We start from the raw sequence: 461,373 nt of genomic DNA, 5'->3' as shown, positions 1-461,373 counted from the left end.
ATCATTGCCCTTGCACATGCTGCGGGTGTACGAGTGTTGATTGATGGAGCACAGTCTGTTTCGCACATGCCAACCAATGTCACAGCATTAGATGTTGACTTCTTTGTGTTCTCTGGACATAAAGTCTTTGGCCCTACAGGAATTGGTGCAGTTTATGCCAAATCTGAATTACTCGACACCATGCCTGTTTGGGAAGGTGGCGGTAATATGATTCAAGATGTGACTTTTGAAAATGTGATTTACCAACCTGCGCCGAATAAATTTGAAGCAGGAACAGGAAATATCGCAGATGCAGTTGGTCTTGGTGCAGCGCTTGAATATGTAGAAAGTATTGGTATCCATAATATTGCACGTTATGAACATGACTTGCTTGAATATGGTCAACATGCCCTACAAAGCGTTTCGGGTTTGCGTTTAATTGGAACAGCACTCAACAAAGCCAGCGTGATGTCATTTACTTTAGCAGGTTATGAAACTGAAGAAGTGGGTAAAATTCTAAACCAATATGGAATTGCAGTTCGTACAGGACACCACTGTGCTCAACCGATCTTGCGCCGTTTTGGTGTAGAACGCACGGTACGCCCTTCTTTGGCGTTTTATAACACCACTGAAGAAATTGATTTATTGGTTTCGGTATTGCATCAACTGAGACGAGCAAAACCCTACAAATCTTAATTATTTTATCTATAGATAACCCTCACATGCTTAATTGATTAGGCATGTGATTTATTTTTTATCATATACGCTTGTTTCTAACCGCTATTTTTTGCAGCTTTTCTCACCACAAAAAACGCTTAGGCTATTTAATATTAACAATCAAACGCTTGAGTTCATAGTTTCAAAAGTTACACTTGTTAAAAATCTATGAAATTTTAAAAGCTTATGTTTTCAATCAAAAAAACCTTTATTCTCTGCGGATTACTAACAAGCACGCAACTTTTTGCTCTACCGCAAGACTCACGCCGTGCAGGTGGAATTGCAGTGATCCCGCTTTCACAAAATATTTCCGAAGTAAAATATAAAGACCAACCGATTTTAATCACGCAACCCAATGCCCAACGTTATGCAATTTTTGGGATTCCTCTTTCTACCCCTGTAGGCTCACTAGAACTACAAACCAATGCTCAACCCATTCAAATTGAAATTCAGCCTTATAAATATGCTGAACAACGACTTTCTGTAAAAAATCAGGATTATGTAAACCCACAACAAGAACAACTTGATCGATACGTAGTAGAAGCCAAAGAACAAAATGACATTTATACCTCTTTCAGTCCTGCACAATTTTCTGATTTTCCAAATTTTATACGTCCAACTGCTGGAAAGTTTAGTAACTCTTTTGGACGTAAACGTTTCTTTAATGGTGAAGAACGCGCACCACACTCAGGTTTAGACATTCCTGCCCCTGTCGGACAGAAAGTAGTTGCTCCAGCAGCTGGTGTTGTCGTAGGGGTAGGTGATTATTTCTTCAATGGTAAAACTGTTTTAGTTGATCATGGGCAAGGCTTAATCAGTATGTTTTGCCACTTAAGTAAAGTTAATGTTGCAAAAGGACAGAAATTAACGCAAGGAGAAGTTTTAGGCTTAGTCGGCAAAACAGGCCGTGTAACAGGTCCACATCTACATTGGGGAATGAGTTTAAATAATGCTCGAGTTGATCCACAATTATTTTTATATCAATAAAATTTAAGTGATTTGCTTATATTTAAGTGAAAATTGAAAAATAGAAACATTTTGTAATAATTTTTATTGATCTTTTTTCAATTTAAATAAATTTAGTGATTTTCATCAATTTTTTAAAATTAAATGTTGACTGATATACTCGGCATTCGACTTAAATACGATCAAAATCACATAAAAAAAGCCAAAAAACATTTTTTTGGCTTCATTTTTGCTTTCTATTCTGCTGCTAGGATTTCAAAATCATGGCTGATCTCAACACCACCGTCTGATAACATTTTACTTGCAGAACAGTACTTTTCAGCAGAAAGTTCAACAGCTTTAGCTACTTGTTTTTCTTTTACATCTCGTCCCGTCACGACAAAATGTAAATGAATTTTAGTAAAGACGGCAGGGATTGTATCTGCTCGCTCAGCTTTAAGCTGACATACAACACCTGTCACATCTTGGCGAGATTTCTTTAATATTGTCACAATATCAAAAGAAGCACACCCACCAAGTCCCATTAATATCAGCTCCATGGGACGTGGTCCACGGTTTTCTCCACCATATTCAGCAGAACCATCCATGACAACTTGGTGCCCACTTTCCGATTTTGCTTCGAAAGCAACATTCTCTAACCAATGTACGCTAGTTTGCATTGCAACTACCTAAAAAAAGCTATAAATTTATAGTGTACGGTACACTAGCATAAAATGAGTTGATAAGGAATTTCATCTCTTTCGCTTCTACGTGACGAGTTCAATTTAGATTTATGATCTAGTTATTATCCAATTTGGAATTTTTAGCATGTCTTCTAATTTAGCACAACTAAGTACAGACGCTTTATCACCAGGACAACTGCCTGAATCTGTCAAAGCATTACTCAAGCGTGCTCACATCAATCGCTTCCCGAAACGTACCACTATTGTTGATGCGGGTTCAGAGTCAAAATCACTGTATTTAATTTTAAAGGGATCAGTATCAATCATTTTACGTGAAGATGATGATCGTGAAATTGTGGTTGCATATCTCAATCCAGGCGATTTCTTCGGGGAAATGGGGTTGTTTGAACAAAACCCACAACGTACAGCAGAAGTAAGAACACGTGATGTTTGTGAAATTGCTGAAATTTCTTATGAGAATTTTCATGACATCAGCAAACAATATCCTGACTTAAGCTATGCTGTTTTCGCACAATTGGTCAGACGTTTAAAAAATACGACGCGCAAAGTAACAGACTTGGCATTTATTGATGTGTCGGGTCGTATTGCACGTTGTTTGATTGATCTTTCATCACAACCTGAAGCCATGATTTTACCAAATGGCCGTCAAATCCGCATTACTCGTCAGGAAATTGGACGTATTGTGGGTTGTTCTCGTGAAATGGTGGGGCGTGTTCTGAAAACACTTGAAGAACAAGGCATGATCGAAACAGATGGTAAAGCAATTTTAATTTTTGATGTCTCTTTAGAAGAATCTTCGTATTCTGACGACGATGAACAAGATGACGAATAATTCGTTCTAAATCTCTAAAAAGCAAATCTTCGGATTTGCTTTTTTGTTTTAGTCATCCTTTAGAAATCATTATACACAATTCAGAAATCAAAATAATTTACACAGGCTATGATGTTTAAGCTCAATATATTGAATAACATCACTTCAACCAAAACATTTAAGGACAATCTCAATGAAATTTAATCCACTGGGTCAATCCGGTATTCTCGTTCCAGAAATTTGCTTAGGGACCATGACCTTTGGTGAGCAAAATAATCAAGTACAAGCTTTTGAACAACTCAACTATGCTTTAGATCAAGGGTTATATTTTTGGGATACTGCGGAAATGTATCCCGTACCGCCTAAACCTGAAACACAAGGTGCAACCGAACAAATCATTGGCAATTGGATTGCACAAAATGGGCAACGAGACAAATTATTCCTTGCATCCAAAATAGCAGGACCACAACAAGGTGGCAGCCATATTCGAGATGGGCAGACCAAGTTTATTGAAAGTGAGATTTCATCAGCTATAGATGGCTCTTTAAGGCGCTTACAGACCGATTATATAGATTTGTATCAGTTACATTGGCCACAGCGCCCAACTAACTTTTTTGGCAAACTCGGCTATAGTAACCACGAAGCACAGCAAAACCAAGAGATTACCCCTCTTGAACACACCTTAGAAGCATTATCGAAAGAAGTTGAAAAAGGTCGTATTCGCCATATTGGTTTATCCAATGAAACCCCGTGGGGAACGTTGAAATTTTTACACTTAGCTGAAAAATTAGGCTTAGAAAAAGTCGTCAGTGTACAAAATCCATATAACTTACTCAATCGTAGTTATGAAGTTGGCATGGCCGAAATTGCACATTATGAAGGTGTTGGATTATTAGCATATTCACCGTTAGCTTTTGGTTATTTGACAGGAAAATTCCGTCATGGGGCACGCCCTGCTGATGCCCGTATCACGCTATTTAGTCGTTTTAGCCGCTATAGCAATCCTGAAAGTGAATGGGCAATCGAACAATATGCTTTATTAGCAGAAAAGCACAATTTGAGCTTAACCCAACTTGCTTTAGCGTATATTCAACAGCAATTTTTTGTGACCAGTACCATTATTGGGGCGACCAATTTAACGCAGCTCAAAGAAAATATTGCTGCTTTTGATGTGACATTGTCAGATGAAGTTTTACAAGGTATTGAAGATATTCATCGTCAACAACCAAATCCCGCACCTTAATCGATTAGATTGATATTGCGCTTCTTTTGCATTCATTAGAAGCAAATAAAAAAGACTTCCCCGGAAGTCTTTTTGCTAATTTCAAGGAAGATTTTATCTTAGCGCCCTAAAATGCCACGTGCGACAATTTCTTTCATAATTTCATTGGTTCCGCCATAAATACGCTGAATACGCGCATCGACAAAGAAACGTGAAATTGGATATTCAGTCATATAGCCATAACCACCAAAGAGTTGCAGTAAATTATCAGCAACTTTCATTTGCATGTCTGAACTAAAACTTTTCAATGCAGCCGCAGTTTCTACATCCAGTTTCTTTTCTTTATATAGCGCTAAGTTTTGGTTATAAAATGCTGCTGTTGCCAATTCATCAATCTTCGCTTGTGCTAACACAAAACGTGTATTTTGGAAGCTACCAATTTTTTGACCAAATGCTTGGCGTTCTTGCACATATTGCGTAGTCACATCAATTGCACCACGAATCGCACCCAAAGCCGTTGCAGCAATCGCTGTACGCTCACGTGGTAACTCTTGCATCAAATAGGCAAAACCTTGCCCTGCATTCCCTAACAGTTGATTGGCTGGCACTTTGACATTGTCAAAGAACAGTTCAGAGGTATCTTGTGAATGTAAACCAATCTTGTCTAGGTTCATCCCCTTTTTAAAGCCTTCTAAATGCGTATCGACCAATAACAACGAAACACCTTTAGCACGTGCTTGAGGATCCGTTTTTGCAGCTAAGACCACTAAGTCTGCATGCTGACCATTAGAAATGAACGTTTTTGAACCATTTAGCACATAATGATCGCCATTTAAGATCGCAGATGAGCGCATACCTTGTAAGTCTGAACCTGCACCTGGTTCAGTCATCCCAATCGCACCAACGACATCACCTGCCACCATTTTAGGTAACCAATATTGTTTTTGTTCTTCATTTGCAATGTTTAAAATATACGGTGCTGCGATTTCTGAGTGACATGAAATCGCTGTAGAAAGCGCACCATAGCCTGCGCGTGCTGACTCTTCAACCAACATTAAAGAATATTCAGTTGGGACACCATAACCGCCATATTCTTCTGGTACATCCACACAGAGAAAGCCGTTGTCACCCAATAATTTCCACATCGAACGTGGCATTAAACCGTCTTTTTCCCATTGTTCATAATGAGGTGCAACGTGTTCATTCATAAAGCGTTTGAAATTATCTTTAAAGAGTTCTAAGTCTGCATCGTATGCCAACATCTGTGATTTTCCTTTTGGGCTTATTCTTGGGTAATTGTCTTGTTTATCTTATCTGAGTTTTAATTTTAATGTCATGACTTTTCATGACGAGAGCATCAGGTTAATTCGGTCAATAGTCAAAGTATAACTGTATAAAATTAAGACATTTTGAGTCTAAGTTATTTATCAGTAAAACTAACCAATCGCTTTAAATTTTATATTCTGAAAAAGATGCATTCACTGCAAAAAATGATATAAAAAAACCGCAATACAATGACACTCATCATATTGCGGTTAGATACATTTCACCGAGACGGGTTTCACCCCAATATCAAGATTTAAGCATGCTTTTGAGTTGTATCTTCAAGCATTTGCTTATCTAATTCTTCAGGATGATTCAATGCATAATTCAACTTGTCTTGGTCCAAGTGACCTACCCATTTTGCAACGACAATCGTTGCCAAAGAGTTCCCCATAAGATTGGTCAAAGCACGTGCTTCTGACATAAAACGGTCAATTCCGAGGATCAATGCCAAACCTGCAACAGGAATATGTCCTACCGCAGATAAAGTCGCTGCCATCACAATAAAGCCAGAACCTGTTACCCCTGCTGCACCTTTCGATGAAATCAATAACACCACAAGTAAAGTAATCTGATGGGATAAATCAAGCTGTGTATTGGTCGCTTGCGCAATAAAAATAGCAGCCATGGTCAAGTAAATCGAAGTACCATCTAAGTTAAATGAATACCCTGTTGGAATCACCAAACCAACAACCGATTTTTCACATCCTGCGATTTCCAATTTTTTCAACATTCGTGGTAAAACCGACTCTGAAGATGATGTACCCAGTACAATCAATAATTCTTCACGAATCATACGAATCATTTTTAAGATGCTAAAACCACAAACACGGCTGATTGTACCTAGCACAATAAAGATAAATAACAAACAAGTGAGATAGAAACAAATGATCAACTGAGCAAGTTGTGCAAGACTACCAATCCCATATTTACCAATGGTGAATGCCATTGCACCAAAAGCACCAATTGGTGCAAGTTTCATGATCATATTCACAATGTTAAAAAACACATGTGCAATTTGATCAACCAACTTCAATACAGGTTTGCCTGCATCGCCCAATTTATGTAAAGCAAATCCAAATAAGATTGCAAAAAGTAAAACTTGTAAAATTTCACCTTCGGCAAATGCCCCAACCACTGTATTTGGAATAATATTCATCAAGAAATCAACAGTTGACTGGGATGCACCCGACTCAACGTATTTAGAAATACCTGATGTATCCAATGATGCAGGATCAATATTCATGCCTACACCCGGTTTTGCAATATTGATGACCAACAAACCAATCAATAAGGCAATAGTGGAGACAATTTCAAAATATAATAAAGCAATACCACCTGTCTTACCGACAGATTTCATACTTTCCATACCTGCGATACCACTGACCACCGTACAGAAAATAACAGGTGCAATAATCATCTTAATCAGACGAATAAACGCATCTCCCAGTGGTTTTAATTGCTCACCAATACCTGGAATATGTTTTTCAACACCATTGACCAATTGTGTGGTACTTGGGAAATAATGCCCCACAAGCACACCTGCAATAATGGCAACAATCACTTGGAAATAAAGTGACTTATACAAAGGTTTTTTAGCCATAATGATAACTTCTTTCGATATTTCTAATAACAGAAATATTTTATTTGTAGTGATCCTGAAAAGAAACACAGCCAAGTCGTTCTCATTCAACTCGATAAAGACTAATTTTTAAAAATAGAAATCTCCCTAGAAAATAGCATTTTCTAGAAAATTCATATCCTTAAAAAATTTTAATGCGCCTTAATTAAGACTTAAAAGCAATAAAAAAATACTTTTAAATTTTAAGAGAACAAGAGATTTAAAAATAAAACTTTTTAATTTTAATAAAAAATCACGATCTAGACGCAAAAAAAAATGTAAAAATCGAATACTTATTAATCATATCTGCATTAGACCTTAGTATTAGACACATGTCTTTGCTGCCTTTCTATACTTTTTATGTCATAGTATTTTGTAGATATTTCTAACTTTTTATCAGTCATTTATGAATACAAAACGTAATTTATATCAAGATTTTGAACATCCATTTGCGCAATATATCCGTATTATAGGAAAGGGTAAAAATGGTGCACGTTCCTTGACCTACGAAGAAGCCTATCAAGCTTTTTCGATGATTCTAAAAAATGAAGTTTTGGATGTGCAACTTGGCGCTTTTTTGATGCTGCTACGAGTCAAAGAAGAATCTGTTGATGAACTCGCAGGATTTGTGCAAGCCACTAAAGACCAATTAACCTTCAGCCCCCTAGACGTCGATTTGGATTGGTCATCTTATGCTGGTAAACGTAAACATTTTCCCTGGTTTTTACTCGCAGCACTCACCTTAGCAAAACATGGCTATAAAGTCGTGATGCATGGTGCTTCGGGACATACGATTAACCGAATCTATACCGAACAAGTTCTTGAATACTTAGGTTATCCAATTTGCCAAAATGAAAATGACGTTGCACAACAGTTAGCAACGCATCATTTTGCCTTTCTGCCTTTACATGTCATCTCACCCATTTTAAGTGATCTCATTGGTTTAAGAAATGTGATGGGGCTACGTTCACCTATTCATACATTGGCACGTTTGATTAATCCTTTTCATGCCAAAGCAACCATGCAAGCCATTTTTCACCCTGCATATCGTAGCTCACATCAACAGTCTGCTTTCAAATTGGGTTATCAAAATAGTGCTGTGATCAAAGGTGAAGGTGGCGAATTTGAACGTAATCCTGATGCCAAAACCCTAATTTGTGGAATTAAACAGGGTGAACTGTATGAGCATGAATTACCAAAGCTCACCGACAACCGTAGCCCCGCCGAAGAAGAATTAGATTTAGAGATTTTTAAAGCGGTATGGTTAGGTCAACAAAAACATGAATATGGCGAAGTTGCCGTTGTTGAAACTATGGGGATTGCACTCTATACCATGGGTGTAGTGAATGACTACAATGAGGCAATGTTAAAAGCTCAAGTGCTATGGAATAGTCGTTTTTAACTGTTTTAGTTGCTCGGTCAACCTTATCGCAGACAGGGCACAAATACAAAAAAGGACGAATATCAATCGTCCTTTTTTCATGTTCATTTATACGAAACGAATGGGTTTAAACTCAGGTTCAGGTACATGAGAATCACATTCATCCCCCTCTTCTTTATGCCCTTTATCAATATAACCCGAACGTTCTTTTTCATCTAAATTTTGATGTTCCCATGCAATGACCGCTTGCATACAAATTTCACGTTGCTCTTTCGTCAAAACAATACCATTTGGCCATTTACCAATTTCAACGGCAGTTTTCAAACGTGCTACGACATCTGCGTCAAGCATAGAAAGCATTTGTTCAATATTCATGATTAATCCTGCTGTTGCAATGAATCAAAATCTTGGTTCCAACCGAGTTTAGTACGACATGCCATATAGAAATCATAACCCGGTGGATGGATAAGCGTTAATTTAAAGGGATGTTTACGAATATGCAAACAATCGCCTACATTTAATGAAATACTGCTTTGCCCATCTGCACTGACCATCGGTAATACACGATTTTCGCGAATTTCAATTTTAATTTCGCTTTGTCCACCGACCACGATTGGACGAGAAGATAAAGTATGTGGATGCATAGGAACTAAGGCAATGGCATCCATACTCGGATGTAAAATCGGACCACCACCAGAGAGTGCATAAGCCGTTGAACCTGTTGGCGTTGAAACAATTAAACCATCACTGTGCTGACGATAGACATATTGACCATCTATTTTGAGGTCAAAATCAATCATGTGTACAGATTTACCCGAATGTAACACCACATCATTGAGTGCGATTGCTTCATAAATGCTTTGATTCTGACTGCGAATTTCCATTTCCAATAAGAAACGGCGGTCGATCTGAAACTCACCTTTTAACACTTGATCTAATTTAAAGATTACTTCAGTCGGTTTAATATCGGTTAAAAAGCCCAAACGCCCCCGATTCACCCCCAATACAGGTGTACTGTATTTCACCAAAGCACGTGCAGCATGTAGCAGTGAACCATCTCCCCCCACCACGATGACCAAATCCACAACTTCACCCAACAGATGTCGACTAACTGTTTGTGTATTGGTATAAGGCACCAATTCTGCTGTTTCAGAATCAAAAACTGGATGTAAACCTAAGCCAAGCAAGTGATCATGGATCAAACACAAAGTGTCGACCACAGAAGATTTATCTGGGCGACCAATCAGACCAATATTTCTAAATGCTTTTGACGAGATATGTGTTGGGTTCATCAATTTCCTTTATATCAACCTGATAGAACTGCATCCAAATCATGCAACGCAGCTTAGTTTCAAAGCATTTCTTCGGATTGCACTATTATTCTAAACGATGCAATGAATTATACATATTAAATATCGAGGCTTAAACTTTTATTGCAATGTCCTATTTATTTTGTATTTTTAAGCAAGTGGTTCAAAGTATTTGAAAAAACAACCTCCCAAAAAACCAAAAAACCAAAAAACCAAAAAACATAATTAAAATTCAAAAACCTATAAAATGAAATATTGGTGTTCATATATTTTTCACTCATCGTTAAAAATCAGCTTAAATGTGTTGTTTTACAATTTATTGTATGGTTTCAATGTGAAATTGCTTAATTTCACAGTTTAATTATTGCAAATTCCTAAAAAGCTTCGCATGATTGACAAAATTTCTCAGGTTTTTTGCATATTTTTATGAAGTCAGAACGTGGAATAGGCATCATTGCACTAATTTTCTGTGTGCTCATTATTGCTGGATTTTTAGCTTTTAGTATTTATTTGGTTCGATTAGACACAATTATTCGAGATAAATTTGAGGGGAATCGTTGGGATATTCCTGCGAAAGTTTTTGCACGCCCATTAGAACTTTATGCAAATGCTCCTGTGACAACCAATGATTTTGAACAAGAATTAAAACTACTTGGCTATAGCAAAAAAGACAGTTATGAAAAATCTGGCAGTTATGTTGTTCAAAATAAGAGCTATTATGTGCATACCCGCGGTTTTGACTACGGCGATAGCGTAGACCCTGAGCAAATTTTACAAGTTTCATTTAATGAAGATACCGTTGCTGATATTAAAGCTACAAAACCCTCCAGTACAGGTATTGCTCGTTTAGAGCCAATGTTGGTGGGTGGAATTTTCCCACAACATAATGAAGATCGCGTCCTCATTAAACTCAATAAAGTGCCAAAAACTTTAATTGAAGCCTTAGTGGCAACTGAAGACCGTAATTTTTATCACCATCATGGAATTTCATTCCGTGGTACAGCACGTGCCATCGTCAGTAATATCACAGGTGGCAAACGTCAAGGTGGTTCAACACTGACACAACAGCTCGTTAAAAACTTTTACCTTTCACCTGAAAAAACTTTAAAACGTAAAGTAAATGAAGCATTTATGTCTTTATTGCTTGAGTTTCATTATAGCAAGGATGAAATTTTAGAAGCGTATTTAAATGAAGTAAATTTAGGGCAAAATGGCAACTACTCTATCAATGGTTATGGTTTAGCCTCACAATTTTATTTTGGTTTACCTTTACGTGAACTCAATATTGCACAACAAGCTTATTTAGTCGGCTTAGTTCAAGGACCAACCTTATACAATCCTTGGAAAAACCCTGAAGGTGCAAAAAAGCGTCGTGATATTGTTCTCAACAATATGTTGGTGATGGGTTATTTAACCCAAGAAGAATATGAGCGTGAAACTGCTCGCCCGCTCAATGTCGTCAAAAAACCAACAACAGGTCCTTCAAAATTTCCTGACTTTTTAGACATCGTACGTCGTCAGTTGAAAAAAGAATACCAAGAATCTGATCTAACTAATCAAGGCTTGCGTATTTTCACTACGCTTGATCCAATTGCACAGACTAAAGTCCAAAATAGCTTCCGTGACACTGTAAGCCGTTTAGCAAATGCCAATCCATCCCGTTTAAAAAATTTACAAGGTGCTGTGCTCGTGACACAACCTGAAAATGGTGAACTGATTGCAGCAGTAGGCTCAACCCAAGATTTCACAGGTTTTAACCGTGCGATTGATGCAAAACGTCAAGTGGGATCTTTACTGAAACCGATCATTTATTTAAGTGCTTTAGAGTCAGGGCGTTATACATGGGCAAGTCAAATTGAAGACAGCCCAATCAGTATTCCTGTCGATGGCAATAAATCTTGGACACCAAAAAATTATAGTGGTGGTGGACATGGTTATGTACCGATGGTGCAAGCTCTTGCACATTCTTATAATTTATCTGCGGTACGTTTAGGGCAAGAATTTGGTCTATCTACATTTAAAAATCAACTGACCAAATTTGGTGTAGAGTCTAATATTCCAAATTATCCGTCTATTTTCCTAGGTGCAGTCGATATGTCGCCGATGGAAGTCATGAGCATTTATGGTAACTTTGCAACAGGCGGTTTTAAATATCCAACCAAAGCCATTCGCTCAGTCGTAGATGCTGATGGTCGTTTGCTGCAACGCTATAGTTTAAATGTACAACAAACGATCGACCCATCCTCTGCTTATATTTTGAATTATGGCTTACAACAAGTGATGTCATCAGGCACAGGGCAATCTGCTTATGGCAGTCTATCATCTGGGCTAAAACTAGCGGGTAAATCAGGTACAACCAATGATACCCGCGACTCATGGTTTGCTGGGTATTCAGGTAACCATTTAGCCGTAGTATGGCTCGGACTTGACGATAACAAAGTGACAGGCTTAACAGGCTCATCAGGTGCTTTACCTGTATGGACCAATGTCATGAAACAATTGCGCCAAAAACCAGTCAATCTGCGTCAAACTGACAATGTTCAATGGCAATGGATTGACAGTGAAAGTGGTCAACTTTCCGCACAAGGTTGTGCCAATAGTTTTTATATTCCGCTCTTGCGTAACTCAGTACCTCGACAAGCTACAGCATGTGGTATGCCACATTATCAAGTAGAGCCGACTTACATTCCTGATACGCAAAATAACCCACCTGCCGAGAACTCTAACGATAGTATAGAAAATTACATTCGTGAAAGTGAAAGCAACATGGATCAAGATTTAAATAGTCAAGGTCATGTAATTTCAAGTGGTCGTTATGAAAATTAAGAGTGTTATTATGCAAATCGTTCCACCAAAGATGCGCCAAAAAAATCAGCAGAAGATCATACTAATCAAATACCTTGGTGCATTGACGATTGTACTTGCGATCGCAGGTTGTCAATCTAATCCGATTCAAACAGGTTCAGGCAAGAAACCTGAACCTGTGCCACAAAACTCCAAAGCGAAAGTCGAAACACCTGACGGGGTTAAAATCATCCCTTATGATCGCCCTGAGATCAAACGTGAATCCATGCAAGTGATTGTACCCGAACAAAAAGCTCAACCACAAAAGTTTGATGATGGACACAACATTCCTGCTTTTAATCAATTGATTAAAAAAACTGAGACAGCATTTCGCCAAAGCAAATGGAATGAGGCAGAAAATTTTGCGCTGCAAGCACAGCGTTTAGCACCACAATCTGCTGAAACCTATTTATGGTTAGCATTAATCGCCAATCATAAAAATCAGGCAAAAAATGCCGAATCTCTGGCGAGACGTGGTTTGAGTTTTGCACAAAGTGATGAGATGCGTAAGCAATTATGGAATGCGATTTTAAAATCTGCACAACAGCAAAAAAATGCTAAAACCATTGCAGAAGCACAAGCAAAGATCAAAGCGCTTTAAGCCTTGATCTTTTCATTTGTCATCTTGTCATCAAAAGCTGTAAACATTGTATTTAACATTAAAATGCCCGAATTCCTGCAACACCATAAGCACTATACTGCTGTGCAATGGCTAAATCTTCAGGCTTTAAACCACCTAAAGCAAACACAGGAACAGCGCAGTCTTTTGCCCATAGTGCAAATTTCTCCCAACCTAAAGCATTGTTTTCTGGGTGCGTTGCGGTATGCAAAACAGGACTGAGCAATATGGCCTCAAAACCTAAATGCTGTGCTTTTTGCAAAGACAATAAATCATGACAAGCAGCGATACAACGCACACCAATATTGAGATCATGTCGCTGTGCTTGCATCACTTGAGATTGTTTGAAATGTACTGTGAATATTTGAGTTTTAATCTGCTCAGGTAGCTTGTGCCAAAGATCGACATTCACCACTAAACGCGCTAATTTTGTTGGATCTAAGTGCATGAGAAATTGTAGGTCTTCAACATGCAATTCATCCACTCGCCAATACATTAAATACTCAGGATTTAGTGTTTCAATCTCTTGAATATGCGCTGAGATCTTAATGAAATGTTGCCAAAATAAACGTTCAACAATGGCTTGATTGGCTTTGGGAAAATTTAATTTTGTCAGTTGATCACGTGTGTACCATGTCCAAGGCGATTGAATATTTTCCAAATTTTCAGCATTTACTTGGCCATGAAATACATGTAAATTCACAATAATATCGTCATATTCGTGGCAAATCACATCAAAGATATGCCAGTCTTGAACTCCTATTCCGACTTCTTCAAACACCTCTCTACGACAGGCTTGCTCGGGTGTTTCGCCATGTTCAACTTTACCCCCAGGAAACTCATATTTGTTACCTTGATGTTGCGCTGCTGCTCTCCATCCAACGAGTACTTTAGTTTGATGAAATAATAAGGCGATCGCCACATTTACCACAGGTTTTGTCATCACTTTTTCATCACTTATTTTACAGAATGTAAGTAAATCGCTTTTTTTTGCAAATAACAACAATTATCGTTGACAGCCTTATTCGATAATGATTATCATTTAAAACATTAAATGACGTCCCACACGGAGTAGAACAATGAACGCACCTTTTAGCTTATTCACACGTAATAATGAATCGACCAATGCCTTACCGATGCTACATTCCAACAATTTATTCGCGCTTGGACGTGAAATCCGTATTATGCATGCAGGTGAAGAATACCGCTTACGTTTAACACGTAATAACCGTCTTATTTTAACCAAATAAGTATAAAAATAATTTAATAAAATAAAAATTGTGGGAACAAGCAGTATGAATCAGCGCATACTGCTTTTTTAAACAAGGCTGTATTGTAAACGTTCTAGGCATTTTCAGCGACCCAACCACTGTACTGTTTACTACCAAATCCATTGAAAAGACAAACATAATAATTACTACACAAACTAGAACCTAAAATCTTCCTTCCCACATAAATATGTGAGCAACAATCTGCTTTGCAAAGATTTTAAGCTAACTTTTAACGTAGCTTTTCATCAATATGCTTACAATTCACCACACTCTTTGAACTAATATATTGCTTACCTAACCAAACCAAATGTGGATCTCGTGCATGTGGATTAACATATTGATATTCCACCAAAACAGATGTTAAAACATCCCACAGTTTGCGATGCTGCTGATATTCACTATTGGACATATTCACAGGTTTGGCACGATTTACATATTCTGTAAATTTATTGGTCAGCATACAGTTGTCTAGACCTTGGCTTAGATGCTGCACCAGCAAAGAGGTCATAATATGGTCAGAATGATCTTGTTGATTAATATATAAATTATCTTCTGCAATATTAAAAGTAATCTCTTTTTTGCCTGCTTCAAGTTGCACAATATCGGACAGTGTTTGAATTAAATCTTGTTGAGTATACGTATTTTGTTGATCAATGCTTGAAATTGTTTTTATTTTTCCACGATACAATTTTTCCAAGCTTTGAAATTGGGTTGTGGGGAAACCATTTCCCGTCATATTCCCATCAGGTAATAAAAAATTATAAAATACAATATTTTCACCCAATTGCTTTCGCTGAAAAGTGTGTTGATTAATTTTAATTTCAGTGCTGATAATCCTATTTTTATCATGATTCCAATGATTCACTGATTTCTCATGCGCCAATAAACGTGCTTCCCAATACGTTTTTTTCATCGCAGAATAGTGAGGTAAATGTATTGCTTCACCACCATCACCTGCGGTCGTCAAAATAAATACATTTTTATTTTGATGTTGCACATAAAACTGTGCATTTTTCGCCATAAATAATTGAATATCATCGGGATGTGCTGCCACAAAGAATTGCACGGTTTTATTTTGTGTTGGTGTCACTTGCGGTTCTATCGTGGGGGTATTGTCCTGTTCTGAAGAACCTCCTCCACACGCACTCAACAATGTTGACAAAAATAAAATCGAAGTTAAAAAAGTAATTTTAAAATTATTATTCATAATAGAAAAAATGTTGTAAATTATGCGCACATTATACAAAAGATTTCAGCTTAATTTCATTTTATCCAAATATTAATGCAAAAGTTTTAAACCCATCTTTACAATAAAATTTGGTTTCTATTTTATGGAACCTGTTGAAAATATTCACTCAAATGAGTTAAATTTAACCCAATCTATTTTCAAGAATTTTTATTTATAAAAATAGTTTTTTAATTTTAGTTAGAATTGTGCACTTTAAAATTTAATTTTGGGCATTCATTGTCGGATTTTTAATATGTTAAATGTAAATAAAATCTTCGCCCTTACTTTCACTTTGGGTATAGCCCAACATACTCTGGCGGGGTACTCCGATGAAATCAGTTATTTTGAATTTCTTGAAAAACGAGATGTTCCTAAAGAAGTTACGACACTTATTCCAGTCAATGAAAAACTGTTGGATTTTAATTTTGGTCATTTAAATGATGACGTATTATGGGATCTTGCACTCATTACAGTGCCAAGCGATGAGTTTAATCTTGCTCAACAAGAAAATCGCTTACCCAAAAAAAGAACACTAAATCTATATTTAGGTGATGGTCAGTCATTTAAGCTAAAACTCCAACATCAATATGCCTTTAAAAATCTTGATGAAAAAGCAATTCTAAGTATTTGGCAAACTGGAATTCTAGATACTGAAAATCACTATATACATCCTAAAGTTCGTAAAATTTATGATCTTTTAGATCCAGATGCGCCATTTCAACAAGCCACTGGAGGTTTTACCCTAAGTCAAAGTTTTGAAAATTATTCATATTCCATCAAATTTATTTGGGATAAAAAGCTTCAAGACTGGATTTATGCAGGTACATTAGGAACGACTCATTCGAATCCGCAACTTGATGCGACCTCGGAAGATGAAAGTTCAGTGACTGCAGCTACTGAAGTAGCATCTTATGAAACAAGTTCAAACTATGTATTGCTGCTAAAGGAAAATCCAGAAACCAAAGCCTTAAAAGATTTTTACTTTGATCATCCTGAATATGAAGATAGTTATTCCTTTGATCCTGACAACTATGGTCCACCTGAATAAAGCTTGAGCATAAATGAAAATTTTAAATATTCGAACATCTTGTATTTCAACACTATTATTGCTTTGCTCAGCAACGATCTACGCTGAACATTTGGTGTATATTCCCCAAGATATGCGACAAAGTATTGATGCAAATGACACTGCGATCCATCTCAAATATGGTCCATTCAGTCAAAAAGAAAAATATGATGCGCTGGTCATCACCATCAATGCCAAAGATAGAAAGAAATTTAAAAGTGATTATCAAAACTTATATACCCTTCCTAGAAGTATTTATATCTTCAGTTGGCGTGACCAAAAATGGCAATTGTTAGGTAAAAATGATGTGATTTTAAAACCAGTATCAGAACGCGAAAACTATTCTCCTAATATCGATCAAGTTGAATTTATACGGGATGATGACCCTCAAATTCCACCTTATCTATATATTATTCGCGAAGGTGAAAATAGGAAATGGGCAGATTCACAAGCCTCTTTTAACTTAAAATTCGATCCTGAAAATCAAAAAGTTTATGTTACTGAAGAATCTTATTCTTATAAAAATCCTGAAAATGAATTCTTCCCATGTTCAATCACCCAAAAATATCCATTAGGTCAACAAGCTTTTAATACTTTTACCGATCATGAGGATGCACTTATTTCCGCACAACTCAAAACCAATACATGCGAGAATGTGATCATTGAGTAACACTTCAAGAGCATTCTGGAATGCTCTTTTTCATGTGTGATATAAGTCAAAAACTGATATTTAGTTTAGAGGCACAACCCTTAAAACTTCTTCCAAAGTGGTGATCCCTTCTAATACTTTACGTGCCCCTGCGATACGTAATGGATCAATCCCCTCCTGCTTAGCCTGAGCCCGTAACTCATCAAGTGTCGCATTGGCGGAAATTTTTTGCTTGGCTTCTAGACTAATCGGCATAAATTCATAAACTCCAACACGCCCTTGATAACCTGTATGACGACACTCCTCACAACCCACAGCTTTAAAAACAAAATCAGGCATGTGTAATGAATAACCAAATGTTAAATGTTTCCATTCTTGGTCATTAATAAAGGTTTCTTGTTTACAATGTGGACAAAGTTGACGTACTAAGCGCTGCGCCAAAACACCTAAAATCGTTGCTGCGGTTAAAAATGGTTGTACTCCCAAATCATGCAAACGAGTCAAACTTGAAGGTGCATCATTGGTATGCAAGGTTGACAACACCAAATGTCCCGTCAATGCTGCTTGAATTGCCATATTCGCAGTGTCTGAGTCGCGGATTTCCCCGACCATAATAATATCAGGGTCTTGGCGCATCAATGCACGAATACCATCTGCAAAACCCAGCTCAATCCCGTGATTTACCTGCATTTGGTTAAAACTCGGCTCTAACATTTCAATCGGGTCTTCAATAGTACAAACATTGACTTGCTCAGTGGCTAACTGCTTTAAAGAGGAATATAACGTGGTGGTTTTGCCTGAACCCGTTGGCCCTGTCACCAAAATAATCCCATGACTATGCTGAGTCATCGCTTGCCAAGCTTGTAGTAAATTTCCATCAAAACCAAGCTGCTTAAAGCTCCGCACCAACACTTCAGGATCGAAAATACGCATGACCAGCTTTTCTCCAAAAGCTGTCGGGAGTGTGGCTAGACGTAGCTCAGTTTCTTGCCCTTTTGGTGTACGAGTTTTTAAACGTCCATCTTGCGGTTTACGCTTTTCTGCAACATTCATTCGCCCTAAAATTTTAATTCGGGAAATCACGGCGGTTAATGTATTGGCAGGCATATTATAAATAGTATGCAATACACCATCGATACGAAAACGAATTTTCCCATTGTCTTTGCGTGGTTCTAAATGAATATCGCTGGCCCGTTGTTCAAACGCAAATTGTAAAACCCAATCCACCAATTTCACAATGTGTTGATCATTTGCATCAGGATTTTGTGTATCGCCTAACTGCAATAATGCTTCTACGCCTTTATTTTCTTTTTGGTGTGCACCTGATTTTTGTGATGAAATGACAGCTCGACTGACTTGGTAATATTCCACCAAATAACGTTGCAATTGTTCAGGATTTAACAATACTCTTTGAATTTTTTTGGGTTTTAAACTGCTTTCAAGGTTTTGCATCCAATCAAGAATAAAAGGCTGATCTGTGCCAATCAACACTTGATCAGGCTGAATTTCAACAGCCAAAATACGATTACGTAAAGCAAATTCTTGCGACATCACCGCAGTTAAATTCGCCACATCTGCTTTTAATGGGTCAATGATATAAAGCGGCAAATTGGTTTTATCTGCTAGCCATTGACACAACGTACTTAAGGTTAGACGTTTTTGAGGTTCGTTTTGATCTGTTAAATTAAAATTGGCAATCCATTGTAATGGATGCCATTTCAGTTGATCACGTTGCCGATGTGTGGTTTGCACCAACAGTTTTTCACGCTCTGTAATCCGTTGATCTTTTAATAATTGTTCTAAACACCAAGTGGTATCAATTTCAAAGTTAAATTGCATTATTATTTCCCCAATCGTGTTATCACTATAACAAATAATGCTTTGTCATGAGCCTTATCATGCGATATTTTTCGAGCAGATGTTTAATTTTTATAAAATCTGACGCAACATCTGCCTTAGAAATATTTTAAATGCCTTTAACTTTGACTGATCGGCTTAAACCTATACCATGTCACTCCATAGCAGCGCGATTTTCTGCATTAACTGCGCTCGATACGGTGCTGTTGGATTACAAGGATTACGCTTTACTTCATTTTCATAAAATGCTTGCCACGCTTGCACCATAGCTAAAGTCAAGCCTTTTTCCTTAAAACCTGCAATATCTGATTTTTGTACACGGTTCAAACGCTGTTTTACACCCTCTTCACTTGTCCCAACCGATTACACCTTGCTCAAATATCGGCAAATTCATATAGTTTGGCGCTTGCGGAATTGCATGATGTTGAATATTTCATACACCTGACATTACCTTTGTACAGTATTTTTCACTTGCGCTTGTTCCGTTGAACAAGCACTCAACATATATGCATTGAGTAAAATAATTGGAAATAGTTTCATTTTCAAAATCTCGTGATTAAAAATTTAAACGAATATCAATCAAGAATTAGCGCCGCATTTCTAAGAAAAACCAACTCATTCTTCTCACTCAAAATTTATTGAGATCTGTGATATCAGGCTACTGTGACTACCATTTATAAGTAAATTTACATACAATCAAATGAGAAGCAGTAAGGGAAGCCAACAAAAAATGTCATTTAAAATTCATGTGATTGATGTCAAAAACCAACTCCAAAATTATATTTGGTTACTTGAACACACCATAAGCCATGATGTGGTGGCAATCGACCCAACTGAAGCACATTTGGTTCAATCCTACTGTTTAGAAAATCAATTAAATTTAAGTCAAATTTGGCTCACCCACTGGCATAAAGACCATGTTGGTGGTGTTCCTGCCCTGATTGCTGAACAAAATCTCGCAGTGTATGGACCACGAGATGAGTTAAGCCATTTGCCTTTTATTAACCACCCTTTACAACATGAGGATCAATTTGAGTTTCATGGTTTAAATATTGAAATTATTGCCGTTCCAGGACATACCCTAGGACATATTGTGTATTTTATAGATGAATTAGACAGTGTTTTCTGTGGAGATACATTATTTGCAATGGGATGTGGACGCATGTTTGAAGGCACACCTGAGCAATTTTATCATTCCTTAAACCGCTTAGCCGCATTGCCACCACGAACACAAGTCTACTGCACACATGAATACACTTTGTCGAATGCAGAATTTGCCTTACATGTAGAACCTGATAATTTTGCACTACAACAACGTGCGGAAAAAGTTCGCCAATTACGCGCACAAGGTAAAATTACCCTGCCAAGTACTATTGAACTTGAACTAGAAACCAACCCTTTTCTACGTGTCGATAGCGTTGAAGAGTTTGCTAGAATTCGTGCGCTCAAAGATAACTTTTAAACGATCAATATCATGTAATTCAAATCAACATCTGTGCATTTACAAGGCGTTCATTACTAACTGTGTTGCTTTTACGCAGCGCAGTATGAAAATGACCGTAACGAGAACGACTTTGAAACAAACAGCAATCTGCTGCATACAGCTCATGACAGCGATAAAATAAACTTAAAATAATTTTGGTGGGAAAATATTGAACAATACTGCTGAATTTATAAGCATCTTGATATATTTTCTTACAGATTCATAAAAAATTTCATCTTAAAAGAGATATATCAAATTATTTTTAAATTGGCTTAAGCACCTTGATGATATTTTAATAAAATTGATATTTTTTATAAACTTACTATCAAAAAAGCAACTCAATCAATAAAAAAATGATCCCAATATTCGAAAAATTAAGTTCCCCAATTGATCAAAAATTGCTATAAAAAAATTATTTCATCATTTCTCCCCTTTAAAAATTTGAAAGTCATCCCTATTAATTTTACAGACAGGAATTAAGGAGAGCCTTCCATGAAAAAGGTAGTGAAAGCAAAGAATCTAATCGCATTTCGTATTTGGTTAGAAAAGCTTGGATATTCAGTGAAAAATTTAGCAGATGGCAAAGGCTTTACCTTCAGCTTTAAAAAAGAATATGGCTTAGTGACCTGTGACCTTGCTGGCAATAACTTAGCATTCCAACTGGGTGAAGAATTTGAAGATCATTTAAAAGCTTAAAATTTTAAATATTTTCTTGCTTCAATCAATATTAAAGGCATCTGTTTTGGATGCCTAAAAATTTTTATATTTTTAAAAAGGCATAAAAAAAGCAAGACCTACAAATCTTGCTTTTAAAATATGGTGGGGACGGAGAGACTCGAACTCTCACACCTTGCGGCGCTGGAACCTAAATCCAGTGCGTCTACCAATTTCGCCACGTCCCCGATTTTTTATCACTTTCGCGATTAAAATTAAATAAGTTGGCAGAGGATCAAGGACTCGAACCTTGACGAACGGTTTTGGAGACCGTCATGCTACCATTACACCAATCCTCTAGTGCATATTACTAAGTTTTCGGACCACCTAATAATTGCTTGGTGGGGACGGAGAGACTCGAACTCTCACACCTTGCGGCGCTGGAACCTAAATCCAGTGCGTCTACCAATTTCGCCACGTCCCCGATGGCTGTGTATATTATAGAGATCATTTGGGTCTGACAAGCCCTTTTTTATAAAAAAACACTTGTTTGTTTAAATATAAAACAAAACCACCTTTCTTCGTCTTTTCTTTAGCCAATTTTGCTTAATAGTTGTTTTATTTGATAAATATTTGTACAACGTTGTGAAATTTGTTTACGTAACATCAGACTCAAAACTTCTTCAAAGGCTTGAAATTGAGGTGTAAGCTGTATTTTTAAGTTTTGACAATGCAAAAAAGCCCAATCTTGATAACTTTTTGCTTGCAACTTTTCTTGTTTCAACCATTCTAACCAAATAATCCCTAAAGCATACAGATCGGATTGGAACGATTTCGGATTTGCATGGAATAACTCAGGTGCCATATAACGTGGTGTTGCAGTATTTGGCATATCTTTGACATCATCAAGATGAGCACTTTGTTCAAAATCAATTAAGCACAAACGTCCTGATTGTTGTCTAAAATGTTCAATTTTTAAATCACCATGAATAAAACCCAGTTCATGCAGATGTTCCAAGACCTCTAAACTTTGCCTTAAAATTTGAATTACTTGCGAAAATTGCAGTGATAATGCGTTTTCTGCAAAAAGTGCTGCTGCGTCTTGTAACTGTAAAGAATCACGCAATAAAAGTGGTGAAGAAACACTAGAGTCTATCGTACTGGTAATGGAAAAATCACATAAAAATGAATAATCAGGAGATTCCAAAGCATTTAAACGACTATACATCTTGAGTTCATGTAAAAAACTACGCTCATAGTCTGCATTCACATGGGCAAGCTGCTGCTTAATCCAGTACTTACCCGTTGTATTTTCTACACAATAAATTCTCCGCCCAAAACTTTGGCTTCGGGCAGAATTTATAGCGGTAGCCAATGGTTTGATGTTCATGCCTGCTCTTTCTGTCTAGCATTCACTTTATTTTTCAAACTAAAGTTTAAAACCTCTAAACAATGTTGAATGGTTTTACCTATACGTGCATGGGTTTCTATACTTGAAATTTTTGGCCAAGTTGCACGTTCACCCTCTCGCTGAAGTAATGCAAATAATTCAGGGCGTGGATTTTGTAACATGTACTGATAATGTTTCAGGCTATAATTTCCAATGATATTGACATCACCATAGTAGCGCTGATCAATAATACCGTAGCCATGTTCTAACAATCTGCGAACAGTTGGAATGCGCCCTACACGATCTCGGGTAAAGTCCATCACATCCATGGCAATAGTTTTACCGTGTTTGCGGACTATACGCTCAGGCCAACTCAGTAAATCTTTACGAAAGCGTTCAGTGTCTGTTTGCATAAATGGCACAATGTGCGGATTGACCTGACTGGCAATGGTATAATTAATATTATATAAGCGCGACATTTTTTCTTGTGGAAAATCACTGCGTACACTGCCATCCACCCAACGGGTACTGGCTAAATAGGGTGTATGGACCGAGTCATAACGCTTGCCTGTTAAACGTACAGGCGGGAATAAAATTGGAACTGCGCATGATGCCAAAACCGCACTCCACACCAATAAGTCAGGTGCAGTATATTTATTCATAATACGTGCATCTTCATGTGAAACATTATACGGCGCAACACTGATATTAATATCCAAGCCAGACTGTTGATAAGCCTCCTCAAAAGTCAAATCACCTAGATTTTCAACCAAAAATTTCTTTAAATAGCGAACATCAGCAAAACCACCATTACCTTTGATCAGCTCACGCAAGCTTCTAAAATGAAATGCCTCACTATAAAAGTGTTCACCTGACAAAATATCAAATATTTCACTTGGTTTTGAAATTCCCAACATCGCCGTCATGATCGCCCCTGCACTAGAACCTGACAGCACTTTGGGCAATAGATCTTGTTCAATCAGTGCTTTACATACACCCGTATGAAAAAGCCCCAGTGTTGCACCGCCCGAAAACATGATGGCAGGCTGCCCATAGACTTTTTCACAATTTTTAAAAAACTCAATTTTTTCCTGTACGCTCAAATCTTCACAAGCCACAGAAGCAATAAATGCCAAACTTTGACTGACTTCTTCGACATAATCTTCAATGAGTTTCTTCGTACCCACATAGGTTTCGGTAAATAATAAAGGATGAGCAATATTGGCAAGATCGTGACTTAAACCTTCACTTAATATGTAAATTAAGTCCGCAGTGCGCTTTTGATGGCGATAACGACGTAGAATATTTAATCTGTGGGCAATAATTTCAGAGTCAAAATAAGGTGAGCTATTGTCATATTTCCATTCTTGCGTACCACTTTCTTCATCCAATTTTAATGCTGTCGCCTTCCACTCTTCATAACTTTCAGCTTGTGCAAGTTGTCTTTTTAATTTTTTGATGCGATAGGCTTGATGTGGATTGAGATCATGTTTAAATTCTATGTTCATTTGTCGCATGGTCCTATAATTTAACTCTAAAAATAGAGTGTGTGTTCCATTCACTATGCTGAATATTTTTTGCAGAAGCAATTACTCAAAACGACTATTTTTTGACTAAGATGTTCATTTCCACAGTATTTCGTTTGTCTTCGGTGTATGCTCATAGCATATCTTAACAAACTGTAAAATATTAGCGAACTGTTATGGCCACTCTTGATTTACCTGATCATTTAATCCAATCCTTATCTATCGTGCTTGAACAACTAAAAAACGTACTGCCTGAACCCAAGCAAGATCCTGATTTTTCTGCGCCTGCCTTTCGTTGGCAAGACAAGCAGCTCAAACCCATTTATCAACCTAAAGCGATTTTATTAGCAGACCTTAAAGGCATCGAACGTCAACGTGATAAAATTTTGCAAAATACTGAACAATTTTTAAATGGTTTACCTGCCAATGATATTTTGCTAACAGGTTCACGGGGTACAGGTAAATCTTCGATTGTGCGTGCATTATTGCCCCGATACCAAGCTCAAGGATTACGTTTGATTGAAATTGAACGTGATGACCTATCTGACCTTCCTGAAATCCAAAAAATGATCCAAGCACGTCCTGAAAAATTTATCGTGTATTGTGATGACTTGGCATTTAATGCTGAAGATGAAAACTATCGTAGTTTAAAGAGTGTTTTAGATGGCTCATTACAGTCAGGTTCAAACAATTTCATCATTTATGCCACCAGTAACCGCCGTCATTTACTGCCTGAATTTATGCATGAAAATACCCCTGTTATGCGTGCAGATGTGCCTCAACATAACGAATTGCATCCCCAAGAAGCCATTGAAGAAAAAATTTCACTGTCAGATCGCTTTGGGCTTTGGTTGTCTTTTTATCCGATGGATCAAAATCTTTACCTAGAAATCGTTGCGCATTATTTAGCCAAAGAAAATATGCCTTTTGATGATGAAACACGTGCCGAAGCCCTACGTTGGTGTCAAGCACGTGGGCAACGTTCTGGCCGTGCAGCCTATCAATTTTCAAAACATTGGATTGGCGCTCAACAATTAAAAGCCTTATGATATAAATATAACTAGAATGTAAATCAATAGACAATATGCTGGATCATATTGTCTATTTTTATGAAATCACCACACTATTTAAATAAAAATAATAAGTGCTAAAACTTCCTATAAGTGTAAGCCAAATCGGTAATTTACTTTTTAATAATGCAATGAGTGTGATCACAAAGAGTAGATCTACCCATTGCACAATGTATTTCTCAGTCATTTGTACAATCAAACACAATAACAACCCGACGACAGCAGCATGAATCCCCTGAATTGCTTTATAAATTGTTTGTTGTTGCATGAACCAAGACCAATACGGCAAAGTAGCAAAAATCAATAAAAATGATGGGATATAAATCATGAGTGTCGCTAGACTTGCATTCACAACAACAGATGATGTAAATGGCAACAAAGCCCCCAAATAACTGGCAAAACTAAATAATGGACCTGGCATTAGCTGTACAATCGCATAACCCAAATCAAAACTTTCATTGGCGACTAAATCCGTTGCAACAAAATCTTGATGTAGCATCGGTAAAATAATATGCCCACCTCCAAAAACCAAAGAAGCAGAGCGATAAAAACCCTCAAAAGCTTGCAGAAACAATGATGGACTCAAATGATTTAAAATTGGAAATAATAAAAATGGCACAATGAATACAATCAACCACATATAAGCTTTGGTAGCTTTAAACGAAATGCTATTGTTTTCAACATCATGCTGTGGATCTTTTGCTTTTGCTAAAAATAATCCAACAATTGCAGCGATTAAAATTACAATGATTTGATTTGCTGATACAGGCACAACATAAATAAAAATCATAGCAAATAGCATCAGCAAATATTGCCAAAAATACTGACAAAGACTACGTAACATTTGCCAAAATGCGAATATCACCACAGCCAACACAATCAATTGAATGACATGAAAAAAATGTTGATTTAGACTGTTAAAAAAATACTGTCCCAATACTGCAGCACAAGTCATCAAAATCGCCGAAGGCAAAGTAAATCCCAACCAAGCACAAAACGCACCGCTATAGCCATTTTTGAAATAACCAATGGCAATCCCTACTTGACTACTGGTAGGCCCAGGAATAATTTGTGCCAAAGCAAGTACTTTAAAATATTCTTGTTCATCTAACCACGATGATCTCTTAATCAAAAAATTATGAAATAAAACAATATGTGCCGCTGGTCCACCAAAGGCAATACAACCCAGCTTTAGAAAAGTGATAAAAATATAAAAATTTGAAAACTTCTTTTGAGTTAAAGCAATCATAAAAACATTCAAATAATAAACAATTAAAAAAAATTTAAGTATCGTATTGAGCGCAAAATACCTGATCTTTAGTTGCACATTCTCCAATGCTAATCTTCTTCAGTGACAAAGCTATGACATGCTCTTGATCAGCAAAAGTCATTTTTAATCTATAACACAGCAAGACTTTCACTTTAATGTCATGCTTACACCTCATCTAACTATAGCTTTTTGATGCCTGATTTTTATATAAACAAACACAATTACATTTCATAATTTCAACAATTTAACCGCTCAATCTATTTTAAAATGATACTACTTCTATTTTAATAAAGCGTTATAAAAATGAGCATTGATAATTTTAAACAAACCATCCAACCCTTCTTTTTGGGTAGCGCATGAAAACAGCTATTCAGTATGCCTCACCGAGTTAAATTTTAAATCAGAAATTATTGCAAGTCGTGCTGATGAAGGCTTTGAAGGAAATGGCTATGATTGGGCAGCATTGGCAAGCACTTATGTCGACAAACAACTGCCTGAATTGGTGGACACGATCAAGTTTGACCCTGAAGCGGATATGTTTTGTGCTTATTCAAAAGATGCCGAAGCTCTAAGGAAATTTATTGTGTTATTTAGACATGCTTTGGACAAAACCGAGTTTATGATTGAAATATTTTCTTATGCAGAGTTAGATTAGCCACTACTTTAAAATACATTATTTTTCTGGTGTGCTTCATAAAGAAAGGGGCTTTTCGCCCCTTTCTTCATTTAACATTTTTTTAATTTTAAAAAAATTATTCAGGTTTCGTTAACTCTGTCATTGGCCAACGTGGTGTCGTCGTTACAGACAAACCATCCTGCTGCCCTGCTTTAAGACGCTGATAACCCGCAAAAGCAATCATGGCGCCATTGTCGGTACATAAAGCAGGTTCAGCATAGTAAACCGTCGCTTTAATTTTCGCTAAATCGGCTTCTAAACGCTCACGCAAACGCTTATTTGCACTGACACCCCCTGCAATCACCAAACGTTTCATTCCTGTTTGCTTCAGTGCTTTGACTGATTTTTTAACCAATGTATCTACAAGCGCTTCTTGGAATGATGCGGCAATATCAGCATCCCGATTTTCACCGTCTAGTTTTTTCAGTTGCACTGAAACCGCAGTTTTTAATCCACTAAAAGAAAATTCTAAACCTTGATGCAACATTGGACGCGGAAATTCAAAGGCATTTTTATCGCCCTGTTCTGCTAAACGTGAAATATTTGGCCCACCTGGATACGGCAATTTCAACATTTTCGCGACTTTATCAAAGGCTTCACCCGCGGCATCGTCGATCGATTCGCCTAAAATTTCATATTCACCAATCCCATGAGCAGCCATTAATTGCGTATGCCCACCTGAGACCAATAAAGCGACAAACGGAAATTCTGGTGGTGTAGCCGATAAAAGTGGTGCAAGCATATGACCTTCCATATGGTGCACACCAATCGCAGGCTTATTTAATGCAAATGCCAAAGTTCGACCAAACAATGCGCCTGTCATCAGTGCCCCCATCAAACCAGGTCCACGTGTATAGGCAACCGCATCAATCTCAGATTTTTTTATCTGACTGTCTGCAAGCAATTGATTAATCAAAGGAATAAGTTTACGCACATGGTCACGTGAGGCAAGCTCAGGGACGACCCCACCATATTCAGCATGTAATTTGATCTGACTATATAACACCTGTCCTCTTAAGCCGACTTCACTGTCGTACAGCGCCAAACCTGTTTCATCACATGAAGTTTCTAAGCCCAGAACGATCATTAAACTACCTTTTACCCGTATCAAAATATTGCCAAAGCTATTATAGACTTGTGATATGAGATGTAAATGAGTAAAATACTGTCCTTCACTTGTGATCAAGGGTAATTCCACCCTGATCTTATCCATAACTTAATGAGGATTCTTCATGCCACAAGTTAAATTGAAAGAAGGCGAACCAGTAGACGTAGCGATCCGTCGTTTCAAACGTTCATGCGAAAAAGCAGGTGTTCTTGCTGACGTTCGTAAACGTGAATTCTACGAAAAACCTACTCAAGAACGTAAACGTAAAAAAGCTGCTGCTGTTAAACGCTACCAAAAGAAATTGGCGCGTGAATCAGTACGTACGACTCGCCTTTACTAAGATTTATTTGTGAATGATTGACTGACTGGACAACTTAAATGACTACTTTAAAAAACCAAATCACTGACGTTTTAAAAGCCGCTATGCGTGCTAAAGAAATGGATAAGTTAACGGTAATACGTGGTCTACAGGCAGCAATCAAGCAAATCGAAGTCGATGAGCGCATTGAGCTTGATGATACTCAGGTTCTTGCGGTCATTGAAAAGCAAATCAAACAACGCAAAGAGTCGGTTAAAGCCTTTTTAGGTGCTAATCGCGAAGATTTAGCTAGTAAAGAACAAGCCGAAATCGAGGTTTTATCTCAATTTCTACCTGAAGCTATGTCAGAGGACGAGCTTGATTCTCTCATTGCGCAAACGATTGAAGCGCAAGGTGCTACTAGCATGAAAGATATGGGTAAGGTGATGAATTCTCTACGTCCGATCATAGCCGGACGTGCCGATCCTGCACAAGTTTCGAGCAAAATTAAAGCAAAACTTGCTTAATTTCCCAGTCTAAAATCTATCTATTGTTTGGTTTGGTCTATTCATACAGCAATAAAATTATTTTGCAATGAAATAATCACTGTTGAATAGCCCAAATGAATTCTCTATATTCTTCTCATCTTATCTAAACAAACACTTCCGATTTTCAAGCTAACTTTTTACGGCACATCTATTTTAAATACATATACTTTTAATATGCACAGCTTCAATATTTAAAATCTAACATTTAAAAGCAGTAAATATTTAATTTCGACATGCATTTCATTTAACTATGATTCAAATCACACTGAATATTATATTTTTTAAGGATTTGCATCTCAGGTGAACTATTGACCTTATTAATTACATCTTGTTTCGTGATTGACATATAAGATGGCGGTAAACTACTGCGATTTTCATCTGTCACTTTATACATATCATCCACGTAAGTTTTTACGATGGCACAATATTGTGTTTTTTGTTGTGCATCAAACTGTGTGATTTGAGGGTTGAGACTGCGTAAAAAGTTTTTCATTTGCATATTGTATTGCGTTGAAATTTTTTCAACTTGTCTTGCATAACGTTCCACCGAGTCCGCCACTGCATGTTGTGCACACCCCACGAAAAGTAAAACTGCCATTATTTTTTTCATAAATTTACTTAAAAATTAAAAGAGTTGATTTTAGAATAAGATTAACTTTTTCCATAGAAAATAGATATTTATATTTGTTACAAAGTGAACATTCAAACATTTTTTGTGCAATTAAATCTTTAATTTACGTTCATCTTGCATCACTTTTAAGCGTGTATCAATGCGTGCGGTCATTGCATTATTCCCTTTTGCCAAACGTTGTGCATGCAATAAAGATTTAATCGCATTTTCCTCGTCACCCCCCCAATACTGTACTTCTGCACGGTAATACAATACATTCACTGTACGTAACGGATTATTTTTATCTAAATTTGCAGCTTGTTGTAATAATTGCCAACCTTGTATATCGGTTTTATTTTTGCTGACAAAACGATTCACCAATTTTTCAGCATCTTGCCCTTTATTCTGTCGAATATACACCTCAGCAAGCTTATAATTTAAAGCACGGTTTTCAGGCATGATACGTTGTTTGTTAATAATCGCTTGATAAGCATCTTCAATTTTATTTTGCCCTAAATAAACATCAGTTTGAATAATATGCAACAAAGTATGATCAGGATTTATTTTCTTTGCTGTATTTAAATAGCCCTGTGCTTTGGCATAATCACCTTGCTGTGCATTAAACTCACTTGCAGCTAAAAGTCCAGCAAAACTATTTTGTTGAATTAAACCCTCTAATTGTTGTTGTGACGTCTGTCCCGAAACTGCCGCTGTATACCACTTAATCAGCTCAAACTCTTGTTGATTATTATTTATTTGCACTCGTGGAAATTGGTTGGCACGTAAACGAGCCTCACTCATTCGCTCACTCGTTAAGGGATGAGTCAACCAAAAATCAGGTAAAAAACTTAAACGACTAGTGGTACGGTGCATAGTTTCAAAAAAATCAGCCATGCTTTGTGGATTATAGCCCGCACCATACATCAATTGCATACCAATACGATCAGCTTCACGCTCTTGATTACGACTATAAATGAGCTGTTGATCCATCAATGCGGCTTGAGAGCCCAGCATAACTGCACTCCCCACATCGCCATCTGCCTTAGATGCTAAAGCAGCCCCCACAATAATGCCAGCAAGTGCCAATAAGCCCTGTCCCTTAAATGCTTCTTGCGAACGGCTATAATGACGCTGTGTCACATGGGCAATTTCATGTGCCATCACCCCTACCACTTCATCCATATTCTTTGAAGAAGTGACCATTCCCGTATTTAAAGCAAATAATCCACCAGGTACAGCAAAGGCATTAATTTGCGGATCCTTCACAATCACTAAACCAATCGGAGAGCCCATTTGGGTTTGACTTAAAATACGGGAAAAGACCAGCATAAATTGGTCTTCTAACCAAGGATTTTGCACAATGGGCAGTTGGTGCTGTACCTCTCGATACACTTTTTCACCAATTATTTTTTCTTTTTGTTGATCAATTAAGCCGATACCACTACCAATCTCAGGAATTTCCACTTGTGGTGTATGCATTGGGTAAAAGTCTTGTATTGCATGCACAATACAGCTCAAACTTAAACCCAATGTCAGCAAAATCTTTTTCAATGCCATACTCTAACAGATATTTCCTACCACTATAGCATTGGAATTAGCACAAATTCGAGGCAAAATGTAGCAGTTTTTTAACGACATTTTAGCTAGAAAAATTTTCATTGACCAAATAACGGGGTACACGATCTTCAAGTGCATCAACAAGATTTTGATAAGCCAACTTCACCATTTTTTGTCGTGTTTCAGCCGTTGCTGACCCAATATGAGGCAACGTCACCACATTTTCTAAGTCAAATAATGGTGACTGTTGTAATGGTTCTTTTTGATAGACATCCAAACCTGCTGCAAAAATTTTATGTTGTTGCAAGGCATCAATTAAAGCCTGTTCATCTACCACCGAGCCGCGAGAGATATTCACAAAGACCGCATGTTTTTGCATCAAATCAAATGCTTCCGCATTAATCAATGCTTTAGATTCTGCATTTAAGTCTACAGCAACCACGACAAAATCAGACTGTTGTAATAAATCTTTTAGACTACGGTATTGTGCATTGAGTGGTTGTGCCAATTCTAATTTTTCACGCCGATTATGATACAAAATATTCATATTAAAACCATGAAAACCCCGCCGTGCAATGGCTTCACCAATATGACCTAAACCAACAATTCCAAGTGTTTTACCAAAAATTTCTTGCCCAAACTGCGCCCCACTAACTGTACGCTTCCACTCACCTTGCTTCGTCCACTGATCCAAACTTGGGACTTTTCGTGCAGCACTCATCAGCAACGTAAATGCTAAATCTGCTGTAGTTTCAGTCAGTACATGTGGTGTATTACTCAGCCAAATTTTCTTTTGATTTAAATAAGCCACATCATAATTATCATAGCCGACACTCACCGATGAAATAATTTTTAATTTTTGTGCAGGTGCTAAATTAGTTTCATTTAACAAACGCCCTGCACCAATCATTGCATCGGCATCCACAACATGTTGACGAATTTGCTCATTCACATCACCCATCTTAGGATTAATCACAACCACGTGATACTGTGCTTGCAATGTTGCTAAAACATCAGCATCAATTTGGCTAAATACGATCACTTTTTTCTGCATCACCTATCCCTGTTGTGCTTTCTTTTCTTAAATGTTTAATCTACTGCGATTGTTGCATAAATTGCCATAAACGACGTTTTAATTTTGGTTGTTGCAACATCTCTTGCAAACTTGCCAACTGAATAATATCCGCATTATGTAAATGTGGAATCTCACCTAAACTCAGGACAACTTTATCTTGTCTGAGCGCATCCAAAAAGCCTTGAATATACATCGAAACACCACGACCATCTTGAAATTGCAAGATTGGAAATGGCCACTTCAACTCAAAATACTCACCGAGTAATACATTCTGAATATTCAACCAAAGTTTTTGTTGCGCTGCATTCATCTGAGTTGCATCGATGATCATCACACAACTTTTCAAGCAAAAAGCCTGCAACTCAAATGCTGCGATTGTTTGCGCTTCAACTATTTCATTAACAATATTTTTTTGTGCTGTTTCAACAACTGTAACCGTTTGATCTGTTGTTAAAGATGCATCTTGAATCGAATCTACTCGAGCAGATTGCGCTTGAGTAGCGAATTGCTGAAGATCTAAGACAGGATTTAACGGTGCTTTTGGTGTTTCAGATGTGGCACGATCAACATTAAATTGGAGATTTGAAGTGATCTCTTGCGCCGCAACATCACGGTATAATTGGTTTTGTACGTGACGTACAGACACATCTTTCTTGGGAATCCAAAGATCAATCCCCATTGCAGCCAAAATACTTCGCTGGTGTTCCTGTACGTTCACATTCATCACATTATTCAACTTTCTATTCGATGCATATTCTACCGAGCTTTGCATATTTTTGCTGTGTTTTATATTTGCCTGCACATTTAAACAGCAATACTTTTAAGCCTTCATATTGTCACTACAGATCAAATTTTAAAATCAGAAAATTTAGATAATCATCACACTATTTTTCTTTTGCATCTGATCCACAATTTCTTCAGTTTCAAAACCTAAACGCCAATACAAGAGTTCTAAAACATCCAATTCATCTTGGGTAATAATGCGATCATTCCACAAACACACTTCTGCAACACCCAAAATACTCAACCGATCTCGCAATAACAATCCCGCAATATCATTTAGAATTTCACTGAGATCAATGGGTTCATCTGAAATTTCACGGAATAATTCAAGTTCTTCTTTACTCAAAACACGCTGTAAAATGTGATAGCGCGCTTCCAGTTGATTTTCACTATTAATCTGCTGTACATGGAGTAAAGCATCAATCAAACGTACAATCTGCGGTTTAACAATCTCTAAAGAGGAAGGTGTATGAATGGGTAAGAGATGCAGTTCTGCTTTAACTCGCTCAATCAGCAAAGCATCCAGTAAACCAATCTCCCCATCTTCTTGAATAATTTTAGCCAGTTTAGTCACAAATTGACGTGCGCTCGTTGCAGGCATATTGCCCAAATTGGCACATGCATCATGAAAAATTTGAATATGCACCCGTCCATCCAAATGTAACAGGGCATCTACAATTGCACGACTCACCTCCGCATTAGATGGAATAAATTCTCGATATTGTCGAATCATCAAAATGGCCACCATCACTTCACGTGAACCTGTGGGGGTTTGCATCGCCCGTTGCAACAAATCAGGGCGTTGCATTTGTCGTCGAACTTCAGAATTTAATGGTTTAATCGCATCGTTCAATGCAAAACTAATCGGAGATAAACGAATTAAAGGCAAAGGCTGTGGCGAAATCCACGGTGTATAAATTTCTGTATTTAATTCTTCTAAAGGACGCATCAACACAAATAAAGGCTGACTACGTAATTTTTTCAAATTTTCAATTTGTAAATCTTGTAATAATGTGGGATTCAACTCATAAATGCGATCTTCAATACTAGGGTGAATATTCAACCAACTTTGTGGACTGAGTGAGTTTGCAAAACACATGTGCGCAATTGATTCTGAATATTCACTATGAATCTGTGACCCTGCATGATGCACATAGATTCGCAACAATGTTTGTATATTGGCATTATTTAACATCAAGCGTTTGGTTTTATAATCGTTATAAAACGTTCGCCCACCCAAAGTAAAATATTTAATCAAACGAGAAATCAAAATCCCCATACTACCAATGAGCCAAATCACCCCCCCAATTGCAACAAAACTTGTTTCAAACTTGTGGCGGCGACCTTTCTCATAGACAGCAAAACCTTGTTTGGCAATTTTACTGCCAATCTGACTAAAAGACGTTAAGCCACTATACAAAATTTTCAGACGAGTATTTTCTTTAGCTTCACCTGATAAAATTTGGTTGAACTCATGCCCCAATAAACCATAAAGCTCTAATTCATCAAGGTTTTGTAACGCTCCCCAAGTTAAAATAATTACAGTATCTCGTGGATGAAATCCCGCTGTTAAAGCATTTACACCAATTTCATCAGGCAAAACATATACAGTTGGACTATCAATATCAAAATTTTGTGCTAATTTTTCCGTAATTTTTAAGGCAATATTTTCTTCTGGCGTACTTTCTATTAAATTTAAGCGTCGTGCTTTAAGCTGTTTCGCTAATGAATGCCCACCTGCACGAAAAATATAAAACTCATAAACGATTGAGCCTAAAATCACGATCAGCAACAAACTCACGCAAAATGGACTAAGAACGTGCCAAAAAATTGATTCCGAAGGATGTACATAATGAACCAACAACCCTAAAACAGTATTTAAAATAAAAATAGTAATGAGCACTGCAACAGAACAAATACTTGCAGACCAAAGTATATTCTTGTTTTTTATTAAATAATGACTGACATCTTTCAATGTAAGCATCCTCATTACATTGTTAGGATATTGAAATAAAAAATCATATCATCAGATTTTTTGATGAAAAATATCATAGCGCAAAAAAGCGGGAATGCCCCGCTTTTTTAACAGTTTAATTCTACTTTAAGAATTAAGAACTTTCTTTAATACCACTGAGATCGACTGATGCTGCATCAATATTGACATCAATATAACCATCTTTTTGCTTTTTCGCTAAGTCGTTACGACTCATCGCCAAATCATCTAAATATGCGGTATCAATATCACCTGTGACATAAACTCCATCAAATACAGAACAATCAAAGTCTTGTACTTCAGGCACTTTGCTGGTTTTTACCGCAGTTTTTAAATCGTCCAAATCTTGGAAAATTAAGCGATCTGCACCAATAATCTCTTGAATTTCTTCAACACTACGATTCGATGCGATCAACTCCGACTTCACAGGCATATCAATACCGTACACATTTGGATATTTCACCATCGGCGCAGCAGAAGCAAAATACACTTTCTTCGCACCAGCATCACGTGCCATTTGAATGATTTCATTACACGTTGTACCACGAACGATTGAGTCATCGACCAAGAGTACATTTTTACCTTTAAACTCAAGCTCTACAGGGTTGAGTTTTTGACGTACAGACTTTTTACGTTGTTGCTGTCCTGGCATGATAAAGGTACGACCGATATAACGGTTTTTCATAAACCCTTCACGGAATTTCACACCTAAAGCATTTGCCAACTCTAATGCAGAAGTACGGCTTGTATCTGGAATCGGAATAACAACATCAATATCGTGTTGCTCACCCCAGTCACGTAAAATTTTCTGCGCTAAAGTCTCACCCATTTTCAAACGTGCTTTATACACTGAAATACCATCAATGATGGCGTCTGGACGTGCAAAATAAACATATTCAAAAATACATGGGCGATAACGTGAATTGTCTGCACACTGTTGGGTAAATAGTTGACCCTGTGCGTCAATAAACACCGCCTCACCTGGGGCAATATCACGCTCTACTTTAAAACCAAGTGCAGTAATTGCCACTGATTCAGACGCAATGATATATTCTTTTTCACCCGTCTCAAGCTCACGTGAACCATAAATCAATGGACGAATCCCATTCGGATCACGAAAACCCACGATCCCATGCCCAGTAATCATGGCAACCACACCATAAGCACCCTTACAGCGCTCATGCACACGTTTTACCGTGTGGAAAATATCTTCAGGTTTTGGCTCTAAAGTACCGCATTTTTGCAACTCATGCGCAAACACGTTAAGTAAAACTTCTGAATCAGAATCTGTATTCATATGACGCAAGTCAGTTTTGAATAAATCATCATGAATATCAGCTGCATTGGTCAAATTACCATTATGTGCAAGCGTAATTCCATACGGCGAGTTCACATAAAATGGCTGTGCTTCAGCACTACTTGATGAACCTGCCGTTGGATAACGTACATGCCCAATTCCATAGTTACCTAATAATGCACGCATATGACGAGTATGGAATACATCGCGCACCATACCATTGTCTTTTCTGAGAAATAATCGACCGTTATGACAAGTTACAATCCCAGCTGCATCCTGTCCTCGATGTTGTAACATCGTTAACGCATCAAATAACATTTGGTTAACAGGTGACTTACCGGCTATACCAACGACTCCACACATAGCTACCTCGCAGACCAGCTAGGATTAATAAAATGGGTTCTTAGTTGAGTGTATTGAGCGATCTTCTGACGAGGAAGACTGACTCGAAGACTCCGTTTTTGAAGCATCCTTAGGATAATCTTCAGAATGAATATGATTCAACGCTTCATTTGCCGCATCTTTAGACAGAGCTGTTGCTAAAGGCGCATAAGGCAAAAGTGTTTGAATAACTTTAGACTGTTTCCATACAGGTGAACTTTCCACCCAAGGTCCTAAACCTTGCATTGTTATGAGGACGATGAACAAACCTTTCAAGGTACCTAATGTGCCACCCGCTAAACGATTGAGTGGTCCAAGCTTAAACGTCTTTAAAATTTTATTCAGTAATGCAGTTACGATCCATGTCAATACCACAATAATTAAGACAATAAATGCAAATGCAGCAATTTTTTGTACTACAGGATCTTGACTGAGTACGCTCATGGTGGGCGCGAAAATAGCTGAATATTTTGCTGCAACAATGAGTGCAAAAACCCAACCCACTAAGTTCGCAAAGGCATTAACAAATCCTTTTCGCAAACCGTTTAGCCCTCCAATGAGCAAGAGTATAAGTACAATAATATCTACGGTGTTCATTTTAGGTCATAGCATCAACGCAATCTTTAATTAAAACCGGACCTGTATAAATCATACCACTGTAAATTTGTACTAGACTTGCACCTGCTTGTTGTTTAGCAACCGCTTGTTCACCTGATAAAATCCCACCCACACCAATAAGCGGAATCTGATCTTTTAAGATCTTTGCAAATGCTGCCAAACATGCTGTACTTTTTTCAAAAACTGGTGCACCTGACAAACCACCTGCTTCATCACCAAAAGGTAAACCTTCAACTCCTTCACGTGACAAAGTGGTATTGGTAACAATTAAACCGTCTATTTTAAATTCTAATAACTGTGAAGCAATAAACTGAATATCACTTTGTTCTAAATCTGGTGCAACTTTTAAGACCAAAGGGACATAATGCTGATGTTCTTGAGCAAGTTCAAGTTGACGCTTTTTCAACGTTTCAAGTAATTCAGTCAGTGCATGACCACTTTGTAATGAGCGTAAATTTTTGGTATTTGGTGATGAGATATTGACCGTAATATATGATGCATACGCATATACTTTTTCAAGGCAAATCAGGTAATCTGAGACAGCGTCTTCAACTGGTGTTGTGGCATTTTTACCGATATTGATGCCTAAAACGCCCTTAAATTTTGCAGCTTTTACATTTTCGACTAATTGATCGACACCATCATTATTAAACCCCATACGGTTTATAATGGCTTTGGCTTCTGGAATACGAAATAAGCGCGGTTGCGGATTACCTGCTTGTGGTTTTGGTGTGATTGTACCGATTTCGATAAAACCAAAACCTAACGCTGCTAAAGCATCAATATATGCACCATTTTTATCCAAGCCTGCTGCAAGACCGACTGGATTTGGAAACTCAATGCCCATACAAGTGACAGGTTTAGGCGCAATTTTCTGACGCATTGCACCGACTTTATGCGCTGATTTTAACAACGATAATGTCAGTTCATGTGCACGCTCCGGTGCTAAAGAAAACAACAATGGGCGAGCAAGTGAATACATCATAGCTACAAAAGTCTACTGCTTTTTAAGTTGCCGTATTATAGGCACAGTATAGAAAAAAGGCTATGCTTCTCACTGCTTTATTTTCACTGCTTAATGCACTGTCGCTGTTAATTTAATCTGTCCATCCGCTTTCGCTAATTCCATTTTTTCAATACTGACACCCATTTGCGCAATTTGTGTCAAAAAATTTGCCAAGATGGCATAATTTTCATGTTGCCCAACAATTTGAAACTGCTCTCCGACTTGCTGACTCGCAATCGAAAGACCTTGTTGTTGAGCCACACGCTGGATTTTATCAGGTACAGTCAGTGACAAATCATCTGCGGGTTTCATCGTAACCACATTACTTTGCATCCAAACCACGAGGTCTTTAAGCTCATTTAAACGCTTTTGTTGATTTTCTGCTGCCCGATGCGTATACCACAATGCTGAACCAATGATTGCGACGGTCACAAAAATCGTGGTGAAAATCACCATTACACGCTCACGCACTGTCATTTTATCAAGCTGATCTGAGATTTGATCTGCTAAAGCATCAAACTTATTTTGGATATTTTCAAGTGCTTTCATTATTGTATTTTCACCAAGCCAACCACTGAATCACCTTGCGTTTGTATCGCACCAAGTTCTGCTTTAAAACCTTGTTGATTCAACTGCTGCACCAAAGTCTGTAATGTATCCGAACTATTCGCAACCAAATCCATATTTAAAATCGCAGTATCATAATTGACTTTATTCGCCACAATTTGGTGCTGCATCAAAATCGCTCCAACACGGCTCAGTAACTGTAAAGCCTGAGTATTCGCACTTTGACTTAAACGCAAATTACTTTCAAACTGACTTTTAATATTTTGCTCAGTCACCCGACTATTTGCACCAAACCAAGATTTATACTGATCTATAGCAATCACTGCTGTCTGATCTGCGACCTTTTTCAGCTTTACCCAGCGCAACGCATCAAAACTCAATTGCACAGCAATCAAAGCCACACATAGCAGTGCACATGCCTTCCAATAACCTGACACAGCACCATTTGACTCTTTGGCTTTTGGCAAAACATTAAAGGGATGATTTTTCGCTTTTTTCGGTACAAAAAATTGATAATTAAACGGCTCTAAGCAATCCGAAGTGGTCATTGCAGACACACTTTCTAACTGTTCTGCTGTGAGTTGCGCATACTTATAATGACGCTCTTTTGCTGCATATTCTAAATACACACCTAAATCATCTATAGAATTACCCGCCCATTCATTTTCACGCACCAATAAACGACCATTTAAATGAGCAAGCACAGTTTGATGCTCAGTTGGTACAGGTAAAATCAAGAAGTCCGGTAATAATGAAACAATTTTTACAGGCAATAATGACAATGAATGCTGCATCGTAGTGACAGCGTGCTGATTGATCCCCAAGATAGTCACTTGATTCGGTGCTTGAAAATGTGAAAACACCTTCATCTGATCAATTGGAACAATGACATATTCTTCTAGTAAATATTTTAAGCCATCTTGACCTAATTTTTTATACTGCTCTTTGCTTAATTCTTGTTGAAGAATTTGCACTTCACGACTTGGAAAATAAACAACTGCTTCTTGTGCTTGATGTTCTTTCAACACTTGAATCACTTGCTCAAGCGTTGCAGCCGTTTTCCATTCTTCACCACGAGACCATTGCCAAACTCCATCGGCTTCTGGCATCCATAAATACAACATTGCTTGTGTTCTGCCGTGTAATTTGTTTTTAAAAGACTTTTATACTGTTGGAATAAAGGCTTTTTGTTGTGTAGATAATCCTTGTGCAATGACGCTTTGCTCATAGATTCGAGCTTCTGCCAATGCATATGGATGAAAATTTTCATGGGTTAATTGCTCTGCAATATGAGCAACCACATTCATGTGACACACAACCACAATATTTTCAAAAGGTAATTGCGCCAACCAATCAATGGCTTGTTTGGCATCATCATCTGGTTTGATCTTATCACAGATCAACACATTTACATCGTGAAAGTGTTTTTGAAGATGTGCTAAGGTTTCCTGCGCACGCAACAATGGACTCACCACAAAAATATCAGGTTTCACTATATCTTTTAAGAAGTTTGCTGTTTGTTGAGCTTGTGCATGACCACGCTCAGTGAGTGGACGTTTATAATCATTTCCATTCAAAGGTGGTGCTGCTTCACCATGACGCACTAAAGTCAGTTGCATAAAATTTCCTTATGGCTTTGCAATGAATTATACCCATTCTTTATGACAACACTATCTCCGTTTCGCATTTTTTAAACCGCATGATGCGGCAATACAAATTCAACATCACTGCGATGTCCATTTTTCATTAAAGAAACCGCAATATTTAACGGTGGTGCACCTTCAAAAATCACTTCATGCAGTGCTGTGGTAATTGGCATATATACATCCAATTCTTTTGCACGAGTATTCACTTGCATAATCGTATTAATCCCTTCGGCAGTTTGCCCGAGCTCTTTGGTTGCTTGTTGCAAGGTTTTCCCCGAACCTAACGCAAAACCCACTTGATAATTACGACTGAGTGGACTGTTACAAGTGGCGAATAAATCCCCCACACCAGACAAACCTAAAAATGTTAATGGATTTGCACCCAGTTTGACTGCAAAACGACTCATTTCCGCCAAAGCACGAGTCAAAATCATACTTTTGGTATTTTCACCCACCTTATAAGCTGCTGCCATACCCATTGCCACAGCATAAATATTTTTCAGCGCACCACCGAGCTCAACCCCATGCACATCATCACTGGCAAAAACACGGAACAAAGCACTATGTAAGGCTTGCTGCACGGCATAGCGCACTAACTCAGAATCGCTCGCGATCACAGTTCCAGCTGGCTGCCCTGCCATAATTTCTTTGGCTAAATTTGGCCCTGACAGCACACCATAAGGTACTTCTGGTAATTCTTCACGAATAATATCACTCATAAAGCAAAAGCTTTTTGCTTCAATCCCTTTGGTCAAAGACACCACAGCTTGTGAACTAATAAAAGGCTTAATTTGCTTTAAAACATCACGAAAAGAATGACTTGGAATCGCCACTAAAATAATATCACGATCACGAACTGCTTTTTCTAAATTGGATTCTGCTTTCAAGCCCATTTCTAAAGGATAATCAGGCAAATAACGTTTATTCACATGCGTTGCATTCATTTCTGCTGCAACATTTTCATCACGAATCCAAATGATTGTATCACAGCCATTACGGGTGGCTGTATTTGCCATCGCAGTTCCAAAACTACCGCCACCTAGAACAGTGACACGCAATGCAGTTTTTTGATTCAACACTACGGGTTCAACCAAATCCGTAAATTTAAGCTCTGACATTATTGTTATCCTGATTTATCACTATTGAGATTAACACTGATTTCTATCTTTATATTTTAGCTTTGATCTACCTGCCAAGTACTCACATAATCATGTGTACTTTGTTCAGCACGTGGTCCGATGACTTTCGCAGCAGTTCCCACATAAATAATTCCTGAAATCAGATCATGCACATTTAAACCTAATTTCGTTTTTAATAATGCAGACTCTACCACAGCACCACTACGCCACATGCTTGCAAAACCTTGCGCTTGTAAAGAAAGTAGTAAATTCTGCACCGCTGCGCCAGTACTTAAAATTTGTTCAAATTCAGGAACTTTTTGATGCTCTACAATTTTAGTCACTACCAAGATTAATAAAGGTGCACGAAATGGATGATGCTTCACGCGCTCTACTTGCGCAGCATCGACCTCACCCAAGTCTTGGATCGCTTGTGCTAGCAATTCACCAAAAGCTTGACGTTGCTCTCCTGCCACCACGATAAAACGTGTTGGTTTGAGGCGATGATGGTCAGGCGCAGTCAAAGCAGCTTGAAATGCCATCTCCAATTGCGCTGCATTTGGTGCAGGCTCAATCAAATGCCCAACGGACTGACGTTGATGAATATTTTGATGCACAATTTGAAGATTTGAATCCATCATTAACCATGTTCTACAAAAACCTTTTCCAACAAGATTAGCATAAACTTTCAGAAAATCATGCTATTTACTGAATTTACCTTGCACAATTCTTCGTATTTCACAGGATTACCATACAAAGCATCATTTTTAATACATATTTGGACATTTTTATTTGCATTCCTATGCTGCAATACCATCATCTTTCTATTTAAGATTTTTAGGGCGGACTTATGAAAAAAACTCTTGTAATCGCATCTATGTTATCCAGTGCTGTTTTGTTTACAGCGTGTAGCTCAAACCCAACACAAACTCAAGCGATTCAAAAACCCAATAATCAATATGAAGTAACAGGTTTGGGTAAAAGCCAAATTATTTCTAAAAATAATGCCATTACCGCAGCAAATAATGCCTGTGGTAAAAAAGCAGCACCTGTTGTTGTAGACGAAAAAGTTGAATTTAATGGCGCATTAAAAGGTGTATTTGACGAACAAACCGGCAAAATGATTACCGCAGCAGCAGGTGTTTTAGGTTCAGTCATTGGTAAAGGAGGTATTGAAAAAGACACAGATTACCAAACTACGCTCACCTTTAGCTGCCAATCAAAACTTTAAAATTCTAATTTAAAACAAAAAACCGCTCAAATTTGAGCGGTTTTCAGCAAGAATCATTCATACGATTTTACGTATTTAATCAGCAATGAATTAACAATAACCCTCTAAACGAGTTAAAGGTAATTTTTGACCAATCGCTTTTTCAATCTCAGGTAAATAAAAAGCATCATCTTCAGACAAGAAACTAATACTAACGCCTTGTGTACCCGCACGACCTGTACGACCAATACGATGCACATAATCATCAGACTGTTCAGGCAACGTAAAGTTAATCACATGTGACACACCATCAACATGAATCCCACGACCTGCCACATCGGTTGCGATCATGATATTGTGTTGCCCATTTTTAAATTGGTCTAACATTTTCAAGCGTTTGTCCTGCGCAATCTCACCTGATAACATCACGACCTTATAATGATCCCGTTTTAAGTGGTCATATAATTTACGTACTTGATCACGACGATTTGCAAAGATCATTACTTTTTCAATCGGTTCATCACTTAATATTTCACGTAATAATTTATATTTATCACGATTTTCAACCACATAAACACGTTGCTCTACATCTGCATTGGTTTTCTTTTCAGGTTCAATTTCAACTGTGACAGGCTCATACAACCATTGTTGTGCTAGATTCAACACATCATAACTAAAGGTTGCAGAAAATAATAAAGTTTGACGTTGTTCTTTTCGTGGTGAATATCGCACAATGCGTTTTACCGATGGAATAAAACCCATATCCAACAACCGGTCAGCCTCATCAATGACCAAAAATTCAATTTGATCCAACCAAACTTCTTTTTGTTCTGTAAAATCAATCAAACGTCCAGGTGTTGCAACAAGAATATCAACGAATGCTTCATCTAGTTGCTTACGTTGTTTGTCAAAATCTACACCACCGACCAAAGTTAGCACGTTTAAATTTGAAAACTTAACCAATTCACGCGCATCATTTTCGATTTGAATCGCCAACTCACGTGTTGGTGCAAGAATTAAAGCTCGTGGCTCACCACGAAAACGCTTTTCTTTAATTGGATTATTGAGTAAATCATTAATAATACTGACTAAAAATGCAGCTGTTTTTCCTGTTCCTGTCTGCGCACGCCCAATCGCATCATGTCCTGCCAAAGTATATTTCAATACTTTTTGCTGAATGGGGGTCATTTCTTTAAACCCTAAACTATCAATCGCTTGCTTCAGTTGTGGATGTAAATTTAGGGTTTCAAAACCTGATGACATATATACGTGCTCTAACTATTAACGACTGAAATAATGTGGTTATTATAAACAAAGATGACCATAAACAAAAACGCCCCAATTCATTAAAATTGGAGCGCCACTTAAGTTTCTACAAACTTAAGAATTAGTCTAAAGGCTGAACTTCTTCAGCTTGAAAACCTTTTTGACCTTGAACAACGCTAAATTCAACACGTTGACCGTCACGTAGTGAACGGTGACCGTCGCCTTGAATTGCACGGAAGTGTACGAATACGTCATCGCCACCAGCGCGTTGAATAAAGCCAAAACCTTTAGTATCATTGAACCATTTAACAACGCCTTGTTCACGAGCTGTCATAAGTTAATCCTCAGTTATTTAGAAAAAAGGACCACCCGGTGTTGCAAACAGCAGAGCAAACAAAGTTTAAAATTTCTTGTAATTTCAAAGCTTGTAATCATTCTGTAAGACTATTAACAAAATCCCGGTTACATCCACTTGTAATAAAGGAGAGCAAACAGTTTTCACCGTCCCTCTCTTAAAGTACGCAACGAGCTTAACATGGGTGAATCACAATTAATAGAATTTTTTTAGATAATTATAAGATAAATATTTTCACATTTTTATCACTTAATCCCACAAGTCTCTATAAACGCTGATTTATGGAAGTAAATAAATTAATACTTTGGGCAAATCCGTTTTCTTTGTTACACTCAAATATTGTTGATAGATAAATGTTATTGCTCAAAAAATGTCTGAAAATTTTGACTCTTCTGTGATCAGTGTCGATGCCATGGGTAAGCCTTGTCCTATGCCACTGTTGTTGCTTAAAAAGCAATTAAAAAGTTTACAAAATAATCAAAATATTTTGTTAAAAGCCTCTGATCCACACAGTGAAATTGATGTTTTGCGGTATTGTGAGCTGCATCAATTACAATGCCAATTCAAACAAATTTCAGAAAATGAGTTTCATTTTTTAATCAGAGTTTAAGTCTTTTCATTTTTAATTCATAAATATTCAATATTTTGCGTTAATACTTGTATAATTGAATAAAAGTTTACATTTCTATACCCAATTTTCCTTAATTATGAATGCAAATACAATTAAGATGAAAGCCATGGTATTACCACTATTATCCTATAAGGAGAACTCATGAGTGACAGCAGCAATCAATTGATGCCCCTGTCCTTATCTGCGCCAGGTGTAAATCTGGGTGCTTATATCAGCACTGTCAACCAAATTCCAATTTTGACAGCCGAACAAGAAAAAGAGTTGGCTGAGCGTTATTTTTATGATCAAGATTTAGATGCAGCCAAAATGTTAGTGATGTCACACTTACGTTTTGTCGTCCATATTGCCCGTAGCTATGCAGGCTATGGCTTGCCACAAGGTGACCTGATTCAAGAAGGTAACTTAGGTTTAATGAAAGCTGTTAAACGCTTCGACCCGAATATGGGAGTGCGTTTAGTTTCTTTTGCAGTGCATTGGATTAAAGCTGAAATTCACGAATATGTTATTCGTAATTGGCGTATTGTCAAAATAGCAACAACCAAGGCACAACGTAAACTCTTTTTCAATTTACGTAGCTTAAAAAAATCGAGTAAAAAACTCACGCTAGAAGAGGCAAAATCCATTGCCAATGACTTGAATGTTACGCCAGAACAAGTCCTAGAAATGGAAGGTCGTTTAACGGCATACGATGCTGCTTTTGAAGCACAAGGTGATGACGACGATGAAGGTTCAACCCATGTTGCTCCAGCGCTTTATCTTGAAGATAACCGTTATGATCCTGCCCGTTTGATCGAAGAAGAAGATTATGAAGAACAAAGCACATCTGCATTGCACGATGCGATGGAACAGCTAGATGATCGTTCACGTAATATCTTACAACGCCGTTGGTTAGATGACGATAAATCAACCTTGCATGAACTTGCTGCTGAATATAATGTTTCTGCGGAACGTATTCGTCAGTTAGAAAAAAATGCCATGGAAAAAATCAAAGTGGCAATGTCATCAAATTAAAGTAACCATCAATAAAAAGGGCGAATTGCCCTTTTTATTTTGCCTATGATTTCAACTAAAAATAGTCTTTGTACTGTATTTTAAGCGCAATTCTCTTGCTAAATTATGTTAAGGTAACGTGCAAATTCTTTGAGATGACCTTGGTTTATGTGGATCGCAATTTCAGCACTCAATCTTGCTATTGCTGTCATGCTAGGTGCATTTGGAGCGCATGGTTTAAAAAAAATCGCCTCGCCTGAACAATTGGCTTGGTGGCAAACGGCAACTGATTATTTTTTCTATCATGCGCTTGGCTTATTGGCTTTAGGTATAATCAGCAAAGTGCTTCCTGCCCTACCCATTAAAATGAGCTTTATTCTCATTCAAGTTGGGATTTTTTTCTTTTGTGGTTCACTGTATGTTATGGCTTTGGGCTTACCCCGTATTTTAGGTGCAATTACTCCCATTGGTGGCGCACTCATGATCGTAGGTTGGTTGCTACTGGCATGGCATGCGCTCAAACACGGAAATTAAGCACATCTCGTTGAAATAAAATAGATATGGACGGATCATGCAAATATTTTTAAATGGCGAAGCGCAACAGACAAATTGTGAAAATTTACAGCAACTCATTCAAGCGCTCGCACTTGAAGGTAAACGTTTTGCCGTAGAAAAAAATGAAATGATCATTGCTAAAAGCAAACTTGAGCAAACCCCCATCGCTGATCAAGATCGAATTGAAATTATTCACGCTGTCGGTGGCGGCTAATTCGGAGCATCCCCATGCAAGACTCTCCCCTTATTATTGGTTCTCGTACATTTAATTCTCGCCTTTTGGTCGGCACAGGCAAATATAAAGATTTAAATGAAACAGATTTAGCCATTCAAGCCAGTGGTGCAGAAATCGTGACGGTAGCGATTCGCCGCGTCAATATTGGTCAAGATCCTAACCAACCCAATTTACTGTCTGTGATTCCACCTGAAAAATATACCATTTTACCCAATACTGCAGGTTGTTTTGATGCTAACAGCGCTGTGCGTACCTGTATGCTTGCACGCGAACTGCTTGATGGTCACAATTTGGTTAAACTTGAAGTTCTAGGTGATGAAAAAACACTTTATCCCAATGTAACTGCAACACTTGAAGCTGCCCGCACTTTGGTTGAAGATGGTTTTGAAGTCATGGTCTATACTTCTGATGATCCTATTGTAGCGCAAGAACTTGAAAGCATGGGCTGTGTGGCCATTATGCCTTTAGGTAGCTTAATTGGTTCAGGTTTAGGGATCTTAAACCCACATACCATTTCCATCATTAAAGAAAATGCTAAAGTCCCTGTTTTAGTTGATGCAGGTGTTGGCACAGCCAGTGATGCTGCAATTGCCATGGAACTGGGTTGTGATGGTGTACTGATGAATACCGCAATTGCCGCAGCACAAAACCCTGTTTTAATGGCATCTGCGATGAAAAAAGCGGTCGAAGCAGGTCGTGAAGCCTATCTTGCAGGTCGTATGCCACGTAAACGTATGGCAAATGCTAGCTCGCCTGAAACAGGTTACTTTTTTAAATAAAAGACTAAATAAAAAGACTAAATAAGATGCTTGAAAGCATTATAAATTTTAGCAAAACGATTAAGGTTACTTCGGTAGCCTTTTTTAATTTATTCAAATCATTCTATCTATTTAAAATTTTCACTAACTGTTAAAATATCATATACATATCATTATATTATTAATTTAAAATTCACAATCGGGGGATCAAGTGAGTTCAATTAAATATGCAATTTTTGGCATTTCATTACTCATTCCAGCACTTTCTTATGCAAATGATTGGATACGCATAACCTCAAGTGATGAAAGCCATTTATATCTGAATGTACCAAGCATCAAAGAAAAGAAACAATATAATCAAACCCTTGTACAAGGATGGCTTAAGTCAGTTATTTTTAATGATCTCACCCAAGATGGTCTTGCAGTCGGCGATTATTATATGACGCTTTATCAAGCAGATTGTAATGAACAAAAATTTGGTACTATCACACAAACTAAATATAAAAAAGACAAAGTTTTTGGTCAAAGCTATCAACCTTATTCAGTCAATATGCAATATGCAATTCCTGAAACAATTGGAGAAAGCATTCTCGAATCTCTGTGTCTCGCCAATGAGATTAAACAAGGTCGCATGAACCCAAATGATGAATAGTCAGTCTTCATCATCTAATCATAAATAAAAAAAAACAGCCTGTTTAGGCTGTTTTTTTTATTTTTTGTATGGATCAATCAAGGAATTAAACCTTCATCACGCATCGCAATTTGTACTGATTGACGTTCAGCAACCAAGTTACGTAGTGCAACGATATTTTTAAATGGTGTTAAGTCATGATGAATCACATTCGACCAATTGGTTAGGACAAATAAATAAGCATCCGCAGGTCCAAAACGATCATTCACCAAATAATCGTACTCAGAATCCCCCAAATAATCATCAATATATTTCAACATTTTATCTAGGGTTGCATAACCACGCTGTTTTTCCTCTTCAGACACAGCCGGATTAAAAAACACTGCATATTCATCATGTAATTCTGAGTTTAGATACCCCAACCACTCCAAAACTTTCGCACGCCCCAAACCTGAGGGTGGAATCAAATCTTGCCCTGCATCATGTTGTGCAATAAAAGGAAGAATGGCGACATTTTCAGTTAAGATCAAGCCGGGATTAATTTCTAATGCTGGAACATAGCCTTTAGGATTAATTTCGTAATAATCTGCACCTTTTTCAGTCGTGTGTGTTTTTAAATCAACACGTACTAGATCAAAATCAACATTAATTTCATTGAGTAAAATATGAGCAGCTAAAGAACACGCACCTGGAGAATAATACAACTTCATATCTAATCCTTGTTATATGATTGTTTCAGTTTTAAAAGGCTTATACCGCAATTTCAAGGGATAAAACATGAAAATTGCAAATAAGCGTAAATTTTATAAATTCGGCTACACTTTGAATATTCAGCAAAATGAAGTTTTTTTCAAGTCAAAGTTTGCCGTATTAGACTAATCGATGTTTTAACATACGTTTCATTAAAATTAATGAAATACTTTGAAGTTCTAGAAAGGTCGATCATAAAAAAGCAGAATCATTTAAATTCTGCTTTTTTATATCTTGAGGAGACATGAAACGCTAATTCAATCAGGATTTAATTTTGCCACTGCGCCAAAGTGACACGGTCATTTCCACCATAGTCTTTCACGGTACGGATTTCTTTAAATCCATATTTTTGGAAAATGCCTTGTACCGCCTCAGCTTGATCATAGCCATGTTCTAAAGCAATCCAACCTTGATGGGTTAACCAATTTTTGCCCTGTTTAATGATGAGCTCGATATCTGCTAAGCCTTGATTTGCTGCAACCAAAGCACGCTCAGGTTCTGATGCTAAATCACGCATATGCACATCATCTGCATCAATATAAGGCGGATTAGATACAATCACATCAAAATATTGACGATTAAGCGCTTCAAACCAATTGCCTAAATAAAATTTCACATGAGTTAAATCATGCTTTTTCGCATTAGACAATGCAACCTCTAAAGTTGGCTCATAGATATCTGTCGCAATCACAGACCATTCAGGTCGTTCACTCGCTAAAGATAAAGCAATTGCGCCCGTTCCTGTGCCTAAATCAACAATACGTGCATCTTCAGGGACATCAAGATGTAATACCGTTTCCACCAAAACTTCTGTGTCGGGACGTGGCACTAAAGTATCTTTTGTTACGGTTAAATCTAAAGTCCAAAATGGCTGTGAACCTGTAACGTATGCTAAAGGCTCACCATCCGCAATACGTTTTAAACCCTCAACATATTGCTGTTCCTGCTCTGCTGTCAGTTCTTGCTCTTTTTTCATCACCAAATCAAAAGAATCAATTTTGGTAATGTGCTCAAGCAACCAAGCATTTTCTTGGCGTTCATAACTTTCAGGCTCACCACGTAAAGTAAGCGCTTGTGCGATATTCATTAGCCACCGTTCTGCTGAGCAAGAAGCGCCAACTGATCTGCTTGATATTCACGATGTAAACTATCAAGTAACTCTGTCAAATCACCCTCCATTACTGCATCTAGCTTATATAAAGTTAAGTTAATACGATGATCTGTCATACGGCCTTGTGGATAGTTATAAGTACGAATACGTTCAGAACGGTCACCTGAACCGACCAAGTCACGGCGCATTTCTGAGGTTGCAGCATCTGCAGCCGCACGTTTTGCATTTTCTAAACGTGAAACTAATAGAGCCATCGCTTTAGCCTTGTTCTTATGCTGTGAACGCTCATCCTGACATTCCACCACTGTACCTGTTGGAATATGGGTAATACGCACTGCAGAATCGGTTTTGTTAATGTGCTGACCACCCGCACCTGACGCACGATAGGTATCGATACGTAATTCGGATGGGTTAATTTCTACAGTCGTATCCACATCAATTTCAGGTAAAATCGCAACCGTACATGCAGACGTATGTACTCGCCCTTGAGATTCTGTCGCAGGAACACGTTGCACACGATGTGCACCACTTTCAAATTTTAAGCGACCATACACGCCTTCACCATTAATCAGGCAAATAACCTCTTTATAACCGCCATGTTCGCCTTCATTTTCAGACAAGATTTCAATACGCCAACCTTGTGTTTCAGCATATTTACTATACATACGAAATAAATCACCCGAGAAAATGGCTGCTTCATCACCACCTGTTCCCGCACGAATTTCTAAATAGGCTGAGTTGGCATCATTGGGATCTTTAGGAATCATTAAAATATTCAGATCCGCTTCTAAAGACTCAATCAATGCTTTATTTTCTTTAATTTCTTCAATTGCCATGTCTTTAAAGTCAGGATCTGAAGTCATTTCCTCAGCCGTAACAATGTCTTCTTCAGCTTGTTTATATTTTTTCCAAACATTGGTAATTTCAGTCAAATCATTATGTTCACGTGACAAGTTACGAAAACGTTTGTTGTCTGAAATCACTTCCACATCGGCAAGTAAAGCCTCTAATTCTTCGTGTCGATCACACAATTGGTCTAATCGTAAACGTAACGACTCTTTCATTTAACTAAAATCTCAAGCTTAAGCTTACCCCAATTCATTGACGATAATATGCAGTATCAGAATAAATACGGTAAGACATTTTAAAAATTGTGCCTAGTTTAACGATTCTCGCTTTTAAATGACACAGCAAACTCAACTTCTGTTTATTTTTCATAAGATAAATATTTTTATGGCCCTCCATCAGGAATACACTCTCTAAATGGAGGGTTGTAACTGAAAAAACCAAGACTCAATGCAAAGTCGATATTTATTTCATGTCTAAATCTACAGCATTTTTAAATTTGGCTTAAAATCGGACAATTTAATTCATCCTTTCTACATCATTTCGCAAAATATGCCATTTTAAAGCACAATTTTAATAGAAAGCATACATTCAGATACTAAACACCTTCATAAAGGGAAATCTTCTCCACATTTTCCATGTCGCCTTTTGTTACATTTACCTCATCGAATAGAGATATAGAGCTGTCCACCTCAGGACATGGAGCAAGACATGAAATTAAATGCATTATTATTAAGTTCTGCTTTAGCAGTAACCTCAGTTTTTACAGTAAGTGCCCATGCTGACAACTCAACTCGTATTGCTGCAACTTCTGCATTAGGTAGCGTGGCAGGAACTGCTATTGGTAAACAAATGGGCGGTAATACGGGTGCAATGATTGGTTCTGCACTCGGTGGTGCAGGCGGTGCTGCCGTAGCAACCAATAAGCGTGACCGTACTGCTGCTGCAATCGGTGGTGGTTTAGGCGGTGTAGGTGGCTATACTGTTGGTAAAAATGTGGGTGGCTCAACAGGCGGTTATATTGGTTCGGCTTTAGGTGCTGCGGGCGGTTCTGTTCTAGGTAAAAAAGTATCAGAAGACCGCCATTATGATGATCGTAAATACAACCGTAAATATCGTAGACATCATCGCTAAGCCTGTAGAATTAAGTTATAAGCACCTAAGTTTAGGTGCTTTTTTTATTGTCTTAAAATATTACACAGATCATCTCGGTTTATTGCAAAAATTTTATTATATCTAAATATTTAGAAATTATTTCCCTAGCCATATTCTGCAAAGTTGAACAGTTTAATCTTAAAATATTTTGATGCTTAAGTTCCCCCATTGCTAAAAATTAACGATGAATGAATAAAAGTTACAAATTGTTTACGCTTTGCATCCATTTCATTACAACGACATTCATAATCACACCGCAGTTGTTCGGTAAATTAAGCTCAAGTTAAAAATTTAGATAAGCTTCGAGAAGGAGTTTGAACATGAAATTACATGCAATGATTGGTGCAACTGTACTTGCAGCAACCTTAATGACCACCGCACATGCAGACAATGGCACACGGGTTGCCCTTTCTTCTGGCCTAGGTAGTGTCGTTGGTGCTGCAATCGGTAACCAAATGGGTGGTAGCACAGGTGCAATGATTGGTTCTGCACTCGGTGGTGCAGGCGGTGCGGCAGCATCAAGTAACCGCCGTGACCGTACAGGCGCTGCCATTGGTGGTGCATTAGGTGGTGCAGGTGGTTATAGTGTTGGTCGTAATGTGGCAGGTTCAACAGGTGGCTATGTTGGTGCAGGTTTAGGCGCAGCAGGTGGTTCAACTTTAGGACGTAAAGTCAGTGAAGATCGCCGTTATGATGACCGATACGATAATGATCGTTATGATCGCCGTTACAACGATCGAGGCTATCGTGGTAGCAACTACCGTTATAATGACCGAAACTACCGCCATGACAATGGTCGTCATTTAGGTCATTACAAACATAAACATCGCGACTAATCAAATCATCCATCATACATTTTATTTTTAAAAACACGTTTTAAGTTTTCACCTAGAAAATTGGATCACAAGCCGATTTTCTAGGTTTTTTATTTATAGGCATCTCACTTTAGATTTTGTAAATATTTTTTAATATCGAATATTTTCGATATGCAAACTGTTTTTTATATCGTATTATTTCGATATATCCTGTTTTGAGTATGCCAATGCGATCTTTAAAAAATACCCAATTTTCCATCTTAGAATTAGCCCCTGTTCGTGAAAATCAGGACGTGGCTTTTTCACTTCATCATGCACTTGAACTGGCACAGCATGCAGAAAAATTGGGATATGATCGTTTATGGCTCGCAGAACATCATAATATGGATGGGATCGCTAGCTCTGCAACAGCAGTATTATTAGGTTATCTCCTTGCAAATACCCACAGCTTAAAAGTGGGTTCAGGAGGCATTATGCTCCCTAACCATGCCCCCTTAGTCGTCGCTGAACAGTTTGGAACATTAGCAACACTCTATCCCAACCGCATTGAGCTGGGTTTAGGTCGTGCGCCAGGTTCAGACCAAGTTACTATGCGTGCTTTACGCCGTGGTCGCCAAGAAACTGAAGAACAATTCCCCAATGATGTGGTGGAAATTTTAAGTTATTTTGCTGATGCTCAACCTCATCAACGCATCACAGCAACTCCTGGACAAGGGACGCATGTGCCTGTTTGGTTATTAGGCTCAAGTTTATTTAGCGCACAACTTGCTGCACGACTAGGACTGCCCTACTCTTTTGCTTCACATTTTGCACCACGTATGTTAGGACAAGCGATTGCAATATATCGAGATAATTTCCAAGCATCAGCTTATCTAGATCAACCTTATGTGTCGATGGGTGTACCAACGGTGGTCGCTGAAACAGATGCTGAAGCAGAATATTTGGCAACCAGTGTTTACCAACGTATTCAAAATCTTGTGACAGGTGCACCGAGCATTAAACTCAAACCACCTGTAGAAAGTATGGAAGGTCGTTGGTCTGTTGCAGAAAAAATGGCTGTCCAAAACTTTTTAGCAATGGCACAAATTGGCTCACCCACTACAGTCAAACAAGGCTTAGAAAATTTACTAGAACAGTATGAGGTCGATGAGTTTATTTTTACTTGTGACATCTATGACACACAAAAACGTTTAGACAACTTCAGTTTATTGATGGACATAAAAACATCTTTATAGATGATACTGATCTTTTAGGTTTAGACTCAAAATAGCCATCATTGTATGGTTATTTTTATATCCATGTTTTAAAAGCTGAAAAATAAAATCGTAAACAAAAAATTGAGCCGTTTATTTTTAAATTTCATGCCCTTTTATTTGAAACAATTTGCCATCCCTTTTCCTTTCAGCATAATGAATGATATAAAACAGTAAAAGCGATAAGGAAAATAACAATGGATCAATTCATCAATAAACCAACCCCAGCTTTTATTGCTGCAAGTTGGGTTGCCTTACTTGCAGGTGCGGTTGCCTATATGGTGGGATTATTTAATGCAGATATGTTATTGAATGAAAAAGGTTATTATTTAATTCTGATTTTATATGGTTTGTTTTCAGCAGTTTCATTACAAAAAATTATCCGTGATCGACTTGAAGGTATGCACGTCACACCTATTTATTTTGGATTATGTTGGGCATCAGTGATCATTTGCATTGTACTTTTAGCCATGGGTTTATGGAATGCGAATCTACTCTTAAGTGAAAAAGGTTTTTATATTATGGCTTTTTTACTGAGCTTATTTGGTGCTGTGGCGGTACAAAAAAATATTCGAGATTTAGAATATATTCGCAATAAAAATGCACCCGAACTCACCACGAAAATTTTAGAGGAAAATCATAAGACCATTGAATCTACAAAAGATATTTATAGTGATGAAAAGTTTTAACGCTGAATAAGAGGTGCTTTTCGCACCTCTTATTGAATCCATATTTATGCTTTTTTCAACTCATAATCAGACAATACACCTTCATCATCATAATGCAGTACGATACTTTTAGATTTTTGAATTTTTGATAATTCATCTGTACTGATTAAAAAATCCTCTGCCAAAGTAGACTGAGTCACATTTAACACTTTAGGATCTTTAGTTTTGCGATAGCGTAACCAATTATAACTTGCCCACAGCAACAAAGAGGCACAGCACAGCATAACAATCAATGCCAACCAAGCAAAATTGTACAATTGCACATAAATTTGTTCAGCAAAAATATAATTTTTAATCAATTTAACCTGATAAACCCATAAAATGGCTGTGACCAAAGGCAATAATAGCAGCGTCCAGAGCATCCACCCCATCATTTGCAAGGTGTAATGCATTGCTTTATTTTTCACATAATGAGGTTGGTCAATATATTCAGGAATATCGAGCTTAGACTCATCTGTAATTATATTTGATTGGAAATCCCTCATACATCATCTCCTCTAAAACCACGATCTGGACTGACCCATCTCGCTCTCTTTTTTTGCGCAAATAATGCCTTTGGTACAGCAGCAATTGTGGTTGCTGCCCCTAAAAGCCAGAAAAATAAGGGATACCAGATCACCCAAAAATAATTTCTAAAAAACCGACGATCATCGTAGCGTTTATCAATATATAAACTGATGAAGAATTGGATCAGACAGGTAATGGCTAGAATCACGCCATACCATTGTGGAAGTAATGATTTTATATACCATGCTTCAGGCAAACTGAAGAATAAACCTACAAAAAACACAATAATAATAAGCAAAATAACATAAGCCCAAACCATACTCATCAATGCTTCCAAAGCCACAGGCCACATCTTTAATGCACTGATTTTAAAAAGCTTCGGGAAATAACTGCGCAGTACTTCAACACCACCTTGCGCCCAACGTACACGCTGTTTCCATAAGCCCGTAAACGTTTCAGGCATATAGATATAGCACAGCGCATTTGGCACATAATGAATATCCCATTGTGCTAATTGGATTTTCCAAGAAATATCTATATCTTCCGTGATCTTATCATCTGACCAAAAACCCACCTGTTCTAATGCTGTTTTACGAAAGCCGGCAATCACCCCTGACACTGTGAAAATACGTCCATAGGTTCGTTGCGCACGTTTAATCAAACCAATAATGGATGAAAACTCACCTACTTGTAGTTTTCCTAAAATGCTAGAACGATTTAGAATACGTGGATTACCTGTAACAGCGCCTACACGATTGAATTTGGTCAAATGGTGCATCATCCAAATTGCAGCATGTGGATGCAACAATGCATCACCATCAATACAAATTAAATACTCAAACTGACTGACCATCATGCCTGAACGTAAAGCAAACGCTTTACCTTGATTTTCAGCGAGATGTACCACACGCAAACTCGGATATTGCTGTGCTAACTCATCTAAAATTTCTGCGGTACGATCAGAACTACCATCATTCACCGCAATCACTTCAAATTTTGGATATTGTGTTTGTAAAGCATAGCGAATGGTTTCTCGAACTTGGGCTTCCTCATTAAAACATGGAATAATAATGCTACAGCCTTGTTGGGAAATCTCAGGTAATTGGTTTTGTTTGTATTCTCGTTTAAAGAAAAACCATAAGCCACCAATCATCCACGTCCAAGCCATCACGAGAGGATATAAAAAAGCAAAAAGAAATAAATACTCAATGATGGTCATGGCGACTTCCCTTTCGTTGTATAAATAAAGGGATTGCGATAGGTCAATGGACTTTGGTTCAAACTTAATGGTGTATATAAATAGGTTTGAATTTTGGCTGCGTTATTTAAGTCATAACGATTTACTGCCAACTTTTGAATACCTATCCGTTGTAATACTAAAAAGTTGGCTTGAATATTCTGCCAATTTTGTTCTGTTTGTACTGAATCCAACACCAAAGTCACCATTATTTTGGCTTTTTGCTCTGCATTCAACGACTGAACTTGCTGTATAAATTGTTTAAAAGTTTGTGGTTGACGAATACTGTCTAATTCAAAATTAAATAGCTCAACCTGATCATGATATTGATTAAGAAATGCCAACAATTTGTCCGACTTCAGTTCAGACAGTTGCACTTGCAAGCCCAATTTAAATGGATTACTGATATTAGAATAACGAGCAGCATTTTGATTTAAATGTTTTAAAGTCTGTAACAGATGCTTTTGTTGCTCAGCACAAGACGATGTCTCCACACGCTGAAAAACGCATTGCACTGCTGTATCTGTATTTAAAATAATGCCATCTAAACCTGTATTATTTTTCAACAATTCTGTGGCTAGTTGCACTGAAAACTGCGCTTTCTGCTGTTCCAAAGCATAGGGTAATTGTGCATAAACACTATTAAAAATTCTTGTTTTTGCTTGCCAAACTGTTCGATTTAGCACATCTGCTTTGACAGGCAAATCGTGATTTGGGAAATAGGCAGAATCATATACGCCATCTCGGTCCTGGTCTTCCACGACATTTAATAACAACGCATTACTTTTTAAAGCATTGGTTAAATCTAAAATTTGTCCCAATTGCTGATCGGCTTGCGCATAGTTTTGTGAAAACTGACCTAAATCTAAACTCAGCGCACGAATTGGCTCATACAGCGTAAAAGCTTTGTAGTGAATAGAATCCGTCATTTGTTCATACAAATCTTCTGAATTTGGATTATTCACTGCCAATCCTCGTTGGAAAGTGCCATCTTGCACATGATTAACTGCATCTGTCCCTAGACTAAAAGACAATGGCAACCCCGCTTGCTGCGCTAATTTTTCAGTTTCAACATTCACTGCACCATAAGGCCAAATGATGGCCATAGGAGCAACCCCAACTTCTTTAGTCAAAATTTCTCTGGATTTTCTTAAATCTTGCAGAAGACGTTGCTCATATTCTTGCTGTGTTTCATAACGTTTTGATGCGGCTAAATATTGTCGTGTAATTGCCGCAGGTTGTTGATTATTTTGCGGATTAGCTAAAATACCTTGATGTAAATCATGTGAATGACTGGCAAACTCAACCCATCCTGATTTTTGCATTTCTCGCACTTGATCCCATGTCATTGCATTGCCTTGACCATAGGCTTCATAAATGGCTTTAGTATTGCCATTCATCCAACTGGTCACCAATGCAAAGACCACGGGAATTTTATATTCCTTCACCAAAGGAAATACCCGACTATAATGACTTAAAGCACCATCATCAAAGCTAATGAGCACTGCATTTTTAGGTAAAGCTGTACCTCCCTGGCGTGCCTGCATAATCTGTTTCAAACTCACAGGATGCCAATCCGAACGTTTTAGCCACTCAAAAAATTGCACCAAATTTTGTGTGCTTATTGCATAAGGATCTCGATCTCCAACTTTCAGGACATCATCTCGCACATCATGAAAAGTTAAACTGACAAAATGCTGCTGATCAAAAAAGACCTTTTGTTCAGCTTTAACCATTAACTGCGCTAAGGGTTGATCTGCAAAAGCAGATCCACATATCACTAAACAGGCACTCATCAATACTGATTTTGAAAGCTGTTTCGAAAATTGCTTGAAACTTTTCATTAGAAACGCCCCTCAAAACCTAAATTGCCATAGACTTGTTTTTCATATTCACCATCGTAAGCGTGAATGCCATAACCTATGCCATAACGTAAAGCCCATGTCCTCGACAATTTCCATATATGTTGATATTGCAAATCAGCGATTGGTTTACTGTCAAAGTTTTGTTGTTGAAAAACACCTACACCGAAGCCAAAGCGTTGAGTCAATGAGCGTTCATATTCACGCCAAGTTAACCAATCATGAGTTAGATTCACGCCCACACTAGCACTTTGTTTTGGGCTAAAATAAGACACATTATTCAGTCGATTTTTCCCATAATATGCATTTAGACCTGCAGTTGTGGTGTGATGTGGACGAAGAAAAATACGCTGAGAATAATCCACAGAAAACTCTTGCCTTAAATTACCATCATCAATATCGGTCATGTTGTAGCCAAAGCCCGCTTGGCGAGATTCGTTTTGTTTCCAACGAATACCCCCACCAAAAGAATATCCTTCTTTATCTAGTTCAACGGCTTGTAATGGAATATCCGCTTGGCTATTGGCATTTAAATAATATTGCCAATGATCATTCAATTGATGCGTCCATTCAGCTTCTATCCCTTGCCGCTCTGCATGACTATTTTGCGATGCGGTCACAGTGAGCGATTTGCGTTGATCTTGCCATTGCACCCCGACACCATAACGTTGCTGCTCTAAATCGCCTTGACGATATTTTCCCCAAATATCACGATGCTCAATAAAAGCACGATAATTATCAGCAAACCACGGCGTATAAATGGTGGTATTCAACTCGCGATCACGTGACCCTTTTAAACCTTCTGAAATATTACTTTGGTCTGCATGACTACGAGAAAAACGACTGCTGTGTTGAATCGTGGCATGATCACGATCTTCTAACTCTTTGCGACTTTTCAGCACACCTGTATCATTTGGATAATCTTGGCTCAATTGCACATTAAGCTGTCGCCAATCTTGGATATTGCCCAAAGCCTGTGCATTTTGCATCTGATTAATTCGAGTTTGCTTGGTCACAGGTAATAAACCATTTAAACGAGCCAAGGTCTGGGCAGCTTGCTCAGGTTTATCACGCCAACGCTGAATTTGGGAAAGCTGATTTAACCCATCATCCGTATTTGAAGTCTTTTCCACCAATCCTTCAAAGTAGGGCTCAGCGGTATCCAAACGATTACTATATGCCCAGTTTAAGCCGCGCAAACCAATATATTGCGTACGATCAGTATGTACGGATTTATCCACACCTTTGGCTTGACTATACTGAAATGTTGGCAATAAATGATCAATCTCATGAATCAATTGATTGGCTTGATCATATTTTTCTTGTTCAATCAATGAATAATAAAAAGCACTATAAACCGACATATCTGAATAATTTTTTTCAGTAATCAAGGTACGATATAACTGCTCTGCTGATGCAGCCTGACGTTGTGCCAAATACGCATCTGCAATGGCTTGACGCACATAAGGAGGCATAGTTGTTACAGGAGGCAAATTCACATGACTTAAAATATGTAATACTTGTTGCGAACGCCCCCGATAACTCAACGCATATAAATAGTCATAATAAAAACGATTAAAAAAAGGCTGCACCCATGTATTCTGCTGTGCAATCTGATCTGCTTCAGCCAAAATCCGATCTAACTTTTCATAACTGACTGCATCACTTTCACCACGACTAGACAAATATTGATGACGCTTCACCGCAGCATTCATTTCTTGTGCCAAATGTCCAACCTGAATTTGCTGACTTAAATGACTTTCCCATAGTGTGTCCGGATATTGCTTCATCAAGGCATCAGCACGCTGATAACTGCCCAATGCCATTAAACTGTTGACATATTCTTTTTGAATATTTTGATCTAATGGCTTTTTTTCATACGCATATTGAATTGCATGCAGTGCCTCAGCAGGATGTTAATCATTCGATAACTATAAGCAACCTGCATCAGTTGATCTGCAGTTAACGCTTTTAAATCTATTGTTTTTAAAATTTCATAAGCTTGTGGTGCTTGTTTATTTTCACTATATAAAATTGCTTTTAAAATATTCACTTGCTTCTGATTTTGCTTTTGATCAGACTCAAATTGCTGCAATAAAGAAAGTGCTTGGCTAAATTGTTTTTGATCTCGTAATAATTTTACCACGGTCAACTGAGCATACTCAGGAAACTGTTTTGGCTGAATCCGCTGTGTTAAATTCAATAAGGTCACAACATCCAATTGATGAATCGGGGCAACCACCATTAAATAATCAGCAATCATCTTTTGATTATCAGGATATTGTTTTAATAATTCTGTCAGTGCTACTAATCCTTGTTGTGTTTGACCATTTTTTATTTGTAGTACCGCCTGCTCTCTTAACATATCAGGTGTGTTTGCTGCATAAGTTATACTGACACCTAAATAAAAAAACATACCCAAAGGAAAAAAATAACGTGGCTTATGCATAATAGATCTAATTAAAATGTGAACTGTTTATCGTTTTAATTCTATAAAGATATAAATCATATGCTGTTAACTTATGTTCACACTATTTTTTTGTCGATTTAAAAAAATTAATTACATATCAAGATGCTATGATTATTTAGCTTTTAAGGGAAAATTTATTTTATATTTTCACGTAATTCTTATCTATATATTTGTATAAAAAATTTTAAATAATACTTAATAAATACTTCACAATAAAACTAAAAAATTAGCCCTTCAAAAGAAGTATCACCATAACCAAGACAAACACATTTTATGATAACAGAATTACAATATGTATTTCATAATAAAAAACAAACTTTTATAAATTATTTTGTGCAAATCAAGCATAAAAAATTTTTACCGATCGGTATATTTTTGGTAAATATTTACAATATATTTACCGTATTGATATGTTACAAAAATTAATAACCAAGTGAGAACCTCAGATTAATTATTCGCTTTTTCGGCAGAAATTAAAAATTTACTTAGGCTATTTAACCCAATGGTAATGCTGTAGTCAGTTTGATTTTCTGCAAAGGAATTTCAGTTTTCACATTTTGAATCCCTGAGATTTTATTTAAACGTTGAATTTGAAATTTACGATATGCATCTAAATCTGTAACAACAATACGCAAAAAGAAATCACAATCACCTGCCATCAATTGGCATTCCACAATTTCGGGAATATCCATCACAGAATCAATAAAATGATTGACAGTTTTTTCATCCTGCCCTTTGAGCCAAATACGTGCAAACACAGTTAAACCTAGATTGACTTTTTGTGGGTCGATTAATGCTGCATAGTGATGAATCACGCCAGCATCCTCAAGTTGTTTGACACGGCGTAAACAGGGTGATGCAGATAACCCAACCCGTTCAGCGAGTTCATTGTTTGCTAATTTTCCATCCTGTTGCAAAGTCTGCAAAATCTTTCGATCAATCGCATCCAACTTCATCAAGCTTCACTTTTTAAAATATTATTGCTTATACTTTATTTTCTAAAGCAATATATTTCAATCTTTAAAAATATTTTAGAAAATTTAGCGAAAAATTTCATATTTACTAGCATAAAATAATGCATTGAAAATTATTTCTGCTTTGTCTTGCTTGAGTCATTACCATGTTCACGTTCAAAAACACATCGAAAACATTGAGTTATTCACCTCATTTCCGGGAGTTTTTACGTGGTCTAAAAGTCTCAATCCCGCTCTTACTTGGCATTATTCCTTTTGCTTTAGTGCTCGGTGCACAAGCTACACAAAAAGGTTTTTCAGTCCTTGAAGTACCTTTACTTACAGGTTTAAATTTTGCAGGTGGGTCTGAATTTGCCATTTTGGAAGTTTGGACCAATCCACCGAATATTATTATGTTGATGTTTATTACTTTTTTAATTAATAGTCGACATTTATTAATGGGGGCAAGCTTCGTTCCTTATTTACGCCATTTACCCAATAAAACTGCCTTTTCAGCCCTATTTTTCATGTGTGATGAAAGTTGGGCTTTGGGCTTGGCAGATGCACAAAAAAAGCAAAAGAGTCTGGGGGTTCAACAGGCATTTAGTCTAATGTTTTACGCAGGTCTTTGTTTTGCTTTATATGTGATGTGGATCGGATTTAGCACTTTAGGGGCATGGATCGGTCCCATGTTTGGTGACATTAGTCGTTTTGGTTTCGATATGGCATTTCCTGCGGTATTTTTAGTTTTACTACGTGGCATGTGGAAAGGCATACGTGCGGCGCGTCCGTGGTTGGTTAGTTTAATTGCAGCAGCATTGGCCTATCATTTTTTACCTTCAAGTTGGTATATTCCCGTCGGTGCAATCAGCGGCATTATTTCCGCTTTCTTTTTGATTGGAGATGATGAATGATTCACTCAGCAACATTAATTGCAATCTTATTTATTGCAGCCACCACCTATTTAACACGTATTTTAGGCTACGTGCTGTTAAAAAATAAAACCTTGACCCATAAGCAACGTAAAATTATGGAAGTTGTTCCCGGCTGTGTCCTCATCTCCGTCATTGCACCTTATTTTGTACGTCATCATCCCGCCGATCTGATGGCCATCATGATTACATTGTTGGCTGCATCACGCTTTTCGTTATTGCCTACAGTTATTATCAGTATGTTTTCAGCGGCGTTATTGCGACTGATATGGGTTTAGTTCTGACCTACACGCTCTTTAAATAAATATATTTAAGGCGCTTTATGGTTTAATCACTTTAGCAATTAAATCCACCAAATCACGATTTTGCCCTTCCAAATTTTTTACTTTACTGGTGGTCTGCTCTAATAACTCACTTTGACCATGCACATTATTGGCTAAATCATGCATAATTTTCAAAGTTTTAGCCAAATGCTCCTCATGATGAATCAAGCGTTTTTCTTGTGCAGCCAATACTTTTTCCGTCTCAAGTGCTTGCTTTTTTAAACTAATTACTTGCCATAACAATACAAGGATTGCCAAATATGCCAACCCCACACTGATTAAAAGAATCCCCATACATTCCCCCTAAATTTTGTAGTTATTTTAAAAAGCATGAAGTCTTTATTTAAAATAAAAAGACTCACATAAATCTAATAAGCGATTTGCATAACCCCATTCGTTGTCATACCAAGCAAATACTTTGGCTTGATGCCCAACCACCATGGTTTGTGTTAAGTCCACCACCAAAGAATATGGTGAATGATTAAAATCACTCGACACCAATGGCTCATCGGTCACTGCCATAATTTCTGCATAATCATATTTTGCAGCAGCGGTAAGCTTTTGATTAATTAATTCAGCGCTTAAGTCTGAAGGTGTGGTAAAGGTCAAATCAATTGCTGCCACATTAATGGTCGGTACACGAATCGAATAACCATCAATACGATTCTCCATTTTCGGCATCACTTGTTTTAATGCCCCCAAAGCCGAAGATGTTGTTGGAATAATATTTTGTCCCGAAGCTCTTGCACGACGTAAATCACGATGTGCTCGATCCAATACAGATTGATCCGCAGTAACCGCATGAATTTCAGTCATCAGTGCGGTGTCAATGCCAAATTCATCATCTAAAATTTTCACCAAAGGCACAAGTGCCTGCGTGGTACATGAGACACTTGAAATGATTTGATCAGTTTTTTTCACATCATGATGGTTTACACCATAGACAATGGCGGCATCCACCGTATCAAATGGTGCAGCGCCAATGATCACACGTTTCACACCTGCGCGAATGTGCTGAGTTGCTGCTTCACGCGAGCGGAATAAACCAGTACATTCCAACACAACATCTATGTTTAAATTATGCCACGGTAAATTTTCAGGCTTGGCTTGTTGTAAAATTTGTACTCTAAGCTTGGTTTGACGTGCGTCTATACATAGAAAAACATTGTCATTTTCTTGCTCAACATTCACCGCACCATCAAAGCGCCCATGCGTGGAATCATATTTAAAAAGATGGACTAAGGTTTCAACATCGGCAACATCATTGATCGCAACAATTTCAAAATGAAAAGGTTTTGGATTTTCAAACCACGCTCTTAACACATTTCGTCCGATTCGCCCAAATCCATTAATTGCCACACGTTGCATCGTTTTTCCTTCGGATTGAAAACCTTTGTATCCGCCTTATGTTAATGGATTTTCGCTACGCTTAGATATAGCGAAATACAAACAATCCCATTTAAAATCAATTTAAACCTTAAATAATACGTGTACTTTAAGCCAAAGATAAGGATGTCGTAAAATGAAAATAACCACTCCTCTTGACATGACCATAGCATTCAGTTGCTGCTCAGCACTTTATGCACAAACACATTATCAACGATGTAGCACTACTGAAATAAATCAGTTCATCAGCATCTCACGTATCCAAAAAACTTATCTTAATCAAAAAGAAGTTGACCGTTTTAATCCAGATTTTCAAGATTGTTTAATTATAAATTAAAAGCATGCTTTGCTTGTGCTCTAAGTCAAGCACTAGATCAAGCTGCAGATAACGCTGGAAATTATCACTGATCAGTCAACAAGCTCAGCACCTTATCAATGCGATGATGCTCAGCGTTCTGAACTCAAAAGAAAATTCATTTTACTGCGCTCCAAAACACACGGTTTAGCTGATCTCCGAATCAATGAAAATATAGAAAATATTCATGTGGATATGCAAAACTGTCATGTCAAAAACATTCAACAAAACAATCGAAAATTTTAAAATTTGATGGCAAAAAATATTATTTTAAAGCTAAAAATTTGTTGCAAATCGATATTTAACACTGAACCAATGAGTTGACTATCACGCCTTACCTTGGACATGTATGTGATAAATTTTGCTCAATCGTTGATTTTAACTATAAATCATACTTATTCCCCTGAAAATCATTGGTGGATCAAGCTTTTTCCGTTATAATTTGGCGTTTTAAAAAATTAAGCCCGTGTATAGTGAAGCATAAAAGTTAGACTTTACTACACACTTTTAGCCAATACGAAATTGAGGAGTGACTTGGTTGTGAGTACTCGTTTTATGACAACTGCTGAAATACGTGAAGCATTTTTGCGTTACTTTGAATCGCAAGGACATACACGTGTCGCGTCGAGTTCACTTGTACCCGCCAACGACCCTACTTTGCTTTTCACCAATGCAGGGATGAACCAATTCAAAGACTGTTTCTTAGGTCTTGAAAAACGTGACTATGTACGCGCAACAACATCACAAAAATGTGTACGTGCAGGCGGTAAACATAACGATTTAGACAACGTCGGTTATACAGCACGTCACCATACTTTCTTTGAAATGCTAGGTAACTTCTCTTTTGGTGATTATTTTAAGCGTGATGCCATCCGTTTTGCTTGGGATTTCCTCACAGGCGAAGAATGGTTAGCACTGCCTAAAGATAAATTGTATGCCACTGTTTATCATACAGATGACGAAGCATTTGACATTTGGAACAAAGAAATTGGTCTAGATGCAAGCCGTATCATCCGTATTGGTGACAACAAAGGTGAAAAATACGCTTCAGATAATTTCTGGGCAATGGGTGACACAGGTCCATGTGGTCCATGTTCAGAAATCTTCTTTGACCATGGTGACCACATTTGGGGTGGTTTACCTGGTACACCTGAAGAAGATGGCGACCGTTATATCGAAATTTGGAACAACGTATTCATGCAGTTTAACCGTACTGCTGATGGCGTTTTACATGACCTTCCAGCTCCATCTGTCGATACAGGGATGGGCTTAGAGCGTATTTCTGCGGTTTTACAACATGTAAATTCAAACTACGAAATCGATTTATTCCAAAACTTACTTAAAGATGCTGCTGAAATTATCGGCGTCGATATGACAGAAGCTGTTGCAACAGCGCAAGCAAATAATACCCCTGTAGAGTATCCTGCTTCGCTTAAAGTTGTTGCTGACCATGCACGTTCATGCTGTTTCTTAATTGCTGATGGCGTGAATCCTTCTAACGAAGGTCGTGGCTATGTACTCCGTCGTATTATCCGCCGTGCAGTACGTCACGGTAATAAAATGGGCGCGACAGGCACATTCTTCTACAAAATGTTGCAACCATTGATCAATGTCATGGGTGAAGCCTACCCTGAATTGGTTGAACGTCGTCAAGTCATCGAAACTGCGCTCATCCGCGAAGAAGAATTATTTGCTAAAACACTTGAGCAAGGTTTGAAATTGCTTGAAGGTGAACTTGCAAACCTTAAAGGTAAAGTCATCCCGGGTGCAACAGTATTTAAACTTTATGATACTTACGGCTTCCCAACGGATTTAACTGCAGACATCGCACGTGAACGTGAATTAGAAATTGACGAAGCTGGTTTTGAAGTTGAAATGGCTGCACAACGTCAACGCGCACGTGATGCAGGCAAATTCGCCGTTGACTATAACAGCATTGTGAAAGTTGAAGGTGAAACTCAATTTGACGGTTATGATGCAACTCAAGGTCAAGGTCAAATCGTTGCGATCTATAAAGACGGCGTACAAGTTGATGAAGTGGTTGAAGGCGACGAAGCTTTAATCGTACTCAACCAAACACCTTTCTATGCAGAAAGCGGTGGTCAAATCGGTGATACAGGTATTTTCAAAAACGATACCGGTATTTTCGAAGTTCAAGATACTAAAAAATCGGGTGGCGCATTTGTACACCAAGGTATCGTGACCATGGGTAGCTTAAAAGCAACTCAAGCAGTTGAAGCAATTGTAAAAGCCGATATTCGTGATGCCACTGCACGTAATCACTCTGCAACTCACCTTTTACATGCTGCTTTACGCCAAGTTTTGGGCGAACATGTTCAACAAAAAGGTTCATTGGTTGCGTCTGACATTTTACGTTTTGACTTTGCTAACGACCAACCTGTTTCATTTGCACAAATTCAACAGATTGAACGTATTGTCAATGCTGAAGTGATTGCTAATACTGCTGTTTCTACTGAACTGCTTGACATCGAAGCTGCTAAAGAAAAAGGCGCAATGATGTTGTTCGGTGAAAAATATGGCGACGAAGTTCGTGTACTTTCTATGGGTACAAGCAAAGATGAGAAAAACTTCTCAATCGAACTTTGTGGTGGGATCCATGTAAAACGTACAGGTGATATTGGTCTTTTCAAAATCACGTCTGAAGGCGGTGTTGCTGCGGGTGTACGTCGTATTGAAGCGGTAACAGGTACCAAAGCACTTGAAGTTGTACAAAAATTGGATGCTGATATTATTCATATCAATGATTTACTCAAAGCGCAAAAAGACCAAACGGTTGAGAAAATTGAGCATTTAGCTGCTAATGCTTCAAGTTTGCAAAAACAAATTGAGCAATTGAATCAAAAATTAGCAAACTTCCAAGCAGATGAATTGCTTAATCAAGTGCAAGAAATCGCAGGTCGTAAAACTTTAATTACCACTGTACAAAATACTGATGCAAAAGCATTACGTAATTTACATGATGGTGTGAAATCTAAACTCGATCATGCCATTATTGTCATTGCTGGTATTGATGCTGATAAAGTGAGCCTAATCGCTTCTGTCGCAAAAGAATTCACTTCAACTGTAAAAGCAGGCGACATCATTAAACACCTAGGTCAAGAGCTTGGTGGTAAAGGTGGTGGTAAACCTGATCTGGCACAAGGTGGTGCGCCATACAGTGATCAATTAGCAACTGTAATGACAAATTTAAGTACTTGGATTGCAGAAAAATAATCGGTTGAATATTTCATAATTCAATAAGGCTTTGTATATGCTTTTACATTCAAAGCCTTATATAAACTGAAAATACTTTTTTCAATATGAAATTTACCTTTTAACTATGTCGATAAAACGATTGTAATCTTTGCAGCTTATAATCAAATCAACATAGCAACCTGTAAAACTAGAATTTCTTTTGAATTCACAGCCATTAACAGGATGAAAATAGCGAAGTTGAAAAAGTGATATCAATCTCTGTTCACTTTTCAACATTCGATATCTGTATAGACTTCAGCATTTATCTTAACTGAAGTGTACGTACGACGTGGTATTTTGGAGTTTGTGTATTTTTTCAGACTCCAAATATGTGTAAGTGTTAAGTCTTTTGACTTATTTACTTGGTAAGGATAGTTATGGCACTAATCGTTCAAAAATATGGCGGTACTTCAATGGGTACTCCAGAGCGCATTTTAAATGTTGCTCGTCGTGTAAAGCGTTGGCATGATCATGGCCACAAGGTGGTTGTGGTTGTATCAGCAATGAGTGGTGAAACCAACCGCTTATTGGCTTTAGCGAAAGCCATTACCGAAACCCCTGATCCACGTGAATTAGACCAAATGGTGTCTACAGGTGAACAGGTAACGATTGCAATGTTGTCTATGGCTCTTAACTCCATTGGAGTTGAAGCAAAATCACTTACGGGTCGCCAAGTTGGTATTAAAACTGACAGTGCATTCACCAAAGCACGTATCGACTCAATTGATACGGATGTCATGACGGGGCATCTCGATGCAGGACGTGTAATTGTTGTTGCAGGTTTCCAAGGCTTTGATGCTGAAGGCAATACCACAACATTAGGTCGTGGTGGTTCAGACACTTCAGGTGTTGCACTTGCTGCTGCATTAAAAGCAGATGAATGCCAAATTTATACAGATGTAGATGGTGTTTATACCACTGACCCACGTGTCGCACCAAAAGCCAAAAAAGTTGATCGCATTTCATTTGAAGAAATGCTTGAAATGGCATCACTTGGTTCTAAAGTTTTGCAAATTCGTTCTGTTGAATTTGCAGGAAAATACCAAGTGCCTTTACGCGTATTATCAAGTTTTGATAATGACGATGATGGCGCATTCGACGAAGATTTTAAAAAGAACGTTGGAACACTAATCACCACTGAAGCGGAAGACAACATGGAAAATCCTATTATTTCAGGTATCGCATTTAACCGTGACGAAGCAAAATTAACCATTTTAGGTGTGCCTGATGAACCAGGTATCGCCTCTAAAATTTTGTCACCGATTGGTGCTGCAAATGTTGAAGTGGATATGATTATCCAAAACGTTGAAGAAGATGGTACAACGGACTTTACATTTACAGTAAACCGTGGCGAACTTAAAAAAGCCAAAACAATTTTAGAAGATACTGCAAAAGCAATTAACGCACGTGAAGTCGCAACGCGTGATGACATCGTAAAAGTGTCAATCGTTGGTGTAGGTATGCGCTCACATGCAGGTGTTGCGAGTAAAATGTTTACTGCGCTTGCAGATGAAGGCATTAATATCTTAATGATTTCAACTTCTGAAATTAAAATTTCAGTGATTATTGAAGAAAATTATTTAGAACTTGCTGTTCGTACATTACATACAGCATTTGGCTTAGATCGTGAACATGGCGAATCTAGCACGCGCGCTTAAAATTTAATCAAAATTAACCTATTATTGGCAATTTTGACCTAGAAAATGATAGAGCCACTATAGTTTTTTATAGTGGCTCTGTTATATTAAGTGCTGAGGTTGTAAAAAATTTCGCCAGAGTGATTTAAAGTGAAAACTTGATCACATTATTCTGTTAAAATGCTCTCTGTTTTCGAGGTTGCTTTCTAAACTAAAGAAATTCATTGCAGGTTTAGCGTTTTGCAAGGAGATAAACATGCTGATTCTGACCCGTCGTGTCGGAGAAACATTAATGATTGGTGATCAAGTCAGTGTTACTGTGCTTGGTGTCAAAGGTAATCAAGTTCGTATTGGGGTAAATGCACCGAAAGAAGTTTCTGTCCATCGTGAAGAAATTTATCAACGCATTCAACATGAACGTGCGATGCACGAACATTTGCAACACATTGATCAAGATTATCAACCTTCATTTGAAGAAGATAATTATGCCCAAAATAATGATAACTTTAACCGTTAAGTTATTGTTAGTTGGGAAAGTATAAAGCGGCTCAAGAGGCCGCTTTAAATTTATCTATGCACAGCAAAATACAACTTATTTAGAAGACTATTCAAATAATTTTAATGCTTTTTTGACAGGAGCATAGCTTCGGCGATGCTGGTCAATGACACCGTGCGCTTCAATGGCTGCAAAATGTGCTTTGGTTGGATAACCTTTATGTTTGGCAAATCCGTATTGTGGATAAATAGCATCAAGTTCAACCATTTCACGATCACGCGTCACTTTAGCTAAAATACTTGCTGCACTGATTTCTGGGTGCAGTGCATCCCCACCGACTACAGCATCGCAACTCATCTGCAATCCTTGGGGGACTTTATTGCCATCCACACGAACATGCTCAGGTACAAGTGCTAATGCCTCTACTGCACGACGCATTGCCAATAAAGATGCTTGTAAAATATTGAGTTCGTCAATCTCGGTATGTGATGCTTCTGCAATTGCCCAAGCTAACGCTTTTTCTTGGATTTCTTTAAATAACTTTTCACGTTTTTTTTCAGTGAGTTTTTTAGAATCATTCAAACCTTCTATTGGATTGTTTGGATCTAAAATCACAGCCGCAGCCACAACAGCCCCGACTAAAGGCCCTCTGCCCGCTTCATCAACACCCGCAATTAACATCTGCTTTTCACCCATAAAAAAAGAGGCTGAACCTGTCAGCCTCTGCGCATTATAACACAAATTATTTTACAGCTTCTGCCACACATGCATTGATGGTTTTGGTCACTGCATTTGATACAATCGTTGCACGGGCATTTGGATCAATTGCAGCCGTTGCTAAATCTACCGCCGTTACGCTTTGTGGTGCTTTGTCGCTTACACAACCACAAATTTCACCTTGAACATTGTTTTTTTGCTCAATAGTCATTAATTTGGTTGCAGTTTGCCATGCAGGTAAATTATTCAGTTCTGTTGTACATTTTGCATTAATTGCAATTTTTAATGCTGCTGTGCCAAGTTGTTGCGTCGTTGACGCAGCTGTAGAAGTACCAGTTGTACCTGAAGTCGATGCGCAAGCTGTCAATATAAGCGCGATTGGCGCAAGCACTGCAATTAATTTTTTCACAATATTTTCCTTGTTATGAAAATTCAGTGTGCGTATTGTGCCGAAAGTGCTATAGAGTTTAAACCTGTAATTTTCTATAAAAATGTAATTTGCTAAAATTTGTACTATTTTCAAGCATTTTATATTCACTTTAGCTGAGCGTTGCAAATACAAAACAATTCGTTGAATTTTTAATAGTGATCTTGTATTGAAAAATAAATATGATGCTTCTAAATAGATCTATGGAACATGGTTCAATGCCACAACAATCAAAATATTACACAAGAACAGCCCAATGCCTACATTGGATTATGGCAATTATTTTCATTAGTGCTTGGTTCATTGGTTTTTATAGTGGTAATTTTTTAAGCTATGAAACTGATGGTAGCTTTAAAGGGGATGTGATTACTTTACATAAAAATATTGCGTCAACGATTCTTTTCTTAGTGGTTATTCGTATCTTTTGGCGTTATACGCACCCTGCACCTGCACTACCCAATACCATGTCACCTGCAATGAAAACATTCGCACATTTAGGGCATTTGGCTCTTTATTTTATGTTGTTGGCTCTTCCTATTACAGGTTGTTTATTTAGTTGGAGCGCAGGACATCCTGTGCCTGTTTTATATTTATTTGAAATCCCAAGATTAGTTCAGGACAACCCCGACTTAATGGACATTGTAAAACCATTGCATATTTATCTTTCATGGGCAGCGGGTTTACTCTTAGTTGGGCATATTGCCGCAGCGTTAAAACATCATTTTATTGATAAAGATAATGTATTACGCAGTATGACACGTCAAAGTGACTAAGCTAGATAAAGCACAATTTGTTTAAAACATCAAAGCACATCATTAGATGTGCTTTTTAGTGCAAAAAATAATGAAATTATACAGTTACATCTACAATTATTATTTAAAAATCTCAGCAGCACATCCTTTCAAACTATTCACCACTGCTTTTTCAATCAATTTATTTTTTGCAGATTCATTCACTGAAGCAACCCATAACTCCTTAGTGCCCACATTATTTAAAGCATTTTCGCTGACACAGCCACAAATTTTATGCTGCGCATTGCTTTGTTGTGTCGTGCTCCAAAATAATGATGATGTCTGCCAAACTTTTGAGTTTTTGAGTTCAGTTGCACATTGTTGCTCAATTAATGGCTTTAACATTTTTTGTGTCACTGATTTAGAATCCGAATCGGCACATCCCACCGTAATTGGTACAATCATTAATAATGTTAAAGCGGTAAAAATTTTCACATTCAATTCCTCATAAAAAAGCAGTGTAAATACACTGCTTTCTTGTTAATGCTTAGGATAAACCGAGTTTTATACCAATGCATCGATTTGATTGTTCCATTTTTGCTTTTCTGCATCAGAAATAAATGATGCTGCAAAAGAATTTTGTGCAAGCTGTTTCAGCTCTGTATGACTTAAATCTAGCGCATCTGCAATCGCAAAGAAATTATCATTCATATACCCACCAAAATAAGATGGATCATCTGAATTGACCGTCACATGCACGCCCTGCTGTAATAAACGCTGAATATTATGCTGTGCCATATCATTCACAACACATAACTTTAAATTACTCAGTGGGCAAACAGTCAAAGGCATTTTTTCTGCAATGAGGCGTTGCATAAGCTGAGGATCTTCTTCAGAACGTACACCGTGATCGATGCGATTCACTTTGAGTAAATCCAAAGCTTGCCACACATAATCCGCAGGACCTTCTTCACCTGCATGGGCTACAATCAAAAAGCCTGCTTCACGTGCTTTAGCAAAGACACGCTCAAACTTAGACGGTGGATGCCCCACTTCACTTGAATCCAACCCGACACCGATAATTTGCTCTTTATAAGGCATAGCTTGTTCTAAAGTTGCAAATGCCGCCTCTTCACTTAAATGTCGTAAAAAACACATAATTAAATGTGAACTAATATTTAATTTTTCACGTGCATCATCACAAGCACGTTGCAAACCATTGATCACGGTTGCAAATGCTATACCACGATCAGTATGAGTCTGTGGATCAAAGAAGATTTCTGTATGTACAACATTGTCTTGTGCACATTTTTCAAAATATGCCCAAGCCAAATCATAAAAATCTTGTTCATGAATCAGAACAGCCGCACCCGCATAATAAATATCTAGAAAAGACTGTAAATTATGAAAATTATAGGCTTGTTTCACTTCCTCAACGGATTTATAAGGAATGTCGATGTGATTACGCTGAGCAATCGCAAACATGAGTTCTGGCTCAAACGTTCCTTCAATATGCACATGTAATTCTGCCTTTGGCAAAGCACGTATGAGTTCATTTCTATTCATGTTTTATCCTCAAATTTCACAATAAGATTTACATTTATTTCAAAATAAAAAAGGGTGCAAACTGAGTTTACACCCTTTTCTGAATACCGAAAATTAGCCGCCAAATGCAACGAACTTAATCACCCAAAGTACAGCAATAATCCATACCATATATGGAACAGTTGCAGCTTTACCTGTGAATAATTTCACCAATGCATAACTAATAAAGCCCATCGCAATACCATCTGCAATCGAATAGGTAAATGGCATAAATACAATAGTTAAAAATGCAGGAACAGCTTCAGTAATGTCATCCCATTCAATATTGGTGATTCCTTGAATCATCAACACACCAACGAATAACAATGCTGGTGCAGTGGCAAAACCAGGAACTGACTGTGCCAAAGGTGCTAAGAATAAACAGGCAATAAATAGCAAGCCTACGACAACTGCCGTTAAACCTGTACGTCCACCTGCTGCCACACCTGCGGAAGATTCGATATAAGGTGTAGTTGATGAAGTACCAAGTGCAGCACCCGCAACAATAGCTGTCGAATCGGCAAATAAGGCTTTTTTCAAACGAGGTAATTTACCATCTTTGAGTAAACCAGCACGATGTGAAACACCAACCAACGTCCCTGTAGAGTCAAATAGATCCACCAAGAAAAATACAAAAATGACGCCAATCAAACTCGCAGTAAACAGACCTTCAAAATCCATTTGCATAAACGTTGGCGCAATCGATGGAATCGAACCAACTATACCTTTAAACTCGTTATAACCCAATACCGTAGATAATGCTGTAATCACTAAAATACTGATGATGATCGCACCGCGTACTTTAAAATGGTGCATAATCACGACAAGGAAAAAGCCAAATAATGCCAACAATACAGTCGGTTGCTTTAAATCGCCCAAACCTACAAGCGTCGCTTGATTATCAACAATAATGCCTGCATTTTTGAGCGCAACCAATGCAAGGAACAAACCAATCCCACCACCGATGGCAAACTTCAACGACATCGGAATCGCATTGACAATCGCTTCACGAATTTTGAACATGCTGATCGCAATAAAAATGAGACCTGACATAAACACTGCTGCTAAAGCTGTTTGCCAAGGCACGCCCATACCGATACAGACTGAATAAGTAAAGTACGCATTTAGCCCCATGCCGGGTGCAAGTGCGATAGGATAATTTGCCACGATTCCCATCACTAAACAACCAATTGCAGCAGCTAAGCAGGTTGCGACAAATACAGCCCCATGGTCCATCCCCGTTTCAGAGAGAATTAAGGGATTCACAATGATGATGTAACACATGGTCAAAAATGTAGTTACACCAGCAAGAATTTCAGTTCTAAACGTAGTTTTGTTCTCACTGAGTTTGAATAAGCGTTCAAGCAAACCCGCAGAAGGATTTGGAGTCGTCATTGGTGAGCCCCTATAAAAATTGAGCTATGTGTTGATAAGGTTTTGTGCATAAATCGAAATGTTCTCAAAAAACTAAGAAATACATTCAATTTACATACCAAAAAGATAGAAATAATAAAGATTTTTTGAACTAAAAAAGCTGCAAAAAATGCAGCCTTTTATCCATTTTCAAGCTCACTTCAGTGCTCGCCTGTTCTTTATCTAAAATACGGTTGGCAAATTATACCATATTGTTTATTTATTTTTTAAAAATCGCCAACCATACACCATAATTTGAAGATTACTTTGTTAACGCATATTATTATGGGGATTATTTTCTACCGTTAAAATAGTTTTATTGGCTTCTTGAATTAATTTAAGCATATTTTGCTCTTTACGCTTATTTGTATCGATATATGTCCAATATCCGACTGCAAAAATGGTCGTAATGAAAAATAATGCGGCAATCTTGAACATAAGCTTCTTAGTTATAGTGAATTTCATCTATTTTAACACCAAAATTGTGACAATGTTTGCATTTTTTAAAATTTTCTAAAGAATCTTGTTAGATCTACAAATCAATCTCAAAGCAATAAACTTTAAGCTACTGATCTGATTTCATCCAACATCTTCCTCTAGTTATAAAAGCGGTCTATGAAAAATATATTTACACGCGAATTATTCAAGATATAAAGTATAAAAACAAATCAGACAATAACAAAAAAAATCATTCAAACAATAATTTAGTTATACCAAAATAAAAAATTGTGCTAAAAACGGGACATTACATTTTAATTTTTCTTAATAAAATGGTGAATCTAGCAATTGCGAATAGCGATTTACCGAGATATACAAAAAATCAAACTTCAGAATGAAGATACACTTGCGGATATTGATGAATTGCATGATTAAAAATAGGATTTTCCCAAATATTGCGCATGGGTATTTTTACATCTAAAGCTAACGGTAATTTTTTGGGGTTAAATTGCATTTCACTTAAGTCTTTGCCCCATGCAATCAAATCAATATCTAAAGAAATTTGGTGTGAAGGTCTGACTCGCCCTGAGTCCTGTTCCATTTTTTTTAAAATCTTCTGTATTTCATCTAAAGATAAGGTACTTTTTAATAAACAAGCTGCATTCCAATATTCTGCACCAACACCATCACGACAAGGAATAACGTAAATATTGGAAAAGATCACCTCGCCCAAAGTTGAAATTTGAGCAAAAGTATTTTGAAAATAGTGCTTAGGTTGATGATTACTGGCGAGTGCTAGGGCGAAAATCATTTCGGTGGCGTTCAAGACGAATTCCTACAGAATTTGCTTGCGGGATAATGGCAGGCTTACGAACCACAATGATAATAGATTCGATTGCAGAAAAGGTAGTAAAAAGTGCATTCAACACTAATTTTGCGGCATGTTCGATTAATTTTGGGGCAGCCTCTTGAATAACATGCGCTGAAATTTCACAAATCTCTGCATAATTCAGCGTATCCACTAACTCATCTGACTCTGCTGCTTGTTGTAAAGATGTATGTATCGTCAAATCTAGCATCAAAGGTTGAATAATCTGTCGCTCCCAATTAAAACAGCCGACAACTGTATCAACTTTCAAACCTTCAATAATAATTGCATCCATGACACTCAAATTCTCTATTTCAATTTTAAAAAATATCTCCTTTAAAAAAGGAGATATTTAAGGGAATTTTCTAATAAAAAACTCCCTTATCACTTCCATTTTAAAAGAAGGAACACTCAATCACTGCTTCAATAAAGTTGCAGGATCTAGATGTTGTACCATTTGCAAACGTTGATCTGCATAAATATCAGTATATGGCGCAAGAACACGCATAAAACGATCAAAATACAACATTTGCTTAAATAATAAAGCAAAATCACGTGGGAAACGAATGCCATGGCGCTCACCGACTGCCACCATATCCAACATAATGTCATTGAGGTCAGACGGATTTGAGGTCATGATTTGCTGCGGATCTGCCAATAATACACCACTAAATAAACGCTCCAAATCATCGGCAAGCACTTTAGTGTCAATTTGTTGATCTGTCATGCCCATTTTCAGCATATTTTCAGCCATTAAAATATAGTCAGTACGTTGTAAAGCATCCATAAATGCCATACATGCTGTCCATACTTGTGGGTTTAACTGACCTACAATGCCAAAATCAATAAAACCTATACGACCATCTTCAAGTAACATCAGGTTACCTGCATGCAAATCGGCATGGAAACTTTCACACATCATTAAACTACCAAACCATGTATTCATTGCGGTAATTAATACTTGTGATGGGTCTTTTGCCACTTTTTTAACAACTTCAAAGTCAGTCAGTGGCACACCATATAAACGCTGCATGGTTAAGACACGGCGTGTTGAATATTGGTGATAAACTTTTGGTGCAGTTGCGGCCTGATTTTGTGAAACATTTAAATAATTCACAAAATCATCTAAGTTTTTGGCCTCTTCAATAAAATCAACCTCACGTACCATACGTGTTTTGATTTCATCCACAATGTCCGCCAATGAAGCAAATTTTACTTTAGGCACCGCTTTTTCAAGCAGTTTCGTTGCCCAATGCAGTACATTTAAATCGGTATAAAGAATGGTTTCTACACCTGGTTTTTGTACTTTAATGACAACATCTTCGCCACTGACCAGTTTTGCTGCGTGTACTTGAGCAATAGAGGCTGAAGCTAAAGGCTTTTCTTCAATAGAAGCAAAAATCTCAGTCAAATCACGACCCGCAAACTCTTCAGCTAACACAGTTTTCACATAGCTAAAAGGTAAATAAGGCGTTTGATCTAGACAGCCTTGAAACTCTTCCACATATTCACGTGGAAATAATGAAGGTGTACTCGCAACAAATTGTCCGAGTTTAATATAGGTTGAGCCTAAAGACTCGAAAGTCTCTCGCATCAATTTTGCATGACTTGGTTTTTCAGTGGCATATTTAATGCCCGCTTTTGCTGCAATCACTGCCGTTTCACCGACACGGGCAACGGAGCGCAGTCCATCTAAGAAAATTTTGTTTTTCATCATGTCTAAGTACAAGCAAAGAATAAGAATAATGGGATTGAGTTTAACAAATTAAATGACATTTGCAGTATGGCTTGCCTGACAGTTTGCACAATCTTGATCTTTTTCAAAGCTTAAAATTCGTTGTTTCATTGTTAAGCCATCCCAAAGTAAGAGTTTTTGTTTCAATGCCATCCGATTTAAACCCAAATATAAAAGTGCATGATGTGCTTGCAAACTTGCCATTACATTCGGTGTCGTTGCCAGAACACCTGTATCAGCACAACGTAAGCTTTCATTGGCATGTTGTTCTTTGGGAAATAGACATTCATAACATGCCGAATGCTCTGCCACCATAAACAATTGCCCTTGGAAACCAATCGCAGACGCACTAATCAAAGTAATATTATGCTGAGTACATATTTGATTCACCAAATAGCGAGTTTCAAAGTTATCACAACCATCTAATACTAAATCTTGAGTATGAATGAGTTGCTCAGCATTTTTTGATGTGAGTTTTTCTGTAATACTTTCAACCTGTATAAAAGGGTTAATTTGTTGCAGTCGTTTCGCCAAAATTTCGGCTTTATAAAAACCAATATCTTGCTGACTATACGCAATTTGTCGTTGTAAATTACTCATTTCTATTGTATCTGCATCAATCAGGGTAATTTTCCCTACACCTGCACGTGCAAGTAATTCAGCAGTGGTACAACCAATTCCGCCACATCCCACAATAAGCACATTGGCAAGTTTTAATTTTTCCTGCGCTTCAATATCCCAACCATCAAGCAGTATTTGACGTGAATAAAGATGCATTTCTGCATCACTGAGTTCCAAATCTAGCGCAAGTTCTGTTACCACTGGAATATCCTTTTCAGATGAATCTTGATCAGTTGAGGTATTATTATAGTTGATCTACTGTGATTAGGAGATTTAACTTTCAGCACTCATTAAATTAAATTTAAATTATTGAAATTTGACAATATTTTTAAATAATGTAGAATAATTTCTTAAGCAGCCTAATTTATTCAAATCAGCTTCATTCGCTCAATGAATTTAGGTCATTTTTATCTTTTTATAAAAGGAGTAAATGGCAAATGTTTAAAGCGTTTAAACAATTATTTTGTAAACATCACTTCGTTCAATATGAGATGCAACATTTACATATTGCTGAATGTGTCAAATGTGGTGTGCAATTTCCGCATTAAATGGTCAACCTGTAAAAACCGTTTTACGACTTGAATCAAAGGGTAGATTCAGAAATCAAAGCACCCATTTCGGGTGCTTAGAGAAATTCTGAAACACTTAAACGGCTTGTTGCATCATCTGTAACTTTGCAATTTCTTGTTGTTTCAATAAATTACGCTGAATTTTTCCACTCGATGTTTTTGGTAAACGCTCTACAAACTCGATCTCACGTGGATATGAATGCTTAGATAAACGAGAACGCACATAATCTTGTAATTGAATGGCTAACGCAGCCGATGCCGCAACTTGAGGTTTTAAAACCACAAAGGCTTTGACAATTTCAGTACGCTCTACATCAGGTTTACCAATGACTGCTGACTCTAATACTTCTACACATTCTAAAAGTGTACTTTCAACATCAAAAGGACCTACACGATAGCCTGATGTTGTAATCACATCATCAGCACGACCCACAAAATCAATCCCACCTAATTCATTGAGTTTGACCGTATCGCCTGTTAAATAATAATGCCCAACAAATGATTTACGGTTATTACCGCCATAACCTTTAAACCATGTTAGAGGAGATTGTGAAAAGTCGATTGCCAATGTTCCAATGCCACCACGTTCGACTTCTTCATGATTTTGATTGAGTACAGCAAAACGATGCCCAGGATTTGCAAAACCTGCTGAACCGATCTTGATTGGATGCTGCAAAGCATGATGATTACCAATCACCATTCCCAATTCAGTTTGCCCATACTGATCAAAAATATTGACCTTTAAATCTTGATTAAACCAATGAATCACTTCAGGTGTTAAGGGTTCACCTGCACTACTGACCACACGCAAATGCGTTTGAATTGAAGCATCAAATTTTTCTTTAAAGCCAAAGAACATACGAAAAGCGGTTGGTGAACCTGTTAAATTACTGACTTTGTATTTTTTGATTATTTCTAAGGCATTATCTACACTAAATGCACGTTCATCCATAATGATGCTATGCCCTAATGCCAATGGACCTGTAATACCATAATACAAACCATATGCCCAACCAGGGTCAGCTAAATTCCAAAACGAATCTTCTTCAGTTAATCCAACTGCATGCAACATATATTCTTTAAATGCCAAAACTGCCTTTAAAGGAACAGGAACAGATTTTGCCAAACCTGTCGTTCCTGAGGTAAACATCATTAAAAAATCATCATCAAAACCAAGTTGCACAGCTTCAAATGCTGCATCTTGTTGCCCCACTTCTTGCCAAAAATCTGGGTCAATTCTTTTCTCATGTTGATCTGTATAAACCGTTAAAATTTGTGCAACTTCAATATGATTTAATTTACTTCGTTGCTCTGAATTGGTCACAACCAATTGAGTATTGGCAGTATCAAGGCGATGCTCTATCGCTTTCGACTCAAAAGCAGTAAATAAAGGCTGATAAATTGCCCCCATTCGCCATGTTGCCAAAATAGTGATTAATAACTCAGGCGTACGCGGCAATAAACCTGCAATACAATCCCCAGTTTGAATCCCCACATGCTGAAAGTAATTGGCTAATTTTCCTGAAGCTTCCGCAAGTTGCTCAAACGTCCATTGTTCAGATCTACCATCTTTCGCTTGCCAAATCAGCGCAACTTTATCTGAGCCAACATAACGTTCACAGCATTCTATGTACGCATTCAGTGCTTGTGGTGTACCCACTAAACTTTTTGAAATCAATGCTTCATAATCAAAATCTTGATGCGCTTGCTCTAATGTCTTCATGACAATATCCTTTTAATCCTTGTACAAACATCATAATTTTTATGACATTTTTCGCATATTTTTATTTTGAAAGCTCATTCATTGAGCATTTCTAAAGATAGGAATAGATAATCATGAATATAAATATTGAACAATTTCCAAACACCGCAAAGATCATGCAGTTTTTGGATATTTAACAATAAACTCGATTTTATTATTTTTTACAAAAATGTGAGTTAATCAATTCTTCATCCATAAGCGATTACTCACATCAACCATAGGCTAAAACGGTGTGTTTTAAATTTTAAAAATTTGGTCGATAATCAAAATTTTTCAACAAAATTGGATCTGAAAATGGACGTATTGCCTTTTTTGATAAGGTCAGTGTATTAATTAAATTGTTGGGAAAAACTTGAATTGTATTGTTAAATGCTTCAACATTTCGATTAAAAATCGTAATGGCTGCGCCCACATTTTCATTCTGCTCTTGAATCTCGCCCATCATTTTTAGATAAATCTGATCTGCTTTGAGTTCAGGATAATTTTCTACCACGACATTTAAATTTTTTATCAAATCTTGACTGAGCTTTTCAATATGTTGCAATTGGGAAACATCTGTATGATTCAAATTGAGATGTAAAATTTGTTGACGTAATTCAGTGACTTTTTCTAAAGTCGATTTTTCGAACTCAGTATATTTTGTCAAAACTTGTTCTAGATTGCCTAAAATTTTGGCTTTTTGTACTTCAAAATTTGCCACTTCAGCCCAAGCTCGTTTGGTCGCATTAAAATAACGAACAATATTATTACGGATAGCAATTCCCCAAATAAACATAAGGACAAAAATTGCAATAAAAATAAACCAGCCCATATTGTTTTCCTTATTGATTATGAAATTAAGTTTAGCATGTGTTGCTGAAAGCGTTCATATTCAGGCATACGCAAAGTACGTAAATGTCCTCTTAATTGCGAAACATCTCGAATTTTTTCGATATTTTGACGATGTTGCAACAAATTTTGATCCCCCATATAGCACAGCATATCTTCTTCAAAATGAAATACAACTTCACCTGAATAATCTTGAAAAAAATCACTCAATTTTAAAGTCATCATTGGGCTAATATGACGTGCAAGTTGATTCTGATCATGTCCAAAGATGTTTAGATTTTCATTCACTAAAATATCACTGGTTGACCATTTTTGTGTATAGGGTTCAAAAAATGCGTGACGCTGATTACTTGCAGCAAAGCCCAAACGGGGTGTAGCAAATACAAAAGCGCCCCACTGATCTTTACGTATCCCTTGCGTTTTATTCTGATCTTTATTGAACTGACTCATTGGCAATTCATTGATGTAATAATAATGAAACAATAAGACTGGATATTTTTTATGTTCAAATTCCCATGTTGTAGCAATGTATTGAATAATTTCATTTATCGCATTTCCTTTTGAAAATAAAGGAAAAGATTGCTTTAATTTACTCATAACCAAAAGCGAGTTGCTACTTTGCGGCAAAAAAGATGGTACACGATTGAACTGTAAATCATATTTTAACATCAACATGCGTTTTTCTAAAAACTGTATTACTTCTTCAATCGGTGAACGAGGTTCATAAATTAAATAAGCAAAAAATAAACACAACATAGCGACCAAGAAAGTCAAAGCAAAGGGAATATAAACATCAATCATCCAACCAAAAATCAGAATAAAAACACCTAAAACTATGAATAAATGGGCAATAAAATTGTGGAAATATAAATCTTTACACTCTCCCCACGGGTGTAAAGCATCTAAAATCTCTTGGGGATCGCGTGCTTTTTCACCAATATTCCATAAACGAGCAACATTACGCATCACCTGCTGATTTTTTTGCGTGGTTAAATGTAGCCAGGTTTCAACGGTCTTTATTGGCATAAATACTTTAAATTTAAATGATTAAAACAAGTGTTTAACAATATCACGATGCATGATCGCTTTAAAATAAAAAATAAAATCATCAATAAATGATCAATACCTTTTTAAAATACATAAGCATAAAAAACCGAGCGAATAAATTCACTCGGTTTTTCTAAACGGTTCAACCTATTGCGAAGGATGATTCTATAAAACAATCTCGGTTAAATATCAACCACAAAGCGATAACTTTTATTTAGCGAGAAATACCGACTTCAGGCATGATTGCGGCTTTCTTGCGGTATTTCGCCATATACATAAAGCCTAAAAATACCAACCACACAGGAATCATCACCACTGCTATGCGCATATCTGGTGTAAAGCTCATCACAATCAAAATAAAGAATACAAAAGCAATCGTGAGATAATTTGACCACGGTGCGAACAAACTGTTAAATGCAGTCTGCTCACTTGTACTTAACATCACTTTTCTAAATTTTAAATGTGTAATCGAAATCATTAACCAGTTAATCACTAATGCAGAGACCACCAACATCATTAAAAGCTCAAACGCTTTGCTTGGCATGATGTAATTGATCAAAACACAAAGTGCTGTCACAGCCGATGACAATAGAACAGCATTCACAGGAATGCCACGTTTATTTACTTTCTTAAGAAATTTAGGTGCATTCCCCTGTTCCGCCAAACCATGTAACATTCGTGTATTACAATAAATACAACTGTTATAAACTGAGATCGCGGCAATCAACACCACAAAATTTAAAACATTGGCCACGCCACCACTATTTAAAGATTGGAAAATTAATACAAATGGGCTGCCACCTTGTGCAACCTGATTCCATGGATATAGACAAAGTAAAATCCCAATTGCACCCACATAAAAAATCAGGACACGATATACAATTTGATTAACTGCTTTCGGAATGGTTTTCTGAGGATTTTTGGTTTCTGCCGCCGTGATTCCAATCAACTCAAGCCCACCAAAAGCAAACATAATCATTGCCATTGCCATGATAAAACCATGTGCACCATTGGGGAAAAAACCACCAAATTGCCAAAGATTACTCACGCTTGCCTGTGGACCTGCCTGTCCACTTAATAATAAATAAGCACCAAAACCAATCATGCTTAAAATCGCTATGATTTTAATCATTGAAAATAAAAATTCAGATTCACCAAAAAACTTCACATCAATGAGGTTAATCCCATTGATCAAAATAAAAAAGAACAGTGCTGTTAACCATGTTGGAATTTCGGGCCACCAAAAATGTATAAATGTACCAATCGCAGAAAGCTCTGCCATACTGACCAAAACATACAGCACCCAATAATTCCAACCTGACATAAAGCCAGCCATTTTACCTAAATATTTATTGGCAAAATAACTAAAAGAACCACTGACAGGCTCATGTACGACCATTTCACCGAGTTGTCGCATGATCAAAAATGCAATCACACCCGCCAAAGCATAACCTAATAATACTGAAGGTCCTGCAAGCTTAATGGTTTGAGAAAGTCCAAGAAATAAACCTGTTCCGATTGCACCACCAAGTGCAATCAATTGAATATGACGATTGGAAAGCTCTTTTTTTAGCGTATTTTTTTCCTGAATTTCCATATTAACTCCTGTGTTGTCATATCCGTGACAACTTTTTTAGAAGAAATGATCTTTAACAGCTCATACCTTAAAGATCACAGTTTGATTAGCATCACATTTTAGAAATAACTTGAATTGGAAAATAAAAAAGAAGAGGAAATGTAGCACTGCTACTACATTTCCTCTTTGCGTCAAAACGAAATCACATCCTGACATTTCACATATGGTTCAGACATTTTTAGTTTTTGGTAAGCATGATCACCATAATCATAACGAGCTACAACATCGGCAAATTTTTGTAGGCTAAGTGGCGCATCCATCGCGGGGAGTTTTAATTCAATAAATGATAAATGCTGATGATCATTAATTTTTTCTAAGGCTTGCTCAAGCTCTAAGACTGTTTCCACGGTACATGTTTCATAGGTATTTTTCCCATTAAATACATGAACCATTTCGGTATATTTCCAGTTTTGAATGTCGTTATAAGCTGCCTTTTCTCCTAAGATCAAACGCTCAATGGTATAACCGCCATTATTAATGACAAAAATAATCGGCTTAAGATCATGTCGAATAATCGTTGAAAGTTCTTGCATGGTCAGTTGTATAGAACCATCACCAATAAATAAAACATGACGACGTTTTGGTGCTGCTTTCATTGCCCCTAATAATGCGGGTAAGGTATAACCAATCGAACCCCAGATTGGCTGAGCAATGTATTTTGCTGTTTTCGGCAATCTAATGCCTGATAGAGCAGAATTTGAAGTACCGACTTCACCAATGATTACATCATTTTCTTTTAAAAATGCACCAATATATTTCCACAAAATATCATGTGAAAGCTTTCGTGAAGCTTGAATGCTTTGTGGCACAAAAGGCGTTGCCTCTAATACAGGTTTGAGAACTTTTCGAGTCGGTAAAGCATGACAGAGTGCAGTCAATAATTCAGATAATTCAATTGCAGGAAAATTTTGACCAAAAATATTTAAATCATACTGCTTAATATCTACAAACGTTTTGGGGTTAATTTGATGGCTAAAATAACCAGAACCCACATCTGTAAATCGTGCACCAATTGCAATTAAACAATCTGAATTTTCAACCAATTGGCGGACGATTGGCTGACTTGCTGCGCCTACATATACACCTGCGAACAATTGCGAGGATTCATCAACAATATTTTTCGCCGTGCTTAAACACACATAAGGAATTGCATATTGGTTTGCTAATTTTTCCACAAGCTGCGTCACTTGGAAGATTTGCGCTTCATTATCAATCAAAAGCACTGGACTTTTTGCATGCACAATTGCATTCGCCAGTGTTTCAATTGCATTTTCAAGTAATTCAGGATCACTTTTTGGCATAACAAAATTTAAAGGCTGCTCTTCCACCTGTATTTTGACATGCGTAATGTCTGATGGAAGTTGAATGTGCACAGGTCGTTTTTCGATAAAACATTGTTGCAATACACGGTCTATTTCTTTGGCTGCATTTGCAGGTGTTAGACGGGTCTGCGCCACTGTAAACTCTCGCATACAGTTCATGATATTGTCATAATTACCATCAACCAAGGTATGGTGTAAAAGTGCACCATTTTTTACTGCATGCAAAGGTGGAATCCCGGAGATATGAACCACCGCAACATTTTCAGTATAAGCACCTGCAATCCCATTGATCGCACTTAAGTCTCCTACACCATATGTGGTTGCAAGCGCAGAAAAACCGTTGATTCGTGCATAACCATCAGCAGCATAAGCGGCATTGAGCTCGTTGCAATTACCAACAAAATCAAGCTGTTTCTCTTCTTCAATCTGCTCTAAATAAGATAAATTAAAATCACCAGGTACACCAAAAACATGTTTAATTCCAAGCTCTTGTAAACGTTTATTCAGGTACTTACCAATTTCTATTAACATATTCACTTTCCTTTACATTATTATTCCCTTTATAAAAATAATATTGCATTTTATTTTTATATTTCATGCATAATAGAAACAGATTTTTTGCAATATGCATGATCTGTGTATCATAAAAGGATTTTATGCAATGGATAAGTTTGATTGGCAAATCATACAAGCATTACAACGCAATGGACGTTTAACCAATCAAGAAATTGGCGACACGATTGGATTATCAGCTTCACAATGTTCTAGACGTCGACAGATCTTAGAACAAAAAGGCATTATTTTAGGTTATAGCGCCCGAATTCTTCCACAAGCACTCGGAATAAACGTTATGGCAATGGTTCATGTTAATTTAAGTACGCATGGTGCTGTATCAAAACAGGCTTTTCAAGATTTAATTGAATGTGAAGATCAAATTCAGGAGGCTTTTTCTTTAAGTGGAGATGCAGACTATATGCTCAAGGTTGTTGCTGAAAATTTGGAACAACTTTCACATTTTGTCACAGAGCGTTTGTTGTCTTGTGACTTTATTGGACACATAAAGTCTTACATTGTTTTAAAAAATTTTAAAGAAAAGAATCAGATCATGATGAAATCTAAATTTACTTAATGAGAAATACACGAGTTAATCAAACTTTTATTTTCAAATCAAAAAACCCAGTGCTAAAACTGGGTTTTTCTTTGATAAATACAATGATTAATCAATTGCAGGCGTATAACTACCATCCGCAATAGCATCTTTAATACGATCAGCTTCTGCAAGCACTAAAGCAAGTAAATTCTGTACGTTTTCTAAAGTTGCCACTGGACTTAAAGTGGTCATTTTCAATGATTGAACATTGCCCACTTTGGTCACACCAATATTGGCTTCACCACGTGCAAACAATTCATCTGCCACGTTTTGATTCAGAGAGTCCAATAATTCCACAGGATAACCTTCAGGAATCACACGGAACAACACAGACGCAAATTGTGGATCGACCAACATTTCTAGACCGTCTGTTGCATTGATATAATCCGCAACTTCACGTGTAAGTTTCACACCGTGATCGATCATTGAACCATAAAGCTCTTCACCCAAGTTCTCAATCGTCATCCACAATTTCAATGCATCAAAACGACGAGTTGTTTGTAATGATTTAGACACTAAGTTTGGAACACCATGCTCTTCATCATAAGCAGAGTTTAAATACTCAGCTTCGTAGTGCATGAAACGATAGTTCGCTTCATCTTTTAACAAGAATGCACCACATGAAATGCTTTGGAAATAATGCTTATGGAAATCCAATGTGATCGAATCTGACAATTCAATACCATCTAACATTGAACGGTAGTCATTTGAAAGAATCAACGCACCACCCCATGCCGCATCGATATGCATCCACGCGCCATATTTGGTAGTAATTTCACGAATTTGTTTCAGTGGATCAATGGCACCCGCATCGGTTGTGCCCGCAGTTGCCACCACACATGCCACGATTTTGCCTTCAGCTTGCAAATGCGCCATGGTTTTTTCCAGTGCATCCACATCCATCTGAGCATTTTCATTGACAGGAACTGTCACGACTGATTGGAAACCCATGCCCATCATTGCCATGTTCTTTTGCACAGAGAAATGCGCATTTTCAGAACAAATGACTTTGACATTACGCATTGCTTCATTTGGCACGCCATCGCGCTGAACCGACCACGGATTACCGTTTTCGTCTTTCCAGTTTTTTGCGATACACCAGTCACGAGCAAGTAGTACGCCCATCAAGTTAGATTGTGTACCACCAGAAGTGAACACGCCTGCTTGACCTGCACCATAACCCACTTTTTGACGTAACCAATCGATCAATTGAACTTCCATCAAAGAACCCGCAGGGCTTTGATCCCATGAGTCCATCGACTGGTTCGTTGCATTAATCAACACTTCAGCGATTTGACTGGTCACCATGGTTGGGCAATGCAAATGTGCTAAAGAATGTGGGTGATGTACTTTTAAGCTTTTGTTTAAGAATAACTCAACCATACGCTCAAGCGATTGGTGAAGACCTAAACCTTCTTTAGATGGGTTAAAAGAAATCGCTTGGCGAAGTTCTTTAATGCTACCACCTGTATACATTTTGTCGTTTTGCAACCATGCTGCGACCGCTTTGGTCGCCTCACCCATTGCTGACTCATAGTCAGCAATAGATTGAGCATCATTGCAGAGTAACGCTTTACGATGTTCTGCAAAATCTACCATAAATTACGCGCCTCGAACTGCAACAAGGGCTTCTGCAACAGCTTTCTTAAAGCGTGCAATAGCTTCTTCACATTCTTCTTGAGTGATGATCAATGGGCAAAGCAGACGAATCACTGTGCCGCTACGACCACCTTTTTCAAGCAATAATTTATTGTTGAAACAAGCAGTTTGGATTGCAGCAGCCAATTGCGAATCTGCAGGAAGAGAACCCATGTGATCCGCTTGCTTACGTTCATCTACGATTTCAATACCGATCATTAAACCACGACCACGAACATTACCAATACATGGGAATTCTTGCGCTAATTTTTTCAATTCAGCTTGTAAGAAATCACCACGTTCTTGTGCGTTTTGAGCAAGATTTTGTTCTTTAATGGTTTTAATGGTTGCAAGACCAGTACCCATAGCAAGTTGGTTACCACGGAAAGTACCCGTGTGACCTGCAGGTTGCCAAGCATCAAACTTACGTTTAATTCCTAATACAGCCAATGGTAGGCTACCACCCACTGCTTTCGACATCACAACGACATCAGGTTCGATACCCGCATGCTCAAAGGCAAACATTTTACCTGAACGCGCAAAGCCCGCTTGAACTTCGTCTAAAATCAATACGATGTTGTGACGCTCTGTCACTTCACGGATTTTTTGCAACCATTTTACAGGTGCAGTCACCACACCACCTTCACCTTGAATTGCTTCAAGAATTACAGCAGCTGGTTTAGTTACACCACTTTCGACATCTTCAATGAAGTTTTCGAAGTAATACGTTAAGGCATCTACACCTGCTTCACCGCCAATGCCTAATGGGCAACGGTATTCATGCGGATATGGCATAAATTGTACGCCTGGCATTAAGCCATTGACCGCATTTTTAGCAGATAAGTTACCTGTCATCGCCAATGCACCGTGGGTCATCCCGTGGTAACCACCAGAAAAACTGATGACTGTGCTACGACCTGTATAGGTTTTCGCTAATTTAATTGCTGCTTCTGTACCATCTGCACCAGATGGACCACAGAACTGTAAGCAATATTCTTCTTGACCACCTGGAAGCTGTTCAAGAAGTGCTTCAGTAAAAGCATCTTTTAAAGGCGTTGTTAAATCTAAAGTATGCAGAGGAAGACCACTTGCTAAAGTGTCCTGAATACTTTTAATCACCGCAGGATGATTATGGCCTAAAGCCAATGTTCCTGCCCCAGCTAAACAATCGAGGTACTTTGTACCTTCAACATCGGTAACCCAACAACCATGTGCTTCCGCTATCGCTAACGGTAATTTACGTGGATAACTACGAACATTCGATTCCATCTGACTTTGGCGAGTCAAGTAGTATTCGTTTGTGGAAGTGGCAGCAGGATTTACAGAAGTAACGCTCATATCGAATTACCATCTCTGATATGGGTTGAAAGAAATAAGTCGGGTGACTTGCGGTCCTTTGACTCGGTGCTTTATAGAATCTAGTTAGAGCGATTTTGAATATTCATAACTAGGAGCGCGATAATACAGTTTTTTTCAAGAAAATAAATATCTTTTATGTACTTATCGCCTATTCGTTTATCGAAAAAAACGCTCATTAACATCTATACTATAATTATCATCATACTCTGTGACAAAGCAAAGAAAAGTCGATGATTTGCTCGTTTTTAATTTCTACAATATTTTAATCTATTTATTTTTTACAAAACATAAATAACACACTAATTTATATCATATTTTAATTTATTATTTGTTGCAAACTTGGTATAAATTATTACAAATGCACCACAAATTATGCAAAAGCTCTCCCTGACTTGTGCTTAATATCAAATAAAGAATTTCAATGAATACTTCTAAGGAAAAACTATGCGTTATTTAGCTTTAACCACTTTACTTTTAGGAACAACACTGAGTACCCTAACTATGGCAGCAGAAAATGACGCATTGAACTATAATGTTGTCAATGTACAAGCAGATGCAACGCGTCAAGTCTCTAATGATGAGATGCATGCTGTCTTATTTATTGAAAAAACCAACAAACAACCTGCTGAATTGTCTGCTCAAATCACACAGCTCATGAACCAAGCCATGAGCATTGCCAAAAAATATCCACAAGTTAAAGTTGAAACAGGCTCTCAAACCACTTACCCAGTCTATGACAATGACAACCAAAAATTAAAAGAATGGCGTGGTCGTGCCGAAGTTCAAATTGAAAGCAAAGACTTTAAAGCCGCGAGCCAGTTGATCAGTGAGTTACAACAAAGCTTCCAAACTCAATCAATTAATTTTACAGTATCTGATGAGCAACGAAAAAAAGTTGAAAATGAACTCATGGTTGAAGCCTCCAAAAACTTTCAGCAACGTGCACAAATTTTGACACAGGCATGGAATAAATCGGCATATAACTTGGTGAGCTTAAATATCAACACCAATAATTCTTATCCTCAGCCGCTCTATGCAGCGCGCGCTAGCATGGCAAAATTTGAAGCAGCCGATGCAGGTGGGCAAAACATGGCTTCTGGTGAATCTAAAATCACTGTCAACGCCAATGGATCTATCCAATTTAAATAAGTCTTCTTATTTTTGAAACACACATACCTTATAAAACAGTAGATCAAGCCATGGTTCTACTGTTTTTTATTCAATAATCGCAAAATACTTCTCAAATTTTGAGTTACATTGTTGGCTTTAGGTGAGCACTATATTTCATTTTAATGACAAGATGCTTACAGTAGCCTACCGTCGCTTTACTTGAACTTTCCTCTAATGTCGATTGAAAATTTAAATTTTGCTATATTTAATCTTTTAAATGCGCCCGAACATGCATCATCCTTTATGGTGCACTATGCGATTTTCATTGCTAATGATTTATTGTATTTAATGATTGTTGTATTTGCCATCCTGTGGTTTCGTGGCGATGAACAAGTCAAAAAACAAATTTTAAAAGCATTCATTTTTACTTGTGTGACGCTGTCAATGAGTCAGTTAATTTCACATTTTTTTTATTCTCCACGACCTTTTGTCATGGAAGTCGGTCAAACCCTCATTCAACATCAACCGACAGGTTCATTTCCAAGTAATCACATGACGATTTTTAGTAGTATCGCCTTTGCTTACTATTTTTCATCACAACGTGAATTGGGTAAATTGCTGATTTTGGTCGCGTGGTTAGTGGCATGGTCTCGTATTTATGTGGGTGTGCATTTTCCACTCGATATGATTGGTGCTTTTTTGTTGGCATTATTGGTCAATTTTTCTGGACTCATGTTATGGCACAAATATAAAGACTTGATTTTAAATCTGGTCTTATCAATTTATTATCGTATTTTTAGACCTTTCATTGATAAAGGGTATATAAAATAAGCATCGCCTTACACATTAGATCAACCAAGTCTCAAATCATGAGACTTGAGTAATTTTATGACTTTCATTGTAAATACTTCTAGCATAAACTCGCAACATCTCCTTTAAATATCAGCGCTGACCATGGAATATCAAACCCTTTTAATGGGTCTCGGCTTTTTCGCATTCTGTGGTGGGCTGATTGATGCAGCAGTAGGTGGTGGTGGTTTAGTCCAATTACCTGCCCTCATGCATGCTTTGCCAAAACACAGTTTAGCCACTGTTTTCGGTACCAATAAAATGATTGCAATGGCAGGTACATTGTCTTCTGCACTTGCTTACTTTAAGAAAGTAACTATCAATTGGAAGTTAATCTTACCGACCATGGTTGCTGCATTTATATTTTCTTTCTTTGGAGCAATATCAGTTTCGCTCATTCCCAAAGAACTCATGCGTTATATCGTGTTCTTTTTGCTGATTGCAATTGCCATTTATACATTTGCCAAAAAAGATCTTGGGCAAGTTCATACCGTTTTACAAGCAGGGAAAAGGGAAATTGCGCTCGGCATTTTGTTTGGTGCATGTATTGGTTTTTATGATGGTATTTTTGGTCCCGGAACAGGCAGTTTTTTATTATTCTTATTTGTCAAAGTCTTTGCTTTTGACTTTTTAAATGCCTCTGCTTCGGCAAAACTCGTCAATGTTGCCACCAATGCAGCCGCAATGTTTTTCTTTATTCCAACAGGTCATGTGATTTGGCTCGCAGCCGTTGTCCTTGCTGTATGTAATATTTTGGGAGCTATTACAGGTACGGCGTTGGCAATGAAATATGGCAGTGGTTTCATTCGTATTTTCTTTTTGATTTTATTGGTCTTTTTAATTGGGCGAATGGGTTATGATCTATTCTCTTTGTCTTTATTTTAATGCTTTTTTCAATCTTCAATGCTCATACTGAGCACAGTCAATTTATCGTCTTAATCATCATGACAACACTCAAACTTATTCCCAATAAAAAAACCGCTCTAAAGCGGTTTTATTTCAAAATGAATGCTGATTATTTTTTAAATGGAAAAGCATATTTGACAATACGTCCAAGTACCTGACCATACTGTTTGAATAAGCTTGCATTGTTATAGTTCAAACCATATTTTTCACATACAGCCTGTACTTTCGGTGCCATTTTACGATAACGACGTGCAGGAATTTCAGGAAATAAATGATGCTCAATTTGATGGCTTAAATGACCCGTCAGAATATGGAATGCTTCTGAACCCGTTAAGTTCGAAGAACCACGAATTTGACGCATATACCAATGTCCACGGCTTTCATTTTGTAATACTGTTTTAGGAAAAACTTCTACATCTTTAGTGAAATGACCACAAAAGATAATACTAAATGTCCAAACGTTACGAATGCCATTTGCAACTAAATTGCCCGTGAACACAGGCAACGCCGCAGGTCCTGCAATTAAAGGAAAAAATACATAATCTTTAAAAAATTGCTTACCTATTTTTTTCTGCGTCGGTTTCCATTCTTCTTTAAATTGTGCCCAAGTTTTACGCTTATAAAAAACTTTACCAATTTCAAGATTTTGGATTGCAACACCCCATTGGAATAACAAACAAAATGGAATGCTGTATAAAGGCTGTAATAAATAGCCTGGTTTCCAACGCTGTTCAGGGAAAAGACGCAATAAACCATAACCAATATCGTCATCCATGCCTTTAATATTGGTATAGGTATGGTGCTTGTAGTTATGGGTTTGACGCCAATTATCAGAAGTACCGACAATATCCCACTCGTAATCAGTACCCTTAAAACGTGGATCATTCATCCAATCATATTGCCCATGCATGACATTATGACCCAGCTCCATGTTTTCCATGATTTTGGCAAAACCAAGTAAACCTGTGCCTAGCAACCATGCTGGTGGGAACCAACCTGCAAAAAGACAAGCGCGCCCTAAAATACTGCTATAGCGAATCGCTGCATAAACCTTTTTAATGTATTTCGCATCTTTTTCGCCAATATCATCAAGAACTTCTTGCTTAATTGCATCAAGTTCACGGGCAAGTTCATCTAACTCAAACTGAGTTAACTCACGGTTTTTAGGATTGGTAAAATATTGAATTTTAACTGGCATATTCATGATAAAACTCGCTTAAATGTCGATAACTAAATCAGTTTGTGCAGTATTTACACAAATTCTAAGTAAATTGTTAGGTTCAGAGTTTTCTTGACCATTGACCATATTTTTGGTTGCACCTTGGGCTTTATTACATGCACACTTATTGCAAATTCCCATACGGCAGCCATGCTGTGGTTTAATGTTTTGTTGTTCTAAACTCACCAAAATAGACTGACCTTTTGGAATCGCCAGCACCTTATTCGACTGAGTTAAAGTCACATTTACAAAGCCTGTTTCATCAGAAATGATCGGCGTAAGGCTAAAGGCTTCACTTTTAAAATCATGTGCAGACTGAAATAAACTTTCCCCAGTGCGGACAAAACCTGATGGACCACAAGCATAAACTGTACTTTGTGTAAGGTCTTTCACCAAATGTAAATATTCAACATTTAAACGTGCATCTTTAGGCGTATCTTGTGTATAAAAAACATCAAATTTAAAGTTTGGATATTGTACTGCCCATTGTTCAAACTGCTGTTTAAATGCAACATCGGCATGTTTTTTTACCCAATACAGCAGATGTACGGTTTGCTCTTTATTTTTTTTGTTTTGAAGCAAATCTTTCACCAAGCTATACATTGGTGTAATGCCGCTTCCCGCAGCCAATAATACAAGTGGCTGGGTTGTGTTTGGCAGTTGCATTTCACCATAAGGCTGACCAAACTCAAGAATATCTCCGACTTTTGCTTGTTCATTCAACCACTGACTAACGATACCTTTTTCAACTTTTTTTACTGTTAATACAACATGTTGTTTATCAAGTTGAGTCAAACTGTAAGTACGCTCATAGCGACGACCATTGATTTCAATCGTGATGGGATGATGTTGCCCTGCTTGCCCATGTTTAAAATTACGATTTACTTGAATGGTCAAACTCACCATATCAACAGCGGTTTGTTCTTTTTGGACAATTTTTCCAAGTGCTTGTTGAATTGACCATAAAGGATTAATTTTTTGTAGCCAGAAGTTGCTTGCATGAATGCCCAATACAACTTCAAATATTGAATTTATAGGAGATTTTTGCTTTTCAATAGCATGCATCAGAGGCGTACCACTCAATAGAATTTAAATTATTATACATATGTATATATATTTGTATATACACTTGTATTGTATCTAGACATTTCATTTATGTAATCGCAACGGCTATAATAGTTAAATAACTTAATTTACTTGATATTTATGAAGCAAAGCTCTGCACTCTCTGAAAATTCTATTTCCGTTCAAGACACAGATTCTGCTCTTGAAAAAGTATCTGTGCGTTCAGTAGGCAGAAAAGCAACCATTACTAAAGAAGAGCTTTTTCAAGCTGCATTAAATTTAATTAGCCCACAAAAAAGTATTTCTTCTTTAAGTTTAAGAGAAGTTGCACGTGAAGCAGGCATTGCACCCAATAGTTTTTATCGACACTTTAAAGATATTGATGAACTTGCAATTGAGTTAATTGACCGTGCAGGCGGTGTCTTACGTCAAATTTTGCATCAAGCACGTTTACAAGCAACCAAAAATGGCAGCATTATTCGAAGTTCTGTTGAAGTATTTATTGAACAACTAGATGCTGACGAAGGAAATTTAAGTCTATTATTACGTGAAGGTTATACAGGTTCAATCCAATATAAACATGCGGTAGATCAACAATTGGCTTTTTTTCAACAAGAGTTACAAGAAGATTTAATTCGCTTAGAAAAACTAAATCGGCATAAACTCATTCATCCTGAGCTTGTCGCTAAAGCCATTACACAATTGGTCTTTAACATGGGAGCAAAAGTATTGGATCTGCCAAATCATGAACGTAAAGAAGTGGCTGAACAAACCATGATTATGATTCGTATGCTGCTAGAAGGTGCGCGTCATATGAATGAAGCAACTATTCCTTAAATCTTAAAATTACCTATGCATAAAAGCTTATTATTTACTAAATAATAAGCTTTTATTTTGTACAACATGAATGACTTTAGTACGAGAGTTTACTTCAAGTTTTTGATCAATATTTTTGATATGAACATCCACTATGTATTTCATAATCACAAGTTGATGAGTCATTCAAATTCAATTGAATAGCAAATTAAAAGCCATCGCCCACATCATCAAAGCAATCATCATATCCAAAATTTTCCATGCTTGAGGCCTTTGAAAAATCGGTTGCAAAAATCTTGCACCAAATCCTAAGACAAAGAAAAATATAAATGAAGCCGTCATTGCACCGAAAGCAAAATACATTTTGGTTGCTGCATACTGTGTAGAAATTGAACCCAACAAAATCACTGTATCTAAATAAACATGCGGATTTAACCATGTTAATGCAGCACAAATGGCTAAAATCTTCCACACATTTTCTGCTTGAGTATCACTTGCAGATAAGCTTTGATTTTGCGTTACAGCAGCATAAAAATGTTGTGCACCATAAATAAATAAAAAAGCAGCACCAAAATATTTTGTGATGCTCAAAATTTGCGGATAACTTTGAATGACTTGGGCAAAACCTGTTACCCCTAGCGCAATTAAAATTGCATCAGAAGTAGCACAAAGTAAACATACCCAAAATACATATTGTCTTTTTAAACCTTGTTTGAGAACAAAGGCATTTTGTGCCCCAATGGCCACGATCAGACTCATACCAATCGCAAATCCATGAATAAATGATTGCATTTTAACTATACGATAACATCACTGAATGTCGTCATTATCTCGTTTTCCATTCAAAAATAAATTATTCTTAGAAAATCTCATCCAAACTAAATTTTTCTTAGTTAAATAAAGCCAAAATGAGCTATAAATATGTTACAAAGCAAACAAAGTGAAGCATTTTTAGCCATTGCTGAAACAGGAAGTTTTGAACTCGCTGCAATCCAACTCAATATCACAGCTTCAGCAGTCACATTACGGCTACAAACATTAGAAAAACAATTAGGACAAGTATTAATTTTACGAGAGCGTCCTTGCCGTGTCACACCAATGGGACAAACGCTATTACAACATCTACAACATATTCGCTTAATGGAAAGTGACCTATTACAAAATTTTCAAGGTAAACATCAAGCATCTGCTTTTTATAAATTAAAAATCGCAACCAATGCAGACTCTTTAGCCACATGGTTATTGGCTGCACTACAACAATCTGTACAACAACAGAACATTTTATTAGATTTAAAAATTGATGATCAAACTCAAACCCATCATTTACTCGAAGCAGGTTTAGTCAATGCCTGTATTTCTACCGAAAAAACAGCTATGCATGGTTGTCACACACATGCTTTAGGAAAAATGACCTATCGTATGGTGGCAAGTAAAGCTTTTTATCAGCAGTATTTTAAAAATGATATTTCACGTGAAGTTTTAAAAAATACACCCACCTGCTGTAATTTTTAATGAAAAAGACCAACTACATCAGCAAATTTTAACGCAACATTTTGGCTTAACTCAAACTATGTTTCCTTATCATAGTGTCCCATCTTCAACGGCTTTTGCAGAAGCAATTTTATTGAGCTTTGGTTATGGTCTACTGCCTGACTTTCAAATTGAGAATCGCATTCAGAATGGTCAACTCATTGAAATAATGCCTTTTGCCCAAATACAGATCCCTTTATATTGGCATCATTGGAAGCGACAATCGCCTCAACTCGAAGCTTTGACACAGCATCTGATTCAACAGAGTAAATATCTATTTGAATCAGAATAATGTATATATTTAAAATTTTCGATTAAAGCTCAATATTCGATGTATCTTGAGCTGCAAATTTAGCTTTGAGTTGCTGATAATGATCAGTGTGTTGAAATTTTTGTAAAAAATCCACTGTTCCAAGCGGAAATTCAGCCTGTTTAATTTCACCCTGAAAGTATGCTTCCCTGAGTGGGGTGGCTGAAATTGACCCTTTCAAACTATCTAACTCAACCATTTTCCATTCAGGAAAAAGCTGTAAATAATAAGAAGATTCATCCTTAAAGTGACCAATTAAACCCACTCGATCATCAGGTTTAACCACTTCATTGACCAAAGATTTAACCAATTTCACCCATTTCACATCATTATAAACATCAATAACATGTACAAAATGGATACGTTTTTGATTTTCAGCTGAAAAGTTAGAGAGAATCATATTTTCACGTTCTTCAGCACTAAAAGGATTTTTAATATTACGCTCATTTTGTGCCGAACCTAATGCCAAAATTATATTTTGACTTTGCGCTAATGCAATGTTTATAGTTTGCATATGTGCCAAATGAAAAGGCTGAAAACGACCTATATAAACCAGATAATCAAAACAATATTGCATCATAGTCCTCATTTTTATGAACTGACCAGTTTGCGTCTACACATAAAATATGCGACATAATGGCGTTATAAAAATCCAATGAATTTTAAAGCAAGGATAGTACGATGACCCTCAGTTGTATTCAACAGCCACATCCACATTTAAATGCAAATTTAGACAACGGCACACTCACTTTAGCGATTAATCGTCCTGAAGCAAAAAATGCACTTTATGGCGAGTTATATTTATGGATTGCGCAAGCATTGGATGAAGCCGATCATGATGATGCTGTACGCAATATCATTCTCCGCGGTCAAGACAATGACTTTACTGCTGGTAATGATATGCAAGACTTCTTGGCTTTTGCACAAAAGCCTCTAGATCGTAAAGCAGGTATGAATCCGCCATTTGTGTTATTAAAGTCGGCTGCTCGTTTTTCTAAACCATTGATTGTCGCTGTACGCGGCGTAGCCATTGGAATTGGTGTCACTATTTTATTACATGCAGATTTGGTTTATAGCGACAATACAGCATTATTCCAAATGCCGTTTGTTAGTCTAGGTCTATCTCCTGAAGGTGCCGCAACACAGCTTTTGGTACAACAAGCAGGTTATCATAAAGCGGCTGAGCTTATTTTTACTGCACAAAAATTTAATGCAGAAAAAGCTTTCGCCACAGGCTTAGTCAACGAAATTGTAGAAGATGCTTATGCACATGCTGAAGCACAAGCACGCCATTTATCTTCACTTCCATTGGCTTCATTAAAACAAAGTAAAGCCTTAATGAAACACAATTTACAACAAATCATTGAGTGTGTAGATCATGAAGCTGAAATATTTATGACCCGTGTCAAATCACCTGAAATGGCAGAAGCTGTTTCAGCATTTATGCAAAAACGTAAACCCGATTTTTCTCAATTTAACTAATTGAGTATATGATGAGCCAAAGCCACTGAAGTCATAATATTCAGTGGCTTTTTCATTTTAAATGCTAATTTATTTTTCATCTTAGGCAAATCTTATGTCACAAGAAAATTCAACTAAACAACGTTATTATGAACCTGCTCCACAAGATATTGATGTGGATAACTTTAAGCTTGTTCTGCAAAGTCGCCGCTCTGTACGTAAATTTACAGAAAAGCAAATTCCAAACGACATTTTAGAGCAATGCTTAGATTTAGCTTTGCTTGCACCGAACTCTTCTAATTTACAGCCTTGGACATTTTATGTTGTTCAAAATCAAGCGAAGAAAACACAATTGGTCAAAGCTTGCTTAGGTCAATTGGCTGCAAAAACAGCTGCTGAACTGATTGTGTGTGTCGCACGTACCGATCGTGTCAATGAAATGTCAAAACGTAATATCAGTGAATTTCCATTTCCTGAAGTACCACCAGCGGTGCAAAAATATTACAAATATATTCCGTATAACTATAAAACGGGTTATTTCAACACTTTGGGTAATTTTAAAAAGGTGGCATTTAAAATTGCCCGTAGTATGAATAAGCAATTGCCTGTAACTGCTTTTAATCCTGCTGATGCCCAGCTTTGGGCCGCAAAAACCACTGCATTGGCTTGCGAAAATTTTGTCTTGGCTTTGCGCGCGTATGGTTTTGATAGTTGCATGATGGAAGGCTTTGATGAACCTATGCTACGTCAAATTTTAAATTTGAATGATCAACAATATCCCGTTATGGTGATTGCCGCGGGTGAACGTGCCAAAGATGGCGTATTTTTCCCACAGTATCGTTTTGATCGTGATTTATTTATTGAAAAGGTTTAAAAATAAAGTCCTCTCTCCCGTTGAGGGATGAGAAATATTGTTTCGTAAAGAGAGGGGGCTTTTCAACTGACTTATGTCAATTAATCTCAACCATCTGAATAAACTCAAAAGCAGGCTCTTCATAAGGATGGCTTGCTTTTAAAGCTTTTGCCACTTTTTTCGCTTTATCTTCAGGAACAATCGTTTCCACACGCCATTCAGGGATTTGCTCTAAAAGATCCAACTCACCAATAAATGGATGTGCGCCTTGCACAGGTTTAAATTGCCCTTTGCCTAACACTTGCCATGCACAATGTTCATAATTTCCAATGCCACCTGCGCCTGCTGCAAATATTGCTGTTTTTGTCGTCTCTAAATGTGACTCGGGAACATAATAAATTAATTTTAACATCTCAGTTTATTTCCAATAAAATAGCATAGGGTTTCAATTTTTTTGCAAATATAATACTCAAGTTATTTTAAATTCTAAAACACCCTAAACTCAACTTGAAGCCATATCCAAATAAATTTGTAAAATATAAAATAAACAACAAAAATTAATCCTAAAATATAGATTATTATTGAAGAAATATTGTTTTTATAATCTTTCAAACAACTGAATAAAGATGCAATACAAATGCTAGAAGCAATAATAAAAATTAAAATGAAAGAAAATACATACATGTTTTTTGTATAACGGATTTTATTATATCTTTTAAAATTTGGATCTGCATTTTTAAAATAGATACGTGCTTCTTGTCCCTCACTAATCACCGTTGCTTTGCTGATCCAATATAAGTTTTTACGTTTCAACATCACACTATAATCAGGGCTATAATAAAACTCAGGATAGCTTATAGAATATTCAGCATTAGAGATTAACTTTAGTTCAGGGCGGTTAATTTTAAAAAAACTAAATTGTTGACTCACTAGAGTTTGTCCAGTTTTTTTATTTTTAACAATGAGTTCTGGAGCTTTAGGTTTTATCGTTTTACCTTTTTTAGAGTGGAAACTAAAAATAAGATCTTCAACTTCTAATTCTTTTTCTAATGTCCAATTTAATTTATAACTGATTTCATATTCAGTCAATGCAGCTAAATATGCTGTACGATATTCACTAAACATCACACTAAACCAAATAATCGCGCATAAAATAACAAAAATGACTTTTAATTCTCCTTTCACATCTGGTTTTTCTATCTGTTCATTATTCATATTTTTAGCTAAGTTATTTCTTTTGTTTATTCTGTTTCAGTGACTTGTTGTATTTGATCGGGTGTCACAAAAAGTCCTAATACTTTTGCACCGCCCTCATGCCCTTTAAATATCACCGTAAAACGAATAGGTTTGTCAGGATAATCATAATAATAAGTCACTGAAAATATTTTACCTACTTTTAAATCAACTGTTTTTGCACGATACACCACCTCTTTTGGCTCAATCACATGGTCAGGCATTATTTCAAAAATTTCTGGCAGCACTTGTGGATTATTATTTAATAATTTATGAACATCGAGTTCGACTAACTGATAAACCTTAATCTCGTTTTTTTCAACCAATGCCGTAAAGAGTTGTTGCGCCTTAGCATCTTGTACTGCACTACTTTCTGGAATTTCACCGATTGCCTTTTCAAGCACCGCATTGCCAACTTTTTCACACGCCATTAATGGCAAACTTAAACACAAAATAAGTAAAATATTCTTCATTCAAATCCCAGTTTATTTTCATAAAAGCATTTAACTTTCATTAAGAAACCAAGTTATCACAGATATAACTACAAATAAAACTCATCTATAAATTAAAATGATAAATATTTAAAGTGATATGCAATAAAAAAGAGCGCCGCAGCGCCCTTTCTCAATAACTACAAATTACTCATCAATGTCATTATCAATAGAATCAGTGTCACCTTCTTCCATGATTGTTTCATCAATCACCAGCTTTTCTTGATCCACTAATGCTTCACCATCAATGGTTTCAACTGACTCTAAAATTTCTTCATCTTCTTCAACCGCTTCAACCGCAACAACGCCAACCAAGATTTCTTCATTACCTAAACGGATGAGACGAACACCTTGTGCATTACGACCTGTTTGTGCAATTTCAGAAGCACGAGTACGCACTAAAGTACCACCATCAGAAATCAACATCACCTCTTTGGTGACGTCAATTGCTACAGCACCGACCAATTCACCATTACGCTCAGAAGTCTTAATGGCAATAACACCTTTCCCACCACGTTTCTTGGTTGGGAAGTCATCGACAGAAGTACGTTTACCATAACCATTGGCAGAAGCACATAATACTTCACCCGTTTCAGGAACAACAACGAGTGAAACAATACGGCTCACGAAACTTGAATCTGAAGAATCTTCATCTTCAGAATCTACATCTGTTTCTACGTCTTCATCCGCTTGTGCAGCTGCTAATGTCACACGCATACCACGAACACCTTTCGCAGTACGTCCCATCACACGCGCATCTGTTTCAGAGAAACGAATTGCCTTACCTTCGTTTGAGAACAACATAATTTGCTGTTCACCATCCGTAATTGCAACACCAATCAAGGTATCTTCGTCTTTCAGCTCAATAGCACGTAAACCATTTGAACGAACATTACTAAATTGTTCTAATTCAACACGTTTTACTGTACCTGAAGCGGTTGCCATAAACACATAGAAGTTTTTACGAACACTTTCAACACGTTCAGCAAATTCTGCAATTAAATCATCTTGTACATCTGTTGTTGAAAGCTCTAAACCTATTTCTTTCAACTGCTTACGTAAAGCATCAGACAAGTCATCAGGGTTTTCACCCAATTCAGCAAAAGCAGCTTTCAATGCTTCATAATGCGAATCAATAACTGAATTTTCACGAAGCTTCGCAACATTGGCACGCGTAAAACTTCTAAACTCAGCTAAACGCTCAGTAAATTTCTTCGGTGCATCAATCACAGGAAGAATTGCTGTAATGGTTTCCTCAGCGTCCAATGGCAATAAGTTCACCATCGGACGACCTTTCGCACCACGCGAAGCTTGCGGTACTTCAAATACTTTCAGACGGTAAACCTTACCGACATTGGTAAAACAAAGCACGGTTGCATGGTTCGATGTCACGATTAAATGTTGAATATAATCGTCTTCTTTCATCGAAGTTGCTGATTTACCACGTCCACCACGACGCTGTGCAGCGTAGTCTGACAATGGTTGAGTTTTCGCATAACCTGTTTTAGAAACAGTCAATACAACTTGCTCTTCTGGAATTAAATCTTCACGAGAGAAGTCAATACGTGACTCAACGATTGCTGTTTTACGAGCATCGCCATATTGTTGCAAGATCAAAGCAAGTTCTTCTTTAATCACGCCCATCAATAAATTAAAGTCATTTAAAATTGCTGTAAGTTCAGCAATTTGCGCTAGAATCTCAGAATATTCCGCTTGTAACTTATCTTGTTCAAGACCCGTTAAACGATGCAAACGTAATTCTAAAATCGCACCAACTTGTGCAGGTGATAAACGATAAATTGCGCCATCTAAACCAAATGGACGATTTGGATCCTCACCCTCAATCTCTTCAGGGCGTACAGAAATTGCACCCGCTTTTTCAAGCAAGGCAAGTACATTACCCCCTGCCCATTCACCCGCTTGCAAACGTTCACGTGCTTCTTGTGGATTTGCCGAAGTCTTGATGGTTTCAATAATTTCATCAATATTGGCTAAAGCAACAGTCAAACCTTCTAAGATATGACCTCGTTCACGTGCTTTACGCAATTCAAACATCGTACGACGTGTTACCACTTCTTGACGATGACGAATAAATGCCGCAATGATATCTTTCAAATTCATTAACTTAGGTTGTCCATTATCAAGACAAACCATGTTGATACTGAATGAATTTTCAAGCTGTGTATTTAAGAATAGGTTGTTTACAATCACTTCAGCGTTTTCTCCACGCTTTAAATCGATTGCAATACGCATCCCTTCTTTGTCAGATTCATCACGAAGTTCTGAAATCCCTTCAAGTTTTTTCTCTTTCACCAATTCAGCAATACGCTCAATGGTTTTTGCTTTATTGACCTGATACGGAATTTCAGTAAAGACGATTGTGGTACGACCCGTTTTTTGGTCTTCTTCAAAATGATATTTACCACGAATATGTAAACGTCCTTTACCTGTACGGTAAGCATCTACAATGCCTGATTTCCCATAAATAATACCACCTGTAGGGAAATCTGGACCAGAAATATGTTGCATCAATCCTTCAATTGAAATTTGAGGATTTTCTGCATATGCCAAGCACGCATTAATGACTTCCGTCATATTGTGTGGCGCCATATTGGTGGCCATGCCCACTGCAATACCTGTAACACCATTGATCAACAAGTTAGGAATACGCGTCGGCATCACCTGAGGAATACGCTCAGAACCGTCGTAGTTATCTTCCCATTCGACTGTATCTTTTTCTAAATCAGCCAACATTTCATGGGTCAATTTACGCATACGTACTTCGGTATAACGCATTGCCGCAGCACTGTCACCATCAACCGAACCGAAGTTACCTTGACCATCTACCAATTGATAACGCAAACTAAAATCTTGCGCCATCCGAACAATTGTTTCATAAACAGCAAAGTCACCATGCGGGTGATACTTACCGATGACATCACCGACAACACGGGCAGATTTTTTATACGCTTTGTTATAGTCGTTGCCTAACTCGTGCATAGCGAATAGCACACGACGATGAACAGGTTTTAGACCATCGCGAACATCTGGTAATGCACGTGAGACAATAACGCTCATCGCATAGTCTAGATATGAGTGCTTGAGTTCATCCTCAATGGCAATCGGTCTAGTTTCCGATACGCTCATGCATACTCCTTATTTCAAGCAACAAAGTTACTCGATTTATATCGTCAATCTTGCAAAAATTTGACCTAAAAATATAAGTCAAAATCTAAAATTCAGCCGAAAATTATAGCATAAAAACTTCACTTTTTGTGGCTTTAAATAGCGCTAAATCTTGTTAAATTTATGCATTTAAATGACAATTTTTCGTCCATTTCAATCATAAAATTAATTCAGCAAAAGCCTCATAAAAAAGTCTGACAAAATGATTGGAAAATTCATATTTTAAAAATTTATAAGTCAAAAAACTTCTCTATGGACTCAGGTAATAAAATTTATTTTAAATCTTAGAGCTAAAATAAGGCAATTGAGCCAAAAATTAAATGCGATGAAAAATTAACCTTCTAAATTATTTGATTCAGACAAGTTAGAAGGGTGAACACTGTTAAATCAATAACCTATTATTTATTAATCTCTGCTTGAGGGTCATTCACTTTAACCCACACTTGGGTACGCCCTAACATAGATACCCCAATAAAACCCCTTAAACGTAAGCGACGACCATCTGCAACCAATTGCCCTTTTCCTTCAAAAATCTTACCACTCTTTGCCTCTAAAACCTTACCATGGATAAAGTTATTTGGCTTTTTAGGATCTTCAATAAAACCCGATAAAATCTGCATACCGATTAAAGGTTTATTTCTATAAGGTTCAGGACATTTTGTACAATGTGTCAACGGCACGCCACCTGGAGCAGCAAAACGATGGACAATAAATCCGCCATACGTCCCATTTTCTAACTTTTTGATTTCAATAATAGACAACGCCTCTCCTGTGCGATCATCTACGCTTTTCCAATACCCCACCAATGGACTAGCAGCATAGACTTGTGCGAACAACCCCATTCCCAATAAAGCAATTAACGCAATTTTTTTTAAAATATTCTGTTTCATCTTATGTCCTATAAGAATTATTACTCTTCCTCTCTGGAAGCAAGGTTTATATTACTTATCGCCTTATAAAATACAATTGTTTTTTAAAACAAATCACTGATTACTTTTAGATATTTCATTATTTAAAACACATTTCATATAATTTTTATTAGAATTATTCTCTTAAATACATGCTCCACCATTGAGCAGCAATAGTATTTTTTCTTTAAAAATATTCTGTGTTTTAGCATCAAATATCAAAGGTTCTGATTTAAGCCATTATTTTTCTATAAACATAAAAAACATATTTTGCTTCAATCACGCATTTATACTTTAGGGAATAGCGTTACTATTCATTCCATCAAGAATTGCCAATACAAAAATGATCACTGCCCACACAATATAAATAAATACCTTCTTATTTTTTAATGGATGCTCCACAAATCTACCTTGTGCCCGTAAAATTTTTTCTTGTGTTATATCAAATAGTTTTCTTATTTCATTTTTAGCTTTATGCTCGTTCTTTAACGATTGATTCGAATTTGAATGTTGATATGGCTTTATATCCGCATCTTGATTCAAAATATGCTGCTTTTGTCGTTTGCCTCGGTTTAAAGATCGGATATGACTCCCTGTGAAATCATCAAAAGCTTGCTGATGCTTTAAGCGTACACCACAGATTCCACATCGGACTGCTTCATTGATATTTTCAGCATTGCACTTATGACATTTCATTCTATTTATCCTCTTTTTATCCCCCTACAGGAACTGTAAGTCCAATTTTTTAAAATATTTTGCCCATCAAAAATCAATCGATATACAAAAGTTACAATGAGAGCGTTCAGTCTAAACAGTACATAGACAAGAATTAAAATAATTAATCCCAATAAATCCACACCACAATCCAAGGACTCCAATGTAGATAATATTTTTTAGATCGATCTTTTCTAAAAGCATCTTGCAGTAAAAGACAAGCCGTACAAGCCAATATTATACCGAATATGGAAAAAACAATCATACCGAAGCGATCGTCCGCCATATTTATTGTCATAGCATAGACCATTACGAGCATCATCATGCCCACGAACAATGCTGATTGAAAAACAATGATTCTTTTAAAAATATGATCTTGTGTAAATTTTAAATTTATGTTCATTGAACTTATCTATTTTTAATTTAAATAAAAAACGCCCTTAATATCTTAAGAGCGTCTTTTTTGAAACTTAAAGTTCAGAATTAAAGTTTAGAAACTAACTCTGGAACTACAGTATTCAAATCACCGACTAACCAGTAGTCAGCTACAGCATTGATTGGCGCTTCTTCATCTTTATTGATCGCTACGATCACTTTAGAATCTTTCATACCCGCCAAGTGCTGAATCGCACCAGAAATACCGACAGCGATGTATAGGTCAGGCGCAACGATTTTACCTGTTTGACCAACTTGCATGTCATTAGGAACGAAGCCAGCATCAACCGCAGCACGTGAAGCACCTTGAGCAGCACCAAGCTTATCAGCAAGTGGATCAAGTACTTTGTGGTAGTTCTCACCAGAACCAACACCACGACCACCTGAAACAACGATACGCGCAGCTGTTAATTCTGGACGTTCAGATTTCACGATTTCTTCAGAAATGAACTTAGAAATACCAGCATCACCTGTTGAAGCAATTGCTTCAACAGCAGCTGAACCGCCGTCGCTTGCAACAGCATCAAAAGCAGTACCACGTACAGTTGCAACAACGATAGATTCGTCAGATTGAACAGTCGCAATCGCGTTACCAGCATAGATTGGACGTTTGAAAGTTTTAGGACCTTCAACAGCGATGATGTCAGTGATCATGCTTACATCTAATAGTGCAGCAGCACGTGGAAGAATGTTCTTACCCGTCGTTGTAGAAGCAGCTAGGATGTGAGAATAACCCGCACCGATAGAAGCTACGAGTTTAGCCACGTTTTCAGCCAATTGATTTGCATAAGCAGCATCATCAGCAAGTAATACTTTGCTTACGCCAGCAACTTTAGCAGCAGCATCAGCAACTGCTTGAGCACCAGAACCTGCAACCAATACAGTGATATCACCACCGATTTTTTGAGCCGCAGCAACAACGTTTAATGTTGCACCGTTAAGTGCTTTATTGTCGTGCTCAGCGATAACTAAAATACTCATGATTTTATCCTTCTGTATTAGATCACTTTCGCTTCATTTTTTAATTTTTCAACAAGCTCATCTACAGATTTCACTTGTACGCCAGCTTTACGCTCTGCAGGTGGTTCAACTTTAACTGTTTTAAGTTTAGACGTTGAAGTAACACCATAATCAGCAGGAGATTTCGTATCAAGCGGCTTTTTACGTGCTTTCATAATGTTTGGCAGCGCAGCATAACGTGGCTCATTCAAACGTAAGTCAGTCGTAATAATTGCTGGAAGTGCAAGTTCAACAGTTTGTAAACCGCCATCCACTTCACGTGTTACTTGTACTTTGTCGCCTTCAACTTTAACTTCAGAAGCAAATGTACCTTGACCTGAACCAAGTAAAGCACCGAGCATCTGACCAACTTGGTTAGAGTCGTCATCAATTGCTTGTTTACCTAAAAGGATGAGTTGTGGTTGTTCTTGTTCAACAACACCTTTTAAGATTTTAGCAACTTCTAAAGCACCCAGTTGGCTATCATCAGCTTCAACCAAGATACCACGGTCCGCACCTAATGCCATCGCAGAACGGATTTGTTCTTGTGATTCTTTAGGGCCAATAGAAACCACAACGATTTCAGAAACAGTTCCTTTTTCTTTTAAGCGAACCGCTTCTTCCACTGCGATTTCATCGAATGGGTTAATTGACATTTTAACGTTAGTAAGGTCTACCCCACTATTGTCCGGTTTAACTCGAACTTTAACGTTGGCATCAACCACACGTTTTACAGCAACAAGAGCCTTCATGTAATCCTCGGCTGTTTTAGCAAATGTAAATGTTAAGAAGAGTTATCATAACCCTTCATTTAAAATTATTTAGGTGTCCTATCTTGCAATGTGTTTGGCATTTCGGTCAAGTCACAATTCACTAAAGTGATGTAAAAAAGCGTAAAAATAGTTGAACGCACAGTTCAAAAATATTTTTTTCAAACAATTCACTTTGTTTTAGCTATTATTCAATAAAATTTTAAATATTGATTTTTAAGGTTTAATAAATTTTCAATCACGCTATTTTAAACTTTCTTAAGATATAAAACCAATAAATGATCTTAAAAAAAATTTCACTCAAAATTACTGATTCAGCTTATCAAAAATTGTCATTTAAGATATAAAACTGAAAATTTAGGTATTTTTTTAAATATTTTTTACGTTTGCTCACAACTTTCTTTTTAATTTTCCGCATTCTTTTAGATAAACAACGAAATATCTTCAATAAATTACCTTCATCTGATGCAAAAAAGTTGTTTTTTTGATCGACCTACAGGATTAAGCTCATGCTACTGCACAGTTACTGTAAAATATTTTTACACCTACAATCATTTAGGTCATTTTAAAATGTTGACTTACCAGCTTGAAACCAAACGTTTATATTTACGCCAATGGCAACGCTCAGATGTTCCAGCTTTTGTACAATTAAATGCTGACCCCAAAGTCATGCAATATTTTCCAAAATGCCTAACAGCAGATGAAAGTGAACAATTGGCTATATGCTTTCATAATTTAATTCAGGACAATCAATGGGGGTTTTGGACAGTTGAGTTAAAACAAACTCAACAGTTTATTGGTTTTGTTGTTTTACATGCACAACCCGAACGCTTTAGCTTTTCCCCATGTGTTGAAGTCGGTTGGCGTTTAGCACACCACTATTGGCATCAAGGTTATGCAACCGAAGCCGCCGAAGCATGCCTCGCTTTTGCATTTGAAATATTAAATCTAGATACTCTAGTGGCTTTTACAGCACATCTTAATCTTGCTTCTGCCAAAGTTATGCAACGTTTAGGTATGACTTATTTATATGACTTTGATCATCCTGCCTTGGCAAAAAACCATCGACTTTCCCAACATGTCTTGTATCAGATCACACGACATGAATTTATACTACGCTCGAACAAGAGTGAAATTGTATATTCAAAAACAGATGCTAATAAGAAGAACTACTTTGAGCCGCTAAAAAATCTCGGTGAATATGACTGAGTGAAATTAAATCTTGATGCTCTAAATCAAATATCTGCCAAACTGCTAAAAAATCTTCCTTTGCATCCACATGCTGTGACACACTTTTTGCTGCTTGCCATTGTTGATCAGAAATCCATAAATATACTTCTTGAGTTTCAGTATTTAATGCTTGCACTTTACCTTCCGCATTAATTCCTAGGACTTTTCCTTGTTGTGGTAAAGTCGCCTCAATTTTCGGAAGACTAAATTCCACAAAATGTTTAACTTGACGTAATCCATAGCCACGAAAAATTTCTTTTTGCGCTTCAGTCAATTGTTGATATTTTTGCTCAAGCTCAGGAATCATTTTATTACCCAGTACATGTTCAACATCTTTTTTTAAAAATGGAAAAAATCGTGCACATCGCACGTTGCCTAAAACATATACAATAGAGCGCCACAAAATACAATTATCCTTTTGGCTTTTTTATTGATAAAAGATGCAAAGCATATTCTCTAGTCATATAAGTTTTGATTTTTTATTGCTATTTCAGTTTACACTCAAAGAATGCCAAATAATCTGCATTCATGTAAATTGTAAGAGACCGTGTATTTTAGAGTTTCACCCTCTTCTAATTAACTAAAATTTGTCATTTGCACATTTATTGCGGTATATAAAGCTACTTTTTAACTGCTCTTGGATGTGCTTGATCATAAACTTGTGCTAATCGATCAAAATCAATATGGGTATAAATTTGGGTCGTAGTAAGATTACTATGTCCAAGCATTTCCTGCACTGCACGTAAATCACCACTATTTGACAACAGATGACTCGCAAAACAATGACGTAATAAATGCGGATGTAAATCTACATTTACTCCTGCACGATGTGCTTGATATTTTACTCTATTCTCAATTTGTCTCGGGGTGATTGCATTTCCTTTTTGGCTAATAAACAGTGCAGATTCAGCCACAAATTCTCCCTGCCAAATTCGATAAACTTTCAACCAATCAATCAAACTTTGTTTGGCTTTACTTCCAAAAGGAATAATACGTGTTTTGTTACCTTTCCCTGTCACTCTAAGGAGTTGTCGATTAAAATCAAGATCTCGAATTTTCAAACCTTGTATTTCTGCTAGACGTAAACCACTAGAATACAACAACTCTAAAATGGCTTTATCACGCACCCATAATTGATTTTCTAAGGGTTTTTCAGGGGCTGCTTGATCCATAATTTGATTGACCGTTTCAATATCAATCATACCGGGCAATGGTCGAGGTTGTCTTTTTAGCTGCAAATCATCCGCAGGATTCATTTCCAGATAATGCCCTTGCTTTGCCCATTTCATAAACTGACGAATCGAGCTCAGATGACGCTGTAGGCTGCTTGAAGTTAATTGATCTTTTTCGACTTTATAAGCGAGGTATTCTCGTAAATCCGCTGCTTCAATTTGATTAAGCTCAATGTGTCGCATATAACAAAAGTCAATAAAACCTGAAACATCACGAAAATAAGCATCTAATGTATGTTCAGATTGATTTTGCACTTGCCGATCTTTAATCCACATGGAAAGCAGTTGCATTGCACCATATTGCATAAATCATCCTGTGAAATTAAACCTGCATAAACTGAACGAAAACACTCATTTTCTGGCATTCATATATTCATCAATATAATAACTTCAATAAAAACATATGCAAAAAATAAATTATGCACTATCTGTTTTTGCAATCACCTCAAACTTACCTTGTGGTGTTTTCACTAAAATCATCCCATCTGCACTGATGTAAAAACTTTTTGGATAATCAAAATTCAAAGCAAGTTCAGGGTTTCTTAACGCAACAAATTCAGCCTGTTTATACCCTTCAATAGTACGTCCAACTTCAAAATAAGTCACTTCAGAAAAATTCAGCTTAAAGCCTTTTTCATGGTCTTTACAATCAATCCATGGGAAAAATCCAATATGTTTTTTACGTTGTGCCATTTCAATCCATCAATCTCTTATATATACCTATCATACAAAAAAACCCGCACAAGGCGGGTCTTTTTTACAAGCATAATTCTTATGAATTACAAGCTGTAGTACATATCAAATTCAACTGGATGCGTTGTTGTATTTAAACGACGAACTTCTTCAGTTTTAAGCTCGATATATGCATCAAGCATATCTTTAGTGAACACGCCACCTTTCAACAAGTAATCATGATCCGCAGCAAGAGCTTCAAGCGCCATATCTAAGCTATGTGCAACTGTTGGGATTTTTGCTTCTTCTTCAGGAGGAAGGTCATACAAGTTCTTATCAGCAGCTTCACCTGGATGGATCTTATTTTGAATACCATCAAGACCAGCCATTAACAATGCAGCAAAACCTAAGTACGGGTTCATCATTGGGTCAGGGAAACGTGCTTCAATACGTTTACCTTTAGGGCTAGAAACGTAAGGAATACGGATAGAAGCTGAACGGTTACGCGCTGAGTAAGCAAGCATAATTGGTGCTTCAAAATGTGGCACTAAACGCTTATACGAGTTTGTAGAAGGGTTTGTGATCGCATTCAATGAACGTGCATGCTTGATTACACCGCCAATGAAATACAATGCCATTTCTGACAAACCAGCATATTCATCACCAGCAAACAAGTTCTTACCATCTTTAGAGATTGACATATGAACATGCATACCAGAACCGTTATCACCTACCATTGGTTTAGGCATAAAGGTTGCTGTTTTTGCAAATTGATGTGCAACATTCCAAACTGCATATTTGAACTGTTGTACTTCATCTGCTTTGCGAACTAAAGTGTTGAAACTTACACCAATTTCTAATTGGCAAGATGCAACTTCATGGTGATGTACTTCTACACGACCAGGTCCCATAATATCTTCGATACGAGCACACATTTCAGCACGCATATCTTGTGAAGAATCAACAGGTGGAACTGGGAAATAACCACCTTTCACACGTGGACGGTGACCAGAGTTACCCGCTTCATAGTCTTTACCTGTTGACCAAGCTGCTTCTTCAGCAATTAATGTATGACGTGCGCCAGACATGTCAATGTCCCATTTCACTTCGTCGAATACAAAAAACTCTGGTTCTGGACCAAAAAATGCAGTATCACCGATACCTGTTGATTTTAAATATTCTTCAGCACGGCGAGCAATCGAACGTGGATCACGTTCATAGCCTTGACCTGTAGAAGGTTCAATAACATCACATGTTACAACAACAGTTGCTTCAGCAAAGAATGGGTCTAAGAAACATGATTCTGGATCTGGACGCAAGATCATGTCAGATGCTTCAATACCCTTCCAACCTGCAATTGAAGAACCATCAAACATTTTACCGTCTTCAAAAGTATCTTCATCAATACTATCCGAAGGATAAGTTACGTGTTGCTCTTTACCCTTAGTATCAGTAAAGCGAAAATCGACCCATTTTGCGCCACTTTCTTGGATGAGTTGTAGGACCTTGTTCGCCATGCTCATTTTGCTCCGATGATTTTTTGTTGCACATGTGATTGTGCGTGTTAGTAGTTAGTATTAATAAAGCAATTACCATACCAACTTCAAGAATATTTGCTAAAAGGTTGAATTCCTTATCAGAAAATACGCTTTAATTTGTTTATACCCGTACTATTATACAAGCCGTATTTATAAATGCACCATCTTCATACACACTTCTTTGTTTTAAATATTTAATGCCGCCTTTAATTGCACTATTATTGTGCAATTATTTATATGTGTATTATCTTGGTGCTCATTTTATCCAATTATCATACTTTTGATCGTACTTTATGCAAAGAATAACTTAAATATTTACTCTAAATCCTAGACAAAAAAGAGCATCACGCTAGAACAATGAACTTTTACGTCCATTAGATAATGTTTCGATACATAAGACAAAAAAATTACGATGCTTACAAAAATTGATCATGCAAAAATTTGGCTTTTTTCCTGATTTAAATCTTATACAACAAGCATCGTTAGCATTCAAAAGTGCACAGTTAAATATATAACGTATCTGTTAAATTAAATGATAAATACCTTATGACATTTCTTCTTAAAATATTGTTTAAAATTGCATGATTATTTTTTCATGTAGATCGTGTAATTTCACACATTCAAGAATCATATTTTTTGTTATTTTTATACATAACCATTTAAATAAAAATCGGGTTTTAATGCAACATTTTCGTTATAAATCACAACTCAAACCACAAACCCGACAATATTATTTTAACTGTTTACACACTTAGGATATTTCAATTTCAGCACGTGCAATCAATGCTTCAACCACAAGCAACACATCATCTTTTTTACGTGCATCAACTGCAAAAATTGGCAAATCGTAATTTTCCATCTCACTAAAATCACGGTAAATTTTTAATAGACTTTGCGGATTTTCATCCACATGGGTAATACCGACAATAATATTTCCCACATGTGCTTTAAAAGATTCAAGATAGAATTTCAAATCATCTAAGGCATTTTTTCGTGAATGATCGATCAATACTATTGCACCAATTGCACCTTTACAGATCACTGACCAAATAAAATCAAAACGGTCTTGCCCTGGCGTACCATACAAACCAACCACAACCCCATCTTCAAGTTTGATTTCGCCATAATCAATACCTACCGTTGTTAAAGCCTTGGTATGTGCGTCTTGATCTGTATTTAATGCTTCAGTTGAAAGTACTGAAACCTCAGAAAGTGATTTAATGGCTTCAGTCTTACCTGCCCCCATAGTACCACCAAATACAATTTTGTATTTCTGTAAGATCAATTTTTTCTCCCTTGTCCAATTCATGGACGATTAACAACTTTAATTTTTAAATTAAAATTTTTATAAAACTTTAATATATCTTATAGACCGAGTTTTCGTCTGAGTTTACCAAAGAAACCTTTTAATACGCCTTCAGATTTCTCAGTTTTAAGGACTAACTTTGCATCTGTCTCAGGAATTTCTTTTACAGCATCGATCAAAACGGCAACAGCCACAAATTGTTGAATAATAGAAAGTTTAATTTCTAATTTTTTTTTCAACTTGGCTGATACTCGCACCTTTTTCAAAACATGCTGCTATTTTAAATACATTTTGTCGATCATAAGCAGATTGCGGTTGTGGCCAAAACTTTAATTTATAAAAAGTATTTACATTTTGCTCTTTTAATAATTGCGGTGAATTCCACAATAAATTCCACAACCAATTTTTTAGATCTTGACCTTGCGTTGAATCTACACTTTGCACTTTTTGCATCGTTGCATAAGTATAGTTGAGTGAATTGTCTGTGCTATTGGTTTTACGTTCTGGGTCTACCCATACTTGCTCTTTACGGATATTAATGAGTGCAATATTGCCTTGATGATCAAAAACCTGAATATTACTATTTCTTTGATCGATCAACTCTTTGATTAATTTATTTATATCAGTAGTTTGGGAAGTTTTAACTACACGAATATCCTGATTAGATGTTTTTAAAGGGGTACCTAAATAGCGCGCTTTAAACCATTCTCGAATATCATCCGATGCTGAGAATGGTAAATATAGAGCATCATTTTCAATCAATCCTGCTTTATCTTGTTTGTTGACCAATCGTAAATAAGCAACTCGCTGACTCCCGACCAAATTTTGAATAGTGGGTGAGCCAAAAAACATATCATTGACCAAAAGTATGTCTAATTGTGGATCTGCAATATTAACCCAATTGATCTGGATGGATTCGTCATATAGCGCCTGAATTTTTTGTTTTAGGCTTTCTAATACATTTAGACTTAATCCAAAGATTGCTATTTTTACTTCTTCTCTCACAAATTCTTCCCCTAAAAACATGTGACGATATTATCATTTTTAAATAAAAATGCAAAAAAATAACCATTGAAAAATCATCAATGTTTTCTTTTTTACAATGTATATCAATATATTAATAAATTGTTTAATTAAAGTTTTATCAATTTGATCGATAGCATCATATACAAAATTGATTTTTACATAAATTCAAGTGATTTGTCATCTAAATTCAGATCAAAGTTTAAACTATTTTAGACCTTAAAATATAATCTACATCTTTAACCATTTTGAATGAAATCATATTTATACATCTATTACTTGCTCCTTATTCAGCATATCATTTTTGATAACTCAAAATACGATTGAAAAATATCCTTTAAATCATATTTTAAATTTACTAAAATATTACCTTAGCTTTCGAATGCAACCACTGACCTAAGCTATAATTATATTTTTTTTAACAGCATAGCAACTAAATAATACGATTTAATGAATAGAATTTTTAATACCCAATTCAAGCGTTAATTAGTGCTTAAGTTTTTGATAGAAATCTTATATAAAACAAAAATTCAAAGAATTTAAAAAAGAATCTGCTATGATAGCGTGCACTTCGTAGGCTTTCTTATTTTGTGCCTAAACCAAGTGTTTTTAAATGAGGAACTCAACAGTGACTCAAAAAATCCAAACAAAATAAATGTATAAATAACTAGAGGTTATGCTTAATATGCTTCTCATGATCGAAAAGAAGTATAATGCAAATCTAGCAAAATCTAAAAAAATCCTATTTACACCAACACTGCATAAAATAAAGCTTTAACAAAGCTAAGCAAATTAAGACAAACTGTGCAAAATCATTAAAATTGAGTACCATATTGAGTACCACCTAATTTTCCTAAGATCGGTACTCAACATCAATGCTAAGTGATTCAAAAATAAGAGCTCTTAAACCCTCTGAAAAAATCTCTCGATTTATTGATTCGGCTGGGTTGTATATTGAAGTACGCCCCAACGGGAAAAAGTTTTGGCGGTATCGTTTTCAATGGTTAAAAAAAACACTAATGATGGGGTTGGGCGAATATCCAATTGTTTCTTTAGCTGATGCCAGAAAAAAACGTGACGAAGCTAAATCGCTACTCGATCAGAATCTAAATCCACTTGAAGAAAAAAGAAAAGAAAAACTCACATTAGAACTCAACCTGAGCTCAAGCAATTTATTTAAAAATGTCGCTCAAGAATACAAGCAAGAGAAACTTTCAAACAAATCTGAACGCCATCTGAATAGGTTCCAGACTTCTTTAGATAAAGATATTCTGAAAGTCATTGGTGACAAAGATGTTAAAGATGTTACTTCTGCTGATGTACTTCAAATTATGAAGAACACCATCAAACGTGTGAAAAGACAGAAAAACTATGGTACTGGTGAAGTTACAGCTATTGATAATAGAAAGTTTATTGGTGCTGTAATGAGATATGCAATTGCTACGCTTCGTGCTGATTACGATCCAACCTATGCTGTTAAAGATGCAATCGAACGTCCTGATGTTGAGCATGCACGACCACTTGATAAAAATGAAGCAAGAATGCTTAGAAATAAATTAGAAAGTTATGGTGGTTCAACTACTGTTAAAAACGCTGGCTTGGCAATGCTTTATTCGATGCTACGAACAATTGAAATTAGACGTATGCAATGGTCCTTTGTTGACTTTGATGACAGAATAATCACATTCCCTGTTTCTTCAAAAAAGACAGGGCAAACTCGGACAACTAAAAAAAATCGCATTCATATTGTTCCTATGTCCACCCAGTTGCATGCGTTGCTTCAAGAACAATTTCAATTTACAGCTAATCGTGAATATGTTTTTCCATCTGTATATAAAGGAGGAATGCTATCTGCAACCACCCTTAACAGAATGCTTGACTATATTGGCTTGAGTGATGTAACTGCACATGATTTCAGAGCCACTGCTTCAACATTGCTTTATGAAAAAGGGTATGAGGAGGATTGGATTGAAAAGCAGTTAGCGCATGCGGATGACAACAAGACACGTGCGTCATATAACCATGCCAGGTGGCTTGATGATCGCCGAAAGATGCTTCAGGATTGGGCGGATATTGTGGATAGCTGGGGTGAGTAAAAATGGAACCATGGCTTTACTAATAAAAACCCTCATTCGAGGGTTTTTTCTGGCCAACTTTCATTTAGTCGCCTGACATCAATTGCGTGTCCATCTGCAATTTCTGCCATTTTTGTATATTCTGTTGTGCAACTTTCGAGTAATTCTGAGTTGGCAATGGTGTAGTTAAGGATGGTTTGCTTGGGAGCACTGGACAAACGTTTGTTGGCTTCACTGAGTTGCTTTGACAACCCACTAGCAGCCAAGTCAGCACTACGAGCGGCAGCATTCGCATCTTGTATTTTTTTAATCGCATTTTGTTCTACCTCTATAATTTTAGCTGACCATGTTTGCATAATGGCGGCTTTTTCCTCTTGAGCCTGATCAATTGCATCTTGATAAGGCTTAATAGCATCAGCTACTGCTTTAGTTTTAACTTTTTCAGCATTTGCCAATTTCCCAGCAAGAGAATTGGCATAAAAAACATATCCAAAGATAAATATCATCAAGCCTAAAATAATGTATTTGTAAAATTTACCTAACACAGCATCAATCATTTAAACCACCCTTTAATCATAGAAAGTTTATTTTTACGATCATCAAAGCCATTTAAACCGCCATTAATACGACGAGTAATCGTGGTTACATCATCATAATCTGCAAATACATTTAAGTTATTTTCAGACCAGTATTTGCAAGCTACAAGCATTCCAACACTTGGCAGCGCAACAATTGTAGGGTTATTTTCAAAATCAATTCCAAGTTCTTGACCATACTTACGATAATTAGCTCGACCAGTTAACTGGATTGGTCCTCGACCTTTATAACGCACACCGTCGCCTTTGTTTACGTTACCTAAGTCTTTTCGACCTTCATAAGCTGCACCTGAAGCAATTTCTTCCATATAGCGAAAATTTCCGCTTTCATGAGCAAGTTGAGCAAGGAAATGACAAAAGCGTAACTGCGTCTTGATTGAATATGTCTCTAAGTGCACATTTGCTGCTAATGCTAATTCAGTAGCTCGTGCAGGATTAGCACCAAGTTTTTGAAATACAGCTGTTAAAGTATTACGCCCAAGAATTCCATCAGCTTTCACGCCAACGGCTTTTTGAAGTTGTGTAATATCAAGAGTATTCATCAATTTTTCCCACCTTTACCATTACTAAGTATTGAAATAAAGGCAGCTTTGACCTCACTAATAACCTCGGATAAAGGCTTACCATGCATCAGTGCAATGGACTGATAAAGAATGCCAATCCCTAATAATCCAAAAACTGCAAACATAAGCATCACAAAGCCTTGAGCCATGTGAGAATATTTTGATAATTCGTAATATTCAATAAATGCTGAACCGCCATAAAGGCTGACTGAAACGCTGAATAAAAACTTGCCTATAACACCCAAAGAAACTTGAATTTTTCCGTTTTTATCAATATCACCACTTAATACCAGGGCAAGAATAGCCCCCACTACGGCAGGCACAACTTTGATGATCCATGGAATTGTGTTTTCTTGCATAACTTGCCCCGAAATAAAACTCTACTTTATTTCGTAGAGTTTTATTTAAAGGCGGTTATTTAGCGAACCTTACAGGGGGTTGATACTGCTGTAAAATTAAACTATCGTGATTTCATATAATTATTAATTTTTTGGTGGGGATATGTGGTTTGATTTATCAAAAAAAGTAAATTGGCTAGTAGCTTTAATGGGGTGTTGTTTTCTTAGTATTTTCTTTGTAACTTTGATAGCTAATTATTTTAATATAAAAATTTACCACGACAGCCCTTGGGGAATAATTAAAACATTTACAGTTCTGTTTTTTCTTCCTGGATATGTTGGATATAAATCAATGTTTCTTTTCGGTTATGTTAAAGAGCAATCAACACTTAATATCTATGCTGAAAACTTTTGGGGATTTTCTCCGATTACCATTTTTTTGCCTGCATTTGCAGGCGGGGTGTTTGCTAATAATTTATACAAAGAAATAAAGAACAAATCGAATGAACAAATCTACTATGAACAGCCACAATATAATTCTGCACCACAACCACCAGTAGTAAATGAGCCACCAATACAAACAAAAGTAGCTATTCAACAAAATAAGCCAATATATAAAAAACTAATATGTGAAGCTAAAAAAGTTAATCATTCTACAAGTGGATTGGATTTTTATGGAATTCTGAAATACGCCATCATTAACACTTCACCCAATCTAGAAACAAGATTGAAATGGGGTGTTATATCCAATCAACCCTATACAATATCAGAATCCTATACAGGAAGTATAAGAGCACGTTTATTTGCTTTTTCTGAATCATTTACAGGAAGTACAAATTCAAATGGTTACCAAATTGGTGAATATTATCCAAGTTTTTCAGGAACAGTAAAATCAACTAATCAACTTGACATAAATACTTACGCTTCAGGAATTATTTCTTATGACCAGAAGCCAAGTATTCCATCAGGTTCTTACTGTATAGTTGCATTGTTGGAAGAATATGATGAGTATACTTGTTCTCATCATGATAAATATTGTGTTGCAGCTTGGTTGCAGTTCCAAAATTCCGAAAAGTTTTAACTAATAGCTGACACTAGTCAGCTCTTTTTACTCATTAAATTTTTTCCGAGAAAAATTCATAACAAGTTCCGCATCATCATAACGTCGCATCAATTCTGATATTAATTCTTCTGTGGGAACATGATGCAATGCTGCTTCTAAATGCAAAGATGGTAAGGTGCGAAAAGAATATTGTAATCGTGATACAGCTTCAGCAGTAATGGTTCGATTACTCTCAAAAGCTGCTTTTTCAATTTGCTCTTTAAGTTCCACAGGAACTCGCAGATTCATTTGCGGATCATTACGAGCCATCTCTATTCCACTTTATAAAAATTACATAATATTGCATCACAGTGCTTTACATCAATAAATCACTGTGCTTTAATGTGATCACAGTGCTTTATTAAGGAAAACCAATGGCTAGAAATGATCAACAAGTAAATGTGCGAATGCCACATGAAACCGTGGAAGAGTTAAAGATTCAAGCTGTAAAGAATCGACGCTCTATGACAGCTCAGTTAAATCAAATTGTTGAGGATTGGTTGAGAGAACAGAAACAACAAGAGAGTGCGAAAGCATGAAATTAACAGACAACAAAAAAGCCCCTGACTTTGGACGGTACGGAGCTTTAGAGTTGTTAACAAAGGAATATTAACGATGAACAATATAACCCAATTCACCCAAGACAAGCAAGTTCAGGTCAGTGAACAGCAATTAAGAAGCTTACTTCAATTTATTGGAGCAGCAAGTAATGTATTGGATCAACTCAAAGTATTAACAAGTGTTGTTGCTGAAAAGTCAGATGATTTTTCTACAGCACAAACATTGGCTCGCATAGCATCGGGTATGGCAAATAATTTTTGTGATCTATGTTCAGAAGAATTAAATGACTTCAAAGAACGCTCACCTGACTTAGTAAAGTTTTTTGCAGAGGAGTTGGCAGCATGAATGCAATTGTTCCTGTACAAATTCAAATGATGACAAGTTTGGAAATTGCTGAGCTTGTTGAAAAACGCCATGACAATGTTAAGCGTACAATCAAAAATTTAGTAGATCAACGAGTTATAACGCTTCCTCAATTTGAGGAAACGTCTTTTCTAAATTCAATTGGTCGAAAACAAAACACTATTGTTTATAAGTTCACAGGTGAACAAGGTAAGCGTGACAGTATTATTGTAGTTGCTCAATTATGCCCTGAATTTACAGCTCGCTTGGTAGATCGTTGGCAAGAACTTGAGGCTCAGGTTGCTCAACCAGTATTTGATATTTCAAATCCTTATCACCTACTACAAGCAATTGAAACTCAGGCAAAACAAAATATTGAACTAACCCAAAAAGTTGAAAAACTTGAACCTAAAGCTCAAGCACTCGATACCATTGCTGAAACAGTACATACCTACTGTATCCGTGAATGTGCCAAAACAATTGGAATAAAAGAAAAGGATCTCATTAATCTTTTACTTCAAAAAAAATGGTGTTATCGAGATGCTGAAAAGAAATTACAACCACATGCACAGTATGTGTTGAATGGTGTTTTTACCAATAAAGCATCACCAGTAATCAAAAATCAAAATGATGGTCAAGAGCGTGTATTTTTACACATGCGAGTGACAGCATTTGGCTTGACTAGGATTACAGGTTTAGTAAATAAGGAAAAACTCAAATAAAATCCAATAAAGAAGCCACCATAAGGTGGCTTTTCTATCACTAATTATTCACCAAAAGCAAAGTAACCAGCTTCACGTGCATCTTGACGATTCCGTGACAAATATATGCCATCTTCAGCACGATCTATACGACGTTGGCGATTACGATAACTTTGATTAAGGTTCATTCTAGTTATACGACGTGATGGATTTTTGTCATTGAAACCTTGAATTTCTTCCCAAATTTCATCCATCTCTTGTTGGTCATCCATCATTTTCGCTCGTGACCATAAAGCCATTAAACGACTACGACGCTCATTAAGCTTTCGGTTAAGCTGATAAATTGCTGTTTTGCCTTCACTGGCTGTACGAACATCAGATGGTGAGAACCCCATACCTTGGACAAGTAAATCCATTGAACTAACTTCATCCATGATAGATACACCAGTTTTGTCTTGTACACCTTCATCAGCATAACGATAGGTTTTAGCAAAGTTTTTAAGAAACACTGGCAGCATACTTTCCACTCCACGTAGATTATGCCCTTCTGAAATTTCCTGTGCACCTTTTGCGATATTTGCCCCAATCCCGCCAATAGGACCTAATACTGCTGCTGATGCTGAATCCCACCACTTTTTCCCTTCTAACCCTTCTTGTACATCTGGTAACAGTAAATTATTAATACCAACGCGACCAGAAATATCCACCCCAATACCACGTGGCGCACCTTTCATTAGCATATTTGAAATGGTTGGGTTAAATGCTTCAGCAAGATAGTTCCGTAATGCAACTTCAGCATCCCAAGGGTCATCGTCATCCCCACCCATCCATGATGCAACTGACAACAACATTCCAACCATAGGCAACCCAAGCGCACCAGCAAAAGTTGCGTGCATTGCTAAAATTGCGCTAATAGCCCTTCGTGCTTCTCTACGTTCCTCTTTGGTTTCACCTTTAATGGACTGATAGGTCTGACGAGCCAATGTGTAAACCATGTTCTGACCAAACTGTTTAAACAGTAAAAGAACTTTAGCAACATTACCCTGCATAATACGTGGGCGATTACCAGAGCCATAATCATACTGTGAGTCATATGTCATCTTGTCTGCTTGCTCATAGGCATCATCATGATTCGCCCCTGCTTGACGAGCTAGGCGATAAGAAGCGATAAAAGTGACTTCACGGTTAAATCGTTCAGCACTATGGAACATGACACTCGCTGCACGCATAATCGGACGTGTTTTCCACATCACACCACTATCTTCTCCTTGGGCAATTCCTGCTAAATCATGTGCTTGAGTAACATCAATCGCTCCTGAATCTACTGCTTTTTGATATGCTGCTTGCTCATCCTTATTTAAAAATTTGGAAATATCAGAACTAACCGCCTTATAAAGGTCGGTTTTTGTGCCTTGCCATTTCACTTTATGAAACTCTACACCCTTCCTAAAATCATTGGATGCTTTCAACAATTCTTTACCTGCTTTGTCGAAATCCCATTTGGCACCCATCAATGGATAAGCCACCAATGCTGTCTGCGATAAGTTGACCATCGCTGCTGCTGGTGACAACCCTAAATAATAAATAAAGCCCAAGCTGGTTAATGCACTTGATAAAGGATGCCCTTTAGGGTTCATCAAGTTTTCATGGCGTTTATTCATTTCATCAATCACACTTTGTGCTGTAGATTGATTGTATTGATGATTTTGTTTAATTTGATCATCTGCATATTTTTGCATCGCATCTAACTGATCAGCCAATTGATCACCATAACGCAACTTTGCCAAATAATTTGCACCACTAAACATATGTTGTGCAAATGCCCGACGTGCATCATTGCTAAAGCCTGCTGTACCCTTTCGATGGATACCATGTTTTGCCCAAGATAAATCAGGCATAGATGATAAATAAAGCTGATTCAACGTATCTTCAAAAGATGCTTGTTCTGTACTAGACAGCCCCAAATTAGCCACTTCATCAAATAGACTTGACATAAAACCACGCCCTACAGCATCACGAGCAGAACGAAATTCTTTATCTTGAATGACAGGTTCAACTTTCCATTGTGGAAATTTTTTTAACATCTCAGAACGTATTTTTTGTGCCTCTCCCATAGTTTCAGCACGACTGACACTTTCAACATCACCATTTTGATTACGCACTACCACAACATATTTCCCAAAACGTGCTAAAGGGAAATAAACGCCTTTGACATAGCCATAAAACTGATCATCCATTTGCTTGATCAGATCCGCTTTCTTCTGGCTAGATAAAGATGCTCTTAGAATACGATCTTTAATTGCAGACTGAACTTTTGCATAGTGCTTTTTATAAGCATCACGTGCTTTTAAATACATTGCCTGAGCTTCAGGTGATAATGAATTGTAATCATCACGTAATTGCTTATATCTGGAAACACTGTCCCCTTTCACATAAGGCTTTGTAGGGTCAATTTTTGCTAAAGTCGAATCATGCATTAACTCTGCAAGTTGATCTTCATCGTTTAAATTTGCCCATTCACGCACGATACTATCAGCTTCAGCCCCAGCATCGTTCTTATCAGCATCCATTTGAGCAGCCAATTCATTATATTTGTTTAACTGCGGTAAAATTTTGCTGTAAATTTCAGTAAGTTGTCGACGACCTAAGGCTGATAAGCCAACACCCAACCAATCAGTAAATTTATAACCTGTTTTATCCTTAACCGATGAAATGGAAATATTACCAAGGTTTTTACTAAGATTATCAATAATGTCTTTTGCTGAACGGCTAAATCTAATATCTGAACTTTCACTATTAAATGTGCCTTTATTCCCCTCAGCCATTTTTACTTGATTAGGCTCTAAGGCAACAATATATTCGTGATTTTCAAACTGATGAACAATTCCCTGATATTTCCCAGAAGTTGTCGCTTCTACAAATTCATCACGTGAAACATTACCTGTAGTTTTGAACACATTCCGAATGTTTACAAATAATGGAAGTACAAAGCCATTTTCCCCACGGATATTGGCGTATACATCTGCTGTATCAAAACTATCAGTTAAGTAAATGCCATCCCCTAATAAGCCATGACCCTGCTTAAATTCATTAAACTCGGTGGCGGTACCATGATAAACAACCTTAGGCTCCCCATTTTCATCTAATACCTGTGAAGCATTTGCTGCATCATTTTCCCAATCACCAAACCATTTCTTAAATTCTGGTGTCCGGACTTGTAACCATTGTTGTTCTGAAAGATGTGTCTTTGCACCGTTTGGTGCTGTCATCCATTGATTTGTACCATGATATTTTTGACGAATTAAATCCAATGATGATTGATGTTTAATTTGCCCAATCATACGCTCTGATAATGCAAGCATATCATCAGGATTCAAATTAAGATTGATACCAAAATTATCAAATACCCATGCTTTTACATACGAAACAATATTGTTAATCAACTTTTGCAGTGCATTCCGTTGAATCACATTACGTTGTTGCATAGTAGATGAAAGGGTTAATAAATATGGTAAATATTCAAGCTGCTGACGTTCAGAGCCTTGTTCACGTTCTGCAAGCATCTTTGCAGTTAAAGCAACAGGATTACCCTGCTCAACCAATTTATTAAATTGATTCATCAATTCATTATATTGTTTCTGGTTCATCATATTTTGAAAACCAGCATGACCACCCAACTCATGTAAGAATGTTGGCACTGTGCTTTCAGCAGTCAGATTCGATGCAACGAGTACGGCTTTACCGTTGTAATAGAAGCCCTCAACACCTTCAACCTGATAATCCTGAATAATCTCAAGCTTACCTTGTCGTTCAAGCTCATCAATGGTCTCTTTACCAAAACGATCAATCAACACATCTCGTACTTGTTGAGTTGTAGAACCTGAATTACTTTTAGTGCGACGGCTATAAAGTGGAGTATCAGAATTGTTCTTAGATGAAAATTCTTGATTTTTATATTTACCAAAATAGCTTCGATCAACTACAGCCTTACGAGCTTCTGACAAAAACATCATCAAATCGGCATCATTGTAACGTGAAAGGAATTTATCAAAGCCACGATCACGAAACCATTGGCGGATATAACCAAGCACTTCCTTTAGCTTTTGACGTACAAAAGGACGTGACTTGGCATTTTGTGCAACAAAAGCAAATAGCTCAGAAACCAAAGCTTGCTGAACATCTGATTCGGTATAAATTTCATCTTTAACACCTTGAGTGTATGGTTCAATATATGCACTTTCAAATTGCTGCATATCCACGCCATTATCTTTTGCTATTTTACGAATACCCTCAAGCTTACCCAGAGCATTAAATAGTTGTTGAAATTTGGTCTTATACTCATTTCCAAATAGCTTTTGAACACCAAAATGCCCAACAATTTCATGGGTTAATAATTCCTCATAAGCATCAAATGTAGTAAGCTGTTTATTGCTATCCCCATAAACCTGATCAGCAACCACATAGAGCGTGCCATCATGCCAAACACCGCTTACATCATAATTTTGGGTTTTGCCATTTTCATCTTTGTAGGTTGCATCATTTTGTATGACTTTCGGAAGATCGCTAAAACTAGAAATAACCTGAACACTAAACCCATTGGAATTCACATTCCCGACTTTGTTGACCCCGATCCTATTATTAAGACTGACATTGATACGCCCACTAAAAGACGCATCTTGTGTAGCGGTCATTTTGAGATGTTGAAGAACAGAAAGAACTCTACGCGTAGCACTGACAACGGATAAAGGGTTGAAGGTTGTATCAAGCGGTGAAACACCTTTACGCTCGTTGTCAGGTTTTAATTTGTCACGGCTATAGTCATCTATTTTTTTATTTCTTTGCTTTAATTCCCCATTCTTACGTGCCTTAATATAGGTTTCCAAATCCACACGATTTTTTAAAAAACGATCCAAAGCACCTGCAGCAACAGCTTTACGTGTACTACGCTTTCCATTGACAACTTCATTCTCACTTTGCTTTTGTGCTTTTTTGATTTCTTTATTTAAATGTTTCAGTGATTCCTGTAACTGTTCATCTGTAGCCAAACCATAAACACTGTTGTGCATATCAGCTAAATCTTTTTGGCGGATTTTTTCGGCACGTATATTTTCAATACTGTCTTTAAAATTTTTAGGTTGAGTAATTGGGTCAGATTCTATTGGCTTCGTATTCTTAGGAAGTTTTTCACTACTATTTTTAGTGAGAATATTGACAGCTTTTTGCTTGGCATCTATTAAAGATTCAGCACGAGCTAGAAAATCCCATTGCTCATATCCAGAGCGATCCTTAAAAACATAGAAAGTTTTTTTCCCTAAAGACGACTCATCTGTAATCATCATGCCATTATCTGCTATCCAAGTCTTTTTACGAGTTGGATGCTTTGTCCATTGAGTGGATTCTGACATATTATTTTGTGCGCTTTCCTCAATACTAATCGTACTAGGCTTTTTACCTACCCATTCTCCTGTAGTTGGGTGTTTCATGCCTACAATTTCTACTGAACCATCGGCTTTCTGCACAGCGTTATAATTAGGATTATTTAATGCATTGGTCTTTTTATTTTTATCACGCAAATCAATTGTGAAATCATCACCCAAAATTTCAATATCAGACATTACACTTTCGGCTGTATCACCATATTGTTTTTGAATTTTCTCAGAACCAAATGGTGCTGTAGTAATTTCAGGTTGCCCACCTTTCTGCCAATTCGTTGCAAAAGCTGCTTTATTTTCGTTAATAAACTGTTGAATATCTTGTTGAGGATCTGATGGCGTTACTTGATCAATTGGATCGTTATTACCTACCCACTCACCAATATGCGGATCTTTAATGGCTGTTACTGTACCCGTAAATGTTTTCGGATTGTAATCAATCTTAAAGTTCGGGTTATTGTAAATCTTTTCATATTCACGATCAGACAATTCATAACTACCTGATGTTTCAATTTCGTCAGCCATCATCGTCACACGTGCATTGGTTAAACCATGTGTTTCACGAACACGATCATTTTCAGCGGTGAAAATTTCAGGATTTGCTTCACGCATACGTTGACGTACTGCATTAACTCGGGCAGTAGATTCTTCCATTTTTTTAAATTCGCCACTCAGGTTCTCAGCGGTTGCCTTTCGTGGTTGATCTAAATTTACTTCACTTTGCGTCTGGTCTGCTAAACCGTTTTGCAACTCTGTAATCTGTTTACGGATCTGTGCCTTTTTCGGTACACTTTTTTCATTTTTAAGCTGTTGTTCTAGTGCTGAAATTTTTTGAATTTTGTCAATATTATTTTCAGTGTTAGAAATAGTATTTTGACTGTTTAAATTACTATTTTTTGAAGTTTGAATAGTATTTTCTGTACCAGTCTTACCATCCCACCCTTCGCTCTCTTGTTCTGCCCGAGTAAGCTTTTCATGATCTTGGTTTTGATCAATCGGCTGAATCTCAAAACGCTTACCATCCTGAACTACCTGATAATTATTGCCTAATTTTTTCTTATCAATAAATGCTTGCGCTTTTTCCTGATTACCAAACCATTTGTTTTTACCGTCTTGGTCTAAGATTGGTTGAGCAGTTTGCGCTGTTGTTGTTTTCGCTCTATCTGTTTCAATTCCTCCACCCATTGCATCCGCTGCATTGGCGTCATACTGTTGAGAAATTGATTCGCCTGCATTGTCAGCTTGTGTATTTCCTTGCTGTACTGTTGCATCTTCAAGGCGTGCATCAAAGGGCTGTCCATCGTTCTGACTTCCTAATAATGATTGATAGTTTGACGGCACAGCATCACTGATCGGCGTATTGCCTTGTTCCTGTCCTTGCTGCTGTTCGGTATATCCCAATTGAGCTATCGGGGATGCCCCACTATTCACTGCCAAAGCTGCTGCTGATGACATTGGTCCATCATTTGGATTAATACCTAAGCGTTCTGACGGTGGCTGTGTTGGATGATCGTCAAAATAGTTTCCACCACTTGGAGATAATGGGCTGTCTGGGTTATTTGAAGGACCAAAATTACCAGATGTATCGAAACCAGCATCACCTTTGTAATTGTTGTTTAATAAATTATCAGCTTCCATTGATGGTTGATCATAAACAAAAGCTGTGCGACCTTGATTATTATCACCTTCTGACACATTTTCACGTGGGATATATTCACCAGTCAATGCACTATCTGGACTTGAACCCAATTGTGGTGGTGCTGATGGTAAATTAGGTGAACCTGATTGCTGTTGGTTATCTTGTGGCCCTGTGTCAGATCGACTATTCCACCAATCACCAGTTTTACCCGCACCACTGACTGTACCGCCCATTGCCATACCAGCCAAAGTACCCATGACTGCTGCATTTTCAACACCATCATGCCAAGGCTTATCTAATGCCAAGTTTTGTAAAATTTGCTCTGAAACGGATTGAGGTAATTCTTCTAAGAAGCCTTCTGAAATTGCACCTTTGATCACAGCAGTTGGAATTGCCCTCATCGGTGTCTTAGCAATTTCTTCACCCACTTGTTGCGTGGTTAAACGCCCTGTTTGCATGGCTGTATCAACATCTGATAAGCCCATTTTCTGAGCAAGACGACCACCAACATAGCCAAACAAGCCACCAATGGCACCAGTAGCCACACTTGCTAGAGACTGATCTGCGGTTAATCGTCCATCTACAGTTTCTTGGCGAATTTGTTCAGCTTGGCTACCTGCCATCACCGCAGCTTCGCCAACAGAACCAGCCACAACAGGATTGGCTATACCAGAAACACGACCTAATACGGCACCAGCTAACATTGAAGGGAGAGATTCAGCAACGGTATTTGTGATAAGTGATGGGTTGCTGATGGCATTTTTTGTTATATCAACCGCATTGTCGAATTTTTTACCAACCTTTGTTGCGAAGTCGTCACCTTCCTCAATTTCTCGATTGCCAATATTTTCAGAATCTTTTAATTGTTGTTGGTATTGCTCAGACTGCCAACCTGTCATTACATTTTTGGCAGCTTTTGGGTCGTAACCAAGTTTTTCGGAAAGTATTTTACCTGTGGCGCCATCGGACATCATGTCACTTAGACCGACTGCTAACTCACCTACAGCTACCGTACCCTTGCCAAGAAAGGAAACTGCATGATCTTTTGCTTGACCAAGAAAACCTTTATCTTCACCATCAAGTGCACCAGTAAATGGTTTTAATGCTGGCTGTTGATTTGTATCAATATTTTCGTCAAGTTTACCTGTAAATGGTTTTAGGGTAGATTCTGACATGATGCACTCCTATTGGTATGTGCATAGCATGTATAAAGGGTTAAAAAAGGTCTAACCTTAGAGGGGGATAGACTTTTCACCAAAGAATATCTTGCATCGGTAATATGCGTCGGCATAAAAATAGCCACCCTAAAGTGGCCATCCCAATCAATTGCCTATAAATCGATTACCTTGAGCATCCTCATAAACAGGCTTGCCATTGCTTGTACCTACTTGACGTGTCATGCCATTTGGTAGATTAGTCGATGATGCAGCTGGTGTATTAACGAACTGCTGAGTCTGAGTATCAAATAAACGTTGCGGTTGAGTGAGTGTTCCTCCAGCTTTGTCATCCCATTGTTGACCACCACCCACAGTCATATAACGGTCTTTACCAGTATCTGCTTTATTACCTGCATAACGATTAATTTTTTCTTGAATGGATTTACGATCTTCATCCGATTTCGCAGAATCATATTGCTCGTACAATTTCTCTAATCGTGCTGAATTACGAATACCAAAACCTTTTTCAGTGGCATTAAGATTAAATTCTCGATTCGCTAAATCATTGGTCGCTTGGAATTTTTGTGCATCAAAACCTAAATTTGCATTAAATCGGTTATTAGTACCTTGCTCACCTAGTTCCGTACGATAGTTCTGTCCAGCTTGCCCCATGGCTTCACGCTGTAAAGCAGCAACGTTGTTCGCATCAGTTTTATAAACATCATTTGCTCGGTTAGAATATCCCATTTGGAGATCATTAATTTGATTTCGTTGACTTGCTGTTAATCCTTTTGAACCTGGGATTGGTGCGCTTACTCTTGCAATTTCAGCTTGCAATTGCGCTTCTTGTTCAGATGTACGAACATCAGGTAATCGTGGGCGACCACCATAACCTCGCATACCCAAGCCTAAATTCATTTCACGTTGAGCGATTGCATTTTGAATCTGTTGTTCAGTCGGTCCCATTTCTTGAGTATTTTTCATGAAGTTTGCCACACCTTTAGGATCATTTGCAGGTCTTACTTTGAATCCTAGTCCTTCACCTTCTCGAACTCCATCTGCGCGCGCTTGGGCTGCTGCACTAGGATTAGCATAGCTAAAACTGTTTCCTTTTTGTTGAATAGCATAAGGATCAGAGCTCTGTACAGATCTTGATGGAGTCTGAATTTCAGGTTGTGTTTGTGTGGTAGGTGGTGTTTTATTATTACCAAATGAATTGTCTACAACAGTATTTGGCTTATTTTGTTTATTATTAAATTCAGGTTGAGCCGCTTTTGCTTCACTTGCAATACGTTGTTTGTCTGCATAAAACCGACCAGCTTGTCCCAGTGTCATTGCATTTCCTAAATCTGATGCAGCACCCAATGCGCGGACACCTAAATCCTTAGCAAAGAGCATTCCGTTGGAATCTTCAGGATTATAATCACCCAACCCAAAACGCTCACGATACTGCTCCGTTGGTGTATCTGCAACTGCAAAACCTGTGCTTGCTAATGCACCCACTGTACCTAATTTACCCAGTCCAGTATTTGCAGCACGATTAATACCTTGACGCAATGAATTAAACCTTGCGCCAAAGCCCCCACCTTGTGTTGGTGCTGGATTACTTGGACTTGCTGATGGTGCTGGAGTAGTTGGGCTTGCTGATGGTGCGCTAGTTGGTGATGGTGTATTTACTGTTGTGCTTGGTAAAGATCTATTCACATCACGAGTGATACCAGATACATCACGCATTTGGGGCCCACCAATTCTATTTTGTTGTGCACGACGAATATCATCTGCACTTGGGTAGGCACTTGGTACCAATCCACCATTTGCAAAAAATAATTCAGGTTTATTTTGACCGGGTTTAAAACCCAATTGAGGTTGATCAACAGGTACATGCGTTTGATTTTTCATGGCATCAAGTGTTTGCACACCAACCGAATGAACTTGGTCAGGAGAGAGTTGGAACTCACCGTTACTGAGATTAACTGGCGTGGGGCTCCCCATATTTTTTAAATTATTGGTACCAATCTGCTGAGTAGAATCAGCAGGCATAATATAACTACCTGCTGGAACATTTTTTTTAATATCATCAGAAGTGCCAGTACCTGCACCTTGAATTAGTCCATTTTCATCTTGCTTTGAACGTTTTTTTAAGCCGTACATGACAAACTCCCATATATATGCCATGTATGTTGTGATTTAAAGGATTTTTAGTCTAACCTTAGAGGGGGATTTAAAGAAATATAAAATACAAACAGTAATTGAAAACCTAAATCTTGGTAATTAAAATTTCAATTACTGCCGTAGAGGTAGCTTAGAAAGTACATGACACATATTCAAATATGAATATCATTTCACTGCCATACAGGCAGCTTAATTTTTGGTTAGTAGCTATAGTTATGGTTTTTATTCTCACCCTTAGATTCGGTTGCACTGTAGCCAATTGAACTTGAACCACTACCGCTGATTTGTGCAGATACGTGCATGGCTGACATCGCACCTGCGGCCATCTGAGCATTAAACTGTGCAATGCCTTTCATGCTTTCCGCTGCAAGTTCTGCCTTCTTAATTGCGTGACTGAGATCAACTTCATATTTTTTGATCTGCATTTCAGCATATGCCAAGTTAGTCCGAATATTCATATCAGCATAACGCGCCTGTGTTTCTGCATTGGCGATGCCTGTACGCATTTTCATATCAGCAAATTTGGATTGAGTATCTGCATAGGCCAGATTTGTACGCAAATTTAAGTCAGCATATTTGGCCTGGGTATCAGCATTGGCCAAGGCAACACGTGTACGAGATTCAATATAGCGGTTATAAATATCACTATTGGCAATCGTTGTCCTTAACGCCAGATCTGCATAACGCGAATGTGCTTCTGATACGGCGATTGCAGTACGTGAGCGCATATCAGCAAAGCGTGACAAGGTATCCGAATTAGCAATACCGACACGGATTTTCATTTCAGCATACTTAGATAAGGCATCCGCTAAGGCGATTCGTGTGCGTGAATTAGATTCCACAATATTGCTTTGCGTATTCATCTTTTCAATTGAAAGCTGAATCTGAGACTTCATAGCTTCCAGATTAGCCGTGTATGCTTCTGTTTCAAACTGCAATTTCTTCGACTGCGCATCCATTGATGCACGATACGATTCTGTATTGGCCTGAAACTCTGCAATTCTTACACGTGCCGCTTCCAGCTTCATATCACCTTCTTTCATCTTAATATTTGCTTTAGATGAAATACCTTCGATAGTGGTGGCATAAGTACGTGCCATTGATTCATAGGCTTGAACCTTGGTACCTTCAGCCTTGATCTGTGAATCAAACATTTCAACCTTGATCCGTTCTGCACCGACCTGCTCACTGTATGCCTGTACTTCGGTTTTATAGGCATCAAAGTGACTTTTCACTAGGTCAGCACGTGCAGTTGCACCTTGGATCAGTGCTTTATACACATCCACATTCGACATTACCGCATCAATCTTGGCTTTAAAAATATCGACAGTCTGTTGGTTGATCTGGCCAATCGCCACTTGTGCATCCACCTGGGAGCGAAATGCCGTGATCTTGGCAATGGTGCCTTCAATTTTGGTTTTGTATACGTCAATCATGGATTTAAACGCATCGGTACGTGCATTAAAAATCGAGATTTGTGCATTGAATAGACTAAGTTTACTCTCGACTTGGAACTTGGCTGCATCCATAACATTGCCAACATAGGCAAGCCATAGGTCCTGTTTTAATCGTTCCAGGGCAATGCCTTGCTCGGTCAAGAATCTGATATGTTCAAGCTGCTTTTCAAAAGATTGAATCATAATGTCACGGTTCAGATCCGCAGCTTTTAAACGTGCATCATCCCGGATGGCATCGATCTGCTTTTGGGTAGATCCTTGCGGTAGGCTATAGCCCCGACTGGCCCACTGATCAATCACCTCTTGTACTGCACGTTCGGTTTCACGACTATTGCGTTCACGTGCACGATTGAAAAGTGAAGTTTCAATCTCTACAGGTAAGCCGGTACCGGTAGCAGCGCCATTCATCCAGGCGCGAATTTCAGCGACTAAAGGCTGAATTGCGCTGTCCTTGTTGTAACTTTGATAGTCCGTTGCGGCAATCGCCTGGGCCTGGTGCATAATGCTATCAATATCACTTGGTAGCTCTACACTAAACTCCGGTGGCAATTCATCAAATACCGGCAAGGCTTCTGGCTCATATACCGGTAATGTAATCGCTTGAAGCTCTCCAATTTCAGGCAATACAATTTCAGGTGCGTCAGGGATTTCTACACTGCCAATATCAATATCTGGTCGCACTGGCAAATCAAAATTACCCAGGCTTGGCAATGTTGGAAAGTTTAAGATTGGGTTTTCAGGTGCATCGGGTAAATTCAGATCAGATAAATCCAGGCCGCCTAAAAGCTCTGAAACATCAATATTGACTGTGTTTCGTGCAACGTCAAGTCCACTTAAACTGAGTTGTGGCAGTGTGCCGATTTCAATATTGGTATCGATTTCAGGTAAAGCAAAATTGGTAAGCTCTGATGGAATCTCAATCTCATTCTGCATGATCGGTGCATCAGGCAAATTGATCTCAAGACTAGGAATTTCAGGAGATGTAAGTGCAGCCGGCTTTTCAATATCCAAATCTAATAAATGTGGTGTAGGTACAGTCACATTTAATTCAGGCGTATCTGGCATATCTATCGTTGGAAATTGCGCATTCTCAGGGCGTGGCAATTCTGGTGCACTACCCACCGGTTCGACCGTAACACTAGATAGCGTCGTCATGGCATTACTCATTTCTCCGAGTAACTGATTGCTACGCCCTTCAAAGTATTTCATCTTGTCCTGAACTTCGGAAATCGCCTGATCAACGACATTGAGTGTAGGGATAATCATATTTAAATTCTCCGTTTTGTTTTGGCTATGTTTACAACCATGTCGTTAATATAGGCAGTCGTGCCTTGAATATTGACTGAAAACTCAAAATGCCGACCACGTAAGCCACGGCCAAAGATCACCCGGCCATTGGTTAAATAATCGCTCGGCTCATTTTTGAGTACATAGTTAAATGTTTGTTGGTAGCCGGTTTGAGTGGTTCCTACATCGACCGACAATTGACCATCTAAGCTATACTCCAAAATCATGCTTTCTGGATGGACTAAGCCACCATCTCCTAGATCTAATCTTGCTGTCTTGATCTGTGCAGCGACTACGCCGGAACCTTGTTTAAGTTCTTCAATACCGGTAGCGGTTACGCCATAAAGCTGGCCATCAATCACAATCAATTCTTCATAAGGGAAATCATAGTAGCGGCTCATGTTCCAACCATCGGCCGTTGTGGTCCATGCTCCGATAATTTCTCTACCGTCGTGGTATTCATCATCCAGGAATAACAACTCGGTCACACTTGAGGTTGCACGTTTAATGCCGTCAATGGATTCTGAAAAACTTAAACTGGATTCTGCCAGGCTTCGTACCATCCGTTGCCCTGATACCTGCTCGGCAAACGCCAGGCTTTCAACCACCAGCTCAACCGTATCTGATAATTTTTTAAACTCATCACTAAACTGGATCGTATCTTCAATCGTGTCACTGACTATTCGTACAGCTCGATCATGCAGTTTAAAACTTTCTGATACCTGGCTATGGACAAGATTGTGTTGTTCAACCTGATGGCCAAGTCCTAGTGTTTCAACAATCAGGGTTTTTAACTTTTCACGTGTTGTATCTGATAGGACCAGGCTTTCTTCAATCAGGTCATGTGAACGTGTCAGAGTTTGCAGGCTATCGCTTAATTTCAGACGATCACTGATACTTTGGAATGCAGTTTTATAGGTGAAATGTGCATCGGCCACTTTAAATGGCTCGATGTGTACAGTCTTATAACTAACCTGCTCCACTTCGCCCAGGCCAAGATCCTCAGTTATTAGTTCAGATTGTTTTACAAAACTATGATCAGCTAGGATAAAGACTTCTTCAATCAGTTGAAATTTTCGTACAGAGTGGATCACCTGATCAGCGAAACCAAGCTCGCTGTCTAATCGTCCTTTACGGCGTGATAAATCCTCATCCCCAAGCCGGATGATTTCCTCTACATTATGTCGAACCTTGCTAAGTATCGTTTCAGTAAACTTAAAATTTTCTACATCACCTGAGGTGACTTTTCCAAACGCCTGGGAACTTAATACAATTGTTTCCTGAGTATCATCACGATAACTACTCATTGATCACCCCGATAAAGTGGTATGCGCGTGAGTGGTTCACTAGACTTGTGTAACCCCATCTATAACGCACACCATCGTCATTAGTTTCTGAGATATTGCCATACTCTATGTCCCCGAATACAACCCTACATGCGTCACGATAAAACACGGCACCGTTTGGATCCGGTGAAATATAGAAGTACCAACCGTGAGGGATTTTTTTCATCACTTGGACAGGACTTTCGAGCATGGAAAGTTCTAATGAACCTGCTTCTTCCTGTTCGCTTGATATGACCTTGTAATATTCCTGGACCTGGGGAATACCATAATGCCCATTGCTGTAAACGATTTCGGTCACATCCAGTGGCATACTTGACAACCACGGCCCCTGATTGGCGAAATCGTAATCTGGATCGGGATTAAACACTTCAATCTCAGCCCATACAGGTGAGCCGTCTACCGGAGATGGTTTACCGGTCATCTTCTCCAATGGATCGGTCCAATGCCAGATACGGTCATAGGTCCACATTTTATAAGTGTATGGATCCTGCATGGCGTGAAGTGAAAAGTTTTCGGTTTCATATCGGTGCACTTCTGTTTTTTTGGCCAGAAGTACGGCATTACGGTTGAGATAGGGAATACAGATACCGAGCTCAAGTTTGGCACCTTCTGAAACTTTAGTTTTGGTAAGGTGGGTGTAGTAGCGATTTCTCCAAATTAAACCTTGCATACCAAACGCCACATTAAATCCAGAAAAAGCTGTGCTGTTATAACCCTTATCCTTACCTACGATCGAAGTTTCACGCTTGTAAGGCTCAAGGATTTCACGGTGATCAAAATCTGAGGTGTAAAAATGACCTTGTACCGAGCTGCTGCCGGATGTTTCAACCTCATTCCAGGATCCAACCGCCATCACCTTTTCAAAATCACTTTCTACTTCTTTGCTATAACTACGCATGTCATAAAAATACTTGACGACTTTTAGGTTGTTGCCAATGTAGTAACCAAACATGATAGTGTCGCAGTTAGGTCGCAGATCTTCGGGGATCCGTTCTGTACTGGAAAAGTCAAATGAGATACAACCACCGGCTGCAACAACAGGGAACTTTATTTGCGGCTGAAACTCAGGTAGCGCCGGATGATACAAAAGACCTTCACCTACCTTGCTTACCCTTCCAGTCGCACTGGTGATCGGATCGAGTTCAAGTTGGTCCCACCATTCAATTTCTTTCTCGCCTACACTGATGCCCATATTTGCCCGGGCAATCAGTTGATCTGGTGAGAGACGCAATTTGTAGTAGATAGCATTGCCTTTGGATGAAACTGGAATGAGACTCTTTAACTTTGCCATGTACTGGCTGACAGCTTGTGCATGTTCAGCGTTGATGGTGCTTTCCCTTAGCCATCCACGCTGAGATACTGCAGTGATATTGATACGGATCTTGTAAGCACTTCCAACCACCACACCTTGATCATTGTATTTATAGCAGGTGTGAAAGCCTTCCGAGCCGGTCAGGTTAAATGACCAACCTAAATTCGGACTGTAATGTAAGTGATTAAAAAAATCCTCTACCTCACACACTTTGATAATGACCCCGGCACGTAACCAGAAACCAAAGTCAGTATCTTGAGGAAATCCTTCACCGCTTGGCATCCCTTTGAACCGGTCCAGGATATTTAATATTTCCTGGTCGCCTACTTCCTCCATCCATTCCCGAAACTCCGGTGCTGTGGTTGCAGGGATAACCGGAAGCGGCATTGCATAAATCCCTGTTGGACCAACCCGGACAAGCCACGGATAACCTTCACTGTCAAAAGTAACCGCATTGGTCTGTGTTAGCTTGTAATCAAACTGAAATTTTCCGTCTGCAGGTGGGATGCCGCTATAACCTGGCAATCGGACCTGGAGCAAATATTCTGCAATCGCTTCCCTGTATTTTTCAGGCAAGGAAACTTGAGCACGTTCTAGTGCTGAATCAGGTAACTGATTAAACTGCTGTGAACCATATCCACCAACAATCTGCATGAGCTCTGCCATAGCACCACTGTACCAGGTCGGTCTTTGTTGGGAATATTGCGTCATGTGGAACGGACCAGGATTCTCGGATACAAATTCCGGTACGATCTTTTCATTCGGAGTTATATCGAACCTGGATAGCCTGACTTCGGCTGTTGTAACCGGCTTTTCATACTGACCCAATCGCAGCAATGTTCCATGCGATAGGCGCAACTTAACCCCTTCGTTTTCCCGGATTCTGGATTCCAGTATCACGCCACTGTAAAGCATTGGGATATAGAGCTTGGCAAAACCGTCCAGTACAATTTTTGAAGGATCAAAGACCTGCTTATCGGCAATGATTTTAAATATACCGCCCATATCCTGAACGATAAAAAAACCACCATCCGGCAGATCATAAACCCGCTTGAAGTTTTCGAGCTGTGCGGCTTCCTTAAATGCAAGAAAGCGGTGAATCACCGACGCAATAAAATCGTTATCACGCTGACTGAGTTCGCCGCTAATTACATGAAGCCCATAAGGTCTTGGGCTCGCCATAACTTACACCGTTGCGCTTAGGCGATAGCCGATTTCGTAAATATCACCATTCTGGAATGTTCGCGCTACCGGGTACTTGCTTGCGGAAATCAGTGTACCTGTCGTACCACCTTTGGTTGAGTTGGTCAGTAGTGCTGCACCAGTCACCGTTAAAGTACCTGATGTTGCAATGGTGAGTTGCGCAGCTGCCGCCATGTTGTCAATCGAGTTACCATTGGTGTCCACCGGTGTCCATTCAGGACGTGTGGCATTGGTATAGCCTTCGGTACCACTGACAATCTCAGACGCTACCGCTGCAAAGTTTGCCGCTGTCCAGGTTGCTGCAGGTGCAGTGCTACCACTGAATAAAGCCAGGTAGTATTTCGCCGTTTTAGCCTTACCACCTAAAGCCACGTTCAGGATATGCGAAAGCCCTTCATTCACCACCAGGTTTTCAGCGCGTTCCCATTCACCACCATTGACACGATGGAAGTATTCACCCTTAAAGCTGATACCCCCTAACTTGTCAAAAGAGATCTGGTTATCTGTTTCCGTGTACTCGCCACGTGCCAATGCACCTAACAGTGCAGCTTGATTAATTTTTTCCATTGTCATGACCGAATTAGTTAAACCAGTCCTTAATGTAGAACAGTGACAATTCGATCATCAAACCTTACAGACTGTCCACCTTTCGCGGTGATACCTTTTAATGTGTTGGCATGTGCTTCAACCAGATTCCCAGATGGAGTACCAATGCAATAACCATTTTCAGCCAACCAGATCACCGCTTCCAGACCTTCAGACAATTCACCAAGCAAGTCGCTGTTCACGCGCAAGGCTGTTCCTGGTACCGGCGCCTTGCCGCCTGTTTGTATCATTTGCAGCTGCCGCACATCGTTACCACTCAGGAAAATCACGGTATTGGTCTGTCCGACCCAGATGCCAGATTCTACCGGCTCAACAAAGGTGATCCGCTGCGGTAAGGCAATATAGTCATAGCGTTCATCACACAAATGAAAGTTTAATGCCTGGGAAAAATACAACAGGTTTTTATCTGCAGTCAGCACCCGACCACGCCACAATTTTAAAAACTTGCCGCTGCGCATGGGTGACAGGTGCTTGAACTGTGCCGCACGTGTCAGGTCTTTATCGTGACCAATGGTGAAGGAAGTCGCAGCTATTGCCACGCTTGCCACCTTAAGCAGCTCGGATCCATTACGCTCAGTCATATAAATCACGACCTGATCCGCATCACCGCTGTAGTTATAAGGCAGTATGACTTCAATACCTCCAACACAATCAACAGTGATGGTATCGGATAGGCCGGATTCACGACCATGCTTGGACCAGGATATTGCCAGGTTATAGGTACCTTCAAGCAACGATCCATCTGCAGAATGTGCCATAGGTGCCGGTGGTGTGCTAATGGTCAGCTTCTCAACACTAGATCCATCGTACTTATACAAGTCACTTGAATCTGAAATCAAAATGAAGTTATTCACCACCAGGTAATTTACAACACCGGTTAATTGAATATTTAACTGAACATGCGACCAGTCAGCCGGATCAATCTTGACCAGTTCACCGTTTAAGGTGCCGAATAGGTCCTGGTGCAATGGGCTCTGCCACAAGTTTTTATACTGCACATCAGTCACAGTAGTACCGGTATCGCGCAGCTGTACACGTCCAGTGGAGCTGATATTGACATTGACTGCATCACGCAGTTTTACAAAAGCCGCATCGCCAAAGCTGCTCATGGCTTCATCTTCGGATAGCTGATCTATTCCGCGCAATGGTGTTAATCGTTTCATTCTGGCACGCCTTTTCTGTATTGATCTGAATTACCGTCTGGACGGATATAGTGAACCTTCAAACGTATGTCTGGCACACCATAAGAAGTATTCACAAATGAAGTTGCGTAAATCTGCTTTGGCTCGATGATCACGGGCTTTTTCACCAGTTCCACTTTCATGCGGCCTTTGAAATTAGAAATATCCATTTCCGTTGTAAAACTGTCAAAACCCTTAACACTCACATCACGGACGCGCAAGCCAACAATGGTCTTGCCGAAAACTTCCGCATTAGAGCCTTGAGGTATAGTCGGCATAGGTGCACCTACCCACAAACCACGAGGTTTATAAGGTGTATCGTTTAAGGCACGTGTACCCATTTGCATCGACACCCATCCATTCGGGCGAACGGTGCGATTGAAAAACTCAACCTTCGCATTTCCAAATAGGGAGTTAAGCGCACCACGTCCAACTATGGTTTGTGGGCCGTAGTATTTAGATACTAGCGATGCCCTGCCAAACTCTGCAGAATCATGGCTGTTATATTGTTCCAGTCCTTGAGGAGATCCATCCAGGAAGTAATGCCACCCCATGCGAAATGAAGCGATACCCTGTACTGAAACATAGCGTTTTCGCAACGTGACAGTAGGTGCAGGAATGCTTGTCATCAAATTGCCAACCGCAAGAATCGCTCTATGCTTCAGTACAATTCTTGCGGTACCAAAAATCTCGCCTGGTGGTATCGATGTTCCTACGTGCTCATTGATATAACGGATCACATCGGTTGGATGGTTAATGATAGCTTGTGAAGGCGCGTTCTTTACCGCATAAATGGTATGTGGTGACAGTCGTGGGCGAGTTTGCGCCATTTGTAGCATGTCACCCAATGAAGTTACCTCAATGCTGCGGTTACGCAGACCAATGAATGGCGTGCCAATGGTCATTTCCTGAATACCAGGCTCCACAATAATACCGTTGGATTGTGCTTTCGGTGCCTGTACCACAGCAGCATCAAATCCACGGGCAAAGATCACATTGGTTCTGACCTGCGGTGCTGCCATTCTAGGTGGCTGTATACCCTGCCCTTCAAAATCATCAGGACGCTGATCTTCACCGGCCCAATCCAGAGTAATCGTCTGCAAGCTATATGGCGGTGCTCCGGTCTTGACCACCTTAGTTAGACCTATACGCAGGTTTTCAAATCCGGCCACTGTGATTCTGCGGTCACGGAAAGCAATCCCGGACCGCCCCCACAACTCACTGATGTAACCGTCAATTTTCAAGTCACGTCGATGTAGGTAAATCGATGGTTTGCCAAAATCTTCCATCATGCTGCCGCGCTGACGCAACTCAGGTGTGAGATTGCGCACAGCCGGATCACCAAAATACTCCCGATGATTCCAACGAGGGTTAATCAAGTTCCATTTGATGTTAAGCATGTATGCGCCAAATCGCTCATTTTCAAATCCTGTCGGATCAATGTAGCGTGTATGCAAATCAAGTTTAGGTAAAGGGATCTGCGGTGGCGCAATAGAATAACGGCTTTCAAAGCTCAAGCTGCGAATCCGAAACGACACCATTGGCTGACCAAATAGCATGGATTCAAAGGCACCAATCCACCGGTATTCCCTACGCGTATTGACTAGGCTTGCAGTTCCGAATACGTCATGTTTACTACCTAACAGCCTTAACTGTGCAGCAGCATTCACGATACGTAACCACCCACCCATATAAGGTGATTCCATCCCTTCTGGTCGTAGATGACGGATCCGTGGCGCAATCATACCCTTTTCAGACAGGAATTGATCACGACCTATTGGTGCAACAAGCCGAGCCTTATTATGGATTTCTGCCTGTCCTGAACGGAAGCTGTCCCGACCAAAGGTGCCTATTTCTCGGTTTCGATTGGTAATAGCGGTCCACTGACCAAATTCACCAGGATTTAGCCCATCACCTGAATCATATTTATGCGTGATGTACTGTCGCTTGTTCCATGCCTTGGCAGTACCATAGCGTTCGCCAGGTTGCTGACCAACCGTGAGAAATCCCGGGACGCGCACAATTCGCTTATATAATTCTGCCTTGCTTTCGCCAAAGGCGAAAGAGTTGAGACCCATCGGGTAGAGTTTTCGGCTTTCAGGAATAACTCGTTCACCAAACTTAGTCGCTACAAAGCCTGATGGTGAAATAAACCGGGTACCACCGACACTATGATTACTTTCAAATTCACGATAGATACTAGCTACAGAAACGCTACGCACCCTAAACCATATACGGGCTGTACCGATTGCAGCATGAGTAGTCCCTTTTTGTAGAAGTGCCCTGGATCCATGCTCAACTCGCGGTGAAGGTGGCGTGATCGGTATTAATCCGGTTGGCTTGAATATTCGCAAGCCATACCAGACAGTATGTGAGTTCGGAATCAGTTGTGCAAAAATCCCACCTGCAGGGATATATCGCTGAAAATTGGAAACGACAGGTGAACCCAATGAAGGTAGATTGATGCTTTTAGGTGCGATCTCTGGTGTTTTCCAGAGCGAGTGTTTACCAAAGCGTTCACTTTCAAATTGAGAAATACCTCTGGCCTGAATGCGACGATGACGCTCACTAACCAAAGTTTGACCGAAACCAGTGCTACCCAATCCTTGCGGCGCAAAAGATGGTGTCTTATTCCATATATTATGAATCCCCCAGGCAGACGTATCATAAGAACTGACATGTATATTGGTTAGATTGGAAAATACGTTGGACCAGTCACCATAAGCAGACTGGTTTTCACCGGTTACCACAATAATTCGACGACTATTTCGGGCAGATATATCCCCAAAGATGCCGCCATGCATTTGTGGGCTACCGCTTAGACGAATGAACTGTGTTGGATCAAAGACCTTCGGGAAACCGGAAAGATATGCTGTAATTTTGTCAGGGAAGATATAACGAGGACTATGCGAAATCCATGCAATACCATAAGCACTTGTTACAAAGCCTTTTGGGGAAGGGTTACGCTGTACCACCGGAACACCAAATGACCAGGCTAAAACACCGTTTGGCCTGAGCATTCGAGGTGACACGCTAGGTTGTGGTACCGTTATGTGAGGGATTGCACCTGGTTTTACTTCCTGATTGGCGCGTGTATTGATGACAGTGGGACGACCATAACCCGAACCATTTAAACCGGTAGGACGAACTTGCTTAACACCACCTTGCACATATGTTTTGCCAAACAGTGTATGTAAGATACCCGGAACAGTCACATATTTCCGTAGGTTATATGCAGTAGCACGACCATACTGAATGTGAGAAAACCCAATTAAGGAAATTAGTCGAGCTTTATTTTGTAGTGCTAATTCTCCAAATGACCCGGGACCAATACCTTGGGTGCGCACCGTGACCACAGACGATTTGATGACGGCTTGCCCGAAGGTAGAAAAATCCTCACCTTCCGGGAAGGTATACTGACCTTCATCACCAGATTCACGAAAATCGAATATAATTTCATTGCTTTTCGGTGGAGTATAGTCGCCACCTTCAAAGTTAAAAACTATGTCGTGTGAATCTGGCGGCACATAATTCGTCATCGAAAGGTCTACTTTGCAATTAGGTTGTCAAAGATCATGGCGTTATATTGGTTATTTCTTATAAATGCCAAAGCAAAAAAACGTTTGTTGGGTTGCAGTCCAATAAAAGTGAAACGACCCTGAAAATCAGTAATCGCTTCATAACAAACTTTAGAGGATGATCTCTCAAATAGCACAACTCTAGCGCGTGCAGGCACCCCTTCCAAGCGAACCTGACCAGAAAGTGAAAGCTCCGAATTTGTAGCTAGTCCGTTTGAGTATTGCTCCAAAACACCACTTCGCATACCTATATCAATCATCTTCATACGTCAGCCACCTTTATCAAGATTTGCCCAACGGTGCTTTGATAAGGTGTTATCATTACGGCAATAAAAACCTCGTCGCCATACCTAACATACTGACGATTGATGTAAGGTTTGTCTTGGAACAACCAATATACATCCGGTAATTTCCCTCGCAACACATCTTCATTTAGATAAACCGGTGCGAATGGTGTGATACCACTAGATAAAGACACACTACCTATAGAGTTTGAACTTCCTGAATAATTAGTCAATCCAAGAGAATAGGTTCTGGCTGCAGACGGTTGGTTAGCCTGACTATAAGGCTTTAAAATATATGTGTACTTACTATTGTTTTGCCCATCTATGCCGGTTTGTGAGCCGATGTTTTGTGCAGTATTGGCAGTCACGTAGTTGATGGTTCCGGATAAAAAGAATGATGATGGATCAGAAGGATAGAGCGTTTCAAAATGCCCAAAACCATAACTTAAAGCACTGATGTCTGTCGGGCTTGTTCCGGGGAAAAGATAAAAATAATCAGAAGTGCCAACCAAAATCCATTGGCGATTACCAACCAGTGTATTGGAGCTGTCATTCACATTAAGCGTAGCAGCATGGTTACTTCTTGCATAATACCATTTCATCCAACCGTTATATGCTGATGTGCCAGAACCAGTACCTATCCAATTTTTATCTGGAACAGCAGGGTCGTAAGGTGCTTGCACACCGATCATGGTGTTAATACCAGTCATAAGTTCAACCATACCAACCTTAGCGTACTTGGCGTAATTAGCACCCCATACCGGATCTGGTTCATCTACAACACGTAGGAATGGTCTGATTGGGAGCAATGTATTACTAGATCGATAGGCAGCTTTTCCACCTGCAGTTTCATGAGTGCTAGAGAAAGGTTTCTCCCACCCTAAAGGCGACAAGATGGCTGATATGATTCCGGTGGCTGCGGTACTTTCTGTTTTAGCATCCAATTCAAAGGTGACTGTGGTGCTTGTAGGCACTGTCAACACTTTAAATTCACCATTAAACTCAGCCTGATCTGCACCACTGATTCCAATAACCTGGTACTGCTGCAAGTTATGGGCTGTGCTGAATGTAGCTGTAACAGTTAAATCTTCTACAGTTAATGCGCTTATTGAACCTACAGGAATACCATCGATCAGACAGGCATCAAGCAGGCTAATCATGGAACCATAGGCATTCTGCAATACTGGCGCATTACTGTTGCTGTGAAAGAAAACTTTAATGTCTGTATTAGCAGCCATAATCAATCCTTTAACCGACCTTCATAAGTTTCGTGCTTCCAATAGCCTTTCTGATCATGCCAGATGCAATACTGATCAAAGAAAACGCGCTCACCTTCCATCAGCTTGTCTTTCACAAAGCCACCGATCCATAGCTCAACTTCGCCATGGTGTCGGCGGCTGAGTTCGACGCAGTACATTTGAAATTTAGGCAACGTCATCAGCAACGACCAATCAATCTTTTCATCATCTACTGCGTAAATGTCAGCCTTGAACCCTTGCACACCAACGCCTTGAGTTGGTGGTTTTTCCGCAGTCGGTTGTTTTAATTCTTCACTTGTTGCCATGAGCATCACCTTATGTGGTTCAGCCCCATAAAAATATGAGGCTATCAACGGATAAGAAATTTAGGTAATTACACCTTAAATATTTTATTTGTTCCGTTATCCCAGGTCACAATGATGTCACCTCCGTTCGGTGTGATTGGTAGACCTGTTGCTGTATCGATAAAGGCAATCAACGGACTTGTCGCTTCTACACCTGTATCGGCATAGATAATGATGGCTTCAATGGATGCACCGGTTACTGATGGAAAGGTACAGTCTGCCGCATCGGCAGCACCGCCTGTCGTGGCTTTGGATGTGAGGGTGACTGGACCTGCAATACGCGCCGATGTTGGAATGTCTGATAAATATTGGTGAACAGATGTTTGTGGTGTGTATGCACCTGTATCCACTAGAACAACCTTGATTGTGTCGGTCATCCAGTTGATTTGTGCTTCTAAAAAACGCTGACGTGCGAAATCATAGAGTGTGTTTGCCATGTGCTTGAGTCTCCGTAACTGAATCGGAAGCACTCATGCGCTCATGTTTAATTTCAATGTGATTATCTGCTTCAACACAAATTCGAGCCAATTGTCCTGATTTTTTGATCAATTGAACTTTGGCACCGCCAATGTAAAGCGTATCTTCGGTCTTTAAATCAATTGTACGTTTGCCCATCTTTGTGCATGATTAAATAAAATAAGTGAGATCATTATGTAAAAAACCCCTGAAAAGCTTTAGCCTTACAGGGGTGCTTATGTCACAAGCAAGTTATGGCATGAATGGTTGCACCAAATGTGGAACATCTTCACGTGTCATACGTCGTAAATCACTATCAGGACGATCACCAAAATAATCAGTAAAAGCCTGTTCTGCTATTGCTGCTCGGTTTGGATCAAAAAATTCTGTATCTGGTACACTATATGCTTTGTGCAATGCCCATTGCACTAGATGCACATGATGAGCCTTGTTAATCTCAGGTGAATCTAATTCGACATCAGCCAATGGAAGTAAAGGCAGACGATACCCTTCTAATTGCAATACACCATCTTCATCAGGCATAGGTACTAAACGTAATCCAATATCGGATTGAATTGCATAGCATGGTGTTCCCTTTCGAGTACGCCAATCCTCATAATAAGCTTTACTTAACATTTCTTCAGAGGTCAGTTCAAGCCCTCGAGTACTACGACCACTTTTTGCATCAAATCGTAATGAAGTCAACTCATATAAGCTATCATGCAAAGTGTATTGTGAGTTCCCAGCAATAATTGCTATAGAGCAAATATCAGGATTAGCATATTCGTGCAGCAGACGTCCACGTATACAGGCTTCATGAACAGCATCATTGAGCCATGCAATAACATCAACATCATCATTAAAATAAGGCTCTACCTTATCATTAGCATCTACACGAAAACGACGTAGCAATTCACTCAATACCATTAGATCACTCCAAAGCTATGTACTTTCTCAATTGCAAGGGCTTGAAGATCAGCTAATTTAAGGTTTTCCTTAATTTCATCGCCATAACGTGATTTGATGTACTCTTTAACAGCATCCTTTGTACGCATTCCTTTGATGGCTTCAATTTCATCAAAGATAATATCTTCTTGTTCACGTTCTTCTTTTTGTTTTTGATGCAAATTTTTAGTCATAGAATCTTGAACCAAAGATACATCGATATTTTCTAAAGCATCAACACGTTCAAATTCGGTATGGCTTAAGAATTTCAATGCTGTAGTTTCAGGAAGAATAACTGTTACATCACGCTCAAAAGTCAAACCTGTGCCATATAAATGATCTGTAAAACGTTCACGGTTTTTGTGAATGAAACGAACTCCAATCCCAATCACCTGCTTTTGTGTCAGCACTGTTGTAGATTTTTGGTTATCCATTACTAATTTCTGAGACTTCACCAATTGGTTGCTTAACTCTAAATAATCCTCAGGATCAGGAAGGTCTTTAAGCAAATTGACTGTAGCTTTAAACAGATGGTCTTTTGCACGTTGTTCTGGTGGTAATTCACTATAAGGTACAATATTTGGATGGGTTTTATTATTAATATCCTTAACCTCATCATACACCCAACCATTGGCTTCTTTATCACGTAACCATTCTTCGTGAGATTGTTCTGGTGTGATATTTGGATTATTTAGGTGAAACTCCACTCCCGACTCAATGCCTTTTTTAACACTTTCTGGTGCATCATTCCAAGCTAGCTGTTCATCACCCATAGATGCACAATAAGCCACATTAATACTGTATGCAATTGCTGCAATTGAACTAATTTTCATTATAACTCTCCAAATAAAACAAAGGGATAGATAATCTAAAAGTCACCTACCCCTATAATTTATCCAATAGAACCGATTAACGCGGACCAGTTAATTCACCAGATACAACAACCTTAATATCTGATGCTTTTGCGTTGGCAGCACCACCAACGGTTAAAGTTAAAATGGCATCCTTAGGTAAGGTAATCAGTTTTGTTCCATTTGCTCGCAAACGCGCAGCACTAGATAATGCGCCTGCATTAATAAAATATGCTGCATCCTGCGGTGCTTCGGCAGAATCAACACCATCTGCATATTTGAAGCCTAATGACCCTGTGACTGTTGCAGACATTGCGGTTGTGATAATCACCTGAGCATCATCTAAACGCATACCACCTGGTAATAAACCAAGTTCGATTACATCTCCTAATGCCACAGCAGTTGTAGAATTTGAATCGATGACTGCACCTGCTGCAGTTGTCGCTAAAGTAAAAGCCAAAGCAGTTAAATTACCAAAAGGCACTGCTCCACCAAACATCAACGGATTACGCTTGCGTGTAATTGTTGCCATGATCGAAATACTCCAAAAAATTAAATAAAAGGCTGTACAGTTCTTGTGACCATACAGCCTGTAAATTAAGAACCTTGCAGTTTCACCACGGTATCAACCGTAACAATGCCATGGTCAGTGTATTGGAACTCGCTACCATCACCATTCACGTCAACATTAAAGCGAATTTTCTTAACACCACGAATCGCCCCGACAAGCAACTCCGCCTTATCGTCATGATCTAGCTCTTTTTCAGACCAGAAATATGAAACGCCTGTGCCTTTATGAGCAGCAAATGCTTCCGCCAATGCCTGTCCACCCAAGATGATTGAACGATCAACTGCATATCCAGCACCCAAAGTAGCAGGGACGATTGCATCTGCCTCAGCTTCACTGGTATAGCTCGTTGCATAGCGAATTGGATCACCAGGATTAAAACGAATCGCATGTGACATTTTGCGAATTAAGAAGTTATTCCATAAGCCCACTTCACCACGGAACAATGGATGATTCTTCGCATTAGAAGAACGCGCTACAGCGTTACTAATAAGCGTTCGGAAACCTTGTTGTTTAGCAAACCAACGATACTGTGCTGGTGAAACAATCCATAAGCGTAATGGCTCGTCAGTCGCTGCTTCATCACCTTCAACTTGGATACATGGTGGTGGTAAAACCATGTCGTCCATAACAGAACGCATGCTGTCTACAGTATCCATGGTAAAAAGATCGGTTGTTGCAAGATCAACTTCTCCACCATTCACTTTAAAGGGCTGCACAGCATCACCAGCGACAATAAAATGACGGTTTTTTGTTGGTGCTTTGACATCATTGACCATGATTTTTTTAAATTTTTCATGTGATGCTAAAGGTACAGCCCATTCAGCACTATTCTGAAAACCACGTGCACCACACAAATGAACTAGGGTCGAACCGTCAGAATAACGATCCATCAGATCTTGTGCGATTGGTCGGCCAATACGTCGAAAATCAACAGGAGAACGGATTGAAGTCATCACGTTACCAAGGTCAATTGGAAAACGTGCTTGGTCTACGCGTAACCGGTCTTCTACAATAGACATACCGGTACCGCGACCTTCTGCATATTCACTTCCCATAATTGGGTAAGCATTTACTGGTTGAATCAAGTTATAAGTTACTTCATCACCCTTCTGTTTACCCAAATCCATAACGCGAAGGATTGGCATATGAGTCGATGATTCATTTTTAATTTGGCTTGCCGCACTAGACTCGCCATTTTGCATTTTGCCTACCATGTTATTGATTAGGCTTTTACGACGTAAACTTTTTGCAAAAAGTCCTACCGACTGTTGTACTGCATTTGTTTTATCGCCATAAGTGGCATTGGTTTTACCTGGCATGATTTATTTCTCCACAATGTAATTAAGCATTGCGTGCGTAATAAGCGTCGATCTGTTCTGGTGTCCAATTACTCATCTCAGCAAGTAATTCTGGGCCAGATAAGTTTCCAAGACGCTCATCATTTGATTGCCCAGTTGGATTACCACTAGGGAAATCAGTCACGCTATGCGGTACTTTTGTTGGAGCTTTATTCACAGCTTGCATCGCTGCTGCACGCACAGCATCACTTTGCTGTTGTACAGACGTTTGAGTTGGTTGTGTTCCAGACTTATACAGTCCTAGTAGTTCCACGACATCAGATGCAGAACCTTTATCTAAAACTGTGTTATACGCATTTCGAGTGATGCTTGGTTGATGACTCAACCAGTCATTAAACTCTTTTGATTCAATGATGGAGTCAGCATCAGGATGTGCAGTGAAGATGGCATTAAAGTGTGCTTGTTCAGCACTCTGTTGTCTTGCGGAACGATGTTCCTCATGCATTGGTGCTAAAGCAGTATCTAACTTCTGTTGCACCATTGCTGATACACGCATATCGACAAGTTTTTGAATACCTTCGGTTAAACCTTTCTCGTCAAAGTCCCCAAAAATTGCAGGGTCTATCCCCTGATCAATCGCCTGTTGAGCGATATCAGCTTGGTTATCTTGTACGGTTGGGGCTACACCATGATCCTTACGTTCCTGTGCATTGGCTTGAAGTTCTGCAAGCTGTTGCTGCGCAGCATCAAACTTTTGCTTCCATTCCTTCTCACCGTTACGTGCTTCCACTAACTTTTCATAAGGAATGGTATGCTTACCATCTTTTGCAACGATTACAGCATTTTCAGCATTCATCTGGCTTTCATCTACCTGTGTTTGCTGCTGTTGTTGCTCTTGAGTCTGTTGCGTATTTTCTGTTAATTCAGGTTCGTTTTTACCATCTTGGGTAGTGTCTGGCTCACTACCAGTTTCCACAGCATTTGAAGCTATGGTATCGCCATTCATCTCCTGACTTAACAGTTGAGATGCAAGTTCTTGTGTTATTTCACCTAATTCAATCAACTCTTGTTGTTGCTCTGTAATATCCATGTCTTTCCTACTACTTATCGCTGTAGCCGCTAAGGTCTGAATGGCTAGAGTTATCTAGCGTTTAGCTGCTGATTGCTCAACATGAGACAAGTGTCTAGGATTTGGATATGATGGCGTTAGCCTTACAGGGGGTAGGATTAATGGCAGAATATTGTGCTCAATGCGCCAAGCAATATGGAATGAGTAATGGGTTTATCAATGAATGTAAATCTAACTATCTAACAACTGTTATTTGCGAAGGTTGTGGTGTGATTCAAGTTAATCACAAAGGTGAATGTGTGAGCCATGATTGTGGCAATGGAAATCATGCTGTGGATTGGCAAATCAAGAAATAAAAACCAGCATATTGATGCTGGTTTAAAAGCCTATTCGATAAATTTAAATCAACTTATCTAATAATGCAGTCATTTTGGTTTCAGCTTTTTCACGAAGATCATTACTGATATTTGTCGTGGTTAGTAATTGAGTAAGCAAATATGCATTTTCACGGTTATTTAATAATTTAGAACGGTGGATCAATAGTGCCCAAATGATGGCAATGGCACTGAGTAGATATAATGCATTTAAATAAACACTAAAATAAGAAAAAGCCTCATCACATGATGGGGCTAAATGGCACGAAAGATTTAATATCCACGTTTTTCTAACTTTTCATGATAAAGATCATTCACATCAAGAAAACCGAGGATCAAAATAACTGCTGGAATAAGTAGAACACCCCATCTCAAAACTGTAAAATTTTCTGCAATCAAATGATAAAATGGTTGGATGTTTTGCATGATTTCAAAATTTGCTATCCCTTTCAAAAAAGGAAGATAAAATCCCATGACTAACATTGCAATTATAAAATAAAATATTGCTAACCATTTTAGTTTTGGAAACATCCCAAAAGCGATTGTAATATCATCAATTTTATTTCCAATCCATCCCATATCCATCAACTCCAAAATATTATTCATTTTAATAATCTATAAGGGTATTGTTGTTTTTTTCAACTATTTCTTGAATTAATTTAGTCAAAATCATAACCTAGCATGTCGGAATTATCCCAATATGTATCTATCCGACTTTTAATTTCATCTTTATTCATTCCTTCTAAAACATAAAAAAATTTTAATTCACCTGATTTTTTTAAAATCATAAGGTTATATATATCCATCTCTCTTTCTGTAGTTATTGTAATAGTTCTTTGAAATCCACTTTGTTTCTGCCTTGGTTTTTCTACTCTTACTTGCCAATCCAACTCTTTTGAGTAATAATCCTCCGCCACATTATGTCTATTTTGCCTATCTCTAAACCCACCAATAAAACCAATTTTCATACCTTACTTCCCTTATTAATCAATATATTTCACATAGGTTATAACATAAAAACTATGAGACCATAACCTACAAAAATATTTAAAATGCATTTATAATTCAACCACTTTATTAAAACATGTCGGGGAAATATGAAGAATACATCGCTTATTGCCATGCTTATAACAACAATAGCTAGTACTGCAAGTTTTGCAGGGCTACCTGAAATGATGAAAATCTATAACAATCCTAAATTAGCGCCTAAGATCGCAGCATGTAAGGGAGATGTTTATTGTAATGGTTTTATCGCACTCTCAAAACAATGGAAAGATATTCCGAACGCTTATCGTTATCAAGGTAAATATGATATTAAGTCATACGCTCGTAAGGGTGTAACCTATGACAATCAAGGTCGAAATATTGGCTTGCATATGGGTTTTTATTTCCGAACCGACCGAACGAATAATTTTATCGAAGGCTTTGATAGCATGCATTACAAAGATCAAGATCTTGTGAATAATCAAGGCGGTTTGGCTGTATTGCTTTATATTGAAGATAAAAATGGTTGGGCAAAAGACTAACTAAGTCGAAGGGAGTTAAAACTCCCTTTTTAGGTTTAGATTAAATTTCTTGCTTAACTTGGCGTTCTTAATTGCCCTTTAATTCATCTTGAACCAAAACAACAACTGCTCTATTCCCAATACGATCCATTATTTTAGAGTTATACGTGCATTATTTATCACTCGATAATCAAGTAATGAATTTTCGACGACCCAATAATCACCTGAAATATGCTGAGAGCTACCAAAAATCATTCGTGCAACTCATTCAACATTACTACCAGTAGTATTGTATTGGTAGTTCAGTCAAGTTGTAAAATAAATTCCTAAAATAGAATAAAAGCTGATTTGACTGCCTAAATTGATCCTATACAAATTACTTTTACCGCATTACAGAAGCGATAGATATTTCATATAATTAATTGATAGTTTAGATTTAAGTATTTAAGATACTATTTTTTATAAAGATATATTTTAGATGATGAATTATAAACAACAGCACTTTAAAACAGCTCAAGAACTTTGGAATGCAATTAGACCTGAAGAAATTAATAATCAAATTGGAGAGAATCTAAACCTATTATTTCGAGGTCAGGGAAATTCTGACTGGAAACTCTCACCTAACGCTTCTAGAACCGCAGTGGATATAACTATTGAAAATCAAGTAAAATTTGAAGTTCAACTACTTATACATTTTTTGGATTACTGTGATAAAACTGGAATCCAAGTTCCAGGTCATATTGCCAGTACCAAAAAATCATTAGATGGAATCTTATCAGGGGAAAATGGTAAAGATTTATTTAGATGGCCAACTGAAAATTACTATGAAATTTTAGCATTTGCTCAACACTATGGAGTTTCGACAAGACTACTTGATTGGAGTAAAAGATCATTTGTTGCAGCTTACTTCAGTTCAAGCGAAGCTGTCAAAAACATTGCCAATGATATTAATAATAATAAAAAACCAAACTTCACTCAAAACTTGGCAATTTGGATTTTAGACTCTCAAAAAGTGAACAAATACAATAAATCATTCGATTATGATTCAGACAGAAGTCGCATCCCCTTTGATATCATAAATATCCCTAGCAATGTAAATTTTCATATAGCTGCACAACAGGGATGTTTTTCTATTTTCCGTCATGTTGAAGAGGATACTGATTCGGATACCCCCTTTACGATGGATCCTCCAAAATTTTCAAAAGATAAAACCCTTGATACAACAGATATGGAATATTCCAAATACTTATATAAGTGGACTTTACCCTATGCAGAAGCTCATAAACTACTAAATTTATGTGAAATGTATAATGTAAATGCCGCATCTGTCTATCCGAGTGCAACAGGTGTTGGATTTGCAGTTAAAGACTTAATGAATGTACAAATCATAGAAAAATACTTAAGTACAAAACCTTAATTTCCGAGATTATCACTGCTTCGAGGAGTCTCAATCCCCTGCATCCCTGTACCACCATGTCGAGCATAACTCTCATCTTGCGGTAGGGAAATGCGTTGCATATCTTGCTTCACCTCATGTGGTACTGGCGGACTCATCGGACTTGTATTCTGCTCAACCACGGGTAATTGCTCACTACCCATTTGAGCACCCTCGCCTTGAATATACGGACTGCGAATATTACTCGCAGCAGTCTGATCAGCAACAGGGAAATTCGGATCATCACCCATCGGATTAGGACGCTGATAACCTGCACCTTGCATAACAACATCAGCAATCGGTGCAATTTGTGGCATCTGTGCAACCTGTGCCCCTGCCTGCATAGCAGAATAAGCAGCTTGAACACCAATTTGTACAGAACGTGCATCAATTTCTTTGATTTCACTGCCAGCCTTACGTTCTTTCAACTCAAGCTCACGCAATTTAATTTCATTACCTGCATCAGCCAAGGCTTGTTTAACAGCATCCTGAATTTGCTGTTGAATCTGCTCAGGTGTAGGTGCTTGTGATGCATCTTTGATTGCCTGAATAACATCTTTCTTAAATGGCGTATCAGTAAGAGCAATGATGTATGGCAATACAGCAACCTGAATATTCGCCGGTAAAGACTTAGTAATTTCTGACAGTGCATTCATTTGCTGCTCCATAAAGCTCTTAGAACTTGGAACATCTGATAACGCAACCATAAGTCTAGTACGTTGAACATCATTTGAAAGATAGCTATAGCCTAGTTCATCAACTTCTGGCTTATTGATATGTACTCGACGCTCTTCAGTGACTGCATCACCCTCAATAATAACCACTTCCTCTTTTTGTCCAAGGTCTTCAATGATCAAAGCTATTAGCTGTTCACCAACCAAAGTTCGCGCTGCCCTAAAATTATCCATGACTTTCTGCATTGAACGATCTGATTGTTCAACCTGAATAGCTTCTTGTTTACCTGAGGTCGCTGTACCTTGCTTACCTTGAAATCCAGAAGTAATGCTACTAGTACGCTCAATTGCCAATCGACCATCATTCAACATTTGGAATTGATGTTGATTCAATTCAAAATCTCGATCCACCTCAAAGCGTGAACCTGGTTTCGCCATATGTTGTTGGTTGAGTTCAATATAACTATCTGGTCGCGCGATCTGTTGACGTACTTGCATTGGTGTTAATGGTGTAGCGCCTTTGGTTGCTGTTACTCGAACACTACTCATGCCCCAACGCAACTTGGCTTGTGTGCTATTCACTAGATCCTGTGGATACTTCATGTCACGGATAAAACCAAAAGGTACGCCAGTATTGTCCTCACGAAATGCAAAGAATGGTACGTATGGAAAATGTTTATGAGGATATGGAGAAGGTGAATCATACAATTGATGTGGGCCAATCCAATATGCTCGTCTTACTCGTGCAATTGTGGCACGCTCTGGTTGAGCATGACCATTTGCAGCAGCATACAAGTGTGATGGATTGTTTTCATCAAATTCAACGATGCGTCCATCATTGAAACGCAACATAATCACTTCAACCCAACGTCTGTACCAATACTCACATACTAATATTTCTTTAGATGAAGGGTTATACCAATATTGTTCTTCTAATGACCATGCACGTTGATTCGCCCACGCATTGCTTAAATTGGTCCCATGCCCACCATCGAGTACATCGTCATGCTCCCACCAAGAAGAACCATGCTGCGCAATACGTTCTATTAATTCCTTATGTTGAGAAAATGCCACTTTTAATCGTTGAGGGTGTACCCATCGATTGCGTCTAAGCCAACGAGCATCAGACAAATCATCTTCTTGGGCTTTCATATCCCAATGAATTTCATTACGACGAACTGATAAACAACGATAAGGATAATCTAGTGGGTTTGATTCACGCTTTACTTCAACCCAACCTAAACCACAGCAAATTTGGGGACGAAAAGCGTCACTACATGCTTTATCTGCTTTTGATTGACGTTCAGCTTGATTTAATTTGTAGTTGAGCGCATCAGCAACATCCTGTCCACCCGGTTCGCCATTTGCAGTTACACGCCAATCTGTACGTGTACTTGTTTCAAATCCTTCAATTGCCCGTATAGCTGGTCCGATCAAGTTCTCTACCGCAGGCGGTATACCAATCTCTTGCATACGTTTAAGCAAATCACTATCCAATTGATTACCGTCGGCATAGTCCATTTCCTTATCTGCAGTGCTACGCCACAAGGGTTGATGCTCAATTTCGTAATGAATTTCTTGGATTTCATGCAAAGTCAGCTCAAGCTCGTCATTTGCTGGCGTATTGTCTATCATGTTCATCGCTCCGTATTTTTACACTAACCGCCAGTCTGTCGGCTCATCTTGATATGTCTCTCTGTACATATCATCATGTGGATTGTCTGAATCACCAAAACCTACAGCTTTACTTTGGGTATAGACGTAATCACCAAGCAACCCAGCATCTTTAGCCTGTGCCCATTGTCTAAGTGCATCTGCACCTTCTGAGCAACCATTGGATTTATCAGGCTGATCAATATAACGGTTATCAGTCTGGTTAAATTTCTTCTTATAGCCTTCAATGCGTTCTATACCTAATTTGCAACGTGTTTCATCAAACCATGCGTTCTTTAGATGTTTCCGTGTCTGTTGGATCCCTGTTGTGAGCAAGGTAATGCGTGGAATAACCACAAAATTATGACCAGGTAATAATTCTTCTAGCATCTCAAGTACGGATTGATTGTAGTCACCCAATCTTTGGTGTGCTGCATCGTGTGGAAGAAAGTGTGTTTGATAGATATAAGGTTTGTCCTTAATTAATTTTGCGTAATACCTTAGGTCTTGACCATGTGCTTCATCATAATCAATAAAGCGATCCTGTTGGTTCATCATTTGATGATGCCAAATAGCACAACCATCATGATTCCCAATATCCCAAAAAGTATTTGTTGGAATATCCAATACTTCTACATCTGTAATACCATCACGTTTACGTAAATCAAGCATATCGTTCGCATAGTAATTTCCTTCTGTGCTGACTTGAAATGCTTCATCAGGGAATGATGGGTACTCTTGCCACATTCTCGCCTGATTATTTGATAAATCATTTGCTCTCGTTGCGACATACCAAGCGCGTTGATCTGGATCAATACGCATCTTGATATTCATTTTATCTTTTACAAGGGTTTCTACTCGATCAAAATACTTATGATCTTTTTCAGTTATAACAACTTCACTTGCATCTACACGGTACTTTGGCTCTTGCCACCACGCATAGAAATGAAAGCGATAATCTTTGGACGAAAGTTTTTTACGTGAAGCGTAGTTCTTTTGTGCAATCTGAACTTTATCAAAAAAGTCACCGCCACGACCTTCGGCTGTAGACTCGATTACAATAATACCGTTGGTCGGCACAGAAGGAATTGACCCTGTAATAGTTTCAGTAGCTTTTTTCTTAAATTGTGCACATATTTTACCATATTCAGAAATATGCAATCTGTGTGTTACTGAACCACGGTATGAGTAAGCAACAGAGATCTTAGAATTATTATGCGCAAATACCATCTCAGTCGCGGTACATGTCGATGTTGGGAAACGCTCACGAATCTCTTGTGGTAAATTATCATAAGTAAACTTGATCTTATCTCGGAAAATTTCTTCAGCAATAGGATCAGTCTGTGCAATGATTCCAGTATTCTGATTAGCATTAAAAAGTGCATGGTCAAGCCAAAGCACACAAATCAATGTGGTAAGACCTAGCTGACGTGCTTTTAAAATGATGTTACGTGACCATATACGTTTCATAAAACGTACTTGTGCATCATTAGGCTGGAACGGTAATTCAAATGTTGGAGCTTCTTCTACTTGCCCTAACTCATTTACAAAGTCATCACCTTTAATTTTGATCTTATATAAACAGCCACTAAAAATACGCCAAACAGGGTCTGCCAAGCAGCGTTCAAGCTCCTCAGCATTTGTCGGTAGTGGCTGTAAGTTAGTGTTATAAATCAATTTTTACTCCATTTTGCACAACATTGGTGCATTTTTGAAGCGTGTACGTGAATGAAATTGTTTTGGTGTGGGTGATTAGTCGTTCCATTCACGTACATGCACTAATATTCAGGATCATCGGCAATTGGTTTAAATGCAGAACTATTTCCAGTGCTTACTCGTTCAAGTAATGCAGTCAGTGCATCGACAGGTTTATTGTTCTCATCATCAAGTCCAAACGCTTGACGTTCTAAAGCAATCAATGTTTTGAGTGTGTCGCTTAAATCTTTCATAGACTTCACACGACCAGGCATTGAGATAATCTTCATGTAAAGGTCATTCACCTTGTCGTTGCCTTTATCATCAGGCGACCACATAAGCTCACCCAGCATTTCCAGCAATTTGACATTCTCTTGACCGACCATCATTTCAAGCTCATCAAAAAGACTCATAGCAATCTTGCGTGAACGTTGAATATCCTTACGATGTGCTAATCGAACTGACGCTACTTCATTGGCACTTGCATCAATTTTGTCTTTTTCTGAAATGGTCGTTTTCGTGCGCACACTGTTGCGCACACTCTCCTTGCGCACAATGTCATCTGCTTTAGCTTTAATTTTTTCAGATAGATCACGAACCCATTCGTATTGCTTTGCTCTACGTCTAATGCCTGATTCTGCAATATCATGCTCACCTGCAATTTGACGTAGAGACTTAATACCTGCTCGATAATCGAGTTCGATCTTTTCCCAATCAATTACTTTTTTTTCAGCCATGATCACCAAACCTCATATTGGTTTAATGATCATGTATATATGTGGGGGAGGTCTAACCTTAGAGGGGGGTGAAGCAGTTTTGATAAATTACAACAGCTCTCCTTGCTTGCCTATATCCAATAAATCCCCTACTTGCTTCGATAATTTACGTACTTGACCTGAAACTTCACTCTGAAGTATTGCCATATGATGACCCATTTCAATATTTGCATATTGCATCGCTTCAGCAACCATGAGATTGCCAAGGTTACGTGCTTCACGTGGCGTTAATGTCAAAATCTGATCATCACCAATTTCAATTTTAACGGTACCATCCGGTAAAACCATCTTGGACATAATACGAGATGGACGATGTTTAGGGGCTGGAATGAATACACCACGCTGTACACGGATAATCTGGCCACTATCGACAAGATAGCTTAAACGATCATCAACGATAGATAATTTGAAGCCTGTCAATTGTGACAAAGTTTCTCTAGTAACGATCTGCTCTTGATTATGTAAATCCTCAACGGCTTCAAGGATTGTTTCAGCGTTAGACTTCATTGTCATACTCCCCTAAATCGTTCTTAAACTTCAACTACGTCAATATTGTGAATTAATTTCATCAATTTACGTTTGATGATGTAATCCGCAGTTTTATGACCTTTGGCATCTTCACAAACAAACTGCCCTTCACTGGTCCAATAAACAAAGTCTGCTATGTAATCTGTGCCACGTACTTTCTCACCACAAATTTTCTGTGCCGGTATCAGGTTGTATCGAACCTGGGTCTGTAAATCCTTGATCTCACCTGCACGCTGTAAGACCTTTAAATCATTTAAACGACGATATTCATGCTGTGAATCAGCAACTTTTTCACCATCAACAACAACTTTATGATTCCCATACTTTTGCTGTTTAGGCTTGTTGTCACGTTGGTGAACAAGTCTTTTGATTTGAGATTGAGATAAATTCATTCATGACTACCTAAATATAAAAACGCATGTTATCCAATCGAAGTGAGCCGTCTTTTAAGACAGCCACTCCTGATTTCTCCAAGTCTGGATCTATGCCGATGATGAGAGGTTTAAGCATTATCACCTCGCCAAAACTCAGCAATCTCTTTCCTCATATCATCAATGCTGATCAAGTGATTTATATATTCAATCCACGCACTCGTAAGCTCCCATGATCCGTTTAGAAAAACATCGTGATTAACAAGATGAAGGTTTTTTGGCTCATCTCTAGCTATCTGCAAATGCTCTTGATTAATAGCTTTAATGAATTCACCATTTTCAAAATGATAAAACTCAGCGCCATCTGGAGCGGTGTTGATCGCTATCACTAATTGCTTAAATCTCAATAGTTGATCCACTGCCTCAACCACCTGTTCACACGTCCAACCACTACGGGCAGACAATCCATTAACACCATGCAACATACCTGAGATTTTCCGCATTGATGTTTCAAAACGATCTTTACGAACAACCTCACCCGAACCATCAAACTCTAGATCCTCAAGCTTTGCATTGCGGAATTGTGGCAAGCGAATATCTTGTTCTGTAACTGGATTTTTATTCATGCTCACCCCGCAGGGCATGACGTTCCACCTCCATTTCAGGGCGTTTTCTTAACGAGTTGCGCCAATCGCCTGTGTAGCCGAAAGATGGAGCATCTTCAAAATCAAGCCCTCCATCCACATTGCAGAACCATTTAAAACAACCACTTTCCCTCATTTCCCAAGCAACAGCATTTTCAGGTGCTAAATCCCAATCCACCTCAAACTCAACATCATCAAAATGCATCCCTTCCTTTTCGATAAAAGTGTTTGGGTGATTGAGCAATTCACGTAACTCAGCTCGTTTTTGTAATGCTCGCTTGTCTGCTTCAGCTTGCATTGCGTCTGCAATTGCCCAAGCTGTTTCTGTTAAATTTCCAATCTCATCACTATTCAAGAAACCGTGATTTGCATGTGTGTTTTTAAGCATTTCAAGCATATATTCATGCGCTATTTGATCTTTGTTCATGCTTCCACCACCTTCGTATTTGGGTTAATGTGATTAGTAATGTCGGTGACGTGGTCTGATTCGATTTTCTTGTCTATGCGGTGACCTGCATCAAACTCATCACCTGTTATATGTCTCAAGTAATATGGCGAAGCACAAAATTGCAAAATAACCAAATCATTACCATTAACTTGATTAATTGGGCATACAACGATTGTTGTTGGATGTCTTACTTCTAAAACCCTGTGTAAAGAATTTGAAGATCCAGGTTTGTTAATCAAAACCACTTGATCATTCACCTTGAACTCAGAAGAATTGCTTCCCTGTTCATATTTAGCAATGGCGGTGCGAAGGTCGTCCAGATCGATCAACTTACCTTCTGGTTTCTTACAGTCATGCCACTGACCGTTTATGCTTGTCACCCATCCATTGTATGACCATTCTTCAAAATAACGTCCCTCAAAATAATGAGTTGATGTTTCAGGCGCACCCCCCACAATCGCCTTCGCCTTTTCAATACCACCAACCCGATCAATAAGGTTGTTTGTAGTTGTCATAGTGCCACCTTGAATAATTCTTTTGTTTTAACTGAAGCCGAGTAGAGTTTTTCGCGACCTACTTTCCTGTACTCCAACCACCCTGACTCATTAAGCTCCTTGCAAATGCGTTGAGCAGTCCTTTGACTCACATCAAGCAAGTTTTGAATCTCTTTTGTATTGAGCGCTTTTCCACTTTGAGCAAATTGACTCAAAGTAAAAATCATCATGTCGAAAATTTCGGTGTAAGTACTCACCCCTTAATTCTCCCTTTGCTTTTCGCCCAATTCACACAAGATTCACAGCGACAATCACGCTTGTTGTACTGGTCTGCAGTACCGTGACTAATTTGAAATTGAGTATTTACCGCTTGCTTGATCTGACCACCACGGGCCAAATATTTTTCCATCTCGGTCTCAAGCTCTTCACGCAATTGACGCTTAGCAATGATTTGAGCATGTGTTGCGTTCTTGCCGACTTGTACCGACCAAATACGTTGATTGAATGCTTCGTTCATGCTGCACCTCCAAACACCTTAGGGCCATCCCAAGCCTTACAATCCTCAGCTTTAACCCAATCAATTGTGTTTGAGCCAAATCCTAACCATCTCACACCCTTGCTAATACGGATTTGCTTGATCTTATTAGGGCGACCTGTACTCGGGTGTGTGACGTAATTGCCTATTTGAAAATTCATCTTAGACATGACGACCTCCCAACTGCTTGCGAATCGTTGCAGGTACCACACAACCATCCAACTCACATTGTTTTAAATATGCATCAGGTTGATCAAATGGATCTGGCCACTCATTCGTGATTAGCGTGCTCAATGGTTTAGGTGTTGGTTTTAATTCTTGTGGTTTACGAATATGACGATTTCGCACATTCATTTTTTGCTTAAGCGCTTCAAGATGTTTTTGAGCTTCAGCATTTGGAAGCGGATTGTGCTCTACTTGCTTCTCTTGATCGTTACTCCAAGCTAATTGTTTTGGCTCCTGGTACCACTCTTGGACACGCCCTTTCAATTGAGCCTCAGCCAAATATTCGCTATACAGTTTTACAAACTCATCTTTAGCTCGATACATTTCACCATCGTTAATCAATAAACTTACTTGATCCAAAGCAAATTTAGCGATCGTCGTGATTTCTTGAAACTGAAAAATATCTTTCTCAATCTCAATAGCTTTGTGCTCAATGATCTTGGTGTACTCACACGCTTTCACCCATGCTTTTTCAGCATTCCACCAATCTTGACCAATACACAAAGTACGGAACTCAGCAAAGCTTGGCATGAAGGTTTTACCTGATGTATTCACCAATGCTAAACCTCGGTTGAATTGATTCTTGTTCACACCAGTTAATGAGTTCAAAGCAACCGATTCGATCATTTCCATGGGAATTGCTGCAGGTCCTGTCAGTGGGTATTGCTTATTAAACTGAGATGCATAAATCACTCGCAACGTACCAATCAATACCTGAACATCTTGTAAACAAACAAAGTTATGCATTACCCGATACTCCCAGTACTGGAATCTCAACCGAATTTACTTTGATTTCAGAAGTTGCTCGCTGTTCAGCAAAGATTCTTTCGAAATAACTTGGTTCTTGTTGGGAAGATTGCTGTTGTTTCACAGCCTGATTTTGTTTTTCACGATTGCGTTTAACTTGATCCTTGTTGTTTTCAATCCATGTAAACCATTTGACCAACCATAGGCTTGCTGTGTTTTCAGATTGATTGCCTCGTGCTGAAAAGAAATCGCAGAACATGCCTCCACCTGAAAACATGGTATTCAAGTCTTGTGTTGGTATATTTTCAAAACGGTTTTGTGCTAACTCAATAAAATCATTTTGAATTGGATATTGGTTTGCACATGCAAGTAGCGTGTAACGTTTGTGATCTTCACTTTGGTATTGTGAAAATTGAATTGGAGCATGTGGTTTTTTTTGCTCGTGCGCATTACTACTACCACTATTAAATGGTTCTTGGTTTATGGTTAATGGTTTATGGTTATTGGTTGGTTGAACGTCCGTTAAATTTTCGTTGGACGCTTGCTCAACGTCCGTTGAATTATCGTCATTCGAGTGTTCGCTATCAGATGAACCGTTACTTGAGGATTGTTGCTTTTTAGCTGCACGCTTTTTAGCAGATGCTTTGCCAGCTTCACTCGCTTGTTTGCGCTTTCCGTGAAATTCAGCAATCTCACGTTCACATCGATTATTAACATAAGCATCATCATGCAGAGTAAAAAACTCTTCAAGAACGTAATTTAATGCCGCAACCTGTTCAGGGGTGATACATTGTAGACGGCGTGCTAAACGATCAATGTTGGTTGCATCGATCGCCTTTTCAGTGTCGTAATACATATCAAGCAAATCACGATAAATTGCGCGTTCAAGCAAACTTAAATGACGAGTAGCATTATTGAAGTCACCAATATGGTGTTGATAGTAATTCATTGTTTACCACCCTCATTTTTAATTTGTAGAAAACGACCGTACTTAGCAACACGCTGAGCACGGATTAAGCTTGCAGCGATTTCACTCGCTTGCCATAAAGAGATCCTGTGGTAGTTCATCAATGATTCAATGAATTCTTGCTGTAACACCATCGCATTGCTTTCAGGGCGATTAATTTTGCGTAAATTAGCTTTACGCACTGAGAGCAATGAACCAAGCGTGTGTAACGCAGGTTTATGCCAAGATTGGATGATTTGTTCAGCGTTCATGACACCTCCGCTAAAGCATGTTCAGCTTCGGTTAAACGGCGGTTGGCGTGGAGTTCGGCGACGGTGGCTTGGCGGACAAACTTTTTATTTAAAGTTAATGTCCCTAATTCAATGAGCACACAAACTGTATTTTCGTAAACCTCGAGGACGTTATAAATTCCCTCAAAAGGTTTTAGTGTTGCACTTAATACTGTTATGTCTAAAACCACAGCATCACCAACCAAGAAATCACTTTCGGTTGATTCTAATTCCGGCGGATTCGCCATAATTAAACAGTGTCTGCACTGTTCCCCTTTAAATTCTGGACATTTGCCAGCGCACTTATGTTCTGTTAAATTACTCATGTTCATTTTCCTGAATGATTATGAATTGCCGTACTAGAAGCTCGACCTGCAACGTCGGGCTTTTTTAATGCCTGCCAAAAACTTTTTAAATTTCTGCATACATTCTTGAATACACTCGTAGACGTTGTATTCTTTGATTTTTCGAAGTGTTCAGATGATGATCGACCTGTCTCCAGTTCGATCTTTTTATCTATGGCATCTCTTAACCATTTCGCACGATCACTACCTTGGTTTTCAGCCAAAGTATCAATGATCTCTTGGACTTCCAGCGGTACACGTGTTGACATGGGTGCCAACAGTTTTTTGCTGAATACAAACATTATTTTTGTTTCCATAAGATTTCCTCATTTTCATGTGGTCTTTGTTCTAGATTGGCGAACATATTTCCAGTTAATGTCTGGACGTAATTCTTCAGCTTTGACTTGACCTTTAGTAAATTTTTCAATGTCCTCACATCGGTCTTCTGGAATTTTTTCAATATTCCATTTTGAAACTGCCCAGGGAGTTAAACCGATACCTCTTGCAAGGGCAGCTGAGGAACCTGCAAATCGCACAGCTTTATCAAAAGCCTCATGTGGGGATAACATAATGACACCGTCAAAACTACTTAAAGTAGAACATAATATACTACCTAAAATAGAATTGGTGCAACTAGAATTTGATAGTAAACTTCTACCGATGGTAGAAATTGAGCCAAAAAAAGTGAAAGATGCTAAACACATAGAGTTTGCAAATAGGTTGAAGCAATTGATGGAAGCTGTTGGCTCTCCAATAACATCAGTTAATCAACTCAAAGATGCTATTAACGTTACTTATGAAATGGCACGACGCTATACATTGGGCACAGCTAAGCCCCGTGAAGAAAAACTGAAAGAGCTAGCAGATATATTTTCTGTAGATATTGGTTATTTAGACCATGGTTCAACTCTTGATAACAATGTTGTACCTATAACTTCAAAATTAATTCCTGTTTTATCTTGGGTTCAGGCTGGATCAATGACATCAGTAGAGTCTATTAATCCCTTAGAAATTTCTGAATGGTTGCCACCGTTAAGTACTGATGATCCTGATGGTTGTTTTTATTTAAAAGTGGTTGGGATTAGTAATTATCCTACCTATATGGAAGGTGATTTTATTTTAGTAAATCCTGCATTTCAGGTATGTGATTTGATTTCAGGGGATTTAATTGTTATCAGAAATAATACGGATGCAACTTTTAAAAAATTAGTCATTGAGAGTGATGATCGTAAATATTTACAAGCACTTAATCCAAACTTTCAACCCAACATTATTGAATTTGAAGATGGTATGGAGTTGGTGGGATTGGTGATTGATGCTTTTAGACCTTTAGGTGGTTCTCGTCCAAAAAGAGTTAGAAAAAGTTAATAGTTGAGAATAAAAATGTACTGCAATCAATGTGGTCAACCAAATAGTAATGATGCTAAATTTTGTAGTGGATGTGGTGTTAGATTATTGAATACACCAACCCAATCAGAATTACCACAACAAAATACAAAACTCAGCCCTCTTAGGCATTTATGGTTAATGTTTTTATTTGTAATATCAGTCATCATGATTATTGGTGTATTCCCTTATCAAGTGATTACAGGAAATTTTGAATTCACTTATGTTTTTGCATTGTGTTTATGGTTTTGGGTTTTATCATACACATACCCACAAATATTTCCTAAAAAACTAAAAACAAAATCACATCAAGCCTTTAATGCACTTGATGAAGCAGAATTATGGCTCAATAAACAGGATGTTAAAACATCATCCGTATACTTTAATGCTTATGATGACCCATATTTACTAAAGAATATGGGTGCAACTCTATTGGTTGGTGTTGGTGAAAACTCCAAAGCAGAACATGTGGGTTTTGCTGTTGAAGTAAAACAAGGTTGTGGCGTGTTATCGAGTCTCATTATTGAGCCTAGTGGGATAGCATCGCAAGATAAAAAAGCTGCTCATATTGCAAGAATGAATGGAAAATATATGATAGACGTACTAAATCAAATGGCTATACAACATAGAATTAAGTATCCTCAATAAATAATAGAAAATATTTCAAAATCCATTCACCCACTTTAGTGGGTTTTATTTTGCCCCAAGAAAAATAAGCTACTTTAAGTAGAATTATTTTTCTATTTTCTATTGACAATTTTTCTACTTAAAGTAGTATTTATCTCACACAAACAAAAAAAGTCCCTGACATTCGACCGACGGGACTTTTACTCAAAGAGTGAGATTAGTATGAATGCAAAACTAAATTCCATCAACCCCACTGTTACACACAGTGTACAGCCAAAGCGCTTTTTTCAAGTATTTGCGCTCAGTGCTCTAATCACTACGGGTGTAGCTGCTTTCATTCATGAGCCTAAGGCAACTGAATACAAACCGCCTTTAGCATCTGAATACATCCCTTCTACTTATGCTGTGCAAACTGTTGAAATCACATCAATGAGCACAGGCTATGCGGTTATCCAACTTGATGACTTTACTGTGAAGTTCCCTTTTAGCTATGAAGCACATAAAGACAGCAACGGCGTACCAGGTTGTGACTTCACAGCTGTAGAAATTAAAGAACTCGGCGAAATCAAAGTCTTTGATGAAAAAGGCAATCCATATCGCGACTTCACCGACCAGATCGACCACCGCAACTTTAATAACGTGCTCGTGGGTTTTATTGAAAAAAATCATTTGGTGGAGGTGATCTGATGACTAACTTCGACAAACTAGTTTTCAACCCTAATTGGATAAAAATTTGCTCGAAAAATATCGCTAACTTTCAATCCGACAATGTTGTTTTACTTCGTTTTTGTGAAAACTGTTTTCATATTTTAAGTTTTCCTGAATACGAGTGTGATGCCTCAGATTTAATAGCTCTACGTTCAAGTAGTGGTTCTCGCATTGGTGGATTTTGTTACTTTATGCCCTTGGATCAATTTGAAGAACTATACAAAAGTGTGATGGGGGTTTGCTTTTTAACTGAGTGCGAAGTCTTGGATGAAAAGGATAAGCATGGTTTTATTCGTGATGGTATTGGGGTTAGGAAGGAGTTCTTTTTTGGCGGGAGAATTAAAACTTTTCTTATTCAAGATGCCTTAGATCTTGCTGCTATGAATAAATTGGAGAGCATGTTATGGAAATAATCTCTCAATCTCAAGAAGTGATTCACTTCGGGAAATACCGTGGCACTGCCCTTACAGATCTAAAGCATAGCTATGTGCGTTGGTTGCTTACATTGGAAAACCTCAATGCTGCTTTACGTGAAAAACTCAATCAATTGCCTTGGGTTCAAGAAGAATTAGCGCGTGAGCGTGACTTTCAAAGACGTAAAGCTTTGGCAATCATGTTAAGTAAGCCTTGCTTCCAACGTGATACACGCTACTCAGCGAATCAGCGCATTGCCTATAACAATGCTAAATACAATAACTAAGGGGGCTGGTCATGACAACAAATAATCTTAAAATTTGGAATGATGTTAAACAAACCCCTAGCAACTTCCTGAAAAAAATTGAATTTGGTTATCTTAAAGGTAAATCTGATATTAACCCACAATGGCGATTAATGGCTATGACTCAAGCATTTGGCCCTGTAGGTCATGGTTGGACATATCGAATTGTGCGTACCTGGTCTGAAGCTGCACCCAATGGATCTATTATGTGTTTTGCAGAAGTTGCTGTTAAAACTAAATTCGAAGGTGCATGGGGTGAAGAATTCTCGGGTATTGGTGGTTCTGAAATTGTTGAGATAGCTAAAGGTCAATTAAAAGCTAGTGATGAAGGTTACAAGAAAGCAGTCACTGATGCATTGGGTGTAGCATTTAAAGCCGTGGGTGTAGCCGCCGATGTATATCTTGGAAATTACGATGGTAGTAAATATTTATATGAGTATGACCATGCTTATCAAGCAGACAAAATACTTACTCAGTCGCAAAATCAAGGCTCACACCAATCTAATCAACAACAAAACCAGAACATGCAACAGCCTGTTCAACAACAAACTACCCCACTAAAACCCAAGGATACTCGAACACAGCAACAGATCTATAACTCTGCCTTAGCTGCAATTCAAAAGACTGAAGATAAAAGTGTTTTGCTCACTGCTGCTAAGACATTTAAAGGCACAAAATATGAAACACATATTAATAATGCCTGTCGTGCTCGAGCAGATCAAATGGGTTGGCCAACAAAACAAACCCAACAAAATCAAAACTCACCACAACAAGTAATGCACCACTGAGGGATAACAAATGGATATTTTAAACGCTAAACAAGCTTTTGAAGCAATGTCATCTGGTCAAGCAGTGTTGTGTCGTGCAGTCGGGCAACTGCTCGACTTTGGTGAGTTGAGCCAATTCCCTGCTACTGTGTTCTTTGGTGCTGATTACGAGTTTTGTCTTGCGCCTCGTTTTATGACGATTGGCCAATTAGATCTAGAAGTGCCTGAGTGTATCCAAGGTGCAGATGATTTAATCAATTCTGCCATGCATTACGCACCTAATCTTTTAGATGTAAATCGTCCTATTGAAATTTTAAGCACGACTGACAATGCTAATTATTTAAAACGTTTGATCGCATCAAAGCTTTTACACAAGACTGCAGATGATGCTATTGCACATGCACGTGCATTCATTACTTTAAACGGCGGTTCATTAGATCCTATCGAAGTTGAAGCTCCAGCTGCGATTGAAAGCACGATCGCAGAAGTTAATAAATCAATTCCTGTTGAGACTGCAGAAGAAAAGCCTATTAGAAAGCGTACACGTAAAGCCAAAGAGCCTGTGGTTGAAGCGGAACCAACACCAAAAAGTAACCCTGCTTTCACCGTTGAAGATGTTGATGCAGTAGAGACGGATGCGAACGCAATAATTGAAAAGTTCAGCGCACAAATTGCCAATTGCACCACGACAGATGCAGTGCTTTCATTGCGCCCAATATTTCTCGCCAATGGTCATTTGGAGCGTAAACAACATCAATACTTGTGCAAACTAACTGAAGACAAATTACTTGAGTTAGATCCCAAAACGTATACACCTCAGTCTAATATTGAGATTGTAAGCCAAGAGAATGTAACTATTTCAGAAGACAAACTAAATGAGAATTTTTCTCTAAGTGGTGATGAGGAAAAATCTCGCATAAGCGCTGAAATCAAACAGGAACTAACGTATAAAATTTTTCAAATGAGCGCTGAGGAATTGGATGCCATTACGACTGAGATTCATAATAATCCCAAGTTGATATTTACACACAAAAATCATCTGGATGGGCATATTGAACTTCGTAGAAAAGCTTTGGCCAAAGAAGCAAATGCAGAAGCTGAACGTGAATACCAAACAAAACTTACAGATTTAATCAATAGAGCAAGTCAAGCACAAAGTCCTGCTGAAGCCAATGCTTTGGTTCGATATACAAATAAATGGTCAGCTGAACAACGCCAACCTTTATTACAGGCAATTCATAAACGCTTAAGCGAGTTGAGTGTTGATGCTCAACCTATTGAACAACCACCATCATTGATGGTGCAGATCCAAAATGCACCCGACCTTACCACGTTAGATGCACTAGAAATTGATGTTGGTAGTCGTCATCCAGACATTCAGCCGAAACTCATGGGCTACATTCGTGCACGTCGATTTGAGTTAGAGAATGGACCTAGTGGAGATGCTCAACAATGAAAACAGTCGTCAAAGCTAAAAACCTTCTGGCCTTTCGACTTTGGCTAGAAAAATTGGGATATAAGGTAAAAATTTTAGCCGATGGTAAAGCATTTAATTTCCGCTTTAAAAAACAGTATGGACTGGTCACTAGTGAGTTAAATGGCAATGCTCTTGCTATGGCTTTAGGTGCTGAATTTGAAGAACATTTGAGAAGTTGAGGTTGTGTGATGGGAATCAATCAATTAAAACCTGCGGCAATTGTTCGTGATGAAATGGGCGTTTGGTCACATCCTGATTACTGTGCTTATTTAGACAAACATCATGTAGATGAAGAGTCAATATCTAAGAAAGATTGGGATGAGATGCTTCGGTATTTCAATATTGAGACAGTAGTCTTCTTTTTGGAAAGCTCTGTTTCAAGTGATGATTGGGAAAAGATGATGGATGAATGTGATATTTCAAAATGGAACCCGGTCGCTCCAAATGGATTCTTCTTGATTGATATTCACTTTGGCGAAGATGATGCCTACGCACTTTTTGCACGTGAAATTCGTGCAGAAACCGCAAGCTAACCACGTTTGGCCACATTAAAAATAGTGTGGCCAACCAAGACAAGGAAGTTGTATGCAATGGTTAATTTTTTGGTTAGAAATATTTTTGGTAATTAACGGCTCACTGGTTATACAGTACGAAATATGGAGTTGGTAATATGAACTCAGCAGCAGAATTAAGGCGTTTTAATAACAATCAGGCATTCTTACAGGCTAAGGATAAAATTACAAAAGCTTTAGAAGATGATCCACTTGGCTTATCTATTTCACAGTTAATGACTATTTGTAAATTAAGCATTAAGACTGTAAAAGAGGTTGTGCTAGGTACAGATTTTAAAAGCGAAGATGGTGTATTTTTTTTGGCAAATAAAGAAAAAATTCAACCTGAATTGGTAAATAAGCCGCAGGAAAAAGTTACCAAAAAAGTTGAGACAGTAACCGATACAACAGAAAAAGTTACCGAAAAATCTGAACCAGTGACGAATACGGTAGATAAAGTTACCACTTTGAATGAACCAGTTACCAAACCTGAAAAAACATTCTTACAGCGTATAGAAGAAATGTTTCTCTTTCATCCTGAAGGTGTAACTTTAGGTGAAGCACTTGAAATCTTGGAATGCGATCGTAAAAAATTTGACAGCCAACTTTGGTCATTCAAGAAGAAATACTTCAATGTTGAACTTAAAGAAGTTGCTGATGGCATAAAACGATATGTGCCATGTAAAGAACCTAAATTAAACAAAGTTGAATCAGATCTACCATCTGCTGCGGATTTATTGAAATCTCAAATTTCAACAGTTGTGACACGTAAAAGCCAATTATCGTTAGATGTAAATCAGCTAAAAATTCTTTTGTCTGAAATTTTTGGATTAGATGATATTCAGTTTTGGATTGATCACGGACAACTAACTGGTGTTTATTTGGTTGGTGAAGTAAGGGAGGAAATTTGATGGCTATAGTTAAAGTTGATTCTGCAATTATTGAACGAATGACTCATGCTGTTGAGCTACTTTCAAAGCAGAGTTTGATTGAAAGAAGAATTGGGCGACAAGAATTTGCTCACATGTTAAATATCGAACCTGAAACACTTGATGCTCGCATCCGAGATGGTCGATATGCAAAACCACATAAAGATGGTCGAAAAAGTTATTGGCTACTTTCTTATGTGCAGTCAGTTGTCACAAACACCTCGGAATCTGATACAGTAGCCGCTTAATAAGCGGCTTTTTTACGTGCTAAAAAATTAGGTATTTTTTCAATATTGAGTACCAAATTGAGTACCAAAATAAAGTTTATTAAAGTTATTCATAAAATCCAAAGGGATACGTTTAATATGCTTCTCATGATCGACAACTATGACTCTTTTACCTACAACATCGTCCAATATTTTGGCGAGTTAAATCAAGAAGTAAAAGTCGTCCGTAATGATGCCGTGACTTTGGAAGATATTGAGCGATGGCAACCAAAGTATCTTGTGATTGGTCCTGGTCCTTGCTCTCCATCTGAAGCTGGCGTTTCTGTGCCTGCGATTCAGCATTTTGCAGGGAAAATTCCAACCCTTGGCGTCTGTCTTGGACATCAAGCAATTGGACAGGCTTTTGGTGGTGACATTGTTCGTGCCAAAACCGTGATGCATGGTCGTTTATCTGACATGTACCACAGTGATACAGGCATTTTCAGCAATTTACCTTCTCCATTCTCAGCAACTCGCTATCACTCTTTAGTGATTGATCAAGCGACTTTGCCTGAATGTCTTGAAGTCACTTGCTGGACCAATGAAGCCGATGGCTCAATAGAAGAAATCATGGGTGTAAAACATAAGACATTGCCAATAGAAGGCGTGCAGTTCCATCCTGAATCCATCCTGAGCCAACACGGACACCAAGTCTTCAAGAACTTTTTAGATATTTATGCATAATTGAGTGACCCAAATGAATATTCAACAAGCTTTAAATAACATCACCAAAAATATTGAACTGACTCAACCGCAAATGGAAGCAGTGATGCGTACCATTATGAGCGGTGAAGCATCTGATGCCCAAATTGGTGCATTGATGATGGGTTTACGCCAAAAAGGTGAAAGTATTGATGAAATCACCGCAGCGGCACGTGTCATGCGTGAATTTGCCATCAAAATCGATGTCAGTGATATTCCCTATTTAGTCGATATTGTCGGTACAGGCGGCGACGGACAAAATTTATTTAATGTCTCGACCGCATCTTCTTTTGTCATTGCAGCTGCAGGTGCAACCATTGCCAAACATGGTAACCGTGGTGTGTCATCCAAGTCAGGCTCTTCTGACTTATTGGAACAGGCAGGCATCAACCTTGATTTAAATATGCAACAAACAGAACGATGTATCCGTGAGATGGGCGTCGGTTTCTTATTTGCTCCAAATCATCACAAAGCCATGAAATATGCAGCTGGCCCCCGTAAAGAGTTGGGTTTCCGTAGTATTTTCAATCTTCTTGGTCCGCTTACGAATCCGGCTGGGGTGAAGCGCTTTGTCATTGGTGTATTTTCCACTGAACTTTGCCGTCCTATGGCGGAAGTTTTAAAGCAACTTGGTGCTGAGCATGTGATGGTGGTTCACTCCAAAGATGGTTTGGATGAAATCAGTCTAGCTTCAGCAACTTATGTGGCTGAACTTAAAAATGGTGAAGTGACTGAATGGATGATTCAGCCTGAAGAGGTTGAGATTGAGTCTCAGACATTAACAGGATTATCTGTAGACAGTGCTGCTGAAAGTCTTGCACTGATTAAAGACGCTTTGGGTAAGAAAAAATCGGCAAAAGGTGAAAAAGCAGCCAACATGATTGCTTTAAATGCAGGTGCAGGGATTTATGTTTCAGGCTTAACCAACTCCTATAAACAAGGTGTGGCTTTGGCACATGACATTATTTATGGCGGACAAGCTTTGGAAAAAATGGGCGTTTTGTCAGAATTTACCAAAACCCTCAAAGAATACGAAGCTTAAGCATTTAGCCAAAATTTAAGGAATATCATTATGGTGGATATCGCCAATACCATTTTAGGTAAAATTGTAGATCGTAAACACGAAGAATTTGCAGCACGTTTAAAACAACGCAGTTTAAAAGATGTTGAAGAACTTGCTCAGGCAGCAACACCTGTACGTGGTTTTGCCAACGCTTTGCACAGTAAACGTCCTGCGGTGATTGCTGAAATTAAAAAAGCATCTCCGTCCAAAGGTATTATTCGTGAAAACTTTAATCCTGCTGAAATTGCTGAACAATATCAACATGCAGGTGCAGCATGTTTGTCTGTGTTAACGGATATCGATTTCTTTCAGGGTGCGGATGAAAACATCCAAATCGCGCGCAGCCATTGTGACTTACCTGCCCTGCGTAAGGATTTTTTAATTGATCCTTATGGTGTGATTGAAGCGCGTGCTTTACATGCAGATTGTATTTTGTTGATTGTGGCAAGTTTGTCAGATCAGCAACTCGAAGAAATGTCGAAAACCGCATTTGAACACAATCTGGATGTATTGGTTGAAGTCCATGATGAGGAAGAACTTGAACGTGCAATGAAGCTTTCTGAGCGTTGTTTATTGGGCGTGAATAATCGTAATCTAAAAACCTTTGATGTCGATTTAAATACATCTTTCCGTTTGAAAAAGTTGCTTGATCCTTCTCGTTTGCTGATTACTGAAAGCGGAATTGCCACCCCTGAAGATGTTCGAAAAATGCAGGAACATGACATTCATGCATTCTTGGTTGGCGAAAGTTTTATGAAACAACCACGTCCTGATCATGCTTTTGCAGAGTTGTTTGGTGTGCCTGAGAAGGTTTGATCAACTTTTAAATGTCAGCTTGATCAATCGATTAAGCTGACTTAGTATTAAAAAAGAAGAAAAAAATGGATATAAATTTCTCAAGTCCAATGGGTACTCAACCCTTGAAAAATGGAAATGTACTTCATGAGCATCAAATTGGTGACACTTTAATTTATATAGAATTTACCAAACATCATGAGATGTTGAATTTTCATCAAAAAGTGAAGCGCAGATATTTGTCTGACTACAAAATTATTCCACAAATCAATGAATTTTCACAAAATATTTTCTTAAAAAAATTTCCCAAATACCAATCTCTCATTACAAATATAAAATCTACATGTTTAATGGTATATAGCTATAGATACTTTATCGATCAAGATTACGTTGAGTATGATTGTTTTATTAATCATGATTTTATGGATTTGATTGATGATCCTAAAATGTATGATGAGCTATATGAAATTTTAGAAAATGAAGCTGTCTTTTTAAAATACAAAGATGGAATTATTGAGGAAGATATATGAAAGATTTTTTTAACTAAATAATTTAAGATTTAGCATTTCTTTCATACTATCCCACTTAGAATTCTATCTATACAATAAAACCAATACACTTCAAAAATCGCCAATTTAAGCTATAATAGTCAACAAATTCTGTTCATTGACTGTTTTAAATATTATGAGTAATTCTGATTCTCCATTTTCCAAATCACAACTCGATTTATTAAAACAATTCAAGAAACAAATCACTCATCCGCATTCTTCAAAAGTTGCAGCACAGCCTGAACCTAAGAAAGTTCAAGAAACTGCATCTGAAGAAATCAGCGATGCAGATTTATTTAAAACAGCTTTGGGCGGCGTTAAAAAACTCGATAATAGTAATATTGCCAAAATCGAGCGTAAAGATATTCGTAAAAAACCTGATGCAAAGACCTTAGCCAAACGTGCTGCGGCTGAAGGTGCATTTGAAGTCAATGAGGCAGAACTGTCTGATACTCAAGCTATTTTAAACCCTGTAGCAAGCCAAGCTGCATTAAGTTATCGCATTGCGACCTTACAACACAAAGTCTTTGAAGACTTAAAAGCAGGTAATCTGCGTTGGTTTGAAGCGGTAGATTTGCATGGTTGTACGGTCGAAGAAGCTCGTTCAGCCGTTTTGCAAATTATTCAAATTGCCAAAGAAGAAAATCAGAATGTGATTAAAATCGTGCATGGCAAAGGTCCTGATGCCATTTTAAAAACGTATGTCAATGGTTGGCTACGTCAGCACCGTGATGTATTGGCATTTGTCAGCGCACCTGAAAAACAAGGGGGTACAGGCGCTGTTCTGGTTCTATTGAAACGTGCAGAAAAAAATCCAAAATTTGCCAAAGAATCTTGATTTACTGTATGTCAAACAGGCAAACCTCCGTAAAAATTTTATTTAAATGACGGTTTATCCCGTAGTTGGAAAATATTTGATGTTTTTCTGCTACAATGCCGTCCTTGTTCAATCCGTATAAGTGAACACGTTTTATGTCTATGCAGCAATCCTACGCAAATATTTTAACTGCCGTTGGCGAGGACTTAGACCGTCCTGGTCTGAAAGATACGCCCATGCGTGCGGCTAAAGCTTTTTCGTACTTGACGTCTGGCTATAGCAAAACGCTGGAAGAAGTGACCAATAATGCGGTCTTCCCTTCTGACAATGATGAAATGGTCTTGGTTAAAAATATCGAGTTCTATTCTTTATGTGAGCATCATTTATTGCCATTTCATGGTCGTGTGCATATTGCCTACTTACCTTCAGGTAATGTTTTAGGCTTATCTAAATTTGCCCGTATCACGGAAATGTTTGCCCGTCGCTTACAAATTCAGGAACAACTCACCAAGCAAATTGCGGATGCTGTTGCAGAAGTGACCAATGCCCGTGGTGTTGCTGTGGTGATTGATTCAGCACATATGTGTATGATGATGCGTGGTGTCAGCAAGCAAGAATCGACTACACGTACCGTATCTTTCGTGGGTGATTTTAAAACCGATAAAGAAGCACGTCGTGAATTTCTTTTGGCTGTCCCTGAAGCACACTAATCATTTGATTAAATCATTTAAGCCTCAAATTTTTGAGGCTTTTTTATAAAATGGATTGTTAAAATGTCATCGATTTATTTGGCAGGTCAAGGTTTAACGCACAGTGAAAGCACCGTGGACTATCCACGTACGGATCGTTTGGTTAAAGGCAACCCAAAACGTCTGACCCAAAGTTTATATGAACATCCCCATATGAATTGTGGGATTTGGCAATGCGAAGTCGGTGCGTGGAATATTGTATTTGCAGACAATAAACAAGAGTTTTTTACTCTTCTTGAAGGTGTTGTTCGCATTCACAATGCAGAAAATAATGATTATATTGAAGTGAAAGCGGGTGAAGCAGGTGTGATTCCACCGAGTTTTGTCGGAACTTTTGAAGTGCTTGAAGCTGTGAAAAAATATTTTGTTGTCGTTGAAAGCTAAACACTGTAGTACATTTATTTTGGTGGCGCAGATTTATATGGTGTGAGTGCTTGATCACGCTGGTCGATGACCCTATTGGGAAATCCATCCCCCCGTTCTATCGCTGCACGATAAATAGGTAAATCTTCAAGATCAATCCATAAGAGGCTATCAAAACTCACCACATTGGCTTGTGCTAAAAATTGCTGTTTCAAACGTAAATATTCAATTTTAAACTGTACCGCATCCTCTCTGCTCAAGGTTTCAAGTTGTTGCTGAAAGGCATTTATCTTTTCCGATGAAACCTTAGGAACTTGACAGCGAATCTTAATGTTCAGTAGTTGATCATGAATGACCTGAATCTCATTCAATGCCCTGCAACTTTTAAACAGCGTGGAAGTCTGCTGAATTTCTTCATCAATCACAGCCAACATCTGCTTTTTCTCTTGTATATTCAGACCTTTGCTATTCATTTCACGTAAATAATTAGCAATCCCTTGTTTGGGAAATGCATCCCGATAGCGTTTTATTTCTGCCTTAAGATCAGGATCTGCTACCATTTCTGCAACAAGTTGATCATAGGTTTGATTAGGGTCAGGATCATTTAAAATCTGTGTTTTAATCACAAGTTGGGCAATTTTGATTACTTTTTTTTGGTCATATGCGCCTTGGTCAGATGCAAATGACGGCGTTGCATCCACAATACACGTGAACAAGATTGAGACTGTAAAAATGGCGAATTTCCACATATGCATTGATGATTTTTAAAGCTGAAAACAGATTTCAGTATACCCGTTTCAAATCAAATACCACTTAAAAATCGTACTCATCCAACATTTTCAATCCGTACATCAAAATTATGCAATATAAACCAAATTACGCCCATTATTTTTTGCTGCATATAAAGCCGTATCTGCTGACTCTAAGAAACGCTGATAATCTGGATGACCATCATAACTTACCACACCAATGCTCACGGTAAATTGGACTGCCACACCTGTACTCGATAAAATTTCTGATGTCTGAATGCGTTGTCGAATCTTCTCAGCAATCTGTTCAGCCATATTCAAATCTGTAGCCACTTGTAGCAACAAAAATTCTTCACCACCGACGCGAAAAGCATAATCACTGCCTCGAGTGTGTTCCAATATCACTTCTGCCAATAATTGCAGTGCTGTATCACCTGTGGCATGTCCATATTGATCATTAATCCGTTTAAAATGATCGACATCGATTGCAAGCAATGACAAATGGGTTTTATGTTTGCGTGCATACAGTGTTTCGCGTGAAACAATTGTATTTAAATAACGTCGATTCAATAATTGGGTCAACGAGTCATTGCCTGAACCAATATATTCAGAAACTTGAAAGAGTTGATCCACTAACAATAAAATTTCACGATCCTGATTACGGATTTCCTGAATCAATTGAATGGCGAAGGTTTTATCTGCACAGCTGATAATTTTTTGATTAAGCACATCGACTTTTTTAATGCCACTAATAATTTCTTTGACCTGATCCGAACTTGAAAAAGCATAGGCGGCTTTATGTATAAACCACAAACCAAATTCGGACTTAGATAAAGAAGTATGGGTAAAGTTGGTCTGATCAGAAAAAACCTTAAACATCAGTTCATTTTCCCAATCAAGCAGACTGCCGCGCTGTTTATCTTTTTGTACAGCGACATCTTGCATGGCTGAAAATAAACGATAAGTATGTTTCATATCATTGTTAATTTCAGCCTTGGCTTCATAGGTTCGACTCATAATTTCTGAGGTAAACCCCAACACCTGCACAATGTAGCTGGCAATGCTTAATAAATTTTGTTGCGGTTTATTCAGCAGGCAAAATACTTTCTTTTCAATCTGTCGAATGCCACGGATAATCAACCACGATGGAATACCAATACGGGCATGAACCTCACCCACTTTCAATTGCTTTTGCACCATTTCATAAAAGTTTTTTTGAAATGGCACCTCAAAACTTTCCAACAACCAATTATTCAATGACGATTTCAAACGACTTTGTACAATTTCATCTGAAAGGAATTCGGAAGCGGTCTTTTCTTCCATCATTTTTTTATAAAATTCGGACACTAAGACAAAAGAATTATCCTGAATAAACTGCAATGCATAAGTCAAATCTGTATTGGAAAATTCATCACAAATCCACTGCCACTGTCGGGACAAATCGACTATGCTTGCTTCGTTCATACAGAAATTTCTCATATTTTCTTAAATTAGTATGAATAATATAACACTATGAAATAAAATTTATAGCCACATTACACCGCAATAAGATGTTAATTTTTCTATTTATATTTAATAATATAAACTTCATTTCTTAGCTCGCAATTTCATCTAAAAATACATGAGCATAAACTTAACCTGTTGAACCAAATCAATATTGATTTAATCCACTGCTGTTGTGGACATCATAATGATTGAAAACTTATTTTAGGTCATTTCCATCCCTTAAAAATAGTGAACAAAGCCCAAACTGGTTTTACTCCAATCCACATGATTTTGTTGTTGATATTGCCATGTCATACGCAGCGAGTTTTGTGCATCAACCGCATAGTTTAAACCTGTATTCAGACGTAAATTCCATTGACTTGCATCCTGCCAATATGGCAATTCAAGCTGTACTAAGCTATTTAAACGGTCTGTCCATATATTTTGGCAACCCATCGTAGGTCCAAGCCCGATACGCCAACCATCATCAAGCGATTTACCTGCTTGTGCTTGTGATTGTAACTGGGCATAACACACATGCTGCCGATTTTGATCGGCAACACTATAACCAAATTGGGTTTTCAGTTGTAATACGCCATGCTGCTGATCTGAATTAAATTGCCCCTGATGGATGGCTTCTTGTTGCCACCCCAGATTAAAACCCCAAGTTAAAGGTGTTTTAAATGGCGTGATCGGATTGTAGGAATTGACCGAAAGAAAATCAAAATGTTCAAGTTTCAACTTATCATCACGATACTGAAGGGTACCATCCCAGAAATTTAACTGTGTTCCTGTGCGGTATCCACCTTGTGGATCAAGTAAATCATGATACGCTTGACGTAAACCCAACTCGACAAACTGTTGCCCCTGCACTTCTCCCACTTGAATGAAAGTATTTTTGGTGTGGTGCCCCTGAGCAGGATCATGGCGGGGGCGTATAACTTCAGTACGTTGTTTTTCAATATTAAGTTGACTGCGTAAACTCAAAATCTTACGTAATTTTGGCTGTGCCTCTTGCGCTGCAATTTTGTGGGAAATCAACATCAAGTATAGATCATCATAAGCCATTTCCAGTATTTTGGCTTGATCAATAGCATCAAATTTTGCCAGCATTTCAGGCATTTCATCGATGTTTAACAAGGTGAGTTGATGTGCTGTTTTTGCCAATTGCTGCCCATGCTGACGTGACTGAGCCAACAACTGCGTTTCCAAAGCGGGACGATATTGCACATCCTGAATCAAATGATTGTCTTGAACGGTTTTTAAAGTTTCAATAGGAATGGAGGCAATTTGATTTTGTTTTTGCAGATTCAGCTCAGGACGGACGATGTCCAACAAACCAAGCAGTCGATAGGCACAATTGTCACTAATAAAATAATAAGGGAATTTAACATGCTTCATTTCCCAAATATGTTGTACTAAAAATCGTGTTTCTTCAGGATTTAAACTGAGTTCATATTCCCATAAATCACGACTTTCAAAATCACCATATTCCTTCACCTTCCGATAGTACGGCATCAGTGAATATTCACCATCATATTGCCCAGTCAAGCCTTTCCAAGCATAAGACCAACCTTCACCGCCCTGAACCGTAGCAGCATAATTAAGTGCATAAGACACCAAATTTAGTTGTTTTTGATCTTTGGGATCTAGTCGCAATAAGGTATGTCCAAACATGGAGCTTGGATTGCCCATAAAATCTGTGGCATAAATTAAAGTAGCTTTATAAGGTTTGATTTGCCCGATCCATTCATCCAATTCAGCACAATCTGCATGAGCCAATGCTGCTTTGGAAATTTCGAGTTGTTGAATTAACCAATGACTACGGGCAGGAAAACGACATTGAATGGATTGATTGGCAGCAGCAGCTTCAAACAGTGCTGCAATATTGGCATTGAGTTCTTGCTTTAAATCGGACTTTCCATGTGGTGAGAGAAAAAAACCGTCATAACGCACTTCACTTTGACCTTGCGCATTGGCATATAACAAACGTTGCCATGCAGTCTGCTTGTAAAGCTGTTTTTGTTCAGCAAGTTGCTGATATTTTTGAATAGATGCAAGATCTACTGAACTTGCATACGCCAGCGGTGTTAAACCGAGTGTGCACAAAAGCGCAAATATTTTCATTAATAATATATTGAATCATTTAAAATTTTACTAAAATGAATAAAAACCCCATCATCTATGACAGGGTTTTCTCTGCACATTAAACGTAAGCTTTTAAAACTTCGTCTTGTGACATCACAGATTGTAATGATGCTAACACTTCTACTGAAGATACATTTTCAGCTGAATAAATTTTAGAGAAATTTTGTTTAGATACTGCAAAGAAACGCGCTTTATCCTCAGCTTTAATATTTAATAATTCAGCCAAAACATTTAAGCTTTCGCCCTCACCCACTGCCATATCACGGGCCAGCGACTCCGCATTTTCATGGGTGAATGTCACTGCCTGAGCAGTCACAGCACCTGTACCACTACAACCGAGCGTACCAAACGTGATACCAAATAACTGGTTTGCAAATAAACCATTGGTGGTTGCAGCTAAAATTTTAGGAATTTTTCCAGATTGTCCTTCCCAAACTTGAGAACCTAAACCACAACCTACATCGCTATCTGCAAAAGCTGAAACTGATCCTGTTGCCAATATGGCTGCTAAAGCAATTTTTTTTAACATGGTATTCTCCAATATTTTTTAATATTTCATTTATTTCTAGGATGTGTGTAATGTTTATTACACCATATAAAGATGTAACACAGTTATTCTAATAAGCAAATCAAAATATGATTATTTTTCAAACTATTTTAATGTCCATTCACCAATGCTATTTCTATTGCCAAGAATTTTTAAAACCAACACCAAACTGAGCAATAGCAATAAATACCAAGAACCAAGTTTACCCCACCCGACCATATGCCATGCATCGACCTGACTCGGATATAACCAAATTTTATAAAAGGTACTGATATTTTCAGCAATCCAGATTAGAAATGCCAATAACAGCAATACAGGCAACATCGGCAACTGAAATTGATGTTGTTGTAATTGAAACCGTATTTTAGTTTTCCAAAAAATAACGACGCTCCAAACAAACAATACATTGCGTATATCTGGAACAAAAAATTTTGTCATAAAATTAAGATAGGACAACAATGCTAGACTCAGCATATTGGCAAAACTAGGCAATCTTAAAAAAGAAACTTGATAAAGCCTTAATGAACGTGCAAAAAAACTGCCAACTGCCGAATACATAAAGCCTGCAAATAACGGCACGGTCATGATTTTAAAAACTGCAGGTTGTGGATATTGCCACGAAGCGATCTGTGGATGAGTCAAAAATATTTCCATCCCCATAGCTAAGATGTGAAAAAGTGCAATGACTTTTGCTTCTGCCCATGATTCGAGTTTTAAACAAAGCAAACACGCTTGAATGATCAGTGCATAAAAGAATAAATAATCATAGCGAAAGAAACCATAAAACTCACGACTGCCCATTTTTGCAGTCAGTGCAAAAGCGATTAGCAGTAAAATACCAAATAAGGCAGCTGAAGCTGCCTTAAAGATAAATTCCACACTTGATTTTAAATACAGCATACTCGAAGTGACTTAACCTAAATATTTCGCACTATATTCATGCACAGTATCAATGAAAATTTTAGGTTGTGCAGGGTCAACCCACTGCGTAATACCATGCCCTAAATTTGCCACATAACCTGTTTTTTCACCCTGAGCATAAGCATCGTCGAGCATGGCTTTTGTTGCCTTCTCAATACTTTGAGCTGAACCGTATAAGGTTGCAGGGTCTAAATTACCTTGCATTGCCACACGACCATTTACAGTTTGACGTGCTACATTTAAAGGCGTTGTCCAGTCTAAACCTAAAGCATCTGCACCTGTTGCCACCATTGGCTCTAACCATTGACCACCACCTTTGGTAAATAAAATCACAGGGACTTTACGACCGTCTTTTTCACGTTGTAAACCTGAGACAATCTTTTGCATATAATGCAGTGAAAATTCAAGATATTCACGATGTGCTAAAGCTCCACCCCAACTATCAAAAATTTGAATCGCTTGCGCACCTGCATCAATTTGTGCATTTAAATATTCAGTCACAGCATCAGCCAATCGCTCTAATAATGCATGTAAAACTTCAGGTTGAGCATACATCATCTGCTTCGTAAAACGAAAATCTTTACTTGAGCCGCCTTCCACCATGTAGGTTGCTAAAGTCCAAGGACTACCCGAGAAACCAATTAAAGGGACTTGCCCACCTAATGCAGAACGAATAGTTGAAACTGCATTCATGACATAATCTAAGTCAGATGCTGCATTAAATTTCGGTAAATTGGCAACATCTTGTTCAGTGCGAATTGTTTTATGAAACTTAGGACCTTCGCCTGTTTCAAAATATAAGCCTAGGCCCAATGCATCAGGAATGGTTAAAATATCAGAAAATAAAATCGCTGCGTCTAAATCATAACGGCGCAAAGGCTGTAAAGTCACTTCACAAGCAAATTCAGTATTTTTACATAAAGAAAGAAAATCACCTGCTTTGCCTCGTGTTTCACGATATTCAGGTAGGTAACGACCTGCTTGACGCATCATCCACACAGGTGTGGTATCGACAGGTTCACGTAGCAAAGCACGTAGAAAACGATCATTTTTGAGGGTCGTCATTTACTTTCCTATTTAAAAAAATTGAGCAAGGTCAGTCATCATAGCAAAAATCTATGCGCTATCGGCATTTCTTCGTGAGATTTTAATCTTGAAAATTATTTGAAATTTCATTTTTTTATGATGCGTATAGAATTGTATAAAAAATAGGATTTACACAAAACAAATACTGCATCTCCATTTATTTTCTGCAATACTTGCTTACTTTATAAATCAGTATGAATAATTCTTAAGGTTGAATTACATGTTCGTTCGCTCAATTCTTGCTTTGAGTTTAAGTTGTATCTTCACAGGTACAGCATCCGCTGCGCCTACAACTACTGAGCAATCGCTTACTCCGCATAAGGTAACATCTACAGCAGTTGAAGATCCAATTGATCCGCTGGCTGTTGAATCTTCTGCTGCCTCTACAGTCAACACAAGTAGTGCGAGCGAAGCTCAAATTTCTCAACAAGAGCTTAATGATTTAGATCAAGCTGCCAACACGCTGCAAAATTTAGAAAAAACAGAAGATAAAACTGCAGATATAGCAGCTGAAACAAGCACACAAACAGAAACCACAACGCCAAGTACAGCAGCATCAACCACTAAGTCTAGCAGTGCAAATAAAGCATCATGGACTTTAGAAGGGATGAACAATGCTGAATGGTATGAAAATATTGGCAAAGGTCAATTCCCAGTCTATGCACGTGCACATGTGATGTTAAACAACTCACATGCGTCTCCGGGTGCCATTGATGGTTCAAGTGGTATGAATACCTTAAAAGCAATTTCTTCATTCCAACAAATGAATGGCTTAAAACCAACAGGTGAACTGACCAAAGAAACATGGGATGCTTTGATCGCAAAACAAGGCAGCAAACCTGCATTTGTAGAATACACCATCACAGATGCAGATTTAAAAGGCCCTTATGCTGCATCGATCCCACGTGACTATGCTCTACAATCAAAAATGAAAGGTTTGTATTACACACGTGTAACAGAAATGTTGGGTGAAAAATTTCATATGGATGAAGATTTCTTAAAGAAATTAAATCCAAAAGCAACCTTCAAAAAAGCAGGTGAAAAAATCATTGTGACCAATATCCGCAATGAATTACCTGAAAATATTCATTTGATCGTGGCACATAAAGGTGCAAAACAACTTTATTTGTTTAATGCCCAAAACCAAATGGTGGGTTCATTCCCTGCAACGATTGGTAGTTCTGACACACCATCTCCAACAGGAACTTATAAAATTACGGGTGTCGCACCAAATCCATGGTATAGCTATTCACCAAGTAACTTTGTGCAAGGCAATAACCGTAAACCATTGTCTTTACCACCTGGTCCAAATGGTCCTGTAGGAAATATCTGGATCGGTTTAAGTAAAAAATCATTTGGTATTCATGGTACACCGAACCCATCTGCGATTTCTAAAACTGCATCGCATGGTTGTATCCGTTTAACCAACTGGGATGCCAATGATTTAGGTAAAAAAGTTAAATCAGGTGTCACTGTTAAATTCTTAGAATAATCATTTGATTCTATCTGCAAATGATGATTTCAATGCCCAATAATTCGTTATTGGGTTTTTTTATGTTCAATATAAAATAGGCCTCATTATATTACTTACAAAAAAACAGTCCTATCTCTTTATAACTAATCGTCCTAAAAACACAACAATACGTTGCATGTTTAATGTTTCAACTCAATTTCGCAAAGACTAATATGATCTCAAGTTAAAAAAATAAAGAATTGGAGATTTATCATGAATACATTTCTACATCGCAGTGAAGACCGTGGTCATGCTCAAATTGGCTGGTTAGACAGCAAACACAGTTTTTCTTTCGGCAGTTGGTACAACCCTAAATATATGGGCGTAGGTTCTTTACGTGTGATCAATGACGATACCATCGCCGCACATAATGGTTTTGGTACACACCCGCATGACAATATGGAAATCTTAACCTGTGTACTTCAAGGTACGATTTCACATAAAGATACCATGGGTAACGAACGCCATATTCACGCAGGCGAATGGCAGTTAATGAGTGCAGGTACAGGGGTACAACACAGCGAAATCAACAATGGCGATACACCTGTGCATATGTTGCAAATTTGGGTCATTCCCAATGTACGTGATGCTGAGCCGAACTATCAACAAGTCGAACGTGATCCAAAAAAATCACCGAATGAGTGGTTATTGATTGCAGGTCCTCATGACGATGCGCTTATGCACATTCGCCAAGACGCTGAAATTAAAGCAGCGTATTTAGAAAAAGGTCATTCCCTACCTGTCAAAGCCACTCAAAAATTTAATTATGTTCATGTAATTGAAGGTGAAATTGATATCGCAGGTCAACTCATCAAAGCAGGTGATGCTTACTTATTTGATGAAGATACAACGATCAATGCCAACGAAAACAGCCAATTCATTTGGTTCGATTTAAGCAACTAAGGCAGTTGTTTTACGCTATTCACCTGTAAATCACCGATTAAATCCTCTGCATAGGCAGGGGATTTTTTATGCTCATGAAAAGACCACACTAACGAGAATAATCATTTTCCTGATCTTTAATCAATGATAAAGCGGCTTGCCATGCTGCTGCAATAATCGGTTCTGCCGCATCACTTTGAAACTGCTGCACGGTATATTCACATACAGCTTGGCTTGGATAATGCAATTGACGACTACTCATTGCTTTGATTTGAATTTGACATGCTCTTTCTAAAAAATAAATCTCATGAAATGCACGCGCGATGGAATCACCTGTCGCCAATAAACCATGATTACGTAAAATCATACAACGATAATGCTTTAAATCTTGCACCAAACGCTCACGTTCTGCTATCGAAAATGCAATGCCTTCATATTCATGATAGGCAATATTATTGTAAAATTTCAGTGCATGCTGTGAAAGGGGTAATAATCCTTCAGCTTGTGCTGACACCGCAATCCCATCTGCGGTATGGGTATGAATCACACAATTGATCTCAGCATTGGCATGATGTAATGCCGAGTGAATCACAAAGCCTGCAACATTGACCATTTTCCCTTGATCATATTCAGCGACAATATTGCCATCATGATCAATTTTCACCAGATCAGAGGCTGTCATTTGGTCAAAGGTCACACCATAACGATTGATTAAAAAATGATTCGGTTCATGCGGCACACGTAAACTGATATGGGTATCAATCAAATCCGTCATTCGATAATAAGCGATCAAACGATACAGTGCTGCAAGTTGGCAACGTGCTTGCCATTCTATTGCATTGATATGTTGTGGTGCTTGCACAATACATTCCTTTTTTATTCTTCGATATTTCCTATATTCTTTGTAATGCAGAATAGATCATTTCTCAAGTGCAATCCATTTACCGTCAAGTCGATTTTCTTCAATCTCACCTCATCATTGTGTTTTCAATCAGCTATTATTCTTTTACAGTCTTCTGATATTTCATCATCAAATAAAAATGGGCAATTAAAGCCGTAAAAGCCAAAATTAAGGACAATACAAGCAAACGCATCGCCATGATCTCACCATCAGGTTGTTGTAAAAATGAATAAATGGCAATGGGAATGGTACGGGTTTCATCGGGAATATTGCCCACAAAAGTGATGGTGGCACCAAATTCACCTAAACTACGACTAAAACCTAAAATAGACCCCATTAAAATCCCCGGACATGCTAGAGGCAAATAAATTTTGACAAATATTTGAATAAAGCTTGCACCTAAGGTCTGCGCCACTTCCTCTAAATGCCGATCTGACAACTGAAATGCCAAACGAATGGGTTGCACAATTAAGGGGAAACCCACAATCATTGAAGCAAGTACAGCACCTTTCCAGTTAAATGCGAGCTCTATGCCAATCGCTGATAAATACTGCCCTAGCCAACCTTTATGACCAAAAAGCAACAGCAGTAAATAGCCAAGTACCACAGGCGGTAATACCATCGGCAATTGTAAACACGCTTCGACCAAGACCTTCAGTCTAAAATCATAGCGTGCTAGCACCCATGCCAATGCAATTGCAAAAGGTAAACTAAAGGCAGTAGCACAGAAAGCCACTTTGGCTGACAGATACAATGCACTTAATTCTTCAGGACTTAACATATCAATAAAGAAGACTATTTATAAAGACTAAAACCATATTTCACAAAAATCGCTTTGGCTTGCGGATCACGTTGTACAAAGTTTTTAAAGTGTACAGCCTCTTTATTTTTCTGCCCTTCAACTGTCAATGCAAGGGGATAAATAATCGGATGATGGCTATTTTGTGGAAATGTCCCTAGCATTTTAACTTTTTGACTGATTAAGGCATCGGTTTTATAGACAATGCCGACATCACACTCGCCACGCTCCACAAATGCCAAGGCTGAGCGTACATCATCTGTCCCAACAATACGTCCTTTTAACGCATCGAACCAATTGAGTTTGACTAAACTTTGTTTGGCATATTTGCCTACTGGGACGGATTCCATTTGCCCTGTGCATAAGCGCCCTTTAAATGTTTTGGCAAAATTAAAATTAGATTGAGCTTTAAATGGAATATTTAAATTTTTAGCGCTAATGACCACCAATTGATTAAACAGCAAAGGTTTTACTTGTTGCATCTGAATTGCATTTTTTTGTACTAAATACTGCATCCAATCGACATCGGCTGAGAAATAAAGATCACTTTTTGCCCCTGTTTCAATTTGTTTAGCAAGCGCTGATGATGCACCAAACACAGGGATAATTTTAGTTTCTGGATATTTTTTTTCATACAGTTTTGTAATATCTATTAAGGCATTGTTCAGACTTGCAGCTGCATAAATTTTTACTGTTTCTGCATGAGTTAAGCTCACAGCACAACAGAATGCGCTTGCGAATAGCATTTTTTTCAACATTAAATTGCCCCTATACACAACATGAGAAAGATAAAAAGAGCTAAATAAAAATACCTTGCACCATCTGCCCTGCTTCAAGCTGTTGATGTGCAGGAATACGCACCAAACCATTGGCTTGCATTAAATTACTCAGCATATGTGATTGTTGTTTGCCGAGGCTTTGGACTGTGAGCTTGGCTTGATCGAATTGCACCGACATACGTAAAAAACGTTCTCGTGCATCGGCTTTTAAATCATGACTGAGTTCCGCGCTGAACCATTGCAAAGATGATGTTTGCCCTTGCAAAGCGTCTAATAGCGTCGTGGTATAAATTTGCATGCCCACATACACCGCAGCAGGATTCCCTGGTAAGCCCAATAAATAACAACATTTTTGATCAGGCTTTTGCAATGTTGCAAAGAACATCGGTTTACCTGGTTTTTGTTTGATTTTCCAAAAGATTTGTTCAAAACCTAATTCCAATGCCACAGGTCGAATAAAATCATAATCACCGACTGAAACCCCGCCTGTGGTCAGGATCAAATCATAATTTTGACTTAATTCTGCGAATAATGTTTTTACCGCAAGTGCTGTATCCGCCACATGAAAAAGATCAATCTGTTGATTACGCTGTTGAAACCATGCCTGAATTAAAGGGGCATTGGCATCAAAGATTTTGCCTGCAGTGAAGTCCTCAATATTTTTTGTAACTTCATCGCCTGTGATCACCACTGCAATTTTAGGATATTGAAAGACTTGAACCTGTTGAATACCTGCCATGCTTAAAGCTGCGATTGCACCCACTGACAGTTGTTGACCTTTCTGCGCAAGAGATTGTCCAATCGCAATTTCCTCGCCAACATCACGAATATCGGCATGTTTTTTCAGTGCTTCTGTCATTTGAATTTTAGATGTCGAAACTAAATGGACAATTTCTTGCCGTGCTACCGTTGTTGTTCCAAGCGGAATTTTTGCTCCCGTAAAAATACGTAAGGCTTGTCCATGCGCTAATACAACATCAGCACATTGTCCTGCACGAATTTCCCCAATCAGTTCAAAAGTCGAACCAACCTCAATCACTTCGTCTGCATGTATCGCATAGCCATCTACTGCACTTTGTGAAAACATGGGTAAATTAATACTTGAAGCAACATCTACTGCTAAATAACGATTTAATGCTACATGTAAAGCAAGATCTTCAGTGCCTAAAACTTGGCTATGTTGTTGAATCAATGACAATGCTTGATCAATCGAAATTAAACCCTGTTCAGCCTCACAACCTGACATTATTGATAACCTCCCGCATGCGGAATATTTTTTTGTACATCAAAGAGATGCACAAGTGCAGGTAAAATTGCGCTTAAAGACTCTAAAGCCCCCTGACGACTGCCCGGTAAAGTAATCACCAAACTTTGATCGATATAACCTGCAACCCCCCGACTGAGTGCAGCATAAGGGGTACGGCGTTGCCCAAAACTGCGTGATGCTTCCATTAAACCGGGAATTTCACGTTCTAATAAAGGCTGAATGGTTTCTACAGTTAAATCTTTTGGCCCTAAACCTGTACCGCCCACGGTTAAAATTAAAGGATATTGATTTTTTTGCTGTTCAATCAATGCCAATAATTGTGTCGGATCATCAGGAATCACTTGATAAGCAATATTACTAAAATTGGCTTCTTGTAAAATTTCTAGGACATTTTGCCCTGCGGTATCAGGCTTTTTCCCTGCTGCGACAGTATCGGACAAGACAATCACCGATGCAGATAGACTCTGTTTTAAAGCACGGGTAAAATGTGATTTTCCGCCTTTTTTCTTTTCTAATTGAATACCATCCAATAATAAATCATCAGGGTCACAATGCGGTTTAAGCATGTCATACAAGGTTAGTCCTGCAAGACTCACTGCCGTTAATGCTTCCATCTCAACACCTGTAGGGCCAATGGTTTCCACAACAGCGCTAATTTTGACATGTGCATCAAACAGTTCGTAATCGACATCGGCACGGTAAATCGGCAATGGATGGCACAATGGAATCAGTTCATCAGTACGTTTTGCAGCTAAAATCCCTGCAATCCGCGCCGTTTTTAAGGCATCGCCTTTTTCGGTATTGCCATGACGTAACAATTCGATGCAATGCGGCGGTGCATGTAATATTCCTGTGGCGATCGCTGTGCGATAACTTTCTGCTTTCATGCCGACATTTTTCATTGCACATTCCTATTTTATAATTTTCTTCAAGATTAACGGTTTTATTTACAGATGCCATTGATAAACAGCAGGATCTACCGAAGATTCATGCTGTTTTTGCGTTAAAGAGGCAAGTTCCTGTGTCGGTTGCTCATGAGGCAGATGATCATCTTGATATGTTGCTGTAGATGAATGTGCACGTAGACGATGATGTATATGGTCACACTGTTTCGAATGCTGATGTGGTGCAGTATGTGATAGCTCATCCTCATGATCTTTACGGATACAACACCCCTCTACATATTGACTGCTGCCATCCATATAAAATTCTTCTTTCCATACAGGCACTTCATGTTTAACCCGTTCCACCGCCTCTTCACAAGCAGCAAATGCCTCCCGCCGATGTGGTGCATAGGCCATTGCAATAATCGCTTTTTCACCAATATCTAAAGCGCCAACGCGGTGAATCACACGCACATAAGATATGCCATGTTTGATTTGAATCTCTTGTTCAATTTGACGGATCATTTTTTCTGCTACAGGCGCATAAGCGGTATATTTCAGCGCCTTAACCGCCTTGCCTTCATGATGATCTCGTACCGTGCCGACAAAAATCCCGATCCCTCCACATTCAGGGAAATGTTCAATGCCATCAAAACCGTCTTGGCTTAATGCACTCTCTTGAATGCGTTTAAAATCTTTTAAATGTCGATGTTGACTATTCACAGTTTCAGTCATGTTAACCTCCTGCAACAGGCGATAATAAAACCAAAGTAGTATCTGAACTTAAAAGGGCTTGTCGTGGAATAATGTCTTCGCCCACCGCGCAAGCACAACGTTCCAAAAGTGTTGAGGACTGTGGATAAGCACGTTGTACATATTCAAGTACATCGCTAATGCTGATTTCAGACTCAAACTGCAAGCATAAATCTTGTGGCAGTTGTCGCTCAATCGCACCAAACGACTCTATTTGAATGTTGATCAGTGCACTGTGAGGATCTTGATTGTGTGCTTTAAAATGCATCTTAACCTCCAATCATATACATGCTAATTTTGCGTGTTGCCGCATGGTTTGCAGATGCTGCTAATGTCGATAATTTTAATGTCGTTTGTTCTTGCTGTATGGCATCAAAGCCTTGTTTCTTATGCCAAATATAATCAGTTAACACTGCATTTAACTTCAATTCTGCTGGTGCTTTTTTCTGCATCAATGCCTGAATGTGTTTTTTTAAATCCAAACCTTGCGTTGCAAATAGACAATTAAAAAACTCTCCTTTTGCAGTTAAACGCAATCGGTCGCATGTGCCACAAAATGAATTGGAAATGGTGGAAATAATCCCAATCGGAAAACCATGAATGAAATAAGTGCGTGCAGGTTCAGACGATTGACCTTGTTTGATGGTGACATCAAAATCTTGTTTTAGATGTCTTAAAATGTCTTGTTCCGTCACCACATGCGCAGATGACCAATGCGCATCACCATCTAAAGGCATAAATTCGATAAAACGCACCATCACATTATTTTGTATCGACCAATGTGCCAAAGGCAAAATTTGATCGTCATTAACACCTCTAATGAGCACAGTATTGATTTTAATTGGTAGCCCTACCGCTTTTGCTTGCTGAATTCCCTCAAGTACAGGCAATAAATCTTTTTTGGTTAAGTGTTTAAATTGCTCGGCATCTAAACTATCTAAACTGATGTTTAAATCATCCAATCCCGCTTGTTTCAGTTGTGAAGCATATTGTTTTAAATAATGTGCATTCGTGGTCATAGACACTTTTTTGAGACCGATTTTTTTCAACTGTTGTAATTCGGCAATAAAATGCACCACGCCTTGACGCATTAAGGGCTCGCCCCCTGTAATCCGAATGTGTTCGATGCCACGGCGCACCATAAACTCGCAAAACTGATAAAGTGCTTCAAAACTAAGTAAATCTTGTTTTTTCATCCATTCGGGATGTTCAGGCATACAATAAACACATTTAAAATTACAGCGATCTGTCACTGAAATTCTCAGTTTACGTTTATGACGTCCAAATTGATCAACAAATGGATTGACGTCACGCTGTACATTATGATGTGGTATTGCATTCATACACAGTCCCTTTTGCACTGTTTAAGTTCAGGATTTTCCAAAACTAAAAAAATGCATCATCTGATTTACAATGAAACTGCAAAAAGTGTTCCAATATTTAGTAAATCGAAATATTTTTATAAAACTCAAAGGCTGCAAAGTTAAATGTGAATAGATTTCAATTGTTGATATTGTTGTAATTCATCCAGCGAATTAATACTGTGCAAAAATAATGCATGATTTTTAAATATTACCCCCTGGCCGTGCAACTCGGAAAAACACTGTTTTAAACTGCGCTTATTTTGTGCAAGACTGTTTTGAATAGTCTGATATGCACTACGCTTGACAAGACAAAATGGATATAGCGCCACACCATTAATTTCGACATAAGCCACATCAGACAAAGCATTTTTGGCTAATGCTTGATGTAATTTTTCAACCACACGCTTAGGAATAAACGTCACATCACAAGGGATAAACAACACATAATCGGCTTGCACATACGTCCACGCACTTTTCATTCCCATCAAAGGACCTTGAAAACCCTGATCATCATCTTGATAACAATGAATAGTGGGGATCATTTTTTGATAAATTGAATAATCCCGATGGCTATTCACCCATACAGCCGAGACTGCATTTTTGAGTTGTTGATGTATTTTAATCAGTTGAATTTGATCATCAAATTTTTGCAACAGTTTATTGATGCCATTCATCCGCCGTGCCTGACCACCTGCAAGGATCACTAAATCCGTTTCAGGATAATCTATCCCTCGACTGATCATTTTGACTATTCTCTTCATTCGGCTGCCTCCGCTTGACAAGCTTTGATTAAGCCACGAATTTCAGGTAGACAAGAACCACAGTTCCCCCCTGCTTTTAAACAGGCAGTGACTTGTTTTTCATTGCTGATATTTTGTTCTTTAATGGTTTGAATGATGCGGTTTTTACCGACTTTAAAACAACTACAAACCAATGGGCCGTCATGATTGCCCATTGACATGGCTTGTCCTGCAAGCAATGCCTTACGGTGCATAGCACTTAAACGTTCACGTTTAAATAGACTCGAAATCCAGTCCCGATCAGGCAATAAGGCTTTTGGTGCAATATATAAACTGGCAATTAAAATCCCATCTTTTAAAATAATGGTATGGCTGATATGTGCAGTTTGGTCTTCAAGATTTAACCATTCAAAACTCTCATCCTCAAAAGGCAATAATGCTTTTAAACGCTCCGTGGTTTGGTTAAAACGGCGACGATCTGCGAGTTCATAACGCACGGCTTTGCTTGTCTGAATTTTTGTCCACCACACGGTATTTTCAATACTATTTTTAACGAGATGCTCAAAACCATGTCGAACATAGAACACCCCTTGCCATTGGGTATAAAAAGGATGAATGATGATAGGCGTATGTTTAAATTCAGGCTCGCCTGAAATGGCATCGACCACAGGATTGACCACTTTGCCAATGCGTGCATCTGAAGCAAATTGATCGTTCCAATGAATCGGAGCAAAAATCTGTCCACGGCGAATATTTTCACTCACCACCGCACGCAGTACACAATTCCCCCAAGCGGATTTAATCTCAACCAATTCACCATCTTTTAAACCATATTTCAGTGCATCATTTGGATGAATTTCGCAGTAAGGTTCAGCTTTATGGGTACTTAAATTTGCTGACAGACCTGTTCGTGTCATGGTATGCCATTGGTCACGGATTCGACCTGTATTAAGAATAAGTGGATATTCACGATCAGTTTGATTTACAGGATCAATCATTGTTGTTGCAATGAATTTCGCTTTGCCATCGGCATGGCTGAATTGCCCTCGCGTAAATAATTGCCCATATTCATCTTTCGATTGTTTTTTTTGTATCACAGGCCATTGCACAGGTTCGAGTTCATGATACTCAGACAATGAAAGTTCAGTTAAACCTTGCAGATTAAAATAACGGAAGTTTGCAACATCAGCACGTTTATTGATTTCTGTATTTTGATAAGCAGAAAGTTGAGCATGTTCTTTGAAAATGTCATGGCTATTTTTAAACTCAAAACCACCAAAACCCATTTTCTTTGCCACTTGTGCGACTGCCCACCAATCTGCTTTGGCTTGTTCAGGCTCAGTTAAAAATGCGCGCTGTCTTGATATACGACGTTCAGAATTGGTCACCGTACCATCTTTCTCACCCCAGCCTAGTGCAGGCAATAAAACATCGGCATATTGGGTGGTATCTGTATCTTTACAAATATCTGAAACCACAACAAATTCACATTTGTCTAAAGCACGTTTTACCTGATCTGCATTCGGCAAACTGACCACAGGATTGGTCGCCATGATCCAAATGGCTTTAATTTTACCACTTTCAACCGCTTCAAAAAGATCAACTGCTTTTAATCCAACCTGAGTGGCAATGGATGGGCTGTTCCAAAAACCTTGCACAAGCTGTTGATGCTGAGGATTTTCAAGCTCCATATGCGCCGCCAACATATTGGCTAAACCACCGACTTCACGTCCTCCCATAGCATTGGGTTGTCCTGTCATCGAAAATGGTGCTGCACCTAATTTACCAATTTTTCCTGTGAGTAAATGAGCATTGATAATACTGTTGGCTTTATCCACCCCACGTGAAGATTGATTAACCCCCATAGAAAATAAGGTCATGACTTTTTCTGTTTGAGCAAATTTTTCAAAGAAAACTTTTAATTTTTCGAGTGAAATCCCTGTTTTCTTTGCAACTGGTTCGATGTCCGCTTCAGGCTGTGAACTTTCTAATAGCGCATCCAAACCTTGTGTATGTGCTTGAATAAACTCGTGGTCACTATACCCATTTTGATATAAATATTGAACTAAACCATTAAATAACGAAACATCTTGACCAATCAGAATCGGTAAATGTAAATCCGCTGCTTCACAGGTAGCAGTAAATCGTGGATCGATCACTACAACAAATAAATCTCTTTCTTCCTTAGCTTTCATAATGCGTTGATACAACACAGGATGACACCATGCTGTATTTGAGCCGACTAAAACCACCATGTCGGTGTGTTCAAAATCCTCATAACTTGCAGGAACAAGGTCTTCGCCAAAGGCACGCTTATGCGCTGCTACCGCAGAAGACATACATAAGCGTGAATTGGTATCAATATTGGCAGTACCGAGATAACCTTTAACGAACTTATTGACCACATAATAATCTTCGGTCAGCAATTGTCCTGAGACATAAAATGCAATGCTGTCACGACCATATTGGTCAATACATTGTTGAAATTTATTGGCAATTAGGTCCGTCGCTTTATCCCAGTCAGTTTTTTGACGTGTGTAAGCATAGGCATGTTCTGCATCAATTTTCCGCCCGAGCATAGGGTGTAAAACACGTGTTTCTAGCCCTACGGTATCTGCTAAATTACTGCCTTTAATGCAGAGTTTGCCGTAATTGGATGGATGATTAACATCACCGATTACAGATACTTTTTGTCCAAGCACAGTATCTTCAACAGTTGCCGTTACACCACAACCTACTCCACAGTATGGACATGTGGTTTGGGTAATTTTGACTTTATTTTCTGTGGAGCTGTGCAGTTCCATTACAGGGATACTATTCATTTTCTGCTGTGCTCCTGATAATGCTTTTATTCCCCTCTTTTCAGGAGGGGTTAGGGGAGGTTTTATATTAAAAAGGAATTAGGGAGACTAATTCACCCTGCTTTCTTCAAAGCAAAATCCTTACCAAACAGCAATTTATTTCGAATAGAAGAAATAGAAGTTTGATCCGAGATCAATTCAGCATACCAAGTCCCATCTTCGGTATCACCAAACAGCACTGCACCAATAACTTTATCTTTTTGAATAATAATACGTTTATAGATTTGACGTTTCTCATCATTCAATACGATGTCTTCAAATTCCTCATCAGCATTCTTATCAAGATCAATTCGACCTGCGGAGAACACATCACAGCCACTCACTTTGAGCTGCGTCGGCACTGTTGGTGCTTTAAAAGTTAAACTGCCATGTTCAGCCAAATGTGATGCACAAATAAATGCTTGACCCCACAAAGGTTCAACCAAACCGAAAGTTTGATTACGATGCTCAATACATTCACCAACCGCATAAATACTTGGGTCATAAGTCTGCATCGTATCATTCACCAACACACCACGATTACAACGTAAGCCAGCACTTTGTGCCAATGCCATATTCGGACGGATACCGACTGCAAAAACCACTAAATCAGCATCTAAAATTGTGCCATCTTTTAAGCGTACATGTGTGACATGACCATTTTCACCCAAAAGGGCTTCTGTATTGGCTTCAGTGATGATGCGAATACCTTTTTGCTCAATGCTATGACGTAACATTTGGCTCGCTTTACTATCCAATTGACGTTCCATAATGCGATCCATTAAATGTAAAACAGTCACATTCATGCCACGTTGTTTTAAACCATAAGCCGCTTCGAGCCCGAGTAGACCACCACCAATCACCACTGCATTTTTCTTAGATTTGCAGTAGTCGAGCATGGTATTCACATCGTAAATGTCACGAAAACTTAATACACCATCAAGTTCTGCACCTTGTACAGGAGGCACAAATGGTTTAGAACCTGTAGCCAAAATCAAACGGTCGTAATCAACCACTAAACCTTTTTCGGTATAAACTTGTTTACGTGGGCGATCAATACGCACTGCAGGGTCTCCTGCAATAAAGCGAATATTTTTATCGCTATACCATGCGTGCGGGTGCAGCATAATATCATCGATGGTTTTATCTCCCGATAATACAGGTGATAGCATGATGCGGTTATAGTTGCCCCATGGCTCTTCTCCAATCACCGTCACTTCATAACGATCTGGCGCCATATCAAGCAAGTCCTCAAGGCAACGCATACCTGCTAGACCATTGCCGACCAGCACCAACTTCATTTTTTCTTGAGACGTGCCATTATTGGTAATATAGGTTTTTTGTGGAGTCGGGCTAATCATCACTCGACCATTTTCAATTTTGCTAGGAAATACTAAAAGTTTTTGATCTTTATCTTCCAAGCAACGCCCTGTTGCCAAACTAAAATGTTGTTTATAAATCGGAGAAGCAACCACACGTTCACCTTGTAAATCACCAATAATGCCACGTGACATCACAAAGGCTTTGCTAAACGGATCTTGGTTGCTGAGTGCGTATACTCGCTTTTCTGAACCTACACGGAAAATTGCAATTTGTTGGTCATCAATTAACGCACCCACACCTGTATTCGGCGTAATATCATCCAATGCACATACATCTAACCAATTCAATTCATTCATATCTTTAAATACTGTCATCATCTTATCCTTGTTCTTTAACTTCATTTTTTCTGCATCTTCATCTTTTCTCTTCAGAAAATGCAGCGCTATACTTAAAAGAAGTTTTCTGACCTAAATTCGTTAAGCTTCAACTACAGGGATACGACTCGCATCACGTTCTGCTTCTGTCTTTGGACGAATTTGTCCACGTACTTCAGCAAATTGCACATGTGGATCTTGTTGTTGTTCAGCTTTAGCATTGATAAAGGTGACAAAGCGTTTACGCACTTCAGGATCTTCCACCGCTGTACGCCATTCATCTTGATAGGTACCTACCACATGGCTCATACGGCGTTCAAGTTCTTCTGCAAGCCCTAAAGAATCATTCACCACCACATCTTTGAGATAATCCAATCCCCCTTCCATGTTGTCACGCCATACTGAGGTACGTTGTAGACGATCTGCCGTTTGGATGTAGAACATAAAGAAACGATCGATATATTTGATTAAGGTTTGTGTATCTAAGTCGGAAGCAAGTAATTCAGCATGGCGCGGTTTCATACCACCATTACCACAAACATATAAATTCCAACCCTTTTCAGTTGCAATCACACCAACATCTTTACTTTGCGCTTCAGCACATTCACGAGTACAGCCTGACACTGCCATTTTGAGTTTATGTGGAGAACGTAAGCCTTTATAACGATTTTCAAGGAAAATGGCTAAACCGACTGAATCGTCTACGCCATAACGACACCATGTACTGCCTACGCAGGATTTCACAGTACGCAATGACTTACCGTAAGCATGTCCTGACTCAAAACCTGCATTGATCAGTTTTTCCCAGATTTCAGGCAGTTGATGCAGTTGTGCACCAAACATATCAACACGTTGACCACCTGTCAGTTTGGTATACAAACCATATTGTTTGGCAATTTGACCGACAGCAATGAGTCCATCTGGCGTGACTTCACCGCCTGCCATACGTGGCACGACTGAATAAGTCCCATCTTTTTGAATATTGCCAAGATAATAATCGTTACTGTCTTGCAGACCTGCATGACTTGGTTTAAGCACGAAGTCGTTCCAACAAGAAGCAAGAATATTTGCCACAGTCGGCTTACAAATATCACAACCTAGACCATGTCCATGTTGTTGAATTAAATCATCAAAGGTTTTGATTTCATTGACACGAACCAAGTGATACAACTCTTGACGAGAGTAGGCAAAGTGCTCACAAAGATGGTTATTGACGGTCACACCTTGGCGTTGTAATTCTGATTTTAAAACTTGAGTAACGAGCGGTGCACAACCTCCACATGCTGTTGCAGCTTTGGTACATTTTTTCAAAGCACCCAATGAAGTCGAACCTTCTTGAATTGCGGAGCAAATATCAGCTTTAGAGACGTTATTACATGAGCAAATCGTTGCACTATCAGGCAGTAGGTCTACACCACTTCCGCCTGTTTTTGCATCTGATTGAGCATAGCCTGGCATGATGAGGCTTTCAGGATTTTCAGGAATCTCTAAACCATTGAGCATCATTTGTAGCAAGTCATTGTACTCTTTAGCACAACCGACCAGTACCGCACCTAAAAGTTTGGTTTTCTCAGCATTGACCACAATCTTTTTATAGATCATGGCATCTTCATCAGCAAAGAAATAGCTCAAAGAATTTGGGGTCATCGCATGCGCATCCCCCACAGAAGCAACATCGACTCCCATAAGTTTGAGTTTGGTGCTCATGTCCGCACCTGCGAACTCAGTACTGGTTTGTTCGAGTACGTGTTTCGCTGCAATACGCGCCATGTCATAGCCCGGTGCAACCAAACCATAAATTTTATTTTGCCACAGCGCACATTCACCAATGGCATAGATATCAGGGTTAGAAGTTTGGCAATAATCATTGATCACGATCCCGCCACGCTCACCAATGGCTAAACCGCTTTGACGTGCGAGTTCATCACGAGGACGAATGCCTGCTGAAAACAAAATAATGTCGGTTTCAAGCTCAGAACCATCACTAAATTTCATCACATGAGTTGTATTTACACCATCTTCAATGGATGAAGTCGCTTTTTGGGTATGAACTTTTACCCCTAAGTTTTCAATTTTTGAACGTAAAACTTTACCGCCTAAATCATCGATTTGAACCGCCATCAAACGTGGCGCAAATTCAACCACATGCGTTTCTAAGTCTAAGTCTCGAAGTGCTTTAGCAGCCTCCAAACCCAATAAACCACCACCAATCACCACACCTGATTTTGCATTCAAGCTTGCAGCTCGAATCGCATCAAGATCTTCAATGGTACGATAAACAAAGCAATTTTGACGATCATTACCTGGAATCGGTGGAACGAATGCATAAGAACCTGTAGCGAGAATCAATTTGTCATAACTGATGACATCACCATGATTAGTCGTTACCAATTTATTTACAGTATCAATTTCTGTTGCTTTTGTGCTTAAACGGAGATCAATACCATAAGCATCGGCAAAATCTGCACGGCATAAAGTTAGGTCTTTTGCCGATTTACCAGTGAAATATTCAGTTAAATGAACGCGATCATAAGCTAAACGTGGTTCTTCTGCCAAAATCGTGATTTCAACTTCATCACCTGCATGCTCTAACACAGATTCAATGAATTTGTGCCCTACCATTCCATGACCAATCATGACTAATTTCATTTCAATTCTCCTCAATTCTTATGCTTATACGTGGCTTTTAAGCTGCGCTATTTTGTTTAACTGTTGCCGCTGAAGCTTGCTCCATACGGTTGCGTTCCAAGACAGCTTCTTCAAATAACTTTTGCTCTTTTTCTTTATGTTCAACTGAGAATCGAATCATCAATACAAAGCTTGCTGCAATGACTACTAATCCACCCAAAATCATCAGTGTAATTTGAATATCCAACATACCTTTGAGTAAAAAACCTGCTGCGACTGCACCAACGTTACCACCTGCACCAATAATCCCTGCCACGCCACCTAAGGCATCACGGTCAATGAAAGGAACTAGGGCATAAGTTGCACCACATGCCATGTGTGTGAATAGTGCGAATACCGTCATTGCTAGGATGGCAAACATTGGGACATTCATTTGTGAGAAGACGATCAGGAATAAACCTTCCATGAGAATCATCACAAAGAGAACTTTAGTACGACCATCTAAGCCTTTTTTAGTCGCTACTTTGTCTGAAACAATTCCACCCAATGCACGAGCAAACAATGCCAATAAACCGAAGATCCCTGCTGCCATGCCCGCTTCTTTTAAACCAAAGTTGAAATGGTCTACGTAGTACATCGCAATGATGTTATGGATGAAAATTTCGATGCCGAAACATGCCGCATATGCACCAAATAAAATCCAAACGCGGTAGTTTTTTGCGGCATGCATTAAAATTGCGATACCACCTTTTTTGTCACTTCCTACTTGAACGCCTTCGGCACGTAATGCTTTAAAATCACCTTGTGGACAGTCTTGGGTAAATGTCCAATACATCGCACCGACGATTAACATCATCACACCTGGAACAATCAGTGCAATTCTCCAACCTAAAGCTTTTTCAATCCCAAACATCACTAAAGCAGAAAGTAATAACGGCATAAGCGCTTGAGTTGCACCACCACCCGCATTTCCCCAACCTGCAGTCGTTGCATTGGCTGTACCTACGACATTTGGTGCAAACATGATACTGGTGTGATATTGGGTGATGACAAAACTCGCGCCGATCGCACCAATCAATAAGCGGAAGAATAAGAATGATTCATAACTATTCGCAGATGCCACACCAAATACTGGGATACTGCCGAGAATCAATAAAGCGGTATAGGTTTTGCGTGGGCCGTATTTATCACACAATGGCCCAACGATAAGACGAACCACGATTGTGATTGCAACTGCTGCAATATTAATATTGGCAATTTGATCTTTAGTCAGATGAAATTCACCAGCAATGACTGGCATTAAAGGTGCACAAGCAAACCATGCAAAGAAACAGACAAAAAATGCGAGCCAACTCATGTGGAAGGCTCTCATCGCTGCGCTGCTAAAACTAAAAAGATTGATTTTTGTTGCTTTTTTAGCATCCAAATTTATATTTGAAGACATAACCATCCCCTTCCAGAACTGAACGTATAGGTTTATCTGCTGTGCAACTATTGCACTTCAGATGCGATCAGAGCGGACGTCGTTGGCCGTCTTACAAATTTTTCATCGAGTCTTCTTTGACTCAGTTAGGATTATGCAACTGGTGTGCCAACTTTTCAAGTTAGAACATATATTATTATTTTTAAATGAATTTATTTTTTAAAATATAATTCTAATCCACAAATAAGTATATTTTCGATTCATGGTTGAGCAATTTTGTTATGCTTTACTATGCAATGAATCAGCGCAATTTGCATCATTAAAGTGCATTTATTGCAAAGTTAAAACCAATTCAAGCAATATATGCTCTTTTTGGTATAGAAATTGCTTATTAAATAATAACTTTCAGGCTTCCTGATACGCATGTCAAAACTTAAAATTGCTTTGATTGATGATGATTCTGATCGAGCAGAATTTGTCAAAAAAACCCTTATCGAACATCAGTTTGAGGTCGTTGCATGCCTCATGACCGATCAACTCGATCTCTTTTATCTACAACAAATTCATGCCGATGTCATTCTTTTGGACATGGATCATCCACATCGGGATATTATTGAAAGCTGCGTTAGTCAATTTGACTTACCCACTGTGCTTTTCACTAAAAATGGGCATAAAGAAACCATCAAAAGTGCGATTGAAGCTGGAATTACTGCTTATATCGTAGATGGAATACAACCTGCGAAATTAGACAGTATTTTACAAATAGCAATTGAACAATATAAAAAGCATAAAAAGTTAACCAATGACTTAAAAGAAACTAAAACTAAATTAGCAGACCGTAAAGACATCGACAAAGCCAAGGTCTTGCTTATGAATTTACACCAAATCAATGAAGAAAATGCATTTGCATTACTGCGTAAAAATGCGATGAGTCATCGTATGACCATCGGTGAAATGGCACGTAGGCTCATTGATGCACAAGCACTGCTCCAAGGACATACAAAGGATGAATTATGAAAGCATTAGAACAAACAGAGATTCAACTGGGTTATGTACCACTTTTGGACTGTATTGCACTGTTATGGGCACAACATCAAGGCTACTTTATTGAACAAGGCTTAAACGTAAGCTTAGTCAAAGAAGCATCATGGGCAAGTTTACGTGATCGCTTAGCTTTTGGTTTTTTAGATGCGGCGCACTGTTTATCCGCGATGCTACCTGCCGCAGCATTGGGTGATGATCAACTTGGCATTCCGCTACAAACACCTTTGGTACTCAGTACCAATAAAGCGTTTATCAGTTTAAGTCAGCAGTTATGCCATGAACTGAATATTGGCTTACATGATTGTGTCGAGCAAACTGCGACAAAAGTCGTCGATGCATTTAAAAATGGACAAACCTTACAACTGGCACATGTTTTTAAACATTCGATCCATCACTATAGTTTACGAGAATGGTTAGCACTGGTAGATTATGAGGTCGCAGCACAATATCCTTTTTGTACCCTACCACCACCGTATATGGTTGAAGCTATCTCTAAACAAATGATTGATGGTTTTTGTGTTGGGGAACCGTGGAATACTCAAGCTGAATTAGAAGGCTATAGTCAAATTATTACCAGTAGCCAAGAGATTATTCCAAGTGTTGCAGACAAAGTATTGGCCGTCACTGCAGCTTGGGCTGAACAACATCCTCAAAGTTTAGCTGCATTAAAAGCAGCTATTGTTCAGGCACAAAATCATTTAAGAGATTTAGAGGATTTTAGTGAAGTATGGCAACTGTTAAAAGACTATCAGATTGTTCGTTTTAATTGCTCAACACATGTACATGTGAAAGCATGTTATAAAATTCAAAATATTATTCAAAATCTTGTACCTATTGAAGTTAACCCACAACAGGCAGATTTTGAGTGGCTCGTGACTCAAAATTGTAAGTGGCAGCAACTCGACATCAGTCAAACACTTCAACAAGAAATAGCAAGGCAGTGCATTTTGTAATCGGCATTGATGGAAATATACTGAAAAGCCATACATCAAAAGCAGATAAAATATTTTTTTCTGCTTAAAAAATAGCATGATAAGCATTTTTTTGTTCAAAATGCATATTTATAAAGCAAACGATTCATTTCTGTGTATTCTCTTGTTGACGAGTTGCTATTTCATCCCTAAAATGCGCATCAGATTCTCCAATAGCTCAGTCGGTAGAGCGACGGACTGTTAATCCGCAGGTCCCTGGTTCGAGCCCAGGTTGGAGAGCCATCTATTCTTCCATAGCTCAGTCGGTAGAGCGACGGACTGTTAATCCGCAGGTCCCTGGTTCGAGCCCAGGTGGAAGAGCCAAGATTTTAAAAAGCCCATGCATTGCGACATGGGCTTTTTTATTTTACGATTCAGACTCAATACAATATTTTATTCAATCAAATATGTCTGAAAATTCTCATATTTTTTATTTTAAGCAAAATAAACGCCATAAATTTACACTTCCCATCCTGCTTTTAATTTTTATCCTTGCAACATTGATAATGATGGTTAATGCAATTGCACATCACAGTATTATTTATACAGCACTTGCACTATTTTTTGGCTATCTTATTTATCTGTGTAGTTTTGCAACCTATCGCTTATTTAAAATTGGGCATCCACATTTAAAAATTACAGCAGAGGGTCTGTTTCACGAGGGTATTTGGAAAAAATCGGAATATGTGAAATTTATTGATATTGAAACTTCAGATTTAAAAATACATTCCGTTTATGGCAATACGATGTGTGACTTACAATTAAATGCTTGGAATGTTCAAAAACAGCAAAAAACGGGCTATGGTGATTATAAAGAAGTTTTACGTATTCGTATTTTCCCAGAATGTTATCACTTCATCGATCTTGATTTTGCCACATGGATTACTTTATTCAAACGCATGAATATCCAACAACGTAATGAACTCATTCAACAATGGAATTTAGGGATCAAGCCTGAACTCACTCAATATTTCACTGAAAAAGAGCGGCAATATTATTTAGAAAATAATGTGATTTTAATTGGTAACAACATTCGTTTGGCATTTCAACATGATGCAGAACAACGGCAAAATAAGATTTAAATCTTGATTAAAATCTTATTTTATAAAAGCTGAGTCAAAAATAATCATGATGTCTACATCCCCTACATTAAAATTCAGTTCTCGCCTAAGTCTTATCATTTTCAGTTTTATTATCACTTATGTTTTTGCCTGTCTATTTTATTTTTTAAATCTTGAATTTCAGTTACATCACCCCCTACTCGCATTTGGCTGTGCATTCATCAGTCTTTTATTCATTCTCATCTCACTCTATTATTTTGTATTTCTCATCCGCTTTGGAAAGCCTTTTTTAAGAATTTCTAAGCAACGACTTGAAATTCAAACATTATTTAAGTCTTTCAATATTGTGCTTGAAGATATTGAACAAACCAATATCAGTGTAGAAAATCTTAATTTCTTCCAAGCAACGGTCATCTTGCACCTTGATCAGAAATCAACACATCAACATCATGTAATTCCGCTATTCTTTTTACCCAAACACCTCCATTTTGAAATCATCACGTTATTATCTTTAATCTATTATCTTCCTGAGTCTAAAAGAGAGATATTTATTCAATCTTATCAAAAAGATATCAATATTGATTTCAAAGAGTATTTAAACATTGAACAAACTTTTGAATTAGATCTATTGGGCTATTTACTGATTTCAAAATAGCCCCATGATGCAATACTGGATAAAAATTAAGTTTAGCAACTGTAAGTATAAAAAAACCCGCATCTAGCGGGTTTTTCTTTCAGCTGAAAAATTATGCAGACTTTTTCGCCGCATTATTTTTACGAATCGTAATCATCACCAACTGAACTGCCGCAGGTGTTACACCTGGAATACGACTTGCTTGAGCTAAAGTTTCAGGACGTACATCTTTCAACTTCAAGGTAATTTCACGAGAAAGACCAGAAACTACATCATAATCAAAATCAGCAGGAATACGCGTATCTTCTAAACGCTTCATTTGCGCAACATCTTCTTGCTGACGGTTGATATAACCGGCATATTTCACCGCAATTTCAATTTGCTCACCGACAAATGCAGTCACTTCTGAACCCGTGATTTCAGCAATTTGTGAGAAATTGATATTTGGACGTTTGAGTAAATCAATCGCATTGGTTTCTTTAGACAGATCATCCCCTGTCAAATCAACGAATTTTTTACCCAAAGGATTGTTTGGCGCAGCCCAAAGATGCTGTAAACGACCCGTTTCTTTTTCTACAGCTTCCATTTTTTCACAATAGTTTGCCCAACGCGCATCATCCACCAAGCCCATTTCACGGCCAATTGGAGTTAAACGCTGATCGGCATTGTCTTCACGCAACATCAGACGATATTCGGCACGTGAGGTAAACATACGGTACGGTTCTTTGGTACCCAAGGTAATCAAGTCATCCACAAGCACACCCATATACGCTTCATCACGTTTCGGTGTCCATTGTTCCTGATCCCATGCACGACGCGCAGCATTTAAACCTGCCAATAGACCTTGCGCACCTGCTTCTTCATAACCTGTAGTCCCGTTAATTTGACCTGCGAAATACAAGTTATTAATGGCTTTGGTTTCTAAAGAGAATTTCAACGCTTGTGGATTGAAATAATCATATTCAATCGCATAACCCGGACGAAGAATGTGTGCATTTTCCATACCACGAATCGAACGAACCAATTCAAACTGAACATCGAAAGGAAGTGATGTAGAAATACCATTTGGATATAATTCGTGTGTATCCAAACCTTCAGGCTCTAAGAACACTTGATGCGAGTTTTTATCTGCAAATTTATTGATTTTATCTTCAATGGATGGGCAATAACGAGGCCCAACACCTTCAATCACACCTGTATACATTGGTGAACGATCTAGACCACCACGAATAATGTCATGCGTACGTTCATTGGTATGGGTAATATAGCAATTGACTTGCTCAGGATGCATCGATACATCCCCCATGAATGACATGGTTGGCGATGGGAAATCGCCTGGTTGTGGTGTCATCACAGAAAAATCAACTGAACGTGCATCAATACGTGGTGGTGTACCTGTCTTTAGACGACCTACAGGTAGCTTTAATTCTCGTAAACGAGCCGCCAATGAAATTGAAGGAGGATCACCCGCACGACCACCTGAAGCATTATTTAACCCCACGTGAATCACACCACCTAAGAATGTGCCTGTGGTCAACACAACCGTTTTCGCATCAAAGCGAATTCCCATTTGTGTCACTACACCTTTTACTGTATCGCCTTCAACAATTAAATCATCCGCTGCTTGTTGGAAAATGTCCAAATTTGCTTGGTTTTCTAAAGTATGACGAATTGCAGCTTTATAACGGATACGGTCAGCTTGCGCACGTGTCGCACGTACTGCTGCACCTTTACGTGAATTTAAAATACGGAATTGAATACCGCCTTTATCGGCAGCCAATGCCATTGCACCACCCAAGGCATCAATTTCACGTACAAGGTGAGATTTACCAATACCACCAATGGCTGGGTTACAGCTCATCTGTCCTAAAGTCTCAATGTTATGAGTAAGGAGTAAAGTCTGTCGACCCATACGTGCCGCAGCAAGTGCTGCTTCCGTACCTGCGTGACCGCCGCCGATAACAATGACATCGTAAACTTTAGGATAATGCATAGTGATAATTGAGAGAAAATAAAATGACGTAAAATTATAGCAAATTTTTAACTTTAGTATGAGGATGATTTACAATTTTTATTTTCCTTCGTGGTTTCATACTATTAACACACCGTCACATTCTGTAGCAGTTCACTCTCATAAATCAAATATAACTTGCTTAAAAAATTTCCTAGTATGAATAACGAACGTAGAGATCAGGGTTATTTTTCCCTCATTATTATTTGATTGAATAAATAAAGGATGCATGTCATGAAAAATACAATCTCAAAGGTACTTTCTCTTTCACTTATGTGTTTTGTAGGTACAAGCTTTGCCCATGCAGCAGATGAAAACTCAAGCAAAGCGGAAGTTAACAAGCAAATTCAAGTTTGTAAAAATAAAAAGCAAGGAGATTGGGTTGTTTATGCCAATAAAGGTGTAACTTATAACGGTAGTTGTGAACCCAATGAAAATGGTAAATTGCAATTTACTTTCCCTGCACCAGCAGGTGGTGCAACAGCAGCTGTTCAAGCTCAACCTACAACAATTGAAAATACACCAGCTGTAGCTGTAGAAAGTACATCTGCGGTTCAATCAGAAGCTCCTGCTACTGATGCAACGCAACAAGCAAGTCCTGAAGCAGTAACACCAGCTACTGATGCAACACAACAAGCCAATCCCGAAGCTGCTGTAGATGCACCTGATGTAGCACAATAATGCCTTTAAATGAATAAGCTTTATTATTTTCAGCTTGAAAATATAACTCAAAAGGCGATCAATTTTTATTGATCGCCTTTTGCTTTAATCAAAATGTCCAATACGATCAAATAATTCTTAATTTATTCTAAATTTCTATTCCACTTTTCCATAAATCGTTTAGGCTAAAACTTAGCACGATTTAAAACAACAAAAAGGAAAAGTATATGGATTCAGGGATTATCACCATGATGCTACCTCTTGCTCTTGCCATTATTATGATTGGCTTAGGGCTTGAGCTTACTCTAAAAGATTTTGCACGAGTCACTCAACATCCGAAAGCTGTGGTCATCGCTTTATTTTGTCAACTCGTACTCCTCGTCGGTATTGCTTTTATTCTATGTAAAATCCTCGCTTTACAGCCCTTACTTGCTGTAGGTTTAATGCTGCTTGCTGCTTCACCTGGTGGAAGTACAGCAAACTTATTTAGCTATTTATTTAAAGGTGATATTGCGCTAAATATCACGCTGACCGCGATCAACTCAATAATCGCAGCGCTAACCCTACCTTTCATTGTTAATTTTTCGATTCAATATTTTATGAACGATGCTCAGCAAATCAGCATGCAATTCAGTAAAATAGTGCAAGTTTTTGCCATTATTCTCATTCCTGTTGCTATAGGAATGACCATTCGACGTTATGCACCTCATTTTAGTGAAAAACTAAATAAGCCTTTACGCATTTTTTCAGTTGTATTTTTAGTTTTGATTATTATTGGCGCCATTACCAAAGAGCGTGCGCACATTGTGGAATATATCGCTCAAGTGGGAATTGCAACGATTATTTTTTGTATTTGTAGCCTGTTAATTGGTTATTTTGTCCCACGTTTTTTAGGAATTAGTAGTGCTCAAGCACGTGCCTGCGCCTTTGAAATTGGCATTCATAACAGTACTTTAGCCATGACCATTGCACTGACTGTTATAAATAACACGACCGTTGCGATACCAGCAGCCGTTTATTCTATTTTTATGTATTTTTTCGCAGCTATTTTTGGCATGCTCATTTCACGTTTGGCAGACCATCAATCTGTTTCGACCTCTGCTTCTCTATCAAAGACTTAATATCAGATCCTATGTTTAAAATGGACGTTCAACGTCCATTTTTTAATTTGATACAGCACAAGTGCATGGTTTCCGCTACAATACTGCTTTTAAGAAAAGTATTAGGTCTTTGCCGTGAAGTGGTTACAAATTCATATTACAGTTGAGCAAGCTCGAGTTGATTTTACAGAAACATTATTAAGTTCACTTGGCGCTGTAAGCGTTACCCTTGACGATGCTGAAAACCAAGACTTACTTGAACCACTACCAGGTGAAACACCACTTTGGAATAAAGTGATTGTCACTGGCATTTATGCGCAAGAAGATAATGAAGAAATTGATGTCGCCGCTTTAGAAACCTTTATTCGTACACAACTACCAACAGAACCGATGCGTAGTGAATTCTTAGAAGATCAAGAATGGGAACGCACATGGATGGATGCCTACGAACCCATTCAAATTGCTGAAAAATACTGGATCGTACCCGAATGGATGGAAGCGCCTGAGGCTGATGCAGTTAATATTAAACTTGATCCAGGTTTGGCTTTTGGTACAGGTAACCATGCTTCTACGTTCTTATGCTTACAATGGTTAGGCAAAACTGATGTGAAAGATAAGATCGTCATTGACTATGGTTGTGGTTCAGGCATTTTAGGTGTTGCGGCACTTTTGCTTGGCGCAAAAAAAGTGTATGCAACCGATATTGACCCACAAGCTGTTTTAGCCACACAACAAAATGCTGAGTTAAATGGTGTATTGGAAAATCTGTATGTCGGTTTGCCTGAAGAATTCAATCAAGTATTGGCGGGACAACAAGCAGATGTTTTTGTTGCTAACATTTTAGCAGGTCCACTCATGATGCTTGCGAAAGAATTTTCAACTTTAATTAAACCTGAGGGTGAATTTGCACTTGCAGGTGTCATTGAAGAACAAGTAGAGGATGTTTCTCAAGTATATGCTGAGTTTTTTGATATATTAAACGTTGAAAAACGTGATGAAAATTGGTGCCGTATTTCAGGAAAACGCCATCAAGCATAAATCCATACATTGATAAACTTATGAGTGACAAACAAACCCGCTGCCCCCAGTGCTTAACTTTATATCGAGTCTCTGTGATGCAACTGACTGTTGCAGGCGGTGAGGTTTGTTGTGCGAAATGCTCAACTCAATTTAATGCACTACTTCATTTAAATGAGATCAGCTCTACTGAAAATGACATCACTGCACTTAATTCTGTCACCCAACCTATTTTTAGCCAATTTCCAACAGGCGATGCTGCAACGTTCGAACTTGAGAAAAACAATATTACTGATTTTTTTAATCGTAAAATTCAAAACTCAAATATTGATTTAAGAACTTATCTCAATAGCCTCAAAGTTGTACAAGATGATGGTTTTAATGCCTTTCCATCCTTACATTTGGCGACTCATCATAATCATAAAGCACATGCACAAATTCAAAAAACTCGCTTTTATTACATCATATGGACATTGATCAATATTGCTTTGGTTTCTATTTTAAGTTTTCAAATTTTATGGTTTAACCCCAATCTACTAGACCGCTATCCTATTTTAAATACAATTTTTACTCAGACCTGCTCAGTATTACGCTGTGAAACCATTGATCAACGTTATAAAAAAATTTTAGTCAACAACCTACAAGTTAAAGCTACGCTAAATAATGAAACCGAGTTTTCAGGTCAGTTGATCAATCAATTTTCCAAAAGCTTAGAATTACCCTTAATTAAAGTGTCTCTATATAATAAGGAAGGCAAACTCTTTAAAACATTTATTATATCTTCTGATGAATATCTTGTAGAAAGTTTATCTCGGATTCGACGCATTCCACAAAATAGCCCTTATAGCTTTAATTTTAAGTTACCAATTCAGAAAAAAAAGATTGACAGTTGGAAATTAGAAATAATTCACCCTTAATATTGAAAAAAACTATAAAAAAATTAAAAAAAATGTAGTTTTCTTGCTCACTTTTTCTTAGACAATGGTATCATACGCGCCACGAAAGCTTTGTACCGCAAACTCCTCGCAATTTTTCACAATAAATATAGTCTTGACCATGTGCTTAATCTCTCATTTTGCGCATCAGGGATTGTTTTTGTTTTAAAGTGATCAGTAACAAATATTAATTTATTGTTACGCTTATTTTTCACTCAATTGCATTAGGTTGTGGCAAGCTAATTGTTCTTGTTTTAGAGCCCACCGTTTTAGGATCTAAAACGGAGCTCGATATTTTTTAGACCACATTTATATTACTTTACCCAAGTAGTATCTGAATTTTCGGATTAACTCGCATGAATAGCAAATCTCCTATTTTTACTGCACAATCTGATGTCGCTTTACGTATTCACGTAGATCGCGCAGTTCGCCACTATTTTGCACAATTGCAAGGTGAGCAACCATCTCAAGTGTATGACATGGTGCTAGCAGAAATGGAGAAACCTCTTTTATCTGTTGTTTTAGAATATACGCGTGGGAATCAGACTCGCGCTGCTGAAATTCTCGGACTGAACCGTGGTACTTTACGTAAAAAGTTAAAAGCTCACGGTTTAATGAGTGAATAAATGATAAAATGCTCACGGCTTGCGTGGGCATTTTTTTTACCTACGTTTTGCCTATTTGTTTAAATCTCTAGACTTAAGAACTGTTGACGAAGATCATGACTATTAAACGCGCTTTAATCTCTGTTTCAGATAAAACTGGAATCGTTGAATTTGCCCAAAACCTTGCTGCTCTTGGGGTAGAAATTTTATCTACTGGTGGTACATATAAGTTGCTTAAAGACAACAATGTTGCCGTAGTTGAAGTTTCAGAGCACACTGGTTTTCCAGAAATGATGGACGGTCGTGTTAAAACGCTACATCCGAAAATTCATGGCGGTATTTTGGCTCGCCGTGGTCTAGACGAAGCTGTCATGGCTGAACACAATATCGACGCGATCGATTTAGTTGTGGTTAACCTTTACCCATTTGCGGCAACTGTTGCAAAACCAAACTGTTCACTTGCAGATGCAATTGAAAATATCGACATTGGTGGTCCAACCATGGTTCGTGCTGCTGCGAAAAACCATGCTTCTGTAGGTATTGTGGTGAATGCTGCTGACTATGCAACTGTAATTGCAGAGCTTAAAGCGGATGGTGCATTGTCTCATGCAACACGTTTTGACCTTGCTGTTAAAGCATTTGAACATACTGCACAATACGACGGTATGATTGCATCTTACTTAGGTGCTCGCGTAGGTGTCGAGGCAGGTCAAGCAGATAAATTTGCCCGTACTTTCAATACGCAATTGAACAAAGTTCAAGATTTACGTTACGGTGAAAACCCGCATCAATCTGCTGCTTTTTATGTAGAAGCAACTGCGACTGAAGCATCTGTTTCTACAGCTAAACAGTTACAAGGTAAAGAACTGTCTTATAACAACATTGCAGACACTGACGCAGCACTTGAATGTGTGAAATCATTTGCGAAACCTGCTTGTGTCATTGTAAAACATGCAAACCCTTGTGGTGTTGCTGTTTCTCTTGACGGCATCCAAGCAGCTTATGATCTTGCTTATGCAACTGACCCTGAGTCTGCTTTCGGTGGCATCATTGCATTCAACCGTGAATTAGACGTTGCAACTGCTCAAGCTATTGTTGACCGTCAATTCGTCGAAGTGATCATTGCACCAAGTATTGCTGATGGCGTACTTGAAGTGACTGGCGCGAAGAAAAATGTACGTGTACTTGTATGTGGCGAACTTCCTGCAATTGATGCGCGTCAAGCTCAACTTGACTACAAACGTGTAAATGGTGGTTTATTGGTTCAAGACCAAGACTTAGGCATGATCACTAAAGATGACTTAAAAGTTGTGACGAAACGTGCACCAACTGAACAAGAAATTGATGACATGATCTTCGCTTGGAAAGTTGCGAAATATGTGAAATCGAACGCAATTGTTTATGCGAAGAACCGTCAAACCATTGGTGTGGGCGCAGGTCAAATGAGCCGCGTTAACTCTGCGCGTATTGCTGCGATCAAAGCTGAACATGCTGGCTTAGTGGTTGAAGGTGCAGTCATGGCATCTGATGCATTCTTCCCATTCCGTGATGGTATTGATAACGCTGCGAAAGCAGGGATCAAATGCATTATCCAACCGGGTGGTTCTATGCGTGATGAAGAAACGATTGCTGCTGCTGATGAAGCAGGTATTGCAATGGTCTTCACTGGCATGCGTCATTTCCGCCACTAATTGCTAGACATTACATTGTAATGACAACGTCATTCATTGTTGTAAATACAGATTAATAATCTTGCATAAAGTCCTCTCCTTTTAAGGCTGAGGACTTTATGTCATTTTCGATTCATGGAGTGTGAACCGATGAATATTTTAGTTTTGGGTAATGGCGGTCGTGAACATGCGCTTGCATGGAAAATCGCACAAGATGAAAAAGTTGCAAAAGTTTTTGTTGCACCGGGCAATGCAGGTTCTGCAACTGAAAATAAATGCGAAAATGTTGCCTTAAATATTTTAGATAATGCTGCAATTATCGACTTTGCAAAAAACAATGCAGTTGATTTAATTGTAGTGGGTCCTGAAGCACCGCTTGTCAATGGTGTGGTCGATGCTTGCCGTGAAGCGGGTGTGAAAATTTGGGGTCCAACTCAATTTGCTGCACAGCTTGAAGGTTCTAAAGCATTTGCCAAACATTTCCTTAAACGCCACAACATTCCAACAGCATTCTATGACGTGTTCACAGAAGTAGATGCAGCTAAAGCATTTGTTGAAAAAAATGGTGCGCCAATTGTAATTAAGGCGGATGGTCTTGCTGCGGGTAAAGGCGTGATCGTTGCCATGACCAACAAGGAAGCATTTGATGCGATTGATGACATGCTTGCAGGCAACAAATTTGGTGATGCAGGCTCACGTGTAGTCATCGAAGAATTCCTTGCAGGTGAAGAAGCCTCTTTCATTTGTATGATTGATGGCGACAACATTTTACCAATGGCAACTTCACAAGACCATAAGCGTATTTTTGAAGGCGACCAAGGTCCAAACACGGGTGGTATGGGTGCTTACTCACCTGCGCCTGTTGTAACGGCTGATGTGTTTGAAAAAACCATGAATGAAGTGATGCGTCCTACCGTTGAAGGTATGAAAAAAGACGGTCACGTGTATACAGGTTTCTTATATGCAGGCTTGATGATTGATGAACAAGGTCAACCTAAAGTGATCGAGTTTAACTGTCGTTTTGGTGACCCTGAGACTCAACCCATTATGATGCGTTTAAAATCGTCTTTAGTTGATTTAGTGGAAGCAGGCATTGCGGGTAATTTACCTGCGGAAGCTGAATGGGACGAACGTAAAACCGTTGGTATCGTTTTAGCATCTAAAGGCTATCCTGAAACTTCGAGCAATGGCGATGTGATTTCTGGTTTAGACACCAAAATGACTGATGCCAAAGTATTTCACGCAGGTACGAAAGCACTTGAGAATGGTGACATCGTAACTGCGGGTGGTCGTGTACTTTGCGTGACTGCTTTAGGTCATACCATTGGTGAAGCACAAGCAAAAGCTTTAGAACTTTGTGAAAAAGTGACGTTTGATGGTGTTCAATATCGTAAAGATATTGGTTACCGTGCCATTGCACGTGAAAATGCATAAGTCATTTTCAATGTAAATTAAAAACCCGCTTAGGCGGGTTTTTAATTGATCTAAATGCCATTCGATAACTTTTTTAATACTTTAAACAATAATATAATCAGATAGATCAAAGCAAAAATGATCAATAACGTCATGATACTTATCGTAAAAATATATGCTATTGACCCTACCTCAACAACATGACTGTTTTTTAATCCAAAATAATGATAAATTGCACAATCCCAAATTTTATAAAATACAAAGAAAAACAATGACGCTCAGTATTTGATAATAAATATTATTTTGCATCTATATCGCACAATGCGATTTATTAAAAATCTATGTTCTGTATAAGCTGAGATCTTCTATTATCAAAACACTAGTCCAAATGAATTTGTCGTTGAATCCGGATAACACGTTGCTTAAATCGTTGTGTCAAAGCATATAAAATAATACTCAGCACAAGAAATAAGGTGGAAATTCCCATTAAAACCTTTTGAATCAGTGCTGACCATGACTGTGCATTTTCAATACGAGGCTGTAATTTTTCAGTACTGGCTGTCACTGCTTTTGCATAAACAGCATGTTGCATCGCCCACAGCTGCTCAGGTTTAAAGCCATATTCAAGAAAATGTGGATCGGTGCGTTCAGCCTGAACCAATTGTGTAACATATGCCGTAGCTGTATCTCGATCCTGTGGATTATGCAATAACGCAGCCTGTCCTAATAGATAGGCTTGTACAGGTTTTGCAGTTTCAGAGTGTTGCAAATACTGAAAAATATGACTTTGTTGAATATTACGATCATAATGCACAAGTTCTTCATAAGCGGACTGTTCATTGTCTTGCCAATCATATTGTAAATATGTTAGCCCTGACCACAACACCACAAAAGCAATGATCCAAGCCACAAATTTAAGTACAAAAGACTGAAAACGCACCAAGAAAAAACGAAATTTCTTTAAAAAACCGACAATGAAAAATGCGCCAATAAATGACACAACAACTTTAAGTAACAACCAACCAAACCATGAAAATAAATTCATCAAATAATTTGGATGTTCAACATAGGCCTGTAAATTTTGGTCTACACTCAACGGAATATGCAGTTGAGCAATATTTTGTGTCAAACCTAAAAAATGAAAAACCACATCCTGCTGAATAAACAAGCTTAAACCCGTTGCGATAAACACTACACAGCTCAACACAGTCAATGCAGTCAATTTACCTTGGCGCTGTTTTAAACGGGCTAAGCCTGTGTTTAAATCTGCTGACTGTACAGGATAATCTTCTTTAAGTGACAATATGTTCTCCTAAAAGCTTAAGAAGAATGCGTATTTTCCAAAACCAATTGTTTCAAATTACTTTGCAAGGCACGAATCCGCTCAGAAGCTTCCTCACGTTTTTGCACCCCCTCTTTCTGGATTTGAATCACATCATTTACAGTTTTAATGAGGGTATTTTGCACATGTTCAAGGGTTTCAATATCAATCACTGAACGCTGATTGGCTTTGGCAGTATCTACTGAATTTTGATGTAATAAATCCGCATTGCGCTTTAATAAATCATTGGTTGCATCATCGATGGTATTTGCAAGCTGTACACTATTACGCTGTTCATGTAATGAAATAGCCAAACTAATTTGATTTTTCCACGCAGGTAAAGTGATGTTTTTAATCGCATAAAACTTATCGACCAACATCATATTGTTGGATTGGATAATACGAATCATCGGTAAAGTTTGCATTGCAGACTGCTGTAGAACTTGCAAATCACTCACTCGTTTTTCCAAATTATTGGCTAAATGATTTAAATCATAAATTCGCTGATGCGTCTGTTGATCTTGTTCTTGTGTGGTCAGTGTTGAAATTTCTTGCTGTAACTCTTGTTGTTTGAGTTTACCTGCCGCAACATAAATACCTAATTGTTTATATTCCTCTTGTACCGCAGCAAACATTTTGTCTAAAGTGGTGACCCGCGCTTTTAAACCATTTTGTGATGTTTCAATTTCTTTAACTAAACTTTCAATCTGCTCTTTGGTTGAATTAAAATGCTGATCAAAACTTTGCTTAGCCCCTTTAAATTTACTTAAAATGCCACCAAAAAAGCCTGAACTTTTTGACTGATTTAAAATACTTGAGGTATTTAACTGTTGGGCAACTTGTACGACCTGATTGAGTTTTTGTCCTGTGGCATCGAGGTCTTTATTTTTGACCAAATCTAACAATTCATCCGTATAAGATGAGGTTTTAGTTGCAATATTTTTACCATATTCAGCCACTGCATGATGGTCAATATTAAGCAACTCTTTTTGTGCATTGAGCACTTCATGATAGTCATCAGCATTTAAACCAATCTCTTTAAGGCTGAGCTGCTCAAAACGTTGTTGTGAGTCTACCAAAGATTCAACCAAGACATTTTTATCTAATTCTGTCATCACACACCCCTATTTTTGCTCTAATGATTTTTTCAATGAGTTGATCAATTTCTCTCGGCTTTGGTCGAGCTCTTGTACTGACTCTCTCGACTGTTGCTCTGAGTTTTGTTTTAAATGATATTGCCAAGCAGGAATCAACACTTGTTGTGCTTCTTTAAAACGATCCATCAAACTCAATGATAATTGTTGTGTCAATTGCATTTGCGCCAAAGCAATATCATTACTGGCTTGCAGAGTCTCTAAAGTATGAATTTTTTTTGATAATCGTTCTGCAAAATTATCTAAAGGATGCCTATTTTTGACAAAGGAAGGATATTCACCTAAAAATTCTTGTGCTGCTCGAATATATTTCGCCATTTGTTCACGAAAACCAAGTGCTTGCTGGTAACGTGCTTGTGATTTTTGAATTTCAAGGGCCATTTTTTGATTTAAATAATTGGCTTCCTGAATCAAAACATCTAAATCTCTAAAATATTTCACCTGTCCCGCACTAAACTCTAAGTCTAATCCAAGCCATTTTTGTAAAGCATTAAATTTACGCTGTTTGAGCTTTTTTTGCGAATTTGAGAGTTGTTGAATAATTTGTGCAATGACTTGACTAAGTTTCTGTGTCAACTGTGCATCTACGCCGTTGAGTAACACGGATTGTGCTTGAATTAACTGATCTGCATATAAATTTAAACGACTTTGATTATCTAATAGCGGTACCAAATCATTGCGTTTAATCGACAACAATTCCTCAGGATCAATCTGAATATGCTGTAAAGGTGTCAATGAAATCAATTGGGTCATGGCAAAATCATATAAAAATTATACATCTATGTTATGGCTTGCACAGGCATAAAATACAAGTCTTATGCAAACTTATAATACAATTTTAAAATTTTAAATATAGAAATATGTAAACGTTGAGCGTTAAGCTACTGATTTAAATCATCAACAATAAAAAAAACCAGTGCAAGCACTGGTTTTTCATGAAGTTATTGATTATTTGTTACGAGCATCTTTATAACGGCGATAACCAACTAAACTGATGAGACCCAAGATACCAAACCATCCCATTGAACCACCACCACTGTTGCGAACACTATTTTCCGCTGTGGCGGTATTGTTCAGTTTCACAGTCGCTTCATTTGAGATCAATCCATCCGCGTCATAAACTGCATAATTAAATTTATAACTGAATGGATCTAAAGTATTTTTATACTGAACGGTAATTTTACCACCATAACAGGTATATAAACGGTCTTCACCCGGACAAGGTCCACTACGTTCTGCACTAAAAAGCAAAGGATCAATTTTTTTAGTAATACGGATTGCTAAATCCTGTCCATTGGCATTGGTATAATAAGCCAATTTGTTTTTTAACTTCTGATCTGTCAAAGCACTAACTAAACCATCACCATCATCATTAACATAATTCAGTAAATCAACGGTGACTTTCTTATCTGAACCTTCTTTCACTGTAAATTCAGCATCTTTGGCAATCGGTGCAATATTACCAAATGTGCCTAAAATGTAGGCTGAAGATGATTTAGTTCGATCCGCGTTTAATCTCAAAGTGTATTGACAAAATTCTTTATCACCTGTTGGCGTAACATGGTCATCAACACGCCACATTTTGATCAAACCTAAGCTTGCATCCCATTCACACTTAAGATTTGCATCTGGCTTAATATTTTCAACATTTTCAGAAATGTTACCGATACCTTTAGCATTGACTTCAACCAAATAATTCTGAGCATTCAAATGTTTAATTTCTCGTCCGCCATTTCCTAACTCAATCTCATGTGGCAGGTTTGAAACAAATGGATCAAAGAAAATAGTACGATATTTTTGCTTGGTTTTAATATTTGCAAGATTGCTATATTTGGCTTGCTCTGCTTTGTAATACGGTAAGAATTCAGGTTTGGTGGTTTTATCTTCAATTAAGGTTTTAAACTTGTCAGCATAACCTTTGTATTGATCCAATAACGTCACGACAGAACCGTTGGTTAATTCTGCTTTAAATGCAGTTAAACGTACAATTTCTGTTGAACCAATATCACATGAGTTGGATTGATCTGAGGTTTTGGACTCGCTCGCATTGACTCGACCTACCCCACGTTGATCATATCCACTACAAGAGTATGCTTTGGTATCGACTAAACTTACACTCGCCCCTTTGATATTTAGAGGGAAATATAAAGGCATAAAACCTGTATATTGTGATGCAGGTTGTAAACTACTCAATACACTTGAAAATGCAATATTGCTCAAATCTACTGAATTTTTTACAGCTTCAGTGGCTGTGACTTTAGCAGGTAATTCACAACTTGAGTTTGCACTATTTGCTGATAATGCCCATGCATTTTTTTCCACAGTCATATTTGGCTTATCAACTGTTGCCAAGTCATTGCCTGTATAACGACAAGATTTACCATTGCCATTATAAGCGAGGACATTAAAACCTAAGGTCTTACTGGTTGGAGCATTATATAAGAAGGTTGACCATGCTGAATTTTTAACGATGGTATTACTGAGCAATACAATACTTGATAAGTCGCTCAAACTTACATTGCCTTGTGGTGTTACTGCACTAAATTGAAGAATACTGCCGTTATTTGCATTTGCTGTATTTTCAGTGATGGTATTTGCAGAAAAGTTCACATCAGGCTGACCACAAAATGCAAACATACTATTGCTATTTGCCGCACCATTGCCTAAAAAGCTTGCACTCGAAATTGCAATACTGCGTTTGGTATCATTTAACTGATCACTACAGGTCATTGCTAAGAGGCTACCTGTAACTGCATTATTCTTTTGAAAGGTACCATGCGTAATGGTTAAATCACTATGGGTACCATTCAAATAAATTGCGCCACCAGTTTGTGCATTCGAATTTTCAATCGAAACATTATTTAAAATTGTTGGTCCGCCTAGATAAAGCGCTCCGCCTGCATTGGTGCGCTCATTTTTACTTGAACCATTGATTAATTTTAAATTAGTCAAAGTTAAACTCGGTGCACTGGTATTATTGGTATTAAAAATACGTGATGATCCCTGTGCATTAATGGTGGTTTTTAGTGCAGTTGCCGCAGGATAACTATTTGTTAATACATCAGGTTTGCTATAGTCTGCTGGTTCTTTGCCCACAATCAGCATTGCTGAACTTGGCTGCAATTCTGACTTTAATTGATACTCACCTGCTTCCAACTGAATCACATTCGTGACCGTACTATGCGGTTGTCCTGCACTACAGCCACCAAATGCCTTATGTGTAGACGCGGTGATTACCGCTTCACGCAAAGAACATTTATCTGTATTTTCACCATTTTCATCGGCAAATGTGGTGACATAAATTGTTCGATCTTCTGCCGCCATTAATGACATTGCAGATAAAACCATTAGGGTTAAAACCCCTTTTTTATAATGTTTCATCACTTATTTCCTTATTATTTTTTAGTTCTGCGTAATCCGATCAAGCCAAATAAAGTAAATAATGCAATAACACCAACACCACCACCCGAAGTTTTTACTTTTTTATCTTCAAAATTATTCACAGGTGCTTGTACAACGCGTGCATTAATTGCGATATAAGGCTCAGTATTGTCACTAAAATACGTGGTTGAGGTCACCACTTTTAACTGAAACTCATCTGAACCATGCCAATTACCATTCGGGACATAAGTAATATCACCATCTTGGGTCACTGTTAATGTGCCTTTTGAAGGCGTATTGGTTTGCACAACTTTTAAACAACCTGGTTTCCAAGGACTACCATCGGTCGGTTTGCCAAATAATGCTGTACATTGTGCAGGCGTAACCAATTCACCATCTTGTAATTGATCTGGAAGAGCTAGTTTTACAGATGCACCATTTTCAGTATTGGTTGAAAGACTAAATTTAGCAATTTCACCATAGTGAATATCTTCACCGACCGTCGTATTTGTACTGGTATCTACAGACAATTCAATTGCCCCACGGTCACACAACTTAGCATTATTTGGACGTTTTGTATTACGCTGATCCACTACACAAGCCAAGAGGTCACTATTTTGTGGACCTTTATTCACAATAGGTGAGTCTGCGATGGTTTTATAACTTTCAATCAAGCGAGGCTTGAAGAAACTCATCACTGTATCTTTTGCAGGATTATATGGGCATAAAATTCCGGTTGAACCTAGATCACACTTACCTTCTGTGGTTTTACCTGCAATTAAAGTGGTATTGCCCAAAGCTTGCGCCCCTGTACCACCACACCCCACAGAATAAAGGTTATTACTGATCTGATTGGCTTCACCACCAGCAACGATTTTACAGTCTTGCGAACCATTTTTTGCCAAAATACTATTGGCAACATAGCCTTTTTTGTTTGGCGCATTCACAACCAAGCCCATGCTATTTAAAATCATCGTGGTGTTAATCACTTGCATATCATCTAAGACTTTGATGATATAGCCTTTATTATTAAAAATCGTACTGCTAAAAATACCGCGTGTTAAAGTAGACGGAGATAAGTTTTTACTGATCTCTGCACTAAAAGGTGACTTTGCCTCAAATAATGATGAGTTACTATCAGTCACTTCATTATCACGCACAACAGACTGCGCAATCAAAAATTGTGGCACTTCACTATAAACCACACCACCTTGTGCTGCTTTGTTACCTTTGATAAATGACTTTTCAATACTCACCACACTCCAGTTAAAACTTGAGCCTGGAACACCTGCATTATAAATTGCACCACCTTGATCGGCAGTACCATTTAAAAGACGTGCATTGGTAATGGAGAGTGCTTCATTGTTGTAAATCAAGCCACCTTGTGCCTCACAACGACTTGTACCACAACCCTGTAACGTAAGCTCTGAAAGATTGACTGAAATTTTTGCATCTTTTTCAGCTTGCGTTTGGTTCTTATCACCAGGCAAGAGAACTTTTTTAATATTAAATAAACGATGATTACCTGATGCTTTGATTACAGCATTCGACAATCCGACCTGACTGTTCGCATCTGTTACCGTAGTATCATAAACTGATCTTATATCAACACTTTGTGCAATAGAAATTTGACTTTTCAAGACATATTCTTGTTTGCCTTTCAGTTCAATCACTGCTGAGGTTTCTTTACCACCACAGCCATTGAAACCCGCTTCAGGCAAGCCTTTATTGACATATTCAATCGCTTCACGAAGGGAACATTGGTCATCGGCTTTTACAACATCTTCTGTTGTTGTCACCACAATATTTGCACTAAATGCATGACCAGTAATACATAATAATCCTAAGCCTATGCCCCGTTTGAGCATTATAGTCTCCTTGATTTCTTTTAATTATTTCTTATAAGCCAGCATAAAGCTTTGCTAACATTCCTTGTGCGTACTTTGTCACAGCTTAATAAAATTCTCAAGAATTTTATTGTGGACGGTACTCATCGATCAGTGCATAGATTTGTCTCAGTGTTGCATGAGAAAGTTTTACCTTCTCACCTTTCAATAATTTTTCCAAACGATCCACTGACTGCAACAGTGTACTGGTTTGATGTGCACCATGTAATAGCAGATATTCGGTTATTTGTGGATCAAAATGTAGACCGCGCCGTGCTAAGACAGAATTTAATAATGCCTGACGGTCTGCATAAGAATGTCCATTTGGAACTTTGACGCTTACAGCTTGGGTTAAGCGAGACTGTAAATCTGGTAACTCTAATTTTAATTCAATCGGAGCAAAACGTGATGAAAAGACCAACTGACCACCGTCTTCATTATTACTATTAATTAAATGAAAAACTGCTTTTTGCCAATGTGGTACACCACTGATCGCTTCAATATCATCCAATGCAACTAAATCATAGGTTTCTAAAGCACTAATCGCCTCAATCGGAGCATCAAGCAACTCTAAAAGAGAAACTTTGATCGCAGATTTACCTATTTCTAAATAGGAATCACAAATCGCTGAAAGCAAGTGGCTTTTTCCCGATCCCGCTCCACCATAAATATAGAAACGGTTCATCAAACCTGCATGTAATTGTCTGACTGCATCAATTACAGGTCCCCAACCTGGGCCAGAAAAATCACTGATTTTGGCATCTAGTTGTGGCTCTATATCCAACTGTAATTGACGCATATATTTTCATTATTCCTTAACAACAGATCATTATTTGGTTGAGGGTTCGTCATTATGTTGCGTGTTTTGAATCTCAAGATCAAGATTAATATGCTCACTTTCTATTGAAACTATATGGCTATTTTCATTATTTTCAATGCCAACTGAGGTAGAGTCCTGATAAAGTGAACTTCGTTCATACCATTCTCGTGCATGTTTCAATAGCACAACAATAACCGCAGCGACAGGTAGCGCGATGAGCATCCCCATAAAGCCTGCTAATTGTGCTCCTGCCAACACGGCAAAAACCACAGCGACAGGCGATAATCCGATTTTATCGCCTAATAAGAATGGTTGTAAAACATAACCTTCAATAATTTGTCCTACCCCAAATACCACTAGAACCAGCACTAAATGTGTCCAGTCCAAGCCGAATTGGAAAAATGCCGCAATCATCGCTGCAATAATGCCTACACCAAAACCCAAGTAAGGAATAATGCTACACAAGCCTGCAACCATACCAATGATCAAGCCAACTTCAAGCCCAACCAACTGTAAGCCAACCGCATACACAACACCAAGTAAAAACATGACAAGGAATTGTCCTTTCACAAAGGCACCTAAAACACTGTGACATTCACCCACAATTTTTAAAGTACTTTGTTCATAAGCACGAGGAATTAAATTTCTCATACTCGTTAACATACGATTCCAATCTAAGAGAAAATAAAATGCAATAATCGGAATAAGTACAATTGTACCGCCAATGGAAATAAAACTTAGCCCCGATTGCGCAATTTTAAGTGCCATCGCTTGAATACTGTCTGCACTGTAATTGGTTTGTACATATTCCATAACAACTTTGGAAATTTGATCTGTGTCGAGTTCCATACGTTCAACATTAAACGTCTGAGAAACCCAAGGCAACAAGGTATAATTGACCCAATGGATGGCCGCAGGAATACTATCTCGCGCATAAATCAATTGCTTCCACACTAAAGGCACTACAAACCACATTGCCCAAGTCAGAACAATACCAATGCCAACAAATACAACTGAAATCGCTAACCAACGTGGTAAAAACTTATCAAGCTTTTCCACAATCGGGCTAAATAAATAAGCTAATAAAAAAGCGCCAATAAATGGCACTACTACAGGCTTAAGCAAATATAAAACCCACAGTATCAGTGCGATCCCTGCGAGGATAAAAATTCGTTTTAATGTCCGATCGCGCATACAATTATGCCTTTTTCAGGTTTATTCATTATAGAAAGTAAAATATTTCAATAAAGATAGCATTTTAGTACAGAAATAACATAAGAGTTTCGTATATTCGGGTATAATCGCCGCGCGAATGCGGAGACTTCAAATATGAGCAACTCAACTTCTACCCCAAACACTGGTTTAAGCTATAAAGACGCTGGTGTCGATATTGAAGCGGGCGACGCACTTGTCGATCGTATCAAATCTGTCGCTAAACGTACCACTCGTCCTGAAGTAATGGGCGGTCTAGGCGGCTTCGGCGCACTTTGTAAAATTCCTAAAGGTTATGAAGAACCTGTTCTCGTATCTGGCACAGACGGTGTTGGTACAAAATTACGTTTAGCATTGAACTTAAACCGTCATGACACGATTGGTCAAGACTTGGTTGCAATGTGTGTAAACGATCTTCTCGTATGTGGTGCTGAACCATTATTCTTCCTTGACTACTATGCAACAGGTCACTTAAATGTTGATGTTGCTGCCAATGTTGTTACGGGTATTGGTAAAGGTTGTGAGCTTGCAGGCTGTGCATTGGTCGGTGGTGAAACTGCTGAAATGCCAGGCATGTATGAAGGCGAAGACTATGACTTAGCAGGCTTCTGTGTAGGTGTGGTTGAGCAAAGCAAAATTATTGACGGCAGCAAAGTAAAAGCGGGTGATGTTTTGATTGGTGTAGCATCTTCAGGTGCACATTCAAACGGTTACTCATTGCTTCGTAAAATCCTCGATGTCAAAAATGTTGATTTAACACAAATTGTGGATGGTCGCCCACTTGCAGATACAGCAATGGAACCAACACGCATTTATGTAAAATCAATTCTTGAATTAATCAAACAAGTTGATGTTCACGCGATGGCGCATATCACGGGTGGCGGTTTACCAGGTAACTTACCACGTGTATTACCAAATGGTGCACAAGCGGTAATTAATGAATCTTCTTGGCAATGGCCAGAATTGTTCCAACTCCTCCAAAAAGAAGGTGGTGTTGACCAATTCGAAATGTACCGTGCATTTAACTGTGGTGTAGGTATGGTGATAGCTGTTGATGCAAACGATGCAGACAAAACAGTTCAGTTGCTCAACACATTGGGTGAAAAAGCATGGAAACTGGGTTTCATCCAAGATAATGCTGAATCTGTTGAAGGTGCTGACGAAAAAATCCGCGTGATTTTCGCATAATTCAGTCATCAATCCCATGATCAAAATTGCTGTACTTGTTTCTGGTAGTGGAAGTAACTTACAAGCCCTGATTGATGCAAATCTTTCAGGAAAAATTGTAGGGGTTATTTCCAATAAACCTGAAGCTTATGCTTTACAACGTGCACAACACGCAGGCATCTCAACTGTCATCATTGAACACAAACAATTTCCGAATCGTGAAGCTTTTGATGCGGTGATGCATCAACAATTACTCGATTGGGATGTTGATTTGGTGATTCTTGCGGGCTTTATGCGAATTCTGAGTGCAGGCTTTGTCAATGCTTGGCAGGGGAAAATGGTGAATATACACCCTTCTCTATTACCCCATTACAAAGGCATGCATACGCATCAACGTGTTTTAAATACGGGTGATATGCTACATGGTTGTACGGTGCATTACGTCACAGCAGAACTCGATGCAGGTCAAGCCCTGACGCAAGGTGTGGTTCAAGTTCATTTACATGACACTGTCGACACTTTAGCTGAACGAGTACATACGCTTGAACACTTGATTTATCCACAAGCAGTTGAATGGATCTGTAATGGTACGATTCAGCATATGGAAAATGGTCAAGTCCTGTATAAGGGTCAAGTATTAAAACAACCTATTCAGTTCTGTAAATTTTAAAAAAATGTGTAATTTAATAACGCATCTTCGGATGCGTTTTTTATTACTTGGAAAATTATACTATCAATCTGGTTCTGTAGTATTAAGCTGTATTATGTTAATTTTAAATATTCTTAAAAGGGATTAGGTAATAAAACAGGTCCATGATCATCTCTTTTTTCTAAACACCACACTGCATTTTTACTACTAATTCGACCACTTTTTCTTATATATTTAGCTTCTTCTGGAAATTCCTGACCCACTGTTAGATGTTGTGACAATCCCTCAAAATCAAATGGTTTCCACATCCCTGAATACGGAACAGGTTGATGATCATATCCAGATTCACCAAGTACATGGAGTAATTCTTGTTTTTTGCCTTGAGGATTAAATATTCCCTTTTCAAAGTTATCATTATTCCAACGATGTAACCAATAATATGTTTGTGTATATGAATATAAGGGTCCCTGAGAGCCAGTGTGTAAAGGACCTAAAGGTTTTTTAGTCATAATAATTCGGCATAATTGATTAACCACAACATAACTTAAAGGTAAAGGTTCTTTGACATTAGCTAAACGAGGAATATCTCCCGCTTGTAAAATTAAGCATCCATTTATCTCAGTACTTTTCACGTCCGGATAATTTTTCAAGGTTTCTTGATAATAAGGTTGTTGAATCACTTTATCTTTTAATCTAGCCCCAATAAAAGTTTGCCAACTTATACTTCTGAGACCGGTTTGCCATCCATGTTTAAAAAATGCTCCCCCATCGGGCGTAATTCCCCAATATTTATGGGTAATATCATATTCATAAGACTGAAATGGATGTCGGTCATAAGGTGTTTTTAAAGTTAGTCCAGCATAGCCATGAAAAACAGAAAAAGAATGAATGAATAGATGAATCCACTGTTGATATCCCTCTAAACCTTCTTTGGTTTCAATCATTGACACAGGCAAAGTAAGACTAGCATAGGACAATTGTAAATCTTGATCTGTTGCTGGTTCTGAATCAGGATATGCTGTGAAAAACTCAAGTACATAGTCATCTGCAAACTCACCGTCTTCATCAGAAGATAAATAGTAAGTGAATAAATCGTCATTGGCTTGAATATTTTGTTCAGCTTTTTTTAAAAAGCTTTGATAGTTTTTTTCATTAAACTTTACAAAACCTCGATTATTCTGTGTGAACTGGGCTTTCAAATGTGAAGCATATTTCTGTTTAAACTGCGCTATGATCTCTAATGCTTTACGTTTAGATTCTGCTGTTGCACCATCTAAATAATAGAGTTGAATGGTGAGTGCTAATTTTGCCAATGGTCGATTTTGATCATCGATTAATCTTAATTCTCGTTCGGCTTTTTTTAGTTCAAAAATCAGGTCTTGTTGCTCAGGTACTTTTAATTCAACGTCTTTCACAAAAATTTTCCTTAATCTCAATACTATTTAAAAAGCAGGTGAAAGCTTTATGGCACAAAATTGTAAATCTTATATAGAGAAGTTATTCATAAATCAAAAAATATGCAAATTAATGTTTTTCATTTAGGCAACTTGTGTACTTTTTAAGTTAATTTCTCTGAAAATTGAATAAATACAAGCTACTATTTATTTTATAGATAAATTAAAACAAATAGTCATCAATCCTGTGGAGAAATTAAATGCTCAAATCAGTCCTTATTTCAAGTTGTGCGGTTTTAACCTTAAGTATGGCGGGTTGTGCAACTATGTCCAATCCTTCTACTGAACGTAATTTAAATGACCTACAAAATAAAAATTGGGTGGTTAGTGAACTTTATGGCACCAAACTCGCTGCTGATCCAACACAATCTGACGTTCCATCTATACAGTTTAACAATGAGCGCGTCAGTGGTTCAGATGGTTGTAATCGCTTTATGGGCGGCTATGCGGTCAAAGGCACACAAATTCAATTCTCTAATCTAGCATCAACACAAAGAGCATGTCTGAATGCAACGGATATTCCACAAAAATATACCCAAGCTTTAGGTCAAGTCACCCACTATGATGCCTCTAAAAAAGAGTTGAAATTTTTAGATGCCAATAACAAAGTGGTGATCAAATTTGATCATGTGAAATAACTTTAGATTTTATTTAAAATAAAGTAAAAATAAGCACTTAAAAGTGCTTATTTTTTTAGTATGAATAGTTAAAACACAAATAACAGGACTAATCTTTTGGAATTTGGATTAAGTCTTTAATTAACTGTACCACTTCTACAGGATGCTCCAAAGGAAACATATGCCCCCCTGAAGTGATGCTAAAAGGAATACCTAATTTTTTCTGAATCATTTGCGGAAATTTTCGAGTTAAAAATGGACTTTCCGATCCCACCACCAACTGCGCTGTAATCGGTGGTTTGGCTTTAGGTAACCACCAAGAAATTGAATTGGTACGAAAAATATCGACCTCATCATATTTAGAAATTGCCAGCTCTACTCCACCGCGGACAGGATCATCCACTAGAGCATACTGAATATAATCATGAAAACAGTCTGCATCAAAATGTTGATAAAAACCTTTTGGTCGCAGTAGTAACGCAGCTTGTTCACGCGATTCCCAATGATCTCGGCGTTTAATGCTCAAACCTGCCGGAGTGATTTTATCGACCATTTTTGGATGAAAAATTTTGGTGAGGAACAGTGCAAATGAGGCTTGTCCTACAATTAAAGGAGGATCAAGCAAAATTACTTTTTCAAATAATTCTGGTCGCTTATAAGATGCCATCAAGGTTAAGACAGCGCCCAAAGAATGTCCCAAACCAATGACTTTACGTCCTTGTGCTTGCTGCACAATACTATCGATCACTTGATCAACCAAATCCTGCCAACCTTGTGTAATTGGATAGCGGCGATCTGGACCAAGTAATGGCACATAAATAACGTCATATTGATCACTTAAAAGATCAAATAATTTTGAATAGACTTTCGAGGGCACACCATTTGCATGCGCAAAATGAATCAGTGGTTTGGACTGCTTTGAACGACACATGTTTTTCAATTTCTACTGGTTTAAATGATGAAAAAGCTTCTTCCTAATCTTGGAATAGAAAGAAGCGAAAGCATAACTTATTGCATTTTTACATCTTGGTTCATGTTAATTTTTTGGCTCATTGCTTCACCTACACCATGTCCCATTTCCGAACCTAAACGACCTAATACTGAATCAAATGGACTACGTTCAACGGTATAGTTCACCGTTTTTTTGATTTTTAATTCACGTTTTAGCGTTTCTATATTGCCTGCTTTGTCTGCAACTCCTAACTTAATGGCTTGCTCACCTGTCCAAAACAGTCCTGAGAAAATCGCAGGATCATTCGATTTTAACTTTTCACCACGACCTTGTTTTACTGCCGTAATAAAATGTGAATGCACATTGTCCAATAATGCTTGAATATGCGCTTTTTGCTCAGGACTCACAGGTTTGGTCATACTCAAAATGTCTTTGTTTGCACCTGAGGTCATGGTGCGATCTTCTACACCTAACTTTTGCGCTAAACCACTGACACCGTAATTCGGCATAATCACACCGATAGAACCGACTAGGCTTGACGGATTTACCCAAATCTCATCCGCAGCTGACGCAATATAATAAGCGCCTGATGCTCCCATATCCCCAATGACTGCATAGACTTTTTTCTCTGGATGTTGCTGCTTTAAATAACGAATCTCTTGCCAAATATCATCAGATTGTACAGGAGAGCCACCTGGTGAATTGACATTGAGTACTACAGCTTTAGCTGCACTTGCTTCAAAGGCTTTTTTCAGCGACTTAATGGTATCCGTGCTATTTACACCTTGATTACTTGAATCAATCGTGCCCACGATATTGACTATACCCAAGTGCGATTCTGAAGTTGAAGCTGTTGCATCATCCCCTGATGAACAGCTTTTTCCAAACAATAAAAAGCCAAGCAAAATAAAAATATATGAGAAAGTTAGAATTTTAAAGAATATTCCCCAACGGCGACTGCGACGCTGTTCTTGTACTGACGCCAAAACAACTTTTTCTAAAAGTTGCCATTCTTGACCTGTCGGTTGTTGTGGTACAGAACTACCTAATGGAGTATTTTCATTATGTGGTTTCGGTGGCCAATCGGACATACATACCATCCAAATTAATTTTTAAGGCATCATTATATACAACTAATTCAGTTAAACTGTCTAAATCGACATAATTCACTTATAATAATTTACAATTCACTAGCACTTTGGCTCAGTTTTAAATATAGATAAACGATGACTGAAAAGCAAAAATCCACAACCACTCGACTACTCCATTTTTTTGGTCGTCAACCTATTCTTTTTTCTAGATTTTATGCACGTATATTGGCAGGGATTGTCAATTTATTACATGTGTCTAAAACATCAAAAACGATACGCCTGAATATCGAAATCTGTTTACCCCATCTGAATAAGCAACAACGGGAACACATTACACGCACTGCTATTCGTAATGAATTACAGTCTTATATGGAATTTTTTAGTATTTGGGGCAGCTCAACTGAAAAAAATATTTCTAGAATTCGTCAAATTCATGGTGAACACTTCGTGCATGAAGCCCTTGCTGAAGGTAAAGGTTTGGTGTTGATTGTACCGCATTTTGGTACATGGGAAATCATGAATCCATGGTTTGCACAGCATACGCAAATGACGATTATGTATAAACCCATTAAAAACCCTGATGCTGATGAGTTTGTCCGTGATGCCCGTAGTCGTGATCAAGCCAATTTAGTCCCCACAGATGAATCTGGCGTGCGCCAAATTTTCAAAGCCCTAAAACAAGGGGGGACAACCGTCATTTTACCTGACCACACCCCCAATGTCGGTGGTGAACTGATTGATTATTTTGGTGTTCCTTTAGCTTCAAGTAATCTTAGTGCCAAATTGATTCAAAAAACCAAAGCAAAATCTTTACTTCTATATGCCATTCGTAATGAATCTGATGATTTTGATATGTTTATTGAACCCATGGATGAGCAGATTTATCAAGGCACAGCCAATGACGGCACACGCATTATTCATCAAGCACTTGAACATTTGATTGAACGTTTTCCTGAGCATTATCATTGGAGTTATAAACGTTTTAAAGCCAATCCTGAGCTTAGAGATTTATATACCGTATCGACTGAACAGGCGATTGCACGAATTCATGCAATTAAAGAACAAAGTCACAGCCTAGCGGACGAGCCACATCTTTGAGCTACGATAATTGCTCATCTGCATATTTTTCTGTGCATCGAGTTGAAACTGAATACTACCCTGTTCAATCGTACTCACCATAGGAATATTCAGGGCTTTTAGTCGAGCCAAAACAATCGAATGTGGATGTCCATAACGGTTGTCAAAACCCGCTGAAATGACTGCGACTTTAGGTTTAAGCTTATCTAAAAATGCATACGCTGAACTATGTTGACTGCCATGATGTCCTAAAACGAGCACATCTACTTTTAAGTTTGGATAATGTTGTAGCAAATCAAACTCTGCTTCCCAACCTGCATCTCCCATAATTAAAAAATTTTGATTATTTTGAGCATTTTGTACTTGAATATACACAATACATGAGCGCTCGTTTTGTTGAGAAGCCACATTGCTTAGGCTATTTTTAGGTGGTGCTAAAACCTGTATTTTCACTTGCGCATATTGCCAAACTTGCCCTGCATGACAATACTGAAAATTTTCCTTGGCAAATCTTCCATCATTTTCATTTGACCAAATCTGTTTTACTTTTATTTCCTCTGCAATCGCAGGAAATGCCCCACTATGGTCTTGATCTAAATGTGATAAAATCACTTGATCAAGCTGATGAACACCTTGTTGCTTTAAATAAGGGATGACCACTTGTCGACCAATACTAAATTTTGTTTCATCAAATGATCCCCCAGTATCAATCATCATTTTATGTGTGGGTAAATTGAGGAAAATGGCTTGCCCTTGTGCAACATCTAGCACCGTTAATGTAAAGTCAGATTGTTTTTGTTGTGGAAAAATCAAAGGAATACAGCAGATCCCCACCCAAGCTTTAGACATGACACCGCGGGGTAAAAATAGAATAAAAATCGCCAATGCCAAACATAGGGTCATCCATGGTGTAAAAGCAAACCACTGTAAGTTTTGAGAAAAAATTTGATCTAAAACATTTAAAATATGTAATAAAATGGATAAAACCCAATCTGCCACAGCAAAAAATTTGCTTCCTAAAGGGGTAAAAAGCAAACTCAAACATGCCCCAATCACTTCGAGGGGCACTACCACCGCTCCGATCAAAGGAATCGCAAATAAATTACTGAGTGGTGCAACCCAAGCCACTTTTTGAAAAATAAAAATCATTAAAGGGAACAGTGCAATAAATACTTTCCACTGTGACTCCACTAAAACTTTAAGATAAAAAATTGTTTTTTGAAAAAGTGTTTGATATTGCGACGGTTGTTGTTGCAGCGTTTGATAAACACGAATTAAAATAAAACACGCCCCATAAGACAGCCAAAATGCCGCTGATAAAATACTAAAAGGGTCCACCCATAATAAAATACTCGCACTGAGCAATAAAATTTTGAGCGCAGACAAAGACTGCCTCAGCCAAATCAGAACACTGCATAATGTAACGGTGAGCAACGTACGCAAAGCAGGAATTTCAAAACCGACAAATGCGCTATACAAGGCTACACATGCCAAAAAGGGAGTCATCAATAAATAAGGCTTCGGACATTTTAAATAAAATTCTGGACGAAACTTTTGAATAGCCCTTTGAAAAATTGAACAAAATAAAATGGCAAAAATCAACACATGAGGGCCTGAAATCGCCAATAAATGTGAAATTCCTAAGCGTTGAAATAAATGCTGTGTATCACTCGAAAGTAAACTTTCATCCCCCGTCAACAGTGCCAAAAGTAAGCCTTTTTGCTGCAAACTACTATTTTCAATGCGCTTTCGAAATGCTAAACGCTGCATTTCAATGCCTAATTTAAACTTCGACCACCACGAATCATGCTGCTGCACAAATTTTGCATAACCTAATGCAGAAACTTGGAGTGTATCGATCGGTTGAATAAATTGAGCATTTAAACTCCCCATCATATTTTCTTGTAAAAACCAACGCTCTTTATCAAATACACCCGCAACCGCATAACTATGTGCTGGCTTTAATTTTCCTGAAATTTGGTAATAGTGACCTAATGCTAATGGGCTTTGCCCTTGTTTTAAATCAACACTGATTTTAATCGGTTGTGCAGCATGATTAAGTAACCATACCGTATATTTAGTACGTACTTGGTCTGTATCTATTGAAACTTGACTGATTTTATCAACATAGACCAATGCCGAAACATTTAAGATCTGCTGAACTCGCAATTGCAAACGTTGTTGCAAAGCATGATCTGCATAAAACCAAGCGCCAATAAACATACTCAGCCCTAAGCTTAAATGTAGGATAATTTTAATAATGTTAGAACGTACTAATTTCCATTTTAAAATAGAAGAAATAGCCACGAAAACAATAAAAATAAAATTAAAAAATAAGATGATATTTAAATGATTTGGGATGACATTGCCCATACAACTGATGCCAATGATCCAACCTAAACAGAGTGAGTAGACATACCACATACTTATTATTTTTTTGTTGATGTTTTCAATGAATTAAAGCCCATTTTCATGAGCTTTAACAAGGTTTTTGATCGGATTTATCGCGTTATTTTAAAGCGGTATTTAAAAATAACGTAGGTTATTCAGTGATCCACACACCATCTTGCATGTGTAGCACTTTATCCGCAGATTTTGCCAATTGCTCATCATGCGTTACGATTAACATTGCCATATTAAACTCATGCCGTAAATCACGTAATAATTCAAAAATCGTGACTGCAGTTTTACGGTCTAAGTTACCTGTCGGTTCATCAGCAAGCATTAATTTTGGCTGTGTGACCAAAGCACGTGCCAATGCCACACGTTGCCGTTCACCACCCGATAACTCACCAGGCTTATGCGTCAGACGATGTGATAAACCCACACGATTGAGCAAGTACTCTGCACGTTCTTTGACTTTTTTAAACTCAGCATCTTTACGCAACATCAATGGCATTGCGACATTTTCCAATGCTGAAAATTCAGGCAATAAATGGTGAAACTGGTAGACAAAACCGAGGTGTTGATTACGCAAGAAACCACGTTCTGCCTCACCTAAGTTATCAAAGCGTTGTCCATTTAAATTTACAATACCTTGTGATGGACGATCTAAGCCACCCAAAATATGCAGCAAGGTACTTTTACCCGAACCACTTGAACCAACAATAGAAACAAACTCACCTTGATGAACTTGCAAAGACAAGGCTTTGATCACATCAACGGTTGACTTACCATCGGTAAAAGATTTTGAGATGTCTTTGGCTTCAAGCACCACATTACTATTCATAACGAAGTGCCTCCGCAGGTTGAATTTTTGCAGCACGTAATGCAGGATAAATCGTCGCAAGAAAACTGAGGGCAAGTGACACACAGACAATCAGCAACACATCTTGCCAACGTAAATATGAAGGTAAATAATTAATAAAATAAGCATCAAATAAATGCCAACCAAACAAATTATTCATCCAATCGATTAGATTACTGATTCCAAGTGCAGAAATTACACCTAACACAGCTCCCGCCAAGGTTCCAACTACACCGATGACCGTACCTTGCACCATAAAAATTTTGGTAATGGTTGCAGGTGATGCACCAAGCGTACGTAAAATGGCAATATCAGATTTTTTATCTGTCACCACCATAACCAAAGATGACACAATATTAAATGCAGCCACCAAAACGATCAGGAACAACAATAGACTGACCATGGCTTTTTCCATTTGAATGGCACTAAATAAATTACCATGTGTATAGGTCCAATCAGATGCATAAAAACCTGAAGGTAAATCTTGAACAATTTCATTGGCAACTTGTGGTGCAAGGAAAATATTATCCAACTTCATCCGCACACCTTGTGCGCCATCAGGTAGACGTAGCAACGTAGATGCATCATTCAAAGCAATATAACCCAGACTTGAATCTACTTCTGCCCCAATACTAAAAATCCCCACAATTTTAAAACGTTTAAAACGTGGTACTACGCCCGCAGGTGAAGGTGTCGCTTCAGGAAGAACTAAGGTGATGCTGTCATTCAAGCTCAAACCGAGAGCATCCGTCATTTGTTTACCCAGTACGATGCCAAATTCACCTTTTTTCAGCTGATCAATACTCCCCTCAACCATATGATTTTGAATAATTGATACATTCTTTTCATACTTGGGTTCGATCCCACTGACCATGATCCCTGCGACACGCCCTTGTGCCGTTAACATCCCTTGCAATTGAGTAAAAGGTGCTACCCCAGTAACATGTTCATGTTTCTCAATTTTCTTTGCAAGTGTGGGCCAGTCTGTTAAAATCTGCGTGGATGAAACAGTGGCTTGCGGCACCATGCCTAAAACACGATTTTTCAGTTCACGGTCAAAGCCGTTCATCACAGATAAAACTGTAATAAGAACCGCAACGCCAAGGGTTAGACCGATCATAGACACCAAGGCGATAAAAGAAATAAAGTGATTACTACGCCGTGCGCGAGTATATCTCAACCCTATATACAGCGAGATTGGTTTAAACATACCATCAAAGTCCGAGGTGTTTTATGGAAACGTTACAGCATCAAACTGAAGCCAATGAGCGTCGCGTGATGTCTCGAATCGATGCTGCCTTAAGAATCAATTATCAGATCATTTCTGACGATGTCGCCCTTAACGATCCATACGATCCAAATTTTGTATTGCCGCGCTATTTTCTACTACTTGCAGAATTAGATCAATTTGATCATGCACTTCAATACGAATTAGACCAATTAAATGAAAAAGATCAACAAATTGCTCGAATCTTATCCTTATTCAACCAAAAATTAAACCTCATTACAGGCTCTCTGTATGATTCAATTGTACAAACCATGTTACCAACACCACAAAATGTGAATTTTTCAGAGAGTGGTTTTAGCTTTTTTAGCAAACAAAATATCAATGAAGGCACGTATATTCATGTGACTTTAAGCCATGCTGAAAACTTCTTTCATATTGCAGCAACGGCACAAATTGCTTACTCAGAGCGTATTTCTGACGAGCAAGAGGATTATCGAATTGGTGCATATTTCGTAACATTGCACCCCCAAGATAGAGTCAAACTCGCAGAATGTGTTAAATCATGTATGTCTGCATAACAATATACATATTTATGATGAAGATTTAATTTTATGAGCAAGCTCACGACTTGCTTTTAAATCTTTGAAAAAGTACAAGAACAGACCAAATAACAATACACTTGCACCGACAAATATCATGAAGGATAAACTTTCATTATTCAAAAGTGCACCAAATAACATTGCTAGCATTGGGGTCATCACGGTCGTTAATGACAATGTAGTAGCTTTGATATTTTGTACCAATTTGAAATAACAAAACATGGCAATCAAAGATGCCATAATCACTGTATACAATAATGCAAATAAAGATTTTGCCTCAGGAATGTGGTCAGGTGCATATTGCCAAATAAACGGTACAATACAAAGTGCCATAAGCGTAGAGATTAAAATTGAACCTGTTGCTTGTGCCATCGGCTCAACCGTTGCATTCACTTTTTTGACCCAAAAGATCGACAATGCATAAGTAAAAACACTCATTAACATCAAAGCAATACCGATCGGGTGCACACGCTGCTCTGCTCCACCACTGGTACAAATAATTGCTAAACCACAGACCGAAACACACATACCTATCCATTGCAATGTCTGTAATTTTTGTTGAAAACCAAAACGTCCGATCAAACCCGCCATAATGGGGGCTAAACCAAACATCAAAGCAATAATGCCTGAGCTTAAATAACTGGTTGCCGCATAGGTAAAAATTTGTGAACCGATTAAACTAAATGACCCTGCAAAATAACTATGTAAGGCAATTTTGTTTACAGGAAATTTGATTTTTAAAACCAGCAACAACAAAACGGCGATCGGCAAAGCAATCAAAAAGCGGATCACTAAAGCCCACATCAGGTGAATGTCTTGCACACTCCACACAATTGCTAAAGGTGTACTCGCCCAAATGAAGACCAACAAAATATAGGTCATCATGATATTGTTTTTCGATGGCATCGAACTGTCCTGCTATTGCGCTGCGGTTTTACGTTTTTGCTTTAAAATGGTTTGATCTAAACTACTTGAAAATTCACGCTTATCGCGTTCAGAAATAGGGGGTGGTCCACCTGTTTGTACCCCTGCTCCACGTAAAGTATCCATAAAATCACGTAAATGTAGGCGTGCTTTGACATTTGCATCGGTATAGACCTCACCACGTGGATGAATTGCGATTCCTCCCTTTTCAATCACTTGTGCCGCAAGTGGAATATCTTGGGTAATGACAATATCATTCGCTTGCATACGATCTACGATTTCTTGGTCAGCTTGGTCAGCACCACTGAGTGCTTGAATCGAGTTGATGCGTACAGAAGGTGTAATTCCAACAGGTTGATTAGCAACAAAAGTGACTTCAAGTTGATAACGATCCGAAGCACGAATGATCACTTCACGCAATATTTTTGGTAAGGCATCGGCATCGACCCAAAGTTTAAATGGCAGCACAAAACATCTCTCTGAATAGCATTACATGGATTGTAGCAAAACTTTGCTAGAGAATTATGATGACAATAGGCTTTTTTCAGATTTATTTCCAAGCATACATTGCACAACATTCTCATATTGTGAAAATAAACTCACTCCTCACTAAGAAAAAACCTTATTTTCTATACATAAAAAGACACTTAGACTAATTTCTCAGGTACTTTACATGTTCATGTTTTGTGAATTTTCACATTTTATCCTAAAATACATTTTTAAAAATCTAACGTTACATTCATTATGTCATCTCCTGCCTCTGATCCTCAGCAACCGCATGCTGAAGGACAACCGATTTCTTTAAAAAGAGCCATGTCTCGCCGTCACCTCATTATGTTGTCACTCGGCGGTGCGATTGGTACAGGTCTATTTTTAAGTTCTGGTTCTGTGATTCAACAAGCGGGCCCGCTTGGTGCTGTTATTTCGTACATCATTGGTGGCCTGATTGCCTACATGGTCATGTTATGTTTAGGAGAATTAGCCGTTAACCAGCCTGTTACAGGTTCATTTGGTGCTTTTGCTGCCAATAATATTGGTCCTGGTACGGGTTATATGGTTTCTTGGATGTATTGGCTCGGTTGGTCAGCAACACTCGGTACCGAATTCACCGCTGCTGCGCTACTCATGCAAGAATGGTTTCCAAGCATCTCGATTTGGATTTGGACACTCATTTTTATTTTTGGCGTTCTATTTTCAAACTTATACTCAACACGATTTTTTGCCGAATCGGAATTTTGGTTGTCATTTATTAAAGTTGCCACTGTTGCGATTTTCATTTTGGTGGGCTTAGCCGCAATCTTTGGGTTTATTTCTTTTGCAGGTTATGAGTCGGCGCCATTATTCAGTAATTTAACTGAACATGGTTGGCTACCAAACGGTTTATTTCCCATTTTTGCCACAATGCTGATTGTAAATTTTGCCTTCAATGGCACTGAAATGATCGGGATTGCCGCAGGCGAAACTGAAAATCCTGAGAAAAATGTACCGAAAGCCATTCATGCTGCTGTATGGCGTTTGATGATTTTCTTCGTTGGTACCATTATTGTCATCAGCTCATTATTGCCTTATCAAGATGCAGGTTTAAATGCTGGACATGGTGATGGTTTAAGTAGCAGCCCCTTTGTAACTGTCTTTAATCATATTGGGATCCCGTACGCTGAAGATATCATGCGTTTTGTGATTATCACTGCCTTGCTTTCAACTGCCAACTCAGGTTTATATGCTGCCTCTCGTATGATGTGGGCATTGTCAGTACAAAAACAATTACCGAAAATATTCTCTAAACTGACCAAGTCTGGTACACCTGTTATTGCAATTTTGGTGACCATGATCGGTGGTTTACCTGGCTTACTTTCCGAACAGTTTGGTGCTGATTTTATTTTCAAAAATTTATTGGGTGTTGCTGCTTTTACCATGGTCATCGTATGGATGAGTATCTGTTGGAGTCAGTTTAATTTCCGTAGAAATTGGCTAAAACAGGGGCGTACCTTGGCTGAATTAAAATTTAGAACACCGTGGTATCCACTTGTGCCCATTTTAGGTTTTATCACCTGTACCATCACAGGTTTAAGTATGGCTGCTGACCCTGAAATGTTATCGGGCTTCATTGGTTGTTTACTGTTTATGGCTGCATGTTATGCTAGTTATTATTGGCTGTATCACAATAAGAAAGCATCATAACGCTAAATTTTTAGGTGAATATTCTCTGCAATATTCACCTTTTTCTTGTTTATGATTCAAAATTAAACATGCTTCTTATTAAATGTCGATTAAATAATCATTTAAATATATTTTTCCATTACACCCTTTGACAAGCACCAGGGTTATCCCTATTATAGCGACACCTCACAACGACCCTATCGTCTAGAGGCCTAGGACATCGCCCTTTCACGGCGGTAACCGGGGTTCGAATCCCCGTAGGGTCGCCAAATTCTAGAATGTTTTACATTCTTATAAAAAACCTGAGCATCATGACTCAGGTTTTTTTATGCCTATCGACTATAAACTGTTTTTAAATATCGAGAATCAAACAACGCTTTAGGACTAATGACTTTTTCTTGCAATGGAATATGCTCACCATAGCGTTGCTTCATTAAAGCTTTAACTTTACTGTTAGTTAAATCAAAATTCTTTAATTGTTGTAAAGGCGTTAATTCTATTGCTAAAGCATTTTTATATGCTTTCCACACAATTTCAGAACAGTAAATCGCACGATCATCCCATTCAAAATAAATATCATAAGGTTTATTTAAATACTGTTCTGCATTTTTGATTAAAGCATTTTGTTGTTTTGAGTTTAAACCTTGAATCAAACGCTTTACGACATATTTTTGATCTACACCACGCCGTATCCACGCCTCAAATGGCGTATATTGAACAGGTTGGATTGCTTCCAACACCCATAATCGACCATTTTTATTCACCAACATTCCCATATGACTATAAGGTGAATGCGTTGCCAATTGAATCACCTGACTCTGTGCTGACTTAGAAGTCTGAAAAATCACATCACCCGTTTGTAATGGTATGGCGTATACAGCGCTGCAACTAAGCATTAAAATCAGATAAAATAGTGTATTAATTAATCGAGACATCACTTCAATTTACTCATATTATTTTTAAAATCACCTTGCGTTTCGCAATTTGACATCAAGCATTATTTTACAAAGTAGCAATCAAATGCACATCACTTTATATCATCTACAAAACTCGCGCTCGCAACGCATCGTTTGGTTATGTGAAGAATTAAATCTTGACTATGAACTGGTGACTTTTACAGAACATCTACAAGAACAAGACTATCCTAAGCACCCTCATCCCTTCAAAAAATTTCCAACTTTGGTGTATGCTCCGCCTTCTCAATCCGCCTTGGTATTGGCAGAAACTACTGCCATTGTAGATTTTCTTTGCCAACAGTATGTGCAGCTCACCACGCATCATATGACAGAAAATAAGCAACTTGCGGATTTTTATTATTGGAAAAATTGTGCAGATGCTTCTTTTATGCCAAATGTGGCACTCAAACAAATTTTTGCACAAATCGTGCAACATACGCCATTTCCAATTCGTTTTATTGCCAAAGTATTTAAATATGGTTTTGATCAGGGCTATTTAAATAATGCGCTACAACAACACATGCAGCAGATTGAGCTACAACTCAAACTTCATCCATGGATCGCAGGAGAATACTTTTCGGCTGCTGATATTTTAGTGTGGTTTCCCTTATTTGCCTGTGCACAGTTGGATCAGACATTTCAAAACTACGTGCATATCAATGCCTATCTGGAAGAAATAGAAAGCAGACCCGCCTTTCAACGTGCAAAAGCGAAAGGACAATGGTCTGCCGATCATTTTCAGTTATATTGGAATAAAGCCCATTAAGCTGATTTACGTGAATTCACTCGCCCTTGAATCACAGCTTTGACATTATTTTTGGCGTAGTTCAAGAAGACTTTTAATGGCGATAATTTAGGATTTGGCTGTTTGCCTTCACCAATCGCCTTAAACTGCGCTGCATACCAAAGAATTTCCATAATGGCCATTTTATCAATAAATGGAATACCCGTTTTAATTTGCTCCACGGCATAGCGTACATCACGCCCTGCGATCAAACTGTTGCTGACATCAGGTTCTACCGCCAAAGGACGGGCAATCCCGATAAATTCACATGCACCACTGTCCAAGGCTGCATTCATACCTTGTGCAGTACGGAAACCACCCGTCACCATCAGTTGACATTTGACTTCTTTACGAATTTTTTCTGCAAAATCGAGAAAATATGCTTCACGGGCAATGGTACTCGCCTTACGCTTATCCGCTTTGGCACCTGCCATCGCAGGTGCCTCGTAGGTTCCACCTGACACTTCAATTAAGTCAATACCTGCCGCATCAATGGCTTTAAAGACATGAATCACTTCTTCTTCAGTGATGCCGCCACGTTGGAAATCTGCCGAATTTAATTTAACGGAAACAATGAAATTTTCTGAGGTTTTAGCACGAACTGCCTTATAAATTTCCAATAAAAAGCGTGAACGGTTTTCAATAGAACCACCCCATTGATCCTGACGCTTATTGGTCAGTGGCGATAAAAACTGACTAATCAAATAACCATGTGCGCCATGTAGCTGCACACCTTCAAAACCTGCCTTTTCACAGATGCGTGCAGATTCAGCAAAACGTTGGATAATATCCAAAATTTCTTTTTCTTCTAAAGCACGTGGCGTACCAAATGTCGTTGCTAACGTTGGGCTAAATGCCACTGCAGAAGGTGCAACGGTTTCTTTATTTAAACCACGTGGGCATTGACGTCCCGGATGTGACAACTGGATCAGTTGCACCATGCCATGCTTTTTACCCACATTTGCCCATGCTGTAAGTTTTTCTAGATCACGCTCTGTTTCCACGACCACAACACCGGGTTCGTTTTTGGCACGAAAATCCACCATAACATTACCTGTGATCGCACAGCCTAGACCACCTTTGCCCCATGCATCATATAAACCTAAATGTAATTTATTCGGCTGACCTGCATGGTTTGCCAATGCTTCGCTCATTGCACCTTTAATAATACGATTTTTAAAGGTGGTATTTCGGATGGTAAATGCTTGTGCAATATGGCTCATGGTACTTCTCGACATTATTTTTAGAATATTTACTCTAAATTATTTAAAAAAATGGTCAAGCAAAATCTGACAATATCTCATGTCAAATTTGCATAACCCGCTTAAATCCACTTTAACTACTGCGCTATTTAATACTGACTGGCTGAAATCAATTGCTTGGTATAGTCAGTTTTAGGGTTGGCAAATAAAGATTCAGTGTCTTGAAACTCAATCACTTGTGCATGACGCAATACCAAAACTTTTTGACACAACGCTTTCACCACCTGTAAATCATGGCTAATAAATAAATAGCTGATTTGAAACTCAGCTTGCAACTGACGTAACAATTTAACAATAGCACGTTGTGTAGTGCGGTCTAAAGCCGAGGTGGGTTCATCAAAAATAATCAGTTTGGGACGTAAAACCAAAGCACGTGCCAATGCGACACGTTGCCGTTGCCCACCCGACAATTCATGTGGATAACGCTGCTTAAACGCGACAGGTAATTCAACTTTTAACAACGCTTCATCAATGCGCTTGGTAATTTCATACGCTTTCAATTTCTTTAATGCCAAACCTTCACCAATGATCTGCTCGACGGTCATCCGTGGATTTAAACTACTGAATGGATCTTGAAAAACCATTTGAAATTCAGCGCGTAATGGGCGTAATTTTGACTCTTTGAGCTTATTTAAATCTTGATTAAATAAGACAATCAAACCATCACTTTCAATCAAACGCGCCACAGCTAATGCCAAAGACGTTTTACCTGAACCACTCTCCCCCACGATCCCAATCGCCTCAGACGCATGTAAGCGTAACTCTAAAGGTTCAACTGCCACAAAATAGTCTTTTACCCGATTCAGTAAGCCTTGTTTGATAGGGAATTTGACACCAACATGATGTAAGGACAAGACCAAATTTGCAGGATCATTCGGTGGTGCAGGATTGGCTGCGCCAAAATCATGGTTTAATAAATGCTTGGTATAATCTGCTTTAGGACGGTTAAAAATATCTTGAACAGCACCTTTTTCTTCAACTCTGCCTTTATTCATCACAATGACTTGATTGGCATAACGCTTGACCAAATTTAGATCATGGCTAATCAAAATCATCGACATATCATGATTTAAAATCAACAATTGCAAGAGATTTAAGACTTGTGCTTGTAAAGTCACATCCAAAGCGGTAGTGGGCTCATCGGCAATAATAATATCGGGTTCTAATGCCAATGCCGCCGCAATCATCACCCGTTGACGTTGCCCACCTGACAACTCATGTGGATAACGACTGAGTTTTTCCTCAGGATCTGGCATCCCCACATCTGTCAGTAAATCAATCACACGGCGACGTACTTTTGCCTTCGACATCCCATTCAGTAATAAAGGCTCACCAATAATTTTTTCCACGCGATGCAAAGGATTCAGTGCCGTCATCGGCTCTTGGAAAATCATGGCAATTTTTTTTCCACGAACTTGGCGAAGTTGCGCTTGATCCATGCTGAGTAAATTTTGCCCTTCAAGATTGGCTTCACCTGTAATTTTTAAATATTCAGGCAGTAAACCCAAGATTGCCAAACTACTAACAGATTTACCCGAACCACTTTCCCCCACAATGGCAATGGTCTCACCTGCATGTAGGTCAAAATTCAGATCTTTCACCAAATCTTGTTGCTGATTTTGAATATGTAAATGACGTACCAATAACACTAAATTTACGTCTTTATTGACGTCTTGGATCGAATGCATCTCGTGTCGCCTCCCCAATATAAATCAATAAAGAAAGTACCAAAGCCAAAGTAAAGAAACCTGACAATGCCAACCATGGTGCTGTTAAATTATTTTTTCCTTGTAGCAACAATTCACCTAAAGATGCTGCATCAGGCGGTAAACCATAACCGAGAAAATCCAATGCAGTTAAAGCAGTAATATTTGCAGTCAACATAAAAGGTAATTGAGACAAACTTGAACTCATCGCATTGGGTAAAATATGCCTAAACATAATGGTACGATCACGCACACCCAAAGACCGTGCGGCACGAACATAGTCTAAATTTCGAGCACGTAAAAACTCTGCACGGACCAACCCCACTAAGGCCGGCCAACCGAACACCAACATGATCAAAAATAACCAATACACGCTAGGGGTAAATAAACTCACCAAAATCATGATCATAAATAGTGTAGGCAAACCACCCCACACCTCTAATACACGCTGACCAATTAAGTCAATCCACCCACCATAATAGCCCTGAATCGCCCCCACGATAATTCCAATCACTGAAGCAAACAAAGTCAGCGCCAAACCAAACAATAAAGACACACGCAGCCCATATAAAATACGTGCCACAACATCACGTCCTTGGTCATCTGTGCCCAACCAGTTTTGTGCAGTCGGAGGTGAAGGTAATGGCACAGCCAAATCTAGATTGGGCGTTTGATAGGAATAACGTAAAATTGGCCAGATCGCCCAACCTTTGGCATCAATCATCTGCTGTACTGCAGGATCACGATAATCTGCCTCCGTTTCAAATACCCCACCAAATGTGGTTTCAGGATATTTTTTGAATACGGGCGTGTAATATTGCGCATCATATTTGACTAAAAGTGGCTTATCATTGGCAATAAACTCTGCGCCCAAAGACAAAATAAAAATAAGAATAAATAAAATAAAACAGCCAAAACCAAGACGATTTTTTTTAAATCTTTTCAATCGGGTTTGCATGATCGGTGACATTATTTCGCACCTCTCGATTCAAAATTAATTCGTGGGTCAATGATTTGATATAAGACATCACTAATCAAACGTAATACCAAACCCAATAAGGTAAATAGAAATAATGTGCCAAAAATCACAGGATAATCACGTTGGGTAATCGCCTCAAAACCAAGTAAACCCAGTCCATCCAAATTGAAAATAATTTCAATAAATAGATTTCCAACAAAGAAAATACCGACCAAAGCTTCAGGTAAACCTGCAATGACAATAAGCATGGCATTACGAAAAACGTGTCCATAGAGCACACGATTTTCATTTAAACCTTTGGCACGTGCGGCAATTACATATTGTTTATTCAGTTCTTCCATAAACGAATACTTCGTCAAATAGGTTAAACCTGCAAAACCACCCAACACGATGGCAATCAAAGGCAAAGTCATGTGCCAAAAATAATCTTTAATTTTTCCCAATACACTTAAACTATGAAAATCATCCGAAACCAAGCCTTGCAATGGAAACCATTGAAAATAAGAACCACCCGCAAAGAATACAATGAGCAAAACTGCAAATACAAAAGATGGAACAGCATAGCCCACGGCTAAGATTAATGAAGTTGATTTATCAAAAAGCATACCGTGCTGTTTGGCTTTTTTAATCCCAAGTGGAATGGAAACCAAATAAATCAGCAAAGTACTCCACAAACCTAAAGACACAGTCACTGGCATTTTTTCCCATAACAACTGTGTGACAGGTTTGTCTTTGAAAAAGCTCGTGCCAAAATCAAAATGCAGATAGCCTTTGAGCATCATCCAAAAACGTTCAGGTGCAGGTCGATCAAACCCATACTGAGCTTTGATTTTCTCCACCATATCCTCACTCAAACCACGAGCACCTTGGTACTGACTCGAATGATTTGAAGCGGATGCCACTTCTGCTCCCGCAGGTGCATGCCCCATACCTTGAAAGCTTTCAGCCTGTTGAATCGCCTGCTCTACAGGACCGCCAGGTGCGAGTTGAATCACCACAAAGTTAATCAATAAAATAAAAAACAATGTTGGAATAATCAGTAGAAGTCGTTTGAGAATGTATGTGCCCATTGATTAGACATTCCTTGTAAGCGCATGGCTTTTATTTTTGCTCAAATACAGTCTAAATTATTGTTTACGCAAATATTGACTGACTTTTTGTGCGTGTTGTGGATCAGACCACCAATAGTCTAAACCTAAAGATAATTTGGGTTTCACTTTCGGTTGCTTATACATATTCCAGTAGGCGTACCAATTTTTATCATTGCCATAGGTCAAAATATGATAATAACCTGAACGTAATAAACGATCTAAAATTTTGGTGCGTAGAATCAATTGCTCACGATTTGGCGCGCGAATCACTTGTTGTACCGCTTCATCAATCACAGGATTTTTAATACCTGCATAATTATAATTGCCCACCTCATCTGCCGCTTTACTGCTCCACATTTGTGCTTGTTCATTGCCTGGCGTTAAGGATTGTGGCATGACATTGGTGGTCATCTGAAAATCAGAACGGCGCATACGTTCAATATACTGCGGCACATCAACTTGACGTACTGAGACTTGAATACCAAGTTTTTTAAGATTACGTACAAATGGCATCAATGTTCGCTGCAAACCCTCTTGATGAATCATAAATTCAATCCGAATCGGTTGCCCTTTTGCATCGACCAACATCGCATTTTGATAACGATAACCTGCTTTTAGCAACAATGCCCGTGCTGTTAATAGATTATTGCGGTTAAAGCCACTGGCATCTGAAACAGGATACTTCCAATCTGCTAAAACCCCTTGACGTTGTAAAGGGTGTAAACGCGCTAAGTACGGCTGCAAAATTTGTAACTCTTGCTGACTCGGTTTGCCTGTAGCTGCCAATTCACTATTTTGGAAATAACTGTTTAAACGAATATATTGCCCATAAAATAAAGCCTTATTGAGCCACTCAAAATCATAAACATAACTAAGCGCCTGCCGAAAATAGATATCATTAAATGGTGCTTTACGGGTATTAAATAAAAAGCTTTGTGTCGGCGCAGGATTTTCAGTTTTGGCAATATATTTTGTCACCATTCCCGCAGTTAAGGCAGGGAAATTATATTCTGTTGTCCATTTTCGAGAAATTTTCTCTTCGTGAAATGTATATTGCCCTGATTTAAACCCTTCAAAAGCAATATCTAAACTACGATAATAGACAAATTTAACCAAATCAAAATTATAGCGACCTTTGTTGACCGCTAAATCTTTGCCCCAATAATATGGATTACGCTTGTAAGAAATACTGCGTCCTGCATCGATACGATCAATCAGATAAGGACCTGAACCTAAGATGGGTTGCATGGTAATTTTGGCAAAATCACGATTTTTCCAATCCGCTTTGGAATAAATCGCAATGCTAGACAAGATCAATGGCATTTCAGAATTATTGTCGGATTTAAACGTAACTTTAACTTGATACTTTGACAAAACCTCAGTTTTGGCTAAATCTGACAAATACATCTGAAAACCAGGATTTGCTTTTGCTTGAATACTGTCAAAAGTAAACTTCACATCTTCAGCAGTAACAGGCGTACCATTACTAAACTTCGCTTTGGGATTTAAATGAAAAATCACAAATTTGGTTTTTTCAGGATCAAAAGTGACTTTTTCAGCCAATAAAGGGTACATCACACTCGGTTCATCGAGCGATGAACTCATCAAGGTATCAAATAAAAAATTTGTCCCTTCAGCACTCGTTCCTTTGCCATTAAAGCCGTTCAAATTATCAAAAGTACCATTGCTTGCTTGACTGATCCAACCGCCTTTAGGTGCAGTTGGATTGGCATAAGGCATTGCTTGCGCATTTGCATACTTAGCGGTGGTATGAATTGCAATATACGGCGTAGTCTGAACCGCGGCCCAAACTTGACTTCCCATTAGCAATAAAGCATATGTCATCCCAAACTGTTTTGCATACGCAAAGCTCAATTGCATATTGAGTCTATCCTTTTACTGACTGTTCTTTCCCAATTTTACAAGTTTGGCACTTTAATAACATCCCCAATACGCAGTTGTGTAGAAGGTTTCATATCATTTAGCTCTGCAAGCTCGTTACTCGCAATCCCATATTTGCTTGCCAAACGAATCAAAGAATCACCACTTTTCACTTTATACTCTGTGACTAACTTTGGAATACGAATGCTTTGACCACGTTGTAAGCCTGTACGACCATTGAGATTATTTAACTTAGCCAACTCATTCGCTGAAATCCCTAAGCGGTTTGCAATCAGATTTAAAGACTCTCCTGATTTCACCGTATAAGTTTCTGTATTTTGCGTTGAACGTGTGGTTTTGCTCGTTGCTAGATTCTCTGTTTCTTTAGATACTGCGCCTTTACTGGGTAATTCCCCATCAATTTTTAAACGCTGTCCTGCACGTAACTTGGCATTTTTAGCCAAACCATTCAGCTCTGTTAAAAACGCGAGTTGTAAATGATACTTCTGCGCAACCGAAGCTAGTGTTTCCCCAGCTTTTACAATATGAACATCTTTTTCAGCGCTACGGCTATTATTGACCACGTCTTCAGATTCAACAGACTTGGTTCTGCTTTGTACAGGTTCACCTGACAATTTTAGTTTTTGTCCAACAAACAAGCCTGCATTGGTACTCATGCCATTTAAATCAGCAACTTGACCCACAGACATATTATATTTACTGGCAACACTCGTCAGGCTATCTCCTGATTGCACAGTATAACTGTCTGGCACTGTACTTCCTTCAGGCACTTTAATGGTTTGGCCAACCAATAAACCTTTGGAAGTCGATAAATTATTTAGCTCAGCAAGCTCAGACAAACTGATTTTTGACTGTACAGCGATACTCGATAAAGTATCCCCACTTTTTACACGATAATTTTCAGTTTTATAACGGGTTTGCGCTTGCACATTTTTAAATTTAGTCTGATCAACAATTTTAGACTCAATTTTGTCAACACGTTGTTCAACCTCTTGTACAGGAACATTAATTTTTTGCCCTGCATATAAATTCCCCACTTCCAAGCCTGGTGTTAAATCTGCCAATTCTTGTACTGACAAGGCATAACGATCCGCGATCACTTTGAGATATTCACCACGTTTCACCACATAAGGCTTTGTCTTAATTTTAGCTTCAGGCTTGCTTGTATCAGAACGAACTAAAGTTTTATTGAGTGCAGAGAGTTTATCGCTACCATTGTCTTTGAGGTGCAGCTTTTGACCCACAAATAAATTACTGGTGGTAGTCAAATTGTTATAACTTGCTAATTGTGATACAGACAAATTAAATTGATTGGCAACACCAATTAAACTGTCATTCGGTTTAACTGTATATGTGGCAGGCATGCTATCCACTTTTTTACTTGAGCTTTCAACATCTTGTGGTTTAGCGTCATATAAATATAAAGTTGCACCAACAAATAAAGTTCCATTTGGATCGACTTGGTTCCATTTGGCAATGTCACGCCAATTTACCCCATTTTTCATGGCAATCAATGCCAAAGTATCGCCCGCCAATACCGTATAGGTACTGCGCTTACCTTTTGGTGGCACCACAACCACTTCACTTTCCGTTTTTTCAAACTTTTTGTCTTGATTGAGTTTTGCTTCATCCGCACTGATCGCTGTAGGTTCAGCCAAACCTTTTGGATAAGCAAAACCAACTGTATTTTCCCGACCCTGTTGCTCTGCAACGGATTGACTTGTTTGAATCGCAGTTAACTTAATTTTACCATCATAAGGGTCAACAATTTCTGTCCCTTGTGGTGCAATGGCTTTGATTTCTTTAACGACTTCATCTTTTTCAGCTTGCGTTGCTTGTGGTTCAACCACTTGCTTTACCGTTAACTTTGCATCATCTGCTTTCACTGCAGCTACAATCTGTTCACGTTCCTGTGCCGATAACGGTGGTTCAACAGTCACAGGTTTTACATTGCTTGCTTGAGTGACTGCAACAGGAATACGTGGTGCACTTGGCACAGTCGCATCTGCTGCAAACGCAGCCAAGGCCGATGATCCTTGCGGCGTTGTTTTCAACGTCGTAGGTGATGGTGTTGTCGTTGGCACTGTACTCGTTACAACTTTCGCAGACTGAACAGGTGCTGTACTTGCAATTAACGCGGGTGGATTCGTGGTTGTAGGCGTAATCGGTGTACCTGTATTTGCAGGGACATAGCTAGGTGCAGGAACATAAGCAGGCGCCGTATTTGCCCAATAACCGCCTGTACTAGACTGTAGTTTTTTTAATTTCGCATCGATAGTCGGGTTTAAATCCGCAGGAATTAAAATCTTCATTGGACTTGAAGGATCTATAATTTCACCTCGATGCCCTGGATTTAACGCATACAATTCTGCACGACTTAAACCTGTGGTTGCAGCAATTTGATTTAACTGTACACCCGCAGGCACAGAAACTTCCCTAAAATGCGGACGGTTGGCAATCGGAGGTAAAGTTACCCCATATTTTTGTGGATTTTTAACAATTTGTGCCACGGCCAAGAAGCGTGGGACATAGTTCATAGTTTCTTGCGGCAAACGTAATGACCAATAATCTGTCGGTAGACCCGCTGCTTCATTACGATTAATTGCTTGTTGAATACGACCTGGACCTGCATTATATGCAGCAAGTGCCAATTCCCAAGAACCAAATTGATTATATAAGCTACCTAAAAATTCATAAGCTGCACGCGTCGACTCAACGACATCACGACGACCATCATAGGCACTTGTTTGTCTTAAACCGTAAATTTTCCCTGTACTTGGAATAAACTGCCACATTCCCGCTGCCGCTGCACTACTAGTTGCGGCAGGATCATAAGAACTTTCAATAATCGGTAATAATGCTAATTCTGTAGGTAAACCACGGCGCTCAGCTTCTTTTACAGTATGGTACAAATAACGAGATGCACGCGCACTCAAACGGTCAATATACGGTTGACGTGCTGCAAACCAACTACGCTGAGCATCAATACGAGGGTCCCAACGATCTTCATTCATTTTAAAACCAACGGACATACGTTTCCATACATCACCATGTTTTAAAATCAATAAACGATCACCTTCCACTGCACGCATATCAGTTGCAGACAATAGATCTTCTAAAGAATCTAAACTGCTTGCATCTAACATTCCTGTTTGCTTACTGGTTTGTGTCTTGGTCACAGTTTGCGAAGAAGAACACCCTGTCATTAACCCAATGGCAGCCAGTGCTGATGTCATGAATGATAATTTAAATAAAGCAGAAGAATTGGGCTGCCACGCAATTGTGGTTGGTTTAGACATACAGGGTTCCGAACATCAAAATATAGTAAATTATTTTATCCATGCCATTTTAGTAGAGCATCTGACTCATACAAGGCACTTATTGCAAGCAAACTGCTTACAAATGTTACAAAAAATTAAAAAAATCGCCGTTCTGCCCGTTGAAAGGCGCGATTTGCGTATACAATAAATTCTTCGCTCGTTATGTTCAACACTAAATTCAATTTCATTGGTTATCACTATGTCTCAAACAATCACGCTTTATGTAGATGGTGCATGTAAAGGCAATCCCGGACTTGGGGGTTGGGGCGCATATGTCATTACAGCAACAGAAGAACATAAACTCTGTGGGGGTGAACTTGAAACAACCAATAACCGTATGGAACTATCAGCAGCCATTCAAGGGATTGCCTTTTGTCCAAAAGAAGCAAAATTGGTTCTTTGGACAGATTCCAACTACGTCAAACGCGGCATCACGGAGTGGATTGAAGGTTGGAAAAAGAAAAACTGGAAAGATGTGAAAAATCCAGACCTTTGGAAAGAACTTGATGCAACCTGCAAAGATCGTGATATTGAATGGAATTGGATTAAAGGACATGCGGGACACGCGGGCAATGAAATGGCAGATCAACTTGCCAACTTAGGTGCAGCAAATACTGCCAAAGGCATAACCACACCACAAATCACCACGGTTCAAAAAACAGCGACACAGGCAAATACTCCCATGACTGAAGATAAAAAAAAAGTTGAAACAGATTGGCTTTTAGACGACCCTTTTGGTTTTGATTTAACTGATCAAGATATGCCTGATGAATTTGAAAATGCTGAAATAACCGATGCCTCAGAGACGACATCAGTCATGCATGAAGTGAACTATACAAGTGATGAAAGCGATTCATCTCAAATAACAGGCTCTAATGCCATAGCACAGCAAAATGAAGTGAATGAAACTATCAGCTCAAGTACTTCATCACATCCACAGATTGTCATTACTCCGAAAAAACTCGATATACAAGGTCCACGCCAATTGATCTTGGATACAGAAACCACAGGTTTTTATTTTCAAGATAGCGACCGAATTATCGAGGTCGGTGCGATTGAAATGATCAATCGTAAACTAACAGGTAGCTCAATTCATATTTATATTAACCCTGAAAAACCTGTGGGCGACTCAGAAGCAATTCACGGTATCACCGATGAGTTTTTAAAAGATAAACCGAAATACAATGACATTGCCCAAGTCTTATTTGACTATCTAAAAGGCAGCGAAATCATTGCACATAATGCAAGCTTCGATATGAACTTCTTAGATATGGAGTTTAAACGTAGTGGTTTCGTCGCATTGTCTGAGGTGTGTACTGTCACCGATACTTTAGCCATGGCAAAAAGTAAGCATCCAGGACAAAAAAACTCCTTAGATGCCTTGGTTCGCCGTTATGAAATTCCGCAAAGGGATCGTACTTTCCACGGTGCATTACTGGATGCGGAAATTTTATCTGACGTCTATTTAGCGATGACGGGTGGACAAGTCTCTTTTGATATGGACGCTTTGTCGAATGACGACGAATTTTCTAATGATGCACAAGTACGTCAAAAAATCGATCTAGATGCACCTGTCATTCTAGCTTCAGCAGCAGAACTTGAAGCACATCAAACATGGATGGATGAATATCAAGAAAAAAATGGTACAGCCTGCCTCTTTGCCCGTTGATAAAGTTCATATCGCATCTTTCTTATATTTTGCTTTTGGGTAAATCACATGCAATTCGTTATGCAAGACATAGAAACTATGGCAATGATGGCATAAGTCTATTGTAAAAGCTGCGCATTTAAGCGATATTAAAATCTAAAAATTAGTCTTTAAGATAAAGACTAAAAAACTAAAACATGTATTTTTTATCAGGGGGCTTTGATGTCTTATCAAACATCAATTTATTTCGATCCAACGGCTTTATTAATAATAAAAAATGAAGTGGATAACTCGATTCAATTGGTAGAGTCTGCTGTCAGCAGTTTGGTTGAAGATCAAACATTGCCTTTTGGTATTGATGATGCACTGAATCAGTTTGAGCAATGTGCACATGTCATTCGTTTAATTGACATGCCACAACTTGCGCAACTGACTGAATACGCTGCTGAACTGATGCGTAAAATCATGCAAGATCCACAAAATATCAAAACCTCAGACGTACTTGCGCTCAGCGAAGGCACCACCATGCTGAAGCGTTTTATTGAGTTTACTTGCTTACGCGAAGTCAAAGTTCATCAGTTTCTATTAGACACCTTAAACCGTTTAGAATTAGCGTTGGGTAAACCACTGACACAAGATGGTGAAAGTATTGCACCACTTTTAGACTGTGTCGTGCCAAACTTAGAGCTTCAAGCTGCACCTGAACTTGAAAAGTCTGCTTATGTACATAAGCTGTATAAAATTTGCTTGAATAATTTGCTTAAACAACAAGAATCACCACTTGATTTTCAAGGTTTACAACTCGTTGGTTCATATCTGTCTTATTTGTCAGAAGCAACAGCCACTGCACAATATTGGAAATTGGTTGCCAATGCCTTACAAAACATTAAAGATCTTATTTTAAGTGATGCACGTTTACGCACACTCATTCAAATCGAAACACATATCGCTGCATTTCTACAAGATCCACAACAATTCAATGTCAACACTCTTGAAATTGCCAACGTAATCAGCTTATGTATTAGTCAAGACAATGATCTCTCACAATACCTACGTGAAAAAATCAATGCAGGCGATGACATTTTAACGGACAACCAGTTACAAGTATTCAGCCGCCATTTATATGGTCCTGATTTTGAAACGATTCATACTGCAAGTAAGCTCATTACCGATGAAATGAGTGAAATTCGTAATGATATCGAATATAACTACGAAAATATGTCAGATGAAAAAACGGCCGAACTTAAGAATAAATTACTCGCTTTAGTCAATATTTTCAAAGTATTAAACTTAAATGAAGCAGCAAATGAACTCACACAACAAGCGGCTTTGTTATCTGATCATACCTCGTTAAGTAATGAAAACTATGCCCAACAATTAATGAATAGCATTTTATCTGCGATGAATTCTATTGGGATCTTAGAGCGTAATTACACCTCCAATCGCTTACAACTACGTGTCAATAATCTACACATTTCACTTGATCGTTTAGATGATGCACATACAGTTTTATTGGCGGAAAGTAAAGTTCAAATCGATGCAACGAGTCAAACTTTAGTGCAATATATCTCTGAACAGAACAATGAACATATTGCCAATATTCCTATGCAGTTGAAAGAAATCAGTGGTGCAATGCTGTTCTTAGGTTCACAAGAAAGTCAAAAAACTTTACGTGATAGCGCAGATTTTGTAGAAGCACAACTGTCTCAACAAGCGATATTAAACCCACAACAAGTACAAGCTTTGTTAGAAATTCTAGCAAGTGCCGATATGATGATTGATAATTTACAAAACAAACAACCTGTTTTACAGTCGATGTTTGATATAGCATTGAACAGTAGCCAAAACTTAAAAGCGACTGCCTAATGTGTAATCAAGATACTAATTTATCACTTGCCTATATTTTTCATCATCACCAACTTTTAGTCGATGATCATTTCCAACTTCCCAAAGTTGAGCAGCTGGCAAGTGATTTAGTATTTCATTCAGGTGATCAAATCATCGCCCGAGACTTATTTATTGAAGAAAATATTCCTACAGGCTATCAACTGGTTCCCATTCGTCAGCTCATTTCACAGTGGACAAAAGTGCAGTTTGAGCAAGCCAGTCGGGCATTACAACTGTTAGAATGGCGTCGTAATCATAAGTTTTGTAGCCATTGTGGTCATGAAACCGAAGTTCATCCAACCGAATATGCCATGGTCTGTCCTGCATGCCGTTATCACCAATATCCTCGTGTACAGCCATGTATCATTACCGTGATTACCCGTGGAGAAGATGAAATTTTATTGGCAAAAAATGCTAAAAATACCAGCAATATGTATGGTTTAATTGCAGGCTTTGTCGAAGTGGGTGAAACCCTTGAAGAAGCGGTTGAACGCGAAACACTTGAAGAAGTGGGTATTAAAGTCAAGAATATTCAGTATTTAGCGAGCCAACCTTGGCCTTTCCCAAGCAATCTGATGTTAGCCTTTAAAGCCGAATATGAATCAGGCGAGCTTGTACTACAAGAAGAAGAAATTAGTGATGCAAAATTCTTTAAATTTGATGCATTACCTGAGATTCCCATTTCAGGCAGTATCGCCCATGCCATGATAGAACATGTCATTTTCAATAAAAAAATGCCTGAGTAATTCAGGCATTTTGCTTTTTCTTCATTCAAGCGATACATTTAAAGTCTTTCAAAAGTCTGATCCAATGCCTTGATAATCTCGGAACGCGTCCGATAAAAACGGCTGAATAAACTGGAAATACTGCCCATAATTGAAACGTGTCCTGTTTTGGGGATCACACAGATTTGGCAATGATTACCTAAAGCTTCAAGCTTATTTTTCAAATCAAAACTATTGGTATCTTTCACAATTTGATCATTTTCAGCCAAAAACAAATAGTGCTGCACTTCATTTTTTTCAACAAAATAATACGGCATCACATGTTGATACGGCGTATCTTGATCAAAGGCATGTCCTGCTAAAGGATCACCTTTATAATCAAAATGATAAGGCCCTGCTATCCCAATAATTGCTTTAATCTGTGTCTTGATTGCAGATTGAAACCGTTGAGGATGATACAACAATGAAGCAATATTAAATGCCCCCGCAGAATGCCCCATTAAGGCAATATTTTGTGTCGAAATCCCCAATCGCATCTGTTGCTGCTCTAAAAAATTGAGTGCAATTGCCAAGTCATCCACATAAGTTGGAAACTTAAACTGGGGTGCAAGATGATAATTTAAGACAGCAACATCATAGCCATAACGACTAAAAGCCTCACCGACAAACTTATAAGCACTTTTATCTCCATGGCTCCAAGCTCCGCCATGTACAAATATAATCAAAGGCTTATTTTGTTTTTGCTCCGAAATATACAAATCCAAGCGTTGTCTTGCTTTTAATCCATAGGCAATATTGGCATGCAGTTGATAACCTTTTTTAGGTGTCAAACCATTAATCGTGATACTCGCAAGATCATACAGTCGAAAATCTGCATAAAATGCTTTAAACGCTTGGATTTTTTTCAACACGAATTGTTGTTTGTCTTGAAAATTACGGCTGAACATTGCTACTCGGCTCTACAGCATCAGGATCTATCGCTACAGGGGTTTGCACATCAGGCTGAGCATTGGATCCCGTTGGCGCAACGGTAAAAGATGAATTTTGCATCTGACGATTTGCGATTTCTACATTATCTAAAAGCGTAACAATTCGGGTAATATTGCCAACTTTTTGCAGTACGTCATTTAAATCATTACTTTCAGCATTATTTAAACGCCCCATGACATACAACACACCATCCTCAGTATGTACGAGCACCTTATTGTCTGAAACTACAGGCGCTTTCATGATCAAACCACGCGTATTTGCAGTCACTGAAGCGTCTTGCATGATCGTCCCATAACTGATCTGATTACCTACTGTAATATAGTTATGTACAGCTTTTACATCACTCATCGCGCGGACATTATCTTCAGCAAGTTGCTTTAAATGCGCGTCAGGCACTTGCCCTGTCAGCAACACATTGCTATGGAAACTGTTAATATTGATACGGGATTGTTTAAATCTCGAATCTAATTTATATAAATTAATTTTTGCAGTACGTTCAATGGAAGAATCAATAAATACCTGACCCAGTGATCTTACTCCGCTTTCTGTTCCTACAGGCGTACTGCCCGTCCCCCCAGAGATGAAGCTTGCACATCCAGATAAACTTGCTACACACAACATTGTAATGACAATTCGGTTTAACACTCAGCAAGACTCCTCATTGAAATCATTATTTCTATCTTTTATAAGCAATTATGCTTAAATTTCAGTCACAGATTAATCAAGTCTGCATCTAAAGTAAATGCATTTTCAATCCACTGTAGATCATACGAGATTTTTGAAAAGTCATGCTGTACATTTTTTGCAATTTCTTGATGAAAATCAAAACAAACTACATCAAAACGATAATAAAAATCCTGAAATTCTGCATGATCTTGTAAAAACTTTAAGCTTGTTTTCACAATTTTGCGTTGTTTGGCCAGTGTAATGACTTCCAAAGCAGTGCCATATTCAGTTTTGGCACGAGCTTTCACCTCAACAAAAATCAGCTCATTGGCTTTTTGTACAATGAGATCTATTTCACCACATCGGGCATAATAATTTTTATACAGTAAAACAAAACCATGTTGCTCAAGCACATTCAGTGCCATCTGCTCTGCCCATTCACCGAGCTGTTGTCTTAAAGTTTTAACTTTAAGTCTCATAACGTTGCCCCATTTGAACGATTAAGCGACTGCTAAACTTGTACCCGTACTTATAAAACACATCGGCCGACGCTTAATTTGCTGATGTTCAACATGAATTTCTCCAGTACGTCCATGAAAATCTATCGTAGATTGCTTAGATTGAGCTAAATAAATTTGAGCAATTTGCCAAGCATCACCGCCAAAGGCATATAAACGTTGATATGGCATAGGCGTTGGATTTTGCTGATAAGCCGTTAGAACATCTTTCCAATCAGGAAGATAAAGAGAAGGTACATCACAAAATTTTATACCTTTGGGTAAAGGCTGACTATCTTCTACGGCGAGTGCTTGCATATATAGATTACGAACAGGTAATTTTTTCAACTGACGAATCCAAGCATAATTACCCAATAATAATAAGCCTTCACTTTTCACCATTTTCGTAGGTATATTGTTGAGGATTTCAATTTGCCCTTGGAATTGTTGTGAAACCGCATTCAAAAATGCTTTATTTTCTTCAATAGTTTCAGGTTGTTGTAAAATATATAATTTATTGATTTGATCTGCCTGCATCGTACGCATCAAAGCGGCGGCATCCTCTTTTTTTGACAAACTAAATTGCATGACATTAGGGTGTTTAATGGTCACTTCATTTAAAGCCAATACAGGCACTTTAGGTGCAAGTTTAACAATCTCCTCTACATCATGACGTGCCAAAGGTCCAATGATCATCTGCGTGTGCTGATCGACTTGTTGTTTTAACACAGCACTCATGGATTTTTGATCGCTATTGACAAATTTTAAAACTGTTTTTGCCCCCATTGCCTGATATGCAGTCGATATTCCCAGTTTAATACTACTACTCGCTCGCGCCAAAGGCCCTGTTTCGGGTAAAATAACCAACACATCTGCATGTGCCATCCACATCATGCTCATCAAACCAAGACCGAGTACGGTCTGTCTATAATTCACTTTTTTATTCTTAATCATGGAGAACCCCTTATGAGTGCTCAGTTATTTGTTGTAGCGACCCCAATTGGGCACTTAGATGACATGACCTTTCGTGCCATTGAAGTCTTAAAATCTGTTTCTGTCGTTGCGGCAGAAGATACACGCCAATCTGCACAACTTTTAAAGCATTATAATATCTCAACACCATTAACCGCATGTCATGATCATAATGAAAGTAACAAAATTAATATACTGATTGAACGACTCAAAAATGGTGAAGATATCGCTTTAGTCAGTGATGCAGGTACTCCTTTGATCAGTGACCCTGGCTTTAAACTGGTCCGTGCCGCACAAGAAAATCATATCCGTGTTATTCCTGTACCGGGCGCATGTGCAGCGATTGCCGCGCTGAGTGCTGTGGGTTTACCCAGTGATCGCTTTAGTTTTGAAGGTTTTTTACCCTCTAAACAATCACAACGCATGTTGCAACTCGAAAAGTTAAAACATGAAACACAAACCTTGATTATCTATGAAGCACCACATCGTATTTTAGATTGTGTCAAAGATATGGTTGAGGTCTTTGGTGCAGAACGTCCTGTCGGTTTTGCAAGAGAAATTACCAAAACCTTTGAAACCATAAAAAAAATGACTTTAGCAGAATTACTGGCATTCATTGAAAATGATCATCATCAACAAAAAGGTGAAATTGTGCTAGTCATTGGCGGTGCAACACAAGAGCATGATCTAAATCAAGAAAAGCTAGACAAATTACTTTTGCGTTTGCTTGAGGATTTATCCGTTAAAGCGGCATCACAACTGGCCGCCGATTTGACTGGAATCAAGAAAAAAGTGGCATATCAACGTGCTTTAGAACTCACACAGCAAGATTAATTTTATCTTAATTCGAGTTATTTTTACTTTCTATTTCACATGATTTAAAAAGGCAAAAGCATCAACAAATTGTAATATTGAAATCGATAAAGCCTATTACACCACATTTCAATATTACAATTTAAAACCCGACCAATTTAGTATAAATTATTTTAAAATACATATTCTTATATTAAATATAAATTAAAAACCAATATTTATAGCTCACTTGTTTTTTAGCCATTTTCAAATCATTTCTTTTCATATATGATGAATTTATAGCCGAAAAAATATCTATATTTTTGTAATAACTATAAGGAGAATTTTATGACTTTTCAAAATATTTTAGTCCCTGTTGATGGTTCTGAAACATCACTTGCTGCAGTGCCTGAAGCCGTAGAAATTGCTAAAAAATTTAATGCTCATGTGACTGTTGTCCAAGTCATGACTCTAGATCCTTATATTGCCAATGAGTATATGGTGCATGGTCAAAGTAACCAATTGATCGAACGTGCGCGCAATTATATTTTAGATAACTTAGCAACAGCAAAAGCGAAATTTAAAGAGCAAGGAGTCGATGTAGAAGTTAAATTGCTCGAAGGTGAAAATATTGCCAAAGCCATTGCCAAAGCAACTGAAGAGTTAAAAACAGATCTTGTGATTATCAGCTCTCATGGACGTAGTGGCTTCAAAAAGCTACTGATCGGTAGTGTGGCTCAAAGCTTATTAACGACTGTAAATGTACCTGTTTTGGTTGTAAAACACGCCTAATATGAGTTGCTATAAAACATTTCTATCAAGTGATAGGGATGTTTTATTTACACCACCCATAAAGCCAGAGGTCCAAATAAAATGATTGCCCCAAAAAACATCCATGAATAATAAAATGGTACTAAACAATTAATTTTCGGATAAGGCATAAACACATACACCTGACCACGTTTTTTGACTTTTTCTATATGTTTTTCAACTCTTTTCTTACTGAGTGCTCCTGCGGCTAAACCGAGATAATTCATTCGTTTAGCCGTATACATTTGCCCATTGATTTCAAAAGTATATTGCCCTTGTAAATGATACACATCTCCGACTTGCGAATAATTTGCATAGTAACTCAGTTGCAAATTTTTCACGGGTAGTTTTCTCCCAAAGAGATAACATAGCGTATCTAAACTCAACCCAATACATGTATATAAAGTGACAAATAATCCGACATAAAAAATCAGTGTTTGCTGCATTTTATTTCAAGGTTGCCATGCATATTTTTTCATATTTACTTTTCCATCTAACACGACAATACTTTCAGCCAACAATTTAGCTTGCTGAATATTCATCCCTTGCTCGTCCAATGTATGGGTACTTATTTTTCCCTGAGCATTAATCACCCGATACCAAGGAACATCATGCCCCGCTTCCAACTGTCCTAAAACTCGCCCAACCAACCGCGCATGCCTAGGTAATCCTGCCAATTTGGCAATTTGCCCATAACTTGCAACTTTTCCATAAGGAATTTGTACCACAACAGCGATGATCATTTGCGTCAATTCAGCAGTCGATGCAGATGAATTTTGAGTAATCATTGGCTTAAACACACTCTAATTTTATATTTTGGCAAATGTATTAAAAAAAATACTGTTTTAGTCTTAAATCATATTGAACAACAAAAACATAGAGTACTACAAATGAAAGGAATCTTCAGTAAACTCATGCTTTCTACAGCATTAAGTTTGGGCTTTGTCACAACCGCAAGTCTACCTAGTCAGGCTTTTGCAGCAATAGATATTCAGAGTGTTTTACAACAAGAGCGCACATGGGCGGGTTTACAATCCAAACGCCTCAAAGTAGGTGAAATCGATTGGGCATATAGTGAAGGTGGACAAGCCGGTAAACCGACCTTGATGTTAGTGCACGGTTTAGCAGGCAGTCGAGACAATTGGAATCGTTTGGCTCGTTATTTAACCCCTTATTATCATGTCATTATTCCAGATCTACCCGGTCAAGGTGACAGCAAAGTCGCTGCAGATTTTGACTATACTATTCCGAATATGACTGAAAAATTACGCCGTTTTGCTGAAGCTGCAAAAATTGAACAAGGTTTACACGTTGCAGGTCATAGTATGGGAGGCTCTATTGCACTCCTCTATGCAGCACAATATCCCGTCGATACCAAATCTCTGTTTTTAGTAGATAGTGCAGGTGTATTTAAATCTGCAAATACACCTTATTTGAAAGATCCAACCACTTTACGCAGTATGATTGTGGCGAAAAAAGGAGATTTAGACAAAGTGCTAAGCATTGCAACTGCACTCCCGCCTTTTATCCCCAATGAACTCAAAGAAGCTCAAGAAAAGTTAATGATTTCACAAGCAGCGAACAATGCCAAACTTGTGGAACAGTTGATTTTAATGTCAAAAGTATATACGCCAGAAACGTTTGCTTTAGCAGCACGTTCCATTGATCAGCCTGTGCTCATCGCATGGGGAGACAAAGATAAAGTCATTAATGTTGAAGCTGCTGCTGAACTTAAGTCTTTATTGAAAAATGCCAAAGAGCCATTGATCTTGAAAGGTGTAGGACATATGCCCATCATGGAACAAGAACAATTATTAGTTCAACCTTATCTAAACTTTCTGAATGGCTTAAAATAAATCACCAAAAGCAGTAGAAAACAACTACTGCTTCACACTTAAAAAGCTATAATTACTAAAATTACGCAATTTTATTGTTTAAAAATACCACAAAATAACCTTTTTTGAAGAAATTTCACACAAAATAAGCACTCTATTTTATGAAAGTATTGTGAAAATTATAGAAATTTATTATTGTTAAGCGATTAAATAATTTAAAAAACGATAAAGAATTCTTGATTGGGGAATACACATGAGTGATGTCATTTTAGAACATGAAGTTTTAAGATGTTTTAACGAACACTTACATCCATTGGCTAAAAATTTAACTGAAATGTTAAATGAGCATTTTAGTCATCAAACTGAACGCCGAGGTTGTGGCTATACTCAAGCAACACGTGTAGTGGCTGAGTTTATCAACTCAGAACAAGATGAAATTGACTTCAAAGACTTTAAAATATTTGATCAATACGATACTAAAGCGCTGAGAACGATTTTAGCCAATGCAACTGCACACGGTTTAGAATTAAAAACATGGCGCAATTTAGACATTAATGCTGAAGTACGTGAATTTTTAGCAAAACATCAAGATCGTGATGATCCGTTCATTAGTGCATTAGCCAATGAAGTTGCTTTTCAAGCCAAACTCCGTAATATCCATGAACATGTCGAAAAAGAAGAAAGTAAGCTACTGTGCCAATTCTTAGAAGATATTATTTTACGTAAAGATCCTCAGGACGTAGACAGTTTAGAACTTAAAAATCTGAGTGAAAAACCGAAAGTGGGTTCTTGCCCAATGGCAGAAAACTTTTTCCTTAAAATTGCGCATGGTCGCATGTTACGTCAAGGCAACATTAATATTTTTGTAGATAAGAATGAAAAACCAATTTTGATGGAAAAAATCAAAATGGGCGATGACCATTCTTGTATTAATCTGGTGCCTTTAATTATTAATGGTATTCGTATTCCCCTTGGCAGCTTATTTTCGGTATATTATGACGAAGAGACGATTGCCAAACGTCCCAATAAAAACTTCAAAGGTCATGTCATTTCTGTGCATGATGTGATTGGTTTTTGGTTTTTACGTTTAACGACTTTGGCGATTTCCCCTGAAAATAGAGCACGTGCATTTACTTCGCACTTTAAACAACAAATTGATAATGGTTTATTTAGCCCAGAAACAACTGAGCTTAAACAACTGATTGCCGTTGCTCAAGAACAGATTTAGTTGAGAATACTTCATGTTAAAAGCTTGCTATTCACCTCAATATTTTGCAAAAACGCATACGAATAGCATGGAAAAACTGACTGCTGTTGCACAAGTACTTGAAGCAGATGAAATGGCCGAGTTGGTTGATCCTGAAAGTATCGATCCCAAAATTTTATATGGTATTCATGACCCCGCTTATGTACAAGCATTTGTCCAAGGTAAAAAACCACTTGCCACCATGCAAGGCTTTAAACAATGGAGTTTACAATTTAGGGAAGCAATTTTAGCCGTTCAATCAGGTCAACTTTTAGCCACAGAAATTGCATTCAAAGAAGGCATAGCAGCCAATATTGCACAAGGTTTTCATCATGCTGTTTATGAGCATGGTAATGCCTATTGTACTTTCAACGGCTTAGCCTTGATCGCACAACAATATCCGCATAAAAAAATCTTTGTGCTTGATTGTGACCAACACGGTGGTAATGGCACAGCAGAATATACGCTAAGATTTGAAAATTTGTTTAATTTTAGTATTTATGCTTTGGCATTTGGGTGTGCGACTTATGAACGCAGTATCACACGGCATATCCATAATAAAAAGGGATCATTTGAGCAATATGCTGAAGCGGTGGTGGATGGGTTTGAACATGCTTTAGCATGGCAAGCGGATTTAATCGTCTATCAAGCAGGCATGGACTGTCATCAAAATGACCGTTGTGGTTCAAAGTGGTTCAGTACTGAAATGCTCTATGAACGAGATTTAATGGTATTTAAATTGGCTAAAAAATACAATTTACCCATTATGTTTGTTTTAGCTGGTGGTTATCAGAAATTGGATGATTTAGTTCCTTTACACGTCAATACCTTTAAAGCAGCCAATACGGTGTACTTTCCATCTACCAATTAAATGATTTTTCTCATTAAAAAACCGAATGTAAAAACATTCGGTTTTTTTATGTTGAACACAATACTCAACTTTAGAAATTACTTGGATTTTCCAAACGTTTTACTTCTTGTGCTTTATCTGGACGGTGTACAGAGGCCACACCATCATCTGATTTTTTATCAACTAAAGCTTCAGGGTTATAAATCGTAATTGTTTCATGACCTTCAGCGTCTTCACCAACAATATATTTTACGCCTTTACGGTTCATTTTATGACACATACGCTGATACCAACCTTTGAAACCTTGCTTTTCTTCATTCGGGTTGTAATAAAAAGCATTCATCACCGCAGGCAAACCTAGACCACAAACAATACCTGAGAGCAATACGCTAATAAACGTATAACCAATTAAAATACTACTATAATCACGTAATTCAGGAATGTTTGCGACAGCTAAGATCAAGGCAAGCGAAATACCACCACGTACCCCACCCCAAGATAGAATCGCTAAACTGCCATTATAGCTCTTGTGTCTGAAAGAAGGAAAAAATGCAAAAGCCAAATAGTTTGCTGCAAAACGAGATAAATGTAACGCAAAGAAAGCAAAGATCCCTCCTAAAATCAAACTTGTACTCAAGTCTAAAATAAAAATCTCAAGACCAATTAAGGTAAATAAGAAAGAATTAATAATGCCTTCAACAGTATGCCAGAAATGATTAACTTCACGAATTTCACGCTCTTGTAAAATTTCTTTCCATTTATTTCCAACAATCAAACCACCGATTACACAGGCAATAGGTGCAGAAGCATGAGCAAACAACGCCACAAGATATGAACCACATGCCAGTAGCGCTGTGGTTAAAATCAAAGACTCCATTTCATGTTTACCACGCAGTAAACGTAAAATACCTAAACCAAATGCCCAACCGATAATCACAGCAACCACAATTTCATAGAGCAAGGTTTGTAAAGTTGCAACCAAACTAAAGTGTTCACCTTCCAACACATTCAGTAACGTCATAAAAACGGCGATACACATCGCATCATTAAATAGCGATTCACCTTCAAGTTTAACCATTAAATGATGTGGTGCACGTACCGAACTAAGTACACCTTTAATCCCGATCGGGTCAGTCGCCCCCAATGCTGAACCCAATAATAACAACACCAAAATAGGTACAGGATTACCAATCAGATACTGAAAACCAAACACTATACCTGCAAAAAACACCGCACAAAGTACCAAAGCAATGGTCGCCAAGATACTAATGGGTTTCCAATGGACTCTTAAATCAGATACTTTAAACTTCAATGCAGAGGAAGTTAAAATAAAACAAATTACACCATTGACCAAAAAGTCATAAAAATCAATATGTCTAACCGCTTCTTCAATATTATGAATATTAATGGAGATAAATTGATTGCCATTTAGCAAACTCGCTCCCCATTGCAAAATAAAGACAAATATCGCTGAAACCAACGGTACTCCAATGGCTTGTGGAAACCCTAAAATTCGCTTATTAAAAATGGTAGTTGCAATGGATAAAGCAAAAACGACTGTCAAGACTTGTAGAAAAAAATAATTACCCATGCTTACCCTTTTTCAGTTTTTAATATATGTGAACAACTACAACCTAATCATTTTTAAAATGAATCAAGAAATAAAAGTGATTTTTTAAATCTATATAATTTTACAAAGAAATGCCAACAAGTGCCCGTAAAAAATAATTTTTTTAACATAAATCTCAAGTTGCAACATCATTTCTAATAAAAGCGTTTAAAAGCGTTTAAAAGCGTTTAAAAGCGTTTAAAAGCGAGTTTGAAATCGGTATTATCAAATTTTGCAATTTTTTATGACTGTATGCGTTTTAAAATCATCTTCCGATATTTTTATGCAGCGTTGATTGGTATTGTCAGTACTTTACTGATTTGGACAACTCTAGTTAAAACCTATGAAGCTTTCACTGCACATCAAGTCACCCCTCAATACACGCATTTAGCGAGCACACCCCTTAAAGAATTGCGCTTGGTCAGTAACAACCAAAAGCCTGATGAAAAAATATTTATTACCCTACCCAACCAAGGCTATATCTTCACAATATCATGTGAACACTATATGAATAGCTTATGTACAAATGCAGATAATCAACATTATTTGCGTCAAATTAAAACGTTAGATTTAGTTCATTACGGTAAATATCATTATATTCAAAATGTTAATTATCAAAATACACAAAATCTCGAGACAAAAAGCTTTCATTTTGACAATCAACAAATTCATCAATTTTATACAACAGATATAGAAAGCCTAAAATTTCAATTGATTTTATTATGGTTTTTTAGTCTATTTGCACTCTATGTTTGTATTCGAATAGTGCGTGATTTTCAAACCTTTTTAAATAAATAAAGGAAAGTTTTACTTTCCTTTATTTATATATGAACCGATATTTTATTGAAAAGTATCACAACTATTCATGTCACCTGTTTTTAAACCTGTTTGAAACCATTGCATCCGTTGTTGGCTGGTTCCATGTGTAAAGCTATCAGGTACTGCATAACCACGTGCTTTTTTCTGTAAATAATCATCCCCAATTTTCTCAGCAGCATCCATCGCTTCTTCCACATCACCTTGTTCAAGGAACTGAGTTTTTTGATGGGTTTTATTTGCCCAAACACCTGCCAAACAATCTGCTTGTAATTCTAAACGCACTGATAATTGATTGCCTTGTGCCTCACTCGCACGCTGGCGTGCTTGCTGCACTTGTCCTGAAATACCCAAAAGATTTTGTACATGATGCCCCACTTCGTGAGCAATCACATAGGCTTGTGCAAAATCTCCAGCTTCATCTTGAGCACTTAGCTCTGATTGATTTTGTTCACCAGAGATTCCCATTTGCTGACGCATATCTTTGAAAAATTGCGTATCGATATATACTTTTTGATCTGCTGGACAATAGAATGGTCCCATTGCTGACTGCGCTGCACCACAGCCTGAATTGGTTGCCCCACTAAACATCACCAATTTAGGTGCAGCATATTGTGCACCTTGTGCCTGAAAAATGGGGGTCCAAACATCTTCAGTATCGGCAAGTACCGTACCGACAAAGTCTGACACTTCTTGTTGCTCAGGCGTTAAATTTTCAGGTGCAACTTGTTGGCTTTGTCCACTTGAAGTCACTTGTTTGGTTGCTTGATACGCCTGTTGTGGATCAACACCAAAAAATTTCCAAGCCACAAAAGCCACAATCAAGCCTAAAATACTGATTCCGCCTGCTTTTGCCCCACCGCCGCCACGGCGATCTTCGACATTGCTACTTACTCGACGACCTTTCCAACGCATAGCCTTATCCTTATTTTTTATAAAATTCTTTCTATTTTAATGATATTTTCTCAATTAAACCGTTTCAGATTGCCCACGAATTTTTTGAACAATATTCACCAAAATAAGAACAATAAAACCCGCCACGATACCAATACCCAAATTAATCAACGTTGGCGTCATTGCACCAATGATTGAACCCACGGTAGGAATATGTTGAACCTGATCAACTGTTTGTTCAGTAAAATGATGCAAAGCGGAAATACCATGTGAAATAATCCCGCCACCCACTAAAAACATCGCAATCGTACCCACAATAGACAAAGTTTTCATTAATATCGGTGCAAATGCAAGTAAACCACGACCAATACTTTTCTTTAAGTTCGATGCTTGCTCCGTTAAATACACACCTAAGTCATCAATTTTTACAATCATCGCCACAAAACCATAAACACCAACAGTCATGATAATTGAAATCACAGTTAATACTAAAACTTTCGTCATAAAAGGTTGAGTCGCGACTGTCCCTAATGAAATCACCACAATTTCTGCAGATAAAATAAAATCTGTACGAACCGCGCCTTTAATTTTGTCTTTTTCAAATTTTTCTAAATCTGTTTCAACAGCATCAAATTCAGCCTTGGCTGTATCTGCCGTTTTTGCTTTTTTATGCATGATCGTATGAATAACTTTTTCCACACCTTCATAACATAAAAACAGACCACCAATAATCAGTAATGGCGTAATCAACCAAGGTGCAATCACACTGATTAAAAGTGCTAAAGGTACAAGAATCAATTTATTGATAAATGAGCCTTTTGCCACCCCCCACACCACAGGAATTTCTCGTTCAGAACGAACGCCTGTCACTTGCTGTGCATTAAGTGCTAAATCATCGCCTAAAACCCCTGCTGTTTTCTTGGCGGCCATTTTACTCATCACTGCAACATCATCTAACACCGTGGCAATATCATCTAATAATAATAACAAGCTACTCGCCATCTTTTTATCCTAATCTGTATTTCTGTATATTTTAATCAAGTTTTAAAATGCTTTATATAAGCACATGTATTTTTATATATCATTTTTGAAATTTTTATATTTTGCAATCAAGTGGATTTTTTCGCTGACATAAAAAAAAATTATGCCGTACAATGTGGGCATATTATTTAGCAACAACAGATGTCGTCGCTTACGGCTGTGGAATATATAATGAGTAATCAAGACAATCGTCCTATTATTTTAACGGGCGACCGTCCAACTGGACAACTTCATTTAGGACATTTTGTAGGTTCACTACGTTCACGTGTAGGGTTACAAGATTCCCATCATCAGCATTTACTTTTAGCAGATGCACAAGCACTGACAGATAATGCGGACAATTTTGAAAAAGTTCGCCGTAATATTATTGAAGTTGCAACAGATTATTTAGCGGTCGGTATTGATCCAACAAAAACCACGATTTGTGTACAATCTTGTTTGCCTGCACTCAATGAATTGACCATGCTGTATCTCAATTTCGTGACTGTTTCACGCTTAGAGCGCAATCCAACCATTAAGTCTGAAATTCAACTACGTGGTTTTGAACGTGATATTCCAGCAGGCTTTTTATGCTACCCTGTCGCACAAGCTGCTGATATAACTGCATTTAAAGCAACTGTCGTGCCTGTAGGTGAAGACCAAATTCCAATGATTGAACAAACCAACGAAATTGTTCGTCGTTTAAATCGTCAAATTGGTCATGAGGTTTTACCTGAATGTAAAGCTCTTCTATCTAATATGAGTCGCTTACCAGGTTTTGATGGTAAAGCAAAAATGTCTAAATCTTTAGGCAATACTATTGTATTAGATGCTTCGGATAAAGACATTAAAAAAGCAGTAAATGCAATGTATACCGATCCAAACCATCTTCGTATCGAAGATCCTGGTCAAGTTGAAGGTAATATTGTATTTACCTATTTAGACGCTTTTGATCCAAATAAAGAAGAAGTTGAAGAACTTAAAGCACATTATCGTCGCGGCGGTTTAGGCGATGGTACAGTGAAAAAACGCCTTGAAGGTGTGTTAAAAGAATTGATTAGCCCGATTCGTGAACGCCGTATGGAACTTGCAAAAGATCCTGATTACATTATGGATATCTTAAAAACAGGTACAGATAAGTGCCGCATTATCACTCAAGATACACTGGATGAAATCAAAAATGGTTTAGGTGTTTTTCACTTTTAAGTTATAAATAAATTGCTCAATAAAAAAGCCTTTCGATTGAAAGGCTTTTTTATATTAGAGGCTAAAGAAACATAAATCTCTTAATATTTAACGTTTATTAACATGACTTAACGCTAAAACTAATGAAGTATCTATTGAGTAGTATTATTATTTATCTCAAGTTATGAACCATCCCCAAAGTTCATAACATTTCTCCTTAACCGAATTTGTAGCTACAAATTCGTTGTTCTACGCAATGATCACCCCAATCATTGCGTATTTTTTCGCTTAAAATAATGATCTACTCTTTTCCCTTTAGTTCTAATGAACTTAAATAAAAATAATCGGTGATTTTAACAACACTTTTGAAGAATCCTTTTAAATATCAGCTCCATACATTCCTTGTAATGGTGATTACGCTTTCATCTAGTTATGTATAATTTATAATCTAGTTTTTAAATAATTACAAATTTTTTCGTTGTCGTGTACACCATCACTAAAAAACAATAACTTATTGATTTACAATTATTATTAATAAAATATTGTCAACATTGAAATAACCATATAAACTAGCTTTATTAATAGAATTAACTCATCATTTGGCGGTTGCCAAATATTAAAAACTCATCACAAAAATAAATTGTGAATTAAATAAGAGCTCAGACAATGTGGGAACTATTTACACATCCTTCAAACTTATTTTTTAGTGTCAGCTTATGCTTAATGCTGTTATTGGGCGTTTTTGAATGTTTACTTTTAATTTTAGGTGCATCTACGCAGGGATTTTTAGATCAATTCATTCCTGATGGCTTAGGTGAAGCAAAAAGTCTAGCAATAGATCTAGATGTAGAACAAAACTTTGTTGTGCAATTTTTAGATTGGCTATATTTAGGGCGCATCCCTGTTTTAGTTTGGTTAATTATTTTTTTAACTGTCTATGCTGTTTTTGGTTTTGCTGTACAAGCGGCTTTTTTTGCATTTACACAACATTATTTACCGATTTGGATTTCAGCACCCGCTTGCTTATTTTTATGCATGCCTTTGGTACGTGTAAGTGCTGCACTGATCTCCAAAATTTTACCTCAAGATGAAACCACAGCCATTCATAGTGATGAACTGATTGGGCGTACCGCATTAATCATCTTAGGTGAAGCAAAGAAAAATTATCCTGCTCAAGCTAAAGTTCTCGACCAATTTGGTCAAACACATTATGTCTTAGTCGAGCCTGAGCTCGATATGATTTTTTCACAAGGTCAAGAAGTGATTTTAACGCAAAAAACAGCAAACGGGTTTCAAGCGATTCAACTTTAATTTTTTAATAACAACGTAGAGATAATGACATGATGAGTTCATCTTTTAATCAAATTTTAATACTTGCAGGTCTTATTTTAGCTGCGCTTATTTTCATCGGGATCATTATTGCCCGCCTTTATAAACGATCAAGTAAAGAAGTATCATTTGTTCGAACTGGTTTCGGCGGTGAAAAAGTCATTTTAAATGGTGGTGCAATCGTATTACCTGTTTTACATGAAGTGATTCCTGTCAACATGAACACTTTACGTTTAGAAGTGAAACGTGCAGCAGATCAGGCACTGATCACACGAGATCGAATGCGTGTCGATGTCATGGCTGAGTTTTATGTCCGTGTAAAACCTACGGCGGAATCAATTGCGACAGCAGCACAGACATTAGGTAAAAAAACCATGTCACCGCCTGAATTAAAAGACTTAGTTGAAGGTAAATTTGTCGATTCTTTACGTGCTGTTGCCGCAGAAATGGCAATGGAAGAATTACATGAAAAGCGTGTTGATTTCGTACAAAAAGTACAACAAGTCGTTTCGGAAGATTTGTTTAAAAATGGTCTTGAACTTGAAACCGTATCTTTGACAGGTTTAGACCAAACAAGCTTTAAATTTTTCAACCCCCAAAATGCTTTTGATGCTGAGGGTTTAACTAAACTGACTGAAACGATTGAAGATCGTCGTAAAAAGCGAAATGATATTGAGCAAGATGCTGATCTTGCAATTAAAGCTAAAAACTTAGAAACCCAACAAGCGCAATTGCAAATTTTACGTGAAGAAGAATATGCAAAAATGCAACAAGAGCGTGAAATTTCCATTCGCAAAGCTGAACAATTGGCAGAAATTGCATCACAAGAAGCATCGAAAAAACGTGAAGCAGAAGAAGCACGTATTGCGGCAGATCGTGAAGTTGAACTCAAACGTATTGCATCTGCTCGTGATGTTGAAAATGAAAATATTGTCAAAGCACAGTTAATTCAAAAAGCACAAGTAGAACAGAAGAAAACCATTGAGTTGGCTGAACAAGATCGTGCAATTGCGATTGCTGAAAAATCTCGTGCTGAATCTGAAGCAAAAGCACTTGCTGATCAAGCACGTGCCCAAGCGGTCAAAGCCGAAGAAGAGGTCTTAACTGTTCGTGAAACACAACGTGCTGAACGTATAAAAGCTGTTGAACTCGTGGCTGCAAAACAGGTGGCTGAAACGGATGCAATCGCCATTACAGTAGCCGCAGAAGCATCTAAAAAAGCAGCGGTCGATGAAGCCGAAGCAGTGCGTATTGCTGCCGAAGCTGAAGCTGAGAAAGTCCGTTTAAAAGCTAAAGGTGAAGCAGATGCAAAAATCTTGCTCGCACAAGCACAAGAAAAACAATACCATGTAGATGCAGAAGGTACGCGTGCAGTCAACGAAGCCAATAATATTTTGTCAACTGAGCAAGTAGAAATGCAAATCCGCTTGGCATTGTTAAAATATTTACCCGAAATTATTCGTGAAAGCGTTAAACCAATGGAAAATATTGATGACATTAAAATTTTACAAGTGAATGGTTTAGGTGGCATGGGCGGTTCATCTGCTGCAATGGATACAGGTACTGAACAAGGTCAGGTGGCTTTGTCAGATCAAGTAGTGAATAGCGCTTTGCGTTACCGTACACAAGCCCCTTTGATTGATAGCTTAATGAATGAATTAGGTATACAAGGTGGTGACATCAATGGTTTAACTCAAAGCCTAAAAGCTAAAACTGATGCAAAATAACCCAAATCGTTAAATTTTTAATTGTGATATACCCAAAACTGCTGATTTTTAATCAATCTCATGACCTAATTTCAGCAGTTTTTTATGTTAAAACATCATGCCGCGTCATAATGATTCATTATAAATACCCTATTTACATCGTGATTTTGATTAAAATACTCAAAGCGTAAATCATACCAATAACTGCACTTTGTCAAAAATTTTTAATCTAAGCTTCAGTATGATTTAATAATGTCTCGCTAGCCTGATTCTAACAAAACATCAGATTAGGTTAAGTTGTGACTATAATGGGATCCAATACATCTGTGATCGTGATTCACGATGGTCGAAAAGGTCATTTAAATCCATCACTTGCTGTCGCTGAAATTATTCAAGAAAAATACTCCTTAGGATTTCAAGCTTTTCAACTCCCTATCACACTAAGTAAAAAATGGGTGAGTTTATTTAAAAAGTTTTCTAATTTTCCAATATTTTATAAATTTTTAGGGCAATTATTTTTTAAATTTGAACCTACAGGCATTCAACAGACAGAAATCATCATTTGCTCAGGTATGCCAAATTTAATCTACGCAGCATATTTGGCTCAAAAATACCAAATACCACTTTTATATGTTGGAAATTTAAGAAAATTTAATGAAAATCTCATTGATTTGAGCATTACTGCTTTGGCTCAAAATGTAAATTGTAAACAAATTATTTTACCCACACCGCCAGTTTCTGCGCATTTTGCAACTCAGCTTAAAGCGCAAGAACAACATGAAGCTGTTTTACTTTTAGGTGGATCAACTTCAGATTATCCTTTTTCAAAGCAAGATTATTCTGACATGATTCAAGAATTTGCTCATTTTGTCAGTATACATCAGTTGAAAGGAAGCGTCATTTGCTCTCGTAGAACACCTGATTTAGACCCTAAAAGTTTAGATTTATTACGTGCACAACAAATAGATCATATAGACCCGCATCAAAAATTTACAATGTCTGAAAAATTAGCACAGTGTAAATATATTTTTGTGACTGAAGACAGCATTACCATGTTATCTGAAGCTATTCATACAGGTGCAATCGTCACTTCAGTGTGTTTAAATGAAGCCAAAACAGATGAATTAATCGAAAAATACTTGAATTATCAATATATTCAAAGAAAATCTATTGCACATTTGGGACAAGTTGTCGAACACTATAGTCCGATCAAAAGAACAGACATGGTCACACCTTTAGTACAACAGTTAGACAGGCTTTATTTTCAAGGACATTTTCATAAAGTCACGAACTCTCGAAAAAAGAACAAAGCTTATGCCTAAAAAAAGCACTCGAGTGAGTGCTTTTTAAATTTAGATTCGATACTTTAAATGCTTAACCATTTCGCGACTTTGCTTTGATCTACAACGTTAAGTTCAACTGTACTCAGCTCAACTTCACCGCCTTGTAGTTCACACTGTATTAATTCATCACGGCGGAACGCATAGACTGTGAAATTGGTTGCTTGTTTCGCATATTTAACCAATAACTTTTCCGATGCTTTTAAACCATCAATGGCAATAATCACATCATGAGCAGACAGTCCTGCTTTTGCCCCTGTACCATTACGATGGGCTTGCTGGATCAACACGCCTTCTGCTTTGTCTGAAATTTTTAAGCCAAATGGCAACGTTTTTTCATTTTTTACTTCAAAATCAATACCAAATTCAGGCAACAATTGATCAAGGGGTAATTCTTCCGTGGTATTAATCAAGTGGTTAATTTGCTCAATCCACTGTACGCCTGTCAGTTCTTCACATAAAGTGAAAATCGTGCGTTCATTCACTTGAATGCCATTTTGTGTATTTTCATACAATTTACGCATTAAAGCATCAAGGCTTGAACCTTTCATACGCAAGCCTAAATCTAAGCATAATGCCACTAGACAACCTTTGTTATAGTAACTTGTGCCTGCATTATTAGAGTTTTCATCTTGACGATAAAACTTAATCCACGCATCAAAACTAGACTCAGCAACAGTTTGAATGAAGCGCCCTGGATTTTGTAAATAACGATCAATCTGTGCTTTGAGTAGCTTTAAATAAGATTCTTGAGAAATTACGCCACTACGATACAAAATTAAGTCATCGTAATAAGAGGTAAATCCTTCAAAAATCCACAATAAAGAGGTCAAACTTTCTTGATTTAAATCATAGGTCGCTAAATTTTCAGGACGAATAAATTTCACTAACCATGAATGAAAATATTCATGACTACATAAACCTAAGAAACGTTGATAATCTGCTGATGGTTCAACAGGTTCATCGGCTTTGGGCAAATCATCACGTGGTGTAATTAAACTGGTACTGTTCGGATGCTCTAAACCACCATAGCTATTACCTGTTGCCATGGTCATAAAAGTATAGTTTGCAAAAGGTGCTGAACCAAACATGGCAATTTCAGTGCTACAAATTTTTTCAATGTCTTGCTGCATACGTTCAGCATTCATTGCATGCTGGCCAGAAACTACAAATTCATGAGGAATACCATGAGCTTCAAAGCTAAAACGTGTTTGATCTGCCAATTCAAATGGGCAGTCAATCAATTCTGCATAATTTTTCGCAGTGAGCGTATAACGACCTTTAACTAAGCTTTTTGATGCTAGTCCTGTGGCAATTTGGAAATGTTTTAACTCTTCAGGTAAAAAGATTTCCAATTCAATGGGCGAGTGTTCTTGATCTTGCAAGCCTAAACATAAACACGCAGGATTTACATAAAAACGTGTTTGATCCACATAAGCACCACGCACTGAGAGATCATAAGCATAAACATCATATTCAACCGTGATGAGCTCATGATCTGTGTTATATAAACGCCATTTGTTCTTATCAAACTTGGTAATTTGGAGTTCGCGCCCTGCTTCATCATAGGCTTTAACAGCTTCTAAATGCTTGGCAAATTCACGAATTAAATAACTACCTGGAATCCATGTTGGCAAAGATAATACTTGGGTTGGATTCGCTAAAAAACGTAAAGTGACATGCACGAGATGCTGACGATAATCGTCAAATTCAATTTGATAATGCAACATAAGCCGTATTCAAAAAAATATCTAAGGTAATTATTTATTAGATTAACATTTTTTACAAAGCTGTGCTTTATTCGTGCTTTTTGATTGTAAAACTGACTAGCCAGAATAGTGAAAAAAGCATAGCATTCGTTATATTTTTCACCTCCTGTTTTGCTAAGGCTGTCCCCCTTGAAAATTGCCACTTACTTGCTTGTCTTCATTTGCTCACTGTGCTCAACGTTCGTCAATGCAGCACTATTAAATATCAATCCAGCATCAGTAGAAGCAGAAGCTTGGACGATTTTAGATACTCAAACAGGACAGACTATTGCTGAGTATAATAGTCATGTACAACGTGCACCCGCTTCAATGACCAAAATGATGGTGGCGTACATTGCATTAAAAGAAATTCAGGCAGGACATCTGAAGAAAGATGAAATACTGACAGCAACACCTATTGTTAAAATCGTACAATGGGATGAATCACAAATGTATCTCAAAGAAGGCGAACAAATCTCAGTTGATCAACTGATTGCAGGTTTGATTGTCATGTCTGCCAATGATGCAGCTGTGACTTTAGCAGAACGTATTTCAGGTACACTCCCTGCTTTTATTGAACGCATGAACAAAGAAGCGAAAGCTTTGGGAATGAATAACACGCACTTTGCCAATGCGCCAGGCGTTACCATGCCTGAGCATTTTTCCTCTGCGCATGATATGGCTTTACTTGGACAAGCTGTTGCACAGCATACCCCTGATTATTTGCATTATTCGGTGATGCCAAGTTTCAGCTATAAACAACACTTTCATCATGCAACCAATTTGATCTTAAAAACTGACCCAAGTGTCGATGGTTTAAAAACAGGATTCACTAAAGCTGCAGGTTATAATTTAGCTCTGTCAGCACACCGCCCTACACTCAATCCGGATGTACCTGATCGCCGTATTATCGTCGTGGTGATGGGCACCAAAAATGCGAGCAAACGTGCCGAAGTTGCACACAAGCTTTTAAACTTAGCATATGCCTATACACGTGATGAAGTTGTCATCAAAGACAAGCAATTAATCGCTGAGTTACCTGTGGTCAAATCGACTTTGAAAATGTTTAAAGTTGAAGCCAAAAAACCTCAAATTGTGACCACCAGTTTATACAATAATGTACAACCGATCGACTTGATGAACTTTGACAATATCAATTCAAGAATCATGCAAGCAAATGCAACAGGATTGTTGTCCGCAGTTCACCCTTTGCAAAACACAGAGACACATTTAAATGTCGAACTGAATGAAGCTTCGCTGACTGCGCCACTAGCAAAAATAATGCATTTAGCCAAAGTCAATGTCTATCAAAATGACCTCTTACTGCAATCTTTTGACATTGAAGATGAAGTACATATCGAGCAAGCATCATGGTTTGAACGTCTACTCGAATGGCTAAAAACATGGTTAGGTTTCTGAGTAAGAGCAAACCCAACCCATTTACTTTGTTTTGTTGTAAGTATGTAAATTGTAAAACAAAAAATACAAATAATTACCAACAGGATGGCATATTAAGCCATCCTTCAATAAAAATTATTAGGTAATTCATGTCAAAAATTCATCATATCGTGATTGTCGGTGGTGGTGTGGGCGGCTTAGAACTGGTCACACAACTCGGCGATACTTTAGGCAAAGCACAAAAAGCTAAAATCACTTTGATCGATCAAAAGCTTACCCACGTTTGGAAACCACTTTTACATGAAATTGCTGCGGGAACCATGAATCCCAATGATGAAGAAATCAATTATTATGCACATGCAGCGAAGCATCATTATGAGTTTATTCAAGGTCGCTTTGAACATTTAGACCGTGAAAAACAAGAAATTACGTTAATTAAACCCCAAACCACAAAATATGAAGCAGCAAGTGAAAAACAAACTATTGCTTATGACACTTTAGTCTTGGCGGTAGGTTCTGTTTCAAATGACTTTCATACCCCAGGTGTCAAAGAATATTGTCATTATCTAGACAGTTTGCAACAGGCTGAAATTTTCCAACAAGATCTTCTGCATTTATATTTAGATGCACAAAATAAAAATACTGAACGTCATCTCAATATTGCGGTGATTGGTGCAGGTGCAACAGGCGTTGAACTATCAGCAGAGCTAGTCGAAGCCAAACAAAATTTCTACAATTATGGCTTAAATAAAATCAATCCCAATCAAGTCAAAATTTCACTGATTGAAGGCGCAGATCGTATCTTACCAGCCCTTTCAGAAAAAATTGCAGAACATGCTGACAAACAACTGCAACGAATGAAAATTGATATATTAACCGCAAAACGTGTCGAAAAAGTTGATGCTGAACGTGTTTATTTTAATGATGGTACAAGCATCCAAGCAGAGCTTAAAGTCTGGGCTGCAGGGATCAAGACACCACAGGTGATTTCAGAATTACCAGATTTCAGCAAAGACCGTATGGGACGCTTAGAAGTCTACGCAACACTACAAACCAAAACTGACCCCAATATTTTTGCCATTGGTGACTGTGCCAACTGTATTTTAGATGCACGAGAAGCAGCACTTGGTCCACGTGCACAAGTAGCAAGCCAACAAGCAGCATTTATGGTTGATGCTTTAAAGGCACGTGTAAGTGGTCATAAACAACCAATGTTCCAATTTTCAGACAAAGGCTCTTTAGTCTCACTCAGCAAAAACAAAGCTGTGGGTGAATTACTCGGTCAGGTCAACGTGCAAGGTTTTGTCGCGAAGTCCATGTATGTGTCATTGTATCGTTTACATCAAGCTACAATTTATGGTTATGCTCATGCAGGATTACTCACGGCCAAAGATTTTGTTACACGAAAAATCGCACCGCGGATAAAATTGCATTGAAATTTAATAATTCGCCCTTATTAATGAAAAAACCATCAAAAAAGTGGTAAAAATGCTTTTTTTTCGTAAATTTAGTCTACAAAAATTGCATTTCACTTTATGATGTAAGCTTATAACTCTCTATTGTCGTATGGATCAATAACATGACTGCTATTGCAAATAACCAAGTGGTTTCTTTCCACTACACGTTGACTAACGCTGAGGGTGAAACTCTCGATAAATCACAAGGTGAGCCACTCGCATATTTGCATGGCGCAGGAAATATCATTCCTGGTTTAGAAAAAGCTTTAGAAGGCAAAACTGTAGGCGAAAAATTCACTGTAAACGTTCCTGCAGCTGAAGGTTATGGCGAATACAATCCTGACCTCGTTCAAGAAGTTCCTGCTCAAATGTTCCAAGGTGTTGAAAACATCGAAGCGGGTATGCAATTCCAAGCACAAACTGAAGATGGCGTTCAAATCGTAACTGTTAAAGCAGTTGAAGGCGACAACGTTGTTGTAGATGCAAACTTCCCACTTGCTGGTCAAGATCTTACTTTTGAAGTAGAAATCGTTGAAATTCGTGACGCTTCTGCTGAAGAATTAGAACATGGTCATGTTCACGGTGCAGGTGGTCATCACCACTAAGATCATTGCGATCTCAGCAAAAAGGCAAAGTTTAATACTTTGCCTTTTTTATGAGCTTGTTTTTTTATTCTCATTACTTTGTTCATTTTGAATTTTATTCTAGAATCAATAGAATTCTATTTTCGATACAGCCTTGTACACAAAGCCCCCAACCAATACCATATGAAAGATCATGAAACGACAACTGATTTGGTTTCGCCAAGACTTACGCATTCAAGACCATAGTGCACTGTGGCATGCAACACAGTCAGGACAAAGCATCGCTTTCATTGCCCTTTCCCCACAGCAATGGCGTAAACATCATGATGCTCCAATTAAAATCGACTTTTATTTGAGACAATTACAACAACTTAAACAACAACTCAATGCCCTGCATATTCCCTTAATTGTTGATATCGTGCCCGAATGGCATGACCTACCAAAGCATATTTTAAAGCATTGCGATACACTCAATATCGAAAATGTACACGCCAACATCGAATGCGGTGTCAATGAGCTACAACGTGATTTTCAAGTACAAAAAACACTCAACCAACATGCATGCGATTTGATTTTATACCATGATCGTAGCATTTTTCCTGTGGGTTCCATTCGCAACAAATCCCACCAACCCTATCAAGTCTTTGGTGCATTTAAAAAATACTGTTATGAACAACTCAGTATTTCCATTCCACACCCCTATCCAACACCCGAACCACAAAAATTATTCGATATTGAAGTCGAAAATGCCGTTCAAATTTCACATAGCATTCCAAATTTGCAACAATTAGGTTTTGAGAACAATGACTTTTATTCAAAATGGCAAGTGGGTGAAAATCATGCCCACACAATATTAGATCATTTTATAGAACACCAAGTCCTCAATTATCAAACCGCACGAGATTTTCCACATCTTGAAGCAACCAGTCAGCTATCACCCTATTTAAATCTCGGAATTTTATCGATTCGTCAGTGCTTGAATGCGTTATTTCGTCAGCAACAAGGGTATTTCCATATAAACAATATTGGACAACAAACATGGTTAGATGAGCTACTTTGGCGAGAGTTTTATCAACATATCTTATTTGATTTCCCACGTATTTCTAAAAATATTCCTTTTAAAATCAATACACAATATTTACAGTGGCGCAATTCACCAGAAGATTTAAAAGCATGGCAACAGGGACAAACAGGTATTCCAATTGTCGATGCTGGCATGCGTCAAATGTTACAAACAGGTTGGATGCATAACCGTGTACGTATGATCGTAGCCATGTTTCTCAGTAAAAATTTACTCATTGACTGGCGCTTAGGCGAACAGTGGTTTATGCAGCATTTGATTGATGGTGACTTAGCGGCAAATAATGGTGGTTGGCAATGGTGTGCCTCTACAGGGACAGATTCTGTCCCTTATTTCCGTATTTTTAACCCGATCAGTCAGTCTAAAAAGTTTGATGAAAATGGTGATTATTTAAGAAAATGGTTACCTGAAATTGCACATTTGGATGCTAAAACCATCCATGAACCTTATGCTAAAAAACCTAATTTACAACTGGATTATCCTCAACCAATCGTTGACTTAAAAATGAGTCGACAAAGAGCTATTGAGGCTTTCAAACACTTAACTGCTTAAAAGCCCTGTGCAAATGACAACTTTAAATAGCATGTTTAAAATGGTTAAATGGCAGTTGAGCAGTTTTTGGTCTTTCGATCGACTCAAAGAAACAGTAATATTTAAAAACACGATCTAAAGCAATATGCACAACTTTTTGCTCAGAAATAGACCACACCTTGGCATGATTTGCACCTGAAAAAGTACTGCCGACCAGTTGAAATAAGTATAGATCATGCTCACGTTGGATAGATTGCTGCGTATTTTGCGTGCTTGCATCTGTTAAAAGCCGGCACTTTGCATTGATCAGCCATTTTTCACTAAACCAAAGCTGTAATAAATCACCTAGGAATAATTTTTTCTCACCAAAAGGCCACACTTCAAAATAAGCATGCTCAACTTCAGTGTAATAATGTTCAGAATTTTGCAGAATAGAAAGATAGTTTTCTTGATAAAAAGATAAATTTGAAAAAATATCGGAAATGCTAAGCGTATTCATCGCTGTCTCCTATTTAGCCATTTTAGTGCTGGCAAGTTGGTTAAATCCACACGGTTTAAGCAGTTGCTTAAACTCACTTTCTAAATTTAATCTAACAAGCCATTTTCATCATTGCAACCCTTTCTTTGATTTTTTTTGAATTTTATTATTTTTGTTCAAATAAAAAGCATACAGCACAAAAATGAAGAAAACATGACATGAAAGGCTTGACCCTCAACAATATATCCTTATAATCACATGCAGATTCTCCAATAGCTCAGTCGGTAGAGCGACGGACTGTTAATCCGCAGGTCCCTGGTTCGAGCCCAGGTTGGAGAGCCAAATACTAAAAAGCCCACTCATAACGAAGTGGGCTTTTTTTATGCAAAAACAAATATCACATTGAAACCAATAACATAATAGTTAATAGTAAAGTTTTTATCTCAAAATAAAAAAGGAAGTGTGACCACTTCCTTTTTTTAAACATTTAAGCCACAGCTTATATGGGAACACCACTATGAAAACGAAAAGTTTTATCTGGGGTTAAAATCAAATCCTTTTCTACTTCACGAATTAATTCAATACGTTGTTGAATATCTTCTTCAGGGTCTTTGAGTTTAGCGGTTTTCGCTACATCCAATGCTAAAGCGAGATAATCTTCGTAATGGCGTGATTCAGACTTTAGTAAGTAACGATAATAACGCCCAAGTTCTTCATCAACTAAGGGCGCTAAAGCATAAAAACGCTCACAAGAACGTGCTTCAACAAAAGCACCAATCACCAAAACATCAATCAATGCTTCAGGTTCATAAGTACGAATTTCCTTACGCAAACCACCTGCATAACGTCCTGCACTTAGACCTTTCCATTCTTGACCACGCTTGGTCATAAACTCTAAAACTTGTTCATAATGTAGCATTTCTTCACGAACAAGTTGTGCAAGCTTAACTTGTAAATCTGTAAAAAAGCTATAACGGAACATCAAATTCATGGCTGTTCCTGCGGCTTTTTTCTCACAATTGGCATGATCTTGCATTAAAATATCAAGATTCTTTAGGGCTTCATCCAACCATGCTTGAGGCGTTTCACAGCCTAAAAAACCAATGACAGGTTGCATTAGTTCATCATAATTAATATTCGACATGACTACTTTTCAATATATTCCAATGTATTAACTTGCAGCATGTATTGCTGCTTTCATGTCTTTCACTGCTTGTTCTAAGCCAACAAAAACACTTTCTGCAATAATTGAATGACCAATATTCAACTCGTGAATCTGTGGAATTGCTGCAATTTCAGCGACATTTTTAAGATTTAAACCATGCCCTGCATTGACCACTAAGCCTTTTGCAGCCGCATATTCAGCACCTTTGATAATACGCTCTAACTCGTGATGATGTGCATCTTCAGTGTGTGCATCTGCATAAGCACCTGTGTGCAATTCGATGGTTTGTGCACCACATGCCACTGCTGCGTCAATTTGCGCAAAGTCAGCATCAATAAATAATGATACGTCACAGCCAATCGCAACCAATGCCTGCGTTGCAGCTCTCACATCAGCAAAATGTCCAACCACATCCAAACCACCTTCAGTCGTCACTTCTTGGCGTTTTTCAGGTACAAAGCAAACATGTTGCGGCTTAACTTCAAGTGCAATTGCGACCATTTCATCAGTGACTGCCATTTCCAAGTTCATACGTGTCTTGATTGCTGAGCGCATACGATACACGTCAGCATCTTGAATATGACGGCGATCTTCACGTAAATGCAAGGTAATTCCCTCTGCACCTGCTTGTTCACAGACCAATGCTGCCTCAACAGGATCAGGATAAGTCGTACCACGTGCTTGTCGAAGTGTTGCAACATGGTCAATATTTACACCAAGCAATGCAGCCATAATATTTTCCTAAATACATCAAAATAAAAACTAGCGATTCACAATTTTGGACTGAGAATTTTGTATCCACAGTTGCCGACTTTTTAATGGGCGATCACCAAGCAATGAGGTAATCATTTGGCGATAAAGTTTCGACAATAATTGTAACTGTTCTGAATTAAAATCCCTACCCTTTTCATAATTCGCCATACTTAAAATCTGCTCGCCGCTTAGGGTCGATGAAGCGCTATGGGAAATAGGAATAAATCCATCTGACAGTTGAAATTGATAACGTTGCGTCGCAATGATCGGCGCTTGCTGTGCATCCATCTCATAATCTAAGGGATAGCCCAACTCTTCTAAAAGCGCATACTCAAACTGACGTAAAATTTGTTTTAAAAATGTATGAGGCTCGGGATGTGAGGCTAAATGTTGTAAATGCTCAAGCGTAACATGATATTGCTCAAAAGTTTGCGGCATACTTTCTTCAAGTGGGCATAAACGGAGCAGAATTTCATTCAGATAAAACCCTGAAAAAAATGCATCCCCATAAAAAAATACAGGTTGATTAAGTATTTCTAATTTTGAAAAGTTTTTCAGCTCACTTTTCCCTGATGCTTGCAGGGTGATTGGCTGATATTGCGGAGGCGGCGTTTGCCTTAAAATTCCATCAACACGTCCATACTCTTGTGTAAATAAATGCACAATATGGCTACGTTCACGATATTTTCGATGATGGATTAAATAACCATGCAAGATTTCATTTCGCATCTTGGCGAATTAATCATCCTTGTCTTTTTTATCATCGTCATCATCTCCATCTGGGATGACTGCCCCGACCACAGCCGCAGTACCTTTTACCACACCTTTGGTCACACCATACGCTGCTTTGACAGGAACCGTAACGAGTTTGTGGACACAACCCTGTAACACGATCATACAAGATATTATGACAAAAACTTTCATCATTACGGCTCTATCCTTTTCTCAAATCAGCGCTTAAATATCGCTATAACCTAAACTTTTTAAAGCACGCTCATCATCAGACCAACCACCTTTGACTTTCACCCAAAGTGTTAGCATGATTTTTTGTTCAAACATTTTTTCCATGTCGACACGTGCATCCATACCAATTTTTTTCAGCTTAGCACCTTTTTCACCAATCACGATGGCTTTTTGTCCTGGACGATCTACAAAAATGGTTGCATCAATGTAAGTACACGCTGCTTTAGGACGACCCGTTTTAGGATTAATCGTTGCTTCTTCAGTCTTAAATGATTCAATTTGCACAGTTAAATCATAAGGCAGTTCTTCACCTAACTGACGCATGATTTTCTCACGAATAATTTCACTCGCAAGGAAACGTTCAGAACGGTCTGTTAACTGCTCTAAAGCATATAGGGGTGGTTGAAATGGCAAATACTTTTCAATGGTATTACGTAAATGATCTAAATTTGCACCACGTAATGCAGATACTGGTACAATTTCCGCAAAATTCATTAACTTTGCACGCTCTTGGATCAATGGCAAAGCATGGTTTTTATTTTCAAGCGTATCAATTTTATTGATGACTAGAATAACTGGCATTTCTGCATTTTTCAGTTTTTCAAGTACCAACTCATCGTTCTGTGTCCACTTGTCTGCATCCAATACAAACAAAACAAGGTTCACATCACGCAATGCAGAATGTGCGGCTTTATTCATCATTTTATTGATGGCACGTACTTCTTTTTTGTGCATCCCAGGCGTATCCACAAATACAGCTTGTGATGTCTCACGACTATCAATCCCGACAATTTTATGGCGAGTTGTTTGTGGCTTACGTGAGGTAATGGATAATTTTTGACCCAAAATATGGTTCATTAGAGTCGACTTACCTACGTTTGGACGGCCGACAATCGCCACAAAACCACTTTTATAATCCGCAGGAATTTCTGTTCCTTGTGAACTAAAAAATTGGTTAATTAAGTCATTACCGCTGTCTTGCGGCTCGTGATCAGCATCGTTGTGATCGGAATGTGTAGTCATGCAGTTTACTGCTCCAATAACTTTAAAAAATCTGCCGCGACTGCCTGTTCTGCAAATCGACGACTTGAGCCCTCACCCATCATTTTAGGCAAGCCCTCTACTAAGCATTCTACTTTAAAATGCTGATTGGGTGCATCACCCTGAATATCTACAACCTCGTAACTCGGCAATGGCTTTTTACGAGCTTGTAGATATTCTTGGAGACGTGATTTCGGATCTTTCAACTGATCTGTGGGTTCAATATGTTCTAAATAGGGTTCATACCATTTCAGTACAATATTGCGCAACATCGGTAAATCTTGACAATCTGTATAAATCGCACCAATGATCGCTTCTACTGTATCTGCTAATATTGACTCACGATGATGACCGCCTGATTTCAATTCACCTGTACTTAAAATTAAACTGGTGCTTAATTTTAAGTCATTGGCAATTTTACCTAAGGCTTCTTGGCGCACCAAAGTCGCACGCATACGGGTTAAACGACCTTCATTTTCTTGCGGATAAGCATGGTACAAATAGTTTGCAATGATCATCCCCAATAATGAATCACCTAAAAACTCTAAGCGCTCATAATTGTATTTATGACTCACCGAACGATGTGTCAATGCAAGTTGTAGCAATTCAGATTGTTTAAATTCATAGCCGATACGACTCTGTAAGCGAGGATCACTTACTTTGAACTGACCTTTGATCAAAACTTTTCTCGAATGTTTGGACTAAATCAATATTCATGAAGAATGGTGTTCTTACTTCATATTTCTTTGTCACTGTTAAGCCGTTGTCGTTTGAAACTTTCGCAATATCGCTAAATTTAATATCACGAATATTGTTCATGTCCAAACGTTGACTCATTTGGCTTTCAAATTTAGATGGTGTGATATCCGCTGAGCTTTCTTTAAGAAGTTGCTCAATTTGACCATTAATCACACGATCATCCCAATACGATGGCCAAAGTGCTAATACCGCTTTCACGATAAAAGCAAAGACCACGATTCCTAATAAAATCGCAATATACGATGCACCTTGTTGAGATTTACGCATTGTTATTATCCACTAGGCGAAAATAATTATATCATTTTGCAGACTTTAAAATAAGACCAGATCCTTCAACCTTGCCACTTTAACCCTACAAATTCCCCAAATTTAAAATGTCATATTAATATGATGCGTAAATGTTAAACATTCGTCATCATGAATCAATATTTCAGTATTGTATTATCTTGCAAAGCCCATTCAGTTACTAGATTTCGATACTCATTTTTATAAAAAAATTTGCATGAAATCTTATAAACTCACCACTTTGACGTTTTACTCAGTTGTCATTCAAAAGAAAATAAAAAAAGACCAATGTACATTGGTCTTTTTATACTTAAAATCAGATTCGACTCAAAGGAAGCTTAGTCAATTGTCCCATTACGGCTAAATGAAGGTAATTTCAAGCCTGGTTCTTTGTGCATCCACACATAGATCGCATGCCCTGTTAAATTTGCCTCAGGTACAAATCCCCAAAAACGGCTGTCAGCACTTTGATCGCGGTTATCACCCATCGCAAAGTAATGACCTTTCGGAACAGTGACTTCCCAACTTTGACCATTTGATTTGATGAAACGATCATTATCACGCGCAACAAAAGGTAAATCTTCTTTTTTCTGTGCATATTGGAAAGCACTCGCCAAAGTATTTTGACCTTCTAAAATGCGCACAAGATGCTTATGCTCACCCATAGTTTCAGTGTAATAAATTGATTTTGGAGTATCCAAAATATCTTTTTCACGACTAAATTCGACTGGGGTCTGTGTAACATTTTTCCCATTAATACTTAATTGCCCCTGATCATAAACAATATGATCTCCCGGTAAACCAATAATACGTTTGATATAACTAATTTTTGGATTTTCAGGATAACGGAACACCGCAACATCACCACGTTGTGGCTCACCCACATCAATGACTTTAGTATTGGTAATCGGTAAACGCACACCATACTGGTACTTATTTACCAAAATATAATCACCCGTTTCTAAGGTCGGAACCATCGAATCAGAGGGAATATTAAAAGGTTCAAATAAAAATGAACGTAACACCAAAACAACGGCAAGGACTGGCCAAAAATCGTATGCCCATGAAATGATAAAATGTTCATTCCCCTTACCCTTTGTTTCGCGTTGTTTAAACACGAATTTATCGAGTAACCACAACACAAAAAACACCAGTGTTGCAGGTAAGAGAATTAAATTAAAATCAAAATCCATGAGCGATACGACCTCTTACTTCTTATCTATCGACTTTTAATACAGCCAAGAACGCTTCTTGTGGGATTTCAACACTACCCACTTGTTTCATGCGTTTCTTACCTTCTTTTTGTTTCGATAACAATTTCTTCTTACGAGAAACGTCACCACCATAACATTTTGCCAAGACGTTTTTACGCATTGCTTTGACTGTAGAACGTGCAATCACTTGCGCACCGATCGCCGCTTGAATTGCAACATCAAACATTTGACGTGGAATCAAATCTTTCATCTTTTCAACCAAGGCAATGCCACGATGACGTGCATCTTGACGGTGACAAATCATCGCCAATGCATCTACTTTGTCACCATTAATTAACACGTCAACCTTAACCAAAGATGAAGACTCAAAGCGTACAAAATTGTAATCGAGTGATGCAAAACCACGCGAACATGATTTCAATTTATCAAAGAAGTCCATCACGACTTCAGCCATCGGGATTTCAAACGTAATGGATACTTGGTTGGCCATAAACTTCATGTCTTTTTGCACCCCACGGCGCTCAACACATAAAGTCATGACATTACCTAAATAATCTTGTGGTACTAAAATATGACACTCAGCAATCGGTTCACGTAAATCTTCAACCGTTGAACCATCTGGCATTTTTGATGGACTGTCGATATAAATCGTGTCGCCATTTTTCATCACGGCTTCATAAATTACGGTCGGTGCTGAAGAAATGAGGTCTAAATCGTACTCACGTTCTAAACGCTCTTGTACGATTTCCATATGCAGCATACCCAAGAAGCCACAACGAAAACCAAATCCTAACGCATCTGAGCTTTCAGGTTCAAAGAACAATGCCGAATCGTTAATTTGTAGTTTATGTAACGCTTCACGGAAGGGTTCAAAATCACTCGCATCGATTGGGAATAAACCTGCGTAGACTTGTGGTTTAACCTTTTTAAAGCCAGGTAATGAAGCTACTTCCGGTGTCGTTGCTAAAGTAATGGTATCCCCCACAGGCGCACCAAAAATATCTTTAATCCCTGCAATCACGAAGCCAACTTCACCTGCTTCCAAAATCCCAGTTTCTGTGTGTTTTGGATTAAAAATACCCACAGACGTAATGATATGAGACTGACCTGTTGATTTCATCAACATTTTGTCGCCTTTTTTCACACGTCCTTGTTTCACACGAACCAAAGACACAACACCTAAGTAGTTATCAAACCACGAGTCTACAATTAAGGCTTGTAAAGGTGCGTCACGGTCACCCTCAGGTGCAGGAATAACATTGACCAACGTCTCTAAGACACCCTCAATCCCTAATCCTGTTTTTGCTGAACATGTCGGTGCTTCAGTGGCTTCAATCCCAATAATATCTTCAATTTCTTGAATCACGCGCTCAGGCTCTGCTTGCGGTAAATCGATTTTATTTAAGATTGGAAGGACTTCCAAACCTTGTTCAATTGCTGTATAGCAGTTAGCAACCGACTGTGCTTCCACACCTTGCGCTGCATCAACAACCAATAATGCACCTTCACAAGCAGCCAAAGAACGTGATACTTCATACGAAAAGTCCACGTGTCCTGGTGTATCAATAAAGTTGAGTTGGTATTCTTGACCATTTGGATGAGTGTAATACAAGGTTACAGACGTTGCTTTAATAGTAATCCCACGCTCACGTTCTAATTCCATTGAATCTAAAACTTGTGCTTGCATTTCACGATCTTGTAAACCGCCACAGGTTTGAATGAAGCGGTCTGCGAGTGTCGACTTACCGTGGTCGATGTGCGCGATAATACTGAAATTACGAATATTTTTAATATCGACAGATTTTTTAGCTTGCGCCATGGGCTACCTTGAAGAAAAACACGCTATGTACTGAAAAAATATACATAACAAAAGCTGAATAGAAATTGCGAGGGATTATAGCAGATGGTTTTTTTAAAGTATCCATAATAATGATCAGGCAATTGAATTATTTAAAAATGAAGCGACTTAATATCCCTATTTTCATGGTCACTTTAGATCACTCACATCATAAGGATCAATATTTTCATCTAAAGGTTGATAGGCTTGAATAAACGTCGGTGATAAGCGCTTTGGGCGCCCTGTGGCAATTTCAACACATGCCCATTTCGTCGTACCTGTAAATAACAATGCCTGATCTGCTGCACGAAAAAAAGCATATTGGCGGAATGAAAATAATGCATTAATGTCATTGAGCCATGTTCTTAAAATAATGTCATCCCCTTCAAGCGCAGCTTTACGATATTGCACATGATGTTCCACTGCAACCATCGCATGTTTTAATTCTAGATAATCCTTGACACCTAAACCTAAAGCTTCGATATGTGCTGTAGCGACCTCCTGCATCCATGCTACATAAACCACATTATTGACATGTCCTAAAATATCAATATGTTCAGGTTGAACCGTGAGTTTTAAATCAAAATATGCTGTTGCCACAAAAAGATCCTATTACTTCGCTTTTACAATCTTATCTACACTAACATTTTGCCCATGCAATTGACAAAAAAACCACTCCGTAGAGTGGTTCATATTTTTGCTTGCCGCCAAGATTATTGTACTCTTAGACCCAACATGGCATGTTGTCCATCGCGGATAATTGCCACGCGTGCAACAGTATTGGCTTTTAGTTCAGATACAGCTTCCACAAAATCATTGGCATTTAAAATGGTTTTCGAGTTAATTTGCGTCACAACATCCCCTGCGAGAATACGCGACTGTGCAGCTAAGCCACCACGAGTGACATCTTGAATCAAGACACCGCCTTTAATACCTAAACGTGATTTTTCAATTTCATTTAAAGTCCGAATTGCGACCCCTAAAATTGGACCTTTCTTGGTAGATGCAGTGGTACCACGATCACTTTTCGCTGGTGTATCATCAGGTGCGGTGGTTAATGTTGCGGTAATAACTTTTGCTTTGTCATCACGCAAAACTTCAAGCTGTACGGTTTGTTTAGGTTGAGTACGGTTCAGATAGTTCAACAACTCACTGGTCTGTGAAATAGGCGAACCATTATATTTCATAATCACATCACCTGATTTAAAACCTGCTTTATCTGCTGGCGAACCTGCTGCGACTTGGGTGATCAAAGATCCTTCAGGTTTTGGTAATTTGTATGCTTCCGCCAAATTACGATCAATATCTTGTAGCATGACTCCCAAATAAGAACGGGTGACTTTACCATTGGTTTTCAACTGACTCACGACATCCATCGCGACATCGATTGGAATGGAGAATGACAAGCCCATGTAGCCGCCTGTACCACTAAAAATACGTGAGTTCACACCCACCACTTGTCCTTGTTGATTAAACAACGGGCCACCTGAGTTCCCCGGATTTAATGCAACATCAGTCTGGATAAATGGAACGGAAGTTTCACCCATCATATTACGTGACTTCGCACTGACGATCCCTGCCGAAGCGGAATAATCAAAACCAAATGGTGAACCAATGGCTAATACAGGTTGACCAACTTTAAGCTGATCGACATTGCCAGTGGATAGTGATGGAAAATTCGTACCATCTACTTTAAGCAATGCAATGTCTGTACGCTCGTCACTTCCGATCACTTTAGCATCAATTTCACGGCGATCATTCAGGACAATGGTCACTTTTGAAGCATCTTCTACCACATGATGATTCGTTACTAAATAACCGTCTTTGCTGATAAAAAAGGCACTGCCATAGCCTGTTTTCTCTTGCGGAATTTGTTGCTGTGGAATAATGATCTGATTACCAAAGAAACGTTTTAAAATTTCAGGTACTTGCTGTTGTAATAATTCTTCTTGCGACATTTTTTTAACAACATTCACACTCACTACCGCAGGACTAACTTGTTCGACTAAATTTGAAAAATCAACAGGTGCTTGCGCTTGTGCTTGTGTTGCTGCAACTGTAAATACTGCTGCATACATTCCTTTTTGTATAAAGCTAATTTTCATGAATGACTAACCTACAAATTTTGTTTTTTGTTGATGAATTTGTTTGTAACATAGAATTTTATAATATTGCGTAATAAAATGTTTCTATATTTTTAAAAAACAATAATTTACTTAAATTATCCTTAAAAAGTGAATGATTTGCCTTATCGACAAAAATCTGAGACTTATAACCATTGAAATTTATTCAAAAAGAGAGTGTTATTAGCAAACTCTTTTCAAATTAGCTGATGGACATGTCTAATTTAAAAACCACGCACCAATTTGATGTGATTATTGTAGGTAGTGGCGGTGCAGGTTTAAGCCTCGCTCTGTCTTTACCAACACATTTTAAAATTGCCGTTTTAGCCAAATCTAGTCTTACTGATGCCAGCACCTATTTTGCGCAAGGTGGTGTGGCTGCTGTACTGGATGAAACGGATTCCATTGAACAACATATAGATGACACCATGATTGCAGGCGCGCATTTATGCGAAATCGATGCAGTCAAACATACAGTAGAAGGTGGTCGACCATCCGTTGACTTTTTACTTGAACATGGCGTGAAGTTTACTTTAAATGAAGATGAACAACTGCATCTGACCCGTGAAGGTGGACATTCTCAACGCCGTATTATTCATGCAGCCGATGCAACAGGCAAAGCTATTTCAACCACTTTGGTTGAACGTGCTCAAGAAAAAGAAAATATTACGATTTTTGAAAATTATATTGCGATTGACCTCATTACCACACACAAATTAGGTCATAAAGCATTAGTAAATAAAGCTTTAGGCTTATATGCACTCGATGAGCGTAATGAAACAGTACATACTTTTCTAGCACCATTCACTGCCCTTGCTTGCGGTGGTGCAATGAAAGCCTACTTATATACGTCCAATCCTGACATAGCAACAGGTGATGGTATTGCCATGGCGTACCGTGCAGGTTGTCGTGTTGCAAATATGGAGTTTAATCAATTCCATCCGACTTGTTTATATCACCCACAAGCGCGCTCGTTTTTAATCACCGAAGCCATGCGGGGCGAAGGTGCTTATCTGCGTCTACCAGATGGTGAACGCTTTATGCTGCGTTTTGATGAACGTGCAGAACTTGCACCTCGTGATATCGTAGCACGTGCCATTGACTATGAAATCAAACGCTTAGGTATTCGTCATGTCTGGCTTGATATTAGCCATAAACCTGCAAATTTCATTCAAGAACATTTCCCAACTTTATATGCACGTTTAATGGAACTTGGTATCGACATCACCAAAGAGATGATTCCTGTTGTCCCTGCTGCGCACTATACTTGTGGTGGTGTTGTGGTCGATGAAAATAGTGAAACCGACATTGCGGGTTTATATGCCATTGGTGAAACTTCGTATACTGGCTTGCATGGTGCAAACCGTATGGCAAGTAACTCTCTACTCGAATGTTTTGTCTATGGCATGAGTGCTGCAAAAGATATTGAGAAAAAATTTGATCAAACATTCGAAGTGCCGCATGTACCCGAATGGGATGCGACACAGGCCGTTAATCCTGATGAAGAAGTGGTGATTTTACAAAATTGGGATGAATTACGTCAGACCATGTGGAACTATGTCGGCATCGTACGAACAACCAAACGTCTCGAACGTGCTTTACATCGTATTGAAATGCTTAAACAAGAAATTACTGAATATTATCAAGATTATCATGTCAGCAAGAATTTAATTGAGCTACGTAATTTAGTTTTGGTCTCGGAAATGATCGTACGTTGTGCGATGGAACGTAAAGAATCTCGTGGTTTACATTACACTCTTGATTATCCTGAACTATCCGATGAACTCCGTAAAACCGTACTGACCCCACCAAACTTTAAAGTGGAAACACCTTTGGTTAACACTTAATCAATATATTAAAAAAAGAGATTCCAATGAATCTCTTTTTTTAACTAAACAGCTCAGATGGTTTTATCTTTTCGGTGGAATGGAATACGTTCCCGTGACATGCGCAACAGGCTCATCCTGATCAATTGAGTAAATCCAGACTTCACCAACAATCAATGCCTGTCCCACTTTCATAAGCTTACATACCCCACGCAAATCTACGCCGCCAGAGGGTTTACGTAAAAAATTAATATTTAAATTGGTCGTTACTGTCAAACCGACAATCCCAATTTCACCTAAAATCGCGACATATAAAGCAAAATCAGCCAAAGTCATCATGGTTGGTCCTGAAATCGTCCCCCCTGGGCGAATATCTGTGCCACTCACATGCCAAATCAAACTTGCCCCACATTCAGTCACTTCCTCAATTTCACATTTTTCTAAACTTGGTGGAAAATGAACGGTTAAAAAATCAATAATTTCCTTTTTAGTGCTTTTCATTTTTCATTTATTCCTTACATTATTTCTTTATGACACTGTATTTTCAATATAAAGCTTTTTCTGCAAAGACTTGAGAACGCTTGGGTTCACATTTTCAATCAAAAAGAAGTTTTTTGCCAATGCTTTCATTTTGTTCTATTTTAAAAGTCACTCAAACCATAAATTTTCATCAAACACGGTGCAAAAGCCTTACATTTTTCCGATAGTACACAAAGCGCATAGTTATACTTCATTGTTGAAAAAGCAACACAATTATTTTATGCAAGTCAGTGCGCAGGTTTAGAAAATAAAATATACAGCACTGAAGGCTATTTCATTCCGTTGATTGGACTGACATTTGATACAGATGTTTTATTGGATAAATATTCACACCAATTAAGACAGATATTTCATCAAGGACAATCTTGTCGCAGTGCAAGCAAATTCAATACACAACAATTACATTAACTGCGAAGCTGCATCGGAAATATCACCATTTGGTTCACGAGCAATGAGCAAGAAGAAGATCAACGTCAGCATGTATGTTTAGACATGAGCCGATTGGAAGAAATCACTGAAACTTAGGTTCCTGTCATTTCCCCTTACGGCAAAGCAATTTTAATCTGGAAAAATTGTGACTAAAGTGATGATTAAACTCATTCAACCAAATAGCTTAAAGCCTCAGCAAACACCTGTTCAGGACTTTGTGTTGCATCTAAACGCTTCATACGCTCAGGCTCACGTGTATGAATTTCTGCAAATCCTGCACGGACTGATGCAAAAAAAGCGACTTTTTCTTGTTCGAAACGGTCTAAAGCACCGCGTTCTCGCGCACGTGTCATGCCCAATTCAATCGGTGCATCCAACCAAAAAGTAAGATCAGGCATTCGACTGACAAAGTTTTCATTTAGAAGTTGTAGTTTTTCCCGACTCAGCCCACGCCCTGCACATTGATAGGCAAAACTGCTGTCCGTAAAACGATCACATAATACAATTTTACCCTCTGCCAAGGCAGGTAAAATCACGGTTTCCACATGCTGTGCCCGTGCAGCATACATCAACAATAATTCAGTATCATGACTCATTTTTTCCTCATGATTGACTGACAGTAATAACCCGCGAATTTGCTCAGCCAACGGTGTTCCACCCGGCTCACGGGTCAGTACAACATCTTTACCTTGCGCCTGAAAATGCTCAAATAATTTTCGAATCAGTGTGGTTTTACCTACGCCTTCTGTGCCTTCAAAACTAATAAACATGACTACTCCTTAATTTTTAGCACGCATCACAGTAAGGTATTCCTGAACTGCACGATTATGATCTGCCAGATTACTTGAAAATTTATGTCCACCATTTCCTGTTGCAACAAAGTAAATATTGTCTGAATTGTCAGGATGCATGGCTGCCTCAATGGCTTTTTTACTTGGCAAAGCAATCGGGGTTGGTGGTAAGCCATTGATGGTATAGGTGTTATAAGGCGTTGGTGTACGTAAATCTTGCTTAGTAATATTGCCTTTATAGTTGTCACCCATACCATAAATCACGGTTGGATCAGTTTGCAGACGCATTCCTAATTTTAAACGACGTACAAATACTCCTGATACTTGCTCTAACTCGCTGTCTACACTGGTTTCACGTTCAATGATTGACGCCATAATCAAGGCTTCATATTTATTTTGATAAGGTAAACCTTGGTCACGTTTTTCCCAAGCCTCGTCTAAAATTTTCATTTGTCGCTGATATAAATCGGTCAGAATCTTTTGATCACTTGCGCCTTTATCAAAGAAATATGTATCAGGTGCGAACAAACCTTCTGCATGCTCAAAAGGAATATTTAAGGCTTTGAGCATCTCGGCGGTAGGTAGATTTGCGACCTCCGTTTTCACATATTGATCTTTTTTCAAGCTTTTGAGTAATTGCTGCGTTGTTGTCCCTTCAATGACTAAAATTCGGTTCATTTGTGCATTATCAGCATCTGAGACCATGACTAAAACATCACGTACACTCATGCCTTGCGTGACTTCATAGACACCCGCTTTCATGGTTTCCTGAATAAAGGCTTTGCGATATAACTTTAAAACAATTGGAAAGCTGACTTTGTCATCTTTGGCTAATTGATCAATAAAACCAGTATAAGTTTCACCATTATTAATCACTAATTTTTGTTTTACACCCGTGATAGGATAAGTTTTGAATAAACTCATTTTCAACACGACTGCGCCTAGAACTAAAAGTCCAATCAGTACAAGCGCAATACCTTTATAAAATTTATTGTGTGCTTTATTAGGCGCTTTTTTATTACTTTTTGCAGGAGTATTCGACATGAGATTTAAACTGTTGTAATTGCAAAGTTTCAAATAATTCAACACAAGGTTGAACCACTAAAGTTCGATTATCCAAAGACTGTACGATTTTCATCGGGCTCAATGCGTTGCAAAAAAACAGACTTTGGATATGTGAAATTTCATCTAGCCCAACTGAACGTTGTTCACATGAAATATTTTGGCGTTGCATACGTTGCAAAATCTCAGCACGCATCACACCATGCACACCATTATAACGGAGTTCAGGCGTAATCCATGTATTGTTTATTTGAATAAAACAATTACTGCTCACTCCTTCAACAATTCGATCTTGTAGATCAATCACCAAAGCTTCAAGCCATCCTTTTTCATGTGCTTCTTTTTTTAACATGACTTGTTCAAGTCGATTCAGGCTTTTTAACCCCACAAGTTTAGGCATTGTTAAACCTATTTTTTGGGTTAATACACCACTTTGAATCAATTCAGGCTGAAAGTTTTGGATGTTTTGTGGATAGTACAATATATATAAATCTGCGGGATGATCAGGCATCAGGTAGCCGCGTTGCCCTTCTCCACGACTGATCACAATTTTTAAAGTGCCATTTAATACATCAAATTTTTGTTCAAGTTGTTTGAACATTTTATCTAAAAGCGAAAAATCGACTGGCAAAAATAACCGTTCAGCAGATTGTTGCAGACGTTGACGATGTAAATCTTCTAGTTCGATGACATTGTCATAAATACGAGCTGTGGTAAAACAACCATCACCATACTGAAATGCACGATCAAAAATTGACACAGAATCAACAATTTGACCATTTTTATAACAGATTACCATCTCTATTTTCCTAAAATTACAGCCAATAAATGTACATTGAAAAACCAATCTTATGCTTTTTTATTCATATAAAATTCGTTTTTTATTATTTTTTATGGATAAAGACTGGCGTTATGCTGCACGCATATTAACGAAATTATGAATCATTTGGGGCATTCACACATGCAATTTTCAAAATTAAAATTAGGTATTGCTGCAGTACTCATTTCAGCAACTTCTTTTACTGCAACCGCAAAAGACTTTCTTAATGTCTCTTATGACCCAACCCGAGAGTTATATGACAACTTCAACAAGCAATTTGCAGGTTATTGGAAGTCAAAAACAGGACAAGAGATTAATTTTAAACAATCACATGGTGGTTCTGGTAAACAAGCACGTGCAGTCATTGATGGCTTAAGCGCAGATGTGGTGACCTTGGCACTGGCTGCAGATATTGACGCTATTGCAGACAAAACCAACTTATTACCTAAAGATCGGCAAAAGAAGTTTCCGCAGAACTCAACACCATATACTTCAACCATTGTATTTTTAGTGCGTAAAGGTAACCCGAAAGGCATTAAAGATTGGGGCGACTTAATCAAACCTGGTGTTGATATTATTACGCCAAATCCAAAAACTTCTGGTGGTGCACGTTGGAACTATCTTGCAGCATGGGCATGGGCTAAACATAAGTACGGTTCAGATGCAAAAGCACAAGACTTTGTTCGCCAAATTTATAAACAAACCAAAGTCTTGGACTCAGGTGCACGTGGCTCTACCACAACATTTGCAGAACGTGGCATTGGTGATGTGTTGTTGGCTTGGGAAAATGAAGCATTTTTAGCACAACGTGAACAACCTGGTAAATTTGAAATTATTACTCCATCTCTTTCAATTTTAGCTGAACCGCCTGTGGCGATTGTTGAAAAAAATGCGGAAAAAAATGGCAGTTTAAATCTTGCGAAAGCTTATCTGAATTATTTGTATTCACCTGCAGGACAAGAAATTGCGGCGAAAAACTTTTATCGTCCTCGCAATGCAGCAACATTGAAAAAATATGCCACAACCTTTAAACCACTTAAACTTGTGACGATTGATAAAGAATTTGGCGGTTGGACAAAAGTACAAAAACAACATTTTGAAAATAATGGTGTTTTCGATCAAATCGTTAAAGCCAATAATACAGCTAAATAATAGATTTCAGTAGGAGCATCGACATGATTCATACCGTAATTGTTCCAGGTGTAGGTGGCAGTGATTATGATCATTGGCAGTCTTGGTTACAGCGCCAGCTCATGTCTTGTTCACGTGTACAACAAAATTGGGATCATCCTGTTTTAGCAGAATGGATCGAAAATTTTGTCCATACACTCGACAAAGTCGATGCACCTATGCAAATAATTGCACATAGTTTTGGTTGTTTAACGAGTGTGGCTGCTTTAGCACAACACCCTGAATTAAAATCAAAAGTTAAAAAATTGGTTTTAGTTGCACCCGCCAACCCTGCTCGCTTTGGTGAAGCAGGTTTTGCAAGGGATAGTATTGGAAATTATGCTGAATATTTTCAAAAACTACGCATTGATGTGCCTGTAGACATGATTATTTCTGAAAATGATCCTTGGTTAAATTTTGAAGATGCGCAAGCCTTAGCAAAAGCATGGAAAATTAAACCACATAATGTAGGACAAGCAGGTCATATTAATGTTGCATCAGGCTTTAACACTTTTCCTGAAATTTTTGATTATTTAATTGCAGCACCTGCCAATGCTTATATCAATAATTTTGATGATAGCAAGTTGTTTTTTAAATTTGCTATTTGAGTATTGCCTCTTAAGCTTGGCAAAAGTTTTAGTTTATTGGCTTGTTGACTTCAACAAGCTTTCTCTCTTTGAGGAGTAGTCATGTCGCAGCGATCCCGAGTGCTGCCAGGATTTGGTCTTTCACTAGGCTTCACCCTAGCGTATTTGTCTTTAATTGTACTGATACCATTATCTGCTGTATTCATAAAATCATTAGGTGTGGGTTGGGATGGACTTTGGGAAATTCTCAGTTCAGAACGTATTATCAAAGCCTTACAACTCAGTTTTAGTACCGCGATTATCGCAGCCTTAATTAATGTCGTTTTTGGTTTGTTACTGGCTTGGTGCTTAGTCCGCTATACTTTTCCAGGTAAACGCATTGTCGATGCTTTAGTTGATTTACCTTTTGCTTTGCCTACCGCAGTTGCAGGGATCGCCTTAACCTCTTTATATGCACCTACAGGTTGGATTGGGCAATATTTAGAGCCATTAGGCATCAAAGTTGCGTATACCCCTATAGGTATCACCTTAGCATTAATTTTTATTGGTATTCCTTTTGTTGTCCGTACCGTACAACCTGTACTAAGTGATTTTGAAACAGAACTCGAAGAAGCTGCATCAGCATTGGGTGCGAATCGTTTTCAAATCATTACCAAAGTGATTTTACCTGTACTCTTTCCTGCACTTTTAACAGGATTTGCTTTGGCATTTGCTCGTGGCGTAGGTGAATACGGCTCTGTGATTTTCATTGCAGGTAACCAGCCGTTTGAAACAGAAATTGCGCCACTCATGATTATTTCTCGTTTAGAAGAATATGATTATGCAGGTGCAACGACGATTGCTGTGGTGATGTTGGTCATCTCATTTTTTATCTTGTTCTTAATTAACCTGATTCAAGCATGGGCAAGTCGCCGCACAGGGAGAACTGCACGATGAGCTTAACAACAAATAGTAATGCTTTGGCTGAAAAACTTCAGTCACGAGATGCAACACGTGAGCCGAAATGGGTTCGTTATACTCTTTTGACGATTGCTTTGATCTTCTTTTTAAGCTGTCTAATTTTGCCATTAATTTTGGTCTTTGTTGAAGCATTTAAACAAGGTTTAGCGGTCTATTTTGAGGCTTTAATTAACCCTGATACATTATCAGCGGTTAAATTAACCTTGTTAACTGCTGCAATTGCAGTGCCTCTTAACGTGATTTTTGGTGTTGCTGCCGCATGGTGTGTTGCGAAGTTTAATTTCCGTGGTAAAGCCATTTTAACCACCATCATTGATACACCTTTTTCAGTTTCACCTGTGATTGCGGGTTTAATGTTGGTCTTGATCTTTGGTTCGCAAGGTTGGTTAGGCGGCTGGCTCATGGACAATGATATTAAAATTTTATATGCAACGCCTGCCATTGTTTTAGCCACAGTGTTTATTACTGTTCCCTTTGTTGCACGTGAGCTCATTCCACTGATGGAAGCGCAAGGTACAGAGGAAGAAGAAGCTGCAATCGTATTAGGTGCATCAGGCTGGCAGACTTTTTGGAAAGTCACCTTACCTAATATCAAATGGGGGCTAATCTACGGTGTTATTCTATGTAACGCACGTGCAATGGGTGAGTTTGGTGCAGTTTCTGTGGTTTCTGGACATATCCGTGGTGAAACCAATACCTTGCCTTTACATGTAGAAATTTTGTACAACGAATATACCTTTAGTGCCGCATTCGCAGTGTCATCGCTCTTGGCTTTATTGGCAATTATTACCCTGATTTTAAAAACATGGGTTGAGTTCCGCCAAGAAAAACTAAACCAAAGCAAAGATGATTCAACAGTTTCTTAAGGAATGACCTCATGAGTATTCAAGTTAAAAATATTGAAAAACACTTCGGTGCATTCCATGCACTAAAAGATATCACGTTAGATTTCCCGGATGGTCAACTGGTTGCCCTACTCGGTCCATCAGGTTGTGGAAAAACAACATTATTACGCATCATTGCAGGTTTAGAGTCAGCAGACCGTGGGCAGATCATGCTTGAGGGTCAAGATGCCACCAATGTTCATGTTCGTGAGCGTCAAGTCGGTTTTGTATTTCAGCACTATGCCTTATTCCGTCACATGACAGTCTATGACAATGTGGCTTTTGGTTTACGTGTTCGCCCACGTGCAACGCGTCCAAGTGAAGCGGAAATTAAAAAACGTGTAACACGATTACTCGATTTAGTTCAACTTGGATTTTTAGCAGATCGTTACCCTGCACAGCTTTCAGGTGGTCAACGTCAACGTATTGCATTGGCACGTGCTTTAGCCGTTGAGCCACGTGTATTATTACTGGACGAACCTTTTGGTGCATTAGACGCCAAAGTACGTAAAGAGTTACGCCGTTGGCTACGTACTTTACATGATGAGTTACACATTACCTCTATTTTTGTTACCCATGACCAAGAAGAAGCTTTAGAAGTTGCCGATCAAATCGTGGTGATGAACAAAGGGGATATTGAGCAAATTGGTTCACCTCGTGAAGTTTACGAAAAACCTGCAACACCATTTGTCTTTGACTTTTTAGGTCAAGCAAACCGATTTGAAGGTGAAAATCGTCAAGGCACACTGTATTTAGGTGATGATCATCTTCAACTTGATGCGGCAAAAAATACGGCTGATGGCAAAGTGATTGCATTTGCACGCCCTGATGAACTCACTATTCATACTCAACCCACTGAAAATGCCATTCAAGCAACTTTCTTACGTGAAGTTTGGATCGCAGGTAAAGTCATGGCGGAGTTACATGATCGTCAAGGAAATTTAATTGAAATTTCCTTAAATTCAGAAGAGGCAAAATTACATAAATTTAGACCAAACCAAACCGTTTGGCTTAGCCCTTCGACATTACACTTATTTGAAAATCAAGTTGCGTAATACGCTCTACGGATGAGTGTAATCCACTCATCCAAACCCCGAGGTAATGATTAAAATGAACTTTCAACAATTACGAATTATCCGAGAGACAGTTCGACAAAATTATAATTTAACCGAAGCTTCTGCGGCATTGTATACATCACAATCAGGTGTCAGTAAACATATCAAAGATTTAGAAGATGAACTTGGTGTACAACTTTTTGTACGTAAAGGCAAGCGTTTACTTGGTTTAACTGAGCCTGGACAAGCGTTATTGAGCATTGTTGAACGTATGTTAATCGATGCTGATAATATCAAACGTCTTGCAGATGATTTTAACAAAGTCGATGAAGGCACATTAACTATCGCAACAACACATACGCAAGCACGTTATGTATTACCACCTATTGTCAATTTATTTAAAAAAGCCTTTCCAAAAGTCCATCTGATTTTGCAACAAGCGAGTCCTGTTGAGATTTCTGAAATGTTACTACTTGGTTTAGCTGACATTGGTATCGCAACCGAGTCACTCACCACTGAAGACAACTTGGGAAGTGTGCCATTTTATGAATGGAAACATAGCATTATTACGCCACAAGATCATCCATTGACCAAACTTGATCCTCAAGACATCACTTTAGAGAAATTAGCTGAATATCCAATTATTACCTATCACGGCGGTTTTACAGGACGTTCAAAAATTGACAAAGCCTTTCATGATGCTGAATTAGATGTCGATATTGTCATGTCAGCACTTGATGCCGATGTCATTAAAACTTATGTTGAACTTGGCATGGGCGTTGGTATTGTCAATGATGTGGCTTATGACTTAGAACGTGACCACCGTCTTAAACAAATTGATACTGATATTTTTGGTGTTAACACCACTTGGATCGCAGTACGTAAAGGGCATCTGCTACGTGGCTATGGCTATGAGTTCATATCATTATGCTCACCTGAAGCAGATATCAAAGCCCTGAAAAAAATCGCTTATCCTGAGGACTAAATCTCCTAGATTAATCAATACAACTCAAAGAGAGTGATCATCACTCTCTTTATTATTTTAAAAATCATATAATTATTAACATTGATGATTGCACATTCTACAAAAGCCCCATAAAATTATTGAATAAAAATAAAGCAATATAACTTTTTATACTTGGTTGGGGTCACAGCATGAATACTGGTTTTTTGGGAACACTCGCCTTCGGGATGTCTCCCTGTCTATGTTTTGCAGCAGGATTAGAAAATTCTGAACAATCTATCTCTGCTTTTTTAGAAAAAGATAACTATTTAGAGTTGTCTATAGCACAGATACATCCACATGTTTCTGGACAAGTTACCAACCACGACCTATTAGAAAAAGTGGGTGTGAGTGACTTCTCGACAGGACAACTGATTCAAGACTACTCCATGTTCAATGCGGCAATTAAAATACAATACCATCCCCATTGGTCATTGGGTTTTATTTATGATCAGCCTTATAAAGCTGAACTTGACGATCAGTATGCACCTTCGTCCCTACTGCCCAATAAAACCATTGAAGCAGCAAAATTTAAAGTCAAAAGTCAAAGCCTGACTCATTTATGGGGTTACCAGCCAGACTTAAACTGGAAAGTATATGCAGGCTTTACGCTGCAAGAATTGCAAAGTAAGCTGAGTTTAGAAGGTTTATCGTATTCAATTATGAGTGGTTATCAAGCTGAATTTAAAGCAGATACTGCTGTAGGATGGTTAGCTGGAGTCCATTATCAAATCCCTGAATATGCACTCAGTACCTCAATAAGCTATCACTCCAAAATTAAGCACAATCACCATGTAAATGAAACGCTCGCAGGACAAAAAATACAATTTGTACCGAATAGCAGCACCAATATTCAAACCCCACAATCGGTAAATGTGGATTTCAAAACTGCTGTCAGTAACAAGCATTTAATCTATGGTTCTTTACGTTGGGTCAATTGGCAAGACTTTAACATGCAACCTACGCAGTTTAATGCCATTTTGGATGCAGCTGTTATGCAATACCCTGAACTCATTCAAAAATTTAATTTGATTGAATATAAAAAAGATCAATGGTCTAGTCAGTTAGGATTGGCTCATCGAGTCAATGATCAATGGATCATGCTCACAGATGTATCTTGGGATTCAGGTACAGGAAATCCTGCTGGGACACTCAATCCTTCCGATGGTTTTTATGCTTTGGGTCTCGGTGCAATGTATCAACTACAACCCAATCGTTTTATTACAGCGGGTTTAAAATATTTTAAATTACAAAAAGCTCAAACCGTACAAAACGATATTTTTATTGCAGGTAATCAAAGTGCAAACTTAAATGCAATAGATGATAATTATGCAATCGCTTATGGTATAAAAATTGGTTATTCATTTTAAACAATAAATGATATGCATAAAAAAACGAGCCGAAGCTCGTCTTTTCGATCATGATAAAGATCAGGTCTTACCAGTTGTAGCTGATCCCTACTTTACCCACTGGCATCCATTCATATTTGTCATCGTTTGCAATTTTATTAGATTCATTTGCAAGTTCTTGATCTAAATCATGACCTACAGTTGAGCTAGCTGAACCAGATACTGCTTGAAGGTTTACGTTTGGATTACCTGTATAATACGCACCTACTTCACCAAAAACGCCGATGTTTTTAGTAATTTTAGGCGCAAAACCAAAACCAACATAAGGTGCTATATCATTATCATATGATAAACTACCTTTAATTTGTGTACCATTAGGACCTGCTTGGAAGTCTTTATGATTCACAGTAAAATTACGACCCGCATTTACATTACGGTTTAGGTCATAATCATTATCAACATAGCCTACACCTGCTGCAACATATAGACCTTGTGCCCATACATTTTGGCTTGCACCCCAAGGACGAATTTCAGCATTTAAATATGCAAGGCTGTTATCCATATCCATATCATATGTTGAGCCATTTACTTTAACATCATCCGACCAAGAAATGTCACCACCATTATAACCTAGAGCCAAACCAACATATGGGTTCGCTGTCCAAAGTAAAGCACCACCGTAACCTGTTGTACCTACTTCAGCACGTACACCTGTTGGGATTAATTGGTTTTTATCAAATGCATAACCACTATGTACCACTTGGTCATCAGCCATTGCAAAACACGATGCAGATAATGCTGTTGCTACTGCTAATACTTTTAACATTTTCATAGATGTCTCCTCAAAAAGCATTTCTTCTTTAATCATTCATATATTTTTGACGTGAGCCCATCATATTCAAAAACTTTATGTTAAAAAATATACATATTGATGAAGTTTTGTTAATTTTTGATACAATTCTACGTAATTATTTGTTTTTAGTTGCTTTACATCTATACAAAATACGTATTTTTATGCTTATCCGATAAAACCTTTTTCAATATGATATTTTTCTAGAAAATGCGGTTTTTTTATCTCATTTCATCACTTTTGGTGTAGAATCTTCCGCAAACTTTTTTTGGAAAAAAGATCATGTCTCAGCTTTCAACTCTTATTGAGCAAGCATTTGAAGACCGTGCTAATTTCACTGCTGCAACATGCCCAGCAGAAATTCGCCAAGCCGTTGAGGAAGCAATTGCGGGTTTAGATAATGGCTCACTTCGTGTAGCAGAAAAAATTGACGGTGAATGGATTGTTCACCAATGGCTTAAAAAAGCTGTTTTATTGTCTTTTAAAATTAACGACAATAAGCCAATTGAATCTTGTGATCTTCGTTTTTACGACAAAGTTGATACGAAATTTAAAGGCTGGACTGAAGCACAATTCCAAGAAGCAGGTGTACGTGTTGTGCCTCCTGCTGTCGCACGTAAAGGCTCTTTCCAAGCAAAAAATGTTGTGTTGATGCCTTCTTATGTCAACATCGGTGCTTATGTCGATGAAGGCACAATGGTTGACACATGGGCAACTGTGGGTTCATGTGCTCAAATTGGTAAAAATGTTCACCTTTCAGGTGGTGTAGGTATTGGTGGTGTATTAGAGCCACTTCAAGCGAATCCTACAATTATTGAAGACAACTGTTTTATTGGCGCACGCTCTGAAATCGTTGAAGGCGTGATCGTTGAAGAAGGCTCGGTTATTTCAATGGGTGTTTTCATTGGTCAATCTACCAAGATCTATGACCGTGAAACCGGTGAAATCCATTATGGTCGTGTACCAGCAGGCTCAGTTGTTGTATCGGGTAGCCTTCCATCAAAATGTGGTAAATACAGCTTATATGCTGCGGTTATCGTGAAAAAAGTAGATGCGAAAACACGTGCAAAAACCAGTTTGAATGACTTATTACGCGAAGACTAATCGTTCATTTTAAGGAACTACGTGTTCCTTGGCGCTTTCTTCGTTCCTCCATCTCCACGCTCAGATGTGAGCGTGGAGATTTTTCATTTTGTAACCTGTGGTAAATCTCATGAATGCTCTGCGAACTTCGACTATTCCTGTCTCCGATCCGTCTGCGGGACTACGTATTACGGAGATTTTCTATTCTTTGCAAGGTGAAGCCAATGCAGCAGGCTTACCCACGGTATTTATTCGGTTAACAGGATGTCCTTTACGTTGTACCTATTGTGATACCACGTATTCTTTTGAAGGTGGTGAACGCCAATCTTTAGAGCAAATTATTCAAACAACGCTCGATTTTAAAACCCCTTATATTTGTGTAACAGGTGGTGAACCCTTAGCTCAGCCCAATGCCTTACCACTCATGACACGTCTTGCTGACTTAGGTTGTGATGTTTCATTAGAAACCAGTGGTGCATTGGATGTATCTAAAGTTGATCCACGTGTGTCTAAAGTTTTAGACTTAAAAACCCCAACGTCAGGTGAAATGCAACGCAATTTACTCAGTAATTTTGAATATTTAACACCACATGATCAGATCAAGTTTGTGATTTGTAATCGTGAAGACTATGATTGGGCAAAGCAACAAGTCGCTGATTTTCAGTTAAATGAAAAAGTGAGTACTGTTTGGTTCTCCCCTGCCTTTGCAGTCGAAAAAGGTGCGGTACGTTTGCCACAATTGGCACGTGACCTTGCACAATGGATTTTAGATGACCATCTCCCTGTTCGTTTCCAATTACAATTGCATAAATTGTTATGGAATGATGAAACTGGTCGTTAATACATCGCATCGTTGTATTTTTATTTTACGTTTAGAAAATATAAAGCACGATAAGTTATCGAATTTTAGTAATTTTTGGAGACTTTGATTATGCGCCCTCGCGCCGTAGTTTTATTATCTGGTGGCTTAGACTCAACAACGTGCTTAGCTTGGGCACAAGCAAATTACGACTGTATTGCACTGAGCTTTATGTATGGTCAACGCTCAACCACAGAACTTGATGCAGCACGTGCGATTACAAAAAATGCAGGTATAGAACATCGTGTCATCAATATTGACTTAGGAAATCTAGGTGGTTCTGCACTGACTGACCATAATATTGATGTTCCTGATCATGAAACTGATGGTATTCCTGTAACTTATGTTCCAGCACGTAACACAATTTTCTTATCTTATGCGCTTGCTGCTGCTGAAGTTTTTGATGCACAAGCGATTGTAATTGGCATCAATGCTGTTGATTATTCAGGATATCCTGACTGCCGTCCTGAATTTATCGAAGCTTTTGCCAATATGGCCCGCCTTGCAACCAAAGTGGGGATTGAAGGAAAACCACTTAAATTTGAAACACCTCTGTTACATTTATCCAAAGCGAATATAATACGCTTAGGCATTGAACATGGCGTAGACTATAGTCAAACGGTCTCCTGTTACCAAGCAGATGACCAAGGACGTGCTTGTGGAAAATGTGATAGCTGCCGCCTCAGAAAGCAAGGCTTCAATGATGCAGGTGTTGCTGACCCAACACGTTATATACAGTAATAACAAGGTACAGTTTATGAAAAACTTAAAATCGGGTCTTATTCTTTCAACTTTATTTTCTGCGGCGGCTTTATTTGGTACAGCAGCACAAGCAGACAATAATGCACTACAACAAGCATATAAAAGCAGCAACGTAAAGTCTGCATTGATTGGTGTATGTAAAACTGAAACAGCCAAAGGTGGCAAATTAACCTCTGCTGAAGTCAGCAAATACTGTTCTTGTGCAATTGAATCAGACGGTAAACTGACCAATGATCAAAAATGGCAAATCCAAAGTGCCATTAACCAAAAGAAAAATCCTTCTTCTTTAGCGTTTGTACAAAAACAAAACCAAGACCTTCAAGCATGTTTTGGTCCTCAGTTAACAGGTAAATTAAAAACCTTAACTGAAGCTGCAATGAAAGCGGCTCAAGCGAAAAAATAAGTTGTCATCATTTGAAAATAAGCCACATTTTTGTGGCTTATTTTTTTATAGCTTGCATAATGGAATAAAATTGGAGTAACACATGTCTGAGAATATTCAATTACCCAACCAGTGCTTTGCGAGTACGCAAGGTGAAATCAATCTCACCGAAATAGTAACGGATTGGCTCATTCTTTATTTTTATCCAAAAGATAATACCCCAGGTTGTACGACACAAGCCGTTGGATTTTCTTGTTTAAAAGATCAATTTGATGCTTTAAACACCACGATTATTGGTGTTTCTCGTGACTCCGTGAAAACGCATCAGAACTTTACTGAAAAACAGGCTTTAACAATTGACTTGATTAGTGACAAAGATGAAGTGCTCTGTCAGCATTTTGATGTCATTAAAGAAAAAAATATGTATGGTAAAAAAGTCATGGGCATCGAACGCTCCACTTTTATTTTCCATAAAGGCGAATTGGTTAAAGAATATCGCAAAGTCAAAGCAGCAGGACATGCTGAAATTGTTTTAGAAGATTTAAAAGCTTTGCAGAAATAATTGAATATTTAATCTGAAAAAATAAGGAGCTATATGCTCCTTATTTTTATGAAACTACATTATTGTTTCATCAATGCATCTACAGTATTTGCCAATAACGGAATATTGTCAGATACCGCTGTACTATGCGTTTTTCCTTCTAAAAGCTGCAATTTAACATCGGTTTTTTTCGCCGTCATATTTGCAACCAATTGTTCTGTAATGAGATATGGTACTGTGGTATCCGCTTTACCTTGATAAATATACACAGGCTTTTCAAGCTTCACTTTAGCAGGCGTATTATCTGCTAAATAATTTGCAACATCTGGATCTGTTTTAAAGTCCTTTTGTAATGCTTGATATTTACTAAAGTTACCACCATTCGACTGTAAAGTTTTTTGAATATCCTCACCAAATTTAACGGCTAACTCAGGTGAACACAAACTTTCCGCTTGTTCTGCCAAAGGTACTTTTGCATCAATAAAAGCTTGATTATATTTAAAGGTTGTTGATCCCGCTTTGATTCCCGAGCTAACAATTGCAGCATAGGTATATAAAGTTGCACCAATTTTTGTCGCTTGTACAGCGTCACCTGCAAGTGCATACTGATTTGCAACTTGCATACCCAAATCAAGTGTTTCACCTAAATAGGATGCTGGTGCAATCGCCACTGTGCCTTTAAAATTATAATTTGGTAACGCTTTACTATATTCAGCCGCAGCTAAAGCAGCATGCCCACCTTGTGACCAACCAATGACACTCCAATTTTTAGACAAATTACCATAATGTTTATTGGCTTGATCCAAAGCAAATAGAATTGATTTTGCAGCACTTTGTAAATTCAGATAAGGATGAGCAACTTTCTTATTACCTAAACCTTCATAGTCTGGTGCAACAACTGCATAGCCTTTTTGCAGTAGCGCCATGATCAAATCTTTTTCTAAACCATCCAATTCATTTGCAGATGGAGCACATTGATCAGCTGCCCCTGTTGTGCCATGTGCCCACACCACCACAGGCCACCCACCTGTTGGCGCTGTACCTTTCGGTGTAAAAACTAAAGTTGTTGCATCAATATCTTTATTTAACACACTTGGCATAGTGTATGTAAAAATATCATGCTTATTTGCCACATTGGCAACATCGTTATCAACTTTAAATGTTTTAGTCTTTGAGTCTACGATAAAATTAAAGTCATCGTCATCATCATTACACCCCGCAAAAAAGAGAACCGAAGTACAGCTCAACGCAATCAGTGATTTTTTAAGTACGTGTTGCATAAATATATCCTCATTGTTGTTTTTTTGCTCTTCATGAGCACTTCACTAATAAAGCATAAAAAAAAGTACCTTACTAGGGTACTTTTCATGAAAATACGATGTTTTCACCGTTTACCTTTAAATTTTTAATTTTTAAAATATAAAGCGATAAATATACCTACAAAGATAATCAGCCCAACCCAACGATTATGTCGGAATGCCCAAAAACAACGTTGCGGATCACGATCATTGGTCTTTGTCCATTGATAAATAAAGTCTGCAACCACCACCAACAAGGCAATTAAACCATAAGGAAATAATAGATTTTCCAAATATAAACTTGCACCAATCAAAATCACCGCTGTTGCTTGTAATAAGGAAATAATTTCAATGTCATATTTGCCAAATAAAATGGCTGTCGACTTCACACCAATTTTCAAATCATATTCACGGTCAGTGATGGCATATTGTGTATCATAAGCCACTGTCCAAGCCAAATTACCAAAATAAAGCAACCAACATGTCCAATCCAAAGGCTTACCCATCGCGGTAAAAGACATTGGAATCCCCCATGAAAATGCCATGCCTAAAACCACTTGTGGTAAATGGGTATAGCGTTTCATAAATGGGTAAATAAATGCCAAGACCAAAGCTGCCAATGCACAATAGAAAGTCGCAATCGGTAAGAAAAATAATGTACACGCACTTGCAGCCACCAAGGCAATAAAAACCCAAATCGCTTCTTTGGCTGAAATCACTCCTGTGGCTAAGGGTCTGTTTTTGGTACGCTCTACATGCGCATCCACCTTACGATCTGCAAAATCATTAATTGCACAACCTGCTGCACGCATAAAAATCGTACCTAATACCATAGCAGTTAATGTCACAAGATCAGGAATGCCTCCTGCTGCAATCCATAACGCCCACATGGTCGGCCAAAACACCAATTCGGTACCAATTGGTTTGTCAAACCGACACAAATAATAATAAGCTTCTAAGCGATCACGCCATGTGGTCTGTTGCAGAGTTGTCATGAAAATCCAACACCTTATTTCAACGATTTACTTTCAAGGAATTGCTTAAAAGCAGGTAAAAAAGTTTCTTGCACAATAAATTTGCAGCCATGCCAAGTATAACAACTTTGACGTGTCCAACCATCGTCTAAAAGCAATACACGACGCTCACAAGCAGGATGTGTACGCTGAAATAAAAATCGACCTATAGGTTGTCGCCCAATATGCTGAAATAAACGAGCACGTTTTTGCAAGCTTAAAATCGGGAAAATACTTTTAGCTTTGACCCATGCATCTGCATCACAGCCATATAAAAGGCTTTCACGTACCCATGCTGTATGTTGATACGGCATCTGCATCCATTGACTATCAATCCATGTTAAACGTTGGAAATGTTCATGTGTCGGTTCAACTTTAAATACACCACTCGCGATGTCAGTCAGTTGTTGTGTGAGTGAACCTTCGGCATACAGCCATGTGGTTAAATGCTCAGGAGTATTGAAAACCTGTTTGCGGCAGGAAGCAATCACTGTCATTTCCTTGAAATATTAAATAAAGAAAAGCATCATTGAGAATCATCAAAAATAATGTCAATTCTTATCAAGTATATCAAGATGATGACTCGCTGTGTTGCGATTGTCGCGATCTTCATCTACAAAAATTTTCATCTACAAAATTTAGTGCTGTCCCTCAACAGCCATTGCATGATTTTCATTATTTTATCAATTAGGTTTAGCTCAGCCCTTAAAAAAGCCCCGAAATCACTTCAGGGCTTTTCACAGTATTAAAATCTGCTTTGCTAACAATAACGTTTAATCAACTTTGAAAATAACGTAAATCCAAACGACCTTCATAAACATTTGCCGTTGGACCTGTCATCCACACCACATCGCCTTCTTTCCATTCAATGTGCAATGTACCGCCTGCAAGCTCAATTTCCACTTGATTAGACAATAAACCACGACGTATGCCCGAAACTGCCGCAGCACAAGCACCTGTGCCACATGCCATGGTTTCACCCACACCACGCTCAAAGACACGTAAACGTGCATGTTTTTCATCAATGATTTGCATAAAGCCTGCATTTACACGTTGAGGGAAACGCGTATGTGACTCAACTTGACGACCAATATTTTCGACATCAGCCGTTAAAACATCTGAAACCACGGTGACTGCATGTGGATTTCCCATGTTGACAACATCAATCGTCAACTTTTGCTCATTAGCTAAGTCGATGTCATATAAAGCATCTGCTTCTTCAGCAACAAATGGGATTTCAACAGGTAAAAACTTCGGATAGCCCATATTGACACGTACCCAACCATTTGCACCAATTTCAGGTTCTACAATTCCTGCGCAGGTTTGTACCTTAAATTTAGTTTTATTGGTCAGTTGACGCTCATGTACAAAACGCGCAAAACAACGTACACCATTACCACACTGTTCGACTTCAGAACCATCCGCATTGAAAATACGATATTTAAAATCGACATTTGGAAAATCAGGAGGTTCAACGATCAGTAATTGATCAAAGCCCACACCAAAATGACGGTCAGCCAAACGACGAATTGTCGCGGTATCAAAAAAAGCACGTTGGCTGATCAGGTCAACCACCATAAAGTCATTGCCCAAGCCATGCATTTTAGTAAATTCTAATATCATCTTCATTTACTCCTTAAGGCAATAACTGTTCATTTTCCCAAAGTGATTCAATCGTTTCACGCTGACGAATCACATGTGCTTGCTCACCATCAACCATGATTTCCGCAGCACGTCCACGGCTATTATAGTTTGAGCTCATGACAAAGCCGTAAGCCCCTGCACCCATCACTGCCAAAATATCATTTTCTTGTAATGCTAAATCGCGCTCTTTTCCTAAGAAATCACCCGTTTCACAAATCGCACCGACAAGATCCCATGTTTTTGTTTCAACATCGGTACGAGGTGTAACCGCTTGAATGTCCATCCATGCTTGATATAAAGATGGGCGAATTAAGTCATTCATTGCTGCATCAATAATTGCAAAATTACGATGATTGGTTGGTTTGAGTAAATCAACTTTGGTTAATAGTACACCCGCATTGGCAGAGATACTACGACCCGGTTCCATATAGACTTTTAGGCCAAGTTTCTCTAAAGCAGGACGCATTGCATTGGCATATTCAGTCACTGTAGGCGGTGTTTCATCTTTATAGGTCACACCTAAACCACCACCAATGTCGATGTGTTTTAGATTGATGCCAAGTGCTTTCAACTGTTCAATCATGGCAATCACACGATCAAGTGCATCAACAAAAGGTTGTGTTTCAGTCAACTGTGAACCAATATGACAGTCGATGCCCACAACATCAAGATTTGGTAAAGAAGCTGCATATTGGTACGTTTCAAAAACGACATCTGAAGGAATACCAAATTTATTTTCTTTTAACCCTGTTGAAATATACGGATGTGTTTTCGCATCCACATCTGGGTTTACACGTAAAGAAATTGGCGCTTTTTTACCCAGTTGAGCAGCAACTTTTTGAATTCGATCAAGTTCAGCATAAGATTCAACATTAAAACAAGCAATGCCCACTTCTAAGGCTTTTTGAATATCTGCTTCTTGTTTACCTAAACCAGAGAATACAATTTTTGAAGCATCGCCACCTGCGGCTAACACACGTGCAAGCTCTCCACCTGTCACAATATCAAAACCTGAACCGAGTTTTGCCAGTACATTCAATACCGCAAGATTTGAGTTTGACTTCACCGCAAAACAAATTTGATGATCGATAAATTCAAAAGCTTTATCCATATCTAAATAATGTTTTTCAAAAGTTGCTTTAGAGTAAACATAAAGCGGTGTGCCAAATTGCTGTGCAAGCTGATCTAAAGAACATTGCTCTGCATGCAATACCCCATTAATGCGGGAAAAACTCATGAATGTATCCTTTCAATGAACGCTAAAAATTTAGTTGGTTGTCACTTGTGATGCGGCAGGTGCATCGAGAGTTGCGACTACTTTTTTGTCAGCAGAAGTGGCTTGACTGTCTGTATTTGGGTAAAGCAAATATTGCGCACGTTTGTCATAATTTGGGTCATTTGGTAATTGTAATTCACCTGATTGACCACATGCTGTTAACAATAGAAAAATTGACAGCAAAGCGATTTTATTTGAAATAGCATACATCAGTGTACCCAATACAATGTTTTATGGCAGTATAGCGTGATCACCCTGATGATAAAAGCAAAAGCCTATGATTTACTCATCGGCTTTTAACATAAGTGAAATTAATAAATTTGCTAGATTAGTCTGTATGTTCTCCAACACTGTCCAATGCTTTTTGAATCGCATTTTTAGCAATGTCATAAGATAAATGTTCGTATAAATCATGCAACGCTTGTCTACCACTTTCACCCTGCTGCAATAAGACATAGATGGCTGCATTTGCTAAATTGGTGCTATTTGCACCGATCCCGGCAATTTTACGATAACCAATCTGCACAACACGACTTAATAATGCAATCACCTCTTGCTGTACAGGCAATAACAATAAAAACCACAACACGCCTTTCAACGTATTTTCATTTTTACTGTCAAATACACGCATATTTCGCGGTGAATTTTGCTCAATTAACGTCATCCATCCTGACACACGCTGTACATAAGCCTCCTGAATGGATGACTGTAAAATTTCTTCAGCTTTTTTTAACCATTTTTGGCTAGGCTTTTTCGCACTCACATTGTCTACATGCTGCCAAAATATCTGCCAATCTGCTTTTTTCGGTCTATCAAAAGCTGTAAATTCTTGTTGTAAAATATCTACCCAAACCAAAGGCATCGCACTATAAAATGTCCTACTTGGCGTCACCGCAGACAACGGTAACTGATATTCTATATCTGCATATTGAGCAGAACTGAGTGTGTTTTGTTGCGTAAATGCTGTTGCCAAGTCACTGACTTTGTGTTGAATTTGTTCCAAACGGCGCATGGCTATAGATTGGGTACTGTGTTTGGTAAACTGAATCTGCACCATCGCGTCTACAATGGCATGATTGAGTTGTTGCGCTTTGGCGATTTTTTCGATTGAAAAGGCCAAATGCAGAATAAATGGTTTGGCATAAATCATTTTTTTAATAATTAGATCAAATTCTTGTACTAATTTTTCTAAAATTTCAGGTCGATTTAAACGCTTATTTTTTTGTTCCATCAAAATAAAAAACAATTTTTTACTGACCCAATAATGAAAATATTCTTCTTCTTTAAGCGCAAATAAAAATAAATTTAAAATATCTTCAGGATATTGTTGCACAATCTCTAACTGTAAATCTTGAATTAAAGGTTCACGCTCATCATAATTCAATGCCTGATAAGGGTCTAACAACGCAATATAGCGGTCTAACAGCGGTAGTAATCCTGCTGAAAATTTAAAATCTCCATTGTGATACAGTTGCTGTAAATCCCACAATGCCTGTGTCCGCTCTAAAATTTCTTTAAGCTCAAACATGCCTTTAGCCACATAATCTTTAAACAGACGTGGTTGTGCAAAATAAGCCTCACCTAATAGCAACAACTCATTCAACACAGTTAGAATACGTGTGCGTTGCTCCACATGATCTCGATAAAAATTGGCAATGTTTTGCGCATGTTCTACATAGTGAATTTTTGTTTCAGAAATGGGTAAAGCGGACTGTAAACTTTCAACATAAACCATGCATAATGCTAATAATTGACAAGGTTCTTGTTGATATTTGTCTTGAATCAGCTGTTGCCATGCAGCATGACCATTTCTGATCTCATGATTATGTGAAAGTCCATGCACCCGAAATATTTCTTGTAAATGTCGTTGTAAATACTGTTCGTCATGCCCCATCCCTGTCCCCATTTTTATAATAAAAATAATATCTTAATACAGCCTAAATTTTGCTTCTAGCATTTTTTATGATCAAATCAACTATAACGTCAAACTTTGTCGCATAAAAAAACTGCCTCATGTTTCCATCAGACAGTTTTTAAAAGAACATTCAATAGGATTATTTTTTCTTATAAAATACAAAATAACCAATTGCTAAAATGATTAACCAAATTGGACTTACTTTTAAAGCCTCTAATGTCGTTTCATCTAAAGCAAGGAAATACACGGTTGCTAAGAAAAATAAAATCACAACCACACATGTAAACACACCGCCAGGCAGCTTAAATGTAGATTGTGCATGTAGTTCAGGTTTATTTCTGCGGTAGTTAATATAACTCCACATAATAATAATCCATACACATATAAATAGAATGGTTGATAAAGTTGTCGCTAAGGTAAACGCCGTAACTTCATCATTGGTTCCTGTTTGAACCTTATACACATATTGAACAAATGCACCTAAAAAGATACAGATCGATGAAAAAATCAATGCTTTTGCAGGCACAGAAGATTTCGACAATTTACCAAATAATTTTGGTGCTTGTTGATCTGTCGATAAACCAAATAGCATACGACTGGTTGAAAATACACCACTGTTCATGGATGACATCACCGATGACAATACTACCAAGTTCATGATAATCGCAGCAGATGCAATACCCGCTTGTGAGAAAATATTTACAAATGGACTCACTTTCGGATTAATTTGATCCCAAGGTGTTACACACATCACGACAAACAAAGCTAAAACATAGAAAATGATGATACGGATTGGAATCGAATTAATTGCTTTAGGTAAATTACGTTTAGGATCTTGTGTTTCAGCAGCCGTTGTACCGACCAATTCGACACCTACAAAGGCAAAAATTGCGATTTGAAAACCTGCCAAAAATCCATCTAAACCTTTCGGGAAAATCCCCCCATGTGACCAAAGATTGGAGATACTTGCCACGGCACCTGATTCGCTCGTAAACCCAGTAAAGACCATCCATAAACCGACAGCAATCAACACAATGATGGCTGTAATTTTAACCATGGCAAACCAAAACTCCATTTCACCAAACAGTCGTACAGTGAGCAAGTTCAGACCAAGTACAAACAGTATGGCAACCGTACTAATTAAAAGCCCTCCTAATGGCGTAAAGGATGCCCCATTATTAAAAAACTCTAAATAGTAAATAATGGCAGATAAATCTGCGATTCCAATCGTGACCCAACATAGCCAATAGGTCCATCCAACAAAATAGCCTGCCCAAGGACCAATTAAATCGGTGGATAAATCAATAAATGACTTATATTTTAAGTTTGACAATAATAATTCACCAAGCGCACGCATGACGAAGAACACCATCAAACCAATCAACATATAAATAATTAATATCGAGGGTCCAGCTTTACTAATCGTAGAGCCTGACCCCATGAACAGTCCTGTTCCAATCGCACCACCAATCGCAATTAACTGTAGATGTCGATTCGATAAACTTCTTGCCAATTCTCCTGAATCTACAGAAGACTTTTGATTTTCATTAGACATTTTTAATTCAACATTCGTGTTAATTTGCACAAATTAGCTTAATTTTGCTAAAAAATAAAAAAAAATTATCAAGTTTGTTCATTCATTGCGCAGCAGCTTTTTATTTCAAAGATCAATAGTTACACACTAATAATCACATGATTTTATTTAATTTTATTAATATTTATAAAAATCAATAATTAAAATCAACTATTTTTATTGATTGTTAAACATAGAAAATGACTTGTAAGTTAAATAAATCTATGTCAAAAAAGAAATCATTGGAAAAAACAATATGGATTTGTTTACCCATTTTGATGATTAGACCAATTTTCAATTGAATTAATAAACAATCCAAAAACACATAAATACAGGGATGGCATAGCATTTGCTTAATTGCTATGTAAATAACAGATCAGGAAAAAGAAGAAGCGAATATGCAAAACTTACAATCAGCGATGGAAACACTTAGCGGTTGGGTCTGGGGACCCTACATGCTTGTTTTGTTGGTCGGTACGGGGATTTTTCTCACTCTGCGCTTAATGTTTTTACAATTTAGACTCCTCCCCTTCGCCTTCAAACAAGTGTTTGGACGACATGATAAAGCCAAAAGTAGCGATGGCGATATTTCCCAGTTTGGTGCTTTAATGACAGCTCTTTCTGCCACTATTGGCACAGGAAATATCGCTGGAGTTGCCACAGCATGTGTGCTCGGTGGACCAGGTGCCGTCTTTTGGATGTGGATGACTGCATTAGTAGGAATGGCTACCAAATATGGTGAAGGTGTATTGGCAGTTAAATATCGAGTCACCAACGAGAATGGGCAAAAATCAGGTGGCCCAATGTACTATATTGAACGTGGACTAAAATGGAAATGGCTTGCTGTTTTATTTGCTTTATTCGGTACAATTGCATCCTTTGGCATTGGTAGTTCAGTACAGTCAAACACCGTTGCACTTGCAGTCGAAAATAGCATGGGAGTTCAAACCTGGGTTACAGGAATTATCATTACTGTCTTTTCAGCCTTGGTGATTTTAGGCGGAATTAAGTCGATTGCTAAAGCAGCGTCCTTTATTGTCCCAATTATGGCAATTGGTTACGTACTGGGTGGCTTAGCAATTATCTTCAGTAATCTAGAATTAGTCATACCTGCTTTAAAGTTAATTTTCACAGATGCGTTTACAGGTGAAGCAGTTGCAGGTGGTGCCATTGGTGCTGTGATTCGTTATGGTGTAGCACGTGGTGTATTCTCCAATGAAGCTGGTATGGGTTCTGCACCAATTGCAGCCGCCGCAGCGAAAACGGATCACCCTGTTCGTCAAGGCCTAGTATCCATGACGGGTACATTTATCGACACTATTATTGTATGTAGTATCACAGGTATTGTTTTAGTCATGGGTTATCTGGTTGCTGGAAATACTTTTGGTACAGAAACAGGTGCAGTGTTAACTACACATATTTTTGATCGTTTGCTACCAGGGGTTGGCGGTTGGGTGGTAACATTCGGGATTATTTTCTTTGCCTACTCTACTATTTTAGGCTGGTGTTATTATGGTGAAAAGTGCGCGACCTATTTATTGGGTGAAAAATTTGTCCTCATTTACCGTTTAATGTATATCGCAACAGTCTTTATTGGAACGGTAGCAACGCTTGACTTAGTCTGGCTATTTGCAGATACCTTTAACGGTTTAATGGCAATTCCAAACTTAATTGCCTTATTATTACTTTCAAGCGTAATTGTGAAAGAAACTAAGGATTTCCTTGATAAACGTAAATCAGGTGAATTGTATTAACATAAATGAAGATCTATGGATTTAATTCAAATTTGAGATCAGAGCGACTTAAACAGTCGCTCTTTTTAATATCTATCTGCTGATATGAACAAATTTATTGTATAGTCCAAACAAAATTGAAATTATATAAACAATTATGGCAAAAGCAAAAACACTCTATCGTTGCGAACAATGTGGCACAGATCATCCCAAATGGTCAGGACAATGTTCTGACTGTGGTGAATGGAATAGCTTGACTGAAGTGCGTATAGAACCTGTGGTATCACACCGTGCCAAACCTATGGGGGGTGGCTATGCAGGTCAAGCAGCGAATGTGACGACCTTAAATAAAGTTGCAGTGTCGACTGAAACTCGTCTCGCAACAGGAATTGGTGAATTTGATCGTGTCCTTGGCGGTGGCTTGGTGACAGGCTCTGTGGTCTTGATTGGCGGCGATCCTGGCATTGGTAAATCCACTATTTTGCTACAAACTGCAACCTATATGGCAGCAGCCAACAGCTCAGCACTGTATGTCACAGGTGAAGAATCTTTGTCACAAGTGGCATTACGTGCCAACCGTTTAGATCTACCTACTGATAAACTGCAAGTCATGGCGGAAACCTGTGTAGAGCGTATTTGTGAAACCTTGGCGCAACTGCGTCCATCCGTTGCAATTTTAGACTCGATCCAAACCTTATATACTGAAACTTTACAATCTGCACCTGGCGGCGTTTCCCAGATCCGTGAGTCGGCTGCGCTTTTAACCCGTTTTGCCAAAAACAGTGGTACTGCATTATTTATTGTCGGTCATGTCACCAAAGAAGGTTCGCTTGCAGGGCCTCGTGTTTTAGAACACATGGTCGACTGTGTTTTGTATTTTGAAGGACAATCTGACTCACGCTACCGTATGATTCGTGCCGTAAAAAACCGTTTTGGTGCGGTCAATGAACTGGGCGTATTTGGCATGACGGATAAAGGCTTAAAAGAAGTGGCTAATCCCTCAGCCATTTTTTTGAGCCGTTATGATGAAGCTATTCCCGGTTCAGTGGTGATGATCAGCCGTGAAGGTACACGTCCTCTTTTGGTTGAGGTACAAGCTTTGGTCGATGATGCACATGGACAACCTCGCCGTGTTGCTTTAGGTTTGGAACAAAACCGTTTAAATATGTTGTTGGCCGTGATGCATCGTCATGGTGGGGTACAAACATCAGGACAAGATGTTTATGTCAATGTGGTCGGCGGCTTAAAGATTACGGAAACAGGGTCAGATTTAGCCGTGCTTTTAGCCTGTGCGTCGAGTTTACGCTCCAAAGCACTCCCCCAACAGCTTGCTGTCTTTGGTGAGGTCGGGTTATCGGGTGAGATACGTCCTGTACCCAATGGTCAGGAACGCTTAAAAGAAGCCATTAAACATGGTTTTAAATACATCATTGTGCCACGTGGCAATGCACCACAAAAACCGATCGCTGGGGTACAAATCATTGCTGTTGCTCGCTTACATGAAGCTTTGACTGAAGCCATTCAACTGTGTGATGAGCATAATTAAAGAAATCGTTGTCTTTATGTGAATGACTGTGCAAAAAAATGGCAATCATTCTTGAAATTTCACTGAAAAAGCTGCATATATAGAAGTTCAATCAACATATTATTTCTAGTAGGAAAATTCAATGGAAGTTCGACAGCGTGGTTTAATGGCAGGTGTACTGATGGCAGCATTGGTGGTTGCACCTTTAGCGGAAGCTAAACGTGCAGGCGGTGGTAAAAGTCATGGTATGAGCCGCTCTGCTACTCCAAGTCAGTCTTACTCACAACCTCGACAAGCTACGCCTGTACAACAACCCATGCCTGCTCAAAATACCCAACAGAAATCTGGTTCTGGTGTAGGTAAAATGGTTGCTGCTGGTGTAGCAGGTGCTGCGATTGGAGCTGTTGCTGCAAACGCAATGGCAGACGACAACAATGCCAATAATCAAGCACAGACCAATGATGCAGAATTAGCGAAACAGCAAGCAGCGGCTCAGCAAGAAGAGGAAAAAGGCGGCATCCCAAGTTGGATCTGGCTCATCCTGATTGCGGGTGGTGCTTTCTTCTTGTTCCGTAAATTTGGTGCAAAAAAAAAATTAGCAGCCTCTAATCCTTATGCACCTAATAATGCAGGACCAAGTTCGACTCCTTTTGGTCGCTCATCTACAGCACAAAATGGTGATAACACCAATATCTTTGGTCAATCTGTAGGTGGTTCTGCTGCAACACAAGCGCCTTTTGGTGCGGCATCAACACAAAGCGGCAATCAACTCCCAGATGGCACTGAACCTGCTGCCTTTTTACGTATTGCACGTCAACGTTTTAACCATATTCAGTCGATGAATACTGCAAGCAATATTAACGAAATTCAGCGTTATTTAACGCCTGATCTTTATCAGTCTATGTATAGCGATATCATGGCAAACCAAGATCAAGACGTTGCTGAGTTTTCTAATTTAAATGCAATGGTGACTGACTCAGCGACAGAAAATGGTCAATATGTTGTGAGCGTACGCTTTACAGGTACAGTGAGCGAAGACTTGAATAGCCAACCCGTTCCATTCACAGAAATCTGGCATTTTGTAAAACCTGCAGGTTCTACACAAGACTGGCTCGTTGCGGGCATTCAACAAGCATAATTTCATTCAACAGCATAAATGTATCAAAACCAGTGATTCGTCACTGGTTTTTTATTTTCGATCAATTTTGAATCTAGGAATTAAAAAATTACAATGACAAAGCAAAATCAACCAAAGCATTGACATGGATTTGTGTGGTGTCAAATACAGGAATGTTTAGATCTTGCTGTTGAATCAATAAACCAATTTCAGTACAGCCTAAAATCACACCTTCTATACCTTGTTCGATCATGGCTTGAATAATATTTAAATATTGTTGTTTTGAAGATTCAAGGACATGACCACGGCACAATTCATGATAAATCACGTCATGAATGATGATTTGATCATGAGCACTTGGCGTCTGCACATCAATGCCTTGTGCCAACAATCGACCTTTATAAAAATCTTGTTGCATGGTAAATGCTGTACCTAGCAAGCCAACCCGTTGTATTTTCTGTTGCTGAATCGCTTGAATGGTGGCATCCGCAATATGCAAAAACGGGCGATATATTGCTCTTTCTATCTCGGCTGCAACTTTATGCATGGTGTTGGTACATAAGGCGATGATATCAGCACCTGCAGCTTCTAACTGCACAGCAATTTTTGCCAAATATTGCCCTGCTTCATCCCAACGATTTTCTCGTTGCAAAACTTCAATATCATGAAAATTAACACTATTTAAAATCACTTGAGCAGAATGCAAACCACCATAACGTTGCTGTATCTGACGATTCAATTGTTGATAATAAAGCGCTGAAGATTCCCAACTCATACCTCCAATAAGACCGATCGTTTTCATTTTAATGTCATCATATATTTATGTTTAGAGCTCTTATTGTTCACACATCAGCTTAAAAATGCAAAAATATCATCGTTGATTTCGATATGATAAAAAGCATTGATATCAATTTAATAAACACATTCTATTCTTTTGAACTTTACTTAATATCAATAAAAAAATGCCCATATTCATGAGCATTTATAATGTAATTGCGTCTAGTCTGTTAAGGTTTGAAAACCTTGCTGACGCCATGCTTCATATAAAATTACCGCAGTCGCATTGGATAAATTCAAACTGCGCGAATTTGGTGCCATCGGTAAACGAATCCAATGCGCTTTGGGAAACATCATACGAACGTCTTCAGGCAAACCACGCGTTTCTGGTCCCATCAGTAAAGCCACTGGACGGTTTAAATCAGAAGTATGTGGCGTTTCAAAACCTTTCGTGGTTAATGGGTAAATGGCATCACGCTCAATACCTTGTTCAGCCAAATGCGCAAGACATTGCTCAAAATTTTCCCATACTTTCATATGTGCCCATTCATGATAATCCAATCCCGCACGGCGCAATTTTTTATCATCTAATTGAAATCCCAGAGGCTTAACCAAATGTAATTGTGCACCTGTATTGGCACATAAACGGATAATATTCCCAGTATTTGCAGGAATTTCAGGTTCGTATAAAACAACATGTATCACGGGAGATTGACCTATTTTGAATAAAAGTTACAGTGTTATCGCCACTGCAACTGTTCACGTAAACTCACCACTTCACCAATAATGGTTAAGGTTGGTGCTTGAATTTGATATTCTTCTACTTTGAACGCAATGTCTGCTAAAGTTCCGATCACGACTTTTTGCTCAGGTGTTGTACCCTTAGAAATTAAAGCCACAGGCATATCAGCACGCTGACCATGTGCGATGAGTTTTTCACAAATTTTCTCTAAACCGACCAAGCCCATATACAAAACTAAGGTTTGATTTTCATAAACCAACTCTTGCCATGGCAACTCAGGTGAGCCTTCTTTGAGATGTCCTGTCAGAAAACGAACACTTTGTGCATAGTCACGATGAGTCAATGGAATACCTGCATAAGCCGAACAGCCCGATGCTGCGGTAATGCCTGGGACAACTTGGAAAGCGATGCCCGCAGCAAATAGTTCTTGAATTTCTTCACCACCACGTCCAAAAATAAATGGGTCACCGCCTTTTAAACGACAAACACGTTTACCTTGTGAAGCATACTCGACCAACAAAGCATTGATCCCATCTTGGGGTACAGAATGATTTGAACGTGCTTTACCGACATAGATTTTTTCTGCGTCACGGCGACACAGTTCCATAATAGCAGGTGAAACCAAGCGGTCATAAATTACGACATCGGCTTGTTGCATTAAACGCAGTGCTTTTAAAGTCAATAACTCTGGATCACCCGGTCCAGCACCTACGAGATACACTTCACCTTTTGGTTTTTGCCATTCAGTTAATGCTTGCTCAATTAAACGATCCGCCTCATTCAGATTGTCATTAAAAACTTGCTCTTTCAGAGGACTTGCATATAAATCTTCCCAAAAAATACGACGTTCATCAGGATTGGTAATTTTTTCTTTAACTGCTTTACGCCATTTTCCTGAAAAATCAGCAAGTTTTCCCATACCATGTGGAATCAAAGTTTCTAGTTTGGTACGAATCTGACGGGATAACACAGGTGAAGCACCATTGGTCGCAATCGACACCACCAAAGGTGAACGATCAATCATCGCAGGCACCATAAAACGGCAATGCGGTGGATCATCCACACTATTGACCAATACATTTAACACTTCACACGCTTCAAACACTGCTTGATTGACTGCTTTGTCATTGGTTGCTGCAATCACTAATCTAAAGCTGCTTAGGCTAATTTGTGTATTAAACTTTTCAGCATGATATTGCCCCTGAGTTGAGTGCACGATTTGCAATAAATCCTGCTCAATTTCAGGCGCAAGCACATGAATGATTGCCCCAGATTTTGCCAAAAGTACTGCTTTTCGATAGGCAATATGACCACCGCCCACCAACAAACAGGGCTGTTGCTGTAATTTTAATGAAATTGGAAAAATATCCACACTATGCACCTTTACAATTCGGTTTCAATTTTAGCACCATCTTTACGACCAATAACATCAAAAAAAGCCAATGTACGATTTCGATTAAACTGATTGATCTGTTTTAACTTATCTTGCCAATGCTGATTATTTGCCAGTTCAGGCACTTCAGGTTCATCCATATAAAAATCAACCCGTTGCACATTCATACTCTGATAAATCGGCTGCCACTCCCCATTGACTTTGATGACCAATTCAGGATTCAGCAAATATTGCCCACGTCCCGTTCGTATAAATAAGTGCTTGTTATATTTGTCACTGCCTGTTGTTTCATTTTTAGACAAAAGTGAACTGATATAACTTCGCTTTAATTTCTTTTTAGCAAATAACGTACCAGATATTTTTTCCAGCATTTCCAACAATACAGCACTATCAAAGCCTTTTTCATCACGTGCATAACGCTGATAGCCCTGAATCATACTCATCACGTACATGAGCTGAAAAATCATATATTCAGCATGATGTGCTTCCAGTTTAAATAAGCGTTGGCTGATTTGTAAAACAATGCTGTCTTGCGGTAAATATGCTGCAATGTCAGTCAAGTTGGCTGCATATTTAGGCTGAATAGTGACACGTTGTAGTGCAATTTGTAAGACATTTAACCCATGTCCATCTAATAATCCAACATCAGCACCATCTTGTAAAAGCTGCTGATAAAATGCACCGTTACCAACCCAAACAGCAGCCATTAATGGTGTTTGATTAAATTCATTGCGATGATTAATGCCAAATTTTTCAATCTTTTTCAGCAATGCTGTCGGATGTTTCACCTGATAATTCATATAATATTTAGACAAAATACCCTGCTCAGCTTTATGTGCCACCACTTCATGACGCATATTAAAGACACTGATTGCAGGCTTAAATCCAATTTTTGCCAATTGAATTAAATACGCCTGATGCTGATAAACCACGGCATATTCAAATAAAGCCAATTGAGATTTTTTATCTTTGTCTTGCAATGCCCGATGTTCTAAATGTCGCAGTTCACTGTCTTTTAATACTACCCAATTCGGTGATTCTTCTTTTAAAATCTCACGTCGAATCCGCTCTGCCTGTTCTTTTTTACCTTGCAATTCGAGCTTCTGCGCTTCTTTTTGCCACTCTTTTAAGCTTGACTGTTGATCTTGTAGATCAAGTACTTCCGCAGCCTGATCCATACCCAGCAAATGAAAAATCTGATGTTGATCTTGCTGTTCCACCCAATAAATATTGGACATTGCACGTGTTAATCCAACATATAGAGCATTGATATAAAATTTATAGATTTCAAGTGATTTATCCGCTTTGTCTTTATTACGTGCATAGACAAAATCACTTTGCAGATCCTGCAATGAAATCTCACTGCATATTTCATTAAAATGTGCGGCAGACTGACTGACAAAATTATATAAAATAATGTTTTGGTACTCTAAGCCTTTGGCTTCCTGAATCGAAAAGACCAAGGGCGTTTTAAAAACCCGCTGTGCGGTTTTCTTTTGTTCTTCATGCATCACGATGACCGCAAACTGTGTGGATACCGCAGTTTTTTGATCTAGCTCATGTAAAATTTCAGGTCGATTTTTTAAAAAATAAACACCGCCCTGTATATCTGCATTACTTCGCACTAAATAATGACTTTCTTTATCAATCGAGCCAAATCGAGCATTTTTTAACAATAATACCCGATTGGAAATTTCGGTAATTCGCTGCGCATTACGATAATTGTGTTGCAATATATGGGTGATTTCCATGCCATGATGCAGTTCTTCATGACGATGAAACAAACTTTTTACCTTTGCCCAAGAGAAAAAATTTGGATGCACAATTTGATTGGCATCTCCACACATTAAAAATAGTCCTTTATCACTGAGGCTATTTAAAATCAAATAGAGTTGGATCGCAGTAATATCCTGTACTTCGTCAATCACCACATAATCATAGGCAGCTTTAACTTTTTGCAGATATTCAAAGCTTAAAATATTTATATCCGATAAATTATTTTTCTCAAGTTCAGTCAAATAATGCTGAAAAATTCGATAAACTTCAGTCCTTTCCTCAACACTGAATATCGATTGCTTAATGCCTAAATTTAAATAATCCTGTTCAGACAAATAAGCCTGATCTGTCATTGCACCTGTCAATACACCTTTAAATTCTTCATAAATACTGTGTGCATTGAAGCTATTTTTATAATGTTTTTTATACCATGTTCTAAAAAATTCAATATCAGCAAAAGCATGTTCAGGAATTGCTATACTTTCAATAAAATCCTGATAAGAATAAAAATCAACCAATTGTCGATCATTATAATATTGGTCAGAATAATATAACTCACGTGAGTTTTTCACTAAAAATGAAGATAAAGTGACATATAAAATCTGCCCTTCCAACTGCTTCATTTTTTCCAATAAAATCGCGGTTTTACCGCTACCTGCTGAACCAATAATCACCAAAGGCGGATATTGTTTATAAATATGCTGCTGCACATCATCAAATGAAATAAATTTGTTTAAATAGACAAAATTGGGGTTATTGGCATTGATATACACCAATTGTTCCTGTGCTTCCATTTCATCTATAGATTCAACATCAGGAATTTCAGCTTCATTAATTTGGACATTTTCATTTAAAAACCGTGAACCTTGATAATCATGATTTTTTAAATATTCCAAGATTAAAATATAGTTTTTTTGTTGATATTGATAAATAGAAAATAAAATACGATCGCTACGGTTCAGTTTGGCACGATATAAATTTGGTTGAATTTTTTTAACTTCTGCGGATTTAAAATTATCTGCTTGCAAATAGGCGATGAGTTTATCCAAACCCATAATTTTTTGATTTGCTAATTCATTATAAATTAAGACATCCATCTCAAATCCAAACTCAACTGATTTCAATATTTATACTAATGATAAAAAATAAGCCAAATATCAAATTTGGCTTATTTCATTTCAAACATGCTTGCTTACATGATCATTAATCAATAAAGCTAACCCCGCCCATATATGGACGTAAGACTTCAGGAATTTCGATTGAACCATCTGCACGTTGATAATTTTCCATCACTGCAAGTAAAGTACGACCTACAGCCAAACCAGAACCATTTAACGTATGCACAAATTCTGTTTTCTTTTGGTCTGTACGATAACGCGCTTTCATACGACGCGCTTGGAAGTCCCACATATTTGAACATGAAGAAATTTCACGATAAGTATTTTGGCTAGGTACCCAAACTTCTAAGTCATAAGTTTTACATGCGCCAAAGCCCATGTCACCACCACATAGTACGATTTTACGATACGGTAAACCTAAAGCTTGTAAAATGCCTTCTGCATGACCAGTTAAATCTTCTAAAGCCTGCATAGAATCTTCAGGTTTAACGATCTGAACCATTTCAACTTTATCGAATTGGTGCTGACGAATCAAACCACGGGTATCACGACCATAAGAACCCGCTTCACTACGGAAACATGGCGTATGCGCAGCATATTTTAAAGGTAAACGTTCAGGATCAATGATTTCATCACGCACAAAGTTAGTCACTGGTACTTCTGCTGTTGGGATCAGGTAGTATTCCTTTTCACCTTGTAATTTGAATAAATCTTCTTCAAATTTAGGCAGTTGACCTGTGCCACGTAAAGAATCAGCATTCACCAAATAAGGTACATAAGCTTCGGTATAGCCATTTTTCAGCGTATGCGTATCGAGCATAAATTGCGTCAATGCTCGTTGTAAACGCGCTAATGGACCTTTTAATACACTAAAACGTGTCCCTGTAAGCTTAGTTGCAGTTTCAAATTCCAAACCACCCATCATTTCACCCAGATCGGTATGGTCTTTGATCTCGAAGTCAAACTGACGCGGTGTGCCCCATTTTAAGATTTCCACATTGTCGCTTTCATCTTTACCTTCAGGCACAGATTCGTGTGGCATGTTTGGAATAGACATGAGTTTTGCATCAAGTTCAGCTTGTAACTCGTTCAGCTCAACTTCCGCAGCTTTGATTTCATCACCAATTGCAGACATACGTGCCATGATTTCAGAAGCATCGCCGCCCGCTTTTTTGATTTGACCAACTTGTTTTGCACCCGAATTACGCTCAGCTTGCAGATTTTCAGTTTTGGACTGAATTTCTTTACGGCGAGTTTCAAGTGATGCCCACTCCTCGACATTGAGTTGCACACCACGTTTTGCCAAGGCTAAATTTACAGCCTCAATATTATTTCTGATTAATTTCGGGTCGATCATAGTCAATCTAAATAAGAGAAAAAAACTGATTATAGTGTAAGCTCTTCACCATAAAAAATACAGTGACAGAGCAAATTCACAGGAGAGATTTTAAATATTGTGTTGAAAAATGAGCTTATTCTGCCTCAACAGGCTTTTCAGCGACAGCTTCAATCACAGGTAAACTTGGTAAATACTCAGCTTTGACCAAATCTCTTGCACTTAAATAAGGTAAAGTTAGTTCTGTCATCCCTTCTGCATAAGATGCTAATTCATATAAAGGATAAACAAAAACAATCCCTTTTGGGCCGTAATAATAGTTATCACTAAGCTGTAATTTTTCACGGGTAATGTCATGTTGCGTCAACCAATTTGCATTGGCATCATACAATTGTTCAGCCACTTTAGCCTCGACATTCGGTTTTAAAATATCTGTTAATGCCAAACGCTTTTGGGTGGATAAATCAAAAGTGACATATTCATTATGATACATGCCATGCGCTGCACCTGCTGCATAGGTATAAGACTGGATCATAAAAGTTGCTAAATTATACTGCTGAGAAATAAAACGAACATAAATTGAACTTTGGCTTAATCCCTTTTGGCTTGCTGCCTCATTGCTTGTTGCTGTTGCCTCTTTGGTTGGTTTTTCAAAAGCACTCGGAACATCTTTTTTGATACGATTTAAAAAATAATCATCAATCCATGTGACTTGCGTTTTAACCGTTTGAAAATCATATTGAGTACAACCATCTTCATCACAAAATTGTTTTTCAGGCAGTTCTACACGCTCGATTTTTGCTTGAATCAAAGGAATTTCAATTTTTTTTGCTTGTTGTGCAGATGCTGCTTCTGCCTGTGAAGCAGGTTTTTCTTGGCAGCCTGAAACCACCAATAAAATAGATAGAAGTGCAGAAGCAACCAACGTTTTCTTTAAATGTACTTGCATGATGCGGTCTTTCAAACATGTATTGCGATATAAGTATCATAAAACCACAACATCCAAATTGAAATTGATTATTGTAATTATTGCCTACTTTGCTTTCTTAATTTCTTGTTTAAACGTTTATTTTCACGTTTGCGTGCGGCTGCTTCATCTTCATTTCGGTTTTTTAACACACCCCAAATACGTACATTAGATTTAACAATCGTGTCTCGTTTTAAATCATAAATTACATTTCCTTCCAAACCACCTAAAGTACCATTCATCCAATGATCAGGATCACTTGCAGGATAAATTGCCACAGCCATTAAAGGCTCATTGCCTAAAAATGCCATACTATAACTATGCCAACGCAAAGGTAAACCTGTTTTATTTTGATGCAAAAATGTTTGATAGCTTAAATATAAATTTTTTAACATGGTTGCAGGGATGATTAAATCAGAAAAGTGATCCGTAAAATGATAAAAATGCAAAGGCTCAGGTAAGGCTTGAAAGGACGGTTGAAAATGATCAATCTGTTTTTGATGGACAATATCATAATCAAAACGATAGGATTCTAAATAAGCACTCAGATTGGATTTTGGGGTGAATAGAGCAGTTAATACTCTTGTATTTTGATAAACTTGTAAATAAATTTCATAATAGTGTGTCAGTTCAAAGCCTGCCTGTTTTTTAGAAAAATCACGATAGAGCTGAAGCAAACAGAAGAACATCTCTGCTGAAAGATCATAAACTTGAGCCCCATCTTCACGTCTAAAGGGATTATGCATATGTCTAGTCATAAGGCTTTTCCTGTTATTTTACTTCCACCAAACATGTGTATTTATTTGATAAAAAAATTTTGAAGTTCTCATCTACCAACAAAAAAATAAATCCGCACTTAAATCAAAAGGATGTACTAACTTTTGTTCATGTAATGCATGTTTAAAATTTTTCATTATTTAATTTTTGGTGGTGTTTCAAAAAGTATGCTGAAACAAAGCAGGTTGAATTTTGATAAAATAGAGAAATGCGAATAACTCTAGAAATCAAATGTCCAACCTGCCTCAGTGACAGTATAAAGAAAAATGGCATCAAAGTAGATGGGAAACAAAACTATCAGTGCAAAGACTGTAAACGTCAGTTTATTGGTGACCATGCTCTGAGCTATCTAGGATGTCATTCAGGCATTACTCGAAAAATATTACAGTTGATGGTCAGAGGTAGTGGTATACGAGATATCGCTGAAGTTGAGCGAATCAGTATCGGTAAAGTTTTACGTACTTTAACCGAATCGACCTACCAAATTCAGCCTAAACAAAGTCATTATGAGTCTCTTGAAGTTGATGAGTTTTGGACTTTTGTGGGAAATAAAAATAATAAACAATGGCTTATTTACGCCTACCATCGAGAAACAGGTGAGATTGTTGCTTATGTTTGGGGTAAAAGAGACTTAGCTACAGTTCAACGATTGAAGGCAAAGCTTAAACAATTAGGTATTCACTACACCCGAATTGCAAGTGATCATTGGGACAGTTTCATAACTGCTTTTAAAAACTGCAAGCAAAGTATTGGTAAATTTTTTACTGTAGGTATTGAAGGTAATAATTGCAAAATAAGGCATCGAATTAGGCGCGGTTTTAGAAGGAGTTGTAATTTTTCAAAAAAGATTGAAAACCATTTTAAAGCTTTCGACTTAACCTTTTTTTACATCAATAATGGCTTCATTTAATGTCAGCATACTTTTTGAAACACCACCTAATTTTTTTATCATAAAAGCACTCTATCATAACCATAAAAAAAGCAGCTCGAAAGCTGCTTTCTTGTTGCAAAGATTTATTCATCAGTTCTATTTTATTGGTCAATAATATCTGTACCTTTGGGTGGTGCAAAATTAAATGTTGATGCAGGTAATGATGGATTGAGCTTCACATTATTAAACTTCACATAAGTGGTTTGACCTAAAGAATCTTTTAAAATCATAAGACTAGGTGCTTTGTTTGCAGCAAAGCTAATGGTTAAGCTTTGGAATGCACCCTCTCTGTCTTTAGGGAACAACGTATAATAAGTTTTTGTACGGTCAGGTTGGGTAATACGATAAGCTTTTTGAATTTGCGCAGTATTCCCTGAAAGCAACAATGCTGGGGTATTTGCCACTTGCTCATCTAAGCTTTGACGCACAGCTTGCTGTAAGTCAGGGTCATAGATCCACACCATTTTACCCGTCGTTGCAATGGTTTGTTTTGCAGGTGACGTTGTTTCCCAATAGAACTTACCAGGACGTGCAACTTTCATTACCCCTTTAAAGGTTTGGTTCATGTGTTGTGCAGACAAACCTTTCTGTTGAGCGACTTTACTACCGCTTGTCGCTTTAGTGGTTTGCTCAAAGTTTGCTGATAAACTTTGGATACCGCTCAATTGTTTCACCAAGTTATTGGTTGCTTGTTGCTCCGTTGCGGCAGTTGCAGCAAAAACTGTTGTGCTCATCATTGCAGGTGCAAGCAGCGCTGCACTGATTGCGACTGCACTCATGGTTTTACGAAGCATATTCATATGTTCACCTTTTATATATTTGCGCTATAGCAATTTGTTAGATGATTTATCATAAACCAAATTTTAGCGCTAATATTAGAGAAAATAAGAAGTTTTGTATTGTTATTAGCATAATTTGTAGAAATTCATTCATCATGATGAAGATTTTCTTTGCACTTTCACTATTTTAGAGCATAAAAAAACCCGCAATAAAGCGGGTCTTTTCTGTACAGTTAAAACTTACGCTTCAACAGATACATAGCGACGGCCAAACTGACCTTTCACTTCAAATTTGATAATGCCGTCAGCAGTAGCAAATAAAGTATGGTCACGGCCCATACCTACGTTTGTACCCGCGTGGAATTCAGTACCACGTTGACGAACAATAATGTTACCAGCAGTCACAGCTTGACCACCGTACATTTTAACACCTAACATTTTAGGGTTTGAATCACGACCATTTCGTGTCGAACCACCGGCTTTTTTAGTTGCCATGTCTACTTACTCCTAGTGATTAGCCTGCAATCGCAGTAATTTTCAACTCAGTGAACCATTGACGGTGACCTTGTTGTTTACGGTAATGTTTACGACGACGCATTTTAACAATACGGATTTTGTCGTGACGACCATGACCAACCACTTCTGCAGTTACTTTTGCGCCAGCAACAACTGGAGCACCGATTTGAATGCTTTCGCCATTCACAACCATTAATACATCGTCAAATGTAATCGTTGCGCCAGTTTCAGCTTTCAACAATTCAACTTTAAGGGTTTCACCCTCAACAACACGGTGCTGTTTACCACCGCTTTGGATTACTGCGTACATAATGTACTCCAACTTGCCCGTATCGTCGTGCCGAAAAAGGAATATTTCGATCTTATAACGAACGCTACTGGGGGTTATACAAGGGCAAAGATTTTAAGGGATAATAAAGCAAACAACAAGCCATTTCCGTTAAATATTCAAGTTGTATGTAAAATATTCAAATAAAAACTTAACTATTAAGGTTGAGGGATTGAATTTATATGGTTTATTTTCAAGTTTACAAAAATTGAAATAGATTTTAAAACGAATTCCGTTACTATGGAGCGCAAAAGAACGACTACACAAAGACTTAATCAACATCATATTTTGGACAAATTAAGAACATTTCATTAAGATTCAGTACAATGTCTGTTTTCTTAAGTAACATTGATCGTTATTAATTGTTTACACTAGTCACTTAAAAATGCATTTGTATGAGGTTTCCTTCACATGACCATCGACTTTAAGCAAGATATTCTCGCGCCTGTTGCTACTGACTTTGCAGCGATGGATACATTTATCAATGAAGGGATTACGTCAAAAGTTGCTTTGGTGATGGCGGTCAGTAAACATGTGGTTGAAGCAGGCGGTAAACGTATGCGTCCAATTATGTGTCTACTTACTGCAAAAGCATGTGGCGTATTAGATGCTGAGATGGATCAATATCGTAAACTTGCTGCGATTATCGAAATGCTCCATACCGCAACTTTGGTACATGATGATGTTGTCGATGAATCTGGTCTAAGACGTGGTCGCCCAACGGCAAATGCAACATGGAATAATCAAACTGCCGTTTTAGTTGGGGACTTTCTCATTTCTCGTGCGTTTGACTTATTGGTAGATTTAGACAATATGACTTTGTTGAAAGACTTTTCGACAGGTACATGTGAAATTGCTGAAGGTGAAGTATTACAACTGCAAGCACAACACCAACCAGAAACAACCGAACAAACCTATCTTGATATTATTCATGGTAAAACTTCGCGCTTATTTGAACTAGCGACCGAAGGTGCAGCAATTTTAGCAGGCAAACCTGAGTACCGTGAACCATTACGTTTATTTGCTGGTCACTTTGGCAATGCTTTCCAAATTATTGACGATATTTTAGATTACACTTCTGACGCTGAAACATTAGGTAAAAATATTGGTGATGATTTAATGGAAGGTAAGCCCACTTTACCTTTAATCTCTGCTTTACAAAATACCACAGGTGAGCAGCATGAGATTGTGCGTAAGAGTATTGCCACGGGTGGAACAGAACATTTAACCGAAGTGATTCAAATTGTACAAAATTCTGGTGCGCTTGATTATTGTCGTCAACGCGCGACTGAAGAAACGCAAACCGCGATACGTGCTTTAGAACAGTTACCTGAGAGTGTTTATCGTCAAGCTTTATTTAATTTGGCACAATTGGCGTTGCATAGAATTCAATAAACTCAACTTACAATTTGCTTATGCATATAAAATTTAATGATATTTTCCTAAAAATGCAGGAACAGCTTGAATCCCCTCAAGCTATTCCTAGCGAATTTCTTCTGATTGAATTGATTAATCGTATTCGTCCTTCTGACAGTCACGATATCGAACAAACCCAACAAAATGTTCAAACATTGATTCAAGCCTTGCTGATTACCCCCACTGCGGCTTTGAATGTTCAAGGTTATTTACTCAAAATAATTAATCAACATAAACAAGCCAGCTTATATGCAGACAGCGGTATTTTATCGCTTGATGGTTTTTGGAATCAGCTTGCACAGCGTGTGGGTGCTTATTTTCTTCCTCTACTTCGTGATGAAACAGACTTGCGAGATTTGGTGGGCAATGTTTTTCATCAGCGGACTGATCGTTATTGGCTCGAACATATTAAAGATGAGCAATGGAATCAGCTTTTTCTGATTTTAACTCAAGGACATTTTCCACAAGCAGAACTGAATGTAAAACGGGAAATGATCACAGCTATCACAGTACTGTCCTATCGGATTAGTGGTATTGGGTTATATCCTGAGTTTATTAATGCTTATCCTGAACTGAGTGAATATGAATCACCCTTTTTGGTACAAAATCGTGAAATCGTAGACTTTATTAATGCCTACAAAAAGCAATATCGTAATGCTGATGATATTGCTGTTACCCCACCACCTGATGCCGATCAAGCTTTGGTTATGATCGAACAATGTCGTGATGTGGTGTTAAAAATTCGCCGTGCCACTAAACGCATTGGGGTAAGTTTAAGCTTGACGTATTTATTGTCTTTACTTGAACAATGTCTAGATCGTGTGGAAATTTTACTCAACCTGATCGTTGAAGAAAACAAAGTACGTGCACTTTCGTGTGGCGAGTTGCTCATTGACCTCGTACATGCCAATTATAATGAAACCAGTGTACGTCATTTACTCAGAACCAACAGTGAACTGATCGCCCTACAAGTGACCGAAAATGCCAGCAAAACGGGCGAGCACTATGTAAGTACGGACAAAAAAGGCTTTTTAGCCATGTATAAAGCGGCTGCGGGTGCAGGCGTGATCATTGCGACAATGGCAACACTGAAGATTCTCAGCGCACGTTTGATCTTAGCGCCATTTTTACATGCCTTTATCTACAGTATGAATTATGCCTTAGGCTTTATGTTCATTCATGTCTTGCATTTCACAGTTGCGACCAAACAACCCGCTATGACTGCAGCAGCACTCGCATCTACCGTTCAGCATCGAAAAGGGTCAAAAACGGCGCAAATTGCCGAGCTTGCAGGATTGATTATTAATATTATCCGCACTCAGTTTATTGCCATTTTGGGGAATATCTCCATTGCTATTCCGACAGCCGCGCTAATCACATGGCTTTGGCAAGTCTCGATGCATGAACCTTTGCTCACACATGCTAAAGCCACAACGCTGTTACATAGCTTAAATCCTTTTACCTCCTTGGCAATACCTCATGCAGCCATTGCAGGAGTATGTTTATTTTTATCTGGGTTAATCGCTGGATATTTTGACAATATGGCAATTTATCGTAAGGTTGGTCCACGTTTAAAAGCACATCCAAAATTAAAAAATTGGTTAGGTCAAGCCAAACTCGATCAATTTGCAGACTATATTGAACGTAATCTCGGTGCTTTAGGTGGTAATTTTTTGTTTGGAATCATGCTCGGCAGCATGGGAACGATTGGTTTTATTTTAGGTTTACCGCTCGATATTCGTCATATTGCCTTTGCATCAGCCAATTTTATGCAAGGTTTAATGTGTATCAACGGCTCACCAGACATTGGGCTGATTATTATTTCTTTCTTGGGTGTATTACTGATCGGAATCACCAACTTATTCGTGAGTTTTAGCTTAACCATCATTGTGGCACTACGTGCACGACAAGTCCGTTTCGAACAGTGGAAACCTTTGGCAAAATTAGTCTTTACTCACTTTTTCACTCGCCCACTCGATTTCTTTTGGCCACCGAAACAACCTCTACAAGTAGAGGAGCACTCTTCTACAGGACATCAAAGTAATCATTAGTTAAATTGTTATCATTTTGTGCAAATGATTAAAACTTTAAAAAAAAGAAATTACTATAAATTACTCATTTATAGTGACTTGAAAAAAAGTGTACTGACTAGTACACTTTAGCACACTATTTAATCTCAACATGTGTGATTAATCTTAGCAAGGTCATCCAATATGCCTTATATCCTTCTATTCGTCCTTGGCTGTATTGGATATAGTATAAGTTATATTGGATTAAATATTTCTTATATACAACAACTTGACCAAAGCATACTACATTGGATAAGTTTGCATCGTACGGATTTTTTTGATCATGTTTCGATCACCTTATCTTATATAGGTGGTTTGCCTGTCATGTTATTACTATGCGGAATATGTTGCCTGCAGCAAGCATATTTAAAAAAATATGCAAATGTTATATTGATTAGTGTAAGCCTATTAGGGGCTTCGGGTATTGGTTGGATATTAAAAGCTTGTATCCATCGCCCTCGACCTGAAGCGGTTTACCAAATGGTGCAAACCTATGGTGCATCTTTTCCTAGTGCACACAGCATCTATGCTGCTGTAATTGCTTGTTTAATTATTTTTATATTTTTTCGACACACACAAGCTAAATTATTGATGAGTTTCGCTTATTTATGGTGTCTGAGTATGGGAATTTCAAGAGTGTATGTGGGTGCTCATTTTTTAACTGATGTGCTTGCAGGTTGGAGTATCGGTTTATTATGGGTTTCTCTCATTTGGTACTTGTTTTCGAAATACATGTTGAATACGAACAAATTATTTTTAGATAAAAATCTAAACGAGGTGGAATGATGATGTCGGCAAAGCTTTGGGCTCCTGCCCTTACTGCTTGTGCTTTAGCAACAAGTCTTGCACTTGTGGGTTGTAGCAAAGATCCCAAAGATGCACAGCAAGGTGGCGCTGCTGCCCAAAAAATGCCGCCGACAGAAGTTGGTGTCATTGTTGCTCAACCACAAAGTGTAGAACAAACTGTTGAGTTATCAGGTCGTACATCTGCATACCAAGTATCAGAAGTTCGTCCGCAAACCAGTGGTGTAATTTTAAAACGCTTGTTTACTGAAGGTAGTTTTGTCCGTGAAGGTCAACCTTTGTATGAAATTGACTCGAGTAGCAACCGTGCAAATTTAGACAGTGCAAAAGCAGCTTTAGTACGTCAACAAGCCAACTTAAATGCGCTACAAGTAAAAGCCAATCGTTATCGTCAACTTGTTGGTATTAATGCCGTTTCTAAACAAGAATATGACGATTTATTAGCACAGATTAAACTCGCTGAAGCAGATATTGCTGCATCAAATGCTGCAGTAAAAAATGCACAAATTGACTTGGGTTATTCAACTGTTCGTTCACCAATCTCTGGTCAATCTGGACGCTCAAGTGTAACCGCAGGGGCTTTAGTGACTGCAAGCCAAGCCAATGCTTTGGTAACAATTCAACAACTTGACCCAATTTATGTCGACATTAATCAATCAAGTGCTGAATTATTACGTCTACGTCAACAATTGGCTCAAGGCAGTATTGATCGTAGCAATAACACCAAAGTACGTTTGAAGCTTGAAGATGGCAGCACTTATCCAATTGAAGGTAATCTTGCATTTTCTGACGCAAGTGTAAACCCTGATACAGGTTCGGTAACTTTACGTGCAGTATTCTCAAATCCAAATCATTTATTACTTCCAGGCATGTTTGCCAACGCGCAAATCGTACAAGGGGTGATTCCAAATGCGTATTTGATTCCGCAAGCAGCTATCACGCGCACACCAACAGGTCAAGCAATGGCGATGTTAGTGAATGCAAAAGGTGTTGTTGAAGCACGTCCGATCACGACTGCAGGTGTACAAGGTCAAAACTGGATCGTGACACAAGGTTTAAACACTGGTGATAAAGTCATTGTAGATGGAATAGCCAAAGTAAAAGCTGAACAACAAGTTGTTGCTAAACCTTATCAACCACAAGCTGCTGCACCTCAAGGTGCAACACCTGCGACTCAACAAAAAACAGGTGGAGCACAACCTGCTCAGCAAGATAAAGCAACTGAACACAAAGCTACTTCAAATGCATAAGGGGTAGACTGAATGGCTCAATTTTTTATTCATCGCCCAATCTTTGCATGGGTGATTGCATTAGTCATTATGCTGGCGGGGATTCTCACGCTAACCAAAATGCCTATTGCACAATATCCGACAATTGCACCTCCGACAGTTACAATTTCTGCAACTTATCCGGGTGCATCTGCTGCGACTGTTGAAAACACGGTTACACAGATTATTGAACAACAAATGAATGGTCTCGATGGCTTACGCTATATCTCCTCAAACAGTGCGGGGAATGGTCAAGCATCGATCCAATTAAACTTTGAACAAGGGATTGATCCTGATATTGCCCAAGTTCAAGTTCAAAATAAATTGCAATCAGCTACAGCTCTTTTACCTGAAGATGTTCAACGTCAAGGGGTAAAGGTTACAAAGTCTGGTGCAAGCTTCTTACAAGTATTGGCATTTTACTCGCCAGATAGCTCGCTCTCTGCAAATGACATTAAGGATTATGTTAATTCAAATATTTCTGAACCTTTAAGTCGTGTAGCTGGTGTAGGTGAAGTTCAAGTCTTTGGTGGTTCTTATGCCATGCGTATTTGGTTAGACCCTGCTAAATTGACTAGCTTCGGTATTACCCCATCTGATGTTGCAGCAGCAATTCGTACCCAAAACTCACAAGTGGCTGTAGGTCAGTTGGGTGGCGCACCATCGATTGAGGGTCAAGTGCTCAATGCAACTGTCAATGCACAGAGTATGTTGACTACCCCAGAACAATTTAAAAACATCTTCCTACGTAATACGAGTGATGGTGCTCAGGTACGTTTAGGTGATGTAGCACGGATTGAATTGGGTGCTGATAATTATCAGTTTGACTCGAAATTCAATGGTAAACCTGCAGGTGGCGTAGCAATTAAACTCGCAACTGGTGCTAATGCTCTAGATACAGCAAAAGCTGTTGAAGCGCGTATGGTTGAATTGCGTAAAAACTTTCCTGTTGGCATGAAGGATAAGTTGGCTTTTGATACAACACCATTTATTAAATTATCAATCGAAAGTGTTGTACATACTTTGATTGAAGCAGTTATCCTTGTATTCTTCGTCATGTTCTTATTCTTACAGAACTGGCGTGCAACGATCATTCCAACAATGGCTGTACCTGTGGTTGTACTCGGTACATTCGCAGTGATTAACGTCTTTGGCTTCTCAATCAATACCTTGACCATGTTTGCAATGGTACTTGCCATTGGTCTATTGGTCGATGATGCCATCGTTGTGGTTGAAAACGTCGAACGTGTTATGGTAGAGGATCATCTTGATCCTGTTGCAGCAACTGAAATTTCAATGAAACAGATTTCAGGAGCATTAATCGGGATCACCTCAGTATTAACTGCTGTATTCGTTCCAATGGCGTTCTTTGGAGGGACAACAGGGGTAATTTACCGTCAGTTCTCCATTACCCTTGTAACTGCAATGATTTTATCATTGATCGTTGCCTTAACCTTCACACCTGCATTGTGTGCGACGATTCTAAAACAGCATGATCCACATAAAAAGCCAAGCAATAATATTTTTGCTCGCTTCTTTAGATGGTTTAACGATGCCTTTGATCGTACTGCTGAAAAGTATAAAGGCGGTGTCAACTTCATGACACATCATAAATTGTTCTCAGGAATTGTTTATGCTGCTGTGATTGGGGTTTTAGTTGTATTATTTAAAATGTTACCTTCGTCTTTCTTACCTGAAGAAGACCAAGGTGTCGTCATGACTTTAGTGCAATTACCACCAAATGCAACACTTGATCGTACTGACAAAGTCATCGACACAATGACACACTATTTCATGGAAAATGAAAAAAAATCTGTGGAATCGGTTTTTAGCGTTTCAGGTTTCTCATTTACAGGTGTCGGTCAAAATGCAGGTTTAGCATTTATTCAGCTGAAAGATTGGGCTGATCGTACAACACCTGAACAAAAAATCGGTGAAATCATCAAACGTGGTATGGCGCTAAATATGATTGCTAAAGATGCATCTTATGTGATGCCTCTACAATTACCAGCTATGCCTGAATTAGGTGTGACTGCAGGTTTTAATTTGCAGTTAAAAGCTTCTGCTGGCCAAACTCACGAACAACTACTTGCTGCACGTAATGCAATTTTAGGTATGGCAGCACAAGACAAACGCTTAATAGGCGTGCGTCCAAACGGCCAGGAAGATACTCCTCAGTACCAAATTAATATTGACCAAGCACAAGCTGGAGCAATGGGTGTAAGTATTGCAGATATTAACTCAACGATGAGTATGGCTTGGGGTGGTTCTTATATTAATGACTTCATTGACCGTGGTCGTGTGAAAAAAGTCTATGTTCAAGGTGAAGCCAATGCGCGTATGATGCCTGAGGACTTGAACAAATGGTATGTGCGCAATAATAAAGGTGAAATGATTCCATTCTCAAGTTTTGCAACTGGGGTTTGGACATATGGTTCACCACGCTTAGAACGCTACAATGGCATTTCATCAATGAATATCCAAGGTACACCTGCACCAGGTACAAGTTCTGGCGATGCGATGCAAGCCATGGAAGAGATTATTGCCAAATTACCATCAATGGGTCTACAAGGTTTTGACTATGAATGGACAGGGTTATCTTTAGAAGAACGTGAGTCTGGCGCACAAGCACCATTCTTATATGCCCTTTCATTACTCATCGTATTCTTATGTCTTGCAGCACTTTATGAAAGTTGGTCAATTCCATTCTCAGTATTACTGGTTGTACCACTCGGTGTTGTTGGTGCAATGGGCTTAACTTGGTTAGGTATGGTGCTCTCAGGTGATCCAAACCTTTCAAATAACATTTACTTCCAAGTGGCAATTATTGCAGTCATCGGTTTATCTGCAAAAAATGCGATCTTGATTGTAGAATTTGCCAAGGAATTGCAAGAAAAAGGCGAAGACCTATTTGATGCAACATTACATGCAGCAAAAATGCGTTTACGCCCAATTATCATGACGACATTGGCATTTGGTTTTGGTGTACTTCCACTTGCTTTAGCAAGCGGTGCTGGTGCAGGTAGCCAACATTCAGTCGGTTATGGTGTATTGGGAGGTGTAATTAGCTCAACCTTACTAGGGATCTTCTTTATTCCTGTATTCTTCGTCTGGATCCGTAGTATCTTTAAATACAAACCTAAGAATCAAAACCTTCAGGAGCAAAAATCGTGATGCAAAATCTATGGTCTATTTCAGGTCGTGGCATTGCGGTATCTGCACTTGCGCTTGCTTTGACTGCATGTCAAAGCATGCGTGGCCCAGAGCCCGTTGTACAAGCCAATATTCCGACCAATTATCTTGAAAGTGCATCAGGTACTTCTATTGCTGAACAAGGTTATAAAGACTTTTTTGCAGACCCACGTTTGCTGCAAGTGATTGATCTTGCTTTAACCAACAACCGCGATTTACGTACAGCGACATTGAACATTCAACGTGCACAACAACAATATCAAATCACTGAAAACAATCAGCTTCCAACGATTGGTGCCAGTGGTGGTATATTACGTCAGGACACATTGAACACTCAAAAACCAGTCACTTCATATAATGTTGGTCTGGGTGTTACTGCATATGAATTAGATTTCTGGGGACGTGTTCGTAGTTTAAAAGACAATGCTTTAGACAGTTATTTAGCGACAGCAAGTGCACGTGATGCAACGCAAATCTCTTTAATTGGTCAAGTCGCACAAGCTTGGCTGAATTATTCATTTGCCAATGCACAACTTAAACTTGCTGAACAAACCTTAAAAGCACAGCTTGATTCATATAATCTCAACAAAAAACGTTTTGATGTTGGGATTGACAGTGAAGTGCCTGTACGTCAAGCACAAGTGTCGGTAGAAACTGCACGGAATGATGTTGCCAACTATAAAACACAGATTGCACAAGCACAAAACTTGCTCAATCTTTTGGTTGGTCAACAAGTACCGAGCAACTTATTGCCATCACAACGTGTAACGAAAATCACCAATAACACGGCTTTAGCTTCAGGCTTACCAAGTGACTTGCTACATAACCGCCCTGATGTTCGTGCGGCTGAATACAAACTCTCTGCGATGGGTGCAAATATTGGTGCAGCAAAAGCACGCTTATTCCCAACCATTAGTTTGACGGGTTCAGCAGGTTATGCTTCAACTGATTTAAGTGACTTATTTAAATCAGGCGCATTTGTTTGGTCTTTAGGTCCAAGCTTAGATATTCCACTTTGGGATTGGGGTACACGTAAAGCTAATATTAAAATTTCGGAAACAGATCAAGAAATTGCTTTATCTGATTACGAAAAATCAATTCAATCTGCTTTCCGTGAAGTCAATGATGCATTAGCGACTCGCCAAAATATTGGTGATCGTATTTCTGCACAGCGCCGTTTAGTCGATGCAACCAATACCACATATAAGCTTTCTAATGCGCGTTTCCGTGCAGGTATTGATAGCTTCTTAACCGTATTAGATGCACAGCGTAGTTCTTATGCAGCTGAACAAGGTTTATTATTGTTAGAACAAGCAAACTTAAATAACCAAGTCGAGTTGTATAAATCTCTCGGTGGTGGTGTCAAAGCCAATACATCTGACCAAATTGTTGTACAGCCTTCTACTGCTGAACTCAAGCAACAACAAGCAACCAAGTAATTTGATTAACTTGTACATTTGATTCAATCAAGAAAGCTCACTCCAGTGGGCTTTTTTATAAAACTCAATCACTTTTCAACAAGCAAATCTAAAATTTGAAAACTCAGCCTAGACTACATCACCCAAAGCAAAACGAGCGGTAAAGTAAATGCTGAACATAAGGTTTGCAAGCTGATTACCCCAGCCATCAATTGATGATCCCCACCCAAAACCTTAGTTAAAATATAAGATGCCGAGGCGGTCGGTAATGCAAAAAACAGGACTAAAACTTGGGTTTCAAGTTGGCTTAAATGTAAAAATCTACACACCATATAAGCGAGTGCTGGCATGATCAGCAATCGAGCAAAAGTATTTAAGAATAAAACCCAAAGCTCTTTTTTTAGCTCGGTAAATTGTAAAGCTGCACCGACACAGAGCAAACCCAAAGGTAAACTGCATATTGCCAACTGTTTAATTAAATCTGTAAAGCCTGCCCATAAACTCAGACCTGAAAAATTAAAGGCAATCCCCACCACACACGCCATAATTAAGGGATTTTTCAACACAGAAAGTAAAATAGATTGAGCATCCATATTGTCCTGTCGAGTGAGCGCCAATACAGATAAGACATTTACAATCGGAATGCACATTGCCAAAGTAATGGCTAAAATGGTCATGCCCTGTTGACTAAATAATGCAGCAACAATAGCTAAACCCATATACGTATTAAAGCGTACCATGCTCTGCATATAGACACCAAAACGTGCAGCATCGGTTTTTTGCGTCGCACGAATGACATATAATACGATACAGGTAATCAGCAAAATAGAAATCAAAACCGTAAAAATGGTTTTGATCATGCCTAAATGAATCGTTGCTGTCGATAAATTAGCAAATAGCATTGCAGGAAATAGCAGATAATAATTGAGTTTTTCTGCACCACTCCAAAAACCATCCGTTAAAAATTTTGTTCTTTTTAGAATATTCCCCCCAAAAATTAAAGCCAATAAAGGAAATAATGAGAGGAAGATCTGAGTCATGCCGTATCCTAAAAATGCAATATTAAAATGCAAGAATTAGAACTTTACAGCATTGAACAAAAAAAATTTATTTATGTTTTTATTTTTATATAGCCTTTTATTTTACACATGCCTTACACAAAAAATAATACCATATTTTTCAAAAACTTAAAATAATACATATTTTTTTAAACGCACCGAAATAATGCAAAAAATCCAACTTAGTGCAGGGTTTTGCTTTATATCGAGTCTTGCAGCTTCTTCTCCATTTTTGATCAATTTTTCCCGTCTTTCCCCTCTTCACGCCCACAAATAGCTCGTTATACTTGAACCAAACTGTAACATTCAGCACCAAATCAGAGCCCTTATGCAAAATATTGATCTACTTTTCCTTCTACTCGGTGCGATCCTTGTACTTGCAATGCATGCAGGATTTGCATTTTTAGAACTCGGTACTGTACGCCACAAAAACCAAGTCAATGCACTGAGTAAAATTTTGACTGACTTTTCTATTTCAGCGATTGCTTATTTTTTTGTGGGCTATTACATCGCTTATGGTCAACACTTTTTCCATTCAGGCATACAACTTTCCGCTGAGCATGGTTACAACTTGATGCGCTGTTTCTTTTTACTGACTTTTGCAGCAGCTATTCCTGCCATTATTTCAGGGGGAATTGCTGAACGTGCCAAAATGCGTACTCAAGCGATTGCGACTTTGTTTTTAGTTGCCTTGGTTTATCCTTTTTTTGAAGGCATTGCATGGAATGGTAATTTTGGATTACAAGATTGGTTAAAAAATGCATTTGGTGCATCTTTTCATGACTTTGCAGGTTCAGTTGTTGTACATGCAATGGGCGGATGGATGGCACTTGCAGCCGTAATTTTACTAGGCGCTCGACATGGTCGTTATAAAAAAGATGGACGCATCAGTGCACATCCACCTTCATCTATTCCATTTTTAGCACTTGGTTCATGGATTTTGATTGTGGGTTGGTTTGGTTTCAATGTCATGAGCGCACAACGTTTAGATGCTATTTCAGGATTAGTCGCAATCAACTCACTGATGGCGATGGTCGGGGGAACAATTGCAGCCAATTTCTTCGGCAAAGAAGACCCTGGTTTTTTACATAATGGTCCATTGGCGGGTTTAGTTGCGATCTGTGCAGGCTCTGACATTGTTCATCCTATGGGTGCTTTATTCATCGGGATATTTGCAGGCTTCTTCTTCGTTAAGTTATTTACTTATACACAAAACCGCTTAAAAGTGGACGACGTACTCGGCGTATGGCCTTTACATGGGGTATGTGGTGCCTTTGGTGGTATTGCTGTGGGTCTATTCGGTCAAACTTGGTTGGGCGGTTTAGGCGGTGTTTCGATGTTATCGCAGATCTTCGGTACAATCTTTGCCATTATTATTGCGTTGCTTGGTGCTTTTGCAGTTTATGGTATTTTAAAAGTGACGATGGGTATTCGTTTAAGCCAAGAAGAAGAATTTCGTGGTGCTGATTTATCTATTCATAAAATTTCAGCAAATTCAGAGGATGCTATTTTTTAAATACAAATTATGCTGCTCTTGTGTTTTGGCTCTAAATCACCACTACCTCCTGCTCTCAGGAGGTTTTTTATCTCAATCTTTAAGAAATAAATAATCTAAAACTTGCTTTAATTCATCAATCCGTTGTGGAATATGTGCAACATTTTCATGAAAGCCGTTCAGCAATAATGCATTGAGACCTGCACCTGTTGCACCTGCATAATCATTCACTGGATGATCACCAATATATAAAGCCTGTTGTGGCTGTATATGTAAACGCTGACAAGTGTCTAAAAATATTTCAGGTTTAGGCTTACTGATGCCCACCAATTCCGAACTGATAATCTGATCAAAATAATGAGCAAAGCCCAAACCCTGTAGAATTTTTAAACGGGTTGCATGTCCACCATTGGAAATCACCGCTAATTTATAATTTTCTTGCTTTAAATATTGTAATAAATCTGCTGCACCCTGCATTGCAACCGCAGCCATGCCAAATTGCTCAAACCAATATTGAGTAAGTTCATCGAGCTTGGGTAATGTATTCCAAGTCAAAGTATCTATTAAAGCCTGCCCCACTGAAGCAGCAATACTCGGATGTGTTAAACGTTCTTTTTTAGGATAACCACAATTGTCAATATAACGGATGATATGCACGGTTTTTTCTAGTTCAGATGTGGCTAAATGATGTGAAAAGTCATTTAAAAAGCGTTGTGCATACACCACCACGCTCTGATCTCGGTGGGTCAACGTATTGTCTAAATCAAAAAGTACTGCTTGAATTTTCATGGTATTTTTTCAGTTGCACAACAATAAGACCAAATTTCGATATGATGAAATTGTATAGATTAATACTCATTTAAGTTTTAATTGCTTAAATCATAAACTATATTTTCATTTCACATTTGCATTTTATCCGATATGGTTTTCTCAAATTTTCAAAAATTTATGCTGTCTTGTATGACAGTCAGTTTGATATCCGGTGTGATTCTGCTCTGTTATTTTCCTGTTGGTGGCGCAATTGACCAAAATTTGATTCGACCTTGGATGGATCAATTTGGACATTTTACCTATCGTGATAACTATTATTTGGTACATTGGAATCATAAACACCTGAAAAATATTTTGATTTTAGTTTATCTGAGTTTTTTATTTTTATGGTTAGCTTCATTTAAGGTTGAAAAATTAAAACCATCTCGTTGGCAATATGGCTATATGTTTTGGGTCAGTATATTGTGTACAGGTGTCGTCGGATTATTAAAATCTCAATCGCAGCATGCTTGTCCATGGAATATGACACAAGCAACCCCTACAGGATTTATTTGGGACTTCACTGCAACACATGGACACTGTTTTCCAGGTGGGCATGCCAGTACAGGCTTTGCACTGATGACTGGATTTTTTGTCTATCGTTTAAGTTCAAAAAAATGTGCCTATCTCTTCTTATTTTTCGGTCTAACTTTAGGCTTTATTATGGGTTGGGGGCAAATGATGCGAGGCGCACATTTTCTCAGTCACAATCTATGGACAGCTTGGATTATATTTAGTTTAAATGCTGTTCTGTATGCCATTTTCTATAAAAAATTTCAAAAACATGCACAATAATTGATGAGGTGAAACCGTATTTTCACCTCATTTTAAAGATTTACTGATCACTCAATTGCATCGGTAATTTAACCAGAACCTCTAAACCACCGAGTTCTTCACTGCGCGATAAAGTCAGTAGTCCACCCAAATGTTGTACTGCTTTTTCTACAATCGATAATCCTAGACCACTGCCCACTTCTAAGTGATGATGGATTCGATAAAAGCGTTTCAGCACTTTTTCATATAACTCAGGTTCGATTCCCGGACCACTGTCCTCAATTTTAACAAATGCTGAGCCATGCCCATCTTCAAATACAGAAATATTGATCACACCTGTATCAGGGGTATATTTAATGGCATTATCAATTAAATTAAAAATAATCGAATGCACACTTTGTTCAACACTAAACATCTGTACAGGATCATTGCGTAAAAATCCAAGATCTATGTCTTTTTGCATCGCAAGATTAAGTAATTGTTCAACACAATTAAATGCAACATCATTTAACTGAAAAGTAGTCGCAGGTCGCTCGTATTTCAACGAAGCATCTTGTTTGGCAAGTGCCAAGAGTTGCGTGACCAAATGCTGCATCCGTGCCAAACCTTTACTTAAATTCAATAAATTAGGGTCATCAGGCAATTGGCTAATCAGAATCTTGGTTTGTAAGTTGAGTGCGGTAATCGGTGTCCGTAACTCATGTGCAGCATCAGCGACAAATTGGCGTTGTTCTTGTTGAGCAATAGAAATACGTTCAAATAAATGATTCATTTCATTAATAGTAGGCACAAGCTCTTCGGGATAATGACTACTTTGAATCGAAGATAAACTATTTGAATCACGCAACGACAGTTCAGATTTAAACGCTTCTAAAGGCTTTAAGCTTCTACGAATAATGAATACCAATGCAAACAAGGCAAAAGGCATAATCAACAAATAAGGCAAAAACATTGTACCTGCTAACTCAAACGCCAGCTCTTTACGCACTTTGAGTTGTTGACTAATTTGAATTTGATATTGTGGTGTAGGTAAAACATAAGCAATCCAAGTACCATTTTCAGTTTCTTGGGTATAGAAGCCTGCTTTACTTTTCGGTTCAATCAAATAATGTTCATCATGACTGAGGTCTTTACGCTCATTGTACGCCCAAACATCGATAAACAAATCTTCTTCATGATAACGTTTTTGATGATTAAATTGACTTTCTAATGGACGTGGATTTTTGGCAACACGTTCCGCCAAATACACCATTTGTTCATCTAAAATTTCAGTGATTTCATGTAATGACGTTTTATAAGCAGTAAAAATGAGCAGGCAACCCATGAGCGCGCTAAAGAGCGAGACATATGTAATTAAGCGCCTTCTAAGAGAATAATGCTGTTTTTCTGTCATACTTTTATTTCAAATTTTTCCAAAATATTAGGCTTGACCAAAACGATAGCCCAAACCACGAATGGTACGAATAATGTTTTTACCTAATTTTGAACGAATATGATGCACATAGACTTCAATGGTATTGCTATTAATTTCACTGTCTAAAGCATATAACTTATCTTCTAAATTGGTTTTAGAAAATATTTTATTTGGGTGGGTCATCAGTGGAATTAAGATTGCCCATTCACGTTTAGATAATTCGACCAATTCACCTTTAAAAGTTGCGAGATGCTGCTCTACATCGAGTACTAAATCTCCATTTTTTAGGATTTCAGCACCTGATTGCAGCGCTTGCGTTTGATTCGAACGACGTAATAACGCTTGGATACGTGCAATTAATTCTTCAAATTCATACGGTTTAATCAAATAATCATCTGCGCCTTGATTTAAACCATCTACACGATTTTGCAGTTGATCTCGTGCAGAAATGATCAATACAGGCGTTGCTACCCGTTGTCGAATTTGCTTCAGTACTTGCATGCCATCCATCATTGGCAGACCTAAGTCTAATAAAATCAAATCAAATTGTTGATGGGTCAATTGTTTTAACCCATCCAAGCCATTATTGACCCATTCCACTTCATATTGATGAAAACGCAACAAGGTGAGCGTTGATTCAGCAATCATAAAGTCATCTTCAATCATTAAGATTTTAGTCATGTTTGGCATCCTGTATTAACTACGTACAGCACATTGGCTGAGCATATTATGATTTTGATTAATCACTTGGGTTTTAACACCCAACAGACTTAACAAACTTGGAAATAAATTATCCTGACTCAAGGTTTTTGCCTTTTGTTGTGCCAAACAATTGACTTGTGCAGCATGTGCTTGTTTCCAACTGTCAGAGAACCACATCATCATCGGTACATGGGTTTGTTGGCTCGGTGCAATTGAATACGGTGCGCCATGTAAATACATACCATGCTCACCTGTAGACTCACCATGATCAGACAAATACCAAAAACCTGTTCTATATTGCGTTTGTGTTTTTAAAACTTCAATCACTTGATTCAGCACATGGTCAGTATACACAATACTATTGTCATAACTGTTTAATAATTCCTCACGTGTACAGCCTTGAATCGCGTTGGTATCACAGGTTGGATGAAATACCTGAAACGCTTGAGGTGCACGTTTATAATAAGCAGGGCCATGGCTACCCATCTGATGTAATACAATCAAATGCGGTGATACATCATTTTTCGGAATCGTTGAAATATATTGTTTTAAACTGTCCACCAAAATACCATCCAGACACTCTCCTTCTTTACACCATTTTTGTTTTAGATTTTCAGGAATTTTATACTGTTCTACACGATTACATGTGCCTTTACAGCCAGAGTTATTATCGATCCACGTCACTTTATAACCTGCACGTTGTGCAATATCGAGTAGTCCTTCACGATGGCTTGCTAAGTGCTCATCATATTCAAGACGTGGCATTCCTGAGAACATACAAGGTACTGACACTGCTGTGGCTGTACCACATGAACTCACCTGACTATAATTAATCAGACCTGCCTGTTTAGACAATTCAGGATTGGTATTTTTATGATAACCATCTAAAGCAAAGCTTTCAGCACGTGCGGTTTCACCGACCACCAATACCATCAATTTCGGATGTTTTTGTGTTGAGGTGTCTTCAACCAAATGTGCATCTTCACCATAACGAATTAAAGGTAAATTTTCCTTTGGCGCTCTTTTATGGAAATAAGAACTGGTTGCAGCAAACACATTTTGTGGGGAAATCATGCCTTTTAAATCTCGATGCTCACGAAAAATTGCAGCAAAATCGACATAATAGACAAATAACAATGAACCGATTACTGCCAAAGAAGCAATACTACTGGCTAACTTTTTCAGCAAGGTTTTCGAAATGGACTCATCACGAATATTGACCCAAAAAATCAATGCGATGGGTAAAACCACAAAAGCAATCGACCATAAAATAAAACGGAGTGAAACCAGATCACGTACTTCTGCAGGGTCTGTCTGCATCATATTTTGAATTTGATCAGGAGAAATCACCACACCCAATGAATTCACAAAATAGGCACTGAATCCACCAATAAATACCAGTAAAACGGTAATTGCTTTGAGTGTCCACTTCCAACCCAAGATTTGTAAAATCAGATTATATAATGCGATTAAAATTAAGGCTGTAGCAGCTAGAAAAGCATAGGATTTAATACCTTGATATGGCGTTAAATTATGAATTTGACGATAAAAAGCAAAATTTAAACATACCCCTAACCACACCGCCATAGCTAAAGTAAAAACAGTAAATGAAACCGTTATTTTTTGATTGAATCGTTTTTCTAAGAATCCCAACATCTCAGTCTGATCATGCATAAAAGATAATCAACTGTAAAAATTGAACCTTAAGAAAGACTTAATTTAAACTGAAATATTCTTAAGAAATAGAGATAAACCACTGAAATACATAAATTTGCACAATTTAGCATTTTACCAATAGTTTAATTTTCATCTATTTTTAGATGCACTTGCTTCATCCATAGAAAAATGGGCAATAAACACAGGAGAGCAACACAACTCATCAAGATAAAATAATCAAAATATCCCATCACATCGCCCAAGATTCCACTGAGACTATACAGCATGCCACTTACTGCCGCCATCACAGAGACCTGAAAGGTAAAGTCTGTTCCTGCATGCGTTTTACGGCTATATTGCATTATCAAAGTCAAAATCACCACCAAAAGCATGGCGGCAAACATATCATCGACAGCATTGATGAAATAAATAGTCAGATGCGAAACTGCAGTTTTTTGTTGGAATTGATATGCGAGCCATGCATAAGCAAGCAAACTCAATACTTTAAAAAAAGAGAATAAAATTAGTGCACGAACACGTGAAAAATACTGTAAATAAAGACTCGCTAAACCTGCACCACATAATGCAGCCCCTGCCCCTAACATGGTGATGTAAACACCAATTTGTGAATACGTTAAACCTAAATCCACCATGAGTGGCTTGCTAATTGGACCTGACAAACCATCCGCAATTTTGATCGTGCATAATACAATGAACCAATACAACATGACTTTAGTGTTTAAAAAATACTGTAAATATTCTGAGATTTGCTGCATGAAAGGTGCTTTGCTCTCAGCCTGTTCCCTTGGTTTAGATTGCTCTAAGTGTAAATGATGTTGTGGTTCTCGATAAAATAAAGCAGGCACAATATTTAAAAATACGATTGCAGCTAAAATTAAAAAAGTCGTTTGCCATGTCAAACTGTCCAATGCCCACAAAATCACCCCACCACCAACAATAAATCCTAAACGCGACCCCACCACTTGAAACATATTGCCCCAATGTTGTTGTTCACCTTTGAGAATATTGACTGCCAAAGCATCTGTGGCAATATCTTGGGTGGCACCAATGCCATTCATCAACAATAAAGTAATAAAAAATCCCAATAAATACACAGGTTCATTTAAAGCTTGAATGGGCAAATAAGATAAAACAATTAAAATAGCAACGGTCAGTAACTGACAAGGAATAATCCAACTCCGATAATGCCCAAACCCCAATGCACCATAACGGTCAACCCAAGGTGCCCACAGGACTTTCATCGCCCAAGGTGCCATCAGCAAACCAAAACCACCAATATGGGTCAGTGACACCCCTTGTGCCCTTAAAATCACAGGCAAAGCATGTGTCATAAAACCAACAGGTAATCCTTGTGCCCAATATAAAGAAAACAACAGGACATACAAATGGGGGGCTTTGGGCATAACAATATTGACCTTTCAACCAATTGGCGATCTTTTAGAGTAGATAATGTTGTTGGATAATTACAATTTATCCATGTACTATTATCTATGAAAAATGCATATTTACAGTGATTTTTAGTGTTATGTAAACAACAATGGCAATAAATTTTCCACAATTACCCGATCAAGTTCCACATCGTGGAACACCAAAAAGCCGTGCTTTTTTTAAAAATTTATATCTCGCACAAGGATGGCGCTTTGAAGGACAATTTCCCAATATCCCTAAAGCTGTTGCTATTGTTTCGCCACATACATCCAATTTTGATGGATTGTATGCATTCTTAGCCATGCTCGGCATTGGCTTAAAAGTCACGATCTTTGGCAAAGACAGTTTATTTAAACCGCCATTGGATAAGCTATTTAAATGGATGGGGGTAATTCCTGTACAACGTGACTCCCCTCATGGCTTGACCCAACAAATTGTCAATGCCATTCAATCTACGGATAAAATTTGGATTGCCCTCGCGCCTGAAGGGACACGCAAACAAGCTGAAAAAATCAAAAGTGGTTTTTATCATATTGCCATGGGTGCACATATTCCAATTGTCATGTTTGCTTTTGATTATGAGCAAAAAATGATTCGTTGCTTAGGTGTATTCACTCCTACAGGCGACTATGATGCAGACTTAGCGCAAATTTTCAGTCATTATCAGGGCAATTTTTCACCGAAAAATCCTGCCCGATTGGCTAAACCGTTACAAAAACTGTTTAAAAAGCGCTAGAAAATCATGACGTAATCTGTTGTGATGTTGCGCATATTTTGTTTAATTTATGAATAGATAACGCACATGCATATCAAACTCTTTGGACTCATCAGCTTACTTGGTCTGGCATTGGTAGGCTGTGATAAAACCACCAAAACACCACCCACAACCACAGCAATCAAAGCCCGTGAACCTGTGATTGCACTTGCTTTAGGCGGTGGTGGTGCCAAAGGCTTCGCCCATATTGGTGTAATCAAAGTACTTGAGTCACATGGTATTAAACCCAAAATTGTGACAGGAACAAGTGCAGGGAGTTTTGTCGGTAGTATTTATGCCAGTGGTAAAACACCTTATCAAATGCAGCAAATTGCCCTACAGCTCAAAGAGTCAGATCTGCGTGACTTAACCCTTAATCGTCAAGGGATTATTTTGGGTGAAAAGCTGCAAAATTATGTCAATAGTCATGTGGCCAATAAACCCATTGAAAAATTTCCAATTCGTTTTGCAGCCGTGGCAACCCGCTTAGACAATGGTAAAAAAGCAGAATTCATCAAAGGAAATGCAGGTCAAGCTGTCCGTGCTTCATGTAGTATTCCTAATGTCTTTGTACCCGCAACTATTGGCAAGACTAAATATGTCGATGGTGGCTTAGTCAGTCCAATTCCAGTACAAACTGCGAAAAATATGGGTGCTGATATTGTGATTGCAGTCGATATTTCTGCACGTCCTTCAGGCAGCCAACCCATGAATATGTGGGGCTTACTCGATCAGACCATTAACATTATGGGACAACAAAGTATTCAGTCAGAACTTGCTCAAGCCAATATCGTGATCCAACCCAAAGTGGGACATTTAGGGACTTTGGACTTAACAGCGAGTAATCAAGCGATTTTGGAAGGGGAAAAAGCTGCACAGTTGAAAATTACTGCAATTCAAAAGGCTATTAACAATTTTAAAAAATCCCCGGCTGCACTACAACCCGCACTTAAAGCAAGAATCTAATTTTTTCATCACTGTAACCAACTTTTCATCAGAGAAGTTGGTCATTTTTTAATATTCATTCTGACCGCGATCTGTTACATTGATTGAGATGATTCGTCATCTATCTCCATGATTACAATTAGAGTAGACGTATGAATTTTATAATAGAACCTTGGCATTGGTTAGTTTTAGGTGTGTTGTTAATCCTCTTTGAACTGATTCTGCCTTCTTTTGCTGCACTGTGGTTTGGGGTTGCAGCGATATTGGTTGCCATTCTTTTTTGGCTTTTCCCTAGTCTATCTTTAACTACCCAAATTATTTTTTGGATCATCCTTTCGATCAGTTGTACTCTTTATTGGTTTAAATTTATTAAACCCTTATCTATAGATAAAACTAAAGCAGGTCTTGCCCGTGAGTCCACGATCGGTCAAGTGGGTATGGTCATTCAAACAGATTTAACACATGATCATGTCAAAGTCCGCTTTCCCATGCCTATTTTAGGTGCTGATGAATGGAATTGTCGAACTCTCTCTCCTGTTGCAGTGGGTGATCGTGTCCGCGTTGTTGATATTTCAGGAAATGATCTGGTCATTCAACCCCATCAAAGCACTCAAAAACCATTATAATTTTTTAGAAAAGAGGAATAAACATGTCAATTGGTTCAATTATTGCAGTTGCTCTTTCTGCATTGGTCATCGTCACCATATTCAAAGGTGTTCGTATTGTCCCACAAGGTTATAAGTGGATCGTACAGCGTTTAGGGAAATATGACAGTACCCTCAGTCCAGGGCTAAATTTTATTATTCCTTATATAGATGACGTCGCTTATAAAATCACCACCAAAGATATTGTTTTGGATATTCCTTCTCAAGAAGTGATTACTCGTGATAATGCAGTATTACTGATGAATGCTGTAGCTTATATCAATATTACCACACCTGAAAAAGCGGTCTATGGGATTGAAAATTATACATGGGCAATTCAAAATCTAGTACAAACCTCTTTACGTTCTATCGTCGGTGAAATGGATTTAGATGATGCCTTGTCATCACGTGACCATATCAAAGCCAAACTTAAAGCTGCAATTTCCGATGATATTTCAGACTGGGGAATTACCCTTAAAACTGTGGAAATTCAAGATATTCAACCCTCGACCACCATGCAATCAGCGATGGAAGCTCAGGCTGCAGCTGAACGTCAACGCCGTGCAACTGTAACCAAAGCGGATGGTGAAAAACAGGCTGCAATTTTAGAAGCAGATGGACGTTTAGAAGCCTCTCGCCGTGATGCTGAAGCACAAGTGGTATTAGCAGAAGCATCACAAAAAGCCATTTCAATGGTGACTTCTGCGGTAGGAGACAAAGAAATCCCTGTGGCATATTTGTTAGGTGAACAGTACGTAAAAGCCATGCAAGATATGGCAAAATCGAATAATGCGAAAACGGTTGTATTGCCCGCAGATGTGTTAAATACCATTCGTGGTGTAATGGGAAGAAATAACTAATTTATTATTTTTCAGTAAAATAGGTAGTTTTAAGACTGCCTATTTTTTCTTATGCACAATAATTAGTCAGCAAATATTGTTAATTTGTGCTTAAATTTCACGTTATTTTTTGAAATAAACTATTTCAAATTGTTGTCTTACATACACTTGGACTGCGTATGAGCTCCCTAAATCCCACCCTAATAACCTTTATGTTCTATATTGTCGCCATGATTGTGATTGGCTTATTGGCATATCGTGCAACCAAAGATTTTTCCGACTATATCTTAGGTGGACGCCGTTTAGGTAGCTTTGTCACTGCATTATCCGCAGGCGCATCTGATATGAGTGGTTGGTTACTCATGGGTTTACCTGGTGCCATTTATCTGTTCGGTTTATCTAAAATGTGGATCGCCATCGGTCTGATTATTGGTGCATGGCTGAATTGGTTTTTGGTTGCGGGACGTTTACGTGTCCATACTGAAGTACAAAATAATGCACTCACCTTACCCGATTATTTTTCAAATCGTTTTGATGACCGTAAAAAAGTATTACGTGTGATTTCTGCGGTGGTGATTTTAATCTTCTTTGCGGTGTATTGCGCATCGGGTATGGTCGCAGGTGCACGTTTGTTCGAAGGCATGTTTGATATGTCTTATAACACAGCACTGTGGATTAGTGCTATTGCCACCATCAGTTATGTATTTATTGGTGGATTCTTGGCTGTGAGTTGGACGGATACGATTCAAGCGACACTCATGATTTTTGCATTATTACTTACGCCAATTGTCACGATTTTAAGTATTGGTGATTTGTCACAGGTCACTGTTGCTTTAGAAGCTGCTCGTCCACATGCTTTAGATTTATTTACCAATTTAAGTACCGTTGCAGTGATTTCATCGCTTGCATGGGGTTTAGGCTATTTTGGTCAACCGCATATTTTAGTGCGTTTTATGGCCATTGATTCGATCAAATCTATTCCAAATGCACGCCGTATTGGCATGACATGGATGACCTTATGTCTCGGAGGCGCAGTTGCAGCGGGTTTCTTTGGCATCGCATTTTTCTATCTACATCCTGAGCTTGCGGGCAATGTCAGTGCCAATCATGAACTGATTTTTATTGAACTCACTAAAATTTTATTTAATCCATGGGTAGCGGGTATTGTATTGGCAGCCATTTTAGCCGCAGTAATGAGTACATTAAGCTGTCAGTTATTGGTCTGTTCAAGTACCTTGACTGAAGACTTTTATAAAGCATTTATCCGTAAATCTGCTTCACAAAAAGAATTGGTTTGGGTTGGACGTTTAATGGTCTTGCTGATTGCTATCTTAGCCATTGTTTTAGCGCATGATCCAGACTCTGAAGTCCTTGGCTTAGTGGCAAATGCATGGGCAGGTTTTGGTGCAGCATTTGGACCATTAATCATCTTCTCATTGTTCTGGAAACGCATGACTTTATCTGGTGCAATCGCAGGTATGGTGGTCGGTGCGATCGTGGTTATTCTGTGGGTGACGGTGCCTGCGCTCATCGCAACAGAACTTTACGCCATTATCCCGGGCTTTATTGCCTCAATGATTGCAATCGTTGTCGTAAGTTTAATCAGCAAAAAACCAAATGCAGCTATGATTCAGCGTTTTGATGAAGCAGATCAACTCTATAGAACATCAAAATAAGTCTAAAACCTAAACAAATATCACATTAATGGGGCTAAATTAGCCCCATTATGCATTTTAGTCATATTCAAAATAAATCTAGTGTTATATTATAACAATCATAGTTTATAAAAATATTGATGACGCTGTCATCCCAATAAATTTTCGGAACAATGCTTTGAAAAAATTAAAACGTCTTTATCTACGTCCTCACGATACACCTTTTATCTGGCTTGCATCTTTTGTCTGTGCGGCTGAAAAAGAAAAATGGGCAAAAGAGGAAATTCGTACCATTGTGCAAACAGTACGCCCTTTAGATCGTGATGCAGCTTATGAATTTTTAATGCAATTCATCGAATAATACATGGCTCAGCGATCTGCCATGCTTAGGGGTTTACTCATTCAATTTTCAAAAAATCGCAAGTCAATCGATTGACTTGCGACCTTCATACATTACAAAAAAGTTAACTTTTCCGTCCTAATAAAAACTGCGAAATTTGATTTAATTCCGCAGCATTTTCAGCAAAATACGCTAAAGCTTCAAAGGCTTGATCATGCAATTGTTGTGCATAAAGCTTGGCATTTTCTAAACCCATCAATGCAGGATAGGTCGACTTATCCACTTGCTCATCTTTACCCGCGGTTTTGCCTAAAGATACTGTGTCAGAGATCACATCTAAAATATCATCTTGAACTTGGAATGCTAAACCAATGGCTTGTCCAAACTGGCGTAATTGCGGAATCGCAGGATCAGCACCTTTAAAAATGGTCACCGCTGCCATCATGATGGCAGCTTGAATCAATGCACCTGTTTTATTACGGTGAATATTTTCTAAATGTGCTTGATCAACATGTTTGCCTTCAGCTTGCAAATCTAACACCTGCCCACAGACCATTTTTGAGGTTGCTGTCGCCAAGATTTGCATTTGTTTCAATACAATTGAATTGTCGACCGCTTGCATTTGATCAAACAAACGACTGCCTAAAACTTCAAATGCCATCGACTGTAAAATATCACCTGCCAACAGTGCTGTATCTTCACCAAAAGCTGCATGACATGTCGGTTGTCCTCGACGTAATAAATCATTATCCATACAAGGTAAATCATCATGTGCCAATGAATAACAATGTATTAACTCTATGGCAACAGCCGCACGGCGTACAGCCGCAAAATTTTGATTATTTTCTTGTAAAGCGGACGTTGCATAACATAATGCTGGTCGGACACGTTTTCCACCTAACATCACAGCATGATGTACGGCAGATTTCAAAGGTTCAGGAAGAGAAAAAGCCTCTAATGCTGTTTGTAAATCCTGCTGAATACGCTGTTGCGCTTGCTTTAATACATCTGCATTCACATTAGAAATTGCGGTCACTTTTGCCTCGAAATTCAAATGATGAGTCACTTTAACTCAATATTTTAAGCCTATGACATTCTACATCGAAATATATAGAGAGGCATCTATTTCAGGCTTTATTTCAGTCATGAAGCAAAAAAAGGTAGATAATATTTGAAAATGTACACTAACCATTAAATACCACTCAACAGCTTCATCATCAATGTACTTTTTAACATAGAGATCAATAGCTTAATCATGCTGTATTTCCGCATAATGTCGCACTTGATTACGTCCTTTATGCTTTGCCAAATACAATGCCTGATCTGCTTGACGTAACACTACTTCTTTACTTTGATCTTGTTCAGATATGGCAACACCAAAACTGGCAGTGACATAGAGTTTTTGCTCGTGGTCTAGGATAATCTCTTCTTGTTCAATCAGTTTTCGACATTGTTCAGCAATAAAAATCGTTTGCTCAGTATTTTTATTGTTTAAAATTAATAAAAATTCCTCGCCACCAAAACGTCCGACCATATCATCTTGTCCTACATGCATATCGAGCAATTTAGCCACTTTCATCAGCACCAAATCCCCAACATCATGTCCATAGGTATCATTGATCATCTTAAAGTGATCTAAATCAAGTAAAACCAAGGCATACGCCGTTTGCTCAAGCTGCATTTGCATTAAGCGCTGTGCCAAACTACGGCGGTTAAAAATATTGGTCAATGGGTCTAACAAACTCATGTTCTGAATCTGTGCTTCACGATTACGCCATTGCGTAAGTAATATCTCAAAAAGAATGATCGAAAATAATAAAATCGGAAAAGACAAAATGAGCATGCTATTCACCCAAAATGGATTTTCCGACAAAATGGTGCCATTGAGTTCCTGGCTAAATAAAGGTGCATAGGGTATAAGTTGCAAGCTACTTAAAATAATTGCACTCAACATAAATATTGAGATCGGAATCGCAGCGCTATAAATTATTTTACGATCAAATAAAACTACACCAACAGACATAAGACTGATATAACTTCCTATCGTTGCAGGACTAATAATCCCAATATTAAAACCGCCATAAATTAATGTTGAACCAAAATATAAAATCGAAAAATAAGGAAAATAATCTTTCACCCATGTATTATTTTTAAACTTCCACCCCAACCATGCTAACAATAAATATGAAAAGAAAATAATAATAGAAAGTGTTAAATGTGAATAAAATAAATCCACATTCATCCAATATTTTAAAGTCGGGAAACTAAAAACAAATAAATACCATGAAATCCATAGAGCATAGACCAAGGCACCTAGTATCATCACTAGACAACATTTGGTGAGCGTATTCCAGTTGAGAATAATCTCTCCACTTATAAACGCACTGAATTTGCGCCACAATTTCATTTTCATCTGCCGTGTTGACATATTAAGTGTATGCTTCAGTCTATTTTTAAAGAGCAAAATATTATTTACATCACACATATAAAAAAATAATATGAATTATTTTGCATAATAAAATGATCACGATGATCAGTCTTTAAAGCATGCATCAATAATAAATAATATGTACTGTATTTCTGAATAAAAAGATAGACTTTATAAATAAAATCATAAATTTAATTATTCAACTCAGCAGCGCTTTTGTGATTTAGTCTTCCTTGGAATCACTCAAAATCTTCTCAAATCTGTTATTTTTGCCAGTATAAATCTTATATTGTGATGAATATTCAATGATTAAATATATATCCCGATATTCAATACGAATATCAAACTCATCAGCACCATCGTCTAAGCCCGTGACTGTCCATGTCGTCCCCTTTGGAAAATCATTTAGCCATGCTGCATGATAAAAATCTGCCAATGAGTCAAAATTTAAATAACATTCAGGTTGAGCCTTAATTTTGTCTGCAAGTTGTTGAAACTTTTGCTTTTGCATCGCAATCAAATCAATCAACATAGCCTGTGACCTTTAAGTACTCAGCTTGAGCTGTTGCTTTTGTTTGACCTGTGTCCATTGCCACCATCCAAAGGCTGCCATTGCCACAAATGCCGCATATAAACCTGCGGTGAGAAATAAATCTTTGTGAATAAACATACCCACATAAATAATATCAACGAAAACCCATAAAACCCAAGTTGCAATATGTTTACGGCTAGTCCAATAAGTCGCTAACAAACTAAATGCGGCCAACTGTGAGTCCAACCAAGGCAAAGCGGCATCTGTAAAATGATGTAATGACCAGCCAAAAACAAAACCACCCACAGCAGCTAAAATCATTTGCCCTACAACCAACTTTATAGCGATGGGCTCAATACGAATCTCATGATCTTGTTGTTTACCTTTAAGCCATTGATAAAAACCGTAAAAATTCACCATAATAAACAAAAACTGTAAAATGGTTTCACCATACAATTTATATTCGTAGAATAAATAGGCATATAAAATAAAGGCAAGAAAGTTAAACAGCCAACACCACATACTTCGTTTTATGGTCAATGCCACCCCGATGACACTAATGATCACGGAAAATATTTCTAATGGGGACATACGTGGGCTACCCTAAGGAAGAAGTGCTTATTATGAAAAAATACACTGTGAATGCAAGTCTAATTCGCAGGATTATGCATATTTATGCCGTAATTTATCTCCACATCCTTTGATGTCTATACACTTTTCTCAATTACGCTCGCCAACACATCTCACGCTACTATTTTCAATAACATCAACAGGCACTATAAGCGTAATCGTCACATTTTTAAATTTGACAGTTTTCTCATAACCCATTAAAACTTAAATCACACACCACACTCAACACTATAAAAGAGAGAATAATAATGTCAGTACAAGGAAAAGTGAGCCGTGAAATCCGTGGTCATATTTTTTTAATTGGACTCGACCGTACCACTAAACGCAATGCTTTCGATAGTTACATGATTGAAGATTTATCATTGGCATTGACCGAATATGAAAATAATCCTGAACTACGCTGTGCTGTGATTTTCGCACATGGTGACCATTTCACTGCTGGCTTAGATTTAGTCGAGTTACAACCCAAACTTGCTGACGGTGTATTCAATTTTCATCATGATATTGTCAATCCTTGGGGTACAGTCGGTCAGCAACGCAGTAAACCGTTAGTCACAGCGGTACAAGGTTACTGCTATACTGCAGGTATTGAACTTATGTTGAACTCGGACATTGTGGTTGCCAATGAAAATACCCGATTTACTCAAATTGAAGTACAACGTGGCATTTTACCCTTTGGAGGTGCAACAGTGCGTTTTGTACAGGCTGCAGGTTGGGCAAAAGCCATGAAATATATCCTGACAGGTGATTTATTCTATGCACAAACCGCTTATGAAATGAACTTAGTCACAGAAGTAGTCGAAGGCAATAACCAATTAATCCGTGCGATTGAACTGGCTGAACGGATCGCTCAAGCTGCCCCACTTGCAGTACAAGCGACGCTCAAATCGGCGCATCAAGCATTTCTACAAAGTCCCGAAGCAGCTTTTGCCAATCTACAAGAATTACTCAGCCCATTACTTGTTTCACAAGATGCACAAGAAGGTGTGATGGCAATGTTACAACGTCGTGCTCCACAATTTAAAGGCAGATAATGTACAGCTTTCATCTATGAATTTAATTAATTGTGTTTAAACATAAAAATGCTTTCAAGATAGTGAAGTGCCTACTGTTGTAGCAAATGATGATTCTCATAATAAAGCCATCATGATGATGGCTTTAAATACTTAAATAAATTTCCCTTCACGTTCAGGTTGATACAGAACTTTTTCAATTTTGACTTTCATGGTGTGACCATCGGGTTGTGGCCATTCAATTTCCTGACCTTCAGCTAAGCCAATAATCGCAGCACCAATTGGGGCAAGAATATTGACTTGACCTTTATCCCCTTTAAAGTCATGTGGATACACCAAAGTAATTTCTGTTGCTTCTGTTGCAGGCGCAATTGTAATCAACACTTTGGCATTCATCGTCACAATATTGGCAGGAATATCCTGTGGTGCAACCACATCTGCACGTGCCAACTCATCTTCTAAATGTTCCATTGTGGGTGTTAATTTAGTTTGATGTTCAAGCATCGTTTCTAAACGATGTAAATCTTGTTCTGTAATTACAATCTTCGGTTGAGCCATGTACTTCACTTCCTTTAATTTATATGATGAACGAGCAACAGCAATAAAAATTTAATGTCTAACTTCCACTTATAACAGAAATTATGACAATTGAATAATCCACTCACTTTTTTAAAGCTATAAAAAAAGCCCCCTTGAGGGGGCTTTCTCAAGTCAATGCTTATTTTGCATAAACAGGGAATTTAGCGCATACAGCTTCAACTTTCGCTTTCACTGCATTAATTACTGCTTCATCACCTTTCGCATCTAAAATATCTGCGATCCAACCTGCAAGGTCACGTACTTCAGCTTCACCGAAACCACGAGTTGTGACAGCAGGAGTACCAATACGAATACCTGAAGTCACAAATGGAGAACGTGGGTCATTTGGTACAGAGTTTTTGTTCACTGTAATGTGAGCAGCACCCAACCATGCATCAGCATCTTTACCTGTAATGTCTTGTTTAATTAAAGACAATAGGAACAAGTGGTTTTTAGTACCACCAGATACAACGTCATAACCGCGTTCGATTAACACTTCAGCCATTGCTTGCGCGTTTTTCACAACTTGTTGTTGGTAAGCTTTGTACTCAGGAGCCATTGCTTCTTTAAAACAAATTGCTTTCGCAGCAACTGCATGAACTAAAGGACCACCTTGGTTACCAGGGAATACAGCAGATTGAAGTTTTTTCTCAATTTCTTCATTTGCTTTGGCAAGGATTAAACCTGAACGTGGACCACGTAAAGTTTTATGTGTCGTCGTTGTTGTGACATCAGCAATTTGCACTGGGCTTGGGTAAACACCCGCAGCAACAAGACCTGCAACGTGAGCCATATCTACGAATAAGTAAGCGCCAACTTTGTCCGCGATTTCACGGAAACGTTGCCAATCTACGATTTGGCTATAAGCAGAGAAACCAGCCACGATCATACGTGGTTTATGTTCTACAGCTAAACGTTCAACTTCTTCATAATCGATTTCACCAGTTTCTGGATTTAAACCGTATTGAATCGCATTATATGTTTTACCTGAGAAACTTACTTTTGCACCGTGCGTCAAGTGACCACCGTGAGCAAGACTCATCCCAAGAACTGTATCGCCTGGGTTAAGAAGTGCAAGGTAAACTGCTGAGTTTGCTTGAGAACCTGCATGCGGTTGAACGTTTGCATAGTCAGCACCAAAAAGCTCTTTAGCACGATCAATCGCCAATTGTTCGATCACGTCTACATATTCACAACCGCCATAATAGCGTTTGCCTGGGTAGCCTTCTGCATATTTGTTAGTGAGTTTTGAGCCTTGTGCTTCCATTACTGCTGGTGAGCAATAGTTTTCAGAAGCGATTAACTCAATATGCGCTTCTTGGCGAGCATCTTCATTCGAGATTGCTTGCGCTAATTCAGGGTCAAATTCAGCAATAGAGATATTGGCAAACATTAGCGAGGTCCTATGAAATGTAGGGCTTTTAAGCCGTGCTAAGATTGGCGCATATTGTAGCATGAAGTTTTTAAAGATTGAGAATGAACTTTACTCAGTTTTTCATAAAAACTTCTTTATATTGCAACAAAACTGTTTTACGAGGTCAAATTAATGCTTTGGATTTAAAGCTAAGTGCTTTCAAAGTTAAAAAATAAATGGAACTTATCTGTTGAACATTTAATCTAAGCTTTGAATATCAATATTTAAAAATACGCATTACTTAGTAGTGAACACAATTTTGGGTTTTAAAGCACTAAATAAAATCCCCACAGCAATCAAAATCGCCCCTGTCCAAATGTAAAATGTTAATGGCTCGTGCCACAACACATAGCCGAAAAATAAACTGAGAATTGGAATACTCATTACGGAAATGGATGCCACAAAAGTATCAACTTGACTCACAATCCAATTCCACAATGCAAATGCAGCACCTGTACCAACCACGGCAATATAAAGCAAGAGTGAATCGTTCAATGGATTCAGCCATACTTTCGGATCAACAGTTTCAAATGTTAGAGATCCGATAAGCAACACCACCCCACCGAGCAACATTTGCCAAATCGTCAATTTGATTTTGTCATAATTCGCAAAATTCTTTTTAATATAAACAGTCGTCATTGCCCAAAAAAAGCCTGATAGAATCAAACACACTTGACCAAACAATGCCATATTCAAATGTAAATGTTGCAACTGTGGCCAAAGAATTGCTGTTAATCCTAAAAAGCCGAAAAGCAAGCCGAGCATTTTTTGTGAGTTCAACCGTTCTTTTAAAATAAAGTGTGCCAATATTCCGACAAAAATAGGCATCGTAAATACCAAGACTGCTGACAGACCCGAATCAACGAATTGCATGGCAAAAGTTTGAGTTGCATAAAAACCAAAACACATCAAAAAACTTGAAATAATAAGTTTTTTCCACTCATTACGTTTAGGTAAGATGGATTTCTGTATCAGTTTCTGCGCGAGCATTAAAGTCAATGCCGCCAAAAGCAAACGAACTGAAATAAATAAAAATGGCGGGAAGATTTGCAAAACATGTTTAACAACGCCCCATAATGAGCCCCAAATCAAGCACAATACAACAATTGCACTGACAATTTTTTTACTCATTTCTATACTCAACCATTGGAATATAGCGTTACTTTATAAAATAAATGACATCATGAATAATGTTATGTTTTAATGTATCCATCATTTTTTTTGATATATACTTCTTTCACAGTATCAAAATCAAAAAATTAAAATTAAGGGCGCACAAATGAATATTGACATCAGTGATATACGTTCATTTATAACCGTGGCAGAAACTAAAAGTATCACTGCAGCGGCGAATAAGCTCAATTATTTACAATCAAATATGACCGCTAAAATTAAAAAAATCGAAAATCATTATGATCGCCAATTGTTTATTCGAAAACCGAAAGGCGTGGAATTAACTGAATCTGGTTTGAACCTCTATCAGCAATATAAAAAGATGATGTTCACTTGGGAAGAAACTGAAAATAAAATCAATCAACAAGAAAAAATTTTACGTTTTGGTACCAATACCAGTTTAGGAGGAATGCGCTTCTATCCTTCAATTAGCCAGTTATATGCGAGCTATCCTGACTTATCGTTTTCTATAAAAACTGGTGCTACAGGCTATTTAGAACAAGAAGTCTTACAAGGGAATATCGATTTCGCTTATATACTCGGGCATCCTGAACAAAAAAATTTACAATATATTCAAAAAGGTAAAGATGAATTAGTTCTTATTGGCAAAGATGTGATTAATCATCAAAATTTATATGAAGCATTAAATCAACAAAACTTATTATTTACTTCACTTGAATGCTGCTATTCAACAATGCTTGATCAAATCTATATAGATCATGGATTAACGAAAGGTGAAATGATCCATATTAATGACTATGAAGCACTGGTACATTTCACACAGTTGGGCATGGGAGTCTCATTAGTCACCCGTTCACTTGCTCAAAAATACACTGTGCAATATAAGATGGAAATTCCAGAACAATACCGCCATATTGGATTATATCTCATCACTAGAAAGGAACATGTATTTACCCCGATTGAAAAGCAATTTATTGGATTGAATGATCAGTTATAAATAAAACAAATGTTTTATTTGCAAATATTCAGAAATCATCTGTAACTGTAGTGATCAGAAAGTTCAATATTCAAATAGATTTAAACTGAATAATCCCAATACCCTTTATAAGCTTCAAATAATTCTACTGTCCATGGCAAACGTATATTATTCGATAATATTTTCCAATCCCAATGATTTTTAAAAGACTCGATCAACTCGACTGACCATGGTAAACGCCTTTTCGCAGAAAGAACACTCCAATGCCAATATTGAACAAATGGCGTTATAAACTCAACTGACCACGGTAAATTATTCCGATACGACAATGTTTTCCAATGCCATTTGTCTACAAAAGGTAGCATCAATTCAGCAGTTAAATTTTCATATTTTGACAATATCATCCAATCCCAATGATGCTCAAAATGACGAATAAACTCGACTGACCATGATAAAGCTGTATTTCTAGATAGACCTTTCCAGTCCCAATATTCTTGATAACGCTCTAATAATTCGATTGACCAAGGCAAACCTTCATTGGTTGATAATCTTTGCCAATTCCACCGATTCGCATATTCTTCAATCAAGTCTATTGACCAAGGCAATGCAGTATTCCAAGATAGTCTTTCCCAATCCCATAAATGTTCATACCGTTTAATCAAAGTTGTTGTCCAAGGGAAAGCATCATTTGTTGAAAGACGTTGCCAATCCCAATTCTTTTCAAAATGCTCAAGTTGTTGTTCTGACCAAGCTATATTTTTATAAGATAATTCGGTCCAATTCATCACATCTTGAAACTCGACTAAAAATTCTTCTGAAATATTTATATACCCATTCCATAACAATCTTTCCCAATCCCAATACTCTTTAAATTCTCTTATATGTTCGATCTCCCATTGAATTGGATGGGTATAATGAAAAGACAGGATTGCCCAATCCCAATGAGGGGCAAACTCATGAAGCAATTTTAAAGAAAAATGTTGCAATAAATTTTCTGTTAACTTCTGCCAATTCCAGTGCTGCTTGTATTGATCAATCAACACTACTGATTTTGGATCAGTTAAATCTAACCTCCTGGAAAACTGATACCAATCTAAACGCGATTGATATTTATCAATAATATCCAATACAAAATTAAAATTTGCACTTAAACCATCAGATAAAAGATACCAATTCCAATGTTGCTCATATTTTTTTACTAATTCGAGCGACCAAGGTAGATCCTCCTTAGCCGATAAATGTCCCCAATCCCACTGATACTTAAATTGCTCTATTAACTCGATAGACCAAACAACCTTTGGACAAGACGAAAGTGAATACCAGTCCCAATATGACTGAAAATAGCCTACCTCATGTTCTGTAATGGGGAGTGGACAAAAATAGGAAAGCCTTTTCCAGTCCCACAGATTCTCAAACTTTTTAATCAAATCCAAAGACCATGGTAAATTGTGGTTATGAATCAAATCACGCCAATCCCAATAATCTTCAAACTGCTGAATAAATTCGACCGACCATGGCAAATTCTGGTTAAGAGATAAATTCTTCCAACTCCATCGCGTTTTATAAGTATCAATGAGTTCAGTTGACCAAGGTAAAACTCCTTTAGATAACACATTCCAATACCAATGATCTGCAAATTGTTCAAGCAAAGCTCTTGACCATACAAAATCGCGACGACCTGTTAAAGTTTGCCAATCCCAATATCTTTCAAATTTTTCTATCAAATTTAGTGAAATTGAAATCTTAGGATTTACAGATAATTCATGCCAATTCCAGTTTTTAACAAAGGTTTCTATTAAATCAACTGACCATGGGAGTGCAGTATTTTTAGAGAGCATCTTCCAATCCCAACGAGATTTAAAATGATTAATTAAATCTATTGTCCAAGGTATTGATTGATTTTGAGAGAGAGCTTGCCAATCCCAAAGTTCATGAAATGTATCAATTAATTCAATAGTCCAAGGCAATGCAGGATGATGTGATAAACTTCTCCAATTCCAATTCAGTTGATAACGCTGTATCAAAGGAATTGACCAATCAATTACAGTATTTAGGGATAGTAATCGCCAGTTTATCTGGTCTTTATGTTGTTCTAACTGCTCTAGAGTCCAGTTATACTTTTTATTACGACAAAGTATTTGCCATTCATTTTTTATTTTCATCAGTTCAATGCGTACAAATAGTGTATGATTTATAATTAAAATAGCATAAAAAGAATGAATTCATGAACATCACAGGCTACGACTATATTTTCTATTCGCCCATAAAGCATAAAACATTTTTTAAAAAATTCAGAAAATCAATCAAAGCAGAGATTTGGTCTACACATCTAGAAACTTTTGAATATGATAAAGAAAATGACAATATCATGAGTCATTTTCAAAAAGATCAAGAAATGAATGATTTTAGTCAAGAATATGCCTATGCCCTTAATGCAAATGGTGAAGGTGCATTTGCAATCTTTACTTCAAAACATCAAAAGCATTCCGTCCAAAGTCTTTCACGAGATTTATTCACAACTGTTGACCAAGTTAATTTTGATTGTAGTGACTACGAACCTTGTCCGACTGTCTATATTTATTCAAAAATTTTCCAATACACATCGGTTTTACCTGCAAAAATTGACGAATCTGAATTTGCAAAATGTGTTCATCAATGTGCATTCAAAAGTTTAACAAAGTGATGACTTTAACTTTCAATCGTTAAGCCAAATAATTCGATATTATTCAAAACATATTTTCAATTCAAAATTTAATAATATTTTTGTTTTGCTGTTTTGATTAAGAAAACAAGACATATAAAAAGTGCTATAATACTGCGTTTATAAAATTCTCTCGGGCGACCCGCTTTTGTGGTGCCTATTTTCAAAATAGTTAGGACTAGCAATGACTGATAATGCAACGATCTTGCAGAATGTACCAGTAGGCAAAAAAGTTGGTATCGCCTTTTCTGGTGGTCTAGATACTTCAGCAGCTCTATTGTGGATGAAACAAAAAGGCGCTGAACCTTATGCATATACTGCAAACTTAGGTCAACCTGATGAAGATGACTATGATGCAATCCCACGTAAAGCAGAAGCTTACGGTGCGGTAAAGGCTCGCTTGGTCGATTGCCGTTTACAACTTGCATTGGAAGGTATTGCTGCAATTCAGTGTGGTGCATTCCACATTTCAACAGGTGGCGTTCCTTACTTCAACACAACTCCGCTTGGTCGTGCAGTCACAGGTACAATGCTTGTCACTGCCATGAAAGAAGATGACGTGAACATCTGGGGTGATGGTTCAACTTATAAAGGTAACGATATTGAACGTTTCTATCGTTATGGTTTATTGACTAATCCAGCACTTAAAATTTACAAACCATGGTTAGACCAACAGTTCATCGATGAGCTTGGTGGCCGTGCAGAAATGTCACAATTCTTGATCGACAATGGTTTTGATTACAAAATGTCGAAAGAGAAAGCATATTCAACAGATTCAAACATGTTGGGTGCTACTCATGAAGCGAAAGATCTTGAATACTTAAATGCGGGTATCAAAATCGTTGATCCAATCATGGGCGTTGCATTCTGGAAAGAAGACGTAAAAATTGATGCTGAAGAAGTATCCATTACTTTTGAAGAAGGCTTTCCTGTTGCTTTAAATGGCAAACGTATCGAAGATCCTGTTGAATTGATCCTTGAAGCAAATCGCATTGGTGGTCGTCATGGTCTAGGTATGTCGGATCAAATCGAAAACCGCATCATCGAAGCGAAATCTCGTGGTATTTATGAAGCTCCAGGTATGGCACTGCTTCACATCGCTTATGAACGCCTTGTAACTGGTATTCACAACGAAGACACCATCGAACAATACCGCATTAACGGTTTACGTTTAGGTCGTCTACTTTACCAAGGTCGTTGGTTCGATTCTCAAGCGTTGATGCTTCGTGAAACTGCACAACGTTGGGTGGCTAAAGCAATTACAGGTACTGTAACTTTAGAACTTCGTCGCGGTAATGACTATACCATCATGAACACTGAATCTGAAAACTTGACCTATGAAGCTGAACGCTTAACTATGGAAAAAGGCGATTCAATGTTCACGCCTATGGATCGTATTGGTCAATTAACGATGCGTAACCTTGACATCACAGATACACGTGCAAAATTGGGTATCTATACAGGTGCAGGTTTATTGGCTGTCGGTACAGGTTCTGCTGTTCCTCAATTAAAAGACAAAAACAAATAATTTTGAATTTGTTTCGTGTCAAAAAACCGCTCAATGTTGAGCGGTTTTTTTATCAATCTTTATTTAAGATTCACTGACAGTTTGTTTTGTGTCTATGGCTTGCTGAATTTTTTGTTGCTGTTTTTGAAATTCAATTTTTTCAGCTTGCTGTTGGCGGATACGATCATATTCTTTTTGATTTTCAGCATCATTTTTTGCAGCAAAAAATACCAGAGCAATCAATGTGACTGGAATCAGAATACCTAAACTGAGAATAAATAAAAGTTTTGTATGACTTTTTTTGGCTGTGGGCACAGTTGAATTCATGTGTTCTCATTCCTCAAGCAAAAATCAGCATCATTTTGGTGATGCACTATAACAAAAAATACTTTTCAATAGCAGGTTAAATCCGTTTCTCTGATGATTTGACCTTCTGTATAATCGGCAAACAAAACATAAATAATTCTTTTTACTATTTAATAATGATTATCATTTATGTATACTGTGCTGCAAATATACACATCCGTGTTGATTCAACATGAAAATTTTAGGCATTTGCTTTGTCTTTTTAGGTGCTTTTAGCATCTATAGCAGCCACCACAATCAAAACCTATTCGCTAAACCGCTACCTCCATTATTTAAATGGCTGGGTATGAGTGCATTAATCATCAGTTTAGTCTTACTGATCATTAGCTTACCAAAGCTTGTTGCCTGTTTGATTTGGGTCATGTTGTTAATTACCGTTTGGTCTTTTGCTCCATTTTTAAGCTTATTTAAACGGAAATGATTGCCATGAAAACAAAAATAGAATGCCCTATGCAGCCTGATTGGTGGACAAAAACGCTTGTTGGCGCAATTTTAGGTCTGAGTTTATCTCTGGCCTTGGCAAGTTTGGTGCTGCTGATTGGACTTCATTTTTTAGTACAAGCCACAATTGCACAAATTGCGATGTGGTGTGTTGCATGGTTTTGGTTGCCGTTATTTTTTCTGAGTTACTTATGTCGAACAGGCAAACAGGCTCTACTATTTTTCAGTATCGCCAATGTAATTGCCTTTAGTTTAGTTTTTGGATTAAGGGCTTAGTATGAAAATTCGTTCAGACCTTATGAAAATTGCCAAAAACTTGCATACATGGGTTGGTGTCAGTGCGGGCATTTTGCTGTTCATCTGCTTTTTTGCAGGTGGTCTAAGTATGTTTCAGCATCAAATTAGCCAATGGGCAACGCCTGAAAAACAGCAGCTTCCACACATTCAAGTGCATCAATATGGGCAGCTTATTCAACAGGTACAAGAAAAATACCCTGCAACAGCAAACAGTTTTACCCTCAACTTTAATTCGAATGAATATCATTTTGCTCCATTGTCATGGAGTGAAAAAAGTCGAGGTGAGGGTTTTAATACCGCACAAAACACGTGGCTTGCGAGTTTAAGTGAACAAGGAGAATTGATCGTACAACAAGAAAATCTTGCCAAAGCAGGTTGGTTAATTGAACAGTTACATGAAACAGCCGGTATCCCTGGCATGCTTGGACATCATGCTTTTGGGGTCTATGTCATGGGTATTGTTGCTGTTTTATACTTTTTGGCACTCATGTCAGGGTTAATCATTTTATTACCGACATTAATCAAAGATTATTTTGTCATTCGTCCTGGTAAAAACAAAAAGCGTTTTTGGTTAGACACACATAATGTTGTAGGCATTACCAGTTTACCCTTTCATATTCTCATCAGTGCATCTGTGATTGTATTTGCATTTCATGATTTATTCTATGATGCTTTAGGCGCGTTGGCACTCAAAGGCAAACCTGTTTTTAGCCCACCAGCCAAAGAAGTGATCCATATCTCTCATCATAAAATTGATATTCAGCAGATTTTGAACAAGATTCATCAAACTGCACCTGAATATCGAGTGGATTACATTCAATTTAGCAATTTAGATCAACCACAAAAAGCGGCTGCACGTATTGCATTATATAGCCCCGATCAAATGTTACGCGGTGCATCACAAGACTTTATGCGTATGAATCCCTATGCAGTAGAAAAATTGGATGCTAGCGGCATCAATACCCAAAACGGCACCAGTGAAAAACTCGTTAATGCCATGTTTAGTTTACATTTCGGTAGTTTTGGTGGCTTTACAGTGCGTTGGCTGTACTTAATCTTAGGTATTGGTGGCGCATTTTTGTTTTATTCAGGAAATATGTTGTGGGTCGAAACGCGTGCACGCAAACAAAAACGTGCGCAAGACCCTATTCCAACTCAGCGTAAAGATGTGGTATTTCTCGCAAATTTAACTATCGGAACATGCTTAGGCTGTATTTTAGCCATTGTTGCAACGCTGATGCTCAGTCGTATCATTTTCCAATATGTTACGTTAAATAGCAGCAATCACTTTTTTATGTATGGTTATTATCTGATTTTTTTGGCTTGTATTGTATTTACATTTATCAAAGGGTATGCCAAAGCATTACCCATCTTGTTGATGACGATTGCAATGTGTTTAATGTTGATGCCATTGACCAGTTTAATCGGGACCTATATCCCGAGTAGTGGGATTTCTGTCTACGGCGGTACAACGTTTTGGATTGATTTTGTTGCATTGGTGGCAGCATGGGCATTTTTCAGATTTTATCAACAAGCAAAAGATCGCCAACAGAATACCGAACAAGGTTCTTTATGGGCTGTAACGAGTCAAAAGTGACATTATAATAATGTCATTGAAGAATAAATAAAAAAGAGAGCATGTTCCTATGCTCTCTTTTTTGTCATGGAACACTTATTTTTCCTCTAGAACAGATTCAAAAGCTTTTAAACGTTTATGAATCGACAATAGCTCAATGATGGTTTTCCATGAACTAATCAAATATTGAAATGATTCTCGTACCTTATCAAATACATTACCAATTTGATTTAATAAACCTAAAGTCATGGTTCCCGCTGCAATTGATGGAAATAACACCACCAAACTAAACAAAATATCAAGCTGCGCATACCACGTGCTCACCATATTAAAATAAGCATAATGAAAATATAAACGAAAATAGTTTTTACGCACGTTTTGGAACAGTTCTTTTAAAGTCGCAGGTTGTGCGCGGTCTGCATAGTCTTCACCATAGACCAATTCTTTACGATAGGCTGCCTCTACTTTTTGATTATTAAACTCTAAGCCAGGTAATTTCACCCCAACTACCATTAATAAAAATGTACCGAAAATTGCCCAACCGATTGCCGCCCAAACGAGCGAATATTTAATTTCACCAATCACAGGCAATACAGGAACATGTTTAGAAAGTTCAATTAATACAGGTAAAAATGCAATTAAAATCATAATTGCTTTAATAAAACTTACGCCTAACGACTCTAAAGTTGTGGCAAAACGCATGGTATCTTCTTGTACACGCTGTGATGCACCTTCTACATGACGCAACTTCTCCCAATGTGCTGTGTAATATTCATTCATTGCTGTACGCCAACGAAAAATATAATGACTGACAAAAAACGAATTAATCACAGCAACTGTAACAGCGACCATGGCAATCATTAAGAAGGTTAATGTCCCCATATATAAGTCTTGAATATTGCCCCCGCCACTACTGAGCATCTTTTGAATCAAATCCCAAAATGGGCCATACCAAGCATTGATCGCAACAGAAACTTGCACTCCAAACCAAACATTAAACAAGATAAACGCAGAACCCCATACTGACCACGCTTGCCATTGATTATTCGACTTCCATTTCCAAAACCCTGCAAATAGCGCAGTTGAAACAAAGAACCAAAGATAAAACCAAAGGAACTGTGCTGACCAAAAACGTGTCACACTAATGGGTAATTCTGTAGTCGCATACGCTTGCGGAAAACCAATCAACTCCCCCCAAGATTTACCACCGCTATACCACAACACTAAATTAATGATGAACCAAATGAGCAATGAATTAAAAAACCATTTTGGATTTGGAAAAAAAGATTTAAACATTGATACTTGATATCCTTAATATTTTTTCTAAGTAACCTGATATTAATCCTAAAAACTTAATTAAGAATAAGAAATCAAAATAATTTTTATGTATTTTAGTAACTTGCCATCTAGTTTACAGATCAAAAAGATATTTTTAAAAAGACGTTCTCGTTGTGCAACACATTTTATCCATTGGTCTGATTAAAAGTGTCAGCTCAATCTGCTATGTTCAATGTATAACAATGATCGAGTGAAAAGAGGGAAATTACATGTCAAAACAAATTTTAATGTTGGTCGGTGACTATGTCGAAGATTATGAAACTATGGTGCCCTTCCAATTTTTGACTGGCTTAGGCTATACCGTGCATACTGTTTGTCCTGAAAAAAAATCAGGTGATACTGTCGCAACAGCTATTCATGATTTTGAAGGCGAACAAACCTATAGTGAAAAGCGTGGGCACAATTTTGCACTCAATTTTGATTTTTCAGCAGTCAATACTGCTCACTATGTCGGTTTAGTGATTCCGGGTGGTCGAGCACCTGAGTACTTACGCATGAATGCACGTATCCTTGAAATCGTTCGTGAGTTTGATACAGCACAAAAACCTATTGCTGCAGTTTGTCATGGCGCTCAGATCTTAGCTGCTGCGGATGTACTAAAAGGTCGTTTGTGCTCTGCTTATCCTGCCTGTGCAGCAGAAGTTAAACTTGCAGGTGGTCAATATGCGGAGATAGCTGTAACTGAAGCGGTGACTGATGGACATTTAATCACTGCACCTGCATGGCCTGCACATCCTGCATGGATGGCACAGTTTATTAAAGCATTGGGCGCAACTATACAACTTTAATATTACACCAATACTATATTTTGAGTCATCGCTAGACTTACAATTTCATGCCAAAAATCCGCTATTATTTTTTTAAATTTACGGTATTTATATAAGAATAAATAATAGCAAAAGGAAAAAATACATGAAGAAAATACTGAGCTTATGTACCGCTGCTTTTTTAATTTCATTAAGCGCATGCGCCGTACATACACCTGCAGGCAGCGTTGTTGTTGACCCAGATGGACATTATCATGACCGCGATCATGGCGATTTTTGCCCGCCTGGACAAGCAAAAAAAGGACGTTGCTAAATCTAAAGCCTCTATACATAGAGGCTTTTTTATTATATTTATGCAAATTATTTTATTGCCAACGGGGCGATTTTGGCAGAAATTGCCACCGTATATTTAAACTTGGCGTGGATAATGTATACATCTGTATATTAATGATGAAAAAATAGAGATTTTTTGCATGTCCACTTCACTTGACGGTTTACACTTCCCACTTGATCCTGAATCTCAAAAAGCCAGTACCTCTTCACTCGGAAAAGAAATTATTGCCGAAGCTTTGTCATTGATTGATCAAGAGAGTGCTCAAAAAGTTTTAAACGAAAAAAATTGGCGTAAAAATTATCCTCGCCATTTTAAAGCATTGGTGACACAAGGTATTGCTTCAATCAATGCACCGATTACCATTGCCAAACAAGGTTTAGCCAAAGCACATCATCGTTTTGAATTTTATCGTGATGGGCAGTCTTATGCACTCAAAGATGTCATGGCTGTGCCCAAAATCCAGCCTTTGCATACTGTACGTTTACAAGGACAAAGTACTGCCGCACCTGAATGGTATGTGCCTTATCGTGGGAAAAAATTACAGGGACAAGCACTGCTTGAGCAAATTCAAACTTGGGAAAATAATGGCATTGTTGAACCAAGCCATGCCAAGGCTTTGCGTAATGTTATTGCTCATCCTGAATGGTTTGATTTATCTGATCGTACCATGGTGTTGTTTGGTGCTGCATCTGAAGCAGGCCCTCTCACTTGGTTGGCAAAATGGAAAGCCAATATCATTGCAATTGATTTACCTAATGCTAAGGTTTGGCAGAAAATTCTCAACACCATCCAACAAGGGAATGCCACTTTATATGCACCAAGCACTGAGCCACTGGCTGAAAATTTATCTAGAGATGAACTTAAAAATAAGCTCGGTGCAAACTTATTGACGCAAACACCTGAAATCGCGCAATGGTTAGCACAAAATCCCAATACTTTAGATTTGGCTGCTATCGCCTATCTTGATGGTGAAAAGCATGTCCGTGTTTCCATGGCAATGGACAGCATTATGAGCTATGTCAGTGCACAAAAACCTGACAGTTCATTGATGTATATGTGTACGCCTACAGATGTCTATGCTGTACCCAAAGAAGTGATTCAAGCAGCGACTGAAAAATATCAGTCACGCTCTTCAGCTGAAAAATGGCTGAGTAAAGGGATTGCCACAGTATCCATGAAGCAATTATTTAAAGCGAATCATCAACAATTAATCAACTCTGACAATGGTCAATCTTATGGCGTGGCAGACTGTTTAGTGGTAGAACAAGGCCCAAACTATGCCTTGGCAAAACGTATTCAACAATGGCGAGCAACACTTGCACGTCATCACGGACAACGCGTTAGTATTAATATTGCCCCCTCAACCACAACAGCTTCAGTCACCAAGAATCCCTTGCTCAAGGCGGCATTTAACGGGGCAAGTTTATTTGATGTAGAAGCATTTTCACCCGAAACAACCAATGCCATCATGGCAGCATTGTGGATTCATGATTTAAAAAATCCTGAAGCAGTCGCAAATCCTGACACATTCATTGCTCACCCTTTAGAATTGATTATGGATGGTGCAAATCATGGTGGTTTATGGCGAGTTGCCTATTTAGCACGTACTGCCCTGCCATTTGCAGCGATTTATGGTTTTGTCCATGATAAGTTGCCGCTCAAAATGCGCTTGGGTAAGGAAAGCAAATAATTCATAAGGCAAAAAACGCTGCTATTGCAGCGTTTTTTATTTTTAAATTAAAGATCAAAAAACTTTTAATAACAACCAGTACAATGCACCAGATAAACAAATCGTTGCAGGTAATGTAAAAATCCACGCTGACAAAATTGTTTTCACTGTATTAAAGTTCAAACCTGATTTATTTGCCACCATTGTACCTGCAACCGCAGAGTTCAAGACGTGTGTAGTTGATACAGGCATACCAAAACCATCTGCAGCAGCAATCGTTGACATTGCAACAAGTTCAGCAGACATCCCTTGACCATAGGTCATATGGTGTTTACCAATACGCTCACCTACAGTCACGACAATACGCTTCCAACCCACCATTGTGCCTAGACCTAAGGCAAGCGCAACAGCAACTTTCACCCAAGTTGGAATATATTGTAAGAACGAATCTAAGTTACTACGATATTCTTTAACAGTTTTTGCTTGGGCTGCATCCATTTTTGGCAATTGTTCAGCTTTATCCAAACGTTTAAATGCAGTTGTACTCAAGTACATGTCATTACGTAAAGATGAAACTTCAGCTTCAGGAATATCTTTTAAATCACCAAACTTGCCAACACGCTCACCTAAATGATCGGTCAAACTTGCCAAAGCAGGTACGACTTCAGGCGTAATTTCTTTGGTTTGAATATATTTGGTAATGGTATTACGTGCTTGCTCATCTGGAATATCTGAATGCTGTGCATAAATTGCAGTCGCAGTTTGTTCAGACAACTGTGAGAAAGATTGTAAATGTTGCTGATCTAAATTTTTATTCAAAGAATAAGCCAATGGCACCAAACCGATCAAAATCAACATGATCAAGCCCATACCTTTTTGCCCATCATTTGAACCATGCGCAAAACTCACACCTGTACAAGTGAAAATCAAAATCGCACGAATTAATGGTGGTGGTGGTTTATTGCCTTCAGGTGGTTGAAATAACTCAAGTTGTTTCTTAAAAATCTTTTTAACGATCAAGAAAACAACTGCTGCAAAAGCAAAACCAATCAATGGAGAGAATAAAAGTGCTTTACCGACTTTAATGACTTGATCCATGTCTACACCGCTTGCACCACTAGAAGAATGCAAAATGTAGTTCATGATCCCCACACCGAGAATAGAACCAATCAAAGTGTGTGAACTTGATGCAGGAATGCCTAAGAACCATGTTCCTAAATTCCACATGATTGCAGCAATCAGCATCGCAAAGACCATGGCAAAACCTGCGCCACTACCAACATTCATGATCAGTTCAACAGGCAATAATGCAATGATCCCATAGGCTACGGCACCACTTGCTACCATTACCCCAAGGAAATTACAGAAACCCGCCCACATCACTGCCACAGGTGCAGGAAGTGCGTTGGTATAAATCACTGTTGCAACGGCATTGGCTGTGTCATGAAAACCATTGACAAACTCAAACCCCAATGCAATGAACAAAGCTGTTGCAAGCAGTACAACAGAATATAAGCTCAAAGGTGGCACATGTGCCAAATCAGCAGAAAGCTGAACACCGATATAAATAAGTGTTGAAATAATAAGCGTTAAAAACACCGGCATAAAAAACTTGGGTGTCGGAACATGAACATTCGTCGATTTACTTGAATGCGACGATTGTGATGAATCTGAAACGGGAGGTAAATTAGAATTCATGCAGACGTTTTAAGCGGATGATAGAATGCGCTTATTGTTCAATTAAATTGTGACAATTATATGACAAATAGCTGTCATATAAAGCAACATTTCTGCCTAATTATCAGATAATAAATGGGCTAAGAATATCTGTATTTGATACTTACTCATAAAAAATCAAACAATTACCATGCTTTAAACCTGCAATTTATATTCATTTAAATATTTCAACAATTTGAAATATTTGTAATATTTGCCATAAAAAATGTCATAATTTTATTTTTGCAAACTAAGCATAGCGACCTATCATGACATTTAGATGAAATTTCAAACAAAAAAGCCTCTCAATTTTCCACAAAAGCAATAAAAAATATTTTCCATCGCCAAGTGGCATGAATAGCAATAAAACTGATGTGAATTCTGCTAACATATATGCCGATTTTATATTCCATCGGATTGGGTTATTTATGTCCACGCTTACCACCTTAAAAGAGCTACTTGCTCAACGGATTCTGATTATTGATGGTGCAATGGGTACCATGATTCAGCGTCATAAACTTGAAGAAGCCGACTATCGTGGTGAGCGTTTTGCCGACTGGGCATCGGATTTAAAAGGCAACAATGACCTTTTGGTCTTAACTCAACCACAAATCATTCAAGGCATTCATGAAGCGTATTTGGATGCTGGCGCAGACATCATTGAAACCAACAGTTTCAATGGCACACGTGTTTCGATGTCTGACTATCATATGGAAGATTTGGTTACAGAGATCAACCGTGAAGCAGCACGCATTGCAAAAGCCGCTTGTGAAAAATACTCAACCCCTGAAAAGCCGCGTTTTGTTGCAGGTGTGCTTGGGCCGACTTCACGCACTTGTTCTATTTCACCGAATGTAAACGACCCTGCGTTTCGTAATATTACCTTTGATGAATTAAAAATAAATTATATTGAAGCTGCACATGCCCTGATTGAAGGCGGTGCGGACATTCTGCTGATTGAGACTGTATTCGATACCTTAAACTGTAAAGCAGCAATTTTTGCAGTCAAAGAAGTCTTTAAACAAATCGGCTATGAATTGCCATTGATGATTTCAGGTACTATTACCGATGCCTCTGGCCGTACATTGACAGGTCAAACCGCTGAAGCATTCTGGAACTCTGTGCGTCACGGCGACTTGTTATCTATTGGATTCAACTGTGCCTTAGGTGCAGATGCCATGCGTCCACACGTCAAAACCATTGCAGATGTTGCCGATACCTTTGTTTCTGCACATCCAAACGCTGGCTTACCGAATGCCTTTGGTGGTTATGATGAAACGCCTGAACAAACCGCTGCCTTTATTAAAGAGTTTGCTGAAAGTGGTTTAATTAATATTACAGGCGGCTGTTGTGGTACCACGCCTGATCATATTCGTGCCATTGCCAATGCAGTCAAAGACATTGCACCACGCAGCGTGCCTGAAACTAAACCCGCTTGCCGTTTAAGTGGTTTAGAACCGTTCAACATTACCGAAGATTCGCTGTTTGTGAATGTCGGTGAACGTACCAACGTCACAGGATCTAAAAAATTCTTACGCCTAATCCGTGAAGAAAACTTTGCCGAAGCTTTAGATGTTGCACAGCAACAAGTTGAAGCAGGCGCGCAGATTATCGACATCAACATGGATGAAGGCATGTTGGATTCAGAAGGCGCAATGGTGCACTTCCTGAATCTTGTAGCATCTGAGCCTGAAATTTCACGTGTGCCAATCATGATCGACTCATCTAAATGGGACATCATTGAAGCAGGTTTGAAATGCGTACAAGGTAAAGCGGTTGTTAACTCGATCTCACTCAAAGAGGGTTATGACGAGTTTGTGCATAAAGCACGCCTATGCCGTCAGTATGGCGCTGCCGTGATTGTCATGGCATTTGATGAACAAGGTCAGGCAGATACTGCCGCACGTAAAAAAGAAATCTGCAAGCGTTCTTATGATGTGTTGGTTAATGAAGTGGGCTTCCCTGCTGAAGACATCATTTTTGACCCGAACGTGTTTGCTGTTGCAACAGGGATTGAAGAACACAACAACTATGCTGTGGACTTTATTGAAGCGACAGGTTGGATCAAGCAAAACTTGCCGCATGCGATGATTTCAGGTGGTGTGTCGAACGTATCATTCTCATTCCGAGGCAACGAGCCAGTCCGTGAAGCGATTCACTCGGTCTTCCTCTACCATGCCATTAAGCAAGGCATGACCATGGGGATCGTAAACGCAGGTCAAATGGCGATTTATGACGATATTGACGCTGAACTAAAAACTGCAGTTGAAGATGTGATCTTGAACCAAAACCAAGGTGAAAGCCATCAAGAAGCAACAGAAAAGCTGCTTGAAGTGGCTGAGAAATACCGCGGTCAAGGCGCAGCGCAAAAACAAGTTGAAAACTTGGAATGGCGTGAACTTCCAGTTGAGAAACGTCTTGAACATGCCCTCGTTAAAGGCATCACCACTTTCATTGATGAAGATACTGAAGAAGCACGCCTGAAAGCTAAACGTCCACTCGATGTGATTGAAGGTCCGCTGATGGACGGCATGAACGTGGTTGGTGACTTGTTCGGTTCAGGCAAAATGTTCCTGCCGCAAGTGGTGAAATCTGCACGTGTCATGAAACAGGCTGTAGCTTGGCTGAACCCGTTCATTGAAGCGGAAAAAACAGCTGGCCAATCTAAGGGTAAAGTCCTGATGGCAACCGTGAAAGGTGACGTACATGACATCGGTAAAAATATTGTAGGCGTAGTTCTTGGTTGTAATGGTTATGACATTGTCGACCTTGGCGTGATGGTGCCTGCGGAGAAAATTCTGCAAACTGCGATTGATGAGAAAGTTGATATCATCGGCTTGTCCGGTCTGATCACACCGTCTTTGGATGAAATGGTCTTTGTTGCCAAAGAGATGCAACGTAAAGGCTTTAATGTTCCACTCATGATTGGTGGTGCAACGACTTCTAAAGCACATACAGCTGTAAAAATTGACCCGCAATATTCAAATGATGCAGTCATTTATGTTGCTGATGCTTCTCGTGCCGTAGGTGTAGCAACCACACTACTTTCTAAAGAAATGAAGCCGAAGTTTGTAGCAGAAACCCGTGCTGAATATGAAAAAGTGCGTGAACGTATTGCCAACAAACAGCCGAAAGCCGCTAAGCTGTCTTATGCAGAATCGATTGAAAATGGTTTGAAAATTGACTTTGTAGCGAATAAACCTGCGAAGCCAAACTTTATTGGTACGCAAACGCTGACCAATTATCCATTGGAAACTTTGGTTGAATACTTCGATTGGACGCCGTTCTTTATTTCTTGGAGCTTGGCAGGTAAATTCCCTGCAATTCTAAAAGATGAAGTGGTCGGTGAAGCAGCAACTGACTTGTATGAACAAGCCCAGAAAATGCTAAAAGACATCATCGATAACAAACGTTTTGATGCACGTGCTGTCTTTGGTATTTACCCTGCCAACCGTTCTGCTGCGGATTCTGTTGAAGTTTATACAGAAAATGGGCAAGCCGTGACGCATACTTTCCATCATTTGCGTCAACAATCAGATAAGGTTACAGGTAAACCAAACTTGTCATTGGCTGACTTTGTTGCGCCTAAAGGTGTTGCGGAAGATTACTTGGGCGGTTTCACGGTATCCATCTTTGGCGCAGAAGAAATGGCGAATGAGTACAAAGCCAAAGGCGATGACTACTCTGCAATTTTGGCGCAATCATTAGGTGACCGTTTTGCCGAAGCATTTGCGGAGCATTTGCATGAGCGCATCCGTAAAGAGTTCTGGGGCAACCAAGCATCTGAAACTTTAAGCAATGAAGAATTGATTAAAGAGAAGTATGTGGGAATCCGTCCTGCACCGGGCTACCCTGCTTGCCCTGAGCATTCTGAAAAAGCGCCATTGTTTGACTGGCTCGGTTCGACTGACAAGATTGGTACGCAATTGACCACTAGCTTTGCAATGTGGCCACCTTCATCTGTCAGCGGTTTCTACTATGCACACCCTGAAAGCCAGTACTTTAACGTGGGCAAAATTGCAGGCGATCAGCTAGAAGATTATGCAAAGCGTAAAGGTTGGACGTTGGATGAGGCGAAACGTTGGTTAGCGCCGAATTTGGATGATTCGGTTTCTTGAGTTTTTTAAATCTCCCCTAACCCTTCTTTGAAAAAGAGGGAAATGTCATGTGATTTAATGAATTACGTGACAGCTCCTCCCTTTTTAAAGGGAGGTTGGGAGGGATTAAATTGATTTAATAATACGCCTTGAATTCTCTGATAAAACAATCATATAGATATGAAATATAGTCTAGTAGAAATTAACTTATGCTTATATACAAATACTGTGGTGGAGCTTTTGAAAGAGATTTAAACTCTCCGTTTTTATTAGCACACATCACTGCCCCTTCACCACAAAGAAAGGGAACATCATTGGATTTAATGTCTGTATGAGTTTCGCAATGAAGTCCCTCTCCTGAGCAAATTTTAAAGCACTGCTTTAAAATTTGCTCAGGAGAGGGAAACGTACTTTTAATAAAAAACATCAAAGCACTCCATTCCTCAACAACACTTCCAACCCTTTTACTTTCCCCATATATTTCAAACGTTCCTTTTCCCACTTTATTTGTTCTTTTAACGCCACAACATCCGCATCAATTACCTTATACACATCTTTCACCTGCATATTTTTCGGCTTCGGCTTTTCACTCCAATGCAAAGCATCGGTAATATCATCAATCTGACTCGCCAAACGTTGACTTTGTGCATCCAATGCCATTTTATAAAACTTTAAATGCTCGTCCGTCAAAGCCTTTGGACTTTTGCCCTGATTGGTTTCCAGCTGTAATTGAAGCTTTAATAAATAAAATAAATCCTGTTGCTCATACGCCTGATTTACCACTTGCTGAAGTTCAGTTTTTTCTAACTTTTTAACCTCATCAGGTTCACGGTCAGGATGAATCATGGCGGTGATTTTTAAATACACCGTTTTTAAAGATTGCTCCGCCAACTTCTCAGCCTGCTCACGCTTCAACTGTAAGCGCTTACGTTGATGTTCTTCACGTTCACGCTGAAACTGATCATTGTCCCAATCTTCACACTGATCAACGGCATATTCTACATTTTCAAAGTTTGAATACTGATTTTCATTTTCTACGACTTGTTCATTTTCAAAAATTGACTTTTTCTTTGCCTTCTTCGACTTTTTATATATAGCCAAATCCTAAAAACTATAGAACAATAGAGATATGGGATATTCAAAAGATTTTAAAGACAAAGTCATAGAAATTATGATTCGAGATGAAATGTCTGTGCGAAAAGCAGCACAGCATTTTAACATCTGTATACAAACGATTCAGAACTGGAAAAAGTCCACTACAAACAAACCTATTCCTGGCCGTCCAGCTAAAATTAGCAGAGAGCAAATATTGAAGGATGTTGAACAATATCCTGATGATTATCAGTATGAGCGAGCTGAACGTTTAGGAGTAAGCACTCATGCGGTATTTAATGCATTACATGCCGCAGGAATATCGCGTAAAAAAAGACGTTAAAGCATCCTAAAGCAGATCAAAATCAACGTCAGCAATTTCAAAATCTCATAGAGTGTTTAGAAGGGAAATTGCCTCTGATTTACATAGATGAAAGTGGTTTTCAAAGTGAAAGTACCAGAACTCATAGTTATAGCCTTCAAGGAACACGTGCTGAAGGTGAATTTAACTGGCAGTTGAAGAATTGCAGTAATGCGATCGGTGCAATTATCGAAAATAGATTGTTGACAGTTGGTGTGTTTAATTGTTCTGTGAATACAGAAGTATTTGAATGTTGGATTGAACAGGATTTATTACCTAAGTTGAAAGAAAGCAGTGTTTTGATTATGGACAATGCGACCTTTCACAAAGGGAAAAGACTTCAGGAGTTGATACGTTGTGCAGGCCATTACATTGTGTGGCTTCCTAAATATAGTCCAGATTTAAATCCAATAGAAAATATGTGGTCACGAGTCAAGGCGATTCGAACTAAGTTTAGAGTTAAAGATATTGATAAATTATTTAAAGATTACTGTAATGATTTATTTGGTATTTAGCTATAAATGATTTTGTTGATAAAATATATGAACTTCTACAACTTTTTGCAGTTGTGCTGTATTTAAATACGATGATTTTTTCAGTTGCTTAGCAAGTTGAGTAAGTTTGTGATCGAGTTGTTCTAAATCAGCTTTTGAAAAGTCTTGCTGTTGTAAATGTGCCCACAATTGCTCAAGTTGCTTGAATAAAATCGTATGTAAATCACGATAAATCGGGACTAATTTTTGCTGCAAATAACTCTGGATTTCACTTTGTGCATTTTGCCCAAGCTTTAAATCTTGCTTTTGTTGCTCAATCTGTTGAATCAATTGATTTAGTTTTTTGTGCTGCGGATGAAATTCAGCTTGAGGCTGTTGAGTCACTTTAATATCAAAAGACATGGCTAATCAGGTCACAACAATCAAAAAAATACAGCCATGATAAAATAAAATTCCAACAAAGATCATTCTTTTCTAGCTTGATCTTAATCACAGCTACACATCCTCTTTATTTTTTTAAATATCCAGATGGATATAAGCCATGTTTCAGCCAATAGAAAAGCCATCGTAATGAATGCAACATAAATTTTATTATTCATGCCAATGCGGTCACATCAACATCTTACTTTTATTTAAATTTTAATTACTTCCACTCAACTTTATATCTACTGGCAGGCACAAAGTATGAGCGGAAATATTACATAAATTATTCTAAAACAACGCGTGCATTCACAGGCTGTACAGGACGATTGTTTGGATGACTTAACAGTTGATTAAATTCATCAAACTGTGCCTCAGATGCAGTTTGAATATCTTTTAATACAATCCAACGCACCCCTTCTGTACATGGTGGTGTCGTTAAAGAGCCATTAAAACGGTAATAATCTAGTTTTTTAGGCAAAAAATTTGCAGCTTTTTCAGTTTCTTCTAAGTTAAGCATCTGCCCTGCTTGCTTCGGTAAATTTTTCCACGTGTGCGCTAAACTTGCATTCTCTTGCCCTTTTTGATACATCACTGCAACCACTGCTAGCTCACCCTGTGCATTAGCATGAACCAAATGCATTTCCATTGGATAGCTCACACCATTGATTTTATTTTCACTAGGACTATGTAAATGGAATTGTTTTAAAACAAATTCTTGACCATCTAAAGTCAAACTATTTCCTGCATTAAAATCGACCTGAACAGTATGTCCATTATTTACGATCGATTTTGCACTTGTCGTGTAGTTAAAAGTTAAAGGTTCAAGTTTAGCTGATGTGGTATTTTTAATATCAATTGGCGACTGATTTAAACCTGAACAAGCATGATACTTTTCACTTAAACTCGCCCATTTTTCAGGTGCATTGTTTGTATCATATCCCCAGTCATTTCCTTGACCTGCATAGAGCATCGTTGTCGACAAAGGAAAAATACATAGACCAAATAATACTTTTTTCACAGAAACCTCTTATTTTAAAGTTATAAAGAATATCGATCTTAGTCAGTTGCTAAGACACATATTTATTTTTAATAATATTCAATACTTAACCTTCTAAATCGATAGCATCATTGATTTAAAATTTCAAAATAAAATATAAAAACATTAAATAATGAAGAGTTAATTGTATCAATGGTTAAAATTATCATTTTCCAGCCTTTTATGAGCATACAATTACTAAGATATTCACATAATATTTTTTTAAAAAGTTAAGCTATTTTTATCATAAATATAGTACGCATCGTTCTATAGAAAATCCGTTTTTTCTTATAAAAATGCACTATAATCAGTACACATCGCTTCAGGGCGGGGTGCAATTCCCCACCGGTGGTAATTTAAATATGTTCTTTAGAACGTATTTATTCAGCCCACGAGCCTATTATTTCTCATAAAATGATAGGCAGATTTGGTCAAAGCCAAAGCCGACGGTATAGTCCGGATGAAAGAAGACGACGTCACTTTTGAACAGATTCGATTCACTCGGATCTGTTTTGTAACGCCACTATTTTCACATGTCCTGAAATGTTCAACCGTATTTTTATTTTTACGAGAGCGTTTCAATGTCTAGTTTAATCCAACCCGAAATTTTCTTTTCAGCACTTTCTCCTGCTGAGCAACGTATAGAACAAGCTTTAGAAGATATGCGTCAAGGCAAACCTGTCTTGGTCATGGACGATTTTGATCGTGAAAATGAAGCAGATTTGATTGTTGCAGCCGAAACATTAAATGTTGAAACCATGGCACGTATGATTCGTGATGGTTCTGGGATTGTCTGTCTGACACTCACTTCTGAACTTGCCGACCATTTAGCATTAGCCCCTATGGTTCAGGACAATTCAAGTCATTTTAAAACTGCATTTACAGTCACCATTGAGGCAGCTGAAGGCGTGACTACAGGCGTTTCAGCCAAAGATCGCGTCACAACCATTCAAGCCGCTATCAAGGATGGTGCTGTAGCCAGTGATTTAAATCGTCCCGGACATGTGTTTCCTTTACGTGGTCGTGATGGTGGTGTGCTTATACGTCGTGGACATACAGAAGGTTCTATTGATTTAGCACGTATGGCAGGCTTAAAACCTGCGGGCGTATTGTGTGAAGTCACCAATCCTGATGGTACGATGGCTTCAGGTATCCAAGTTTTAGCATATGCACAAACCCATCATTTAACACTCATTACCATTGATGAAATTGCACAATATCGTTTAGCGCATGGTGTTTAATTTAGACCATAAAATCTAAAATTCATATTAAGCCAGTTTAAGCATGAGAATTTGATTAGCATTCTCATGCTTTTTTAATTCAGTATATAAAATAAGAAAATTAAATAAAAAATCACTATGCTATTATTTTTATACTCTTTTTTAGCTATTATAATTATTAAAATTTAAGCATAATTCTAAAAAAATATTAAGTTTATTTAAACAATATAAATAATAGGATAATAAATATGTTAAGTAGCCTTTCTGAATTGGATCAAAATCAACTTGCCTTCATACAACGTACCTATACGATTTTATTTGGCTCATTACTCATCATGACCATCATTGGCATTTTTTCATATCATGTTTTACCGCCGATGCTTCAGTTTCCTGTCATGATATTCGACTTCTTAATTTGGGTTGCATGCGGCTGGTTTGGTTGGCGAAATTCCATCAAAGCAGTATTTCCCATATTTCTAGTCATTACAGGTTTAGCAATGGGACAAATTGCCCATTTATATAGCCCAAATTTATTTTTTAAGTGCTGCGTTAACGACATTAGCAATTTTTGCAGGTGTCAGTACTTATGTATTTTTTAGCAAACGTGATTTCTCATTTTTGGCAGCGAGTCTGAATATTGGTTTTTGGATTTTACTGGTTGGGGGAATCTTAACGTTATTTTTCCATATCAGCATCTTATCTTTATTTTTAGGATTTTTTGGCTCAGCAGTCTTTATTGGATGGATCTTATATGACACCAGTCAAATTCTAATTCGCGCTGAACAATTTGGTTATGATGCACGTTTCGGAGCATTTGATTTATTTATGGATATCATTGGCTTATTCAGCTATATACGCAGCCTATTTTAGCTATTTTGATGATTAATTTTTAATGCTTTTTATTTATTTACTTCAAAACCAAATTGAATAAATGCCATATAACGCAACTGCAATCAAAATTGCACCACAGCCCAGTAAAATTTTAGAGTAAAGCTTAGACTTAGATAATGCATTAAAACCTAAATAAACCACCGATAAAGTCGCAAAATCTAAGATAATCCACGTTAAAGTCAACACAACTAAGCTCTGATCTAAGGTGGATGTCACATGCGTAAATTGAGGAAAAAAAGATGCAAAGAAAATAATATCTTTAGGATTGGAAATTCCCACAAGAAAACCTTGTTGAAAACCCCCTTGTACTTGGCGCGAAATCTCTTGGTCTTGCTGGCTTTGGCTTAATACCTCTCGTACGATTTGTATGCCCAAATAAGCAATATATAAGCAACCCAAAATTTTGATCAAATTAAACCAATGACTGGCAATATTAAAAAAGCCTTTTAAAATCAAAACAGAAATCGCGATAAGTAACAAAGAAGCTGAATTTGTTCCCACAATCGTATGTAATGCTTTTTTATACCCACCTTTTAAACCTGCACTTGCCACCAAAAGCATCACAGGTCCAGGCGTTGCAATCATGATCACCACAGCGATACAGTACAAAATATAGGCTGAAAAATCCAAGACTTATCCAAATAATAACTGATGATTCATTAAATTATAAAGAATGTAATTCTTCATCCTCTTCCATGATTTTCAATAAATTATGGCGAATACCATCTGCACGCAACCATGCCAAATCATAACTCGCCGTTGCCAATGCCAAAACACGGCGTTCAAACTCATCCCATAAAGGTTTGACTTGTTTAGCCCCAATACCTAAGCCACTTTCATCTGCAAGTGAACGATTTTTTTCACAAATTTTTAATGCATGGTAAAGTTTACGCCCTTTTGAAGCTCCATCTAACACACGGACACGTTTACTTAAAATAAAACCTTCAACATGTTGTAGCTGAGCAAAAGGCAACATCGGGACTAAAATTTGATCAAGTTGTGCATCCAAACGCTTCCAAACAGCCAAACGCTGTTCTGCGGTATAGGTATTCCATTGGATCACTTCATGATTAAAACGGCGACAACCACGACAAACCGAATCACCAAAAACCGTTGAACAGCGTCCTGCACACGGGGTTAATGTTGGGATTCGACTTTTATTACTCAAAATATTTTCCTCATTTAAAACCATATTTTTGCTATGGCTTTCTCGCAAATTTTCAAAATTCAGGCTAGAATACGCACCTAATTTTTTTCATATCTTAATACATTTGGAGTATTCCATGAACGCTACTGTAGAACAGCTTGCACCTGTAGAACAGCAAGCGACCACTGGTTGGGTTGTTGCAGCACTTTATCAATTCAAAGAAGTTCAAGATCCTGCCGATCTTCAACAACGTCTTTTAGACTTGGTAAAAACCATCAACTTATGCGGTACTCTAATTGTTGCAGGTGAAGGAATCAACGGTACTGTTGCAGGTGATCGTCAAGCAATTGATGTTATTCATCAATTTCTTTTAGACAATGGTTTTAATGCTATGGAATACAAAGAATCTCATAGTGACGATAAACCATTCCGTAAAATGAAAGTTAAACTCAAAAAAGAAATCGTAACTTTGGGCGTAGAAGTGAAACCACGTGACTTGGTTGGACATTATCTCGATCCAAAAGAGTGGAATGAACTCATTGCACGTGATGATGTGATCTTAGTTGATACACGTAATGACTATGAATATAAAGCAGGCACATTCAAAGGCGCAGTTGATCCTAAAACTGAAACTTTCCGTGAATTTCCTGACTACGTTAAAAAGGAATTAGCGCAACACAAAGATAAAAAAATTGCCATGTTCTGTACAGGTGGTATTCGCTGTGAAAAATCAACGTCATTACTTTTACAAGAAGGTTTTAACGAGGTTTATCATCTTAAAGGTGGCATTTTAAAATACCTAGAAGAAACCCCTGCTGAAGAAAGTATGTGGGAAGGTGAATGCTTCGTTTTTGATGGTCGTACTGCAGTTACACATGGCGTTGAAGAAGGCACCAATATTAAATGTCATGCTTGCGGTTGGCCGTTAACCCCAGAAGAAGTTGCTTTACCAAGTTATGAGCACGGCGTATCTTGTGTGTACTGTATTGAAAAAACTTCTGAAAAACAAAAAGAAGGTTTCCGTATGCGCCAATCACAAATCGTAGCAGCAAAACGTAAACGCTTATAATCTAAGATTTTTATCCAATTTGTAAAAAAACCGCATATTTGATGCGGTTTTTTTACATTTACATGACACATTTTATAGAACGCATAAAGTATTCATACATGAAATATGTGCTTCAGGAGAGCAGATTACAAAATTGATTGCTAATATCAAATTTATTCAATCCATTGTTTAAAAGTGATTAAGTAGATACTGAAAAGCTGTATTACAAATGATAAGGAAATTCATATGATGAATAAAAACGCTTACCTTCCATCTCATCGCATACATTACCCTTATTCACAGACTGTTCCCGTAATTACGAGCCAAAACATAAAAACTGAACTTGAACAAGAGTCACATCTATTTATCATTTGCTTAGGTATGATGATCGGAGCAATACTGTCATTGTTTATCGGCTATCATCTAAATACAACTTGGATAAATCTCTTTTTATTAATGAGTTTTCCTGTTGCACTCACCTACTGTTTACGTAAAATTTATATTCATACACTGATTCATTACCAAGACTAATTTTTTAAGATATAACACTTTACAAAGATATACGCCGCATCACTTTACGAAGTGAATTACACGCAATACTATAAATATCCACTTCGTTAGTGATGCGATAAAATGACTGAATGGATTATTTCCATCATGGAGCAATTGAGCTATTTCGGCATTGCTCTACTTATGTTTTTAGACAATGTCTTCCCACCTATTCCATCTGAAATTATTATGCCTTCTGCAGGACTCGCTGCCTCTCAAGGCAAACTGATTCTGACAGGTGTAATCATTGCAGGAAGCCTTGGCTCTTTGCTTGCTGCTGCATTGCTGTACTGGCTCGGACACAAAATCTCACAGCAAACCTTATTTAAATGGGTCGATCGTTACGGCAAATATCTTTTTATTAAGTCAACCGATGTGGAAAAATCTTTGGATTGGTTTGAACAATATGGACATCGTATTGTATTTTTTGGTCGTATGATTCCTGCGGTACGTTCACTGATCAGCATCCCTGCGGGTATGAGTGGCATGCCATTTTGGAAATTTATGCTGTATAGCGGATTAGGAACCGTGATTTGGACAACCTTTTTGGCTTGTGTCGGTTTTTATTTCGGTGAAAATCAAGCCTTGATGCAGCAAATCTTTCATCAAGTGAGCTATTTTATTATGGCAATCGTGATTGTCGTCATCCTTTGGATCCTCTATCGTAGACATCAACGTAAGACTCGACATCAATCTCAAAGATAAATCCAATTTAAAACTGTTACACTGTAAGCTATTGCTTTGATTTATATTTAGGAATAAGAATGCCGCATTATTATCTTCATTTTGCCAAAGTCTATGCTGTTGCATTAATTCTATTAATGTTGATTCTTATTTTTATTTTCCCACTCGGCTATATTTCTCTCTTTCCAACCTTGGTCATAGCAGCATTCATCAATGCACATTATTATTTTAAACGTGAACAACGCTTAGCTTCATCTGATGAAAAAATCCAACTGATTTGGGGACTTAGTGCGGTTGCAATTGTCATTGGTAGTTTTTTCACGTTCTTTTTAGTCTTAATGAACCCTCAAGCAGAACAAATTTTAAAATCTGCAGATCAAGCAGGTCTAGCACTCTCTGCTGTTATTATGCTCTGTATGGTGGCAGTACATGCTGCGGTATTTTTTACAGTGTATACCATTTCGGCAAAATTATTTTTAAAGACGACTCACTAAAAGTTATTTGCAGTCAAAAAAGAATAAAAAACTTATTCTCATAACATATATTTCAATTAACCCTTAAAACTAAACAATACACCAAACAATAAAAAAGCACCGATTAAAGGTGCTTTCTCATCAAACTTAAACTTATTGATCTGAATGGAACATCAAATAAATTTCATTTAAATTATCAGGAATTTCTTCTGCAATTTCATCCATGAGCTGACCATTGCGACGGAAAGATTCCATTTGCGGGTCTTCATCATCCACACCACTAAAGACCATCATCGGCAGGGTTAAATCAACCACTTGCTCTTCATACTCAGGGCTAAACCATGCTTCTTCATTGAGGAACATTGCATCGACAAAACCCACAGACCAATCACCTAAGCTTGACTCAACATCTGCCTCTTCAATTTCAAAAGGAAATTCCACTCCTTCTTCATTAGATAATTTTTGACGAATATCATCTAACCATGTCTTAATTTGCGCAATGATTTCTTTTGGTGCTTTGCTTTGGTTTCCTTCAAACAGCTCGTCTAACCAACGATCAAATTGTGGACCAACCGCAATTGCACATAAAAAACCATGAGTCGCTGCGAAATCTAGACCGTACTCGTTTTGGTCGCCATCTAAATAGTCACTTAACAGGTCTAAATCTAAAGCACTCATCTTGTTTCCAATTGATTTGAATCAGTGTAAAAGCATAGCATTTTTTAGCGCTATGCCCAATCTGTTTTAAGCATCGTCATCATCAAAATCGTCGTCGTCATCAAAATCATAATCAAAATCTTTTAATTCGCGATCTAAACGGCGTTGAGCAAGTAAATCATCGATTAAACGACGTTTTTCTAATGATTCTTTGGCGCTAATTTTGCTTGATGACTCATCAAAACTAACATCATCATCACCGTAGTTATCATCTAGTTCAAAATCTGTAGAAGACACTAAAACTACCTCATAATGAAAAAATGTGAATGGGTCTAGGCGCTATTTATCTTTGTTATGAAATCTTGTCAAGTTTTATTTATTTTTTTTACATTTTTAGGCCAATTTGGGCTTTTTTTGTGCCGAAATTTATGGCATGGTATAATCCACCCTACGTCCTTCTATTTGATGACTCATTTTGAGCACTTGTAGATAGAAGATACGTTGTAGGGTTGAACTTGAAAACAACAAATTCATCCCCATTTTAAGTCACAGAAACCAATTTTACTGATTTTATCAGAGCCTATTTATTCTGATGAAATACCCAAATTATTGCCATAAAAATGGTTATGGACTGTGCTGAATACAGTTTTCACTACCACAGATTTCAACGAGAAGAGAGTAAAGATGAGCGACATGCATTCCCCTACTTCACAAGTAGCGGCTCTGATTAGCCGAGGCAAAGAACAAGGTTACTTAACCTATGCTGAGGTTAACGATCATCTCCCAGACTCAATCACCGAAAGCGAACAGATTGAAGACATTATCCAAATGCTTCAAGACGTCGGTATCCCTGTGCATGAACGTGCACCTGAAACTGACGATGCCATGTTCGAAGGCAACAGCGAAGCAGCAGATGAAGTGGCTGAAGAAGAAGCAGCCGCTGTTCTTGCTTCTGTAGAAAATGAACCTGGTCGTACCACTGACCCTGTCCGTATGTATATGCGTGAAATGGGTACCGTTGAACTTTTGACCCGTGAAGGCGAAATCAGCATTGCAAAACGTATCGAAGAAGGCATCCGTGATGTTCTACATTCAATTGCGTATTGGCCAAATGCTGTGGAAGTGGTTTTACAAGAATACAAAGATTATGAAGCGGGTGAACGCCGTTTAGCGGACATTTTATCAGGTTATCTTGACCCTGAAACTGACGAAGAAATTCCTGAAGTTTTGGAAGATGAAGCTGAAGATCTTGATGACGAAGAAGAATCTTCTAGCAAACCAACCAAAGATGTAAAGTTGGATGACGACGACGAGGAAGAAGAAGCCGAAGGTGATGACGATTCTGAAGGCGAATCTGGCCCTGACCCTGAAATTGCCAAAGCGCGTTTTGAAGAATTACAAGCTGTCTGGAATACTGCAAAAGAATCTATTGCAAAATCAGGACGTAACAGTGCTGAAAGTAAAGAAGCAATGGAAGCTCTTGCAACTGTATTTATGATGTTTAAATTTACACCACGTTTATTTGACATCATTTCTGAAATGATTCGTGGTACACATGAACAAATTCGTACCTCTGAACGTGAAATTATGCGTTATGCAGTACGTCGTGGTCGTATGGATCGTACGCAATTCCGTACCTCTTTCCCAGGTCAAGAGTCAAACTTTGCTTGGTTAGATGAGCAAATTGCTAAAGCACCTGCTGAACTTAAAAATTATTTAGAAAAAGTTCGTCCTGATGTATTGGCATTCCAACAAAAGATTGCAGACATCGAAAACGACTTAGGTTTAGATGTTAAAGGCATCAAAGACATTTCTAAACGTATGGCAATTGGTGAAGCCAAAGCGCGTCGTGCGAAAAAAGAAATGGTTGAAGCCAACTTACGTTTGGTTATTTCAATTGCGAAAAAATACACCAACCGTGGCTTACAATTCCTTGACTTGATTCAAGAAGGTAACATTGGCTTGATGAAAGCGGTAGACAAGTTTGAATATCGCCGTGGTTATAAATTTTCGACTTATGCAACTTGGTGGATTCGTCAGGCGATTACCCGTTCGATTGCCGATCAAGCACGTACGATCCGTATTCCTGTGCATATGATTGAAACCATTAACAAGATCAACCGTGTATCTCGTCAATTACTGCAAGAAATGGGACGTGAACCAACACCTGAAGAATTGGGCGAACGTCTAGAAATGGACGAAGTTAAAGTTCGTAAAGTGTTGAAAATTGCGAAAGAACCAATTTCAATGGAAACCCCAATCGGTGATGATGAAGATTCGCATTTGGGTGATTTTATTGAAGATGGCAACATCACCTCACCTGTTGATGCCGCAACTTCAGAAGGTCTGAAAGAAGCGACTCGTGAAGTACTTGAAAACTTAACTGAACGTGAAGCGAAAGTCTTGAAAATGCGTTTTGGTATCGACATGCCAACCGACCATACCTTGGAAGAAGTGGGTAAACAGTTTGACGTTACACGTGAGCGTATTCGTCAGATTGAAGCGAAAGCGTTACGTAAATTACGTCACCCTTCTCGTTCGGAACATTTACGTTCATTCCTTGAAAATGACTAAAATCTACTACTCTTTATGGAGACTTGAAAATTTATTATTCACCTCCATTAAGTAGTTAATTGCAACACAACGCCTGCTCTTGCAGGCGTTTGAAATTAGGGGACACTCATGTCAATGTTAGACCGTACACCTTCTCGCGAACTTCGTGAAGATCTTTGGGTATTTCCAATGGATTATCCAATCAAATTGATTGGTGATGCTGGCGAAGAATTGCGTGGTGCTGTTGTTGAAATTTTAGTTAAACATTTCCCTGAATTTGATGAAGCCACTTTAAAAGTACAACCATCACGTACAGGTAAATATCATTCAATTACCGCACAATTACGCTTTGATGAACTCGAACAAGTCCATCAACTCTATGCAGATTTAGCAGCTTGCTCATTAATTAAAACTGCACTGTAAACATTCAATTAGAAACTGAAAAATCAGAGTCTGAGTACTCTGATTTTTTTCATCATATTTTTAAACAACTGACTGTACCTATCCTGTTAAGATACTGTTATTTTAATTTTTTCTTAGTTAATTTTAAATTAACGTTTTAAAATGAGCCTTTACGGCTTATCCCGTGATATTGCCTTCTTGCATAAAAAATTCAAGTCCTACATACTCTAGAATAGAATGTTTACTTTAAAAATGCTAGATCATACTGTCTTCATCTTACTAATGATGAAAATCAAATAATTATTTTGAATATTTATGTACCATCAATGATTAATTTGTAATAAATAATACTTAAAGCCTGCGAAACATTCTAATATAAGAGAAAATTAAAGTTTCTTATCGACACGTGTTATGAATCTATCTGATGGTTTACCAAATTTAATCATTCGTGAATTTAAACAACTCACAGACTATGCAACACGCTTTCAGGAAATGAAAGCCCTCACCGAACAACGTGATGAAAATACACCTGATGAATTGTGGATTTTACAGCATCCTGATGTTTTAACTCAGGGACAAGCTGGAAAACCAGAACATATTCTTGTGCATACAGATATTCCTGTGGTGCAATCAGATCGTGGCGGTCAAGTCACTTGGCATGGTCCAGGTCAAATGGTGATCTATTTTATGTTTGATCTAAATCGCTTAAAATGGAATGTTCGCACTTTGGTAAGCTATGCAGAAAATTTGATGATTGATCTGCTCAAAAAATACAATATCGAAGCCTATGCTAAACCTGATGCACCTGGTGTATATGTGAATGAACGAAAAATTGGCTCTTTAGGCTTTAAAATACGTAAAGGTCGCAGTTATCATGGTTTAGCACTCAATATCGACTGCAATCTTGATGGTTTTCATACCATTAACCCTTGCGGTTATGCTGGTTTAGAAATGGTTCGCATCTGTGACCTTGTAGAAAATTATCCAAAATTCAAACAACTAGCAGAAGATGTTAGTACTTATTTAAAAGAAAGTGGCTTTTTTAATGACGTTAAAGTCATTTCACAATAAAGCACTTCCCTTTTCACTTAAAACAAATTAGAGTAATTACTCTAAAATATAATACTAACTCAAATAAAGGGATAAGCGAGTGATTTCAAGTAAATCTGTAAAACCCGCTTTAGAACAAGCCTATGTCAAGCTCATGATGGACGTGATTGGCAGAGGTTTGGGCATGGCGAGTCAAGTCGATGATGAAATTAGACATGAAGTATCTAAGTTCCCTGTCGATTTTGTACTTTCAATGAAAGTGTTCCCTAATGGAGCTGCTTTTATTGCCAAAGTCAATGCACAGCATAATTTAGAACTCGTTACGTCTTTGCAAGGTAAACCTGATCTAACCATTACGTTTAAACATCTGCATCATGCATTTTTGGTATTTTCATTTCAGGAAAGTACTGCCCAGGCTTTTGCTAATGACCGTATGATTGCAGATGGTGATTTGTCATATGCAATTCGTTTAGTCCGTTGTTTAAATAAAATGGAAGCCTTAATTTTACCAAAATTGGTGGCAGAACTTGCAGTCAAAGAATACCCACATGAATTAAGCTTAAAAGAAAAATTATCTGGCGCAGCAAATATTTACCTTAAAGTTGCCCAATCTTATTTAAAAAGGAGTGCATAACACATGGCTGCTAAACCGTATTACGAATTTTTTTGTCCTGTAAAAGTCATTGCTGGTCATGCTGCACTTGAACATATTCCTTATGAATTATCATCACTTGGCGCAAAACGTCCAATGATCATTACAGATAAAGGGGTACGTACCAATAAGCTACTTGAACCAATTGAAGCAGCATTTATCTCTACAGATGTCGAAATTGGCTTTATTTTTGATGATGTCCCACCAGATTCAAGCTTAGAAACGGTGCGTGCAGTTGCACAAGCATATCGTACGCACAATTGTGATGCAATTATTGCTGTGGGTGGCGGTTCAGTGATTGACACGGCTAAAGCATCTAATATTTTGGTGACTGAAGGTGGTGATGACCTGACTAAATATTCAGGTGCGCATAATCTACCACGACCACTGAAACCTTTTTTTGTGATTCCAACCACCTCAGGTACGGGTTCTGAAGTCACGATGGTTGCTGTCGTTTCCGACAATCAAAAACATGTCAAAATGGCATTTGCATCAAACTATTTAATGCCACATGCTGCAATTTTAGACCCCCGCATGACTCAGACCTTGCCACCGCATTTAACAGCGATGACCGCAATGGATGCCATGACGCATGCTGTTGAAGCATATACCTGTATGGCAGCAAATCCGATTTCAGATGCATATGCGACTGCTGCAATTAAAAAAGTCAGTGCAAACTTATTTAATGTCTTAGACAACCCAAGTGATGCAGAAGGTCGTTTAGAACTTGCACAGGCATCAACGATGGCAGGCATTGCATTTTCAAACTCAATGGTTGGCTTAGTGCATTCATTAGGTCATGCGCTTGGTGCGGTTGCACATCTGCCGCATGGTTTATGTATGAACCTGTTTTTACCTTATGTACTTGAATATAATAAAGAAGTAAATGGCGATAAAATCGCTGATTTATTATTACCGCTTGCAGGTGCAGACATTTATGCACAAACCCCTGCTAATCAACGTGCTGAAAAAGCGATTGCTGTGTTAAATACGATGCGTGATCGTATCTATACTTTGACCAAATTACCACGCACTTTGAGTGAAACAGGTAAAGTCTCCAAAGAGCAATTGGATGAAGTGGCAGATAAAGCACTTAATGATGGTTCTATCATTTACAACCCGAAAGAAGCAACATTTAAAGATTTGAAATCTATTTTAGAAAAAGCTTGGTAATTGTTGAAAAATAAGCCAATATACCATTGAAATAAGCCTAATGTTTTCGAACATTGGGCTTTTCATTTGTCGTGCATAAATTTAGCTTATTTTTCATACAAATTGGCATATTTTCTGCTAAAAACATGCTTAAAGTTACTGACAAAAGTTTGCAATTGGAGTAGATTGGCGCACTTTTGTTTTATTTGTAGGGGGGATCGTTCGTCTCAAACGATCCTTAGATATATGACTGATCCTTGATCAACGATAAGAGGATAACGCCGTTGACAATTAACTCTGGGACTCAATCGGCAGCTAAACTGCAAAAAACGCTGGGCTTCTGGCACATCATTATTATTGGTTTGGCTTACATTCAACCAATGACACTTTTTGATACATTTGGTTTAGTATCAGAAGAAAGTCACTTTCATGTTCCCACTTCATATATCATTGCTTTAATTGCAATTTTATTTACTTCCATTAGTTATGGTCACATGATCCGTCGATATCCATCTTCGGGTTCTGCTTATACCTATGCGCAAAAATCGATTCATCCAAACGTCGGCTTTATGGTCGGTTGGTCATCTTGGTTAGATTATTTACTCTCGCCAATGGTGAACATCATTCTTGCCGTGATTTATTTGGAAGCGTTATTTCCTGAAGTGAATCACTGGGTGTGGGTTATCGGATTAACTGCTGCGATGACTGCCGTCAATTTACGTGGTGCTAAATTTGTTGCTAACTTCAACAGTTTGATTGTATTTGTACAATTAGGCGTGATTGCGTACTTTACGTGGATGGTTTATCAACTACTTGAAAGTGGTGTCAATGCGGATGGCACATTGGTCAATGCAAAATACCAATTGTGGAGCTTAGAACCATTTTGGAATGAGTTAACTAGTCTTGGTGCACTCATTACGGGCGCAACTTTACTGTGCTTCTCTTTTACAGGTTTTGACTCTCTCAGTTCACTTGCAGAAGAAACCAAAGATACTGAAAAAACTTTGCCACGTGCGATCTTTATGACTGCACTATTTGCTGGAGTTATTTTCATTATCAGTACGTACTTTATGCAAATTTATTTCCCGAACGACCCGAAAACATACTTCGAAGATGTTGCCGCAACTCAGCCTGATATTTTACAAGCTGTTGGTGGCGTCGCGTTTAAAACAGTAGTTCTGTATTTTGCAATTGTCACGGTTATGGCTTCAGGGATCTCAGCACATGCGGGTGTATCACGTTTAATGTATGTGATGGGCCGTGATGGCGTGATTAACAAAAAAATCTTTGGTCATATCAGTCCAAAAAATTTCACACCGTCATACAACATTTTAATTGTTGGTGCTGTTGCATTAACTGCAGGCTTCATGGATCTTGATATTGTCATTTCAATGATCAGCTTCGGTGCTTTAACTGCATTTACCTTCGTGAACTTATCTGTCATTTCTCGTTATGCACTACGTGACGGTCGTACCAAATCATTCAAAGATATTCTTAGTTTTGTGATTATTCCACTTTTAGGTTTTATCAGTATCTTTGCAATGTGGCTCGAAATCGAAGAAACTGCATTAAAATTTGGTTTATGGTGGGCAATGTTCGGTATCTTGTATTTAGGTTATAAAACCAAAGGTTTCCGCTACCCTGCACCACAACATAATGAACACGAATAATTTTAAATTGACTGTTCATCCATAACAAAAGGCGCATGATGCGCCTTTTGTTTTGTCAAAAATCAAAGTGATCAAGCTACAAATTTATCTGTAATCTGTTGAATACGTTTTGCATATACTTTAGCAGTCTCTAAATCACCACTTGGAATTTCATCCACGCTTGCATCTGCAGGTGATTGCACCAATAAGCCGACTGAACCACCTAAATTATTTACGTCTTGTCGAGTCGCTGCTTTGGTATTTGCAGGTAATAATCCTAAACTTACCCAGATTCCACCATGTTGAGAAGCAAGTGTTTGTAAATAAATCAAAGTGACTTGCTTGTCCCCATTAAAACTTGCACTGTTGGTAAAACCGCCAAAAACTTTATCTTTCCAAACGCTTGTAAACCAACGTTTAGATGATGCATCCGCAAATTTTTTAAATTGCCAAGGTACGCCACCCATGTAAGTCGGTGCAGCAAATACAATTGCATCTGCTGCATCTAGCACTGCCCAATCAGCTTCAGTAACATCCCCTTCCTGATTAACAGCAACTAAGGTTGCATCAACTTCTTTCGCAAAAGTTTCAGCAATCACTTTGGTATGACCATAACCCGAATAATAAACCACAGCTATTCTAGACATAAAAAACCTCTTATTAATGTTTTGAAAGTTTCGTGTTATTCAACATTGACCTTTAATCTAACTAAAAATTTAATTTGTTAAATCTTGTTGTCTTCATTGAACACATATTCATGTGATGGATTTATGATATACTTTTGAAATCTAGTATCAATTAGTTACCACTAGGTAACTGGTCATTTTAAGCAAAATTATTTGTCAATAATTGTGAATAAAAGGCGATTTAACATGACAAATCATTGTAATTTCGATGTTTTTCAACCGCTTTGCCCTGCTCGTGCTTTTTTTGAAAAATTTGCAGATAAATGGGTATTGCTCATTATTTATCGTTTATATCAAAACGCTCTACACTTCAATGAATTAAAAAAGAGTCTTGAAGGTATTTCTCCTAAGGTACTTTCTCAAAAGTTAAAAATTTTGGAAAGAGATGGTTTTATTTCAAGAACTATTCACGAAAACAATATCATCCGTGTTGAATATGCACTGACAAACTTAGGGATTGAATTTACTCAAACTGCTCTTTCATTTAAAACTTGGGCAGAAGAAAATGTGCAACATGTTCTTATTGCACAACAACAGTTTGATATTACACAATCTAAATAAACGCGACATGTTTATTGCCATTTGAAATAAAAAATAATGCGAAAGTACAGTTAAATTTATGAACTCAATATGTCCTGATCGGTTAATCACTTTTTAACAGTACCAATTAAATGCAGTAAAAAGCCCTGAACTTTCAGGGCTTTGATATTTTTGAACTAACGTTTTGGTAAAGGGATAAACTGGGAATCATTTTGTTGGAATTGACGCTCGCCTACTTTTACATTCAGATCTAATGTTTCTTGTCCACGAATCACTTCAACTTTAATTTCAGAATTAGGTGCTTGCAAAGCTACATAATTAATTAAATGTGATGTTGATGTAATTTCCTCATCATTGACTTTAACAATACGGTCACCAATTTTTAAACCTGCATTTGCAGCAGGACCATTCTTCAACACATCAGCCACGACAACACCTGTTTGACGTGGCGCTAATACATCAGCCTGTGTTGGTGGAACTAAGCTAATTCCCAACCACCCACGAATGACACGACCATCTTTCAAAATTGAGTTTAAAATCTGTTGGCAAATTTTTGCAGGGATAGCAAAACCAATTCCCAATGATCCACCCGACTGTGAGAAAATAGCGGTATTCACCCCGATTAAATTACCTGAAACATCAATTAATGCTCCACCAGAATTACCGGGATTAATTGCAGCATCTGTTTGAATAAAGTCTTCGTAAGTATTAATCCCTAAGTCAGAACGACCTGTCGCCGAGATAATGCCTTGTGTAACAGTTTGCCCAACGCCAAAAGGATTACCTATCGCAAGAACAACATCACCGACTTCATTACCACTGAGTTTAAATGGCAATACTGGCAAATTTTCTAATTCGATTTTAATCACAGCCAAATCAGTATCTGGATCTGTACCAATGACTTTGGCTTCTGCACGGCGCCCATCTTGTAATGCAACCACAATTTGGTCAGCCTGTTCGATCACATGATTGTTCGTCAAAATATAACCATCAGGGCGAACGATCACACCTGAACCTAGGCTATTTTCATTTTGTCCTTGATTTTGTTCAGGAATTTGATTACCAAAAAACTCACGGAATGCTGGATCATTCAATAATGGATGATTCTGTTTTACTTTTTGCGTTGTAAAAATATTGACCACAGCTGGCGCTGCAACTTTGACCGCAGCATTATAAGAAACCACACCACCTGTACGTGACGTATTGACTAATGGCTCAACCTTTTCAGCTGGCATTTTTACACCATCTGCTGCAATGGGTGCTTTTGGTTGTTGTAATTTTTGCCATACGACAAAACTAATAATTACGAGGATGAGTAACACCCAAGGTAGCCATGTAAAGGTGCGGCGCACTTTTTCGCTCCTCTTCAAAATTTTTTAATTCATTGATGTGAAAGTATTTTCAATATTGTAATGCAATTCAACAAATAAACCTAAAAAACGCCAGGAGTTTTGTTCAGCTTTAGTTACAATTTAACAGATTAGTACCATATTACATATATTTAGTATCTGTTGGTATTTCATATAATAAGCATTGTTATCGTAAACACAAAATAAATTCCTAGATCTTGCTGAATGCGATATGTTTAATATCATGTTAACACTGATTTTTTAAATACTTTCTTGATGTAAATAGATGAGAGCATTATGGTAAAATTATCTGACCTGATTCAGTGGTGTGACCGCACCTTAAAAACAGCTGAATTTAAAGACTATGCGCCCAACGGTTTACAGATCGAAGGCAAAGCCGAAGTTAAAAAGATTCTCTGTGCAGTGACCGCATCACAAGATGCAATTGATGCTGCAATTCACCAACAAGCTGACTTGTTATTGGTGCATCATGGCTATTTTTGGAAAGGTGAACCTTACCCGATTACAGGCATGCGTGGTAAACGAATCAAATCTTTGATCCAACATGATATTTCTCTTGTAGGTTATCATTTACCTCTAGACTCACATCCTATTTTAGGTAATAACGCTGCCATTGCTGATATTTTAGCATTAGAAAATATTGAAGCGCTTGACCCTAATGAACGCAATCCTATTGGTAATATTGGTTATTTAAAACAACCGATGTCTGCTGAAGCATTCAAAGCGGTATTAACTGAAAAACTGGGTTTCAATACCATTCATTTACCTGCAGCAAAAACCCAAATTCAAAAAGTTGGTTTTTGTACAGGGGGTGCACAAGACTATATTGAAAAAGCAGCAGCGCAAGCATGTGATGCTTATATTTCAGGTGAAGTTAGTGAGCGAACTTTCTATCAAGCACAAGAGTTAAATGTACATTATTTTGCCTGTGGACATCATGCCACTGAGCGTTATGGTGTGCAACGACTAGGCAAAGCTATTTCAGAACACTTCAATATTGAGTATAGTTATTTCGAATTAAATAATCCGATTTAATGGCGGTCGAAAAGTTAAATTTGCATGTTCATAAAAACATTCAAATGAAAAGCTTTTTTGCCAAAAATAATGGCTGTTTTTTAACATTTTCTTTATACGTATTAAATCGAAATAAATTGTGTATTGTTATTTAACATCCTGCACAATTATTCGTAGAATCTATTACAATAAAGCCACTTAATGTTAAAACCCAGCAAAATGCAAGGAATTTAAAACATGACAACCATTACTTTACCTGCGCTTCCATACGGTTATGATGACCTCGCTCCGCACATCAGCAAAGAAACTTTAGAGTTTCACCATGACAAACACCACAATACTTATGTTGTTAACTTAAACAACCTTATTGCTGGTACAGATCTTGAAGGTAAATCTTTAGAAGAAATCATCACTGCTGTTGCAGGCGATGCATCTAAAGCTGGTGTTTTCAATAACGCTGCTCAAGTTTGGAACCACACGTTCTACTGGAACTGTATGGCTAAAAATGGTGGCGGTAAAGCAACTGGTGCTTTAGCTGCTAAAATTGATGAAGCTTTCGGTTCTTATGAAAAATTTGCTGAAGAATTTGCTGCTGCTGCAACAACTCAATTTGGTTCAGGTTGGGCTTGGTTAGTTGCTGACAAAGTAAATGGCGACCTTTCTATCCTTAAAACTTCAAACGCTGATACTCCACTTGCTCATGGTAAAGTTGCTGTACTCACAATTGACGTTTGGGAACATGCTTATTACATCGACTTCCGTAATGCACGTCCTAAATATATCTCTACTTTCTTAGAAAGCTTAGTGAACTGGGACTATGCAAATGCTAAATATGCTGGTCAAGAAGCTGGTGTAGAAAAATAATTTACTTTTTATAACGTAAATAAAAAGCCAGTCAGTGCAAACCGACTGGCTTTTTTAATGCGTTTTATATTTAAATACAACTCAAGCAAAACCTACAAAATGTTTTCTATCGGTTTTTTAACTTATTGCTACTTTTTTATTTTTTACTGATTCATCTGCTAGTTTATAAATCAGATCTTGCATTGCCAACATTTTGTCACGATTTGCATGATCCCATGGATGGAAATTTGGACGGAAATAATCAATATAATTGCCCAATTGTTTTCTTAAAGCACCCACTTCTCCAAACGTATATTTGTACGCCTTACGCCAACTTGAAAGATCTGTCAGCTTTTTCTCATCTATCACAATCTTCGTAAAAACTGGGAGTACAAGTCCCCAAAATACAATCGTTGCAAGTACTAAACCTAAACTACGAACTGCGTAGGCATAAGGTCCATGCCCCATTGCAGTATTCCATACATCGAAAGCAACGGCTTTATGTTCAGTTTCTTCAAAAGCATGCCAACGCCAAATATTGGCATAATTTTCTTCAGCTCCATCAAATAGTTCAGGAATTTGCAGCACAGAATCTGCCAATAGTGCAGTAAAATGTTCTAGTGCAATGGTAGAACTCAACCAAAAATACTCAGGGGTATGTTTTTTAATTAAACCAAACAGATCTAAAACAAAAGCTTCAAATTTTGGTGCAATACTATTTCGCTCGAACAGCGCACTATTATATTCTTCATGCTCACGACCATGCATGGCTTCTTGACCAATAAAAGCCGTCACCGCTTTTTGTAAATCAGGGTCTTGCACGAGATCTCGATGTGCACGTACCGCATCAATAAAGAACCGCTCACCTATCGGTAAAACAATTGAAAATGTATTTAACAATGCGGTAAAAATAGGCCCCGCAGATGTATGCCAGTCTGCAATACGGTTAGCAGGTAAAGCAAAATGAATATCACGGCGAATAGGTAAAGGTTCGTGATAAACAGTCGATTTAATCAATTTCTGTAAAATGCCCATAGCTTCATCCTATCTGTACTTATTTGAATTAACATGATGTCCTTAACAAAATTGTACCCTTATGGATACTATTCGCTATGTCATTTCAACTCATTTCCATATCATCGCAGCCCTAATGCAGGACGATTAAGCAAGAAAATTTAATCTAATCAAGCAAACATGCTCATCAGCAATTCACCATGTACATGTATAAGTAGAAAAAAGTTTATATAGTAAAATTTAGAACTAAAAATAATTTAAACCATCAAAAAAATATAACGCATATTTCAGAGATAGAAAAAACAATAAAATTTGACATTTCTATACCTCTATATGATTTTAATTCAGCATGACAGCCTATCTACCATTCCATCAATCAACGAGAAATTAAGCATAGGCCGGTCTAAATTAGCTTGATGAAACTGTGCAATTTTTGATAGCGGATTAAAAAGCAAAGAGAACGACCGTGCTTTTACCATCCTGCAAAAACACGTCAATCTCTTTTTGAGTGATTACTTTGCATTTTATTGAAAATAATAAGTATTTATATAGAAAAATCAAAATCAATCTAATAATCTTAATTTTTTTAGCCTCGCCCGAATTCCACCTTGTTTACGGTTGTGTCGTTGGGCAATTTCTTTAATCGACAAATTTTCATCCATAAAAGCATCAATCAATCGAACTTCTTCATCTTCGGTCCACTTCTGCCCAATCATTGAATCATCCATTTTTTCTGTTTTAGGCTCAGAATTCACTTCCTCAACTTGACCAATGCTGACTTCAATTGAGCGCTCTCGAATCTCAAGCAGACGCGTGGTTTGTTCATAAATCTCTTTTACATCAGCTAGAAAACCTTTATTTTCACAGCCAAGTAGAAACAATTTATTCTGTGCGCGTGTCATGCCCACATAAGCCAATTTGCGTTCTGAGTCCAAATCACGGTTTTCACCGATACGAGGCATATAATCTAAACCTACAAAGAATACATGGGCAAACTCCAAACCTTTTGATGATTCCACATTCATCACTTTCAGTGAGTTTTTATGTAAATCTAAAGCTTTTTTATCAGCGCTGCTAAAAATAAAATCTACCGCTACATCTGAAATATAAGCACTTAACTTTAACTTTAATTCACTCACAAACACATCATATTCAGCAGATTTCGCCTGTAATATTGCAATATCTCGTGGCTCAACTCCTGATTTCAATAACTGACGAATTTTTCGCGCAATCAAATCTACCAAATGACGTACATCATTTTCATGATAAATACTTGGATAATCCCCTGTTTTGCACTCACCTGTATCAGGGTCTAATACACGGTCATATTCATCGTTATTTTGTAAACTATCCAATGCCTTAGGATTTAAAAATGCTTTGGCTATATCTAGAATTTCTTTGGTATTGCGGTAGCATTTGTACAATTCAACTGGTTTTTTACCTTGTACCTGTAAACCGACAGAACGCCAACTCGGTTTTTTACGATTAAAAATATTTTGCGCGGGATCGTAGCAAAACAAAATATTATTGGTTTCAGTTTTAACGAGTTGAGATAAACCAATTATCCATTCCTGCGCAAAATCCTGCCCTTCATCAATTAAGATCGCATCATATAAGTCTTGTTGAGCTAATTTTTTTTGCTCCAAATAATCTAATAAAATCTGTCCAACACGACTATTATAATCCGCTTGCTTTTCATTCACTAACATTGACAAATTGGCATGGGTTATTGTCTTAACAAGGCTATGAAAATTGAATACATGAATCTTTTCATTGAATTCATCACCAAACATTTGTCTTAAATGATTGCAAAGTGAATTGTTATAACAAACCACTAAAATTTTATATTCAGGATAAATCGTTTTTAAATATTTTGCTCTACAAGCTAAAACCAGTGTTTTACCACTTCCCGCGACACCTTTTAAAATACGATGTCCATCACCGATATTTTTAGCAATGGATTCTTGTGATAAATCAAGTGCTTTTGCATCTTGCGGTTCAACTGAAAATAACTCCTCCTGGGTAAATTCATTTACACGAATTTCAGGAAAAATCATATAACGTAAAAATTTTTCTTCAGCATAACTCAATGCTTTAAATGAAAATGACACCCCTTTAAATGCATCAATTAATTTATTTTTAAAGGTTTTATTTTCAGCAACCAAACGTAAATCATCTTTAAAAATGGTTTTATGTGCTGTTGAAATCGAAGCTAAAGTCAAACCAATGGCATCTGCATCCTCTTGTTTTAACTCGGTATAAATAACACAACTGCTGATTGGAAATTTTAAATTACCTTGATAATGTCCCTCTTGTTGTAGAAAAATTGCTGCTTTCTTAAACTCATGCAAAATATTCAACATGCACTTACGTACTTGGCTTTCAGGGTTTTTCACTGCAACAATTTTTTGTTGATTATGATGATAAAAACGCCCTGTAAAAGTATCAGGATTCAAGGTTTCAAAACGCTCTTTTGACCAATCTTTGACTTCAATGACCAATAAACCATGTTCAGGTAACCAAACAATAAAATCGGTATAGCGATTTAATGCTTTAGGTTCATACCAAATGATGGCATTTTCATTCTGAAAAACATGTTCAAGCAACTGATAAACCTTGCGTTCCCCACTCGTTGCAGATTTTAATTGTTGTATACTCGGAGGAATCAGTTCAGCCACGTGGATCTTTACTCTTGGTTAAAATTTCATTTATAAATTATATTCATTTCTATCAAATATATCAAAATTTAAACAAAAAATTCAATCGCTTATATAAACCCAATCATCTATTCGGTTTCAATTCAAAAATAATAAAAAATCATCATATCGATCAATCATTCAAAAAGTGAATCAATCTCTATTTTTCTACTTTCAACATACTTTAAGATTACTCCCAAATACTTTTACAGCAAAGCATTGGGAGTCATCTATCTCAGATCACTTTCTAAAATTAGACAGCAAAGTATTGGTAATCGCTTCATTATGCTTTACCACTTTGGTTTTTTTCGCTTTTGCTGAATGATCTTCCAGACGTTCAATTTTGATTGCGCGTGGCTTACCACCATTATCCACAACAATAAACTTCACACGTTCATTACGCTTCGGTTCACCATCTGCCAATGGAAAATCGGAAATATGAAAGAAAATATCCTGACCCATTCCACCAATAAAACCAAAACCTTTATCGACATGGTATTGCTTAATTTTGCCTTGTTGAAATTCAGCTTTCATCTAGATTCTCATCATCTCTTACAATTACACCATTATACGCATCTTGAAAAATGATCAGAGAAAATAATGCAAATACTCATCCCAATCAGCCATTTTTTAGCAACAAAGCATATTTTTTAAAGTCGATCGACAAATAAAATGCCATTTAAATGGTCAATTTCATGTTGCACAATCCGTGCTGGAAAACCAGAAAATGTTGTTTCAACCACTTCGCCCTGCAAACTCATATAACGTACTCGAATATGTTCTGCACGTGCGACTTGTCCACGTTCATCGGACACACTCAAACAGCCTTCCTCCCCCAAAGTCTTTTCATCAGACATAGATAAAATCTCTGGGTTAACCATCACCACAGCAGCCATTTCAGGCGCATCGGGATAACGTGGATTTGGACGAGATGCCACAATGATGATTCTTTTGGATATATATACTTGTGGTGCTGCAATGCCCACACCATTTCTTTGTAACATCGTCATATGTAACGCCGCAGCCAACTGTTGCAACCATTCACTGCCAAATTCAGTTTGAGCCACAGGCACAGCAACAAACGTTAAAATCGCTTCTCCACGTTGTGCTACAGGTAAAATCACCGACATAAATTTTCTCTTGTTTTAAATTGCAATCTTCTTGATGGGATACTTTTTTAACATCGATTAAGTATAGCTTCAGTTAACCACGTCATACTGATTTTTTCAGCAAAGCATAGCAAGAACATGAATGTCAGCGCTTTATTATTAGGCACGCTATTTGGCTCAATAGGCTTAGGCTATTTTATTTATGGTAAAAAACAGCATCACACAATCGCCTTAATATGTGGTCTTGCATTGATGATTTATCCCTATTTTTTTGAAAATACAACGTCACTGATTGTGATTGGCATACTACTCATGGCACTGCCCAAATGGGTGAAAATCTAGCACTTAACTCAGCTTAACTATGGTTTTGCTGGATCAATACCTCGTGCTGTTCAAAGTCACTGCTGATGCTTTTCATTTTCTGCTACAACATCAAATAAGACACACTTTAAAAACCAATACAGCTCTATTTTGATTAAAAAAATAGAGTTGGCTTTTGCTTTATACTTTTAATTATTGTGGCTAAGATCATATTTACCTGTCATAGAATACAAAATATATTTCCTAAGCTCTCTCAAACTTACGAAATCCATGACCTAACCCTGTAAAACATAAATTGAGTTTTTACCTTGAGATTTTGCCTGCTGCACAGCGAAATCTAACTGCTGTAAAATATCATGCTGCTGAAAAGGTGTTGCTAAATGATAAATTCCCACTGAAGCAGTCAATAGATCCTGATCCTGAAGTATGATTTTTTCCTGAGAAATTTTCATTTTCAAACGTTCAGCCAAAGTAAATACAGCCCATTGTGTCATTTCCTTAATCACAACCACAAAACTGGCTGAATTTAACCGAAAAATACGGCTATAATCAGGATTAAGCTCATCATTCAAGATTGTGCCAATTTGCATTAAAACCTGATCACCTTGTGTATAGCTATGAATTTGATTAAATTTTTTAAATTGATCTAAATCTATTTTCAAAAATGCATATGTATATTGAACGTTATTCACAATGTTTTCTTGAATAAACTGATCCAATGCCATTTTATTGGGTAAACCCGTAATTTGATCAATAAATAGATGATCATGCAATTTTTGATTATTTAAAATCAAAACTTTCTCACGGCGTTTTAAACGAGTCACATCGGCACAAATTAAAATTACCGCCTGTACGGCATGCTCAGCGTCATAAATGGCTTTGAAATAAGACAAATAAAAACGCCCTTGTGAATAGAACTCAAAGTCTGCTTGCGTTTCTATATCTTGAATTTTTTCAATTGCCAACAAAAAATGTGCATGTACAACGGTTGAGCAAGTGCTTAAAAATTTTCCATTTAAAAATAATGCATCACTTTGAAAAATATCGGCAAAAAGTTGGTTTACTCCAATTAAACGCGAGTCAGGTTCTAAAATCGCTACAGGTAATGGAAGTTTTGAAATCAAGGAGACTAAATCTAATTTTTCAACATTTTTTAACGTCTGGATCAAGTCCTCATCTGAAAGTATTGTGCTCAAATGAGACTGTTCACTTTCCATACCGCACCCCATGATAGTCGTATATATCACTATTTATTTGTTGATTTTGCTGAAATTAATATCATCAACATTATATCTGATGTGTTGCTTTAAACATCTATATATAAAAATAAAGGTTTAAATGTTAATACAATGATGAGATTAAAATATATAAGATCTTGAATGCGGCATATTATAATTTTTTATGATTTAAAAATATATGCAATTTTTAAAAAGATTAAAAAATAATCAAAAAATTTATATAGTCATCGAAAAAATCCCCAATTACTCATTGGTAATTAGGGACAGTTCAGTGTTTAATTTACAGAAATTAGAAGCTATCTGCAGGAATACGTACCCAACCTTCCATTAATACACGTGCGCTGCGACTCATAATGGCTTTTTTTACTACCCATTGTCCATTTTCTAGCAATGCCTGTGCGCCTACACGTAAAGTCCCAGACGGATGACCAAAACGTACTGCTTCACGCTCACCACCACCTGCTGCCAAATTCACCAAAGTGTCAGGAATCGCTGCAGCCGTACCAATTGCAACAGCAGCCGTCCCCATCATGGCATGGTGAAGTTTCCCCATCGATAATGCACGAACGAGTAAATCTGTATCTGCCTCAGTTACCTGTTTACCACTTGATGCTGTATAGGCTTTCGGTTTTGAGACAAATGCAACTTTAGGTGTATGTTGACGATTGGCAGCTTCACTAACATCTTGAATGAGCCCCATTTTCAATGCCCCATAAGCACGAATTTTTTCAAAACGTGCCAATGCTGCGGCATCACCATTGATCGCTTCTTGTAGCTCTGTACCTTGATAACCAATATCTTCAGCATTTAAGAAAATCGTTGGAATCCCTGCATTGATCAATGTTGCTTGGAAAGTGCCGACTTCAGGTACATCCAATGTATCAACGACATTGCCTGTAGGGAACATTGCACCGCCATCCTCACCATCATCAGCAGGATCTAAAAATTCAATTTGCACTTCCGCTGCAGGAAAAGTCACCCCATCTAACTCAAAGTCACCAGTCTCTTGTACTTGTCCATCAGTTATTGGCACATGGGCAATAATGGTTTTTTGAATATTTACCTGCCAAATACGTACAGTACATATACCATTTTCAGGAATACGTTCCGCACTGACCAAACCATTAGAAATCGCAAATGACCCTACAGCTGCTGTTAGGTTACCGCAGTTACCGCTCCAATCTACAAAGGCTTTATCAATCGAGACTTGCCCAAATAAATAATCCACATCATGTTCAGGTTGTGTACTTTTAGACAGAATGACGGTTTTACTCGTACTTGATGTTGCACCACCCATACCATCAATTTGTTTACCATATGGGTCTGGACTACCAATAACACGAAGCAACATTTGATCACGTGCTTCGCCTGCACTTTGCGCACGTTCAGGCAAATCATCTAATTTAAAGAATACGCCTTTACTGGTACCACCACGCATATATGTTGCAGGTATTTTGATCTGGGGTGCAGAGCTCATTTATCGCTTTCCTTTTCGTTTATCTTTTATTGTCGCATAATCATGATTTCAAATAGTGAATCATAATTCAGTTTAATTTTACCCATTTTTTATAAAAATGCACAGAAGCATTGACTTAAGTCTTAAAGCCAAATGCAAATTATGCTGAAATATTAAACAAAACCAAAAGCATTCATTTGTGTTTAATATTTTTTATTTATATGAAATATAAATAAATTTATTTGCTACATTCCATTTTTAATCTTAAGCGTCAGCATATTCATTCAACACATACTAGGCTTAAAGTTACCAATCATTTACAATCAATTTAATCTATATACCGAGTTGTAAACATTGAGCAACGAGTCTACCCATTTAAAACGTGGACTTAAAAATAGACATATCCAATTGATTGCCATGGGTGGTGCAATTGGTACGGGACTATTTTTAGGTTCTGCAGATGTCATCAAGTCTGCTGGTCCATCCATTATTCTCGGTTATGCCATTGGTGGTTTAATTGCATTTCTGATTATGCGCCAACTCGGTGAAATGATCGTAGAAGAACCTGTCGCTGGCTCATTCAGTCATTTTGCTTATAAATATTGGGGCAAATTTCCAGGCTTTTTAGCAGGCTGGAACTATTGGATCTTGTATATTTTAGTTGCTATGTCTGAACTGACAGCGGCTGCAAAATATGTCAATTTTTGGTGGCCCCATATACCAGCATGGACCACGGTTTTGGTCTTTTTTGTTGCGATTACTGCGATCAATTTGGCCAACGTCAAATTTTACGGTGAATCTGAGTTTTGGTTATCCATCATTAAAGTCACCGCCATTATTGCGATGATTATCTTTGGTTTATACCTCATTTTTACCGCAGATCCGAGCGCAGGTTTTGGCTTTAGTAATCTTTGGTCACATGGCGGTTTCTTCCCACATGGCTTTGAAGGTTTATTTTTAATGCTTGCCTTCTTGATGTTTGCCTTTGGTGGTATTGAACTGATTGGCATGGCAGCTGCTGAAGCTAAAGATCCTGAAAAAACTATTCCAAAAGCAATTAATCAGATTATTCCTCGTATTTTGATTTTCTATATTGGTTCGATTGCAATTTTGCTTTCTCTCGTGCCTTGGGATCAATTCACAGGTGGTAGTTTAGACAAAAGCCCATTTGTGATGGTCTTTAGTTTAATTGGTATTGCTTGGGCTGCGAATTTGGTGAATTTTATTATTCTTACTGCTGCACTCTCTGTTTATAACAGTGGGATGTATGCCAACAGTCGTATGCTGTATGGCTTAGCGGAACAAGGCAATGCACCCAAAGTATTTAAACAAGTCAACAAACAAGGCGTGCCAATTCCTGCAGTACTCTTCTCAGCTTTACTGATTTTTGGCTGTGTCTTATTGAACTACTTCGTTCCTGAAGATGCACTAGGACATTTGATTTACATTGTGGTCGGTGCTTTGGTACTGAACTGGGCAATGATCAGCTTGACACATTTAAAATTCAAACAAGCTATGAAGAAAACAGGTCAAGTCTCTAAATTTCCTGCGTTATGGTCGCCTGTCAGCAATATTCTTGTTTTAGTTTTTATTGCTATGGTGCTTGGCATTATGTGGAAAGTTGGCTTTAAAGAGTCAGTGTTAATGATTCCAATTTGGATTGTATTGATGTTTGGTCTTTATAAAATGTTGAATAAAAACATGCCGCAATAAAGCAGTTAAAATTTTGTTTTAATGGATTTTATTTCAAATACAATTCAATTAAAACAGCGAAAATCAAGTTCCGTAAGAGATATGTGTAGCTCACACATATCTCTTTTTTATTAAATGAAAGATTAAACAGCTAACCATCGCCGCTCTTGGCGCTTAGCAAAATGTCATATTCAAACTGCACAATGATAAATCAGATCAATATCTTCACTTTCGATGATTTAAAATTCATTGCTTCAAGCTATTCATCTTAAAGCTATTTTTTATACAAATCATACTAAACTTGTCCAATTATTCATCACCCACCTACTCAGCACTTTATGTTTAAATATTTTTCTATTACATTAGTGCCCACTATGCGCCCTTAGCTTAACTGGATAGAGCAGTTGCCTCCTAAGCGACCGACGTGGGTTCGAGTCCCGCAGAGCGCACCACCAAGCAATACATATAACTTCAAATCTATTTAATTTTTCAAACTAAAGGTTTTACGGTAAGCATTTTTTATTCTTTTATTATGCTGATCTAAAAGAGAATACTCTACTTCAACATCTGCTACTGTCTCATACAAGGTTACCGTTGAATTCAGTGGAATAAATGCATCAGGCACAATCAATAATGGAGCAAATTGTTCCGATGTTTTATTCACCATATTTATAACTTCTGCTTCTGTTAAAATATGCTTGACTGTGTCAGAGGGACGAATAAACACCTGAATATTTCGATCTAACTTTTGACCATCTTTTACCGTCACCATAATATGTTCAGGCTTCAAATTTTCCGCACTTTGTCGTAACTTTCTTTCGTTCATTTGGCTTTAGTCTTGAGTATTATTATGACATGCTGTAATCAAAAGCATGCAAATCCTCATTCCAACTTTATGCATTGTTATATCCTAAAAATTTTTCTGCTATTTTTATAGCAAGTTTATATGCACATCCTGATCAAAATCAGTCAGTACAACATCATGAAATTGTTAACAGGATCAACAATCTATCATTTTGGTCAATTATAGCTTTTATTAATATCAGTATAAAATCCAAAAATAGACTTGATTTTTATTCCAATAATTTTACAGTTCACCGATATTCAAAATTGAGTTGATTTTTTAAAAGTCCGATTTTTCATCATTAAAACATTCAACTTTACATTCATCGCAAAGCCAAATAACAAGTATAAGAAATTGATATATATTAAATTATTTTTTTAAAGCACAAATAATAAACTATACCGTTTACACTTTTTTCACTTTTTCAATTCCTAGAGTATTTACTCTTATTTTTTATATGTTATTTTGTAAAAAGAAGTAAATTTCAAACACTATTTGTAAATTACAAATATTCTAAGTTTTGTTTACAAATGCTTCAAACCATTCATTTTATGGCTAGGGAAAAACTAAAATGAAATTAAAAACGTTAACAACTGCAATTTTATTTGCAACAGTACCTGCAACAAGTGTTTTTGCTGCAGCATTAGATCGATCTGGTCAATCGATGTCTGCTTTTTTACAGCCTAATAACTATTTTGAAGCTGGTATTTCTGTTTTAGACCCAACGGTTGAGGGACGTGAGGCTGGAACAAGTGAAACACGCCGTGATATTGAAGATATGGGTGAGGATTATTATTTTCCATCTGCAGCGTTGAAACTTCAACTTACAGACAATATTTCTTTTGGTCTTTTATATGATCAACCTTTTGGTGCAGATGCGAAATATCATGGAAGTAATATTTTCGTTTCAAATCCAGGAGTAGATACTGTACTACCTCAAAATAAATTAGATGCTTTGGCTGCTGCAGGAAAAGCAAAAGTACAAGCCTATATGCAATCTGATGCAGCGAAACAAGCAATTGGTGGTTTAATGCAACAAGGCTTAAGCCAAGCTGATGCAACACAAGCTGTATTAGCAGAAGCAAGTAAACCTCTTGTTGCTTTGGCAAAAGGTTTAGCTGATGCAAATGCAAATCTAGGTACAGGTAGTACTCAAGTTGAAGTTGATACTCAAAACTTATCCTTAGTTTTTGGTTTCCAACCTACTAAAAATATCAACCTTTATGGTGGTGCTGCTTACCAAACCATTAAAGGTAATGTAAGCCTACGTGGTACAGCATATAGTCTTTATAATGGTTATGATGCATCTATCAAGCAAACAGGTGGTGTAGGTTGGTTAGCGGGTGCTGCATATCAAATTCCTGAAATTGCCTTAAAAGCTTCGGTTACCTATCGTTCAGAAATCGACCATGATGTAAATGCTGTTGAAACACTTTCAGTGGAAAGTGCTTTTGATCGTAATCCTGCAGTTTTAGCAGGTTTAGGAGTAACAAAAGAACAAATCGCTGCCATGAAATCTGATGGTAAGACTAAAATTACCACACCACAATCAGTCAATTTAGATTTACAAACAGGCATCATGACAGATACCGTTGCTTTTGCTAATATTCGTTGGGTGAATTGGAAAGATTTCTCTATTCAACCTTATAAGTTTGGTAAAGTTTCTGAAGCAATTGGTAGTTTAGTCAATCGTCCAAATGGCTTTAACCTTGTTGAATATTCTGATGATCAATGGTCTGTTAACGCAGGTGTAGGTCGTAAACTCAATGACAAATGGGCAGGTAATGTCTCTGTAGGTTGGGACTCAGGTGCAGGAGACCCTGTCTCTACACTTGGTCCAACAGAAGGCTATTGGAATGTGGGTCTAGGTGTTCAATATAGTCCTACACCTGCAACCTTTATCGCTGGTGGTGTAAAATATTTCTGGTTAGGCGATGCTAAAGCGCAAACAGGTGCTCAAGCAGGCGGTAGCGATTATGTTGCTGAATTCTCAGATAACAATGCCATCGCTTATGGTTTAAAATTAGGTTATAAATTCTAAGAACTTAACTCTATAGAAAATCCCACATCATTGTGGGATTTTTTATTTCGACGCTCAGAATAGACTTAAAGAATTTCTAAACTCAAAAGTCATAAAATAAAACTTCACCTGTTTCAAGTGAATATTCTGCGCCAACAACTTTTAACTTCCCTTTTGCGATCAGACTTTCAAGCACTGCTGAACCATGTCTTAACTGATTTACAGAAGCAAATACATTTGATTTCACGGCATGCATAGATAACTTTTCAAGGTCATCTTTTAATTCAGTTTGCATCAAAATTTCAACAGAAGGACGTACACGATTCACAATCGACATGAGGTTTGCAGAAGGTGGTGTATTCGGATTTTTAAGTGCTTCTATCGTTGAATGAATTGCACCACAATGGCTATGTCCAAGCACAATGACCAAAGGACAACCAAAACTTTCTGCAGCAAACTCCACACTACCTACTTGTGATGGTGCAACAATATTTCCTGCAACACGAATTACAAATAAATCACCAAAACCTTGGTCAAAAACCATCTCCGCAGGAACACGTGAATCTGAACATCCTAAAATAATGGCAAAAGGTTCCTGACTACCTACCATCTCTGTGCGCTGTTGATGTGTTAAAAACTTATTATGGTTTGTTTCACCGTGTGCAAAGCGTTCATTACCCTGTTTCAATCTTTCTAAAGCTTCTTGAGCAGTTAGCATGTGTCATCAGTTCCATTGGGTGAAGATAAAGTTAATTTTAATACTGTCAATTTTGATTGTCACTGACTAAAAATAAACTCTGTTACAATTTAAGTTAAATGTTATTTTTTCATTCAAATTTCTCCTTATTGTTTAATTAATCTACACAATGTAGAGATAATATCAATAAGTAGACATTTTCAAACTCAAAAAAGTTTATTTAATAAACAAAAACCAATAATAACCAACGTTTTATGCAAAATATACCTACATTTTAAGAAAACTAGGTCATCAAAAAATTGCATTTGCTTTATATAATGGTGAATTGTTTAGAAGGAATCCTATACATGCCACAAACGCCCTCAAAAAAAGTTTTCAAATTTTTTAGTGTAGCACTCATTGCAAGTAGTATGAATTTTGCTTTATCTAGTGTAGGACTCAGTACAAGTTATGCAGCAGCGCATGAAGCAATAGATTACCAAAAAGTATTACAAGAAGAGCGAGCTTGGGCAGGGGTATCGAGTAAAACTTTACGTGTAGGTGATGTGGTTTGGTCATATAGTGAGGGCGGTGACCGTAGCAAACCGACAATTTTACTGATTCATGGTTTGGGTAATAGTCGCGATACTTGGAATGATGTCGCACACGAGTTAACTCGTCATTATCATGTGATAATGCCGGACTTACCTTTTGCAGGCAGCACTCAAGTTCCAACAAATTTTGATATTTCTGTTCCAAATGTTACAGAACAACTGCGCCGTTTTATTGAAGCAGCTCGTATTCAAAATAATTTAAATGTCGTTGGACACTCTCTAGGTGGCTCAATTGCAATGTTCTATGCATCACAATACTCTTTTGATACTCAAAGTTTGTTTTTACTCAGCTCGGGTGGTGTATTTAAAAGCAACAATACCAATTATTTAAAAAATCCGATTTATCTAAAACAATTATTAGTCACACAAGCAGGTGATCTAAATTTTGTCATGAAAAAAGTGATGTATAACCCACCTTTTACGCCAAGCATGATCAATAATGAACGTGAAAAAATGCTGATTTCAAAAGCACAAGATACCAAAAAGGTGATCGATCAAATTGATGCTTTAAACAAGCTCTATACGACAAGTTCATTTGCCACGATGGTGAGAAATATTGAAGCACCTACCTTAATCATGTGGGGCAAACAAGACCAAATTGTCAATGTTGAAGTTGCTCAAGAACTCAAATCTATGATTAAACATAGCCAAACGCCGATCATTTTAGATCGCGTGGGTCATATGCCCTTATTAGAAGCACCTGATAAAGTAGTTGATGCTTATCTGTCTTTTTTAGATAAAGTTCAAGCACAAAAGAGTGCTTTGAATGATCCGAAAATTTTATAAATAAGGCAGTGCTATGAGTCACCCTATGATTGAACAATTGATCGATGCTCAATTGGCATTTTTAGATCAAGAATTTACACAAGTAGATCGTATTCAAATTGAATTTAAAGAATTTTATCTTTGGTTTCGCAAGCAACCATTACAAAACATTTGGCGTTTTGAACAAATTAATCAATTGTTGCAAAAGCAAATTTTAGCAACTCCAGCCAGTGATTTTTTGATTGAGCAAATTGCTGAACATATTCGTTTTGCACTGATCCATCCAAGCAATGATCAAACCTGTATCGAAGATATTATTCCTGTCACAACGATTGATAAAATCGCCCAGTATGTGGCAAGTAAGTCCTCTCATCGTAAAGCATTGATTCATAAAGTTGTCAATAATCCTGCATTTTCAATGATGCTCACCCAACTGATTCATCATTCAATCCAAGACTATATGGATAATTCTGTGATGACTAAAAAAGTCCCTGGGGTTGGGCGCTTTATGAAAATGGGCAAATCTGTTTTGGAATCTGTGACTGATACCAATTTAGATGATACCGTAAAGCATTATTTACAAAAAAATATTATTAAGATTAGTCAGTTAAGCGAACAAGTGATTAATCAGCATTTTGATGATGATACGCTCTATCATTTCCAAGCAAATTTATGGCATAAGATCAAGAAGCAGCCTTTAAATGTCATGCGTCATTATGTAGAAGTGAATGATTTACCCAATACAGTCGGTATGGGACATGAAATTTGGGAGCATCTGCGCCAGACTGAATATTTACAGCAACAAGTTCATGATGGTGTTTTTGCTTGGTATGTGCGTAATGCAGAGCGCCCTGTTGATTTATTGCTACGTGATTTAAATATTGATGAAGCCTTGATTGAGAATCAACTTCAAGCATTACTCGAACCTGTCATTCAAAAAATGATTTCTTCTGAGCATTTAAAAACTCGTGCGCGTCTTTATTTAGAAAAGTTTTATTATGCAGATGAAACTTTAGCGATTTTAAATATTGAAAAAGGCGCTTAAGCGCCTTTCTCTTTTTATCATGTTGTTAGAATTTTGCTAAAAAGCTAATTCCATAACGACGACCATCCAGAACTTGATCACCATCAGCATCTTCAGCTTTTTCATCTAAAATATTATAAATACCAAATTTACCTTTTAAGTTTGCTGTAAATTGATAATTAAAACCAACATCTAAAAATTGATATGCAGGTGTCGGTGCTGACATAGAAGCTCGACCTAAATATGACGACGTTTCGCTACGATGATGTAAACGTGTCCAAATGTCTAAAGCATCATTAATAGTATAATCAACTGTCGCATTAAACATATGCTTAGGCACTTGATTTAAAGGCTGCCCTTTTAAATCGCCAGACTTTTGCTCTGTTTCAGTATAAGTATAGTTTGTACTTAAATTCACACCATCGGCAAGTTCAGTGTCAAATGTCGCTTCCACACCTTGCATGGTTGCTTCATCAACATTGATACGTGAACTAATGAAGTTCCATAAACGAACATCACCCGTTGCAGCATCTAAACGACCAAATGGGTCTTTACATGCCCAAGTCGCTGCATTTGTATTACTGCCATTTGGCGAAGAACAGTCTCGAATTTCGGTAATTTTATCTTTAAATTCAGTATAAAATGCCGTCACAGAAGCTTTTGACTGATCGCCTTGCCATGCTGTACCAAACTCATAACTGACAGATTTTTCTGGTTTTAAATCATCATTTCCCATAATAAAGGCACTGCCTTTACCTGTGACAGAATGCACATCACTCGAAGACTGTTTTAGGTCAGGTTGTTTATACCCTGTTGACACTCCACCTTTAAATGTCCAAGCCTCTGTAGGGGTGTAAACACCATATAAGCGTGGCGAAAAATTACCATCATAATTTTCATCATGATCATAACGCAAACCTGTGGTCAAATTAAATGTGTCAGTCAACGCCCAAGTATCTTCAGCAAATACGGCGAATGCCCAACGCTCTAACTCTGTTACAGGCATATTTGCATTTTGATTGGTCGCTTTATCGACTAAAGATTCATTTTTAAAATATAAGCCACCAATGAGGTTATGGTCGTTTAATTTCCAATGCCACTGACTATTTGCCAACCAAGTTTCCAGTTCAATCCCACTTAAACCAGTTGAACTGTTACTACGATCTGGATTTTTTGAATTTTCATATTGAATATAAGAATGACTACTTAAATTATCGCCATAATGACCATTATGAGTTAAGCCATAGACTTGGCGATAATTACGTCCATAAGAATCTGCACCTGTACTTACAATGGTTTTACCCGCAGTTGACTCAGACTCTTGTTTCATGAAATTTGCTTCAAATTCAAGATCATGAATGTCATTGAGTAAATATGTAAATCTTGAATTTAAGCTTTCAACGTCAGTACTTCTAAAGCCGCCAACATAACGATCTTCATCACGTTTCGACTTACTTAAGCCTAATTGCATGCCTAATTTATTGGCAATAAGCGGACCTGATAAATATGCAGAACCATTTTTAATGTCGCCCGATTGGTGATGATCTTGTAGCACAGCACCTAATTCTGCTGTTCCTGACCAATCTGTACTGACCTTTTTGGTAATGATATTTACCACACCACCCATAGCGTCTGTACCATATAAAGTAGATGCAGGACCACGAATGACTTCAATACGTTCAATTTCAGCAATTGGCGGTAAAATGTTTTTTTCAAAACCATAATCATCGCCATTTGGGTTCACATCTTTAGAAAATTGGCGCTTTCCGTTGACCAAAAATAAAGTATAACTTGAGCCCATACCACGAATACTGACCGTTTGTGCTGAACCTGCACCTGAAATTACAACCCCTGGGGTATTTCTGAGTACATCTGTAATATCACTATATTGTCGATTTTCTAATTCTTTACGTGTAATGACCGTCATAGAGGCTGGTGCTTTTGTTTTATCTTGTTTATAGCCAGAAGCCGTTAAAACCACCGTTTCTAATTGCACAGGTTCTGAATTTTTAGCCTGAACTTCACTGGAATTTTCTTGTGAACTATTTGCATAGACTTGCCCTGTCATCAGCGAGAGTACCGATATAGAGAGCGCAGATTGGATAATACGGTTTGACATAAAAGGTATTCCAGAATGGTTCAAATACAAAAAGAGAATAAAAAGTGCAGTTTTCGTGAAGAAGTGTAACAATAATAACTTAAATTACAATAATAATGATAACAATTCCTATTAACTTTATTAAAATCTTGTTTATCTGCTTTAAATTTAAACAATATCTTCTATTTTTTAATATTCATTTAAGTTTTTTAATGTCCAAAATAAAAAACTCATCCATATAAAAATAATCACGTATAAAAAAAGCTTCTCGATTTGAGAAGCTTTTTTAAAATATTTTCAAACAAAATTATTTGAAATATGCACCATCTGCTTGGCTATGGTCAGTTTGATCCACGACACGTGCCAATTCAGGAATATGCTCTTTCAGTGTAGTTTCCACACCTTGTTTTAAAGTCACATCAATTGCTGAACATCCTTGGCAACCACCACCAAACTTCAATACAGCCGTTAAACCGTGTTCTTCATCTTCAACCACTTCAACCAAAGCACAGTTACCACCATGCCCTGCTAAGCCTGGATTAATTTCAGCTTGTAGTACATAAGTAATGCGCTCTTCAATAGAAGCATCTGGTCCAACACGTGGCACTTTAGAGTTTGGTGCACGGAATGTCAGTTGTCCACCAAAGCGGTCTTTATTGTAGTCAATGACAGCATCTTTTAAATAAGGAATCGATGGTGTATCAATAAATGCAGGAAATTCCGCATATTCTTGACGATAATCGGTTGGAATCACTTCTTCAGGTGCGCTATATGCCATACAACATTCAGCACGTGGCGTGCCTGCATTTTCTACAAATACACGAACGCCAATTCCTGGAGTATTTTGTTTTTCCAATAATTCTTTCAAATACTCTTGTGCAGTTGGCGTAATCAATAAATTTGGAAGTTCTTCTGCAACTGCAGTATTGGTGTTCTCAGTCGACATAACTCTATCCTCAAGCTGAAGTCGGTATTTTAACTGAAGATGAGGACGAATAAATAAAAATCAACTAAAATTGTCGGAATTGATGAAAAACAACATGATTTTTTATCATTTAATGTCATGATTGTTGTTAAATTAATCCTCTAACTTTGTTTAGTGAATACTTATGCTGCATTTACCTTTTAATCATACGATTACCATCATTTTGATTACCGTTATGATTTCCCTGATTGCTTTTTCACAACGTGCTGTGATGGATCGTCTTATTTTTTGGCCGCCTGCGATTCAGCAAAAAGCGCAATATGACCGCTTTATTACGCATGGTTTTATCCATGCCGATGGTATGCATTTATTATTTAACATGTTTACCTTATTCTTTTTTGGCAGCATTATTGAAAGTTTTTATCGACAATATCTTTATGATTTAGGCTTTGTATTATTTTATTTGGGTGCATTGATCTTTGCGATTTTACCGAGTTATTTAAAACATAAAAATGACAGTCGATGGGCAAGTCTTGGCGCTTCAGGTGCTGTGTCTGCGGTGCTGTTTGCTTATATTTTATTTCAACCGTGGAAGCTGATCTTCGTCTTTTTTATTCCTGTACCCGCGATTATTTTTGCAGTGCTGTATGTGGCTTATAGTATTTGGTCAGGTAAAAAAGGCAATTCGAATATCAATCACAGTGCCCATCTATGGGGAGCAGCGTACGGTGTGATTATGACCATCATGATTGAGCCTAAAGTTATTCCTCATTTTTTCAATCAGTTGATGCAATTTCCTTTTTAATTATGATGTCAACATAAACTTAGTAGAAGAAAATTGATCTAAAAAACAGGCATTTTCAGTCAAATTTAAGCATGATAAAAATAAAGACTGCAAATGCCGAACCAGATACTCACAAAATATAGGCTCAGATGTTTACTTTAGATCTTCATTTCATTGCGATGCTCAATACCAAAACGATCAACATGGGTATAAAAAATGCCATATTTACCCACATAATATTCTAAGGACTGCTGTCGATAATTCCAATAAATACACCATTCGCCTAAATCAAACTCACCAATTTGACTGTGGGTTTTAGCGGGCATTTTATTTAAATATTGCTGCTGAATATTTTCTGCTTGTTCAAGGCATACGACGTGTCGTTGCTGTTCAAAAAATAATTTTGCCACATCATCAAATAACAATTGCTCTTCATCATTATATGCCATGGGTTCAACTTTAATTTGGTCTAGCTTCGGTTGCACAGCATCTTTAAAAGGTTTAAATGTTGCGGGTTTGAATTTTGAAATATGCTGTGCAGCAATCATACGATACAGCCAAAAGATCACCACACAGACAATGATCAAAATCAACAGCAATTTCATGTTTAAGTACCTCTAAATTATTTTTATGTCATTTCAATATAAAGTACATGCACATTTATTTATAATTTTATTTAAATGCATCGTACTGAAAGCTTTTCATATTACCTGATTGATAGACAAGCCCTTTATTATTTTCTTTTTTAATTACAATACTTTGACCGATATTTTTATATTTAGCGAGACCTTTTTGATCATCACCAAGGTATATTTTCTTTTGTAAAATAATATTTTGACCTTGTGCAGTCACGGTGACACTGCCCTCATCTGAAGTCATATAAGGAATTTTAGCCGAATAGAGATGTTGTGCATCTGTAAACCACAGTAAGACTAAATCACCGCCCCGTTCATACATATTGTCAAAAACAACGGTCGAAGCATCAACTTGTTGTGCTGTGATGCCAACATAGCCGATCGCATCCACAGCTTGATCATTCAAAAAAAACTGTTTGCCTGAATCGAGCTTTAGCCCATAACTTGAATAATATTGTGAATGATGCGCTTTTTCTATATGGCAAGAATATGTTTTTAATGTGACTTTTCCAACATTTAAATGATATGTTTTAGGCTCAAATACCTCGCTGTCATCTTGTGTACATTCGTGATTAATTTGAGAACTATATGGCAATGCAGCAAATGTATGATTTGAATCTGCCTGTGTAGCGCTACAGATGAACAAGATACAACTGAGAATATAATTTTTCATTTTAGGTCTTTGATTTAATATTTATAGCATTCACTGAATTATAAAATAGTTTTCTCCCTTTTCTAAAGCCAAATATCAACGTTTAAGACATAACATTACATCCCCCGAAAAAATGACTTTAACAGCGCTAATTGGTACATTTATCTAGTGAGTTGACGTTATCAGGTGAAAGTTATGCGTGAACAATCCATCAACTCTAAACCCATTCAGCAGCAAACTTAAATGTTGTAAATAAAAACATCCTAAGCCTAGAAAACCGTTCTATTTTAAAATGAATTGAGCGAGCTTTTGGCTACTCTGCATTGCCAATTGGTCAACATAGCGGCTATAAAATTCAGCCATCCATAAGGTCACAGCGATGTACAATATCGATGCACACATCACTGCATTTAAATAACTCCAATGCCAATTTAAAAATAGATTGAACAACGGAATACACACCAAATACATCAACACCAAATGCAGTAAATACACAGAAAATGAAACTTTACCGAGCCAGATCAGTATAGGTTGATCTAAAACTTTCGATAATTTAGGATTCATTAAAATACTATAAACAATCAAGATACCCGCAAAGAAATTGCTATATTCATAGGTTCTTTCGCCGATTTGCTGATAGATCCACGCATAAGAAGCACTCGTATTATGTGCACCTGCCAAATATAGCCCCAAAATCAATAAAATACTCGCAATGAACAGCGGAATTTGACGACCATAAAAATAAAAATACATACCAATAATAAAACTGGCAATGCCCATACAGAAACCTTCACCTCGCCACCAATATGCTAAAGCTGCCAAAACAACAGAAGCGATGATAAAAAGAGATGTATGTAGCTGTTTAATATAAATTAAAAAAAATAAGGCAAATGAGCCAAATAGCTCAATGGTCATTGTCCACAGCACCCAATTAATGCTACTTTCTGCAAATAGAAAAGAACCTATTGTTCCTTCATAGATTGCTGTTTTAATTGAAAAATCTTGTGTGACATAGGCTTGTAACCACCCACCGACATGGTGACTATCAATTTTAATACTATTAAATACCGCCCAAATGATTACACAGGAAATCAATGCGGGAATCATTAAACGTGGATAACGTTTAATACACATATTTTTAAGTTTAGATAAAATCAGTTCAGGCGATTTACACAGTGCATAACTCAATACATAACCACTGAGCACAAAAAAGATAAACACAGCCGCTGTACCTGAATACCAAAAGGCAAAAGGTGAATGATGAATGGCATAGATGAATGAATTATTCGCAATATCATTGACATCAAACCGATGTAAATAAGGAATAAAACTCAAACTTAAATGCGAAAAAACCACCGCCAAACACGCCAAGCCACGAATACTTTCAGCCGAATTTATTTTTTGCACGTGGTCATACTCATAACTATTAGCTTTGCATTCATTGCACTACATCGTCCTTGCATCATAAAAAATCCCACTGGATGTGGGATTTTTTCTTTGAATATTATTGAATAGAAATAATATTTCCATTTACGTCATGATGCACTGTCGTAACTTTTTGTTGTCGACCGACCTCAATGTCTTGCCCTTTTAGCGCAAAATGTTCAGCATAATCAGACAACGATTTTTGTTTCGCTTGCTGCGGTGTTTTTGCAGGAATAAAACGATTCCAAAGTAATAAACTGAGTGCACAGACCATCAGCGCAATCAGACCATGCTGCAAGATCACTGAAAAAGCAGCCATAATATTGTGCACAAAATGTGGTTTCTGAATCCCAATCACACCCAGCAGCAACAATAATGGACGCCATAAAAATAACCATACCGCCCAAAGCATCGCTGTTGACGTGTTGGACAAATAGCGTTTATGCCAAGGTAACTGTTGACGTAAGTCAATAATCAAATCTGATTTCATTTTATCAATACTCTACCAAGACCATTAAGAACGCATCCCACGATCTGGACTGATCCAACGTGCACGCTTGCCACTACCACGGAGCAAAACTTTCGGAAATGCGATAATGCTTGCTGTTAATGTAATTAACCAAAAAACAAAGGGATACCAAATCATCCAATAATAATTTTTGAGCAAATTTGGTTCATACCTACTATCCATCCATTTGCTTAAAGCAAACTGAAGTAAACAGCTTAAACCTAAAAGAATTCCACTGCCATAAGGTAAAAATGGTGAGCTTGCTGTCTGACTCAGACCTGAGATTGGGAAAATAAAATGCAGTAACCAAATCACAGCAACAGCAAGCATGAGATACGACCAAACTAAGGTTAATACCAACTCTAAAATCAGTGGCCACAAATAATTCAGTTTAGGCTTAAAAACAACATCGATATTTTTAATCAATACCTGTGCACCACCCATTGCCCAACGCAAACGTTGTTTCCATAAGCCTGTTAGAGTTTCAGGCATTAAGATCCAAACCAAAGCATTGGGTTCAAAATGGATATTCCACCCTGCACGTTGCAATTTCCATGTAATATCGATATCTTCGGTTAAAGCATTTGGTGACCAATAACCCACATCATGCACCGCACTTTTACGAAAAGCAGTGATTACGCCTGAGACCGTAAACAAGCGTCCAAAGCTACGCTGCGCGCGTTTAATCAAACCCACAATCGAAGAAAACTCACCGACTTGGATACGCCCAAGTAAAGTGGAACGGGTACGAATTCTTGGATTACCTGTAACAGCAGCAACAGAGTTGTCTGCTAAGAAATGACGTACCATCCACATCGCAGCATGGGGGTCTAATAACGCATCGCCATCAATCCCAATCAAATATTCTGCATCTGTGAGCAAGCTACCCGCTTGCAATGCCATCGCTTTGCCTTGATTTTGTGCCAAATGTACCACACGTAACTTTTCATATTTGGCTGCCAAAGCATCCAAGACTTGTGCAGTATTGTCTGAACTTCCATCATTAATGGCAATCACCTCAAAATGTGGGTAATTTAACTGAAGCGCATGACTTAAAGTTTCTTCTGCATTGTCACCTTCATTAAAGCAAGGGACAAGCACTGCCACTTTAGGATAAGTGGGCAGAGGATTTGGTTGATCATAAGCAGGTTCTTTCTTCTCTTTACGGAAGAAAATCACAGCGCCAATCATCCAAAGATACGACATGAATAATGGATAGAAAAACACAAAATCCAAAGCCATATGCCAAAAATGCTGTAAAAATTTCATATAAATACTATCAAGGAACAAGACGATTGGTTTTTAAACCAAAGGTATCTCGCATAATTTTTGGGTCTGGATGATTTTTGAAAGGATCATCAGGATAATAGGCAATGTGCATTGCACCCTGCTGATATAACGATTTTATCGTATCTGCCATCTCTTGTGCTGGAACTGGCTGATTATTTCTCCAATTCGTCGCTTGTAACTCAAAGACAGTTTTCTTCAAACCCTGTGGATAAGACTTCACCCGTTTGACAAGGTCGTTAAAAAATTTCTCTTTATCTTCAGCCTGCTCCATATAAGGCATTGCCATAATGGCGGTAAAATCATAACGTTTAAGTGACTGTTCTAAAGACTGCGCATACCAATTTTCTGAGTATGCATTTAAAGCCACTTGAGCATAAAGATTACGTGCTGTCACTAAATAAGGATGGTAATAACGGATTTCATCTGCCAACTGCATAGCAAAATCATCAATCGTTTTGGTCTTAAATGCTGTCCATTTTTGCAATTGTGCTTCATCTTGACGTATAGCCTCTAGGTCAGTTGAAATCCCCGCAGCCTTATATGCACTCAGCGCATAATCACTGCTGTCTTCATAATCTGACAGTGTGGTATCGTCATGGAACAAGATACCGTTAAAATTGGACGACTTCGCCAAATCTTCATAAATTCCACGAATCACTTCACGCGCTTGAGGTGAATATGGCGACAAACGATGGTAGCCCATATTTAAATGATCAGATGTTTTCGCTTGTTGCGTCACCACCAAATGCTTAGATACCGGATTATTTTCAGGTAATTGCCACGCCAAAAGCGGCATCCATGCATATAAACGGTTCACTTGAGTACGGGACTGAATTTGCCATGCGACCCGATTAAACAAATCTGCACGCATCGGTAAATAGCGATTCGGGAAATATACCATATCTGCTGAACCATCTGCATCTGGATCAGAAAAAGCTTGTAAGTACACTGTGTTGACTTTCATGGCTTGAATACGATCAAGCAAGAGTCCGATATTTTTTTCTTCTTGTGCTGGATCAGGATCGTACAAATAGTCTAAATCGACATGCATAATTTTTTGTGCGCGATTATTATCATTTAAACCCATTTCACGGGTTTTAATATCTGCTAATAAATCTGCACGAGTGGTATCACTTTCGACCAAAATCCGATTCAAATGGCTGAGGGACTGCTTCACATTATTCCCCCCATCATCCAACGTAATGGTGATTGGCATACCCAATTGCTTCGCAATTTCGACTGTTTTCATGTTGTACTGTCCATAAGGCCACACCATCACCCGAGGACTACGAATACCATGTTTTTGTAAAACTTCATTGTTTTTCTTTAGATCGGTATAAATTCGTGTTGCATAAGCTTGATCAGACTCATAACTTTTGCTTTCTGGAGAATACAACCGTGTCGTTGCAGCAGGTTCAGAATTTCCTTGAGGATTGCCCAATATGCCACGGTGCAAATCATAACTGTGGTTACCAATCTCAACATAACCACTGTCTTGCATTTCTTTTAACTCAGCCCACGTCAAAATATCACTGCGTGGAATTTTTTGATCACCAAAACTGACTTGCTGACCTTGCGTCTCAATCCACGAGCCTACAACAGACAATACCACAGGAACCCGTTTTTCTTTCACAATTGGATAAGCATATTTATAAAAGCTTTGGTAACCATCATCGACGGTCAGTAATAACGGCTTTTTCGGTAATTTATATGAACCTTGATTGGCTTTAATCAACTGGTCTACGCTGATAAAGTGGAAGCCATCTTTCTTTAATGACTGAATCTGCTCGGCAAATTGTGTAGATTTAATCGCATATTGTGGAATCAATGCACGTTCATGATCGGTAATTTCATGATAACCAATGATCGTCAGTAAATTTCGATCAGGTGTATGCATGCCCGCATGGGTAACGGCACTCATAGAAGCAGCCAACAGGGTCAAACATGCAACGATGGGTTTAGAAAAACGATTCAACATAAATTTCCAGCTCATTGATTTTATAGATATTTACTTGAAAATAATTATATTCAACATTTAAAACCTTGAGATATCATTACTTTTCTACTTTATTCGTATAGCAACAACATTTAAGCGATTGAAGCAGAGGTCAAGCAAACATTCTTCATGGGATATTTTATAAAATATAATTCTGAAATGAATATTAAAATGAAAGTTTTGTTTTATTTGCAGATTATGTCCTACACTTAACCACTATAAAGCTCACAATTTTTACGATTTGCTTACTTGTTTTCAACATGCTCAATTTTCTTCGCACCTAATAAAAAAACTCCAAGCGATGCTTAGAGTTTTTATGAACTGCAATACCAATCACACGCTTAGTCACGTGTTTTGACATCATATAATTCAATTTCAAAAATCAAGTTTGAGTTTGCAGGAATGATATTACCCATTTTACGTTCGCCATATGCCAAATGTGACGGCACGATCAATTTACGCTTACCGCCCACTTTCATTCCCATGATTCCTTGATCCCACCCCTTGATCACACGCCCCGTACCGATCACAGTTTCAAAATAGTTACCACGATCAAGTGAAGAGTCAAACTTGGTTCCATCTTCTAACCAGCCCGTATAATGTGTGGTAATTAAAGCACCTTTTACCGCTTCTTTACCTTCACCCACCACTAAATCGATAATCTCTAACTCAGCTGTCATTACTTTGCTCCGCATTTAAATGTTTGATTCAATCTCTATATTCGTTTGATATAACGAAGATTACTGCAACTGTGTCCACTCAATCACAGCTTGGGCAGTGTCACCAATTAAGGTCCATTCACCATCCATTACATTGAGCTGTAATTGCATGGTACGTTGGCAAAGGTGTTGAATTGCCTCAGTGGTTGCTTCAGACAACTGCCAAACATGTACATTAGACAATGTTTTTAATTTTGAACTGCGTTTGTACCATTCGGCAACAGCTGAACCATACGCCACTACAGCCACATTTTTACAACGTGCAGCCGCTTTTTTGACTTTATCTTCATCAGGCAAGCCCACTTCGATCCATTGTACCAACTGCCCTGTCAGGTCTTTTTCCCACAGTGCCGGTTCATCCGTTTCAAATAAATCTTTGGTAAATTCTAAACCTTCATCGGCAAAACGCGCATATGCCAACACACGCACCATGAGACGTTCAATGGTTTCTGAAGGATGCAAAGCCATGGTCAGTTGATAATCACCATATTGATGTACATCCATATTGGCAATATTCAAATCTGCCTTATAAATCGTTGCTTTTAACGCCATGAAAAATCCAAAAATTCAAGTTTTCAACTATGGCGCTAGTCTATAAGATTTTAATAACCTTTACTGCGTTTTTTCGGCTGAATCTATGCGACAGTGCAAAATCGCACTTTCCAAACTTGCCCAATCCCGATCATGTTGCGTAATGACTTCTATTCGATTATCAATATTTTCTGCACCTGACTTATAGTTGAGTTGCTCAGGATTAAAGTTAAAGGTCATCCAACCTTGATTGGTATTAAAAATACCCTTAATCCGTAACCAATTTTCTTGCTCACACAGTACATCTAATAGATCATAAAAATCGAACTGCCAACGTTTGGAAAATTTCCAGCCTGCAACAGTATAGCCATTGGAAGATTCAACATAGTGATATGGAAATTGTTTGATTTCAGGCAAAGTTTCATCAACTGAAAAATTTTTTTGTATATGAATCAATGGCATAATTTTACGTTGAATGCCTCGGTGGGGTATATCTATTTGTTCAATTTGAATATTGCCCTGCTCTGCCATGATCCACGTTTGGATGCCAGTCAAATATTCATCTTTTAGATCGCTCAATACACGCTGATCAACCTCAGACATACTGTTTGTATGGGACACCAACACAATTTGCGCTGCTTTGAGCTGATCTTGATACAAATCCTGTGAAATCCAATCGGTATCGTGTAAACGTGAGCCATCAATCACGGTAAGCAAAGCCCGCATATTCACTTGTGACTGCCAATGGGGTTCAGTCAACTGTTCAATAAGCTGCGCAGGATGCCCCAAGCCTGTAGGTTCAATAAATAAACGGTCAGGCTTTTTTTCTTGAATCAACCGTGATAATGCAATTTGCATGGGTAATTGACTCGTACAACACAAACAGCCACCAAGGAGTTCTTTGACTTCATAGCCTTGTGCATTGGGTAATAATTGTTGATCAATCCCAATTTCCCCAAATTCATTCATCAGAATTGCCCATGTTTCATGTTCAGGCTTTTGTGCCAATAATGCCTGTAACAAAGTGGTTTTTCCTGCACCCAAAAAACCAGAAATAATGTGGGTTTTGACTGTGACAGTCGTCATAATTTTCACAGAAGCATACTCAATCATGCATAAAATTTCATTTTCAAGCTTAGTGTAGAGTGTATCGTGTATAGATTCATCGCTGAATATTTTAAAAACCATCTCTTCGTGCTAAGTCAATATTTTTTATCATAAAATAATTGTTTGAATCTTATATATCATGCGCTAAATGCTTTATTTTTATATCTTTTAAATACATATCAACAGCTTATTTTGTGTTATTAGTTTTCCTAAAACCTATTGAATATGGCAGAAATCAGGGACATTTTGTTAAAGCTAAGTAATTTTTTAGACGATATTTTAAGCAACTTGTCATATTTACATACATTTTAAGGGCAAAAAATGCATTATTTTTCACATGAAGTACACAAAAGTTAGCGATTTATGTCTGCTTCGTAACCCAAACTGTTTTCCTTTGTTTAGAAGGTTGCCTAAATTTCATTCAGCACTTAGCATAATTTTCGTTCCCAATGATTGTTGTCACTTACTCAATCTACTCGACAATGTAAAAATCTTGGGAGTTATTTTTAAATGAATAAGGATGCCGAAAATGAAACTCGTTAAAACACTACTTGCAACAACTTTTGCTCTCACTGCTGCAACTGCTTCTTTTGCTGCTACCGAAAAAGCGGCTGATGAAGCTGAAAAAGTCATTGTATCAACACAAGAAGGTGCAACAACTGAAGATGCGTCTGCTGCTGCACAACCATCATCTGAACAGCCAGCAACTGAAAGTGCTGTTGAAGGTTCAGTACCTGCTGCTCCACAAGCAAACCAATAAAATGTGTTGATCTCCCTCAAGATAACAATTTAAGTTAAGTCCGCTTAGCTTTAAAAAAACCAGATCAAGCTGCGATCTGGTTTTTTTGTACTTAAGTATTTTAGTATTGTTCTCACTCATCATTTTCTGCCAATATTTTAATCGATGTACCTTGATCAATGCTTATGATTTAAAATGATCCACATGCTTCATCATAGATATTTATAATCATTAGATTTAATACACCTATACCAAATTTATAATTTTATTTATTATTTTCATACACTTAAATAAAAATAAAGATTATCTACTGCACTTTATTCGACTAGCTTTCCACTATGGCATAGCTAGGCTTATATCTATATTTCAGTCATTAATAGCCCCATATTGTGATTTGAATGGAACCATCGCTATGCGTTCAAAGATTGACTACAGCACTGAAGTGGCTATTTTAGGTGCAGGTCCTGTGGGTTTAACCATTGCTAACTACTTAAGTAAACAGGGCGTAAAAGTCACTGTGGTTGAACAGCTCGACAGTCTGATTGATTACCCTCGTGCCATTGGGATCGATGATGAATCTTTGCGTACCATTCAATCACTGGGTTTGGTAGATCAAGTATTACCTCATACTACACCGAACCATGCGATGCGCTTTCTTACACCGAAAGGTCGCTGTTTTGCGGATATTCAACCATTGACCCGTGAGTTTGGTTTCTCTCGTCGTAATGCATTTATTCAACCACAAGTCGACAGCGTATTACTACAAGGTTTAAAACAATACGAAGGAACACAAGTTCTATTTTCTTGTCAGTTGAATGAGTTTAGCCAAGATGCCAACGGTGTAACCTTAAACATCCAAAACAAAGATGGCGACAAAGAAGTTATTCATGCGCAATACTTGATTGCATGTGATGGCGGTAACTCAATTGTACGTCGTACTCTAAATATTGGTTTTGATGGTAAAACAGCACCAAATCAATGGATTGTCATCGACATTGAAAATGACCCATTGGCAACACCACACATCTATTTGTGTTGTGACCCTGTACGTCCTTATGTGTCTGCAGCATTACCTCATGGTATCCGCCGTTTTGAATTCATGGTGATGCCGGGTGAAACTCAAGAAGAACTCAGTAAACCTGAAAATATTGCCAAATTATTGTCTAAAGTATTACCTACGACCGATGGGATCGAAGTGATTCGTCAGCGTGTCTATACCCATAATGCACGTATCGCAGATAAATTCCGTGTAGACCGTATTTTACTTGCGGGTGATGCAGCACACATCATGCCTGTATGGCAAGGTCAAGGCTATAACAGTGGTATGCGTGATGCCTTTAACTTAGCTTGGAAAATAGCTTTAGTTGTGCAAGGTAAAGCAACGCCTGATTTATTAGACTCTTACCAAGTCGAACGTAAAGACCATGCCAAAGCCATGATCGATCTTTCTGTCATGGCTGGTCATGTCCTTGCTCCACCAAAAAAATGGCAGGGCTTTGTCCGTGATGGTATTGCCTACGCATTGAATTACATTAAACCAATTAAACAATACCTATTGGAAATGCGTTTTAAACCAATGCCTAAGTATCATGACGGTGCTTTACTTGTAGATGGTCATAAAGACTCACCTGTAGGCAAAATGTTTATCCAACCACAGATTCAACTTGAAAATGGTCAAACCGTTTTACTTGATGAAGTGATTGGCAATGACTTTGCCGTAATTGCTTGGGGTGTAGATCCGAAATGGGGTATCAACGAAGCCAATATGAAAAAATGGCAAGCGTTAGGGGTTAAATTCATCCAAGTATTACCTGCCGTTCAGTTGGGCAATGAAAAACGTAAAATCCATGATGGTGTGATTACCATTGGTGATATCGGTACTGAGATTCGTTCGTGGTTCGGCAAGACAGATCAAGCAATCGTCATTTTACGTCCTGACCGCTTTGTTGCAGCTTTAGCAATTCCGCAAACCATGAATACGGTCAGTCAGCAGTTATTTAGCAAACTCCATGCGAAATAACACAGCAATATTTTGATCATGTGCAAGAATCACCATGTTTCAAACATGGTGATTCTTTTAATGTAATTCATCCCTTCCTCTGTATTTCATTTTTGTTTTACACATTGACGTTATTCATTTTTCACCTCAACAGACTTCTGTAAATAAAAAAGCTGTATTGAATGCTAAATTTAAGCATAATATCATCATTCAAATTAAGCCTTTTATTCTTATGAAAAAAATTATTTTAATTGCATTTATTTCCACACTCATAGCCTGTTCAAAAGCCATACCCGAACAAAATGCCTCATCAAACCAAACGGAAGCAAGTATTTCACTACAACCTTCAAAAAATACTTTCGATAGCACACGCTTTATGCGTAGTGATGAGGCAGGACCTTTATGTCCTCAAGACTCCCTACAATGTTATGCTTATGCACAAGAGCAACTTCGTTCTAAATATCCTGATTTAATCCAAAAAATTGGTGATGGTATTAGTATTCAATTTTTTGATGGCACAATTAAAAAATATATGCCAAGTCGAGGCAAAGAAGATCATCCTGACTACTGTGAAGTCTGTGCTTATACTGTGGTCAATGAATATCCGGCGATTGATTCTTTACTTCTACATATTCAATATTATGAAGGCTCAAGTTATAGCGTGCTCAATTTAAAAACAGGTCGTGAAACCAGTCTGTCAGGTCTACCCACATTTAGTCCAGATTATAAATACATGCTGAGCATTAATAGTGACTTAGAAGCGGGTTATACTGACAATGAGCTCAATATTTACCAGCTTGATGACCAGCATAATCCTCAACTCATTTTTGAAGCAGTTAAAACCATTCCACAGTTTCAGAGTGAAAATAATATTGGCTTCTCTGCTGCAACATGGCTAGAAAACACAAAATTTATTGTGCAGTCAGACTATCTTTCAAATACCGAAAACTATTCCAATGACTATCCACATAAATTTTATCAATTTAGTTTAATGAATAATGATGCAACACCGCATTGGTCTGTCGAAACATTGTCAGAAGAAAGCTATCAGAAATTAAAAGATCAATAAGCAAATTTTCAGGTTTCACTTGGCGGCTATTAAATCGCCAAGTGCTGCCTAATGACTGATACAGCTTGCAAGCAAGCTACATTTGACTGAGTTAGGTTTAACATCCGTTTTGAACATGGTTTGAACTCATTTCCATCATTAAAACTAAACTCACCATGGCACCCGTCAAAACATCTCCATATAAAATTGCTCTTTTAAAATTTTTAAAATTAAATCAATGGCTTCATTCTTTTGATCTTTACGATAACTTGCATATAAACCAATCATCGGCAACGGCTCAAGCGTATTTTTCACCACGATCTTATCACCCAATAAGGGAATCACATAGGCAGGAACCAAACTCCACCCCACGCCCATCCCCACCAGATTGACATTGAGTAGAATATTGGTCGACTTCTGTACCACATTGACATTCAATTTTGATTGCTTGAAAAAATCCTGAATAATTTTATGCAGTTGTGGCGATGCATCTTCATCACTAATGACAAAATCTTGCTGATTAAATGACTTAATCCCGACATGCTTTTGTTGTGCAAAAGGTGAATCTTTAGGAATAATCAGAGTCAAAGGTTCTTGAAAAACCTGCATACTTTCAAACTCCTCGTCATCTCCAAGATAACGTGTGAAAGCAATGTCAATTTCCCCTTTACGCAATGCTTTAAACTGATCAGAATCAGTCAAACTATGAAAATCAATTTTAATATCAGGAAAATGCGCCCGAATATTGGGCATGATATACGGAAAAACTTTCATTTCCGCCACAGGAACGAAGCCAATATTCAGTTGATCTTTATGAATTTTAGCAATCTGACGTGCATCAAAAATTGCCTTTTCCGCATGTTCCAAACTGAGCAATGCTTCTTTTAGAAATGCCCGCCCTTCCTCAGTGAGCTCCACTTTTCGGTTGGAACGAATCAACAGTTGCACACCAACCTCTTGCTCTAAGTCTTTGATTTGTTGACTTAAAGAAGGCTGAACTGTAAACATCCTTTGTGCAGCTTTCGTAAAATTTAATTCCTCTGCCACTGCTACAAAATAGCGTAAATGACGTAATTCCATAGGTTTAGCCTTCTATTTTGCCGAAATTAGTTTTGATGCAACGCTCATTTTGTATAACAACATGGTCATGAGCACAATCACTGCACAAAAAAGATATGTGAATTGATAACCCAAGTAAGCAATGATCAAGCCCATAACCACTGAACCAACTGCCATACCAAAATCAAACAAAGTGAAAAAAGTTGAAATCGAATACCCCATTCGCTCTTTAGGTACAGCTTGAATGGCAACTGTTTGAAAACATGGAAATAATGAACCATAACCGATACCAATAAAAACTGCTGCTAGCCACAAAATCCATTGTGAATGTACAAAACTGACAATCACTAAACCGATGGCAAAAAATACAAAAGATGGATAAATCACAGCACTCGCCCCTTTACGATCGTAAATTTTCCCAACCCAAGGGCGTACAATAATCATCGCCAACGCAAAAATAATAAAAAATAAGCTGACATATTGCAGTAAATTTTGCATTTCCGCATAGGCAGTAATAAAACTCATAATACTTGAATAAGAAAATGCAACCAGTAACGCCACACAACCGATAGGTACAGCACGTTGCTCAATAATATCTGAAAACTGCACACGCGTTTGAAGCGTTGTTTTTTGGTTTTTAACAGCAGAGTTTGATGCTAAAGGAATCATTAAACAGAAAATAAAACCAACACAAATAATTGCAGTCAAGACCTGAAAAACCGTTATAAAATCAGCATATTGCAAAACAGTTAAAGCAATCAATGGACCAAATACCACAGCCAAATTGGTTGACATCACATAATAGCCCATGCCCTCACCTTTACGTTGTTCAGGAATAAATTCATTGGCAATCGGCACGGCGACTGTCGTGAGAACACTAAACCAAATCCCATGAATAAAGCGAACAACCAATAAGATCCATAAATTATCTGCAAACAAATACGTAAAAGCACAAAGCACGAATAATAATTCAGAACCTCGAAAGGCGATTTTTTCCCCTATTTTTTCAATGATTAAGCCTGAAAATGGACGAATCGCAATAGAAGACACTAAAAATAATGTCAGGGCTAAACCAGCTTGCTGAACAGAGCCCCCCAAAGACTTTAAAATATAAACAGGTAAAATGGTTAAAAATGCAAAATAGTAAGTGAACAAGAATAAATTATTAAAAATGCATAAAATAAAGTTTCTATTCCACAGTTTTTCAGGCTGTATTGCAACCATGCGATTCATACTTTCACCTGTGTTTTTATTGTTTGAATAGGTGCTAAAGCCAATGCGACCAAATCATGAATATAGGCAGCATCAGGCATTTTATTAAAGAAAATAATTTGATAATGAATCGGAGCATAAATACTATCAAGCATCAGTTCAAATGGATAATGTTCACAAATTTCACCCCGTTGAATTGCCAACTGAATCAGCTTTCGTGTTTCTTCTCGTCTAGGCAATAAATACTGCTGAAAAAACTCACCTGCTGCTTCTCGATTTTCCGCCATGACCACCAATAAAGCACGTCCGACTTGATGATCTAAGGCTTTAGCTAATTTTAGTAATTGTTGCTCTAAATTGAATTGTAGACTTTGTGAGAAATCCATGTCAAAAATCGAAGCGGTATAGGCTTTAAAGGCTTCAAAAACTAAATCGGACTTGTGTTTCCACCAACGATAAATCGTTGACTTAGCAACACCTGAACGCAAAGCCACATCCTCAATCGTGAATTTACGATAATCATGCTCTTCTAAAGCTTCCACCACTGCATCCAAAATACATTGTTTACGGCGGGCGGTTTTTTCAATATCCATCATCCCTGCACCAAACGATACGCTACGTTTCGTTTGATTTTAAGAAATCGTGTCTGTCTTGCTAAATAGTTTTTTCCTTTCAGATCATCACTAAAAACAATCAATCGATTGCGTTGTTTTTTATTTTTATAAAATTTTAAAAGCATGCTTTGAATAAACTGATGTTTAGAAAATCACTTTCAATGGCGTTGTTCACCCATAAAAAAACCTCCTAACAGGAGGTTTTTCTCAGCTATTTGAGCTTTTCTTATAAATACTACATGATGGATGATGGTTTTCTTGCAAACGAGCAACTTTACGATGCTCCGCAGCTTCAAAACGGCAACGCTTCCAATCATTGTCTAAATTTAAAGGCGGAATTTGTTTTGGCTTACCATTTTCATCCACAGCAACCATCGTAAAATAACAACTATTAGTATGACGAATCGAGCGCTTTTGAATATTTTGTGCCTCTACACGAATGCCGATTTCCATAGAAGTACGACCAACGTGATTCACACTCGCTAAGAATGTCACCAACTCACCGACATGAATCGGCTCTTTAAAGTTCACTTTATCCACTGACAAAGTGACAACATAACTGCCCGAATAACGGCTTGCACATGCATAAGCAACTTGGTCGAGCAGCTTTAAAATTGTACCCCCATGTACATTACCTGAAAAGTTTGCCATGTCAGGGGTCATCAAAATAGACATCGTTAATTCAGATTGGTCTTCTGTTGTAGGGATCATTTGATCGAGTGGTGACATTATTTTCTTGACTCAGTGTTAAGACAGGAGATAGAGAACTATTATTATATATCTTTTCAAGCAAAAAAAATGTTTAATTCGGCAATTGACCATTATCTGACATGATATTGTTTGATTGAATCATTTATAAAATATATGGTTCATCCCTTTTCATCATGATTTTTTTCAATGAGACGTAACATTTCCATGGGAATATTGTCATAGCTAAGATCGTGTTTACTCATACTACACAATTGGATTTCATAAGATTGATCCAAGTTTATTTTTGTAACCACAAAGATCACTTCAGGCTGTGTTGCGAGTTTTACTTGTTGACCGACTGCAATTTTCGTCATTTTAATTTCATAATCCTAATCATTAATATTTATTCAATATTAAATTTTTTTGGATTATAAATTTTTCATTAAAAATAGTAAATTTAAATTAATGATTTTTAAACCCATAACATAACCAAATCACATTATTTATTTAAAAATTGACTCATGCCATAGTTCAAAACGATCAATCAATTATGCACGGTCAATTCAGAAAACTGCCCATTTTGTTGATCTTGTTTCTTAATATTTAACACAGTTTTAATATCGTTCAGTCGCTCATTGGCAGCATCTCGTCCAACTTGCATGGTGTATTCGCGAGTTTTTACATCAAAAATATGTGCTTTTTCACGCAGATCAGGCTGTATGACGATATCAGCACTTTTTAGTTCTTCGGCTGCCAAATGACTTTGCATAATATTAATATTTTGGTTAAACAGTCCCCACATGTTGGTGGTTTCAGTATAAACAGGTTGCGCTAAGATATTGACTGCAATGACAATATCAGCACCAAGCTCTCGTGCAACTTCTACAGGTACAGGACTAACTAAGCCACCATCAACATATTCATGCCCTTCGATTTGAGTCGGAATAAACATACTTGGAATAGACACTGAAGCACGTACAGCCTGCCCAGTATTCCCATAATTAAAAACAACTTTTTTACCATTTCTCAGTTCAGTTGCGACCACATACATCGGTATTTTCATGTGTTCAAGTGGCTGCTGTCCGACTTGAGCATTGATATAATCTTCAACTTTTTGACCATCAAAAAAGCCTTTCATGCCTATTTTAAATTCACGAACATCTTTAACTTTCAAATTTAAAGCGATTTCACGTAATTCTTGCGCAGATTTACCACTCGCATACAGTGAACCGACAATACTTCCTGCACTCGTTCCGACGATAAAATCAGGCTTAATTCCTTGTTGTTCTAATACTTCAATGACACCAATATGTGCATAACCTCGTGCACCACCACTGCCTAAAACCAATGCAATTACTGGTTTTTTTTGAGAATCTTTAAATTTATAAAAACTTTTGTCGAGCTGAGAGCGTGCTACAGCATGGGCTTGCACAGCTGCTGTACTCTCTAAAGGCACACTTTGACAGCCAATCAGCATAAAACTACAACTGACCAACGATAAGATAATTTTTTTCATAAAAAAATGATTCTCAATTTTGCATATATCAGAGCACAAATGCAGCCAAAAAACTGTTAAATTTTTTTGTCATATTTAAAACGTATAATCGAAAAATTGTTGTATAGCCTCATCACGAGACAAATGACTCAATAAAAATATATAAACGGTTTAATTTTTGGTTCATTCGTTTCATTTTTAAACGATACTTTTTGATCACATCTATTTTAAAATAAAAAAGAGAAGCCAAAATCTTTAGCTTCTCTTTGCTAAGATTAGTTAAACAAAAAACTTCAAGATCAACTGAATCACTGTGGCATTAATCAAGTCGACAAAGAATGCACCGCATAAAGGTACAATCAGGAATGCTTTATGTGAAGGACCATACATATTGGTGATGGCTTGCATATTTGCAACCGCTGTTGGTGTTGCGCCCATCCCAAAACCACAATGACCCGCAGCTAATACTGCTGCATCGTAGTTTTTACCCATAACACGGAAAGTCACAAATCCAGCATAAAGCGCCATCGTTAAGGTTTGTGCTGTTAAAATCACCACCAATGGACCTGCTAAATCTGCTAATTGCCAAAGTTTCAATGATAACAATGCCATCGCCAAATACAGTGATAATGCAGCATTACCAAATACATCAATCGCACGATCAAACATATTAATACGTAATACACTTTCTAAGATATTACGTAAAATAACACCACCACCTAATGCCCAAACAAAAGTGGGTAATTCAAACCACTGCCCTTTACTAAAGCCTGTCATAAATTCAGCAAAAGCCAAACACGCTGCAAATAAACCTAGAGTCGTGATTGCATTATCAGCAGTAATCAAGCGGACTTGTTGTGGATATTCAAAAGGAACATATTCACCTAAACCACTCAATGGCTCACTGTTAGCATCGTCTACTTCACTGCGTGTTCGCAGACTAGAAAGTTGATAACGGTTAATTAATAGTTTTGCCAACGGCCCACCAATGATCCCACCAATGATCAAACCAAAGGTCGCACTTGCCATACCTAAAGCCAATGCGCCTTGGATGCCGTGTTCAGATTCTAAAATTCCACCCCAAGCACCCGCTGTACCATGACCACCTGTGAGGGTAATTGAACCTGCGATAAGACCAATTAATGGATCTAAACCTAAAGCAGATGCCAAACTCATTCCCACAATATCTTGCACAATAATAAATGACGCGACGCAGACAAGGAAAATAACCAAGCCAATGCCACCTTCTTTGAGTTTGGCAAAGTTTGCACTCAAACCAATAGAAGCAAAGAAAACAAGCATAAAACTTGTTTGTAATTCACTACTTGTGGTAATACTATAGCCAAATAAATTATGTACAATCAAAGAAATAACCGCTGCAACCAAACCGCCTGCAACGGGTTCAGGAATATTATATTTACGTAAAAATTCAATTTTTTGAACAAGGAAACGCCCTAATAACAGCACGATGACGGCTGCTATCAGCGTATAAAAGGCATTAAAAGTAAATTCCATCATTATTTCCATTTAATTGAGGTGATACTTTTTGTTCTACAGTCTTATTTATACTTAAATATTTACTTCAAGTATAAGCGGATAAAACTGCACAACGAAAAGACAGATAGAACAATTAAAGTTCTGAGTTAAATTACCCCATGAGTGGCTATATTTTTTGATGGATAAAAATATGATAAACATATTAAATCTATTTGAGAAATCATCATTATTCCTTCTATCATTGATAAAATGGATAGTTTCATCAAAAAACATCAGAATTTACAGCCTATCCCAAGGGATCACATCGTGAATAAACTGAAGCAACAACATTCAAGTGTAAAAATGCTGTCTTAACTATTATCGCTTTTCAAAACATGGTTTTTAGCGACTTTAAAAAGATCGAACATTATGCTTAATTTCAAAAAAATATCAGCTTTTTTTACAAATTTATGCCTTTTTCCATCCTATTATTAGACTAAAGTTATAGATAGCACTTTTATAGTGATAAATTTTAGCGTGAAGATAAAGTATAAATTTTTAGCAATATGTAAATAAAAACAGGAACTCATAGAGTTCCTGTTATTTTCATCTTCTGGTCACTTAAATGTGATTAGAAGTCATATTTCGCCATCAAACCTAAACGACTATCACGACCTTTTGCACCGCCTACAGTTTCACGCTCACCATAGACATATTCAGTACCGAATGTAATTGGTTTCACAGGGCTATACATCACGTTTAACCAACCTTGTTGTAACTTTTCATTCGCATCAGCGCCTAAAGTACTATCATCATAGAATGCTGCACCATAACCAATAGTACTGCGTAATTTAGGTGTAATCTTATAGGTTGCCCCTACAGTTACTGCATCAATATCAGTTAAGTCGATATCTGTTTTATTTGTTTCAACTTGGTATGGGTTTTCTGTATACAGTAAGAAGAAGTTATCACCTTTTACATGAGAATAATCACCAAATACGGTTAATTGTTCAGCAAGATTCAGTTTAGCACCCAAACCTACCCCCCAACCAAACTCAGTTGCGTCATCAGCAGCACGTGCACGTACTTCTTGAATCAAAGCACGACCTGTTAACAAAGCAGTATCACCCAATTTATGGCTAATTTTTGCAGTTGCCGCAGGTAAACGGTTTTCGTCACGACCTTTTTCTAAACCAACAAAGTATTGAGTATTTGCGTCTAGTTTATCGCTATAACGAACCATTGGAGTACGTTTTGTTCCAATCCCTAATGGTGAGTTGAAATCTAACATTTCTGGCTGAGTTTCAGTTGATAAGAACGATGATGTCGTTTGACCAAATAACCAATTATTATAGTTTAAGTAAGCATGACGAATACGTACTGTGTCACTTGAACCACGGAAATCGATTTCGATTTTACCGCCAACATCCGCACCTTGAACTGGCGCTTTAAAGTCTAAACCAATACGTGATGTTGCTGCTGTACTATAAAGGCGATCATCATTTTTTTCATCGCCTGCTTTATTAAGATCAACCTCATTGATACGGTTAAAAATACCGTCACCACCTTTTGCTTGATAAGAAGCATCTGCACGAACAAAACCATAAAGATTTACATCAGCACCCGTTTTAGATTTTAAAGAGGCTAAAGGTGACTGTGGTGCAGCAGGTTGAGCTGCGACTTCTTGTAATGTAACTTGTTGTTGCTGTTGTACTTGTTGTTGCTGTTGTACTAATGCTTTTAAAGCTTCAACCTCTTGACGAAGTTGTTTAATTTCCTCTTGATCAGATGTTGCTGCGTTTGCTGTCGTAACCATCAATGCTGTTACGGTTAGGGCTAAGCTCTTCAAAACAAATGTTTTACTGCTGAGGAATTGACTCATGAAAAACTCCTAGTTTTTAATCCTGTTGTACGTCCGTGCAAGCATTGGCTGAATCCCCCTATATCATGTTGAAGCAACCAATATTTTTTTGTGATCAGCAATCATTTCTTGGTGGTGTTTCAAAAAGTATGCTGACATTAAATGAAGCCATTATTGATGTAAAAAAAGGTTAAGTCGAAAGCTTTAAAATGGTTTTCAATCTTTTTTGAAAAATTACAACTCCTTCTAAAACCGCGCCTAATTCGATGCCTTATTTTGCAATTATTACCTTCAATACCTACAGTAAAAAATTTACCAATACTTTGCTTGCAGTTTTTAAAAGCAGTTATGAAACTGTCCCAATGATCACTTGCAATTCGGGTGTAGTGAATACCTAATTGTTTAAGCTTTGCCTTCAATCGTTGAACTGTAGCTAAGTCTCTTTTACCCCAAACATAAGCAACAATCTCACCTGTTTCTCGATGGTAGGCGTAAATAAGCCATTGTTTATTATTTTTATTTCCCACAAAAGTCCAAAACTCATCAACTTCAAGAGACTCATAATGACTTTGTTTAGGCTGAATTTGGTAGGTCGATTCGGTTAAAGTACGTAAAACTTTACCGATACTGATTCGCTCAACTTCAGCGATATCTCGTATACCACTACCTCTGACCATCAACTGTAATATTTTTCGAGTAATGCCTGAATGACATCCTAGATAGCTCAGAGCATGGTCACCAATAAACTGACGTTTACAGTCTTTGCACTGATAGTTTTGTTTCCCATCTACTTTGATGCCATTTTTCTTTATACTGTCACTGAGGCAGGTTGGACATTTGATTTCTAGAGTTATTCGCATTTCTCTATTTTATCAAAATTCAACCTGCTTTGTTTCAGCATACTTTTTGAAACACCACCCATTTCTTAATCTGCTAAATCAACAGATGCACTTCTGCTTTTTTGTTAAATTATGAAAGCGTTAAACTTAAGTTAAAACATAAAAGTAACATTATGTGTAAAATAATAACACACTTGTAATTTATCTTAACTCAACAACTTTATTAAAATCAGTTTTAACGAATAACATTGTATTTTCAATTCTTATTTCAGATTAACTTTGCATTTTTTGTTATATATTCTTACATTTATGCTGCAAAATAGCAGATCATTATTTTATGACTAAGACTAATGTCTAGGCATATTTTTATGACTTTGCACAAAAATATGAAAATTTGATGAAGTATCTTCCTCAATTCCTCCCCCACCGAGCACCATAAGTATCACTTCAACGTTAAATCAACGATGATTTTTTACTGCTGTAATTGCAACTCTTTTTTAACAAACCAAATGGCAATCCCCCCTGTGGCAGTAAATCCCAGCATTAAAATCCCCATATTTAACACATGATTAAACATTAGAAAATTCAGTAAAATCCCACCCACTAAACCACATGTAAATTGAGCACTGCCCATAATTGCACTGGCCGTCCCTGCGCGTTCACCTTGTTTAGACATTGCCAAAGCCATTGCATTGGGGCCTGTAAAACCAATTCCTGAAACAGTAAAAAACAGTCCCACCATCACTACCCAAAGCGGTGTATCAAGAAATAATCCTGAAATAACGATCAGCATAGAACCCAAAATTTGACTCAATCCACCCAATTGCAAACGCTGCACGACAGAGAATTTTTTTGCCAATTTTTTATTTAAAAATGAAATACACATAATACCTAAGGCATTAAAACCAAAGGCATAAGCAAACTGTTGTTCATTCAGATGGTATTGATCCATCAATACTGCAGCGGCAGAACCAATATAAGCAAAAAGTGCAGCCCCTGTTAAACAACCTGCAAGCATAGGTAAATAAAAACTACGATCTTTGCAAATCTCTACATACAGTTGTAAGACTTGTCTCATATTGAGTTGTAAACGGCGTTCTACAGGCAATGTTTCTTTAAAGAAAAAATGCACACATGCCAAACAAAAAAAGCCAATCAACATTAAGACAATAAAAACGGCGTGCCACTCAAAAAAGTATAAAATCCAAGCACCCAAAGTTGGTGCGAGCACAGGTGCAATCCCCATAACAATCATCATACTGGCAAAAGCCTGTGCTGAACCTTGCACATCGAGTTGATCTCGAATGGCTGCACGTGCCATCACTACGCCTACGCAACCTCCAAGCGCTTGCAACACACGTGCCGCAATCAACGACCATTGATCATTGGCTAAAACGCACAGCAAACTCGCACAAGCAAATAAGGTCATCCCAAAGTACAATGGTTTTTTACGTCCAATGCGGTCACTGATTGGACCATAAATCAATTGCCCTACAGCCAAACCAAAGAAATATGCGGGCAATGAATTGGCAACTTGTTGTGTCGAGACATTAAAGTCTTGCGCCATTTGCGGTAAAGCAGGTAAATACATGTCGATCGACAAGGGTCCAAGCGATGTAAAGAGTGCGAGTAGCAAAATCCAACCCATTGAATATTGCGCTTTGACCTGTTGTTGAGACATAGAAAGTATGAATTTAATCGGAGGAAATGCAGACAAGTGTAACGCTTGCATTGTATTATTTCTATTGCTGATTAATTGAAGTTTCACATGTTACGCTTTGATTATTTTTAGACTTATTAAAAAGTGCTACACAAGGAATCGTTTTGAACACGTGGCTCAATCGACTTAAAAAAGCAACCTACAATACCAGTATTATGTATAACATTCGCATGATTATTGCTTTTGCAGGGACGGCTTTTGTACCGTATTTCTTAGACCAGCAGTTGATGACCATTCCTTTAACTTTAGGTGTCGTAGCGGCAGGTTTAAGTGATATTGATGATCGTTTTTCTGTGCGCATCATGAACTTGGTCTATACCTATATTGGTTTTTTTGTGACCGCTGCCTCAGTAACCTTGCTCTTTCCTTATCCGATATTGTTTGCATTTGGACTAATCATCTCCTGTATTGGCTGGATTTTATTAGGCTCCTTAGGTCGACGGTACGCCACCATCTCTTACGGTTGCTTAGTCATTTCAGTTTATTCGATGCTCGGTGTGCACTTGTTTGAACCCTGGTATATGCAACCCAGTTTATTGGTCATTGGGGCTGCATGGTATGGACTGATTTCAACCATCAGTTTCTTATTATTTCCTGTACGCCAAGTACAAGACAAACTTGCACAATGTTATTCGGCTTTAGGCGATTTTTTATTTTCAAAATCCAATCTGTTTGATGTTGATATGACTTCTGAAAGCTATCAACAGAGTATGATCAGTCTATCTATGGAAAATGGTCAATTGATTGGCATTTTCAACGATATGAAAACTGCCCTATTGACACGTTTAAAAGGTGACCGGGGTCAACGTGATACGCGCCGCAGTTTGCAATACTACTTTGTCGCACAAGATATTCATGAACGTGCAGATTCAGCTCATATTGATTATCAAAAATTAGCTAAAATATTTGAACATAGTGACATTTTATTTCGCTTCCAACGGATTTTATCCTTGCAAGGTAAAGCATGTAAGGATTTGAGTGACAGCATTCTAAACCGTACTACTTATCAACATAATGCGCGTTTTAGTCATGCTTTTAAAAATTTGAGACATTCTTTAGAACGACTGCGCACAGAACAAAATTATGACCAAATTTGGGTCAATGCGTTATTTTCCTTATATCAAAATTTAAAGTCGATCGATGCCCAACTCCAAAATGTCGAAACTGAACGCCATATCAAATATGATCAAAGTAAACACATCGAAAACCAACTCAAAGATGATGACTTAAAAGGTTTGGATGATATTTTCAGTCGGATTAAACAACATTTAACCCCTGAATCAGTCCTATTCCGTCATGCGATTCGGGTCTCTGTGGTGCTGTTTATTGGTTACGTCTTTGTGCAAATCACCGAAATTGAATATGGCTATTGGGTCTTACTCACTGCGCTTTTCGTCAGCCAACCTAACTTTAATGCCACCAAGCGTCGTTTACGGCTAAGAATTATCGGGACTTTGGCTGGGATTATTGCGGGTTATGCGATTCTCTATTTTGTGCCGACTGTAGAAGGACAACTCTTATTACTCATTCTAAGTGGGGTTTTATTCTTCGATTTACGCAGTAAACAATATGCACAAGCAACGGCTTTCATTACGATTTTAGCGCTCATTAATTTTAATTTAGATGGTTTAGGTTTTGAAGCCGCATTGCCCCGTCTGATTGACACTATCATCGGTTGTGCTTTTGCATGGTTTGGTGTGAGCTTTATTTTTCCAGATTGGAAATTCCGCCGCTTACCACGTACCATCAATCGTTCTTTAGAGTCACAATGTCAGTATTTGGCTGAGGTTGTTGATCAGTATCATCATGGTCGTAACAATGCGCTGAATTATCGTATTGTCCGCCGAGCTGCGCATAATACCGATGCCGATGTTGCCTCATTAATTTCTACTTTAGCCACTGAGCCCGATTTTGACCCTGCACAAAAAACCTTGGCATTTGAGTTTTTATGTTTAAATCATACTTTTATTAGCTATATCGCAGCATTAGGTGCACATCGTGAAAAAATTCATGATTCAGAGATTTTAGGTTTACTCGATCAAGCACTTGATGACATTAGAGGTGCATTATTAAGAGACGAAATGCCTGATTTAACTGCACATAATATGTTGCAAACCATTCGTTTACGTTTAAATCAGTCGGATGAAGACTCAGCAAAAGCTTTGATTATTTTACAACAACTGTCGTTAATGTTTAGCATTTTAAAACAACTCAGTACGCTCAAACAAAGTTTAAGCCACGAACGAGATGAGCAGTCAACTGAACTTGCTTCACTGTAAACACAATGCATTTTGCAGGTATTTTGGTAGAATATACTGACGATTTGAATGTAAATAATGCTAAACTCTGCTTAGCTCTATATATTTTTTTAATACTGACATTATGACTGCCAAAAATCTTTACGCTTATACCCTACAACCTGTGCCGTATGAAGTTACTGAGGCGGAACAACGCAATGCTCAATTAATGATTTGGCGCAGTACCAATAAAATTGGTACCAAAGCGTGGGCAATCATGGGTGTGATTACCGCATTATCTCTACTTGGTCTTATTTTTATTAAAAATTATTCCACTGTCATTTTTTGGGTCTTGCTTGCCTGTGTTGCAATTTACCTCCTTGTACGTAAATTTGGCTTGGAATGGTATGTCAAACGTAAGATGAACGAATTCCCAGTGCAAGAAATCAAAGGCATTAAACTCGGCGTCCAACCCCACGGCATCGTAATGCGTCAACAAATGGGCATGCAAGAAGGTGTTGGAACGATTGGTTGGAAAGATATTTATGAATGGTATAACACCCCAGATTTTTTATTGGTGAACTTTAAAGTTAAAGGTCAACAAGGTGCTTACATCCTTCCAAGTCGTATGAACAGCAAGAACTTTTCTTTTGAAACCGTACGCAAGCATTTAAAAGAAACTGTAGGCGAACCAAAAACGCTTTAATTTCATATCAATATTAAGCCTCCTAGTATGGAGGCTTTTTTAATGCATAAAACATAATGATAATGAGAATAAATATTATCTTTAAATCCATTCTCTCTACAATTTATTCAGTTATAATTGCCACATTCAAATTCTGCCTTTTACCTGAACACACATGTTTAAAAAAATACTTTTCCAACTTCATTGGTTTTTCGGGATTACTGCTGGCTTGATTCTCTCCATTATGGGGGGCACTGGTGCGATTTATTCTTATGAACAGCCGATTCAAAAATTACTCAATCCAGACAGTTATACGGTACAAGTCGAAAATCGAGCAAAACTTAGCCCTGCTGAAATTTATCAACATTTTCAGAATACTCAACCTGAAATCAAGATTAATAGCATCACCATAGACCAAGCGCCAAATGCCAGTTCAAGTATCAATATTGAGAAAGAAGGTGCACGTAAAGGCTTCAATATGATGATCAACCCGTACACAGCAGCAGTACTTCCTGATATTAAAGGAAGAGAATTTTTTCAATTTGTTCAACAATTACATCGTAATTTAACCGTTGGACCCGTCGGTAAACAAATTACAGGTGCATGTACCCTCATTCTGATTTATTTCATTCTCAGTGGTTTGTACTTACGTTGGCCTAAAAAACATTCATTGAAACAATGGTTCAGCATTAAACCTCAACTCAAAGGCCGTAACTTCCTCTGGGATTTACATGCGGTTGTTGGCACTTGGGTGGTCATCTTCTATCTTTTATTAGCTGTAACAGGCTTATATTGGTCGTATGATTGGTGGCGTAATGGCATGTACACAGTTTTAGGTGTGGATCGTCCACAACCTGAAATGCAAGCAGGTGCAGGTAAAGCCAAACCAAATGAACATGCAGTAACTGAAGCTCAGGCAAAAAATGAACGCCGTGGTTCAGCAGAAGGTGAAAGACAAGGTAAAGGTCGAGATAAAGCCAAAATTGATCCAAGTCAAATTGTCATCGCTTATACACAAACATGGACGGGCTTTCATGCACAATATAAACAAGCGTATTCATCAATCACCCTCTCTACTCCGAAAAAAGCAGATGGTGTCATGGACGTTTCTTTTGTAGATGCGATTCCACAACATGAACGCGCTCGTAACAAAGCAACCTTTAATTATCAAAACAATCAAATTGAAAAAATTGAGCTTTATGAAGATAAAAAGCTCAATGAAAAAATTATGAGCAGTATGTTACCTGTGCATCGTGGTAGCTTCTTTGGTCCAATTTATCAATTCTTAGTGATGTTGGCTGCACTCTGTATGCCATTATTCTTTGTGACAGGTTGGATGCTGTATCTGAAACGCCGTAAACAAAAGAAATTAACATTAGCTGCACGCAACCAAACTGCAATTGTTGATATTGATCCAAATGCGACCCCTTGGCTGATCAGTTATGCATCGCAAACAGGCGTATCTGAACAATTGGCTTGGCGTACAGCCACCAACTTACAAGCAGCTCGTCAACCTGTGACAGTCAAAGCAATACAAGACTTAACCTTAGCAGACTTGCAAAACTCCCCACAAATCTTATTTGTAGTCAGTACTTATGGCACAGGCGAAGCACCTGATTTAGCCATCACATTTGTCAAAAAATTAATGACACAATCTTTAGACTTAAAGCATCTAAAATATGCAGTTTTAGCTTTAGGTTCACAAGAATATCCAGAGACTTATTGCAGCTTTGGTCATCAACTCGATGCTTGGTTACAACGTAATCACGCACAAGCCTTGTTTAAAACCGTTGAAGTCGATAATGGCAATGCCACTGATATTGCGAAATGGACATCTGCCCTTGCACAAATCACGCAACTTGAACTCGGCAATATGAGTATTGAAAAAGTCTTTGATCAATGGACATTAAAGAAACAACAATTACTTAATCCACATAGCTTAGGTGCACCAGCATTCAATCTAGAATTACAAGCAACACATGAAGTTACTTGGCAAGCAGGTGATATTGCGGAAATTCAAACAGGAAATAGTCCTGAGCGTATCCAAGCATTTATGCAAAAATATCAAATTTCAGCTCAAACACCTGTAGATGGACAAGATCAAGAGATTCAACATGCGCTGTGGAATCGTCAACTCAATGTCGATGTTGAACCTTTTGCCAACATGCAGCATTTACTTGAACAATTACCTATATTACCTACTCGAGAATATTCAATTGCCAGTATTCCATCACAGCAGATTTTACGTTTGGTGGTACGCCAACAAAGCGATGAAAATGGTGAGCTTGGTTTAGGTTCAGGTTGGTTAACACAACATTGCCAAGTGAATGATCAAATTGCGATGCGTATCCGTACCAATCCGTCATTCCATTTAATCGATGACAATCGCCCAATTATTTGTATTGGTAATGGAACAGGCATTGCAGGATTGATGAGTTTGATCCATAGTCGTGTGCGCTCAAGTTATACAGATAATTGGCTGATCTTTGGTGAGCGCCAACAAGCACATGACTTCTTCTTTAAAGAAACCTTAGAAGCATGGCAAACAACAGGAATGCTTAAATATCTAGATTTAGCATTTTCGCGTGATCAAGTCGAGAAAGTCTATGTGCATCATAAACTCCGTGAACAAGAACAACGATTAAAGGCTTGGATCGCCCAAGGTGCTGTCATCTATGTTTGTGGTAGCATTCAAGGCATGGCAAGTGATGTTGACCAAGCATTGGTAGATATGTTAGGTGAACAACTAGTCAATCAGTTACGTGAAAATGGTCGCTATAAACGTGATGTGTACTGATTTATTTTTAAATTTTCCAAAAAATTAAAATCAAACCGAGCCACATGGCTCGGTTTTTTTTATTTTGCTCACTATCAACTGACTTTACAATTTCAACGCTCAATAAAGCTAAGGCTTTGTTAAAATAATAAATAATCTTGTTTAAAATGATGATAATAGCGCGAATGAAGTTCTCTATTTTACTGCGTAGTAGCTTATTTATTCTAGGTCTCGTCCTATTTGGAGATGGTCTTATTCTTATTTTGCAAAATAAAATCCATCTAGGCACAATTCTGCCCTTTTGTATTGGACTATGCTTTCTCATCTACGTGATTTTTTATCAAAAAATTCAAAATATGCTACAAAAAAACCTAAAACTAAAAATATTTTGGCAAGTGGGATGGGGTTTCTTTAGTCTATGGGCTATCAGTGTCTTGGCTTTTTTTATCTACTTACATGAACAAACCCAAGCAAACACCCCAATAATACAAGTCGATGCCATTATTATTTTGGGTAGCGGTATCATCCAAGGTCGTCCCTCACCTACGCTCGCCTCACGCCTTGATACAGCAGCAGCGCTTGCACACCAACAGCACCCACAGGCATGGATCATTGTCAGTGGTGGGCTAGATTATAGAGAAAACATTACTGAAGCAGAAGTCATGTCAGCCTATTTACAAGAAAAATATCACTTAAATGCTGCCAAAATTTTAGAAGAAAATCAAAGTACAAGCACAGCACTCAATCTAAAAAATAGTCAGAAAATTTTACAAGCACATCATCTAGGTCTAAATGCAAAAATCGCCATAGTGACCAGTGATTTTCATACCTTACGTGCAGCAGCAATTGCAAGGAAACAAGGCTACCAAAACTTTATAACATACAGTGCCAAAACACCATTAGCAACACGCTACAACGCTTGGTTACGTGAATACTTTGCTTACCTGAGTGGTTGGTTACTTCATGAATATTAAAAATAAATCACACATAAGGTGATATTCTCACCTTATATTAAACCAACTTAAGTATGATGAATTCTAATTTTGCGGGGTAAAGGTAATTGATTATTTTGAAATAATGCAGGTTGTTCAAGATATAAAGCATATAAAGCCTTTTTCATATCTATCAAAAACTTACTACCAGATACTAAAATATTCTGTCCCTCAGGCGTTAAATTGACTGACAGTAAAGTATTATTTTCTATAATAAATGGAATTACTTGCTCAATAAAAGCGACCAAATCAATCTCTTGAATAGAGTAACGAGCCCAATTATCTTTAATCAATAATTGCGTTAAACTTCGACTTTGCCAAACTGCAAATGCCTGCTGACCTGTAGGTGTTGCGCACAACGCCCAACCTTCATCATATAAAGCATAGACTTTGGCTTGAGCAATAATGGTTTCAATAAAATGTCGATATTGATCTTCGGCAGATAATGCAGTTTTTTGAGTATTCGACGCAGACTTACGCTGATAAGGATTTCGCATATTTTCGTAATATAATTAAATTTTTTATCCCTATATATTACAGGAATTTTAAAAAATATGAAAAGAAAATAAAGAGATAAAATATGGTGGGCGCTGACGGGATCGAACCGCCGACATTCTGCTTGTAAGGCAGACGCTCTACCAACTGAGCTAAGCGCCCTGAGAAAAATAGCATTGCTATTTTAGGATACAAGACCAACAAAAGAATGTTGTAACTTGCTTTATCACACTTCCAAGATCAGGTATCAAGGAAATGGCGCAGCGGACGGGACTCGAACCCGCGACCCCCGGCGTGACAGGCCGGTATTCTAACCAACTGAACTACCGCTGCATTACGATACTTTACATGATGTAAAGTGAGGTCTTGTGCTTTTTATCGCATAAATATGGTGGGCGCTGACGGGATCGAACCGCCGACATTCTGCTTGTAAGGCAGACGCTCTACCAACTGAGCTAAGCGCCCTGAGTCATAAAAATAGCATTGCTATCTTTATCGTGCAAGATCAAAACATGGTATCAACTTGCATTATTACAATTCCAAGATCAGGTATCAAGGAAATGGCGCAGCGGACGGGACTCGAACCCGCGACCCCCGGCGTGACAGGCCGGTATTCTAACCAACTGAACTACCGCTGCATTACGGCATTTATATATTACTATATAAATTATGGTGGGCGCTGACGGGATCGAACCGCCGACATTCTGCTTGTAAGGCAGACGCTCTACCAACTGAGCTAAGCGCCCTGAGCGAGATAAATATGAATTTAAACGCTAGTCAGGCATTAAACCTTATTGCAAATCTATTGTAAAGTGGCGCAGCGGACGGGACTCGAACCCGCGACCCCCGGCGTGACAGGCCGGTATTCTAACCAACTGAACTACCGCTGCACTTCAACAATTTTCATTGCTATACAAACGATTTATTGAACTTAAGTGGCGCAGCGGACGGGACTCGAACCCGCGACCCCCGGCGTGACAGGCCGGTATTCTAACCAACTGAACTACCGCTGCACTATAAATTCAACGTTAAAGCTTGGTGGGCGCTGACGGGATCGAACCGCCGACATTCTGCTTGTAAGGCAGACGCTCTACCAACTGAGCTAAGCGCCCTAACGACTTCATCGTTTGTGAGGTGCATTATAGAGAATCTTTACCGACTGTCAAACGCTTTTCTCCACGTTTTTCACTTTTTGCGTTTGAGTGATTAAAAAATAGATCATTTTGATATATTTTGAGCTTTTTTGTTTATTATTTATCTATTTATCGTGATTTAAATTGAATCTTTCATACTTTATTTTATTCCCCTGTTTTGAAATATTGCGATTTTTAGCTTTTATTTTGCTTTAGAAATACAATTCGGCAATTTTTATTCTATTTTGAGCTTTTATTTTCAATGCATCTTAGCACCTTAAAATGACTGAAATTTTGTAGAGCGCTTTATTTTAAAATTTTAATTTATCTTTCAACTTGCTCTTCTGGACGCGTCCAAAGCCAAATTGCCACAATTAACATGGTTAAATTGGTAAAAATTTTGACCGCTACAGGCGCATTGGTAAATAACATTAAGATCGCACTTGCTGTCATCATGAGGCTTGCTAACCATTTTGCTTTGCGTGGCACAGTACCATGTTCACGCCATGCTCTTAACGTTCTACCGTATTTAGGATGATTCAATAACCAATCATGTACTTGTGGCCAACCTTTTGATGCTGCCCACAATGCCAAAATTAAAAAAACTGTTGTTGGCATACCTGGCAATATTGCACCAATAAAGCCAAGGACAATAAAAATAATCACCAGGCTACGCCAAAACAAAATTCGCATAGATCAACTCAATTTTTCAAACTTCGTTAGTATATATGTTTTATGATTAAACACTGTATTTTCTTTCTTTGGATCATTGCTTTTGAATGCAATCAATCTCAGTTATTTTGAACCTTGGTTAAAATTTAAAACACCGATCGTTCGACAGTTAGCATTTGTTGTTGCAAGCCCTAATATTCTTGCGCAAATCCCAAATGATTTAGCGATTCAATATTCATTTCAATTACATCCAGATCATTTTTGGCAACAACATTATCTACAATATGAAACTCGTCTTGAACAATTAGATCGAGATCCCACAGAATTACTTCATTTTATCGCACAACTGAAAAGCACACGTTTAGGCTTACGCTTTGAATATTTGATGTGGTTTTGGTTAAAAGATCACAGATTTCATGCCTTCAAATTGCTCGGACACAGCATTCAAATGTTTCAAGGGCAACGGACTTTAGGGGAAATTGACTTCTTAATTTTGAATGAAAATACTCAACAAATCGAACATTGGGAGGTCGCTTTAAAATATTATTTAGCTGAGGCAGATTTTCAACTGCAACATTGGTATGGTTTAAACCGACAGGATACGCTGCTGCGAAAACTCAAACATTTCACAGAAAAACAGTTTCAATTCACCGCTGTACAGTCGCACGAAATTCAAAAACGCTTTAGCGTGTTAAAGGGACAACTATATTACCCAACTCATTATTTCCCATATAAAACAGAAACTTGGATAAATGATATGCGCCGTATCGGTCATTGGGGACGCACAATTCCACAGCAAAAATATTATGCATTAACACGCCACGAATGGATTTGTCCAAATATTACACAAAGCACAAATAATGCAATATGGTGGACAAATGGTTTATATAAGCATCAGGATCAGCAAGATTTTTATATGTACCGTCAACCTCATATCCTCAATATTCATGTGCAAAAAGTGTAAAAATCACCCGAAAAATATACAAAATATAACCAAGCACTCATAAAACAATCATATTCAACTGTACATGATTTTTTTAATCTATCTAGGCATCAGAATAATTTTAAACTGGAGATCAATGATGAAAAAAGTTTTAGCAGCTTCAATTATGTTAGCGTTTGTTTTAACAGGCTGTAATACCATTAAAGGGGCTGGTCAAGACGTATCTAAAGCAGGAAATGCAGTGACAAACTCTGCTGAAAAAGTCGAAAATAAACTTTAATTTAAATAATAAAAAAAAGCCTTATCTTTTGATAAGGCTTTTTTTATTTTTATAGCAAAGAATAAGTTCAACTCAGAAAGCTTTTTAGTTTTCATTCAAAACGATCTTCTCTATTATAAGCTTTCCCCTTTCAGATTTTATTTTTAACCATGAATGCCTCAGACACTTTGGATCTCAGCCTCGCACTCTTACGTCAACCCTCAGTCACACCAGTCGATCATAGTTGCCAAAACATGATGGCTGAGCGTTTAGCTGCTGTCGGTTTCAACATTGAAAATATGCGCTTTGAGGATGTCGACAATCTATGGGCACGCCGTGGTACAGAAGCACCTGTTTTTTGCTTTGCAGGCCACACAGATGTTGTTCCAACGGGGCATTTA

At 38.0% G+C, this 461,373-nt stretch carries 440 protein-coding genes, 16 tRNA genes, 2 pseudogenes and 1 riboswitch (2 of these 459 running past the window's edge); of the genes and pseudogenes, 185 read left to right on the top strand and 273 right to left on the bottom strand.

Features of this window, described 5'->3' with window-relative positions:
- Window positions 1–675 carry the end of a family 2A encapsulin nanocompartment cargo protein cysteine desulfurase gene (locus G0028_RS06985; protein ID WP_180044732.1) on the top strand. Its footprint begins 1,296 nt before the window's first position, so only the last 675 of its 1,971 coding nucleotides appear in the window; its start codon lies beyond the left edge, outside the window; the stop codon is at window positions 673–675.
- A gap of 207 nt (window positions 676–882) precedes the next feature.
- Entirely contained in the window at window positions 883–1,683 is an 801-nt protein-coding gene (locus tag G0028_RS06980) for a peptidoglycan DD-metalloendopeptidase family protein (RefSeq protein WP_180044733.1), read from the top strand.
- A 215-nt stretch (window positions 1,684–1,898) separates the two neighbouring features.
- Here G0028_RS06980 and G0028_RS06975 read toward each other — a convergent pair whose 3' ends face one another.
- On the bottom strand, window positions 1,899–2,321 hold the full coding sequence (locus tag G0028_RS06975; RefSeq protein WP_130072698.1) for an OsmC family protein: 423 nt from the start codon (window positions 2,319–2,321) through the stop codon (window positions 1,899–1,901).
- A 148-nt stretch (window positions 2,322–2,469) separates the two neighbouring features.
- Between G0028_RS06975 and crp the strand changes: the two genes are divergently transcribed.
- Together crp and G0028_RS06965 are read left to right on the top strand one after the other, a co-directional pair.
- Window positions 2,470–3,177: a cAMP-activated global transcriptional regulator CRP gene (gene crp, locus G0028_RS06970; protein ID WP_130072700.1), complete on the top strand. Its 708-nt coding sequence runs from the start codon at window positions 2,470–2,472 to the stop codon at window positions 3,175–3,177.
- 172 nt (window positions 3,178–3,349) lie between these two features.
- Window positions 3,350–4,399, top strand: coding sequence for an NADP(H)-dependent aldo-keto reductase (locus tag G0028_RS06965; RefSeq protein ID WP_180044734.1), 1,050 nt, complete (start codon window positions 3,350–3,352; stop codon window positions 4,397–4,399).
- A 98-nt stretch (window positions 4,400–4,497) separates the two neighbouring features.
- Here G0028_RS06965 and G0028_RS06960 read toward each other — a convergent pair whose 3' ends face one another.
- Both G0028_RS06960 and G0028_RS06955 read right to left on the bottom strand, forming a co-directional pair.
- Window positions 4,498–5,640, bottom strand: coding sequence for an acyl-CoA dehydrogenase family protein (locus tag G0028_RS06960; protein ID WP_180044735.1), 1,143 nt, complete (start codon window positions 5,638–5,640; stop codon window positions 4,498–4,500).
- 317 nt (window positions 5,641–5,957) lie between these two features.
- Window positions 5,958–7,304, bottom strand: coding sequence for a dicarboxylate/amino acid:cation symporter (locus G0028_RS06955; protein ID WP_180044736.1), 1,347 nt, complete (start codon window positions 7,302–7,304; stop codon window positions 5,958–5,960).
- A gap of 424 nt (window positions 7,305–7,728) precedes the next feature.
- Here G0028_RS06955 and G0028_RS06950 point away from each other — a divergent pair, with 424 nt between their 5' ends.
- A complete protein-coding gene (locus G0028_RS06950; protein ID WP_180044737.1) occupies window positions 7,729–8,724 on the top strand; it encodes a glycosyl transferase family protein in 996 nt (331 codons plus the stop codon).
- 87 nt (window positions 8,725–8,811) lie between these two features.
- Here the strand turns inward: G0028_RS06950 and G0028_RS06945 are convergent, their stop codons facing one another.
- Window positions 8,812–9,078 (bottom strand): YeaC family protein, encoded by a 267-nt coding sequence (locus G0028_RS06945; protein ID WP_130072710.1) that lies wholly within the window; start codon window positions 9,076–9,078, stop codon window positions 8,812–8,814.
- A 2-nt stretch (window positions 9,079–9,080) separates the two neighbouring features.
- Window positions 9,081–9,995, bottom strand: a complete 915-nt coding sequence (locus G0028_RS06940) for an NAD(+) kinase (RefSeq protein ID WP_130072712.1) — start codon at window positions 9,993–9,995, stop codon at window positions 9,081–9,083.
- A gap of 444 nt (window positions 9,996–10,439) precedes the next feature.
- Between G0028_RS06940 and mrcB the strand changes: the two genes are divergently transcribed.
- Both mrcB and G0028_RS06930 read left to right on the top strand, forming a co-directional pair.
- On the top strand, window positions 10,440–12,839 hold the full coding sequence (mrcB, locus tag G0028_RS06935) for a penicillin-binding protein 1B (RefSeq protein ID WP_180044738.1): 2,400 nt from the start codon (window positions 10,440–10,442) through the stop codon (window positions 12,837–12,839).
- Between the two features lie 10 nt (window positions 12,840–12,849).
- Entirely contained in the window at window positions 12,850–13,458 is a 609-nt protein-coding gene (locus G0028_RS06930; protein WP_373687867.1) for a tetratricopeptide repeat protein, read from the top strand.
- Between the two features lie 58 nt (window positions 13,459–13,516).
- On the opposite strand, the gene G0028_RS06925 is transcribed toward G0028_RS06930, so the two are convergent.
- Window positions 13,517–14,419: an NUDIX domain-containing protein gene (locus tag G0028_RS06925; RefSeq protein ID WP_180044739.1), complete on the bottom strand. Its 903-nt coding sequence runs from the start codon at window positions 14,417–14,419 to the stop codon at window positions 13,517–13,519.
- Window positions 14,420–14,555: 136 nt separating this feature from the next.
- Between G0028_RS06925 and hemP the strand changes: the two genes are divergently transcribed.
- Window positions 14,556–14,726, top strand: a complete 171-nt coding sequence (gene hemP / locus G0028_RS06920; protein WP_130072718.1) for a hemin uptake protein HemP — start codon at window positions 14,556–14,558, stop codon at window positions 14,724–14,726.
- 250 nt (window positions 14,727–14,976) lie between these two features.
- Here the strand turns inward: hemP and G0028_RS06915 are convergent, their stop codons facing one another.
- Window positions 14,977–15,909, bottom strand: coding sequence for a PIG-L family deacetylase (locus tag G0028_RS06915; protein WP_180044740.1), 933 nt, complete (start codon window positions 15,907–15,909; stop codon window positions 14,977–14,979).
- Window positions 15,910–16,228: 319 nt separating this feature from the next.
- Here G0028_RS06915 and G0028_RS06910 point away from each other — a divergent pair, with 319 nt between their 5' ends.
- Entirely contained in the window at window positions 16,229–17,023 is a 795-nt protein-coding gene (locus G0028_RS06910) for a hypothetical protein (protein ID WP_180044741.1), read from the top strand.
- 13 nt (window positions 17,024–17,036) lie between these two features.
- Complete coding sequence (locus G0028_RS06905; RefSeq protein ID WP_180044742.1) at window positions 17,037–17,711, top strand: hypothetical protein; 675 nt, start codon at window positions 17,037–17,039, stop codon at window positions 17,709–17,711.
- A 60-nt stretch (window positions 17,712–17,771) separates the two neighbouring features.
- Here G0028_RS06905 and G0028_RS06900 read toward each other — a convergent pair whose 3' ends face one another.
- Together G0028_RS06900 and G0028_RS06895 are read right to left on the bottom strand one after the other, a co-directional pair.
- Window positions 17,772–19,529: a GspE/PulE family protein gene (locus G0028_RS06900; RefSeq protein ID WP_180044743.1), complete on the bottom strand. Its 1,758-nt coding sequence runs from the start codon at window positions 19,527–19,529 to the stop codon at window positions 17,772–17,774.
- A 162-nt stretch (window positions 19,530–19,691) separates the two neighbouring features.
- Window positions 19,692–19,874, bottom strand: coding sequence for a DUF4951 domain-containing protein (locus G0028_RS06895; protein ID WP_180044744.1), 183 nt, complete (start codon window positions 19,872–19,874; stop codon window positions 19,692–19,694).
- A 403-nt stretch (window positions 19,875–20,277) separates the two neighbouring features.
- On the opposite strand from G0028_RS06895, the gene gloB reads away from it, so the two are divergent.
- Both gloB and G0028_RS06885 read left to right on the top strand, forming a co-directional pair.
- Entirely contained in the window at window positions 20,278–21,009 is a 732-nt protein-coding gene (gene gloB / locus G0028_RS06890) for a hydroxyacylglutathione hydrolase (protein ID WP_180044745.1), read from the top strand.
- Between the two features lie 513 nt (window positions 21,010–21,522).
- Window positions 21,523–21,726, top strand: a complete 204-nt coding sequence (locus G0028_RS06885; protein WP_065991968.1) for a hypothetical protein — start codon at window positions 21,523–21,525, stop codon at window positions 21,724–21,726.
- A 121-nt stretch (window positions 21,727–21,847) separates the two neighbouring features.
- Here the strand turns inward: G0028_RS06885 and G0028_RS06880 are convergent.
- The 5 genes from G0028_RS06880 to G0028_RS06860 form a co-directional block, all read right to left on the bottom strand.
- Window positions 21,848–21,932 (bottom strand) — tRNA-Leu (locus tag G0028_RS06880).
- A gap of 37 nt (window positions 21,933–21,969) precedes the next feature.
- A tRNA-Trp gene (locus tag G0028_RS06875) sits at window positions 21,970–22,043 on the bottom strand.
- Between the two features lie 40 nt (window positions 22,044–22,083).
- A tRNA-Leu gene (locus G0028_RS06870) sits at window positions 22,084–22,168 on the bottom strand.
- Window positions 22,169–22,276: 108 nt separating this feature from the next.
- Complete coding sequence (locus G0028_RS06865) at window positions 22,277–23,074, bottom strand: protein kinase domain-containing protein (RefSeq protein ID WP_180044746.1); 798 nt, start codon at window positions 23,072–23,074, stop codon at window positions 22,277–22,279.
- Entirely contained in the window at window positions 23,071–24,582 is a 1,512-nt protein-coding gene (locus tag G0028_RS06860) for a DUF3336 domain-containing protein (RefSeq protein WP_130072730.1), read from the bottom strand. Before G0028_RS06860 ends, G0028_RS06865 begins: the two co-directional genes overlap by 4 nt.
- A 194-nt stretch (window positions 24,583–24,776) precedes the next feature.
- On the opposite strand from G0028_RS06860, the gene G0028_RS06855 reads away from it, so the two are divergent.
- A complete protein-coding gene (locus G0028_RS06855; protein WP_130072731.1) occupies window positions 24,777–25,649 on the top strand; it encodes an ATP-binding protein in 873 nt (290 codons plus the stop codon).
- 58 nt (window positions 25,650–25,707) lie between these two features.
- On the opposite strand, the gene chrA is transcribed toward G0028_RS06855, so the two are convergent.
- A complete protein-coding gene (chrA, locus tag G0028_RS06850; RefSeq protein ID WP_180044747.1) occupies window positions 25,708–26,919 on the bottom strand; it encodes a chromate efflux transporter in 1,212 nt (403 codons plus the stop codon).
- 331 nt (window positions 26,920–27,250) lie between these two features.
- Between chrA and G0028_RS06845 the strand changes: the two genes are divergently transcribed.
- Entirely contained in the window at window positions 27,251–27,595 is a 345-nt protein-coding gene (locus G0028_RS06845; protein ID WP_218946233.1) for an immunity 51 family protein, read from the top strand.
- A 97-nt stretch (window positions 27,596–27,692) separates the two neighbouring features.
- Here G0028_RS06845 and tsaD read toward each other — a convergent pair whose 3' ends face one another.
- Complete coding sequence (gene tsaD / locus G0028_RS06840) at window positions 27,693–28,703, bottom strand: tRNA (adenosine(37)-N6)-threonylcarbamoyltransferase complex transferase subunit TsaD (RefSeq protein ID WP_130073036.1); 1,011 nt, start codon at window positions 28,701–28,703, stop codon at window positions 27,693–27,695.
- 145 nt (window positions 28,704–28,848) lie between these two features.
- Between tsaD and rpsU the strand changes: the two genes are divergently transcribed.
- Both rpsU and G0028_RS06830 read left to right on the top strand, forming a co-directional pair.
- Window positions 28,849–29,064: a 30S ribosomal protein S21 gene (rpsU, locus tag G0028_RS06835; protein ID WP_001136722.1), complete on the top strand. Its 216-nt coding sequence runs from the start codon at window positions 28,849–28,851 to the stop codon at window positions 29,062–29,064.
- 38 nt (window positions 29,065–29,102) lie between these two features.
- Window positions 29,103–29,549: a GatB/YqeY domain-containing protein gene (locus G0028_RS06830; protein ID WP_065992076.1), complete on the top strand. Its 447-nt coding sequence runs from the start codon at window positions 29,103–29,105 to the stop codon at window positions 29,547–29,549.
- A 265-nt stretch (window positions 29,550–29,814) separates the two neighbouring features.
- On the opposite strand, the gene G0028_RS06825 is transcribed toward G0028_RS06830, so the two are convergent.
- From G0028_RS06825 to G0028_RS06765, 13 genes are all read right to left on the bottom strand, one after another.
- Window positions 29,815–30,180: a hypothetical protein gene (locus G0028_RS06825; protein WP_130072734.1), complete on the bottom strand. Its 366-nt coding sequence runs from the start codon at window positions 30,178–30,180 to the stop codon at window positions 29,815–29,817.
- A gap of 111 nt (window positions 30,181–30,291) precedes the next feature.
- Complete coding sequence (locus G0028_RS06820) at window positions 30,292–31,731, bottom strand: M48 family metalloprotease (RefSeq protein ID WP_373687868.1); 1,440 nt, start codon at window positions 31,729–31,731, stop codon at window positions 30,292–30,294.
- A gap of 88 nt (window positions 31,732–31,819) precedes the next feature.
- Window positions 31,820–32,791 (bottom strand): 2-hydroxyacid dehydrogenase, encoded by a 972-nt coding sequence (locus tag G0028_RS06815; RefSeq protein WP_180044748.1) that lies wholly within the window; start codon window positions 32,789–32,791, stop codon window positions 31,820–31,822.
- Between the two features lie 40 nt (window positions 32,792–32,831).
- On the bottom strand, window positions 32,832–33,584 hold the full coding sequence (locus G0028_RS06810) for a hypothetical protein (protein WP_227554785.1): 753 nt from the start codon (window positions 33,582–33,584) through the stop codon (window positions 32,832–32,834).
- A 96-nt stretch (window positions 33,585–33,680) separates the two neighbouring features.
- Entirely contained in the window at window positions 33,681–35,570 is a 1,890-nt protein-coding gene (locus G0028_RS06805) for a M48 family metalloprotease (RefSeq protein WP_130073038.1), read from the bottom strand.
- Between the two features lie 133 nt (window positions 35,571–35,703).
- A complete protein-coding gene (purF, locus tag G0028_RS06800; protein ID WP_130072737.1) occupies window positions 35,704–37,248 on the bottom strand; it encodes an amidophosphoribosyltransferase in 1,545 nt (514 codons plus the stop codon).
- A 24-nt stretch (window positions 37,249–37,272) separates the two neighbouring features.
- Window positions 37,273–37,863 carry a CvpA family protein gene (locus tag G0028_RS06795; protein ID WP_130072738.1) on the bottom strand — a complete coding sequence of 197 codons (591 nt, stop codon included), beginning with the start codon at window positions 37,861–37,863 and terminating at the stop codon, window positions 37,273–37,275.
- A 1-nt stretch (window position 37,864) separates the two neighbouring features.
- Complete coding sequence (locus tag G0028_RS06790; protein ID WP_130072739.1) at window positions 37,865–38,869, bottom strand: quinone-dependent dihydroorotate dehydrogenase; 1,005 nt, start codon at window positions 38,867–38,869, stop codon at window positions 37,865–37,867.
- Between the two features lie 90 nt (window positions 38,870–38,959).
- Window positions 38,960–39,439 (bottom strand): type II secretion system protein GspM, encoded by a 480-nt coding sequence (gene gspM, locus G0028_RS06785; protein WP_180044749.1) that lies wholly within the window; start codon window positions 39,437–39,439, stop codon window positions 38,960–38,962.
- Window positions 39,439–40,581: a type II secretion system protein GspL gene (gspL, locus tag G0028_RS06780; protein ID WP_180044750.1), complete on the bottom strand. Its 1,143-nt coding sequence runs from the start codon at window positions 40,579–40,581 to the stop codon at window positions 39,439–39,441. Before gspL ends, gspM begins: the two co-directional genes overlap by 1 nt.
- Window positions 40,582–40,620: 39 nt before the next feature.
- Entirely contained in the window at window positions 40,621–41,076 is a 456-nt protein-coding gene (gene sixA / locus G0028_RS06775) for a phosphohistidine phosphatase SixA (protein WP_130072742.1), read from the bottom strand.
- Between the two features lie 71 nt (window positions 41,077–41,147).
- A complete protein-coding gene (locus G0028_RS06770; RefSeq protein WP_180044751.1) occupies window positions 41,148–42,221 on the bottom strand; it encodes an NAD(P)H-dependent glycerol-3-phosphate dehydrogenase in 1,074 nt (357 codons plus the stop codon).
- A 56-nt stretch (window positions 42,222–42,277) separates the two neighbouring features.
- A complete protein-coding gene (locus G0028_RS06765; protein WP_180044752.1) occupies window positions 42,278–42,862 on the bottom strand; it encodes a nitroreductase in 585 nt (194 codons plus the stop codon).
- A gap of 209 nt (window positions 42,863–43,071) precedes the next feature.
- Here G0028_RS06765 and G0028_RS06760 point away from each other — a divergent pair, with 209 nt between their 5' ends.
- The gene (locus tag G0028_RS06760; protein ID WP_130072745.1) at window positions 43,072–43,452 is read left to right on the top strand and encodes a hypothetical protein; all 381 of its coding nucleotides are present in this window, start codon (window positions 43,072–43,074) and stop codon (window positions 43,450–43,452) included.
- Between the two features lie 90 nt (window positions 43,453–43,542).
- Here G0028_RS06760 and rhlB read toward each other — a convergent pair whose 3' ends face one another.
- Window positions 43,543–44,694, bottom strand: a complete 1,152-nt coding sequence (rhlB, locus tag G0028_RS06755; RefSeq protein WP_174492955.1) for an ATP-dependent RNA helicase RhlB — start codon at window positions 44,692–44,694, stop codon at window positions 43,543–43,545.
- Between the two features lie 124 nt (window positions 44,695–44,818).
- Complete coding sequence (locus G0028_RS06750) at window positions 44,819–45,031, bottom strand: cold-shock protein (protein ID WP_004822370.1); 213 nt, start codon at window positions 45,029–45,031, stop codon at window positions 44,819–44,821.
- 391 nt (window positions 45,032–45,422) lie between these two features.
- Here G0028_RS06750 and G0028_RS06745 point away from each other — a divergent pair, with 391 nt between their 5' ends.
- From G0028_RS06745 to G0028_RS06720, 6 genes are all read left to right on the top strand, one after another.
- On the top strand, window positions 45,423–45,662 hold the full coding sequence (locus G0028_RS06745) for a sulfurtransferase TusA family protein (RefSeq protein WP_130072747.1): 240 nt from the start codon (window positions 45,423–45,425) through the stop codon (window positions 45,660–45,662).
- Window positions 45,663–45,824: 162 nt separating this feature from the next.
- On the top strand, window positions 45,825–46,694 hold the full coding sequence (rpoH, locus tag G0028_RS06740; RefSeq protein WP_130072748.1) for an RNA polymerase sigma factor RpoH: 870 nt from the start codon (window positions 45,825–45,827) through the stop codon (window positions 46,692–46,694).
- A 147-nt stretch (window positions 46,695–46,841) separates the two neighbouring features.
- Complete coding sequence (locus tag G0028_RS06735) at window positions 46,842–47,207, top strand: DUF423 domain-containing protein (protein ID WP_180044753.1); 366 nt, start codon at window positions 46,842–46,844, stop codon at window positions 47,205–47,207.
- 37 nt (window positions 47,208–47,244) lie between these two features.
- Complete coding sequence (gene thiS / locus G0028_RS06730; protein WP_130072750.1) at window positions 47,245–47,442, top strand: sulfur carrier protein ThiS; 198 nt, start codon at window positions 47,245–47,247, stop codon at window positions 47,440–47,442.
- Between the two features lie 14 nt (window positions 47,443–47,456).
- Window positions 47,457–48,242: a thiazole synthase gene (locus G0028_RS06725; protein ID WP_180044754.1), complete on the top strand. Its 786-nt coding sequence runs from the start codon at window positions 47,457–47,459 to the stop codon at window positions 48,240–48,242.
- 190 nt (window positions 48,243–48,432) lie between these two features.
- Entirely contained in the window at window positions 48,433–48,873 is a 441-nt protein-coding gene (locus tag G0028_RS06720; RefSeq protein ID WP_130072752.1) for a surface-adhesin E family protein, read from the top strand.
- A gap of 77 nt (window positions 48,874–48,950) precedes the next feature.
- Here the strand turns inward: G0028_RS06720 and G0028_RS06715 are convergent, their stop codons facing one another.
- The 3 genes from G0028_RS06715 to prfA form a co-directional block, all read right to left on the bottom strand.
- Window positions 48,951–49,562, bottom strand: coding sequence for a glutathione binding-like protein (locus G0028_RS06715; RefSeq protein ID WP_180044755.1), 612 nt, complete (start codon window positions 49,560–49,562; stop codon window positions 48,951–48,953).
- Window positions 49,563–49,870: 308 nt separating this feature from the next.
- The gene (gene prmC, locus G0028_RS06710; protein ID WP_180044756.1) at window positions 49,871–50,689 is read right to left on the bottom strand and encodes a peptide chain release factor N(5)-glutamine methyltransferase; all 819 of its coding nucleotides are present in this window, start codon (window positions 50,687–50,689) and stop codon (window positions 49,871–49,873) included.
- Window positions 50,689–51,777, bottom strand: a complete 1,089-nt coding sequence (gene prfA, locus G0028_RS06705) for a peptide chain release factor 1 (RefSeq protein WP_130072755.1) — start codon at window positions 51,775–51,777, stop codon at window positions 50,689–50,691. Before prfA ends, prmC begins: the two co-directional genes overlap by 1 nt.
- 493 nt (window positions 51,778–52,270) lie before the next feature.
- On the opposite strand from prfA, the gene G0028_RS06700 reads away from it, so the two are divergent.
- The 4 genes from G0028_RS06700 (at window position 52,271) to yiaA (ending at window position 55,471) form a co-directional block, all read left to right on the top strand.
- Complete coding sequence (locus G0028_RS06700; protein ID WP_130072756.1) at window positions 52,271–52,693, top strand: hypothetical protein; 423 nt, start codon at window positions 52,271–52,273, stop codon at window positions 52,691–52,693.
- 341 nt (window positions 52,694–53,034) lie between these two features.
- Window positions 53,035–53,550, top strand: coding sequence for a hypothetical protein (locus G0028_RS06695; RefSeq protein ID WP_130072757.1), 516 nt, complete (start codon window positions 53,035–53,037; stop codon window positions 53,548–53,550).
- 206 nt (window positions 53,551–53,756) lie between these two features.
- Window positions 53,757–54,764 (top strand): LLM class flavin-dependent oxidoreductase, encoded by a 1,008-nt coding sequence (locus G0028_RS06690; protein WP_180044757.1) that lies wholly within the window; start codon window positions 53,757–53,759, stop codon window positions 54,762–54,764.
- Window positions 54,765–54,979: 215 nt separating this feature from the next.
- Window positions 54,980–55,471, top strand: coding sequence for an inner membrane protein YiaA (gene yiaA, locus G0028_RS06685; protein ID WP_180044758.1), 492 nt, complete (start codon window positions 54,980–54,982; stop codon window positions 55,469–55,471).
- Window positions 55,472–55,515: 44 nt separating this feature from the next.
- Here the strand turns inward: yiaA and pgaD (G0028_RS06680) are convergent, their stop codons facing one another.
- The 6 genes from pgaD (G0028_RS06680) to G0028_RS06660 all read right to left on the bottom strand — a co-directional run bounded on the left by pgaD (G0028_RS06680) (window position 55,516) and on the right by G0028_RS06660 (window position 62,542).
- Window positions 55,516–55,995 carry a poly-beta-1,6-N-acetyl-D-glucosamine biosynthesis protein PgaD gene (gene pgaD / locus G0028_RS06680; protein WP_180044759.1) on the bottom strand — a complete coding sequence of 160 codons (480 nt, stop codon included), beginning with the start codon at window positions 55,993–55,995 and terminating at the stop codon, window positions 55,516–55,518.
- On the bottom strand, window positions 55,992–57,236 hold the full coding sequence (gene pgaC, locus G0028_RS06675; RefSeq protein ID WP_130072761.1) for a poly-beta-1,6-N-acetyl-D-glucosamine synthase: 1,245 nt from the start codon (window positions 57,234–57,236) through the stop codon (window positions 55,992–55,994). The genes pgaD (G0028_RS06680) and pgaC (G0028_RS06675) overlap by 4 nt, the downstream gene beginning before the upstream one ends.
- Window positions 57,233–59,098, bottom strand: coding sequence for a poly-beta-1,6-N-acetyl-D-glucosamine N-deacetylase PgaB (gene pgaB / locus G0028_RS06670; RefSeq protein WP_180044760.1), 1,866 nt, complete (start codon window positions 59,096–59,098; stop codon window positions 57,233–57,235). The genes pgaC (G0028_RS06675) and pgaB (G0028_RS06670) overlap by 4 nt, the downstream gene beginning before the upstream one ends.
- Complete coding sequence (locus G0028_RS06665; RefSeq protein WP_227554784.1) at window positions 59,098–60,906, bottom strand: poly-beta-1,6 N-acetyl-D-glucosamine export porin PgaA; 1,809 nt, start codon at window positions 60,904–60,906, stop codon at window positions 59,098–59,100. The genes pgaB (G0028_RS06670) and G0028_RS06665 overlap by 1 nt, the downstream gene beginning before the upstream one ends.
- A 71-nt stretch (window positions 60,907–60,977) precedes the next feature.
- On the bottom strand, window positions 60,978–61,565 hold the full coding sequence (locus G0028_RS21045) for a hypothetical protein (protein WP_227554783.1): 588 nt from the start codon (window positions 61,563–61,565) through the stop codon (window positions 60,978–60,980).
- Window positions 61,566–62,080: 515 nt separating this feature from the next.
- Window positions 62,081–62,542: an Lrp/AsnC family transcriptional regulator gene (locus tag G0028_RS06660; RefSeq protein WP_218946232.1), complete on the bottom strand. Its 462-nt coding sequence runs from the start codon at window positions 62,540–62,542 to the stop codon at window positions 62,081–62,083.
- A 164-nt stretch (window positions 62,543–62,706) separates the two neighbouring features.
- On the opposite strand from G0028_RS06660, the gene G0028_RS06655 reads away from it, so the two are divergent.
- Together G0028_RS06655 and G0028_RS06650 are read left to right on the top strand one after the other, a co-directional pair.
- Window positions 62,707–63,453: an AzlC family ABC transporter permease gene (locus tag G0028_RS06655; RefSeq protein WP_180044761.1), complete on the top strand. Its 747-nt coding sequence runs from the start codon at window positions 62,707–62,709 to the stop codon at window positions 63,451–63,453.
- Window positions 63,450–63,749 carry an AzlD family protein gene (locus G0028_RS06650; RefSeq protein WP_174492964.1) on the top strand — a complete coding sequence of 100 codons (300 nt, stop codon included), beginning with the start codon at window positions 63,450–63,452 and terminating at the stop codon, window positions 63,747–63,749. The genes G0028_RS06655 and G0028_RS06650 overlap by 4 nt, the downstream gene beginning before the upstream one ends.
- Before the next feature lie 42 nt (window positions 63,750–63,791).
- On the opposite strand, the gene G0028_RS06645 is transcribed toward G0028_RS06650, so the two are convergent.
- Window positions 63,792–64,088 (bottom strand): hypothetical protein, encoded by a 297-nt coding sequence (locus G0028_RS06645; RefSeq protein ID WP_130072766.1) that lies wholly within the window; start codon window positions 64,086–64,088, stop codon window positions 63,792–63,794.
- Window positions 64,089–64,133: 45 nt separating this feature from the next.
- Complete coding sequence (gene gap / locus G0028_RS06640) at window positions 64,134–65,162, bottom strand: type I glyceraldehyde-3-phosphate dehydrogenase (RefSeq protein WP_180044762.1); 1,029 nt, start codon at window positions 65,160–65,162, stop codon at window positions 64,134–64,136.
- 913 nt (window positions 65,163–66,075) lie between these two features.
- Here gap and alaS point away from each other — a divergent pair.
- The 3 genes from alaS to csrA all read left to right on the top strand — a co-directional run bounded on the left by alaS (window position 66,076) and on the right by csrA (window position 70,944).
- The gene (gene alaS, locus G0028_RS06635) at window positions 66,076–68,769 is read left to right on the top strand and encodes an alanine--tRNA ligase (RefSeq protein WP_180044763.1); all 2,694 of its coding nucleotides are present in this window, start codon (window positions 66,076–66,078) and stop codon (window positions 68,767–68,769) included.
- Between the two features lie 398 nt (window positions 68,770–69,167).
- On the top strand, window positions 69,168–70,448 hold the full coding sequence (locus G0028_RS06630) for an aspartate kinase (protein WP_130072769.1): 1,281 nt from the start codon (window positions 69,168–69,170) through the stop codon (window positions 70,446–70,448).
- Between the two features lie 235 nt (window positions 70,449–70,683).
- Window positions 70,684–70,944, top strand: a complete 261-nt coding sequence (gene csrA / locus G0028_RS06625; protein ID WP_130072770.1) for a carbon storage regulator CsrA — start codon at window positions 70,684–70,686, stop codon at window positions 70,942–70,944.
- 87 nt (window positions 70,945–71,031) lie between these two features.
- Here the strand turns inward: csrA and rnhB are convergent, their stop codons facing one another.
- A complete protein-coding gene (gene rnhB, locus G0028_RS06620; protein WP_257222153.1) occupies window positions 71,032–71,619 on the bottom strand; it encodes a ribonuclease HII in 588 nt (195 codons plus the stop codon).
- 46 nt (window positions 71,620–71,665) lie between these two features.
- On the bottom strand, window positions 71,666–72,049 hold the full coding sequence (locus tag G0028_RS06615) for a hypothetical protein (protein ID WP_180044764.1): 384 nt from the start codon (window positions 72,047–72,049) through the stop codon (window positions 71,666–71,668).
- Between the two features lie 236 nt (window positions 72,050–72,285).
- On the opposite strand from G0028_RS06615, the gene G0028_RS06610 reads away from it, so the two are divergent.
- Window positions 72,286–72,840, top strand: a complete 555-nt coding sequence (locus tag G0028_RS06610; protein WP_130072773.1) for a cytochrome b — start codon at window positions 72,286–72,288, stop codon at window positions 72,838–72,840.
- Window positions 72,841–72,939: 99 nt separating this feature from the next.
- Here G0028_RS06610 and G0028_RS06605 read toward each other — a convergent pair whose 3' ends face one another.
- From G0028_RS06605 to G0028_RS06545, 13 genes are all read right to left on the bottom strand, one after another.
- Window positions 72,940–73,293 carry a hypothetical protein gene (locus G0028_RS06605; RefSeq protein ID WP_180044765.1) on the bottom strand — a complete coding sequence of 118 codons (354 nt, stop codon included), beginning with the start codon at window positions 73,291–73,293 and terminating at the stop codon, window positions 72,940–72,942.
- Between the two features lie 69 nt (window positions 73,294–73,362).
- Entirely contained in the window at window positions 73,363–74,364 is a 1,002-nt protein-coding gene (locus tag G0028_RS06600) for an adenosine deaminase (RefSeq protein WP_174492970.1), read from the bottom strand.
- 93 nt (window positions 74,365–74,457) lie between these two features.
- Window positions 74,458–75,777 carry an NCS2 family permease gene (locus G0028_RS06595; RefSeq protein WP_130072776.1) on the bottom strand — a complete coding sequence of 440 codons (1,320 nt, stop codon included), beginning with the start codon at window positions 75,775–75,777 and terminating at the stop codon, window positions 74,458–74,460.
- Between the two features lie 288 nt (window positions 75,778–76,065).
- Complete coding sequence (locus tag G0028_RS06590) at window positions 76,066–76,233, bottom strand: hypothetical protein (protein ID WP_165353033.1); 168 nt, start codon at window positions 76,231–76,233, stop codon at window positions 76,066–76,068.
- Between the two features lie 382 nt (window positions 76,234–76,615).
- Complete coding sequence (locus G0028_RS06585; protein ID WP_130072777.1) at window positions 76,616–77,059, bottom strand: 2-amino-4-hydroxy-6-hydroxymethyldihydropteridine diphosphokinase; 444 nt, start codon at window positions 77,057–77,059, stop codon at window positions 76,616–76,618.
- Window positions 77,016–77,396, bottom strand: a complete 381-nt coding sequence (gene folB / locus G0028_RS06580; RefSeq protein ID WP_130072778.1) for a dihydroneopterin aldolase — start codon at window positions 77,394–77,396, stop codon at window positions 77,016–77,018. Before folB ends, G0028_RS06585 begins: the two co-directional genes overlap by 44 nt.
- Before the next feature lie 120 nt (window positions 77,397–77,516).
- The gene (locus G0028_RS06575; protein ID WP_130073041.1) at window positions 77,517–78,815 is read right to left on the bottom strand and encodes an ABC1 kinase family protein; all 1,299 of its coding nucleotides are present in this window, start codon (window positions 78,813–78,815) and stop codon (window positions 77,517–77,519) included.
- Between the two features lie 51 nt (window positions 78,816–78,866).
- A complete protein-coding gene (locus tag G0028_RS06570) occupies window positions 78,867–79,613 on the bottom strand; it encodes a HesA/MoeB/ThiF family protein (protein ID WP_180044917.1) in 747 nt (248 codons plus the stop codon).
- Between the two features lie 489 nt (window positions 79,614–80,102).
- Window positions 80,103–81,749 carry an AMP-binding protein gene (locus G0028_RS06565; protein ID WP_180044766.1) on the bottom strand — a complete coding sequence of 549 codons (1,647 nt, stop codon included), beginning with the start codon at window positions 81,747–81,749 and terminating at the stop codon, window positions 80,103–80,105.
- A gap of 283 nt (window positions 81,750–82,032) precedes the next feature.
- Entirely contained in the window at window positions 82,033–82,599 is a 567-nt protein-coding gene (locus tag G0028_RS06560) for a LemA family protein (protein ID WP_130072780.1), read from the bottom strand.
- A 17-nt stretch (window positions 82,600–82,616) separates the two neighbouring features.
- Window positions 82,617–83,642 (bottom strand): hypothetical protein, encoded by a 1,026-nt coding sequence (locus G0028_RS06555; RefSeq protein WP_180044767.1) that lies wholly within the window; start codon window positions 83,640–83,642, stop codon window positions 82,617–82,619.
- Window positions 83,643–83,877: 235 nt separating this feature from the next.
- Complete coding sequence (locus tag G0028_RS06550) at window positions 83,878–85,260, bottom strand: amino acid permease (protein ID WP_180044768.1); 1,383 nt, start codon at window positions 85,258–85,260, stop codon at window positions 83,878–83,880.
- A 170-nt stretch (window positions 85,261–85,430) separates the two neighbouring features.
- Window positions 85,431–87,152: an alpha-keto acid decarboxylase family protein gene (locus G0028_RS06545; protein WP_180044769.1), complete on the bottom strand. Its 1,722-nt coding sequence runs from the start codon at window positions 87,150–87,152 to the stop codon at window positions 85,431–85,433.
- A gap of 130 nt (window positions 87,153–87,282) precedes the next feature.
- Between G0028_RS06545 and G0028_RS06540 the strand changes: the two genes are divergently transcribed.
- Window positions 87,283–87,750 carry an Lrp/AsnC family transcriptional regulator gene (locus G0028_RS06540; RefSeq protein WP_130072784.1) on the top strand — a complete coding sequence of 156 codons (468 nt, stop codon included), beginning with the start codon at window positions 87,283–87,285 and terminating at the stop codon, window positions 87,748–87,750.
- Between the two features lie 87 nt (window positions 87,751–87,837).
- Here G0028_RS06540 and G0028_RS06535 read toward each other — a convergent pair whose 3' ends face one another.
- Both G0028_RS06535 and G0028_RS06530 read right to left on the bottom strand, forming a co-directional pair.
- Window positions 87,838–89,370 (bottom strand): pyridoxal phosphate-dependent decarboxylase family protein, encoded by a 1,533-nt coding sequence (locus tag G0028_RS06535; RefSeq protein ID WP_130072785.1) that lies wholly within the window; start codon window positions 89,368–89,370, stop codon window positions 87,838–87,840.
- A 3-nt stretch (window positions 89,371–89,373) separates the two neighbouring features.
- The gene (locus G0028_RS06530) at window positions 89,374–90,747 is read right to left on the bottom strand and encodes a diaminobutyrate--2-oxoglutarate transaminase (protein ID WP_130072786.1); all 1,374 of its coding nucleotides are present in this window, start codon (window positions 90,745–90,747) and stop codon (window positions 89,374–89,376) included.
- Window positions 90,748–91,212: 465 nt separating this feature from the next.
- Between G0028_RS06530 and G0028_RS06525 the strand changes: the two genes are divergently transcribed.
- From G0028_RS06525 to G0028_RS06515, 3 genes are all read left to right on the top strand, one after another.
- Window positions 91,213–91,917: an SIMPL domain-containing protein gene (locus tag G0028_RS06525; RefSeq protein ID WP_174492977.1), complete on the top strand. Its 705-nt coding sequence runs from the start codon at window positions 91,213–91,215 to the stop codon at window positions 91,915–91,917.
- A gap of 195 nt (window positions 91,918–92,112) precedes the next feature.
- Window positions 92,113–92,709, top strand: coding sequence for a phosphatase PAP2 family protein (locus G0028_RS06520; protein ID WP_174492978.1), 597 nt, complete (start codon window positions 92,113–92,115; stop codon window positions 92,707–92,709).
- A gap of 123 nt (window positions 92,710–92,832) precedes the next feature.
- Window positions 92,833–93,612 (top strand): sulfite exporter TauE/SafE family protein, encoded by a 780-nt coding sequence (locus tag G0028_RS06515; RefSeq protein ID WP_180044770.1) that lies wholly within the window; start codon window positions 92,833–92,835, stop codon window positions 93,610–93,612.
- 130 nt (window positions 93,613–93,742) lie between these two features.
- Here G0028_RS06515 and G0028_RS06510 read toward each other — a convergent pair whose 3' ends face one another.
- Together G0028_RS06510 and G0028_RS06505 are read right to left on the bottom strand one after the other, a co-directional pair.
- A complete protein-coding gene (locus G0028_RS06510; RefSeq protein WP_130072790.1) occupies window positions 93,743–94,837 on the bottom strand; it encodes a fatty acid desaturase family protein in 1,095 nt (364 codons plus the stop codon).
- A gap of 12 nt (window positions 94,838–94,849) precedes the next feature.
- Window positions 94,850–95,917 carry a ferredoxin reductase gene (locus G0028_RS06505; protein WP_180044771.1) on the bottom strand — a complete coding sequence of 356 codons (1,068 nt, stop codon included), beginning with the start codon at window positions 95,915–95,917 and terminating at the stop codon, window positions 94,850–94,852.
- Between the two features lie 141 nt (window positions 95,918–96,058).
- Between G0028_RS06505 and fabR the strand changes: the two genes are divergently transcribed.
- Window positions 96,059–96,754, top strand: coding sequence for an HTH-type transcriptional repressor FabR (gene fabR, locus G0028_RS06500; protein ID WP_130072792.1), 696 nt, complete (start codon window positions 96,059–96,061; stop codon window positions 96,752–96,754).
- 171 nt (window positions 96,755–96,925) lie between these two features.
- Here the strand turns inward: fabR and G0028_RS06495 are convergent, their stop codons facing one another.
- A complete protein-coding gene (locus G0028_RS06495) occupies window positions 96,926–97,525 on the bottom strand; it encodes a LysE/ArgO family amino acid transporter (RefSeq protein WP_180044772.1) in 600 nt (199 codons plus the stop codon).
- A gap of 129 nt (window positions 97,526–97,654) precedes the next feature.
- Between G0028_RS06495 and G0028_RS06490 the strand changes: the two are divergent.
- Window positions 97,655–98,555: pseudogene (locus tag G0028_RS06490) on the top strand (LysR family transcriptional regulator ArgP).
- 22 nt (window positions 98,556–98,577) lie between these two features.
- Here G0028_RS06490 and G0028_RS06485 read toward each other — a convergent pair.
- Complete coding sequence (locus G0028_RS06485; protein ID WP_180044918.1) at window positions 98,578–99,150, bottom strand: nicotinate-nicotinamide nucleotide adenylyltransferase; 573 nt, start codon at window positions 99,148–99,150, stop codon at window positions 98,578–98,580.
- Window positions 99,151–99,254: 104 nt separating this feature from the next.
- On the opposite strand from G0028_RS06485, the gene G0028_RS06480 reads away from it, so the two are divergent.
- Window positions 99,255–100,055, top strand: a complete 801-nt coding sequence (locus tag G0028_RS06480; protein WP_180044773.1) for an enoyl-CoA hydratase-related protein — start codon at window positions 99,255–99,257, stop codon at window positions 100,053–100,055.
- Between the two features lie 94 nt (window positions 100,056–100,149).
- Entirely contained in the window at window positions 100,150–100,908 is a 759-nt protein-coding gene (locus tag G0028_RS06475) for a nitroreductase family protein (RefSeq protein WP_130072797.1), read from the top strand.
- Between the two features lie 76 nt (window positions 100,909–100,984).
- Here the strand turns inward: G0028_RS06475 and G0028_RS06470 are convergent, their stop codons facing one another.
- The 8 genes from G0028_RS06470 to G0028_RS06435 all read right to left on the bottom strand — a co-directional run bounded on the left by G0028_RS06470 (window position 100,985) and on the right by G0028_RS06435 (window position 109,605).
- Window positions 100,985–101,299, bottom strand: a complete 315-nt coding sequence (locus G0028_RS06470; protein WP_180044774.1) for an NGG1p interacting factor NIF3 — start codon at window positions 101,297–101,299, stop codon at window positions 100,985–100,987.
- Window positions 101,300–101,373: 74 nt separating this feature from the next.
- Window positions 101,374–102,102, bottom strand: a complete 729-nt coding sequence (locus G0028_RS06465; protein WP_130072799.1) for a hypothetical protein — start codon at window positions 102,100–102,102, stop codon at window positions 101,374–101,376.
- A 26-nt stretch (window positions 102,103–102,128) separates the two neighbouring features.
- On the bottom strand, window positions 102,129–102,593 hold the full coding sequence (locus G0028_RS06460; RefSeq protein WP_180044775.1) for a hypothetical protein: 465 nt from the start codon (window positions 102,591–102,593) through the stop codon (window positions 102,129–102,131).
- A 165-nt stretch (window positions 102,594–102,758) separates the two neighbouring features.
- Window positions 102,759–105,758 (bottom strand): DNA gyrase subunit A, encoded by a 3,000-nt coding sequence (gene gyrA / locus G0028_RS06455; RefSeq protein WP_180044776.1) that lies wholly within the window; start codon window positions 105,756–105,758, stop codon window positions 102,759–102,761.
- Between the two features lie 437 nt (window positions 105,759–106,195).
- A complete protein-coding gene (locus tag G0028_RS06450) occupies window positions 106,196–106,687 on the bottom strand; it encodes a DUF2147 domain-containing protein (RefSeq protein ID WP_130072802.1) in 492 nt (163 codons plus the stop codon).
- Between the two features lie 312 nt (window positions 106,688–106,999).
- Window positions 107,000–107,401 carry a hypothetical protein gene (locus G0028_RS06445; protein ID WP_180044777.1) on the bottom strand — a complete coding sequence of 134 codons (402 nt, stop codon included), beginning with the start codon at window positions 107,399–107,401 and terminating at the stop codon, window positions 107,000–107,002.
- A gap of 501 nt (window positions 107,402–107,902) precedes the next feature.
- A complete protein-coding gene (locus G0028_RS06440; RefSeq protein WP_130072804.1) occupies window positions 107,903–108,835 on the bottom strand; it encodes an FAD-binding protein in 933 nt (310 codons plus the stop codon).
- A gap of 17 nt (window positions 108,836–108,852) precedes the next feature.
- A complete protein-coding gene (locus G0028_RS06435; RefSeq protein ID WP_130072805.1) occupies window positions 108,853–109,605 on the bottom strand; it encodes an electron transfer flavoprotein subunit beta/FixA family protein in 753 nt (250 codons plus the stop codon).
- 588 nt (window positions 109,606–110,193) lie between these two features.
- Here G0028_RS06435 and G0028_RS06430 point away from each other — a divergent pair.
- Window positions 110,194–110,832, top strand: a complete 639-nt coding sequence (locus G0028_RS06430; RefSeq protein ID WP_180044778.1) for a GNAT family N-acetyltransferase — start codon at window positions 110,194–110,196, stop codon at window positions 110,830–110,832.
- Here the strand turns inward: G0028_RS06430 and G0028_RS06425 are convergent.
- From G0028_RS06425 to G0028_RS06400, 7 genes are all read right to left on the bottom strand, one after another.
- The gene (locus tag G0028_RS06425) at window positions 110,780–111,160 is read right to left on the bottom strand and encodes a hypothetical protein (RefSeq protein WP_180044919.1); all 381 of its coding nucleotides are present in this window, start codon (window positions 111,158–111,160) and stop codon (window positions 110,780–110,782) included. The two genes, G0028_RS06430 and G0028_RS06425, sit on opposite strands and share 53 nt — an antisense overlap.
- 313 nt (window positions 111,161–111,473) lie before the next feature.
- On the bottom strand, window positions 111,474–112,391 hold the full coding sequence (locus tag G0028_RS06420) for a tyrosine recombinase XerC (RefSeq protein ID WP_130072807.1): 918 nt from the start codon (window positions 112,389–112,391) through the stop codon (window positions 111,474–111,476).
- Between the two features lie 111 nt (window positions 112,392–112,502).
- Entirely contained in the window at window positions 112,503–112,778 is a 276-nt protein-coding gene (locus tag G0028_RS06415) for a hypothetical protein (protein ID WP_130072808.1), read from the bottom strand.
- A gap of 86 nt (window positions 112,779–112,864) precedes the next feature.
- Window positions 112,865–114,280 (bottom strand): type I glutamate--ammonia ligase, encoded by a 1,416-nt coding sequence (glnA, locus tag G0028_RS06410; RefSeq protein ID WP_171457446.1) that lies wholly within the window; start codon window positions 114,278–114,280, stop codon window positions 112,865–112,867.
- 766 nt (window positions 114,281–115,046) lie between these two features.
- Window positions 115,047–115,580: a GTP-binding protein gene (locus G0028_RS06405; protein WP_174492993.1), complete on the bottom strand. Its 534-nt coding sequence runs from the start codon at window positions 115,578–115,580 to the stop codon at window positions 115,047–115,049.
- An 80-nt stretch (window positions 115,581–115,660) separates the two neighbouring features.
- Entirely contained in the window at window positions 115,661–115,840 is a 180-nt protein-coding gene (locus G0028_RS21040) for a hypothetical protein (RefSeq protein WP_227554782.1), read from the bottom strand.
- Window positions 115,818–116,606 (bottom strand): hypothetical protein, encoded by a 789-nt coding sequence (locus G0028_RS06400; protein ID WP_227554781.1) that lies wholly within the window; start codon window positions 116,604–116,606, stop codon window positions 115,818–115,820. Before G0028_RS06400 ends, G0028_RS21040 begins: the two co-directional genes overlap by 23 nt.
- An 893-nt stretch (window positions 116,607–117,499) precedes the next feature.
- Here G0028_RS06400 and G0028_RS06395 point away from each other — a divergent pair.
- Entirely contained in the window at window positions 117,500–118,720 is a 1,221-nt protein-coding gene (locus tag G0028_RS06395; protein ID WP_180044779.1) for a tyrosine-type recombinase/integrase, read from the top strand.
- A 32-nt stretch (window positions 118,721–118,752) separates the two neighbouring features.
- On the opposite strand, the gene G0028_RS06390 is transcribed toward G0028_RS06395, so the two are convergent.
- The 3 genes from G0028_RS06390 to G0028_RS06380 are packed head-to-tail and all read right to left on the bottom strand — an operon-like array spanning window position 118,753 to window position 120,217.
- Entirely contained in the window at window positions 118,753–119,256 is a 504-nt protein-coding gene (locus tag G0028_RS06390) for a hypothetical protein (protein WP_180044780.1), read from the bottom strand.
- Entirely contained in the window at window positions 119,253–119,837 is a 585-nt protein-coding gene (locus G0028_RS06385) for a glycoside hydrolase family 19 protein (RefSeq protein WP_151835258.1), read from the bottom strand. Before G0028_RS06385 ends, G0028_RS06390 begins: the two co-directional genes overlap by 4 nt.
- On the bottom strand, window positions 119,837–120,217 hold the full coding sequence (locus G0028_RS06380) for a hypothetical protein (RefSeq protein ID WP_180044781.1): 381 nt from the start codon (window positions 120,215–120,217) through the stop codon (window positions 119,837–119,839). The genes G0028_RS06385 and G0028_RS06380 overlap by 1 nt, the downstream gene beginning before the upstream one ends.
- Window positions 120,218–120,359: 142 nt before the next feature.
- Between G0028_RS06380 and G0028_RS06375 the strand changes: the two genes are divergently transcribed.
- Window positions 120,360–121,277: a hypothetical protein gene (locus tag G0028_RS06375; RefSeq protein WP_180044782.1), complete on the top strand. Its 918-nt coding sequence runs from the start codon at window positions 120,360–120,362 to the stop codon at window positions 121,275–121,277.
- 27 nt (window positions 121,278–121,304) lie between these two features.
- Here G0028_RS06375 and G0028_RS06370 read toward each other — a convergent pair whose 3' ends face one another.
- Window positions 121,305–121,568: an Arc family DNA-binding protein gene (locus G0028_RS06370; protein WP_180044783.1), complete on the bottom strand. Its 264-nt coding sequence runs from the start codon at window positions 121,566–121,568 to the stop codon at window positions 121,305–121,307.
- A 104-nt stretch (window positions 121,569–121,672) separates the two neighbouring features.
- Here G0028_RS06370 and G0028_RS06365 point away from each other — a divergent pair, with 104 nt between their 5' ends.
- From G0028_RS06365 to G0028_RS06355, 3 genes are all read left to right on the top strand, one after another.
- Complete coding sequence (locus G0028_RS06365; protein WP_180044784.1) at window positions 121,673–121,837, top strand: plasmid partition protein ParG; 165 nt, start codon at window positions 121,673–121,675, stop codon at window positions 121,835–121,837.
- A 76-nt stretch (window positions 121,838–121,913) separates the two neighbouring features.
- Window positions 121,914–122,204 (top strand): hypothetical protein, encoded by a 291-nt coding sequence (locus G0028_RS06360; protein ID WP_180044785.1) that lies wholly within the window; start codon window positions 121,914–121,916, stop codon window positions 122,202–122,204.
- Entirely contained in the window at window positions 122,201–122,923 is a 723-nt protein-coding gene (locus tag G0028_RS06355; protein WP_065992602.1) for a phage antirepressor KilAC domain-containing protein, read from the top strand. Before G0028_RS06360 ends, G0028_RS06355 begins: the two co-directional genes overlap by 4 nt.
- 44 nt (window positions 122,924–122,967) lie before the next feature.
- Here G0028_RS06355 and G0028_RS21035 read toward each other — a convergent pair whose 3' ends face one another.
- The 18 genes from G0028_RS21035 to G0028_RS06265 all read right to left on the bottom strand — a co-directional run bounded on the left by G0028_RS21035 (window position 122,968) and on the right by G0028_RS06265 (window position 152,370).
- A complete protein-coding gene (locus tag G0028_RS21035; RefSeq protein WP_227554780.1) occupies window positions 122,968–131,148 on the bottom strand; it encodes a PLxRFG domain-containing protein in 8,181 nt (2,726 codons plus the stop codon).
- Window positions 131,149–131,295: 147 nt separating this feature from the next.
- On the bottom strand, window positions 131,296–133,281 hold the full coding sequence (locus tag G0028_RS06345; protein WP_180044786.1) for a hypothetical protein: 1,986 nt from the start codon (window positions 133,279–133,281) through the stop codon (window positions 131,296–131,298).
- A 221-nt stretch (window positions 133,282–133,502) separates the two neighbouring features.
- On the bottom strand, window positions 133,503–136,025 hold the full coding sequence (locus G0028_RS06340; RefSeq protein ID WP_180044787.1) for a hypothetical protein: 2,523 nt from the start codon (window positions 136,023–136,025) through the stop codon (window positions 133,503–133,505).
- A 2-nt stretch (window positions 136,026–136,027) separates the two neighbouring features.
- A complete protein-coding gene (locus tag G0028_RS06335) occupies window positions 136,028–137,353 on the bottom strand; it encodes a hypothetical protein (RefSeq protein ID WP_180044788.1) in 1,326 nt (441 codons plus the stop codon).
- Window positions 137,346–139,886, bottom strand: coding sequence for a hypothetical protein (locus G0028_RS06330; RefSeq protein ID WP_180044789.1), 2,541 nt, complete (start codon window positions 139,884–139,886; stop codon window positions 137,346–137,348). The genes G0028_RS06335 and G0028_RS06330 overlap by 8 nt, the downstream gene beginning before the upstream one ends.
- Window positions 139,887–139,889: 3 nt before the next feature.
- Complete coding sequence (locus G0028_RS06325; protein WP_180044790.1) at window positions 139,890–140,474, bottom strand: hypothetical protein; 585 nt, start codon at window positions 140,472–140,474, stop codon at window positions 139,890–139,892.
- Window positions 140,475–140,503: 29 nt separating this feature from the next.
- Window positions 140,504–141,676 (bottom strand): hypothetical protein, encoded by a 1,173-nt coding sequence (locus G0028_RS06320; RefSeq protein WP_180044791.1) that lies wholly within the window; start codon window positions 141,674–141,676, stop codon window positions 140,504–140,506.
- A complete protein-coding gene (locus tag G0028_RS06315) occupies window positions 141,673–145,233 on the bottom strand; it encodes a hypothetical protein (protein WP_180044792.1) in 3,561 nt (1,186 codons plus the stop codon). Before G0028_RS06315 ends, G0028_RS06320 begins: the two co-directional genes overlap by 4 nt.
- An 8-nt stretch (window positions 145,234–145,241) precedes the next feature.
- Window positions 145,242–145,538, bottom strand: a complete 297-nt coding sequence (locus tag G0028_RS06310; RefSeq protein ID WP_180044793.1) for a carboxypeptidase-like regulatory domain-containing protein — start codon at window positions 145,536–145,538, stop codon at window positions 145,242–145,244.
- Window positions 145,535–146,794, bottom strand: a complete 1,260-nt coding sequence (locus G0028_RS06305) for a hypothetical protein (RefSeq protein WP_180044794.1) — start codon at window positions 146,792–146,794, stop codon at window positions 145,535–145,537. The genes G0028_RS06310 and G0028_RS06305 overlap by 4 nt, the downstream gene beginning before the upstream one ends.
- 2 nt (window positions 146,795–146,796) lie before the next feature.
- Window positions 146,797–147,120 (bottom strand): hypothetical protein, encoded by a 324-nt coding sequence (locus G0028_RS06300; protein WP_180044795.1) that lies wholly within the window; start codon window positions 147,118–147,120, stop codon window positions 146,797–146,799.
- A gap of 68 nt (window positions 147,121–147,188) precedes the next feature.
- Window positions 147,189–147,596 (bottom strand): hypothetical protein, encoded by a 408-nt coding sequence (locus G0028_RS06295; protein WP_180044796.1) that lies wholly within the window; start codon window positions 147,594–147,596, stop codon window positions 147,189–147,191.
- Window positions 147,577–147,774 carry a hypothetical protein gene (locus G0028_RS06290; RefSeq protein WP_130073532.1) on the bottom strand — a complete coding sequence of 66 codons (198 nt, stop codon included), beginning with the start codon at window positions 147,772–147,774 and terminating at the stop codon, window positions 147,577–147,579. Before G0028_RS06290 ends, G0028_RS06295 begins: the two co-directional genes overlap by 20 nt.
- Before the next feature lie 93 nt (window positions 147,775–147,867).
- Window positions 147,868–148,542, bottom strand: a complete 675-nt coding sequence (locus tag G0028_RS06285; protein ID WP_180044797.1) for a hypothetical protein — start codon at window positions 148,540–148,542, stop codon at window positions 147,868–147,870.
- Window positions 148,542–149,393, bottom strand: a complete 852-nt coding sequence (locus tag G0028_RS06280; RefSeq protein ID WP_180044798.1) for a RyR domain-containing protein — start codon at window positions 149,391–149,393, stop codon at window positions 148,542–148,544. The genes G0028_RS06285 and G0028_RS06280 overlap by 1 nt, the downstream gene beginning before the upstream one ends.
- 76 nt (window positions 149,394–149,469) lie before the next feature.
- Window positions 149,470–149,943, bottom strand: a complete 474-nt coding sequence (locus G0028_RS06275) for a hypothetical protein (RefSeq protein WP_130073529.1) — start codon at window positions 149,941–149,943, stop codon at window positions 149,470–149,472.
- Between the two features lie 65 nt (window positions 149,944–150,008).
- The gene (locus tag G0028_RS06270) at window positions 150,009–151,301 is read right to left on the bottom strand and encodes a DUF4043 family protein (protein ID WP_130073528.1); all 1,293 of its coding nucleotides are present in this window, start codon (window positions 151,299–151,301) and stop codon (window positions 150,009–150,011) included.
- A 22-nt stretch (window positions 151,302–151,323) separates the two neighbouring features.
- A complete protein-coding gene (locus G0028_RS06265; RefSeq protein ID WP_180044799.1) occupies window positions 151,324–152,370 on the bottom strand; it encodes a hypothetical protein in 1,047 nt (348 codons plus the stop codon).
- A 107-nt stretch (window positions 152,371–152,477) separates the two neighbouring features.
- On the opposite strand from G0028_RS06265, the gene G0028_RS06260 reads away from it, so the two are divergent.
- Window positions 152,478–152,705, top strand: a complete 228-nt coding sequence (locus G0028_RS06260) for a hypothetical protein (RefSeq protein ID WP_227554779.1) — start codon at window positions 152,478–152,480, stop codon at window positions 152,703–152,705.
- 43 nt (window positions 152,706–152,748) lie between these two features.
- Here G0028_RS06260 and G0028_RS06255 read toward each other — a convergent pair whose 3' ends face one another.
- The 3 genes from G0028_RS06255 to G0028_RS06245 all read right to left on the bottom strand — a co-directional run bounded on the left by G0028_RS06255 (window position 152,749) and on the right by G0028_RS06245 (window position 153,691).
- Window positions 152,749–152,889, bottom strand: a complete 141-nt coding sequence (locus G0028_RS06255; protein WP_180044729.1) for a hypothetical protein — start codon at window positions 152,887–152,889, stop codon at window positions 152,749–152,751.
- 107 nt (window positions 152,890–152,996) lie between these two features.
- Window positions 152,997–153,329, bottom strand: a complete 333-nt coding sequence (locus tag G0028_RS06250) for a hypothetical protein (protein WP_180044800.1) — start codon at window positions 153,327–153,329, stop codon at window positions 152,997–152,999.
- A gap of 53 nt (window positions 153,330–153,382) precedes the next feature.
- On the bottom strand, window positions 153,383–153,691 hold the full coding sequence (locus G0028_RS06245) for a hypothetical protein (RefSeq protein WP_180044801.1): 309 nt from the start codon (window positions 153,689–153,691) through the stop codon (window positions 153,383–153,385).
- A gap of 129 nt (window positions 153,692–153,820) precedes the next feature.
- Here G0028_RS06245 and G0028_RS06240 point away from each other — a divergent pair, with 129 nt between their 5' ends.
- Together G0028_RS06240 and G0028_RS06235 are read left to right on the top strand one after the other, a co-directional pair.
- Window positions 153,821–154,249, top strand: a complete 429-nt coding sequence (locus tag G0028_RS06240; RefSeq protein WP_180044802.1) for a hypothetical protein — start codon at window positions 153,821–153,823, stop codon at window positions 154,247–154,249.
- Between the two features lie 457 nt (window positions 154,250–154,706).
- A complete protein-coding gene (locus G0028_RS06235) occupies window positions 154,707–155,645 on the top strand; it encodes an FRG domain-containing protein (RefSeq protein ID WP_180044803.1) in 939 nt (312 codons plus the stop codon).
- On the opposite strand, the gene G0028_RS06230 is transcribed toward G0028_RS06235, so the two are convergent.
- The 17 genes from G0028_RS06230 to G0028_RS06150 all read right to left on the bottom strand — a co-directional run bounded on the left by G0028_RS06230 (window position 155,642) and on the right by G0028_RS06150 (window position 166,602).
- On the bottom strand, window positions 155,642–157,972 hold the full coding sequence (locus tag G0028_RS06230; protein WP_180044804.1) for a hypothetical protein: 2,331 nt from the start codon (window positions 157,970–157,972) through the stop codon (window positions 155,642–155,644). The genes G0028_RS06235 and G0028_RS06230 overlap by 4 nt on opposite strands.
- 18 nt (window positions 157,973–157,990) lie before the next feature.
- A complete protein-coding gene (locus G0028_RS06225) occupies window positions 157,991–159,667 on the bottom strand; it encodes a terminase (protein ID WP_218946231.1) in 1,677 nt (558 codons plus the stop codon).
- A gap of 101 nt (window positions 159,668–159,768) precedes the next feature.
- Complete coding sequence (locus G0028_RS06220) at window positions 159,769–160,422, bottom strand: hypothetical protein (RefSeq protein WP_010112824.1); 654 nt, start codon at window positions 160,420–160,422, stop codon at window positions 159,769–159,771.
- An 87-nt stretch (window positions 160,423–160,509) separates the two neighbouring features.
- Entirely contained in the window at window positions 160,510–160,968 is a 459-nt protein-coding gene (locus G0028_RS06215) for a hypothetical protein (protein WP_180044805.1), read from the bottom strand.
- Window positions 160,969–160,991: 23 nt separating this feature from the next.
- Window positions 160,992–161,381, bottom strand: a complete 390-nt coding sequence (locus tag G0028_RS06210; protein WP_180044806.1) for a DUF1064 domain-containing protein — start codon at window positions 161,379–161,381, stop codon at window positions 160,992–160,994.
- A 110-nt stretch (window positions 161,382–161,491) separates the two neighbouring features.
- Entirely contained in the window at window positions 161,492–161,986 is a 495-nt protein-coding gene (locus G0028_RS06205; protein ID WP_180044807.1) for a hypothetical protein, read from the bottom strand.
- Entirely contained in the window at window positions 161,979–162,431 is a 453-nt protein-coding gene (locus G0028_RS21030; protein ID WP_218946230.1) for a hypothetical protein, read from the bottom strand. Before G0028_RS21030 ends, G0028_RS06205 begins: the two co-directional genes overlap by 8 nt.
- A complete protein-coding gene (locus tag G0028_RS06195; protein ID WP_180044808.1) occupies window positions 162,428–162,967 on the bottom strand; it encodes a hypothetical protein in 540 nt (179 codons plus the stop codon). Before G0028_RS06195 ends, G0028_RS21030 begins: the two co-directional genes overlap by 4 nt.
- Window positions 162,964–163,203, bottom strand: a complete 240-nt coding sequence (locus G0028_RS06190) for a winged helix-turn-helix domain-containing protein (protein WP_180044809.1) — start codon at window positions 163,201–163,203, stop codon at window positions 162,964–162,966. The genes G0028_RS06195 and G0028_RS06190 overlap by 4 nt, the downstream gene beginning before the upstream one ends.
- Complete coding sequence (locus G0028_RS06185; RefSeq protein WP_180044810.1) at window positions 163,200–163,463, bottom strand: hypothetical protein; 264 nt, start codon at window positions 163,461–163,463, stop codon at window positions 163,200–163,202. The genes G0028_RS06190 and G0028_RS06185 overlap by 4 nt, the downstream gene beginning before the upstream one ends.
- On the bottom strand, window positions 163,460–163,651 hold the full coding sequence (locus G0028_RS06180; RefSeq protein WP_180044811.1) for a hypothetical protein: 192 nt from the start codon (window positions 163,649–163,651) through the stop codon (window positions 163,460–163,462). The genes G0028_RS06185 and G0028_RS06180 overlap by 4 nt, the downstream gene beginning before the upstream one ends.
- Window positions 163,644–164,453 carry a hypothetical protein gene (locus G0028_RS06175; protein ID WP_130075336.1) on the bottom strand — a complete coding sequence of 270 codons (810 nt, stop codon included), beginning with the start codon at window positions 164,451–164,453 and terminating at the stop codon, window positions 163,644–163,646. The genes G0028_RS06180 and G0028_RS06175 overlap by 8 nt, the downstream gene beginning before the upstream one ends.
- Entirely contained in the window at window positions 164,446–165,402 is a 957-nt protein-coding gene (locus tag G0028_RS06170; RefSeq protein ID WP_180044812.1) for a YdaU family protein, read from the bottom strand. Before G0028_RS06170 ends, G0028_RS06175 begins: the two co-directional genes overlap by 8 nt.
- A complete protein-coding gene (locus G0028_RS06165) occupies window positions 165,399–165,671 on the bottom strand; it encodes a hypothetical protein (protein ID WP_180044813.1) in 273 nt (90 codons plus the stop codon). Before G0028_RS06165 ends, G0028_RS06170 begins: the two co-directional genes overlap by 4 nt.
- Entirely contained in the window at window positions 165,668–165,937 is a 270-nt protein-coding gene (locus tag G0028_RS06160; RefSeq protein ID WP_227554778.1) for a hypothetical protein, read from the bottom strand. Before G0028_RS06160 ends, G0028_RS06165 begins: the two co-directional genes overlap by 4 nt.
- Before the next feature lie 80 nt (window positions 165,938–166,017).
- Window positions 166,018–166,350 carry a hypothetical protein gene (locus G0028_RS06155; protein WP_180044815.1) on the bottom strand — a complete coding sequence of 111 codons (333 nt, stop codon included), beginning with the start codon at window positions 166,348–166,350 and terminating at the stop codon, window positions 166,018–166,020.
- 15 nt (window positions 166,351–166,365) lie between these two features.
- Window positions 166,366–166,602, bottom strand: a complete 237-nt coding sequence (locus G0028_RS06150; protein ID WP_130112735.1) for a transcriptional regulator — start codon at window positions 166,600–166,602, stop codon at window positions 166,366–166,368.
- Between the two features lies 1 nt (window position 166,603).
- Here G0028_RS06150 and G0028_RS06145 point away from each other — a divergent pair, with 1 nt between their 5' ends.
- From G0028_RS06145 to G0028_RS06060, 18 genes are all read left to right on the top strand, one after another.
- Window positions 166,604–167,401, top strand: a complete 798-nt coding sequence (locus G0028_RS06145) for a S24 family peptidase (protein ID WP_180044816.1) — start codon at window positions 166,604–166,606, stop codon at window positions 167,399–167,401.
- Between the two features lie 15 nt (window positions 167,402–167,416).
- Window positions 167,417–168,067, top strand: coding sequence for a zinc-ribbon domain-containing protein (locus G0028_RS06140; RefSeq protein WP_180044817.1), 651 nt, complete (start codon window positions 167,417–167,419; stop codon window positions 168,065–168,067).
- Window positions 168,068–168,268: 201 nt separating this feature from the next.
- Entirely contained in the window at window positions 168,269–168,733 is a 465-nt protein-coding gene (locus tag G0028_RS06135) for a hypothetical protein (protein WP_180044818.1), read from the top strand.
- A complete protein-coding gene (locus G0028_RS06130) occupies window positions 168,733–169,167 on the top strand; it encodes a hypothetical protein (protein WP_180044819.1) in 435 nt (144 codons plus the stop codon). Before G0028_RS06135 ends, G0028_RS06130 begins: the two co-directional genes overlap by 1 nt.
- On the top strand, window positions 169,158–169,454 hold the full coding sequence (locus G0028_RS06125) for a DUF3820 family protein (protein WP_180044820.1): 297 nt from the start codon (window positions 169,158–169,160) through the stop codon (window positions 169,452–169,454). The genes G0028_RS06130 and G0028_RS06125 overlap by 10 nt, the downstream gene beginning before the upstream one ends.
- Window positions 169,455–169,465: 11 nt before the next feature.
- Entirely contained in the window at window positions 169,466–170,260 is a 795-nt protein-coding gene (locus G0028_RS06120) for a hypothetical protein (protein ID WP_180044821.1), read from the top strand.
- A gap of 10 nt (window positions 170,261–170,270) precedes the next feature.
- A complete protein-coding gene (locus tag G0028_RS06115) occupies window positions 170,271–171,695 on the top strand; it encodes a hypothetical protein (protein WP_194088755.1) in 1,425 nt (474 codons plus the stop codon).
- Complete coding sequence (locus G0028_RS06110) at window positions 171,692–171,895, top strand: hypothetical protein (protein WP_130073635.1); 204 nt, start codon at window positions 171,692–171,694, stop codon at window positions 171,893–171,895. The genes G0028_RS06115 and G0028_RS06110 overlap by 4 nt, the downstream gene beginning before the upstream one ends.
- A 9-nt stretch (window positions 171,896–171,904) precedes the next feature.
- On the top strand, window positions 171,905–172,249 hold the full coding sequence (locus tag G0028_RS06105) for a hypothetical protein (RefSeq protein ID WP_180044823.1): 345 nt from the start codon (window positions 171,905–171,907) through the stop codon (window positions 172,247–172,249).
- 137 nt (window positions 172,250–172,386) lie between these two features.
- Window positions 172,387–173,178 carry a hypothetical protein gene (locus G0028_RS06100; protein ID WP_194088754.1) on the top strand — a complete coding sequence of 264 codons (792 nt, stop codon included), beginning with the start codon at window positions 172,387–172,389 and terminating at the stop codon, window positions 173,176–173,178.
- On the top strand, window positions 173,175–173,444 hold the full coding sequence (locus tag G0028_RS06095; RefSeq protein WP_180044825.1) for a hypothetical protein: 270 nt from the start codon (window positions 173,175–173,177) through the stop codon (window positions 173,442–173,444). Before G0028_RS06100 ends, G0028_RS06095 begins: the two co-directional genes overlap by 4 nt.
- 117 nt (window positions 173,445–173,561) lie before the next feature.
- A complete protein-coding gene (locus G0028_RS06090) occupies window positions 173,562–174,146 on the top strand; it encodes an anthranilate synthase component II (protein ID WP_130072812.1) in 585 nt (194 codons plus the stop codon).
- A gap of 13 nt (window positions 174,147–174,159) precedes the next feature.
- Window positions 174,160–175,206, top strand: a complete 1,047-nt coding sequence (gene trpD / locus G0028_RS06085; RefSeq protein ID WP_130072813.1) for an anthranilate phosphoribosyltransferase — start codon at window positions 174,160–174,162, stop codon at window positions 175,204–175,206.
- Between the two features lie 30 nt (window positions 175,207–175,236).
- Window positions 175,237–176,043 carry an indole-3-glycerol phosphate synthase TrpC gene (gene trpC / locus G0028_RS06080; protein ID WP_174492995.1) on the top strand — a complete coding sequence of 269 codons (807 nt, stop codon included), beginning with the start codon at window positions 175,237–175,239 and terminating at the stop codon, window positions 176,041–176,043.
- A gap of 65 nt (window positions 176,044–176,108) precedes the next feature.
- Window positions 176,109–176,552, top strand: a complete 444-nt coding sequence (locus G0028_RS06075) for a hypothetical protein (protein WP_130072815.1) — start codon at window positions 176,109–176,111, stop codon at window positions 176,550–176,552.
- A gap of 154 nt (window positions 176,553–176,706) precedes the next feature.
- Window positions 176,707–177,408 (top strand): Smr/MutS family protein, encoded by a 702-nt coding sequence (locus tag G0028_RS06070; RefSeq protein WP_180044826.1) that lies wholly within the window; start codon window positions 176,707–176,709, stop codon window positions 177,406–177,408.
- Window positions 177,409–177,548: 140 nt separating this feature from the next.
- Window positions 177,549–178,097 (top strand): GTP cyclohydrolase I FolE, encoded by a 549-nt coding sequence (folE, locus tag G0028_RS06065; RefSeq protein WP_171457450.1) that lies wholly within the window; start codon window positions 177,549–177,551, stop codon window positions 178,095–178,097.
- A gap of 63 nt (window positions 178,098–178,160) precedes the next feature.
- A complete protein-coding gene (locus G0028_RS06060) occupies window positions 178,161–178,520 on the top strand; it encodes a cupin domain-containing protein (RefSeq protein WP_180044827.1) in 360 nt (119 codons plus the stop codon).
- Window positions 178,521–178,534: 14 nt separating this feature from the next.
- Here the strand turns inward: G0028_RS06060 and G0028_RS06055 are convergent, their stop codons facing one another.
- The 6 genes from G0028_RS06055 to hemE all read right to left on the bottom strand — a co-directional run bounded on the left by G0028_RS06055 (window position 178,535) and on the right by hemE (window position 185,414).
- Window positions 178,535–179,254, bottom strand: a complete 720-nt coding sequence (locus tag G0028_RS06055) for a hypothetical protein (RefSeq protein WP_180044828.1) — start codon at window positions 179,252–179,254, stop codon at window positions 178,535–178,537.
- Window positions 179,255–179,356: 102 nt separating this feature from the next.
- Window positions 179,357–180,712: a diguanylate cyclase gene (locus G0028_RS06050; RefSeq protein ID WP_180044829.1), complete on the bottom strand. Its 1,356-nt coding sequence runs from the start codon at window positions 180,710–180,712 to the stop codon at window positions 179,357–179,359.
- A gap of 261 nt (window positions 180,713–180,973) precedes the next feature.
- The gene (locus G0028_RS06045) at window positions 180,974–182,860 is read right to left on the bottom strand and encodes a DUF4105 domain-containing protein (protein WP_180044830.1); all 1,887 of its coding nucleotides are present in this window, start codon (window positions 182,858–182,860) and stop codon (window positions 180,974–180,976) included.
- Window positions 182,861–182,939: 79 nt separating this feature from the next.
- On the bottom strand, window positions 182,940–183,410 hold the full coding sequence (locus tag G0028_RS06040; RefSeq protein ID WP_180044831.1) for a DUF3015 family protein: 471 nt from the start codon (window positions 183,408–183,410) through the stop codon (window positions 182,940–182,942).
- Window positions 183,411–183,533: 123 nt separating this feature from the next.
- Complete coding sequence (locus G0028_RS06035; RefSeq protein ID WP_180044832.1) at window positions 183,534–184,328, bottom strand: DUF817 family protein; 795 nt, start codon at window positions 184,326–184,328, stop codon at window positions 183,534–183,536.
- Window positions 184,329–184,340: 12 nt separating this feature from the next.
- Window positions 184,341–185,414 (bottom strand): uroporphyrinogen decarboxylase, encoded by a 1,074-nt coding sequence (hemE, locus tag G0028_RS06030; RefSeq protein ID WP_180044833.1) that lies wholly within the window; start codon window positions 185,412–185,414, stop codon window positions 184,341–184,343.
- A 241-nt stretch (window positions 185,415–185,655) separates the two neighbouring features.
- Between hemE and G0028_RS06025 the strand changes: the two genes are divergently transcribed.
- Both G0028_RS06025 and G0028_RS06020 read left to right on the top strand, forming a co-directional pair.
- The gene (locus G0028_RS06025; protein ID WP_180044834.1) at window positions 185,656–186,927 is read left to right on the top strand and encodes a L,D-transpeptidase family protein; all 1,272 of its coding nucleotides are present in this window, start codon (window positions 185,656–185,658) and stop codon (window positions 186,925–186,927) included.
- 234 nt (window positions 186,928–187,161) lie between these two features.
- Window positions 187,162–187,851, top strand: coding sequence for a pirin family protein (locus tag G0028_RS06020; RefSeq protein ID WP_180044835.1), 690 nt, complete (start codon window positions 187,162–187,164; stop codon window positions 187,849–187,851).
- 88 nt (window positions 187,852–187,939) lie between these two features.
- Here the strand turns inward: G0028_RS06020 and G0028_RS06015 are convergent, their stop codons facing one another.
- The 13 genes from G0028_RS06015 to G0028_RS05955 form a co-directional block, all read right to left on the bottom strand.
- The gene (locus G0028_RS06015; protein WP_180044836.1) at window positions 187,940–188,692 is read right to left on the bottom strand and encodes a class II aldolase/adducin family protein; all 753 of its coding nucleotides are present in this window, start codon (window positions 188,690–188,692) and stop codon (window positions 187,940–187,942) included.
- 136 nt (window positions 188,693–188,828) lie between these two features.
- Window positions 188,829–189,512, bottom strand: coding sequence for a molybdate ABC transporter permease subunit (gene modB, locus G0028_RS06010; protein WP_180044837.1), 684 nt, complete (start codon window positions 189,510–189,512; stop codon window positions 188,829–188,831).
- A gap of 14 nt (window positions 189,513–189,526) precedes the next feature.
- Window positions 189,527–190,288 carry a molybdate ABC transporter substrate-binding protein gene (gene modA, locus G0028_RS06005; RefSeq protein WP_180044838.1) on the bottom strand — a complete coding sequence of 254 codons (762 nt, stop codon included), beginning with the start codon at window positions 190,286–190,288 and terminating at the stop codon, window positions 189,527–189,529.
- A gap of 40 nt (window positions 190,289–190,328) precedes the next feature.
- Window positions 190,329–191,555 (bottom strand): molybdopterin molybdotransferase MoeA, encoded by a 1,227-nt coding sequence (locus tag G0028_RS06000; protein WP_180044839.1) that lies wholly within the window; start codon window positions 191,553–191,555, stop codon window positions 190,329–190,331.
- On the bottom strand, window positions 191,555–192,478 hold the full coding sequence (gene moaCB, locus G0028_RS05995; protein ID WP_180044840.1) for a bifunctional molybdenum cofactor biosynthesis protein MoaC/MoaB: 924 nt from the start codon (window positions 192,476–192,478) through the stop codon (window positions 191,555–191,557). Before moaCB ends, G0028_RS06000 begins: the two co-directional genes overlap by 1 nt.
- 45 nt (window positions 192,479–192,523) lie before the next feature.
- Complete coding sequence (locus G0028_RS05990; protein WP_180044841.1) at window positions 192,524–193,195, bottom strand: molybdenum cofactor biosynthesis protein MoaE; 672 nt, start codon at window positions 193,193–193,195, stop codon at window positions 192,524–192,526.
- Window position 193,196: 1 nt separating this feature from the next.
- Window positions 193,197–193,481: a MoaD/ThiS family protein gene (locus tag G0028_RS05985; protein WP_180044842.1), complete on the bottom strand. Its 285-nt coding sequence runs from the start codon at window positions 193,479–193,481 to the stop codon at window positions 193,197–193,199.
- A 1-nt stretch (window position 193,482) separates the two neighbouring features.
- On the bottom strand, window positions 193,483–194,556 hold the full coding sequence (gene moaA, locus G0028_RS05980) for a GTP 3',8-cyclase MoaA (RefSeq protein WP_180044843.1): 1,074 nt from the start codon (window positions 194,554–194,556) through the stop codon (window positions 193,483–193,485).
- 140 nt (window positions 194,557–194,696) lie between these two features.
- Window positions 194,697–195,338: a molybdenum cofactor guanylyltransferase gene (locus tag G0028_RS05975; RefSeq protein ID WP_130072833.1), complete on the bottom strand. Its 642-nt coding sequence runs from the start codon at window positions 195,336–195,338 to the stop codon at window positions 194,697–194,699.
- Window positions 195,335–198,139: a nitrate reductase gene (locus G0028_RS05970; protein ID WP_180044844.1), complete on the bottom strand. Its 2,805-nt coding sequence runs from the start codon at window positions 198,137–198,139 to the stop codon at window positions 195,335–195,337. Before G0028_RS05970 ends, G0028_RS05975 begins: the two co-directional genes overlap by 4 nt.
- Window positions 198,140–198,231: 92 nt before the next feature.
- Window positions 198,232–199,854: a nitrite reductase small subunit NirD gene (gene nirD, locus G0028_RS05965; RefSeq protein WP_180044845.1), complete on the bottom strand. Its 1,623-nt coding sequence runs from the start codon at window positions 199,852–199,854 to the stop codon at window positions 198,232–198,234.
- A gap of 102 nt (window positions 199,855–199,956) precedes the next feature.
- Window positions 199,957–202,503, bottom strand: a complete 2,547-nt coding sequence (gene nirB / locus G0028_RS05960) for a nitrite reductase large subunit NirB (RefSeq protein WP_194088753.1) — start codon at window positions 202,501–202,503, stop codon at window positions 199,957–199,959.
- 37 nt (window positions 202,504–202,540) lie between these two features.
- Window positions 202,541–203,926 carry an MFS transporter gene (locus tag G0028_RS05955; RefSeq protein WP_180044846.1) on the bottom strand — a complete coding sequence of 462 codons (1,386 nt, stop codon included), beginning with the start codon at window positions 203,924–203,926 and terminating at the stop codon, window positions 202,541–202,543.
- 402 nt (window positions 203,927–204,328) lie between these two features.
- Here G0028_RS05955 and G0028_RS05950 point away from each other — a divergent pair, with 402 nt between their 5' ends.
- The 6 genes from G0028_RS05950 to G0028_RS05925 all read left to right on the top strand — a co-directional run bounded on the left by G0028_RS05950 (window position 204,329) and on the right by G0028_RS05925 (window position 207,636).
- Complete coding sequence (locus G0028_RS05950; protein WP_180044847.1) at window positions 204,329–204,922, top strand: ANTAR domain-containing response regulator; 594 nt, start codon at window positions 204,329–204,331, stop codon at window positions 204,920–204,922.
- Window positions 204,919–205,902: an ABC transporter substrate-binding protein gene (locus tag G0028_RS05945; RefSeq protein WP_180044848.1), complete on the top strand. Its 984-nt coding sequence runs from the start codon at window positions 204,919–204,921 to the stop codon at window positions 205,900–205,902. The genes G0028_RS05950 and G0028_RS05945 overlap by 4 nt, the downstream gene beginning before the upstream one ends.
- Before the next feature lie 185 nt (window positions 205,903–206,087).
- A tRNA-Asn gene (locus G0028_RS05940) sits at window positions 206,088–206,163 on the top strand.
- A 5-nt stretch (window positions 206,164–206,168) separates the two neighbouring features.
- Window positions 206,169–206,244 (top strand) — tRNA-Asn (locus tag G0028_RS05935).
- Window positions 206,245–206,426: 182 nt separating this feature from the next.
- Complete coding sequence (locus tag G0028_RS05930) at window positions 206,427–207,002, top strand: hypothetical protein (protein WP_174493013.1); 576 nt, start codon at window positions 206,427–206,429, stop codon at window positions 207,000–207,002.
- A 325-nt stretch (window positions 207,003–207,327) separates the two neighbouring features.
- Window positions 207,328–207,636, top strand: a complete 309-nt coding sequence (locus tag G0028_RS05925) for a hypothetical protein (protein WP_194088752.1) — start codon at window positions 207,328–207,330, stop codon at window positions 207,634–207,636.
- A 91-nt stretch (window positions 207,637–207,727) separates the two neighbouring features.
- Here G0028_RS05925 and mnmG read toward each other — a convergent pair whose 3' ends face one another.
- Complete coding sequence (gene mnmG, locus G0028_RS05920; RefSeq protein WP_180044850.1) at window positions 207,728–209,608, bottom strand: tRNA uridine-5-carboxymethylaminomethyl(34) synthesis enzyme MnmG; 1,881 nt, start codon at window positions 209,606–209,608, stop codon at window positions 207,728–207,730.
- A 252-nt stretch (window positions 209,609–209,860) separates the two neighbouring features.
- Here mnmG and G0028_RS21335 point away from each other — a divergent pair.
- The 7 genes and pseudogenes from G0028_RS21335 to purD all read left to right on the top strand — a co-directional run.
- Window positions 209,861–210,094: pseudogene (locus G0028_RS21335) on the top strand (hypothetical protein); the annotation flags it as partial.
- A gap of 419 nt (window positions 210,095–210,513) precedes the next feature.
- Complete coding sequence (locus G0028_RS05910; protein WP_180044851.1) at window positions 210,514–211,407, top strand: bile acid:sodium symporter family protein; 894 nt, start codon at window positions 210,514–210,516, stop codon at window positions 211,405–211,407.
- A 114-nt stretch (window positions 211,408–211,521) separates the two neighbouring features.
- On the top strand, window positions 211,522–212,424 hold the full coding sequence (prmA, locus tag G0028_RS05905; protein ID WP_180044852.1) for a 50S ribosomal protein L11 methyltransferase: 903 nt from the start codon (window positions 211,522–211,524) through the stop codon (window positions 212,422–212,424).
- Between the two features lie 20 nt (window positions 212,425–212,444).
- A complete protein-coding gene (locus tag G0028_RS05900) occupies window positions 212,445–213,320 on the top strand; it encodes a DUF3426 domain-containing protein (RefSeq protein ID WP_180044853.1) in 876 nt (291 codons plus the stop codon).
- Between the two features lie 374 nt (window positions 213,321–213,694).
- Window positions 213,695–213,964 carry a DNA-binding transcriptional regulator Fis gene (gene fis, locus G0028_RS05895; protein WP_001086304.1) on the top strand — a complete coding sequence of 90 codons (270 nt, stop codon included), beginning with the start codon at window positions 213,695–213,697 and terminating at the stop codon, window positions 213,962–213,964.
- 95 nt (window positions 213,965–214,059) lie between these two features.
- Window positions 214,060–215,634 carry a bifunctional phosphoribosylaminoimidazolecarboxamide formyltransferase/IMP cyclohydrolase gene (purH, locus tag G0028_RS05890; RefSeq protein WP_130072847.1) on the top strand — a complete coding sequence of 525 codons (1,575 nt, stop codon included), beginning with the start codon at window positions 214,060–214,062 and terminating at the stop codon, window positions 215,632–215,634.
- A 129-nt stretch (window positions 215,635–215,763) separates the two neighbouring features.
- Window positions 215,764–217,047: a phosphoribosylamine--glycine ligase gene (gene purD / locus G0028_RS05885; RefSeq protein ID WP_180044854.1), complete on the top strand. Its 1,284-nt coding sequence runs from the start codon at window positions 215,764–215,766 to the stop codon at window positions 217,045–217,047.
- A gap of 358 nt (window positions 217,048–217,405) precedes the next feature.
- Here the strand turns inward: purD and G0028_RS05880 are convergent, their stop codons facing one another.
- From G0028_RS05880 to cxpE, 7 genes are all read right to left on the bottom strand, one after another.
- The gene (locus tag G0028_RS05880; protein WP_180044855.1) at window positions 217,406–218,329 is read right to left on the bottom strand and encodes a hypothetical protein; all 924 of its coding nucleotides are present in this window, start codon (window positions 218,327–218,329) and stop codon (window positions 217,406–217,408) included.
- 17 nt (window positions 218,330–218,346) lie between these two features.
- Window positions 218,347–219,462 carry a toxic anion resistance protein gene (locus tag G0028_RS05875; protein WP_180044856.1) on the bottom strand — a complete coding sequence of 372 codons (1,116 nt, stop codon included), beginning with the start codon at window positions 219,460–219,462 and terminating at the stop codon, window positions 218,347–218,349.
- A gap of 9 nt (window positions 219,463–219,471) precedes the next feature.
- The gene (locus G0028_RS05870; RefSeq protein ID WP_180044857.1) at window positions 219,472–220,254 is read right to left on the bottom strand and encodes a tellurium resistance protein; all 783 of its coding nucleotides are present in this window, start codon (window positions 220,252–220,254) and stop codon (window positions 219,472–219,474) included.
- Between the two features lie 195 nt (window positions 220,255–220,449).
- Window positions 220,450–222,882: a CSLREA domain-containing protein gene (locus G0028_RS05865; RefSeq protein ID WP_180044858.1), complete on the bottom strand. Its 2,433-nt coding sequence runs from the start codon at window positions 222,880–222,882 to the stop codon at window positions 220,450–220,452.
- Between the two features lie 14 nt (window positions 222,883–222,896).
- Window positions 222,897–224,750 carry a rhombotarget A gene (gene rbtA, locus G0028_RS05860; RefSeq protein ID WP_130072853.1) on the bottom strand — a complete coding sequence of 618 codons (1,854 nt, stop codon included), beginning with the start codon at window positions 224,748–224,750 and terminating at the stop codon, window positions 222,897–222,899.
- Window positions 224,751–224,856: 106 nt separating this feature from the next.
- Window positions 224,857–225,567 carry a DnaA regulatory inactivator Hda gene (gene hda, locus G0028_RS05855; RefSeq protein ID WP_130072854.1) on the bottom strand — a complete coding sequence of 237 codons (711 nt, stop codon included), beginning with the start codon at window positions 225,565–225,567 and terminating at the stop codon, window positions 224,857–224,859.
- Window positions 225,568–225,597: 30 nt separating this feature from the next.
- Window positions 225,598–226,782: a chloramphenicol efflux transporter CxpE gene (gene cxpE, locus G0028_RS05850; protein ID WP_180044859.1), complete on the bottom strand. Its 1,185-nt coding sequence runs from the start codon at window positions 226,780–226,782 to the stop codon at window positions 225,598–225,600.
- A gap of 135 nt (window positions 226,783–226,917) precedes the next feature.
- Between cxpE and purM the strand changes: the two genes are divergently transcribed.
- Both purM and purN read left to right on the top strand, forming a co-directional pair.
- Window positions 226,918–227,988, top strand: a complete 1,071-nt coding sequence (gene purM / locus G0028_RS05845; RefSeq protein WP_130072856.1) for a phosphoribosylformylglycinamidine cyclo-ligase — start codon at window positions 226,918–226,920, stop codon at window positions 227,986–227,988.
- A gap of 16 nt (window positions 227,989–228,004) precedes the next feature.
- The gene (gene purN, locus G0028_RS05840; RefSeq protein ID WP_180044860.1) at window positions 228,005–228,637 is read left to right on the top strand and encodes a phosphoribosylglycinamide formyltransferase; all 633 of its coding nucleotides are present in this window, start codon (window positions 228,005–228,007) and stop codon (window positions 228,635–228,637) included.
- Window positions 228,638–228,750: 113 nt separating this feature from the next.
- On the opposite strand, the gene G0028_RS05835 is transcribed toward purN, so the two are convergent.
- A complete protein-coding gene (locus tag G0028_RS05835) occupies window positions 228,751–230,031 on the bottom strand; it encodes a type VI immunity family protein (RefSeq protein WP_180044861.1) in 1,281 nt (426 codons plus the stop codon).
- Between the two features lie 239 nt (window positions 230,032–230,270).
- On the opposite strand from G0028_RS05835, the gene G0028_RS05830 reads away from it, so the two are divergent.
- Complete coding sequence (locus G0028_RS05830) at window positions 230,271–230,708, top strand: META domain-containing protein (RefSeq protein WP_130072859.1); 438 nt, start codon at window positions 230,271–230,273, stop codon at window positions 230,706–230,708.
- Window positions 230,709–230,796: 88 nt separating this feature from the next.
- Here the strand turns inward: G0028_RS05830 and G0028_RS05825 are convergent, their stop codons facing one another.
- Together G0028_RS05825 and sppA are read right to left on the bottom strand one after the other, a co-directional pair.
- Window positions 230,797–231,618 carry an alpha/beta hydrolase gene (locus G0028_RS05825; protein WP_130072860.1) on the bottom strand — a complete coding sequence of 274 codons (822 nt, stop codon included), beginning with the start codon at window positions 231,616–231,618 and terminating at the stop codon, window positions 230,797–230,799.
- A gap of 77 nt (window positions 231,619–231,695) precedes the next feature.
- Window positions 231,696–232,730, bottom strand: a complete 1,035-nt coding sequence (gene sppA, locus G0028_RS05820) for a signal peptide peptidase SppA (protein ID WP_180044862.1) — start codon at window positions 232,728–232,730, stop codon at window positions 231,696–231,698.
- Window positions 232,731–232,865: 135 nt separating this feature from the next.
- On the opposite strand from sppA, the gene G0028_RS05815 reads away from it, so the two are divergent.
- A complete protein-coding gene (locus G0028_RS05815) occupies window positions 232,866–233,828 on the top strand; it encodes a lysophospholipid acyltransferase family protein (RefSeq protein ID WP_180044863.1) in 963 nt (320 codons plus the stop codon).
- Here G0028_RS05815 and G0028_RS05810 read toward each other — a convergent pair.
- The 3 genes from G0028_RS05810 to G0028_RS05800 all read right to left on the bottom strand — a co-directional run bounded on the left by G0028_RS05810 (window position 233,805) and on the right by G0028_RS05800 (window position 238,264).
- Window positions 233,805–236,231 carry a DNA internalization-related competence protein ComEC/Rec2 gene (locus tag G0028_RS05810; protein ID WP_180044864.1) on the bottom strand — a complete coding sequence of 809 codons (2,427 nt, stop codon included), beginning with the start codon at window positions 236,229–236,231 and terminating at the stop codon, window positions 233,805–233,807. The two genes, G0028_RS05815 and G0028_RS05810, sit on opposite strands and share 24 nt — an antisense overlap.
- Before the next feature lie 118 nt (window positions 236,232–236,349).
- Window positions 236,350–237,036 (bottom strand): lipoprotein-releasing ABC transporter ATP-binding protein LolD, encoded by a 687-nt coding sequence (gene lolD, locus G0028_RS05805; RefSeq protein ID WP_130072863.1) that lies wholly within the window; start codon window positions 237,034–237,036, stop codon window positions 236,350–236,352.
- Window positions 237,029–238,264 (bottom strand): lipoprotein-releasing ABC transporter permease subunit, encoded by a 1,236-nt coding sequence (locus tag G0028_RS05800; RefSeq protein ID WP_130072864.1) that lies wholly within the window; start codon window positions 238,262–238,264, stop codon window positions 237,029–237,031. Before G0028_RS05800 ends, lolD begins: the two co-directional genes overlap by 8 nt.
- Window positions 238,265–238,287: 23 nt before the next feature.
- Here G0028_RS05800 and G0028_RS05795 point away from each other — a divergent pair, with 23 nt between their 5' ends.
- Window positions 238,288–238,860, top strand: a complete 573-nt coding sequence (locus G0028_RS05795; protein ID WP_130072865.1) for a PilZ domain-containing protein — start codon at window positions 238,288–238,290, stop codon at window positions 238,858–238,860.
- Window positions 238,861–238,872: 12 nt separating this feature from the next.
- Here the strand turns inward: G0028_RS05795 and G0028_RS05790 are convergent, their stop codons facing one another.
- Complete coding sequence (locus tag G0028_RS05790; protein WP_180044865.1) at window positions 238,873–239,787, bottom strand: DMT family transporter; 915 nt, start codon at window positions 239,785–239,787, stop codon at window positions 238,873–238,875.
- Between the two features lie 12 nt (window positions 239,788–239,799).
- Window positions 239,800–240,273: a YaiI/YqxD family protein gene (locus G0028_RS05785; protein WP_180044866.1), complete on the bottom strand. Its 474-nt coding sequence runs from the start codon at window positions 240,271–240,273 to the stop codon at window positions 239,800–239,802.
- A gap of 276 nt (window positions 240,274–240,549) precedes the next feature.
- Between G0028_RS05785 and G0028_RS05780 the strand changes: the two genes are divergently transcribed.
- The gene (locus G0028_RS05780) at window positions 240,550–241,986 is read left to right on the top strand and encodes an amino acid permease (protein ID WP_130072868.1); all 1,437 of its coding nucleotides are present in this window, start codon (window positions 240,550–240,552) and stop codon (window positions 241,984–241,986) included.
- 172 nt (window positions 241,987–242,158) lie between these two features.
- Window positions 242,159–242,234 (top strand) — tRNA-Glu (locus G0028_RS05775).
- Between the two features lie 63 nt (window positions 242,235–242,297).
- Here G0028_RS05775 and G0028_RS05770 read toward each other — a convergent pair.
- Window positions 242,298–242,900 carry a YiiX family permuted papain-like enzyme gene (locus G0028_RS05770; protein ID WP_180044867.1) on the bottom strand — a complete coding sequence of 201 codons (603 nt, stop codon included), beginning with the start codon at window positions 242,898–242,900 and terminating at the stop codon, window positions 242,298–242,300.
- An 85-nt stretch (window positions 242,901–242,985) separates the two neighbouring features.
- Between G0028_RS05770 and G0028_RS05765 the strand changes: the two genes are divergently transcribed.
- On the top strand, window positions 242,986–243,687 hold the full coding sequence (locus G0028_RS05765) for a glutathione S-transferase (protein ID WP_180044868.1): 702 nt from the start codon (window positions 242,986–242,988) through the stop codon (window positions 243,685–243,687).
- Here the strand turns inward: G0028_RS05765 and G0028_RS05760 are convergent.
- The 6 genes from G0028_RS05760 to G0028_RS05735 all read right to left on the bottom strand — a co-directional run bounded on the left by G0028_RS05760 (window position 243,684) and on the right by G0028_RS05735 (window position 253,944).
- On the bottom strand, window positions 243,684–244,928 hold the full coding sequence (locus G0028_RS05760) for an NADH:flavin oxidoreductase/NADH oxidase family protein (RefSeq protein ID WP_180044869.1): 1,245 nt from the start codon (window positions 244,926–244,928) through the stop codon (window positions 243,684–243,686). The two genes, G0028_RS05765 and G0028_RS05760, sit on opposite strands and share 4 nt — an antisense overlap.
- A gap of 128 nt (window positions 244,929–245,056) precedes the next feature.
- On the bottom strand, window positions 245,057–246,655 hold the full coding sequence (locus G0028_RS05755; RefSeq protein ID WP_180044870.1) for an ABC transporter ATP-binding protein: 1,599 nt from the start codon (window positions 246,653–246,655) through the stop codon (window positions 245,057–245,059).
- Window positions 246,630–247,643 (bottom strand): ABC transporter permease, encoded by a 1,014-nt coding sequence (locus tag G0028_RS05750; RefSeq protein WP_130072873.1) that lies wholly within the window; start codon window positions 247,641–247,643, stop codon window positions 246,630–246,632. Before G0028_RS05750 ends, G0028_RS05755 begins: the two co-directional genes overlap by 26 nt.
- Window positions 247,643–248,722, bottom strand: coding sequence for a microcin C ABC transporter permease YejB (locus G0028_RS05745; RefSeq protein WP_130072874.1), 1,080 nt, complete (start codon window positions 248,720–248,722; stop codon window positions 247,643–247,645). Before G0028_RS05745 ends, G0028_RS05750 begins: the two co-directional genes overlap by 1 nt.
- 57 nt (window positions 248,723–248,779) lie before the next feature.
- On the bottom strand, window positions 248,780–250,624 hold the full coding sequence (locus G0028_RS05740) for an extracellular solute-binding protein (protein ID WP_180044871.1): 1,845 nt from the start codon (window positions 250,622–250,624) through the stop codon (window positions 248,780–248,782).
- Between the two features lie 38 nt (window positions 250,625–250,662).
- Window positions 250,663–253,944 carry a lytic transglycosylase gene (locus tag G0028_RS05735; protein ID WP_180044872.1) on the bottom strand — a complete coding sequence of 1,094 codons (3,282 nt, stop codon included), beginning with the start codon at window positions 253,942–253,944 and terminating at the stop codon, window positions 250,663–250,665.
- Between the two features lie 220 nt (window positions 253,945–254,164).
- Between G0028_RS05735 and dnaQ the strand changes: the two genes are divergently transcribed.
- The 3 genes from dnaQ to nudC all read left to right on the top strand — a co-directional run bounded on the left by dnaQ (window position 254,165) and on the right by nudC (window position 258,246).
- The gene (gene dnaQ, locus G0028_RS05730; protein ID WP_180044873.1) at window positions 254,165–255,634 is read left to right on the top strand and encodes a DNA polymerase III subunit epsilon; all 1,470 of its coding nucleotides are present in this window, start codon (window positions 254,165–254,167) and stop codon (window positions 255,632–255,634) included.
- 201 nt (window positions 255,635–255,835) lie between these two features.
- Complete coding sequence (locus G0028_RS05725; RefSeq protein WP_180044874.1) at window positions 255,836–257,479, top strand: chemotaxis protein; 1,644 nt, start codon at window positions 255,836–255,838, stop codon at window positions 257,477–257,479.
- Window positions 257,479–258,246, top strand: coding sequence for an NAD(+) diphosphatase (gene nudC / locus G0028_RS05720; protein WP_174493039.1), 768 nt, complete (start codon window positions 257,479–257,481; stop codon window positions 258,244–258,246). The genes G0028_RS05725 and nudC overlap by 1 nt, the downstream gene beginning before the upstream one ends.
- A gap of 38 nt (window positions 258,247–258,284) precedes the next feature.
- Here the strand turns inward: nudC and G0028_RS05715 are convergent, their stop codons facing one another.
- The 4 genes from G0028_RS05715 to G0028_RS05700 form a co-directional block, all read right to left on the bottom strand.
- Complete coding sequence (locus G0028_RS05715; protein WP_180044875.1) at window positions 258,285–259,172, bottom strand: alpha/beta hydrolase; 888 nt, start codon at window positions 259,170–259,172, stop codon at window positions 258,285–258,287.
- Window positions 259,159–259,860: a BON domain-containing protein gene (locus G0028_RS05710; protein ID WP_130072881.1), complete on the bottom strand. Its 702-nt coding sequence runs from the start codon at window positions 259,858–259,860 to the stop codon at window positions 259,159–259,161. Before G0028_RS05710 ends, G0028_RS05715 begins: the two co-directional genes overlap by 14 nt.
- 65 nt (window positions 259,861–259,925) lie before the next feature.
- Window positions 259,926–260,360 (bottom strand): YraN family protein, encoded by a 435-nt coding sequence (locus G0028_RS05705; RefSeq protein ID WP_180044876.1) that lies wholly within the window; start codon window positions 260,358–260,360, stop codon window positions 259,926–259,928.
- Window positions 260,361–260,381: 21 nt separating this feature from the next.
- Window positions 260,382–261,332 (bottom strand): penicillin-binding protein activator, encoded by a 951-nt coding sequence (locus tag G0028_RS05700; protein WP_180044877.1) that lies wholly within the window; start codon window positions 261,330–261,332, stop codon window positions 260,382–260,384.
- A gap of 12 nt (window positions 261,333–261,344) precedes the next feature.
- Between G0028_RS05700 and rsmI the strand changes: the two genes are divergently transcribed.
- Window positions 261,345–262,184, top strand: a complete 840-nt coding sequence (rsmI, locus tag G0028_RS05695; RefSeq protein ID WP_180044878.1) for a 16S rRNA (cytidine(1402)-2'-O)-methyltransferase — start codon at window positions 261,345–261,347, stop codon at window positions 262,182–262,184.
- Between the two features lie 306 nt (window positions 262,185–262,490).
- Entirely contained in the window at window positions 262,491–262,934 is a 444-nt protein-coding gene (locus G0028_RS05690; RefSeq protein WP_180044879.1) for a universal stress protein, read from the top strand.
- 47 nt (window positions 262,935–262,981) lie between these two features.
- Here G0028_RS05690 and G0028_RS05685 read toward each other — a convergent pair whose 3' ends face one another.
- Both G0028_RS05685 and G0028_RS05680 read right to left on the bottom strand, forming a co-directional pair.
- Window positions 262,982–263,293, bottom strand: a complete 312-nt coding sequence (locus G0028_RS05685) for a hypothetical protein (RefSeq protein WP_180044880.1) — start codon at window positions 263,291–263,293, stop codon at window positions 262,982–262,984.
- A gap of 111 nt (window positions 263,294–263,404) precedes the next feature.
- The gene (locus tag G0028_RS05680) at window positions 263,405–263,740 is read right to left on the bottom strand and encodes an MGMT family protein (RefSeq protein WP_130072887.1); all 336 of its coding nucleotides are present in this window, start codon (window positions 263,738–263,740) and stop codon (window positions 263,405–263,407) included.
- 102 nt (window positions 263,741–263,842) lie between these two features.
- Here G0028_RS05680 and G0028_RS05675 point away from each other — a divergent pair, with 102 nt between their 5' ends.
- From G0028_RS05675 to G0028_RS05665, 3 genes are all read left to right on the top strand, one after another.
- Window positions 263,843–264,808, top strand: coding sequence for an alpha/beta fold hydrolase (locus tag G0028_RS05675; RefSeq protein WP_130072888.1), 966 nt, complete (start codon window positions 263,843–263,845; stop codon window positions 264,806–264,808).
- Between the two features lie 232 nt (window positions 264,809–265,040).
- Window positions 265,041–266,015, top strand: coding sequence for a hypothetical protein (locus tag G0028_RS05670; protein ID WP_180044881.1), 975 nt, complete (start codon window positions 265,041–265,043; stop codon window positions 266,013–266,015).
- A 13-nt stretch (window positions 266,016–266,028) separates the two neighbouring features.
- Entirely contained in the window at window positions 266,029–266,904 is an 876-nt protein-coding gene (locus G0028_RS05665) for a histone deacetylase (RefSeq protein ID WP_130072890.1), read from the top strand.
- A 70-nt stretch (window positions 266,905–266,974) separates the two neighbouring features.
- On the opposite strand, the gene G0028_RS05660 is transcribed toward G0028_RS05665, so the two are convergent.
- Window positions 266,975–268,474: a cation:proton antiporter gene (locus G0028_RS05660; protein ID WP_130072891.1), complete on the bottom strand. Its 1,500-nt coding sequence runs from the start codon at window positions 268,472–268,474 to the stop codon at window positions 266,975–266,977.
- Window positions 268,475–268,744: 270 nt separating this feature from the next.
- On the opposite strand from G0028_RS05660, the gene G0028_RS05655 reads away from it, so the two are divergent.
- Complete coding sequence (locus tag G0028_RS05655; RefSeq protein WP_180044882.1) at window positions 268,745–269,290, top strand: hypothetical protein; 546 nt, start codon at window positions 268,745–268,747, stop codon at window positions 269,288–269,290.
- A 42-nt stretch (window positions 269,291–269,332) separates the two neighbouring features.
- On the opposite strand, the gene G0028_RS05650 is transcribed toward G0028_RS05655, so the two are convergent.
- Both G0028_RS05650 and G0028_RS05645 read right to left on the bottom strand, forming a co-directional pair.
- A complete protein-coding gene (locus G0028_RS05650) occupies window positions 269,333–270,223 on the bottom strand; it encodes a neutral zinc metallopeptidase (protein ID WP_130072893.1) in 891 nt (296 codons plus the stop codon).
- 54 nt (window positions 270,224–270,277) lie between these two features.
- Window positions 270,278–271,204, bottom strand: coding sequence for a DUF808 domain-containing protein (locus tag G0028_RS05645; RefSeq protein ID WP_130072894.1), 927 nt, complete (start codon window positions 271,202–271,204; stop codon window positions 270,278–270,280).
- Between the two features lie 210 nt (window positions 271,205–271,414).
- On the opposite strand from G0028_RS05645, the gene trpS reads away from it, so the two are divergent.
- The 4 genes from trpS to G0028_RS05625 all read left to right on the top strand — a co-directional run bounded on the left by trpS (window position 271,415) and on the right by G0028_RS05625 (window position 276,764).
- Window positions 271,415–272,428: a tryptophan--tRNA ligase gene (gene trpS / locus G0028_RS05640; RefSeq protein WP_130072895.1), complete on the top strand. Its 1,014-nt coding sequence runs from the start codon at window positions 271,415–271,417 to the stop codon at window positions 272,426–272,428.
- 645 nt (window positions 272,429–273,073) lie between these two features.
- The gene (locus G0028_RS05635; protein ID WP_180044883.1) at window positions 273,074–273,718 is read left to right on the top strand and encodes a YqiJ family protein; all 645 of its coding nucleotides are present in this window, start codon (window positions 273,074–273,076) and stop codon (window positions 273,716–273,718) included.
- Window positions 273,719–273,747: 29 nt separating this feature from the next.
- A complete protein-coding gene (locus G0028_RS05630; RefSeq protein WP_130072897.1) occupies window positions 273,748–275,463 on the top strand; it encodes a flotillin family protein in 1,716 nt (571 codons plus the stop codon).
- 287 nt (window positions 275,464–275,750) lie between these two features.
- Window positions 275,751–276,764, top strand: a complete 1,014-nt coding sequence (locus tag G0028_RS05625) for an ELM1/GtrOC1 family putative glycosyltransferase (RefSeq protein ID WP_180044884.1) — start codon at window positions 275,751–275,753, stop codon at window positions 276,762–276,764.
- A 44-nt stretch (window positions 276,765–276,808) separates the two neighbouring features.
- Here G0028_RS05625 and G0028_RS05620 read toward each other — a convergent pair whose 3' ends face one another.
- Window positions 276,809–278,512, bottom strand: coding sequence for a M61 family metallopeptidase (locus tag G0028_RS05620; RefSeq protein WP_130072899.1), 1,704 nt, complete (start codon window positions 278,510–278,512; stop codon window positions 276,809–276,811).
- Window positions 278,513–278,680: 168 nt separating this feature from the next.
- Here G0028_RS05620 and G0028_RS05615 point away from each other — a divergent pair, with 168 nt between their 5' ends.
- From G0028_RS05615 to G0028_RS05600, 4 genes are all read left to right on the top strand, one after another.
- A complete protein-coding gene (locus G0028_RS05615) occupies window positions 278,681–279,949 on the top strand; it encodes a D-alanyl-D-alanine carboxypeptidase family protein (protein ID WP_180044885.1) in 1,269 nt (422 codons plus the stop codon).
- Between the two features lie 128 nt (window positions 279,950–280,077).
- On the top strand, window positions 280,078–281,364 hold the full coding sequence (locus G0028_RS05610; protein WP_180044886.1) for an NAD(P)/FAD-dependent oxidoreductase: 1,287 nt from the start codon (window positions 280,078–280,080) through the stop codon (window positions 281,362–281,364).
- Window positions 281,365–281,507: 143 nt separating this feature from the next.
- Window positions 281,508–281,990, top strand: coding sequence for an FKBP-type peptidyl-prolyl cis-trans isomerase (locus G0028_RS05605; protein WP_111859859.1), 483 nt, complete (start codon window positions 281,508–281,510; stop codon window positions 281,988–281,990).
- 172 nt (window positions 281,991–282,162) lie between these two features.
- On the top strand, window positions 282,163–283,602 hold the full coding sequence (locus tag G0028_RS05600; RefSeq protein WP_180044887.1) for a cryptochrome/photolyase family protein: 1,440 nt from the start codon (window positions 282,163–282,165) through the stop codon (window positions 283,600–283,602).
- A gap of 22 nt (window positions 283,603–283,624) precedes the next feature.
- Here the strand turns inward: G0028_RS05600 and G0028_RS05595 are convergent, their stop codons facing one another.
- Window positions 283,625–284,080, bottom strand: a complete 456-nt coding sequence (locus G0028_RS05595; protein ID WP_130072903.1) for a hypothetical protein — start codon at window positions 284,078–284,080, stop codon at window positions 283,625–283,627.
- A gap of 245 nt (window positions 284,081–284,325) precedes the next feature.
- On the opposite strand from G0028_RS05595, the gene G0028_RS05590 reads away from it, so the two are divergent.
- Window positions 284,326–284,401 (top strand) — tRNA-Asn (locus G0028_RS05590).
- 157 nt (window positions 284,402–284,558) lie between these two features.
- Here G0028_RS05590 and G0028_RS05585 read toward each other — a convergent pair.
- The 11 genes from G0028_RS05585 to G0028_RS05535 form a co-directional block, all read right to left on the bottom strand.
- Complete coding sequence (locus tag G0028_RS05585) at window positions 284,559–285,203, bottom strand: tRNA-(ms[2]io[6]A)-hydroxylase (RefSeq protein WP_180044888.1); 645 nt, start codon at window positions 285,201–285,203, stop codon at window positions 284,559–284,561.
- 27 nt (window positions 285,204–285,230) lie between these two features.
- Window positions 285,231–285,956: a pyridoxine 5'-phosphate synthase gene (pdxJ, locus tag G0028_RS05580; RefSeq protein WP_180044889.1), complete on the bottom strand. Its 726-nt coding sequence runs from the start codon at window positions 285,954–285,956 to the stop codon at window positions 285,231–285,233.
- Window positions 285,957–285,986: 30 nt separating this feature from the next.
- Window positions 285,987–286,706: a DNA repair protein RecO gene (recO, locus tag G0028_RS05575; protein ID WP_180044890.1), complete on the bottom strand. Its 720-nt coding sequence runs from the start codon at window positions 286,704–286,706 to the stop codon at window positions 285,987–285,989.
- A 9-nt stretch (window positions 286,707–286,715) separates the two neighbouring features.
- Complete coding sequence (locus G0028_RS05570) at window positions 286,716–286,904, bottom strand: NF038104 family lipoprotein (RefSeq protein WP_180044891.1); 189 nt, start codon at window positions 286,902–286,904, stop codon at window positions 286,716–286,718.
- Window positions 286,905–286,934: 30 nt separating this feature from the next.
- Window positions 286,935–287,963, bottom strand: coding sequence for a GTPase Era (gene era, locus G0028_RS05565; protein WP_180044892.1), 1,029 nt, complete (start codon window positions 287,961–287,963; stop codon window positions 286,935–286,937).
- Window positions 287,964–287,968: 5 nt separating this feature from the next.
- Window positions 287,969–288,661 carry a ribonuclease III gene (rnc, locus tag G0028_RS05560; protein ID WP_130072909.1) on the bottom strand — a complete coding sequence of 231 codons (693 nt, stop codon included), beginning with the start codon at window positions 288,659–288,661 and terminating at the stop codon, window positions 287,969–287,971.
- Complete coding sequence (locus G0028_RS05555; protein ID WP_130072910.1) at window positions 288,633–289,007, bottom strand: DUF4845 domain-containing protein; 375 nt, start codon at window positions 289,005–289,007, stop codon at window positions 288,633–288,635. Before G0028_RS05555 ends, rnc begins: the two co-directional genes overlap by 29 nt.
- A gap of 356 nt (window positions 289,008–289,363) precedes the next feature.
- The gene (lepB, locus tag G0028_RS05550) at window positions 289,364–290,218 is read right to left on the bottom strand and encodes a signal peptidase I (protein WP_180044893.1); all 855 of its coding nucleotides are present in this window, start codon (window positions 290,216–290,218) and stop codon (window positions 289,364–289,366) included.
- 22 nt (window positions 290,219–290,240) lie between these two features.
- Window positions 290,241–292,058, bottom strand: coding sequence for a translation elongation factor 4 (gene lepA / locus G0028_RS05545; RefSeq protein ID WP_130072912.1), 1,818 nt, complete (start codon window positions 292,056–292,058; stop codon window positions 290,241–290,243).
- A 168-nt stretch (window positions 292,059–292,226) separates the two neighbouring features.
- Window positions 292,227–292,676, bottom strand: a complete 450-nt coding sequence (locus G0028_RS05540; RefSeq protein ID WP_130072913.1) for an acyl-CoA thioesterase — start codon at window positions 292,674–292,676, stop codon at window positions 292,227–292,229.
- Window positions 292,677–292,789: 113 nt separating this feature from the next.
- Complete coding sequence (locus G0028_RS05535) at window positions 292,790–294,181, bottom strand: Do family serine endopeptidase (RefSeq protein ID WP_130072914.1); 1,392 nt, start codon at window positions 294,179–294,181, stop codon at window positions 292,790–292,792.
- Window positions 294,182–294,408: 227 nt separating this feature from the next.
- Here G0028_RS05535 and nadB point away from each other — a divergent pair, with 227 nt between their 5' ends.
- Entirely contained in the window at window positions 294,409–296,046 is a 1,638-nt protein-coding gene (nadB, locus tag G0028_RS05530; protein WP_130072915.1) for an L-aspartate oxidase, read from the top strand.
- A 63-nt stretch (window positions 296,047–296,109) separates the two neighbouring features.
- Here the strand turns inward: nadB and G0028_RS05525 are convergent, their stop codons facing one another.
- The 4 genes from G0028_RS05525 to pabC all read right to left on the bottom strand — a co-directional run bounded on the left by G0028_RS05525 (window position 296,110) and on the right by pabC (window position 299,646).
- Window positions 296,110–296,526, bottom strand: coding sequence for a PaaI family thioesterase (locus tag G0028_RS05525; protein WP_130072916.1), 417 nt, complete (start codon window positions 296,524–296,526; stop codon window positions 296,110–296,112).
- Between the two features lie 635 nt (window positions 296,527–297,161).
- On the bottom strand, window positions 297,162–297,764 hold the full coding sequence (tmk, locus tag G0028_RS05520) for a dTMP kinase (RefSeq protein ID WP_180044894.1): 603 nt from the start codon (window positions 297,762–297,764) through the stop codon (window positions 297,162–297,164).
- Window positions 297,765–297,773: 9 nt separating this feature from the next.
- Complete coding sequence (gene mltG / locus G0028_RS05515) at window positions 297,774–298,829, bottom strand: endolytic transglycosylase MltG (protein WP_180044895.1); 1,056 nt, start codon at window positions 298,827–298,829, stop codon at window positions 297,774–297,776.
- Window positions 298,804–299,646, bottom strand: coding sequence for an aminodeoxychorismate lyase (gene pabC, locus G0028_RS05510; protein ID WP_180044896.1), 843 nt, complete (start codon window positions 299,644–299,646; stop codon window positions 298,804–298,806). Before pabC ends, mltG begins: the two co-directional genes overlap by 26 nt.
- A 162-nt stretch (window positions 299,647–299,808) precedes the next feature.
- Here pabC and G0028_RS05505 point away from each other — a divergent pair, with 162 nt between their 5' ends.
- From G0028_RS05505 to G0028_RS05475, 7 genes are all read left to right on the top strand, one after another.
- A complete protein-coding gene (locus G0028_RS05505; RefSeq protein WP_180044897.1) occupies window positions 299,809–300,819 on the top strand; it encodes a sulfate ABC transporter substrate-binding protein in 1,011 nt (336 codons plus the stop codon).
- Between the two features lie 23 nt (window positions 300,820–300,842).
- Complete coding sequence (locus tag G0028_RS05500; RefSeq protein WP_180044898.1) at window positions 300,843–301,445, top strand: RBBP9/YdeN family alpha/beta hydrolase; 603 nt, start codon at window positions 300,843–300,845, stop codon at window positions 301,443–301,445.
- An 81-nt stretch (window positions 301,446–301,526) separates the two neighbouring features.
- Window positions 301,527–302,360: a sulfate ABC transporter permease subunit CysT gene (cysT, locus tag G0028_RS05495; protein WP_130072923.1), complete on the top strand. Its 834-nt coding sequence runs from the start codon at window positions 301,527–301,529 to the stop codon at window positions 302,358–302,360.
- On the top strand, window positions 302,357–303,250 hold the full coding sequence (gene cysW, locus G0028_RS05490) for a sulfate ABC transporter permease subunit CysW (protein ID WP_130072924.1): 894 nt from the start codon (window positions 302,357–302,359) through the stop codon (window positions 303,248–303,250). The genes cysT and cysW overlap by 4 nt, the downstream gene beginning before the upstream one ends.
- 11 nt (window positions 303,251–303,261) lie before the next feature.
- Window positions 303,262–304,323, top strand: coding sequence for a sulfate/molybdate ABC transporter ATP-binding protein (locus G0028_RS05485; RefSeq protein WP_130072925.1), 1,062 nt, complete (start codon window positions 303,262–303,264; stop codon window positions 304,321–304,323).
- 55 nt (window positions 304,324–304,378) lie between these two features.
- Entirely contained in the window at window positions 304,379–305,308 is a 930-nt protein-coding gene (locus tag G0028_RS05480; RefSeq protein ID WP_130072926.1) for a CysB family HTH-type transcriptional regulator, read from the top strand.
- Window positions 305,309–305,478: 170 nt separating this feature from the next.
- Window positions 305,479–306,696, top strand: coding sequence for an outer membrane protein transport protein (locus tag G0028_RS05475; protein WP_180044899.1), 1,218 nt, complete (start codon window positions 305,479–305,481; stop codon window positions 306,694–306,696).
- Between the two features lie 67 nt (window positions 306,697–306,763).
- On the opposite strand, the gene carO is transcribed toward G0028_RS05475, so the two are convergent.
- Complete coding sequence (gene carO / locus G0028_RS05470; protein ID WP_174493069.1) at window positions 306,764–307,507, bottom strand: ornithine uptake porin CarO; 744 nt, start codon at window positions 307,505–307,507, stop codon at window positions 306,764–306,766.
- 300 nt (window positions 307,508–307,807) lie between these two features.
- On the opposite strand from carO, the gene dapD reads away from it, so the two are divergent.
- The 5 genes from dapD to G0028_RS05445 all read left to right on the top strand — a co-directional run bounded on the left by dapD (window position 307,808) and on the right by G0028_RS05445 (window position 311,173).
- Window positions 307,808–308,629 carry a 2,3,4,5-tetrahydropyridine-2,6-dicarboxylate N-succinyltransferase gene (gene dapD, locus G0028_RS05465; protein WP_180044900.1) on the top strand — a complete coding sequence of 274 codons (822 nt, stop codon included), beginning with the start codon at window positions 307,808–307,810 and terminating at the stop codon, window positions 308,627–308,629.
- Between the two features lie 109 nt (window positions 308,630–308,738).
- Window positions 308,739–309,449: a 7-carboxy-7-deazaguanine synthase QueE gene (gene queE / locus G0028_RS05460; RefSeq protein ID WP_180044901.1), complete on the top strand. Its 711-nt coding sequence runs from the start codon at window positions 308,739–308,741 to the stop codon at window positions 309,447–309,449.
- A gap of 90 nt (window positions 309,450–309,539) precedes the next feature.
- Window positions 309,540–310,208, top strand: coding sequence for a 7-cyano-7-deazaguanine synthase QueC (gene queC, locus G0028_RS05455; RefSeq protein ID WP_130072931.1), 669 nt, complete (start codon window positions 309,540–309,542; stop codon window positions 310,206–310,208).
- A gap of 16 nt (window positions 310,209–310,224) precedes the next feature.
- On the top strand, window positions 310,225–310,632 hold the full coding sequence (locus G0028_RS05450) for a hypothetical protein (protein WP_130072932.1): 408 nt from the start codon (window positions 310,225–310,227) through the stop codon (window positions 310,630–310,632).
- A gap of 82 nt (window positions 310,633–310,714) precedes the next feature.
- Window positions 310,715–311,173 carry a peroxiredoxin gene (locus tag G0028_RS05445; protein WP_180044902.1) on the top strand — a complete coding sequence of 153 codons (459 nt, stop codon included), beginning with the start codon at window positions 310,715–310,717 and terminating at the stop codon, window positions 311,171–311,173.
- Between the two features lie 59 nt (window positions 311,174–311,232).
- Here G0028_RS05445 and G0028_RS05440 read toward each other — a convergent pair whose 3' ends face one another.
- From G0028_RS05440 to G0028_RS05405, 8 genes are all read right to left on the bottom strand, one after another.
- A complete protein-coding gene (locus G0028_RS05440) occupies window positions 311,233–312,432 on the bottom strand; it encodes an alpha/beta hydrolase family protein (protein WP_180044903.1) in 1,200 nt (399 codons plus the stop codon).
- 125 nt (window positions 312,433–312,557) lie between these two features.
- A complete protein-coding gene (gene ubiA / locus G0028_RS05435) occupies window positions 312,558–313,445 on the bottom strand; it encodes a 4-hydroxybenzoate octaprenyltransferase (RefSeq protein ID WP_180044904.1) in 888 nt (295 codons plus the stop codon).
- 14 nt (window positions 313,446–313,459) lie between these two features.
- Window positions 313,460–313,960, bottom strand: a complete 501-nt coding sequence (locus G0028_RS05430; RefSeq protein ID WP_180044905.1) for a chorismate--pyruvate lyase family protein — start codon at window positions 313,958–313,960, stop codon at window positions 313,460–313,462.
- Window positions 313,961–314,240: 280 nt separating this feature from the next.
- Entirely contained in the window at window positions 314,241–315,086 is an 846-nt protein-coding gene (gene dapF, locus G0028_RS05425) for a diaminopimelate epimerase (protein ID WP_180044924.1), read from the bottom strand.
- A gap of 13 nt (window positions 315,087–315,099) precedes the next feature.
- Window positions 315,100–316,344, bottom strand: coding sequence for a diaminopimelate decarboxylase (gene lysA, locus G0028_RS05420; RefSeq protein WP_180044906.1), 1,245 nt, complete (start codon window positions 316,342–316,344; stop codon window positions 315,100–315,102).
- Between the two features lie 30 nt (window positions 316,345–316,374).
- Entirely contained in the window at window positions 316,375–316,593 is a 219-nt protein-coding gene (gene lptM, locus G0028_RS05415) for an LPS translocon maturation chaperone LptM (protein ID WP_130072939.1), read from the bottom strand.
- 118 nt (window positions 316,594–316,711) lie between these two features.
- A complete protein-coding gene (locus G0028_RS05410) occupies window positions 316,712–318,277 on the bottom strand; it encodes a hypothetical protein (protein WP_180044907.1) in 1,566 nt (521 codons plus the stop codon).
- A 160-nt stretch (window positions 318,278–318,437) separates the two neighbouring features.
- Entirely contained in the window at window positions 318,438–319,853 is a 1,416-nt protein-coding gene (locus G0028_RS05405) for an amino acid permease (protein ID WP_174493076.1), read from the bottom strand.
- A gap of 416 nt (window positions 319,854–320,269) precedes the next feature.
- Here G0028_RS05405 and G0028_RS05400 point away from each other — a divergent pair, with 416 nt between their 5' ends.
- The 3 genes from G0028_RS05400 (at window position 320,270) to G0028_RS05390 (ending at window position 324,267) form a co-directional block, all read left to right on the top strand.
- Window positions 320,270–321,625, top strand: coding sequence for an alanine/glycine:cation symporter family protein (locus tag G0028_RS05400; protein WP_174493077.1), 1,356 nt, complete (start codon window positions 320,270–320,272; stop codon window positions 321,623–321,625).
- Window positions 321,626–321,761: 136 nt separating this feature from the next.
- A complete protein-coding gene (radA, locus tag G0028_RS05395; protein ID WP_180044908.1) occupies window positions 321,762–323,150 on the top strand; it encodes a DNA repair protein RadA in 1,389 nt (462 codons plus the stop codon).
- Window positions 323,151–323,271: 121 nt separating this feature from the next.
- Window positions 323,272–324,267, top strand: coding sequence for a Tim44 domain-containing protein (locus G0028_RS05390; RefSeq protein WP_130072944.1), 996 nt, complete (start codon window positions 323,272–323,274; stop codon window positions 324,265–324,267).
- A gap of 88 nt (window positions 324,268–324,355) precedes the next feature.
- Here the strand turns inward: G0028_RS05390 and G0028_RS05385 are convergent, their stop codons facing one another.
- From G0028_RS05385 to G0028_RS05355, 7 genes are all read right to left on the bottom strand, one after another.
- Window positions 324,356–325,048: an aspartate/glutamate racemase family protein gene (locus G0028_RS05385; RefSeq protein WP_180044909.1), complete on the bottom strand. Its 693-nt coding sequence runs from the start codon at window positions 325,046–325,048 to the stop codon at window positions 324,356–324,358.
- 197 nt (window positions 325,049–325,245) lie between these two features.
- A complete protein-coding gene (locus G0028_RS05380; RefSeq protein ID WP_130072946.1) occupies window positions 325,246–325,728 on the bottom strand; it encodes a tRNA (cytidine(34)-2'-O)-methyltransferase in 483 nt (160 codons plus the stop codon).
- 35 nt (window positions 325,729–325,763) lie between these two features.
- Window positions 325,764–327,137, bottom strand: coding sequence for a siroheme synthase CysG (gene cysG / locus G0028_RS05375; protein WP_180044910.1), 1,374 nt, complete (start codon window positions 327,135–327,137; stop codon window positions 325,764–325,766).
- A gap of 11 nt (window positions 327,138–327,148) precedes the next feature.
- Window positions 327,149–330,031: a UvrD-helicase domain-containing protein gene (locus G0028_RS05370; protein WP_180044911.1), complete on the bottom strand. Its 2,883-nt coding sequence runs from the start codon at window positions 330,029–330,031 to the stop codon at window positions 327,149–327,151.
- A 106-nt stretch (window positions 330,032–330,137) separates the two neighbouring features.
- Window positions 330,138–331,409 carry a serine--tRNA ligase gene (serS, locus tag G0028_RS05365; protein WP_130072949.1) on the bottom strand — a complete coding sequence of 424 codons (1,272 nt, stop codon included), beginning with the start codon at window positions 331,407–331,409 and terminating at the stop codon, window positions 330,138–330,140.
- A gap of 115 nt (window positions 331,410–331,524) precedes the next feature.
- Window positions 331,525–332,337, bottom strand: a complete 813-nt coding sequence (locus G0028_RS05360) for an RsiV family protein (protein WP_180044912.1) — start codon at window positions 332,335–332,337, stop codon at window positions 331,525–331,527.
- A 77-nt stretch (window positions 332,338–332,414) separates the two neighbouring features.
- Window positions 332,415–333,113, bottom strand: a complete 699-nt coding sequence (locus G0028_RS05355) for a hypothetical protein (RefSeq protein ID WP_130072951.1) — start codon at window positions 333,111–333,113, stop codon at window positions 332,415–332,417.
- A gap of 227 nt (window positions 333,114–333,340) precedes the next feature.
- On the opposite strand from G0028_RS05355, the gene G0028_RS05350 reads away from it, so the two are divergent.
- Complete coding sequence (locus tag G0028_RS05350) at window positions 333,341–334,042, top strand: IS1-like element ISPa14 family transposase (protein WP_015586042.1); 702 nt, start codon at window positions 333,341–333,343, stop codon at window positions 334,040–334,042.
- 122 nt (window positions 334,043–334,164) lie between these two features.
- Here G0028_RS05350 and lolA read toward each other — a convergent pair whose 3' ends face one another.
- The 3 genes from lolA to rplU all read right to left on the bottom strand — a co-directional run bounded on the left by lolA (window position 334,165) and on the right by rplU (window position 335,668).
- Window positions 334,165–334,863, bottom strand: a complete 699-nt coding sequence (gene lolA, locus G0028_RS05345) for an outer membrane lipoprotein chaperone LolA (RefSeq protein WP_130072952.1) — start codon at window positions 334,861–334,863, stop codon at window positions 334,165–334,167.
- Window positions 334,864–335,082: 219 nt separating this feature from the next.
- Window positions 335,083–335,337, bottom strand: a complete 255-nt coding sequence (gene rpmA, locus G0028_RS05340; RefSeq protein WP_130072953.1) for a 50S ribosomal protein L27 — start codon at window positions 335,335–335,337, stop codon at window positions 335,083–335,085.
- Window positions 335,338–335,356: 19 nt separating this feature from the next.
- Entirely contained in the window at window positions 335,357–335,668 is a 312-nt protein-coding gene (gene rplU / locus G0028_RS05335; protein ID WP_010113102.1) for a 50S ribosomal protein L21, read from the bottom strand.
- 429 nt (window positions 335,669–336,097) lie between these two features.
- Here rplU and sdsA point away from each other — a divergent pair, with 429 nt between their 5' ends.
- From sdsA to adeK, 6 genes are all read left to right on the top strand, one after another.
- Window positions 336,098–337,081, top strand: coding sequence for an All-trans-nonaprenyl-diphosphate synthase (gene sdsA, locus G0028_RS05330; protein ID WP_180046232.1), 984 nt, complete (start codon window positions 336,098–336,100; stop codon window positions 337,079–337,081).
- Between the two features lie 20 nt (window positions 337,082–337,101).
- Window positions 337,102–339,153, top strand: coding sequence for a site-specific recombinase (locus G0028_RS05325; RefSeq protein WP_180046234.1), 2,052 nt, complete (start codon window positions 337,102–337,104; stop codon window positions 339,151–339,153).
- A 162-nt stretch (window positions 339,154–339,315) separates the two neighbouring features.
- Complete coding sequence (locus tag G0028_RS05320) at window positions 339,316–339,957, top strand: phosphatase PAP2 family protein (RefSeq protein ID WP_130072955.1); 642 nt, start codon at window positions 339,316–339,318, stop codon at window positions 339,955–339,957.
- The gene (locus G0028_RS05315; RefSeq protein WP_130072956.1) at window positions 339,957–341,225 is read left to right on the top strand and encodes an efflux RND transporter periplasmic adaptor subunit; all 1,269 of its coding nucleotides are present in this window, start codon (window positions 339,957–339,959) and stop codon (window positions 341,223–341,225) included. The genes G0028_RS05320 and G0028_RS05315 overlap by 1 nt, the downstream gene beginning before the upstream one ends.
- A gap of 12 nt (window positions 341,226–341,237) precedes the next feature.
- Window positions 341,238–344,417: a multidrug efflux RND transporter permease subunit AdeJ gene (gene adeJ, locus G0028_RS05310; protein WP_180046239.1), complete on the top strand. Its 3,180-nt coding sequence runs from the start codon at window positions 341,238–341,240 to the stop codon at window positions 344,415–344,417.
- On the top strand, window positions 344,417–345,874 hold the full coding sequence (adeK, locus tag G0028_RS05305) for a multidrug efflux RND transporter AdeIJK outer membrane channel subunit AdeK (RefSeq protein ID WP_130073049.1): 1,458 nt from the start codon (window positions 344,417–344,419) through the stop codon (window positions 345,872–345,874). The genes adeJ and adeK overlap by 1 nt, the downstream gene beginning before the upstream one ends.
- A gap of 113 nt (window positions 345,875–345,987) precedes the next feature.
- Here the strand turns inward: adeK and G0028_RS05300 are convergent, their stop codons facing one another.
- The gene (locus tag G0028_RS05300; protein WP_130072958.1) at window positions 345,988–346,893 is read right to left on the bottom strand and encodes an AEC family transporter; all 906 of its coding nucleotides are present in this window, start codon (window positions 346,891–346,893) and stop codon (window positions 345,988–345,990) included.
- A gap of 346 nt (window positions 346,894–347,239) precedes the next feature.
- Between G0028_RS05300 and G0028_RS05295 the strand changes: the two genes are divergently transcribed.
- On the top strand, window positions 347,240–348,427 hold the full coding sequence (locus G0028_RS05295; protein WP_130072959.1) for an ammonium transporter: 1,188 nt from the start codon (window positions 347,240–347,242) through the stop codon (window positions 348,425–348,427).
- 72 nt (window positions 348,428–348,499) lie between these two features.
- On the opposite strand, the gene G0028_RS05290 is transcribed toward G0028_RS05295, so the two are convergent.
- Window positions 348,500–349,195, bottom strand: coding sequence for an HAD family hydrolase (locus G0028_RS05290; RefSeq protein ID WP_180046241.1), 696 nt, complete (start codon window positions 349,193–349,195; stop codon window positions 348,500–348,502).
- Between the two features lie 171 nt (window positions 349,196–349,366).
- Here G0028_RS05290 and G0028_RS05285 point away from each other — a divergent pair, with 171 nt between their 5' ends.
- Window positions 349,367–350,011 carry a phosphatase PAP2 family protein gene (locus G0028_RS05285; protein WP_227554776.1) on the top strand — a complete coding sequence of 215 codons (645 nt, stop codon included), beginning with the start codon at window positions 349,367–349,369 and terminating at the stop codon, window positions 350,009–350,011.
- A 40-nt stretch (window positions 350,012–350,051) separates the two neighbouring features.
- Here the strand turns inward: G0028_RS05285 and G0028_RS05280 are convergent, their stop codons facing one another.
- The 4 genes from G0028_RS05280 to G0028_RS05265 form a co-directional block, all read right to left on the bottom strand.
- Window positions 350,052–351,383, bottom strand: a complete 1,332-nt coding sequence (locus G0028_RS05280; protein ID WP_180046243.1) for an ATP-binding protein — start codon at window positions 351,381–351,383, stop codon at window positions 350,052–350,054.
- 27 nt (window positions 351,384–351,410) lie between these two features.
- Window positions 351,411–352,085: a response regulator transcription factor gene (locus G0028_RS05275; protein ID WP_130072963.1), complete on the bottom strand. Its 675-nt coding sequence runs from the start codon at window positions 352,083–352,085 to the stop codon at window positions 351,411–351,413.
- Window positions 352,086–352,100: 15 nt separating this feature from the next.
- Window positions 352,101–353,762, bottom strand: a complete 1,662-nt coding sequence (locus tag G0028_RS05270) for a phosphoethanolamine transferase (RefSeq protein WP_174493612.1) — start codon at window positions 353,760–353,762, stop codon at window positions 352,101–352,103.
- 143 nt (window positions 353,763–353,905) lie between these two features.
- Window positions 353,906–355,186, bottom strand: coding sequence for an MFS transporter (locus G0028_RS05265; protein WP_180046245.1), 1,281 nt, complete (start codon window positions 355,184–355,186; stop codon window positions 353,906–353,908).
- 134 nt (window positions 355,187–355,320) lie between these two features.
- Here G0028_RS05265 and G0028_RS05260 point away from each other — a divergent pair, with 134 nt between their 5' ends.
- From G0028_RS05260 to G0028_RS05235, 6 genes are all read left to right on the top strand, one after another.
- A complete protein-coding gene (locus G0028_RS05260) occupies window positions 355,321–355,947 on the top strand; it encodes a lysophospholipid acyltransferase family protein (RefSeq protein WP_130072965.1) in 627 nt (208 codons plus the stop codon).
- Window positions 355,948–356,013: 66 nt separating this feature from the next.
- Complete coding sequence (locus G0028_RS05255; RefSeq protein WP_180046247.1) at window positions 356,014–356,931, top strand: patatin-like phospholipase family protein; 918 nt, start codon at window positions 356,014–356,016, stop codon at window positions 356,929–356,931.
- 131 nt (window positions 356,932–357,062) lie between these two features.
- Window positions 357,063–357,536 (top strand): NfeD family protein, encoded by a 474-nt coding sequence (locus tag G0028_RS05250; RefSeq protein WP_180046249.1) that lies wholly within the window; start codon window positions 357,063–357,065, stop codon window positions 357,534–357,536.
- Window positions 357,537–357,559: 23 nt separating this feature from the next.
- On the top strand, window positions 357,560–358,414 hold the full coding sequence (locus G0028_RS05245; RefSeq protein WP_180046251.1) for an SPFH domain-containing protein: 855 nt from the start codon (window positions 357,560–357,562) through the stop codon (window positions 358,412–358,414).
- 158 nt (window positions 358,415–358,572) lie between these two features.
- A complete protein-coding gene (putP, locus tag G0028_RS05240; RefSeq protein ID WP_130072969.1) occupies window positions 358,573–360,069 on the top strand; it encodes a sodium/proline symporter PutP in 1,497 nt (498 codons plus the stop codon).
- A 157-nt stretch (window positions 360,070–360,226) separates the two neighbouring features.
- Window positions 360,227–360,409: a hypothetical protein gene (locus G0028_RS05235; RefSeq protein ID WP_130072970.1), complete on the top strand. Its 183-nt coding sequence runs from the start codon at window positions 360,227–360,229 to the stop codon at window positions 360,407–360,409.
- A gap of 103 nt (window positions 360,410–360,512) precedes the next feature.
- On the opposite strand, the gene G0028_RS05230 is transcribed toward G0028_RS05235, so the two are convergent.
- The 4 genes from G0028_RS05230 to pnuC all read right to left on the bottom strand — a co-directional run bounded on the left by G0028_RS05230 (window position 360,513) and on the right by pnuC (window position 363,939).
- The gene (locus G0028_RS05230; RefSeq protein ID WP_130072971.1) at window positions 360,513–361,424 is read right to left on the bottom strand and encodes a polyprenyl synthetase family protein; all 912 of its coding nucleotides are present in this window, start codon (window positions 361,422–361,424) and stop codon (window positions 360,513–360,515) included.
- 213 nt (window positions 361,425–361,637) lie between these two features.
- Window positions 361,638–362,795 carry a GGDEF domain-containing protein gene (locus G0028_RS05225; RefSeq protein ID WP_180046253.1) on the bottom strand — a complete coding sequence of 386 codons (1,158 nt, stop codon included), beginning with the start codon at window positions 362,793–362,795 and terminating at the stop codon, window positions 361,638–361,640.
- Window positions 362,796–363,039: 244 nt separating this feature from the next.
- Window positions 363,040–363,348 carry a hypothetical protein gene (locus G0028_RS05220; protein WP_130072973.1) on the bottom strand — a complete coding sequence of 103 codons (309 nt, stop codon included), beginning with the start codon at window positions 363,346–363,348 and terminating at the stop codon, window positions 363,040–363,042.
- A gap of 12 nt (window positions 363,349–363,360) precedes the next feature.
- Window positions 363,361–363,939, bottom strand: a complete 579-nt coding sequence (pnuC, locus tag G0028_RS05215; RefSeq protein WP_130072974.1) for a nicotinamide riboside transporter PnuC — start codon at window positions 363,937–363,939, stop codon at window positions 363,361–363,363.
- A 287-nt stretch (window positions 363,940–364,226) separates the two neighbouring features.
- On the opposite strand from pnuC, the gene G0028_RS05210 reads away from it, so the two are divergent.
- The gene (locus G0028_RS05210; RefSeq protein WP_218946322.1) at window positions 364,227–365,012 is read left to right on the top strand and encodes a crotonase/enoyl-CoA hydratase family protein; all 786 of its coding nucleotides are present in this window, start codon (window positions 364,227–364,229) and stop codon (window positions 365,010–365,012) included.
- 132 nt (window positions 365,013–365,144) lie between these two features.
- On the opposite strand, the gene rnk is transcribed toward G0028_RS05210, so the two are convergent.
- The 3 genes from rnk to G0028_RS05195 form a co-directional block, all read right to left on the bottom strand.
- Window positions 365,145–365,549, bottom strand: coding sequence for a nucleoside diphosphate kinase regulator (gene rnk, locus G0028_RS05205; protein ID WP_130072976.1), 405 nt, complete (start codon window positions 365,547–365,549; stop codon window positions 365,145–365,147).
- A 160-nt stretch (window positions 365,550–365,709) separates the two neighbouring features.
- Complete coding sequence (gene glyA, locus G0028_RS05200) at window positions 365,710–366,963, bottom strand: serine hydroxymethyltransferase (protein ID WP_130072977.1); 1,254 nt, start codon at window positions 366,961–366,963, stop codon at window positions 365,710–365,712.
- A 258-nt stretch (window positions 366,964–367,221) separates the two neighbouring features.
- The gene (locus tag G0028_RS05195; protein ID WP_180097328.1) at window positions 367,222–368,115 is read right to left on the bottom strand and encodes a DMT family transporter; all 894 of its coding nucleotides are present in this window, start codon (window positions 368,113–368,115) and stop codon (window positions 367,222–367,224) included.
- A gap of 148 nt (window positions 368,116–368,263) precedes the next feature.
- Between G0028_RS05195 and G0028_RS05190 the strand changes: the two genes are divergently transcribed.
- Window positions 368,264–369,115, top strand: a complete 852-nt coding sequence (locus G0028_RS05190; protein WP_180046255.1) for a LysR family transcriptional regulator — start codon at window positions 368,264–368,266, stop codon at window positions 369,113–369,115.
- A gap of 80 nt (window positions 369,116–369,195) precedes the next feature.
- Here the strand turns inward: G0028_RS05190 and G0028_RS05185 are convergent, their stop codons facing one another.
- Window positions 369,196–371,256 (bottom strand): hypothetical protein, encoded by a 2,061-nt coding sequence (locus G0028_RS05185; protein ID WP_180046257.1) that lies wholly within the window; start codon window positions 371,254–371,256, stop codon window positions 369,196–369,198.
- 206 nt (window positions 371,257–371,462) lie between these two features.
- Between G0028_RS05185 and G0028_RS05180 the strand changes: the two genes are divergently transcribed.
- Together G0028_RS05180 and argG are read left to right on the top strand one after the other, a co-directional pair.
- On the top strand, window positions 371,463–371,777 hold the full coding sequence (locus G0028_RS05180) for a hypothetical protein (protein ID WP_180046259.1): 315 nt from the start codon (window positions 371,463–371,465) through the stop codon (window positions 371,775–371,777).
- A 202-nt stretch (window positions 371,778–371,979) separates the two neighbouring features.
- Complete coding sequence (gene argG / locus G0028_RS05175; protein ID WP_180046261.1) at window positions 371,980–373,323, top strand: argininosuccinate synthase; 1,344 nt, start codon at window positions 371,980–371,982, stop codon at window positions 373,321–373,323.
- A 63-nt stretch (window positions 373,324–373,386) separates the two neighbouring features.
- Here argG and G0028_RS05170 read toward each other — a convergent pair whose 3' ends face one another.
- A complete protein-coding gene (locus G0028_RS05170) occupies window positions 373,387–373,629 on the bottom strand; it encodes a hypothetical protein (protein WP_180046263.1) in 243 nt (80 codons plus the stop codon).
- A 211-nt stretch (window positions 373,630–373,840) separates the two neighbouring features.
- Here G0028_RS05170 and G0028_RS05165 point away from each other — a divergent pair, with 211 nt between their 5' ends.
- Genes G0028_RS05165 through G0028_RS05155 form a run of 3 tightly spaced genes read left to right on the top strand, consistent with a single transcriptional unit; the run spans window position 373,841 to window position 376,003 of the window.
- Complete coding sequence (locus G0028_RS05165; protein ID WP_180046265.1) at window positions 373,841–374,089, top strand: hypothetical protein; 249 nt, start codon at window positions 373,841–373,843, stop codon at window positions 374,087–374,089.
- A 5-nt stretch (window positions 374,090–374,094) separates the two neighbouring features.
- Window positions 374,095–374,385 carry a hypothetical protein gene (locus G0028_RS05160; protein ID WP_180046267.1) on the top strand — a complete coding sequence of 97 codons (291 nt, stop codon included), beginning with the start codon at window positions 374,095–374,097 and terminating at the stop codon, window positions 374,383–374,385.
- 1 nt (window position 374,386) lies between these two features.
- On the top strand, window positions 374,387–376,003 hold the full coding sequence (locus tag G0028_RS05155) for a PepSY-associated TM helix domain-containing protein (protein ID WP_180046269.1): 1,617 nt from the start codon (window positions 374,387–374,389) through the stop codon (window positions 376,001–376,003).
- Between the two features lie 75 nt (window positions 376,004–376,078).
- Here G0028_RS05155 and sbmA read toward each other — a convergent pair whose 3' ends face one another.
- Window positions 376,079–377,278, bottom strand: a complete 1,200-nt coding sequence (gene sbmA, locus G0028_RS05150) for a peptide antibiotic transporter SbmA (protein WP_180046271.1) — start codon at window positions 377,276–377,278, stop codon at window positions 376,079–376,081.
- Between the two features lie 251 nt (window positions 377,279–377,529).
- Here sbmA and G0028_RS05145 point away from each other — a divergent pair, with 251 nt between their 5' ends.
- The 4 genes from G0028_RS05145 (at window position 377,530) to G0028_RS05135 (ending at window position 380,111) form a co-directional block, all read left to right on the top strand.
- Window positions 377,530–378,108 carry a DJ-1/PfpI family protein gene (locus G0028_RS05145; RefSeq protein ID WP_130072986.1) on the top strand — a complete coding sequence of 193 codons (579 nt, stop codon included), beginning with the start codon at window positions 377,530–377,532 and terminating at the stop codon, window positions 378,106–378,108.
- 124 nt (window positions 378,109–378,232) lie between these two features.
- Window positions 378,233–378,400 carry a hypothetical protein gene (locus G0028_RS21330; RefSeq protein ID WP_165353036.1) on the top strand — a complete coding sequence of 56 codons (168 nt, stop codon included), beginning with the start codon at window positions 378,233–378,235 and terminating at the stop codon, window positions 378,398–378,400.
- Complete coding sequence (locus G0028_RS05140; protein ID WP_194088751.1) at window positions 378,342–378,500, top strand: hypothetical protein; 159 nt, start codon at window positions 378,342–378,344, stop codon at window positions 378,498–378,500. Before G0028_RS21330 ends, G0028_RS05140 begins: the two co-directional genes overlap by 59 nt.
- Before the next feature lie 60 nt (window positions 378,501–378,560).
- Complete coding sequence (locus G0028_RS05135; protein ID WP_180046273.1) at window positions 378,561–380,111, top strand: hypothetical protein; 1,551 nt, start codon at window positions 378,561–378,563, stop codon at window positions 380,109–380,111.
- 54 nt (window positions 380,112–380,165) lie between these two features.
- On the opposite strand, the gene G0028_RS05130 is transcribed toward G0028_RS05135, so the two are convergent.
- Complete coding sequence (locus G0028_RS05130; RefSeq protein WP_180046275.1) at window positions 380,166–381,788, bottom strand: inorganic phosphate transporter; 1,623 nt, start codon at window positions 381,786–381,788, stop codon at window positions 380,166–380,168.
- A 446-nt stretch (window positions 381,789–382,234) separates the two neighbouring features.
- Here G0028_RS05130 and metH point away from each other — a divergent pair, with 446 nt between their 5' ends.
- The gene (gene metH, locus G0028_RS05125; protein ID WP_180046277.1) at window positions 382,235–385,924 is read left to right on the top strand and encodes a methionine synthase; all 3,690 of its coding nucleotides are present in this window, start codon (window positions 382,235–382,237) and stop codon (window positions 385,922–385,924) included.
- Between the two features lie 181 nt (window positions 385,925–386,105).
- Here the strand turns inward: metH and G0028_RS05120 are convergent, their stop codons facing one another.
- Both G0028_RS05120 and G0028_RS05115 read right to left on the bottom strand, forming a co-directional pair.
- Window positions 386,106–386,330: a hypothetical protein gene (locus G0028_RS05120; protein ID WP_180046280.1), complete on the bottom strand. Its 225-nt coding sequence runs from the start codon at window positions 386,328–386,330 to the stop codon at window positions 386,106–386,108.
- Window positions 386,330–387,004 carry a hypothetical protein gene (locus G0028_RS05115; protein ID WP_180046282.1) on the bottom strand — a complete coding sequence of 225 codons (675 nt, stop codon included), beginning with the start codon at window positions 387,002–387,004 and terminating at the stop codon, window positions 386,330–386,332. Before G0028_RS05115 ends, G0028_RS05120 begins: the two co-directional genes overlap by 1 nt.
- A gap of 28 nt (window positions 387,005–387,032) precedes the next feature.
- On the opposite strand from G0028_RS05115, the gene G0028_RS05110 reads away from it, so the two are divergent.
- Window positions 387,033–387,338 carry an IS630 transposase-related protein gene (locus G0028_RS05110; RefSeq protein WP_087547287.1) on the top strand — a complete coding sequence of 102 codons (306 nt, stop codon included), beginning with the start codon at window positions 387,033–387,035 and terminating at the stop codon, window positions 387,336–387,338.
- 47 nt (window positions 387,339–387,385) lie between these two features.
- Window positions 387,386–387,871, top strand: coding sequence for a transposase (locus tag G0028_RS05105; RefSeq protein ID WP_227554803.1), 486 nt, complete (start codon window positions 387,386–387,388; stop codon window positions 387,869–387,871).
- On the opposite strand, the gene G0028_RS05100 is transcribed toward G0028_RS05105, so the two are convergent.
- Both G0028_RS05100 and G0028_RS05095 read right to left on the bottom strand, forming a co-directional pair.
- On the bottom strand, window positions 387,872–388,252 hold the full coding sequence (locus G0028_RS05100; RefSeq protein ID WP_180045993.1) for a hypothetical protein: 381 nt from the start codon (window positions 388,250–388,252) through the stop codon (window positions 387,872–387,874).
- Between the two features lie 304 nt (window positions 388,253–388,556).
- Window positions 388,557–389,291, bottom strand: coding sequence for a carbonic anhydrase (locus tag G0028_RS05095; protein WP_373687884.1), 735 nt, complete (start codon window positions 389,289–389,291; stop codon window positions 388,557–388,559).
- A gap of 333 nt (window positions 389,292–389,624) precedes the next feature.
- Window positions 389,625–389,785, top strand: a riboswitch (FMN riboswitch).
- Window positions 389,786–389,890: 105 nt separating this feature from the next.
- Here G0028_RS05095 and ribB point away from each other — a divergent pair.
- Together ribB and G0028_RS21020 are read left to right on the top strand one after the other, a co-directional pair.
- On the top strand, window positions 389,891–390,550 hold the full coding sequence (gene ribB, locus G0028_RS05090) for a 3,4-dihydroxy-2-butanone-4-phosphate synthase (RefSeq protein ID WP_180045995.1): 660 nt from the start codon (window positions 389,891–389,893) through the stop codon (window positions 390,548–390,550).
- 486 nt (window positions 390,551–391,036) lie between these two features.
- On the top strand, window positions 391,037–391,399 hold the full coding sequence (locus G0028_RS21020; RefSeq protein WP_227554775.1) for a Bax inhibitor-1 family protein: 363 nt from the start codon (window positions 391,037–391,039) through the stop codon (window positions 391,397–391,399).
- A 42-nt stretch (window positions 391,400–391,441) separates the two neighbouring features.
- Here G0028_RS21020 and G0028_RS05080 read toward each other — a convergent pair whose 3' ends face one another.
- Together G0028_RS05080 and G0028_RS05075 are read right to left on the bottom strand one after the other, a co-directional pair.
- The gene (locus tag G0028_RS05080) at window positions 391,442–392,005 is read right to left on the bottom strand and encodes a LysE family translocator (RefSeq protein ID WP_373687885.1); all 564 of its coding nucleotides are present in this window, start codon (window positions 392,003–392,005) and stop codon (window positions 391,442–391,444) included.
- A 79-nt stretch (window positions 392,006–392,084) separates the two neighbouring features.
- The gene (locus G0028_RS05075) at window positions 392,085–392,588 is read right to left on the bottom strand and encodes a DUF1289 domain-containing protein (RefSeq protein ID WP_174493102.1); all 504 of its coding nucleotides are present in this window, start codon (window positions 392,586–392,588) and stop codon (window positions 392,085–392,087) included.
- Window positions 392,589–392,703: 115 nt separating this feature from the next.
- On the opposite strand from G0028_RS05075, the gene G0028_RS05070 reads away from it, so the two are divergent.
- The 3 genes from G0028_RS05070 to G0028_RS05060 all read left to right on the top strand — a co-directional run bounded on the left by G0028_RS05070 (window position 392,704) and on the right by G0028_RS05060 (window position 395,342).
- On the top strand, window positions 392,704–393,636 hold the full coding sequence (locus tag G0028_RS05070; RefSeq protein WP_174493103.1) for a rhodanese-related sulfurtransferase: 933 nt from the start codon (window positions 392,704–392,706) through the stop codon (window positions 393,634–393,636).
- Window positions 393,637–394,248: 612 nt separating this feature from the next.
- Window positions 394,249–394,869, top strand: a complete 621-nt coding sequence (locus tag G0028_RS05065) for a DedA family protein (RefSeq protein ID WP_227554774.1) — start codon at window positions 394,249–394,251, stop codon at window positions 394,867–394,869.
- A gap of 59 nt (window positions 394,870–394,928) precedes the next feature.
- The gene (locus G0028_RS05060; RefSeq protein ID WP_180045997.1) at window positions 394,929–395,342 is read left to right on the top strand and encodes an ABZJ_00895 family protein; all 414 of its coding nucleotides are present in this window, start codon (window positions 394,929–394,931) and stop codon (window positions 395,340–395,342) included.
- Window positions 395,343–395,474: 132 nt separating this feature from the next.
- On the opposite strand, the gene G0028_RS05055 is transcribed toward G0028_RS05060, so the two are convergent.
- A complete protein-coding gene (locus G0028_RS05055; protein WP_130072997.1) occupies window positions 395,475–395,999 on the bottom strand; it encodes a YecA family protein in 525 nt (174 codons plus the stop codon).
- 66 nt (window positions 396,000–396,065) lie between these two features.
- Window positions 396,066–396,275, bottom strand: a complete 210-nt coding sequence (locus G0028_RS05050) for a PA3496 family putative envelope integrity protein (RefSeq protein ID WP_130072998.1) — start codon at window positions 396,273–396,275, stop codon at window positions 396,066–396,068.
- Between the two features lie 339 nt (window positions 396,276–396,614).
- Here G0028_RS05050 and rpoD point away from each other — a divergent pair, with 339 nt between their 5' ends.
- The 6 genes from rpoD to G0028_RS05020 all read left to right on the top strand — a co-directional run bounded on the left by rpoD (window position 396,615) and on the right by G0028_RS05020 (window position 403,457).
- Window positions 396,615–398,552 (top strand): RNA polymerase sigma factor RpoD, encoded by a 1,938-nt coding sequence (gene rpoD / locus G0028_RS05045; protein ID WP_257222238.1) that lies wholly within the window; start codon window positions 396,615–396,617, stop codon window positions 398,550–398,552.
- A gap of 114 nt (window positions 398,553–398,666) precedes the next feature.
- Entirely contained in the window at window positions 398,667–398,954 is a 288-nt protein-coding gene (locus tag G0028_RS05040) for a YbeD family protein (RefSeq protein WP_130073053.1), read from the top strand.
- A 390-nt stretch (window positions 398,955–399,344) separates the two neighbouring features.
- A complete protein-coding gene (gene lipB, locus G0028_RS05035) occupies window positions 399,345–400,004 on the top strand; it encodes a lipoyl(octanoyl) transferase LipB (RefSeq protein WP_174493105.1) in 660 nt (219 codons plus the stop codon).
- A 79-nt stretch (window positions 400,005–400,083) separates the two neighbouring features.
- Window positions 400,084–400,617 (top strand): hypothetical protein, encoded by a 534-nt coding sequence (locus G0028_RS05030; RefSeq protein ID WP_180045999.1) that lies wholly within the window; start codon window positions 400,084–400,086, stop codon window positions 400,615–400,617.
- Between the two features lie 3 nt (window positions 400,618–400,620).
- Window positions 400,621–401,808, top strand: coding sequence for an iron-containing alcohol dehydrogenase (locus tag G0028_RS05025; protein ID WP_130073002.1), 1,188 nt, complete (start codon window positions 400,621–400,623; stop codon window positions 401,806–401,808).
- Window positions 401,809–402,071: 263 nt separating this feature from the next.
- Window positions 402,072–403,457 carry an APC family permease gene (locus tag G0028_RS05020; protein WP_180046001.1) on the top strand — a complete coding sequence of 462 codons (1,386 nt, stop codon included), beginning with the start codon at window positions 402,072–402,074 and terminating at the stop codon, window positions 403,455–403,457.
- A gap of 71 nt (window positions 403,458–403,528) precedes the next feature.
- Here G0028_RS05020 and G0028_RS05015 read toward each other — a convergent pair whose 3' ends face one another.
- Window positions 403,529–404,083 carry a flavodoxin family protein gene (locus G0028_RS05015; protein ID WP_180046003.1) on the bottom strand — a complete coding sequence of 185 codons (555 nt, stop codon included), beginning with the start codon at window positions 404,081–404,083 and terminating at the stop codon, window positions 403,529–403,531.
- Window positions 404,084–404,308: 225 nt separating this feature from the next.
- Between G0028_RS05015 and G0028_RS05010 the strand changes: the two genes are divergently transcribed.
- Complete coding sequence (locus G0028_RS05010) at window positions 404,309–404,683, top strand: winged helix-turn-helix transcriptional regulator (protein WP_130073005.1); 375 nt, start codon at window positions 404,309–404,311, stop codon at window positions 404,681–404,683.
- Window positions 404,684–404,838: 155 nt separating this feature from the next.
- Here G0028_RS05010 and G0028_RS05005 read toward each other — a convergent pair whose 3' ends face one another.
- A complete protein-coding gene (locus G0028_RS05005) occupies window positions 404,839–406,014 on the bottom strand; it encodes a S1C family serine protease (protein WP_130073006.1) in 1,176 nt (391 codons plus the stop codon).
- Between the two features lie 294 nt (window positions 406,015–406,308).
- Between G0028_RS05005 and G0028_RS05000 the strand changes: the two genes are divergently transcribed.
- A complete protein-coding gene (locus G0028_RS05000) occupies window positions 406,309–407,067 on the top strand; it encodes a Nif3-like dinuclear metal center hexameric protein (protein ID WP_180046005.1) in 759 nt (252 codons plus the stop codon).
- 216 nt (window positions 407,068–407,283) lie between these two features.
- Entirely contained in the window at window positions 407,284–407,910 is a 627-nt protein-coding gene (locus tag G0028_RS04995; protein ID WP_107007056.1) for a superoxide dismutase, read from the top strand.
- Between the two features lie 117 nt (window positions 407,911–408,027).
- Here G0028_RS04995 and G0028_RS04990 read toward each other — a convergent pair whose 3' ends face one another.
- The 4 genes from G0028_RS04990 to def all read right to left on the bottom strand — a co-directional run bounded on the left by G0028_RS04990 (window position 408,028) and on the right by def (window position 412,729).
- Window positions 408,028–408,924 carry a metal-dependent hydrolase gene (locus tag G0028_RS04990; RefSeq protein ID WP_180046007.1) on the bottom strand — a complete coding sequence of 299 codons (897 nt, stop codon included), beginning with the start codon at window positions 408,922–408,924 and terminating at the stop codon, window positions 408,028–408,030.
- A 542-nt stretch (window positions 408,925–409,466) separates the two neighbouring features.
- The gene (locus G0028_RS04985) at window positions 409,467–411,581 is read right to left on the bottom strand and encodes a 3'-5' exonuclease (protein ID WP_180046009.1); all 2,115 of its coding nucleotides are present in this window, start codon (window positions 411,579–411,581) and stop codon (window positions 409,467–409,469) included.
- 258 nt (window positions 411,582–411,839) lie between these two features.
- On the bottom strand, window positions 411,840–412,133 hold the full coding sequence (locus tag G0028_RS04980) for a cold shock domain-containing protein (protein ID WP_180046011.1): 294 nt from the start codon (window positions 412,131–412,133) through the stop codon (window positions 411,840–411,842).
- A gap of 116 nt (window positions 412,134–412,249) precedes the next feature.
- A complete protein-coding gene (gene def / locus G0028_RS04975; RefSeq protein WP_180046013.1) occupies window positions 412,250–412,729 on the bottom strand; it encodes a peptide deformylase in 480 nt (159 codons plus the stop codon).
- Window positions 412,730–412,846: 117 nt separating this feature from the next.
- Here def and G0028_RS04970 point away from each other — a divergent pair, with 117 nt between their 5' ends.
- Complete coding sequence (locus tag G0028_RS04970) at window positions 412,847–413,050, top strand: hypothetical protein (RefSeq protein ID WP_130073012.1); 204 nt, start codon at window positions 412,847–412,849, stop codon at window positions 413,048–413,050.
- A 254-nt stretch (window positions 413,051–413,304) separates the two neighbouring features.
- Here the strand turns inward: G0028_RS04970 and G0028_RS04965 are convergent, their stop codons facing one another.
- Together G0028_RS04965 and prpF are read right to left on the bottom strand one after the other, a co-directional pair.
- Entirely contained in the window at window positions 413,305–414,246 is a 942-nt protein-coding gene (locus G0028_RS04965; protein ID WP_180046015.1) for a GGDEF domain-containing protein, read from the bottom strand.
- 310 nt (window positions 414,247–414,556) lie between these two features.
- Window positions 414,557–415,744, bottom strand: coding sequence for a 2-methylaconitate cis-trans isomerase PrpF (prpF, locus tag G0028_RS04960; protein WP_174493113.1), 1,188 nt, complete (start codon window positions 415,742–415,744; stop codon window positions 414,557–414,559).
- A 333-nt stretch (window positions 415,745–416,077) separates the two neighbouring features.
- Here prpF and G0028_RS04955 point away from each other — a divergent pair, with 333 nt between their 5' ends.
- Entirely contained in the window at window positions 416,078–417,436 is a 1,359-nt protein-coding gene (locus G0028_RS04955) for an amino acid permease (protein ID WP_130073015.1), read from the top strand.
- A 355-nt stretch (window positions 417,437–417,791) separates the two neighbouring features.
- A tRNA-Arg gene (locus G0028_RS04950) sits at window positions 417,792–417,867 on the top strand.
- A 29-nt stretch (window positions 417,868–417,896) separates the two neighbouring features.
- Here G0028_RS04950 and G0028_RS04945 read toward each other — a convergent pair.
- Entirely contained in the window at window positions 417,897–418,241 is a 345-nt protein-coding gene (locus G0028_RS04945; protein WP_130073016.1) for a hypothetical protein, read from the bottom strand.
- 589 nt (window positions 418,242–418,830) lie between these two features.
- Between G0028_RS04945 and G0028_RS04940 the strand changes: the two genes are divergently transcribed.
- Window positions 418,831–420,300, top strand: coding sequence for a long-chain fatty acid transporter (locus G0028_RS04940; RefSeq protein ID WP_180046017.1), 1,470 nt, complete (start codon window positions 418,831–418,833; stop codon window positions 420,298–420,300).
- 82 nt (window positions 420,301–420,382) lie between these two features.
- On the opposite strand, the gene G0028_RS04935 is transcribed toward G0028_RS04940, so the two are convergent.
- The gene (locus G0028_RS04935; RefSeq protein ID WP_130073018.1) at window positions 420,383–420,997 is read right to left on the bottom strand and encodes a carbonic anhydrase; all 615 of its coding nucleotides are present in this window, start codon (window positions 420,995–420,997) and stop codon (window positions 420,383–420,385) included.
- Between the two features lie 326 nt (window positions 420,998–421,323).
- Between G0028_RS04935 and G0028_RS04930 the strand changes: the two genes are divergently transcribed.
- The gene (locus G0028_RS04930; RefSeq protein WP_180046019.1) at window positions 421,324–422,355 is read left to right on the top strand and encodes an alpha/beta fold hydrolase; all 1,032 of its coding nucleotides are present in this window, start codon (window positions 421,324–421,326) and stop codon (window positions 422,353–422,355) included.
- A 13-nt stretch (window positions 422,356–422,368) separates the two neighbouring features.
- Window positions 422,369–423,379: a hypothetical protein gene (locus tag G0028_RS04925; protein WP_174493117.1), complete on the top strand. Its 1,011-nt coding sequence runs from the start codon at window positions 422,369–422,371 to the stop codon at window positions 423,377–423,379.
- Window positions 423,380–423,404: 25 nt separating this feature from the next.
- Here G0028_RS04925 and G0028_RS04920 read toward each other — a convergent pair whose 3' ends face one another.
- A complete protein-coding gene (locus G0028_RS04920) occupies window positions 423,405–425,477 on the bottom strand; it encodes a TonB-dependent receptor domain-containing protein (protein WP_180046021.1) in 2,073 nt (690 codons plus the stop codon).
- A gap of 286 nt (window positions 425,478–425,763) precedes the next feature.
- Complete coding sequence (gene nfuA, locus G0028_RS04915; protein WP_130073022.1) at window positions 425,764–426,402, bottom strand: Fe-S biogenesis protein NfuA; 639 nt, start codon at window positions 426,400–426,402, stop codon at window positions 425,764–425,766.
- Between the two features lie 163 nt (window positions 426,403–426,565).
- Between nfuA and G0028_RS04910 the strand changes: the two genes are divergently transcribed.
- The gene (locus G0028_RS04910) at window positions 426,566–427,186 is read left to right on the top strand and encodes a rhomboid family intramembrane serine protease (RefSeq protein ID WP_180046023.1); all 621 of its coding nucleotides are present in this window, start codon (window positions 426,566–426,568) and stop codon (window positions 427,184–427,186) included.
- A 137-nt stretch (window positions 427,187–427,323) separates the two neighbouring features.
- On the opposite strand, the gene G0028_RS04905 is transcribed toward G0028_RS04910, so the two are convergent.
- From G0028_RS04905 to G0028_RS04865, 9 genes are all read right to left on the bottom strand, one after another.
- The gene (locus G0028_RS04905) at window positions 427,324–427,770 is read right to left on the bottom strand and encodes a hypothetical protein (protein ID WP_180046025.1); all 447 of its coding nucleotides are present in this window, start codon (window positions 427,768–427,770) and stop codon (window positions 427,324–427,326) included.
- A gap of 67 nt (window positions 427,771–427,837) precedes the next feature.
- On the bottom strand, window positions 427,838–428,473 hold the full coding sequence (locus tag G0028_RS04900) for a hypothetical protein (protein ID WP_180046027.1): 636 nt from the start codon (window positions 428,471–428,473) through the stop codon (window positions 427,838–427,840).
- A gap of 261 nt (window positions 428,474–428,734) precedes the next feature.
- Window positions 428,735–429,859 carry an acyltransferase family protein gene (locus G0028_RS04895; protein WP_180046029.1) on the bottom strand — a complete coding sequence of 375 codons (1,125 nt, stop codon included), beginning with the start codon at window positions 429,857–429,859 and terminating at the stop codon, window positions 428,735–428,737.
- Between the two features lie 97 nt (window positions 429,860–429,956).
- Complete coding sequence (pgaD, locus tag G0028_RS04890) at window positions 429,957–430,367, bottom strand: poly-beta-1,6-N-acetyl-D-glucosamine biosynthesis protein PgaD (protein ID WP_130073027.1); 411 nt, start codon at window positions 430,365–430,367, stop codon at window positions 429,957–429,959.
- Between the two features lie 24 nt (window positions 430,368–430,391).
- Entirely contained in the window at window positions 430,392–431,654 is a 1,263-nt protein-coding gene (gene pgaC / locus G0028_RS04885; protein ID WP_130073028.1) for a poly-beta-1,6-N-acetyl-D-glucosamine synthase, read from the bottom strand.
- Between the two features lie 10 nt (window positions 431,655–431,664).
- Entirely contained in the window at window positions 431,665–433,653 is a 1,989-nt protein-coding gene (gene pgaB, locus G0028_RS04880) for a poly-beta-1,6-N-acetyl-D-glucosamine N-deacetylase PgaB (protein ID WP_180046031.1), read from the bottom strand.
- A gap of 359 nt (window positions 433,654–434,012) precedes the next feature.
- Entirely contained in the window at window positions 434,013–434,351 is a 339-nt protein-coding gene (locus G0028_RS04875; RefSeq protein ID WP_130073866.1) for an FKBP-type peptidyl-prolyl cis-trans isomerase, read from the bottom strand.
- 60 nt (window positions 434,352–434,411) lie between these two features.
- Window positions 434,412–434,942 (bottom strand): YaeQ family protein, encoded by a 531-nt coding sequence (locus tag G0028_RS04870; protein WP_130073867.1) that lies wholly within the window; start codon window positions 434,940–434,942, stop codon window positions 434,412–434,414.
- Between the two features lie 60 nt (window positions 434,943–435,002).
- Window positions 435,003–436,034, bottom strand: coding sequence for a CobW family GTP-binding protein (locus G0028_RS04865; protein ID WP_218946312.1), 1,032 nt, complete (start codon window positions 436,032–436,034; stop codon window positions 435,003–435,005).
- A gap of 523 nt (window positions 436,035–436,557) precedes the next feature.
- Between G0028_RS04865 and G0028_RS04860 the strand changes: the two genes are divergently transcribed.
- The 3 genes from G0028_RS04860 to G0028_RS04850 all read left to right on the top strand — a co-directional run bounded on the left by G0028_RS04860 (window position 436,558) and on the right by G0028_RS04850 (window position 439,835).
- The gene (locus G0028_RS04860; protein ID WP_130073868.1) at window positions 436,558–436,788 is read left to right on the top strand and encodes a hypothetical protein; all 231 of its coding nucleotides are present in this window, start codon (window positions 436,558–436,560) and stop codon (window positions 436,786–436,788) included.
- 391 nt (window positions 436,789–437,179) lie between these two features.
- Window positions 437,180–438,787, top strand: coding sequence for a bifunctional 3-(3-hydroxy-phenyl)propionate/3-hydroxycinnamic acid hydroxylase (locus tag G0028_RS04855; protein WP_180046033.1), 1,608 nt, complete (start codon window positions 437,180–437,182; stop codon window positions 438,785–438,787).
- 211 nt (window positions 438,788–438,998) lie between these two features.
- Window positions 438,999–439,835: a hypothetical protein gene (locus G0028_RS04850; protein WP_180046035.1), complete on the top strand. Its 837-nt coding sequence runs from the start codon at window positions 438,999–439,001 to the stop codon at window positions 439,833–439,835.
- Between the two features lie 165 nt (window positions 439,836–440,000).
- Here the strand turns inward: G0028_RS04850 and G0028_RS04845 are convergent, their stop codons facing one another.
- The 10 genes from G0028_RS04845 to G0028_RS04800 form a co-directional block, all read right to left on the bottom strand.
- Complete coding sequence (locus G0028_RS04845; RefSeq protein WP_180046037.1) at window positions 440,001–440,894, bottom strand: LysR substrate-binding domain-containing protein; 894 nt, start codon at window positions 440,892–440,894, stop codon at window positions 440,001–440,003.
- A gap of 12 nt (window positions 440,895–440,906) precedes the next feature.
- Window positions 440,907–442,097: an MFS transporter gene (locus G0028_RS04840; protein ID WP_373687886.1), complete on the bottom strand. Its 1,191-nt coding sequence runs from the start codon at window positions 442,095–442,097 to the stop codon at window positions 440,907–440,909.
- Window positions 442,098–442,102: 5 nt separating this feature from the next.
- Complete coding sequence (locus G0028_RS04835) at window positions 442,103–442,681, bottom strand: TetR/AcrR family transcriptional regulator (RefSeq protein ID WP_180046041.1); 579 nt, start codon at window positions 442,679–442,681, stop codon at window positions 442,103–442,105.
- A gap of 225 nt (window positions 442,682–442,906) precedes the next feature.
- The gene (locus tag G0028_RS04830) at window positions 442,907–443,428 is read right to left on the bottom strand and encodes an acyl-CoA thioesterase (RefSeq protein ID WP_130073874.1); all 522 of its coding nucleotides are present in this window, start codon (window positions 443,426–443,428) and stop codon (window positions 442,907–442,909) included.
- Window positions 443,429–443,568: 140 nt separating this feature from the next.
- Window positions 443,569–443,763 (bottom strand): hypothetical protein, encoded by a 195-nt coding sequence (locus tag G0028_RS04825; protein WP_130073875.1) that lies wholly within the window; start codon window positions 443,761–443,763, stop codon window positions 443,569–443,571.
- Between the two features lie 170 nt (window positions 443,764–443,933).
- On the bottom strand, window positions 443,934–444,905 hold the full coding sequence (locus tag G0028_RS04820) for a patatin-like phospholipase family protein (protein WP_130073876.1): 972 nt from the start codon (window positions 444,903–444,905) through the stop codon (window positions 443,934–443,936).
- Window positions 444,906–445,163: 258 nt separating this feature from the next.
- The gene (gene gltS / locus G0028_RS04815; RefSeq protein WP_180046043.1) at window positions 445,164–446,399 is read right to left on the bottom strand and encodes a sodium/glutamate symporter; all 1,236 of its coding nucleotides are present in this window, start codon (window positions 446,397–446,399) and stop codon (window positions 445,164–445,166) included.
- Window positions 446,400–446,991: 592 nt separating this feature from the next.
- Window positions 446,992–448,242 (bottom strand): DcaP family trimeric outer membrane transporter, encoded by a 1,251-nt coding sequence (locus G0028_RS04810; protein WP_130073878.1) that lies wholly within the window; start codon window positions 448,240–448,242, stop codon window positions 446,992–446,994.
- Window positions 448,243–448,379: 137 nt separating this feature from the next.
- On the bottom strand, window positions 448,380–449,081 hold the full coding sequence (locus G0028_RS04805) for an IS1-like element ISPa14 family transposase (protein WP_015586042.1): 702 nt from the start codon (window positions 449,079–449,081) through the stop codon (window positions 448,380–448,382).
- Between the two features lie 451 nt (window positions 449,082–449,532).
- The gene (locus G0028_RS04800) at window positions 449,533–450,741 is read right to left on the bottom strand and encodes a multidrug effflux MFS transporter (protein ID WP_174493615.1); all 1,209 of its coding nucleotides are present in this window, start codon (window positions 450,739–450,741) and stop codon (window positions 449,533–449,535) included.
- Between the two features lie 143 nt (window positions 450,742–450,884).
- On the opposite strand from G0028_RS04800, the gene yccS reads away from it, so the two are divergent.
- The 4 genes from yccS (at window position 450,885) to G0028_RS04780 (ending at window position 457,452) form a co-directional block, all read left to right on the top strand.
- Window positions 450,885–453,059 carry a YccS family putative transporter gene (gene yccS / locus G0028_RS04795; RefSeq protein ID WP_180046700.1) on the top strand — a complete coding sequence of 725 codons (2,175 nt, stop codon included), beginning with the start codon at window positions 450,885–450,887 and terminating at the stop codon, window positions 453,057–453,059.
- A 103-nt stretch (window positions 453,060–453,162) separates the two neighbouring features.
- Window positions 453,163–453,723 carry an SdpI family protein gene (locus G0028_RS04790; protein WP_130073880.1) on the top strand — a complete coding sequence of 187 codons (561 nt, stop codon included), beginning with the start codon at window positions 453,163–453,165 and terminating at the stop codon, window positions 453,721–453,723.
- A 154-nt stretch (window positions 453,724–453,877) separates the two neighbouring features.
- The gene (locus tag G0028_RS04785; protein ID WP_180046704.1) at window positions 453,878–456,499 is read left to right on the top strand and encodes a PepSY domain-containing protein; all 2,622 of its coding nucleotides are present in this window, start codon (window positions 453,878–453,880) and stop codon (window positions 456,497–456,499) included.
- Window positions 456,500–456,663: 164 nt separating this feature from the next.
- Window positions 456,664–457,452 carry a YdcF family protein gene (locus G0028_RS04780; RefSeq protein WP_180046706.1) on the top strand — a complete coding sequence of 263 codons (789 nt, stop codon included), beginning with the start codon at window positions 456,664–456,666 and terminating at the stop codon, window positions 457,450–457,452.
- A gap of 47 nt (window positions 457,453–457,499) precedes the next feature.
- Here the strand turns inward: G0028_RS04780 and G0028_RS04775 are convergent, their stop codons facing one another.
- The 10 genes from G0028_RS04775 to G0028_RS04730 all read right to left on the bottom strand — a co-directional run bounded on the left by G0028_RS04775 (window position 457,500) and on the right by G0028_RS04730 (window position 459,791).
- A complete protein-coding gene (locus G0028_RS04775; RefSeq protein ID WP_130073883.1) occupies window positions 457,500–457,967 on the bottom strand; it encodes a DUF2750 domain-containing protein in 468 nt (155 codons plus the stop codon).
- Window positions 457,968–458,051: 84 nt separating this feature from the next.
- A tRNA-Val gene (locus G0028_RS04770) sits at window positions 458,052–458,127 on the bottom strand.
- A gap of 94 nt (window positions 458,128–458,221) precedes the next feature.
- Window positions 458,222–458,298 (bottom strand) — tRNA-Asp (locus G0028_RS04765).
- Window positions 458,299–458,354: 56 nt separating this feature from the next.
- Window positions 458,355–458,430: transfer RNA gene (locus G0028_RS04760), tRNA-Val, on the bottom strand.
- A gap of 96 nt (window positions 458,431–458,526) precedes the next feature.
- Window positions 458,527–458,603: transfer RNA gene (locus G0028_RS04755), tRNA-Asp, on the bottom strand.
- Window positions 458,604–458,635: 32 nt separating this feature from the next.
- Window positions 458,636–458,711 (bottom strand) — tRNA-Val (locus G0028_RS04750).
- Window positions 458,712–458,778: 67 nt separating this feature from the next.
- Window positions 458,779–458,855 (bottom strand) — tRNA-Asp (locus G0028_RS04745).
- 46 nt (window positions 458,856–458,901) lie between these two features.
- Window positions 458,902–458,978, bottom strand: a tRNA-Asp gene (locus G0028_RS04740).
- Window positions 458,979–459,001: 23 nt separating this feature from the next.
- A tRNA-Val gene (locus G0028_RS04735) sits at window positions 459,002–459,077 on the bottom strand.
- A 345-nt stretch (window positions 459,078–459,422) separates the two neighbouring features.
- Window positions 459,423–459,791 (bottom strand): YbaN family protein, encoded by a 369-nt coding sequence (locus tag G0028_RS04730; protein ID WP_130073884.1) that lies wholly within the window; start codon window positions 459,789–459,791, stop codon window positions 459,423–459,425.
- A 76-nt stretch (window positions 459,792–459,867) separates the two neighbouring features.
- Between G0028_RS04730 and G0028_RS04725 the strand changes: the two genes are divergently transcribed.
- From G0028_RS04725 to dapE, 3 genes are all read left to right on the top strand, one after another.
- Window positions 459,868–460,734 carry a DUF1853 family protein gene (locus tag G0028_RS04725; RefSeq protein WP_180046708.1) on the top strand — a complete coding sequence of 289 codons (867 nt, stop codon included), beginning with the start codon at window positions 459,868–459,870 and terminating at the stop codon, window positions 460,732–460,734.
- A 118-nt stretch (window positions 460,735–460,852) separates the two neighbouring features.
- A complete protein-coding gene (locus tag G0028_RS04720; protein WP_130074048.1) occupies window positions 460,853–460,993 on the top strand; it encodes an entericidin A/B family lipoprotein in 141 nt (46 codons plus the stop codon).
- 149 nt (window positions 460,994–461,142) lie between these two features.
- On the top strand, window positions 461,143–461,373 hold the 5' portion of the coding sequence (gene dapE / locus G0028_RS04715; protein ID WP_180046710.1) for a succinyl-diaminopimelate desuccinylase. The gene runs 903 nt beyond the window's last position; 231 of the gene's 1,134 nt are visible here — the first part of the coding sequence; it begins with the start codon at window positions 461,143–461,145; its stop codon lies off the right edge, out of view.

Origin of the sequence: Acinetobacter piscicola (genome assembly GCF_015218165.1) — a bacterium.
Lineage (GTDB): Bacteria > Pseudomonadota > Gammaproteobacteria > Pseudomonadales > Moraxellaceae > Acinetobacter > Acinetobacter piscicola_A.
Note: the sequence above shows the minus strand (reverse complement) of the source record. Positions and strands in the feature narration are given on the sequence as shown.

Coding starts and splice junctions, on each gene's coding strand:
- G0028_RS06980 (WP_180044733.1), top strand. CDS start 883: ATGTTTTCAATCAAAAAAACCTTTATTCTCTGCGGATTACTAACAAGC.
- G0028_RS06975 (WP_130072698.1), bottom strand. CDS start 2,321: ATGCAAACTAGCGTACATTGGTTAGAGAATGTTGCTTTCGAAGCAAAA.
- crp (WP_130072700.1), top strand. CDS start 2,470: ATGTCTTCTAATTTAGCACAACTAAGTACAGACGCTTTATCACCAGGA.
- G0028_RS06965 (WP_180044734.1), top strand. CDS start 3,350: ATGAAATTTAATCCACTGGGTCAATCCGGTATTCTCGTTCCAGAAATT.
- G0028_RS06960 (WP_180044735.1), bottom strand. CDS start 5,640: ATGTTGGCATACGATGCAGACTTAGAACTCTTTAAAGATAATTTCAAA.
- G0028_RS06955 (WP_180044736.1), bottom strand. CDS start 7,304: ATGGCTAAAAAACCTTTGTATAAGTCACTTTATTTCCAAGTGATTGTT.
- G0028_RS06950 (WP_180044737.1), top strand. CDS start 7,729: ATGAATACAAAACGTAATTTATATCAAGATTTTGAACATCCATTTGCG.
- G0028_RS06945 (WP_130072710.1), bottom strand. CDS start 9,078: ATGAATATTGAACAAATGCTTTCTATGCTTGACGCAGATGTCGTAGCA.
- G0028_RS06940 (WP_130072712.1), bottom strand. CDS start 9,995: ATGAACCCAACACATATCTCGTCAAAAGCATTTAGAAATATTGGTCTG.
- mrcB (WP_180044738.1), top strand. CDS start 10,440: ATGAAGTCAGAACGTGGAATAGGCATCATTGCACTAATTTTCTGTGTG.
- G0028_RS06930 (WP_373687867.1), top strand. CDS start 12,850: ATGCAAATCGTTCCACCAAAGATGCGCCAAAAAAATCAGCAGAAGATC.
- G0028_RS06925 (WP_180044739.1), bottom strand. CDS start 14,419: ATGACAAAACCTGTGGTAAATGTGGCGATCGCCTTATTATTTCATCAA.
- hemP (WP_130072718.1), top strand. CDS start 14,556: ATGAACGCACCTTTTAGCTTATTCACACGTAATAATGAATCGACCAAT.
- G0028_RS06910 (WP_180044741.1), top strand. CDS start 16,229: ATGTTAAATGTAAATAAAATCTTCGCCCTTACTTTCACTTTGGGTATA.
- G0028_RS06905 (WP_180044742.1), top strand. CDS start 17,037: ATGAAAATTTTAAATATTCGAACATCTTGTATTTCAACACTATTATTG.
- G0028_RS06900 (WP_180044743.1), bottom strand. CDS start 19,529: ATGCAATTTAACTTTGAAATTGATACCACTTGGTGTTTAGAACAATTA.
- gloB (WP_180044745.1), top strand. CDS start 20,278: ATGTCATTTAAAATTCATGTGATTGATGTCAAAAACCAACTCCAAAAT.
- G0028_RS06885 (WP_065991968.1), top strand. CDS start 21,523: ATGAAAAAGGTAGTGAAAGCAAAGAATCTAATCGCATTTCGTATTTGG.
- G0028_RS06865 (WP_180044746.1), bottom strand. CDS start 23,074: ATGAACATCAAACCATTGGCTACCGCTATAAATTCTGCCCGAAGCCAA.
- G0028_RS06860 (WP_130072730.1), bottom strand. CDS start 24,582: ATGAACATAGAATTTAAACATGATCTCAATCCACATCAAGCCTATCGC.
- G0028_RS06855 (WP_130072731.1), top strand. CDS start 24,777: ATGGCCACTCTTGATTTACCTGATCATTTAATCCAATCCTTATCTATC.
- chrA (WP_180044747.1), bottom strand. CDS start 26,919: ATGATTGCTTTAACTCAAAAGAAGTTTTCAAATTTTTATATTTTTATC.
- tsaD (WP_130073036.1), bottom strand. CDS start 28,703: ATGATCGTTCTGGGCTTAGAAACTTCATGTGATGAAACAGGTTTGGCG.
- rpsU (WP_001136722.1), top strand. CDS start 28,849: ATGCCACAAGTTAAATTGAAAGAAGGCGAACCAGTAGACGTAGCGATC.
- G0028_RS06830 (WP_065992076.1), top strand. CDS start 29,103: ATGACTACTTTAAAAAACCAAATCACTGACGTTTTAAAAGCCGCTATG.
- G0028_RS06825 (WP_130072734.1), bottom strand. CDS start 30,180: ATGAAAAAAATAATGGCAGTTTTACTTTTCGTGGGGTGTGCACAACAT.
- G0028_RS06815 (WP_180044748.1), bottom strand. CDS start 32,791: ATGCAGAAAAAAGTGATCGTATTTAGCCAAATTGATGCTGATGTTTTA.
- G0028_RS06810 (WP_227554785.1), bottom strand. CDS start 33,584: ATGCAAAGCTCGGTAGAATATGCATCGAATAGAAAGTTGAATAATGTG.
- purF (WP_130072737.1), bottom strand. CDS start 37,248: ATGTGTGGAGTCGTTGGTATAGCCGGTAAGTCACCTGTTAACCAAATG.
- G0028_RS06795 (WP_130072738.1), bottom strand. CDS start 37,863: ATGAACACCGTAGATATTATTGTACTTATACTCTTGCTCATTGGAGGG.
- G0028_RS06790 (WP_130072739.1), bottom strand. CDS start 38,869: ATGATGTATTCACTTGCTCGCCCATTGTTGTTTTCTTTAGCACCGGAG.
- gspM (WP_180044749.1), bottom strand. CDS start 39,439: ATGAAAGCACTTGAAAATATCCAAAATAAGTTTGATGCTTTAGCAGAT.
- gspL (WP_180044750.1), bottom strand. CDS start 40,581: ATGTTGTATTTATGGATGCCAGAAGCCGATGGAGTTTGGCAATGGTCT.
- sixA (WP_130072742.1), bottom strand. CDS start 41,076: ATGCAACTGACTTTAGTGCGTCATGGTGAAGCAGCACCACCTTTGAAT.
- G0028_RS06770 (WP_180044751.1), bottom strand. CDS start 42,221: ATGTCAGAGCTTAAATTTACGGATTTGGTTGAACCCGTAGTGTTGAAT.
- G0028_RS06765 (WP_180044752.1), bottom strand. CDS start 42,862: ATGATGGATTCAAATCTTCAAATTGTGCATCAAAATATTCATCAACGT.
- G0028_RS06760 (WP_130072745.1), top strand. CDS start 43,072: ATGAAAAAAACTCTTGTAATCGCATCTATGTTATCCAGTGCTGTTTTG.
- rhlB (WP_174492955.1), bottom strand. CDS start 44,694: ATGTCATCAGGTTTTGAAACCCTAAATTTACATCCACAACTGAAGCAA.
- G0028_RS06750 (WP_004822370.1), bottom strand. CDS start 45,031: ATGACAGCTCGTGAACAAGGCGTTGTTAAATGGTTCAATGATACTAAA.
- G0028_RS06745 (WP_130072747.1), top strand. CDS start 45,423: ATGTCTGAAAATTTTGACTCTTCTGTGATCAGTGTCGATGCCATGGGT.
- rpoH (WP_130072748.1), top strand. CDS start 45,825: ATGAGTGACAGCAGCAATCAATTGATGCCCCTGTCCTTATCTGCGCCA.
- G0028_RS06735 (WP_180044753.1), top strand. CDS start 46,842: ATGTGGATCGCAATTTCAGCACTCAATCTTGCTATTGCTGTCATGCTA.
- thiS (WP_130072750.1), top strand. CDS start 47,245: ATGCAAATATTTTTAAATGGCGAAGCGCAACAGACAAATTGTGAAAAT.
- G0028_RS06725 (WP_180044754.1), top strand. CDS start 47,457: ATGCAAGACTCTCCCCTTATTATTGGTTCTCGTACATTTAATTCTCGC.
- G0028_RS06715 (WP_180044755.1), bottom strand. CDS start 49,562: ATGAAGTTGTATTATTCTCCAGGTGCGTGTTCTTTAGCTGCTCATATT.
- prmC (WP_180044756.1), bottom strand. CDS start 50,689: ATGAATATCGCACAAGCGCTTACTTTACGTGGTGAGCCTGAAAGTTAT.
- prfA (WP_130072755.1), bottom strand. CDS start 51,777: ATGAAAGAGTCGTTACGTTTACGATTAGACCAATTGTGTGATCGACAC.
- G0028_RS06700 (WP_130072756.1), top strand. CDS start 52,271: ATGAAATTAAATGCATTATTATTAAGTTCTGCTTTAGCAGTAACCTCA.
- G0028_RS06695 (WP_130072757.1), top strand. CDS start 53,035: ATGAAATTACATGCAATGATTGGTGCAACTGTACTTGCAGCAACCTTA.
- G0028_RS06690 (WP_180044757.1), top strand. CDS start 53,757: ATGCGATCTTTAAAAAATACCCAATTTTCCATCTTAGAATTAGCCCCT.
- yiaA (WP_180044758.1), top strand. CDS start 54,980: ATGGATCAATTCATCAATAAACCAACCCCAGCTTTTATTGCTGCAAGT.
- pgaD (WP_180044759.1), bottom strand. CDS start 55,995: ATGAGGGATTTCCAATCAAATATAATTACAGATGAGTCTAAGCTCGAT.
- pgaC (WP_130072761.1), bottom strand. CDS start 57,236: ATGACCATCATTGAGTATTTATTTCTTTTTGCTTTTTTATATCCTCTC.
- pgaB (WP_180044760.1), bottom strand. CDS start 59,098: ATGAAAAGTTTCAAGCAATTTTCGAAACAGCTTTCAAAATCAGTATTG.
- G0028_RS06665 (WP_227554784.1), bottom strand. CDS start 60,906: ATGAAGCAATATCCGGACACACTATGGGAAAGTCATTTAAGTCAGCAA.
- G0028_RS21045 (WP_227554783.1), bottom strand. CDS start 61,565: ATGCATAAGCCACGTTATTTTTTTCCTTTGGGTATGTTTTTTTATTTA.
- G0028_RS06660 (WP_218946232.1), bottom strand. CDS start 62,542: ATGAAGTTGGATGCGATTGATCGAAAGATTTTGCAGACTTTGCAACAG.
- G0028_RS06655 (WP_180044761.1), top strand. CDS start 62,707: ATGTTCACGTTCAAAAACACATCGAAAACATTGAGTTATTCACCTCAT.
- G0028_RS06650 (WP_174492964.1), top strand. CDS start 63,450: ATGATTCACTCAGCAACATTAATTGCAATCTTATTTATTGCAGCCACC.
- G0028_RS06645 (WP_130072766.1), bottom strand. CDS start 64,088: ATGGGGATTCTTTTAATCAGTGTGGGGTTGGCATATTTGGCAATCCTT.
- gap (WP_180044762.1), bottom strand. CDS start 65,162: ATGCAACGTGTGGCAATTAATGGATTTGGGCGAATCGGACGAAATGTG.
- G0028_RS06630 (WP_130072769.1), top strand. CDS start 69,168: ATGGCACTAATCGTTCAAAAATATGGCGGTACTTCAATGGGTACTCCA.
- csrA (WP_130072770.1), top strand. CDS start 70,684: ATGCTGATTCTGACCCGTCGTGTCGGAGAAACATTAATGATTGGTGAT.
- rnhB (WP_257222153.1), bottom strand. CDS start 71,619: ATGGGTGAAAAGCAGATGTTAATTGCGGGTGTTGATGAAGCGGGCAGA.
- G0028_RS06610 (WP_130072773.1), top strand. CDS start 72,286: ATGCCACAACAATCAAAATATTACACAAGAACAGCCCAATGCCTACAT.
- G0028_RS06600 (WP_174492970.1), bottom strand. CDS start 74,364: ATGAATAGAAATGAACTCATACGTGCTTTGCCAAAGGCAGAATTACAT.
- G0028_RS06595 (WP_130072776.1), bottom strand. CDS start 75,777: ATGACGACTCCAAATCCTTCTGCGGGTTTGCTTGAACGCTTATTCAAA.
- G0028_RS06590 (WP_165353033.1), bottom strand. CDS start 76,233: ATGTTCAAGATTGCCGCATTATTTTTCATTACGACCATTTTTGCAGTC.
- folB (WP_130072778.1), bottom strand. CDS start 77,396: ATGGATGCAATTATTATTGAAGGTTTGAAAGTTGATACAGTTGTCGGC.
- G0028_RS06575 (WP_130073041.1), bottom strand. CDS start 78,815: ATGAAAAACAAAATTTTCTTAGATGGACTGCGCTCCGTTGCCCGTGTC.
- G0028_RS06570 (WP_180044917.1), bottom strand. CDS start 79,613: ATGCATCTTTATTCACGTCAAATACTGCTTGATGGTTGGGATATTGAA.
- G0028_RS06565 (WP_180044766.1), bottom strand. CDS start 81,749: ATGAAGACATTAGAGCAAGCGCATCAAGATTTTGATTATGAAGCATTG.
- G0028_RS06560 (WP_130072780.1), bottom strand. CDS start 82,599: ATGGGCTGGTTTATTTTTATTGCAATTTTTGTCCTTATGTTTATTTGG.
- G0028_RS06555 (WP_180044767.1), bottom strand. CDS start 83,642: ATGCCAATAAAGACCGTTGAAACCTGGCTACATTTAACCACGCAAAAA.
- G0028_RS06550 (WP_180044768.1), bottom strand. CDS start 85,260: ATGGAAATTCAGGAAAAAAATACGCTAAAAAAAGAGCTTTCCAATCGT.
- G0028_RS06545 (WP_180044769.1), bottom strand. CDS start 87,152: ATGTTAATAGAAATTGGTAAGTACCTGAATAAACGTTTACAAGAGCTT.
- G0028_RS06540 (WP_130072784.1), top strand. CDS start 87,283: ATGGATAAGTTTGATTGGCAAATCATACAAGCATTACAACGCAATGGA.
- G0028_RS06535 (WP_130072785.1), bottom strand. CDS start 89,370: ATGGTAGATTTTGCAGAACATCGTAAAGCGTTACTCTGCAATGATGCT.
- G0028_RS06530 (WP_130072786.1), bottom strand. CDS start 90,747: ATGAGCGTTACTTCTGTAAATCCTGCTGCCACTTCCACAAACGAATAC.
- G0028_RS06525 (WP_174492977.1), top strand. CDS start 91,213: ATGCGTTATTTAGCTTTAACCACTTTACTTTTAGGAACAACACTGAGT.
- G0028_RS06520 (WP_174492978.1), top strand. CDS start 92,113: ATGTCGATTGAAAATTTAAATTTTGCTATATTTAATCTTTTAAATGCG.
- G0028_RS06515 (WP_180044770.1), top strand. CDS start 92,833: ATGGAATATCAAACCCTTTTAATGGGTCTCGGCTTTTTCGCATTCTGT.
- G0028_RS06510 (WP_130072790.1), bottom strand. CDS start 94,837: ATGAATATGCCAGTTAAAATTCAATATTTTACCAATCCTAAAAACCGT.
- G0028_RS06505 (WP_180044771.1), bottom strand. CDS start 95,917: ATGCATGCTATTGAAAAGCAAAAATCTCCTATAAATTCAATATTTGAA.
- fabR (WP_130072792.1), top strand. CDS start 96,059: ATGAAGCAAAGCTCTGCACTCTCTGAAAATTCTATTTCCGTTCAAGAC.
- G0028_RS06495 (WP_180044772.1), bottom strand. CDS start 97,525: ATGCAATCATTTATTCATGGATTTGCGATTGGTATGAGTCTGATCGTG.
- G0028_RS06485 (WP_180044918.1), bottom strand. CDS start 99,150: ATGCAATATTGTTTTGATTATCTGGTTTATATAGGTCGTTTTCAGCCT.
- G0028_RS06480 (WP_180044773.1), top strand. CDS start 99,255: ATGACCCTCAGTTGTATTCAACAGCCACATCCACATTTAAATGCAAAT.
- G0028_RS06475 (WP_130072797.1), top strand. CDS start 100,150: ATGTCACAAGAAAATTCAACTAAACAACGTTATTATGAACCTGCTCCA.
- G0028_RS06470 (WP_180044774.1), bottom strand. CDS start 101,299: ATGTTAAAATTAATTTATTATGTTCCCGAGTCACATTTAGAGACGACA.
- G0028_RS06465 (WP_130072799.1), bottom strand. CDS start 102,102: ATGAATAATGAACAGATAGAAAAACCAGATGTGAAAGGAGAATTAAAA.
- G0028_RS06460 (WP_180044775.1), bottom strand. CDS start 102,593: ATGAAGAATATTTTACTTATTTTGTGTTTAAGTTTGCCATTAATGGCG.
- gyrA (WP_180044776.1), bottom strand. CDS start 105,758: ATGAGCGTATCGGAAACTAGACCGATTGCCATTGAGGATGAACTCAAG.
- G0028_RS06450 (WP_130072802.1), bottom strand. CDS start 106,687: ATGAAACAGAATATTTTAAAAAAAATTGCGTTAATTGCTTTATTGGGA.
- G0028_RS06445 (WP_180044777.1), bottom strand. CDS start 107,401: ATGAAATGTCATAAGTGCAATGCTGAAAATATCAATGAAGCAGTCCGA.
- G0028_RS06440 (WP_130072804.1), bottom strand. CDS start 108,835: ATGAGTATTTTAGTTATCGCTGAGCACGACAATAAAGCACTTAACGGT.
- G0028_RS06435 (WP_130072805.1), bottom strand. CDS start 109,605: ATGAAGGCTCTTGTTGCTGTAAAACGTGTGGTTGATGCCAACGTTAAA.
- G0028_RS06430 (WP_180044778.1), top strand. CDS start 110,194: ATGTTGACTTACCAGCTTGAAACCAAACGTTTATATTTACGCCAATGG.
- G0028_RS06425 (WP_180044919.1), bottom strand. CDS start 111,160: ATGATTCCTGAGCTTGAGCAAAAATATCAACAATTGACTGAAGCGCAA.
- G0028_RS06420 (WP_130072807.1), bottom strand. CDS start 112,391: ATGCAATATGGTGCAATGCAACTGCTTTCCATGTGGATTAAAGATCGG.
- G0028_RS06415 (WP_130072808.1), bottom strand. CDS start 112,778: ATGGCACAACGTAAAAAACATATTGGATTTTTCCCATGGATTGATTGT.
- glnA (WP_171457446.1), bottom strand. CDS start 114,280: ATGAGCATGGCGAACAAGGTCCTACAACTCATCCAAGAAAGTGGCGCA.
- G0028_RS06395 (WP_180044779.1), top strand. CDS start 117,500: ATGCTAAGTGATTCAAAAATAAGAGCTCTTAAACCCTCTGAAAAAATC.
- G0028_RS06390 (WP_180044780.1), bottom strand. CDS start 119,256: ATGATTGATGCTGTGTTAGGTAAATTTTACAAATACATTATTTTAGGC.
- G0028_RS06385 (WP_151835258.1), bottom strand. CDS start 119,837: ATGAATACTCTTGATATTACACAACTTCAAAAAGCCGTTGGCGTGAAA.
- G0028_RS06380 (WP_180044781.1), bottom strand. CDS start 120,217: ATGCAAGAAAACACAATTCCATGGATCATCAAAGTTGTGCCTGCCGTA.
- G0028_RS06375 (WP_180044782.1), top strand. CDS start 120,360: ATGTGGTTTGATTTATCAAAAAAAGTAAATTGGCTAGTAGCTTTAATG.
- G0028_RS06370 (WP_180044783.1), bottom strand. CDS start 121,568: ATGGCTCGTAATGATCCGCAAATGAATCTGCGAGTTCCTGTGGAACTT.
- G0028_RS06365 (WP_180044784.1), top strand. CDS start 121,673: ATGGCTAGAAATGATCAACAAGTAAATGTGCGAATGCCACATGAAACC.
- G0028_RS06360 (WP_180044785.1), top strand. CDS start 121,914: ATGAACAATATAACCCAATTCACCCAAGACAAGCAAGTTCAGGTCAGT.
- G0028_RS06355 (WP_065992602.1), top strand. CDS start 122,201: ATGAATGCAATTGTTCCTGTACAAATTCAAATGATGACAAGTTTGGAA.
- G0028_RS21035 (WP_227554780.1), bottom strand. CDS start 131,148: ATGTCAGAATCTACCCTAAAACCATTTACAGGTAAACTTGACGAAAAT.
- G0028_RS06345 (WP_180044786.1), bottom strand. CDS start 133,281: ATGTACGGCTTAAAAAAACGTTCAAAGCAAGATGAAAATGGACTAATT.
- G0028_RS06340 (WP_180044787.1), bottom strand. CDS start 136,025: ATGATTATCCCTACACTCAATGTCGTTGATCAGGCGATTTCCGAAGTT.
- G0028_RS06335 (WP_180044788.1), bottom strand. CDS start 137,353: ATGAGTAGTTATCGTGATGATACTCAGGAAACAATTGTATTAAGTTCC.
- G0028_RS06330 (WP_180044789.1), bottom strand. CDS start 139,886: ATGGCGAGCCCAAGACCTTATGGGCTTCATGTAATTAGCGGCGAACTC.
- G0028_RS06325 (WP_180044790.1), bottom strand. CDS start 140,474: ATGGAAAAAATTAATCAAGCTGCACTGTTAGGTGCATTGGCACGTGGC.
- G0028_RS06320 (WP_180044791.1), bottom strand. CDS start 141,676: ATGAAACGATTAACACCATTGCGCGGAATAGATCAGCTATCCGAAGAT.
- G0028_RS06315 (WP_180044792.1), bottom strand. CDS start 145,233: ATGACGAATTATGTGCCGCCAGATTCACACGACATAGTTTTTAACTTT.
- G0028_RS06310 (WP_180044793.1), bottom strand. CDS start 145,538: ATGAAGATGATTGATATAGGTATGCGAAGTGGTGTTTTGGAGCAATAC.
- G0028_RS06305 (WP_180044794.1), bottom strand. CDS start 146,794: ATGGCTGCTAATACAGACATTAAAGTTTTCTTTCACAGCAACAGTAAT.
- G0028_RS06300 (WP_180044795.1), bottom strand. CDS start 147,120: ATGGCAACAAGTGAAGAATTAAAACAACCGACTGCGGAAAAACCACCA.
- G0028_RS06295 (WP_180044796.1), bottom strand. CDS start 147,596: ATGGCAAACACACTCTATGATTTCGCACGTCAGCGTTTTTTAGAAGCA.
- G0028_RS06290 (WP_130073532.1), bottom strand. CDS start 147,774: ATGGGCAAACGTACAATTGATTTAAAGACCGAAGATACGCTTTACATT.
- G0028_RS06285 (WP_180044797.1), bottom strand. CDS start 148,542: ATGGTATTGAGTGAATTGCTACGTCGTTTTCGTGTAGATGCTAATGAT.
- G0028_RS06280 (WP_180044798.1), bottom strand. CDS start 149,393: ATGAAAATTAGTTCAATTGCAGCAATTGCATACAGTATTAATGTGGCT.
- G0028_RS06275 (WP_130073529.1), bottom strand. CDS start 149,943: ATGGCAACAATTACACGCAAGCGTAATCCGTTGATGTTTGGTGGAGCA.
- G0028_RS06270 (WP_130073528.1), bottom strand. CDS start 151,301: ATGCCAGGTAAAACCAATGCCACTTATGGCGATAAAACAAATGCAGTA.
- G0028_RS06265 (WP_180044799.1), bottom strand. CDS start 152,370: ATGGATATTACAGAGCAACAACAAGAGTTGATTGAATTAGGTGAAATA.
- G0028_RS06260 (WP_227554779.1), top strand. CDS start 152,478: ATGATGGCGTTAGCCTTACAGGGGGTAGGATTAATGGCAGAATATTGT.
- G0028_RS06250 (WP_180044800.1), bottom strand. CDS start 153,329: ATGAATAATATTTTGGAGTTGATGGATATGGGATGGATTGGAAATAAA.
- G0028_RS06245 (WP_180044801.1), bottom strand. CDS start 153,691: ATGAAAATTGGTTTTATTGGTGGGTTTAGAGATAGGCAAAATAGACAT.
- G0028_RS06240 (WP_180044802.1), top strand. CDS start 153,821: ATGAAGAATACATCGCTTATTGCCATGCTTATAACAACAATAGCTAGT.
- G0028_RS06235 (WP_180044803.1), top strand. CDS start 154,707: ATGATGAATTATAAACAACAGCACTTTAAAACAGCTCAAGAACTTTGG.
- G0028_RS06230 (WP_180044804.1), bottom strand. CDS start 157,972: ATGATAGACAATACGCCAGCAAATGACGAGCTTGAGCTGACTTTGCAT.
- G0028_RS06220 (WP_010112824.1), bottom strand. CDS start 160,422: ATGGCTGAAAAAAAAGTAATTGATTGGGAAAAGATCGAACTCGATTAT.
- G0028_RS06215 (WP_180044805.1), bottom strand. CDS start 160,968: ATGAAGTCTAACGCTGAAACAATCCTTGAAGCCGTTGAGGATTTACAT.
- G0028_RS06210 (WP_180044806.1), bottom strand. CDS start 161,381: ATGAATTTATCTCAATCTCAAATCAAAAGACTTGTTCACCAACGTGAC.
- G0028_RS06205 (WP_180044807.1), bottom strand. CDS start 161,986: ATGAATAAAAATCCAGTTACAGAACAAGATATTCGCTTGCCACAATTC.
- G0028_RS21030 (WP_218946230.1), bottom strand. CDS start 162,431: ATGAACAAAGATCAAATAGCGCATGAATATATGCTTGAAATGCTTAAA.
- G0028_RS06195 (WP_180044808.1), bottom strand. CDS start 162,967: ATGACAACTACAAACAACCTTATTGATCGGGTTGGTGGTATTGAAAAG.
- G0028_RS06185 (WP_180044810.1), bottom strand. CDS start 163,463: ATGAACGAAGCATTCAATCAACGTATTTGGTCGGTACAAGTCGGCAAG.
- G0028_RS06180 (WP_180044811.1), bottom strand. CDS start 163,651: ATGTCTAAGATGAATTTTCAAATAGGCAATTACGTCACACACCCGAGT.
- G0028_RS06175 (WP_130075336.1), bottom strand. CDS start 164,453: ATGCATAACTTTGTTTGTTTACAAGATGTTCAGGTATTGATTGGTACG.
- G0028_RS06170 (WP_180044812.1), bottom strand. CDS start 165,402: ATGAATTACTATCAACACCATATTGGTGACTTCAATAATGCTACTCGT.
- G0028_RS06165 (WP_180044813.1), bottom strand. CDS start 165,671: ATGAACGCTGAACAAATCATCCAATCTTGGCATAAACCTGCGTTACAC.
- G0028_RS06160 (WP_227554778.1), bottom strand. CDS start 165,937: ATGGCGAATCCGCCGGAATTAGAATCAACCGAAAGTGATTTCTTGGTT.
- G0028_RS06155 (WP_180044815.1), bottom strand. CDS start 166,350: ATGGAAACAAAAATAATGTTTGTATTCAGCAAAAAACTGTTGGCACCC.
- G0028_RS06150 (WP_130112735.1), bottom strand. CDS start 166,602: ATGTTATCCCCACATGAGGCTTTTGATAAAGCTGTGCGATTTGCAGGT.
- G0028_RS06145 (WP_180044816.1), top strand. CDS start 166,604: ATGACACCGTCAAAACTACTTAAAGTAGAACATAATATACTACCTAAA.
- G0028_RS06140 (WP_180044817.1), top strand. CDS start 167,417: ATGTACTGCAATCAATGTGGTCAACCAAATAGTAATGATGCTAAATTT.
- G0028_RS06135 (WP_180044818.1), top strand. CDS start 168,269: ATGAATGCAAAACTAAATTCCATCAACCCCACTGTTACACACAGTGTA.
- G0028_RS06130 (WP_180044819.1), top strand. CDS start 168,733: ATGACTAACTTCGACAAACTAGTTTTCAACCCTAATTGGATAAAAATT.
- G0028_RS06125 (WP_180044820.1), top strand. CDS start 169,158: ATGGAAATAATCTCTCAATCTCAAGAAGTGATTCACTTCGGGAAATAC.
- G0028_RS06120 (WP_180044821.1), top strand. CDS start 169,466: ATGACAACAAATAATCTTAAAATTTGGAATGATGTTAAACAAACCCCT.
- G0028_RS06115 (WP_194088755.1), top strand. CDS start 170,271: ATGGATATTTTAAACGCTAAACAAGCTTTTGAAGCAATGTCATCTGGT.
- G0028_RS06110 (WP_130073635.1), top strand. CDS start 171,692: ATGAAAACAGTCGTCAAAGCTAAAAACCTTCTGGCCTTTCGACTTTGG.
- G0028_RS06105 (WP_180044823.1), top strand. CDS start 171,905: ATGGGAATCAATCAATTAAAACCTGCGGCAATTGTTCGTGATGAAATG.
- G0028_RS06100 (WP_194088754.1), top strand. CDS start 172,387: ATGAACTCAGCAGCAGAATTAAGGCGTTTTAATAACAATCAGGCATTC.
- G0028_RS06090 (WP_130072812.1), top strand. CDS start 173,562: ATGCTTCTCATGATCGACAACTATGACTCTTTTACCTACAACATCGTC.
- trpD (WP_130072813.1), top strand. CDS start 174,160: ATGAATATTCAACAAGCTTTAAATAACATCACCAAAAATATTGAACTG.
- trpC (WP_174492995.1), top strand. CDS start 175,237: ATGGTGGATATCGCCAATACCATTTTAGGTAAAATTGTAGATCGTAAA.
- G0028_RS06075 (WP_130072815.1), top strand. CDS start 176,109: ATGGATATAAATTTCTCAAGTCCAATGGGTACTCAACCCTTGAAAAAT.
- G0028_RS06070 (WP_180044826.1), top strand. CDS start 176,707: ATGAGTAATTCTGATTCTCCATTTTCCAAATCACAACTCGATTTATTA.
- folE (WP_171457450.1), top strand. CDS start 177,549: ATGCAGCAATCCTACGCAAATATTTTAACTGCCGTTGGCGAGGACTTA.
- G0028_RS06060 (WP_180044827.1), top strand. CDS start 178,161: ATGTCATCGATTTATTTGGCAGGTCAAGGTTTAACGCACAGTGAAAGC.
- G0028_RS06055 (WP_180044828.1), bottom strand. CDS start 179,254: ATGCATATGTGGAAATTCGCCATTTTTACAGTCTCAATCTTGTTCACG.
- G0028_RS06050 (WP_180044829.1), bottom strand. CDS start 180,712: ATGAACGAAGCAAGCATAGTCGATTTGTCCCGACAGTGGCAGTGGATT.
- G0028_RS06045 (WP_180044830.1), bottom strand. CDS start 182,860: ATGAAAATATTTGCGCTTTTGTGCACACTCGGTTTAACACCGCTGGCG.
- G0028_RS06040 (WP_180044831.1), bottom strand. CDS start 183,410: ATGTTAAAAAAAATTGCTTTAGCAGCCATATTGGCAACAGGATCAGTT.
- G0028_RS06035 (WP_180044832.1), bottom strand. CDS start 184,328: ATGCTGTATTTAAAATCAAGTGTGGAATTTATCTTTAAGGCAGCTTCA.
- hemE (WP_180044833.1), bottom strand. CDS start 185,414: ATGACGACCCTCAAAAATGATCGTTTTCTACGTGCTTTGCTACGTGAA.
- G0028_RS06025 (WP_180044834.1), top strand. CDS start 185,656: ATGTTCGTTCGCTCAATTCTTGCTTTGAGTTTAAGTTGTATCTTCACA.
- G0028_RS06020 (WP_180044835.1), top strand. CDS start 187,162: ATGAATACATTTCTACATCGCAGTGAAGACCGTGGTCATGCTCAAATT.
- modB (WP_180044837.1), bottom strand. CDS start 189,512: ATGTTAAGTCCTGAAGAATTAAGTGCATTGTATCTGTCAGCCAAAGTG.
- modA (WP_180044838.1), bottom strand. CDS start 190,288: ATGTTGAAAAAAATGCTATTCGCAAGCGCATTCTGTTGTGCTGTGAGC.
- G0028_RS06000 (WP_180044839.1), bottom strand. CDS start 191,555: ATGTCAGGTTGTGAGGCTGAACAGGGTTTAATTTCGATTGATCAAGCA.
- moaCB (WP_180044840.1), bottom strand. CDS start 192,478: ATGAAAAATGTCGGCATGAAAGCAGAAAGTTATCGCACAGCGATCGCC.
- G0028_RS05990 (WP_180044841.1), bottom strand. CDS start 193,195: ATGACTGAAACTGTGAATAGTCAACATCGACATTTAAAAGATTTTAAA.
- G0028_RS05985 (WP_180044842.1), bottom strand. CDS start 193,481: ATGCATTTTAAAGCACACAATCAAGATCCTCACAGTGCACTGATCAAC.
- moaA (WP_180044843.1), bottom strand. CDS start 194,556: ATGAATGCAATACCACATCATAATGTACAGCGTGACGTCAATCCATTT.
- G0028_RS05975 (WP_130072833.1), bottom strand. CDS start 195,338: ATGAAGAGAATAGTCAAAATGATCAGTCGAGGGATAGATTATCCTGAA.
- G0028_RS05970 (WP_180044844.1), bottom strand. CDS start 198,139: ATGAATAGTATCCCTGTAATGGAACTGCACAGCTCCACAGAAAATAAA.
- nirD (WP_180044845.1), bottom strand. CDS start 199,854: ATGACAGTATTTAAAGATATGAATGAATTGAATTGGTTAGATGTATGT.
- nirB (WP_194088753.1), bottom strand. CDS start 202,503: ATGAAATTAGTCATGATTGGTCATGGAATGGTAGGGCACAAATTCATT.
- G0028_RS05955 (WP_180044846.1), bottom strand. CDS start 203,926: ATGTCTTCAAATATAAATTTGGATGCTAAAAAAGCAACAAAAATCAAT.
- G0028_RS05950 (WP_180044847.1), top strand. CDS start 204,329: ATGTCAAAACTTAAAATTGCTTTGATTGATGATGATTCTGATCGAGCA.
- G0028_RS05945 (WP_180044848.1), top strand. CDS start 204,919: ATGAAAGCATTAGAACAAACAGAGATTCAACTGGGTTATGTACCACTT.
- G0028_RS05930 (WP_174493013.1), top strand. CDS start 206,427: ATGATGGTTAATGCAATTGCACATCACAGTATTATTTATACAGCACTT.
- mnmG (WP_180044850.1), bottom strand. CDS start 209,608: ATGCATTATCCTAAAGTTTACGATGTCATTGTTATCGGCGGCGGTCAC.
- G0028_RS05910 (WP_180044851.1), top strand. CDS start 210,514: ATGGATTCAGGGATTATCACCATGATGCTACCTCTTGCTCTTGCCATT.
- G0028_RS05900 (WP_180044853.1), top strand. CDS start 212,445: ATGAGTGACAAACAAACCCGCTGCCCCCAGTGCTTAACTTTATATCGA.
- fis (WP_001086304.1), top strand. CDS start 213,695: ATGAATAGCAAATCTCCTATTTTTACTGCACAATCTGATGTCGCTTTA.
- purH (WP_130072847.1), top strand. CDS start 214,060: ATGACTATTAAACGCGCTTTAATCTCTGTTTCAGATAAAACTGGAATC.
- purD (WP_180044854.1), top strand. CDS start 215,764: ATGAATATTTTAGTTTTGGGTAATGGCGGTCGTGAACATGCGCTTGCA.
- G0028_RS05875 (WP_180044856.1), bottom strand. CDS start 219,462: ATGACAGAATTAGATAAAAATGTCTTGGTTGAATCTTTGGTAGACTCA.
- G0028_RS05870 (WP_180044857.1), bottom strand. CDS start 220,254: ATGACCCAATTGATTTCATTGACACCTTTACAGCATATTCAGATTGAT.
- G0028_RS05865 (WP_180044858.1), bottom strand. CDS start 222,882: ATGAAACATTATAAAAAAGGGGTTTTAACCCTAATGGTTTTATCTGCA.
- rbtA (WP_130072853.1), bottom strand. CDS start 224,750: ATGCTCAAACGGGGCATAGGCTTAGGATTATTATGTATTACTGGTCAT.
- hda (WP_130072854.1), bottom strand. CDS start 225,567: ATGCGTCAATTACAGTTGGATATAGAGCCACAACTAGATGCCAAAATC.
- cxpE (WP_180044859.1), bottom strand. CDS start 226,782: ATGCGCGATCGGACATTAAAACGAATTTTTATCCTCGCAGGGATCGCA.
- purM (WP_130072856.1), top strand. CDS start 226,918: ATGAGCAACTCAACTTCTACCCCAAACACTGGTTTAAGCTATAAAGAC.
- purN (WP_180044860.1), top strand. CDS start 228,005: ATGATCAAAATTGCTGTACTTGTTTCTGGTAGTGGAAGTAACTTACAA.
- G0028_RS05830 (WP_130072859.1), top strand. CDS start 230,271: ATGCTCAAATCAGTCCTTATTTCAAGTTGTGCGGTTTTAACCTTAAGT.
- G0028_RS05825 (WP_130072860.1), bottom strand. CDS start 231,618: ATGTGTCGTTCAAAGCAGTCCAAACCACTGATTCATTTTGCGCATGCA.
- sppA (WP_180044862.1), bottom strand. CDS start 232,730: ATGTCCGATTGGCCACCGAAACCACATAATGAAAATACTCCATTAGGT.
- G0028_RS05815 (WP_180044863.1), top strand. CDS start 232,866: ATGACTGAAAAGCAAAAATCCACAACCACTCGACTACTCCATTTTTTT.
- G0028_RS05810 (WP_180044864.1), bottom strand. CDS start 236,231: ATGTGGTATGTCTACTCACTCTGTTTAGGTTGGATCATTGGCATCAGT.
- lolD (WP_130072863.1), bottom strand. CDS start 237,036: ATGAATAGTAATGTGGTGCTTGAAGCCAAAGACATCTCAAAATCTTTT.
- G0028_RS05800 (WP_130072864.1), bottom strand. CDS start 238,264: ATGTTTAAACCAATCTCGCTGTATATAGGGTTGAGATATACTCGCGCA.
- G0028_RS05795 (WP_130072865.1), top strand. CDS start 238,288: ATGGAAACGTTACAGCATCAAACTGAAGCCAATGAGCGTCGCGTGATG.
- G0028_RS05790 (WP_180044865.1), bottom strand. CDS start 239,787: ATGCCATCGAAAAACAATATCATGATGACCTATATTTTGTTGGTCTTC.
- G0028_RS05780 (WP_130072868.1), top strand. CDS start 240,550: ATGTCATCTCCTGCCTCTGATCCTCAGCAACCGCATGCTGAAGGACAA.
- G0028_RS05770 (WP_180044867.1), bottom strand. CDS start 242,900: ATGTCTCGATTAATTAATACACTATTTTATCTGATTTTAATGCTTAGT.
- G0028_RS05765 (WP_180044868.1), top strand. CDS start 242,986: ATGCACATCACTTTATATCATCTACAAAACTCGCGCTCGCAACGCATC.
- G0028_RS05760 (WP_180044869.1), bottom strand. CDS start 244,928: ATGAGCCATATTGCACAAGCATTTACCATCCGAAATACCACCTTTAAA.
- G0028_RS05755 (WP_180044870.1), bottom strand. CDS start 246,655: ATGCATTCGATCCAAGACGTCAATAAAGACGTAAATTTAGTGTTATTG.
- G0028_RS05750 (WP_130072873.1), bottom strand. CDS start 247,643: ATGTCACCGATCATGCAAACCCGATTGAAAAGATTTAAAAAAAATCGT.
- G0028_RS05745 (WP_130072874.1), bottom strand. CDS start 248,722: ATGGGCACATACATTCTCAAACGACTTCTACTGATTATTCCAACATTG.
- G0028_RS05740 (WP_180044871.1), bottom strand. CDS start 250,624: ATGCAATTGAGCTTTGCGTATGCAAAACAGTTTGGGATGACATATGCT.
- G0028_RS05735 (WP_180044872.1), bottom strand. CDS start 253,944: ATGTCTAAACCAACCACAATTGCGTGGCAGCCCAATTCTTCTGCTTTA.
- dnaQ (WP_180044873.1), top strand. CDS start 254,165: ATGTCTCAAACAATCACGCTTTATGTAGATGGTGCATGTAAAGGCAAT.
- G0028_RS05725 (WP_180044874.1), top strand. CDS start 255,836: ATGTCTTATCAAACATCAATTTATTTCGATCCAACGGCTTTATTAATA.
- nudC (WP_174493039.1), top strand. CDS start 257,479: ATGTGTAATCAAGATACTAATTTATCACTTGCCTATATTTTTCATCAT.
- G0028_RS05715 (WP_180044875.1), bottom strand. CDS start 259,172: ATGTTCAGCCGTAATTTTCAAGACAAACAACAATTCGTGTTGAAAAAA.
- G0028_RS05705 (WP_180044876.1), bottom strand. CDS start 260,360: ATGAGACTTAAAGTTAAAACTTTAAGACAACAGCTCGGTGAATGGGCA.
- G0028_RS05700 (WP_180044877.1), bottom strand. CDS start 261,332: ATGATTAAGAATAAAAAAGTGAATTATAGACAGACCGTACTCGGTCTT.
- rsmI (WP_180044878.1), top strand. CDS start 261,345: ATGAGTGCTCAGTTATTTGTTGTAGCGACCCCAATTGGGCACTTAGAT.
- G0028_RS05690 (WP_180044879.1), top strand. CDS start 262,491: ATGACTTTTCAAAATATTTTAGTCCCTGTTGATGGTTCTGAAACATCA.
- G0028_RS05680 (WP_130072887.1), bottom strand. CDS start 263,740: ATGATTACTCAAAATTCATCTGCATCGACTGCTGAATTGACGCAAATG.
- G0028_RS05675 (WP_130072888.1), top strand. CDS start 263,843: ATGAAAGGAATCTTCAGTAAACTCATGCTTTCTACAGCATTAAGTTTG.
- G0028_RS05670 (WP_180044881.1), top strand. CDS start 265,041: ATGAGTGATGTCATTTTAGAACATGAAGTTTTAAGATGTTTTAACGAA.
- G0028_RS05665 (WP_130072890.1), top strand. CDS start 266,029: ATGTTAAAAGCTTGCTATTCACCTCAATATTTTGCAAAAACGCATACG.
- G0028_RS05660 (WP_130072891.1), bottom strand. CDS start 268,474: ATGGGTAATTATTTTTTTCTACAAGTCTTGACAGTCGTTTTTGCTTTA.
- G0028_RS05655 (WP_180044882.1), top strand. CDS start 268,745: ATGCGTTTTAAAATCATCTTCCGATATTTTTATGCAGCGTTGATTGGT.
- G0028_RS05650 (WP_130072893.1), bottom strand. CDS start 270,223: ATGCGTTGGAAAGGTCGTCGAGTAAGTAGCAATGTCGAAGATCGCCGT.
- G0028_RS05645 (WP_130072894.1), bottom strand. CDS start 271,204: ATGGCGAGTAGCTTGTTATTATTATTAGATGATATTGCCACGGTGTTA.
- trpS (WP_130072895.1), top strand. CDS start 271,415: ATGAGTAATCAAGACAATCGTCCTATTATTTTAACGGGCGACCGTCCA.
- G0028_RS05635 (WP_180044883.1), top strand. CDS start 273,074: ATGTGGGAACTATTTACACATCCTTCAAACTTATTTTTTAGTGTCAGC.
- G0028_RS05630 (WP_130072897.1), top strand. CDS start 273,748: ATGATGAGTTCATCTTTTAATCAAATTTTAATACTTGCAGGTCTTATT.
- G0028_RS05625 (WP_180044884.1), top strand. CDS start 275,751: ATGGGATCCAATACATCTGTGATCGTGATTCACGATGGTCGAAAAGGT.
- G0028_RS05620 (WP_130072899.1), bottom strand. CDS start 278,512: ATGTTGCATTATCAAATTGAATTTGACGATTATCGTCAGCATCTCGTG.
- G0028_RS05610 (WP_180044886.1), top strand. CDS start 280,078: ATGTCAAAAATTCATCATATCGTGATTGTCGGTGGTGGTGTGGGCGGC.
- G0028_RS05605 (WP_111859859.1), top strand. CDS start 281,508: ATGACTGCTATTGCAAATAACCAAGTGGTTTCTTTCCACTACACGTTG.
- G0028_RS05600 (WP_180044887.1), top strand. CDS start 282,163: ATGAAACGACAACTGATTTGGTTTCGCCAAGACTTACGCATTCAAGAC.
- G0028_RS05595 (WP_130072903.1), bottom strand. CDS start 284,080: ATGAATACGCTTAGCATTTCCGATATTTTTTCAAATTTATCTTTTTAT.
- G0028_RS05585 (WP_180044888.1), bottom strand. CDS start 285,203: ATGTCGAATATTAATTATGATGAACTAATGCAACCTGTCATTGGTTTT.
- pdxJ (WP_180044889.1), bottom strand. CDS start 285,956: ATGGCTGCATTGCTTGGTGTAAATATTGACCATGTTGCAACACTTCGA.
- recO (WP_180044890.1), bottom strand. CDS start 286,706: ATGCGAAATGAAATCTTGCATGGTTATTTAATCCATCATCGAAAATAT.
- G0028_RS05570 (WP_180044891.1), bottom strand. CDS start 286,904: ATGATGAAAGTTTTTGTCATAATATCTTGTATGATCGTGTTACAGGGT.
- era (WP_180044892.1), bottom strand. CDS start 287,963: ATGACTACACATTCCGATCACAACGATGCTGATCACGAGCCGCAAGAC.
- G0028_RS05555 (WP_130072910.1), bottom strand. CDS start 289,007: ATGCGTAAATCTCAACAAGGTGCATCGTATATTGCGATTTTATTAGGA.
- lepB (WP_180044893.1), bottom strand. CDS start 290,218: ATGGATTTTGATTTTAATTTAATTCTCTTACCTGCAACACTGGTGTTT.
- lepA (WP_130072912.1), bottom strand. CDS start 292,058: ATGGCGCAAGCTAAAAAATCTGTCGATATTAAAAATATTCGTAATTTC.
- G0028_RS05535 (WP_130072914.1), bottom strand. CDS start 294,181: ATGAAAATTAGCTTTATACAAAAAGGAATGTATGCAGCAGTATTTACA.
- nadB (WP_130072915.1), top strand. CDS start 294,409: ATGGACATGTCTAATTTAAAAACCACGCACCAATTTGATGTGATTATT.
- G0028_RS05525 (WP_130072916.1), bottom strand. CDS start 296,526: ATGAAAAGCACTAAAAAGGAAATTATTGATTTTTTAACCGTTCATTTT.
- tmk (WP_180044894.1), bottom strand. CDS start 297,764: ATGTTTATTAGTTTTGAAGGCACAGAAGGCGTAGGTAAAACCACACTG.
- mltG (WP_180044895.1), bottom strand. CDS start 298,829: ATGTCGAATACTCCTGCAAAAAGTAATAAAAAAGCGCCTAATAAAGCA.
- pabC (WP_180044896.1), bottom strand. CDS start 299,646: ATGGTAATCTGTTATAAAAATGGTCAAATTGTTGATTCTGTGTCAATT.
- G0028_RS05505 (WP_180044897.1), top strand. CDS start 299,809: ATGCAATTTTCAAAATTAAAATTAGGTATTGCTGCAGTACTCATTTCA.
- G0028_RS05500 (WP_180044898.1), top strand. CDS start 300,843: ATGATTCATACCGTAATTGTTCCAGGTGTAGGTGGCAGTGATTATGAT.
- cysT (WP_130072923.1), top strand. CDS start 301,527: ATGTCGCAGCGATCCCGAGTGCTGCCAGGATTTGGTCTTTCACTAGGC.
- cysW (WP_130072924.1), top strand. CDS start 302,357: ATGAGCTTAACAACAAATAGTAATGCTTTGGCTGAAAAACTTCAGTCA.
- G0028_RS05485 (WP_130072925.1), top strand. CDS start 303,262: ATGAGTATTCAAGTTAAAAATATTGAAAAACACTTCGGTGCATTCCAT.
- G0028_RS05480 (WP_130072926.1), top strand. CDS start 304,379: ATGAACTTTCAACAATTACGAATTATCCGAGAGACAGTTCGACAAAAT.
- G0028_RS05475 (WP_180044899.1), top strand. CDS start 305,479: ATGAATACTGGTTTTTTGGGAACACTCGCCTTCGGGATGTCTCCCTGT.
- carO (WP_174493069.1), bottom strand. CDS start 307,507: ATGAAAATGTTAAAAGTATTAGCAGTAGCAACAGCATTATCTGCATCG.
- dapD (WP_180044900.1), top strand. CDS start 307,808: ATGTCTCAGCTTTCAACTCTTATTGAGCAAGCATTTGAAGACCGTGCT.
- queE (WP_180044901.1), top strand. CDS start 308,739: ATGAATGCTCTGCGAACTTCGACTATTCCTGTCTCCGATCCGTCTGCG.
- queC (WP_130072931.1), top strand. CDS start 309,540: ATGCGCCCTCGCGCCGTAGTTTTATTATCTGGTGGCTTAGACTCAACA.
- G0028_RS05450 (WP_130072932.1), top strand. CDS start 310,225: ATGAAAAACTTAAAATCGGGTCTTATTCTTTCAACTTTATTTTCTGCG.
- G0028_RS05445 (WP_180044902.1), top strand. CDS start 310,715: ATGTCTGAGAATATTCAATTACCCAACCAGTGCTTTGCGAGTACGCAA.
- G0028_RS05440 (WP_180044903.1), bottom strand. CDS start 312,432: ATGCAACACGTACTTAAAAAATCACTGATTGCGTTGAGCTGTACTTCG.
- ubiA (WP_180044904.1), bottom strand. CDS start 313,445: ATGACAACTCTGCAACAGACCACATGGCGTGATCGCTTAGAAGCTTAT.
- G0028_RS05430 (WP_180044905.1), bottom strand. CDS start 313,960: ATGACAGTGATTGCTTCCTGCCGCAAACAGGTTTTCAATACTCCTGAG.
- dapF (WP_180044924.1), bottom strand. CDS start 315,086: ATGATATTAGAATTTACTAAAATGCATGGCTTGGGCAATGACTTTATG.
- lysA (WP_180044906.1), bottom strand. CDS start 316,344: ATGAGTTTTTCCCGCATTAATGGGGTATTGCATGCAGAGCAATGTTCT.
- lptM (WP_130072939.1), bottom strand. CDS start 316,593: ATGTATGCTATTTCAAATAAAATCGCTTTGCTGTCAATTTTTCTATTG.
- G0028_RS05410 (WP_180044907.1), bottom strand. CDS start 318,277: ATGGGGCATGACGAACAGTATTTACAACGACATTTACAAGAAATATTT.
- G0028_RS05405 (WP_174493076.1), bottom strand. CDS start 319,853: ATGTCTAATGAAAATCAAAAGTCTTCTGTAGATTCAGGAGAATTGGCA.
- G0028_RS05400 (WP_174493077.1), top strand. CDS start 320,270: ATGCAAAACTTACAATCAGCGATGGAAACACTTAGCGGTTGGGTCTGG.
- radA (WP_180044908.1), top strand. CDS start 321,762: ATGGCAAAAGCAAAAACACTCTATCGTTGCGAACAATGTGGCACAGAT.
- G0028_RS05390 (WP_130072944.1), top strand. CDS start 323,272: ATGGAAGTTCGACAGCGTGGTTTAATGGCAGGTGTACTGATGGCAGCA.
- G0028_RS05385 (WP_180044909.1), bottom strand. CDS start 325,048: ATGAAAACGATCGGTCTTATTGGAGGTATGAGTTGGGAATCTTCAGCG.
- G0028_RS05370 (WP_180044911.1), bottom strand. CDS start 330,031: ATGGATGTCTTAATTTATAATGAATTAGCAAATCAAAAAATTATGGGT.
- serS (WP_130072949.1), bottom strand. CDS start 331,409: ATGATCGACCCGAAATTAATCAGAAATAATATTGAGGCTGTAAATTTA.
- G0028_RS05360 (WP_180044912.1), bottom strand. CDS start 332,337: ATGCAAGTACATTTAAAGAAAACGTTGGTTGCTTCTGCACTTCTATCT.
- G0028_RS05355 (WP_130072951.1), bottom strand. CDS start 333,113: ATGACTAGACATATGCATAATCCCTTTAGACGTGAAGATGGGGCTCAA.
- G0028_RS05350 (WP_015586042.1), top strand. CDS start 333,341: ATGCGAATAACTCTAGAAATCAAATGTCCAACCTGCCTCAGTGACAGT.
- lolA (WP_130072952.1), bottom strand. CDS start 334,863: ATGAATATGCTTCGTAAAACCATGAGTGCAGTCGCAATCAGTGCAGCG.
- rpmA (WP_130072953.1), bottom strand. CDS start 335,337: ATGGCAACTAAAAAAGCCGGTGGTTCGACACGAAATGGTCGTGATTCA.
- rplU (WP_010113102.1), bottom strand. CDS start 335,668: ATGTACGCAGTAATCCAAAGCGGTGGTAAACAGCACCGTGTTGTTGAG.
- sdsA (WP_180046232.1), top strand. CDS start 336,098: ATGACCATCGACTTTAAGCAAGATATTCTCGCGCCTGTTGCTACTGAC.
- G0028_RS05325 (WP_180046234.1), top strand. CDS start 337,102: ATGCATATAAAATTTAATGATATTTTCCTAAAAATGCAGGAACAGCTT.
- G0028_RS05320 (WP_130072955.1), top strand. CDS start 339,316: ATGCCTTATATCCTTCTATTCGTCCTTGGCTGTATTGGATATAGTATA.
- G0028_RS05315 (WP_130072956.1), top strand. CDS start 339,957: ATGATGTCGGCAAAGCTTTGGGCTCCTGCCCTTACTGCTTGTGCTTTA.
- adeJ (WP_180046239.1), top strand. CDS start 341,238: ATGGCTCAATTTTTTATTCATCGCCCAATCTTTGCATGGGTGATTGCA.
- adeK (WP_130073049.1), top strand. CDS start 344,417: ATGCAAAATCTATGGTCTATTTCAGGTCGTGGCATTGCGGTATCTGCA.
- G0028_RS05300 (WP_130072958.1), bottom strand. CDS start 346,893: ATGACTCAGATCTTCCTCTCATTATTTCCTTTATTGGCTTTAATTTTT.
- G0028_RS05295 (WP_130072959.1), top strand. CDS start 347,240: ATGCAAAATATTGATCTACTTTTCCTTCTACTCGGTGCGATCCTTGTA.
- G0028_RS05290 (WP_180046241.1), bottom strand. CDS start 349,195: ATGAAAATTCAAGCAGTACTTTTTGATTTAGACAATACGTTGACCCAC.
- G0028_RS05285 (WP_227554776.1), top strand. CDS start 349,367: ATGACAGTCAGTTTGATATCCGGTGTGATTCTGCTCTGTTATTTTCCT.
- G0028_RS05280 (WP_180046243.1), bottom strand. CDS start 351,383: ATGACAGAAAAACAGCATTATTCTCTTAGAAGGCGCTTAATTACATAT.
- G0028_RS05275 (WP_130072963.1), bottom strand. CDS start 352,085: ATGACTAAAATCTTAATGATTGAAGATGACTTTATGATTGCTGAATCA.
- G0028_RS05270 (WP_174493612.1), bottom strand. CDS start 353,762: ATGTTGGGATTCTTAGAAAAACGATTCAATCAAAAAATAACGGTTTCA.
- G0028_RS05265 (WP_180046245.1), bottom strand. CDS start 355,186: ATGCCCAAAGCCCCCCATTTGTATGTCCTGTTGTTTTCTTTATATTGG.
- G0028_RS05260 (WP_130072965.1), top strand. CDS start 355,321: ATGGCAATAAATTTTCCACAATTACCCGATCAAGTTCCACATCGTGGA.
- G0028_RS05255 (WP_180046247.1), top strand. CDS start 356,014: ATGCATATCAAACTCTTTGGACTCATCAGCTTACTTGGTCTGGCATTG.
- G0028_RS05250 (WP_180046249.1), top strand. CDS start 357,063: ATGAATTTTATAATAGAACCTTGGCATTGGTTAGTTTTAGGTGTGTTG.
- G0028_RS05245 (WP_180046251.1), top strand. CDS start 357,560: ATGTCAATTGGTTCAATTATTGCAGTTGCTCTTTCTGCATTGGTCATC.
- putP (WP_130072969.1), top strand. CDS start 358,573: ATGAGCTCCCTAAATCCCACCCTAATAACCTTTATGTTCTATATTGTC.
- G0028_RS05225 (WP_180046253.1), bottom strand. CDS start 362,795: ATGAAATTGTGGCGCAAATTCAGTGCGTTTATAAGTGGAGAGATTATT.
- G0028_RS05220 (WP_130072973.1), bottom strand. CDS start 363,348: ATGTTGATTGATTTGATTGCGATGCAAAAGCAAAAGTTTCAACAACTT.
- pnuC (WP_130072974.1), bottom strand. CDS start 363,939: ATGTCCCCATTAGAAATATTTTCCGTGATCATTAGTGTCATCGGGGTG.
- G0028_RS05210 (WP_218946322.1), top strand. CDS start 364,227: ATGTCAGTACAAGGAAAAGTGAGCCGTGAAATCCGTGGTCATATTTTT.
- rnk (WP_130072976.1), bottom strand. CDS start 365,549: ATGGCTCAACCGAAGATTGTAATTACAGAACAAGATTTACATCGTTTA.
- glyA (WP_130072977.1), bottom strand. CDS start 366,963: ATGTTTGCCAATATCTCTATTGCTGAATTTGACCCTGAATTAGCGCAA.
- G0028_RS05195 (WP_180097328.1), bottom strand. CDS start 368,115: ATGAGTAAAAAAATTGTCAGTGCAATTGTTGTATTGTGCTTGATTTGG.
- G0028_RS05190 (WP_180046255.1), top strand. CDS start 368,264: ATGAATATTGACATCAGTGATATACGTTCATTTATAACCGTGGCAGAA.
- G0028_RS05185 (WP_180046257.1), bottom strand. CDS start 371,256: ATGAAAATAAAAAATGAATGGCAAATACTTTGTCGTAATAAAAAGTAT.
- G0028_RS05180 (WP_180046259.1), top strand. CDS start 371,463: ATGAGTCATTTTCAAAAAGATCAAGAAATGAATGATTTTAGTCAAGAA.
- argG (WP_180046261.1), top strand. CDS start 371,980: ATGACTGATAATGCAACGATCTTGCAGAATGTACCAGTAGGCAAAAAA.
- G0028_RS05170 (WP_180046263.1), bottom strand. CDS start 373,629: ATGAATTCAACTGTGCCCACAGCCAAAAAAAGTCATACAAAACTTTTA.
- G0028_RS05165 (WP_180046265.1), top strand. CDS start 373,841: ATGAAAATTTTAGGCATTTGCTTTGTCTTTTTAGGTGCTTTTAGCATC.
- G0028_RS05160 (WP_180046267.1), top strand. CDS start 374,095: ATGAAAACAAAAATAGAATGCCCTATGCAGCCTGATTGGTGGACAAAA.
- G0028_RS05155 (WP_180046269.1), top strand. CDS start 374,387: ATGAAAATTCGTTCAGACCTTATGAAAATTGCCAAAAACTTGCATACA.
- sbmA (WP_180046271.1), bottom strand. CDS start 377,278: ATGTTTAAATCTTTTTTTCCAAATCCAAAATGGTTTTTTAATTCATTG.
- G0028_RS05145 (WP_130072986.1), top strand. CDS start 377,530: ATGTCAAAACAAATTTTAATGTTGGTCGGTGACTATGTCGAAGATTAT.
- G0028_RS21330 (WP_165353036.1), top strand. CDS start 378,233: ATGAAGAAAATACTGAGCTTATGTACCGCTGCTTTTTTAATTTCATTA.
- G0028_RS05140 (WP_194088751.1), top strand. CDS start 378,342: ATGACCGCGATCATGGCGATTTTTGCCCGCCTGGACAAGCAAAAAAAG.
- G0028_RS05135 (WP_180046273.1), top strand. CDS start 378,561: ATGTCCACTTCACTTGACGGTTTACACTTCCCACTTGATCCTGAATCT.
- G0028_RS05130 (WP_180046275.1), bottom strand. CDS start 381,788: ATGAATTCTAATTTACCTCCCGTTTCAGATTCATCACAATCGTCGCAT.
- metH (WP_180046277.1), top strand. CDS start 382,235: ATGTCCACGCTTACCACCTTAAAAGAGCTACTTGCTCAACGGATTCTG.
- G0028_RS05120 (WP_180046280.1), bottom strand. CDS start 386,330: ATGTTTTTTATTAAAAGTACGTTTCCCTCTCCTGAGCAAATTTTAAAG.
- G0028_RS05110 (WP_087547287.1), top strand. CDS start 387,033: ATGGGATATTCAAAAGATTTTAAAGACAAAGTCATAGAAATTATGATT.
- G0028_RS05100 (WP_180045993.1), bottom strand. CDS start 388,252: ATGTCTTTTGATATTAAAGTGACTCAACAGCCTCAAGCTGAATTTCAT.
- ribB (WP_180045995.1), top strand. CDS start 389,891: ATGTCTAGTTTAATCCAACCCGAAATTTTCTTTTCAGCACTTTCTCCT.
- G0028_RS05080 (WP_373687885.1), bottom strand. CDS start 392,005: ATGATTGCAACGCCTGGACCTGTGATGCTTTTGGTGGCAAGTGCAGGT.
- G0028_RS05070 (WP_174493103.1), top strand. CDS start 392,704: ATGAACGCTACTGTAGAACAGCTTGCACCTGTAGAACAGCAAGCGACC.
- G0028_RS05065 (WP_227554774.1), top strand. CDS start 394,249: ATGACTGAATGGATTATTTCCATCATGGAGCAATTGAGCTATTTCGGC.
- G0028_RS05060 (WP_180045997.1), top strand. CDS start 394,929: ATGCCGCATTATTATCTTCATTTTGCCAAAGTCTATGCTGTTGCATTA.
- G0028_RS05055 (WP_130072997.1), bottom strand. CDS start 395,999: ATGAGTGCTTTAGATTTAGACCTGTTAAGTGACTATTTAGATGGCGAC.
- G0028_RS05040 (WP_130073053.1), top strand. CDS start 398,667: ATGTTAGACCGTACACCTTCTCGCGAACTTCGTGAAGATCTTTGGGTA.
- lipB (WP_174493105.1), top strand. CDS start 399,345: ATGAATCTATCTGATGGTTTACCAAATTTAATCATTCGTGAATTTAAA.
- G0028_RS05025 (WP_130073002.1), top strand. CDS start 400,621: ATGGCTGCTAAACCGTATTACGAATTTTTTTGTCCTGTAAAAGTCATT.
- G0028_RS05015 (WP_180046003.1), bottom strand. CDS start 404,083: ATGTCTAGAATAGCTGTGGTTTATTATTCGGGTTATGGTCATACCAAA.
- G0028_RS05010 (WP_130073005.1), top strand. CDS start 404,309: ATGACAAATCATTGTAATTTCGATGTTTTTCAACCGCTTTGCCCTGCT.
- G0028_RS05000 (WP_180046005.1), top strand. CDS start 406,309: ATGGTAAAATTATCTGACCTGATTCAGTGGTGTGACCGCACCTTAAAA.
- G0028_RS04995 (WP_107007056.1), top strand. CDS start 407,284: ATGACAACCATTACTTTACCTGCGCTTCCATACGGTTATGATGACCTC.
- G0028_RS04990 (WP_180046007.1), bottom strand. CDS start 408,924: ATGGGCATTTTACAGAAATTGATTAAATCGACTGTTTATCACGAACCT.
- G0028_RS04980 (WP_180046011.1), bottom strand. CDS start 412,133: ATGAAAGCTGAATTTCAACAAGGCAAAATTAAGCAATACCATGTCGAT.
- def (WP_180046013.1), bottom strand. CDS start 412,729: ATGTCGGTGATTTTACCTGTAGCACAACGTGGAGAAGCGATTTTAACG.
- G0028_RS04970 (WP_130073012.1), top strand. CDS start 412,847: ATGAATGTCAGCGCTTTATTATTAGGCACGCTATTTGGCTCAATAGGC.
- G0028_RS04965 (WP_180046015.1), bottom strand. CDS start 414,246: ATGGAAAGTGAACAGTCTCATTTGAGCACAATACTTTCAGATGAGGAC.
- prpF (WP_174493113.1), bottom strand. CDS start 415,744: ATGAGCTCTGCACCCCAGATCAAAATACCTGCAACATATATGCGTGGT.
- G0028_RS04945 (WP_130073016.1), bottom strand. CDS start 418,241: ATGAACGAAAGAAAGTTACGACAAAGTGCGGAAAATTTGAAGCCTGAA.
- G0028_RS04940 (WP_180046017.1), top strand. CDS start 418,831: ATGAAATTAAAAACGTTAACAACTGCAATTTTATTTGCAACAGTACCT.
- G0028_RS04935 (WP_130073018.1), bottom strand. CDS start 420,997: ATGCTAACTGCTCAAGAAGCTTTAGAAAGATTGAAACAGGGTAATGAA.
- G0028_RS04930 (WP_180046019.1), top strand. CDS start 421,324: ATGCCACAAACGCCCTCAAAAAAAGTTTTCAAATTTTTTAGTGTAGCA.
- G0028_RS04925 (WP_174493117.1), top strand. CDS start 422,369: ATGAGTCACCCTATGATTGAACAATTGATCGATGCTCAATTGGCATTT.
- G0028_RS04920 (WP_180046021.1), bottom strand. CDS start 425,477: ATGTCAAACCGTATTATCCAATCTGCGCTCTCTATATCGGTACTCTCG.
- nfuA (WP_130073022.1), bottom strand. CDS start 426,402: ATGTCGACTGAGAACACCAATACTGCAGTTGCAGAAGAACTTCCAAAT.
- G0028_RS04910 (WP_180046023.1), top strand. CDS start 426,566: ATGCTGCATTTACCTTTTAATCATACGATTACCATCATTTTGATTACC.
- G0028_RS04905 (WP_180046025.1), bottom strand. CDS start 427,770: ATGAAATTGCTGTTGATTTTGATCATTGTCTGTGTGGTGATCTTTTGG.
- G0028_RS04900 (WP_180046027.1), bottom strand. CDS start 428,473: ATGAAAAATTATATTCTCAGTTGTATCTTGTTCATCTGTAGCGCTACA.
- pgaD (WP_130073027.1), bottom strand. CDS start 430,367: ATGAAATCAGATTTGATTATTGACTTACGTCAACAGTTACCTTGGCAT.
- pgaC (WP_130073028.1), bottom strand. CDS start 431,654: ATGAAATTTTTACAGCATTTTTGGCATATGGCTTTGGATTTTGTGTTT.
- pgaB (WP_180046031.1), bottom strand. CDS start 433,653: ATGTTGAATCGTTTTTCTAAACCCATCGTTGCATGTTTGACCCTGTTG.
- G0028_RS04875 (WP_130073866.1), bottom strand. CDS start 434,351: ATGACAGCTGAGTTAGAGATTATCGATTTAGTGGTGGGTGAAGGTAAA.
- G0028_RS04870 (WP_130073867.1), bottom strand. CDS start 434,942: ATGGCGTTAAAAGCAACGATTTATAAGGCAGATTTGAATATTGCCAAT.
- G0028_RS04865 (WP_218946312.1), bottom strand. CDS start 436,034: ATGATTGAGTATGCTTCTGTGAAAATTATGACGACTGTCACAGTCAAA.
- G0028_RS04860 (WP_130073868.1), top strand. CDS start 436,558: ATGAAACTCGTTAAAACACTACTTGCAACAACTTTTGCTCTCACTGCT.
- G0028_RS04855 (WP_180046033.1), top strand. CDS start 437,180: ATGCGTTCAAAGATTGACTACAGCACTGAAGTGGCTATTTTAGGTGCA.
- G0028_RS04850 (WP_180046035.1), top strand. CDS start 438,999: ATGAAAAAAATTATTTTAATTGCATTTATTTCCACACTCATAGCCTGT.
- G0028_RS04845 (WP_180046037.1), bottom strand. CDS start 440,894: ATGGAATTACGTCATTTACGCTATTTTGTAGCAGTGGCAGAGGAATTA.
- G0028_RS04840 (WP_373687886.1), bottom strand. CDS start 442,097: ATGGTTGCAATACAGCCTGAAAAACTGTGGAATAGAAACTTTATTTTA.
- G0028_RS04835 (WP_180046041.1), bottom strand. CDS start 442,681: ATGATGGATATTGAAAAAACCGCCCGCCGTAAACAATGTATTTTGGAT.
- G0028_RS04830 (WP_130073874.1), bottom strand. CDS start 443,428: ATGTCACCACTCGATCAAATGATCCCTACAACAGAAGACCAATCTGAA.
- G0028_RS04825 (WP_130073875.1), bottom strand. CDS start 443,763: ATGACGAAAATTGCAGTCGGTCAACAAGTAAAACTCGCAACACAGCCT.
- G0028_RS04820 (WP_130073876.1), bottom strand. CDS start 444,905: ATGAAAAAAATTATCTTATCGTTGGTCAGTTGTAGTTTTATGCTGATT.
- gltS (WP_180046043.1), bottom strand. CDS start 446,399: ATGGAATTTACTTTTAATGCCTTTTATACGCTGATAGCAGCCGTCATC.
- G0028_RS04810 (WP_130073878.1), bottom strand. CDS start 448,242: ATGAGTCAATTCCTCAGCAGTAAAACATTTGTTTTGAAGAGCTTAGCC.
- G0028_RS04805 (WP_015586042.1), bottom strand. CDS start 449,081: ATGCGAATAACTCTAGAAATCAAATGTCCAACCTGCCTCAGTGACAGT.
- G0028_RS04800 (WP_174493615.1), bottom strand. CDS start 450,741: ATGTCTCAACAACAGGTCAAAGCGCAATATTCAATGGGTTGGATTTTG.
- G0028_RS04790 (WP_130073880.1), top strand. CDS start 453,163: ATGACTGCCAAAAATCTTTACGCTTATACCCTACAACCTGTGCCGTAT.
- G0028_RS04785 (WP_180046704.1), top strand. CDS start 453,878: ATGTTTAAAAAAATACTTTTCCAACTTCATTGGTTTTTCGGGATTACT.
- G0028_RS04780 (WP_180046706.1), top strand. CDS start 456,664: ATGAAGTTCTCTATTTTACTGCGTAGTAGCTTATTTATTCTAGGTCTC.
- G0028_RS04775 (WP_130073883.1), bottom strand. CDS start 457,967: ATGCGAAATCCTTATCAGCGTAAGTCTGCGTCGAATACTCAAAAAACT.
- G0028_RS04730 (WP_130073884.1), bottom strand. CDS start 459,791: ATGCGAATTTTGTTTTGGCGTAGCCTGGTGATTATTTTTATTGTCCTT.
- G0028_RS04720 (WP_130074048.1), top strand. CDS start 460,853: ATGAAAAAAGTTTTAGCAGCTTCAATTATGTTAGCGTTTGTTTTAACA.